A 461,373-nucleotide genomic window follows, 5' to 3' on the forward strand; every position below is an offset into this window, starting at 1 on the left:
CGATAGTTTTACATATAATTTGGTGCAGTATCTGGGAGAATTGGCAGCAGAGTTCCCAGTGGCAGCTGATATTAGAGTTTTTCGTAACGACAAAATATCTATAGATGAGATTCTGGCATTAAAGCCCCAAGCCGTGGTTATTTCTCCTGGGCCTGGTCGCCCAGAAGATGCTGGTATTTCCCTAGAATTGATTGAACGACTAGGACAAGAATTACCAATTTTGGGTGTTTGTTTAGGGCATCAAAGTATCGGTCAAGTGTTCGGTGGTAAAATAGTTTCTGCTCCAGAATTGATGCATGGTAAAACCTCTCTGGTGACTCACACTGGGGTGGGGGTTTTCCAAGGATTAGAAAATCCGCTCACCGCCACCAGGTATCATAGTTTAGTCATCGATCGCGAGACTTGCCCTGATGTGTTGGAAATCACCGCTTGGGTTGACGATGGCACAATTATGGGAGTGCGACACCGGAACTATCCTCAGATTCAGGGCGTCCAGTTTCACCCAGAGAGTGTCCTGACATCATCAGGAAAACAGTTACTGCGAAACTTTCTCCAACAGTTACAGTCGAGAGCTTAATTAATGAAACGACGACAGTTGATGGGTTATGCTGGGGCGGGATTGGTCACAGCTTCAGTTACTACCTTAGGTTCCCACCTGCGAGCTAACGCACAATCTAGCGGTTTATCAGTTAAGTGGTTGGGTCATACTTGCTTTCTTTTTGAAGGTAGCAGTGCAAGAATTCTCGTCAATCCATTTCGGGCGATCGGCTGTACTGCTGGGTATCGCGTGCCAAAAGTTGCAGCGGATTTAGTATTAATTAGCAGCCAACTGCTGGATGAAGGTGCTGTAGACACACTCCCAGCCAATGCAAAGCTGATCTATGAACCAGGGGTTTATGAATTCAAAGGTATTAAGTTCCAAGGAATCGCTACAGACCACGATCGCAAAGGTGGTAAACAGTTTGGCTCCAATACAGCTTGGAGTTGGAAACAAGGCGGAATTAATATCCTCCACTTAGGCGGAGCTGCTGCACCCATTTCCATTGAGCAAAAAATTCTCATGGGTCGCCCTGACGTGCTATTTATTCCAGTTGGCGGCAGCGCAAAAGCCTACAATGCTCAAGAAGCAAAGCAGGCCGTTGAAGTATTAAATCCCAAGTTAGTAATTCCCACGCATTACCGAACACAAGCCGCCGATGCTGCTGCCTGTGACATTTCGCCACTCGATGATTTTCTGGCCTTAATGCAAGGAGTAACAGTGCGGCGTAGCAGTGGAGATACTATTTCCATTAATCCTAAAGATTTGCCGGAAAGCAGCGTAGTTCAGGTTTTGAGTTACAAATTTTGATGAACCAGGATTGGGTACTGGGGACTGGGGAGATGAGGGGGATGAGGGACAATAATAACTCCTAACTCCTCACTCTCCACTCCTAACTCCTAACTCCTGAATTCTGAATTCTGAATTCTAATTTTAGAACGTATACCACTCTGGGGTCAGCCTATCTGCTTCGCCGATGGGAGTTTCAACGGCGGTTGTGCCATCGATAGTCCAAATGTTGTCTGCACCTGCTGCTTGATCGCGCCAGTAGATATCAGTCTTGCCATCACCGTTGTAATCGCCGAGGGATGGTGTTAGAGATGCACTATTGCTCGGTAGGAAGGCTTGAGTGGCAATGTTTGTACCATCCATCAACCAAGCTGTGTTCTCACCTGTGGTTCCATTCCGCCAGAAGATATCGGTCTTACCATCACCGTTGAAATCACCGATTTGAGAAGTCCAAGATGAGTCATATGTTCCCAAAGCACCTTCTGTAACTACGATGCCTCTCATCACCCAAACCTTACTTTCACCTGTTTGAGTGTTTCTCCAGAGCAAGTCTGTGGCTAAGTCGCCATTGAAATCGCCAACTTGATAAGTCCAGCCTGGATCTTGTGATTGCAAGCTAAACTCAGTCTTTTGGGCACCATCCATAAACCAAACGCTGTTCTCACCAGTTGTCTGATTCCGCCAGAAGATATCGCTCTTGCCGTTGGCATCGAAATCAACAATGGTAGCAGTTAAGGCTGGGTCAGTGGTGTCTAAAACAGTTGCATTCACAACATTTGTGCCATCCATCTCCCAAATAGCGTTCTCACCGGTTTGGTTATTGTGCCAGAAGATATCAGTTTTGCGATCGCCATTGAAATCGCCAATTTGAGAAGTCCACGCTGGATCGACGTTGGTGAGAGCTGCTGCACTAGCAACTCTGGTTCCGTCCATTAAGACGATGCTGTTTTCGCCGGTTGTCTTATTGCGTAATAAGAAGTCGGTTTTGTTGTCAGCGTTGAAATCACCAATTTTGTAATCATAGGCTGATAGATCGAATTGACCTAAAGAACCCTGCTCAACAATTCTTGTTCCATCCATCAGGCGAACGATAATTTCACCAGTTTGAGTATTGACCCAAACTTTATCTGTTTTGCCATCACCGTTGAAATCAGGAACGATCGCCGCACTGGTTAAGTAAGGATTTGGATTGGGATTTGCTGACACCACCGCAGATTCTTGTGGTTGAGAATAACTGCTACTGCCAAAAAATGAACCAGATTTTAGAGTATTTGAATTATCAAGACCAGATGCTAATAATGCTTGCGATTTTTGGAAAGATTCTGATGCCAATTGAGACGTATTCAAAGACAAGTCTGAGGAACTTTTTCCAAACATGATGTTTTTTTATCATTGGTTGTTATCTGTTTTTAACTTTTTCGAGCGATGGTTTTCTGTAATCAAAGAACATTTACCAGGCTTTCAATATTTCTTTATAACTATTGTTTTTTGCTTAATGTCAGTCTTTAAAAACAAATTATTTTTGGTTTTAAATCATTTATCCAAAAATTTCAAGTGCTATATAAACAGTTAGCAAAACGATTTTGTTTGTGATGATTTATAGACAAAACTATGTTATGTTCCGCTAATAATCGCTGTTAAATGTTAACTGTTAACAGTCAACACTGATATTTCTCAAAACTCAAATAGATTGCCATATAGCTTATTGATTTTTTCGCTGATTCAGCTTGGTATCAAAATCTTCCAATTTCTCAATTTTGAATGCTTATGTTTTATAACTTGAGTGGAAACAAATATTGGTTAGAATAACTAAGATTAGCAACTAGCGAGAAGCATCATCTGTGCATCCTCTGGTTGTCAAAAGTGTAAAATAATACGATAGTTTACAAATAAATCAACTATGCAAACAGAATATCGGCAACGTCGCGAGCAGTTAATGGCAAAAATTGGTAATGGCACAGCCATTTTTCGCAGTGCGCCAATGGCAGTGATGCACAACGATGTTGAGTATGTTTATCGTCAAGATAGTGATTTTTTTTACTTAACTGGATTTAACGAACCACAGGCCGTTGCAGTGTTAGCGCCTCATCATGCAGAACATCGGTTTGTGCTGTTTGTGCAACCCAAAGATCGGGAAAAGGAAGTATGGAGTGGTTATCGCTGTGGAATAGATGCAGCGAAGGAAATTTATGGTGCTGATGAAGCGTACCCGATTCACGAATTAGATGAAAAATTGCCACAGTATTTAGAAAAAGCCGATCGCATTTATTATCACTTAGGACGCGATCGCGCTTTTAATGACAAAATCTTAGGGCATTACCAACGGTTACTACAAACCTATCCCAAACGCGGTACGGGGCCTGTGGCCATTGAAGATACCGGGACTATTATCCACAGCATGAGACTGATCAAAAGCGAAGCCGAGTTGGAGTTAATGCGCCAAGCAGCAGCGATCGCTATTGAAGCACACAATCACGCCCAAGAAATCACAGCACCCGGACGTTATGAGTACGAAATTCAGGCGGAAATCGAACGCATCTTTCGAGTGCGGGGTGGAATGGGCCCGGCTTATCCTTCCATTGTGGCTTCCGGTGTGAATGCTTGCGTATTGCACTACATTGAGAATGAACGGCAAATGCAGGATGGAGAATTACTATTAATTGATGCCGGTTGTGCTTATGGTTATTACAACTCCGATATTACGCGCACATTTCCAGTGGGAGGGAAATTTACACCAGAACAAAAGACATTATATGAGATTGTTTTGGAGGCACAAAAACAAGCGATCGCTCAAGTGCAACCAGGTAATTCATTCAAATCTGTTCATGATACAGCAGTGCGCGTCTTGACTGAAGGTTTAGTTGAACTTGGCATTCTTCAAGGCGAAATTGACAAATTAATTGAAGAAGATAAATACAAACCGTATTATATGCACCGCACCAGCCATTGGTTAGGTTTAGATGTGCATGACGTAGGAGTTTATCAGCATGGTGAAGATAAACCACAAATTTTACAACCAGGTCAAATTTTGACAGTGGAACCAGGACTTTATATTGTCCCAGATACCAAATTAGCAGAAGACCAACCAGAAACTCACCCTCGCTGGATTGGAATTGGTATTCGCATTGAAGATGATGTCTTAGTTACATCTAATGGACATGAGGTGTTAACTGCGGGAGTTCCTAAGGAAGTGGATGAAGTGGAAAGATAAAAATGAGGCAGAATTCAGAATTCAGGAGTTAAAAGATTTAAAAAATGAGGATTCGATACCTGCTTGATTTTTTTAAAATAATCAAGTTTGGCTATCTAAGCCCGAACGATTTTGAATTCTAAGTTCTGAATTATAACCACCAAATTAACATTTGAGGCACACTTTTCGTGTTGGGAGCAATTAAAGAAACTGATACAATTTTCGATTAGTTATTAGTTATTTATTAAGATGAATAATGAAGTAATTTCTGACATTAGCCAGATAACTCTTGATTGGTTAAATTCGGTACTAATCGACAGCAAAGCACTGGTAAATGGAAGAGTCGAAGATTTTGCGATCGCAGTTTCAAATAGTGCAAATGCGCGTATTGCAAAAATCCAGCTTCAGTATAGCTTAGGAACAACAGGCACATTACCAACATCGCTGTTCCTGAAAATGTGTGCAGGCGATGGTAGCATTTTTGGAGTATCTGAAGTCAATTATTATATGCGAGATTATATTCATCTTAGGAATCCACCGATACCAACTTGCTACCATGCAGCCTACGCAGAAAATCCTCGTCGCTATCATCTTCTCTTAGAAGACCTATCTGCAACTCATCAGCTTAATTACCAAATCAAGCCAACACTTCCCTACGGATGCGCCGTTGCTCAAGCCTTAGCCAGACTACATGCACATTTGTGGGGAACCGAAAAATTAAAAACTATCGGCGCTAGTATTCCCAGCAAAACGGAAATTGAACGATACGTAAATCATGTGCAACCTGGATTATTACCAATGTTAGAGGAGGTTGGCACTGAGATTGATGGCTTATGGCCATCGGCACTTATGGATGTTTTCCAGTACCATCCTGCTAAAATGATTGAACGTACAAAAAATGTATCTGGCTTTACATTAATTCATGGTGATGTCAATCCCGGCAATATTCTGTTTCCTTTGAATGGTACTGGTAAAACCTATCTAATCGATCGCCAACCGTTTGACTGGTCATTGACTACCTGGTTAGGAGTCAGCGATATTGCATATATGATGGTGCATTGGTGGGACTCAGATTTACGTCGCCAATGGGAAATTCCCATATTACGTGAGTATTATGCATGTCTCCTTCGCAATGGCGTATCAGGCTATGATTGGGAACAATTAATTGAAGACTATAAACTAACTGCCGTTCAAAGCCTGTACGTTTCTACAGAGTGGTGTGTGTTGGAAGAAGACCGTCGCAAAATGAAATGGTTGTGGTTCCCACAATTGCAGAAGTCGATGGCAGCCTTCTTTGACTTAAAATGTTCTGAATTATGGATATGAGCAGGCAACAGGTAATACGCAATAGGCTAAAAAATCCCTTGATGTCCGGGTTTTGCGATCGGTTTATGCCCTAATTTAGTTGGCAACTGCGATACTAACAATCTCTCAAATCAACTACATCCCTCCACATATTCAACCTCCGGTAATTTACCTGAGCGAAACTGAGTCACCCGCTTGCCATCAGTCTCAAATACTACACGATAATTTTCGTCAGATTGGTCTTTTGGTACAAATGTCAGGTAGTGGCCGCCTGAGACATAGTTATGAGGAGTGACTTTAATTTGTCCTGGATACAGTGATTTAATCCGTGCTTCAGTGTCACCAATTTTTGCACCTTTTAAGGTAGTAATTTTGCTATCTCTCCAGACATCAACCCTAGAAATACGACCTTCTGTGACCATGAACCCGACATTTTTAGGGTCCCATTCCGGTTTTACGTAGTAGCAATATTTATTCGGTGGGTCGCCAACTAGCCGGGTACCAGCAGCTTTGCTGGCTTGAGAGACGGTCATTCCAACTCGTACCTGTCCAATACCATTGGTGAACAATTTAGATTGATTGCTAAGTTTTGTCTGTGCTATGACTGCTCCTACAGTCACAGATGAAAGAGCAAAAGTTAAGGTAGCAAGAGTCAATAATTTAGCTTTACTATTCATTTGCTGCAAATAAAAATTAGTAGATATTAAATACAACAGCCATGTTACCAATTTCGGATTTTTATTTGCTTAATTACAAAAATTAGGCTACAGATTACTACTTCATTCAAGTGGGTGAGGCGAACGCAATTTTTAATTGATATAATTTGCTTCTTTACTCAATGGTAACTTTTTTTATCTTGCAAGTAAGCTTAGGTAAAAAGTAACCCTGACCAACAGCTAAATCTAAAGCTGAGCCGTCCAACTTCAACCAATAAAAATCAAAAGCTATAGATTTTTCGTTAGTACTTGAATACATTTCCCAATGTCGCCAAGTAGATGGTGTAGGCTCAGTCAGTTCAAGGTGATAAACATAACGTTCTTGAATTTCTTGGCGATAAGGAGACATGTTGTATTGATAAATACCCAATAGCTCAATAAGACGAACTCCTTTAATACCAGATTCTTGATAAATTTCTCGCACTACAGCTTCAGATGGATCTTCGCTTTCTTCAACTGTACCAGCAGGTACTTGGACGCCGGCTTCCGGAAAGTCAGTATGCACAAACACCATTAATTCATCTTTGTTAGTAACATAGGCAATTACTTTTTTTGTTGTAGATTTAGTAGACATATTTTTTCTTTCAAAAGCCTAAATTATTGATTGTTAAAACTCAGGTATCATGGTTAAACAAAAACGGCTATTCAGTAATATTATGCTATATCATTAAATTTAAATATTAAACAATTAATATAGATACACAAAGAAAAAGCGAAAATAAAAATCTAGAAAAACTAATTAAAAATGAAAATTAGTAAACAAAATAACCTAATATAAGAAAACTTAAGTCATACTCCTAGTTTTGCAGACGGTATGATTCATGTATCACTATTTATAAACACTATGGAATCGCCAATCGAAAGAATTAAACTTTCCCAAACAGCCAAAGACCAACTCCTTAAACTCAGACGCAGCACCAAAATTGACCAATGGAATATCCTCTGCCGTTGGGCATTTTGTCGTTCCCTCGCAGAACCAACTCCACCCTCCCCCGTACCAATTCCCCAAGATAGCAACGTCGAAATGACTTGGCGCATCTTTGGCGGCGAAATGTCTGATATTCTCCTCCTCGCCCTCAAGCAACGCTGTCACAATGATGGCTATCCTATTGACAAAGAAACCCTCGCCACCCAATTCCGCCTGCATTTGCATCGCGGTATCGGTTACTTAGCAGGCGATCAAAATATCAAGAAAATTGAAGATTTAATTCAATTGGCAATGAAAGATTGAAAGAATATGAGTTAATAATTGACTTTTACCGCACTTTTTAGGTATTCTGAAAACTGGAATTGCTATTGACCAAAATGGCGATTTTCTTCGATAAAGTCTTCGATCGCATCTTTGGCTTCTAGAAACTTGCACCTGTTTCTTGACGATATAGCTTGATGGCTTCAATCTTATTTTTCGGATCGATCGCTATTGCTTTGATTCGCTCTGAAAGACGAGATGGAACCTCAATTTCTAATCGTTCCATAATCAATTTTAAATAAATTTTTGTTCGATATGTGTTGTGCTCAATTCGTTTAATCCTAGCCTCAATGTTAAAGAGACTAATAACTGCAACCATTATCAAAAAAGAGAATATCGTAATTTCCCATCCCATGATTAACCTCTATATTTTTTAGCAGCAGGAGTCATAAGTTTTCCATCCAAATATTAAGTTATCCTACGCGGATAAATATCTTAATCGATCTATCAAGTTAACATTGCTACCATATCGGGCAACAAATAACGCTCCCGAACTCCAACAGATTGCAACTAAGTGGCGTACAAATTCTTGTAATGACTAACGGTCGTCGCTAACCGCGTGCTTCATTTACCTGAAAAGTGCTGTAACTGTTAACTGATATTATGCCTGAAGCTTTAGAAATTGAGCGTCATAGAGCTGCGATCCCTCGCACTGACATCTCCCGCCCTGTACGATTAGCAATAGAATGGGCAATTCTGCATCAAGACACCACTTTTTTTGACTACGGTTGCGGCTACGGTGGTGATGTGCGGCGAGTAGCAAACTTAGGCTACACCAGCGCAGGCTGGGACCCTTACTACTATCCCGATGTTCCACGTACCCCCGCCGATGTTGTCAATTTGGGGTACGTCCTCAACGTCATCGAAGATGCAGAGGAACGCGGTCAAAGCCTCATTCAAGCTTGGGAACTCACCCAGCAAGTTTTAATTGTCGCAGCTCAAGTTCTAGTTAATGCTCCCAGTAAAACTCAGCTGGCTTACAATGATGGCATTGTAACCCGCCGCAACACTTTTCAGAAATATTACGAACAAGAGGAACTCAAAACTTACATCGATGAAGTCCTCAATGTGGATGCAGTGCCTGTAGCGTTGGGTGTGTACTTTGTTTTTCGAGATGAAGCCCAAAAAGAAAGTTACAAGGCTATCCGCTTCTTTTCTACTTCTTCTACACCACGAGTCCGCATCCCTACCAAGCGGTTTGAAGATTACCAAGAACAGCTGCAACCACTCATGGCTTTTTTTACCAAGCGGGGTAGACTGCCTGTAAAAGGCGAATTGGAAAACGAACAAGAATTACTGAAAGAATTTGGTAACTTCCGCCGTGCCTTTGGCGTAATTTTGCAAGCTACTGACGAAGCAGAATGGGATGCGATCGCCTATCGTCGCTCTCTAGATATCCAAGTATATCTCGCCCTCACTCACTTCGATCGCCGCCCTGCATGGCAGAAGCTATCGCCACAAATGCGTCACGACATCAAAGCTTTTTTTAGTAGCTACGAAGAAGCTTGCCAAGTCGCCGACCAAAAGCTTTTCAGCTTAGGCAAACCTGGGGTGATTCAAACTGCTTGCGAAAAGAGCAAAATTGGTAAACGTACCCGCGGCGCCCTTTACGTCCATGTTTCGGCACTTGCAGCACTCGATTCTTTACTGCGAATTTACGAAGGTTGCGCTAGCCGCACCATTGGCCGTGTAGATGGAGCCACATTGATAAAATATCACATTGAACAACCGCAAATATCCTATCTTTTTTACCCAGAATTTGATACTGACCCTCATCCAGCTTTACAAGCCAGTATAGGTATTGACTTAAAAACCTTAGCTGTGACTCACCGAGAATATAAAACTAGAGCAAATCCGCCGATTTTGCATCGTAAAGAAACATTTGTTACTACCACATACCCGCGTTACGAAGAATTTGCTAAACTCACTCAACAAGAAGAAGAATTAGGATTGCTCAAAGCCAAAAGCGATATCGGTACTCGTGAAGGTTGGGAAAAATGCCTCGCCGCCCACAAAGTAGAAATCAGAGGGCATCAGGTTTATAAAACAGAATAAAATTTATTTATCGCTTTTAAAAATTTGGAATTGCTAGCCAAATCAAAACTACACTACAACTGCATTCGCAGCATTTTTATCTATCGCATTAGGTTTAACTGCCTTATTGTCTTTTAACTAAACTCCAATTACCATAGCTGAGATTTACTCAAAAGAGGCAAGAGGCAAAAAGTTGAAAACATGAGGAAAATTGAATCGCTGCTGCAAGTTTTCGGTAGTCGCAAGATGGCGGCTTTGTTATTTTTAGGTTTTGCATCAGGTTTACCGTTATTGTTAATCGGTAATACTTTGAAAGCTTGGATGACCGTAGAAAAGGTAGATTTAGCCGCTATTGGTTGGTTTAGCCTCGCAGGGTTGCCTTATTCCTTGAAGTTTCTGTGGTCGCCGTTAGTAGACAGGTTCAGCCTACCAGTTTTGGGACGGCGGCGGGGTTGGTTAATTTTGACACAGGTTGGCTTGATTGTAGCGATCGCCATCATGGCTTTTCAACAACCCAAACAAGCATTACAGCTTTTAGCCATCAACGCCATAGTCATTGCTTTTATCAGTGCAACTCAAGATATCGCCGCTGATGCTTACCGGACCGATATTTTGGAGAAATTAGAAATGGGGGCTGGTGCAGCGGTTTTTATCTTAGGTTATCGCATTGCCTTGTTAGTCGCAGGTGCTTTAGCCTTGATACTTGCTGATAAAATGCCTTGGTCATCAGTTTACTTATTGATGGCAGGAGTAATGTCGATTGGTATTTTTGCCACCTTGTTAGCACCAGAACCTAGAGAAATTAGCCCTCCTGCTTCCTTAGCTGATGCTGTAATTTTGCCTTTTGGTGAATTTTTTCAGCGTCAAGGTATCTTATACGCTATTTTAATTCTTGTGTTCATTACCCTATATAAACTGGGCGATGCTTTGTTGAGCAATATGACCACGCCCTTTTTGCTGCAAACAGGTTTTACCAAAACCGATATTGGGGCAATTCAAGTTGGCATGGGATTGATTGCTACGATTGTCGGCGCCCTGGCAGGTGGTTCGATTTTGAGTGCTATAGGCATCAATCGATCGCTTTGGGTTTTTGGTATTCTACAAGCAGTAAGTAATTTAGCCTACTTTTTTCTAGCATACATCGGTAAAAACTACCAAGCTATGGTAATTGCCATCAACATAGAACAATTTTGTGGTGGATTGGGGACAGCAGCCTTTGTTGCCTTTTTGATGAGTCTTTGTAACCAGCGGTTTTCCGCAACTCAGTATGCTTTGCTTTCCAGCTTAATGGCTGTTAGCCGGGATATTCTCGCAGCCCCTGGAGGTGCGATCGCTCAAAGCACAGGTTGGCCTATATTTTTCTTAATAACCATCGCCGCCGCTATCCCCGGACTACTTTTATTGCCAGTATTTGCCCCTTGGAACCCTCAGCCAGCGGCAGTATCCAGACCAGGACTTGAGGACGAAGAAGAGGATATATGGGGAATCAAGTAGTTATTGCTGTCGGTACATTCATCCTCTTGCTTACTGGTTTATTACTTGGGTATGTTCTCTCACAGTTAGTTCTAGGATTTTTAGCGTTTAACCTTCTAACTTTTTTCGGAACACTCAGCCTAATTTTAATTTTTGGTACCCTTTATTACGTTTTATTTTGGCAACTGCGGAGAGAGCAGTCTCGGTCGTCACCATCATCACTAAATCGCCCAATACCAAACCAAGCAGAAGAGGATCTATCTGATAGCTATCTCAAAAACAGATTAATTGCCAGGTTATCCGGCGATACCGCCGCTGCCGAAAGGTTAATTGAACAGGCAAGAGAAACTTATCCTGGAATGCCGGAAAATTGGTATTGCGAAAGAGTGCTTGATGACTTGGAGGGCGATCGGCAATCTTAGTGGGGCATGGGGAGCAGGGGAGCAGGGGAAGTGTGGGGAGTGTGGGGAGTGTGGGGAGTGTGGGGAGTGTGGGGGGAGAAAGACAATTTATCCCTCTCTGTCCTCCCACACCTCCCACACCTCCCGCCCTTCCCACACTTCCTGCTTGCCCCATTCCCCATTCCCAAAAAATCGCTAAAATAAACAAGAATAATTTACAAATCTTCAGCTAGATTCTCATAAAAATTTGTAGCTTTCTTTGCAATTAAAATATGGCTATTTTTCGTCAATACATCGCTCCACTGCTTGTAGTTTTGGTATTTGTCTTTGCCCTGGTGGCAGTCAGCGCCCGCATATTTTTACCTTCTGATATGGCAGCACCAGCACCAATTGAAGAGGTAGGGATAAGTTCTCAACCAACTCCCGCTGACTTACCACCAGCGCATAAGTCAGCTAGCTAAGTTAATAAATATCAGACGTGTCTGAGCAATTACTACCTGGATATTTGATTCGCCGTGGCTCAAGTTTAGATCGATCGCTGCTGCTAAAATTCATGCAGCGGACTTACCAGGATCTATTTCCCGATGGAGATTTTTCCCACCTAGAACAAACAGTTAAGCAATACTTCTCCAGCGACACACCCTTGTGGTGGGTCGAGGAAGAGAGGCAGCAAGGGAGCAGAGGAGCGGAGGAGCAAGGGACTAATTACGAATCTCTCTCCTCTGCCCCTCTGCCCCTCCGCTCCTTTGCCTCTTCCCCCATCGCCTGCGTCTGGGTGGGCAATGCCATAGACCAAGTACAGGGTAACCGTCATGCTCATATCTTTGTCCTCTATGTTGCGCCAGAATATCGGCGGCAAGGTATTGGTACGGCTTTGATGCAATATGTGGAAAATTGGGCGATTCAAAGAGGCGATCGCCAAATTGGCTTACAAGTTTTTCAATCAAACAAACCTGCATTAAATCTTTACGACCGATTAGGTTATCAAACCCAATCCCTATGGATGGTAAAATTCCTGAATGCACAAAAATAAATTAGAGGATAGCGATAAAATTCTTTAGCGTCTTTTGTTATGGCGGTTCTCGTTTAGATTAAACTCAACGAAGGACAACGGAAAGTGTACGATAACGTAACTGAATATATAAAGCTTTAAATTATTGGCGTGGGGGATTATGTGTTAATTCCCAAAACCGATTGAAATGAAATTATGTATGACGAAGACGATCTAAGCCTACTTGATGCAGAGGAGGAGCTAGAAAGCCCCCTAGATAAATTAGAGCCGCTAACTGCCTCCTCAGAAGTACCCAAGCCCGATCCAGAATTAATGTTAGCCCTGCTAAACAGTCCCCAGCCCCAGCAAAGAATGTTAGCGGCCCGTGCTTTTTGCGACTTGGAAGACGCTCGTGCTACTCCCCATTTAATTCGCTTGTTAAGTGATACCTGTCCCTTAGTGCGGGTGAGCGCAGCTTATGGCATCGGACGCAATCCTAGTTCCGAGGCGGTGACTCCCTTAATTGCTCAATTGAACCAGGACTGGAATGGCTATGTGCGTAAAGGCGTTGTTTGGGCTTTAGGAAACTGTCGCGATCGCCGTTGTTTACCACCCCTGGCAGACGCCTTAAAAACTGATATTTCCGCAGTACGTTTGTGGGCCGCTAGCGCCCTAGCACAAATGGCAGAAGTGGGTTATGAAGCAATTATTGGGGCGATACCACCTTTGATAGGAGCCTTAGTCAACGATCCAGTAGCAGCTGTACGAAGCAACAGTGCTTGGGCCATTGGTCAACTGTGTCGCGAACTGCCTTCTAACGTAGTTTATGCTACAGCGATCGATGCTCTGATTCAAGCCTTTGCTGAAGACAAAGATTTGGGAGTACGGGAAGACGCCAGAGCCTCGCTCTTGGGAGTAGGCGATCCGCGCGGCTTACAATTGATTGAAACCCTGGAACAAGAAGGGTGGTTTTGAATTGGGCATGGGGCATGGGAGTTTGGGGTGGTGGGGAGATGGGGAGGTGGGGTGTAATTCTCTCCCCATCTCCTCATCTCCTCATCTCCCCATCTCCCATGCCCCATACCCCATGCCCTACTCATTTTCACTTACAGACTTGACCAAATTTAGCTCATAGGGGCGTTCTGTATCGTCCTCTCCTAAATACTCGCCATTTTGAATTTCTAAAATAACTAATGGAATATGACCGGGGTTTTCTACTTTATGCAGTGTTGCTGCGGGAACATAAGTTGACTGGTTGCGATTGAGTAGGATTTCTTGTTCGCCACAAGTAACTTTAGCTACACCTGAGACTACAACCCAGTGTTCGTTGCGATGATAATGGATTTGTGGTTTAATGCCGTGTCTGGGTTTAATTTCAACGCGACTAATTCTATAGGTTTCTCCCTCTTCAACCACTTCCACATTACCCCAATATCGCGTACCTGAATGTGAAGACACTTCATTAATATTGGACTGAGTATTATTTTCATTCAGAGTCATAAGTAATCTCTCAACTCAATGATTATTAATATTTGTCAATAATCTAGCTTATAGGAAGTAAATCCGGATGGTAATTCTCAATCAAAAAAGGACTTAGGGTATGGGGCATGGGGCATGGGGCATGGGGCATGGGGAGTGTGGGAGGGGTGGGAGGTGTGGGAGGTGTGGGAGGATGGTGAAGAAATCTTTCCCCCCTCTCTCCCCACACTCCCCATTTTCAAACTAGTACAGCACAGCGAAATAAACCATCCATTCCAAATCAACGAAACGCTTACGTTGTATTAATTTTGAATTTTGAATACTTCGACTGCGCTCAGTACAAGTTTTGAATTTTGAATTCCGGCTTCCGGTACTAGCCTCCTGTATACTGAATCCTATAAATCCGATTATTGGCTTCTTCTGTTACTAGTAGACTGCCGTCTGGTAAGACAAGTAAACCTACGGGTCGTCCCCAAGTACTTGGTACAGAGGGATTGAGCAAAAATCCGGTGAGAAAATCTTCGTAGTAGCCTTGCGGTTGTCCTTTTGCATCAAAGGGAACAAACACAACTTTGTAACCAGTACCGCGATCGCGGTTCCAAGAACCACGAAAAGCAGCAAAAGCACCGTTGCGATACTTTTGGGGAAATGTCTTACCATCATAAAACTGCAAACCCAATGCTGCTGAGTGTGCCTGAAACAGTACATCCGGTGTTTTGGTAACGGCTGCTAAGTCGGGGCGTTTGCTTCCATCTTTGGTTTTTTGACGCGGATCGAGGTTATTTGGCGTCAGGTAAGCATAAGGCCAGCCGTAGAATTCTCCTTGTCGGATGCGTGTAAAATAATCTGGTACTAAATCATCACCAATTCCATCCCGTTCGTTAACAGTAGTGTAAAGTTCTTTAGTTACAGGATGAAAATCTAGACCAATAGGGTTACGCAAACCGGAAGCGAAGGTCTGCTGTTGAGAACCATCCAAATTCATCACCTGTACCGAAGCGCGTGGCAAAGGTTCTTCATCCACGTTGGTTCCCGAACCAACTGAAACATATAATTTATTGCCATCAGGGGAGACAACAACGTTGCGCGTCCAATGATTGTTATAACCTTGGGCAGGCAAATCAGCAATTTTTTGCCCGTTACCTGTAATTTTATTTTCACCTTCAGTATAAGGAAAACGCAATACAGCATCTGTGTTTCCCAGAAAAAAGGAATCGCCAGCAAAAGCCATGCCAAAGGGTCGATTGAGTCCGTTTTCCCTGGTAGCAAAGGTTTCTCGCACATCGGCTACGCCATCGCCATTGCGATCGCGCAACAAACGAATACGATTTTGCCCGGTTTCAGTCACCAGTACATCACCACTAGGGGTTAAAGCTAGCCAGCGGGGGGCATCTAAATCTTCGGCAAAGACATTAACTGTAAAGCCTGGTGGTACGCGTAGTACTGGGTCTTGAGGAATGGGCACAACTTCAGGGCGCTTAGACGCACTTTCTGTTGCGAAGGGTGCTGGTAAGTTCTTGAGATTTATTCTGATAGGTTTAGGTGAAAATACTTCAGTGCGAATGATATTTTTCGATGTGGGGTTTTGCGCCAGTTCCGCAGCAGGTACAGATGTTTGCGGTGGTGAATTATCTGAAGAGGCGCGAGTCTGGTTACACGCTGCTACCAAAATGAGTAAAAAAACTGGCAGCAAGAAACGCGCAGAAGCTTTCATGACGGTAAACGCTATACACAATTTTTATACTATAGACTTGAAATTTAATAATTGTCGCCAGCCTAAAGTCCGATTTTTCTTAGGGACTGGGGATAGGAAGAGATGGAGGGGCAAACAATAAATTAGTATTAGTTAATAGTTAACACTCGCAATGCTCAATTTTCACGCATATAAACATTTATTTGTCAATAAAAAATTTTCAAATTCGGCTGCTGGTAATGGACGGCTAAATAGAAAGCCTTGTATGGAATTACATTTGTGTTGTCGCAAAAAAGCTAGTTCGGCTTCGGCTTCTACACCTTCAGCAACTACATTGAGGTTGAGATTGTGAGCCATTTGAATGAGTGCTTTGGTAATGGCTGATTTTTGCAGATCGTTGGCAACATTATGGATAAAGTAACGGTCAATTTTTAAAGTATTAATCGGTAAATTTTTCAGGTAAATTAAAGAAGAGTAGCCCGTACCAAAATCATCGATCGCTATTTTTACGCCCAGAGAACGTAATTTATTCATAGTGGCGATCGCGCTATTTATATCTTGCATAATCATACTTTCAGTGAGTTCTAATTCTAAGCAATCTGCTTGCAAATCATTGCTTTCTATCAGATTTACTATTTTATGAATAAAATCTGGTTGATTAAATTCAATCACTGATAAATTTACAGCAACTTTCAATGAATAAATTCCCGCATCATCTCGCCAGCTTTTAATTTGCTGGCACACTCTTTTTAAGACCCATTTACCAATAGGAACAATTAAACCTGTAGACTCTGCGATGGGAATAAATTCTGTCGGATAAATCATCCCTAATTCTGGGCTTTGCCAGCGCAACAAACTTTCAGCAGCTACTATCTTCCCAGAAGCAATATCCACTATTGGTTGATAATAAATCTCAAACTCTTGAAAATTATGCTCTTTGATTGCCCGATGCAAGCTAATTTCTAACAACTGCATTTTTGGAGAGAAGTTGTGATTTGCATTTTGAGCAGATAGATATCTTTTTAAAGTAGCGTATTTTTCTAACCTATTCATGATGGCGCTTAATAACTCAGCGCGAGTGAATGGCTTAGTTATATAGTCATCTGCACCCAGATCCATACCTCGACGGAAGTCGGATTTGGCAGATTTGGCAGTGAGAAAAATAAAGGGAATTGTTGCCGTAATCGGGTCTTGACGTAATGCTTTTAGCACGCCATAACCGTCAAGTTCTGGCATCATCATATCGCACAAAATTAAATCGGGAACTTCGGAAATAGCCAAATCTAGCCCGATTCTGCCATTGGCTGCGGCAAGAGTTTCAAAATCTTCAGCTGCTAGCAAGTCTAATATGTTTTCCCTAACTGATTCTTCATCTTCAATTATTAAAATTTTTGGCATAAATGACCTCAATTATATTTTATTATTTAATGCTATAATCACAGTAAATTTAGTTCCTAAACCTTCTGTACTTCTAACAAATATTTCACCTTGGTGGATATCTATACACTTTTTTACAATTGCCATTCCTAATCCAGTCCCTAGTATATTGCCGACATTACTGGCGCGATGAAATGATTCAAATAGGAACGGTATATGTTTTTCTGGAATGCCAATGCCCCAATCTTGAATTTCAAATACTGCTTGTGCGTTTTGGCAACTGATACTAAACTTGACAATACTATCATCTGGGGAATATTTAATTGCATTTGATAGTAAATTATTGAAAATGTGTGTCAACAATTTCTCATCCATACAGCAAGGTATAGATTCATATTGACTGCTGAAAGAAATTAAGCGCTGATTATTGAGATTTATCTGTATTTCTTCTACTAGCTGTTGGCAGTATTTGACTAAATCAAAGGATGTTGGTCTATACTCTAATCTATCGGTTCCCGCTTTACCAATAACTAACACGTCATTCAACATTTCAGTCATCCGCTTGACAGCAGTTTGAATGCGATGTAAATGAGTAAGCTGTTTTTCTTGAGTCCATTTGTGGCGATAGTGTTCTAGCAACTCACAAGAAGAAAGAATAGTAGTTAAGGGCGTGCGGAATTCATGAGAAGTCATGGAAACAAAACGAGATTTAAGTTCGCTGAGTTGTTTTTCTTTTTCTAGTGCTACTCTAAGTTCTTGTTCTAATAGCTTACGTTCTGTGATATCTACCCAGTAACCCACTATTTCCATAGGGTTACCAGCTCGATCTGTGACTAGCCTCCCTTGGTCGTATATCCAACGATAGGTGCCATCTTGGTGTAAAAATCGGTACTCTATTGTGTATTTTCTTTGCTCCAATATCTCTGAAAGTTGAGCAAACACTTGGGTTATGTCTTCTGGATGAATATGACTAGCCCAAAAATTAGAATTTTCGACAAATTTTTGTGCTTCATAACCTGTAATTACTGTGACATTTTCACTAATAAATGTTGCATCATAGTCTCCAGAAATTTTGCATGTATAGACAACAGCTGGGCTAAAAGAAAGTAAATATTGCAGCTTTTGTTGACTTTCAAATAGTAGAGTTTCTGATTGCTTAGACTTTGTAATGTCTCGATCTATACCGCGATAACCACGGAATTCTCCCTCAGCGTTGAAGACTGGAATTGCGCTGCTTTCCAGAAGAACAAAATGACCATCTTGATGAATATTAATTTTCTTGAATCTATCCCACTAATACCAGCAATATGATAATCTGCTGTTGATAACGGTAAGTTTGATCGAGTTATGGCTGGGCGATTTGAAGGATTAAGCGATCTGGAATGGAAGCTGTTTGAGGATATATTTCCCAAGGAACCAGAAAAGCGCGATCGCGGAATGCCTCATGCACCATTTCGTCATGTACTGAACACATTGCTGTATATATTAATAACAGGATGTCGTTGGTGTGATATTCCAAAAGGGGAAATTTGGGCATCAAAAAGTGCAGCGCACAGATGGCTTCAGCGTTGGCAAACAGATGGGACGTTAGAAAGTTTACAAGCACGTACATTAGGAATTGCTCAAGAGAAGGGTTTAATCAACTGGAACTACGGTGCTGTAGACGGGTCTTTTTCCCCCTGGAAAAGGTGGCGGTGAGGGGGTTGCGTATGGTCATAAAGGAAAGGGAGTTCTAATACATACCTTCACTGATGGTAATGGGATGCCATTAGCTAATTGCACAACACCTGCCAATGGTAATGAACGGGAACAAGTTATACCGCTTCTCGATAGCGTCAAAGTCAAAACGAATAGACCCGGTAGACCTCGTAAACGAGTTAAAGTTCTTGCAGCTGATAAAGGTTACGATTCTAAGGATAAACGTGCAGCCTTACGTAAACGAGGTATTAGACCCCAATGGCCCAAGCGTACTTGGAAGAGCAAGAAAAATCGGGGTAGACCAATTAAAATTTCCGTGCCGCGTTTTCAACAAGAGCGTTGTTTTGCTTGGTTCCAACGAAAATATCGTCGGCTCGTTGTGAGATGGGAAAGAATTGCTGCCTGCTTCAATGGTTTTCTTTCTCTAGCCACAATTCATATTTGGATTAGCAGAATTTTATTAGTGGGATAGATTCTTAAGACATTTCAATGGTTGTTGCGCGGCAGCAGTCAAAGCGAAAATTTTAGTCACACGTTCGGCTTCTTCAGGTAACATCAAATCAAAAGGTGTTTTACCTAAAATTTCCGTTGGTTCATAACCCAAAACGTCACGTATTTTCGGACTGACATAGGTATAGACTGTATTTTCATCAATTTCCCATATCCAATCGCTGCTGGCTTCAACTAAATTGCGGAATTTTTCTTCACTATGTTTGAGTATTTCTTGAGCAAGTTTGCATTTTTGTAGCGTCGCTTGCTGGAATTGCCACAGTTGTTCCTCTTTTGCCTGTACATGGGAGGTAATATCCACAGAAACTCCAATGAGGCGGCTAGGTTTGCCTGTCGTATCTTTAGGTACTATAGCGCGTCTGGGTAACCATTTGTACTTAGGCCATTGCCGCTGAGGGAAAATCAGATGTTCTACCTCAAAAGAACTAATAATATCGATATCGCTTTGGACATCTTTTGAATCAACACCTTGCGTGCAACTCCAACCTAATTTCTGTTCTAGAGTTCCTCCAGTGAACTGTAGCCAAGATTGATTAAAAAAATTAGCCAGAGTGCCATTATTTGACATGCAAATCAGCATAGGTACTGTATCGGCTATGATGCAATAGCACTGTTCGCTTTCACTTAGTGCCTCTAAAGCCGTGGTATCCTCCTCAATCTCGGAGCATTCGCGAATTTTTTCAGATTCATTTTGCTCAAGTGTACTATTGACTACTGCTGACTCTAGCAAACACCGTTGTTCTTTAGTTTGCCGACAGTTAAATGTAGTTTTATCTATTTCTTGTGCTAGAGCTTGACAAATACTCTCATGAGTGATTGCACCGACGACTTGACCTAGATCGTCCACAACTGGCAGTATATCCAACTGCTGCTGGCATAGAAGTGACAGGACACAGGATATCTCCTGAAAATCTGACACTTTCAGTGTTTTCACTGAGGTATGCATCACCTCAGAAATCTTAGCTGTTTTCCAGTCAGTCCCGGAAGCTATAAGCTGTACAATATCATGCTTCGTAAAGCATCCCGCTAACTGCGAGCAAGACCCAACCAAGATACTTTTGCTCTCTGTTGCCATCAGAGCGATCGCATCTGATAGTGGTGTTTCCGGCACAACCATTAGCGGCGAACAGTCTATTATTGACTCTAAGCTTTCTAGCCAGAGAAACTGAGATAAAGCTTGCATAGATTATTACTATAGCTATTATCAGAAGATAGTTATCTAAAGCTGTTCACTTAAGCATTTTCTAATATTTTGACCACAAATAATTAGTAATCTTTGAAGTATAAACACTGGAAAAGTAGTTTTAAGAAATACAAAGCAGTTCCTATGTTAGTTCGATATGGGGGATGGGGGGATGGGAAATATTAGACTTCTTGCAGAAGTCAGGAAAAGGAGAAAGGTTCAGTATTTTCCCTTTCCCCAATAAAGATGAGTCTCTTTGACCACAAGAGTGCAAAAAGCAATTGATTGCAAGAGGTCTTATTGAAGAAGAATTCAGAATGGCCGATGCTAACAGAATTCAGAAGCGGAGCCGGAGACGCTCGCGGCTTGGCGTCAGAATGCAATTCTAGGGGAATTCAGACCCCCCACTCTCTTACAAAGTTCAGATCGGAGGTTTCCTCCGCTCTGACTTTGCGCTGAATTGTCGATCGCCAAATTTTCAAGAGGCGTGGGGGTCTTAAACCCATTTATTCAGACGCCACTCGCACTCCAATATAAGCAAGAGAATTCTGGCGACTGACGTATGTATTCTGTTCGATAATTCAATCAACACTCAACGCTCATCCTCCCAACGCCCAACTAACGCAACTCTATCCGTCTTTCGCCATAACGCAATAGCCTTTCTATGGTTGCAAGCCGATTTTCCCAGACTCTGACTTGATAGGAATTTGACTTGATTTCTTCCTTCATTAATACTCGAAATTGAGACTGGAAGCGAGTCAGAGATGCTTTGGCTACTAGTAATTTACTAGCAGAAGGCGCGGTGGCAAGCTGATTTAAAGCAGTGCGTAAAACTTCTGCCTGGTTGTTAAAATCTGAAATTGTTTGAGCAGGCATTGGTAATCGCTGATTTTGCAAAACAAATTTCCATTCCCGTTGCAGCGCAGTGTAACGAATAGCAGCAGTTTGAAAAGGTTGGCGGTGAGGAATAGGTTCAGTTGTTGTAGATTGAACTCTACCTTGGGTATTAATAAAAAGTTTTTGGAGTTCGTTATTAAAATTCTCTGCGGCAAACAAAGCATAACCACTAACTGGCAAATCTCTGACTAATTGGAGTTGATCGAATGCTCCAATTGTTGGCAAAGAAAGTAAGCGAATTCCCGGTACTAATAAAGTAGCTCCTAATTGTTTAGAGGCAATCCAAGGTTGAGCTAGTCGTTGAAACCGAGATGTATCGAGAGCATAAGTCATGGGAACGATTAAATCTACATCCCCTCGCCTTGCCCAAGTTTCCCAGTTTTGTTGAATTTTCTCAATCCGTTCTGTTTGTGGTAAAGGAAAGACTGCAACTGACAAAATCAAATTTCCTCGCTTTTGTCGCAATTGCTTTGATAATTGGGCAACAAAGCTATCAACTTGTTCGGTGCGAAATGTCGTCCATTTTTGCCACAGTTCTGGTTGAGCGGGGGAAATATTCATTGGATCTACACCAACGAGTTGCTGAAACTGCGCTCTTGCAGCTTTACCATAACCGTATGTTCGACCTGCCAGCGGATCTTGGAAGGGATAACGAATGTAATCTAGCTGTAGACCGTCCACGTCATAACGGGTGACGATTTCCTCATACAGCTTGAGTAAATACTGTCGCACTTCGGGGTTAGCTGGGTCTAAAAATGGCTTGGTTTGCCCAACTGGAATCATGTTGCCCTGGTTATCGTAGTTTGCCCAATCGGGATGAGCAGCTAGTACCGGGCCTGGGTAATTAGGATTAACGTTGATAATTTCGTTGTGACGTTGGTTACCAGTAGCAAAAGTCCAAACCCAAGCGTGTAATTCCATATCCCGCTCGTGGGCTAGTTTCACTGCATCTGCCAAGGGGTCCCAACCGCGAATTAATGGGTTTTGTTCTTTGGCGACTTGGCTGGGATAAATTGTGTAGCCAGCGTTAATAGTTTCAAAAAAGACGGTATTAATCCCGGTTGCTGCCAGTCGGTCAAAAATCTCGGCTAGTCCCGCTTTGCTACCGGCACGAACAATTGTCCCCCGGTCTAACCAAACTGCGCGGATTTCTGGCTGAGCTAGCCTGCGATCCACAGGAAACTGCTGCCACAAAATTCTCTTAGCAATTAGCCACTGCTGACGAGCCAAGGCGTAATTTTTTTGGGCAATCAGTTGGGGGAAGTTTTGAGCGATCGCTTTCGCCTGTTCCAAGGCTTGCTCTTTGCTGGTGGCAAGTGCCCCTGGTCTGGTTGAGGTAATTAAAGTTTGTTGTTTGAGAGACTCGACATCTATCTTTCCCAAATTTTCAGAAGCTTCCCCAATCTCAGCAGCATTAGCTGATACCGCTAAATTGGCACTTTCTACCCGACCAATGAGATTTTCTAATTCTTGCTGGAGAGCGATCGCTTCGTTTTGATTAATCGGTTCATTGGAGTTGGGTACAACATCTAAACGCACCGCTTCTTCCAATCGATCGATGGCTTCCTTGGAAGTTGATGGTTTGACTACAGGAAGCGGTCTTGGTTGGGGAGCAGTGGCAGTTTTTGGAGGAGGGGAGACGCGGGGAGGGGAAAACGCTCTGACGCGGGAAGGGGAAGACGGAGTGACACGGGGTACAGGGGAAGTTGCAGTAAGTTTTTCCCCCCTGCTCCCCTGCTCCCCTGCCCCCCTGCCCCCCTGCCCACTCGCCGTCGCCACACTGGTAGAGCAGCTTTGAGAAGCACCTTCTATTTTTTTCATCCGATTTGATGGTGCTGGTGCTGTCAAATAGTAATTGACGGTGGTTTTTAACCAAGCAGTATCTAATTCTGCTGCGGAGGCTGTATCGGTTCCCCAACGCCAGCCCAAAAATGTAGAACGTTCTGTGGTGACTACTGCGGCGGGATTATCTTTGGAATCCCAAATGGCAGGAGATTCGGTGCCCATATCGTTGGGAATGACAACACCACCGCGGACTTTGCCAAAGAGTGCAGTTTCATTTGCCCATCCTGGGAGTTTGGTTTTTGCAGGTTTGATTTCTTGGGTGTCACCGAGGCTGAATCCCCAATAACCTCCTAAAAGCGATCGCAATAACTGGCGCACTCCTGGCGCTGACAAACTACCCGCAGGGCCGCTGGCAATTAAGCGCCCTCCTTTACTCATCCATTCTTCTAGGGAAATGGCTTGGCTTGGGGTTAATGTTTCGACGTTTGGCAAAAATAATATCCGGCGATCGCCCCAATCGCCCATACTCCTGACATTATCTAGAGAAATTACACAATATTTCACGCCTACTGTTTGTAAGCGATCGCTTATCCCTGTCCATTGATTTGCATTTTCTTGGCTATGCACTACGGTCAATACAGGTTCTTCTGTTGCCGCCTTTACTGGTAAGATATTAAATAAATTTAAAATTAAAATTTCCAGACCTAAAATTAATAATTTTTTAGCTTCTTTAATTTCTAAATTTAGATCTTTTTGGCTTTCTTGATGCTTCACCAGTCACTCCTAACGTAATTATTGATTAATTCACTTAATTAATCATAATTCATTAGTAGGTAACAAAGTATTCGTAAAGCTACTTAATGAATAAGTCTAGTTAATCTAATGTATCAAAAACGATAAAAACTACCCAAAGGAATATTTAAATAGTTACAGGCGATTCCACATAAATTGTCGGCTCTTGCATTGTGAATTTAATTCCATTCTTAAATAGCTGTTTAGAAATTTTTTCATTTGCCAATTCTAATAAGCGCTTGCGTAATTGCAGAGAATTTTCACTAGAACCCAAAATAAAAAATGTTATTCTTGTGCGAGTGATTTGCTTTTCTTCGTTGTGGTTTAAAAAACTAATATTAGTGCTGCCTGGATCGATACCAAATAGAGAGTTGGTACTTTCAATAATTACCTGCTCAACTAAAGCCTGTTCTCGTTCTTGTAGTAGCTCGAAAAAATCGAGGTAAAGTAAAACCATAACTTTCTTACCGCGGGTAATATTTTCAATTTCTAAGTTTGCCAATATTGAATTAGGAATAATAGACAAAGTACTTTTAGCAGCAGTGCGAATTTTAGTTGAGCGAATACCAATTGACTCAACTCGCCCAAACAACCCTTCAGGAATTTGTTGAGATTTCTGTAAACGAATATATTCTCCTGGAACAAACGGACGATCTAAATATAAAACTATTGTTCCTAACAACTGTTCTAAAGTTTTTTGAGCAGCAAAAGCTACTGCTAATCCCCCAATTCCTAACCCAGTTAATAGCCCAATTAAATTAAATTCTTGACTCTGAGCAAAAGCCAAGACAGCAATAAATCCAATAATGACATTCGCGAGAGTTTCAAATACTAAAAGTAATTCATCTACTTCTCTCCCAAACTTACGCACTAGCTCAATTCCATAGGCTCGAATAAACTGTCGGAATAAGCGAGAGGATAGCCAAGCTAAGCTGATAATCACAGCTAAATCCATAATTGTCGAAAGAAATCTATGGATGGATTTATATTCGATAATCCAGGCTAAAGAGAATGAAATGAGAATTAAACTACCTGTGATTCTAAATAGATTTCTAATTGGCTCGATTAAATTGTTATAAATACTAGCAACTTGCTGCGGTGCAAAACGCCGAATGATAATTCGCAAGAATGTCGGAGTATATCGTCCTATCAGTAAAGACAGGAGAATAAAAATTAGAAATACTCCAAAATTTGACAGTGCTGATATTGTGCTCTCACGTTGTAAAAATTCCAGAATTATCTGTGAAATATTTTTCATCACTTTTAAATGGTAATGGGTGAGTCAACATAAATTGTTGGTTCTTCGATATCAAAAGCGATACCATATTGTTGTAAACACTCAGTGATGCTTTGAGTAGCCATATTTAGCAGTTGACGGCGTAATTCCATCGAGACATCTCCAGAACCTAAGATAAAGAAAGTAACTTGTGCTTGGGTTGCATCTGTATCTGATAAATGATTAATAGCTTTAAAAGTCACTTCTGTATTCCGGGAATCAATGCCAAAGATACCATTTGTACTGTCTATAATGACCTGACGAATTAAAGCTCGTTCTTCACTGCTAAGTGTTTGCTGAAAGGTCAAATAAAGGATTGACATGACTTTCTTAGCACCAGTAAAGTTCTCAATATTCACTTGAGTCAGAGAACTATTAGGAACTATGATTACAGTTCCCTTACCAGATGTTCTAATCCTAGTAGACCTTAATCCTATTGATTCAACTCGCCCAAAAGTACCATCAGGAAGACCAATATAATCATCAATTACAAAGGGGCGATCTAAATATAGAACAATACCACCTAAAATTTGTTCTAAGGTTTTTTGAGCAGCAAAAGCGACTGCTAAACCACCGATTCCTAAACTTGCTAATAATCCTAAAAGATTAATTTGATGTGTTTGAGCATAAATCAGAATTGCTAAAAAGATAATGATGAGATTGGCAACCCATTTAAAGAGTATAAGTAGCTCACCACTGATTTTTTTCCCACTCTTAAAAGCAGCGTTTAATAAATAAAAATCAAAGAATTTTTGAAAGATTTGTGAGGCTAACCAACTAATGGCGATCGCCAAAGCCAAACTAACAATAATTTCTAGCGGATTTGTCCAGCGATTCTGGGGCAAGAACGATACAACTAACTCAAAATTTGCAATTATAACTACCACAATTAATAAGTCTTGATTTGGCTTAACTAATTTTTTGTATACATCAGTAATTGGCAGAAAATTCAATTTATTACCCAGTAAAATTGTTAACGAAATCATGAAACGACCAAATATGAATATGCAAAATCCAACTAACAAACCTATGAACCAAACTTGTAGTTCTCTGTTTGTAATAATTTCTGGTAAAAAACTCAACATTTTTTCAATTGCTGTAGAAAGTATCCCAAACTTCTAAAGTTGCACTCATACTGCTATTCCTGAGCAACAAATGAGAACACACGATCGCTCAAGATATCTAGCTTAACTATTGACCAGACAATTACTAATTCGTAATTCTTAATTAAATAGGTACAAGCCTCTTGGTTCATCAATGAAAACATAAAAATGTGTAGTGTCATTATTCAAAACCCGCGACTAAAGTCGTGGGGTAAAAATTACGTTATCGCAGCCTAAAGCCTTCTCCTAACGGAGACGGTAAGCTAATGCTTAGAGTGCTTATCCTGCTAAAGACGCTGCACGAACAAGCATCATTATCAATTACGAATTATTGGGAAGCAGACAGAATCCAGAATACTGAATTGAGACGACTTTGAGATTCAAGCCTAATAATCAACAAGAAAATTGAGAATTCATATCATCCTTAATTTTTCAATTTCAAGCTGGATTCTAACTGCTTACTTCTGACTTTTTGCGGTTTTTGTATCTATCAAATCAGTCATTTGAGTTTTGAGAAAACTCTATCCACAGATAAATACTAGATAGATAAACTACCGCTACAATACAGATAGTTAAGATGAAGTTAAAATCAGTCATTACATTCAATCCAACGTAAAAGTGTGCAGCAAGTATACAAATTTAAATTTGTATACTTGCAATTTCACACCCAAATTCTTGGATGCAAAAAAGGAGTTTTTAGTCCAAAAGCTTGGACTAGGTAAACTTAATGAGGTCACTCAATCGATGAAACTTCGTATTTAGAGGGATAGCCTAAAGATGACTAACCAAGGAAGCTATCTATTTAAAAATTGACCACACAAACACGTACAGTTTGTGGACTGCTTGCTCTCAATTCTATTGAGGCAAGTGGCTTAAAAAGGGTAATGAATTAAGCTCGTTTTGCTTTTGATTAGGAATTTTAGATTTTAGATTGGCTATTTTAGATTTTTTTGGCTGAGAATTGACCCTGGCGAGCGAACAAAGTCCAAAATCCAAAATCCAAAATCATCAACTAGTTAGCTTTGTTTAGCTGACTAGTCTAATTGTCTGCACGCGATTATTGTATTTAGTTACTGACTCCCAGTCTACACCACAAGGGATCAAAAGACTAGGCAAAAAATTATTTTTTTTAACGCTAACTAATAGAAGTTGCAGAATGTTGTTAAATTGTATAAGGTAAAAGATTGACAAAAATCAATTAAGCAATACAGGTATTAATTAAATCTTCAACCCCTGCTACTGGTAAGATATTTGTCTTCAATTTACTTGCTAGTTCTTCAACGCTCATATCATCTAGAAATACCAATTCACCATGCTTTAACATCACCTTTGGCAGCAAAATCCCATCACCTAAATCTTGCCCTGCTAAATTTAAAAGCAAGTCATGACCAGTTAGTAATCCTGTGACACTAATATCTTGCCCCCAGTAATCACTAGATAAAGCACGCATATTTACTTCTAAACCTTCAACCAAATTTAAACGCTTCAAAATCGGTTGAAATGCTTTTTCTACAGTGTTACCTACTACCCAAGTAAACTTCCTCTGAGGTTCGACTTTTGGCGGTAGTAATTCTGCTGCTGCGGTGGCAAATTCTTTGATAAATAACTGAATTGAACCAACACCGTTATCAATTTGGGGATATTCTTCGTATTCCGATTCGCTTGGTAATTCTTCACCCGCAATTAAAAACCACTCATCAGCTAACCAAGCAACGCTGGAACCAAATTTTTGGCGAAATTGTTGCGAAAGTATTTTGACTTGGGAAATCACTTCTTTAGCTTTTTCCCTAGTCACAGGTGTGAGTTCATCTTCTTGGGGACGAAACCGCGTCAACCCAACAGGTACGACTGCCACTGATGCCACCGTAGGCACTTCACCAGTATGAAACGAAGCTAAATCTTTGAGAGTTCTTTCGAGATGTTCGCCATCATTAATGCCGGGACAAACAACGACTTGGGCGTGAATTTGTAGTCGCCTTTCTTGAAACCACTTGAGTTGTTGCAAAATTTGTCCCGCACGGGGATTTTTCAGCAATCTAATTCTGACTTCAGCCTCCGTGGCATGAACGGAAACATACAACGGAGACAAACGCATTTGTTCAATGCGCCGCCATTCTTTTTCTGGTAGATTGGTGAGGGTAAGATAAGAACCGTATAAAAAGCTCAGACGATAATCGTCGTCTTTCAAATACAAACTAGAACGCTTACCTGGTGGCTGCTGGTCGATAAAGCAAAACGGACAGCGGTTATTGCACTGAATTAAGCCATCAAACAGGGCAGTTTCAAATTCTAGCCCCAAGTCTTCGTCGTAGTCTTTTTCAATTTCAATGTGATGTGTTTTACCGGCAGCGTCTAAAACTTCTAGTTCTAAAACTTCATCAGCACATAAAAATTGGTAATCAATTAAATCGCGGGGACGCGTACCGTTGATTGCAACGATCGCATCCCCCGCTTCAAAACCAATCTCTGAAGCTATAGAATCAGGTAGTACTCTGGTAATGCGGGCAGGTTGAATAGTAGACATGGGAATTGGGCATGGGCCAAACAGGGCATGGGGCATTGGGCATTGGACTAATGACCAATGACTAATGACTATTATCTAATTTATCCCTGCCAACCTGCTGCGATCGCTAATAAGATAGCAGTGCCGAATGCTAATCTATACCAAACAAAAATCATTGTATTTTTAGTTGCTAAGTATTTGATCAAAAATGCAATTGATAGGTAGGAAAATATAAAGGTTGAAATAATTCCTACAATTAACAACGCAACAATGTTATCTGGTAGCTGGTGGGCTTGAAATAATTTGAAAATTTTCAGGCTTTTATATAAGGTTGCAATAGTCAGAGTTGGGAACCCTAGTAAAAATGAAAATTTTGCTGCTGTAGCGCGTTCTAATCCTAAAAATAGCGCAGTTGTCAACGTCGAACCAGAACGAGAAACACCAGGAATCAAAGCAAGTGTTTGTCCCAATCCCACTAAAATACCATCGCGAATCTGCAATGACTCAAAACCTCGCTTGCGAGTACCAATTTTTTCTGCCAACCCTAGTAAAAGTGCCATGATAATTGACATGATGGCAATAATTAAGGCACTCTCAGGAATAACATCTTTCAAAAGAAAGCCGACAATTAAAGCAGGCAGCGTTCCGACTGCAATACCTACCAGAATTTTCCATTCCTCGCGTTCCCAATCTTTCTGTTTTAGTGCTGCAATTCCACCTTTGACAATACTAGAAATCAACGACCAAAAGTAACCGAGAATTGCAATAACACTGCCAAATTGAATTGCATCGACAAAATCTTTAGAACCTAGCTCTTTCCAACCAAATATCTTTGTCACAATCAGCAGATGTGCAGTGCTACTGATTGGTAAAAACTCTGTAATACCTTGAACAATACCTAAAATAAAAGCTTGAATAAACTCCATAATACCTTTTCCTATTCTAAAAAAAGAGAACGAACATTGTTTAAGTAACGTTGTTACTTTATATACTTTTAGCTGCACCTAATCTTGTAGAAAATTCAATTTTAGCGATCGCTAAAATCATCCAAGACGCTGACCATGTTCTTACACCCATCTCAATAAGTCAACGCCATTTCCGGAATTCATCAAACTTTAATATTTAGCCGAACACAAGCAGGCAAGAGAGAGGGGGAAGACAAGGTAGCCATCTTTCTCCCTTGTCCCCCTTGTCCCCTTGTCCCCCTCCACCACCCCAGCACCGAAATTTGAGTATAATCTAAATGCCCTGGGGGGGGATTTTAAAGTGTGATATCTTAAATAAGGTAAAGTTTAGTAACAAATATTAAAAACATTGGTTAATAACACATTATCTTCATACACCGCTTCTATCCCTCCCTTGGATGCCGAGTTGGATGTGTCTAATATCAAGCACAGGGATCTCAAAAAATTGGAATCTACACTCTCATCTTCTCCCTCTCTGCCTTTATCTATCTCTGCCCGACAAACATGGTTGGTATTTGCCGCAGCAGTATTTTTAGTATCAGTACCTGTATTTATAGAAGCACCAATAGTGCGATCGCTACCTAGTTTGAGTTTAGCGCTGACAGGATTTTGGCTATGGCTCAGTTTTAGATTAATGTCACGTCCTGCAACATATGTCTGGGGGGATTTGCTGTTTGGGTTTAGTTGGAGTTGGTTAGCAGGATCGATTTACTGGGGTTGGTTGCGTTGGGAACCTCTATGGCATTTACCGGTGGAGTCTATCGGCTTACCATTTGCTTGTTGGTGTTTGGTAAAAAATTGGGGCAAGGTGGGTAACTGGTTTTATTTAGGTTCCTTGTTCGGTACAGTCTTAACAGATGTATACTTTTATATTGTGGATTTGATGCCCTATTGGCGACAAATAATGATAGCAGATGTAGATAGCACGTCAAAAATTTTACAAACCGCCTTATTAAAAGTACAAACACCTTGGGGACAAGCTTGGGCAATAATTCTCGCCCTAGTGTTGTTAACAGTGGGAATTTTATCCTTAGGTCGAACTCAGAAACACTGGTATGCCTTTGGCGGCGCAGTTTTAAGCACAATTTTGGTAGACAGCTTATTTTTGCTAGCGGCGATCGCAGCCTAAAAATCACAAAACTGTTTCCTAAGGAATCTACGGTACAGCAGTGATGATGCTGTGGAACATTGTTTAGTTAAGAAATATTACAATAATTGACCGACAGCCGAAGTCGCCCGAACTGGAGTTTACGGTATTGGACATGCCAAAATCTCCTATCTGCTAGGGATGTAGAACCAGCTAGCCGGAAAGATTTTGTACAGCTAGGAATAATAGCGTATTCTCTAGATGCAAGGCTATTGCGGCTGGAGCAGGCACTCTTACCACTGGGAAAATTTTTACCAAAAGTACAGTCAAACCCAGTAACAGTAAATATTGTGGATATTAATACGCTGTATATTAGTTTCTGATGACTGCTGTGTTGATTAAGCTATCAAGTTTTGGCCTTTGTCCTTCGTCCTTTGTCAGCTGTCCTTTGTCTCTTGTTAGTTGTCCTTTACAAATGACCAATGACCAATGACCAATGACTAATGACTAATGACTAATAACTGTTGTTAGCTTAAAAATTTTATTTCTGTTTGATGGAAAGAGGTAAAAAAATCGTGAAAGGATTGGTGCGTTTATTAACAGTGTTTAGTTTGGTACTTGGTTGCTGGGGATGGTTGGGAACAACTCAGATAGCCCAAGCTGCTAGTTTCAACAGCTTTGCTTTTCCCCAAGTACCAGTTCTGGCAATTGAGCGGCAGAATAGCGCAGATAGGAAGTTAGCAACGGAATTTGGTAAAAAAATTGATTTGAATAATACCAACGTCCGAGCTTTTCAACAGTATCCAGGCCTTTATCCCACCCTTGCGAAGCTCATCATCAAAAATGCTCCCTACCAAAGCGTAGATGATGTATTGAATATTCAAGGATTGAGCGATCGCCAAAAACAAACCCTGCAAGCCAACTTCGATCACTTCACCGTGACAGAACCAGAATCTGCCTTCATCGAGGGAGACGATCGGTTTAACAACGGTATCTACAGATAACTGTAAATTGCAGTTAACGTAGGAAATAGCAGCCCACTCCTGATTCTAGGGAGTGGGATATTCTATTAGAGATGAGGGGGATGAAGGCGACAAGGTAGACAAGGCGGACAAGGTAGCCATCTTTCTCTCCGAAGTTCCGATGGTGGGAAACCTCCGCTCAGACTTCTCTCCTTGTCTTCCCCCTCTCCCTTGTCTCCCCCCTCTCCCTCTTCTCCCCCCTCTCCCCCTCCCCCTTACCTTGCCTCAAATAGATATTCCTAGCCAATTTGATGTTTTAGTAGTCGGTGCTGGTGCTGCTGGACTCTACACCGCGCTATGTCTACCAGAGTCCTTGCGAGTCGGCTTGATTACTAAAGAAACTGTGGCTTTATCCGCCAGTGATTGGGCACAAGGCGGTATAGCCGCAGCAGTCGCCCCGGAAGATTCTCCGACGCTGCATATTGAAGATACAATCCGGGCAGGTGCAGGTTTGTGCGATCGCGCCGCTGTAGAATTTCTCGCCGAACATGCCCCTAGCTGCATTCAGTCTTTAGTTAACTTGGGAGTTGCTTTTGACCGTCACGGTCAAGCTTTGGCTTTAACTTTGGAAGCTGCCCATTCTCGCCACCGCGTTCTCCACGCCGCAGATACCACAGGACGAGAAGTTACCACCACCCTCACAGCCCAAGTTCTTCGCCGCCAAAATATTCAAGTCATCCAGCAAGCTTTGGCTTTGAGTTTGTGGATTGAACCCCAAAGCCAGCGGTGTCAGGGAATTAGCCTGTTTTATCAAGGTAACATCGCGTGGGTAAGAGCCGGTGCCGTGGTATTGGCAACTGGTGGTGGCGGTCAGGTATTTGCCCAAACCACTAACCCGGCTGTGAGTACAGGTGATGGCGTCGCGATCGCGGCTCGTGCTGGCGCTATCCTCCGCGATTTAGAATTTGTGCAATTCCATCCCACCGCCCTCACCAAGCCTGGTGCCGATCGCTTTTTGATTAGCGAAGCTGTACGCGGCGAAGGGGCACACCTCGTCGATAACGAAGGACGGCGTTTTGCCTTTGACTACGACCCCGCTGGCGAACTCGCCCCCAGAGATGTTGTTAGTAGAGCAATTTTTAATCATTTACAACGTACCGCCCTCGATCCCGCCACTGCCCATGTGTGGTTGGATATGCGCCCCATTCCCGCCGACAAAATTCGTCATCGCTTTCCCAACATCATCAAAGTTTGTCAGCATTGGGGCATCGATGTCTTCAACGAACCAATTCCTGTAGCCCCTGCTGCCCATTACTGGATGGGCGGGATTGTTACGGATTTAACGAATCGCACGAATATTCCTGGTTTATACGCAGTAGGTGAAACTGCCAGTACTGGGGTGCATGGAGCAAATCGCCTTGCCAGTAATTCGCTACTAGAATGTATTGTGTTCGGTGCCCAGATGGCTAATATTGAGTTGGCAGATATTGGGCAACCTTTAGAAACACCAGTACTACCATTACAGAAATTTACTACAAATGCCAGCGAGTGGCAGACTCAGCAAACACAGTTAGAAACCCTCAGAGAAAAGTTACCCCGCCTAGTGTGGCAACATGCTGGTATTTGCCGCGAACAGTCAGGATTAGAAAGTGCGATCGCCACTGTAGAGTTTTGGCAGCAAGATTTCGCTGCTTTGCCTTTGACACAATTCTTGCTAGCCTTACGTCCAACGGAACCAGCTAGTTTTGACCTCCCAGATATTGAAGCCCGATTGCGACTTTGGGCAGAAACCCGCAATTTATTGGATGTAGCCCATTTAATTCTCAAAAGTGCCGCATTTAGAACCGAAAGCCGCGGCGGACACTATCGCCTAGATTATCCTCAACCAGATTCAAATTGGCAGCTCCACACACTTGTACAAACAAACCACTGGTGGAAATCTCCAGTGTTACATGATGGGCATAGGGCATTGGGCATAGGGCATTGGGCATAGGGCATTGGGAAAGGGAAAAGGGGTAAAGGGTAAGGGGAAAAGGGGAAAGATTAAGTTTATTTCCTTTTCCCTTTAACCTTTTCCCCTGCCTCCCCTGCTCCCCTGCTCCTCATCCCCCCATGCCCAATGCCCCATACCCCATACCCCATGCCCTATTTACCGAGTACCACTACCATGCAGGCTGTCAGGGCCGCCATAATTTGGTGGGATATATGTGTCTTTTAAATCTGAAGAATTAACTTTCCGGGCAACTAACGTGTTGCTGTCATTAGAGTTAAGACTAGTAGCACTTGCAGTACTAAACACACCTACGTAACCCACAATTTTTGGTATTAGGATGTAAGCACCTATACAAAATATCATAAATTTTGTGATTCCCAAGTTGACTTTCATAATCTTCAGTAAATTTACTAGTTTTTTCCAGAAAAAAGTATTTTTTAAAATTTTAGGTAAATGTACGTAACTCTCTTGAGAATATTCCAAAATTATTAATTCCTGCTGTTAATAGACAACTAATTGCCCTATTAGTTTGCAGTCCAGCATTAATTTGCTGGTATTAAATAGTCTTAACACTTAAGGAATATTCTTAAATGTCCTGTTTCTGCATCAGTCTAAGGTTAGATATGGCGATGAATTACCATAAGCAGTTTGATCAGTTCATTATTTATTAATAATATCTTAATACTTTTAAGTGTAAACACTATGTTTAAAAATGATTTAAGCTAAAAGAGCATAAAATAATACTTTAATTTTTGAAGAGTAAAAACCTAAAAAAAGTAAAGATATATAAATTAAACCTTCATAGCTCTTGTATCAAAAGGGTTGCAGGAATTATTTTATTTTGATTTTCGTCATTATTTACCTAAGTACAGATCGAACTTCTTAAGTAAAAATACTTGCAGCATAAAATTATTATTTTTTTATTACTGATAAAGGCTACTTTTTTTAACTCTTCGATCGCGTTTGAGTTTCACTTCTAAAAGCCTTGCCAGGTTTGAATTTTAGTTAAAAAGCTACCTCTATGGTTATATAAAATGCTTTTGCAAAAACAGTGCTTTGCACGCATCTCAAGTGCAAAAGCCTAATTTTATGGTAAAAATATTTACTTTATCTTCAATTAAGGAAAAGTAAACTCGTGATTAATTAAGCAAATTCGTAGCGATTTTTACCCAAACGCTTGGCACGGTACATTGCTGCATCTGCTTGTTTCATCAAAGTTTCACTGTCTTGGCTGTTGTATGGATAAACACTAATCCCAATACTGGCAGAGACTCGGATTGCATACCCATCCAAAACAATTGGTCTGGTAATGCTGCTTAAAATTTTTTCCGCGACTTTAGCTGCTACCTGGACATTAGGAATTGCTCGTAAGATCACAGTAAATTCATCGCCGCCCAAACGAGAAACTGTATCGCTAGCGCGTAAAGAATTGCTCAGACGCCCAGCGATAGTCATCAGCAGGCGATCGCCCATCTCATGCCCTAAAGTATCATTGACTTGTTTGAAGCCGTCTAAATCGATAAACAACAGTCCCAGCAACAAGTTATGGTGTTGCGCCCAGTGCAACGACTCATAAAGTTGTTCGGCAAAAAATTTGCGATTGGATAAACCTGTCAGGGGATCGTGATATGCCAAATAACGCAAATGGTCTTCTTTAAGTTTTAATTCATTGTTAGAGCGAAATAACTCAGCAGCAGTACGCTTGAGTTCTTCCTCCATCAACTTGCGCTGAGTGATATCTCGAATGACCCCAACTAAAAAGAAATTGCCAGCTGAGTCTTTGTGAAGCGATCGCTTAGTGGCAATTTGATGAGTTTGACCATCTGCATTTGTAAATTCTTCTTCGTGTTCGTGGGCTTGCTGAGTCCGAAAAACCAATTCATCCTGTTGTCGAAACACATCAGCTTCATGTTTAGGGAAAAAATCATAATCTGACTTTTCAATTAACAACTTATTCGGATAGCCGATAAATCGGCAATACGCTTCATTTAAAACAATCCATTGATGTTGTTCATTTTTCACAAAAATCGGATCGGGAATCGTGTTAATTACGTGATGCAAAAACTCCTTAGAGCGTTTCCACTCTTCCTGCATATGGGCGATATGACTCGTCATCCAAATAGCTGAAATTGCGAAAGTAAACAGACCAGGGATCAACGGTATCCACCAACCGTACAAAAAAGCGGCATAGCCACTGAGGACTAATACAAAGCAACAAACCAGAATACTGAGAAAGCTTTTAGTTGAGTCTCGTATCCTCCATGTGGTAACAGCCCCCACATAAGACCAAACAAAAATCCACAAGTATTCCAGTAATTCAGGCCAGACTTTGAGTAATGGTCTTCCTTCAAGAGCAGCAGAAATTAACTCACTAATAAAATAAGCTTGTAATTGAATACCAGCCACAGGCTTCGCCGTACCCATCAAACCGCTGGAATAAGGAATAAATACAAAATCCTGAAGACTAGGTGCAGTAGAGCCGATAAGTATCACCCGATCTTTGATTAAATTTTCTTGGACTTTATCAGCGAGTACATCACTTATTGATACCTGCCGAAAATGAGAAAATTCTACAGATGGATTTTGAGATTTGGGTTTGGGAAAATTCGATAAAATTTGGTAGCCTCTGGCATCAGCTCCCACATAAGCACCATCATTCACTTCAAAACGAGTAAATACTGCCTTACCCAATTGCAAATACTCAGGGTTGCTTTTTGCTTGAGTAGGAGTAATGCCTTTTGATTTTAAATATAATAAAGCCAACTTCAAGGCAAAACTTTCGTGTACTTTATCCTCAACGTGCCAATACAATAAGCTACGACGTACTTTCCCATCAAGGTCGTAGAGCACATTGTTAAAACCCACTTGATTCTTATTGAGTCCCAAGGGAGGTGAAACAGTGAGGTTTTTATTTTTTTCATTTGCCAGTAGTTCAATACCAATCAAGTTTGGCATTGATTTATAAGCATTACGTAATTCCTCATTACCAGGCTCCACTGGCAAATTTCGGTAGATATCCAACCCAATCGCACGAGGTTTATGGACGTTTAATTTTTGCAACAATTCGGCAATATTCCGATCTGGAATCGGCCATGAACCTACTCGATCTAAATAGGCCTCATCAATCACAACGATAGTGATACGTTCTTCTGGCGATTCATCTGGACGTAAGCGAAAAAATTGATCCAAACCTGCTAACTCTAAGGATTGTAATAATCCAATGGAGCGCAAAAACAGGACGCAGACTGCAACGCCAGCAGCAGTCATTAATTCTTTGTGTTCTCGACTAAGCGATTGTTTGAGTCCAAAGATTAAGCTTATAAAACGCTTGCCTAGCTGCTGGTTCATTAAGCCGCTCCCAAAGTTCTGAAACTCGGCTTTTCTTGGCATCTGCACAAACGCTGAGGAAGGGAATTTTGCTCTTTGAACTCGCGTTTTTTGACTAATAACAAAAACATATTGAGAGTAACTTCAACAGACACACTTTCGCGTTTAACGCTGACATAATTACACTCGAAGGCGGCTTCCATGTGCTGCAAAAATCAATTAAAGTACACACTGCATGAGAGCCAGTATACTCAATCAAGTTCCTTCAGCTTTAAATATTTGTAAGTAAAAGCCACAAAAAAATTGATACAGGTATTTTTAATTCGTGAAGCAAGCCAACTTAGTCTTAAAGCTAGGCATTAAGGCTATTTTACTTACAAATACCCAATTCGGAATCTAGGTATTGAGCAACACTTATCATTTATCAATAAATATTACCAAAAACAAAAAAGTCAACTAGGAACAGACTTGCTGTCTTTATCCAGTTAACTGTATTAATCCACCTTGATATTTAACTTATTTCCCTGGTGCGCGTTCGCGTTGGCCTTAGCAAAGCGGTAGTGACCCAGGAGTGTCAGCCTCTCGTAGACAAGCACAGCCCAGGCGTCATCGGCAGGGAGTAGGCAGTTAGAATCAGACTTTTCCACTTGCAAGCGAGTTTTTTCACCCAATCAAATAAAAGTCCAATACCAGATCTAAAAGCCAAATCGCCAAAAACAGCCTTGTGTTGGCAATTACTTGAAATATTTGAAGTTACTAGGGCCTGTGTAACCAGAAACTTTGGCTAGTTCCTCTAAATTTTGCACTCCACTATAGCTTTTCCCATTGATAATCCAAGTCGGAAAGCCTTCAATTTTTGCAGCTTGACACAGTTCTGGTTGAGCTTTGAGTCCTGGAGGGGCGCACTCTACCTTAATATTATTGTTGATTTCTTGATAAGCTTCTTTGCCAAAGATCAGCTTTTGTTCGTGGCAGTGAGGACACCAAAAAGCCACGTATTCTTTAGCACCTGTCTTCGCTAGATGTCGGGCTAGGGCTATTTCTGCTTCCCCAGAGGTTGTAGTGATTTCCCACCCTCCTATTGCGGGGTTAGGATCTACCTTGGGAACAAAGGAGATTTTTACAGGTTGTCCAGGAGTTCCAGGTGTACTATCTGACTGATTGACACCAGCATAAATCCCTAAAGTACCAATCAGCGTCACCATGCCGACAATTAGGGCGGTAAACAAGATTTGTCCAATATCTTCCCAAGTACGACCAATAATTGTCAGTACCAAAAGGCTAGTGGAGAAGAAAGCTGAGCCGATACAGTAAGGACAAAAAGCTCTGATTTGGAATGCCAGCAGGTACATTAAGTAACCGCTAAACACAGACATAGCGATCGCACCCACCAACAGGAGCCACCACGTCCAATTTTCTAGCTGCTTGCGAGTATTATTGTCTGCTGAAGAAAATACCAAAGGAGCCAAAGCTAATATCAACATACCTGTGTATGCCAAAAACCCAAACAAAGCTAATGGCTGACCAAAAACTGTTGCCCAAGGGCTGGAAAGCACATCATTACAGCCTTTGACACCAGCCTGTGCCACACAAGCTGCACTGCCTCCTGTTAACTTTTCTATGGCGAGATAACCTGTCGTTAAGGCACCACATCCAGCGATCGCGGCAATCAATGGACGTGACCATTTATGAATCCAAGGAGTAGAACGGCGGCGAATCATAAACTGCTTTGGGAGTTAAGAGTTAGGAGTTAAGAGTTAAGAGAGAGAAGTGAGGAGTTAAGAATCAGGAATTTAAGAACAATCAATTTAAAACTCATAACTCATAACTCATAACTCCTCACTCTCACCCTATTCCCTAAGAATGTAATTTCACTTGTCCTGGTGACTTGCTTTCACTTTTGGAGTTCCAACTGCGACGCGTGGCTTCCACAAATTGACTGACGCGAATGGGGTCAATTGGTTGATCTATCCGTCCGTGACGTTTCAACGAACTGGAAACTATGACTCCATCTGCTGCCTGCATTAATGTATCAATATTTTCCCAATTTGCCCCGCTACCTATGAACACCGGGGTTCCAGCTGCTGCACCACAAGCTAGTTCCAAATCTTCTAAGTTCGGGGGGCTACCAGTAGCCCACCCAGACAAAATCACTCCGTCTGCTAAACCCCTTTCAATGGTGTCTTTAACGGCAACTGTGAGATTTGGAGAACTCAAAGGACGGGCGTGTTTTACCAACACATCGGCCAGGATTTTAACATCGCTGCCCAACTCCCGTCGATAGCGGAGTAGTTGATGGGCTTCTCCCTCAATTAATCCTTGGTCTGTTGCCATCACTCCTGTGAGGACATTGACGCGGATAAATTGTGCCTGGACACAGCTGGCGATCGCCATTGCACTTTTGGCGTCGTTTCGCAACACATTTAAGCCCACTGGCAATGTTACCAAGTTCTGTATCCGCTGCACCACCATCGTCATGGCACTCACAACCACTGGATCTACTTGGTTTTTAGTAAACGGCGCGTCGAAAAAATTCTCCACAATCATGCCGTCAACACCTCCGCTTGCCAAGGCTGCGGCTTCTTGTTCGGCGCGGTCAATTACCGCTTTGAGGCTACCTCCCCAACGAGGTGAGGTCGGCAGTGGTAGCAGGTGAACCACGCCAATAATCGGTGAGCGAGTTTTAAACAGCTGATATAAGTCCACGTCTTTAAATTATTGCGAGGGATTGGGGTATACAGACTAGAAATTAGAGGCTAGTACTACAACACCCAAATATACCTACAATTCAAAATACCTGAAAAGCTTGACTCATCAGCTTCTTGAATTTTGAATAATTTTCCATAAGTCAATTTTACAAAATTCAGCACTCAGAATTCAGAACCAGAACTCAGAACTCTGAATTCTGAACTCCCAATACTTTGTCCCCTTGTCCCCTTGTCCCCTTGTCCCCTTGTCCCCTTGTCTCTTTTTTTAACTGGTCGGTTTACTGCCTCCTTCCGAAGATGGAAATTGGCGTCAAATTTGTCATAAGATATGTTAAGATAAAACCTGGCTACAAGAGGAGTTTGCCACTCACAACACGCAAGGCAGCTTTCCGTGGTTTAGGCGTCTCGTCCGCGCACAGTCGTAGGACTAGCCGATCGCCAAAGTACCATTACTGCTTTATGGGCGTAGTCGCGAAGGCGATTTCCCTGAGGGTAGCGACTTCTCACAACAAGCCCTTTGGGCGGCTTCCCGATGGGGTAGGTTAACAACGCACACGCTGTGGTAATGTAAAATACCAATAGGCCAATTGTTAAAAAACATTACAAGTGTCAAATCTACCCAAAGACACTTAAATTTACCCTGGGGAACAAATTGATAGAAGTATCATAACATGACCCCTATTTTTATTATCGATGGGGTCATAGGTCAACGGGCATTTGCTGACAGTGGGAATTTACCGCTGTTAATCTTCTGATGAGGATGCTGATAAAAAAAGTTTGCGTTAGTGCCGAAATGAATTTGATTACAAGAAAAAAACTGAAAATTTTTTCAAAATATGGGTGACAAGCCGACAATTGCCATTTCTCACCTGGGCTGCGAGAAAAATCGAATAGATACAGAACACATGTTAGGAATGCTCACAGAAGCAGGCTACGGTGTAGATACAAATGAAGAGTTAGCAGATTACGTTATTGTTAATACGTGTAGTTTTATTGAAGCAGCGAGGCAAGAATCTGTCAGAACTTTGGTAGAACTGGCAGAAGCAAACAAAAAAATCGTGATTACTGGCTGTATGGCGCAACATTTCCAAGAACAACTTTTGGATGAGTTGCCGGAAGCAGTAGCGGTAGTAGGTACAGGTGATTATCACAAAATTGTAAATGTAATTGAGCGTGTAGAACAAGGCGAACGGGTCAAACAGGTTAGTACCGAACCAACCTACATTGCTGACGAAACTACACCGCGCTATCGCACTACAACAGAGGGCGTAGCTTACCTCAGGGTTGCCGAAGGATGTGATTATCGTTGTGCGTTTTGTATAATTCCTCATTTAAGAGGGAACCAGCGATCGCGTACTATAGAATCGATAGTCGCTGAAGCCGAGCAATTAGTTAGTGAAGGAGTACAGGAAATTATTTTAATTTCCCAAATCACGACTAATTACGGTCTAGATATTTATGGTCAGCCAAAGCTAGCCGAATTACTCCGCGCTTTGGGTAACGTGAATATCCCGTGGATTAGAATGCACTACGCTTATCCCACGGGATTGACACAAGATGTAATAGCGGCAATCAAAGAAACACCCAACGTCTTGCCTTATCTCGATTTGCCCTTGCAACATTCTCATCCAGAGATTCTCCGTGCCATGAACCGTCCCTGGCAAGGACGCGTAAATGATGGGATTATAGATCGCATCAAAACGGCACTACCAACAGCCGTATTGCGGACAACATTTATTGTTGGTTTCCCAGGAGAAACAAGCGAGCATTTTGAGCATCTACTAGAATTCGTCCGGCGGCATGAATTTGACCATGTTGGCGTCTTCACCTTTTCACCAGAAGAAGGAACCCCCGCCTACGACCTGTCAAATCAGTTATCTCAAGAAGTTATGGACAACCGCCGAGATCGACTGATGGAACTCCAGCAACCGATTTCCCAAAAGAAAAATCAACAGGAAGTAGGCAAAATCGTCGATGTCCTGATTGAGCAAGAAAATCCTGAAAGTGGTGAATTAATCGGTCGTTCGGGTAGATTTTCCCCAGAGGTCGATGGCCAAGTGTATGTCCAAGGACAGGCAAAGTTAGGAACCATCGTGCCAGTAGCGATTCACCACGCTGATGCTTATGACCTATACGGTCAAGTTGTCAATAACTAATTAGTCATTAGTCATTAGTCATTAGTGAATAACCAATGTCCGATGACAGCAGTTGCTAAAGAGCGGGTTCCGCTTTAGCGGTACAAGCCGGGAAACCCGTCCAATGCACTGCCTCCCCAATGCCCTATTTGACCAATGACCAATCGAAAAATCCTTAGATAAAATTTAGGAGAATTGATGAATCTTTCGTTTCAAGAATTAGGTATTTCCCAAGAACGCGTCGAGCAATTAGAAAAAATTGGCTTTACCACACCTACTAGCATTCAAACCCAAGCAATTCCCCAACTGTTGGCGGGTCGCGATGTAGTGGGTCAATCTCAAACTGGGACAGGTAAAACAGCAGCATTTTCACTGCCAATTTTAGAACGGCTCGATATTAATCAAAAAGCCGTGCAGGCCTTGATTTTAACGCCAACTCGTGAATTAGCCATGCAAGTTCACGATGCGATCGCCCAGTTTATCGGCAATGAAGGATTGCGGGTTTTAGCAATCTATGGCGGTCAATCAATTGAACGGCAAATGTTACAGCTCAAACGTGGCGTTCACATCGTTGTCGGCACCCCAGGACGAGTAATAGATTTGCTCGATCGCGGCTGTTTGAAGCTCGACCAAGTAAAATGGTTTGTCTTGGATGAAGCCGATGAAATGTTGAGCATGGGCTTTATTGATGATGTCATAAAAATCCTCTCCCAAGCACCTACAGATCGCCAAACAGCCTTATTTTCGGCGACAATGCCACCATCGATTCGTTCTTTGGTGAACAAGTTTTTGCGATCGCCAGCAACAGTCACCGTTGAGCAACCAAAAGCTGCGCCTAACAAAATCAATCAGGTAGCTTACCTAATCCCCCGCCACTGGACAAAAGCCAAAGCTTTACAGCCAATTCTGGAAATGGAAGATCCAGAAACAGCTTTAATCTTTGTCCGCACCAGACGCACCGCAGCCGAACTCACCAATCAACTGCAAGCTGCTGGCCATAGTGTAGATGAATACCACGGTGACTTGTCCCAACAAGCACGGGAACGGTTATTGAGCCGATTCCGGAATCGTCAAGTACGTTGGGTGGTAGCAACTGATATTGCGGCACGCGGATTAGATGTCGATCAACTCTCTCATGTGATCAACTACGACTTACCTGATAGCGTAGAAACCTACGTTCACCGCATTGGTCGTACTGGTCGTGCTGGTAAAGAAGGAACCGCAATTTCTTTAGTACAGCCATTTGAACGGCGCAAGCAGCAAACATTTGAACGTCATAACCGCCAAGCTTGGCAAGTATTGTCAATTCCCACACGGGCGCAAATTGAAGCGCGGCACATCTTGAAATTGCAAGAACAAGTGCGCGAAGCTTTAGCTGGCGAACGTTTGGCTTCATTTTTGCCCATCGTCAGCGAATTAATTGAAAAATATGATGCTCAGGCGATCGCTGCTGCGGCATTGCAAATCGCTTACGACCAAACTCGTCCTGCTTGGTTGCAATCCGAAGTAGAAATTCCCCAAGAGGAACCAGCCACACCCAAACCCAGACTTGCTAACGGCAAGCGCCGGGAATCTTCTGGCGATCGCCCCCGTTCTAGCTGGAAATCAGATAGCAGTGCTGGGGAAGAAGAAAAAAATGGTACTCCCAAGCCCAAACTGCGGACAAGCCGTCGCGATGCTTCAGTGTCACCTACTCAAAAGTTAGGTTCGCCTACAGCTAGGGAATCTGCTTCTTAGTTAGAAGTTAATGAATTTTGGGTTTTAGATTTCTAATTTTTACTTCAATCCAAAATTCCAAACTTGTACTGAGCTTGTCTTGAGGGAGCCGAAAGCCATAGTCGAAGTATTCAAAATCTAAAATTGAGAGAGTTAAGAGTTGAGAGTTAGGAGTTAAGATTTTGACTTTGGACTCTTGACTTTTTGACTTTTTGGTTAACTTCTTCTACAAGTTTGTAGGAAGATGAATTAAAGATGCATTCTTCGTGGTGTTATGTTCAGTATTCCAGACTTAGAGCAACTACAAGCAGAGCATCCAGAATGGCAGATGGAGCTGGTAGACGGAAATATAATTGTTATGGGGCCATCAGATTATGAGTCAGAAGAAATAGGCGCTGAGTTAATTCGATTACTTGGTAATTGGGTACGCCCACGAAAATTAGGACGGGTAACTGGTTCCAGCGCCGGTTTTATTTTGCCTACCTTAGAAACGGAAAACGGCAAAGAAGCTGATAACGAAAAACGAAATCTCCGCGCTCCCGATGTGTCTTTTGTTCGTGCAGATCGACTCAAAAAAAGCAAGCGCGACTTTGTGGAACTCGTGCCTGATTTGATGGTAGAAATAAAATCCAAGTCAGACCGGATTAAACCATTGGTAGAAAAGATTCAGCTATTTTTACAACTGGGATGTACAGTTGGTATTCTCATCGATCCTGACAAGTTGACGCTCACAGTTTATCGCCTCAACCAAGAGCCAATAGTTTTGCAGGACAACGACAAACTGACACTACCAGAATTATTACCAGGTTGGGAACTAGTAGTGTCAGAACTTTGGCCTTTGGTATTTGAGTAGAGAGACGTTGCAATGCAACGTCTCTACAGCCAGGGACGGCTAACTTTTTCTAGTTCTTCGATTTCATCTTCGTTCAATCTCCAACCCAAAGCGCCGGCATTTTGACGTACATGTTCGGCTGTCTTGACTCCAGCAATGGGAATGACATTACCTTGAGAAATTAACCAATTGAGAGCAACTTGCGCTGGGGTGCGATCGTATTTTTCTCCCAAACTGCGTAGTAAAGATATTACTGGTGCAATTTTTTGTAAGCCTTCTTTACTAAATCGCGGATCTACTTTTCTCGCACCAGTCGGAGTTTCGGCACTATCAATAGTGTATTTGCCTGTGAGTAATCCTTGAGCTAAAGGACTATAAGCCAACAGAGTCACACCCAACTCACGGGCAGTTGCCACAATACCCTTACTTTCAATTTGGCGAGTGAGTAAAGAATAACGTACTTGGTTCACAGCCAAAGGTACTCCGCGGTCTGCCAAAATTTGATGAGCGTCTCGCATTTGCTCTGCTGAGTAATTACTCACGCCGATCGCAGCAATTCTACCGCGTTTAACTTCATCGGCTAAAGCATTCATCAGAGTTTTTTGGCTTAAAAAGAAAGCAAAAGGCCAATGTACTTGGTAGAGAGCGATTTGCTCTACTTGTAAGCGTTTGAGACTCTGTGTCAAAGCATCAGAGACAGATTGACCTGTAAATCGCCACGGAAGGGGGCCAAATTTTGTGGCAATTTGCACAGGTTGTTGTGCCTGTTGCATAAATTCGCCCAAAAATTTCTCTGATAATCCCATTCCGTAAATTTCGGCAGTGTCGAAGAAAGTTACACCAGCTTTTAGTGCTGCGGTGAAGGCTTCTTGTAACTGTTCCGGGCCGTAGTCGTTGCCATAATTCCAAAAGAGTTTATCACCCCAAGCCCAAGTGCCTATGCACAAGGGTGTAACAACTGGGCCGTTTTGCCCCAATGTGATGGTTTCCACGGTTGCAAAAATTAATTTATTTACATTTCTTTACTTTTTTAGTGTAGCGTTTCAAATAAAGAGCCATTGTACTTAATTAGTAGTCACTCATACAGTTATTTAGTATCACCAAATTTCTTATACTCCCTAATATACTTAAAAGGGAAAGGGATTACGGTACTTTGCCCTGTACGAACAAAATCAACATCCATAGTGGGGAGAATTTGTCTAAATATCAGTTTTGAGTCATCCACCGCCACTATTCTACGAAGATGACAGGCATCTTTAAAATGCAATTTCACATTGTCTCTTCGTTCTCCAACAAGGTAATAAGCTTGTTTTTCTGTTTCACCAAAATATTTTATGTTGAGAGAAGCGTCAAATAAATCTTCTTTGCTCTGGTTATCCTGGGGTAACTTTAATCGAATTTGATGTTTATCTAGAAGGTGATCTCTAAAACCAGTAGCCTCACTTGTTATACTAACATCAATTTCCTTATCTCCTGATTTCCTTTTTGTTCCTAAATACTGTGCAATTAAAGACTTGAAATCTACTTTTGATATAGTTTGGCTGCCAATTTTTCTAAGTTCAGATGATAATGCTTCCAATTTTTCAACATCAAGGTTAGATGCAGATTGTTCTTCCACAAATTCTTCAACTATATTAGCTAACTCATACCCATTTCGACTGTTTTCGGGAAGTTCAGTTTCGACTTCTCTAAGAATAGCTTCAATTTTAGAAAGGTCAGGAATACTAATTTCATCAGTTATAAATATCTGATTTATATCACTAGTATCAGAAATAACAAGACCTTCTAACGTCTCGATTTTATCTCCTGAGCTACCATCTGTCATGAACTTTCTATATTGCTCAAACTTTTGCCAGTTAAAGATATCTTGACCATCTATTTCGTAAAATTGAAAATTACCATTTGGTTGAATTTCCATAAAAATTACTTGGTCTGTATCGTCATCCCAAGCAGCCTGTTCGTTCGCTTACTTCTTTTACTTCTCTTTTTCCGTAGTCATCAGTAAAGAAAACTTCAATATCATCATAGTCATTTTCATGTGAGAAATAATATGAATTGTCTGGGTTTGGCAAATGCAGGTAAATATTACTCCAGTTAATATTACATTCTGATACTGTTGCAATAGCTGGTTGATAGAGGACTTGTTCTCTTAATTCTTGCCACTTTTTAACACTCTGATTTGTCCACGGCGTACTCAGTTGGCGACGTATATAAGTAGCAGTTTGATTACTTTTATGAGATGCACGGTTCTGTGCTTCTATTAAATCTTCAGATTGGTTAGGTGATTCACCTGCTGATTCAAAGAGAGCAGTATATTCACGAATAGGTATTACATCTTCAGGGAGAGAAAATCCGATTAAATGTTTTCGGATAGAAGCGTCAGCAAGAATATGAATTGTTGGAGCTTTCATATTGGTACGACATATTCGACCCAATGCCTGAATAATGATTTTATTTAAGTAGCGTGAATAAGCGTTTGTATTGTATGGGTTGATAAAATCTTCAGCATTTCGTCTAGGTTTATATCTGTTTATATATCTGTAAAACGCTTCATCCAACTTGCTTTTAAACTGGTTTAGTGAAAAATCTCCGTTCTCTCGAATAAATTCTAATTGAAAAATATATTTGATAAATTTATCGTTATCTATATTATTTTCAAATATATTAACAAGAATATTTGTAGGGTTATCTAAATAAATTCCATTAATATCCATATTTGAATGCTTGCGAAAGCTATTAATATGTATTGGCTCTATCCCAAAAGGAATTGGAAATTGTAAATTTTGTCCAACGCCAATGGTTTGATATGCAGAAATAATAAATCGGCGTTTATTATCTTTTAGCTCATTGATCAGTTTTTCCTTATTTACATCAAAGTTATTTCCACTAAGTACAAAGAATGTATCAGCTACAGAACTATCAATATTATTTTGATGGGTTTCTAATAAAAGTTCCGCATATTTATGCAATATATGCAGGTCGAATTTTGGATCGGAAGGCTTTGGTAATTTATTGAAAAGACAAAGGAATGCATGACAATCAGGATGATCTAAAAAATATTGCCATGCAGTTAAAGCTCTGACATAACGGCAAAATGCAAACTTAATACTTTCCTCCTTCTCATCAGTAATGGTATGAAGAAGAGTATTCCATAAATCCTGGGCTGCTTCTCTATCATTCAAAAGCTCTTCAAGCTGTTTAATTGCTTGCTCTTGTGAATCTGTCCCAATAAATTGAGTTTTTATAGAGACTTTATCATAGCCTTGAGTTGCTTCGTTATATAAGTTTTTCAGTTTAACAAGCGCATCATCTTTAATACGTATAAATGAATCTCCTAAACGAGATTTCAAATACTCTAGATCGTAATTGCCAATATTTGTATAAAGTCCGGCAGTAGCTGAAATACCTACTACAAAAGCCTTTGAGCAAACTCCAGCTAAAAAAGATTCAGGTGTACGGCTGAAGTTAAACATATATATTTTTGATAATGTATCATGCTCATCACTATCGACGATATCGTAGTAACGAAAGCCTGTATCATAAAAATTATGACTTTGTATTGATCCTTGATAGGGTTGCAAGCCATAAGGTAAATCATCTTCAAGAATTCTATTGGTTAAAAACTCGACATCTTTAAGGTGGAAATTATTAAGAACTGTCTGAATAGCTAATTTCAGTGGAAAAGTTTCCTTACCGCCTTTATCTTCTTCTTTTAAACGGCGATAGTTATTTGCTAAATATTTAACTCCTACCTGAAAATAGGATAAATATCCTGTAATACTACTCAGCAATTCCTGGATATCAATACCTGATTTTTGATGTTTAATATTAAAGGCTTTAATCCAATTTGTACGACTATCTATATCTCCAATAATCTCTACACGTTGATTACGAGCTAGAACATTATGGAATTTATAATCATAAAAAAGAAAGTTTCTTTCTTTAGTTGAAAATTCCTCATGAGATTTACAAATATGCTGTAATTTATATTTATTAAATATATATTTGGCTTTTTCTCGCAATGATTCAATCTGCTCTCGTAGAGATAGCCAATTTTTGCCTGAAGATTTTTTCTTTCGCCATTTTGATTCTTGTACAAGTACTTCAGGACATTCGGTTTGCATCAGATGATTATGAATGTTCAAAAATAAATCAATCAGATCTACCCGATGTCGTAATCCAGACTGAATAATATTTTTGAGTACAGCATCTTTGGTAGTATCGAACTCATCAATAAAAATAACTGACTCATTAATCAACCGCTCATAAAAGTAATATGATGGTTCCACAAGTGTTGAATTTTGAGCGACGAACTTATCTATACTAAGAAATAAGATAGTTTTCTCATCTGTAAATACGGCAGGATACAGTTCTCCAATCCATTTGTAGTCTTGATTATTCTTTATAGCCAACAAACGAGCCTTTTTTGTTTGAAAATTCTTGGTCAATGTTTTCTGAATAATATTTCTGAATGCAGGCTCAACATTTTTACGAATATCTATTTCAATTTTGTCTTTAAAGCTGCTCGGCAATTGTTCATTTTTGAGTAACTCTATATCTTTTTTTAGTTCTAAATATATTTCGTTTTTAAATTGCTCCGGAATTTGGTTATCAATTTCAAGCAACTTATTGATAACAGTATTTACATTAGAATCAATAAAAATAAAATATTTCTCAAAATCTTCCTCATCTCCATTTTCGATAAAAAGTTTTTTGAGTTCGTCGGTAGGTAAGTTCTTCTTGAGGTTGGTAATAAACAGAATCTTTCTCTCTTGCTTGACAAACTCCTTGTAATTAGAATGTATAAACTTTAGAACGTTGTAGGTTTTACCAGAACCAGTTGGCATACTCAGTAGAAGCAGACCAGGATTATGTTGTTTACAGTATTGGTTTAATATTTCTTCCATATCCCTGACAACATTAAGAAAGTTTAAAATAGTAGGATGTGAATGTTAAATCTAGATAGCGATCGCCAACTATAACATCAGTATTAACGGTAAAAGGCAGGGATAAGCAAGCAACTATCTGAGTTAGCCTCTATTAATGCCCAACCGCGTTTAATCTAGTTATGGTTGCACAACAAGCTCTGAATTAACAAAAAGTTTTATGTACCTTATGCTGCGGTGTCTACCGCCAAACCCAAAAACTGATGTGCCAAAATTACTGATTTTTTGGAATATCGAACAGTTTATTGTTATTTAAAGAGAGACTATATTCTATAAACCATACAAAAAAGTAGCTATGGCAAGCGGCGAAGTATTTGATACCGAAAGAAAATCCCTATCTGTGCCGAAGGTCAACCTGCTGACTATGTTCCGGCTGGGTTTATTTCAAATGGGGTTGAGCATGATGTCCATTTTGACTCTGGGGGTACTCAACAGAGTCATGATTCAAGAAATAGCAATTCCGGCGACGCTAGTATCAGTAGTTCTAGCACTGCCTTTATTTGTTGCTCCTTCTCGTGTCTGGTTCGGGCAAATTTCCGATGCCAAGTCGTTATGGGGTTCCCACCGCACAGCTTATGTTTGGGTGGGCGCGGGAATATTTGCGATCGCCTCATTTTTAGCTGTACAAGTGATATGGCAACTAAATATTGCTGCCAGTAATCCAAGTGGCTGGGCATGGACAACTCAAACAATCGGCTGGATAGCACTTTTATCACTGATTTTTGCTGTATACGGGCTGGGAATTTGTGCTAGTAGTACCGCCTTTGCTGCTTTATTAGTGGATATATCTGAAGAAGACAACCGTTCTAAAGTTGTCGGTGTTGTTTGGTCAATGTTGATGGTGGGAATTATTGTTGGGGCAATTATCAGTTCTAAGTTGCTAACACCAGATGCAACAACAGCAACTTTACAGGCTTCCGTCAACAGATTATTTACTATTGTTCCAGCAATAGTATTTGGATTGTCCTTTGTTGCAACAATCGGTGTAGAAAAAAAATATTCCCAATACTTAACCCGTTCCACAATAGTTAATCGAGAAGACAGCATCACTTTGGGTAATGCTTGGGCAATTTTGACAGCTAGTCCGCAAACAGGTTTGTTTTTCACTTTTTTGCTGGTGATGACGATTAGTTTGTTTATGCAAGACCCAATTTTGGAACCTTATGCGGGTCAAGTGTTTAAAATGCCCTTAGCTGAAAGCACTAAATTAAATGCTTTTTACGGAACAGGTATATTGATTGCCTACGGCGTCACTGGCTTTTTCGTTGTGCCGCGTTTGGGTAAGCGCAGAACTGCACGTTTGGGTTGTGTGTTAGTAGCATTTGCAGCCGGATTGCTAGCTGTATCGGGATTTTCTGCCAATCCAGCCTTTTTGAAACTAGGTTTAGTCTTATTCGGTTTAGCCGCAGGTTTCTTAACTACAGCAGCAATTAGCTTAATGTTGGATCTCACCGCAGCAGAAGCCGCAGGTACGTTTATTGGTGCATGGGGATTAGCGCAGTCTATCTCTAGAGGTGTGGCAGTAGTCCTTGGCGGAACTATATTAGATGTGGGTCGTAAGCTAGTACCAAATTTGGTACTAGCTTATGGACTAGTATTTGCCCTAGAAGCTGTGGGTATGGTGCTGTCGATTTGGTTTCTCAATCGGGTCAATGTTGCGGAATTTCAAACAAGTACCAAACAAGCGATCGCTTCAGTTTTAGAAAGCGATTTGGATTAAACTAGAAACTTAACCCAACCCAATCTACCTAATCTTGGCTCAGGGGAGTCTTTGCGCGAGAATTAACCAATGCATGATTTTTGGACAACAATTCTTGATTTTGCCCAAACTACCACTACCAGAGTGGGCAAACAATTAATGCAAGATTTTGGGCAAGTACAGGCTTCGCAAAAAGCTGATGGTACTTTGGTAACGCAAGCAGATAAATGGGCAGATCGGGAAATTCGGGATGCGATCGCTTCTAATTTTTCAGGTTATGGTATTTTGACCGAAGAAAGCGAACGCTCTTTTCCCGGTACCGAGTGGTGTTGGGTAATTGACCCCCTTGATGGTACAACTAACTTCACGCGCGGCATTCCCATCTGGTCAATTTCTCTGGGTTTACTGTATCAAGGAACTCCGATTTTTGGTTATGTTTACGCACCACCCCTGAACCAAGCTTTTCATGGTTTTTGGCCGGGTTCATCTGGGATAACCACGCCAACTGGCGCATTTCTCAATCATCACCCCATCCACAGTAGTAGCGATAGTCCGAGCAATAATCACTTTTTTAACCTCTGTTCCCGCAGTACCGCAATTATCCGCAACGGCTTTCCCTGTAAAATCCGCATGTTGGGTGTAGCTAGTTATAACTTTTTGACAGTTGCTACTGGGGCGACTCTGGGCGGAATTGAGGCGACACCAAAAGTTTGGGACTTAGCAGGGGCTTGGGTAATTGTCCAGGCTGCTGGGGGCGTTTGGTCATCGCTGAATTCTGAACCGTTTCCTCTATCAGCGGGAGAAGATTATAGCGATCGCTCTTTTCCCACCCTCGTGGTTAGTCGCCCAGAACTACTTCCCGTGTTTGAACCTTTTGTGCAAGGGGTAAAACTTTAAGGCCTTAACTCACTGCCTAAAAAAACTATTTTGTCAAAAATTTTTTTAGGCAACATACTATATAAAACTAAATTAAACCTTTATCAAAGAACGGTTTAAGTATAATTAAAACTCCCGTCCATTATTTGGCAAGTGACACTACCAGTATAAATGCTAATTTGCACTGTGTTGGAGCTTGCCTTACACTGGGTCACTGGCTATAGCAAAGTGCTGAGTATACAGCCAGTTGCTTGATTGTTATTTTGCAATTAACACCGTCTGAACCCATGTGACTACAGCGATATATAAAAATTTATGTTGTCTAATCTAGATTTGATTCGAGAGTTTATCCAAAACTCTATCCACAAAAAAGATATTTTGTTGTCAAACCCTTCTTTCACAGCGCAAACAGTTTATAAAGCTAACCAGCTGAGTGCAAAATCTGAAGGTGTGATTGCGATCGCACAAATATCTAACACAGTATGTCAATTCTCAATTTCTCCAAACTCATCCCATTGGGAATTAATAAATCAGGCATTAGCGGAATATAGTTATATCCTCAAAGGAGAAATTGATAGTCGAGGTTTCTATCAGTATGAATACTGTGAAATTCCCAAAGGCTATCAGATGCAGTGTACTAAATCTGTACTGCTATGGCGAGCTTGGTGGAAATATCGCAAATATGCCTCAAGGCCAGGTATTCCCTTGCAACTTTTGATTAGGACGCGAGATTCATGGTATCCAATTAGAGATTTAATTATTAGCGACGGACTTCTCTATATAAAAACCTTAGGAAGCGAAATAGCACTTGACTCAAACGATTTGGTTACTTGGTTAAATAAAATTGAAGTGAGTTAATGCGACTTTATAGGATTTTAGATTGTGGATTATCTCTGTTTTCAGAAATAAAGGGAGTGGGGAAATTAAAGACTAATAAACTAACTTTTGCGATTTGCAAATCAAGTTTATGACTCGTAAATTAAATTATTCTGGATAATTTAGGCAATTTTACACGCAGCGTTTTGTATAGCGGTGCGTTAGGCTAAAGCCATAACGCACCCTACTTAAGATTTACTTTATAAATGGTTTTTTATTCTGCTGCTTTTAATTTTATCTTTATCCTAGAGAAGTTGTTATACTATATACCGATTAATCCCGCGTTTACTAAGCTATTACGCTTTGAAATTACACAGTTACTCATACTGTCGATCGCTTAGAGTCAACAGTCAACACAAAAACATGTGCTGTATTAGATACACAAAAACTTATCTTTTTTATTACCCCTGAAACAGTAATGAAAGGACTCTGGCTCGAAAACAACCAATTGCAACTACGCACAGATATCCCCATTCCTGAACCGGCGTCGGGAGAAGCTCTGGTACGCGTCTTGCGTGCGGGTATTTGTAATACCGATCTGGAATTACTTAGAGGCTACTATCCTTATACTGGTATTCTAGGTCATGAATTTGTCGGCGTTGTCGAACAAGGGCCAGAACACTTAGTTAACCAACGTGTAGTTGGAGAAATCAACGCTGTCTGCGGCCATTGTCGTTTTTGTCGCAGCGGACAACCGACTCACTGCGAAAACCGAACTGTTTTAGGTATTGTTAACCGTCACGGAGCCTTTGCAGATTATCTGTGTTTGCCACTAGAGAATCTACATTTAGTACCTGAAAATGTGCCAACAGAAGTAGCAACATTTACTGAACCTTTAGCAGCAGCTCTGGAAATTCAACAGCAAGTACCATTACATCAAGACAATCGCGTGCTGGTGGTGGGAGACGGCAAACTAGGGCAGTTGGTAGCCCAGACACTAGCTCTAACTGGCTGTGAGTTGTTGGTTGTAGGGCGTCATCAAGACAAACTTGCCAACCTAGAGGTACGCGGGATTAAAACAAGTCTTGCTAATGCTGTCACAGATGGATATTTTGATATCTCAGTAGAATGTACTGGCAATCCAGAAGGATTTGCGATCGCCCGTCGTGCCCTACGTCCACGCGGTACATTAGTCCTTAAAAGTACGTATGCTGGCAACCTCAGCCTGGATGCTTCTTCTTTAGTGGTGGATGAAATCACCCTCATCGGCTCTCGTTGCGGCCCCTTTCCCCCAGCACTCCAGTTGCTAGCCACAAAACAAGTGGACGTACAACCCCTAATTCATGCCAGCTACCCCCTAATTGAAGGGCTTGCGGCTTTTGAACAAGCCCAAAGTCGTGGAGTTTTAAAGGTTTTGTTAGAAATTAGTCATTAGGTATGGGGCAAACAGAATATAGGGAAAGGGAAAGGGGAAAGGGGAAAAGGGGAAAAATTAAATTTATTCCTTTTCCCTTTAACCTTTTCCCCTGCCTCAAGAGCCTCCTATCTCCCCCACTCCCTAATACAAATAAGGATTCGTCTTCGGTTGATAGTCAGAACAATCAATTGCTTCTTCTGTGTTGGCAATGGATGGGCGGACAGTGCATTTAAGACGGTAATTATCGGTAAAATATTGGCAACCAGTACAGGGGATTTGATGCATTTGTTTGGCTGTAGCTACACTATCTCGCGCTGCTGCCCAAATATTCAAAATAGCCAGAATCATTACAGCCCAAGCAACAACAAAGCAAATCGGGACTAACAAAGGTTGAATTCCACGAATGAGGAAGTAGATCGGTTCTAGCACGGCATTTCCTGATAGAAATTAGGAGTTAGAAGTATATTAACTCCTAACTCCTAATTCTTAACTTCTCACTATAGAAGTATAAGTTTCTTGGTTGAGTGCTTAGGAGATGGGGAGCTGGGGAGGTGCGGGAGATGAGGGAGAATAATAACTCCTAACTCCTAACTCCTAACTGTTTTGTTAAATCCCAGCATGGCCGAGTGCTAAACCAACAACGAGCATTCCCAAAACTAGGAATGGTTGGGCGCTAGCTTGGTACTTAACGTCATTAGCCACAGGATCGCGTAAAAAATAGATATTCTGCAAGATGATTTGCGGGATGATTAACAGTATTAGTATTCCTGCATACAAATTCTCATGGATGTAAACGAGATAAGCTGCAATGAATCCTTGAAATACATCAATTGTCAGTACGCAAATCCAGGCGGCAGTGTTGATACCAAACATGACGGGTAGCGAATTTAACCCTAACTGCCGATCGCCTTCTACACTCTTGAAGTCGTTGACAATGGCAATACCCAATCCAGCTAAGCTGTAGAACATTGTCAAAATCACAATTGTAGAATTGAGGTCGCCAAACAAAGCGTGTCCTGTAGACCAAGGCAGGGTAATATAGCTTGCACCCAAGGCGTAGCTACCCAGCCAACCGTTTTGTTTGAGTTTTAGGGGAGGCGCAGAATAAATATAGGCGATGAAAGAACCGATAATAGCGATCGCACCAATCGTGGGGAATTCATGACCAGCCCAGACATCGAGCAAAAATGCCAAACCAATACCGCCAATTAATAATACCCAAATCTGCGTAATTACCTGGTTGAGAGAAATTGCTCCAGAGGGAATCGGGCGATAGGGTTCATTGATGGCATCGATTTCGCGATCGTAGTAATCATTGAGGATTTGGGTATAACCTGTCATCAATGGCCCAGCCAGGAACATACAGGCTGCTACCTTCAAAACATTTTCTAGCGTCCAGGTATAGTTACCAGAAGAAGCCGCACCACAGACTACGCCCCAAATTAAGGGAATCCAGGTGATGGGCTTCATCAGTTGCAACCGGATTTTCCAAATTGAAGTTTCTCCTGGTGATGCACCTTTCATCCCCAGCAATTGCCGAGTTTTGGCAGTGCGTTCAGTTACTATTCCTTGGTCGCTAGGATTATCGATGGCTGAGTCTAATGCCTCAGCGGGTTTGGAATCTGGGGTAATGGGAGTTAGTTCTGACATAAGGCGTATTTCTTTAGAGTGAGGAGTGAGGAGTTATGAGTCATGAGTTATGAATTATCATTTTTATTCCTAACTCCTCACTCTTAACTCCTAACTTTGTTCCTAATTCCTAACCAAATTAAAACGAAATTATCAAATAATTATTCTGAAACTTTGCTCCAGCAATAGGTCTACCACTTAGAGCCGGGGGCAAGGAAATATTCCGCCGTTGGTCTCCTGCTTCCACCGTGACTTCTGGGCCATACTGGGTAAGTTTGACCTGTTTTTTGTCAAATCCTGGTAAGAATAAGCGTACCTGACGATTGTGGATGTCAATTTCAATTGGTTTGGGAGCCTGTACTGCTTGGGCTTCAAAATTAGGTAGGGCATCTATGAGTGTTTGCCACTCACCTGTTGTGGAGTCGGGAATGACGCTCACAGGTAGAGGTGTAAATTCCTCTGACAACTTGATGTTTGTCTCGGAAGATACAAACAGAACGCCACCGACAGTTAGACCGATTTGTTGAGCGCTACCCCATAAATACCGGGCACTTGCCACCTCAATCGGGTCTTGTGTCGTCACCAAAAAAGCAGCAACGCGCTTGGGATCGGCAAGAGCAGCTCTACCTTTGTCTAACAAATTATTGACTTGGTTAGTAGGCCCTGCAAAGTTGTCTGCTGTCCAATTGACGTTGAAAAAACTACTAATTAGTGGTTGAATTAAAGGCGATTCCACAATTGTTTTGCCTAAGTCAGAGTTAACAAACAATTGCCGGAATCGCCGGACGTACCAACTCAGAGACTCTGGCAATCCGAGCATCCGCAGGGTTAAAGAGTCACCTGTGCCATCGTAGACGATCGCATCATATTTGCCACTGGCATCGTATTCCCGAATAGCATTCAGGGCAAGGGCGCTGTCCATTCCCGGTAATGCTACCAATTCTTGACCAAAAACGTCTTTGAATATGGGTGTACGGAGGTATTGTGCCTCAAGTTTCTTTACTTCTTCCCAGTTGCTCTCTAGTAGTACAGATGCTTGAAACTTTACTACTTGCAAATTGGGTGCGATTTCCTGAGGTTCGGAACCAACAGGAGTACCCAGCAGGATTGACAGTGTTGGTTCTGCTAGTCCTGCTAAAAGTACGCGCTTGCCTTGGCTTGCCAATAATTTGGCGGCGGCGATCGCAATTTTGGTACGAGCGGTGCCGCCTTTGCCCAAAAATGTCAATATTAGAGCCATTATTTGATTCCTCTTTTCACCGCCGATCTTCAACTCCAACTTAGCATTCAACAAAGATTCTCAACCTGGGCTTTCAGATTCACAATTCAACAGAAAAATCCGTTTTTGAGTTTTTTCCCTACACAGGCTTGATTTCATCTTCAAAAAACCAAGTAGAAGAATTATCCTCAAACTGCACTACTACACCGATTCCTTGACCATCGGTGACTTTGTACCCTTGGATAACACCCACTTGTCCTAATTTTTTCGCAATGGGAGAAGAAACGCGATCGCGCAAACGATATACCTTAACCTTTTGTCCGATTTCCATGCCTGATTACAATTTCAGATAAACCAGTCTCAGTTTAGCTGAATCCGTGACTCAGCTCTCATAAATTCAATAGAGAAGTGGGGAGGTGGGGAGATAGGAAGATGGGGAGAATTTATAACGGGCTGAACGCCCCGCTACCGCTAACAGGACTCGCTGTTTGGCCCATAACAAATGACAAATAACAAATGACAAAAAGCTTAAAATTAAATCAACAACCAAACAGGTACAACGATAATGTTTGTCACAGCGCAACAGCTAGAACAACAGATGCCCGATGCAACTCGGTTGTTAAGTGATGAGCCGGAGATGGAAACTTCATTACACTACATGCAGCTATTGTTGCTAGTAACTTCCCTTGAGTGGCTGTGGCGCGATCGCAATGATTTCTTTATAGGTGCGAATTTAACAATTTATTTTAGCCGTCAGCAGTTGCGAAATCGGGATTTTCGCGGCCCCGACTTTTTTTTAGTCAAAGACACCGAAAAGCGATCGCGCAATTCTTGGGTAGTTTGGGAAGAAGATGGTCGTTATCCAGATTTGATTATTGAATTACTTTCTGAAAGTACAGCTGATATTGACCGAAATTTAAAGAAGAATCTTTATGAAAATCGATTTCACACGCCAGAATATTTCTGGTTTTCGCCAGAAAATTTGGAATTTGTCGGTTTTGAATTGGTAGGCAACAAGTATCAAGAAATTACACCAAATGCGCGGGGATGGCGTTGGAGCGATGTGCTGGGGCTGTATTTAGGCGTAGAAGCAGGTAAACTGCGTTACTTTACACCAGAGGGTGATTTAGTTCCAACACCAGAGGAAGCTGCGATCGCAGCACAACAAGTGGCTATTGCAGCACAGCAACAAGCATCTCAAGCACAGCAACAAGCATCTCAAGCACAGCAACAAGCATCTGAGGCACAATTGCGGTTGGAACAAGAACAGCTGCGCTCGCAACGGTTGGCAGAATATTTGCGATCGTTAGGAGTAAATCCTGATAGTTTGAGTTAAGCAACAAAGGTAGCAGTCATGTATCAAACAGATCCCCCCCGTCCACCGCAAGAAACCATGCCTACGATGTATGATTTGCCTAGTGAATTAATAGGGGAATCAGGTTTGCCAGATGAATTTCACTGCATTCAGGCGGATTTGCTGACTGAGACTTGTCAACCTCTGACTTATCCATCTGAAGAAATTTTACTTGCTAGCGATTTAAATCTCTACTACGATCCCCGTCATACTTTATGGTACAAGCGTCCTGATTGGTATATGGTTCTGGGAGTAGCTAGTGCTACTCAACAGCAAGATCTACGCTTAAGTTACGTCATTTGGCAAGAGGGAGTTGTGCCTTTTTTAGTCGTGGAATTACTCTCACCTGGCACAGAACAAGAAGATTTAGGAAAAACCCTGCGCGAGGTCAACAAGCCTCCAACCAAGTGGGAAGTATATGAACGTATTTTGCGAGTTCCCTACTACGTTATTTATGACCGCTATGAAAATCATTTGCGTGCCTTTCAACTTCAAGGCACTCGCTACGAGGCAATTTCCTTACCAGAGAACCGCTTTTGGTTGGAAGAATTAGAACTAGGATTGGGTCTGTGGCAAGGTACTTACCAGCAGACAACAGGCTTGTGGTTGCGTTGGTATGATGCAGCAGACTGGGTGCCGACATCAAAAGAAAAAGCTGAACAAGAACGCCAACGGGCCGAACAAGAACGCCAACGGGCCGATAGATTGGCAGAGTATTTGCGATCGCTCTCAATCGATCCAGATACTTTTAGTTAAGCATAAAATTGCCCTTCAATAAACAAAGCAATGTTGCCGATAAAATTTATATTTCTAGTAAAATACACTTGGCTATAGCCGATTCATTGTATAATCACCAAGACAATTTCGGGAAAATTTGGTGGTAACAATTATTTTCCAAAAAACATTAAGTATATTTTTATAGCTATAAGGCTTTCAAGGAATTGGGTGTGTAGGTAGTGAACGAAGAAGCAGGAGTTGTTACGAACAATGCGAGGATTTATACGTCAAGCGCGAAGGCTCAGGCGCATAGTACCTGTAAATGAAGGATGGTGGGCAAAATTTAACTTGCTGAGAACTTTGGTCAGGCGGGATTTAGAAGCGCGGTATAAAGGTTCTATTTTAGGTAATTTGTGGCCTGTGCTAAATCAGCTATCACAATTACTTATTTATACCTATGTGTTTTCGATTGTGCTGAGAGTGAAGTTGAGTATCAAAAATTTACCAGAAAATAACTTGACTTTTGGTTTGTGGCTATTTGCGGGTTTGCTTCCCTGGATTACTTTTTCAGGAGGATTGATACAGTCTGCTAGTTCAGTTGTAGTACAGCCGAATTTAGTCAAAAAGGTTGTATTTCCTGTAGTTTTGTTACCGCTCGTGCCAATTTTATCAGCATTCATTGAGAGTTACTTCGGTTTAATAGCGTTGATTTTTTTTGTGGCGGTAAGTTCTCATACTTTACATGTTACCTTGGCGCTATTACCCTTGGTATGGCTAACCCAATTATTGCTCACAGCAGGATTGGGCTATTTAGTAGCAGGACTAACGGTATTTTTGCGAGATATTCCGCAGACTTTAGGGGTGATTTTAAATCTTTGGATGTATTTGACACCGATTATTTATCCAGCATCAGCAATTCCAGAGGAATGGCGGGGATGGGTATTTTGGTTAAATCCAATGACAGGAATTGTTGAAGTATATCGAGATTTAATTTTAGCAGGAGAAGTAAAACATTGGGGTGAGTTTGGAGTTTCGTCAATAATTGCGTTAGTAGTTTTTTGTGTAGGATTGTGGTGTTATCGCCACCTGCGTCCAGCTTTTGCAGATGTATTGTAAAGACGAATTTTGCAGTTGAGACGCATAATTGTCTTTAATTAATAACGTGGCAGTTCTGAGGATTAATAGCAAAATATGGGAGAAAAAGCTGCAATTTCCTTGAAGAATATATCTAAGTGCTTTAAACGATATGCTCATCCTGTAGAGCGACTCAAAGAGATTGTTTTACCAGGAAGATGTAGAGCAGATGAATTTTGGGCATTACGCGATATTAATTTGGATATTCCCAAGGGAGAAACTGTAGGAATTATTGGTCAAAATGGCTCTGGTAAAAGTACTTTGCTACACATCATTGCTGGGACTCTGACTCCAACTACGGGTGCTGTAAAAGTTAATGGTCGAGTTTCCGCCTTGCTAGAGTTAGGAAGTGGATTCAACCCAGAGTTTACTGGGCGACAAAACGTATTTTTTAACGGACAGTTACTAGGCTTAAGTAAAATAGAACTTGAGCAAAAATTTGAAGAAATAGCTGCATTTGCAGATATAGGAGATTTTATTGATGAACCTGTTAAAACTTATTCCAGCGGTATGTTTGTCCGCTTGGCATTTGCAGTAGCTATTAATGTGAATCCCGAAATTTTGATTGTAGATGAAGCTTTGTCTGTAGGAGATGGCGTGTTTGTGCATCGCTGCATGGCAAAAATTAAAGATTTTCAAGACTCTGGTGGAACTATTTTGTTTGTGTCTCATGATATAGCATCTGTGAATCGCCTTTGTTCCAGCAGTATTTGGATTAATCATGGTCAAATTGTTGAACAAGGTGCTCCATTAGATGTTAGTAAATCATACCAAGCTTGGGTATATAACAAAATAAACGATGGAATTAAAAAAAAGACAGAACGCTTAAGTGATTCGCAACCAGAGATAGAAATTATCAAAAATTCCAAAGGTAACATAGAAGTTAAATCCGATAAATATATAGAAAATTTAAATCAAAATTGTTTTACGGGTAAAGAATTTCTGGCATTTCCGACAGTTAAGAGGTTTGGTACCGGACGTTGTGAAATTTTAAGTTTAGAAATTTTTAACAAGGAAGGGCAAAAAACAGGTTTTGTTATGCCTGATGATACTTTGATAATCTGCACAAAAATTGTCAGTCACGACTACGTTGAAAGTCCAATTTTTGGTATTACAATGTATGACAGATTAAGAGTACCGATTGCTGGATGGAACACAGACCAGTATAAGTATCCATTACCAAAATTTGAAAAAGAAAAACTGATTAGTGTGATTTTTAGCATAAAATGGCCTCATATTAAAAGTGATAATTATTCACTTGAACCAGCTGTAGCCGATGGTAGCCAGGAAAGCCATGAAATGATGGATTGGTTGCAGGCTCCTGTTGCGATAGAATCCGGGGTTACCGATTTAACTTTTGGTTTTATTAGATTTACTAAAGTTACCGTTTCCCATGAAGTAGATATTTTCTTAACAAATCAATTATTAACAAATACCTTAGTCAAATGATTTGTTATTGTTGCGGCTCCAGTAACTTAAATGCTTACGATGTTCTGTGGAAAGAATTAATCGATGAATGGCGTATAGCACCTTATGAAGTTGAATATATTAACAAACAGCAAGGTCTACATTGTATAGACTGCAAATCTAACTTACGCTCAATGGTACTAGCCAAAGCAATAATGAAATGTTTTGGCTATACAGGTTTTTTTAAAGATTTTGTTAAACAGAAAAAAATCCAAAACTTACAAATCTTAGAAATCAATGAAGCTGGGAGTTTAACAAAGTTTTTAGTCGAAATACCGAGTCATACTTTAAAGGTATATCCGGAAATAGATATGATGAATATGAAAATTGCAAATATGACTTTTGATTTGGTTGTTCATTCGGATGTTTTAGAACACATCAAGCATCCAATTCGAGGTTTATCGGAGTGCTACAGGATATTAAAGCCAGGTGGATATTGTGCTTTTACTATACCTATGGTTGTTGATAGGCTAACTATTTCTAGAGAAGGGATGCCTGCAAGTTATCATGGTTCTCAAGAAAATCAACCAGATTTTGTAGTTCATACAGAATATGGATGTGACGCGTGGAAGCACGTAATCCAAGCAGGATTTACAGAGTGTCGGTTGTTCTCTGTTGACTATCCTTCTGCACAAGCTTTAGTAGCAGTAAAGTAATTTTATCAAATTCATAGGAAGTATGGAAATTACAGGTGAGAGATATGTTCCTTCTCTAAATGGTCAAATTAAATATGAGCATCTACATCGATATGCTCTATGTGTTGACTATGTAGCTGGGAAATCTGTATTAGATATTGCTTGCGGTGAGGGATATGGTTGTGCATTACTCGCAAGTGTAGCCAAATCAGTTCTTGGAGTTGATATTAATTCTGAAGTTGTAGAGTATGCCACTAAAGAGTATAGTACTCATAAGAATGTAACATTTATGGTGGGTTCGTGCGACTCAATACCGCTACCCGATAATTCAGTTGATGTAGTAACATCTTTTGAAACAATCGAGCATCACGATAAGCATGAAGAAATGATGCAAGAGATTAAGCGAGTTCTTAAGCCTGGTGGAATATTAATTATTTCCTCTCCTAATCGCTTAACTTATTCAGATGAACCTAAATATTCTAATCCATTTCATGTCAAAGAGCTTTATTATGAGGAATTAACAGCCCTATTAAGACGTTATTTTGATTATGTTGAAATTTATGGGCAAAGAATGGCTATAGGATCTTTCATATTTAAATTAGAAAATTCTCAAGCAAACATTTTTCAAGCTTTTACAACAGATGCTAACCAAGTCAAGCAAAAAGTTTCTAGCTTAAATGCACCAATTTATTTTTTTGCGATATGTTCAGATAAGAGTCTTACTAATAACCCAAATATTGATTCAGTTTATATTGATAGCCAGGATGATTTATTGAACTGGATGGAAATAGGTTGGCGTCAAACTGGGGACGTTTTAGAGCAAACACGATTACAACTACAACAAACACAATCAGAATTACAGCAATGTCAATCTAAATTACAACAAACTCAAACAGAATTACAGCAATCACAATCTCAAGTGCAACAAACTCAAACAGAATTACAACAATCTCAATCTCAAGTGCAACAAACTCAAACAGAATTACAGCAATCCCAATCTCAAGTGCAACAAACTCAGACAGAATTAAAACAATCCCAATCTCAAGTGCAACAAACTCAGACAGAATTAAAGCAATCTCAATCTCAGTTACAACAAACTCAGACAGAATTAAAGCAATCTCAATCTCAGTTGCAACAAACTCAGGCAGAATTAGAGCAATCTCAATCTCAGTTACAACAAACTCAAACTAAGTTAAAAGAGTTAGAGTTAGAGCTTCAACAAATGAAAGTCAATTTCCAGAATACTCAGAATCAAGTTGAGGCAATGGAGACAAGTAAATTTTGGAAGTTACGAACACAATGGTTGAAGGTAAAAAAGTTTTTGAATTTGGTTAATAAGAGGGAAATGGAAGACAAACCAACTAGTTCTAGAGAACTGCGGGATGTTTTTCATAATTTTAATAATGAAGATTGGCTCAAAGTACTTTTACAAAGTGTAAAGAACCCAATAATTAATGGCATAGAGTTACCTGGATTTCCATCTGATGAAATACAAATTTCATCAGTAGGTTCCACTGCAAAGTATAATCTTCAAGAAGCTTTTAATTTTTACTGTATTATTAAAAAATACTTGTCTTCATTTGACCAGAATTTATCATCGGATAGCCATGTGTTAGATTTTGGGTGTGGTTGGGGAAGAATTATTCGTTTTTTCCTCAAGGATGTTCCTATAGATAATGTCTATGGTGTGGATGTGGATGAGGAAATGATAAATCTTTGTAGAAAGACTGTAAAGTATGGAAAATATAACGTTGTTAACTCATCGCCTCCATCTAACTTACCTAGTGAAAGCTTCGATTTAATCTATGCTTACTCAGTTTTTTCTCATCTCAATGAAGCAACACATATTAAGTGGATAGAAGAATTTTCTAGAATACTAAAACCCAATGGATTACTAATTGTTACAACTCGAAGCAGATCGCATTTAGATTTATGCCGTTCGCTGCGCGAGCAAGGATCTCACAACGATTCACACGCACAGGGATTAGCTAACTCATTTGTGGATTATCATGCTGCCTTAAGCGCATATGATAATGGAAAATTTTTACATGAAGCGACTGGTGGAGGAGTCTCCAGACCTGCATCATTTTATGGAGAAACTTTGATTCCCCGTGGCTATGTAGAGCGAGAATGGACACGTTTTTTAATATTTCGCGATTTTATGTATGACTCTGCTGTTATTCCACAAGCAATAATTGTGATGCAAAAAGCAGCATCAACTATTTCTTAAAGTTAGCTAAAAAATCAAGCTTGATTTTTATTGACCTCATAACTCAATGCAGTTCAGCTAAGCTTTTTTATCTCTCTCTGTTTCCCCTATTTACCCGAGCAGATCGATTTCCTTAGCTGAACCGTATTGACTCATAACTCAGATTAAAGTAAAGATTAAAATGCCTAATGATTAAGTTGTTTTATATGAAAATACTTATGCTTGTGTTTATATATAAAACAACTTAAAATGTCAATCAAACAGAGGATAATGTGAAATCATAATATTTATTATGATATTAAAAAAACGAAATAGAGTAATTGATTTACTAATTATAATTAAGTTGAGTTACATACTATTGATGCAGTTAATTATTATGTAGTTTCTCGGTGCATACCAATGTCGTTTATTTATTCTGTCGATATCCCAATTCCAAACGTAGTGACTGTAGGACAGGGTACTTATATTCCATTTTCAGGCTGGTGCTTAGATACAGACGAGCAAATTAGAGGAATATCGGTCTCCATAAACGAGAAAATTCATTCTCTCACACATATCAATGATTTGAGGACTGATGTATTTGCTGTTTACAAATCTATATCTCCTGCTTATAAAAGTCTTAGTTCCGGTTTTTATGGAATGATTCCGTTTGTCAAAGACGACATCGGTAAAAAATTAAAATTGACTCTGAATTTTTACTACAGCGATCGCGTAAATTCTTTAGATATAGGGTATGTGTACTGTCAAGCCAACAATGCAGTAGAAACAGTATCTAAATCAAAGGTTAATCCCGATCTTAATGAGCCTTTGATTGCGATTTGTATGGCTACATATAACCCGAAAATTGAGAGTTTTAAGAAGCAGATAAATTCTATTATTAACCAAACTCATAAAAACTGGATTTTAATAGTTAACGATGATAAATCTTCACAAAAGTCCTTTAAAGAACTTTGCAAAGTCTGTGAGATAGATCCGCGCATTCATGTTTATCGTAATGATTCAAATCTAGGGTTTTATAGAAACTTTGAAAGAGCTTTAGAAAGAGTTGGTGATGTTGCTGAATATATTGCATTTTCAGATCAAGATGACTATTGGTATGAAAATAAACTAAGCCGTTGTTTGGCCAGTATGGAACCGGATGTCAGTTTGGTTTATTCTGATATGCGTATTGTTAAGGAAAACGGAGAAATAATTTTTAACACTTACTGGGTTAATAGAGAAAACTATTATGAAGATATTTCCATGTTACTGCTAGCGAATACTATTACAGGTGCAGCTTGCTTGTTTCGCCGCAGTTTAATGCATGTTTTGTTACCTTTTCCTTATCCAATCGGGCAAATTTTCCACGATCAATGGTTATCAATAGTAGCAAGATCTATGGGAAGAATAGCTTACATTGATGAGCCACTATACGATTACATACAGCATAGCTCAAATATAATTGGTCACGCCGATTTCCAAGTTGCCTCACCATCAGAACGTCTATTTAAATTATTGAAGCTGACAAAGAAATTTATTTTTAGTCCTCGTGATTCTATTAAAGCAAACTTAAAAGCCTATCTTCAAAGAGGATGGACAATTTATCAATGTGAATTTCGTAGATTGGAACTAATGGCAGCTAATCTGCGTTTACGAGTAGGAGATAAAGCTGTAACCGATCTCTCTGTTTTGAATATGTTCAACGATAGATGGTTTTCTATTTTCCCTCTGTTAAAAAAACATATATCACTAATCCAAACACATACTACCAATCATGCAGAGTGGCGATTACTCCAATCTCGTGTTTTAGTGACTCTATCTAAACGTTTGGTATTAAATTTAAATAAACTATCAGCTGCGAAAAGGCAGACATCTAATATACTTGCCGAACCAGCGTGTGTAACTACAACAAAAAAAAATAGCTTCCAAACAGCACTAGAAGCAAAAATTGCACCTTTGGAATTAGATATTGGCGAATCTCAGCCAATTCGCGTTAACTTAGTGATTCCAGAAATTAATTTCAAATATTTATTTGGTGGATATATTGCCAAATTTAATTTTGCGATTTTACTAGCTAAAGCTGGATTAAAAGTTAGGTTAGTTATTGTTGACAAATGCGACTTTCAACCGCAAGAGGTTACTGAGGGTATGATCCAATACCCTGGATTAGAAGACTTATTAAATTACATTGAGATATCGCTTCACCATAATCGTGAAGTTACATTGCCTGTTAATCCCCTTGATTCATTTATTGCTACGACTTGGTGGACTGCTCACATTGCTCATCACGCATCTACTCAATTAGGACATCCCGAATTTTTGTACTTTATTCAGGAATTTGAGCCATTTACATTCTCTATGGGGGCTTACTTTGCTATAGCCCGTCAGTCATATGACTTTCCCCATTCAGCATTATTCTCAACTGCTTTGTTGATGGAGTATTTTCAACAGCAGAACATTGGGGTATTTGCATCAAAACATAAAAATTCACCATTAATTGCATCTTTTGAGAATGCAATTCAAACTTTTGAATTGCCTGCATTAGCTCCGAAAAAAGCTACTAAAAAATTGCTTTTTTACAGTCGCCCCGAAACTCATGCAGCACGCAATATGTTTGAGATTGCTTTGATGGCACTAAATAAAGCAATAGTCTCTGGTGTGTTTGATACCGAAGATTGGGAATTTTACGGCATAGGAACTGAGCAATTAAAGCCATCTGTGCCTCTTGCAAATGGACGATCTTTGCAGATGCTAGGTAAGGTAAGCTTAGACGAATACTGCGAGTTACTTCCAGAACATGATTTAGGGTTAGCTCTGATGTATACTCCTCACCCTAGTTTACTGCCATTAGAAATGGCTGCCGCAGGTATGGTAGTAGTAACTAATACCTGCATGAATAAGACAGCAGAACGACTCAAAGATATATCGAGTAATATCCTAGCAGCAGAGCCTACAGTAGATGGAGTAGCAGAAACTCTTGCGAAAGCTGTTATACTGTCGAACGATTGGAATTTGCGTCTAACAGGCTCAAAAGTCAATTGGTCTTCTTCATGGGAACAAACATTTGATAGAGAATTGATAGCTAAAATCAAGAAAAAACTTAGCCATGAGGAAAGATATGTATGATAAAGGGCTTCTATATTTAGTTTTATTACATAAAATAAAACTCTTTTAATTTACATTCAACGTAAATTATCTTTTCAAAATTACGAAAGATATTTTTCACTGCTTTAACTAAAAGAGGTAATAAATGTCAAATATATTATCTAGGCATTTGCCCTTTCAAAAAGCAAAGGTATTTTTAGGAATTGCCTACTCTTTACCAATTCTTCTAATTTTCTGGTTTGTTACTTCCTTCACCGTAAACATCCCTGTTTGGGATGATTGGGAATTAGTATATCTTTTCAATAAAATTTATAGCGGTACTGCAAGCTTCTCAGATTTTTTTGCCCAACATAACGAGCATCGTATTTTTTTTCCAAGAATAATATTTGCTATCCTTGCATTTTCCTCAAAATGGAATATTAAATTGGAAACTTATTTTAGCCTTTTACTGGCTTTAGTAAACTTTGCTGTTTTATATAAAATTGCAGCTCATAGTTCTAATAAAAATAATAAATTATTATTTCATTTATTTAATTTAACAACTTGTGTTGTAAATTTTTCTTTACTTCAGTATGAAAATTGGCTATGGGGATTTCAAATAGCTTGGTTATTGATAAATACATGCCTAATCCTAGCAGTTTTCATTCTTACTGTACCTAAAAATTTGCACCCAAATTTTAGACTATCACTTGCATCTCTATGCTGCATTATTGCTAGCTTTTCGTCAGCTCATGGATTACTGTCTTGGCTGGTATTACTCCCATCAGTATATTTAGTGGAAGGGATAACTAAACAGAAAAAAATTAGGATTTTGGTATGGCTCGTACTTTTTGCTTTTTGTGTTGCTATCTACTCTATTAATTATGAAAAGCCTTCTCATCATCCTAGTATATTCTTTATTTTCCAACAGCCATTAATTGGAGTTAAATATTTCTTTGTCATGATAGGTTTTTCCTTAGGCAAAACTATTTTAACTCCTATGGTTAATGGATTAATAATATTCTCGAACTTTTCATTTTTTAATATTTACTGTTTCAAAAACTATCAATCAGTTTTTTTTGGTAAAGCAGTTCCTTGGCTATCATTAGGTTGGTTTGCTGTTTTATTTGTATTAATTACTACTTTGGGTAGAGCTGGTTTTGGTATTGAGACAGCTACTTCATCAAGATACGTAACTGTTTCGATATTATTAGTTATATCCTGCCTACAATTGTGTCGATTATGGATTGTATATAAATGGCAAGATGCAGTCAAAAATACACACGTGTATTCAGGATTATGCTTGGGATTTTTAATATGTATTTTTGTTTTTAGCTCTAAAAGTTGCATTGTACAAGGTAAAAATATTTGGAAAGGGAATAATGCTGCTAAACATTGCTTAGAAGTTATAAATTTTATAGATACTAAATCTCCTAACAACTGCTTGCACATGTTTTATCCTGACCCCTTAAAAATAGTAGAATCGAGCAAAACTCTTCAAAAATTAGGGTTTAGAAATTTTCAGACAAATATAATTTTTACAACTAAAACAGCAAAAAGTTACGGAAATATAGATGTTCCTCCAACAGTAGATCGACCATTAATTATACGCAGGAACGATACTATAAAGTTTCTTGGCTGGGGTATTATCCCTGAACGCCAAAAACAGCCATTCCTGGTTTTGTTGTCATACGGCAATAATCAATCTTTTTTTGGCTATGGGACTATATTTTTAAATAGACCTGATGTTGCAAAAGCTTTTAATTCAAGTCTTTATGATACGTCAGGATGGGAAGCAAATGTTTCTCTAAAGTCAATACCACTAGGTGAAACTGTTATTAAAGCTTGGGTTTATGACCAAGAAAGTCAACAGTTTATTCAGTTGAATGGTGAAACAAAGATAAAAGTTGTGGAATAAAAAAGGAACAAGGAACATTGTATAAAAGCTATTGTATTTATTAGTGGAGAGTATCAAGGGAGTAATAAATTCAAAATGTTAAAAAAAATATTTCGATCAAAAATAATAAAGTTTTTACTAGCTGGTGGTTTAGCGGCAGGGTTAAATTTAGTATTAATTTATTTAATAATTGAAAAGCTAGGATTCAATACACCTTTTTTGCGTAATGTTGCCAATATAATTTCAATTGAAATTTCCCTAGTATTTAGTTTTTTTATATACCGAATTTGGGTTTGGACTGGGGGCGTTTGGAACTTTGGGGAAGTATTTTTGCGACAACTTCCTCTTTACCATGTTTCTGCTGGAGTTGCAGTGATTACTCGGATTTTATTTATATTTCCGATTTTAGATTGGTTAAAAGTTAACTATGCTATTAATACTATAATAGGTGCACTTGCCAGCGCATCGATTAATTATTTGATTAGCGATCGCTTTGTATTTAAAACTCCAAAACAAAAACCATCACTTACATATTATCCAGAAGCATTGGCTCCAGCTCTATTCGTCAATTCTAGCTCGATCGCTAATGAATCAAGAACAGTAGAGACTTCAAATATCAATACTTTATCAATAGTAATTCCAGCCTACAATGAAGAAGATTGCATAGTTCAAACTGTTCGCACCATTAGCCAATTTTTGGAACAAGAAAAAATAGATTACGAAATTTTAGTTGTTAATGACAACAGCAAAGATAACACAGAACAATTATTACAGCAGCTTAATTTTGAAAATATTAAGCTGCGTTACATCAATAATTATTACCCCAACGGCTTCGGCTTTGCAGTTCGCTGTGGGTTAGAAAATTTTACAGGGGATGCTGTAGCAGTAGTTATGGCAGATAGTTCGGATGCACCAGAAGACATAGTATCCTACTACCATAAACTGCAACAAGGATACGATTGTGTTTTTGGTTCCCGCTTCATAAAAGGAGGTAAAGTCATTGACTATCCCAGCCATAAGTTAATTGTAAATCGGTTAGCTAACTTATTTATTAAAATTTTATTTGGCTTGAAATTTAACGACACTACTAATGCATTTAAAATTTATCGTAAAGAAGTTATTCAAGGTATCTCACCATTAGTATCTCATCATTTCAACTTAACCGTAGAAATGCCACTCAAAGCCATAGTCAGAGGATATTCTTATACAACGATTCCTATTACTTGGAGAAACAGAACTACAGGAGTATCTAAGTTAAAACTAAAAGAAATGGGGAGCCGATATTTGTTCATAGTCCTCTTCATCTGGCTAGAAAAACATTTATCGCGTGGAGATTATCATCTAAGCAAAAATAAACAGCTAGCAAATCAAAGGTTAAAATCCAATGGCTGAGAAGATTCTGATTTTAGGAGGGGCTGGTTTTGTTGGCAGTTCCTTAGCAATTCATCTAAAAAAGCATCATTCTCAGTGGAAAATTATATGTTTTGATAATCTTCGCAGGCGCGGTTCGGAATTAAATCTTCCTAGATTCAAAAATTTGGGAATTGAATTTATTCATGGTGACATTCGTTCCCCTAGCGATTTAGATCCTGGAATGTTTGATGTCGATACTATTATTGATTGTTCTGCTGAACCTTCTGTACTTGCAGGATTTAACTCCCCACAATACGTCCTGCAAACAAATTTAGTAGGAACTATCAATGTTTTGGAATTAGCTAGACAAATTCAAGCTCGTTTGCTCTTTCTATCCACTAGCCGCGTTTATCCGATTGAAACACTAAAATCAATTAATTTAGTAGAACTGCCAACCCGTTTTAAGATTGCTACCGAACAAACAATACCGGGAGTATCTGATTTCGGGATTGCAGAGGAATTTCCACTTCAAAGCTACCGTTCTCTATATGGTACTACTAAACTTGCCTCGGAAATGCTCATCGAAGAGTATCGACAAGCTTATAATATTCAGGCAATAGTCAATCGTTGTGGTGTAATTACAGGGCCTTGGCAAATGGGTAAAGTTGACCAAGGTGTTTTTGTTTTGTGGTTAGCCGCACACTATTTTGAAAAATCTCTAAGTTATATAGGTTATGGCGGTACGGGTAAACAAGTTAGAGATTTATTGCATATTGAAGATTTGTTACACTTAATTGATTACCAGTTAAAACATTTTTCCGAACTAGATGGAGATGTTTTAAATGTTGGTGGAGGTGTTGATAATAGTCTATCGCTATTAGAAACTACTAAATTATGTCAAGCAATTACTGGTAAATCTATTGCAATTGCATCAGAAGAAACAGCCAGACAAGGTGATATTCCTATTTATATTACAGATTCTTCTAAGATAATTTCTAAGACTGGATGGAAACCAATGATAAACCCAGAACAAACCCTAAGAGATATTTATCAGTGGATTCTTGAGTATGAAACAATTCTGAAGCCCGTTTTATCCTAAACTGATCGTTGTAGTGTGAGGAATTCCAGATATTATGCCTACCGTTTTAATTACTGGTTCATCCGGTCTAATTGGTTCCGAATCGGTTCATTTTTTTGCCCAGCACGGTTTTGATATTGTGGGTATCGATAATAATATGCGGGCTGTGTTTTTTGGTGAATCTGCATCAACAGAGTGGAATCGTCGGATACTAGAAGATAAATACAGCGATCGCTATCGTCATTATGATATTGATATCCGCGATCGCTCTGCAATCGAAAACCTATTTCAAGAATATTCCTCTGATATTTGTCTGATTATTCATACAGCAGCACAACCATCCCATGACTGGGCAGCAAAAGACCCTCATACAGATTTTACAGTTAATGCTAACGGAACTTTAGTATTACTAGAAGCGACTAGACAATACTGTCCTGATGCAATTTTTATATTTACTTCAACCAACAAAGTCTATGGGGATACTCCTAACTATTTACCCTTGCAGGAGTTAGAAACCCGCTGGGAAATTCAACCAAATCATCAATATAGAGAAGGTATTGATGAGTCAATGACAATTGACAACTCCAAACATTCTCTATTTGGCGCTTCTAAAGTTGCCGCAGATATACTAGTTCAAGAATATGGTAAATACTTCGGCATGAGGACTGTTACCTTTAGAGGAGGTTGCCTAACCGGCCCTAACCATTCTGGCGCTCAGTTACATGGTTTTCTAGCTTACTTAATGAAATGTACTATCACTGGTGACAGTTACACCATCTTTGGCTATCAAGGTAAACAAGTTAGAGATAATATCCACAGTTACGATCTGGTGAATGCTTTTTATCATTTCTATCAAAATCCTAGATGTGGAGAAGTTTATAATATCGGAGGTTCTCGACATAGTAATTGCTCGATGTTAGAAGCAATCTCAATTTGCGAAGACATCGTAGGTAAAAAGCTGCAATACAGTTATACAGAAGACAATCGCTCTGGCGATCATATCTGGTACATTTCAGATGTCAGAAAGTTCCGTTCTCATTATCCAACATGGGAATACAAGTATAATCTTCGGCAGATACTAGAGGAAATTTATAATGCTCAAGCATTTAGAAAAGAAGCTAATCTAAAAGTCACAAAATAATCTTTAAAAAATACTGTTGAATAGATTATTTTCTACATGGAACACAAAGCCTTCACTTAAAGTCAAATATCTCGTTTATGTCAAAGAGAAATTAATCTACAATGCAGGGTAAAGAAAAAATTGGCATTCTTTTAGCGACATATAACCCTCAAGTTGAATATTTCCGAAAACAGATCGAGTCGATTCAAAAGCAAACTTGGCAAAATTGGGTTTGTCATATTGTTGACGACTGTTCCCAACTCCAATATCAAACAGAAATTCAAAAAATTCTCGAACATGATTCACGATTTATCTGTCATTTTCATAACGATAACGTGAAGCATTATTACAATTTTGAACGTGGCTTACAATACTGTATTCAAGACCCTACAATTACAGCGATCGCCTTTTGCGATCAAGATGATATTTGGCAAGCACAAAAGCTAGAAGTATCGATCGCAAAATTACGTTCCGAACGGGCACTTCTAGTCCACTCAGATCTGGAACTGATTGACAGTCACGACCAAACTATCAATGATTCTACTTGGGATTTTGAAGGACGCCAACCCGAAAAAGCCACGGTAGAATTATTGCTACTTCGCAATGTCGTCACCGGGTGTTCGTTATTGTTTTGTAGTTCTCTTATTACCGATATTCTACCCTTTCCCCAACAAAATGAAATTGGTTGGCATCATGACTGGTGGGTAGCCTTAGTGGCAATTCAAAAAGGTAAAATTGGACATATTCGGCAACCATTAGTCCGCTATAGACTGCATAATTCCAATACAGTAGGAACAATGCAAAATGCCGGTAATTTTTACACAGAACTGATGCTGTGGTTCAGGAAAAAATGTCGCATTACAGCTAAAAGCTATATAATTCATCGTAACTTGAGTAAAGCATTCCAAGCTAAATTTTACCAACAATTAAACTCAAACTGGTCTAATCCTTTTGGCGATCGCCGCTTAGATTTTGGTTTAGGTATTCTTAAGCTTTGTTACCAAAGTTTCAAAGTAGGATATCATTCTGAAGGTATAGCGCTACGAATTTGGATTGTAAAAATTTTATTCGATATTCAACAATTTTCAAATTATATTTTAAAGTTGCTACCAATATTTCAAGCAACTAAAAGCAATATTCAAAACAAATGAATCAGCAACAATCTATTTCAGTATCGATTATTTTAGTTAACTATAATGGAGCAGAACTTTTACCAGATTGCTTAAATTCTATACAAAAGTTTATCGATATACCTAGCTATGAAATCATTGTGGTAGATAATGCCTCTAGCGATAGTAGTGTTGAGTTAATTGCAGAAAAATTCCCTCAAGTTCGGCTAATTAAACAAACTCAAAATCGCGGTTTTGGAGCAGGAAATAATGCAGGGGCGAAAGTAGCAAGTGGAAAATTCTTATTTTTATTAAATACTGATACTATAATTACTTATAATATTTTACCCCATCTAATTGATTTGATGCAAGCAGATTCACAAATAGGAATTATTGGGCCAAAATTGCTGAATCCAGATGGTAGTTTCCAAATTTCTGTTTCGCCCGCCTTAGGAATTAAAGGAGAATATGAAGCGCGTCAGATGCATTTAAATTATCTCAATAACTCTGAGCGAAATTCGATCGAACAGAAATTTCAACAAACTCAAGAAGTAGATATTGTTGTCGGGGCTGCTTTTTTTATTCGCTCAAGTTTATTTCAGGAATTAAATGGATTTGATGAAAATTTTTTCATGTATTTTGAAGAATCAGATTTATGCCAAAGAGCGCAGTATCAAGGATATAAAATTATCTATACACCTGATGTATCTTTAATTCATTTGAAAGGTTATTCAATTCAAAAGTCTGCAAATGCAATGGCTATTGAATATAGACGTAGCCAGATTTATTTTTATGAAAAGCATCGTCCTTGGTGGGAACAATTACTTTTACGTATATATCTATTTTATAAATTCTTCGGTCAATTTGTAACTACAGCTAATCCTAATAGCCTAAAAATTATTATCTTGTTATTTACCGAGAAAAAAAATATGCTTAAAGCAAGTGTTTAATTATGTCTATTTTAGCAAATTTATCTTTTGCTCCTACTCAACCAACAGGATGGTTAAGTTATAGTTTAAATTTAATAAAAGAAATAAAAGAGTTAGATATTGATGTATTAAGTCCAAAGGAACTTTCTGGGTTAAAATGTTATGATTCGCCGCCAGATATGACGACGGATTTTGGCATAAAGGGACACTTAAAACGTTTGCTATGGACGCAATTTAAACTGCCGAGTATATATCGTCAGATGAAGTCTAAATTACTGTTTTCTCCGATTCCAGAGGCTCCTTTATTTTCTCAATGTTCTTATGTTGTTACTGTTCACGATTTAATTCCTTTAAGATTTCCCCAGTGGTTTTCGATCGCGCAACAACTTTATTGCAATTATTATATTCGTGCTGTTATCCAACAATCGAAACACGTGATTTGTAATTCTAGGGCAACAGCTGAGGATTTAAGCAAATATTTGGGAGTTAATGAAACAAAAATAACTCCGATCGCACTAGCATATGACAGCAATAATTTTCGTTTTTTAGATTTGCCAACCAAAAATTATTTTCTTTATTTAGGACGCCATAATCCTCACAAAAATCCCGAATGTTTAATTACTGCCTTTACTGAATTACCTAACTGCAAAGATTATGAACTATGGTTAGCAGGGCCAAGCGATCGCCGTTACACTCCAACTTTAAAAGCCCAAGTTACCCAACTCGGCATCGCTAATCGAGTAAAATTCCTTGACTACGTTCCTTACAGCGAACTGCCAAAAATCATCAATCAAGCGATCGCCCTTGTCTTTCCCAGTCTGTGGGAAGGTTTCGGTTTACCAGTCTTAGAAGCAATGGCTTGTGGTACACCAGTAATTACCTCCAATCTTTCCTCCCTACCAGAAGTAGCTGGGGACGCAGCGATTCTAATTCACCCCTACAACACCAGAGAAATTACAGAGGCAATGGAAGCGATCGCAACCGATCCGGCATTGCGATCGCGCCTTTCTAACCAAGGAATTATCCGCTCCCAACAATTCAGTTGGCAAAAAACCGCACAAGCCACCGCCGAAGTATTATCCTGCTACGTGTAGAATATTACCGTTGAGCAGAGGACGCGGGGAAAGAAAATGGGGAGATGGGGAGATGGGGAGATGAGGGGACATGGAGAATGACAAATGACAAATGACAAATGACAAACCCTTATGAAAGCATTAATTCTCTCTGGTGGTAAAGGTACGCGCCTGCGTCCCCTAACTTACAGTGGTGCAAAACAACTCGTACCAGTTGCTAACAAACCTGTTTTATGGTACGGCATCGAAGAAATGATCGCCGCCGGTATTACTGATATTGGCATCATTATCAGCCCGGAAACAGGCGCAGAGGTTCAAGCAAAAACGGGAGATGGAGAATACTTTGGAGCCAAGATTACCTACATATTACAAGAACAGCCAGCCGGACTTGCCCACGCAGTCCAAATCGCCCGTCCGTTTTTAGGAGATTCTCCCTTTGTTATGTATTTGGGCGATAACCTCATTCAATTAGGCGACTTAAGGTACTTTCTGCAACAATTTAGCCAACAACAGCCTGATGCTTTAATTCTCTTACGTCCTGTTGCCAATCCTACCGCCTTTGGTGTGGCTGAGGTCGATGATACAGGAAGGGTATTGCAGTTAATTGAAAAACCGAAAGTTCCTCCCTCAAATCTGGCATTGGTAGGAGTTTATTTCTTTTCTCACATCATCTTTGATGCGATCGCCAATATCCAACCTTCCCCTAGAGGCGAACTCGAAATTACTGATGCCATTCAATACCTAATTAATCAGCAAAAACAGGTTGTGGCACACAAACTCCAAGGCTGGTGGTTAGATACTGGTAAAAAAGATGACTTACTAGAAGCTAATCGTTTAGTTCTCGACACCTACTTAACACCATCAAATCTCGGTGAAGTTGATGCCCAAAGTCAGATTATCGGGCGAGTGAAAATCGGTGCAAAATCTCAAGTTATTAACTGCACAATTCGCGGCCCAGTAATCATTGGCAACAATTGTCATTTAGAAAACTGCTTCATTGGCCCTTATAGTAGCATTGCTAACAATGCCACACTCATTGATACAGATTTAGAACACAGCGTGATTTTAGAAGGTGCGAAAATTGCCGGAATCCATCAGCGCATTATCGATAGTGTCATTGGACAACGCGCACAATTGACTCTTGCACCTCGTCGCCCAAAAGCTTTACGATTTCTAATTGGTGACGACTGTCAAATTGAACTCACATAATTTACTCAATTTTGGCACGGTCAAAATGTTATGCTACTACCTGTATTTAGAGTGTGATTTATTTCCCAAATTAACACTGTGGCAAATTACTCATAATAGTATTAATGAGCATTACACGTACCAAAATTCCCGAAGTTATACAACTCGAACCCAAAGTATTTGCAGACGATCGCGGTTTCTTCTTTGAAGCCTATAACCAACAAAAATTTACTCAAGAAGCTGGTATTGCTGCGAACTTCGTCCAAGATAACCACTCTTACTCTAAGCAAAACGTCCTGCGTGGATTGCATTACCAAATCCAACAACCCCAAGGTAAACTCGTTCGTGTAATTGCCGGCACCATATTTGACGTAGCCGTAGACATTAGAAAGAGTTCGCCGACATTTGGTAAATGGGTAGGTTATGAACTCAGTGCTGAGAACAAACGCTTACTTTGGATACCAATAGGCTTTGCTCACGGCTTTCTCGTACTTTCAGAAACAGCCGAAGTTCTCTATAAAACTACAGATTACTACGCGCCCCAAGGCGATCGCACAATTCTCTGGAACGATCCAGATTTAGCTATAGATTGGCCTTTGAGTGCGACACCGATTCTATCAGTTAAAGACCAAGCTGGTAAATCTTTAAAAACCGCTGAAATCTTTGATTAAATACCCTCAATAAACACAGTGGGAAGGTGGGGGAGACGCGGGGACGCCAAAACGCGGAGAATAACCAATGACAGATGACAAATGACAAATGACTAATGACAAATGACTAATGACTAATGACTAAATCAATTTTGCTAATTGGTAGCAACGGTCAAGTAGGTCAAGAATTGCAACAAATTCTACCATCCTACGGCAATGTTATCTCAGTGGCACGCCCAATAGTAGACCTTACCGAGCCTGATACTCTCCGTAGCATTATCAGATCGAAGCAACCGCAAATCATCATTAACGCCGCTGCTTATACCGCCGTAGACAAAGCCGAAAGCGAATCCGAACAGGCTGGCGCTATTAATGCGACTGCACCTTTGATTCTTGCCGAAGAAAGCCAAAAATTGGGAGCTTTTCTAATTCATATTTCCACCGATTACGTTTTTGATGGCAATGGGTGTTGCCCATATCAAGAAACCGATGCGACTAACCCCTTGAGTGTCTATGGAAAAACCAAACTAGCAGGAGAACAAGCAATTCGAGAAAATTGCACCCATCACCTCATCCTCCGCACAGCTTGGGTTTATGGAAACTTTGGTAAAAGTAACTTTGTCAAAACTATGTTGCGACTCGGTGCCCAACGCCCAGAACTGCGTATTGTCGCCGATCAAATTGGTAGCCCGACTTGGGCAAAAGATATAGCCGCAGTCATAGCCGAAATCATTCCCCATTTGAGCTTAGATATCGCAGGCACATACCATTACACAAATAGCGGCGTTGCTAGCTGGTATGACTTTGCCATTGCCATTTTTGAAGAAGCCCAACAGCTAGGGTTTCCTCTCAAAGTTGAAAATATCGTCCCCATTACCACCCCCGAATATCCCACACCCGCCCGTCGCCCTGCCTATTCCGTCCTTGCTTGTGGCAAAATTTCCGCACTTCTAGGAACCCATCCTCCCCATTGGCGACAAAGACTACGGCAGATGCTCAAAGATTGGGCATAGGGCATGGTGCATGGGGCATTGGGGAGATGGGGAGCAGAGGAGCAGGGGAGCAGGGGAGAGTTTACAAGTTCTTTCCCCTCCGCCCCTCCGCACCTCTGCACCTCTGCACCTCTGCCCCTCTGCTCCTCCGCCTCTTCTGCCCTATGCCCAATGCCCCATACCTTATCCCCTTTTCAAAACTCCTATTTCTTGTTGTATTGGCAAGACATCTAAAACATCAGTTTGGGAACAATATTTTAAATCTTCTTGACAGTCAAGACGCAATAGGCGTTGACCGTGACTAGCTTGATGGAATAATCCTAATAAATTATGTTGCCATTGAGAATAAAGAGCGATCGCACCGATAACTTCATCGTTACCAGCTAATTCTTCTGGTGACAATTTGGTTTGCTCTAAAAGACTATAAGCGATCGCACCCGCACAAACTGTATCCTCCAAAGAAAAACTGCCTTCCCAACCTGAGCCGACAATCCACACTGTCTCTGGTTGCTTTTCTAGAAGAAAATCCACCACTGCTGCTCGGTTGATTAAGGCTGCGGCTAATACATTTGGCGAGTCTTGTACCCGTTGTAAAGCACGAGTGCCATTTGTAGTACTGATAAATAACCGACGCCCCTGCACCAATTCTGAGGTGCAGTCGAGGGGAGAGTTACCTAACTCAAAACCCGCTACTTTAGCGCCGCCACGTTCTCCAGCCCGCAGACGTTTTTCAGGAGGCCATTGTTCGCTAACTGCGATTAGTCGATCTAAATCGCTGAATACTTGTACAGCTTCGCCTCCAGCTGCCAAGACAGTCGCTATCGTGCTAGTGGCTCGCAAGACATCGACTGCGATCGCACATTCTGGCGGTTTATCCGTTGGAGTCAATTCCGGAGTATGGTATACAAATAGCTTCACGCGCTGGATACACCTGCTTTTATACTAGTGCGGCAAACAAATAACATTCTACCTAGTTAGGGTGACTAACTATAGTCACAATTGCTCACACAATCTTTTTTAACATCAGAATACACAATGTATCTCATTAGATAGATAAATGAGAGTAGGGAGGTAGGGAGATGGGGAGATGGGGAGCAGAGGAGCAGAGGAGATGGGGAGATAAGGGGACAGGTTTTTAACTAAATCTTAAGAGTCTTGAATGGGAAATAAATGCTTAAAAAGCTCATTTTTATGTCGTGAGACTTTCAGACTTACTCCACGATCTTGTAATCTAAAACAAGAAAGCTAACAATCATTGGCCAAACAGGGTATGGGGAAAGGGAAAGGGGTATGGTTCGACCCTTCTCTACGAGAGGCTTCGCCAACGACAAAGCTCAGGACAGGCAAGCTCACCAACCGTGGAAAAGGGGAAAGATTAAATTTATTCCTTTTCCCTTTAACCTTTAACCTTTTCCCCACCTCCCCACCTCCCCACCTCCCCACACCCCCCACACTCCCCACACCCCCCACACTCCCCACTCCCCTTCAAACCTATGGCACCTTTACCCGATTACCGCCCTAAACAACTATCTTTAGGCCCCTTAGAAGCGGAAATTTTAAATATCATCTGGGAACTTGGTTCAGCCACAGTCAAAGATGTCCACGATCGCATTTTGGCCGATCCCAACCGCGAACTAGCTTATACTTCTGTAACCACTGTTCTGCGACGCCTCACCGACAAAGGTTGGCTGGCTTGTGATAAAAAAGGGCGGGCATTTTATTGGCGGCCGTTGCTGAGCAAACAACAATCCCAGGTAATCAAAGCCCACGAACAGTTACAGCGATTTCTCGCGGTGGGTAACCCAGATGTAATTGCAGCCTTCGCCGATAGTCTCGATGAAGCAGCCAGCGAACAAATTGCAGCCATCGCCAAACGCATACAATCCGCACGCCAAGCCAGGGAGGAAAAATGATGCATCTGATGATGATTTTGATTGCTTTGACAGTTGCTTGGTGGTTGAGATCCTCTTGGAGAGAAGCCCAAGGCAGTTGGAGTTTGCGGTGGCGGCGATCGCTATTTTTGTTTCTCTTCCCCCCCTTGTTAATTTTTATGACAGCGATCGCTGTTTTGTTCATGGGGCCTCAAGGAAAAATGGGCGGGATGTATGCAGGCTCAATCAGTTATTTTCTGGCATTAATTTATTTAGCTATTTTTGCCATTTTGTGCATTAAACTTGCTTTCCAAGGTTGGCAATCTGTAGAATCAGCTCGTAACTGTCCTAGCGTGAATTTGGGGGAAAGACGAGCCAGACTACTGCAAACAGAAGCGATGTTTGCAGGACAAATTGGTTTTTGGCATCCGGAATTAGTGATTAGCGAAGGATTACTGCAAAGTCTTTCACCAAATCATTTAGAAAGCGTCTTAGCGCACGAGCAAGGTCATTATCAGTACAGGGATACATTCTGGTTTTTCTGGCTGGGTTGGGTGCGTTCCTGCACCGCTTGGTTGCCGAATACAGAACCTTTGTGGCAAGAACTGTTAGTTTTGCGCGAACTCCGCGCCGACAGTTATGCCGCATTGCAAGTAGACCCTTTGGTGCTAGCCGAGTCACTGCTGTTAGTGGTCAGTAGCAGCCCTCTATCATCAGAAATTTGCTGTGCTGCATTGGGTTCTTCTAGCGCAGGCGATAGATTAGAACAAAGAGTAGAAGCTTTATTAGCACCACCAGAACCAACCTCAGAAGCTCAATACCATTCCTGGCATGGGTTTATGTTAGCTTTTCTACCTTTATTGTCTGTAATATTTCATAGCTAATTTGAATTGAAAAAAGTATCAATCCACATGTAGAGACGTTGCACTGCAAAGTCTCTATTATTTGCGTCCTGCCAAGACTTGTTCGGCGTTCAAATTCAACTGTGAAAAGTAGCTCACATCTTGCACCTAGCCCTAGCGATTAGAAATCGCGGCTATACAAACTCTCGTCCGCCTACCTTGTCCTAACGCAAAATCAAGGGTTTGAAACCCAAGGCAGGCGGTCACTGAGCTTGTCGTTCGCGCAGCGTCTCGTAGAGAAGTGCGGGTTTTGTCTGTGTAGCCGCGACTTCCAGTCGCCTAGTGCAAGATATGAGTTGACCGTTGACTGCGAAAAGTAGAATTTTTTTATTTGGAAGTTCGGTTAAAAAGGTATTACAACACGAAATTACGACGGTAAGAGCTTCTGCCTTCCTTGCAAGAGCTTCTGCCTTCCCTGCAAGAGCTTCCGCCTTGACATTTCCGTGTTTCGCGCACCCTGTAAGAGCTTCTGCCTTCCCTGCAAGAGCTTCCGCCTTCACGTTTCCGTGTTTCGCGCACCCTGCAAGAGCTTCTGCCTTCCTTGCAAGAGCTTCCGCCTTCACGTTTCCGTGTTTCGCGCACCCTGCAAGAGCTTCCGTCATGTTTGTAGCAATATCGGTTCTGTCTATAGCGATGTCAGTTGCGAGGATAACAATAAAAACTTTAAAAACTTTGCCTCTTTTTTGTTGCCTGCCTTACGACTAAATAAACGTGAGTTCGACAAACTTCACCCTCCCAACCTCCCTCTTCTAAAAAGCTACCTACCATGTATACACAAGTCGAACTACCCCCCTTGTCAAGGGGGGAAAAATCTAGTTCCCTCCCCTTTACAAGGGGAGGGTTAGGGTGGGGTAAAGAAAGGACTGGTAGTGATTCGATAACTTCTTAAATTACTCTTCTTCTAACACTTGTTCTACATATTTTTGTACCAAAGGCACTTGAAAGGCATTGCCTTCTGGAGTCAAGATTTCTTTTCGCACTAATTTGCGGACAACACCTTTGTCTTGTGGTGTAGGAGTTTCGCCTTGGATTAAACGCCGGAGTAAATTACGGTCATTCTCTGCTAAACTCTTCCATAATTCCCGAAAATACTGAACGCCTACCTCAAGCACTTGCGGAATAATCTCTTCGACATTTTGTGCAGTGGCTTTGACTGTATCTGCATTGCCCTGGTTTGTTCTAATATCGCCGTTTAGCGACTCCACCAACTCGTAACATACCAACTGAACCAGAAAAGGCTGACAGCGAGTCAGTTGAATAATTGCATCTACAGCAGTTGGTTCATATATATTGGTGAAGTTCTCCACTGGATTTAAAATCAAATCGCGGGCTTCTGATTCTTGCAGGTAGGTCATTCGCAAAGCACGGGTGTTAATTAAATAGTCACTCCAGTAATCTTCAAGTTCAGATAACTCGCGCGAACCGCTAAAAAGTAAAATCCATTTTTGGTGGTGTTGCAGCAGGTTACGAATAAAGTTGAGTGGCGCACGGCTGTTTGTTGCTTTCACGACTTCATCCAAGCGTTCGTATTCATCCAAACACAAAAGAAATCGCTGACTGGGGTTGCTGCGTTCTATTTCTGTTAACCAAGTTTGCAGCGCCGGAAATGGATCTTCAGCTAGTTTTTTGGCATCTGGATTAGGCAGAAATACTTTGCGGGGTAATCGCCGTGCAGCTTCGATAATTTGTTGAGCTAAATTTTCAGCCAATCCTTTTAACGTTGTCGCTGATGCTGCACCCTGTAAATCTACCAGCAAAGGTACAATATCTGAGCCAATTCTATAAGGTAGATATTTCAACGCTGAGGTTTTCCCTGTTCTGCGCCCACCATAAAGTAATAATACTGGTGGTTGCTCAGAAAGCGCCAAAGTTTCAATTTCTCGAAATATGTCAATTCGTCCTTTAAAACGATTCTTAGCAGTTTCCGGGTCTAGGGAATTACCAGCAATATAAACTTGTCGAATTTCTGTTGATCGCTGTGCCTGTTCTTCTAAAGTACGTTGTGCCGTCTCTAATATAGTTAGCCAGTTTTGTGTAGTGTTCCCAAAAGAAACAGCAACGCGAGCATCTGTTGTCAAAGCTAGACTTTGCGCCAGTTGGCGTAATGCATTGATAGGAATATTCAGTAACTCATATTTACGATAAGGTGAAGTTGCTTCCTCTGATGCCCGTACATCCTGACTAATATCCAAAAATTGAGGCAGTACAGCGCCAAATTCCTTTGGTGGTGGTGAGGGAATCCACGCTAGTTGGTTGGCAATCTCCACAATATCGCCCAACTTCTGACAACGGTTGACAATATCTACAGCAATACCAGAAATTGCCTGTGCTGCAACTTTTTGCTGATTGGTAGATGTAATTAGATAATTAATAGTCTCACGGGCAACATCTGGGTTCTTTTCATAAGCCTCCACAATCATCACATCCATGAAAGGCAGAGGCAAAATAATCAATTCATCAAAGCGAGGGGGCAGATATCGCAAACAATTTACCCACTTTCCATTGCCAGACAACAAGAACAGGGTAAGTATCCATAATAATTCCGGCAACCAGAAGTAAACCCGTAACACACCCAAAATAAACGCCACGCTTCCCGCCACGCCTGTCGCCACGCCGAACGCCACGCCCAACGCCACGCCGAACGTCACGCCGAACTCCACACCACCTAACGCCACGCCTGTCGCCACGCCCAACGCCACACCTTGCGCCATACCTAGCACCGCATCTGGCGCCATACCTGCCGCCACGCCGACCATCACGTTTGCCGCCACGCCGAACCCCACGCTTGCTGCCACGCCGAACGCCAGGCCGAACCCCACGCTTGCCGCCACGCGTGAGAAAAATTGAATTGCCAAAAATATGATCAGGACAGCAACAAAGAAAATAACTAGCCTATTTGTATTATTAGTGCCAGGGTCTACAACCCTTCCTATAAACCAGCCCACCAAAAAAACACAGCTTAAGAACCAGTTAAATGATTCACCACTAATCAGAATATAAACTGGTGCCACCAATAACACAGCAAACATTGGTACTACAGCAGTTAGCCACCTAGCTTGTCCAGCATAGCGACGCAGGCGGGGATTAATATAAAACTCAGCTTGTTTATTGATGTTATCTGTTGGCTTCAATTCTGGATTGATATCGCGCAACCAACGTCTAAAGGTAAAAGGCTTGAAGTAACTCCAATACAAAAGCCGCACACATTCAGCCACATAATTCCAAAAGCCTGATGTTGGAGACGTGTTACTCATGGCTACTTTATCCCCAACTTGTCACGCACAAAATCCCAAACTTCATTCCAGTGCAGTACACCCGCCAAAACCAAAACTGGTAAAAGCAGCATGACTAACCCAGTAATCCAGTTGCCGATATCACCTACAGTTACACCGATGAATTTAGGTATCTTACCTAGACGCACTGGCAAATCCCAAAATAACCAACGCAGCCATAATTGCCATCGCTGTCCCTTTGATGCTGATTTAGCTTTAGTAAGCTGTTGTTTAAACTGCTGTTTCGCCCACTTGATTGGCTTGCCTTGTTGACGTGCTTTCCACAAATAGTAACCAGCCAATTGCAACTTGTAAGGATGACGATCGCCCCATTGCTGCACACAATTCTGTTCGTCTACACTCAAAGCAGCACCATTAATAGAACGACTTGGTAAACGCGACAATTCAATCGCCTCATCTGTAGTTAGTTCTTGCAAATAAATTGTGTGACCAAGATTGAAAAAACTAGAGCCGAAGTGATGCTCGTTAGCATAAACATCCAATTGTTTGCGGGAAGCCACCACTAACATCAAGGCGTTGCTATCCATTAGCGATCGCAAATTATCATAAAATCCATTATCGAATTTATCGGGATATCTCAAAAGGCTTTCAAAATCATCCAGACACAACACGGGTAGCTTTCCTTGCTGTTTCCATTCCTTAACCGCATCTGAAAAAGCTTGACGATTCAGCGGTTTAGTCTTCCAAGGATTTTGCAGATTGCGTTGTTGCCATCCTGGAACGTGACTGAGTAAACCTTCTGCCACAGCCTCATAGAAACCCGTTTCAGTTTGGCAATCTACACCTCGTAACGCTAAGTAAATTACCACATAACGGTTGGTATTTTGTAATACTCGCTGCTCCCAAGTGCGAAGGAAATAATACAGCAGTGAAGATTTACCAATGTGCTTGTCACCAACTATATTGATGCTTGTAGGCTGGTCGCCCTTCATCCGAGATGCGATCGCATTTAGTTCATCTTTTCGCCCCACAAACAGCCTCGGATCTTCAATCATTCCCGCAGCCAAAAAAGGGTTATCAACCATTATCTGTAAATTTTAATTACATAAATTTCTCGATTAATGCTTACGATAATAAAGCAAAAATCTGCCAGAGCAATTTATTGAGTGAATAAAAATTAGCTCTGCGATCGTACTTTTAAAAAATAGAAATTACTTCAAAAATAAATTGCGATCGCTTAGCTCAACTTAAATATTAAATTTGGCAAAACTGTGCGTTCCTTTGCGTTTAAAAAGGTAGTATTTTTAAACGCAGAGCAATCGCAAAGGTTGGCACAAAGGAACCCAAAGGTATAATCGGCGGAAAACAGGTGGTTAGAAACCGGATCTACACTCTTGAAGGGCTGTTCTATCGATTTAAGAAATGTAGAGCGATCGCCAGAGTGAATGCGATCGAGATGGTAGATTTTCGTACAACTTGGGTAACCTAAAACCAGCGATCGCCTAAGTGCATTAGAGTTTTGGCGTTGCTGAATACAGGTATGGATTGTTGATGTAGAGACGTAAAATTTTACGTTTCTACATTGTCACAATTTACATTACCCATTAAAATCAGGAGCTAGTGAAGCATAAATGAGTCTACTGTTAAAATTTCTTTTAGCGGTCAACAACAATCACCTCAACCGTTATAAAAAACTACTAAGTGGCTTTGCTTTCTTACTGTGCTATCTGAATTTTGGAATACAATCTGCTCAAGCTGAAGGTAGTCGCACTCTATATCCCAGTTCCGCCCCAGCCAGCAGTAGTAGAGCTAACCTAGAATGGCGTACTGATACTTATGGCGGTCTGGTGCTGCGACGAACTTTACTAAAAGTCTATGCCAACCAAGGTGAGTATATTCTTTTGGGTTCCAGCGCAGTTGGGGTAAATAATGGTAATATCCGCGTTTACAATCCCGGTCGTGTCAGTGACAGTATTGGCAGTGAAACTATTCCCAATACACCAGACTTTGTATGCACTTCTCAACCTAGCCGGGGTATTATCTCAAGTCGCCAACAAGAGTTAAATGGCCCGCGTGCGATTTCTGGCGGCGGTAATCCCAACGGTTATATTCCCTGCTACTACCAGGCTCCAGCCACTGGAGTTTATGATATCGTTTTCTACGGGCCTGATGGGGGTAACTCTTCAGCTAACGGCGCTCCCACTGGTGAAATCAATTTGAGTAATGCGAACAACTTTGGTACTCAACAAGGAACTAGTGTTGCAGCTTGGGATGTAACAGTGCGGAGTAGCGATCAAACTTCAACAAGTGATTTGAACGGGCGATTATTCAGCTATTATCTAGCCTTATTTACTGGTAATAACGGTAGATATCTCAACTTCCCAGTTTATCCAATAACCACAGATGGCTTCCGATATAAAGTAGAACTCAGAGGTACAGATCCTAATGGATTTGTTCTTTATGGTAATCAAACTGGCTTTTTTGACAGTGACGGGAAAACCCCTCTCTACCACGACATACTGGGGGCGGATAGTCAGCTGGCAAATCCCCAAGGTGGTGTTAGCTTGGCTCGTCCGCAATTCGCTACCTTTTTTAACTCCATCGACAACAACGTACTTCCATACGTTGACCGCTACAAAAGAGATGGCACTTTGGAGGGGACTGGCATTCCTATTAGTCCAATTATTCCTACTGTTACTAATTTACAATTCAACGGCACAGCTGGAGGAAATAATAGTTCTTACAGCACAGGCGGTACTTTGAGCTTTAACAGTAACGTTGCAGGTACTTACGAACTAATTATCAGCCGAGACGGCAGCAATTTCGATCCCACTAACTCGCAAAACCGTCTTTTGCGAGGGATTATGCTTACAACGGGACAGCAAGCAATTAATTGGGATGGTAAAGATAACAGTGGCAATTTTTTCCCAGTTGGCAGTAATTACAAAGTCAGCGTCAGAACTTATGGAGGTGAATATCACTTTCCGTTGCTGGATGCGGAAAACAATTTTACTGGTGGCCCTACCATTACAATGCTGAATGCTACTAATCCTATAGGCAATACCAGAGGATTTTACGACGATCGCGGTTATAAAACCATCGGTGGGACTCAAATTGGTACAACTGGTCAAGTACTCTGTGGTATTAATCCACCAAGCCCAGCCTTTAGCGACCCACTTAATGGCTTTGACACTGCCACCAATGACCGGAAATTTGGTCAGTCTGGTAACGCTGGTAATGCTGGGACATCATGCAATGGCTCTTTTGGAGATACCAAAGGTCTGGATTTATGGACTTATTATCCCGGTCAAACTCAACCAACTCCATTGAACATTGTTGATGCAGTTTCACCTAATGTTGGCAAAGTCATAATCAATGAAGTTTTATATAAAGAAACTGGCACAAATTCTAGTACTAATGATGAATTTATCGAACTTTATAATCCATCTTCATCGCCTGTAGATTTGAGTGGTTTGAAGTTAGCAGATGGACATTTAACTGCTAATGATAATGATAGTACTAACGGCTTTACTTATACATTTCCTAACGGCACAACTTTGCAACCTGGGCAATATGCTGTGATTTGGATAGGTGATAATAACGCCAATCATCAAGCAACAGGAGCAGCTTTCCAAGGTTGGTTGGGGCAAACTTCCAAACTCAACAATTTGGGTGACGATATTTGGTTATACGATAGCCAGAATAAAATTATTGACTATATCGCCTACGGGAGCGGTAATGAAATTAATACACCTCCCGCAAGTGTTCTCAATCTTTGGGACAATACATATCAATCTTCTTTAATTGGGGCTAACACTGGACAATCTATCAGCTTAACTCCCAATGGACAGGATACAAATCTCAGTGCTTGCTGGGAAGCAGCTACGAGTGGGAACGCCAGCACACGATGTCCAAACTACCTACCAACTAGAGACACTGATACTATAGGTACTCGCGTTACCAGCGTTGGCGAAAACAATAACGGTGCGACTACTACCAATGCAAAGCTTTTGTTAGTGAAACGCATCACCCGCATTAATAATCAAGATTTAACCGACATTGTAGATGGTCGTAGCGACGTGCCGAATAGTGCTGCCAACTATGCACCAGAACCCTATGCTTCCGAAGATAACGATGCAAAATGGCCTGCCGGCTATCTGCGGGGATTAATTAATGCTGGGACTGTCAAGCCAGGAGATGAGTTGGAATATACTATCTACTTCCTTTCCAAGGGGCCAAATAATGCTGCTAACGTTAAATTCTGCGACTTAGTTCCGAGTAATGCAACTTTTATTCCCACTGCGTTTAATGGTAATACTCCTAGTGATGGTGGCTTACCAGGAGCAGATCGAGGTATTGCCCTTGCAGTTAGTTCTAGTAATCCTACAGTTTACTTTAGCAATGTAGAGGATGGCGATCGCGGGCGTTTTTATGCTGCAAACGAGTCTGCCCCCTCATCTTGCGGTACAAATACCAATGGTGCTGTAGTGGTGAATATCACCCGCACTCCAGATTTACCCAATTTAGCCAAAGACGTTTACGGTTTTATCCGCTTCCGCGCCAAGGTGAAATAAAAAAGTTAGGAGTGAGAAGTTAGAAGTTAGGAGTTAGAAGTTAGGAGTTAGTTAAAAGTTACCCTCCCCCTGCCTCCCCTGCCTCCCCTGCCTCCCCTGCCTCCTCTGCCCCCTACCTCCCCTACCCGCCGCTAACTGGGGGAATTAACACAACTTCATCGCCATCTTGTAGGAGGGTATCTGGTTCGACAAATATCAGATTAATTCCAAAGCGGGTGACATCGCGCCATTGGGAGAGTTCGGGGTGTTCGGCTATGAGGCGATCGCATACTACTTTCACCGGGGTACCATTGGGAAATTCCAGTATCAGTTCTGAAACCTGAAAAGCTTCTTGATAAGCGGCGAACAATTTGACGGTAACGGTGATTGCAGATTTAGACATACAACATGCTTTGGCAGGGCCAGCAAGTATTTTAACGCTTGACAAGCACCCTAAATTTTTGAAATTTATTATACATTACTAAGCAGGTGGGCACAAATCAACATCTAATAACATTGCCACACTGAAGTAATACCCTTAGCTCTATAGGACTGTAATTTGATTTTTGAAAAACTCGCCTTTAACTTGAAAAGCCTCCAGTCCTACTCGTTACTACTTGCCTATAGCGCTTTCCGCACCATGTAGATAATTTCAAAAATCAAATATGATTTCTATATGAGTTATTGTCTCAATCCTAAATGTCCAAATCCTGCTGATTTAATGAATGCCAACGGTAACATTTTTTGTCGTAACTGTGGGGCAAGCTTGTTACTAGAAAATAAGTACCGAGTAATTAAATTATTGGGTAGTGGAGGCTTTTCTCGGACTTTTGAATTAGAAGATAATGGCACAAAAAAAGTCCTCAAGGTTTTGAATTTATCTTTATTTAGCGATTCAGATAAAAAATCTAAGATAGTTAATTTATTTAAGCGAGAGGCTGAAGTTTTAATTCGTTTAAATCATGCAGGAATTCCTCACGTTGAACCAGATGGATATTTTGAATTGAACTTTCCAAATTGCCCAGAGCCATTATACTGCTTGGTAATGGAAAAAATTGAGGGTTTAAATTTACAACAATGGTTGAAAAATCGCAATAATAAACCCATTGCACCAGAACTAGCGATCGCTTATTTAAAACAAATACTAGAAATTTTACAGCAAGTTCACGCGCAGGGGTATTTTCATCGGGATATTAAACCAGCCAACATCATGGTTAAACCAGATGGAAACCTTGTTTTAATTGACTTTGGAGCAGTACGCGATTTAGCACAAACTTATGTGCAGCAACAAAATGAAAATACCATAGTTGGTACAGTGGGTTACTCATCGCCAGAACAAATGAAAGGCACAGTAGTAAAACAATCAGATTTTTTTGCTTTAGGACGAACTTTTGTACATTTATTAACTGGAAAGCCGCCATTTAATCTGGAAGAAGACCATCAAACAGGGAAGTTAATTTGGCGCGATGGAGTTTCATTTTACTCCAATCATTGGAGAAACTGGTTAGATAAATTGAGGTGGCGATCGCTTTTCGATTTGCTCGATGAAATGATGGAGCCATACTGGAAAAATCGTCCAGAAAATACTCAAATCATTTTACGGCGCTTAAATCATTCAATTACCTTACCACGCGTTCCTCCCTGGGTAGCTGGTACGGCTATTTTATTTGGAATTGGATTACCTAGCACTTATTGGTATTTCAACGGTGTAAACGGATGCTCAAAAATTTGGCTGAGGAGTTTTCCTCTAGAAGATAGTATCAGTTGTGGCGAAGAAATTCTGTTACCAAATATCAACACGATTGTAACGGAAAAAGAACGAGGAGTAAAGGCGATCGCAGCAGGAAATTATCGAGATGCAATTACTTGGTTAGAGAAGGCATGGCAAAAAGATCGCGACCCCGAAACTTTGATTTATCTTAATAACAGCCGTTTAGAAGTTGATAAAATTAATGCCTATACTATCGCTGTTGTGGTTCCTCTAGGCAATAATAATGACAACATCAACTCCAGCAAAGAAATATTGCGTGGTGTTGCACAGGCACAATATGAATTTAATCAAAAATATAAAACTCAAAAAATCGGGCTAAAAGTTTTGATTGCTAGCGATCTTAATCAAGAACAAGATGCCCAAAGCTTAGCAGAAATTTTAGTAAATAAACGCGATGTTCTAGCTGTTATCGGCCATTTTAGAAGTGACACAACTTTAGTAGCGCTGAAAGTGTATCAACAACACAATCTATTATTAGTTTCTGCTACAGCCACATCAGAATCTTTATCTACATCGTGTAAATCAAATCATCCTAATTGTTTTTTTCGCGTTGTTCCTAGCAATCGTGTCATCGCTCAAACTCTAGCTGACTACCTCAAAAAAGAGAATAAACTCAAAGCAGCAATATTTTTTAATCCTAATAATAATTATAGTAAATCTCTGCAAGGGCAAATTAAAGGTAGAATTTCTGAATTGGGTGGAAAAGTAGTAGTAGAGCTACCTTTATATGACAATGTAGAATCTACTTTAAATAAAGTGAAACAACAGAAAGCAAATGTAATTGTTTTATTCCCAACTACTGATGGACTAACCTCCGATCCCGCACTTCAGGTAATTGAATATGCAAAAAAAAACAAATATTTAGTAGTCGGTGGTGATAGTCTAGACAATAATAAACTTCTCAAATCATTGGTAGGTAACCAAGGAGGTGCAGTTGTGGCTATACCTTGGCATTCGAGAAGTAATTTGAATCGAGATTTTCCTCAAAAAATGCAGAAAAATTGGGGAAAAACAGGTAGTTGGTACACTGCATTATCTTACGATGCAACTCGTGTATTGCTAGCAGCCTTAGAAAAAATACCATCATCCAGCCGTGAAAATTTGCAACACGCGATCGCTGAAACTAATTTTAAAGCAAGTGGCGCCACAGGCTTAATTTCTTTTAAACCAAATGGCGATCGGCAACAGGATAATATTCATTTAGTGAAAATAGGACAAAATCCCAACACAGGACAAATAGAATTTCTACCTTTGGATTTCTCAAACAAATGAATTTATAGGTGATTAAATTATAAGAGCTGATTTATAAAGTAAACCTTAAATTGTAGGGTGCGTTATAGCAACGCTTAACGCACCATGTTTCTCGGTACTTTACGGCTGATTCTTACTCTCTTAAACTCTCAATTCTGAATTCAAAATTCCGTCACTCATCTATGCGTAGGAGCTTGCGGTAAAACGCCTGTGGAAAATCGGTAGCACGATAACGTTTGTAGTTTTCCATAAGTTCAATTAAATAATTAATAAACTCAAAACTCGCCATCATCAGTTCGTAACTCAGTTCGGCATTCCCATCAAACTGTACTCGACAACGGGTTAAATCTGAAGGTAGAGTAGCAACATTCCAGGAAGCGACAAAAGGGACATGTTCGCTAGCTTCTATTTTTCGGTGTCCCTCCAAAACCCCTTTTTGGTAAAGACTAATGGCAAAAGGTAAAAAATTCCTTTTAGCGCCCTGAACATAAGGTAAGTAAACACTGGCTTGTTGTTGAGTAGCTGGTTGGAGTTGCTCAATAGACATTATTCAATACTCCTCAAGTTAGTTGGCAACTGGCGATAGGCTCTTAGTAGTATTCCCAAAAAATTTGTCTAAGGCACATAGTAAGTAATAGGGAATAGGGCATGGGGCATACAAAGAGGACAAGGGGAAAGGGAAAGGGGTATGGTTCGACAAGCTCACCAACCGGGGAAAAGGGGAAAGATTAAATTTATTCCTTTTCCGTTTTCCCTTTAACCTTTTCCCCTGACCAATGACCTATGCCCAATGCCCCATGCCCTGTTTGCCCAATGCCCCATACTCAATAAATGAAGTTACTGCTAAGAAATATTAAAATTTCGGTTACAATAAGGCTGCGTTAACTTTTATCGAAGTTGGGGGCAATACACTAAAAAATCCCTGCTATAAAGTGGTGGATGCTGTTATTGCTGTTTTTTCCCAGAATAAAGTGCTGCTGCCTTGCGATCGCTTCGCCTAAACTAGAGTTTCCATTGATGAAACTCTATACTCTACAAGCTTCCTGGCCAAGGGGCTATTAAAGGAATCAAGTTTGTGTCTAAGAGTGGCAAATGCGGTTAATACTAAGGTAATTAAACACAGCGGCAATAACAAAAATGGTAGTCCCAGAAGCTGTAGGCTAAGGGATGGCGGGTATTACAGTTTGCCCATTCCGATTAATATCGGGAAAAGTAGTTAGGGATATTTGTCCGTAAAATTACTAACTGTAGACAAATAGTGGTTTTTGAATCAAGCAACACAACCTATGCCAGCGAATTCCTGGCCCGAGAAAGATTCTTATCAAGAGCTCGATCCACTCAACTCCTTGTTGTCTGACCTCTCAGTAGATGAGGAGTCTGTGTTAGAGACAGAATCAGTGTCTCTACCATCCCGGTTTCAAGGTCGTAGACGTAAAGCAGCTCTGGTCTTGACTATCGTCTGGAGTGGCACGATCGCTCTGCATTTAGTTTCTTGGGCATCTATATTCATATTAGGATTGACCGCCGTTTTAGGTCTTCATGCTTTGGTGGTAGTGTTTACTAAACCTCGTCGCTCGCCAAAAGAAATGCAGGGAGATTATCCCTATGTATCTGTTTTAGTGGCTGCGAAAAATGAGGAAGCAGTAATTGGTAAATTAGCCGAAAATCTTTGTAATCTGGACTATCCAGATGGCAAATACGAAGTATGGATAATTGACGATCGCAGCACTGATAATACGCCCCATTTATTAGCAGAACTACAGCATAAATATGACAAATTAAGAGTACTCACGCGCTCAGCAGACGCTAGTGGCGGTAAGTCGGGGGCGTTGAATCAAGTACTACCTCTGACAAAGGGCGAAATCATCGCAGTATTTGATGCTGATGCCCAAGTAACACCAGATTTATTATCACAAGTAATACCTTTATTCCAAAGAGAAAATGTCGGGGCGGTGCAAGTGCGAAAAGCGATCGCCAACGCCAAAGAAAATTTTTGGACTAAGGGTCAAATGGCCGAAATGGCCCTTGATACTTGGTTTCAGCAACAGCGGACAGCCCTTGGTGGGATTGGCGAACTGCGCGGCAATGGTCAATTTGTTAGGCGTTCAGCCCTCTTAAGCTGCGGTGGCTGGAATGAAGAAACTATCACCGATGACTTAGATTTAACAATCCGCTTACATTTGGAAAAATGGGATATTGAGTGTGTTTTCCATCCAGCTGTGCAAGAAGAAGGAGTGACAAAAGCAGTTGCACTCTGGCATCAGCGTAACCGTTGGGCAGAAGGCGGATATCAGCGTTACTTGGATTATTGGGATTTAATTCTCAAAAATCGGATGGGAACCCGCAAAAGCTGGGATTTGCTGATGTTTATGCTGATTATGTATATTTTGCCCACAGCAGCAGTACCTGATTTATTAATGGCGATCGCTCGTCATCGTCCGCTAATATTAAGCCCCATCACAACGTTGTCGGTCAGCATGTCGATGGTGGGCATGTTTACAGGTTTGAGGCGGATACGACAAGATCGAGAATTCTCATTTTCTACGTATTTTACCTTACTACTACAGACTATACGCGGCAGTTTATACATGTTGCATTGGCTAGTAGTAATGAGCAGTACAACCGCCCGCATGTCCATCAGACCAAAGCGTCTGAAATGGGTGAAAACCTTACATACTGGAGTTGGAGAATAGGGCATGGGGCATACTAAGAGGACAAGGGGAAAGGGAAAGGGGTAAGGGGAAAAGGGGAAAGATTAAATTTATTCCTTTTCCCTTTTCCCTTTAACCTTTTCCCCTGCCCAATGCCCAATTTATTCATCATCAACTTCTGATTCTTCTACCCATTCAGGTGTAGCCATTGAATCAGAAAATTCTGTTGAATCATCTGCGAAGCGGATAATTTGACCGTTGAAAAATTCTGCCAAACGTTGAGCTGCGATCGCCACCTCATCCGGTTCCCAATTAGGTGGGGGCGCTTGGGTTGGTGGTGAAGGCAAAGGTTTTACACCATTTCCATTCACCCCATTGCCGTTTCTGGATGCTGACTCAGTTTTTACTGGTGGTGTTGGTGCTGGTTGTGGATTAGCTGGCTGTGGTACTGGTGCTGGAGGCGGAATTTGCCCATTAGAAATGAGAGTAGGTGGTTGCTGAGGGCGAATAGAATCTTGCCGTACAGGAGCTTTTTTGGCTGGGGTAGAGTTTAATGAAGTTCCTTTTTCCAGATTTACCTTAACTTCACGTTGGAAAGTCTGCTGGAAAGCCGTGACAATTACAGGTAGATCGGATTTAACTTTTTCATACCATGCCTGTTTAATGGCAATATGAGCCACTGTCCCATCGAATTCGATGAGTTGACACATTTGACGTAGCAGTTCTCGCCTTGAGATTGGTTGGAAGTTAGCGAGTACCTGCTGCCAAACTTGAGTTAAGTCGTATTGCGGCGTTTCAACAACTTCTGAGGTAGCTGGTTCGCTTTTCTCAGACATTACGGGTTCTGGCGTTGGTAATGAAACCGAGTTATTAACACAATTGTGGTTTATTTGCCCATCATCTGGGGTAGATGATGTCACGGTGTGATTTGGGGCCGCTGGTTGATGATGGTTGGCAGAATTGCGATCTGTTTGCCCATCATCTGGGGTAGATGATGTCACGGTGTGATTTGGGGCAACTGGTTGATGATGGTTGCCAGAATTGCGATTTGTTTGCCCATCATCTGGGATAGATGATGTCACGGTGTGATTTGGGACCGCTGGTTGATGATGGTTGGCAGAATTGCGATTTGTTTGCCTATCATCTGGGGTAGATGATGTCACGGTGTGATTTGGGGCCGCTGGTTGATGATGGTTGGCAGAATTGCGATTTGTTTGCCCATTAGTTAAAGGTAGGGAAGAGACTGAATGATTGTGGGCAACTGCTGGAGAATAGTTTGGAGATATATAAGGTGTATGAACTTGTTGCGGTATTGAGGCTTGTGGTTGAATATTCGTTGCACTGGGTAACAGTCCTAATATTGTTACCTCCAACCACAAACGCGGCTGGGTGCTGTTTTTGATTTGCACTTCAGCTGTTCGCAGGCGTTCTTGTCCTGCCAAAATCATGCTTGTGTGCCAGTTTTGGGCAAACTCTACCAATGCTTTCCAAGTTTGCTGAGTACAAGTAACTAAATCATGGCGATTGGGTGCTGTTTTAGCAATCAATAAATCGCGATAAAAAGCAGCGAGATTTTGCAGAATAGTCAGCGGTTCTCGACCGCGATCTAAAATGTGGTGCGTATATTCAAGAACTGCTTCTGGTTTGTCTTGAGCGATCGCATTTAAAAGCTTTAATAAGTCTTGTTCGCTTACCGTCCCTACCAAATCCCAAACTTTATCAGGCGTCACTTCACCCGTTAATAAAGCCAACTGATCCAGCAAACTTTCGGCATCCCGTAAACCCCCCTGAGAAAGTTGGGCTACTAAAGTTACAGCATCCGGTGAAATATTAATGTTTTCTTTAGAGGCGATCGCACTTAAATGCTTAATCATCGCCTCTAGCTGAATACGTCTAAAATCAAACCGCTGACAACGTGAAATAATTGTCGGTAATACCCGTTGTGGGTCTGTTGTTGCCAATACAAAAACTACGTGCTTTGGCGGTTCTTCTAGTGTTTTTAATAACGCGTTGAATGCCTGATTACTGAGCATATGGCATTCATCAATCACATAAACCTTATAGCGACACTCCACAGGAGCAAACTGAGCTTTTTCAATCAACTCGCGGATATTATCGACACCAGTATTGCTTGCCGCGTCAATTTCAATTACATCTAACGAATAGCCTTTGGTAATTCCCAGACAAACATTACAGACGCCGCAGGGGTCGGCGGTGGGCTTGTCACTTTTGAGACAATTAAGAGATTTAGCCAGAATTCGCGCACTAGAAGTTTTCCCCGTACCTCTAGGCCCGGTGAATAAATAGGCGGGGGCGATTTTGGATGTACCGATCGCATTAGTGAGGGTAGTGGCGATCGCCTCTTGCCCTACCAGTTGAGCAAAACTCTTGGGGCGATACTTGTGGTGCAGGGGTTCGTAAGACATGGAAATATGGACTTCAATGCCTTTTAATGTTGATTAATAGCACCGAGTCGAATTTTGGATTCAATTATTTTAATCTCTTGCACCTGCTTTATTTGTCGATGTTGCCATACCAATTGCACTATATTTAATCTGTAAATTTTGGCACTAAGAGAAGCAAGCCAAGAGAACATATTTTTATGATTTCACCATCGATGCATCCGAATTATAGCATACCATTTAGTACATTTGTTCTAAAAATTGGGCATAGGGCATTGGTTAGGGGAAAAGGTTAAAGGTTAAAGGGAAAAGGAATAAATTTAATCTTTCCCCTTTTCCCCTTGTCCTCTTTGTATGCCCCATACCCCATGCCCAAAAGAATTTTCTTGACGGAAGTAACGCCATAGCGCGATGCGATCGCTACAATCTTAAGGATAAACAACACTCAATGGTGCAGCAGATGTTCAAGCGGCTAGTTCAATGGCTCAAAAAGCTTTTTCGGAGCTTATTTGGTGGAAAACAGACTGCCTCAAAAGCTAGGGGGAATGTGCAAAAACAACCAGCGCCACCTCTAACTGATACGGATCTGGAATTTCTTTTCAACGAACTGTTGCAAGGAGTACATCAAGCACGAGGTGAAGCTTGGGCACGCAAATGGCTGCATAATATTGAACATCGCATTACAACCGAACGCTGGGTCGAGTGGTTGAGACGCTTTGGTGACAAGTTGCTAGCATCGCCTACGCCTAACAATGAAATGGCTGCGCGGTTGGTACAACTGGGTGAGTTGGGCATCGGAGAAATCACAGATGTTGCCTATAATATCGGGATGCAGTTATTAAAACGCAATCAAGGCGAACCAGTTTGGGAATATGAAGGGCCAGATGCTGTGAGTACTACTTTGCCATCTCCGCCAGCCGTCCCAGTATCCCAGGAAGCATATGAAGAAGAAAATTTGCCAGAGGGAGAATATCAAACTGTCACCCTAGAAGAACTATTTGTGATGTTGCAGCAGGATGAAAATTTACGCCATCAGATTGCCCAGCAGTTGGCTGTTGAAACCGACGATCCACAAGTTCTGGTACAGGCATTAATTAGTCAATTATATTCCGGCGGTCAATCGACTACAGAGCAAACAGAAAATTAATCACCAAGCGCTTCTCTAGGATAGGCTGCGCCAACGCGCAGGCAAGAGGGTTGAGACAACAAGCAATAGTAATGAATCCTGTCCTTTCTGGAATTAAAGAGCAACTAAATTTTTGGATTTTCCACCTACAAGTGACACCGATTCACTAAAATAATGAGACAGATGCAAACCCTGAAAGCCTTACTAATTCTTGGTTTCTTAATTTTGAATTTTGTTAGCGCAGCGTTAGCGAGTCCGCGAGCGTCATTTTTAATTTTGAATTGGTATGACAGGGTATGTAGCTTGCTTCTGTCCATGAGTAGCGAAATAATCTAAAATTTAAAATTGCCACGGTCAACAGAACTCGCTGCATTGCCTACATTCTTGCAACTGTATTCTTCAGGAAAACTGACACGGTGGTATCAGGGCTGCAAAACTCTAGAGTTGAGTTTTGGAATTGTAGCGTTATAATACTATATTCTTGACCTTTTGTGTATTTTTTGCTAGCCTGCCACAGAATCATTGTACGGATATAATGGGTTTTCACGTAATTCATGACTTTTTTAACACAACGATGGCTACAATCTAGAAAAACAAAATCCAAGAGTGTGGCAGATGCTCAGGCGGATATCTCAGTCGCTTAAAAGGTTTTTAAAACGCCTCATTGCAACTAAGCAGACTCGTTCTTTCAAGGGTGCAAGAGGACACAATCTGGTAGAAATTCTACCGGAACTAACCGATGCTGATTTGGAACAATTGTTTATTCAATTGTTAGAAGGTGTGGATCGAGGACGAGGACGCCAGTGGGCATTGAGGTATCTGCAACGAATCGAAAATCGCATTCCGGCTGAACGCTGGGTAGATTGGTTGGTGACGTTTGGCGAAAGCTTGCTAGCTTCACCCACACCGAATCCGCAGTTAGCAATACAGATGGTACAGCTGCGAGAACTTGGTATCGGCACAATTGGAGATGTTGCCTATGAGATTGGCATACGGCTGATGCAAAACTTACCCACAGAAATAGAAGATGAGGACAATCAGGCAGAAAATCTAGTCGAATTGACTCCTGGCCAAGAACTGATCCGCGACTTAGGGGAACAGTTATGGGAGTACGATGAGCCAGATGTCACACAAAATACTCCCGATCGAGAACCGATCCTCGACTTAGGGGAACGGTTATGGGAGTACGATGAGCCAGATGTCACAGAAAATACAAATGATGAGGAAATTATCGTAACTTCGCCGGGACAAGACTTAATCCGTAATTTAGGCGAAGAGTTATGGGAGTATGATGGCCCGGATACCCAACCAGTAACGCCAGTACCTGAAAATGCTTTTGTCGAACAAGTATCGGCCGAGGATTTAGAGGAAGTGGTATTGGAGTATCAAGTAGAAGACACCCAAAGCGCAATATCTGAAAATCTCCCTCTCCCCCCAGCAAAAGATTCGATCGCTACATTAACTCAGCTCAGGTGGGACGATGAAGAGGAAGATACTCAAACTAAAACAGCAGCAAATCTGGTTCCTCCTAAGCAAAAGAGTGAATTAGCATTAACTGGCTCAGAACAAACCTGGGATAGCACTTTAGCGAATTTAGAGCCAAATGTGGCAAATACCTTAGATGAGTTATGGGTGAGGTTGGATCAAAGTAGCAATTTAGTGCAGCAACTTGCTTCTAATTTGGCAGTTCAAAGCAGCACTTCTTCAAGTATTATTGAGCGCTATGGCAACGATCCTATTAACCAAGCTCAAGCTTGGTTTTATCAAGGTCTTCAACAAGCGAAAACAGGCGATTTGTCAGGCGCGATCGCATCTTACGACCAAGCCATTGAACTGCAACCGGAATTTTGGGAATATTGGTTTAATCGGGGCTTGACGCTGTTTCATTTAGAACGTTATGAAGAAGCGATCGCAGCTTATGAAACAGCCATCCAACTCAAACCCGACTTTTACAAAGCTTGGTATTATCGGGGTGGAACTCTAGGAGAACTAGGATACTTTGAAGAAGCGATCGCTTCCTTTGATAAAGCTTTAGAAATCAAGCCAGACTACCAGGAAGCTTGGTCTAGTAAAGGTTTAGCACTGCTGAAGTTAGGCTGGCTACGGGAAGCAATTTCTAGTTACGACCAAGCAATTGAACTACAACCACAAGACCAAGAAAATTGGTATCACCGAGGCATAGCACTAGCCGTAGGCGAACAATTTGAAGAAGCGATTACATCTTACGACAGGGCCCTAGAAATTGACCCAGACTACCACGAAGTGTGGATAGACCGGGGTGTAGTGTTGTTTAACTTAGGACGGTGGTCAGATGCGATCGCTTCTTGGGACAAAGCACTTTCAGTTCAAGCCGACTTTTATTTAGCTTGGTACAACCGGGGTGTGGCGTTAGATAACTTAGGACACCGCGAAGAAGCCATCACTTCTTATCGGCAAGCGATCGCCATTAAACCCGACTTCCACTTAGCCTGGTATAATCAAGCAGTAGCATTGTTTTATTTAGAACAATTTACCGAAGCGGTCGTTTGTTATGACAACGCTTTGCAAATTAAACAAGATTACTGGGAAGCTTGGATTGGTAGGGGAACCGCCGTCGGTAATTTAGTGGATGCTGATTTGTTGCGGAATTTGTCGAGTAGTATTACAGCAACAAATTCCACCTTACAACAGGTAGGCTACGAAGGTAAATTAGCAACCTATGAAGAAGGGTTAAAGCATCTGCGTACAGATACTCACCCAGAAGGTTGGGGTAGATTGCATGTAGCGATCGGTAATACTTATTACGATCGAGGTAAAGAACAGCCTAATCCCCGCGATTATTGGCGTAAAGCTGCATCCGAGTACCATCAAGCGCTGTTAACCCTCACCTTAGAATATTTTCCCCTGTTGCATTTAGAAGTTTTGCAATCCCTAAGCAAAGTGCTGATGGGTTTGGGACAAACAACACAACTTCAAGAATTACTGCAACGAGGTAGAGATTTATTGCAACAATTACTCAATGAAGAAACTCGTTCAGAAGAAAGTAAAAAACAATTAGCTTTGAAATTTGTAGGCTTCGATCAACTGGCAGTTGATTTAGCTGTTGATTACGGTGATGTGGTAGAAGCCTGGGAAATTGCCGAACAAGGTAAAAATGCTTGTTTAAATTGGCTGCTTTTTGGCTGGGATGATAATATTTATTCGCCTCATTATGGTGCAATTCAAAAATTATTTAATCCTACAACAGCAATTATTTACTGGCATATTAGTCCGGTAGCCCTACAAACTTTCATTCTCAAAGACCAAGCGCCATCACCGATTCTACTGTTTACACCCATTCAAGATGTTGGGGCGATCGCTTTAGGAGAAGAGACCATTCGTCTTAATGAATTGCCCCTACCCGAAGCAGTACGACGCTTGATTGAATTTGAAAATTGGCTAGAAGATTGGCATCAACAATACCAAGAATATCGCATCACAGCCCAAGATAAAGAAAGTAAAACTCAGCATCCTTGGCGAGTGGATATGGAACAAAAGCTGTTGCAGCTTTATGAAATTTTGAATATTTCCACAATTGCTCAAGAACTTGAAGGCATCACCCAACTGATTTTAATTCCTCACCGCGATTTGTACAGATTGCCTATTCATACCCTTTTTCATATATCTTCTCAATCAGAGGAAAATTTACCAAATATCGAGTCAAATTTCACCGTTACTTATTTGCCTAGCGCCCAAATAGGTTTATCAATAAAAAATCAAGATATATTGCCGTGGCAAAATCAGTTATTACTCAGTGTTGAATATCCTGAAAGTGCAGGTTATCCCGCACTAAAATTTGCCAAGCTGGAATCAGAAATTGTCAGCGAAATATTTGTTAATAACCAGCGAATTCAGGGCGCACAGGCTACTAAAGATATTGTCGAAAATGCATTACTTGATAACTACAATATTTTTCATTTTACTGGTTATGCCACTAATAATTTAAGCGAACCGAAAAAATCAGAATTGGCATTAGCAGGTGAAGATAAATTCACTTTAGAAGAGATTTGTCAACACAATTTAGCAAGTTATAACCTTGTTACTCTGTCTGCCTGTGAAAATGCCACTACCAGCACGTACATCACCAGTAGCGAATATGTGACTTTAGTTAATGGTTTTTTAAATCAAGGCGTTCCTCATGTCGTAAGTACTCTCTGGACTGTAGAGTCTTCCGCTAGCGCTTTGGTAATCATAGAATTTTACCGAAGATTACAACCCGATAAATCAGCAGTTACAGCCTTAGCTGAAGCAACACTATGGCTCAAAGAACTAACTGCTGGAGAACTGACAAAATGGTATGAAGATATACTTAATAATTTGCATCCTGAGGAAGTACGAATTAGAGCCTATTTAGCAACACAATTATATAGGAATAGCAAGATGACATCAGATAAAAAACTTTATAATCATCCTTACTATTGGGCAGCATTCACGATTACAGGGAAGCCGAATTAGAAGGGATTGGGCATTGGGCATTGGGCAAGTAGGAAGTGTGGGAGGGGTGGGAGGTGTGGGAGGATAGGGAAGAAATCTTTCCCCCCACACTCCCCACACTCCCCACACTTCTCTATCTCTCCATCTCCCCAGTCCCTAAATTGAATACGCTCCTGGTTGTCCGTTTTGGACTACAAAGGAAGCTAGGGTTTTGACAGAAGCATTTAAATCCACGATGCTGGATACAACTCGGTAGTCACTTTGCCAAGTTTGTGGGGTAAGCTGGCAGCGAACATATCCCCGGAAAGCACCATCAAAGAACTTAGTATGAGGATTATTCGGTAGGGCAGCTTTAACTGGAGCGATAAATCCTGTGGGAAAATCAGAGGTAATTGAGGTTCCTACGAACTCAGTGCCTACTGTTGGTGATTTTGGATTACTAAAATCCAGCTTTAGGTCGTGTACCCAACTAGAATGGATGTCTCCGGTAATTACCACTGGATTGGAGGGTTTGCGCTGGTTGAGAAAATTTAAAAGCCGATTACGTGCAGCCACATAGCCGTCCCACTGATCTACATTGAACACGCCAGCATCGGGATTGCTATTAAAATTGTACTCTGCCAACATAGTCTGTTGAGCGATCGCATTCCAACGCGATCGCGATTTGTCTAAGCCCTTTAGTAACCACTGCTCTTGTTCTGAGCCAGTCATCGTCGCATTGGTATCAAAAGCTTGGGGACAACGTGGTTTGAGTCCATCGTCGCAAGGTTGGTCAGTGCGATACTGTCTGGTGTCTAATACGTTGAACTCAACTAAATTACCGAAAGTGAACCGCCGATAAAGCTGCGCGTTTGGGCCTTTGGGCAATGAAGACTGACGCAGAGGCATGTGTTCGTAATAAGCCTGGTAAGCATTGGCTCGCCGTTTCTTAAAAGCTTCTTGGGTTTGGTTGTCTTCAGGAATTAAATTGGCGTAGTTGTTATCAACTTCATGGTCGTCCCAAGTGACAATCCAAGGAAAAGCAGCATGAGCAGCTTGAAGATTTGGGTCAGTTTTATACAAGGCGTGGCGATTGCGGTAGTCGGCAAGAGTTATAATTTCCGGGCTGTTATGCTGGCGTGGGCCGCCAGGTTGTGGCCCGTATTCGTAAATATAATCACCGAGATGAACCACAAGGTCGAGGTTTTCCTCAGCTAAATACCGATAAGCCGTATAGTAGCCATTTTGCCAGTCTTGGCAAGAAACAAAAGCAAAATTTAGTTGTGAGATATAGTCATAAGATGCTGGTGCTGTGCGAGTCCGCCCAATGGGGCTAACTTCTCTACCCGCTTGAAATTGATACCAGTACCAACGGTCAGGGTCTAGTCCACGGACATCAACATGTACTGAGTGTGCTAACTCTGGTGTAGCTAGCACTGTTCCTCGACGCACTACCTGTCTCATCTTTTGATCAAGGGCAACTTGCCACCGCACTGGCACATTTACGAAAGGCATCCCGCCTCCATTGAGAGGATTAGGAGCCAGCCTCGTCCAAATCACAACCCCATCCGGTAAAGGATCGCCAGAAGCCACACCAAGACTGAACGGATAACCAGAAAACCTAGAATTAGCGAGTACCGGATGCCATTGGCTAGCTACTGTTAACCCCGTTAATAATCCTGCACCCAGCAAAAAACTCCGCCGTCTGCACCGATTTGCCAGCAGGGTATCGCAATCCATAAATTCCATATTCACCTTTACTCAGATCTAGATACGGTTGGCGAATTTGTTGAAGTTGAGATGCCAAAAGTATAAGCAATGACTTGATTTGGCTTCTCTCCCACTTGCTGCTCAACCAAACACAAGAAACCTACCAACCCAGGATCAAGCGGAAATTAAGATTATGTTAAGTTTAAAATTCTATTGGGGCATAGGGCATTGAGTATGGGGAAAGGGAAAGGGGTAAGGGGAAAAGACTGAATTTATTCCTTTTCCCTTTAACCTTTAACCTTTTCCCCTGCCTCCTTATCCCCATGCCCCATGCTAAAACCTGCCATTCCCCTGAACGATGTGCTTAACGGTGGTCAAGGTTTCCAGGCTGATAAATCCGCGGCGATGACCTTTTTGGTTAGACATACCGAGAAATACTGAATCTCCCCTTGAGGGGTTGCGAGAAAAACGCGGGGAACTGTTGATGTAGGTGGAAGCGCTGTTAACTCCTAAAGCAAACTGCCGACTTTCTTGGTAGGATTCAGTCACGATACAGTCGGCATGGCCGCTGCTGTATTGATTAATCCAAGCGATCGCAGCTTCTAAGCTATCCACCAGTTTAAAAGCTACTGTCCTAGTTAAATAAGGGTTTCCCCATTCGTTTTCCTTCACCAATTGCAATTGGGGAAAGGCTTCTACTAGTTCTGCGTCGCCTTTTATTTCAAAGCCTTTTTCCATTAAGCTGTTCCACAGAACTGCTAAGGATGATGGCAGGGCTTGACGATGAATCAGCACTTTTTCAATGGCATTGACTGGATCTGGTTCGCTTTGATGGCTATCAAGAATCATCCAGCGCACCATCTCCAAGCTGGCATTTAGCGACCAGTAGAGATAAGAATTACCCATTGCTGATTTTAAGACTGGGCAAGTTGACTGTCTTACCACCTGCTGCACCAGGCTGGAACGTCCGTAGGGAATCACTAAATTCACATACTCGTCTTGGGTGACTAAATCCCTAATTGAAGCGCCATGTTCGGCTGCGATTAGTTCTAGGCAGCCCATTGGTAAACCAACTTCGGCGAGTGCAGTTTGCAGTACTGAAGCAATGGCCTCGTTAGAATGGCTGGCTTCAGTACTGCCTTTGAGAATGATACTATTACCAGTTTTGATACAAAAACCCGCTGCGATCGCCCCTAAATCGGGAAATGCTTCATAAATAAACCCAATCGTTCCTAAGGGCATTAACTGGGAGTAACTTTGGGAATCTTCCAATTGGTAATCAGCATTCCTGACGCGCCGCAGCGGATCTGATAGTTCCCCCAACCGTTGTAAAATGTCCACGGTCGTCTCTAGCCTGGTGGGGGTCAGCTTTAGCCAGTCTAATATCAACTCTGGCACTGCCATTTCCCGACTGGCTTCTAAATCCAAGGTATTGGCTTCCAGAATGTCGTCAAATGAGCGCTCAAGCGCCCGTGCCATCGCCAATACCGCACGGCTGCGGTCTGCTCCCTTGGTGATCCCCAATTTTAGGGAAGCTTGATACGCTCGTTGAGCAATACTAATTGGTTCGGGGCGTTCGTCCAAAACTTCAACAGTCATTGAGTTAACGTCTGTAAGTAAGCCAGACCATCAGTGCTGGCAGGATAGCCAACAGCACCGCTACCATTGCCCAAGCAATAATGCTGGAACTATTTGCCAATCGCAGTGCTAATGGCAGCCATATAATCACTAGCACGAAAATAATGCCAAGTGCTATAGGCAGATAGCTTTCTCCCAAACGAGGATGGACAACGTGCCAACTATTTCCCATCCAACGCCAAGCTCGCTTGTAAGGATAGGTGGTAGAAAGCTGTTCTAGGACATGACCATTATCTTCCACTACAAAGATTTGCTGACAGCGATCGCAACCAAATGCTTCTGTCAACGTAATCGGAATTAACTGACCCCGCCGACGACAGGGACAGGGGTATTCAGTATTGAAGTCTATCTTTTCTGGTTTTTGAGATTGCACAAGCGTTCTAATAACTTGAGCGTGTTTTTCATAAATGCTGGGAATAAGATCCCGTGGTAAATGCCTTGAGGGCTTCTCTCTTTATACTTTATATAAGTTGGCTGGCAAAACAAATGTCGCCATAATTGCAAAAGTAGATGCACCCAACTCTAAGTAGCCTAATTGCCTTAAAATCGAGGATTATCTGTTTGCAGTCTTTCCTCATAGCTAGCAATCTTGTTTAAAAATCTCATTCTTTCCATCTGTCGCTTTAAACGTAATGTGGTCGCGTTTACGGGCATTCATTGTGCTGACACACCTAGTATGATTTTAACCCTACGTAGCTACCACTCCTAAAACAAATCGTTTGGGAACGCTACGCTGATAAACAACACCCTAATAATAAACCCTCATTTTTCTTGGGGTCACTATATATTTAGTATGCAGTTATCAAATTTATATCGGGATCGCCCCCAATTTTTACTCCTTGCAATTGACAAGCATTTTCAGAGCGTCAATTGCCAAAACACCCATTACTGTGTGACCATTTTTCTGTAGTACATACACTAGCTTTTAGTAACGTGTATGCTTTCCCTGCCAGTAGCCCTTGCCTCCTTGCACAAAAGACGTTTACTAGTTCAAGCCTAGACCTCAGGATTCGCCTACTTTCTATAGGGGAATAGGTATTAATTTAGAAGCTGTGTCTTGCGGGAGATTACAGTGTTCTGCTGTAAGCTTCAGTGTGGTCTTTAGCTTTTTTCTTTTCCGCTTCGACAAGTTTGCTGACTCTCGCTACTTTCGTCTGCCAAATAGCGGTTTACACTACTACTAGAGTACCACGGAGATAAGCAAAAACTCAACTCTCGTCGCTGTTTCATCAATCGTAGGTCAACGCAGTTCGCAATTCGCAATTATAATGAGTGGGGGTTCTACTTGTTACTTAATTACCAATTAAACAATTAAGAGATTTCTTGTTTTTAATTTGCGTTAGCCCATTGCGTAGCTTGCTTCCTGCTTTGGGGGTACTAGAAGTTGAAAATTGTTTTGGTCAACGTTAGTCGAAAAAGGTTTTGTTTTTGCTGGTCATAGCACAACATCCAAGTAAGCTATATTTCACGTCGTTAACTTTGGGAGTCAGACAGCAAGCCTGTTTGCAGACAGGCTTGCAATAAAAAAAGTCTTAGAATCTTTGACTCTAAGACCTTTTTCGGAAGCGGGTAACGCGATTCGAACGCGCGACATTCACCTTGGCAAGGTGACGCTCTACCACTGAGCTATACCCGCAATCATCAACCAAATATAAATATCTCAGATTTATTCTGAATTGTCAACCCCTTAATATTAATTATTGGGCATAGGGCATGGGGCATGGGGTATGGAGGCAGGGGAGGCAGGGGAGATGATGGAGTGTGGGGGGATAGGGAAGTGCTTTCTGGGGCAGGTTTTTTTGATTAGACAAATTTTTGGGATTTTAAAACCAAAATCATTGTCTGAAAACTTAAAACTACGTTCAATAATTGAGAACATTCTCAACTATTTATCGAAAGCCTAAAAACCTGCCCTTAAAAGCTTCCCTCTCCTCCCACACCTCCCACCCCTCCCACACTTCCTGCTTGCCCAATGCCCTGTTTGCCCAATGCCCCATGCCCTATTACTAACTTAGTTCTTCTGACTCTACTGTTAAATTGCCGACGCTGGCATTTGGAAAAGAAGGTGGCAAAGACTGGGTATTGAGAGGATATGGTTCTGCTAGGTTAGAACGCAGTTGCCGCATCAGACTAGCCATTTCTATGGCATTCAAGGCGTAATCCCAACCATGATTGCCTTTGATGCCTGCCCGTTCTAAGGCTTGCTGCATAGTGTCTACAGTCAAAATTCCAAAAATAACTGGCACTCCAGTTTGAAAACTAGCGGCGGCAATACCTTTAGAAACCTCCGCAGACACGTAATCAAAATGGGGTGTTTGCCCTCGAATCACTGCCCCAAGACAAATTACAGCATCGTAACGATGGGAAAGTGCTAGTTGACGAGCTACTAAAGGGACTTCAAAACTTCCCGGTACCCAAACGTAGTCTACCTGATTCCCGTGGGGGTTGGGGTCTACGCCGTGGCGTTTTAAGCAATCTTGACATCCCTCAAGCAGCTTTCCGGTAACCAGGTCATTGAATCGACCAATCACCACTGCAAAACGCAAAGGTTCCGTTTGAGTAAAAGTTCCCTCAAAAACTGCCATGACTGCCTCTTAATCAACTATACTTCTGGCCAATATACATTTCTTATTTAAATCTAGAGGAGCAGGAAAGCAGAGTCAAAAATAAGGAAAATAGAAAAAATTTCTGCTTTTTTCCTTAACCTTTGACCTTGGCTTTTCTGCCCCTCTAATTTTTATATTAGGTGTCTGCGCCAGAGCGAAGCCGTTGCCTAGACGACAAAAAAGTTTAACAAACCAACTAAAAATACCAAAGCAATCCAGACACCAGAACCAAGCCAAAGGAGCTTTTTAGATTCAACCCAATTTTGAGGAGTGGCGTAAGCAACAGGAACACCAACAACTAGAACAAAGGACAACAAGACTAGGCTAATTAAAGCAAATTGGAATATTATGGTCATTTTTGCTTCTCCCACTACAGCTAAATACTAAAGATAGAATATCGTAAAGGGCGACACCAACACTTTCTTCTTATTTTTAAGCTACCAGAAATTACAACACTTTAGTCATTGGTCATTAGTCATTGGTCATTGGTCATTGGTCATTTGTCATTTGTTATGACTCTTAATGCCCAATGCCAGATGCCAGATGCCCGATGCCCGATGCCCAATGCCCAATGCCTCTTGACTATGGATTTAATTCTTTGCCACACAACAGCTGATTTTGACGCACTAGGAGCAGCGGTAGGACTAACGCGCTTACTACCAGGAAGCAAGATTGTGCTGACTGGCGGCTCTCACCCTCCTGTACGGGATTTTTTAGCGTTGCATCGGGATGAATATCCCTTAATTGAGCGCCGTTCGGTGAATGCAGAAAAAATTCGTTTGCTGACTGTGGTGGATACGCAACAGCGCGATCGCCTGGGGAAAGCTGCCGAATGGTTAGATTTACCTAATGTCTCAGAGATTATACTGTATGACCATCACTTGGGCCAAGAATCGGATATTCCCGCCACGCGATCGCATATTTCTTCAGTAGGAGCTACGACAACTTTAATTGTCGAGCAATTGCAACAACAGCAAATCTCCCTGACTCCTGCCGAAGCTACTGTGATGGCTTTAGGTATCCATGTTGACACAGGCTCCTTGACCTTTGACCAGTCTACACCAAGGGATGCTTTAGCTTTGGCTTGGTTGATGCAACAAGGTGCTAGTTTATCAGTAATTTCCACATACCGCGATCCGGGATTGTCTTTGCAATTGCAGCAGCTATTAACTAAAGCGCTGGAAAATTTAGAATATATCTGTCTGCGCGGATATACAGTTGGCTGGGTAACTTTAAATACAGATAATTTTGTGCCTGGTTTATCGAGTCTGGCTTCAGAACTCCTGGAATTAACTGAAATTGATGCCATCCTGTTGGCTAATGAATATCCTTTGGGTGATGGTGATTCAAGGTTAACAGTAATTGGGCGATCGCAAATTCCTAAAACAAATCTCAATTTATTATTCCAACTCTACGGTGGTGGCGGTCACTCTCAAGCTGCATCGCTGAACTTAAGAGGAGTAGATTCACAAGCGACATTACAGCAGATCCTCAATACGTTAAAAGCCCAAATTCCGCATCCGCCGATTGCCAGAGATTTGATGTCTTCTCCTGTCCGGACTATTTTGCCCGAAACCACAATTGCCGAAGCCCAACGTATTCTATTACGCTATGGACACTCTGGTTTATCTGTAGTCGATACCCAAAAGCAATTGGTGGGTATTATTTCGCGGCGAGATCTCGATATTGCCCTGCATCACGGATTTAGCCATGCCCCAGTTAAAGGCTACATGACCACGAATCTGAAAACGATTACACCAGACACGACACTGCCACAAATTGAAGCGCTGATGGTAACTTATGATATCGGGCGCTTGCCAGTATTAGAAAACGGGCAATTAGTTGGTATTGTTACCCGTACTGATGTATTGCGCGAATTACATGAAGACGACACAGGGACGCGGGAACACGGCGAAGTAGGTACTAGTTTACCGTTTGCATCAGAGCGTCTTAACCTCTCGGTATCATCTTCACTTGCTCCTCAACTGTGGCAATTACTGAATACAGCATCGCAAGAAGCAGAAAAACGTGGTTGGCATCTTTATCTTGTTGGGGGTGCGGTACGGGACTTGCTGTTAGCTGATGCAGCAGGCAACTTGATGATTAAAGATATTGACCTTGTAGTTGATGGCTTTCATAAATCAGCAGATGTTGGCGCTGGTGTGGAATTAGCAAAAGCACTCCAACAACTTTACCCTACGGCTCGTTTAGAAATTCATGGGGCTTTTCAAACTGCGGCTTTGCTGTGGCACAAAGACGCGGAATTAGATTCTCTATGGGTGGATATTGCTACCGCTAGGACAGAATTTTATCCTTATCCAGCAGCTAATCCAGAAGTTGAGGCAAGTTCTATTCGTCAAGATTTATATCGTCGAGACTTTACCATTAACGCCCTAGCTTTGCGCCTAACTTCTCCCCGTGCTGGTGAATTACTCGATTTCTTTGGTGGTTTACTGGATTTACAAGCTAAGCAAATTCGGGTTTTACACGCCAACAGCTTTATCGAAGATCCCACCCGCATTTATCGCGGCGTGCGCTTTGCCGTGCGCTTCGGTTTTGAAATTGAACCACAAACACAAGAGTTTATCCGCTATGCCATCAACAGTGGTGTTTACGATCGCACTGCTCAAGAGAATAGCAAAACTCCAGCTCTCCAAACTCGACTGAAAACAGAATTAAAACACATTTTAGAAGCCCCTTACTGGAAATCAGCTTTACAGTTACTCGATAACTTAGGGGCATTGCAATGCATCCATCCTACCCTGAAGCTAGATGCATTACTCCTGCGGCAATTACGCTTGTTAGAACGCTGTTTGCAGCGATTTGACCCCCAACAAACCCTGATTCACTGGGAAATGCGGTTAGAAACAATAATCGCCCACTTAGAACCACAATATAGGGTAAAAGTGGCAAAAAATCTGCAATTACAAGAGGATGGCATTAAACGCTTACAGAATTTAGCTCAGGCTGAAGCCGAAGTTATGAAATCTTTACCTGCCTGTCAACGCCCTAGTCAAGTCGTTCAATTTCTCCGCCAGTACGACTTACCAATGCTAGTTTTAATCGCTTTACAAACCCAGCGAGTAATCAGGCAGAAAATATGGCATTACCTGACTGTTTTGGCTAACATTAGCCCGATTTTAAATGGTAATGACTTAAAAAAATTAGGCTATAAACCAGGGGCACAATATCGACAAATCTTAGATGATTTACTTGCTGCAACTTTAGACGGAACGATTAAAAATAAAGCAGAAGCAGAGAAGTTTTTAACTCAGTCTTATCCTCGCTAACTGATATTGCAATTAGGTAATATTATGCAAATTCAAACATCAAAAAAACACTACACTCCCGAAGAATATCTACAACTGGAGGAGAAATCAGAATTCAAAAATGAATATCTAGATGGAGAAATTATTCCAATAGCTGGTGGTACAACTAATCACAATGAGATCGCCTTGAATTTTTGTACAAATTTCAAAATAAAAATGCGAGGTAAAAATTACAAAATCTACATGGGTGATGTCAAATTGTGGATACCGCCTTATCGTATCTATACTTATCCTGATGTTATGGTTATTCAGGGAGAACCAATATATGAAGGAACTGGTACTACCAAAGTGACAAATCCTTTAATGATTGTGTAAATTCTGTCGAACTTGACAGAAACTCACTATAGAACTAATAAATTTAGATTTTATCGTTCTATTCCGACATTCCAAGAATATATTATAATTAATCAATACGAATACATTGTTGAGGAGTTTAATAAAAATATTGAAGGCCAATGGGTATTGACTGAATATGAGTCAGTAGATGCCTTATTATCACTAGAATCAATAGATTTTCAAATTTGCTTGAGCGATATTTATGAGGGAATTAATTTGGAAATAGAAGAATAATTAATGCGATCGCAGTACTTGAAATTGGATATTAGTTTACATTGAACTTTTGTAATTTGACTGTAAAACTGTATTTATAGTTAGCACTTATAATTATTAAAACTTTATTAAAGTATGACACGGATAAATTGCACAATCACTCATCAGGTTTGTTAAATGTTAACGGTCAACCGTCAACCTTCAACATAACCTGAAAAAACGTACAAGTTAAATGCGTAATATCTTAAATTGTATCTGGGTCGATATTTAATTCTCGTAATTTAGCTGCCAAACGTTCTGCTTTCTCTTCTGCTTGAGCAGCAACTTCTTGGGCTTGAGCAGCAACTTCCTCAGGTATCGGTACTAACTGTCCATCAGATGTGAATAAACGTAAGAATTGCTGATGAATGCCTAAATATAAACCTAATTGTTCGCTCCATAAATATCCTTGTTCGTTTGCTTGTAGAGGTTGATATTTTGCATCTACTAAATTAAATCCCGCAAATTCCAATGTATATGGGTCAAACCAAAAATAATTTGGTGTCCGAAAATTATCTTGATAAATTTGTTTTTTTAAACCTTTGTCTGTTTTCGCTGTTGATTCTGACAAAATTTCTAAAATTACATTCGGATATTTGCCATATTCTTCCCACACTACCCAACTTTTCCGGGCTTTCCGTTCCGTTCCTAACACTACAAATAAATCTGGTCCGCGAAAGTATTCTGATTTTTTTTGGTGTGGACTGTAGTAGATAGTTAGGTTTCCCGCTGCATAAAAATCATTTCTGTCTTGCCACAACCATTCAAGGGATTGTAAAAGTAAGATAATTTGTCGTAGATGCAGCTCGCTTTCCAAGGGAGGCTCATCACTCCATAAATCGCTGGGAGGAAATATTACATCTTTTGAGATGTCTGGTTGAGATTCTAGTTCTTGAGCAATGGTCATAGAATCAATCTGGCATCAATTAGTTTTGCCTTTATTTTAACAGCGCTGTAAATCACTATCTGTAGCTGAGACTTCTACCAATTTTTAATTAGGAATTAGTAGAAGTGCTATTGTTTATGAATTTGCCAGTTGTCGGAAGCGTTCTTGAATTTCTTGAATCGAAAATAGCGCCTCAAACTTTAACCCTGCTGATTGGTACAATTCTCCTCCACCTTGGTGTCTGTCTACCAGTGCAATTACTTGATTAACTGTATAACCTGCCGCTTGAAGACGCTCAACTGCTTTGAGAGCAGATTGCCCAGTTGTGACGACATCCTCCAAAACCACTATCTTTGCACCTTCTGGTAAAGTTGGGCCTTCTATATAAGCTCTCGTGCCATAACCCTTGGCTTCCTTGCGAATAATCAGCGCTGGTATCGGGCGATTTTCATAAACGGAAACCACGCTCACTGCTGTGACAAGCGGGTCGGCACCCATTGTTAAACCTGCTACAGCCTGCGTATCTTCAGGTAGTAAAGGAAACACTAACCGTGCGACTGCCAAAATTCCTTGGGGGTGCAGTGTTACCTGCATTTTATTGACGTAATAAGAACTATGTAGCCCAGAAGCAAGAACGAAGTCACCCTCTTGATAAGCTACTTGAGCAAATAAATCTAATAGCTTCTGGCGCAAGTGAGTCAAATCAGGGGTAGTTGCCCAAATATTGGATTCAGTAAGAGTTTCAGTAGGATACGTCATTACAAAACATTGAAAGTTGTGCTACACCAAAGGTTGAACTGATAACAGTTCTGAAATTAAGCATAAATTAAGATTCGCCACAAATTTGAGGAGTAAGGAACGTGGGTATCAAATTAAAAACCTTTGGTGGTTTATTAATACTGCTTGCTGCTAGTATTGCTTTTCCCTCTGTTGTAGCCGCCCAAACAGAAACACCCAAAAGTCAAACCACAAGTGATGTGTTTGAAGGGGCATTTTTTCGACACGATCGCAATTTTTATGAAAACGGCACTCTCAAGCGTCAGCTAGACTCGTTTTTGGGAGCCGGCGCGAGTTTTGGTGGTTCCTTCCCAGAAAATGAAATCGCCCGTGATGGTGAATTGGTTAATGCTCTATATCACGATGTCCTGACTCAGCAAGCAGGCAACGATCCCTATATTCGCACTCCTGATTTACCAAATCCCTATGACACATCCCTAATGATGTCTCCTCGCTTAAATGCCAACAAGCTTAGAGTCGGAACTGAATTCAAGTTTTAAACTTTACCACCTCGTAGGAAAGGCAGAGGGGCAGAGGGCAGGGGAAAAGGTTAAAGGGAAAAGGTAATAAATTTAATCTTTCGCCTTACCCCTTTCCCCATGCCCCATTTCTTTTTTGATAATTTAGTGCGCCCTGCTGGAATCGAACCAGCCTGAAGACGAATTATGAGTTCGTTGCCTCCCCAATCGGCCAAAGGCGCTTATTCTAGTTTGTTTTAGGGTTGCTATAACGCAATTACTTATAACCCTAAGTCAAGTTTATTTGCTAATTTTAGAGTGAGGTATACTACCTTACGTACTTAATTTTAGCAAACTCCCCTATTTTAGCACAAATTTAGTGCCTGTGAATACTCGACAATAGTTTGCCAGATTTTTATACTACATAATCTAATCATGAAATAGTGCAAACTAATATTGATTAAGTTCCTTTAAGGATTGAGGTATCAAGCTTCATTATTCTTAAAAAACCAGCATTGATTGTGCATTAGCTTGTCAGCAATGAAAATAAATTCTACTGTACTTCTTACTTTGATTTTGTTAATCCTGATGTTAGGAGCGGGTTCTGTAAGCGCGTTTTTGGGGTTTGAACTAGGAAGTTCAGCACTCAAAGGCGTTAGCACACCAGATGGGCGTCCTACGACTAAATTTGCCAGCAGTAAAGGAAATAACTCCCAACAGGGAGCAGTAGCGCTATTAAAAGAAGAAGAAATTCTGAAAATTGTCAAGGCTCGAATTGAGGGTAAAACTAAGGCTGCGAAATCGGAAAAGCTAGAGGAAGATGATGAAGAAACCAATAGCAGCAAGCAGAAGCCTGAAGAAAAACCTCCACAAGTAGTTGAGGAAAAGCCCCAGCCAGGTTTTCCAGTGGTTGCCCAGAGTGAAGGTGTAACTATGTCTGTGCAATCTGCCCGCTACTCTGGTGGAGATCTACTCTTGAAAGTAAAAATGCAGAATAAAGGTAAGGATTCTGTGCGTTTCTTGTATAGTTTTTTAGATGTTACTGATGATAAAGGACGAACTCTGAGCGCTAGTACAGAAGGTTTGCCAACAGAATTGCCTGCCAATGGCCCAACATTTTCGGGTACGGTGAGCATTCCCACGGCTTTACTCGATGATGTCAAAAAAATATCACTGGCTTTGACTGATTATCCTGCTCAAGAATTAAAGCTAGAGGCATTGAATATTCCTGTAGAAAGGTAAGGGTATTGGGGACTGGGGATTAGGGACTGGGTACTGGGAAAGAATTTTTTAATCCCTCATCCCCAATACCGAATACCAAGTCCTCAGTCTCCCTAAATAGAGGGCGTGAATTTTACACAAGCTTTGGCGGTGAGTGGTTTTCCTAATTTAATTTGGACGGAGGCAGGGCTGCGATTGTTGTCAGTTTTACTGCTGATTGCCATAAATGCCTTTTTTGTAACGGCAGAATTTTCGATGGTGAGCGTGCGGCGATCGCGTATTCACCAGCTAGTTAAGGCTGGGGATGTTCCAGCCAGAGCTGTGGAGATGCTACAACGCAGTATTGACCGACTGCTATCTACTACCCAGTTAGGCATCACTCTCTCTAGTTTGGCTCTGGGATGGATTGGAGAAAGTACGATTGTCGTCCTGGTAAAAGCGTGGTTAAAATCCTGGCCTCTACCCAGTGGAATGACTAACTTCATCGCCCATTCTTTATCGATTCCGATCGCGTTTTTCTTAATTGCTTATTTGCAAATTGTTTTAGGCGAATTATGTCCTAAATCATTAGCGATGCTGTATTCAGAACAGCTAGCTAGATTTTTAGGGCCTTCAGTAAAAGCGATCGTGCGTTTTTTTGGCCCCTTTATTTGGATTCTCAACCAATCAACTCGTTGGTTATTGAGAATTTTTGGCATTGAATATACAGGTCAAGGTTGGAGGCCGCCTGTAACTCCCGAAGAATTGCAAGTGATTATCTCTACAGAATGGGGGTCTACTGGTTTACAGCGTGCGGAGCGAGAACTACTCAATAATGTTTTTGAGTTTGGAGATGTGATGGCTCAAGCTGTAATGATTCCCCGCACCAGTATTGTAGCGTTGCCAAAAGATGCTACTTTCCAGGCATTACTCAAGGAAATGGCTGCTACTGGTTACTCCCGCTATCCCTTGATTGGTGAATCTTTGGATGATGTTCGCGGCATTGTTTATTTTAAAGATTTGGCACAACCTTTAGCTGTAGGCAAGCTAACTTTAGAAACACAAATCCAACCTTGGATGCGTCCGGCTCGGTTTGTTCCAGAACACACGCCCTTGAGCGAACTTTTGCCGATGATGCAGCAAGAAAAACCAGCTATGGTAATGGTGGTTAATGAATTTGGCGGTACTGTGGGATTGGTGACCATCAAAGATGTCATTGCCGAAATCATTGGCGACGCCAGCGAACCTGAAAACAACGATGATTTGTTAATCCAGATGTTAGACGAGGATAAATTTCTGGTACAGGCACAAATCAACCTCGAAGATCTGAATGAGGTTTTGCATCTCGATTTACCTTTGACAAGAGAATACCAGACACTGGGAGGCTTTTTGCTGTATCAGTTACAGAAAATTCCTGCTAAAGGCGAAACCTTCCATTATCAAAATCTAGAATTTACCGTAGTGTCAGTCATCGGCCCGCGTCTGCATCAAATTCAACTGCGACGGTTAGAAGAGTTAGGAGTTGAGAGTTGAGAGTTAGGAGTAAGGAGTTAGGAGTTAGGAGTTGAGACTTTATTCACAATTCACGCATTATGTGGATTAGATGCTAAAACCCTTGGTTTATCGTTGTAGAGACGTTCCACTGCAACGTCTCTACAGGGGGCACAATCCTTGATATTTCATTGATTTGGATAATTCACATTAGGCGTAATTCATAACTCCTCACTCCTCACTCCTCACTTAAAAACTATAAGCCACTGGATCGACGAGTCCCAATTCGGCAAACGCCGCTAGCCGCAAACGACAAGAATCACAGACACCGCAGGCGACATCACCACCGGCATAGCAAGACCAAGTTAACTCCCAAGGAACTCCCAATTGGTTGCCAAGTTGAATGATTTCGGTTTTTTTCAGGTTAATCAAAGGTGCAACAATGTTAATTGATTGTCCTTCACGCCCTTGTTTAGTTCCCAGGCGAAAAACTTCTTGCATAGCTTGGATATAATCGGGGCGGCAATCAGGATATCCTGAGTAATCTAAAGCGTTGACGCCGATATAGACACGCTCAGCTGCGATCGCTTCAGCGTAACTCAAAGCAAAGCTTAAAAAGATCGTATTACGAGCCGGAACATAGGTAACAGGAATATTTTGAGCCATTTCATCCAGAGAACGCTCCTCTGGTAAATCAATAGCGTCATCGGTAAGCGCCGAACCACCCCACTGCCGTAAGTCAAAATTAACCACCTGATGTTTTATTACCCCAGCTTTTTGACCCACAACCACGGCTGACTCTAACTCTCGTCGGTGTCGCTGTTGGTAATCAAAAGAAATGGCATAACATTCACAGCCATCCATTTTAGCTTTGTACAAAATTGTGGAAGAGTCCAATCCTCCAGATAATAGAATTACAGCTTTCATCTCGGTTGCAAATTTTGGATTTCAAATCGCTAAATCAAGCTTCAACAAGATACCAACAAGCAATGCCAAAGATACTCCTGAATTTCTGTGACTGATTGAAAACACCTTTGCACCCTAGATATTCAAAAGAACAACCCATACCAGTTTCTCTCAAAAAGTGGTGTGATGTCTTCTCTTTAAGACACTCTTGCTAGCTTGCTTCGACCTAAAACTACGGCAAGCTACTTTTCTACGAGACGCTACGCGAACGTGTCTACCACACATGCTGCAAATAATCATCCAAAAACTGTTTCAGGCGATCGCTAGTAGTAATTACCCCATAGCATTTTTTGGAAAAAAAACATAGTATTACTGGTTTATTATTTTGTAATTTTAATACTGTCAATTGGATCGAAATTAATTGCCCAACTCTAGCCTTAAGGAGAATCCAAGCACAAAAAAACGACCCTTAGAATTTTAGAGAATTTATACTTAAGTCTTACCTGATATTCTAAAGTTAATAAAAAGACACATATTTTTTTGTAGAAAATGCAAAATGCCAACCAAGCCCGAACTATCTATACAAAAGATAGCTGGATTGCGGGAACCGATCGCAAACTTTGAAATTCTTCATAAACATAGGCTCTATGTTACCATCTGGATGGTTTTAGACGGATCGTAACTGGCTTTCTTTGTATAAACGCCAACGGCCGTAGCGTCTCTTAATTTGGTGGTTGAGGAGAGAATAATAGTGCAAAATAGCATGTCACTGGCAGAACCGAATCCATATACACAGCGCAACCAACCACGACCAATCCGCATAGGCGTGATTGGAGTGGGTAACATGGGACAACACCACGCTCGCGTCTTGAGTTCAATGAAAGACGTTGAATTAGTCGGTGTAGCAGATATTAACGTCGAACGAGGGTTAGAAACTGCCAGCAAGTACAAAGTGCGTTTTTTTGAAGACTACTGTGACTTGCTACCCTTGGTGGAAGCAGTTTGTATTGCTGTTCCCACCCGCCTGCATTATGCCGTGGGTATTAGCTGTCTGTTAGCCGGAATTCATGTTTTGATTGAAAAACCGATCGCAGCCAGTATTTCTGAGGCAGAATCCCTTGTAAATGCCGCAGCTGAGTCTCAATGTATCCTCCAAGTAGGTCATATTGAGCGTTTCAATCCAGCATTTAGGGAACTTAGCCAAGTCCTGAAAACGGAAGAATTACTGGCATTGGAAGCACACCGCATGAGTCCTTACTCAGACCGAGCAAACGATGTTTCAGTTGTCCTGGATTTAATGATCCATGACATCGACCTACTTCTAGAATTAGCAGCTTCCCCAGTGACCAAATTGACCGCTAGCGGTACTCGTGCCCTAGACTCAGGTTATTTAGATTATGTAACTGCCACCTTGGGCTTTGCTAACGGTATAGTCGCCACCCTGACTGCCAGTAAAGTCACTCACCGCAAAATTCGCCGAATTGTTGCCCACTGCAAAAACTCATTCACTGAGGCAGATTTTCTCAAGAATGAAATTTTGATTCATCGACAAACAAATGCTAACTCTCTTACCGACCATCGACAAGTACTTTACAGGCAAGATGGCGTGATTGAAAAAGTCTATACCAGCAATATTCAACCGCTAAGTGCAGAATTAGAACATTTTGTCAACTGCGTACATGGTGGCAATCAACCCTCAGTAGGTGGCGAACAAGCTCTCAAAGCTCTGAGATTAGCCAGTTTAATTGAGCAGATGGCATTAGAAGAGAGAGTTTGGAATCCCCTAGACTGGCAATCGGAACCAAGAGTACAATCATTGACCCCGACAGTCTAGAAGAAAAGGGGCAGAGGGGCAGAGGAGAGCCAGTGCGCCCTTGCGGTGCCGACTTGTACCGCTAAAGCGGAACCCGCTCTTTTGCAAGTGGCGTGCAGAGGAGCAGAAGGGTAGAGGGGCTGGATAATAACTATTACCTTCTCTCAGCACTCATCACTCTTAACTCCTCACTCCTCAGTCAGGATTGGCTAAAAGTCCCGCCTTTGCTAACGTACTCAGCACTCTTAAAGCCTAATGTCCAATGACCCAGAACTCTAGAGTGTTTTTTTCCAATTTGTCATCAAGTCTTTAGATCCTCCTTAGTCATTTAAAAAAGCGGGCTAAGGGGGATCTAATTATTTAGAAAACAACCTCAATTGGAAAATAGGGAGTGGGGAGATGGAAAAATGAGGAGAAAAATGCCCTATACCCAATGCCCTATCCAAATAAAAAACTAGTACAGTAATTTTTAGGGATTGACTCGATGCTTGAATGGATAACTAACACTATCAACTCTTTGGGATATTGGGGAATCGCCTTACTGATGTTCTTAGAGAACCTCTTTCCCCCCATTCCTTCAGAATTGATTATGCCATTGGCTGGATTTACAGCAAGTCCATATCAACCAGGAGGAGCAAAACTCAATATCATTGGTGTGTTTTTTGCAGGACTTTTGGGTTCTGTATTGGGCGCACTTGTTTGGTACTATCCAGGTAAGTTTTTGGGCGAAAAACGCTTGAAAGCTTGGGCTGACAAATATGGTAAATGGTTGGCTATATCGAGCAAAGATATTACTAAGGCTAAAGGCTGGTTTGACCGACAAGGTAACAAAGCAGTATTCATTGGTCGCCTTGTACCAGGAATCCGCACTTTGATTTCTGTTCCCGCAGGGATCGGTAATATGCACTTGTTACCATTTCTGTTTTATAGCACTTTAGGTAGCGCAGCTTGGGTGGGTTTGCTAACATACTCAGGATATATATTAGGTAGTCAGTATGAACTTGTGGATGAATACCTTGCTCCTGTGTCCAAAATTGTGCTTGGGGGTTTGGTTTTAGCATTTATTTTCTGGGTATTGAAGCGTCAGCGAAGACGCACCAGAAGATAAACAGGGGCGCTTTTGGTTTGAAAGCAGTGAAAGCAGGGGTTACATCTGGCCAAAATTCGCCTACACTATGCCAAATAATACTAGATGTGCAATTGCCAGAATTAATTTTTGGCGTATTTCTAGCTACACTTGACGCAACCTAGAATTTCTGGTTGCCCGCATTTTTGTAAGATGAGCATGACAACTTTTTACATTTAAGTTAGAACTAGGAGCTTTCATGACAGACCAACCTTCCGCCGCCACCCCCATTAATGCCGCTGCTATACCTATGAATAGGCAGCCGTTAGCATCGACAACTCCCATTAATACTGGAAATAATCCTGCCAAAACAGCCGGTGGTTCTGGGAAAACGATTCTCAGCGTTGATTTAGGCAGAACTTCCACAAAGACTTGTGTGAGTCGCGAACCCGGTAGTGTAGTGTTCGTACCTGCCAACGTCAAGCAGATGTCTATAGAACAAGTACGCGGTGGTGTTTTTGAAGCCCGCGCTACTGACCCCTTAATGGATTTGTGGCTGGAATATCAAGGCAATGGATATGCTGTAGGTCAACTGGCAGCAGATTTTGGAGCGAATTTAGGAGTAGGACAATCTAAGGTAGAGGCTGCACTGATTAAGGTGTTAGCTTGTGCTGGCTACTTCAAACTTAGAGACGAGATTTCAGTTGTGCTGGGTCTACCTTTTCTTTCTTTAGAGCAATTTGAAAAGGAAAAAGCGCAGTTAATCAGCCAAGTAGGTGGCCCTCATGTGTTAAACTTCCGAGGTGAATCTGTTTCGCTGAACGTCAATAAGGTTTGGGTGATGCCAGAAGGCTATGGTAGCTTGTTATGGTGTGAAGCTCAACCGAAGAAAAGCCCCGGTAGCCCTGATTTTACAAAAATATCGGTGGCGATCGTTGATATCGGACATCAAACTGTCGATCTGTTGATGGTAGATAACTTCCGCTTTGCCAGAGGTGCTTCTAAGAGCGAAGACTTTGGGATGAATAAGTTTTATGAACTGGTAGCTGCGGAAATTGAGGGAGCAGATAGTCAATCTCTGGCACTTATTTCAGCTGTTAACAAACCCAAAGGCGAACGCTTTTACCGTCCCAAAGGTGCTAGCAAGCCTACCAACCTAGACGATTTTCTGCCGAATCTCATTGAAATGTTTTCACGGGAAATTTGCAGCCGCGTGCTAGCCTGGTTGCCAGAACGTGTTACCGATGTGATTCTTACTGGCGGTGGCGGTGAGTTTTTCTGGGAAGACGTTCAACGTCTGCTCAAGGAAGCAAAGATTAATGCTCATTTATCTGCACCTTCTCGGCAGGCGAATGCTTTAGGGCAGTATATTTATGGAGAGGCGCAATTGTCCGCCGTTCGCGCTGCTAGGGCTTAAAACTAATGTTCCAATGGTCAAAAAAGGTAGTTAAATCCGTCACGTTCAACCCAGGGCTTGCTGATGAAAGCTTGCTGGCACAAGTGGAAAGTTATTTGGAGAAGCAACCCGAAAAAACTTTCAGTGACCTATGCAAAGAAGCCCTGTGGCAATCCTTATGCGTACCGGAATCTGTACGACCTGCTCCAAAAACAGCAGCCACAATACCGATTGAACAACAGCCGATTGAACAACAACTCGGTGAGCTGCAACGTCAAGTAGCTGGCCTTGAGGAACGTTTTTTTGCCAAGGGATCTAATCGTTTGGAGGCGTTGGAACACCATCTGCTGCAACTTTCTCAACAAGTTGCACAACTGGCACTCATAGTCAATGAGCGATCGCTTATTCAGTCTCCAAGTCAAGTAGAAGTAGTAAATAATACTCCTTATACTGTTCCTGCCCCTCCTCAAGAGGTTGACCCTGTAATCAGTCGCCTTAGTCAGTTTCTCGATGATTTTTAAGAAAAAATCAAGTTTTTGAGCAGTTTTTTGCTCCTGTCATCAATCCTTAATAGTGTTTACTATTAAGGATTATTAATATTTATTGATATTTTTTAGAAATAGAATTTCTGGCGGGAAGCGCCTTTGCAACTACTTAAGTATGGTAAAAAAGCGATCGCGCATACATTTTTAGTGTGCGATCGGTATTTTAGCTGAAATAGCAAGAAGCCTCTAGTTTAACCAAAGCAAGGCGCTGAGATGAATTGTGCGTGAGTTGACGAAAGTCCTTTCACCAATAGACCTCTTGCAATCAATTGCTTTTTGCACTCTTGTGAGAAAAGGGACTCATCTTTATTGGGAAAAGGGAAAATAACAAACCTTTTCCCCTTCACCTTTTCCGGACTTCTGCAAGAAGTTTAATGTGCAATAGTAGATAGCTCAGAACAGGCTAGAGAGTGACTTAAGGAATATAAAAAGCAGAAAAAATATTACTCAGGTATGAAAAAACCCATACCTTTAAAAACTACTATCAACAGTAACTGTATTAAGTCATGATTATTAAGTTGAAAATGACTGAGTAGACAATTGGCGATCGCCTGTTGAAATTCAGTCATACAGCGGGCTTAGTATTTTTGGGAGATATTTAGTAGGTAATATAAAAATGTTTTCGCCTCTGTTGATGAGTACTTGCGATCCAAAAGCAGAAGCAGCAGCAGGAGATGCACGCGCAGCTTATAGGCTACATCAGGGACTACTTAAGTTAGGAATTAGTTCTCGGATGTTAGTCCAAGATAAGGAAATTGACGATCCAACTGTAATCGGTTATCCCAACAAATTAGGGCCAATAATATCGAAAGTTCGTCCTTCTTTGGATGCTTTACCACTAAAAGTTTATGGCCATAGCAAACGTAATCCTATATATATACGCTTACAGTGGCTTCCCAATAACATTACCTCACAGGTCGCTAAACTCAATCCAGATATTATTAATCTGTTTTGGATATGTGACGGATTTGTACCAATTGAAGCTATAGCAAAGTTTAATAAGCCTATTGTTTGGACATTCCAAGATATGTGGACATTTACTGGAGGATGCTGCTATAGCAAAGGGTGCGATCGCTATACAAAATCCTGTGGCAATTGTCCTATACTCGGTAGTAACCAAGCTTCTGATTTATCGAGTTGGGTTTGGAGGCGCAAAGCTAAAGCATGGCAAAATCTGAACCTGACCATTGTCACCTGTAGTAACTGGCTTGCGGAATGTACTAAGTCAAGTTCACTACTTCAAAATCAACAAATTAAAGTTATTCCCAACGGTTTAGATGTTGACATATATAAACCAATTGAGCGTCAAACAGCAAGAAACTTACTTAATTTACCGCAAAATAAGCAATTGGTTTTATTCGGAGCGATCGACGCAACTAGTAACAAAAGAAAGGGCTTTCATCTACTAGAAGCAGCATTGCAAAAGTTAAGCAATACTGAGTGGAAATACAAGATAGAACTCATTGTTTTTGGTGCATCTCAACCAAAAAATCCAGTTGATTTTGGTTTTAAGGTATATTATCAGGGCAAAATCTCTGATGAAAATAAACTAGTAATTCTTTATTCAGCAGCAGATGTAATGATTGTGCCATCAATTGAAGAAGCTTTTGGGCAAACGGCTTCTGAATCTCTAGCTTGTGGTACACCTGTAGTTTCTTTTGATTCGACAGGCTTAAAAGATGTTGTCGATCACCAAAAAAATGGTTATCGAGCTAAGCGTTTTAGTAATGATGATTTAGCCAATGGCATTATTTGGGCACTTGAAAACAAACAGCGACATGAAAAACTTTGCGAACAGGCTCGTGAGAAAGCCGAACAAGTATTTAGTTTAGAAGTAGTTACACATTCTTACTTGTCTGTGTATGAAGAAGCACGCACGGAATTTAATAGGGATCGTGCAATTTAACAGCATAATAACTTAGATGTTAATACTATATTCTTTTTTTACTTTATACACTGTATAAATGCTAGAATCCTCAGGTAGACAGTTAGGATACCTAGATGGCAGTTGTAGCTAACTCAATCAAGTTTGGTACAGACGGCTGGCGAGGCGTAATTGCAGATGAGTTCACCTTTGAACGCCTAGCTCTAGTCGCGCCAGTCGCCGCAAAAGTACTATATAATACATATTATTCTACGGTAGGTAGCCGGACTATAATTGTCGGTTACGATCGCCGCTTTATGGCGGAAGACTTTGCTCGTGCTGCCGCCGATGCTGTCACCGCCATCGGATTTGATGTTTTACTCAGTGAAACCTACGCCCCAACCCCAGCTTTTAGTTGGGCAGCAAAACAACTGAATGCATTAGGGGCATTAGTAATAACAGCCAGTCATAATCCAGGCACATATTTAGGTTTAAAAGTCAAGGGTTATTTTGGTGGCTCGGTGTCGCCAGAAGTCACACAAGATATAGAAGCACTGTTACCCGAAGGAGTACCACCCGCACCTACTTCAGGCAAGCAAGAGAAGTTCGATCCCTGGCCGAGTTACACCCAAGCACTCGAACGTAAAGTTGATATTGCCAAGATTAGAGAAGCGATCGCCTCTGGTAAACTGACGGTATTTGTCGATGTCATGCATGGCGCTGCGGCTGGCGGGTTGGCACAACTTCTAGGGGATAAAGTTAAAGAAATCAACAGCGAACGCGACCCTTTATTTGGTGGCGGTGCGCCAGAACCTTTGCCGAAATACCTTTCCAAGTTATTTGAAGTTATCAAAACTCACCGAGAAACCAATAAATCGAGTTTATCTGTAGGATTGGTATTTGATGGAGACTGCGATCGCATCGCCGCTGTAGACGGGGAAGCCAACTTCTTGAGTTCGCAAGTGTTGATTCCAATACTAATCGACCACTTAACCCTACGGCGCAGCTTTACGGGTGAAATAGTCAAAACTGTCAGCGGTTCTGACTTGATGCCCCTTGTGGCAGCACTACATAAACTGTCAGTATTTGAAACACCAGTCGGTTATAAATACATCGCTGACAGAATGCTAGCCGCAGAAGTTTTACTAGGCGGTGAAGAGTCGGGAGGAATTGGCTATGGTAGCCATATTCCCGAACGCGATGCGCTGCTATCGGCATTGTATGTCCTAGAAGCGATCGTCGAATCTGGTTTAGATTTAGGTGAGTATTATCGCCATTTGCAGCAACAAACAGGATTTACCTCAGCATACGATCGCATTGACTTACCCTTAGCCAGTATGGAAGTGCGATCGCGTCTTTTGCAACAACTGCAAACCGAACCTTTAAAAGAAATTGCCGGGAAAGCAGTAATTGATTGTCAAACAATCGACGGCTACAAGTACCGTCTCGCAGATAAAAGCTGGTTAATGATTCGTTTTAGCGGCACTGAACCAGTTTTACGCCTTTATTGCGAAGCCCCAACACTAGAGCAAGTACATCAAACTCTTGCTTGGGCGAAACAGTGGGCAGAGTAGAATTAGTTATTAGTTATTTGTCCTTCGTCATTTGTCCTTGGTAAATGACCAATGACCAATGACTAATGACTAATGACCAATAAATGACTAATGACTAAATTACTTGTAGTAGCCACAGGAAATCCAGGTAAATTGCGGGAAATGCAAGCTTACCTGGCAAATTCTGGTTGGGAATTAATCCTCAAACCTGAAGAATTAGAAATTGAAGAAACAGGCGAAACCTTTGCCGCTAATGCCTGTTTGAAGGCATCACAAATCGCCAAAGCCACAGGAAACTGGGCGATAGCAGATGATTCTGGTTTAGAAGTAGACGCATTAAATGGCGCACCAGGTGTGTATTCAGCACGCTACGCCAAAACAGACTCAGAACGCATTGCTAAGTTACTCAAAGAATTAGGTAACGAAGTAAATCGCCAAGCTCAATTTGTGTGTGTAGTGGCGATCGCTAGTCCCGATGGTGCGATCGCATTACAATCTGAAGGTATTTGTCGCGGTGAAATTCTTCATGCACCTCGTGGTGATGGTGGATTTGGCTATGACCCAATTTTTTACGTACCAGAGAAGCAATTGACCTTTGCCGAAATGACACGAGAGTTAAAAGGGTCAATTAGCCATCGAGGTAAGGCTTTTACAGCTTTACTTCCACAACTGGAGAGAATTAAAAGTTAGGAGTTAGGAGTTTGGAATTAAAAGTTAAGAGTTAATGTTTAGGAATAATGAATCAGGATTTAGCATAACTCCTAACTCTTGACTCCTAACTCTTGTACAGACGCGATTAATCGCGTCTCTACTCATAACTTTTTTAAACTGCTTCCGTGTTCTTTTCGCCGGTACGAATCCGAATCACCTGTTCAACAGGCGAGATGAAAATTTTACCATCGCCAATTTCACCAGTGCGGGCAGCGGTGATAATTTTATCTACCACCATATCAACTTGATTATCCTCAACTACAATTTCCACTTTGAGTTTTTGGAGAAACTCAACAGTGTACTCGGAACCGCGATATCTTTCAGTTTGACCTTTCTGGCGTCCGAACCCCCGGACTTCAGAAACCGTCATCCCAACAATCCCAGCGTTAACCAAGGCAATTTTTACTTCATCAAGCTTAAATGGGCGGATAATAGCTTCTACTTTTTTCATTTCTTTGACTTGTAACTTGTACTAGCTTCGTTTATCTATCTAACCAGATCTGTTGTCTGAAACTGTAACTAGTAGCGCCTTTGCTAAAACATATGTAATAATTGCCACTTTTTTCAAATTGTAGATGTCTGGTGTGAGTGCTTTTGAAGCCAGAAACAGCCTCAATTAAGTAATTAGAAAATCCATGAACTTGTGACGTAAGCAAGTTGCTGTCAAATTAGCATTCTTTTTATGTGGTATTTGTGACCTGAAAATAGATAAATTCTGCTATTGAGTAGATCCGCTGAGATGTTTAAAACAGCGATAAAAGAGAAATTTGAGAATACTTATGAAGGTTGCTGCTGACTGTGGGAGTGTCAACTAACGTTTTTGATGTTCAAACAAGGGACGTACAATTAAATATCCAGCAGTAAAGGCAGTAAGCATAATTAACAAGATGGTAATAATTAACCACCAGCCGTTAAGTTCCTTAGCATCTGGCTGGGCAGTAGAATAATAACTGACTTCTTGTTCTTCTATAAAAACTGGTTCTGGTGTGGGGAAATTGATTTCCATCACACGTGGAGAAAACTCCTGGCGGCTTTTTTGAGATGGACGGGGACGAGAAACCTGTTGAGGTAGAGGCGCTTGTGTTACTTGCTGCTTGCGGGCAGTTTTAACATTGCCAGAAGATTGGGAAGCTTGGTGTTCGCGGAACATTCCATAGGAATCTACAAAATTTTGCAAGTGTGAAAAAGACTCAACAACTTTGGCGATTTCTTGCCGTAGTAGTTGGTTTTCTTGTGTTAATTGCTGGTTTTTCGTCGTCAGTGCATCTAGCTTTGCTTGGGTTGCTTGCAACTCCATTGATAATTCCCGGTATACAGATAGCGGTACAGAGGGAGGATACGGTTGACTAGTCCGTGTTGAAGAATTCCTGTGAACAGAACCTGTGGTTGTTCGCATTGGGCTTGGTATTAAAAATAAAAGTGATTAGATCGTACAGAGATGCTAACAAACAAAGTTAGCCCTGAAACTATGCCCAAGAATAATAGAAAAATGCCTAGACCGCAAAGATTTTTTATTGGGCATGGGGCATGGGGCATTGGGCACTGGGGGCTGGGGATTAGGCACTGGGTATTGGGTATTAGATATTAGTGACTGAATATTGGGAAATAAGTATTGGGTATTAGGTATTGGATATTAGCGACTGGGTATTGAGTATTGAATATTAAGAAAACAGTCCCCAGTCCCCAGCCCCTAGTTCCCAGTTTCCAACAATGGAAAGAAGTGTCCCACAGGGCCTTGCCCTTCGCCAATATCTAAGGCGTAAGTCAGCGCAGTAGTTACATATTCTTTTGCTTGTTGAACTGCTGTCCACAAGTTTTTTCCCTTTGCTAAATTAGCAGCGATCGCAGCCGATAGCGTACAACCAGTACCGTGGGTATTTGTTGTTTCTACTTGCTTTGCGGTCAAAACTTCCAATTTTTCCCCATCAAACCAAATATCAACGCCACGCAAATTTCCTTGCATACCTCCACCCTTAACTAGAACGGCCTTTGTCCCTAAATTTTTGTGAATCATTTCAGCAGCAGCTTGCATATCTTCTATGGAATAAATTTCTAAACCGCTTAAAATCTGGGCTTCGTAGCGATTGGGTGTGATGATAGCAGCCTTAGGAATCAGGGTATTACACAGAGTCTTCACAGCATCATCATCAATCAATTGTGCCCCGGTACGTGACACCATTACCGGATCGACTACCAGATTCTGGATTTGTAAAGTTTCTACCTGCTGGGCAACAGCAAAGATAATTTCTTGATTCAGCAACATTCCTGTTTTAGCAGCTTGTACGCCAATATCTTCGACCACTGCCTGAATTTGGGCTACAACGGCTTCTGACGGCATGGCATCAACCCTGTTCACCCCAAGAGTATTTTGTGCTGTGACGCAGGTTATAGCGCTAGTACCGTGGACACAATGAAAAGCAAAGGTACGTAAATCAGCTTGAATTCCTGCGCCGCCACCGCTATCTGAACCGGCAATGGTTAAAGCAACAGGTACTCTGGAGTTTTTTTGGGGGTTCATAGATGAAGATTGTTATAAGATTTGCCAGGTAGGTTAGGACATCAACCGAGCATCAAACGCGGATATCAAAGGATTTTCAAGCTTATTGCCTGTTGCCTGCTATAGTTGCTTGGCGATCGCTTCCAATTGATTTTAGCCTCCGGTGTGACTCGACCATAAATAATCCCTTGCGAACCAAGCGATTAAATTGCAAGGAACTTTATCAAATCCTTGTATAAAGACTTGTTTATTCACAAATCAAGCTACAAATTAACAGAACTCACCACCAAGTTTCCATATTTTTCTGGCTTTTGTTGTAAAAAATCTAACTAAAATCTGAGTATTTACTGATATCAATCACTGTTTGTGAAGGTTAGTCTAAATTGAGTTAACAAAATTCGCTTACACGGATTAAGACAGGTTTGACTAAGTTGTTACATTAGTTGCTTTAACTTAAAGGGTCAACCTACTAAAGTTTGAAATAATTCAGCTTTGACCACTGTAACTTTAAGTCCCCAGTTATCAGCCAGGGGTGCGCTTACCCATACCAATTTGGCAACTTCTGACCTCAGACAACGGATAAAGTTCGCAGAAAAAATTAGATACCAAATACGATCGCCGTATCAACTTATAGTACCAGCGATGGCGTTGGAAATTGGATTTGATTCTACTCCAAGGCGATCGCCCAGACGAACGCACTAATCGTCCGATTTTCCTCAACAACAGCCTGACGATTGACAGTATTTACATCCTTGGCTCAACCATTAGCGGTTGACAGGAGAAAAAATTTCCAGTTTGACAACAGCGTTTTTACACCGATGCAATTTGAAGTTGCCATCGGACAACTCTCGCTGTTGCAAAAAGTCTAAACACAGACCATCCATTCAGATAACTGCATAGCAATGAACTGAGTTGCTAAGAGTCTAATACTAATTCGCTTACATATTCTCGGAGTAAAACTATGGCTGGCAAAATATACTATGTTTCTGGAACAGGTAACGATAGTAATGATGGTTTAAAAGAAGGGAGCGCGTTTCGTACTCTACAAAAAGCCGCAGACCTAGTAAAAGCAGGCGATACGGTATACGTTATGAACGGTACCTACGAACAGAGTAAATACCCTAAAAACGCAGTTCTGAATATTAATCAAAAACACGGTACTCAAGACGCACCAATTACATTCAAAGCCTTACCAGGTCATAACCCTCTCATCAAATCAACTAATTTCCAAGCCGTGAACATTGTAGGTTCATCCTACATCGTTATCGAGGGTCTGACGATGGTTGGTGCCAACGACCAAATTACATTAGAGTATGCAAAGTCTCAACAAAGTAATTTAGGGAATCCACTAACAAATGGAGCCGGAATTTATATTCGGCCAGATAGTGCAAACAACAGTTCTCATCACATTACAATTCGCGGTAACACTGTTACTAAATTTCCAGGCGGTGGGATTACAAGTAAAGAAGCTGACTATATCATCATTGAAAACAATACTGTTTCTGAAACATGCTGGTATAGCCCTTGGGGAGCAAATGCTATCACCACTCTTGGTAATCGCAATCTAGACGACAATACCACTGACTACAAAATTATTATTCGCAATAATGTAAGTTTCAAAAACTATACTTACATTCCTTGGTGGGAAAGTAGTACAGGAAAAGCCACAGAAGGACACGGCATTATGATCGATGCTGCTAACACTCTGGGCTTAGATAATCAGCCATACAAAGGGAAAATTTTAATTACCAACAACACTTCTTACAACAATGGTGGTGCTGGCATCCAGGTATACAAAAGTTCCAATGCCGATGTAATCAACAACACAACTTACCAGAATGCCCAACACCCCGACCTCCAAGGTGCTGGCGAGATTTTGATTAGTGGTTTATCAGAAAATGTGAATGTCGTAAATAACATTATGTATGCCAAGAATAATGGCAGTTCATATGTTGTAGGCGGCTCAACTAAAAATATTAAAGCTGACCGCAATTTGATTTACAACACTAATAATTACAACAAAACAGGAACTAATTATATTCTGGGTAAAGATCCTCAATTTGTGAATGCTGCGGCTCGTAATTTTACACTCAAACCTGGAAGTGCTGCCATCGATGCTGGTTCTAGTGCTTTCAATAATGTAACTGGCAGAACTCCTCAAGATGGTGATGGCAATGGCACCGCAGTGGTAGACATTGGTGCCCATGAAGCCCCAACCATTAAAATTTCCACACCAGAAATCCAAGTTCTCAACGGCACAGTTGACATTGCAGATGGGACTACGACTGCCATCAATTTTGGCGATGCCATCGTCGGTAATACTCTTACCAAAACCTTTACGATTAAGAACACTGGTACAGCTGCACTCAATCTGAGCAATCTCAAACTCCCCGATGGTTTTAGCTTAGTAGGAACTTTCCCGACAAGTGTCGCTGCTAATGCTTCCACCACCATAACTGTCGGACTCAACACCACTATACCTGGCACATACGGTGGCACTCTGATTATTACCAACAACGATAGTAACGAAGGCACTTTTGACTTTGGCATCAGTGGTACAGTCAAACCTGCTCCCACACCAGAAATCCAAGTTCTCAATGGCACAGTTGATATTGCAGATGGGACTACGACTGCCATCAACTTTGGCGATGTCATCGTCGGTAACACTCTTACCAAAACCTTTACGATTAAGAACACTGGTACAGCTGCACTCAATCTGAGCAATCTCAAACTCCCCGATGGCTTTAGCTTAGTAGGAACTCTCCCGACAAGTGTCGCTGCTAATGCTTCCACCACCATAACTGTTGGACTCAACACCACTACACCTGGCACCTATGGTGGCACTCTGATTCTCAGCAACAACGATAGTAACGAAAGTCCATTTGATTTTGCCATCAGTGGTACAGTTAAACCTGCTCCCACTCCAGAAATTCAAGTTCTCAACGGCACAGTTGACATTGCAGATGGAACTACAACTGCCATCAATTTTGGCGATGCCATCGTCGGTAATACTCTTACCAAAACCTTTACGATTAAGAACACTGGTACAGCTGCACTCAATCTGAGCAATCTCAAACTCCCCGATGGTTTTAGCTTAGTAGGAACTCTCCCGACAAGTGTCGCTGCTAATGCTTCCACCACCATAACTGTCGGACTCAACACCACTACACCTGGCACCTATGGTGGCACTCTGATTCTCAGCAACAACGATAGTAACGAAAGTCCATTTGATTTTGCCATCAGTGGTACAGTTAAACCTGCTCCCACTCCAGAAATTCAAGTTCTCAATGGCACAGTTGATATTGCAGATGGTAAGAGTACTATTGACTTTGGCAACACCACTATCGGTAACACCCTGACTGAAACCTTTACGATTCAGAACATCGGCACAGCTGCACTCAACTTAAGCAATCTTGAGCTTCCCGACGGTTTTAGTTTAGTGGGAACTCTCCCGACAAGTGTCGCTGCTAATGCTTCCACTACCATAAGCGTGGCACTCAACACTACTACACCCGGCACCTATAGTGGTAGTTTCAGTTTAAGCAACAACGATAGTAATGAAAGCCCATTTGACTTTGCCATTACCGGCATAGTTAAACCCGCTCCCACTCCGGAAATTCCAGTTCTCAATGGCACTAACGCTTCTGAGTTATTAAAAGGCAATGCTCCAGCCAACAAGATTTATGGCTTTGGAGGAGCAGACACAATAGTAGCTAATCCAGGCAATGACCAACTTTGGGGAGGTGATGGAAATGATACCCTTTGGGGAGGAGATGGTAATGACTTGCTCTACGGGGATAGTGGCAATGACTATCTGTGGGGTAATAATGACAACGATACTTTATTTGGTGGTATCGGTGATGACAAACTCAACGGCCGTGCAGGCGACGACTGGCTTTACGGTGGTAAAGGCAACGATGTGCTAACGGGGGATTATGGTGCCGATACTTTTGTATTAGCTTCAGGTGAAGGTACTGACTCGATTGTCGATTTTAAAGTAAGTACAGACAAGATTGCCCTTTCTGGTGGTCTCCAGTTTGGTCAATTGTTGATACAGCAACAAGGAACTCAAGCCTTCATTGTAGATAGTTCTGACAATCAAGTGTTGGCAAAGTTGGATAATGCCAGTGCAAGTATACTTTTGGCTCAGTCTTCTACGACTTTTATGACTATTTAAGTTCTGTTTTTTAATAACCAAGTTTCTTCAAAGCAGGTGTAGGGAAATAACTAGACTAAAAAGATTTAGTATTGAGTAACTAAATTCTTCGATCGAGTTTCCTACACCTGATTCCTATTAAGTGGTTGTGTTGTAAAAACTTAATATCTACTGCCATAAATAATTAGCTAGACTTGATAGAATTACTGATTGGTTTGCGATCGCTAACTTGCTAACGCTAAATGCAAATACTTTGCCCATTCCGCCGCTAAAGGTATTTCTGTAAAAGGAACGCGCACTGGGTCAGCCGATTCAGAAAATACAAATTCTAACTCTATAGAACGACCTTTATCTGGTGGATTTTCCACATCTACTGATTTGCCATCTACCAAAAGATATATTTCTTTGACATCAACTAAAGAAAATGTTTCTAGTTTAATCGGCCCTTGGGGTGTGGGTTTACCCCAAGTTATAGAGTTTCCTTTTTGACCTAATACCGAATAAATATCATACTTAGCCCGTTCAAATTGATCTGCCCAGATACGATAGGCTTCAACTTTTTGATACTCCCTTGAGCCTTGCCAAGCTAGCCAGAAAAATATTGCTAATAGAGGTAACCATAAAAGACCATGTTCCATCGTTTCAACAGTCCTCAATGAAGTGAAAGTAAACTAAAGTGCAAATTACACCAATAAGGGGCACAGATAAGTTATGGTAGGGAGAAAACTGGCAAAGAGCGGTGATGAGTTAATATGAGAAAGCTTATATTATTGTGCTTGTTTGTCATTGGGTTGGGAACTGCCGTATTTGGTTTCCTGAATTTCCAGGGACTGGCAGCTAAAGGTGATTTTGAGACGATTTTGCTTGATTTTCGTGAAGATATCCCATCAACTGTGGTGCAACAGAATTTACAAGCGATCGCCAAACAATACAACGTTACACCCCAATTAGACAACAAGTTTTCGGCGGACGATAATGTGTACATTATCAAGGGCGATCGGCAACGACTCCAAGAACTGAAAAAATCTCAGTTTGCCCAAGCTACAGAAATCATAGAGCCAAATTATATTTACAGAAAGATTCCACAACCAGGTGAAGCCGCTTGGCTGGGAGAATTTTTGCGGCCCGAAGAAAATGATGAGGTAAATCCCTCATTAACTGGCCCCAATGACCAATATTACAGCAAGCAGTGGAACTTGCACAAAATTGGCATCGAAGGTGCATGGAGTCAAACCAAAGGTAGCGGCGTCACCGTTGCAGTGATAGATACTGGGATTACCAAGGTGCGTGACTTGTACGAGACAAAATTCGTCAAAGGCTATGATTTTGTCAACGACAAAGAAAAAGCTGATGACGATAACGGTCATGGTACTCACGTTGCTGGAACCATTGCCCAAGCTACAAATAACAAATATGGCGTAGCTGGAATTGCTTATGAAGCCAGTTTGATGCCGTTGAAGGTACTGAGTGCCTATGGTGGGGGTACGGTAGCCGATATTGCCGAAGCGATTAAATTCGCTGCTGATAAAGGCGCAGATGTGATTAATATGAGCTTGGGCGGTGGCGGTGAAAGCAAGTTGATGAAAGAAGCGATCGAGTATGCCCATAGAAAAGGTGTAGTCATCATTGCCGCAGCTGGTAATGAAAGCGCCAACGGAGCAAGCTATCCAGCGCGTTATCCCCACGTCATTGGCGTTTCAGCGATTGGCCCAGACGGCGAAAAAGCACCGTATTCTAACTTTGGTGCAGGTGTCGATATCTCTGCTCCTGGTGGTAGTGAAGCTGGTAAGATTCTGCAAGAAACTATCAACGAAAAAGGCGAAGGCGTATTTCTTGGTTTCCAAGGTACAAGTATGGCTTCCCCCCACGTTGCTGGTGTTGCAGCATTAATCAAAGCTACTGGTATTAAAGAACCAGATGAAGTTTTAAAAGTCCTCAAACAGTCAGCACGAGTTATCCAAGATGATGGTTTGAACTATTATGGTGCCGGACAACTCAATGCAGAAGCAGCAGTCAAACTAGCTGTTGAAGGGCAAATCAGTTTCCAAGATTTCTTCCGTTGGTTACGGGATAATGGCTACCTGAATCCCGGCTTTTGGATTGACGGTGGTGCAGTAGCACTGTTACCCAAGATTTTAATGGTAATCGGTTCTTACCTACTAGCTTGGTTTTTACGGGTTTACTTCCCCTTCACTTGGAGTTGGTCTTTATCTGGCGGTTTAATTGCTGGCAGTTCTGGGTTGTTCTTCCTCAAGGGAATTTATATCTTTGACCTTCCCCAATGGCCTTTCCGGGTTTTAGGTAGTTCAATTCCGGAACTCGGCAATACCCTCCAAGGAACTGATGCATTGAATCCCCTGTTTGCTAGCGTATTGATTCCCATAGTATTAATGGCATTACTGTTAGGACATCCGAGTTGGAAATGGTTTGCCATCGGTTCAACACTAGGAGTAGCAGCCTGCTTGACAGTAAGTGCTATTTACGACCCAGCAGTTTGGGGATTTGGAAATGTTAACTTAGCACGTCTGTTCCTAATCGCCAACGCCATACTTTGTTATGGACTTGCTCGTTTAGCATTGCAAAACGAAGAAAAAGCAGCATAAATGGGTATGGAGCATTGGGCATTGGGCATGGGGTGAGCAGGAAGTGTGGAAGGATAGGGAAGAAATCTTTCCCCCACACTCCCTTATCTCCTCAGTCCCCAGTCCCCAGTCCCCTGTCCCTACTCCCCATTCAGTACTCAGCAGTATTTATGAGCATTACAGTTACAGGCACAATTCAACGTCGCGATATTGGCCCAGGCGCATGGGCGTTAGTTACACAAGAGGGTGTTACTTACGAAATCCTCAGAGGGGCTGATAAAGACTTACTCAAAGCCGGACAAAAAGCAAAAGTTAAAGGACAGGTGCGTGAAGATGTCATGACAGCTGCCATGATTGGACCTGTCCTGGAGGTTAAATCTTTTGAGGTAATTAATTCTGACTAGTTGTAGAATCGAGAACCTGTTGGAGACGGCTTCTAAATTCACCTTTGGGATGGCCTCCTTTTACCTCACCTACAATCTCAAATTCTCCTTCTGGAGAATTGCAAACAATGTAAGTAGGCCATCCCATTTCTGATTTATCAGGATACTGAGTCAATAAAATCTTGCGATACTTGCGGTAAGCAGATGTATCCTGCATTTTTACATCGATAAATTCTAAACCCAGTTCTTCAGCCACCTTTTTGTCATAAAAAGACATTTTGTGGCAGATGCCGCACTCTTCAGAAGAAAACTTAATTACAGCTAAACTCATCGGTTGGCAACTCTTTGGTTTTAGGCTAGATATCCTTCCTAGCATAACGCCATGAAATATACCATATTGCAGGTTGTTAATGTCAACAAAAAGGGGATGGGGGAGATGAGGTAGACAAGAGAGGGGGGAGACAAGGAGAGAAGTCTGAGCGGAGGTTTCCTCCGCTCGGAACTTCGGAGAGAAAGATTGCTACCTTGTCCCCCTTGTCCAATGCCCAATGCCCCATAGCTAATTTTTTAGGATGCAGCACTCGAAGAACGAGAAAGTAGGAATCTAGAAAAAAACTTAAGAATGTGATTAAATATCATAGCAATCATTTTAGGTCACCTGTCTAGCTAACAATAAAAGGAAAGCGATTCAGGGATTGGGTGACTAAGTTTGCTCTAAGCTGGCAAAGGAAGGATATTCAAGGTCTACCAGCAGTAGTAACAAGGTGCATTCTGGGTATGTGGCAGTTTAGGAGGCTGATGATGTCTAACGACAAGCTGCTGTGGCTCTAGGCATAAAAAAACCCCCAGTGGGTGTTAGCCGACCAGGGGAGTTAGTTATCAGGGTGCATCTACCAATTAAATGTTCTGAGATTGAACGCCATACTCCGGATAAATTTGTACAAAGGTCAATTATTTTTTAAAATAAAAAAACCCCAGTTGGTGTTAGCCTACTAGGGGAGTGAGTTATCAGGGTGCATCTACCAATAATGTTTTCTAGGGGCATCTAGCATATTCCGGAGAAAATGCTCAACCTCCAACAAAATTTGGAATTGGCGATCGCGTAGCGTTAGCAAGTCCGCGAACGTCTTTTAGATTCATCCCGATCCCAAGGGTACTGGGCTTCGGTTTTGAGATTTGTTCTGTCTACAAAAGAGGTTACTCTGAACCGAAAAACCCTAATCCAAAATCTAAAATCTAAAATTCTTCGATGGTTCCAAACAAAAAAACCCCCAGTGGGTGTTAGCCAACCAGGGGAGTTGAGTTATCAGGGTGCATCTACCAATAATGTTTTCTCAAGTTAATGGCTATCCACCGGATAAATTATGCAGAAGTTGAGGTTATTGTTGTTTACTCACCAGAAAAAAAACTCTCAACAAGTGTTAGCCAATCAGAGGGGTTAGTTATCAGGTCAACCAACTTTGGATTTTGCCAAAAGTTCAGCCAGTCGCTAAGACGGGTTTCCCAACTTGTGGGTATACGCCTGGAGAGTGGCTTTTCGTAGGGTGCTAGGGTGACCTAAGGCTTGCGGGAATAGAGTAGTAATTCTCCTTATCCGCGAGCCTGTGGCTACACCAACGCTAAGGGCGAACGAGGCTTTTCAAGCTATACCGATTTTGGATTAAAGACGACACAAGATTAGAGGGCTTGGTAGCACAGCGTTAGCGAGTCATGGAGCGTCGGATTTGAAATTTTGGATTTGTTCGGGCCGCTACAGGCGGCATGAACTGAAATAATTTTTAATCTAAAATCTAAAATTGGCACGGTCAAATCTACCAATTATTCAATGATGAGTGCGCTACCTAAAAAATAGATGTGTGATGAGCAAAAAAAACCCCTAGTGGCTATTAGCCTACCAGGGGAGCTAGTTATCAGGGTGCATCTACCAATTAAATGTTCTAGGTTTAACCATCATGTTCCGGATAAATTTCCCAGAAAGTTGATTATTTTTTAGGACTTACGTAAACTCTACGAACTCTTGGCGTTCTTGGCGTCTTCTCTACGAGACGCGAAGCGCGAAGGCGGTTCGATAAATTAAGCGAAGTTGGCTATTTTTGCGTAAGTCCTGTTTTTGTTTGACACACAAAAACTACTACACTTTGGCAGAATGCCTATTCCTAAGATAGGGCGCTTAAGTCCCTAGTCCGGTTAATTGAGATGGTCGCTGGGTTTTTGCCGTGCTGTAATAGTTGATATTAAGGGATTAGGGGAGTTAAAGATCGAGGTACATTCATCTACCAATCAAGTATTCTAAAGTTAAGCATTATTTTCTGGTGGAGAATATCTGCGTTATGTCAAGTTAGTTTAATTACTTACAGCAGAATTCAGAATTCATAATCCGGAATTTGGCTGCCAAATTGGGCTTATACCTGATTTTTCAAGCTAATGGTCGTCTACTTCACCAAATTGAAATTTGCTGTATAATTCTAAGCTCTTTGCGTAGAGCGTCCTGCGAAGTTGAGTTCGCCAAAAGCTGGCGCTGTGAATTGTCTGCTTATCGGGGTGTTAGCTCTAACTATAAGTGTTCGCACGAACTTAATATTAGAGGTTGCTGTTGTTTGTCAAAATAAAAAAACCCCCAGTGGGTGTTAGCCTACTAGGGGAGTTGAAGATCAAGGTGCATCTACCAATAAAGTGTTCTAGACCGAACTAATCCAATCCGGATAAAGTTGTAAAGGTAGAAAAGCCAAAACAACTAAAAATCAGAAACATTCAAGGGTGGGATGCATCTAAGTTATCAGAGGGAGCGAAAAATCGACTTGAAACTTTCGCGTTTCAAACCGAATTTAGGAGGCGAGCAGGAGAAGCTGTGACCCAGGAATTCCACATATCCGTAACCCCAGTAGGGCAAAACGACTACTTGGTGCGGACGGAACAAGTCGCGCCTGGGGTGCCATTGGCAGAAGAATTGGTGACTTGGCCTGTAGCTGATTGGTTGATGGCTGCTGGGCATTTGATGAATGACCCGTTGAAGTCGGTGTTGCAAGGAGATCCATTCGCCTCTAGCGAGCGGGAAAGCGATATTGCGAGAAATTCTGTTAATTTGGTGGCTTTAGGTCAACAATTATATAATGCCTTATTTCAAGGTACTCTCAGAGATAGTTGGATTACTGCCCAAGGTATTGCCCAGAATCACCAACAAGTATTGCGCTTACGCTTGGGGCTGAAAGACACGAGGTTAGCTCGTTTGCCTTGGGAAGTGATGCACGCAGGCGATCGCCCTTTAGCCACTGGGCCTTATGTCGCTTTTTCTCGCTTCCAAAGTGGAATTTTGGGGGCTTCTCGTTTGCGGCCAAATACTTTTACGCCACTAGAAGAAACTGGTGTCAAAGTATTGATGGTAATTGCTTCGCCCTTGGATCGAGTCCGTCTCGACCTACTCAAAGAGGAAGCAATCAAACTGCAAGCGGAACTCGCGCGTCCGGCACCACGATTTGCTGAGGCTAGCAGTCATCTCCCAGAAATTGAACTCACTGTGTTAGACCAACCAGGACGTGAAGAACTGACCCAAGCTTTAGAGCAAGGCAGATACCACGTTCTACACTACTCTGGTCATAGCAACTTAGGCCCAAATGGCGGAGAAATTTATCTTGCCAGTCGCAGAACCGGGTTAACGGAAATTCTCACTGGAGACGATTTGGCAGGTTTGCTCGTCAACAATAACATCCAGATGGCAGTGTTTAATTCCTGCTTGGGAGCTTACACAGCAGCCTTGGGGGCTTCTGAAGATACGGGGGAACGCAACCTGGCAGAAAGTCTTGTTAAACGAGGAATTGCCAGTGTTTTGGCAATGTCAGAGCGCATTCCTGATGAAGTGGCACTGACACTCACGCAATTATTTTACCGCAATTTGAGTCAGGGGTATCCAGTAGATTTATGCGTTAGTCGGGTGCGCCAAGGATTAATTTCTGCCTATGGTTCTCACCAAATGTACTGGGCATTACCGATTTTGTATCTCCAGCCCGAATTTGACGGTTTTCTGAGCCAGGAAACTGCTTTAGGGCATCCGGAGTCACTCAACCAATATAGTTCCCCTATAGGGACAATTCCTAGTTCTATGTATGCTGCGATCGCGGACGATCCGGAAATGCCTTTAGGAATTGAGGAGATGATTCCTGCTGATTTGGGGCGCGATCCTGTTGGCTTGGATTGGCTGGGTGAAGATACCTGGGGCGATCTCGTTGATGAAATCGAGTATGATGACCCAAGTTATGCAGAAGATTCGGCCATCGTTTCGGATTTGTTTCGGCGGCTGGACGAGCAAAAATCCTCCACAGAAGAGCAACAAATTAACGAAAATAGTCTACCAAATAGGCCAGTTTCAGAAGAAATGACTTCCTCTTTGGAAGAAGCAGATTTGTGGGGAGAAGTTCCAGCACCGCCTCCTGAAACTGTTGGGAACTCAGAAAGACATTGGCAAAATTCCGAGTTTTCTCGTCGATCGCAACCAAACTCATCTCCATCTAGAAATCGGGATCGACGGCGTAAGTTGTGGCCGATTGTTGGCGTTGTGGGAATAAGTGCGATCGCAATTGCCATCGGTTTAAATTGGTGGCAAAATCGACCCCAGACAAATCTGTCGAAAATACCACCAATTCCCACTGAGTCTTTACCCATTGGAAAACAACCAAATATAGATTTAGAAACAGCGCCAACTGGAATCGTTACCGCCACCGCTACTGAAAAATTGAGCCAAGGCGATTTGCAAGGTGGATTATTTGCTGTGGAAGAATTACTCAATCGTGGCGCTTTTGCTGCGGCTGAAACTGCTTTGAAGCTAGTTACAAATAAACAAGTTGACGATCCAGCTGTCAACTTTTTAAAGGGGCGATTAGCTTGGCAATCAATCCAGACTGGAGACGTTAACTATAGCGTTGACGATGCTCGTCGTTACTGGGAAACCGCTGCCAAAGCTAAACCAGATTCGCTTTTATATAATAATGCTCTAGGATTTGCTTACTACGCAGAAGGTAATTTGAATAGAGCTAATGATTCTTGGTTCAAGGCTTTAAATTTAGCTCTCAAAGCACAGAATACAGCTTCTACTACATCCACAAAGACGCCATTACCTCAGGACGCTTTAACTTCCTATGCTGGTTTAGCTCTAGGACTGTATAAATCTGCACTTGGTCAATCTAGTAGCAAACAAGCACAATATATGAATGAAGCGATAAAGTTGAGACAAATGGTAATGAAATCCGATCGCGTCAACTTCCAAGTAGATAAATTAGCTAAAAATTGGTTATGGACAGAAAAAGCAATTAAAGATTGGCGATCGCTGCTTCAAGAGAAGAGTAGGGAAGAGTGAATCAGAATTCAGAATTCAGAATTTCTTTGAATCAGAACGCTCCCCACTTCCAATTCATTTTATTCCTTCAAATGAGCCGAGGAAAGTTGGCTGAGGGCGAGTTATATTAACTTCCCATAAGGCTTTGAGGGTTGACAATTCCTCCCGCAGTGTGGAGTACATAACAGTTTGAAAACTGTAGCTTTCCCAATCTGGTGTTCCCAAACCGATGGCTTTGACGCCAAGGCGATCGCAAGTATAAACTGCGCGGGGTAAATGGAATTTCTGGGTAATTAAAACTGCTTGTTTGATTCCGAAAATATCTTTAGCTCGATAGCAACTTTCATAAGTGCTGAATCCAGCATAATCTAAGGTAATATCTTGAGCGGGTACACCTCTTTGGACTGCATAATTCTGCATTGCTTGGACTTCATTGTAGTCATCGCGGCTATTGTCACCCGTCATTAACAGCTTTTGGACTCGCCCCAATTTGTAAAGTTCTACAGCAGCGGATACGCGATCGCTAAGCATTGGCGATAGTGTACCATCAGGGTAAATTCCCGCACCGAAGACGATGGCAACTCGTTCGGTTGGAATTTTTTGTGGTTGAGTGTAGCGGCGATCGCTGGTTATTGCATTTACATAGTAATTTAGCGCTAGGGGGCTGATGGTTGCAGTTAATAGTAGTAATCTAAATATGAGTCGGTGGTGTGACAAAAACCATTTATGCAGCATAGGTTTTAATTGTCAAGATAATTCTGTAGCAATAGACGCAGGATTTTGGGTGAAGTTGCAGTGGGACCGATCGCTTTTGAGTCTGAACACTTAGAACGAATCAACGATGTCTACGATGGGCTACGCCAACGCACCCCTGGATTTTTCGCAATTCCAACAGATTGTAGAGACGTTGCAATGCAACGTCTCTAGCAACGATTTTGTCGGTAAATGAGATATCTAATACCATTTCAAAAAATCTTTGCAACACATCAAAAATCGTAGGGGCGCAAAGCTTTGCGCCCCTACCCAATCTATCTGTCAAATTCTTTTTTCTATCGAACTCACCTACAGCTAGAACCAATCTTAGTAAACAGATGTACTAAGCACTTGTGCAAACAAGTTATTCAACTCTGGCGCGGAGTGCGGGAGATGGAAAGAGGTTTTCAAATGCTGCTTGACGTTCATTTAAAGGTTCAGGTGCATAATTCCAAAGACTTTCATAATAAAAGAAGGTTACACCCAAACCGCGTTCTTGGGCAGCTCGCACCTGAGACTTAATTTGTTGCATTGGAACTGGATTATTTCGTAACCCTGTCATAATTCCAACTCCAGTGGGAATGGTTTGTTGCGCTTCTTGAATTTCTGGGCGGGAAATATTTGCGATGAAACTTTGCAGATTTGGACGATAAATTTGCACAATTAACTCGTCTACGATATCTTGCCGTATCCAATTAAGCCAGTCTTGCAGGTGAAACTTGTAAGCAAAGTCATAGTAATTAGGAGCAACGGAGAAAATCGCCTGGGGTTTTCTCTGCTTGACAGCTTGGTTAAGTTGTACCATGAAGGCGGTAATTTTATCTGCCCGCCACTTTACCCATTCCGGATCTTCAGGGTTTGCCGGGGGATTGTTCTTGGTTTCTTTAGCGTACAACGCAACTGTATAGCGATCGTAGCCAAATTCGCGGGGCAAACTCATGTGATCGTCAAACTGAATGCCATCGGCATCATATTGAGTGACAACTTCTAGCACAAGATTGCTGATGAATTGTTGCACTTGTGGATGGAAGGGATTGAGCCACATTACCTCACCAGCCGCGCTGATGGAAGTTTGGCTACCATCGCGCTTTTGTGTGAACCAATCTGGATAATTCACTGCAAGTTCCGACGTTGGGGGTGCCATAAATCCAAACTCAAACCAGGGAATTGCTAAGAGTCCCTTGCGATGGGCTTGATTAATGAGGTCAGCAAGAATATCATGTCCATCTGAACCTTTATAAACAAAAGGTTGAATACCTGCGCGTTGTGCGGTAGCACTGGGATACATTACATAGCCAGAATTCCAAACCACTGGATAGATTGTGTTGAAGTTCAGCCGCCGCAGATGAGTCATCGCCTCTTGCACTTTGGCACGATCCTTCAGGGTGTCAAAATCATTGTTCGTCATCCAAACCCCGCGAATTTCCTGACGGGGTAGCTGGGCAACGGCAGGGCTGAAGCTGTCTACCAACAATACCGTAACAAACGATATTAACATCAGCAGCGGGAAAATATATTTCAGCTTTCGTCGCCAACCTCGAACAAAAAAAGTTGATTTCATAGGTTTGAATGATGCATTAGCTACCCACACACGCCATTGCTTGCTTTTGTGATTGAATCTACTAGCCATACATATATTACAAGCATTTATGCTTACTAAAAAATTGAGAGATTGGTAGTTGTTGGTTCCCTATGTATGGAACTTCTGCACCAGAAAAACTAAATCAAACTTATGCATATTAAGAAAGTTGACGTAGCAAGTAGGCATTTGTGCCCAATCTGGTATTGGGAATGGGGCATGGGGCAGAAGAGGCAGAGGGGCAGAGGGGCGGAGGTGCAGAGGTGCAGAGGCGAAAGAAATACTGTTGTCACTTCTCCCCTGCTCCCCTGCTCCCCACACTCCCCACTCCCTATTCCTCAGTCCCCAGCTGTGTCACAATAAAGAACTGTAATAAGAAAAATATTGTTAGGTAATTTAGTGAGTCCAACTGCTCAATCTACGGCAAGTGCGCGTCGTGTGGTATTTCCTTTTACGGCAATTGTCGGCCAGGAAGAAATGAAACTGGCGCTGCTGTTGAACGTGATTGACCCCAAAATTGGTGGTGTAATGATCATGGGCGATCGCGGTACCGGAAAATCCACTACTATCCGGGCGCTGGCGGATCTGCTGCCAGAAATCTCTGTGGTTGCCAATGACCCGTTTAGTAGCGATCCTAGCGACCCTGATTTGATGAGCGATGATGTCCGCCAACTGTTAGAACAAGGGGCAGAAATTCCCGTAACTCACAAAAAAGTCCAAATGGTAGACCTGCCATTAGGAGCCACAGAAGACCGGGTTTGCGGCACTATCGACATTGAAAAAGCTTTATCTGAGGGTGTCAAAGCTTTTGAACCAGGACTGCTGGCAAAGGCTAACCGAGGCATTCTTTATGTGGATGAAGTCAACTTACTAGATGACCACCTTGTAGATGTGCTACTCGATTCCGCCGCCAGTGGCTGGAATACTGTAGAACGTGAAGGTATTTCAATCCGTCACCCTGCACGTTTTGTGCTTGTCGGTTCTGGAAACCCAGAAGAAGGCGAACTGCGTCCCCAATTACTCGATCGCTTTGGGATGCACGCAGAAATTCATACAGTCAAAGAACCAGCCTTACGAGTACAAATCGTCGAACAACGGGCGGAATTTGACCAAAATCCTCCGGATTTTCTTGAAAAATATAAACCGCAGCAAGAAGCACTACAACAGCAAATTGTCAATGCCCAGCAACTTTTACCAGAAGTAAAAATTGACTATGATTTGCGGGTGAAAATTTCTGAAGTCTGCTCTGAACTCGATGTAGATGGATTACGGGGTGACATTGTTAGTAACCGCGCCGCCAAAGCCATAACGGCATTTGAAGGACGCACTGAAGTTACAGTTGACGATATCCGCCGCGTAATTACGCTGTGCTTGCGTCATAGGCTGCGGAAAGACCCCTTGGAATCGATTGATTCTGGCTACAAAGTTGCCAAAGCTTTTAGCCGTGTCTTTGGCGTCGAACTTCCAGAAGATGATACTGCACAAAAAAATGGCACAGGTCAGAAGTTAGGAGTTAGAGGTTAGAAGTTAAAAGTTAAAAGTTAGGAGTTAGGAGTTAAAAGTCAAGAGTTAGGAGTGGGGGATGAGGGAGATGAGGAAGACAAGAGGAAAAGGAGACAACGAGAATAACTCTTAACTCGTAACTTCTAACTCCCAAGTAACTCTCAACTCGTAACTTCTAACTCTTAACTCCCAACTCCTAACTCTTAACTTAGAATCCTAGCTCTTAACTCAGCACTTAGCATTGAATACTGAATTATGAGATCTTGGTATTTTTGGTTTAACAGCTTAATTTTATCTAGCCAATACAACCCGCCTCGGTTTGTAGAATTATTAATGCTATTTTTAGCGATCGCTATGCTGGCAATAGCGAGTGTTTTACCCGAAAGACCATATTTAATCTTAGGTTTGAGCTTAGTAGTTGGAGCATCTATTTCTATCTTAGTGCGGGAAGCGATCGCCCCCTCTCCGCAAACACGAATTACACAAATCACAGCATTACTATTGCTAATTATTAGCCTTTTTGGCTTTGCCGATTTAATCCAGACTCTTTAAATTTAGTTATGAGTTATGAGTTATGAGTGAGAATTTAATTAAAAACTCCTAACTCTTAACTTCTCGCTCCTAACTTTTTTATTTACCACTTTTGCATTTCCACTAATTCCATACACAATTCATTAATTTGCTCTAAATCGGGTTTATGAGGCAGGTTAGTTTGTTCGTAAACAATTTCCATTTCGGCAACTAAATCTTCTGCCATTTTCATCACCTGTTCATAAGAATATTCACCCTTGAGGATAGCTTTTAAATCATCAGCATCGCCAGCTATTCTCCTATCAACAATCACCTCTCCTTGACGTAATATTTCTAATCCACTGCGTAACAATCTAATGCAGTGCATCCCATGTTTGAGGTCAAAACCAGACTTGATTTCCATTTCTGCTCTAGCCGGATTTCTATTTTCCTGCCAAGATAAGTAAGCTTTCCATTCTCTTAGGGCTGTTTGATAACTTTGACTTTTTTGAAGCAGTCGGATAAAATCTTTACGGCTATTAGTGAACTTTTGGGTATATTTTAAAGTCTCGTCGGGTAAAGTATATTGTTTTAACACTCCTTTGAAATCAATATCTGCTGTTAGTAGTTTATATAATTGTTCAGCTTCTTCCAAAAATTCAATTCTGCCTCTAATTAAGTTATAAAGATATTCTAAAAAAGCATTTAGTTCATCTTTGGTTAGCGCTGCTTCGTCTTCTATGTCAAAGTCAGATGGTAATGGCTTTTTTTGCGGTGGCTTTAATAACCACTTGCGATGAGTTTCCATTTTTTTGATTTGAGCAAAGGCATAACCAGTGTAAGTATGCTTGACTTTCTTAGTTAAAAATAATTGCTTATGATTAATTAAATGCTCTCCTACTGGAGTTAGAAAAGGATAGTTATTTAACCAGAGTAATTCTAAAACATTGGGGTTAGCTCCGGATAATAACTGGAGGATTTTTTTTAATTCATAGATAACTGTATCTTTGTTGTTATCTAAAAATGGAAATATTCCTGGTTCATCCCAACCAGCATCTTTTTGTTCTATGCGATCGAATCCCAAATAGTACCTTTTGGGTGCGATAAATACTCCGCGATAATCAAAGTCTGAACCCGGACGATTTAAACCATAGCCGTGGCTACCTGCCAAACCAACTAAAATAGTTCTTTGTTCAATTTCTATTCTTTTCATTTCAATGGAGTATTAATAACGAGGGTTGTGCTATTCTAATGCACTAAACCAGGTTTCTAAATCTGCTTGAGCCTGAAAATCTAACAAAGCTTCCCCCAGATTTTCTAATTGTTCCAGGTTGAGAGTTTCAATACGTTCTAGTAGTTGTTGGGGTAATTCTCCCAGGCGTCTAGTAAGTTGACGGAGAATAAGCGATCGCTCTCCTTGTTCCCGTCCTCGTTGTTCTCCTCGTTGTTCTCCTCGTTGTTCGCCTTCTTGAAGAATTTCTTGATAAATCACTGACTCGCGCATCATACCCTCCCGAAATAATTGTCTAATCAAGTCCTTTTTGTATTTTAATCCCGCTAAGATTTGGGTGTAAGTCGCAATTTCAGGTCGTTGTTCTGGCTGGAGTTGATTAACTCGTTCCACAACTTGTTGCAGCAAGGTTTGGGGTTGAGTGGTTGCTGCTAATGGTGCTAAGGGTAACAAAGCCGGATCGTTCAAGAATTGTTCGGGATTTTCCTCCCATAAGCAAATTACGCGATATTCGTGACGGGTAGTTTCGAGGCTGAAGGCAGTTTCAATTACTGTTTCTGGCGCAGGAGGAAGTAATAAGACAACAACTTACGTAATGGGTAGACGATATAAACGATATAAGCGTACCCAATAATCGAGCATTCGCAGGGGTAGCGGTGGTGTGGATTCTAGTTTAGTTTGGAATTCTAAGTGAAGAATGCGTTCTTGTAACTGTAGAAATGTGACATAATCGGCACGAATCGGTTCAATGCTTAATTCGGTTTTGAGGACTTTGACAGAAGTTTGTGGTGTACCCAAAACCCAATTAGCAAAATTGACGGGATGTTTTTCGGAAAGTAATTTGCAGGGGTTATCAAAGGACATTGATAATAAATACTCAACAAGCCTTTGTTATTATCTCGTGGAAAGCGCCCTAGCGATCGATCGCATTAATTTTGATAAACTGCAAGACGCCCGAATTCTCTAATAAACCGTAAGTCTAACTTTTGAGGGATGGTTTAAATTTTCTATATTTGCAGATATATATCAAAATAAACGCTCTATAAATTATATCTTTGCAAAACTATATCACTAATATATTTAAGTTTAAATATTAATTTATACCTTGTTTTTCTTAACAAAAAGTTTCATTATTGATTTGTCAACTACATATTCATAAACCAAGACTTATTTGGGTATTCACAGCAAAATATCTAAGAATTATTGCAAAATAACTCATGCCGGAGTTCGATTAATCCAATGTTAGAAGGATGGATTCAAATCATATTAACGCTACTAATTGTAGTAGCAATTACTCCTTTTTTTGGGCGCTATATGGCGCGTGTCTACCAAGAACAAAGTACTTTTCTCGATCCAGTTTTAAATCCGGTTGAGCGAGTGCTTTACTCCTTGGTTGGCGTTAAAGCTAAGGAAAATATGACTGGTTGGCAGTATGGACGGGCAATCTTGTATAGCAATGTTGCAATGGGGTTGCTGATTTTCTTGATTATTATGAATCAAGGATGGTTACCATTAAACCCAACCAAGATAAATGCGCCAACTTGGGATACAGCGCTACATACTACTATTTCCTTTATTACTAACACCAACCAGCAGCATTATTCTGGTGAAACTTACATGAGTTATGCCAGTCAAATGTGGGGGCTTGGTTATCACATGTTTACCTCAGCTGCGACTGGTTTGGCTGTGGGAATAGCTTTTATTCGGGGATTAACTGGTAGATCGTTGGGCAATTTTTATGTAGACTTGATTCGCTCGATTACGCGAATTTTGCTGCCTATTTGTATTGTCGGCGGGATTGCTTTGATGGCGGCTGGCGTGCCAGAAACACTGGCTGGTGTAGCGGTGTTTCCCACCTTGGAAGATCCTAGCGTTAGTCAGGCGATCGCTCGCGGCCCTGTTGCCCATTTTGAAATCATCAAGCAATTAGGCGAAAACGGCGGCGGTTTTTTTGCGATCAACTCCGCACACCCCTTTGAAAATCCCAACGGATTTACCAATTTAATTGAAATTGTCGCCATGCTTGCGATTCCCACTTCCTTAATCTACGCCTATGGCTTGTTTGCTAACAACACTAAGCAAGCTTGGTTAGTCTACGGTATGGTGGGTGTTATTTATCTAGGATTTATTGTCGTTACAGCCATTGGCGAATATAACGGCAATCCGGCTGTGAATGCGGTGCTAGGAAGTCAGCAACCGAATTTGGAAGGTAAAGAAGTCAGGTTTGGTTGGGCAGAGTCTGTGCTGTTCGCAGTCAGTACCACCGGTACCATGTGCGGTGCAGTCAACAGTTTACACGATTCCTTCATGCCCAACGGCGGTTTTATTACCCTTTCCAATATGTTCCTACAAATTATTTGGGGCGGACAGGGTACAGGAACCGCATACTTGTTTGCTTACCTGATTCTGGCTGTGTTCGCTACAGGACTAATGGTGGGACGCACGCCAGAATTTCTCGGACGCAAAATTGAGAAGCGGGAGGTTGTACTGGCTAGTTTCTTGATTTTGCTAGTCCACCCCATCGCAATTATGATTCCCGCAGGTATCGCCTTAGCATTTCCCGACCAATTAGCAGGAATTAGCAATCCTGGTTTCCACGGCTTTGCTCAAGTTATCTATGAATACGCCTCCGCTGCTGCTAATAACGGTTCTGGGTTTGAAGGTTTAGGCGATTCCCAACCTTCACCGTTAGCGATCGCCACAGGCACAAAACCGACTTTAACCGCTTTGTGGTGGAACTTGAGTACTTGCTTTAGTTTACTGGCAGGGCGCTATATTCCCATACTGGGTTTACTGTTTTTAGCAGATAGCATGTCCCGCAAGCAAGCTGTTCCCTATACCACTGGGACATTGCGAACCGATACTGGATTATTTACAGGCGTTACCGCAGGCGTGATTTTAATTCTCGGCGCGTTGACATTCTTCCCAGTATTAGCATTAGGCCCCATCGGTGAAGCGTTTTTTATCGCAAAAGGTATTGGGTAGGAGTGGGGACGATGCGGTTTGAGTAGGGAGGTGGGGAGATGGGGAGGTGGGGAGATGGGGAGGTGGGGAGATGGGGAGATAGGGAGGTGGGGAGATGGGGAGATGGGGAGCAGAGAATAAATTATAGAAACTCGTTCATCCAGCTTTGATACTCGTTAATCCACCTCAGAACTTCATTAATGAGTCTTTGATACTCGTTAATCCACCTCAGAACTCCATTAATGAGTCTTTGATATTCATTAATGCACCTCAGAACTCCATTAATGAATCTTTGATATTCATTAATACACCTCAGAACTCCATTAATGAATCTTTGATATTCATTAATGCACCTCAGAACTCCATTAACGAGTCTTTGATATTCATTAATGCACCTCAGAACTCCATTAATTTAGTTCAAAGACTTATGCCCAATGCCCACTTGCCCTGAGCGTAGTCGAAGGGATGCCCCATTCCCCTAATTTAATTTATGCCAACTACTAATAATCCTCATTCACCCCGCGTTCCATCAGGAACTCGTGATTCGCGCAAGCACACCCCCAAGGCAGATATGCGGGGAATTTACCAGAGAGCAATTCGTGAGTCATTTGTCAAGCTCGATCCGCGAATTACTGTTAAAAATCCAGTGATGTTTGTTGTTTGGGTCGGGACAATTATCACTTTTCTAGTGACCCTTAACCCAAATTTGTTTGGTACAATCCAGGCAAATGTCAACCAACAACGCTTGTTAAATGGGTTGATTACCTTTATTCTGTTTTTCACACTCGTTTTTGCTAACTTTGCCGAAGCTGTGGCTGAAGGACGAGGCAAAGCTCAGGCTGATTCGCTGAGAACGACGCGATCGGATACCATTGCTAATAAAATCCTGCCCGATGGTTCCATTGAAAAAGTCAATTCTACGGAACTGCGGCGGGGTGATTTGGTAAAGGTAATTGCCAATAACCTCATTCCCGCCGATGGCGAAGTAATTAAAGGCATTGGTTCAGTAGATGAGTCTGCGATTACTGGGGAATCTGCGCCTGTGCTGAAGCAACCAGGTACGGATATTGCTAGTTCGGTGACGGGAGGTACGCGCTTACTTTCCGACGAGCTGACGATTAAAATTACCGCCGATCCCGGTCAAGGCTTTATCGATCGCATGATTGCTTTGGTAGAAGGAGCAGAACGCACCAAAACTCCCAATGAGATTGCTTTGACGGTATTGCTAGCAGTGCTGACACAGGTGTTCTTAATTGTAGTGGCGACCATGCCGCCTTTTGTCAGCTACATCGCCAATTTTATCAGCACTGTATTTGGTGCTGAGGCAGCAAACAGTTTGCGGGCGGGTGCTAGCGTGGCGATATTAATATCATTACTGGTAGCTTTGATTCCCACAACTATCGGTGGTTTGCTCAGTGCGATCGGTATTGCAGGGATGGACAGAGTAGCGCAATTCAACGTCATTGCTACCTCTGGGCGAGCAGTTGAAGCTTGCGGCGACATCAACACTTTGGTGCTAGATAAAACAGGAACTATCACCTTGGGGAACCGCATGGCTGATGAGTTTATTCCCTTGGATAATCATTCAATCGCAGATGTGGCGAGAGTTTCTTTAGCTGCTAGCTTATTTGACGATACACCGGAGGGCAAGTCAATTGTGGCATTAGCAGAAAAATCCCAGGTTTCAGTAGTTTTTAATATCGAAAAAGCCGAAGGTGTGGAGTTTTCCGCCAAAACCCGCATGAGTGGCACAAATCTACCCGATGGCAAACAAGTTCGCAAGGGTGCGGTGGATGCCATTAAGGGATTTGTGCGTTCTCGCGGCGGTTACATTCCCGATGATATAGATGCAGCTTATGAGCGAGTTTCCCGGCTAGGGGGTACGCCCTTAGCTGTTTGCCAGGATGAGAAAATTTATGGTGTGATTTACCTCAAAGATATTGTCAAGCCTGGTTTACGGGAACGGTTTGACCAACTCCGCCGTATGGGCGTTCGCACCATCATGCTCACGGGCGATAATCGAATTACCGCTTCCGTGATTGCTAAAGAAGCTGGAGTTGATGATTTTATTGCCGAAGCGACTCCAGAAGACAAAATCGAGGTGATTCGCTCGGAACAGTCCCAGGGTAAACTGGTGGCAATGACTGGGGACGGTACTAACGATGCACCTGCTTTGGCTCAAGCAAACGTGGGTTTGGCGATGAATTCTGGGACGCAGGCTGCCAAAGAAGCTGCTAACATGGTGGACTTAGACTCAGACCCCACAAAATTAATTGACTTAGTAACTATTGGTAAACAGCTACTCATTACCCGTGGAGCATTAACAACATTCTCCATCGCCAATGATATCGCCAAGTATTTTGCCATCATTCCGACTATTTTTGCTGCGGCTGGAATCGGCGCACTGAATATCATGGCACTCAAGAGCGCTCAATCTGCGATCGTCTCAGCATTAATTTACAACGCCTTGATTATCCCAGCACTAATTCCCTTAGCACTAAAAGGAGTAAAATTCTTACCTCTTTCCGCAGACCAATTACTACGTCGCAACATCTTTATTTATGGCATTGGTGGTATCGTTGCTCCCTTCATTGCCATCAAAATTATAGATATAATCTTGCCCTTGTCTTAAGACTTCCAAATTAGAAAACATCCAAAAATCTCAAACAAAAATTCTCTCTTCTTCATTTCTCCGTGTCCTCTGCGCCTCTGTGGTTCGTTTTCTTAGATAATTTATTTCTGGAAAAACCCTGAATTTACTTATGAAACTCCCTCACATCCAACACACTATTCCTATCTCCCAAATATCAGAAGCAATAACTGAAATCTGGTGTCAATGGCGCAAACAAAAACTGCCATTGTATTTATTCCTAGCAATGTGCTTCAACTTAGTAGTTGCACCTGTAGTTTATGCTGCCACAAGCGAACAACTTTCCCGCAGTCAAGCTTGGGGAGTGGGACTGCTAGGACTGGTCACCGTAGGACTTTCTATCTATTTATTTTTTGTAATGTTTGTACCGGAGAAATTCTAATGAGTTTTGCACGCGAAGCTAGCAGAGCTATTCGTTCTACCTTGGTACTCTGGGTAATAGGAGCGATTATTTATCCTTTTTTGATGATTGCCATTGGTCAGATTGTATTTCCCTTTCAAGCAAATGGTAGTTTATTGACAAATAATACAGGTCAAGTAGTGGGTTCTGCGTTGATTGGTCAACCTTTTAGTAGCGATCGCTATTTTAACAGCCGTCCTAGCACCACCAGCTACAGCACCGCCGACCCCAAAAAAGATGATGCGGGAGTTTTGCAAACTGGAGTTTCCGGTGCTAGTAACTTAGCCCCCAGCAATCCCGCATTACTAGAACGCATCAAAGGCAAAGATGACCCAGACCCCAGCAAAAAAGTTGAAGGTGATTTCAATCGTCTGAAAACAGCAGGCGTACAGCCAACTGCGGATCTTTTATACACCTCTGGTTCTAGCCTCGATCCTCACATCACCCCCGAAGCCGCCAAAGCCCAAATTACACGAGTAGCCAAAGTACGCGGAGTTCAGCCGAACGAACTCGAAACTTTAATTGCTCAAAACACCGATGGTCGCTTTCTTGGCATCTTTGGTGAACCTGGAGTTAATGTTTTGAAGTCGAATTTAGCTCTAGATCGAGTCTAGGAATAAAAGTATGAAAAGTGCCTAAAAAAGCTATTTATTTAGGCTTTAGATCCCCGACTTCTTAAAGAAGTCGGGGATCTTTTTGTTTATCCCATATTCCCAATACTTTAGCTTTAAGCGAACCGTATTGCGCCAAAGTTATGAAAAATATATCTCTAAATATATGCCTTTTTAGCTATTTAAAAAATATATATTTACTTGTTTAAGTATAATTTTTAGATTTTCAAAATATATCAAAAATCAATAGATTTTTCTGTAAATTGTTAGAGAATATTATTAGAGTTAATTAAAAATATTTAGTGTTAAAAAACAAAAAAGCTTTAGAGCCAAGCCTATTTGGTGTTTTAATCCAAGTAAATAGTATTTACTGCGGTATTAATTTAAGCGAGATTCAGTTACCGAATAAATGTGCTTTTTTAGGAATTTTAAGAGAGAGTCAAATCATTTCGGTAATGAATAATCCGGTTATTTGTGCTGGAGATTACATCTTAGCGATCGCAATTCATCCAATGATGGTTCCCGCTCTCAAGGTCACTCTCAAAAAAATCCATTCTCTCAACAATTGCTTATTGGAATCTCGACCAACAGACAAAGAATCTCTCAATTCAGATGATTCAGAATTTATTCCTCCAAAAGAGTGTTCATCAGTCTACTTTGATTGAAGTTAAAGAAATTGAAACAACACATAATCACACAAAAGCACGGGACGGAGATATTCCCTTTGTAGCAGTATTTTTGGCTCACATTTGCTTCATGGTTGCTTGGGGAATTATTGTTTATCTTGTTTCATGTTTCTGCAAATCACTAGAAGATCCCCGACAAAATTTAACAGAGGAGAAAGATGAAGTAGTCAGTATCAAAACTGTACAGCCACATCCCTGTACAAAGTGTCATTTTTTTAACAACAATTCTTATCTCAAGTGTGCAGTACATCCTGATATTGCTTTAACGAAAGAAGCCTTCAGTTGCTCTGACTACAAATCTCGATAGAGTTATTTGATTTAGCTTGAATTCATATTTATGAATATCTTTTTACGAGTTGTGATTTCAATGATGTTTGTGTTGAGTCCCTCGTTAATCGATCGAGGCAATGATTTGTTTCGACAACATCTTATTCAACAGCTACAAGAAACAAGAAAATGTTTTGGTTGTAATTTCTCAAAAGTGAATTTCTCAAAAGCTAATTTACAAGGAATTGATTTGCGATCGGCAAATTTCCAGGAAGCGAAACTGAAAAATACTAATCTCCGGTATGCAAATTTGGAATGGGCAGACCTTCGCGGAGTGAATCTCCAAGGAGCCGATTTAACTGGAGCTAACCTCAAGAATTCATTGTTAGTTGGTGCCGATTTACAACAAGCAAATCTACAAGGCTGCAACCTCGAATGAACTGATTTTACAAATGCTAATTTGAGTTATGCCAATCTCATAAAAGCTTCTAAAAACAGTGATATCCGAAGTCGCAATTCTGTAATTTTCTGCGAAACAGTAATGCCAAATGGAATTAGAACAAATCGCTGCGATGAAGCAACAAAAATATAATGATTTTCATCAAATATATCGATAGTGAGTAAATAAATGACACAGCTTAATTATCCAGTTAAAAATAGTTTTCTCTACCCTCTTAGCCGCTATTACGGTCAAGTTACATCAGATAACCTAATTTTTAATGCCAATCTGCAAGAGTTTGCTCAAAAAATTGGCTATATTAGCAGCTTACAAACTAACGGTAAACTATCTCAAAAAGAAGCTTTGAGTAAAATTGAGGCACTCTGGCAAGAGTTTAAAGCCAGTAAATAGAAACTGGAAATTGGGGCTACAAACTAAATTCGTCATTTTAATTGATTTAAAAAATCTGAAGAAATTTATGAGGCAAAAAGAAACAATATTTGTTATCCCAACTCATCGATTAAGAGATGTGGCAGAGACTATCGAAAAATATGATGAGAATTTTTGGGTGAATGGCCATGCTTTAAAAATTATAGTTTTTGACGATTCTACCATTGCCAATCACGAGAAATATTACCCACTTTTAGAGCAGACTAAAACAGTCAATGATGTATTTTATGTTGGGCCACATCAGAAAGAACAATTTATTACATTTTTGAATGAAAGACTGCGCGACCGCAAACTTGAATCCCTAGTCAAAAACCTATTTCGCCCCAGCTATGGCGGTAATCGCAACTTCACCTTAATGTATACCCTTGGACATTTAATGGTCAGTGCAGATGACGATATGCGACCAGATGCATTGATTGAAACTAGTCCAGAATCTTTAACAGGTGATGAAATATGTCGAGGGAAACTAATCAAATCCAATCAAAAAGATGGCTTTGTGCATAAATCTTTTGATTTACTCACAGCTTTTGGTGATGTTCTCGGTCAAAAAGCCAGCCATGTACCAAAAAATTTCGAGGCTGGAGAATTTATTATTGATACAGCGATGGATTTAGAAACCAACACTACCAAAGGTTACTTTCGAGAGAACAGCCTTTTATTGCAGCAAGGGAGAGTATTGAATAATGCCATCGTCAAGATTGCCCAAACTTTTCGCACCGGAACTAACGATATTGATACACTTGATTTCGTTCATATGTATCTTAATGATGAAAACCAAATCAGTCCAAATGACCTAAACGATTTTTATATTCTCACTAATTTTAGACCTGTTATCACTAATAAAAACTGGAGAATGGATTGTGGAGTTGCTGGATATGACAATCAGCTAGGTTTACCACCTTTTTTTCCAACTCGCCTGAGATTTGAAGATTATATTTACAGGCTTTGGATACACCAAGAAGGCATTGTGGCTGCACATGTTGATGCTGTCCAAAATCATATTAGAAATAATTACATGCGTAATCCTCTAGCTAGTGAACTCTTTAATGAAGAAATATGTAGTTTGCTGAAAAAGAAGATTAAAAATAGTGTTTATCATCTTGACGATCTGGGAATCAAGTTTGATTACTCTGGTGAGGTCACCTTAGAAGACTCCGAGGAAATCTTACAAAAAATTTCTGTCATGCACACTCAGGTACTTAAAGCTTCAGTATCTACCCAAAATGAAGAACGCAAGCAGTCCTTACAATTGTTTGCAGCGAACCTGTCAAGAGTATTTTATGGGTTTGAACCTGACTTTTTTCAGCAAAATGTCTCTAGAATTATCGACGATGTTATTAGCCAATTTCACGGCTCTCTAGAAATCTGGCCAACTCTAGTGGAAATCTGTTACTTTTACAAAGATAAAAAGGAACTACCGCAAATTAGAGTCAAAAATAAGAAGCTAAAGTCTAGAAATGGTTCCAAATCTAGCGAAATACCAGCATAAAGACTTTTTGGAGCATTGAAAGTCCGAATTTAGGAAAATACGATGATGAATGAATAAGTCAATCATACCTCGATTCTGACTTGTGACTACTAAGTGCCTAATGCTGACAACTGTTGATTTTAAACACAAGCCATCTATAAAAGTTTACGATTCTTCATCCGTAAATATTCTGTGAGACATAGCTGATGTGGCTACAATCTGATAATATTTTTACCAAGTAGAATAATTGCTTATTCTCTTTTTCTTGAACCCAGTGATTTTTGGGTATTTTTTGGGAAAGGAAAATAAAAAATGTCTCATTTATTGTGGAAAACTCTGGTACTAAGTCCAGTAGTTTTAGGAGTGACGGTGTTGGTTTCCGCTAGGGCTATAGCTGCTGAGGTAGCAAGCTCTTCTGAAGATACAAAGGCAAAAGCTGTTCACGCAGAAGCACCAGAAACTATTGGCGCTTCGCTATCGATGCAAATACAGCAACCCACTGCCGAAAAATTTGTGGTTGCCCAAGCAAAGACTGATGATAGTCAAGTCTTAGAACAAGTTAACCGCTACAGCAGCGAAGGCAAAAAACAGAATTCGCTGTCTCAAGTCACATCAGTTTCTCAGTTTTCTGACGTACAGCCGACTGATTGGGCATTCCAAGCTTTGCAATCTCTGGTTGAGCGCTACGGTTGTATTGCTGGATACCCGAATAGCACTTACCGTGGTAACCGGGCCCTGACTCGTTATGAATTTGCCGCAGGTTTGAATGCTTGTTTAGACCGGGTTAATGAACTGATTGCCACAGCAACTGCTGACTTGGTGACAAAACAGGATTTGGCCACTCTCCAACGTTTGCAAGAAGAATTCTCAGCAGAACTGGCAACTCTGCGCGGTCGAGTAGATGCTTTAGAAGCCCGTACTGCTGAATTGGAAGCAAATCAGTTTTCCACTACAACCAAACTAGTGGGTGAAGCTATTTTTGCCGTTACTGATATATTTGGCGGTAACACTGGCGACGTTAATAACACTGTCTTCCAAGATCGGGTGCGTTTAGACTTGCAAAGCAGCTTCACGGGTAAAGACGTACTACACACCCGTCTGGCGGCTGGTAATGCAATAGCCTTTAATCAAATAGATGATGCTGGTTTTCCTATCAGTACTGCTGAAGGTTCACAAACGTTTCAAGTCGGTACTACTGGTAACAATAGTGTAATTATAGACTGGCTGTCTTATTACGTACCCATTGGTCCAGCCCAACTTTACATTGCAGCTACCGGAGGTATTCACAGCGATTACGTTGCCACTAATAACCCTTATTTTGAGGATTATGACGGTGGTAATGGTGCGTTGTCTACCTTTGCTTCTGAAAGCCCCATCTATCGCATTGGTGGTGGCGCAGGTGCGGCATTGACTTTACCCTTTGGCAAAGGTGGTAGCATTTTCAGACCAAGTTCCCTGACCATAGGTTATTTGGCGTCAAATGCTAATAATCCTATAGCCAATCAAGGTTTGTTCGAGGGGAATTATGCTGCTCTAGGACAGTTGAACTTTAGTATTGGCGATAGCTTGGCGATCGCTGCTACCTACGTTCACGGCTATCATGGTGCTGGAGGCGGTAATTTATTCGATCTAGGTGGTGGTTTGGGTAGTACTAACCGCGTCGTAGGTACCAATCAAGCAAATACCTTAACTGCGCTAAACGGATCTTCAAGTAATTCTTACGGTATAGAAGCAGCCTTCAGACCTAGCGACAAACTGTCAATTAGTGGCTTCATTTCTTACCACGATGTCACAGGCTTCGGCGCAGATGATGATTATGAAGCTTGGAGTTACGGTGTTGGGGTAGCCTTGCCTGACTTCGGTAAAAAAGGTAACGTATTGGGTATTTTTGCTGGTGCAGAACCATATGCCCGTAACCGACCAGCTTTTGCTGGTACTGGTAATGACATACCTTATCACTTTGAAGGCTTCTATAGATACCGCGTGTCAGATAACATCTCAATCACCCCTGGCGTGATTTGGTTGACTTCTCCTGGTCAAAACAGTGCTAACGACGATGCCATTATCGGTACGCTAAGAACAACTTTCACGTTCTAAAGGTTTAGCAAAATACTATTGAGTCACCAAAGATTTTAACTTTGGTGACTTAATTTTGTTATTAGTCATTAGTCATTAGGTCATTGGGCATTGGGCAAGGGGGAAGGGGGAAAGGAAAGATTTTTGTTTTCCCTTTAACCTTTACCCTTTTCCCTTTTCCCTTAGCGAAGCTATGTCCTCATCTCCCCATACTCAATGGCATTTAACAAATATTTGTGCAGACAAAGTTAATCACATCTGCAAGCCCTGATTGAGTTTTCAAATTAGTAAATATAAAAGGTTTATCGCCACGCATTTTTTTAGCATCGCGTTCCATGACACTTAAATCTGCACCGACATAAGGTGCAAGGTCAGTTTTGTTAATCACTAATAAATCAGATTTAGTAATGCCGGGGCCACCCTTGCGGGGAATTTTATCGCCAGCGGCAACATCGATGACGTAAATTGTTAAATCTACTAATTCTGGACTAAAGGTAGCTGCTAAATTATCGCCGCCACTTTCTAAAAAGACTAAATCTAAATCGTTAAAACGTTCCTCTAATTGTTCAATTGCTGCTAAATTCATAGAAGCATCTTCACGAATGGCAGTATGAGGACAACCTCCAGTCTCTACACCCAAAATGCGATCGCTTGCTAAAGCCTGAGAACGTACTAAAAATTGAGCGTCTTCTTGAGTATAAATATCATTTGTTACCACTGCAATCTGATACTGCTCGCGCAACCTTTTGCACAAAGCATCCACCAAAGCCGTTTTCCCGGAACCAACCGGGCCAGCAACACCTACTCTAAATGCGTTTTTTGTCATTGGTCATTTGTCATTAGTCATTGGGCATTGGGGATGGGGCATTGGGCATGGCGCATGGGCATAGGGAGAATAATAACTCTTAACTCCTAACTCCTAAATAATCTTGTATACTGCGTTTGATGCTGCATACTTGCTAGAGATAAACCCCAACTCCAACAGCTGAGTTGTTCATCTTCCAAGGTTAGAATTTCTAATGCCATATTACTAATTAATGGTTGCAATTCTAGTAATAATTGCTGTCCTGCTGTTTGCCCCAGGGGAATAAGTTTGACGCCAGCTGTAATCAAATTGCTCGCCCAACTGTGCAGATATGCTAATAATCCGGCTTTGATGTTAATCTGCCAATGGGCAAGGGCGATGCCAAAAGCGATCGCATAATTGCAAGGATTACCTACACTATTGGTTATAGGTAGAATCTCAGGTTCTAGTTTACCAAGTAATTGGATGAGCGATCGCCCCATTTGCCAACTAGAGGCGCGTAGTTCTTCTGTTTCTCTAGCAGCGGATAACCACAAATTCCAAGAGCATAAAGACTCTACATCACCCATTTTTGCAGATTTCTCCGCTCGCGCCATTACCGCCGCCTCTAGTCGAATTGCGCCGTAAGTTAATTGTGCTTCTAGCCAATGTTTGAGAGATGCTTGATTGGCGATCGTACCATTTTCTACCAATGTTTCCAAGCCTTCAGAATAGCTATATGCTCCCACAGGCAAAGCAGGACTAGCCAACTGTAAAATATTTAAAAAATGGCTATCAGTGAGCGTGATGGTGTTGTCCATAAGCTCCCAATTCTGGCTGAAACGGTAAAATTTCTTCTTTAACTTCTAATCCCAATTGTTCCAACATTGTGCGTAAAACTGAATCTGAAGATATGCGTAAATAAGTCGGGGTAATTTCTACAGGTACGTGGCGATTTCCTAAATGATATGCTGCCCTGAGTAATAAAAGTGGTGTTTCGGCAAAGGTAGTCATCACTAGTTCTGGTTTAGCAGTAATTCTAATTAAATTGTTAGCCGCTTCATCTTGGAGAATATCACCATCGTGTAAGACAGTTCCTCTAGGTAAATGTAAATATACAACCTTCCCATCTTCTGTTTCAAAGCGATGACGGCTACGGGTACGTTCTTCGGCTGTTAGCGCCAGAGTCAAACTGACTGCTGTATTGTAATTAGGTGGCCTGATTTGGGTAAATGTCAGCATCAGAGTTTCGCCCGATCTAAAACTATCAACTCATTATCTTAAGCGATTGGGCTCCTTTTTGATTGTGTAAAATCATAACGCCTGTTTTGAGTATTGCGAATTCAACTCTGATTTGGGTTAACTGTTAATTTTTAAATAAAATTTGAGGTAATTTCGAGCTAATATTCAGTAGTTTATACTTTATCTTTTCTATATATCATAGGTTAGAAGTAGTTCTCACAAAGTGTTTTTAACAATGATAAGTAGAAGGACTAAATTAAACCTAACTCGATCTCGCCGGGTTTCGACTGCGCGGAAGTTGAGCGTAGTCGAAACTCAACCCTCAAGGAATAAGCTTATCGAGCATTGAGCGTTCGCGTAGCGTCTCCCCTTGGGAGAAGACACATTTCGACTTCTAAATAATTGTGTTCACCTAATTACCCATCGATTTTATACTAACCTCTAATGAGATGGATGTAATATTTATTAAGCGAACTGCAAAGTAAAAGCTGGGTAATATTGGGGATTAATTCATTAACGAATGTCGTCGCTAAGTACACCAAGTGAGAGATTAATTAAGTAATTTTCCAGTGTAAATTTCTAGAAATTTTGTATTAGCTATTATTAGTATACGAACATTAAATTTTTAAAAATTTTATTGACCGATAAAAGCCAATTGCTATATAGTTATAGAATGAATTAAGTAGTGATTTAAAAGATAAATATTGCAAAAGGACAAGTTTTTACCAGCAAGTTAATTGGTAATTTTTTGCATATTTATTTTATTTCGCAACAATTAGCAAATATTTATCCATAATTTTTCTCGCTTTGGAATTTTGTAGAAGCAAAGCTGTTGCAAGCGGGATATTTTCAATTTTTGAGTCCTCTGGTAAGAATTATGAGGTAGATTATGCGGATTTTAATGATTCAACCCAATTATCATTCTGGCGGTGCAGAAATCGCTGGAAATTGGCCGCCAAGTTGGGTTCCCTATGTTGGCGGGGCGCTAAAGACAGCTGGGTTTAGCGATATTCGCTTTATTGATGCCATGACAGATTATATTTCTGATGATGCTTTAGCAAAAATGATTGCCAAGCATCAGCCGGATGTGGTTTTGGCAACAGCAATCACGCCGATGATTTACCAATCAGAAAAAACTCTGAAAATAGTTAAAGAAGTTTGTCCCCAAGCCAAGACAATTATGGGTGGGGTTCATCCTACCTATATGTATAATGAAGTTCTTAATGAAGCTCCTTGGGTTGATTATATTATTCGGGGAGAAGGCGAAGAGATTACAGTTAATTTGATAAATGCGATCGCTAATGGTACTGTAGAGAGCGATCGCCGCAATATTTTAGGAATTGCCTTTCTAGAAGATGGGCAAGTCATCGCTACACCAGCCCATCCCCCCATTGCTGATTTAGATACCCTGACCCCAGATTGGGATCTATTAGATTGGAAAAAATATATTTATACTCCTCTCAACGTGCGGGTAGCAGTGCCCAACTATGCTAGAGGATGTCCTTTCACCTGTCGTTTTTGTTCTCAATGGAAATTCTGGCGCAAATATCGTTCTGGAAGTCCCAAGAAATTTGTCGATCAAATTGAAATTTTGGTGAAAAAACACAAAGTTGGTTTTTTCATTCTTGCTGATGAAGAACCAACTATTAACAAACCGAAATTTATCGACCTTTGTAATGAATTGATCGAACGCAATTTGGGTGTTTACTGGGGAATCAATACGCGGGTAACAGATATATTGCGGGATGAAAAAGAATTACCTCTTTACCGCAAAGCCGGACTGGTTCATGTTTCCTTGGGTACAGAAGCAGCAGCACAGCTAAAGTTGAATTTGTTCCGTAAAGAAACAACTATCGAACAAAACAAACGGGCAATTCAACTGTTAAAAGAAAATGGCATGGTTGCTGAGGCTCAATTTATTATGGGTTTGGAAAACGAAACTCCAGAAACAATTGAGCAAACCTATCAGATGGCTTTGGATTGGAAAACAGACATGGCCAACTGGAATATGTTTACACCTTGGCCATTTTCCGAGTTATTTGAAGATTTAGGCGATCGCGTAGAAATTCGCGATTACTCTCAATATAACTTTGTCACCCCAATCATGAAACCAGACGCAATGGAACGGGAGGACGTTCTCAAAGGAGTACTGCGAAACTATGCTCGTTTTTACCTTAGAAAAACCATTGAATATTGGTTTGTGAAAGATCCCTTTAAACGCAAGTATCTTTTAGGTTGCTTGAAAGCTTTTGTGAAAACTACTCTTAACAAACGTTTTTACAACCTCAAGCGAATTAAGTACAAGGGTTTACACACCGAAGTCGAACTTGGTTTTGATGAATCGAAGATTCTCACCCGCGAACAAATCACCCAGCGCCAGCAAGAACATCCAGAACTGATGGCAGATGTAAATTTTACAGGCAATATTTCTGCCTGTGGCGCACCTAACGAACTGCCAGAATTTGTAGAGGAAGAACAAGTTTCAAAAAAGTAGCCGCGTTGAATATGCCAGGCAATAGGCCAATACAGTTCAGATAAGACCAAAACACTTGTAGAGACGGCGATTTATGAGCCAGCGCGTTGCGGAGCGAGTGTGGTCTTGGGGGTTTCCCCCATGAACAACTCGCGTTGGGGTTCCCCCCGTTGTAGCGACTGGCGTCGCGTCTCGTAAAACCCACAATTTTGTACAATTAGCCTTTAACCCAATACGCTTGGGTTAAAGCGTTGACTGTTGACGGTTCACAGTTAACAGTCAACAATCTTCTATGGAATATTTTTTTACGAAGTCCCTTACAGTTGCCGCACTACTGGCTGACCATCTTTGACTTCACCAACTAAAACTAAATCGACGCAGTTAACGAAGATTCCATTTTCCAAAACACCAGGAATATTATTCAACGTCTTTTCTAAGTTCGCTGGATCTTCAATAGAGTCAAATCTGACATCTAAAACAAAATTTCCTTGGTCTGTGATTACTGGGCCGGCTTTTTTGACACCCATACGGAGTTCTGGTTTACCACCGAGTTTTTTGATGGCATTAGTTACAGGAGTAATTGCCATTGGAATCACTTCCACGGGTACAGCGAAACTAGAACCCAAGCGGTCTACTAACTTACCACCATCTACGACGACGATAAACTGTTCTGCTAGGTAATCTACGACTTTTTCGCGGGTATGTGCTGCACCACCGCCTTTAATCAAATTCTTCTGGGGATCGACTTCATCTGCCCCATCAATGGCAATATCGATATGGTCAATAGCATCTAAGGTGGCGAGAGGAACGCCATACTCCTTTGCTAGCACTTCTGACTGAAACGAAGTCGGTATGCCAATGATATCCTTAAGTTCGCCAGACTTGAGGCGATCGCCCAGATACTGAATTGTGTATGCTGTAGTTGACCCCGTACCCAACCCCACAATTGAACCCGACTTTACTAAGGCGGCGGCGGCTTTGCCAACTTCTTGCTTCATCAACTTTACGGGATCTGCTGCTGCGGTCATTCCCAAAACTCCTGAAAAACTGACTATAGTCCATAGTAGTGGTCAAAGCCCTTCGGCGGGGAAAAGGTTAAAGGGAAAAGGGAAAAAGGGAAACATAAACCCCATATCTGAAGATAGGGGCTTGTAATATAGACTCGTTGCAAGCAATCTCGGTAGAAATTTTTCTTTTTTTACATAAATAGAATTTAGGGGCTTGTATCCCTTTCCCCTTTCCCCTTTCCCCCTTACCCTTCCCCTTCTTGGTCAGATAACACCAAAAGATGAAAGCTAAAAAACAAGTTTTTGCTGATTTCTACTTCTTGGATGACCAAAACAAGCTGCCACAGCTAGCTACGCAACATTGATGACTCTAAATCCGTCACTAGCTGAGTTACTGGTTCTTAGAAACACCAAAATTGGCCGTAACCTCAGTAATGTAGTTTTTTAAAGCTAAAAGTGGTTATTATGATGCGTCACCTTTCGATTACTTTATCTTTAGTAGCACTACTACAAAACTTGCCTGCAATTGCTCAAACTCAAGGCCCAGGAACTACTTCTGAAGTACCATCTGATTCTATTCAACAGGTAGTTTCCGCCAAATGGATGACAAATTTTGCCGATGGCCAATTTTATCCAGAAAGGTTAGTGAGTAGAGCAGAATTAGCAGCGATTATGGTGAAAGCATTTCGCTTAGATAAAAGACAAGAGGTTAACAAAGAAAATTTAGCGATTCCAGATGTTCCTCGGTCTTATTGGGCATTTAATGATATACAGACAGTGTTAAAAACCGATATTATGAAAGGCTATCGAGGAAATCAATTTTTTCCTAATCAAAAGGTAACCAAGGCAGAAGCTCTGGCTATTTTCGCCCAGGCTTATGGTGTATTTCAGTTTCCCGATAATGCTGTTGATGAAATTCTCGCTGCATATCCAGATGAAAAGTCTATCCCATCTTGGGCGAGAAAAGCGATCGCCACAGTAGCTACTGAGGGATTTCTAAATACAGATGCTCAAAACAATATTTCCCCATTACGGCCTGTAACCCGTGGCGATATGGCTTATGTTTTGAGTAGATATTTGCAACGCCAAAAGCAACAACCTGAAACACCAGAGGTTCCGATTATTCCAAATAGCCAACCATCTCCTTAGTAGAATTTTTAATTACACAGTCACTTATGAGGTTCATTGATTGCTAACAGTCAACAGTCAACAATATCACCTTTGATTCTGACCTCTACGTTTTTCTAGAATATCGAGGAGATATGAGGCAGTAGAATTTGGCCGTGCCGCCGGCTGCTGTGAGCCATAATTCCCATAAGTAGACTGCGGTACTTGCGTCGGCTGTTGCAACCCATAATTCCCATAAGTAGGCTGCTGTAAGCCATAATTTCCATAAGTAGACTGCGGTACTTGCGTCGGCTGCTGCAACCCATAATTCCCGTAAGTAGACTGCGGTACTTGCGTCGGCTGCTGCAACCCATAATTCCTGTATCCCGTAGAATTTGTGGGTGGAACAACAGTTTGATTCGGATAGCTAGAGTAAGGTGCAACAGAGTTGACTGAAGGCGCTACTAGTGGTTGAACGCCATTTAAAGTACTGTAGGGATTTGTCTGCGAGTTTATATCCGTTGGGGTGTAACTCGTCCCAGGATTTAATCCAGTAGTTGGTATTTGGCTGGATAAGCCGTTCAACGGTACTACCGACGTTGTTTGTCTGTCAGAGACGCGCGCCAAAGCATTTGGCTGATTCCCATTAATGTCATTGAAGCCGGACAAATTCTGTTTTGTCGATTCGTTGAGTGCTGCTTGCAGAGGGCTAACGGAGACAGAGTTTTGATTTTTGTTAGTTTGATTAGTTAATTCAATTCCTAACCCAGAAGATGTTTGTTGATTTTGTGTTTCGGAGGCGTTACTTAAAGAAGGGTTAAGACCGAGAAACTCGCTATTACTATCAGGTATCCCAGTACGCAACAAATTTTCTGTTTGTGCAATAAAAGGATTTTTTATAGGTGGAGGAACTTCGGGATTAACTGTTCCTAAACCATATTTTGATTTGTTATCACTAAAAGACTTTTGTTTATTAATTAGCTCATCTAATAAACCTGTGCTCTTTTTTTTATCGCTGTTTTCGTTAGAGTTATTTGTTGTTAGGGGGAGAGCTGCTTCGTCAAAATCATTAAACAAGACTGGCAAGTTATCAATATCTGCTGCAATAGCTTTGTTTTCGTTTGACAGGGAGGAGCCAGCAGAGTTTTGTGAAGCGACTTGTTTTTTTTGCTTATAAACGAAAATATCTGGGTTTGACCAGTACTGCCAGGTTACTAGCCCGACTACAGATAAAAAAATTGCAGTTACCCAAAAGCCAGGTCGCCCTAGATTCCATAACCTGGCTCTCAGATACCGTAAGTAGGCGGGAGGATAATGACGCTTTGGCATGGGATTAGTAATTGATATTTACTAGAAATAGTTAACAATTGAGGTAAGCAGCATTACTGTTTGATGCTTTTGCCTTTTTAGTCAGCAAATATCTCAATTGAAGGTGGATGCTCTAATTTCATCCTAACTGCTCAATAACTTATTAGTCATTAGCAATTGACACCTAGTAGTCAAAAATTTACAACTGTGTATTCTATATATCTAAGTAAGTGGGCGAAAAAAATTTAATTTATATTTCTTAATATAAATTGGGTGTGGGTTGCTTTGTCGCCAAGGGCTGCACTTAAATTTTTTATAGTGCCTGAGGCTACTTTAGACATACATACATTTTCTATATTTAGATTTATTAATATAGCTTGAAATATTAGTGATGACTTACTTATCCAATTTTCTTTACTCTTTCCAGTTATGTAGCTATAATCACACTGTCGGCGCATTATGGCTTGAGCCTAACGCAACGGCAGTTACAGTCGGTTAAAGCCGCCGATCCTGCCTCCCTACTTAAGATTTACTTTTAGGACTTACGTAAAAATTCTTTCAAACCCTCTTTCTTCTCTGTGAAACGCTGCACAAACGTGTCTTTGCGTTCTTTAGGGACATCTAAGAATTAAATTACTCAATTCCTGGATTCAACCTCACTAGCCAATCTTTTGTCCCCCTGCCTTCCAAAACGATTGATTATTTTATTAGTTTGAAGTCCCTTGTAGTTCGTTCTTCCGTGAACTTTGCGTAAGTCCTGACTTGATAAATGGTTTCTTAAGCTAGATTTTTAACAGTAAGTAAAAATCTGAAGTTTGATAGATGAAATTAGGACATCAATTCAATCAATATTCTTGCAATCAGAGAAAATTTTTAGTTCCAAATCTCTTATTATTAGGTGAATATTCTGGGCAATTCATTGCTTCTTCTGTTAGGACAATAGAAGGTTTAACCGCACATTTGATATAATTATTATTTGAATAAAATCGACATTTTTTACAAGGAACTTTGTGTGAAGTTTTAGTGGGTAAAACCATTTTACGGTCTAAAAATGACCTGAGTTTTTGCAACACTAGCAAAAAAACTACCCAACCGATGATAAACCCAAGGGGCGATAAGGATATAGCTATATCAGGAATAGTCAATTGATTTGTTGGTGGTTGCTCCTTTTTGACTTCATTAGGGATTACGCGATCTAAATTTCTATTGGCTGCTACAGTTCTTTGCAGGATTTCAGTATCATACATATTATTTACCTTTTGCTCTCGTATTTAATGCTTAACTTTTAGAAAGTCTGACTTATAAAGTCTTGCTACAAAAATCCTCTATGTTGTCTATGTTCAAATATTTACATATTCAAAATTTAGATAACTAGGTATGTTGGCCGATTCAATTTATTTCCTTGTGTTTTAATTAGCTGAAAACGATCGCGGAGTTTTAAGTACATTAGATGAAAGTTAAAACGCAAAATTTACAAGGTTTTAATTATAGGTTTACCAAAATAAGATTTCACCTATATCTGCCAAGAGTTTTGCTTATAATTTACAGCTATATATCCAAGGGAATAAATTATACAAGAGGCGAAAAATGTAAATACTTTTATGCTAAAATTTCTAGAATGATTTTCTTAAACTTGGCTGGACATTAGACTTGAGTTAATTCTGAGTAATAAATATTACTTCATTTAATTTGAAATGAACCGATCGGTCATCAGAATAAAGAGTCTGAGAAGTTTTTTGCGTAAGTCACAAGTCATAATATGAAATAAAAAAGTAAAATTAAATAATTAAATTAATCGTATTTTGTCTTGTTGGATAAGGAAGACGCTGTGGTTGTAATATCAGGTTAGATTAATGACTTATCTTTAGAACTGACGCAGTTACGCGGAGAGTTTTGAATAGTCAGCGATCGCCGTAACTGAACACAAGATATGCAGATAAAAAGAGTTTTTTGCTCAGTAATTAAGGAGATTTATGATATAAGACATATATCTAGATTGATTGGGCTGTAAAACAAAACTCAATCATTAGATTACAAATTACTAATATTTATTTTGAGGCAATAATTTATGATAAGATTTTGGCGAGAAGCAATAATTTGTGTTCTCACAACAATTGTGTTAACAATTGTGCTAAATTCTTACAATTCAGTACCTATAGCTGAAGCACAACCTACAACACCAACAGCAACAAATAGATCGCTTACTTCTGTAGCTTATCCTAATAGAGGATTGAGCGCTTCTCCGGCACAATTACCACCATTACCCTATGGTTATGGGGCGCTAACAAAAGCTATAGATGCTGAGACAATGAAATTGCATCATAGCGCCCACCATGCTAGCTATGTCAACAACTTAAATGATGCATTGAAGCAATATCCAAACTTGCAAAAAAGAAGTGTTGAAAGTTTACTACTAGATTTGAACAGCGTACCTGAAAATATTCGGACAAAAGTGCGTAATAATGCTGGCGGTCACCTCAATCATACAATTTTTTGGCAACTAATGAGTCCCCAAGGTGGAGGACAACCAACAGGAGCGATCGCTCAAGAAATCAACAAAACTTTTGGTAGTTTTGATGCCTTTAAAAAAGAGTTTAACGCGGCTGGTGCAGGTCGCTTCGGTAGTGGTTGGGTTTGGCTAGTACGTAACCCTCAAAATCAACTCCAAATTGTGACTACAGCGAATCAAGATAATCCAATTATGGATGGTTTTTATCCGATTCTGGGTAATGATGTGTGGGAACACGCTTATTATTTGAAATATCGCAATCGCCGTGCTGACTATTTAAATAATTGGTGGAACGTAGTGAATTGGCCGCAAATTAACAGGCGATCGCAATCGTCACAGTAAGATTATTAGCAGCGATCGCTACGCAGATTTAGCAGTATAACTCCAAGAAATAAATTCCTAAAACTTGTAGGATAAGCTTTCTCACCTGCCTAATTGCTAGGACAGGTTAGACACCTATCCTACAAGAAATAGGTTAGCATTATAAAGCTTTATCCCACTCTAATTGATGAGCTAAACCATACTTGATAAAATCTTCTACTTCAGCTTTATCGCTTTTACCAAAAACGCCCAAACTGTAAGGATTATCTTCCATACGTTGTGTAACTTGCTCTTTTTCAAATTCCATCACTTCTTCTCTAGATCGATCTGGTTTAAAAAAGTCTATAACTAAAACAGTGCGATCGCGATCGGTGTAATTATGCGGACAGTGTGGATAACTGTGATCTAAAACCATAATTTTTCCCTCATGCCAATAAAGCTGTTCGTGGCAGATTTTCATAGCTACATCTCCTTCTGGCACAATTAATCCTAAATAGCCACGATTCATGTGAGGGTTATAGTTCACATGTAGCTTAATATCTAAGCCTGGATGAAATGTACCAAAATACGCATTTCTGATAATTTCATCATGCTCAAGGTTAATCTTTTCTATTACCTGAGCCAAATTTGGAAAATATTTTTCTCTTAATAGCAATGCTTTTGCTGATGCCTCCTCTGACGCGAAATCAGGATATTCTATTTGATGCATTTTGATATATTCTTCAATAAAAAGACCTTGAAATAAAATACCAAAAGCACTGTATTTAGAATTTCCCTTTGTTTTAATCGTTTTATTTTTGGGCCCCTGAACATCGTAAGTAAATTTTAATTCTTCGTCAGATGCATTTTTAATAAAGTATTTAAATTCATCTCTAATTATTTGCCAGTTATCTTGGAAACCTTTAAGAAAAGGAAATTGCTCTGGATCTAAATGATATTCATTAAAACTTTCCATTGCCTTTACTCCTGAAGATGATTTCATAAAAAACTGTTACATCTTAATGGGATTTAGTCTGCGTCCCGGTACGATGTGGAAATTCGTAACTAAACTCATTTTAGTGTGAGGTCTACTGTGTCTGAAGCTTCCCTATTAGATAGAGTTATCAAAAATGTGCGGGTAGTTCGTCCCCATAATGATGCTATCGAACTACTTGATTTGGGAATTAAAGATGGGAAATTTGCTCAGATTGCTTCTCATATTAGCCCAGACACAGCTAAAGAGGTCTTTGATGCCAAAAACTTGCTGGGGTTTCCTGGAGTCGTGGATGCCCATATGCACATCGGTATTTATCAACCCCTCGATAAGGATGCTGTAACTGAAAGCAAAGCAGCGGCAATGGGAGGTGTGACTACTAGCTTAAATTACATCCGTACAGGGCAATATTATCTCAATAAAGGCGGTTCTTATCAAGATTTTTTTCCAGAGGTTTTAGCGTTATCCGCAGGTAATTTTTTTGTTGATTACAGCTATCACATTGCACCTATAGCCAGCCAGCACATTGATGAAATACCTTTATTGTTTGAAGAACATGGTGTATCTTCGTTTAAAATCTTCATGTTTTATGGTGGCTACGGGTTGCATGGTTTGTCAGACCAGCAAAACCTATTTTTGATGATTAATAAAGAAGAACGCTACGATTTCGCCCATTTTGAATTTATTATGCGCGGTCTAACTCGCTTGATGGAAAAACATCCACAGGCGCGAGATACTATTAGTTTAAGTTTGCATTGCGAAGTTGCAGAAATTCTTAACGCTTACACAAAAATAGTTGAAAATGATTCTAGTCTTAGCGGACTACACGCTTACAGTGCAGCGCGTCCTGCTCATTCTGAAGGTTTAGCAATTTGCATTGCTTCTTATTTGGCGCATGAAACTAATTGCGTAAATATTAATTTATTGCACCTGAGTTCGCGTAAGGCGATGGAAGCAGCTTTGACTATGCAAAGTGCTTTTCCTCATATCAATTTTCGCCGAGAAGTTACTGTGGGACATTTGCTATTAGATGTTGATACTCCTAATACAATTTGGGCAAAAGTAAACCCACCGATTCGTCCCCGTGCCGATGTGGAATATTTATGGGAAGCTGTACTTAATAATCAAGTAGATTGGATAGTTAGCGACCATGCTTGTTGTTCTGCGGAACAAAAAATAAGTGCTAAAAATCCAAATAATATTTGGTTAGCAAAATCTGGTTTTGGCGGTACAGAATATTTACTTTCTGGTGTATTTAGTGAAGGTAGTAAGCGAGGAATGTCTTACAACCACATGGCTAAGTTGCTATCTTGGAACCCATCGCGGCGCTTTGGTTTATTAGAAAAAGGTGACATTGCTATTGGCTATGATGCTGATTTGGTATTGCTAGATCCAAATGAAAGTTTTGTGGTATGTGCAGCAGAGTCAGAATCACAACAAGGTTATACACCTTTTGAAGGGATGGAGTTAACTGGAAGGGTAAAAAATACCTTTTTGCGGGGAAATTTGATTTACAACAATGGAGAGATTTTGGGTTCGCCTACTGGACGCTATTTAAAAAGATATTCTAGTGGTTCATCGCGTTAATTTTGAGGGTTTTAAGGAACGTAGACGCGGAGCGGCTTGCCACAGGCTACCGCAAAGTACGCAAAGTACGCAAAGAAAGAGGAATTGAAAATGGAATAAATTGATTTTTATTGATGTGGATATGATAATACTGTTCCAAGCTTTGACAAATCTCTATCAACTCGGATAAAGAATAAGCAACCATCATCTGTTCTGTGCCAAGGAGAAGTTGTAAAGCTAGGACAATAGCCGAAGCAATCTTTTACAAATCGAAAATCTCCTATATCGCAGTATCCAGCCAAGCAATATGCTTCTTCGTTATAACATTGAATCATTGGATATCTGCCATCATAATGGGGCAAGATAGCAAGCAACCATACTCCACCGCCATTACTATCTTTTCTAAGGTACTTTTTTTTAGACACCTCAAATTGAACTGTATCTGTCTTGCTCCACGGTAGTAATTTGCTATCCAATGCTGGAATAAAATCCTTTACTTTAGCAAGGGGATGATTATTTAATGCATTTTTATACTCGAATTTGACTGGTCCGTTCTCCATCCAAAGAATTTCAACTTCTTCATTGCCTAACACTTTCCAAGGGCCAATTTTCACACCTGCGGGAATAAAAGAGTAGCCATGTTTGTTTAATTGCCACTCACCTAATTGAATTGCACCCCTCAATACAAAAATTTCTAAATCAGCAGTAAAGTAGCCAGAAGGTGCCTCAAAGTTAGGCGGTAAAACTACTTTTGAAGTGGATGCACCACAGTCATGCCACGTTAGCGATCGCCTACTTCCAAATGCTACATCATCTGACATTCGACTTACTCGCCAATGGTGTTTTTCTGGTACGGTATTTGTATCAAAAAATTGGTACTTGCGGGGTACATGCTCGTGGGAAATTGCTGTACACCTCCCTGATAAATTCATGCCCCCTGTTCCATCTCCACCCCAATCTTCTTTTATAGATGGTACATGCAAAAAATCATCAGTTTGGTTTTCTTGTAGAGAGTTAAAATTTATATTCTCTTCGCCCACAAAATTTATATTCTCCTTGGGGTTTCATTTTTATATTGCCTTAACTCGATTTTTGATGAAAAATTCAGTCGCTAACTGAGCAAATTACCTTTTTTGTGCTATGTTTTGTAGCCATTCAATCAGGGGTCTTAAAGTTCCTGGTAATGCTGCTTCGCTAACAGTCACCGTATGCTGCTTACCGTTATCTTCCACTGTTAATTTATATTGAAAGCGATCGCTCTGGGGGTTAGGCGAGGTAATTCGTTCTGGTAGCCTAAATAAATCAGCAGCTTCCACTAGTTGGGGAAGGGTTTTAGCTTCGTTTGCTGGAAGTTCGGCAGTATCAACCGTTGTTTTCTTCGTAATTCCAGCAAAGCCGCCGGTGCGTTCAAAGGATATCCGCATTTTTTTGCTCTCCGTTGTGCTACTGAGTGGGAGAAATGCAAAGACTGGAAGATGAGAATTCTCACCTCCCAGTTTAGCAACAACAAAAAGTTAAAAGTTAGGAGTTAAGAGTTAGGAGTTAACAGCTAAGGGTTAGGAGTTACGAGTTAGAAGTTAACAGGTAAGGCTTAGGAGTTGCAAATTGTGAGTTTTTTCAACTCCTCACTCCTCACTCCTCACTCCTCACTCCTCACTTTTCACTCCTCACTCCTAACTCCTAACTCCTCACTCCTAACTCTAGATAACCCCTACCTCTTGCCAAGCGTTCCGCACGGCTTTTTGTTCGCGACTGTCATTACCGTAGAGTTCGCCAGCAATTTGAATGGTGACGTTGGCAGCTTTTTTAAAATCAGCTTTGGGACGCAGGCGATCGCGTAAAGCTATGTACCAGATTTTACCAACGCTTTCCCAAGCATAGCCGCCAATTTCAACAGCCGCTAGATAAAAAGCCCGGTTAGGAATTCCTGAGTTGATATGTACTCCAGCGTTATCTTCAACGCCAGTATATTTATCTTTCATATGCCCTGGTTGGGGGTCTTTACCTAGTACTGGGTCGTCGTATGCTGTTCCCGGCGCTTTCATGGAACGGATACCAACACCTTTGACAGTGGGCGCTAAAAGACCTTCGCCAATAATCCAATCTGCTTCTTGTGCAGTTTGATTTTTAGTCTTTTGTTTCACTAGGGCGCCAAAGACATCAGAAAACGATTCATTCAATGCGCCTGGTTCGCCATAATACTGTAAACCCGCTTCGTACTGAGTTACACCATGAGCCAACTCATGCCCAATTACATCAATTGAGGTTGTAAAGCGTTGAAACAGTTCTCCGTCACCGTCACCATAAACCATTTGATCGCCGTTCCAAAAGGCGTTATCGTATTTGACGCCATAATGCACGGTGGAATCTAAACGCAGACCCTTGTCATCAATGGAATTGCGATCGAATATCTCATAAAACAAATCATAAGTAGCACCAGCAGCATCATAGGCTTCATTCACTGCTGCATCGCTGCTGGGAGGATCGCCTTCAGCACGCACCAGCGTACCAGGAAGTTCCTGCCCAGTTTTGGCATCGTAAATTGTGCGACGCTTCTCACCAGGGGAAGGCGCAAAGGAAACATTACCTATAACGTCCCGCCGTCCGCGAAGCTGTGCCGAAACATTTAATGTGCGGAAAGCCCAATTCCTTTGCTCAGGGTTCCCATTGACTACGACGTTTTCCAGCATGTGGGGTGGGACAATACAACAAATTGGGCATCTAGAGTAAAGTGGATGCTCATGCTTAAACCTGGCTGATTTCTTTTTATTTCGAGCCATCCAAGATATTCTCCTTTTGAAACTAAGTGATGGCAAACAGTAGCTTTAACTCCAATGATTGAAAGAAGCAGAAAAACCAATCTAATCCTGTGTCCCTGGTGTCTTTTCGCAAGAAAATTTTCTACTTTCTATTTTCAGATAAGTCTATGGAGTATGCACAGTACCCTCATGGGGTACTTTTGCTAAATAGACAAGTTCCTCATTGAATCCTTTAACTAAAGTTAAGAGGTTCCACTCAGCACTCAGAACTCAAAATTCAGCACTCCTTCTAGACTAATGCGTTTATATAATAGTTCTTCTCAATGCAAATAATATTATTTATTGCCATTTTGTTACTATCGGACTCCTATTGCCTATTGACTATGACCTGCGTATACAAATAATTTGAAAAATTAAAGGAAATCCTATATTATTACTTAATAATTTATCAATAATAAAATTCCCGACTTATTTGAAAAGTAGGGAATCTAAACCTTTTATCGATGCCAAATCCGGACATCCGAAATCTAAAATTTTTGCAGCCAGCCACCAAATACCGTCAAACCGTAATATTTCCAAGGTACCGCTACCGTCTTAAATCCAGCTGTGGCTAACATTTGTAAATGGGCATCTAAAGTCGCTAGCCGATCTTGACTAGAATAACCTTGGTTGCTGCTAATGCCACGTTTGGCGCCAATCTCTGCCAAATTAATTCCTTGTTGAACTGCCCATTCCTCTCGTGCCATTTTGTAAACTTCTACTAAGATTGGTGATTCTGGTAGAAGCGGGTCTGCATTCCAAAAAGAACCCTCTTGAGTCAGGCTAGCGGCAATTTGCTCGAATAACTTCAATTTCATTTCATCCTGAAGATGGTGGATTGCTAAGGATGAAACACAAGCATCAAATTCGCTGCCAATATCAAACTTTTCTGGATTATTTGCCCAACCACCAAAGTCGGCTTCTATACCAGTCCATCGGCGTTCATATCCTGCTGCTGTGATTTTATCTTGGGCAAATTGCAGCATTCGAGGCGAGTAATCTAAAGCAATTACTTGGGCATCCGGGCATCTTTTGAGTATCTTTATACTAAGTTCGGCCGTACCACAACCTAATTCTAGAATACGTTGACTCGTGGAAGGTAGACAACGAGTAATTACTTCCAACATCTCATCGTATCGCGGTAATAGTTGGCGAATACCAGTATCAAAATCACTAGTGTTAGCGAATACTTCACCAGGAAACACATTTTGCATAAACTTATCTCACTAATAAGATTTGTGCTAAAAAGCTGAAGCTGATTGAGAACTAAAAACAAAAAATTAAGCTTTTCAAACACATTTTACAAAAAGAACTAGAGATTTTTAGAATAGTCAGATGGTTTATAAGAGTTGGAACATACATGTACAATATTACTGAGAAGTTGTTCAAATCGTAAGGGTGGGGTTAATTCTGTGGAGTTGGGGTTTGAATGGCATGAAGAAAAAGCCAAAGAAAACCTCCAGAAGCATGGAATTAGCTTTGAGGAGGCAAAAACTGTATTCAATGACCCATTTTCAATTACTATCAGCGATCCTAACCACTCAGTTAATGAAGAAAGATACATTGATATAGGTCTTTCTTTACGAGGGCAGTTACTCGTTGTAGTATATACAGAACGTCAATTTAGTATTCGCATCATTAGTTGTCGGCGAGCCACAAAAGCAGAACGGAAAGTTTATGAACAACGTTAATTCTGAGCAGTCTGAGATCCCAGATAACGATATGCTCCCAGAATACGATTTTACAAATGGTGTTCGTGGCAAGCATCACCAAGCTTATCGGCGCGGACATACTGTTAGCATTCATCAAGCTAATGGCACAACCGTTATACAACATTTTACTCTTGAAGATGGAGCAGTAATGCTCGATCCTGATGTACGAGAGTATTTTCCTAATGGAGAAGCTGTCAATCAGGCTTTACGCACATTGATTAGTCTGTTTCCCAAAAATAGCGAATCGATTACAACACCTCAATCTGTTGAATAATCTGCATTGTTTCCACGCTAACGGTGCAGACTCTTTGTAATAAATCTATTACCTCTTCTTTGTAATCTGCAAAGCGATATGTATTGAATTTTTCAGCAATTGTAGGGTCTTTAGGTTTCTTTTCTTTATATTGATCCAAAATCCATTCTAAAGCACAACGGTTGCCAAGGCGATATTTCCAAGCAATTTTGGGCACGCCTTCTAGAGTGGTGACATCATCTAAAAGAATGATTCCATTGGCTGCATCGGCTTTGAGTTTTGCCTTTGGTGTCCTGTTATTATTTTGAGCCGCAGGTAAATCAATTCGTTTTAAAGGATAGGGTTCGACAGTTTCATAATTGATGTGCAAATCCATCAACTGTTTACCCCAGTTAACCCATTGGTGAAAGTCATCATAGAAAGGTAGGCGGGGAAATTCTCGTTTCAGATTAAGTTCGTATTTGGTGCGATAAGCGGGATTGTGCAAGAGGGTGTACGTGTAGTGAAAAATATCTAATTTGGTAATTGTCGAGTCATTGTAATGTGTTTGAAATTGTGCTAATCCCCAATCAGTGATATTGTCGATGCAGTTTCCATCTTTATCGTAACAGTAGAGAGAAAGACACTGAGTTTTCTCAAGAAAATCAAGACAGGTAATCTGATTTGTCATTAAGCATTGAAAGGGTTTTGATGCACCAATTCCAGGCAAACAAATATAGTAATTATTTTCATCTTCTTTGTAAAGACTAAACCATTGATAAGTTCTACCATTGAAGTGTTTATCAAAGTACAGTTTTTCTTTATAAAAAGGTCTGTAGAGGCTCGATTTGAGGTTTGCAGCATCAAAAGTTTTATTTATTCCTCTTTTCAAATAGCTTATTAAATCTTCATCCCATTTAATTTCTTGGGAGAGTTCATCACCTTTATGGGCTAGCTGATGTTGATAGATTTTGACAAAGCATTTCATTTTATCAGTTAAATTATGCTCTGATAAATCATATACCCATTCATCTCTCTGAGTTTTTAGCCCTGATGAAAACAACTTAAAAATTGCCTCCTGTCCTTTGCCAGCTTTTACATCTTTATCAACTAATGGTAAAAGATTATCAAAATCATTATCTGTCTGGTTAATCCAGTTATAATTTTTATCTGGTATGATATGTTCAAAATGAATATCAGTAAACTTAGTTTCAGCTAAAAATTTTAATTTAGTTTCTGCTGTATCAAAATCAGGGCGACGATTGTAGAAGATTTTACAAGGTGTACTGTTGCTGCTTTCCCTCTTGACCATCAATATAAATAATAGCAACACCAGCTTGTATACCAAAAACATTATGTGTAGTTCCTGATAATTTAGGATTTTTCCTCACGTCTCCATGTAAATCAATAATGTAAATATCACTAAACTCATCAGTTACAATTTTTCTAAAACCATCAAATGTCCTAGCGTCAATAAATGATGAGTTAGTGATAAATGCTAAAATGCCATTTTTGCTTAATCTATCAGTTGCCCAGCGAATAAAACGAGTATACATATCATAAACAACAATTTTATTCTGAGCTTTACTATATTTGATGTAAGTATTTTTTATGAGCTGATCTATTGCTCCATAATAACGATTAGAATTATTGTCATTGAAATTTTCTTGTTTAGCATTATATGGAGGATTACCAATAATTACTGATATCTTACTTTCGTTTTGCCGTTTAATTCTCTCTGTGTTTTCTACACTCATAGAAAACAAATCTAATTGCTTGCCTGCAAATGATGTATGATCCAGTGTATCTACAAAACAAATATTTTCAAACTCTTGATATTCACCCATTTTTTGCTTATAGGTGTATTCAATATTCAAGTTAGCGATGTAATAAGGTAAAATTGCTACTTCATTACAATGAATCTCATGCTTATATTTATATTCCAGACTATTTTTAGGCAAATAATCAATTAATTCAGTAATAAAAGTGCCTGTTCCTGTAGCCGGATCTAAAATTTCGACATCTTTATCAGCTAATAGCTTACCAAAGTTTTTATTAACTAAATAATCTACACTTTCAATCATGAAGCGCACAATTTCATTCGGCGTATAGACAATACCTAGCCTATCAGCCGCTTTCGGATTATATGCTTTGTAAAAATTCTCATAAAGTACTTTTAAAAACTTCTGCTTTTCATGATGATTGTAGATATTCGCAGCAGTTTTTCTAATGACTCCATAGTAACGCGACTATTAAGTAATTAATTCAATAATCAGCCGTCTTTTCGCTAACCTCTATCTTCCGTTAGTTGCGGACTTGATATCAATGCAGTAATCTACCTCTAGCGCATGGGGTTTGGCGCTGACTGTGTTTGGTTGGGCAAAAAATGGATTTTAGTCAAACTTTAATTGCTAAAAGTGATGCCATTATCGATCGCTGGGTAGAAGCGGTTTACCAAGATGAGCAAATTGAAGTTACTCAAGAACTTACTTTCAAGGCTGTCAAGGATAGCTTACCCCGCGTTTTGAAAGCATTAGCAACAGTACTATCTGAATCTGCAACTAGCGATTTGCGAACAGTAGTAGATGCAAGTTTGGAACACGGTACACTCCGCGCCGAACAGGGATTTGAGCCAGCGGAAATTGCGCGAGAGTATCGTTTACTGCGGTTTGTGATTTTTTCGTTTTTAGAAGAAGATTTATTGCAGGGATCTGCACAAGAAGTACTGAGAGCCGTTCGCTTAATTGATACAGTAATTGATGAAGCGATCGCCCGTTGCTTTAACAGTTATACTCAAGGACGATTAAAAGAGCTTAAACAACTCCAAAGTCAGTTGCGGTTGACTAACCAAGAGCTAACTCGTTTAGTTCGTGCTAGTAAAGAAAGCCTCTCTCATTTGGCTCATGAACTGAAAACGCCCCTGACTTCAATCATCGGTTATGCAGATTTATTTCTGCGCCAGCAGCGTCAACAACCAGAACTCAAAGACACCTACGCAAATCTTGAAAGTATCGAGCGAGTTCTCAAGAGTGGTAGACTTCTTGTCCAGTTAATTAACGATACTCTGGAAATTTCGCGTTATGATGCCGGACAGATGAAATTGCAGCCCACTCAAATCGATGTGCGTAGTTTAATCAGCTCAGTTATGGAGATGATTGAACCGCTAGTGCGTGCTAAAGAATTATCCTTGGTTGTTGAATGCGATCGCGCCCCAAATGAAGTTACCATAGATCCTCTCCGGTTTCAGCAAATTCTGACAAATCTGCTGAGTAATGCAATTCGCTACACAGAATCCGGTTCAATTCATTTGGACTGCTGGATGATATCTCAACAACAGTGGGCGATTTCCGTTACCGATAGTGGAATTGGTATTTCCACAGATGCTCAAACACAAATCTTCAATCCCTATTTTCGCGAAGTAACTGCTCCAAAAGTGCAAAGTTCTGATGGTACGGGGTTAGGCTTAGCTATAGTGTCCCGCTTGGTTCAGTTAATGGATGGTGAAATTAAAGTAGATTCACAGTTGGGAAAAGGATCTACATTTACGGTGATTTTGCCATTAGAAGCTAAAACTTAACTCTCTTTGGGAGAGGGAACAGGCAATGTGAAACAGACAAGAGCGAGAAAAGTTGAAGCTAGATATAGCAGTTGCCAGTTAGGTTAGGACATAACCCTATGGTAAAACCGAGATATCAAGAGACTTTTTTTGCTTGTTAGCTGCTATTATTGCCCACCTTAATATTCAACACTTCTGGCTTAAGCGTAACTCAGTGCCTTATGTTTGAATTTTGTATTTTGGACTTTAAATTGCTTATTGATACTGCTGATATTTTTGTCATAGTCTTGGAATTGTGACCATGATTGTGGTGCTAATTCTTCATTATCTTTGACTGATATTAAATGTTTTGTAGTTTGTGCGATCGCTCGATCCACTAGAAAATCTATCTCGAAATTATTCAAACTAGAATTATTTCCAGAAGTTCTCTCAAGTATCGGATATTCTCTAGTTCGTGTAAGTCCTGGTTGTTTGAAAGAACCAACATCAGAATTATTTAAACCAGAAATAGTGTAAGGTGTCAGATATTTATTGGTTTGTATAAATGCCTGACCTTTCACAGAAGTAAGATCGTAATTATTTAACCCAGAGATTTTTTCAGGTTTGCTATATTCTCTAGTTCGTGTAAGTCCTGGTTCTTTAAAAGATCCAACATCAGAATTATTCAAACCAGAAATAGTTTCAGATATCGGATATTCTCTGGTTTGTGTAAATGCTTGATTTCTTAAAGAACCAACATCAGAATTATTCAAACTAGAGACTGTAGTTTGTGTACTATTTCCTGCTGTCTCTGTCAGAATCTGACGTATTTGTTCGGGAGTCAGACTAGGGTTAGCACTAAGCATCAGAGCAACTACACCAGCAACGTAAGGAGCTGCCATAGATGTGCCGCTCTTAATTGCATACTGCTCAGAAGATTTCCCTGTGAAAGACTCCCTGGCTCCTGGGGGTATTGAGGAATAGATATCAACTCCTGGAGCTGTAAGATAGTTGATTTCATTGTTTCCCGCACGGTTAGAGAAGTAAGCTAAGTCATTATTCCTATCGACTGCCCCAACAGCAATTCCCGAATTGTATGCATAGCGAGCAGGATAGCGTGGCTCTGGGCGGCTATCGTTACCTGCTGCCATGACAACAGTCACTCCTTTGCTAGCGGCATAGTCAATTGCTGACTTTTCAAGAGAGCTAGGAGATAGACTGCCTAAGCTAAGGTTAATCACCTTAGCGCCATTATCCGCAGCATAGTAAATGCCGTTAACTATAGAAGATATAGAAGCGGTCGTCTTGGGGTAAGCGTCATCAAAAACTTTGACAGGCATAATCTTTGTATCATAGGCAATACCAGTGACACCATAGTTATTCTTCTCTCCACCAACTATGCCAGCAACATGGGTACCATGACCGTCCCATTTGTCTAGAGTGTTGTTGTTGTTGTTGCCAAAGTTCCAGCCTTGTACATCATCAATGTAGCCATTATTATCATCATCAGAATTTTTGTTCCCGAAAGCTTCTAAAGGATTCTTCCAGATATTATTTTTTAGATCCTCGTGGTTGTAGTCAACTCCAGTATCTATAACAGCAACAACGACATCCTTACCTGTATATCCTTTTGCCCAGGCTGCTGGTGCTTTAATCAGGTCTGCACCCCAATTATTGCCACCAAGTTTAGGAACATCAGCGAAGGTATTCTGACCAATAGCTTTGGCGACTGCTGCTGCTGCATTTATTGTGCCGTAACCATTAATAGGGCTATATTTCCCTACACTAGTAATAATTGCAGTACCATCACTATTATCTGCTTTTGGCATATAGCTACTGTGGCCAAAGCGCAAGCTATAGTCGTCCTGAGTGTGAAAAGTATCTGTTGAAGGGAGATAAGTAGAACTTAGCCCGTTATGAGCAAGTAATTTGTCACTAGTATCATTAGCGAACATAGCTTTTTATCCTAAATAGAGAATGACTATTTTTTAGCAGTGTTAACTGTTAAAGCTGATAGTTTACAGTATTCTCAATTAGTCCCTGAATCTGCTTATAAATTCGAGTTAAGGCTGATATTTCAATGCCATATTCTCTGAATAAAGTTAATTTAAGGACTATGAGATTTTTGAAAGAAGGAATGATATTTTCAGATGGACATAACCGCAGAACTTGGTATGCAGAAGTTTAACCCCTGAAGCATTAGTGCTATACCATCAGCCAGTTCTTGGGATAGGAAATTAAGGAATTTATGAAAATTTTCACTATCGAAATAGATACAAGCTCACGCTGCTTGTAGCCCGCCGTAGGCATCGCTCTTTTTCCGCAGATGTCCGAGCCTTTCTAAGACTGTTGGACAAATAGTCAGCGATCTTCAATATTTCTAGATTGAAAGAGCATCGTACAACGATATTGCTAAGTGTTATCAAATTGATCCAGAAAAAGCCTGACAATCTACAGATGATATAAACCTTCTTTTGTTAAAGTTTTAGTTTTCCAGATATTGGAGTTTTAATCCAACTAATGTCTTTTCTTAATTTCCTAACAAAGAATTCTGAATTGATAGTGGTATAAAACACTTACAGATTAGCTATTTTAGCTGAGCCTAAATATGATTTGGTTTTATACATAATTATGATATTTACAAGATCTAAAGCTCAATCTTCTAACCAAAGTTAGAGAAAAGCTAGTCAAAAGTATGATGTAAATCCGCATCTAGAGCAAACATATCTATATCTTGACCTGACTTTTCCCGTTCAGTCTCTCAAGGTTCCAACCATGACAAAGGCCTCGCAATTTTAACGAGGCTCAGAAGTTGTTCTAGCAATTTCAAATGGTGCGTTAACAAAATGTAACGCACCCTACTAAGAAAGGGCACTTACTCGTCAATTTGACCGACGCGGCGGATATTCAAAATGTCGCTCATTTTCTTAATTTGGATAAATACTTGCTCTAGCTGGGGGCGATCGCGTATATCTATTCCCAAATCCATCAATGCAGGTTGACCAACGGCAGTTTTTACCTGGGCATGGCGCACATTGATTCCCTGGTCGCTCAACCTTGATAAAATATCCTTTAGCACGCCTACGCGGTCAAGTGCTTCAATTTGAATCTCCACTGGGTAAGTTTGCGGGCGACCACTATTTTCTGCTGCTGGATTCCATTTAACTGGTACTAGCCGCTCATACTCGACATTTTCCAGATTATGGCAGCCTTGGCGATGAATTGAAATCCCCCTACCCCGCGTCACTACGCCAATGATTGCTTCGCCAGGAATCGGGGTACAACACCCAGCTAAATGATACACCAAACCTTCTACTCCAATAATCGGCGAATCTGTGGAGCGCGAGATGTTTGGAGGCGCATCTCGCAAAGCTTTTGCTGTAGATGTCGATTCTTTGGGAAGAAATGGCAGTGGAGTTATAACTGGTTGTTGTCCTTTCGCCACTTCTCGCCAACGATTTAGGACTAAATTCAATGTCACTTCACCGTAACCCAAACCAGCTAGTAAATCTTCTACGCTGTGATAGTTACACTTTTCGGTGACAATCTGCATTGCTTCTGACTTCAGCAGACTATCAAAACCTGTTTTACCAAGTTCCTTTTCTAACAATTCTCGTCCGCGGGCGACATTTTCTTCCCGGCGCGATCGCTTGTACCATTGTTTAATTCGATACTTTGCTGCCGAAGTTCTGACAAAATTCAACCAATCCAAACTCGGATGGCAGTTCTTTTGGGTGAGAATCTCTACAATATCGCCATTTTGCAGCCGCGTTGACAGAGGTACCATTCGCCCGTTTACCCGCGCCCCTGCACAGTGGTTTCCCACTTCTGTGTGAATGCGATAGGCAAAATCTATACTTGTAGAGCCAGGGCTTAAAGGCACAACATCCCCCTTAGGGGTGAAGACATAGACATCATCTTCAAATAGATTATCTTTGACGCTATCAAGATACTCTTGGGCGTCTTTTAGATCTGTTTGCCATTCCAGGAGTTGCCGCAGCCAAGTAAACTTTTCATCCGTCGCTGTCAAATGGCTAATGCCAGAACCTCCTGTTTCTTTATACTTCCAATGGGCGGCAATACCATACTCAGCGACATGATGCATTTCTACCGTGCGAATTTGGACTTCCAAAGGACGACCAGTCAAGCCAATCACTCCAGTGTGCAACGACTGGTAACGGTTAGGTTTTGGCAGTCCAATATAATCTTTAAATCTCCCAGGAATTGGGCGAAAAGCATCATGAACTACCGCCAACGCCCGATAGCATTCTTCATTGGTTTGGACAATAATCCGCAGGGCTGCCAAATCGTAAATTTCGTGAAATTCCTTTTGCTGCCGATGCATTTTTTGGTAAATACTATAAAGATGCTTGGGGCGACCGCTGATATCTTGGCAGTGAATTCCAGCTTGCTGCAAACGCTCCCGCAAAATTTCTGTAGCTTTAGCCAATTTCTCTTCTCGCGCCGTCCGTTTTTCGGAAACATGCTGCTGCATTTCGCGGAAAGCTTCTGGTTCCAAATATTTAAAAGCCAAATCCTCCAATTCCCACTTAATTCGCCAGATCCCCAGGCGATTGGCTAAAGGTGCGAAGATATCTCGCGTTTCCTGGGCACTGCGGCGGCGGCTGGCTTCGGACATGTACTGTAAGGTTCGCATATTATGCAAACGGTCTGCCAACTTCACCACAATCACTCGAATATCTTGCGCCATTGCCAAAAACATCCGGCGGAAATTTTCCGCTTGGCTTTCGGTTTTGCTGGTGAAATTGATTTTAGAAAGTTTGGTGACACCTTCCACCAATTGGCGGACTTCCGGCCCAAACCTTTCTTCGATTTCTTCAATAGTGACTTCTGTATCTTCAACTACATCATGAAGAAACCCAGCTGCTATCATAGCAGGACTACCTCCCAAGTCCCGCAGCAATCCGGCTACAGCAATGGGATGAGCAATGTATGGCTCTCCCGATTTGCGATATTGACCTTGATGCAATTGGTAAGCAAATTCAAATGCTCGACCAATCAACACTGCATCATTATGCCTTCGCTCATCTTCGCCTTGGCTGCTAGTTATCGATGATTCCTTCAAACATTTCTTTAACCATTCCGGAATGGCAAGATCGACTGATGAATTGATCGCTATGCTGCTCATACAATTGGCTCTTAAGGAGATCGGTAGATAAGTGTGAGATAGACAAAAGTGGCAGCATCACCCTGGGAAGATGCTGTTGCCACTAGATGGGCAAAAAAACAGTGTTGGGATGGTTCTCCAATTGGCAACGGTAGTCATCCAGTGTGAATTTCAAGAATCGGAAACTTGAAAATCGATTGATTGCAAACAAAGCCTCAAATCGTGATTTGAGGCTTATAGTACTGATAAGTGGTTAAGAGAGTTTATTGTATAAGAAAAATTACTTGACATTTATACTATCTTAACTAGCACTCGATGTCTTTAAACCGTGAGAAATATCAGGCATTCATAACCTTACTAGAGCAATTACGCTCCGATGCTACAACTGGGCAAATTGTTGCACCCGAACTGCGGCGGCGTGTAGCCTCGTTGCAGCGACTGTTTAGGGAGGAAATTGTACCTTTGGCTGATGTTGGCGTTCCCGGAGCGTCCCCAAGGGAAGCCTCTGTGCCAAGAGAAGACTGGCGAGTTCAGTCTTATCAAACTGAGATGAGTAAGCAACTGCGCTTGTTGGAAATAGATGTGATGTTTTTCCAAGGAGCGCGGCAGGCATCGACTGTACAAACAAGACTGCAAACGATTAGCGATCGCTTGACCACTCTCATACAATACTGTAACGCCATCTTGCAACCACAAGCGGAGGGAGAAAAATAACAATTGTTCACCTTTTTCTCTAGTTAATACATCATCTCATTTACAACGATTTGTGAAAAGTTATTTTTGCAACAAGTTAGTTATTAGTCATTGGTCATTGGTCATTGGTCATTGATTATTTTTTCTCCCCCTGCCTCCCCTGCCTCCCCTGCTCCCCCTGCCCCCTGCTTCCATGCCCTATTCCCTTGACGAGAATATCTATGGTGCGGCGCATGTAGGCTTCTACCGGCTCCGTTGTGGGTTTGAAGATTAGTGCATAATACAGCGATCCACTCAGAAGGTCGATAATTAGGTCTATATCGGCGTTATTGTTGATTTCTGCTCTAGACTGAGCACGCTCAAGTACTTTGGCAAAGGCTTCGCGGCGGAGTTTTATATATTTTGTCCAGTAAACTTGAGCAAACTGAGGATTGCTAGATGCTGTGCTGATAATCAAGGCGAGTGTCTGACGGCCAAGGGGACTATCTATTTTTTTAGCTGCATTCTTGATGACGATATCCATGTCTCCCCAAAAGCTGCCGGTATCGGGGATCGCTAAATCGTCTCTCAAGCTTTCTATGGCGTCTGCAACTAGTTCTTCTTTGGAGGTATAACGCCGATAGATGGTGGTTTTACCAACCCCAGCACGAGCAGCGATCGCTTCTATACTCATGCTTTGATATCCTACCTCTGCAAGCAAATCTAAGGTCGCTTGCAATATAGCTTGGTCGGCGTGGATGCTGCGCGGGCGTCCAGAGGAGGTGTTGATTTGCTTACTCATAAAAATATCATCCCCAAGCAATACCATCTTGGCAATTTTGTTTTTTCTTCTCGCTTTGGGCAGACAAAATCATACATAGGGATATAAATAAGCTTTGTAGCCTATTTTCTCTGCACTAAAACCGCAGCAGCGACCATACATCTTGAGAAACAATATTTTTGCTGCTTTCTATACAAGCCTACCTTGACCGTTCTTTTATGATACGCTACCGTAGCGTATATATAACAAATCTTATTTTTGCTTTGGGGATCGCTGTGATGTTAAATACAACTGGTGCTGACAATGGCTACCAACATTAAACCTTCGAGTTTTGACGAATTTGGTTATGTCCGCGGGCCTTTGAAGTGGGCGATCGCCTTTACGGCTGCCCTTGGTGCCATCTTAGAAGTGATTGACACCAGTATTGTCAACGTTGCTTTAACCGACATCCAAGCCAGCCTTGGTGCAACTATCACTGAAGTGGGTTGGGTGGTGACTGGATATGCGATCGCCAACGTTGTTTTAATTCCCTTATCTGCGTGGCTGGGAGATTATTTTGGACGCAAAAGGTACTTTATTTTCTCCTTGATTGGCTTTACCATTGCCTCTGTTTTATGCGGGTTGGCATTTAATTTACCGATGCTGGTAATTTCTCGAATTCTTCAAGGTTTATGCGGTGGTGGGTTGCTAGCTAAAGCACAAGCAATTTTATTCGAGACTTTTCCACCCGCGGAACAGGGTTTAGCCCAGGCAGTTTTTGGGGTGGGTGTAATTGCTGGGCCAGCCATCGGCCCGACCTTAGGGGGATTCTTGGTAGATGGTTTGGGCTGGCGGTGGATTTTCTTTGTTAATATTCCCTTTGGGATCGTTGCAGTGGCAATGTCAATAGTATTTTTGCCCAAAGACAAAGACAACAGCCAGACGCAAAATCAAGCCGTGGATTGGTTCGGAATTGGCTTTTTGGTAATTGCGATCGGTAGTATCCAAACCTTGTTAGAGGAAGGAGAGAAAGAAGACTGGTTTTCCTCTGGTTTCATTAGTACGTTGGCTGTTGCTAGTGCCATCGGATTGGCACTATTTATTTGGCAGGAATTGAGAATAGCTCATCCGGCCGTTGATTTGAGAGTTTTGCGTCACCGTTCTTTAGCGGCTGGGAGTTTTTTATCAGCAGTGGTGGGGATGGGGCTTTATGGTGCTTTGTTTGCGGTACCGATATTTGCTCAGAGTGTGCTGCACTTTACGGCAACACAGACAGGACTATTGTTAGCGCCTGGTGCTTTGGCGTCTGCGATCGTCATGGTTTTGTTAGGTAAGTTGTCCACCAAAATTGATGCCAGAATTTTAATTGCAGTAGGGGCTGTTGGAACATCTGGAGTCATGTTTCAATTGGCGGCAATTACTCCACAAAGTGGCACAGATGATTTATTTTGGCCATTGGTATGGCGTGGGGCTTTTACTGTATTGATGTTTCTCCCCTTGAGTTTGGCAACTTTAGGAGGGTTACCCAAACAAGATATTTCTGCCGGTTCTGGATTCTACAACCTCACCCGGCAATTAGGTGGTAGCATCGGCATTGCCCTACTTACCACTCTCCTTGACCGACGAGAAGCTTTTCATCGAGCCATCCTGTTGGCAAAACTTACTCCTTACGACCCAGAAACCACTCAACGCCTCGATGCACTCAACGGCGCACTCCAAAGCCAAGGTATGGATGCGACAACAGCTCAACAACAAGCACTAGCTTTATTAAGTCAAACAGTAGATACCCAAGCTGCTGTTTTGTCTTACGCAGATTGCTTTCGAGTGGTAGGTATCGCCTTTCTTTGCTCGTTACCTTTATTACTATTCTTGGGCAAAGGCGGCGCAGGAGCGAAAGCGCCGATGGGTCATTAATGCTAACAGGTGAATTTGTAAACAAAATGTAAAAACCCCACTCAGTTTTGAGCAGGGTTATGTAAAGTTTTGTTGCTAAAATTAAATTTTTTTATTTTAGAAAACATTCATTATGGTGATGATACTAACGCTGGTCAGCGCGATTAAAGCGCCCATAACTATAGATTCACTTAATGGATTGGGGAATTTTGACTTCTGCATTTAAGTAAAATCCTTGTTTGTTAATTGTTTCTTAACCATATCAAAATCAGTATATATATCCATAAAAAACTCGTAAAACTTAAACAAGCGTAAAGTTTCTTAGCAAAGGCTTTAGTATTTACTTACACAATGATTTTGATGGGCATTGGGCATGGGGCATTGGCTATGGGGAAAGGGGAAAGATTAAATTTATTCCTTTTCCCTTTTCCCTTTAACCTTTCCCCTGCTCCCTGACCCCTGCCCCTCCCACGATACCCAGAATTAATAATTACCTCATCCCCTAGCGGGATATGCGCCTTTATGCAGTAAAATAAAACTTAATCAAGGTAGAAATCATTAGAACAAAAAATTACCATGACAGCTTCTACAGCATCTAAAAACGAAACCATCGCTTTTGACTTAGAAAAATTAAACCAGGAGTTTGAAACTGCCACTCCCAAACAAATTTTGGCATGGTCTATAGAAAACATCCCAACGGGACTGGTGCAAACCAGTGCCTTTAATGTGGATGACATGGTAATTACACATATTCTTTACAGCGAACTGAAGTTTCCGGTTCCTGTAATCTTTCTCGATACCCTGTACCACTTCGATGAAACCTTAGAACTAGTTGCTAAAGCCAAACAAATATACAACTTGGATCTGCAAACTTACAAAACTCTAGAAGCGGACAGCCCCGCAGCTTTTGAAGCCAAATTTGGCGATGCACTCTGGGACAAAGATATTCTCAAATTCCACGACATTACCAAAATTGAACCACTGCTACGGGGTTTAGACGACCTCAACAGCGTTGCTTGGATTACTGGACGCCGCCGCGACCAAGCAGTAACCCGTGCTAACATGCCCATATTTGAATTCGACGGCAAGGGTCGTTTGAAGGTAAATCCTATAGCCACCTGGACGCGGAAAGACAGCTGGCTTTACGTAGCTGAACATGGAGTTATTTACAATCCCTTACACGACCAAGGTTATCCCAGCATCGGCGACAAACCCATCACTACAAAAGTCAAAGATGGCGAAGACGAACGCGCCGGACGCTGGCGGGGAAGCGATAAAACAGAATGTGGAATTCATATTTAGTCATTAGTAGAGACGCGATTAATCGCGTCTGTACAATAGTCATTAGTCATTAGTCATTGGTTAGCAGTTAAAAATAAGAAATGACAAAAGACAAACGACAAATGACTAAGGACAAAGAACAGATATGATGAAAATCCTCCACCTTTCCGACATTCACATGGGAAGCGGCTTTTCCCACGGACGAATTAATCCGGTAACAGGTTTAAATACACGATTGGAGGATTTCGTCAATACATTATCTCGATGTATAGACCGAGCGATCGCAGATCTTGTAGATCTAGTTATATTTGGTGGCGATGCTTTTCCGGATGCGACACCACCACCGTATGTACAACAAGCTTTTGCTAACCAGTTTCGCCGTCTGGTGGATGCGAATATTCCCACAGTGCTGTTAGTGGGGAATCACGACCAACATTCCCAAGGACTAGGAGGCGCGAGTTTATGTATTTACCGCACCTTGGGAGTGCCTGGTTTTGTTGTCGGCGATACATTGACTACTCATCACATTGAAACCCGTAATGGCAAAGTACAAGTAATTACCCTGCCTTGGCTGACTCGTTCCACGCTGATGACTCGTCAAGAGACTGAGGGTTTGTCTTTGGCGGAAGTCAACCAACTGTTAACGGAACGCCTGCAAGTTGTTTTGGAAGGGGAAGTTCGCCGTCTTGACCCCAATGTGCCGACTGTGCTTTTGGCTCACTTGATGGCTGACAATGCTACTTTAGGTGCAGAACGCTACTTAGCTGTGGGTAAAGGCTTTACTCTACCTTTGTCTTTGTTGACGCGACCTTGTTTTGATTACGTAGCATTGGGACACGTGCATCGGCATCAAAATTTGAATAAATCCAACAACCCGCCGGTGATTTATCCAGGAAGTATTGAACGGGTAGATTTTAGTGAAGAAAAAGAAGATAAAGGCTATGTAATGCTAGAACTCGAACGGGGTAAGGCAGAATGGGAATTTTGTCCGTTACCAGTTCGGGATTTTTGCACAATTGAGGTGGATGTCTCCAAAGCAGACGATCCCCAAGCGGCATTAATGAAAGCGATCGCCAAGTATGATATTCAAGATGCTGTAGTGCGGTTAATTTACAAACTGCGATCGGAACAGATGGATTTAATTGAAAGTTCCTCTCTGCATACTGCTTTAAGTGCAGCTCACACCTACACCATCCAAGCAGAATTAGTAAGTCAATTGGCTCGACCGCGTATTCCGGAATTGACCGCGAGTAGTAGCATTGACCCAATGGAAGCTTTGAAAACTTACTTGAACAATCGCGAAGACCTCAAAGACATCGCAACATCAATGCTAGAAGCTGCACAAAAGTTGCTAGCAGATGATGTAGAAATCTGGTTAGAAGCAACAACTAGTGAGTAGGATAAAGCCGATTAATTATAGCAATCCTAAATGAGTCGTGAAAAATATGGATAGGGAAACGTAGACGCGAAGCGGCTTGCCGCAGGCTACCGCTAAGGACGCAAAGATAAGAAAGAAGAAAGAGATATATAATTTTCACAAATGATTTAGGACTGCTATATATTCCACCCCCCAAAACTTATGACGCAAACAATTCAAGCAAAGGTCATCGACTTACGCCACTTAATCGATACCTTTAGTATTGAGTTAGTTTTGGATGGTTCATTTTTTGGTGAATGGCAACAAGATTTACCAGAAATAAATGATTTAGATAAAAAACTTTTAGATAAGGTGAAAACGGGTTATTTAAATATTCTAAATTACCCAACTTTACTAGAAGATGTAGTTAGAATGGCAGTTGTAGATCCACTACTTTTTATTGGGGATTTTTATCTAGCTCCATTTTATATAAAATCAGAAGAATCTATAGAGATTGCTGTGCCAGATGAAGATGTAATCATCAAAGGAAGAATAGATACCTTAGTTTTGAAAGAGCAATTTTGGGTAATGATTATTGAGTCTAAAAGAGCTTCGTTTTCAGTCGAACAAGGACTAGCACAAATTATTTCTTATCTATTAGGAAGTCCGCATAACGACCGACCCAGCTTTGGGATGATTGCGACGGGAAGCGAGTTTATTTTCGTTAAATTAGTGAAAGGAAATCGACCCCGCTATGCTTTATCAAAGGGTTTTTTGATGCGTAACCCTGGAAATGAATTGTACGACGTGCTACGTATATTGAAACGCCTGACTCAGTTGGTGAGTGCTTAAATCTTAACTCTAAATATTAGGTATGGGTGGGATCGAAAAAACTGCTATTGCAATCAAATTAGCACAACAAGTCCAGTTTGAAAAAGTTGTTAGTAGATAATGTGGAAGTTTGGCTAGAAGCTGCAACTAGTGAATAAAGTAATATCAGTCAACTATGTCCAAGCACGGAAAAACGTACTATCTTCCCAAATACTAGCAGTTTGCTGTGCGATGGCAGCCAATTCTTGCTCCTTGAGAGGAATAAAAGCACGCGCTATCTTGACATTATTTTCTAGTTGTGTAACTGTTTCCGCCGCAATTACACAACAATGCACTCCAGGCTGAGACATTGTATATCCCAAAGCTTGTTCCATACCTGTCAACCCGCCTGATTTAAATAGCCGACCATAAGCCGGGACTTTCATAGCAATTATGCCGACATTTTTTTCTTGAGCAACTGGTAGGACTACCGGGATGAATGGACGTGGGTGGTGTTTGTCAGCGGCATTCACAGGAATGAGTGTAGTGTGGAAAGGATAGCGACGCAACCCTTCGGCAATGATTTGAGGATCGTGATGTCCGGTAATACCTGCGAAGCGGACGAGTTTTTGTTCTATGGCTTCTTCCAAAGCTTTAATTGCGCCAGATGGACTAAAAATGGTGTCGAGTTCTTCAGCAAAAGAGACGTGATGTAACTGCCACAAATCGAGGTAATCTGTGTTGAGACGTTTAAGCGATCGCTCTAATTCTCGCCATGCACCATCCCGATCCCTTTTATCCGTCTTGCTTGCTAGAAACAGCTTTGAACGATGGGGTGGTAGGACTTTACCTAGATAATCTTCACTCGGCCCGTAACTTGCAGCAGTATCAAAGTAGCGAATACCAAGTTCTAGCGCTTTTTGAATAATTTCGGCAGCATCGCGTTCTCTTCCTTCCCAGGATAGCGGGGTTTGTCCTGCTCCTCCCAAGCCGAAAATAGGGAGATTTACTTGGGTGCGTCCCAGTAATCGTTCTGGCATCGTCGCTGGCGGTGTAGCGGTGTTGATAGCATTTTGTTGTATACCAGTGTTGGTAGTATTTTGCTGTAAGGCATTAGTGGCCACAATACCACCAGTAACAGCAACACTAGTGATTAGGAAATTACGCCGCGTCTTTCCTTCTGTCATGGTTGGCTTTGGAGACAAATTACTTTTATTTTAAGATGTTAGCTAGCAAGAATTAATTTGAGACAATAAATCTATCTTGGGATTAGTTTTGTGAATCATACAGGTTGATGTTTTGGTCTTGATACTGAAATAGCGATCGCACTGCTTTTTCTAACTTAGCTTTGAGGAGCGATCGCTTTACTTATTGCTAACAGTATTTTTCTGAGCGTAGTTCAGATTTCTCTGATATTCTATAATTTTTTGCTGGGCTATTGCATAATTTTGGCTAGAAGATGGGACATTTTTGAGCAGTGCGATCGCTTCTTGCCATTCACTCACAATTGCCTTCCATTCGTCTGGAGATTTGGCTAACTGAGTCAAGTTAGCTGCCTTAATTGCTTTATTGACTGCCTCTCGGAATGAATCAGTTTTAACTAAGACATTTGGTGATTCAGAAGTTAATAGTGAGGGCGTAACTAATACAGTTTTTGATGGTGTTTCTGGTTGATTTTTAAAAGGTAGAGTAAATATTTCTAGTACTTCTGAGGATATATATATTATCGTAGAAACTAAGCATATCAAAGTAACCATTATCAAGTATTTTTTCAAATTACGAAAACTGCTTCTATTATTAATATTAGTATTTTTAGTTTTTTCTTGATTTGATGATATATATGTTTTTATTTTGCTTACATCCGTCTCTACGGGCAATCGATTGATTTTTTCCTCTATATTTAACTCTGTTTTATGTTTATTTGTCTCGGATTTTTTGTTACTAGAATATGCACATATTATTCGCTGCCTTACCAAATATTCAATTTGATAAACTAGCGCCGCGGCAAAAATATAAAAAAATCCAAATGTAACTATTATTTTATTGTGAAAAATTCTGTAATATTCAAGGGATTGGGTATAAGTAATATTATCAGATGGCAGAAATATTGTACAGAAAAAAATTGCTATTAATGTAGAAATGCCAATCACAAGCCAAGCATATAATCCTTCCCACCAACTCATAAGTCCTGGAAAAAATCCTTGGGTTTTACCTATTTCTGGTGCTTGAATTTCTGGGATAAACCGACTAAGCAGCAAATGTAAGCAGTGATGAGTAAAAGAAATTATTATAATTGGAGAAAGGATCAGTAGTATTGTAAACATCACAAATAATTCTAAGCTGTTTACAAAATATGCGATCCGGTAGCCTACCTTTGAGGTACTATCAATTATAAATATAATCACTCTTAAAAATAAAGCTAGAATTAATGCTTTTAGCCAAGAACTAGGATAAGGAAACCATAAAGGCCAGTGAATTTTTTTTAGTTTTTGCCTTGTAGATTCTATAATATTAGGCTGTGTCATAACTAATAAATGCGAAACCCCGATGGAAAATCGTCTATCTTAAGATTCCCCATTTAGAAGCAAATATAACATAGAAATTTTTCAAATATTATGTTTAATTTTTATTAAGTTTATTAAATTTAAGGTGATTCTATTGTTTCTTGACAACCATAGTAACTATAACGTAAAAAAATCAACGCTAACGTTCTTTAGTGATAACGCAGTTATTATTACTGATAATTACCTTGTTAACTAAAAAGTAATTACAATTTGATAAAATATCATTTATAATTTTATTCGCAATACTTTCAAAATCTTGGCTTTTTAAGTCGCGGACACTATCACCGTTTAAATTAATAGCAACAGTTAGCATTTGAGGATTATTATAAGACTCTTCAGGATTTTCTTCAGCTTCTGGTAAACCTAAATCAAATTCTTGAGTCCAAGCTGGAAACTCTTTATCTATATGCTGTCCATAAATCTTGACTTTTTGGACAGATGCAGCCGCTAAATTAGTTAATCCTCTACGTAGAAATGCAACCCATGTTTCCCGATCTGGTACTTCCGCAGATTCTAGGATTACCTCTAAGTAAACATCCTTAAAGGCTACTTTTGCAGCGATCCCTTTGGGTAGGAGATGGCGGTTCATTAAAGATGCGATCGCCTCTACATCTCCTTGTTTTGCAAGTTCCAGAATATTTAGCAGCGTCATAACTAGTAAAAGAGAAAATCCAAAGAAAATAACCTTATATTCTTAGGATTCCCCTTTAAGAGACTTAAGTAACATTATGATGCAATGTATCAACGAGGCAAAGCTTTAATGTCTAATATAAAAAAGGAGTCAGAATTCAGAATTCACCAATTCAGAATTCAGAAGAAATTCCAATTTAAAATATGAAGATTTATCAAAATCATGCTTGGCCTTCAACTGTCGAGGAAGCCATAGTTATTCAAGAACAGTTGCGAAATCAGGTAATTACATCCGATAAACTGCAAGAACCCGTGCAGTACGTCGCTGGAGTCGATATGGGTTTTGAAGCCGATGGCACCATTAGTCGTGCAGCTGTGGCAGTACTGAGTTTTCCTGACTTGGAAGTAATTGAAACGAGCCTAGCACATCGTCCTACGACCTTTCCTTATATTCCTGGTTTCCTTTCATTCCGGGAAATTCCCGCCGTCTTGGATGCATTGGAGAAAATTAAAACAACACCACATCTAATTTTGTGTGACGGCCAAGGAATTGCCCATCCCCGCAGATTCGGTATAGCTAGCCATTTGGGTGTATTAGTGGATATACCGACAATTGGTGTAGCTAAATCATTGTTGATAGGTAAGCATGAAGAATTGCCAGAAACTAGGGGTAACTGGCGATCGCTCATACATAAAGGTGAAATAATTGGAGCAGTTTTGCGATCGCGCACAGGAGTAAAACCCCTGTACGTCTCTAGCGGTCATCGAATCAGTTTAGCAACAGCAATTGACTATGTATTACGCTGCACGCCAAAATATCGCTTACCAGAAACTACACGTATTGCTGATAAATTAGCATCGGCAAGATAAAGGTTATTGAAGTTTTTTCTAAATACTTGCTAGTGCTTGGTTATTCATGTTAGGAATCGCACAGAAAGAAGTTGAAGTAGCTAAAATACGAGTTAGAAGTTAGAACAATGAACGCACTAACTTTACAGTGGCACGATGCAGGTAGAGATAATACTCAGAACATTCACGAACAACAGCCAAGTAAAAATCCTGGCACCGTCCGCATCGGTCGCGATCCTCTCCGGTGCGATATTGTTCTGAGTAATCCTACTGTATCTGGTTTACATATAGAAATATTTTTTCATCCCCAGCAACAGCGCTTTTATGTGAGGAACTTGCGATCGCAAAATCCGCCCCTAGTTGATGGACGCCAACTAGTTCAAGGTGAAATGCCTTTAGCTGAAGGTACTAGTATCTCTTTGGGACAAATACAACTCAAAGTTACTAGTGTTTCCACAGACAACATTCCCGCAACAATTTTGATGCCACCGCAACCGCCAGCGAGCAACCCCCATTCACCAGTCAATATCGGACATCACCATCACCACCATTCACCGACACCCCCTACACCACCGCCAGGAGTTTATGCCTTAAAATGTCCCAAATGTCACAAAGTCTCCCCACCAGAAAATTTGCAAATTGGCTGTCCTTGGTGTGGAACATCTTTGGCTGCGGCAGTGAGTGTGTTAGTAGCGCCGGGGAGTTAGGGAATGGGGAGATGGGGAGATGGGGAGATGGGGAGATGAGGGAGACGCGGGAACACGGAGAATGACAAATGACTAATGACTAATGACCAATGACCAATGACTAACCATTTACAAATCCAATTAAGTTGGGAAGAACCGGCGACGGGAGAACGGCGAGAACCAATGTTGAATATACCGATCGCCTTTGGTCGGGAATTCGCTCGGTTACCTGCTGAGCTTGGAGGACAGCGGGTTTCGAGGATGTTGCTCAATAGTAATGAAGTTTCTCGCTACCATGCGGTAATTGATTGGGAAGAAAATCATCTGGTAGCGATCGACCAAGGCAGCGTTAACGGTATCTTTGTCAACGGTAAACAACAAAAGCGTTGTGTTCTGGCTAATGGCGATACCTTGCAAATTGGCCCCTATGTCATCACAATCAAGTTTGCTGTTAATGTCACTGAACCAGATACTACCCCGCCTTCAACGATTCGCTTCAACCCAAATACAAATATCCCAGATCCTAGTTTGCCCGTACCCCAGCCTGGAATTACGGCAGGCACTAATTTTCCGCCGCCAGCATTTCAAGCACAAAAAGTCCCCCTGCTAGCGCTTTATGCTACTGGGCTACCAGTGGATGAAACTGATTATCTGGCGATCGGGGCGGGGCTGGGTAGCTTTGTTTGGGCTGATTTGCTGCGAATTAGTGGTGTGCGTGCTGACAAAATTGTAGCTGTGGGATTAGAGGCAGAACCTTATGCTCGTTACAAGCGCCTGTGTATGAATTCCCAAATTCCTCTACATGAAAGACTGCGATCTAATTCCGATTCTTGTCCTGATAATATTTGGGGCTGGCCCAGTTATGCCTTGCGCGAAGCTTGGGCTGACTTTGGCAAGGGACACATGAAATCAGCATTTAAAAATTTGTGGCAGGTGTTTTCTGAACCAACATTTGCCGAAACTTATACACCCCGTTCCGGTAACGTCTTTAATTCCATAGATAGGGAGGCCAAGCGCATTGGCTGGAACCAAATTTATCGCTATGGGCGAGTCCGGGCAATTCGCAAAACCGATGATGGTAGGTATTGCGTAGCCTATTCTCGCGCCCCAGGAAATTATGCTTTTTTAGTTAGTCGTTATTTACATTTAGCTACTGGATATCCCGCAATTCAGTTTCTCCCAGATTTACAAGCTTATAGAGAAAAATATCAAGACTTTAAAACTGTTGTGAATGCTTACGAAGCACACGATGGTGTTTATCAGCAATTAGAGCAACACGGCGGTACAGTATTGATTCGGGGAAGGGGAATTGTGGCTTCGCGAATTGTGCAGCGGATTTATGAAGCCAGAAAGCGAAATCGAAATATTTCAGTTTTACATTTAATGCGATCGCCTAAACCCCAAGGCAACAAATTTCAAAATGCCCAGCGTTTAGTCAAAAATCATTACGAATTTCAACCCTTTAACTGGCCTAAAGCTTGTTGGGGCGGCGAACTCCGAGCAATGTTAGAAAAAGCCAGCCCCGACGAACGCAAAAGCCTATTAGCAGATTGGGGCGGTACCACCACCGCCGACCGACACGATTGGCAGCGAATTACTGCCCAAGGGATTAGCGAAGGCTGGTATCAAATTACCTTCGGTGAAGTGTTGGACGTAGAACGAGATCCCCAAAACCGGACTATTACCCATATCCGAGAACAAAGCTTTGGCGAAAAGAAGTTGATAGCTGACTTTATTGTTGATGCTACTGGACTAGATGCCAAGGTAAATGCCAGTCCGCTGCTAGAAGATTTCGTCAAACATTACAACTTGCCACTGAATCACCTGGGGCGATTAACTGTTGCCAACAATTTTGAATTAGTAGAAATGCGTAATGACAGAGGACAGATGTATGCAGCAGGGGCGATTACTCTTGGTGGCCCTTATGCCGCTGTTGATAGTTTTTTAGGGTTGCAATACGCCGCATTAGTCGCTGTGGATGGACTCGCCGCCGCCCGTGCGCCTGGAGTTCATAGATTGAATCCTATAAGTTCCTTTGGGCAGTGGTTGAAGTGGGTGTTAAATCAGTCACCTTAGAGAAATCCAAGAAATATAGCGGTTTTCAATTGAATGGAATACACCGAAAGAAAATCAAATCATTGTAGGGGCTTTACAGCTGTTAATGGTGTCAACTTAAGCTTAAACTGTTGCCCCACAATCGTTTTACCCCACCCCCAACCCCTCCCCTTGGCAAGGGGAGGGGCGATTTTGGCTTTAGACAAAATCGGAGTGGGGTAACGCGGATATTGATGGTAAATGAGTAGAACTCGCTCATCACCTTTCTATCAGGGTTTCACGTTAAGTTGACACCAATGGCGATAGACCCCACCCCACAAGAAATTATTGGAAACCCCTAATTTATATTCCTTGTGTCAACGTCCAAGTAGAGTAAGCATCTTCCACAAATGTACTTTGATGGTTAGTTTCTTGACGCTTAGTCATTTTAACTTTCAGGGTGGTTATGTAGACTCCATCCATTAACTGATGTCCGTAACCTAAAACTTGACCGACTTGCCCTGTTTTTTGATGCAAAGCATAATCTCCAATGTTTAACATGGTTTTAAGTTCCTAATTAACTAAGTTGAGTAGTTGATAAATTACCAGTTACAGCTGATTTCAAGCAAAGTGAAGTACGCCTGAATTGTGACTTTTAAATTCTGCTTTTGTTAAGCTGCAATCTGGGTTCGGGTATCAGATGTGGTTTGAACTAGTAGACGAGTGTAGAGCTGAGTTAGTCGGAATGCCACACTGTACCAACTAAAGGCAATTTCTGTGCGTTGCCGAGCCGCTTCACCTAATTGGTCTCGCCAAGTTGGGTTAGTAATAATGCGGTCTATGGCAGCAGCAAAAGCTACTTCGTCTTTTACTGGTGCAAGTAACCCTGTGACTTCTGGTACAACAGTAAATTGCAATCCACCAACATTACTAGCTACCACCGGAGTTTTACTCGCCATTGCCTCAATGGCAACTAAACCAAAAGGTTCATAGTGGCTGGGCACTACGCAGACATCAGCAGCAGCATAGTAGAAAGGAAGTGTAGTATCATCTAGGCGGCCGGGAAAGGTTGTACAATTTTGTAATCCGAGTTCTGTAACAATGCCGGCAATGCGATCGCGTTCGATGCCATCGCTCTGACCTGGACGACTACCACCACCAATCACTAGCTGGAAGTTATCCTCATTTCTAAAACTAGACTTAGCAACGGCTCTGACTAAGGTTTCTATTCCTTTACGGCGATCGAACCGTCCAACGTAGAGAACTATTTTAGCGTCTGGTGCAATTCCCAACTTTTCCCGCGCCACAGACCGAGGAATTTCTCCAAATTTGTCGATATCGGTGCCGCAAGGAATCATTTCAATGTTTCCTTTGTTGGAAACGAGTACCCGCATGTGCTTCTGCTCTTGCGGACTAGTTGCAACCACACAGTCTACAGTTTCCAAGCAGGCTTTTTCTACAGCTAATCGCTGAGCAGCAATTACAGGAACATCACCAATACTTCTGTATTTGACCGCTCCTAAAGAGTGGTAAGTGTGTAACTGAATCAGAGGTTGCTGTTTTTTCAATTCCATACCAACCCAAGAAGACAACCAGTAGTTAGTATGAATTACGGGATAATAGAACCCTTGCTGCTGCTGGAATCGTTGGAATTCTCTGATGAATTCTGGTAGATAATCGAATAAGTTATCTCGCCCAATAAACTCTGCTGGGCCGGCTTTTAAGCGAATAGTACGACAGTTTGGGCTATGTTGAACGATCGCAGCTTGTTCGGGACTGCTACGACGAGCGAACATATCCACTTGCCAACCAAGCTTTGCTAATGCATAACCAACTTGACGCACATATACATTTTGACCTCCAGCTTCTTCTTGACCAATTTCAACAGCTGGGTCTCCATCAACAGAAATTAGGGCAATGCGATGTTTCTTATTCTGGAACATGGTTGAACTTTACCTCAGGGCAAATAACCCTGCCTCAAACGCCAGAAATCAAGGTAATATTATCCTCTCCTCAAGGCCGAGGGCAGGTACAACGAAGCGCAAAGTTACCAGCCAAAGGACACTGACGAGAACAAGGCATTACTTGGAAGAATGCTGCTCGTTCAGTCTCCTCTCAATGCCGACGAAGTTAGCTGACGGGCTAGGACTGAGAGATGTCCTTCTTGAAAAAGTTATGGGTTATGAGTTATGAGTTATGAGTTATTTACTTATTAACTTTTAACTCTTGACTCTTAACTTCTCACTTTCTCCTAGATACGCCCCAGAATTGGTTCCTCCGCTCCGGTTTACCCGTTACAAAAGTTTTTAGGTAATAAAAGTGGATTAGGCAGACTGATTTAATTTTCTTAAGGTTTTATAACGTGGGTTCATCAAACATGTCAACAGTGCGAACAAAAAATGTGTCGTCGGGGAGAGGTAGTGAGGATTCGGCAAACCCCTTAGGGTAGGGAAAAGGGAAAACAGAAAAGGCTAAATGAGGGATCTTTGCTTTCCCCTTTGGCGTTGCCATCTCCCTTGTCTCCCACCTCCCCATTTCCTTACCCCCCACTCCCTCCAGCCATCAATAGACCAATCTCTTCCACTGTTGCTGTTTGTGCATCCAAAACGGCGACAAACTCACCTCTGTAGATTACGGCAATGCGATCGCTCATGGCCATGACTTCTTCTAACTCGGTAGAAATATACAAAATTGCTGCACCGCGATCGCACTCTTGCAATAATCGAGAATGTACTGCTTGTGTCGCCCCCACATCTAAGCCCCGCGTCGGTTGCATGGCGATAATTAAATCTGGTTTTTGTGCGAGTTCTCGCGCCAAGACTATTTTTTGTTGATTTCCTCCCGATAGCTGACTTACTTGCACATCTTCGGCTGTGGCGCGGATATCAAATTCTTGCATGGTAGATTTGGCATAATTGGCGATCGCTGTTTTTTGTAATAAAAAGTAACGACAAAATGGCAACTTTTTAAAAGCTTTCAAAATCAAATTTTGAGCAATAGTAAATTGCAATACTAAACCTGTTTTTTGCCTATCTTCTGGGATATATCCGATGTTTACTTCTCTTGAAAAAAATTCTATTTTTCCCTGTTTTGCACTTCGTAAAAGAGCAATAGCATCTGCTAATTCTCGCTGTCCGTTACCATCTACACCAGCAATTCCTAAAATTTCTCCTGCCCGGAGTTGAAATGAAATATCACGTACAGCAGTTAAACCTCGTTCATCTTCAACGTCTAAATTCTGCACCGACAATACAATATTTCCTGGTGAAACTGGAGATTTATTGAGTTGCAAAACAACTTCTCGTCCTACCATCAATTCTGCTAATTCTTGAGGTGTTACTGCTTGAGCTTTTGTAGTTGCTACTACCTTGCCTCGTCGCAATACTGTGACTGTATCGCACAGATTTATCACTTCTTCTAATTTATGGCTAATAAAAATAATTGTCTTCCCAGCAGATGCAAGTTGACGCAAGATAGTCATTAATAATGTTACTTCCGGCGGCGTTAAAACTGCTGTTGGTTCATCGAGAATCAATAATTTTGCCTGACGGTAAAGAACTTTGAGAATTTCTACGCGTTGTTGTGTTCCTACCGATAAATTTTCCACCTTAGCAGCAGGATCGATTGCTAATCCATAACTTTGGGATAAAGCAGCAATTTCTTGTTGCTTTTGACGCAGATTGAGACGCCAAGTGTTATTTATTCCCAAGATAATATTTTCTGTAACAGTTAACTGTGGTATCAGCATGAAGTGTTGGTAAATCATGCCGATACCAAGTTTAATAGCCTCATGAGGCGAAGTAATTTTTACTGGTTGTTCCTGCAAATAAATTTGACCAGTATCAGGTTGATAAAGACCACTAATAATATTCATTAAAGTAGTCTTACCTGCTCCATTTTCCCCTAAGATTGCATGGATTTTTCCAGCTTCAATACTTAAACTTATATTATCGTTTGCTATAAATGAACCAAAGGATTTAGTAATTTTATCTAAATTTAAATATGTCATTGGCAGCAATTTTTTAAATTAATAGACCTCTTGGAAAAGTCCCTAACACCCCACCCCCAACGCCTCCTCTTCCTAAGGGGAGGTTGGGGTTCTTAGTTGCGATTTAAGAGGTCTAATATAAACCAATACGGTTCAGTTAAGGATTAATTATACAAATTATGGGTTTTCGAGACGCGATAAATCGCCGTCTCTACAAGTGTTTTGGTTTTATCTGAACTGTATTGTAATATAAACTACATTTGCGACTTCGGACACTACATTTACGACTTTGGGCACTACATTTACGACTTCGGACACTACATTTGCGACTTTGGGCACTACATTTACGACTTTGGGCACTACATTTACGACTTTGGGCACTACATTTGCGACTTCGGACACTACATTTGCGACTTCGGACACTACATTTGCGACTTCGGACACTACATTTGCGATTTTGGATACTATATTTACGACTTGGGACACTACATTTGCGACTTTGGCGATCGCCTATGGCATCACTGATTAGGTTTATATTAAAATAAGGGACAAATTTAAGTCATCATATCAAGTTTTTACGCAACGCGTATCCTTACCACCTTCTTTGCAGTTTTCAAAGGTAATTTTTTTATCTACAATTTCTTGCTTTACCTGCAATGCTTTTTGTTTGACTGCTTCCGGTACTGCTGCACCAAATTTTCCTAAAAATAAAATATCTGGTCTTTCTAGACCAATTGTATATATTTGTCCTTTAAGTTGTTTTTGTTTTGCGAGTTCTGCAAGGTAGGCGATCGCTATATCTAATCTTTTGACGGCACTAGTTAAAACTGCTTTTGGGGCGACATCTAACTGATCTTGAGTATTACCAAAGGCATACACTCCCTTGTCGCTAGCAGTTTGCAACACTGCGGCTGAGGCATTATCTAACCATTGATAAATTACGTCTGCTCCTGCGGAAATCAAAGCCAAAGTCGCTTCCTTTCCCTTAGCAACATCATTCCAATCTCCGGTAAAAGTAGAACTAATCTGAATATTTGGTTTTACCGATTTTGCTCCTAATTCAAATCCCCGCAATTCTTGTTGAGTGGCTTCAAATTCTTGTCCGGCAATATAAGCTAATTTGTTAGATTTAGTTAAAGAAGCACCAATAATGCCACACAAATAACTACCTTGGAGGTGATCTATTCGTAAAGCGGCAATGTTATCACCTTTAATAGAGCCGTTAACAGCTACAAAAAATGTATTGGGAAACTGTGGAGCAACTTGTTCCACCGCTGCATCAAATTGCCCGCCGTGGGCAAATACTATACTGTAGCCTTTACGAGCAAAATCTGTTAAAGTTTCTGTTTGATCTGCTTGGGCTACTTGTTCGACATAGGCAATGTCTCCACCCAGCTTTTGTTTCGCCAGATTTACACCTTCGTAACCAGATTGATTCCAGGCTTTATCGGTGATGACTCCAGGTAGAGCGATCGCCATTTTAAATGCTTCCCCACCATCTGCATTACTTTGTGTTGTAGTTTGGTTGTTGCTACTACACGCTTTCAGCACTAGGCTGCTAGCAAAAACCGCCGAAATATAAATAAATTCACGCCGACCAAAATTTCCCGCCATAAACTAGTCCAAAATTAATAGTTTTTTTAGTAACAACATATATACATTAAAACTCGGAAAACATTTAGTATTTTAAAATGATGGATATCTTTTTTGACTAAAGTTTTTGAGGGAAGACTTTATGACTATTTGGGTAAATGAGCAAATAGATCCGTCTGGCATGATTCATGCTTGTATTGCTTGTTGTAATGAATCTCAAGCCAAAGATTGTCATCATTCCTTTGAGAATAATTTGACCCAGACGCAAAAATCAGCAGGTTGGGTAGCGCGATTACGCACAGTCGATTCTTGGGATGAAGTTCCAGTCAATTCTCTAAAACTCAATTAAGTAGTCGTCGTTGAGGTAGTGGAAAGTAGCCAGAACTGCATTCTTTCTCTAACTTCAACGACACTCACAACTCATCAGGTTCGTTAACCGCTGACGGTTAAGTGTCAACCGTCAACAGCTAACATGAAAATATATGTGCAAGTTAAATGTACTACTAGCGTGACACGACTAAATTGTTGCAACAAAAATTGTAGGTTGGGTTGAGGAACGAAACCCAACATTCCGATAGATGTTGGGTTTCACTCCGTTCAACCCAACCTACACCTGTATATTTTGAAATTTCGATCGCTCCTTTTTCAAGAGCCAACCGAGCAAATCACATTAAACAGGTTAATAAAGCATAAAAATAAGATTAAAATTATCAAATTATTAACAACTACTTCCTAAAAAAGTAATCTATTATAGAAATTTGATGGTTTTTTGCAACTATTAAGAGCTATCATCTATACCGGAGATTAAATTAAAAAACTTGCTTTCAACCGAATCAATTTGGTGAACTATCTCAGGGTTTACACTTCGGAGCAAGGCTATCCCATTAATTTAGTTGGCGAAACGGGACAAGCGGTTCAAATTTCAATTCATCCCCCCAGTCAATATATCTGTGCCAACTGCGAACGGATATTACCAGATTGGAAACAGCAGCCATTTTTGAGAGTAGCGATTGTATTACAGCAATCGCGTTATCAACTAGTGGAAAAGACCGCCGAAATAGAGGCAGAGAAAGAACGCTTGCGAGAAAAGTTTATGAGATTTGGCTGCGATTTAGCATTTAATCTGCGCGATCGCGGTTACTTAACCGACCTCATTGACCCCCGTACAGGTTATCCTTTATTATCCCATCCCGGAGCAATTCCCCACGACGATACAGCAGCTGTTCGAGCTTTACTCAACTATCCAGTAATTAAAAATCAATGCCGCGTGTTAATTCATCCCGAATGGGGTGCAGCAGTTTATCCTGGCATTATAATTTCAGAAGCTCCGCCAATTATAATCGAATGGGCTACTAAAGCTATAGCAGCAGTGCATGGTTGGAAAGAAATTGATTATTAGTCATTTGTCATTAGTCATTTGTCATTGGTCGTTCTCCGCGTCCCCGCGTCCCCCCATCTCCCCATCTCCTCTATATTGGAAATGAGAAAATAAAAACAACCATCATGGAATCTGTGTCTGTAGACAACTTGTTCCAAGAAGTTAGAACAGTGGAAGCTTCTGAGAATGCCGCTTGCTACTTTCCACTGATGAGTGGACGCTACGAAGTTAAGCCAGGGATGATGCCTTTTGGCTGCTGTTTGGGTAACACTCAGGTTGATGGACAGGTATTTCAAATTGATGATAATTTTACTGACTATCGTCAAGCTAAGCTTTTAGCTCGTGAGGAAAGGTTGAGCAAGTACTACCAAACTTGCAATTATTCTAAGACTGTGGCGAGTGCGATCGCTCGTTTAATAATTAATCGCCTCATCCAAGAATATCCAAATCATTTTTATTGCCAAAAGTCAATAGATAACACCCTGAAATTTCATAGCCAACTCACCAAAGAAACACTTTATTTAGATGCACAGCTACAGTTACAACAAGTAGAAGGTAGCCGAGTTGTTCCAACTTACACTTCTACTCTTGATGCTTTAGCAGCACAGGTACAGGAAGACCTAGCAATTATTTGTCGTTCTGCTGATGGTAGCAACTTCTTGAGTGCAGTTCATCTGTGTTATCCCAACCACTGGTCAGCCGAGGAGAAAATTGGTTGGGATTTTGCCAAAATCCATGCGCCGGTGGCTGGTATGGAAAAAATAAATCGGCAAGGGAAGGCGATCGCTAATACAATGATTACCCAGAAGCCGATGGTGCGCTTTGCTTGGGGTTTGAGTACCGATACCCGCCTCAACCATCATCCCCAACCACCGTCTGGCGTGTCAGTTAGCCAATGGCAAGGTAGAAACTTTGATTTGAAAGATCCCAGGCTTTATCTGCGAATTGAGCGACAGGTAATTTGGGGAATACCGGAATGCGAAGCAGCACTGTTTACTATTCGTACTTACTTTAGAGATTGTGCTGTAGTTAAAAAAGATTCAGTGTTACGGTCTAAGCTTCATGATGCGATTCAGTCTATGACACCCGAATCACTAATTTATAAGGGCTTGGTAGAAAGTAAAGCTAGTATTTTGGAGTGGTTAGAAAATCTGTAAAATATACCTCTACTTACGATTCAGAATATCATCGCAGAGTTGGCGATCGCTCTTGTTTACACTTGGGTTATTCTTCAGATAATCTCGGGCCCAATTGCAACCGCGCTTTAGGAGCTCATCTAAATCAAAATTCCATACAGCAACTGAGTTATTACCAGCAGCAGCGATGGTCATCTCCTTAGGACTAAAACTTACATCTTCTTTGCCCAATCGTTGGTAAGTACTGAGTAATTCACCGTCTTCAACATTCCAAAGCTTGATTGTACTAGAAGTGGCTGAGGCAATCATTTTACCATCAAAGCTGAAACTGATGCCAGTAACACGGTAGCTTTCCTTAAGTCTTATAATTGGAGTTCCATCAAGCTTCCAGATAATAACATTTTTATCATCACTAGCTGAGGCGATCATCTTACCATCAGGGCTGAAAATTACGCGGTTAATTTTATTATTATGTCTTTTATCATCTTTTCCCTGAAACGTTTTAATCAAATCACCATTACTTCGCCAAAGTTTAATAGTTTTATCACTGGCTGAAGCGATCGTCTCACCATTAGGACTAAAAGTAACGCTATTAACACTATCGCTTTCTGAAGTAAGGGTCTTAATTAAAGTTCCATTATGACGCCAAAGTTTAACAGTTTTATCTTTACTTGCTGAAGCAACTATATCAGATGTAGGGCTGATACTCACACTCGTAATTGCATCAGTATGCTCTTGAAAAGACTGTAAAAGCTTTACTTCCATACCAGCCTTGTTTTGTTGAATCTGCCAGAGTTTTACAGTTTCATTCTCTCCAATAATAGCTACTATTTCATTGTTAGAGATAAATTTTGTATCCTTGATTTTATTACTACCTTTATGTTTTTGTATAGTTGATACCTCTGTAACTTTGTTACCATTAATCTGCCAGATTTTTACTTTGTTTTCACCTGTAGCAATAGCAACTGGCTTACCATCTGAGCTGAAACTTAGGGATAAATTATTATACTCAGTTCCCTCAATAGATATGCTTTTGATAAAAGTGCCATCAATCCGCCAGAGTTCTATAATTTTTTCGCTGGGTTTGATTATTATAGTTTGACCGTCTGGGCTGACACTGAGTTCATCGGTTGCTCCTTCTCTTTTAATCGGAATAATACGAATAAATTGACCATTAGCCTGCCAAATATTTATATTATTATTATCTTTAGTAACTATATTTTTATCCCCTACATTATAAAGACTATCTGATGTCTCAATTGTCGAAACTGAGTTTATATCGCGCCTCCAGATTTGTATATTATTTGTATATTCAACACCTATTTTCTGACTATCAGAACTGAAAAGGGTATTATAGACATTATCATTTTTTTCTCCCGAAAGGCTTCTGATAAAAGTGCCATCCACTTTCCAAATTTGGACTTTGTTTGTATCAGCTTCCTGATTCCGAATTACCAGTATTTCTCCGTCAGGGCTAAACTGAATTTCCATTAACTGATTACCCTGTCCTGGGATAGTTTTAATTAATTTGCCATCCCTGCGTAAGAATTTAACAGTATTATCATAACCCAAAATAACAAGCCTTTCGCCATTAGGACTTAAACTCATATTTTTGATCGAAGCACCATAGCCCTCAAGCGTTGTTAGTAATGTGCCATCTCGTTTCCAGAGTTTGATTGTTTTATCTTTACTAGCTGTAAGAATGGTCTGGCCATCACGGCTAAAACTAATTTTGTAAATCTTACTTTTATGTCCTTTGAGAGTAGAGACGCGCTTACCATTATTCGTTGATAGTTCCACGCTATAATCATCTTTTACCAGGGCGACAGTTTGCTCATCAGGGCTGAAACTTCCATCTATAGCTTCTCCCTGGAGAGTTGTGAGTAAAGTGCCATCGCGCCGCCAAAGTTGTACAGTGTTGTCCACACTAGCAGATGCTATTGTCTGACTATTTTTGCTGAAACTAATTTCCGAATTACGTCCTGGAAGAGTTGTAAGTAAAGTGCCATTACGGCTCCAGAGTTGTACTTCGTTGTTGTCACTGGTAGAAGTAATTATCTGACCATCGAGACTGAAATTGACTTTTTTCACCTGACTCTCATCAGAAGTTTTGAAATTTCTACGTTCAATATTCCATAGTTTTATTGTGTTATCTTTACTCCCTGAGGCCAGCATCTTGCTAACTGGGCTAAAGCTCAAGCTTGTAACATCTTCCTTGTGCCCATTAAGTGATTCAACTTCACTGTAACTATCAACTAGAGGATTCATAGAATATAATAAGATACCAGTACTGCCATTATCAAAAGCAGCCCAAATTTCGCTATTAGGATTAAAAAAGTTTTTAGTATAAGTATATATATTATTTGAATATAAAAGAGGTAATGTAGTCTTTTTCAAAATACTGTCGTTGAGTCGAAGCTTCAAAGCACCCAAACCGATGGTATTAATCTCCTGACCATGATTACGGAACACCACACCATATATCTTATCTTGGGAAGAGTTATCATTTGGATTTAATATTTTTAATTTTTTAGTATCCATATTCCAGATAGTGATACTTTTTTGGTTTTGTTCATTTTTATTTATAGAAACAATATTCTTTCCATCCGGACTAAAACCTACATGAATAATACTACCCTTGTAATTTTTAAGAGTTTCAATTAATTTCCCCTGAAGATTCCAGAGTCTTACAGTTTTGTCTTCGCTACCAGAGGCAATAAGCTTGCCATTAGGGCTGAAACTAACAGTAGTAACGCTCTCACTATGCCCCTCAAAAGTTTTGGATTCTCGATCTTGAATGTTCCATAGTTTAATCGTTTTATCCTCACTACCAGAGGCAATCAACTTGCCATCAGGGCTGAAACTAACAGCAGTCACACTCTTTTTATGCCCCTCAAAAGTTTTGGATTCTTGATCTTGAATGTTCCATAATTTAATCGTTTTATCCGCACTACCAGAGGCAATGAACTTGCCATTAGGACTGAAACTAACAGTAGTAACACTATCACTATGCCCCTCTAGGGTGTTATGCTCTCTAATTCCGTTCACTGCTGACTGTAAAGTTGCAGCTACTCGCATCTTAGTTGTGTATCGAATGCCTATTTTTCCCCACTTTATTTGTTTACCTGCTCTTATCCCTTCTATCAAAGCGTCCATATCTTGATTAGAAGCTAAATGCCCGTCTGAAAGTGCACTCAAAGTTGCAATCAAAGTATTGAGTTGTGAATTAACGCTATTAATTGCTAATAAAGAGACGATCGCAAACCCGCTAGCTACGGCCGCTAATCCCGCTAGTCCAATTCCAGTTCTCCGTGCATCTCGTAATTGCTTTTGCAGAACCCTATTTAGTTCTTCTTGAGTACGCTGTTGCTGTTCTTCTGCTTCTTTGAGTTTCGCCAGTAATTCTGCGCTGCGTTGTTGGCGGATAAATGGTACTAAATAATCATGCACCAATTGATATCGGTCAGCCGGAGTTTCTAGCACACGGAATACTAACCCCGAACCTACCAGAATCTCAAGCACTAAGTCTAAATTTTGCGCTTCTGTTGCTAAATCTTTTACTAATTCAGCGCGAGTCTTCAGAGGGCGAGTATTATTTTCATTGGTCAGCAAGTACAAAACTAACTGAGCAGCACGTTCATTTTCTAAGCCACAGTCTTTAACTACTTCTTCTAAAAATCGCTCTACTAGCTTCTCCTTTAACCAGTGTTTCCTATAGTGTTCGAGCGTTGTAATTTTTTCTGTTTGTAGTTGTGCCCCTATCACCTGCAATTCAATAGGACGCACTTCTCGCAACTCACTTGCTAAATCCTCTACCAGCGCATCTATCAAATCAGGTGCTAGAGAAAACTGGGAGTTTTTAGTGAAGCTTTGAATGACGGATTTAGCAACTGATGGTGAAAAATTTCCTAAGTAGTAGAGGATATTTTTATCTAAAATGTCGTTGTCAATGATTGGTAGCTCTGTAGTGCGACTCCACTCTAATAAGTAATGCAGATAATCTTGCCTGAGCGACAAGATAACTTTTACATAAGAAATATTGAGACAATCGCGCAAAAAATCATAAAAAGGTCGTCTGCTAGCTTGATCTTTATAAGTAAAGAAAAACTCTTCAAACTGATCGAAAATTAGCACTGTTACCAGATTGCGATTTTCATTTTGCTGCAACTGTTCAATAATTGCTGCTGATGTTTCGACTGATGCAGACAACCGAACGCCTCTCACTTCTTCCAGTTTTTCTGCCAAAAGCCTGCCACATTCCTTTTCCCAAGCAGTATAAACTTGCACTAAAATTGGTAGAGTTTCCAGCCCATCAAATGAGGTAAGTTGCAGAACTGGCAATAATCCAGCCTGCACAATTGAACTTTTACCCACTCCTGATTGTCCGTAAATTACGGTGAGTTTACAATCTGTTCTGCCAATGCGATAAAGCAGGCTTTTAATATCCTGCTGTCGTCCAAAAGCAGCTACAACTTCCCCAAATATGTCTTTTGATGCTTGATTGGGTGAGTTAGCTCGGTTGATTGTCTGTCGTCGAGGCTGCAAACGTCCCGCGCCAATAAAAGCTCGAAACCCATATTGGCTCTCTATCTCACGCTGTTTTTGCTTCAGCTGAAAGGCTTGTTGGTAGTATTTTTGCTCGAATTTAAGATCGTGCAACTCTTCCAATATCTGAATATAAAGCAGGGGATTATATTGAGGCTGACTTTCATTTTTAGCCTTTTCTAAGGTATTGACAGCTTCATTAATTTGACCCAATTTTCGCAGGCTTTTTGCTAAAAGCAAGTGATACTTTCCCTGTTCTTGTGGTAAAAAGTTAGGGATTTTTTCTAATGTTTCTAGAGCATTTTGAACCAGTTCATGGGCATCATTCCAACGCGACTGTTCTAGAGCAACTTCCGCTAAAAAGCCATAATCCTGAGGAATTTGGTTGGGGATGTCATAGTTTTGATGTAGTTTCAGTGCTTTGTGAGCTAGTTGATGTAGTTCTTGCCAAGCTTTTAAACGTCGCAAAACTTCGCCAAGTTGGCTAATATGTTTAGCAACTAATTCGGGATGTTGAGCCTGTTCAAAAATGTCTAGGCTTTGCTGAAAATAACTTCTCGTTTCTTCCCAATAAGTTTGATTTTCTATTGGTTGTTGTTCGGCTTTGCTGTAATAAGCTAAGGCGATATTCAGCAGTAAAATTCCTTGCCGCTCTAAATTGTTATTTTGCTGCCAATAAGTCAAGCTTTGCTGATAATGCGCGATCGCTAAATCTAGCCGATTATTTCTATAGTCCAGCAAGCCCAACATAAATGCCAAACTAGCTTGGAGTTCTGGATCTGATTCTTGGCGATCGCTAGTTAAATCCTCCTGCAAGGCTTTGAGGTCATAACCATCTAAACTAAAGTCCGCATCACCGCTAAAAGCTTGCTCTGCTTTTTGGCGCAAGGATTTCACCATATCATCGGATGCAATGCTAAATTGAATCGGTGGACTAGCCCAGCTATTGAAATCTGGTGCCAACCGCCCCAATTTATGCAGTACCCTATCTGTGACCCACAATATTATCGGGAAAGCAAAATCGCTCTTGAATTTATCTCGTGCCTTATTAGCAGCAACCAGTAAATCGTCAAGCGCTTGAACTGACTCTAAACCTAAAATCATCAAAGCGGCTGGGGGCTGATTTTCTACTTGGTTGAGGATGCTGCTATAAAGTTTTGTAGTAGATGACGGTAGGACTAATTCGGCAAATTCAACACTGCATTGCTGGCGTAACCGCTGAAGTATCTGGTCTCGCAAACTAGTGTAATTGCATCGCACCAAAATCAAGGAAAATCGTCTTTGAGTGAGTTTGACCGTGCGTGCCAAAGTCAGCAGCGATCGCTCATTATCTGGCAAAATATTTTCTCGTCCGTCTGATTCAGCCATAATTTTATTTCCTTAGTTGTTGCCATAACTTAAATTTCGCCGTCTCTGTCAACAGCGGATTGAGAGCGAACCAGCGCCCTTGACTATCCTGATATTCAAAGACGAACAAGCTACGCAACAGCGTTTGGTATTCTTTGTCTCCCTTGACTCTCTGTTCTTGTACTACCTGAAACAGCAAATCCCATTCTTCATCATCCACGGAAAGTATCAGGCGATCGCGGGCATCCCGAATTACAGATTCTACGATATTTCGAGAAATCGGCGGATCTACTTCCTGGAGACAACGAAACAGCATTCCTAGCAAGTTTCGTACATGACCACCACTAACGCTGCACAACCGCTCTAAAGTTTCAGGTGAATCAAAAATTGTTGTGATTAACCCTAATCTCTCCTGTGCCGGAATATCTGGAAAAGCCCTGGCCAGAACCATCTGCTGTAATAGCTGCATTCCTTGTAAATACTCAGTTCCATCTCTGAGTTGCACGGGGATCATCGGTAAAACTTTCGGATCGACTCCACCACCTAAGCGGTTTTTCAGCGCTTCGCACTCATTAGAAAAAATCAACGATAAGGGCAGAGTATAAACCAAATGGCAATTGAGTTTGCGTAACTGTTCCCCCCGCTCAATAAAAATATATTCTGGTAGCGATCGCCCTGATGAAGTGGGTCGATTGTCTATTCGATCTAGATTATCAACAATCACCACCAGTCCTTTTTGACCGCGTTGCTTTAGTTGCTCAGTGGCAACTTTAATAATCTCTTCGTTAATAAACTGCAAAATTCTATTGGTTTGCGGTTCCAAATACTGCCTTAATTTAGAACGCAGTTTGGGACTATCTTTCGTTTTCGCTGTAATCTTGCCAATACCTGCGGGAAGAGAAAATTCTAATTGACCCTCAGTACTGCCCTTAATTTTAGCTCCCAGTACCTCAGTTTCAGCCGATACTACTACTGGTGTCTGCAAAAACTCCCATACTCCACTCAGGAAAGATTTAAAACCTTGGGGTTGCAGAGTGACGTTAACCTGCTCTAGACTTTCGCCTACCCGACGGGCGATCGCCAACATGATATCTGTAATATCTACGTCTGTTTCATCTAAATCTTTAGTGGACTCGAAGTAGACTACATGAAATCCCTCAGTTTGCAACTCGCTTTTTAACCACGACAACTCAGTAGATTTACCACACCCTATATGTCCGGTAAATAACTGGCAAGTGGGTTTATTCGGGGATAATCGGGTGATGGTTCGCTTTAGAGCATCGATAATTTTGCCACCCCGCACAGCAGCAAAGTCAATGTAGTACAGTTTGTCTTCTGAATTAGCTAAGACTAATGTTCTACTGGGATCGCAAGCATCATAAAACCTCTGTAAATCGAAGTTCATCATAGTTTTTGTGCTTTATTGATGACTAATATCAAGTCCGGTTCATTAGTTGTAATTTCCACAGTCATTGCACCAGATTCCCTACTCTTTCTCCCAAGTCTACGGTTTACACATATCTGTGTACAAAACCAAAATCATTGTCGATTCGTCATTATCCTTCTGAAAAAGGAGGACTTTGAGAGTTTTTGCCCCGTCTTGAAAAGGGGAGTTGGGGGGATCAAAAGCCTGTGGGTCAACCATAGAAAACTTGTGTGTACACCTTAGCCTCACAAGTGAGGGAAGACAAAGCATAGCTTTGGCTCTTTAGGGTTTTCTGGGTTTCCTAAGTAATTAAGCGGATACAATACAACTAAATACAGGTTGAATCCAACCTCACTACAGAAAAATTCCTTAACCGCGAACTGGAAAAATATAAGCTTTTTCTCCGTAATTATACCAAGTTTAATCTGATGTAGGATTTGATTAATGATTGGGAATTCTAACGAAATTCAGGGTTACTCAAGTTGAAATCAAAAAGCGAACGCCCAGGTTTTAGGAGTGGGGAGGTCGGGAGAATAACTCTTAACTCCTCAGTCAACAGTCAGCACTCACAATGCCCAATGACTTTTCAGTTATTCTTCTTAGGTTTACGCAATTGCTGCGAACCAATGGGCCCGAGAATTTGGTTGAGGTTACGCAACTGCTCAGCTGTACCCATACCAATTAGTCGGTCTCCTGGCATTAACACTGTATCGCCGGTGGGGCCGCCAATTAAAGTACCATCAAGGCGGCGAATTGCCAAAACTAATGCACCAGTTTGCGATCGCAATCTCGCTTTTTGTAGAGTTTGACCGACAAAAGGACAAAAAGCCGGGTCGAGTAAAAATTCTTCCATATACAACTGCCGATCTGCACCTGTCAAAATCCCGTCTACAAAGTCCAAAACCTGGGGCCTGAGAGCCGCCGCGGCCATCCGCTTTCCACCAGTGATATACGGTGAAATCACTTCATCTGCACCACCACGCTGTAACTTTTGTAGCGCTTCTTCTGTACTGGCGCGAGCGATCGCCCGAATATCTGGATTGAGTGTTTTTGCTGATAATACTGTATATAAATTTTCGGCATCAGAAGGTAATGCCGCCACCAGACAAATCGCTCTTTCAATACCCACCTTCAAAAGCGTATCATCAAGCGTGGCATCGCCTTGGTATACTGTATAACCCTCAGACTGCGCCCTTTGCACAGATTCCAACTCCGAATCAATAACTACAAAAGGTACGCCTTCTGCTCGAAATTCCTTAGCAATTTGACGACCAGTCCGACTAAAGCCACAGATAATGTAGTGTTCTGACAGGGATTCCATTAACCGCCTCTGTTGTTGTAGTCGAATTCCTTGTTGGAAGTAGCCTTGAACGATCGCTTCTGTAAGTCTGTTGACAATGTAACCAATATTGACTACACCCAACAAAATCAGGGCAATTGTAAACAAGCGTCCTCGGCTTCCGAGTGGGTGTGTTTCTCCGTATCCTACGGTAGCTAAAGTGATGACCGTCATGTAAGCAGCATCTTCCCATGACCAGCCCTCTATTATTCGATACCACAAAGTGCCAATAAGGAAAACACCGCCAAGAGCGATGACCCCAGCCATTAACTCCTTTTGGATACGTTGATATTTTTGCTCAAGAGTTGAGAATGACGTATAAATATTACTTTGGGCCTATATTTTTGAGTTTTGTACTAACTTTATAGTATTTATCCTGGCCAGCAAAGATGACAATTAGAGCTATCAATAAAAGAATAAAGAATGCAGAATACAGCAATTAGGGGCAAAGAATTGGGGCGGGCAAGATGGTTACCTCACAAGACTTTGATAAGATTTAGATATATAACTTAGACGTTGATGTAATAAATTGTACGCCGAGGGCTTTAAAATATTCTTTTCCCAGTCATCAGTCAACATTTGATAACATCAAGTGCGTTAGCATCAGCATAGTGTACCTTAGCTAGATTCTTGACCAAAAAGCAGACAAAGCTTATACACAGCCAAAGCTTGCGTAAAATCCTACCTGACCGTTAAATTACTTATATGATGTCAAGCGATCGCCCCTAGTTAATTAAAGTCAAAACCATCGGGGGTTCGCGAAGCGATCGGGCTTTGGGAGAATAAAAAGTAATTTTTTGAGATTTCTAGGAAACTAGTAAATAACTATATGATGAAAAACTTCCAGGAGGAGCGGTAGTGAGCTTACAAACTCTAGTTGAACAAACCACCACCCCCCCAGATTCAGGGTCTATAACACCGAGTCCGTTTAATACAGATAGCTTTAACCAAGCTGTCATGTCTACCTATGGGCGGTTTCCCTTAGCCCTAGAACGGGGTGCTGGGTGTCGGGTTTGGGATACACAGGGGCGCGAATATTTGGATTTTGTGGCGGGAATTGCCACTTGTACTTTAGGACATGCCCACCCAGTTATGGTAGAAGCGGTGACGCGCCAAATCCAAAAGCTGCACCATGTCTCTAATTTGTACTATATTCCCGAACAAGGTGAATTGGCAAAATGGATCGTCGAACATTCCTGTGCCGATCGCGTCTTTTTCTGCAACTCTGGAGCTGAAGCTAACGAAGCAGCAATTAAATTAGCCAGAAAATATGCCCACACGGTATTAGACATTGAAAAACCGATTATTTTAACCGCCAATGCCAGTTTCCACGGCCGGACTTTAGCAACTATTACCGCCACAGGGCAACCAAAGTATCAAAAGCACTTCGATCCTTTAATGCCTGGGTTCCATTACGTCAATTACAACGATATCAACTCTGTGGAAGTTGCCGTTAGCGAGTTGGATGAAGGCGATTATCGCGTAGCAGCGATTTTAATTGAGCCTTTGCAAGGAGAAGGCGGCGTGCGTCCGGGAGACATTGCATATTTCCAAAAGTTACGGCAGATTTGCGACGAAACCGGAATTTTGCTGATTTTTGACGAAGTGCAAGTTGGCATGGGTCGCAGTGGTAAGTTATGGGGTTACGAACATCTGGGCGTAGAACCCGATATTTTCACCAGTGCTAAAGGCTTAGGTGGCGGTATCCCCATCGGTGCAATGATGAGCAAAAAATTCTGCGATGTTTTTCAACCAGGAGAACACGCTAGTACTTTTGGTGGCAATCCTTTTGTTTGCGGTGTTGCACTGAGTGTTTGCCAAACATTAGAGCGGGAAAATATCTTGCAAAATGTTCAAGACCGGGGCGAACAGTTACGAACTGGATTAAAAGCGATCGCAGCTAAATATCCTCATCACATTAGTGAAGTTCGGGGTTGGGGTTTAATCAATGGTTTAGAGTTGCGATCTGAGGTTGCACTAACCGCAGCCGATGTCGTCAATGCTGCCATCAACGAAGGTTTATTGCTCGTACCAGCCGGGCCAAAAGTCATCCGATTTGTGCCACCATTGATTGTCACAGAAGCCGAAGTAAATACTGCTTTGCAAGCTGTGGATAAAGCAATGGCGATCGCTACAAAGTAAGCAACCTGAAAAATTTAGTGTTTCTTACTTGGATACAACACATCACTACTGTTGTGTTTCTAAATATCAGTTTGAGTGCAAACATCTTAAACGTAGAGGGGAAAGTTCAACGAGCTTTCCTCTTGCTATTTCTACTTATTTTTTTTGAGAAAACTTGTACAATTATCAAGGCGGTTTTTACTAACAGGTAGTTCTCACGTGTAAAATTTATCGACAGCAAAATTTTTCTATTTTGTGTTTTTCCATTCTTCATTTGTGGCTAAAATACCACAAATTGAACGCTGATATCGTGCAATAAGATAAGTTGGCACAGAAAAATAAACTAGGCAAAAACCCTTATTTCTATTGCCTATTGCCTGATTCCAACGATAATTATTTATGCCGACTTACTTAGATAACCTTTTCCTCATGACTGGAGACCAAAATCTTGGGAATAGAACTACGCAGTTTTGTGTTTCTCGACAGCCTGCAACCTCAACATGCAGCATATATGGGAACAGTAGCCCAAGGTTTCTTACCATTACCAGGAGATACATCATTGTGGATTGAAATCTCACCTGGTATCGAAATTAATAAAATTACAGACGTAGCCCTAAAAGCTGCTTCTGTGCGTCCGGGAGTACAGGTAGTTGAACGTTTATATGGTCTATTAGAAGTTCATTCTGGCTCCCAAGGTGAAACGCGAGCCGCAGGTCAAGCCATTTTAGCAACACTGGGAGTCAGAAGAGAAGAATGTCTCAAACCGCGTGTTGTTTCCAGCCAAATTATTCGCAACATCGATGCTTACCAAACACAACTTATCAATCGCACGCGCCGGGGACAGCTTTTATTAGCAGGACAAACGCTATACGTATTAGAAGTAGAACCTGCTGCTTATGCCGCCTTGGCTGCAAATGAAGCAGAAAAATCGGCGTCGATTAACATTCTTGAAGTGCAAGCCGTAGGCAGTTTCGGAAGGCTTTACTTGGGTGGAGAAGAACGAGATATTTTAGCAGGTGCAGCGGGAGCGTTAACGGCCATTGAAAGTGTACCTGGTCGAAATCCTCAAAGTGGGCGTCAGGAATGAAGAGTGGTGAATGGGAAGTGGGGGGATGAGGGCGACAAGGAGAGAAGTCTGAGCGCCGGCTTCCGGCGATCGGAACTTCGGGGAGACAAGGGAGATGAGGAGAATAACTCCTAACTCCTAACTCGTAACTCAGCACTAATAATGGTAAAGGAGAGAAAATGGCAAATCAAGAGCATCTGGGTTTACTCAAAGCAGGTGCAGTTATATGGACTGAGTGGAGAGAGAAAAATCCCGATATTCAACCAGACCTCAGCTTAGCAAACTTGCAAGGGGATAACCTTAGAGGTGCAAATCTCCAAGGGGTAAACTTGAACAAGGGAGATTTAGCTAATGCTTTACTTGTGCGGGCAAACCTCAGCAATGCTGAATTTAGCGGTGCAAACTTTTACAAAGCCTTGCTGATTGAAGCTAATCTGAGTTCGGCTAACTTCAGTGTTGCTAACTTGAGCGGTGCTAAACTTTCACAGGCAGATCTGAGCGATGGCAATTTTATTGGTGCTGATTTGAGTGAAGCGGATCTTAGAGGTGCTGCGATCGCTCATGCTAATCTTATTGGCACTGACTTAAAAAACGCTAACTTGAGAGATGCGGATTTAGATGCAGCAAAACTGATTCGAGCTAATCTCTGTTTTGCTAACCTCATTGAAGCTAACTTGATTGGAGCTGATTTGAGCGAGGCCAGCTTATACGAGGCGGAAATGTTGGGGGCTTATCTTTACAAAACTGATTTGTATAAAGCTAATTTGACTAAAGCTCACCTGAGTGGCGCATATTTGTTGTCTGCTAACTTGAATGAGGCAGACTTAAGCCAAGCAGATTTGAGTTGGGCTAACCTCAGACGAGCTAATTTGGCAGGGGCAAATCTGAGAAAAGCGAACCTCAGAGGAGCCGACTTAAGAGGAGCTAATCTCAGCGGTGCCAATCTTCAAGAAGCAATTATGCCCGATCTCAAATTTGGTTTTGGAAAACTCAAAAAGTGTATTGTGTAATTAGGAAAAAGCTAAGTAAAATGAATGGTTGAACAACCATATCAAAGAAAGCACATCTAGAAAGCCATTTGATTGCAGAAGAACTCAAGCGGCGCTATATTTATGCATCAGACCCAGTAGAATTGAGAAGATCGCATCTGCTGTGGATGATATGTAGTGGGTGGACTTTGAACAAGGTAGCAAAGGCGATCGTCGAGCATTTAAATCGGTATTTGGCCCGTCTCAGAATCACTCTCACCCAAATATTGCATTAACATTGACTCTAATTGAAATACTCGAATTGGTTTGACAAGATAGTCGTTAGCACCAGCTTGCACAAGAGAAATTTTCTCTTCTGAAAGTTCGCCAAAGCCCATTATTATTACCTGCAAATCTTGTAAATAAGGCTCTTGTCTCAGAATATTTAATAAATCCCAACCACTAGCATCGCCTACTAACTGGACATCCAGCAAAATTAAATCTGGCTTTAGAATTTGCACCTGCTTTAAAAAATCATCGTTGCTATTAACCCACTTGACTTCGTAGCTAATTGTTTGGAGATAATCTTTTAGCACAATACCAGTATTTTGCTCGTCTTCCACAAGCAAAATAGTTTTATTTTGAGGAATGGCTAGAGAAGGCAATGTAGAGACAGTACAATTTTCTCCTTCATCGGCCTCATCTTCCAAATGCAATCGATTTGGTAGAAATAAAGTAAACTGACTACCTTCTCCTAAAGTGGATGTGACAGTCACATCTCCACCATGCAAACGCGCTAATTTGCGTGTCAAAGCTAAACCCAAACCCGTGCCTTCATACTGTCGATTTAGCTTACTATCAAGTTGTTTAAACGGTTCAAATAAAAATTGAAACTGGCTTGAGTCAATCCCAATTCCAGTATCTGAAACTATAAATTTCATGCCTTGCGGTAACTTTTTGACTACCAGAGATACCTCACCACTTGGGGTGAATTTAACCGCATTGGCGAGGAGATTAAGTAGCATTTGTTTGATCCGTCGTTCATCAGCAATGCAAGTATCTGCTTCGGGATCGATTTCATATGTGAGTTGCAATCCCTTTTCCAAAGCCCCGTCGCGCACTGTCGATATGGCATAGTTACATATCTCTGACACCGACAAAGGTAAAAGCAACAATTCTTCTTTACCTGCTTCTACCTTAGACAAATCCAGAATATCGTTAATCACCGCCAGTAACTGTTCGCCACTAGTGTATATACAATTGATGTATTCCTTCTGTTTTTCATTGAGAGAGCCAACTATTTCTTGTTGTAGCAATTGCGATAAACCCATGATCGCATTTAGAGGCGTTCGCAGCTCGTGGCTCATGGTTGCTAAAAATTCACTTTTGGCTCGACTCGCTGCTTCTGCTGCTTCTTGGGAAGCACGTAGTTTCAGTTCTGTTTGCTTGCGTTCAGTAATGTCCTCAATCATCGCTAGAAAAAACTCAGGTTGGCCATCGCTATCTGGAATGACAGAAACAGAGATATGAGTCCAAACTAAGCTACCATCTTTATGTGGGCAGCGTCTTTCCATTTCAATACGATGTCTATCTGCGGGTTGTTCTTTGACTTCAACCTTTGAAGTTTTTTCTAAATCCGTGCGAATTTGCGATACCAATTGTTTGTAAATCTCTAAATCGCCTTTTTGCGTGCAAACGTAATTTGTAAAGCGTTTGCCGTATAACTCTTCTCGGCTATATCCTAATATCTCGCACAGTGTCACATTTATATCGACTATCTGCGCTTTCATATCTATAAGCGCAATTCCAATAGAAGAACGCTCAAAAATTGCCCTAAATTGTGCCTCACTCTGTCGCAGGGCTTCTTGTGCAGCATTCCGCTGATTTGCTTCCATAGCCAAGGCGACGAAATCTGCAATTGAGCCGGCAAAAGTTTCTTCCTCCAAAGTCCATTGACGACCTTCGCCTATGTGTTCGTGACAGACTACGCCTACCAAACGTCCCTCTAGCCAAATTGGTGCATCCAGTAGGGATGTGATACCAAAAACAGAAAGATAAGACTGCGATAATTCTTGGGTTCTGATATCGTTTCTAGCATCATCTATAGCAATGCTACGTTCTTGTTCTAAAGCTTGAAAATAAGCGGGATAATTTATTTTGAAAAGCGAACTACCAAAGCTATGTTCTTTAGTATTGGCATCGTATAAATCGATGCATTCCATTTTTGAGCGTTCTTGATTATATAACCACACCCCGACTCGCTCGACAGAGAGCGTAGCAGCAGCAGTTTCTGTGATTTCCCTGATGGCCGCATTCAGATTACCCTGCTGAAATGTTTTGCTCCTTGCCAGTTTTACCAACGTCTGGCTTTGTTTTCGCCGGCCACCTTCCCTGATTTGTAAACCCTCTTGGGCTTCGTTATGCTCTGTGATATTTCTAGCAGCGACCACTTGCATCAGTTGTCCTCAAGAAGAAATAATTTTGCCTCGCAGTTCTACGGAAACTATAGAACCGTCTTTGTATAACTACAATTACTCCATAGGGTTTTTCATAACCGGAAACTATATTTGTTTTAATGAAATTTTCTGATTTCGGAATGACGAGTTCCAAACTAGAATTTGCCAATCAGTTCTGTATCTTTATACCAGTCTTTTTTGCCCCAATGAATCATAATTGGCATCTAAAATCATTTAGCTATGAAGTAGTATAGTCTTTTTAAAAGTTGGCTTCCACAGCCAATGTATTCATTACATCACCTAAGCAAGTCAGCGTAAATAACTATCGTTGGTATAAGCCAGAGAGCAAGGAGGGAAAGGAGTTTGAGCTTTGTTTACTTTTCTTCACATACTTTGGTTTTATTTTGCTGATTTACTTAATTATCATAAATGCTACCTTGATACCAACTGATACCGCTTGTGAGCTTTAGATTGTTAGTTTGTCCAGACTAGCAGAAAATCCTTGAATTCCCCTACAGAAAGATATCTAATGACTTGAATTTTGCGAGAATTAAGTTAATGGTAGCTGTTGCAAAGGTGGAAGGATGATAGATAGTAATGTAAGAATTGTTTCGTTAATCCCCGGTGGAACAGAGATTTTAGCGGCATTAGGATTGGTTAATGCTATTGTAGGGCGATCGCACGAATGCGATTACCCCCCAGAAATCCAAAATCGCCCCATTTGTACCCAAGCACGTCTAAACTCCAATGCCTCCAGCAGCCAAATTCACGATGAGGTAAACAATTTGCTGCAATCTGCTCTTAGTATCTATCAAATAAAAACAGATGTTTTAGAGCAGTTGCAGCCGACTCACATTCTCACTCAAGACCAGTGTGATGTCTGTGCTGTCAGCTTACACGAAGTTGAAAAAGCGGTTGCTACAGTACTTGAGAGCCAACCTCAGATTATTTCTTTACAACCCAATATTCTCCAAGATATTTGCGCTGACATTGAGCGAGTAGGCAACATCTTCGGCGTAGACTCAGTAAAACTCATAGAAAATTTAGAGGCTCGCATCAAAATTTGTCAGCAAAGAATCCAAGGACTTGATTTAAATGAGCTGCCCAGCGTCGCTTGCATCGAGTGGATAGATCCTTTGATGGTAGCAGCAAATTGGATTCCGGAATTAGTCAACTTGTGTGGAGGGCAATCTCTGTTTAGTGTCGCCGGTCAACCTTCTCCTCAGTTACCGTGGGAAACACTAATAGCAAGTAATCCTGATGCGATTGTTTTTATGCCTTGCGGCTTTGATTTAAACCGCACCCGCCAAGAAGCCCAGCTGTTAACTCAACTTCCAGAATGGCAACAACTACACGCTACCAAAACTGGTAGGGTCTACATCACTGATGGCAATTCTTACTTCAATCGTCCAGGGCCGCGACTGGTAGACTCTCTAGAAATTTTGGCAGAAATTTTACATCCAGAAATTTTTCAATACGGTTATAAAGGAACTGGTTGGGAACTTTTGTAAAGAACAATTCAGGAGTCAGAATTCAGTATTTAGTATCAATTTCACTCTCAGTGAATGATTAGATTTAAAATCTTGCGGCTTTAGAATTGGCGGATGAATCAATGGGTTTAAGCCACCATCACATCTATAGATTTGGTGGTTCTGTGTGATAGATTTTAATCACCTACGAAGATGAATTGCGGCTCTTGAATTCTTCAACGTGTTTGTTCGGAATCAGATTCTGCTTCATTGTTAAATAACAGTAGACGTGCAGCGAGAATGGCAAATCCCACAGCAGCGATCGCTTTCATGAATCGTGTAGGTAATAATTCCGCCACTGCTCCTCCTGCTAATGCTCCCAAAAGGCTTGTCAATACTAGTGCTGCTGCTGTGCCAAAAAATACAGCACGTGGAGATTGACAACGCCCTGTAAGGGCGATGGCCGCTAGCTGACTTTTGTCACCTAATTCCGATAAAAAAACTGTAATAAAACTCAGTCCGAGAAGATGCCAATCCATATTATTAAGGGGGAAGTAAGGGAGACAGACGCGGGGACGCAAAGAAATAACTAATGACAAATGACCAATGACTAATGACCAATAAATACATCCCAAAATAGCATTAGAGAAATCAACAACAACATTACACCTGCTGATTTTTCTACGGTTTTTGGGCTGAGTCGGCTGGCTATCCAACTACCTAAAAGTACACCTAATAAGCTGGTAGTTATGAGCGCAGCCGCAGATCCAATAAATACTACCCACGGTGAATGAGATTCTGCACTCATTAACAGCGTCGATAACTGAGTCTTATCTCCAATTTCTGCTAAAAAGATAGTTATAAAAGTTGTACCAAAAACTACTAGCGCTGATTCCTGCTTTCGAGGATTATCGGCAACTACAGACTCAACTGGCAAGCACTGAGCAGAAGTTAAGTTAAAATCATTACTGTCTTTCAGTTCTAGCTCGATCTCAGATGGAGATATGCCAGAAATCCCTAAAGGTGCAGAGTCTAGTTTCACAAGCAATAGTTTTGTTGCTAGGTTGTTTTCATATTTCTATCATATTCTCAGATTTTTGTAATAAATTGCAACTCCAGACAAAAAAAGTGAGGATGGAGTGTCAATGGATTTTAAAATTTGGATTTTGGATCGATCGCGAGGATACTGACTCGCAAATAGATTTCCATTTATGCTGGTGTAGCATCGCACGTCAAAACCCAGACCCCAGGATTTTTCGGGATTCCAACAGATGTAGAGACGTTGCAATGCAACGTCTCTACCAACTATTTTCTGGATAACCGAAATCATCTAAAATCGGCACATCAAAAGCCAACAGCTTTATCAAACCTTAGTATTTCAAAACTGCGATCGCCATACACTCCTTCTATTTGCTGACGACAGCAATCAATGGCAAAGTCATTGAGTTCTTCTGCTTCAATGCCATACATATCTTGAAACACTTCTGACTCTACACGGCAGAAGCGCGGGCGATTTGGATAGATGCAGCACTCTCGTGTTGTATGGTCAAAATTAATGCACCATCCTCCTTCACCTACCATACTAAGGTAAAGTTCTAGTTCTGCTGGTGAGAGATACTCATCCAAATCTGGACGCTCTGCTGGATCTAGATGACAGCAGGCTCCACATTGCTTAACACATTGCCAAGTTGCCATTTGGGATTGGGGACTGGGGACTAGACATTATAGCGATTTTAGCTTGGATACAACACCTTGTAGGTAGCACAGCTATAGTATTGAACGTCCGTATTTTTGGCTCTAGAAAATAGTATTCTGGTTCTTATTTTTTATTCCTCAGTCCCCAGTATCCAGTCCCGATCGCTCACATTTTATGTTTTTTCTTATAATTTTGTTAAGTAAATTAAATTCTACAGCCCGCGGCCAGATATGATCGATTGCGGGTTTCCTAACTAAGTTATTGGCTTTTATAAACAGTTAGCAGGAGAAGAGAAAAAATGTTTGACGCTGTGTCTGATTTATTTAACGCTTTTACCAGCATCAATTGGGAAGTTATTTTCCAATTACTTTCTGTGGCGCTAATCGTGATTGCTGGGCCGGCGGTAATCTTTGTGCTGGCATTTCGTAACGGTAACCTTTAAGAACACTTTTAGCAAAAGTGGGGCGTCGAGCCAGTGCTGAGTGCTGAGTAACCACTGCGGTCATTTGGTCTCCAAATGTCGAGCAAGTGGCGTTGCTGAGTAAAAGAAATTAGGGAATTTAAAACTCAGAACTCATAACTCAGCACTGGGTAGTGATAATGCTTGCAGAGCTGCTTGGATAATACTGTCATACTGTGGTTGAGAAATATCAACTTCCTTGGCATCTTGACGATTAGTGCCAAGCAAACCGTTTAACTGTCCTGGTTGCATAGCCAAGACTTTGCCTTCAGGATTTTTAATTCTTAATTCTGCTGCCAAACCATTTTTATAGAAACCACAGGTATACTTTCGCTGGTTGTATTCAAAAATGGTGGTTGAAGAGGTAGGTGGCGAAACAAAAAATTGTTGAACCTGAATTGGTAATCTCGCACCTACTAACTCTAGCTCGATGGTAGTGTTACCGTTAAAGTGATTTTCTCGGAGTTTATAGGCGACATCCAACCGTGATGGTAGGCGGAAGTAATCGCGCCAACGCCAAGCGATCGCTTTAATTCTATACTGTTGACCATCAATAGTTTGGGCAATTGTTAGTTTAATGTGACCCTTACCAACAATTTGCTGTTCAATTACTTGCACATTAGGCGTCCAAAAGACGGGATCGGGATTGTCGATACCGCAAGGATGCAAAGCGTTAAGCTGTTGATAAAGCTGGCGGTTGATTTGATTGAGGTTGATTTCGGCATCAATTTTCAGCAGAGGCTTGAGATGTTGGGGTTCAAGACATCCATTGGCAAACTCAATCAAACGCGATCGCAATTTCTGTGAATTTTCTGCTGTTAGAGAAAATCCACCAGCCGCTTTGTGTCCGCCATATTTGCCTAGTAAGTCGTGACAATATTCCAAAGCTGCAAACACGTCAAACTCTGGAATTCCCCGTGCTGAACCGCGTATGTGTTGCTCATCTTCATAGGTACCAATAAACACAGGGACGCCGTAGCGTTCTACCAAGCGGGAGGCGACGATACCGATAACGCCGTGATGCCAATTCGGTTGGACAACAACTAATACGCGGTCTTTTTGTAAAGATGTTACATATAATGCCTCTACAACAGCGATCGCTTCTTGCTCAATTTGCTCGCACATCTGCTGGCGACTAATATTTATTTGTTCGCACTGCATTGCTCTTTCCAGCGCCAGCCCCATATCATCTGTAGTTAGCAGTTCAATCACAGTCAGGGGATCGCCAATCCGACCAATGGCATTAATTCGCGGCCCCAGACGAAATCCGATATCTTCAGGCTTTAGGGATTTTGGATTTTGGATTTTGGATTTTGGATTGGGAGTTTTCTCCTCTGCTCCTCTGCTCCCCTGCTCCCCTGCTCCCTCTTCCCTCGCCTGGACTCCAGCTACTTGAATTAACGCTTGGACTCCAGCTAATTCGGATTTTGGTAAATGCTGTAAACCGCGTTTCACCCAGCGGCGATTGACGCCAGTTAAGGGAGCTAAATCTGCGATCGTGCCCAGTGTAAACAGTGCTAACATCGGTTTAATTAAACCTTTAGTCTCTCCTAGCTGTTGTGCTAGAGACACTGCCAAAATATAGGCGACACCAACACCAGCAACACCCCGATAAGGTGAAGATTCGGCTATGAGTTTGGGGTTAAGGATCGCATTGGCTGGTGGTAGTTTTTGGGGAATGTCGTGGTGGTCGGTGATAATAACTGCAAGACCAAGTTCTCTAGCTCTAGCTACAGGTTCATATGCAGAGATCCCATTATCTACAGTGAGAATTAGTCCGACTCCTTCAGTATGAAATTCTTCAACTATACGTTTATTAATACCGTAACCTTCGTGCATCCGACTGGGAATAGCATAGTCTACTTGTGCGCCTAAAGTCCGTAGGCTACGCAAAAGTAAAGCAGTACTAGTCATGCCATCAGCATCGTAGTCACCACAAATAGCGATTTTGGTTTGAGAGGCGATCGCATTTTGCAATAACTCTATACTAATAGCCAAATCTGGAAATTCTTCTAAAGGAGAAGGCAAGACTAAAGACTCTGGCTCTAAAAATTCTTGTGCTGCTTTTGGCGTTTCAATCCCGCGATTAATTAACAGCTGGCTGATGATGGGTGAAAGATTTGTTTCAACTGCTAGCTTTTGAGCTAACTGAGTTTGTTGTCGATAAATCTGCCAACGCTGATTGGGTAAGGATGTAGTTTGTTTTAAGGATTCAGTTAAAGGTCGGTCTGGCACAATTTAATATTAAGAGTTTCCTTTTTGATAATAGCGATGCCTGGGTTGGGCTACGCCTCAATAACTTTTACCAAAACCCCAGCTTCAGCGCAATAATTATTTCATAACTCCTAATATTAGTTCTCCATCTAGATGCAGTTAATATTAAATGAATCGGCTTTCCTTCTCTACGAGACGCTGCACGAAGGGTACGCTATGCGTAGCGTCTCGTTTGCAGGTTAATTAGAAGAGTGCTAGTTTACACAGACTTGGTATAACCTTTAAAACACGTTGATTTTACCATCATCCATAATATACAACGAGCGATCGCCAGGATTACGCCAAGTCGGACGGAGTTCTAATCGCAATGTTCCAAAGTTCGGTTTTGAGACAATTGCTTGTAGTGACAAACCCGTTTCGCTCCAAAATATCAAAGATGTGTTTGGCTCAGTACCCTCTATTCCTTCTATGTTTAATTTCTGTCCCGGACTCAAAGATATCGCATCAGTCCCGGATGGTTTTTGGATTTTAATTAAATTGGGTGTGCTATTTACAACTTCAACTCGGATGTGCTGTCCCGGAGTAAATTGAATTGGACGCGAACCACACTTAGACGCACATGTTCCAGCCAAGCTAGCGCGGGGGCTATTAATGGATGCTGTAAGAATGGTAACTGCAATTAAAGCAAACGCCAGAGGTTTAAACATAATACACAGTATAAGTACTTAACTAAAATTTTACTTTAGTTAAGTACTTTCAAGCCTCAGCATATTTTCCAGAATTCAAAAGTAAAACAGCCTTTAAGCATATCTCCAGCTCAACCTAAAAAATAAGTCTTTTACCGGACATAATATTCAGCCGTCAGAATTCAGTTCGATATTCTGTATGACTAACGCTGACTAATTGACGCTGATTCCTAAATTCTGAATTCTTCTTTCTAACCGAAACGTCCACTGATATAGTCCTCAGCTTCTTTGGTTTGAGGAGAACTGAACATTTGCGCTGTTGGACTGAACTCGACTAATTTTCCGCGACGTTTGCCATACTCGTCAATTTCAGTATTGAAGAAAGCGGTGAAATCTGCGACTCTAGAAGCTTGCTGCATGTTGTGAGTCACCATGACGATGGTATATTGTTGCTTGAGTTCTAAGCACAATTCTTCTACTTGACGGCTAGAAATTGGGTCAAGAGCAGAGCATGGTTCATCCATTAATAATACATCTGGCTTCATCGCGATCGCTCTGGCAATACAAAGCCGTTGCTGTTGTCCCCCAGATAATGCAGTACCTTTCTCTTTGAGTTTGTCTTTGACTTCATCCCAGATGGCGGCGCGTCTCAAAGAATCTTCTACCAATTCATCAATATTACCTTTATAACCGTTAGAACGGGGGCCAAAAGCAATATTTTCGTATATTGACTTCGGGAAAGGATTCGGTCTTTGAAAAACCATTCCCACTTGGCGGCGTAATTTTACAGAATTGATATTGGGGTCATAAATATTGCGATCGCGATAATTCAATCTACCTTCTACCCTCGCTCCAGGGATTAAATCATTCATCCGATTGAAGCAACGCAACAAGGTACTTTTACCACATCCTGAAGGGCCGATAAAAGCAATAATTTGTTTTTCTGGAATTTTTAAATACACATCTAAAAGTGCCAAAAATCCACCGTAATATACTTTTACTCCTTCAGCATGGAATACTGTATTTGCTTGTTCTAATGTGGCGCTATCTCGTTGATTTCTGCTATTGCTATGTGACATTTTTTGTATCTCCAAATTTCCAGAAAAATTAGCCTATTAAGTATTCAATTTTTTTATTGGTTCTGAATTATCAATTTTGAGTTTTCGTCACTTATTTAATGTGTTGAAAAGCGTTGTCTGATATAAATTGCCACACCATTTAAGACTAAAATCAACAATAACAACGCAATAATTGTTGCTGCTGCTGCATTAGTAAAACCTGGTTCCGGACGAGTGATATAACTGTAAATTTGAATGGGTAACGCCATAAACCTTTGGAACAAACCAGGATCAAAGGTGAGAAAACCCACAGCGCCTACAACAATTAGAGATGCTGCATCACCAATAGCGCGGGATACAGAAATAATCACTCCAGTCAAAATACCGGGAATTGCATAGGGTATGACATGGCTGCTAATAGTTCGCCATTTAGTTACACCTAATCCATAAGAAGCATTTCGCAGGGAATCTGGGACAGCGCGAATCGCTTCTCTAGCCGTCACAATGATTACTGGTAAAGACAATAAAGATAAAGTCAATGCACCAGAAATCAAAGCGGGACCAAATCCCAGCAAATAATTGAAAACTCCTAAACCCAGCAATCCGTAAACGATAGAAGGTACACCAGCGAGATTGCTAATGTTAATTTCAATAATTGCTGTCCACCAAGCTTTAGGTGCATATTCTTCGAGATATAAAGCTGCTCCCACACCAACTGGAACAGTTACTAAAATCACAATAATCCCAAGAAGAACACTGCTGATAATAGCAGGACGAATGCCACCTTGGTCAGGGAAACGAGAAGGCGTTTCAGTGAGAAAGCCAGGTGATAAAAATCTGCCTAATCCATCCCGGAGAATATCAAAAAGTAGCAATGCTAGGATAAATAAACCAACTAGTAATCCTAATAAAAAAAGGACTTCAAATACTTTTCCTAGCGTTTCTCTCTTCTCAACATTATCAGTAAATTCTGCTGCTGAATCCCATGAATCATTTTGTTGAAAATTTGTAGCCATGCCTATTAATCGTATTTTTCTTTAAAGCGATTAGCAATCCAATAACTAACAATATTTAAAGTTAGTGTGATGAGAAACAAAACAGCGCCTACAGCATATAATGTCTTGAAATTGAGACTGCCACGCGGACTATCTCCACCAGAAATTTGTGCCATGTAAGCTGTCATAGTTTCTATAGATTCTGCAAAATTAAGAGTCAGTTTTGGCTGTAGTCCGGCGGCGATGAGAACAGTCATTGTTTCACCCACAGCACGAGAAATACCCAAAATAATCGAGGCGATAATTCCAGAAAGTGCTGCTGGGAGGACTACTTTAAAAATGGTTTCCAGTTTAGTGATACCGATAGCATAAGCTCCTTCTCGTAAAGAACGGGGAACAGCTCGAATAGCATCTAAGCTGATAGAACCAACTGTAGGAGTAATCATTACTCCCATCATTAACCCGGCACTTAAGGCGTTAAAAATTTCCAGAGGGATAATATTCCGCAGTAATGGGGTAACAAATAATAGCGCAAAATATCCATAGACTACGGTTGGAACCCCTGCTAAAAGTTCTACTGCCGGACGTAAAATTGCTGCTACTTTTGGTTTGGCATATTCACTCAAATAAATGGCGGAAGATAAACCTAAAGGAATAGCCACTGCCATAGCGATCGCAGTAGTTAAGAAAGTACCATTAATTAAAGGCCAAACGCCAAAATGTCTCTCTGCAAATAGCGGTGTCCACTTAGTATCTAGAAAAAATTGTGCAAAGGAAACTTCTTGGAAAAAACCAAATGTTTCTTGAAAGATAATTATGACAATTCCAAAGGTAGTCAAAACTGAAACTAAAGCACAGGCAAATAAAATTGCTGCCACAATCTTTTCTGATATATCTTCAGATGCCTTTTTTTCCAGTGACTGTCTAGATAATAGATAAGGATCTTCTTCAAAATTTGTATTTGTCATAAACACGAGCTTATCTAAATAAAGTTTGTAATCGGTTCCCCTGGTTTTGCTTTTTTAAATTTTGTTCCAGTTTCTTCCCTACCAAATTTTTGTTTTACTTTGACATAGGCCTCATCAGGTAGTGCAACATAACCAACGCTATCTACCCATTTCCAAGAATTGTCTAGATAAAAATCTACAAATTCTTTGACTGCTGGTTTAGTGTCTAAAGATTTTTTACTCACGTAAAGAAACAGAGGTCGAGACAAAGGCGTGTAGATATTTTTGATTACATTATCCACAGGAATCGGTTTTTGACATTTTCCCAAAGGACTTTCTACACCAACTAAATTAAGTTTTTCTTGGTTTTGAATGTAGTAAGATATACCTACATAACCTAATGAAAATTCATCTCCTGACACACCTTGTACTAGCAAATTTTGATTGTGGCTGGGAGTGTAGTCTGTACGACCGTTCTTAGCTTTGCCAGTCACAGCTTGAGTCATATAATCGAATGTTCCAGTATCTGATGCCGGAGCATATAACTTGAGTTTTTCATTAGGAAATTTGGGATTTACTTGGTTCCAACTTAGTATTTTGCCGTCTGATTTAGCACTCCAAATCTTATTTAATTCCTTGATAGTTAGACATTTGGCAAAGTTATTTTTTTTATTAGCAATCACGGCAATGCCATCTAAAGCTACAGGCAACTCAACAAAGTCAATATTCTTACTTTGACATTTTTTAATTTCTTCATCTCTAATGGTACGAGAAGCACCAGCTATATCAATGTCACCATTACAAAATTTACTGAAACCACCACCAGTACCACTTGAGGCCACACTTACTTTAGCATCAGGTTTGCCTTTGCCATATTCTTCTGCAACTGCTAAAGAAATAGGAAAACCTACAGCTGCACCATCAATACTTACTTGACTTTTTAATTCTTGTCCGCTGTTACAAGCACTGATGCTACCAGCAATAAGCGTGATAGAGGTTAGCAAGATGCTATTTTTGAATCGGAGGCTAAAGCTCATAAATTATCAATTGAGGTAGAGTAACACAAATACCTGATACTTTGTATCTACTGGCATCTAGAAAATACTGCATTAACAATTAAGACTTATGCTTTTTTTCCAGCTATAGCCTTATCAAAAATCGCCCCATCTCCAAAAAACTTTTTCTCGATATTATCCCAGCCGCCTAAATCTTGAGACGTGAATAATGTATCTACTTGCGGATATTCAGATAATACTTCTTGGGCAACAGTGGGGTTAACAGGACGATATTGTAATTTAGCAAATTCTCGTTGAGCGTCTGTTGAGTAAAGGTAATCAACAAATGCTTGTGCGACTTTTCTTGTCCCGTGCTTATCAACATTTTTATCGACTATCGCAACAGGGTTATCAATAGAAATATTAATTTTTGGGACTACATAAGGCAGTTTTCTCCCAGCCTTTTCTGCCAAAATTACTTCATTCTCGTAGGTAATTAAGACATCTCCTTGACCTTTTTGGAAAAATAAATCGCTAGCCTCACGAGCATCTTTTGTTAATGGGGGGGTGTTTTTATAAACCTTGGCGACATAATCTAATGCTGTTGTTTCGTCACCTCCTGCTTGAGTTATTGAACCCCACAAAGCTAAGAATTCCCAAATAGCAATACCAGAGGTTTTTGGGTTAGCCGCAATCAACGTCACTCCATCTTTTGCTAAGTCTTGCCAAGTATAAATATTTTTCGGATTACCTTCGCGGGTGACAATAGTAGCAACCGATCTGCTAACGATGCCATTTCTGGGCGATTTGATTTCCCAACCCGCTTTAATCAAACCTGCTTGCTGAATTTTACTTACATCCAGAGGAAGTGCTAAATGTACGATATCTGCTTCTTGTGAACCTTCGATGACAGCAGATGTTTGAGCGCCAGAACCTCCATAACTTTGCTCAAATATGACGTTTTGATTGTGTTCTTGCTTCCACTTTTCTACAAATTTAGGAATTATTTGGTCATGAGCCGCTTTTGTAACGGAAAAGGAAACCAGCCTCAGCTTTACATCAGCATTGTTAGCTGAACTGCTTCCACAGGAGGCAACTAACATACTCAAAACAGCACCTATGACCAACAAACTCGCGAAGCTTTGGATAGTACGCCCATTCAACCAATTTCTAATTCGGCGTTGATACCAAAATTTCATAACTTGCAAAGCTTTGTGCCGATAAATCTGCATTGCCTGAGCTAGGTAATTACCCACTTGTGTATGTTGTTGCGGCTGGCTCATTAGAATTCACCCCTAAATCTACGGTATTTCTAGACAAATACCGTAAAAAGAATTATAGGGTAAATACAACAAAAATTTTCATCTGACTTCAATTTTTTTTACTGTAGATATAGGTATTTTTAAATAGAGTACATCCTACTAGCTACACCAATGGTCAGAGTATATTTGTGTGAGTCCGAGCAAGAGAAGGAAGTTTAACAAACTTCAAACTTTCAGCCTTTTGCAGTAATAAATGAGTAGAGATACTTATCAAGGTAGGCTAACGCAACTTAATATTAGCATTTACAGAGATACCTGACTGTAAAGTAACTTGACGCTGATTAGTCTTTGTCTTTGCACCCGCGATCGCCTAAATAATTTAAATACAAGTAATAAATAATACTTAAAGATAAATATTCAACATCGAAATTTAAAAATTACAGCCTTAGATTTAAGTAGTAATCCGGTTATTTAATTTTATTTAAGTAGCTATTATGTCAATTAATATGGTATTAATTTGGCAAATACTGGTTCAGTTAGTTTCCTATTCACAATAGGTTCTCATTTCAGCAGATATTACTTTAGGTAATACTGAAATTTTGCCTATCTTTGTATTAAGAGTAAATTGTCAATATAAGATAAATATAAGGCTACTAATGACTCATAGCAACAACAGAATAGCATCTCAAGAACAAGAATCTTTAATTAAAAACTTTCTGCAAGAATCCAATGGTGACTGGTGTTCTTTGCGACGCTATTATGCACTGCCAAATGGCAAAATTAAGGAAATAACAAAAACTGTTACTATGCGGTTTCTAGATCGAGGAAGTTCTGAATTAATCGACTTGGCAAAACTGCATGAATTAGATGAAAGTGCCCAACTAAGTTGTGGTTCCTATGTTGAATGGAACACAGTAGATTCAGAAACAGGCGAGCAAGGTTCTAAGCGTTGGACAGTATTAGGTAGCTTAGGAACAACTATGTATTTTGGTCGTAATTTTCCTGTTCCTAAGTTAGTCGTAGCTGAATACTACTTTCGAGATCCTAAAACAATATACTTGTGGACAGAAGAAAATGGCGCTCTTTTTGAAGAAGAATTAAAAATGATTGGGAAGAAATATCGCACCCGACAAACTGTGATTTCTCGTGGTGGCGAACAGCAAATGATAGCTCAATATCTAGAAAAAATCATTCAATAAATTTTACTGCTTTGAAAATCAGTTTACTCAATTAAAAATGCCAGATAACAGTAAAAAATTTTGTTATAGGAGACTCAGAGATCGCTCAAATAATTGCTCTCTATTGGCCTCCCAATAATTTGCAGCTTGTTTCGTATTCATTGACAAAAGTTTTGGCTCTCCCAAATCCCAAATATCTTCAGGAGTAGTCGGAGTAATTCCCAAACATTTGATAATTTCTGTAGCGATCGCTCTTGCTAATGGTGGCGGAACTGCATTCCCTACCTGTCTTGCACCATGCCATTTAGTAATATGAAAACGAAACCAATCGGGAAACCCATGTAATCGCGCCATTTCCCGTACCGTGATGCAGCGAGGCTGACTATAATGAATAGGCCTTGGAGAAGTATGGGCGCCATGAGCAGCATCAGTTCCGGCTCTTAAAGTGTTGGCTATGCCATTTTTTGCAAGTTTGAAGAAGTGAGAAATAGGTTCTTTTTTTCCCTCTTCTGTAGCTAAAAATCTATCGCGTGAAATTTGCGAATGATTAGTTCTCATACTAGAAGTCAAAACAAAACTATTCCAATTTCTCCTATAGCCAAAATGCCAACTTCTATCATCTAAACATCTCATCTCTCGTGCATATTTGCTGGGATTATTCCATTTTTGTGTTTCTACAGAATCACTGTATAATAATTCCTCAAATTCTTCTGCTTCTGGCAAATCTCCAAGGGCATCCCAACAAGAAGGAGTAGGAAATAATATAGGATGGGCTAAGGTTTCACAAATTTGTTTACTAGATGGAGTAGGATACTCAGGCAAGACAAAACCTTTTTTTGCACCAATGAGAAATAATCTTTCTCGCCTTTGCGGTATTCCATAATCAGCAGCATTCAAAACTTTCCAAGGCAAACAAACTTGATAGCCATTTTCGCTGAAAGTTTCGATTAGTTCAGATAGAAAATATTTATGTTTTCCTGCTGTCAAACCTTTAACATTCTCAAAAACAAAATAAGAAGGTTTTAATTCTAAGACAATTCTGATAAAATCTTTGACTAAAAAATTTCTGGGATCGTCTAATGCTCTGCGACCTATATACGAGTAACCTTGACAGGGCGAACCAGAAATTATAGTTTCGATATTTTGGTCGCCAATTCCAGTTTTTTCTCGGATTTCTTTACCCGATAATTCAGTTATCGAACAAGGTAATACAACGCAATGAGGGAAATTAAACTTATGAACGACTGCATGAACTGGATCGATTTCAACAGCAGCTTTCACATCAAAACCAGCTTGTTCAAATCCTAAACTTAGCCCACCTGCACCAGCAAATAAATCTATTACTATTGGTCTTTTTGGCTGCTCTTTCATTTTTTTATGGGCATGGGGCATTGGGCATTGGGCATCGGGCATTGGTTATTAATTTTTTATCCCTCATTCCCTCGTCTCCCTCATCTTCCCCACTCCCTACTCTGTACAGACACGATTAATCGCGTCTTTTCCCACTCCCTCTAACATTCCCAAAATTTCTTGAGCAGCCCGATCGCACACGCCAATTTCTCCCAAATTACGTTGCATTTCCTGGTAATCTGCCAAAGTTTGTTGCCTGCGAATTGGATTGACTAGTAATTCCATAGCTGCTTGGATAATATTCTCTGGTGTGGCTTCCTCTTGTAAAAATTCTGGCACAATTGGCTTCATCGCGACTAAATTGGGTGGCGATGCAAAAGTTATGGAACCTTTGAGGAATTTACGAGCTATCCAAGCGGTAATGGGATTTAGGCGATAAACTACGACTTGCGGGACGTTTAACAACGCAAGTTCTAAGTTGACGGTACCAGATTTGCTAATGGCTAAATCCGCAGCAGCAAAGACTTCCTTTTGTTGGCCTGATACAACTTTAGCCCGCAAACCGTAATGCTCAATTGCCTTTTCAATTGGCTGCCTGTAGATTTCTAAAGACAAGGGAATCCAAAAATGAACTTCGGGCAATTTAGCCTGAATAGTTTGGGCAGCTTGAAAAATAATTGGTAAAAGATATTTTAATTCTTGGCGGCGAGAGGCGGGGAGTAGAGCGATCGCAATTTGTTCTGGCTCAATCCCCAGTGTTGCGCGGGCCGCTTCCCGGCTAGGAGCATCTTGCATCCGATCGACTAAAGGATGCCCTACCCAACTAACTTCTGCTCCTTGCTGGCGATAGTAACGGGCTTCTTCTGGAAAAATTGCCAATAGCTTGTCTGTGAAACCGATAATTCGGTTAGTTCTACGCAAACTCAACGACCAAGCCCATTCTTGGGGAGCGATGTAGTATACCACAGGCACGTGTGGTAAATTTTGTTGCATAAAAGTGCCGATCCCCAAATTTGGACTCATGTAGTCAATCAGCACTACCAAGTCTGGTGGATTTTGTTTTAGATAAGCGATCGCTCGTCGTTGCACTTGGAGAGTCGGCAAAACATAAGGTAGCCCCTCCAGAATACCCATTGAGCCAATACTACTAGTATTACCCAGTAAAGTTGCCCCAACCTGCTGCATTTTCTCGCCACCCAAAGCCAAAATCTCCAATTCCAACCCCATCGCCACAGCTTGACGCTTGAGTGCTGTAATTAGCAGCGACCCTTGCAAATCGCCAGATACTTCGCCAGTGCTGATAAATATCCGCATTTGATAATTCAAGTTTTAAAAGTGAGGAGTTAAGAGTTCAGAGTGAGGAATTAAAAGTGAGGAGTTAGAAGTTCACAGTGAGGAGTGAGGAGTTAGCAGAGAAAAAATTTATTTATCAACTTATAACTCATAACTCCTAACTCATAACTCCTAACTCCTAACTTCTAACTCACGATTCATCACTTGCGCCTTTTTTTGCCTTTCCAGGAATCAAGCCACGTCTTCCTGGCATCTGAGAAAGTAGCAGAAAGCGCCGTAGATGCTGTAACTCTTCAGTATCCCCTAACAATTCCAGCTGTTCTAAGGCATCCTTAAAAGACAAATCAGAGCGGTAGAGAATGCGGAAGGCTTTTTTGAGCATTTGTAAATCTGCTGCGTCCATACCAGACCGCTTGAGTCCCACAAGGTTGAGGGTTCGCACTCGCGCCGGATTTCCCTCCACCAGCATATATGGAGCTACATCTCTGTCAATACGTGCCATACCGCCGACCATTGCTTGTCTGCCAATATGCACAAACTGATGGACACCTAAAACCCCACTCAGCCTTGCACGCGATTCTATATGGACATGACCCGCCAACGCCACAGAGTTGGCAATCACTACCTGGTCTTCAATCACGCAGTTATGAGCCACATGCACATAAGCCATCAGCAGATTGCCATCACCAATCGTTGTTGCTTGGCCAGCCCCAGTGGCGCGGTTAATGGTCACATACTCGCGAATCAAGTTGTTGTCACCAATTTTGACCCAGGTTGGTTCTCCCACGAACTTGAGATCCTGGGGTTCCATACCGATGGCTGCTCCGGTAAAAATTTGATTTCCTGCCCCAATTTCACAAGGCCCCTCTAGCACTACATGAGCGCCAATAATTGTTTCAGGGCCGACTTTGACATGCGCTCCAATCACAGCATAGGCACCGACTTGCACTGTATGGTGGAGTTCCGATTTGGGATGAACTACAGCAGTTGGATGAATAAGCGTTTTCAAGGGTGAATCTCCAGAACTGTCTTAATAAGCCAGCGCGAACGGGGGTTTGTCAGGCAGTGCCTTGCTCTAATTACAGAGTTGTAGCGACTGCTGTTCCATTGAGGCGACTGGCGTTGCAACTTTTGAGTGTTTCAGTGAACGAAAGTGTCGGGCAAGCAAGTTGAGTGTGTTCGCGTAGCGTCTCGCTAGAGAGGGAGGCAAAAATCAAGAAATTATAAGATGCTGTTGTGGATTTTTTTTTTAACTGTTATCCTTGTCAGGATTCAGTAGGGCAGTTCACGGCTGTGCCCATACCACGAAAGCAAACTTTTAGCTAACTAAAGAAAACATCAATTCGCCTTCACAAGCGAGTTGACCGTCAACTTCGGCAATACCTTGCATTTTACCGAAACGACGTTGTTTTACCCATAACAGTTCCACGGTCATTACTAGTCGATCTCCCGGTACGACTTGCCGACGAAAGCGGACTTTATCGATACCAGCGAAAACGAACAGTCCACCTTCAACCTGAGGCATTTGAGTTAAGACAATGCCTCCGACTTGTGCCATTGCTTCGACAATTAGCACTCCTGGCATCAGTGGTCGTCCGGGAAAATGACCTTGGAAACAGGGTTCGTTAACTGTGACATTTTTAATGCCAACAGCTTTTTTACCTGGGGTGTAGTCAACGATTTTGTCTATAAGTAAAAATGGGTAGCGGTGGGGTAGCAGTTGCTGAATTTCTTCAGTTGTGAAGGTTGTTTTAATCTCAGATGTGATTGTAGTCTCATTTTTGCCCTGTTGTTCGGTAGATACGGGTGTGGTGCGATCGCTGCTATTCACTTGGGTAATAATTGACATTAGCCGTGTGGTTGATTGTTATCTGGTAATTAAGTAGGCGTACATTGAAAACCTTATAGTCTGGGATTTTCAGCTTTCAGATCCAATCCAAAATCTAAGATCCCAAGTCTAAAATTTTCTTAGCCAGTTGAATGTGTAAATTGTGGCTGGCTTTATACGCTAAGAAATGAGCAACAGGAAAATTTCCTAGTAAACTCAAATCTCCTACTAAATCCAAGATTTTATGACGGACTGGCTCATTTGCAAATCTTAATGGTGGATTTAACCACCCTTCAGGCCCACAAACCAGTGCATTATCCAAACTACCACCTTTAATTAGCCCTGTTTTTTGTAAATGTTCAATTTGATGCAGTAAACCGAAAGTGCGAGCAGGGGCAATCTCCGCAGCAAAGCTAGCAGAAGCATCTCCTAGTTCGGTCGTTGGCGACCAACTATGCCATTGGTTGCCAATGTCAGGCAGGTCAAAATCTATACCGTAACTAAAGCGGGTTTCGGGTGCTGGGAGAGCACATACACAAGCATCTTCTTGATAAACGCATATTGGTTCTTTAATAACCAAGGTTTCACGGTTCTCTAGTTGTGGTACTAAACCAACTTGGGCAATGTTAGCCGTCCACACATCTGCCGAACCATCTAAAAGTGGCACTTCTGGCCCATCAATTTCAATACGGGCGTTATCTACACCCATAGCCGAAAGTGCTGCTAACAAATGTTCTACTGTGCGGACGTATACCTCTCCCTTACCCAATTGAGTTGAAAGAACAGTGCGATCGACTGCTGCAACTTGGGCTGGAATGATTGGCATATCAGGTAAATCTACCCTAACGAAGTAGCGTCCACTACTAGGTTCAGCAGGTAGTATCCGCACTTGTGCAGTCACACCGCTATGCAGTCCCACTCCAGCTTGGGCGATGGAGGCTGCTAGAGTGTGCTGTTGCATAGCCAAAAAATTAATATATTTCGTTGAGTATCGTTCATAGTCTGTTTTGGTAAAACCCTGATATTCCCTCAAAATTGTCATTAATCCCTTTATCGGAACAGTATTGAGGCAAACGTCAAAATTAGCAAGCTCATCCTCAAAAGTTATGAATTAAGAGTGAAGAGTAAGGAATTAAAACTTATAACTCCTAACTTCTAACTCCTAACTGATTAAAATCTTTCACCGATACCAAAATTAATCCGGCTATCGCCGTCATCGTTGATACCATAGTCAATACGAATTGGGCCTAAGGGAGACTGGACGCGAACGCCGACGCCATAACCGTAGCCAGTGCCGTTTTTGTTCAGTATTTCAGCTGGTCTGGTAGTAGTTCCCAAGTCACTACCGATATCAAAAAATAGTGCGCCACTAACTACTGAAAAAACTGGAAACCGATACTCAACTGATGCTTGCACGTAACTGCGTCCACTGCTTAATGCTCCTTCTTCGTAACCCCGAACCGAGTTGCTACCGCCAATGGTAAAGGCTTCGTAGGGGGGCAAGTCGCCAAGAACGGTTCCTGCTTGCAGGTTAAATGCTAGGGTTTGTGCCCCTTTGCTGAGGCGAATTAATTGTACGGGGAAATATTGACTGTAGCTACCGCGTAATCTGGTAAGTAAAATATTACCTTGTCCTATGGGTACTGACTGATCGATCCCGAAACGGAGATAAGAACCGCTAGTGGGTTGGAGGGGATTATTACGAAGATCCCGCTGTACGCCGAGTTGGAACAGTAACAGATCGTCTTGACCTGTACCAGACTCAGTTAATGGAGTGGTAACTAGGTTGTTGGGATCGGTAATAATTTGTCCAGTCTCGTCGTTGATAGGTTGTTCGTCTTCATTGAAGAGTGCCGCATCTCTTCTCTGGTTGCCATCAGCATCTTCACTGGTAACTCGTTGATACTGTATACCTGCTGAGGCAGTCCAGACTGAACTTTTGTAGGGATTTGAGGATAGAGGACGGGTAAAAGTGACGCCGCCACCTAGACGGACGATACGGGGGCGATCCTGAGCCTCTGTATCATTTATGGGATCGTTTGGATTAAACGTCCTAAGATCCTTATCTTGACCATCAAAAATCAGCGAAATCGAACTGCGGCGAAAGAGATTAGTTGTGTAAGAAGTCCGGTAAGGATCTCCGGCAATCCAGGGATCGGTAAACCGCAGGTCAAACAGCAGTTCCCTTTCTCCCACCTGTACTTCTGCTCCTAGTTTTTGGTTTCTGCCATTGAGGTTTTGCTGTTGATAGCTGACTGTACCAAAAAGTCCGCTAGCAGAACTAATCCCTGCCCCAGCAGCGATCGAACCGCTGCTACGTTCGGCTACATTCACTACTACATCGACTTTGCTGGGATCGGTACCAGGGTCGAGGGAGACATTCACATCTTCAAACAGCCCTAGTCCATACACGCGCTGTAGGTCTCTTTGGACTGTGTTGCGGTTGAATACCTGTCCTGGCTTTAATTCCACTTCCCGTGTAATGATGTATTCCTGCGTGCGTCCCCGAATTGGCTGTCCTTTTTCGTCTGTTTCCTGACCATCTTTATTGCGGAAACGGACTCGGATGTTTTCCACTACCCCTTCTGCCACTTGTAAGGTGACAACTCCATTTTCAGAGACTTGGGGCGCTCCAATGACGTTGGCTAGTACGTAACCTTGGTCTTGATACCGCTTGTTTAACTGCTTGATTCCTTCTTGCAAGTCACGCAAATTCAATATCTTACCATACTGTTCGCGAAATACTTCATCTACAGTGTTAGGCGGCAGTACCGAGGGAACACCAGTGCCAGGATTGGCTTCCACTTGTACCTTACTCAAAACGGGGTTGGGCTGTACGACAAAGCTCACCCTTACTCCCAAGGGGGTGTCTTCTGGTGCTGCTTGGACGTTGGAAAAGAACCCAGTACCAAAGATGGCGTTAATATCTTCTTGCAGTTGGCTACGGGTTGTGGTTCGTCCTGGTTGGGTACGGATGACTCTGTAAACTTGTTCTTCCAGTTCTGGTGCGAGTTGCCCAGTTTGGGATCTAATGACTACTTCCGAGACCAATACGCGGGGATCGTTGGCTTCTGGAGCTGCGCCAGGTTGTGTATTTTGCGGGGTAGTGCTTGGCGCTGGGGCTGTGCCAGGTTGTGTATTTTGCGGGGTAGTGCTTGGCGCTGGTGCTGGTGTTCGTTGTTGAGTATCTGGAAACGGGATGTCAGGAGTGGAAGATGGCTGTTGAGTATCTTCAGGAGTTGTGGGTAATGCAGGTTCTGTTGCAGGGGGATTAACATTCTCTGGGACTGGAGTCGTCTCAGGAGTTTGCAAGGGCGTTGGTTGTTGAATATCAGGGGGTGGAATTTCTAGAGCAGGAGATGGCTGTTGAGTAAGATTGGTGTTACTTTGAGGTATTTGTACCGTTGCTGCTGTTGTGGAGGTTGGCACTATTACCTCTGGTGTGGCGTAGACACTGAGCGATGAGGAGGTCACAGTTTTCTCTACGAGACGCTGCGCGGCGGTTCCTGTATGCGTTAGCGCAGCGTTAGCGACGTTAGGAGCGTTACTTCCGAACCCGTTCGGCGAAGCCGTTCTCGAAGAGTAGGGCTTGTCGTTAGACATCGCTTCTGTTTTTTTACCAGGAAAAACTGCCACAACACGAGACTGTAGATGCTCGTTATTAAAATCACTTTGACCAGTGTCTTTTTCTGGCTGCTGATTGGTTTCCAGTGTCAAAACTTCTGTTGGTTTTGAACTGTTAGCGGTTTGTGCATTTGCACTCGGTGAGCCACCCAAAGGCGCTGCAATTGCTACTGCTGTCAGCAATACTGGATATAAACGCATTTTACTTATGATTCCTCTTCACAACCACACACACCATCACGAATCAGTCATTGGTCATTGGTCATTGGTCATTTGGCACTTGTACTGAGCGAAGTCGTTGGCGCAGCCTCTCGTAGAGAAGTATTGGGCATTGGTTTTTCACAAAGGACGAAGGACAAATGACAAAAGACAATCCACATGAGTTTAATAGATTTTTCCCAATTTTTTAATTATTACTATCTACTGCTTTTAATACTCGTTGTAAAACCTCCTGGTAGGCATCCTCTATATTTCCTAAGTCCCGGCGAAAGCGGTCTTTGTCCAGTACGCGGCGATTTGAGTCTTCTTCTGCGATATCCCACAAACGGCAGGTGTCGGGGCTAATTTCGTCTGCCAACAGCAACTGCTGTTGTGAGTCCAAACCAAATTCTAGTTTGAAGTCCACTAGAGTAATGCCACACTGCTGCCAAAAGCCACCGAGAAACTCGTTGATTTGCAATGCTAGATGTGTAATTGCATCCACTTGTTCCGGCGTGGCTAACTCTAGCAGGTACAGGCGATCGCGTGTCAACAAAGGATCTCCTAATTGGTCGTTTTTGTAATAAAACTCAACCAAAGGCTGTTTCAGAATTGTACCTACAGGTAATCCTGTTTGCTGACACAGACTGCCAGCCGCAATATTTCTAATTACTACTTCTATAGGCAAAATCTTTACTGCTCTCACCCGCATTTGATTAGGGGCAGGGCTGTCAATAAAGTGAGTCTTTATACCATTTGCCTCCAACTGTTTAAAAAGCTGGCTGGAAATCCGGCAATTGATTTCTCCTTTTCCTTGAATACTGCCACGCTTTTGGGCGTTAAATGCGGTGGCATCATCCTTAAAATCAGCCAACAAGACTTCCGGATCGTCCGTTGCATAGAGAATTTTCGCTTTGCCTTCGTATAGCTTGGAATTAACAGACATGGTGGCAGGTAAAGTGGTACGCGATAGACTATTTTTGTCCTTTGAGGCTTCACCATTTTATCTTTAGTTATTAACCATTAGCCATTAGAGGCTGGGAGATAATGAAGGCAAGGCTCTTCAGACAACAGTTAACACTCCCGATCCCCAAAGTCTCAAATGAATTACTCCCTATTCCCGGACTGAATCGTGGTCTATAAACGCGAAAATAGTCGTAAGAGTTTCTTTTTGGGTCGATAATTAGGGGTCGCGAGCGGATTACTAAACATTTAACGCGTCTATCTCTAACTTTTAACAGAAGACAATTGGATTTAGTATGTGATAAGTTTTTTGTGTACGATCTATCAATTCGTGTTTGCTTGTAATTATTTTTGCAAAGAAAATTATTCAATAAAGAGTATATATTAATACTTAGGAAATAAGGGTTTTTAACGAAGTTAATTACAATACTAATTTCATAAATTAAGATGAGATAAATTGGCAATTGGGAGAAAAGGTAAATATTCTCTCTACTAGTTTTAGCAGCGCCTTTCTTTGTAAATTTTACGGTGAAAGTGTTCTAAGCTTTAGACTCTAGTTTCAATAATCTGAATCGACTAATTCCCGTATCATCAGTTGGAAATGGAGTTTAATGATTCGTTTTCCCCAGCCTGACAAAGAAAGAATGGGGTAGCTACGGATTCAGGTTCCAAAATAAAAAAAGGGGAATTTAATAAATGGAGAGAAAAATAGTGAATAAAGATGATTTTATCTATCCTCGCGGTCGCTACTACGGTCAAGTAAAGCCAGAAAACTTGGTTTTTAATGCGAATCTACAGGAATTTGCCCAAAAAGTAAGCTATATTTGCAACCTAGAAACAGGTGGAAAAATGCCTCCAGATGAAGCTTACGACCAAATCAAGGATTTATGGAAACAGTTGAAACGCTCAAAAAAAGAGCTGAGAATTGGCGAAGATCCATTTCTGGATGATGGGGAGATTAAAGATTGAAAAGTTAATTGACGAACAGTTCAAAGTGCAGTTTGGAAAAAGCATCTCTTGAGCCTTAGTAACTTTTTAATCTTGGCAACTACTTAGCAATCATTGTCCAAACACCATCCCAGGATTCTGGAGGCGGCGTTTGTTGATAGTTGCAAGCACGTTCTAGGTGGATATTTACAGGTTGGTCTTTGGGTTTGATGCGTTTAGCGGCTTCAAAGCAAGCGATCGCTTGAGAGAAGTTACGCGATAAATAAGCCGAGCGTCCAGTATGATAGTGAAACAAAAACTCTTGAGTGTTGGCATCTAAAGGAGTGGTGCGATCGCCAATTAACTCATAGATATCGACTGCTTGGTGTTTCCCTTTGACTCGAATTCTATCTAACTGGCGCACCCAAATGCGATCGCTGCAAAGCTGGTAAGTAAATTCACTTAAAAGAATATCACAACCATATTCTTTGGTTACTCCTTCCAAGCGCGAACTCAAATTTACACCGTCGCCAATTACGGTGTAATCCATTCGCTTGCGAGAACCAATATTACCTGAAACCACTTCCCCAGAACTAATACCAATACCAATACGGATTTCTGGCTGTGCTTGGATAATTCGTCGCTGATTAAATTCTTCTAAGCGTTGTCGCATATCCAAGGCTGACTGTATAGCCCTCCAAGCATGGTTTTCTGTAAGTGGTAGCGGCGCACCAAATACCGCCATTAAAGCATCACCAATAAATTTATCGAGTGTGCCTTCATAATTAAACACTGCCTCCACCATCGTTTCAAAATACTGATTCAGCAGCGATACCACCTCAGCTGCGCCGAGATTTTCCGTAAGTGTCGTGTAGCCTCGGATATCAGAAAATAAAATGGTTACTTCTTTGCGTTCGCTCACCATTAAACCATCTTCACCCAAAGCCATGACTTGTTCGGCTACATGGGGCGTCAGGTAGCGGGACATGGTAGTTTTCATGCGTTTTTCGTGACTGATGTCTTCCAACACCACCAAACCGCCACGGACGCCGCCTTCCGGGTTAGTCAGGGGATTAACAGTGAGATTGATACTGCGTTCTAATATTTGCACCCGATCGCATGTGAGAAACTGAGACTTGGGAGTTAGGGGTTCATTCCAGGGAATAAAAACATCGGGGTTATGGCGATCGCGTACTGCTAAACTTAAGTACTGAGTTTTCGATGCTGAGTCCTGAATGAAACTCAAAACTGGGCACTGGCTCAAAGCCGCGCTATCGCTAACAGCACTTGTTAGTTGATACAATCCCACAATCAAACTTTGCTCTGGCACATAATGTTTAGCCCCAGTTTTTAAACTATCTTCTAGCCGCATTTGCAGATTTTCAATCGGTACGACTTCCCAAACTCGGCGACCAATCAAATTCTGTTCCCACAAAAGCTTGTTGGTTTTAGTAGTAGTATCTCCTATGGGGCAACCTAATAACTCCAAGGCTGCATCATTAATTGTGACGATTTTTCCTGCCATATCTGTAGAAATTACAGCATCAGAGAGACTTTGCAAAATGTCTTTCTGATACTGTTTTTCTAACAATACATTTTCAAACAATCGAGCATTTTCTAAAGCAATTCCCGCCTGGATATTAAAAGCCCGCATAAACTCTTCATCAGAGGCAGTAAAACTGCTTTGTTGCTTATTAATTAATTGCGTTACACCAATCAATTCATTCGCCGAATTAAAGACTGGCAAACACAAAATATTGCGAGTTACATACCCAGTTTTTGTATCTGTAGTCGGGTCAAAGCGGGGATCTTTGTAGGCATCGGGAATATTTAAAGCTTCACCAGTAGAAGCTACATAGCCAGCAATACCACGGTTAGCAGGAATGCGAATTTCAATTAAATTTATGCCATCTGCTGCCGCCACTTTTGTCCAAAGTTCGCTCATTTCTTTACGATATAGAAACAGCGTACTGCGGTCTGCTTGCATTAAAATTCGAGCTTGCTCCATAACTATTTGCAAAGTCGCTTCTAAATCCAGACTTTGCCCTAGTGTCTGAGTTGCCCGCAACAAAGCCGTTGCGCCTCTTTGATTTCGGGCAGCTACATAAAAAGATTGGCAGCTTTCTAGAATAATCCCAATGGAAGCGGCGAAATCTCGAAAACGTTCTTCATCATCATAATCAAATGGAACATTTCCAGTTTTATTAGCCAGTTGTACTACCGCTACTGTTTGATTTTTGCTACTAATAACTGGCATACATAAAATATTATGAATTTTATAGCCCATTTGTTTTTCAAGTTCTGGGCTAAATAAGGGATGAGTAGAAGTGTCAGATATATTTAAATATTGGCCTGTACTAGCAACATGACCGGGGATACCCACTGTGATGGGAGTACGAATTTCCAAGAATCTTTGAGTATTATCTTGAGGAACTTTTGACCAAAGTTGACCTTTGTCATGGTCAACTAAAAAAATAGCTGTGTGTTCTGCTTGGAGAATTTGGCCAATTTTGAGCGTAATCGCTTCTAAAACTTTCTCCAACATAGTTTCTAGAGCTTCATTATTAATTAGTTCAATGGCTCTGAGAAATTGCTGGAACTCAGCCGTTATAAAGTCTAGTAAGCAAACAAATTCATTAACAGATAAATCTTTAACGCGACGCAGTAGGGCGTGAGTACGATTAACTTGAGTTAGTTCAGTTAATGTAGCCAAGACGCTGCCAGGATTAGGGAGTGTCATGGAAATTTTGGGTACTAGGGATTGGTTACTGGGGACTGGGTGGGAATAGGGAATAGGGAATGGGTATGAGGCATGGGGTAAGCAGCAGGTGTGGGAGGAAGGGGAAGAGGGGGAAGAGGGGGAAGCATAAATTCTCTTTCCCCCCACACTCCCCACACTCCCCACACTTCTCTATCTCTCCATCTCCCCATCTTTCGATCCCCAGTCCCCAGTCCCTATTGTTGAGAAAATATCACCTTTTGATAATAATTTTGTAGCTGGGAAGTTGCAGCTGCCCAACCCCACCTTTCTGCTTCCCGACGAGCGTTTTGACGGATGATATCTCGTTGTTGTTTCTGTTCTAAGAGGCGCACAGTAGCGGACAAGGCGTCTTGAATATCTGCTTTTGGCTCAAAAAGATATCCATTAACGCCATCTGTCACAATATCAGGGATTCCTCCAGAACGGGCTGCTACTACTGGACAGCCGCCTGCCATTGCTTCTAGTAATACTAAGCCTAATGTTTCGGTTCGGGAGGGAAAAATAAAGGCGTCAGCACTGGCAAAGGCAGAACCTAATTCTCTGCCCATGAGATATCCAACAAAATGGGTGTTTGTCCCAGCAAAGTGTTTTTCCAGTGGTTGGCGGTGAGGGCCATCCCCAACTAATGCCAATCGGGCTTCGGGAATTGCTTCTAAAATTGGTTTGATGCGCTCAATTTCTTTTTCAGCCGAGAGACGCCCAACGTAGAGTAATAAGGGACTTTCTGGATGATTTTGCGATAGACGCGATCGCATTTCTACACTAGCTAAATCGGGATGAAATAATTCCGTATCCACCCCACGCTGCCATAAATCTACCCTTTCAATACCGTGTGCTGACAGTTCCTCCATCATCGCTGTGGAGGTACACAGATTTAAAGCAGCTTGATTATGAGCGCCTTTGAGCAGTTCCCAAAGCAGCCCTTCTAGCATTCCTAAGCCATAATGCTGGAGATACTGGGGTAAATGCGTATGATAAGACGCCACTAAGGGGATTTTCAGGGTTTTGCTATAAAATATGCCCGCCAGACCCAAAACCGCTGGATTCACGACATGAATAATATCTGGCTGAAACTCTTCTAAGGCGTAACCAATGGCTGGACGGGGAAGTGCCATTTTTAGTTCTGGATACAATGGCAGAGGAAAGCCAGTAACGCCGTAAACTTTAGCGCCTTTGTGTTCTGTGATCCCTCCATCAGGGGCAATCACCAGCACTTGATTGCCATTGCGTTGTAGATGATCGACTGTGTGGCGCAGGCGCGTTACAATGCCGTCAACCTTGGGTAAAAAGGTTTCGGTGAATAGAGCAATTCTCATATAAAACTATTCAGTCCAGGCAGCTAATCCCAGCTTTTCTTGCGTTTCGCTATCAAACCCAGAGTAAACTATCTCCTGTGATGTAATCAATTCTGTTGTGAAATTCTCTATTCAAGAAATCACTAATCGTAAAGGCGAAATTGCTGAGGGCATTTTGCGATCGCTGTTTGATTGGTTTGATATTGAGTCAGCGATTGTTGAGTATTGTCATCACATCAATGAACTCTCCCTATTCGCTGCTGTCGCTCAAACAAATGCAGTTATAGGATTCCTTTCACTTAAGGAACACAATGAATTTACTGGAGAGATTTACGTTATGGGTGTTGCCCCTGAATATCATCATCAGGGCATTGGCAAGGCTCTCATTGAATCTTCAGTTGAGTACTGCCGAAACAGAGGTCTAGAATTTCTCCAAGTTAAAACCCTTGGATCGTCGTATCATAATTCTTTCTTCGATCGCACCAGAAAATTCTACATGAAGGTAGGATTTCGACCTCTTGAAGAATTTACAAGCATCTGGCTTGGCAATCCCTGTCTGATTATGGTTATGGCGCTTTAAAACCGAGTTTTTCAGCAATTTTCATAAACAACAATTTACTGGTCGTCATATTGTGCTAAAGTATGCCGACCAGTTTTCGACCAGCGATTTACTTGAGTTAAATAGGATTTTGTTAGCAGCCGCACGCCGGGTCAACTCTAATTTCTGTGCCAAGAAACTTTAGGCAGAATTTGTTTTTTATCAACTCGTTTCTGATACTTGATTGCAAAGTTTAACAGAGAATCAAGTAAAGAATCAGAGAGAAAATGCGGCTGTAAACCTAAATCCAGCAATTTAGTGTTTTTAGCGTTGAAGTAATGTTCTTCTTTTTCGACTCTGGGATTATCTAAGTTATTGATTTCTACATTCAATCCCGTCGCATTCCCAGCTTTTTTTACCATTAATGCTAAATCACCAACGCTGAATTGTTCGGTAAATTGGTTAAATACCCGGAATTCACCAGCTTGGGCGGGGTTGGCGATCGCTAATTCCACACATCTGACTGTATCGCGAATATCCAAAAATCCGCGAGTTTGTCCGCCTTTGCCGTAAACAGTAAGCGGATGCCCAATGGCTGCTTGAATACAAAAACGGTTCAGTGCTGTGCCAAAAATGCCATCGTAATCTAGGCGATTGATCAATAATTCGTCCATCCCCGTTTCTTCGGTTAAGACGCCGTAAACCACACCCTGATTTAAATCAGTTGCCCGCAATCCCCAAATCCGGCAAGCAAAGTGGATGTTATGACTATCATGGACTTTGCTTAAATGGTACATTGAACCAGGCTGCTTGGGATAAGGTAGAGTATCCTTGCGTCCATTGTGTTCAATGGTGATATATCCTTCTTCGATGTCAATGTTGGGCGTACCGTATTCACCCATCGTCCCCAGCTTCACCAAATGACAATCTGGGAAATCTTCCCGCATAGCATACAGTAAGTTCAACGTACCAACTACGTTATTCACCTGGGTGATAACTGCATGTTCGCGGTCAATCATCGAAAATGGAGCCGAGCGCTGTTCGCCAAAATGCACTATGGCATTTGGCTGAAATTGATGTAATGCTTTGTTGAGAAACTCGTAATTGGTAATATCGCCAACGAACAGGTCGATAGATTTACCAGTTAAATCTTGCCAGCGCTGGAGGCGTTGCCCAATAGGTGCGATCGGTGTGAGAGTTTCAACACCTAGTTCATTATCCCAGTGCCGCCGCACCAAACTATCTAAAATTCCAACTTCATAACCTCGATTGGAAAGGTAAAGGGCAGTTGCCCAACCGCAATACCCATCGCCACCAATAACCAGGACTTTCATCTTCACCAGTTTTTACTCGCTGATAGCTAAATCTATCAGGTTTCTGTCCCCTCTCAATCATCATTCTGAAAGAGATGTGGATTTTGGGTATTGGGCATTGGGCAAGGGGCAAGCAGGAAGTCTGGGAGGGGTGGGAGGTGTGGGAGGACAGGGAGGCATAAATTCTCTTTGCCCCCCACACTCCCCCACACTCCCCACACTCCCCACACTTCCCCATCTCCCCATCTCCCCATACCCCATAACTCAAGACTTGGGAATCCGATACTGCTGGGCAATGTAATAGAACAAACGGTAGTAATTTGTAAATTCTTGGCTGTTGCTTCGTCCTTGCCAGTAGTATTTGACTTGATTTTGAGTTAGTGTCAGTGTCATTGAAGTTGCTTGACGATCTACTTCTACAACTAGTACCCCAGATATCCCTTGGGCAGTCTGAAAGTTGGGTTGTATCTTTTTCCCAGACTCTCGGCTTTTGTCAATGGAATTTGGAAGCTGTTGACTTGCCCACCCACGAATTTCTACTGTTTTGTTCTCAGGTGAGATAAACCCAATTCCATCATCGTTTTCTGGGGCTGCTAAAAAAGTCCAATTACTCGGATATGGAAACTCAAAACCGTAACGAGAGTTGCTATAAGTTTTCCAGGTAATGCCTTCAACGTTAAAATTGGTCGCCGTACAACTCCACAGCATTATCAATAAGCCAATGGCTGGGCTAAGACCAAAACCAAGCCTATAAATTTTTTGTGTGAAACAAGAGGTTTTAACTGTGGCAGTAGTCATTATTACATTTTTGCCAAATATCACTGTTTTTTATAGAAGTACCAAAAACACAAATCCTATCCCTTCTTTAGAACTACGCTACTGCTGCTCGATTAAATCTAGTTAAATCCAGATAACCGTTCCATAGGTAACTCAATTTGCCAACGTTGTCACTACTTCACACAGTAATTCAGTCTATCGTGTAAATAAATGTAACGAAATAGCCGTCAAAACGTTTTGCCGTCTTGACAACCAATAAAAGAATCGATAACGTGATATACATACCCGGGTAAGACCGTTAAAGAGTTATATGCAAACGCAAACTAAGCAAAAGGTCACTTTGTATTTATCGCCAGAGTTGCACAGAAAACTGAAGATTCGTTCAGCAGTCGATTGCGAACCAATGTCAGATCTTGCCGAACGTGCCCTCATTTTTTATCTGTCTAATTCAGATTTAGTTGATGAAGTCGAAGCTTCATCTTATGGGCGGACTCATAGAGTTTACTCATGCCCAACTTGTAATAGCTCGCTAGTCTTACGTGATGGGGAACTGGTTACTTTAGGCAATCAGCCAGGAGTAGTTGGTCAAGAGCATCTTTCCATTGATGAAATGGATGAAGACGAAACCCATCCTAAGGGTGAGGAAGAGTTGGTTCCTTGCTAGATAGGAATGATGAATGAATAATTCATCATTTCGGTTGCCTTTACTAAACGCAATGTCTCTACTGTCTCTATTAGGTCTCAAGTAGGTCGATGTATGAAAGAAGAGCTCAATATCCTAATTCAAGCTCAATACCCTCTAATCTACCTTGTGACCTCCGAGGAAGAGCGGGCTGAGCAAGCAATTTCCACGACTGCCCAGTTATTAAAGCCCCAGCGCCGAGTATTCGTTTGGACAGTAACGCACGGCATTGTGGAGTACGGTCAACCCCGGAATGTCACGCAACATAATACCGTATCTCCAGAGGCGGCGATTGAGTGGATCATCCGGCAGAAAGAACCTAGTATATTTATTCTTAAAGATTTACATCCGTTTATTGATGCGCCTGCAACCACTAGATCGTTACGCGATGCGATCGCCAGCTTCAAAGGTACACAAAAGAACATCATTTTGATGTCGCCGATGCAGCAAGTACCTATAGAACTGGAAAAGGAAGTTGTAGTTCTCGACTTTCGCCTGCCAGATATGGCTGAGTTGAATAAAGTACTGACTTATCACATAGACCAATATCGTGGGCGGCGGTTGACAACAGAGGCGAGAGAAAAGCTTCTTAGAGCAGCTCTGGGTTTAACCAAAGATGAAGCTGAAAAAGTCTACCGAAAGGCGCAGGTAACTACGGGGCGCTTGACGGAAGATGAAGTAGATATCGTTTTATCTGAGAAAAAGCAACTGATTCGGCGCAATGGTATCTTAGAGTACATTGAAGAAGATGAAACCATTGATGCTGTAGGTGGCTTAGAGGAGCTAAAAAAATGGCTCAAGCAGCGTTCTAACGCTTTCACAGAAAGAGCGAGAGAATATGGTTTGCCTCAACCAAAAGGGATGTTAATTCTAGGAGTTCCGGGTTGTGGTAAGTCATTGATTGCCAAAACTACTTCTCGCCTGTGGGGTTTACCACTTTTGCGGTTAGACATGGGGCGAGTGTATGATGGCTCTATGGTGGGACGAAGTGAAGCAAACTTGCGTAACGCCTTAAAAACAGCAGAATCTATTTCGCCAGCAATTTTGTTTATCGATGAATTGGATAAATCTTTTGCTGGTAGTGCAGGCTCCTCCGATTCTGATGGCGGGACTTCAAGTAGAATCTTCGGTTCTTTCCTCACATGGATGCAAGATAAAAAATCTCCAGTGTTTGTCATGGCAACCGCTAACAGAGTAGAACGGTTACCTGGGGAATTTCTGAGGAAAGGACGCTTTGATGAAATATTCTTTGTGGATTTGCCAACTCCAGAAGAACGCCAAGATATTTTTAATATTCACCTAAGCAAGCGCCGCGAAGACATCTCTAGATTTGACCTTGAGCAATTAGCTAAGATGTCCGATGGCTTTTCTGGTGCAGAAATTGAGCAAGCGATCGTTGCGGCAATGTATGAAGCCTTTGCCCAAGATCGGGAGTTCACACAACTAGATATTATTGCTGCGCTAAAGGCAACATTGCCGCTGTCTCGAACGATGCAAGAACAGGTAACGGCTCTAAGAGATTGGGCCAGACAGCGAGCGCGTCCCGCAGCATCCTCCGTTGCTGAATATCAGCGAATGGAGTTTTAAAAGCTTTCCTCTGCCATCCCAGGGGGAAAGGCTAGCTTTAGTGCTAGCAGTTATGAAAAAAGCCGCCTCCTGCTAAGTGCGGCTTCGTCCAAAACAAACCGTTGTCGTATTTCTCAATCTTCTCATTGGAGGAAACCCAAATGTCTCACTTTAGCACCCTGCGTACCAAGATCACCGATGCCGAAATCCTCAAAGCTTCCTTGCGCGACCTCGGTATCAGCGTAAAAACTGAAGCTGATGTACGTGGTTATAACGGTCAGCGCGTTCGTTCCGATATCGTTGCCGTATTGGAAGGCGAATATGACCTCGGCTGGTCTCGCAACAGCGATGGTTCTTTTGACCTAATCGCTGACCTGTGGGGCGTTGCTAAAAAGCACAACCAAACCGAGTTGATCAACTCCATTAACCAAAAATATGCTGTTAACAAGACCTTGGCTGAAGTAAAACAGCGCGGTCTACAAAACGCCAATGTGAAGTTGGTATTGCAATAACAATTTCTCTGCGCGTTCCCAAAGCTGCACGGGTTAACCAGGCATTAGCGGTTAGCCCGCTTTTTTTTAGGGGCTGAGATTTATTTCTCAGTCCCTATTTATTTTAATGATTTATGTCAGCTAATTTTGTCTTTATTCCTAACTTGAATTTAGCTTTTATTTAGCTGTTGTAACCTTGATGTCGTAAGCATGAGAATCAAGCTTATTTTGAATGAACTTGAGAAGTTCCACTTTATGTATTACACATGTAGGAATACAATATACTGTGTCCTAGAATGATTTGTATTCTACCAATATGCAGAAGATTCGGTTCGTCGATTTATTTTGCTCTCCAAAAAATCTTTAACTGAACCGTATTGCGTTATAGTGAGGTAAAACTTAGGGGCGCAAAGCTTTGCGCCCCTAGAAATTTCTGTACCTCATTTGATTGGGAACCGCTATATCAATTTTCTGTTCGCAATAACCAAAAGCCGCTGTAAGTCATCCCAGAATCATCGGGTTGGACTAATAAAAAATGTAATCCCTGGCTTTGTTGTTTGCGTTGTTCGTATGTTTGGGCTGCTGTGGTAACTTCTGAATCTTCAAAAGTGGCAACAATCCATCTATCCACCAAGCCTGCTTCTAATATTAAGCCATCTGGTGGGCCAGGAATGTAGTTCAATTCTATAGGACGGGTTTGCTGTAACCACCGAGCCAACTGCATCGATCGCCTGCCACCATAAATTACCACACCAGGAACAGCGATCGTTGATGCTAAACCTAAATTGAACGGTTTGAGATATTCTGGTATGTGCAAAATCGGAATGGGGCGTTGTGCAAAGGCGTCCACAAGTTCGCCAGCCTGGAGTGTGGCAAAACGCCATTGTTCTCCCCAAAGGTTGTCTGGTAATGGTGCTGGGGGTGGTTTATCCAGCACTGAAGGATATTGCTTTTCCTGTAACCACTGTTTGAGTGCCAAAGTGCGACGAGTCGGTTCGACTTTAATACCTAAACTGCGTCCAGCCGCTTCAATTAAATTGAGAGACTGAGGACGAAATACCTCAATTACATCTGGCAATTCTTCGCCAGCTGCTAGCTGAAGTTGAGTCGCAACCCAATTAGAATTTGCTGCTGACTGAAGACAACTGGCTTCATATTCAAAACTGCGAGTTGCATCACAAATCAACAACTCCCATAACGGTTTTCCAGATGCATCCGGTGATGGACGACGATAAAAATCAGCCTGCCAAGTTTTCATATATGGGTATGGGGCATGGGGCATTGGGCATTGGGTATGGAGAGATGGGGAGATGGGGAGAGTTAAAACTGAAAGTTTCAAGTTCAGAGGTTCAACTTTGACCTTCTGAGGCTTAACTTTGACCTTCTGAGGCTCAACTTTGACCTTCTGAGGTTCAACTTTGACCTTCTGAGGCTCAACTTTGACCTTCTGAGGTTCAACTTTGAACTTCTGAGGCTCAACTTTGACCTTCTGAGGTTCAACTTTGAACTTCTGAGGCTCAACTTTGACCTTCTGAGGTTCAACTTTGACCTTCTGAGGCTCAACATTCTAGTTTATCCACCTCATTTTCCTATGCCCAATGCCCAATGCCCAATGCCCAATTCAAAAAGCTTGAATCCATTCTTGGACAGAATATTCTGTCCAGATGCCATTTTTCCAGTATGGGTCGTTTTCAATTAAGTCGCGGACGATCGCTTCGTCTTCGGCTTCGTAAATTCCAAAAACTTTTGTGACATCTTTGGTGGGGCCGATGGTAATCAGCACGCCGGATTCTTTCTGTTTTGCTAATCCGTCTAAATGAGCTTGGCGGTGAGGAGTACGTTTTTCAAGAACGTCTTCGCAGTAAGTTCCCCAGAGTAGGTATTTAGGCATAAACAATTTTGGATTTTGGATTTTAGATTTTGGAACCAGTGCATTGGCGATTACCAAGAAATAAATTATTCATTCTTGGGGGGTGGACATCCGCCCTAATTATTGGGCGGGCGAGACGCCCACCCCACAGGAAAAATTGAATGTTTTTTTTCTTTGGAAGTCCCTTGAAGAGTGAGGAATTATTAATTCATAACTCCTAACTCTTGTACAGTCGCGATTAATCGCGTCTCTACTCTTAACTTCTGAGGTTGACGCCGAATTTTTCTACTAAGGCTTCGCGGACTTTATTGTGTACCGGTTCGACTTCAGCTTCGGTAAGAGTCCGATCGCTTGCCCGATAAATTAGGCGGAATGCTAGACTCCGCTGTCCTTCGGGGACGTTTTCGCCTCGATATTCATCAAACAATTCCACTGATTCGAGTAAATCTTTGCCAGCTTTGGTAATTGCTTTTTCCAGTTCGGCGACTGAAACTTTCACGGGTGCGAAAAAGGCAATGTCGCGATCGCTTGGTGGATAGGTGGAATAGGATTTAAATGTGGGGTTGAGAGTTTCGTCTTCCTCTAGAGAATTTAAAAGTACGTCTAAACCTAACTGGAAAACGTAGGCTGAATCTGGCAGACCTTTTTCGCGGCGCAGTTGGGGGTGAATTTGCCCAAAAATACCCAGTCTACTACCTCTAACCCATAGGGAAGCGGTGCGTCCTGGATGTAAGCGTTCGTCTCGGCAATCGGGTTGATATTCTACTTGCAAGCCGAGTTGACGAAATACACTTTCTAAAATGCCTTTGGCTTCAAACCAAGTCAAGGGCTGTTCTCGACCGCCTTTTGACCATTTTCCAACAAAGCGATCGCCCCCCATAATACCAGCCAGGACTTCTGTTTCTTGCAAACCGTCTTCTTCTTGCCAGAAAATTTGCCCAATTTCAAAGCCGTTGAGGGCGCCGTTACCCTGCTCTATATTATATTGATAGGCATCAATTAACCCAGATATTAAATCGGTTCTCAAGGCTGAATATTCTACAAATAATGGGTTTGTTAATACTATTTGTCTGTCTTCTCCTGGTTTAACTAAAGAATAATGAATTAATTCTGTTAATCCTTCTGCCCGCAGATAAGCTCGTAATTTGCGAATCAATTCTTGGTCTAAAGGCAAATAACCAGGTTCGCTTTTTTCTGGTAAGGTATCGCAAAATCTGTTGTATCCATAGAGACGGGCGATTTCTTCAATTAAATCAATTTCCCGTTCTAAGTCGCGGTAACGATAAGGCGGTACGGAAACAGACCATGTGGGTTGGGGCGTGTTGTCTTGTCCTAAAGCATTACTTGAAGGAGTCAGCTGACATCCTAATGCAGTCAGAATCCTTTCAACATCTTGTTCTTGGAGTTCTGCTGTGTCTTCTCCCAAATCGATTGGCCCTAGTACCTGATTCACTCTATCTAAACGCAATGCAATAGAACGACTCCAGGTAGATGGATCTGGGCGAGTGTCGGTGATTTCTTGCTGAGTAATAACTCCACTAGCTAATTCGCTAATCAATGACAAGGCGCGGCGATTTGCAACTTCCAATTCGGCGCGGTTAACTCCTCTTTCGTATCTTCCAGAAGCTTCACTTCTTAAGCCAACACTGCGAGAAGAACGGCGAATTGCGACGGAATCAAATAAAGCGGCTTCTAAAACTAAGCTTTGAGTACCTTGATGGACTTCGGTTTCTTCTCCACCCATAACTCCCGCCAGTGCAACGGGTCTGTCGTTGGCGGTAATTAATAAATTTTGCGATGCTAAAGTGCGGGTTTGTCCGTCCAAGGTTTTTAAGGATTCTCCAGCAGTGGCGAAGCGGACGCCGATGATTAAACTTTCGCTACTTGCAACTGATTTTAGGCGATCGCGGTCAAAGGCGTGCAGCGGTTGTCCCCATTCCAACAATACGTAGTTAGTAATGTCCACCACATTATTTATCGGACGTACTCCCGCAGCCCGCAAACGCTGTTGCAACCAATCAGGAGATGGCGCAATTGTAATTTGTTCGATTACTGTACCAATGTAAGCAGGACAAGCTTGGGTATCGGCAATTTTTAAAGCTAAATTTCCTGTATTTTTAGGAATTGGTACTTCACTGGGTACGGGAATGTTCAGTTTTCCCCCAGTTAAGGCTGCAACTTCCCTGGCGACACCTACCATACTCAATGCATCAGCGCGATTAGCGGTTGCCGTGAGGTCTAAAATTACATCATCTAAACCCAATAAAGGACGCACATCGCTACCCAAGGTTAAATTTTCTTGGGGGAAAATATGAATTCCGTCTACATCAGTTGGCAAACCGAGTTCTTTTAAAGAACAAATCATGCCCTGAGAGGGAACGCCACGCAGTTTTGCGGGTTTAATTTTTAAATCGATGTTGGGTAAGTAAGTTCCCGTAGTTGCTACTGGCACATAGATATCTGCCTTGACATTGGCAGCGCCACAGACAATATTTAAAGTCTCATCTGCGCCAATATCCACTTGGCAAACACTTAATTTATCAGCATTTGGGTGTGGTTGACGTTCAAGCACTCTCCCAACAACTACGCCATTTGCCCAAGTGCGGCGGTCTTCAATATCTTCTACTTCAAACCCCGCCATTGTCAGGGTTTCGGCTAATTCTTCCGGACTAAGTTTTATCTCTACTAGTTCGCGCAGCCAGTTTAAAGAAATACGCATGGAGTGTGCTGGTTTTAGGAATCGTCTTTTGCTCTCATTTTAGAGTGTCTGTTAGCGACCGATCGCATTCACTCTGCAAGTCATAGCTTTGCACTTGAACAATCGTACTACGTCAGACTAGCAGAACAATCTCCTATGCTCATCTTTTGTTGGCGTTTTGACTATTTGCTGCAAAAGGAAACTTTTACAAGGCTTAATTACTCATTAATGAGTATCAAAGACTCATTAATGGAGTTCAAAGGCTCATTAATGGAGTTCAAAGACTCATTAATGAAGCTCAACTACTCATTTATGAAAATTACAGCAATTTTCAGGTAATTCAACCATAGGGTAGGGGCTTTACAGCTGTAAAGCCTCTACAAGGGATTGTGGTTCGAGTTGATTTAACTAGCAATAGAGATAAATTGCGGAAATCGTCTTTGAGAAGTTGGATTTATTAAAGCTATACATTCTAAAAGATTAAATTTCCAGGAGCCAATAATGGTAATTAACTATAATGTAAAAAAATTGATTTTACATCCAATGATGATGGGTTTGCTAGCAGTAGTGACAATCGCCTGCAAAACAGAGATGAATTTTTCTTTGATAAACCCAGCTACAGCAGAAGTTGTTTCATTAGAAAAGTCTACACCCAAACCAGCACGAAAAGAACACGGTATTTATAAGAGCGATCGCTTTCGTTTTGAGTTTAGCTACTCGCTGCGAGATTTTGCGATCGATAACAAAATAACCACTCCCAACAATAACGTTAATTCTCCATTAACTGCTATTGATATCTGGACTCGCAAACACGCCGAGAAAATTCGCGCTGGAGAATATGAAGGCGGTACAGAATACCCAGCTAATGTACGCGTATCTGTATATAACAATGGTAGTAAATTACCTTTGCAGAAATGGATTAAACAGAATAACGAATTTTCTGCACCCCGTGAATTCAAAACTGCGAAAATTGCAAGTCAAAGTGGATTGAAATTTAAATCGAGTGGCTTATACGAAAACGAACATGTCGCTTTTATCAATCCTAAAGACTCTCGAATTATTGTTGTCACAATATCTAAAACAGGTTATGGCAATAATGATGCTATTTACGAGAGAGCATATCAGCAGGTAATTAACTCTTTGACTTTACTAAATAGATAGCAAGCACAGACTTATAGCATTTCTCGATAAGCGTGAGGTACAAGGTAGGGGTGCATAGCTATCATACGTGTTAACTTAAGCTCAAACTCTTGCCCCACAATCGTTTTACCCCACCCCCAACCCCTCCCCTTGCCAAGGGGAGGGGCGGTTTTGGCTTTAGACAAAACCGGGGTGGGGTAACGAAGATCTTTATGGTAAGTGAGTGAATTTATGCATCACCTCTTGACAAGGCTTTCACTTAAGTTGACAACGATGGGTACGGCCGTACCTTTATCTACGAGACCCTAAGAGCGAATGCCCTTATCCTCACGTTCATATCATAAATAAACTCAAATGGTATTAGCTCATGTCAAGCAGCATACATGAGAAAAGCCAGTAACGCAAGCAATTATCCTTAGATGATATTACTGTTACCCACAATAAAAATTTAATAAAATAACAGTAAAAATACTGTGTGCTTCTTGTCTAACACAGTTTAGTCTATAGCAAACAGATTTGGAACCAGCAAATTAAGACAAATAGTAAGTAAAATTACTAAAATTAATTGTAGGCCAAATCAATTTTGATTTGAATTAGGTGTTCCTTATGATTCGCGAAACCAACGATCGCTCTATGCAAGAGCAAGAGAGCAATAGCTCACAGTTAAGCGAGGATGTCTCGGCTAGAACCTCATTCCTTCCTCCAAATATTAAGTCAGCAATTGATTGGGAAAAACCAGATTTTGATGAGCTTGACTTGTGTATGGAAATTACGACATACATCCTCAATGGGCAATAATTGTCAAAACTAAGCGAAATTGCCCAATGAAAACCTCTACCTGCTTTTTGTTTTTATGTTCCTGAAAATTCTTGGTACTGCCGCAGGTGGCGGTTTTCCTCAATGGAATTGTAACTGTCCCAATTGCCAAGCAGTCCGCACAAGTCATGTAGGTGTAAATTGGTTAAACCAGTCATCAATTGCGGTGAGGAAAAACAATCAGCCTTGGTTTTTAGTCAATGCCTCTCCGGATATACGTCCGCAGTTAGAGAAATTGCGGGAAGGAGAACCATCTACAATTCGGTCAAGTCCGATCGCTGGTGTTCTGTTAACTGATGCAGAGATTGACCATACTACCGGCCTGGTTATCCTGAGAGAATCTACGGAAAAACTGCGCGTCTACGGTACCCAAACAGTACATAAGGCTTTGACAGAGGGTTATCCCCTGCTGTCTACGTTAGCAAACTATTGTGGTGTGGAATGGTCTGTACTCGAACCTCACGTACCTATAAACCTGGGGTTGGATGGTGCAGATGGTTTGGAGGTGGAGGCATTTCCACTAGCAGCTAAACCACCAAAATATATGCGCCACAAGGCAAATTTAAATGGAGTTTGGGTTATTGGTTTAACATTTCGCGATCGCACAACTGGCAAAGTTGCTACTTATGCTCCAGGTTTAGCCGAACTTGATGAAAAAATTCTAGAACGGTTTGAGTCTAGTGACTGCATTTTAGTAGATGGCACTTGCTGGGAAAATGACGAGTTATTAGCTTTAGGAATATCAAAGCTGCAAGCCCGCGATATGGGACACTTACCCCTGAATGTTAGTTTAAAAAGCCTTGCTAATTTGAGCCGTCCTCGGAAAATTCTCGTTCACATCAACAACACAAACCCAATCCTTTTACCTGATTCAGAGGAACGCAAAATTGTTGAAACCGCAGGAATAGAAGTTGGCTGCGATGGCATGACCATCGAATTGTAATTTTGAGGTGCAATAAAAAGCGTGTTGGAATTAGTTAAAGAACCTCTCCCTTGGACTCAGACAGAACTAGAGGCAGTATTGCGATCGCAACATAGCCGCTATCATCATCTGCATCCATTTCATGCGAGGATGAACAGCGGTGATTTAACGCCAACAGAAGTCCGACGCTGGGTAGCAAATAGATTTTACTATCAAAAAAGTATTCCCCTGAAAGATGCTGCAATCTTGTCAAACTGCCCCGATTTAGAAGTACGGCGCGAATGGATTCAACGCATCATCGATCATGACGGTCAAGGTGAGGACAAAGGTGGTATTGAGGCATGGTTAAAACTCGGTAAAGCTGTAGGATTGTCTCGTCAGGAACTCTTAGAAGACCAACACGTTCTTCCAGGAGTTCAATATGCTGTGGATGCCTACGTTAACTTTTGTCGCACTCGACCTTGGATTGAGGCGGTGGCTGCATCCCTAACCGAACTATTTGGCCCCGATGCAATTAGAGTCCGTTTAGCTGCATTAGAAGAACATTACCCGTGGATCGATCCTGCGGGATTTGACTACTTCCGGGCGCGTCTTTACCAAGCCCCCAGAGATGCCCAATATGCCCTCAAGCTAGTCCTCAAACACTGTAAAACTCGTGAGTCTCAGGAGAAAGCAGTACAAGCTTTAGTATTCAAGTGCAATTTATTGTGGAGCCAATTAGAAGCGATTGAACGGCGCGATACTAGGCCTCAAGAGGGGTAGGGAGATGGGGAGATGGGGAGATGGGGGACAAGGTAGACAAGGAAGACAAGGTAGTAATTTTTCTCCCTTGTCTTCCCCATCTCCCTTATATCCCCCCAATGCCCCATGCCCAAACATATTAATTACGAATTAAATGAGTACTATAGACAATCATGCTCGACCACGGTTAGTTCGTGGGGTGCGTTTGCGCTGGGATGATGTGAGGAAGCAGCATTGGCTCCTGGTTCCAGAGGGGGCACTACAATTAAATTCCACAGCAGCTGCAATTCTGGCACTTTGTAACGGTGAGCGAACTCTGAGTGCGATCGCAGCAGAGTTAGAGAAACACTACCAGGGCGAAAACCTGCTAGAGGACGTGCGCCAACTGCTCTCTCGAATTAGCAAACGAGGACTATTAATTCTAGAAGGCAATAGGCAATAGGCAACAGGCAACAGGCAACAGGCAACAGCCAGGAGGTAAAAGTCAATTTATGAGGAGATTTTACTCCTTGTATTAATTACGAATTACGTTAGCGTAGCGGGGCGTAGCCCATTAAGAATTACGAATTAGTATGACAAGACCTTTAAGCTTAATTGCAGAATTGACGTATCGCTGCCCACTGCGTTGTCCGTACTGCTCCAATCCGCTTAATTATGGCGATAACCAGTATCGTCAAGAACTTTCTACCGAGGATTGGTTGCGAGTAATTCACCAAGCCTCAAACTTGGGTGTGTTACAGCTTGGCTTGACCGGCGGCGAACCACTGCTACGAAAAGACCTAGAATTACTTGTGGCAGCAGCAGCCAAAGCGGAATTATATACCACTTTGATTACTGCTGCTACGCTATTAACTCCAGAACGAGCTACACAGCTGCGCGATGCCGGACTCGATCACGTACAAATTAGTATCCAAGACAGTCGTGCTGCTGAATCGGATTATATTGCTGGAACTCCCTGTTTTCAGCAAAAATTAGAGGCAGCAAAATTAGTAAAAGATTTAGGTTTTCCGCTAACACTTAATTTTGTCCTGCATCGGCAAAATCTAGACAGAATTGAGGAAATTTTAGAGCTGTGTGAGGTTTTAAAAGCAGACCGAGTTGAATTAGCGAACACTCAGTATTATGGCTGGGCATATCGCAACCGTGATGTTTTACTACCCACCCGCGAACAGCTAAAACGAGCAGATGCCGCAGTGGCAGCAGCTAGAGAGCGTAATATCTGCCCAATGGGTATCTTATACGTACTTCCAGACTATTATGAAGATTATCCCAAAGGATGTATGGGCGGCTGGGGTCATCGAGCTCTAGTTGTCGCTCCTAATGGCGATGTGTTACCTTGTCAAGCCGCCACTTCGATTCCAGAATTAGAATTTGCTAACGTCCGCAACCATTCCCTAGATTGGATTTGGTTTGAATCGCCCGCTTTTAATCGCTTCCGGGGAACAGAATGGATGCCTGAACCTTGCCAAAGTTGCGATCGCCGTGAGGTTGATTTCGGTGGTTGCCGTTGCCAAGCTTTACTTCTGACTCACAATGCTGCTGCCACCGATCCTGTGTGTCATCTGTCACCACACCATCACCTGATTACCACAGTCACAAAACAGGCAAATCAAGAAAACTTGGATTCACCCCCACCTTTGGTTTATCGCTCAATGCCAAAGTCTCAATTCATAGCAGCCAACAAGCAATAGGCTGGAACTGGAGATTGGGCATTGGGTATGGGGGAAAGGGGAAAGGGGAAGGGGGAAAGGAAAGATCTCTCTTTTCCCTTTAACCTTTACCCTTTTCCCTTAGCGAAGCCATCTACCCATGCCCTATTCCCCTCCATCCACAAGAGATTTGACTGCATGTAGTAATTGCTGTTTAGTAAAAGGTTTAGCTAAATAAACGTTCGCACCTTGCCGCATTCCCCAAATTCTATCAATCGGCTGATTTTTAGAACTACAAATAATAATAGGTACTTTTTTAGTTGCTGGATTTCTTTTCAGTTGGCGACAAAATTCAAACCCACTAACTTCTGGCATTACCACATCAGTAATTATGGCATCGGGCTGATGATTAATAGCTTTACTCATACCATCTTTGGCATTGTAAGCTTTAATCACCGTATGTCCATTTTCTCTTAAAAAACTATTGATTAACTCCAACACAGAAGGAGTATCTTCCACAACTAAAACTTTGGCCATATTTATCCCTATTAGTTAGAACCCCGTATATTCATGAATTTAAGTTAAATGCATGAAAACTATTTTCAGTAAATCCGCACGAGTAAACGGTTTTGTTAGATACCCAGATGCCCCAACTAACCTCGCTTTTACTTTGTCTACAATTCCTTTGTTACCAGTGACAAAGATAATGGGAGTCTGTTTAAACATTGAATTGTTACGTATAATTCTACACAACTCATAACCGTCAATTCCTGCCATGTTTAGATCCAACAAAATTAAGTCCGGTTTGTGCCTGATAATTGACAAAACGGCTTTTAACGGATCGTTGATAGTGACTACAGAAAAATTCTCGTTTTCTAAGAAATGGCTAATTTCTTTAAGAATTGTCGGGCTATCATCTACAGAAACAATTTTGTGGACTTTTTGTGCAGTTACAGTAGCGGCGGTTACTCTTTCGGAAGCAGAATTTATGTTATTTGATATTGTTGGTTCTTGAAAGTTAGCTTTTGCAGGAGTGGAAATTTGTGGTACTTGCTCAACAGTGCCGATATTCTCTTGGGCAATATATAGAGAAGTATTGACTTCTTCTTTAGTATCAAATAAATCTGTAGTCAATTTTGGTAAAAGCGATTTTTCTTCAAATATTTTTGGTAATTTATCAAATGGCGGATCTGGCTCATGCAAGATAATTCCCCCTTGAACGATGTAAGGATATAATTGCTGAGCCAGTTTAATTTCATCCTGATTCAAAATTGCAGCCAAATGACAAATGCTAAAACCTTTCATCCAATTAGTTAAATTCGGCTGGAGGTTTGGTAAATCTTTTTGCTCAAATTGCTTGTTAGCCAAGAGATATGGACGTTGATATGGAGAAGAAATTTGCGGCACAAATGACTGCCAACTTTCTAATCTTGCTTGGCAGCGGTCTAAAATTTTTTCTATGTCGAATCGGCAAATTTTCGGCATTCTACTAAAAGGTTCGGTTAATTCATAAGTGCCTTCTTTGATGAGCAAAAATGATTCAATCGTTTCTTTGACTAGTTCTTGAATCAGTACTGCTGCTTGCGTAGAATGTAGATGTTGTTGACTAACAAGCCAGTATATAGCTTGATATTCAGGAGGCTGGCTTCTCAATTGAGTTTCATCTTCCGTTAACTGACTGTGTGCGTCAGGTTCAAACATCAAACGAACTTGAACGCGAACTTCATTAGTAAGTAGTGGAATTTGATGGCCCAAGCGACGCAAATGACGTTCTAGTCGGTCGAAGGGTTCTACTGAATGGGTGGCGTAAGTTATTTTGCCTTGTTCTAAGTAAATCGACCACGAAACTGAGTTACTTAATGCTTGTAAACAAGTAGTGTCGGAGCAATTAGATAACTGTCTTAACAAACTTAAAGGACGTAATTTGGAGAACACACCTGAATTATTCATACTTTTTCTACTTTTTTGCGGAATCAGCAACCTAACATTTGTAAATTACAAATATCAGCGATGAAGTATTTTATTCTTTGTAATATTTCTTTATGCACAAATTATTTATTTCAAATATGTAAATATATTAAAATTTATAAATTTTTAAACATTTAGTTATATTTTATACGTTTTATGGATGTCTGAAAAATAAATAGTTTTCTGGAATTATGTACAGTATGCACGAAATAACTTCTGTTTAATTATGTTTCCAGCTTTTTTTAACTGAGGTAAATACAAATAAACAAATGTAAAGACCAATTGTAAATAAGATATCAGTACATGTTGACCATTTTTAACTTTACTTATTACCGATGGATTTTGACTCCAGACCGCAATCATCTACATCTTTAGTTATGCTAGTTCCTTTAGAAGGTAAATTTGACTCTCAGTTTTCACAATTACACGAGATACACTTGTAAATTAACCGAACTTAATTATGCTTAATTACTTTTATATTAAGGATCGATTATCCTACATAAAATCTTTAAAAACTTATGTAGGAAATTCTACGTATTTATTGTACTGTAGGTTTGATAGATATAAATTTTTGGTAGATACACTACAACAGGTAATGCTGAGTTTTGAGAAACTCTATTTTGCAAAACTAGACGCCGCTGAATCTCTCCTGAAATATGTAGAGAAGTTGGTGAAAATAATTTGTTTGATGAGAATTAGGCCATCTACCACTAGATCCTATATCTGTAGTCGCGTCAGCGACTAGCAAACATTATATTGAAAACAGGGAAATAAAACTTTGGATTTTAACATAACACAAAAAGTTATGCATGACACATTAAGACTTGATGAAGTTGTAGAATTTGCAGAGAACCCAGAACCGCGTTGTCCGTGCGTCCTTTTACTAGATACATCCGGCTCGATGCAAGGAGATCCGATTGAGGCTTTGAATCAGGGTTTACTCAGTTTAAAGGATGAATTAATCAAAAATTCCTTGGCAGCTAGACGAGTGGAAGTGGCGATCGTCACCTTTGACAGTAATATTAATGTAGTACAAGACTTTGTAACCGCCGATCAATTCAATCCCCCGATTTTAACAGCTCAGGGATTGACAACGATGGGTGCGGGAATTCATAAAGCTTTAGATATCATTCAAGAAAGAAAGTCTCAGTATCGTGCCAATGGGATTGCTTACTACCGTCCTTGGGTATTTATGATTACAGACGGAGAGCCGCAAGGTGAGTTAGATCGTGAAGTAGAGCAAGCAGCTCAGCGCTTACAAAGTGATGAAGCGAGTAAGCGAGTAGCATTTTTTACTGTTGGGGTAGAAAATGCGAATATGACGCGCTTAAGTCAAATAGCTGTACGTACTCCGCTGAAACTTAAAGGGCTAAACTTTATCGAGATGTTTGTTTGGCTCTCAGCTAGTATGTCAGCTGTTTCGCATTCTCAGGTGGACGAACAGGTAGCACTACCGCCAATTGGTTGGGGGACTGTTTAATTACAAAGGTGGCAGCTAGCTGTTGGAACAAAATCTTATGAACATATCAAAACAGATTGCTCAATGGCGGATAGTGGCTGCGTCAGTATGCGGTACAAGTCACTTAAGAAACAAGCAATTATGTCAGGATGCTCATCACTGGCAGATATTGTCGGATAACATTTTAGTGGCAGCGGCAGCAGATGGCGCGGGTTCTGCAAGTCTGGGGAAAGTGGGAGCGATGCTTGCTGTGGAGACAGCCATCGAAAACCTTTCTAGTAAAGGACTGACGCGAAGCAGTTTGACTAATGATGCTAATGTGCGATCGCTCTTAAATGATGCCATACTAGCTGCCAAAAAAGCTGTCGAAGATGAGGCGGTTGCTTGTGAGAAACAACTTGCTGACTTAGCAACTACCTTAATTATCATGGTTGCCACACCAGACGTTGTGGCTGTAGCCCAAATAGGTGATGGTTTGGCTGTGGCCAAAGACCGACTGGGCAACCTTTTAGCACTGACTATGCCTGATAGCGGCGAATACATCAACGAAACCACTTTTTTGACTTCGCCCACTGCCTTAGATACAGCACAGATGAGATTATGGCGTACAGACATAGTAAATGTTGGTATAATTACTGACGGGTTACAAATGCTGGCATTAAATATGGTTGTTGGGGAACCTCATAAACCGTTCTTTTTTCCGCTGTTTGAATTTGTAGCCAATGCCGAGGATAAGACAGCAGCAAAAGAGCAGTTAGTAAAATTTTTACGCTCAGAGCGCATCGCCCAACGCACTGATGATGATTTGACACTGATAATAGCTGCATTCAACAACTCATAAGCATTAACTTTAAAAGTTTGAGATTTTAAATACTCCCGTTAGCGGTAATTGACTATGCAGGTACTACGTTGTTCTCCTAAAAAAGAAATCCTCAATTTGAGTATCAGTTTGGGGCGTGGCGGTGAAGCTTGTGTTTATGCAGTGCCATCCGATGGCAATTTGGTGGCCAAGATATACCACAAACCAACCAGCGCCCATACCGAAAAACTCCAAGCCATGCTGGCTAACCCGCCAGAAAACCCCACAGCTAGTTTGGGGCATATTTCCATCGCTTGGCCAGAGGATTTATTGCACGCGGTAGATGGTAGCAACGGCATCCTGGGGTTTTTAATGCCACGCATTCAGGGAATGCGGCCAATCATTGACTTTTATAACCCTAGAACCCGTCGCCAACACTGCCCTTTATTCAACTATCAGTACCTGCTCCGCACGGCTCGTAACTTGGCAGCGGCTTTTGCGGCTTTACACGCTAGCGGATATTGCATTGGTGATGTGAATGAGTCAAACATCCTCGTCAGTGACACGGCACTGGTGACCTTGATAGATACAGACTCCTTCCAAGTACGTAACCCCGACACCGACCTTGTTTACCGTTGTGCAGTCGGGAAACCAGAGTTTACACCACCAGAACTCCAAAATAAAACTTTTGCGGAACACGATCGCGAAATTTCCCACGACTTATTCGGGTTAGCGGTACTGGTATTCCAACTATTAATGGAAGGTACCCACCCATTTTCGGGGATTTTTCAAGGCGCCATCGAGCCACCGCCCTACGAAGCCCGCATCGCAGCCGGTCATTTCACTTACAGCCAAAAGCGACGCGTACCTTACCTACCTACACCCATCGCGCCTCCTTGGGAAATTCTTCATCCCAGCTTACAAGAACTTTTTGTGCGTTGTTTTGAAGAAGGTCACAGCAACCCACAACTGCGTCCCAGCGCCCAAACTTGGCTTAGTGCAATAGCCGAAGCCGAAGATTCCCTGATTACTTGCACTACTAATCCTCAACATCGTTACAACAACCACCTAAATCTTTGTCCTTGGTGCGAACGTAGCGTGCGATTAGGCGGACGCGATCCTTTCCCATCACATCGGGCCATAGAAGCCAGAGAACATCTACAACCGCGAATCAAACCCAAAAAGCGCCACACCCAAACACCGCGTTTGCCACAGCGAGCCATGTCATCGCACCTGGCGAATTATTGGCAACCCATGACGCCAACCGGTTCGCATTATAGACGTTCCAAAAAATCCAAGTTGTATCCCGTTGGTTTTTGCTTGTTGGGTTTAGTTTTATTGGGATCTGCGGACTTAATGATCAAATTTACTGAGCCGTTAGTTTCGCACAATGCTTACACTCAGCAAACATTGAAATCTGGGCAGGCAATTAATAAACTCAGCTTCGCCGACTATTATCAACAAGGTCATACTGCTTACAAACAGCGAGACTATGAAAAAGCAGTTGCAAATTATAGTCAAGCGATTGAGCAAGAACCCAAACATGCTAGAGCGCTCGTAAATCGTGGCAATGCCCGTTATAATCTCAAAGATTATGAAGGAGCAGTTGCAGATTATAGCCAAGCCTTGAAAATCAAGCCCAAGGAAATTAAAGCTTTGGTGAATCGGGGAAATGCTCGGTTTATGCTTGCTGAATATAGCAACGACCCGGATACAGAATATAATCTAGCCCTGACTGATTATAATCGCGCCATCGGACTCGAACCCAACGAAGTTGAAGCTTATATTAGACGTGGTATTGTCCGCGCCCAAATGGCTAAATATAGCGGTGAGTCTCAACAAGTTTACAAAAGAGCGATCGCAGATTTTACTCAAGCAATCAAACTGAATTTATCGAAAGCAGAAGCTTATTTTCAGCGCGGTGTTGTTTACTATCAAATTGCCCAGTATAGCAGCAATTATGAGGAAGAATATAGACAAGCGATCGCTGACTTTAACCAAGCTTTAACCATTAGCCCCAAACTAGCAAAAGCCTTCCTCAAACGAGGTATGGTACGTTATGAGTTAGCCCAATATGGTGGTAGTGAATCCAACCAAAACCAAACAAGAGCGATCGCAGATTTACAGACAGCTGCTAAAATCTTTCTTGAGCAAGATGATATGGATAATTATCAGCAAGCACTCAGTAATATGTGTGTAGTTGTCGAAAACAAATGCGATCCTTTATTCCAAGGCTCAAGTAGTACAGAAAAAATCAACTAAATTCTGAATTTAGAATTCAGAATTCAGAATGGGCTACGCCCCGCTGCGCTAACAGTAGTCAGAATTAAAATCATCTCTGTGCTTAGCTATCAGATTTAGATTGCGTACTTCACGATTATTGAAAGCTGCTGTATTACTTGGATATTATTGGTTTTGATTGAATAAATCAAATCTGAATATGATTCGCTAGTGTTAATTTCATAGCAATTTGTAGGGGCGCACAGCTAACTATGCGCCCCTATAATAATTTAATACCTACGCAAATAAATTCAAAAATTTAAGCAGATTACTATAGTTATGTTGTGTGTAACATTTTTATTTAATTCAATAATTTGTTAAAAAATAATTAAAGAGCTATTTTATACTTGCGTAATCAATTCTGACTTCTGACTTCTGAATTTTGAATTCTGCCCTATAGATATTCTTTATATAGAAAAGATTTTAATTTATATCTCCTTCATAATTTTGTCAAAAAATACAGTTAGATTATTGACTGAGAAAAACAAATCAGAAATCAGTTTTTCTCCATAAAAGTGCATCCTCTTCATGTCAAGAAAGACAAATAATATCCCTACAAATCTCCGAGGTAATTGCATGAAAGCGGTGATTTTGGCCGGAGGGCTTGGTACGCGCCTCAGTGAAGAAACTAGTATCAGACCCAAGCCGATGGTTGAGATTGGTGGTAAGCCAATTCTGTGGCACATAATGAAGACTTACTCTGCCCACGGCATCAATGACTTCATCATTTGTTGTGGTTACAAAGGTTACATAATTAAAGAGTATTTCGCTAACTACTTTTTACACATGTCAGATGTTACTTTTGACATGCGATTTAACCAGATGAATGTGCATTCTGGATATGCTGAACCCTGGCGTGTCACCCTAGTAAATACAGGGGACAATACAATGACAGGTGGACGTTTAAAACGAATCAGCGAACATCTGGGAAATGAAACATTTTGCTTTACTTATGGTGATGGTGTCAGTGATATTAATATCACCGAGCTAGTTAAATTTCATCAACAACAAAACACCTTAGCAACACTTACAGCCGTGCAACCGGCAGGACGTTTTGGTGCCATTTCCTTAGGATACGAGCAAACAAAAATTACCAATTTTCGGGAAAAACCTGAAGGCGATGGTGCTTGGATTAATGGCGGCTATTTCGTATTAGAACCAGAAGTGATAAACTTGATTGCTGATGATTCTACCGTGTGGGAGCAAGAGCCATTAGAAAAGTTAGCTTATATGGAACAACTATCTGCTTTCAAGCACTATGGTTTTTGGCAACCAATGGATACTTTACGCGATAAAAACTACCTAGAGGGGCTATGGAACAGCAATCAAGCTCCTTGGAAAGTATGGTAGGAGGGGAGATGGGGAGCAGGGGAGCAGGGGAGCAGGGGAGCAGAAGAGAGTTTTTGTACAAGTTCTTTCTCCTTTGCCCCTCCGCACCTCTGCCCCCCTGCCCCTCCGCCCCTCCGCTTCTTCTGCCCTACGCCCAAGTAAATTTATAGTGTAACTACAAGTACGATAATACTAATGTATGATTTTGCGATTATAGGTGGGGGAATAGTTGGACTCTCTACAGCGTTGGCTTTAGGAAAACGCTATCCCAATGCAAGTATTTTAATAGTAGAAAAAGAGAGTCAATGGGCATTTCACCAAACCGGCAATAATAGCGGGGTGATTCATTCTGGTATTTACTACAAGCCAGGGAGTTTTAAAGCTAAATTTTGTCGTGATGGTTCTCGCTCAATGGTGGATTTCTGTCAAGAACATGGAATTGACCATGAAGTTTGTGGTAAAGTAATTGTTGCGACAGAAGAACAAGAGCTACCACGCCTAGAAAATCTCTACCAACGGGGCTTGGAAAATGGCATAGAAGTCCAAAGAATTAACCCGGAAGAAGTCAAGGAAATTGAACCTCATGTTAGTTGCGTAGGTGGAATTCGGGTATTTTCAACTGGCATTGTTAACTACAAGCAAGTTTGTTTGAAATATGCCCAACTGATTCAACAGCAGGGGGGACATTTACACCTAAATACAAAAGTACTGAAAATCCTAACAAAGGGTAAAAGTCAGATATTAGAAACAAACAAAGGTAGCTTTGAAACTCGGTTCGTAATAAATTGTAGTGGATTGCATAGCGATCGCACTGCCAGATTAAATCAAGTTGAACCCCAAGCTAAAATTGTTCCATTCCGGGGAGAATACTACGAACTCACCCCAGAAAAACGCTATCTAGTCAAAACTTTAATTTATCCAGTACCCAACCCAGATTTTCCCTTCCTGGGCGTCCACTTTACCCGGATGATTGATGGTAGCGTTCATGCAGGGCCAAACGCAGTTTTATCTCTCAAACGCGAAGGTTACAAAAAAACCGACTTTGATTTGGGCGATTTTCTAGAGGTTATGACTTATCCTGGTTTCTGGAAATTGGCAGCCAAACACGCTGATGAAGGCATCCAAGAAATTATTCGTTCCTTCAGCAAAGCAGCCTTCGTGAAAAGTTTGCAAAAACTAATTCCCGAAGTCCAAGCAGAAGATTTAGTTCCCACCCATGCAGGAGTCCGCGCTCAAGCCTTAATGAACGATGGCAAGCTTGTAGACGACTTTTTGATTGTTTCCGGTCAAAACTCCATCCATGTTTGCAATGCTCCTTCTCCTGCTGCTACTTCTTCTCTAGAAATTGGCAAAGCCATAGTGGCGCAAATTCCCCAACTCTCGCATCTAGATAGTGCGGTAACTGCATAGATAGTATAGTTGTCACTTCCGGCGCTGCTGAATTTGGATGTGAAAGCTCACGCAGAGGCGCAGAGTCGCAGAGGTATTTTAATCGAGATTGCTGAGTCATGAGGTAACAGCAGTCAAATCTCTCTGCGCCTCCGCGTCTCTGCGTGAAAAAATAAACCATCTACATAAACATTCCTCCTCACTTGGTTGCATAACGCACTCTTCAATACAAAGGCATTAACCACAATGAAAATATTAGTAACCGGCACAGAAGGCTATCTGGGTTCATTATTGCCATCTCTGTTAATCGAACGCGGACATGAAGTTATCGGTATAGATACTGGTTACTATAAAGTTGGTTGGCTCTACAACGGTACGGATGTCACAGCCAAAACCCTCAACAAAGATATCCGCAACATCACCCCTGAAGATTTGGAAGGTGTGGAAGCTGTTGTTCACATGGCGGAACTCTCCAACGACCCAGCCGGACAATTGGCACCGAATATTACCTACCAAATCAATCATGTAGGTTCAGTTCGTCTGGCTAGCTTGGCTAAGGCTATGGGCGTGCGTCGTTTTGTATATATGTCTTCGTGCAGTGTCTACGGTGTTGCTACTGAAGGTGATGTTACAGAAGAATCTCCTATTAATCCCCAAACAGCCTACGCAGAGTGCAAAACCCTTGTAGAAAGAGATGTTGCACCATTAGCTGACGATGACTTTTCACCTACCTTTATGCGGAATGCAACTGCTTTTGGTGCTTCTCCCAGGATGCGTTTTGATATTGTTTTAAACAACTTGGCAGGGTTGGCTTGGACTAGCAAACAAATCAAAATGACTAGTGACGGTACACCTTGGCGTCCATTAGTTCACGCATTAGATATTTGCAAAGCAATAGTCTGCGCCTTGGAAGCACCACGGGACATTATACATAATCAAATCTTCAATGTTGGAGATACAGCCAACAACTATCGGGTGAAAGAAATCGCTGAAATTATTGCTGATGTTTTCCCTGACTGTAAATTGTTCTTTGGCAATAACGGCGCAGATAACCGCAGCTATCGGGTATCCTTCGAGAAAATTAACAGTATTTTACCCGGATTTAAGTGTGATTGGAATGCTCGACTTGGTGCCGAACAATTACTTAATTTATTCAGTCAAATTGATATGGCTGAAGATACTTTCTTGTTTAGAGGATTTACCCGTTTAAAACAGCTAGAGTATCTGATTCGTACCGAGCAAATCGATAAAGATTTCTTCTGGAAGAAGTAGAAATTGTTTGTAGTTTGTGCTTTATCAATAAAGTGCAAACTACAAATATTCTTCTTTACGCAGCAATTTATTCACTATTAATAGGGCTTGAAATTATGGCGATCGCAAAATGTCGTTTTAGTGGTCAACCTTTACACAAAAGCTTTGTTGACTTAGGAATGTCACCTTTAGCTAATGCTTATCTCAGACCAGAGCAACTAAATAAAGCAGAAAAATTTTATCCTCTTCACGCTTATATTTCTGAAGACACTCTCTTAGTTCAATTAGAACAATTTGAAACTCCAGATCAAATTTTTAGCGATTATGCTTACTTTTCTTCTTATTCAACAAGTTGGCTAAAACACGCCAAAGCTTACACCGATATGATGGTAGATAAGTTTAAATTTAATCATCATACCCAAGTTATTGAAATCGCTAGTAACGACGGTTACTTACTGCAATATTTTTTAGAAAAAGGCATCCCAGTTTTAGGAATAGAACCAGCAGCGAATATAGCTAAGGTTGCTCAAGATAGAGGTATTGCAACTATTAACAAGTTTTTTGGAGTTGAAACTGCCAAAGAACTGGTTATGGAAGGAAAACTAGCTGACCTGTTAATAGGTAACAATGTTTTAGCTCATGTACCAGATTTAAACGATTTTATCGCCGGTATGAAAGCCATCCTCAAATCAAATGGGATCTTGACGATGGAGTTTCCTCACATTTTACAACTAATTGAGCAAAATCAATTTGATACTATTTATCACGAGCATTTTTCTTATTTCTCATTTCTAACAATCGAAAAAATATTTGCAGCACACAACTTGCGAATTTTTGATGTGGAGGAATTACCAACTCATGGCGGTTCTCTGAGAATTTATGCCAGACACGATGATGCTGATTATCCTAGCATTAGGGAACGAGTTCGGCATTTGAAAGAAAAAGAAATTGCTGCTGGACTACATCAAATAGAAACCTACGTCACATTTGGAGAGAAAGTTAAAGCAACAAAGCACAAGCTATTAAGTTTTCTCTTAGCAGCTAAAGCAGAAGGAAAATCAATTGTCGGTTATGGCGCACCTGCTAAAGGTAATACCTTGCTCAATTACTGTGGTATTGGTAAAGATTTTATTGATTACACAGTAGATAGCAATCCCTACAAACAAGGTTTATTTTTACCTGGAACCCATATCCCTATCTTTCATCCAGATAAAATTCGGGAAACTCAACCAGATTATGTCCTTATTTTACCCTGGAATCTCAAGGAAGAAATTATGGAACAAATGGCATTTATTGGCGAATGGGGCGGCCAATTTGTAGTACCAATTCCTGAAGTAAAAGTTTACCCATGTCCTATTCCTGATAGGGTTCTAATAAGGTTGTAGTTAGTAATATAAGTCATTCGGGAGTCAGAAATCAGAATTCAAAATAAATTAGTGTGGCGAAGTATTGCTAACAGTTATGATCGTTATTTTTTTGAAGAAAAGTTACACTAAAGATTTAATTTACTGTTTGATAATTGACTCCTGAATTACTTTTTCTAAAAAGGCATATTTGCCATAAAAATATTTCCTATCAAACCATCAATAGGCTATTTCCTAATTTCATTACTCTGCTATGCCTAAATTACTGACTATTGCTATTCCTACTTATAATCGCGCTGTATTACTCGATAAACAATTAGCATGGCTAGCTCAAGCTATCAAAGGTTTTGAAGATGACTGTGAAATTTTAGTTTCTGATAATTGTTCGACAGACAATACTCAGGAAGTAATAAAAAAATGGCAAACCACGCTCAGTAAGATCGCATTTAAATCAAATAAAAACTCTACAAATTTAGGCGTAGTTAAAAATATTATGTATTGCCTAAATTCTGCAACAACAAAATACGTTTGGACAATTGGTGATGATGACCCAATTCAGGATAGAGCCATTGCTTATGTAATTAGCAAACTCAGATTACATGAAGATTTATCATTATTGTTCCTGAATTTTTCTGGTCGCAATCAAATTACTGGCGAACCAGTTCATCCACCTACAATTGTTGGTAATCGCTGGTTTGATATAGATAGTGAAAATGGTGATGGTGATGGTAAAGCCATATTTGAGCATTGTTTTTCAAAAAGCGTCGGTGCAGTTATTTTTTTAACAGCTACAATCTATCGTACTGATTTAGTAAAACGCGCTTTACAAATCTGGCCAGACGCTGAAACCAACTGGATATCTTTAGCTTATTTAGGCGGTTATTGTGCTGCAAATGGTAGCGTAATTGTCACTAAGGAAACTTATTTAGAATGCGTTGTTGGCGTGAGTTATTGGCAGAAAGAACCAAAATCTGCACTGTTAATGCAATACAAACACATACCAGAAGTGATTTTGAAATTGCAAGAAAATGGATATTCTAAGCAGTTTTGTAGACGAATGGTTTTGCAAAACGGTAAAGAAGTCAACTGGAAAGTTTTCTTAGGTGCTTTGAGAAGATGGCCGATGTCTGCTATCAAAACAGTAGTTCCATTTTTAGCTTTAGTCAGCTTGTGTGCTTTTGATGTGATGGTTTCTAAAGAATTAAAGTTAGCAGAATCGAGCGAAATATCTGGCCGAGAAATGCGGAGTTATGAGCCATAAGCTACTGAGATTTAGAATCAAAAATTTGAAGGAAATTAGATTATGTTGAGCGCAATTAAACGCAAAATATTTTCATTGTCTTCTGACTTTGAATATTACCTAGCCCGTTGGAAGCATAGCAGAAAATTGCCAGAATTAGGAGTAGGCGATCGCCAAATCCTAAATACTCTCAAAAAAGACGGTGTTTATGTCACAACGCTTGCAGATTTAGGGTTAGATTCTAGCTCAGAACTCCTCAAGGCTGCTTACGAGCAATTGTCTCAGATGGAAGATCCAAATAACAGCCATCTAGATGAAAAGTTGCCACAAATTTACACAGTGACAGGTGTACCAGAAATTTCTAACTGGGGAAAAGAGAAAAGGTTGCTCGATATCATTGAAAATTATATTGGTCTTCCTGTCGCTTTTCACGGCGTACATTTACGCAAAGATTTTCCTAGTAAACATCAATTTGGGACGCTGCTATGGCATAGCGATGCTGAAGACCGCCGCATTATCAAAATCTTCATTTACTTGAATGATGTAGAACAAAAAACCGGGCCATTTGAATATATTCCCCGTTCTTTAGCTCCTGTATTCAGTTGGAAATATATTCAGCTTTACTACAAACTTTTCAAGTCAAATTATATGGGGATTGACGATAAAGATGTTAAGCCAATCATCCCTAAATCAGCTTGGAAATCTTGCCCAGGGCCAGCAGGTACAGTGATTATTGTAGATACGAAAAATGCTTTGCATCACGGCACAGTCCGTACAGAAGAACGGTCTACATTATTCTTTTGTTATACGGCGAACCCTCCGGAAAGACCAGACCTTTGTACTCAATATTGGGATGATACTTATCACAGAGTAGAGTTAGGTTCTGTTTTAGAGGAAGTTAAAGCTTAGGTTTCACGCAGAGACGCGGAGGCGCGGAGAGAAGAGTGAGTAAGTCGATATTTATCTTAGGGGAACTAATATGATTTTTACTGAAACTGAACTCAAAGACGCATTCATTATTGACTTAGAAGAAAAGCCAGACCATCGTGGTTTTTTTGCTCGGACTTTCTGCGCTCAGGAATTTGCTGCACGGGGTTTGAAGCCGACAGTTGCTCAATGTAATCTGTCTTTTAATTACAAAAAAGGCACAGTTCGAGGAATGCATTATCAAATTTTGCCCGCAGCAGAAACAAAATTAATTCGCTGTACTAAAGGCGCTATCTATGACGTAATTATTGATATGCGTCCCGAATCTCCTACCTTTTTATCACACATTGGTGTAGAACTAACTCCAGAAAATCGCCGCGCTTTGTACGTTCCAGAAATGTTTGCTCATGGTTATCAAGCCCTGACAGATGAAACCGAAGTTGTATATCAAGTAGGTGAATTTTACACACCTGGATATGAGCGCGGTCTACGCTACGACGACCCATTCTTTAACATTGATTGGCCTCTAGATGTAACAGAAATCTCCGAAAAAGATCTAAATTGGCCGCTATTAAGAATGATGACCGTAGGCGCCACAATTTCCAAATAATCTCACCTACTCCTCTCCGTGCCTCCGCGCCTCTGCGTGAAAAAAATAATTCAGGTAGAAATAAATGCCAAATATTCTATCTCCTATTACCAACCCCTTCTCTCTAATCTCCAAAAAAATCCAAGCCCGCATCAATTACGCCAAAACCTTACAAGTTGTTTCCCTCAAACCCAAACAACCTTCTAAAGGAAATGTACTCCTTTCTTATCGAATTGAACCCTTCTTATTAAAACCAGGTCAGCCAATGCCTAACGACCATACTTGGTATTGGGAAGTTTGGCAAATAGCGCAAACTTTTTTAGACATGCGCTACAACGTTGATGTCATCCAGTTTCATAATGATAAATTCGTTCCCCAAAAAGATTACGCATTTTTCATTGATATTCGTCATCGAATGGAGGCACTTGCACCAAAACTAAATAAAGATTGCATCAAAATTTTTCACGTTGATATTGCGAATATGGTATTTCGCAATGCAGCCGAATGCAACAGACTTCTAGACCTCCAACAGCGCAGAGGAATTACCTTAACTCCACAGCGATTTGAAATGCCAAATTTGGGAATCGAATATGCCGATTGTGCTACCGTTTTGGGCAACGATTTTACAACTGGTACATTCAAATATGCCAACAAACCAATGTATCGTATTCCCATTTCTTCGCCTGTTGTTTATCCCTATCCCGAACAGAAAGATTTTGAAGGTGTAAGAAAAAATTTTCTCTGGTTTGGTGGTAGTGCTTTAGTTCTCAAAGGACTAGATTTAGTTTTAGAAGCCTTTGCCCAAATGCCAGAATACCATTTAACGGTTTGTGGCCCGATCGCTAATGACAAACAATTTGAGAAGGCTTTCTATAAAGAACTCTACGAAACACCAAACATTCATACCTATGGCTGGATTGATGTTAGTAGCCCTGAGTTTATAGAAGTAACAAATAATTGTCTCGGGCTTGTTTATCCTTCTGTTTCTGAGGGACAGTCAGGAGCAGTCATCAGTTGCTTGCACGCTGGATTAATTCCGATTTTAAGCTACGAATCTGGTGTGGATGTCCACGATTTTGGTGTGATTTTCGATAACCTTTCTCTGGAAGAAATTAAAGCAAAAGTTAGAAGTATTTCCAATTTGCCTGTAGAAGACCTGAAAGTTATGTCTCAAAAAGCATGGGAATATGCAAGAACAAATCATACCAGAGAAAAGTTTGCTTATGCATATCGGGATGCTGTGGAGCAAATGCTCGATCGCCAAAAATCTCAAAAACAAAGTTATTTCATAGATTCTAGTAAACAATTAGTTAGTACTAATACTAATTACATCTGAAAATGTACTTAATAGAAAAACGTAACAAATTATTAAGTACAAAATTATTTGGAATTTGTAACACAACAAACAGTTCTAAAAAGGAGTTTAGTTCATGATTATTATCGATCGCGCCTTAAAAGCTAGAGCAGCAGCAGGCAATCCTATAAAAGTCGGGATGATTGGTGCTGGTTTTATGGGTCGAGGAATTGCCAATCAAATTGTCAATTCAGTCCCAGGAATGGAGTTAGTTGCTATCTTTAACCGCCATATTGATGCAGCTAAACAAGCTTATTCAGAAGCAGGAATTGAAGATATTCAAGTTGTTGCAACTGTCGGCGAATTAGAAGATGCGATCGCCAACGGGAAATATGCAGTCACAGAAGACGCTAAGTTACTGTGTCGCGCTGAGAGTATCGATGCACTCATCGAAGTTACCGGTGCAATTGAATTTGGCGCTCAAATCGTCATGGAAGCGATCGCTCATCGCAAACATGTCATCATGATGAATGCCGAACTCGACGGCACTATTGGCCCCATTCTAAAAGTGTATGCCGACAAAGCAGGCGTCATCCTCAGTGCTTGTGATGGCGATCAGCCAGGGGTGCAAATGAACCTCTACCGATTTGTCAAAAGCATTGGTTTAACTCCACTTTTGTGCGGTAACATCAAAGGACTCCAAGACCCCTATCGCAACCCCACCACCCAGGAAGGATTTGCAAAACGTTGGGGCCAAAAGCCTCACATGGTAGCTAGCTTTGCCGACGGTACCAAAATTTCCTTCGAGCAAGCGATCGTTGCCAACGCCACAGGTATGAAAGTCGCCAAACGCGGAATGCTCGGATATGACTTCACCGGCTACGTCGATGAAATGACCCAACTATATGATGTCGAACAACTCAAAGAACTGGGCGGTATCGTCGATTATGTAGTTGGAGCCAAACCCGGCCCTGGTGTATACGTATTTGCCACTCACGACGACCCCAAACAACGCCACTATCTGAACTTATACAAATTAGGCGAAGGCCCTCTTTACAGCTTCTATACTCCTTATCACCTCTGTCATTTTGAAGTTCCCCTATCCGTAGCGCGTGTAGTTTTGTTCGGTGATGCCGTCATGTCTCCCCTAGCAGGCCCCTTAGTAGATGTTGTCACCACCGCCAAAATCGACCTGAAAGCCGGAGAAACCCTCGATGGCATCGGCTACTACATGACCTACGGACAATGCGAAAATTCCGATATCGTCCAACAGCAAAATCTCCTACCAATCGGTTTAGCCGAAGGATGTCGTCTCAAACGAGACATTTCCAGAGATGAAGTCCTCACATACGACGATGTAGAGTTACCCGCAGGTAGACTTTGCGATCGCCTACGAGCCGAGCAAAACAGCTATTTCGCCCCAGAAAAAATCTTGGCGGCAGTTGGGTATTAGGGTTTCAGATTTATAGACGTGGGGATGAGGGAGATAGGGAGATAAGGAGATGGGGAGATAGGGAGATGGGGAAAATAATCAATGCCCCATGCCCCATGCCCCATGCCCAATGCCCCATTCCCCATTCCCTATTTTTTTAGGTAAAATTCATGAAAATTGCTCTAGTCCACGATTATTTAACTCAGCGGGGTGGGGCAGAGCGTGTATTTGAACTGCTTTGTAAGCGTTATCCGGAAGCAGACATTTTCACATCTCTGTACGATCCGCAAAAAACTATCGACCTTGGCGATCGCATAGTTAACACAACATTCTTACAAAAGATTCCCTGTGCAGCAAAGTATTTTCGGTCAATGGCACCTTTATACTTTCCTGCTTTTCGTGCCTTAGATTTGCAAGACTACGATTTGATTATTAGTAGTAGCACTAGCTTCGCTAAAGCAGTGCGAAAAAATCCTAATGCTCGGCACATTTGTTTTTGTCATAACGTGACTCGTTTCTTATGGGATACGGCAACTTATTTAAAGGAGTATGGAGACTATAAATATTTTGCTCCTTTAATCGAGCAAGTGTTCCAAGTCATGAGAAAGGTAGACTTGAAATATTCACAAGAACCTGATATTTATATTGCTAATTCTAGTGTTGTTGCCCGCCGAATTGAAAATATTTACGGCAAAAAGGCAATGATGGTTAACTACCCAATTGATACTAGTAAATTTGTTTTTTCTGAGATTAAAGATGAATATTATCTGGCCTCTGCTCGAATGATTAGTTATAAGCGTCTTGATGTCATAGTCGAAGCTTTTAATTGGTTAGGCTGGCGGTTGTTAATATCAGGTGATGGCCCAGAACTAGAACGGTTAAAATCCAAAGCATTACAAAATATTCAGTTTTTAGGGCACGTAAGCGATAAAACCCGCAAAGACTTATTTTCTAAAGCAAAATCTATTATTGTGGCAGCTTTAGAAGACTACGGATTAGTTCCAGTAGAGGCTAATGCCAGCGGCACACCAGTTATTGCTTATGGAGCAGGTGGAGTATTAGATACTCAAATACCTGGTGAAACCGGAGTCTTTTTCAAAAGACAAACACCCGATTCTTTGCAAATAGCATTACAAGAAGCCAAGGGAATTCCTTGGAATTACGATCGCATTCGTAATCATGCAGTCACAAACTTTTCTGAAAACGCATTTTTCGGTAAAGTTGAGCAAATTATTCACCAAGCTTGCAGCGTGCAATAATCAAGAATTCAGGAGTCAGAATTCAGCATCAATTCTAAAAATCTGCAAAATAATGAATTTGACTCAATCCAATCTATTTAAGGCTAAACCAAACCTACGATTTAGTGATTACATTCTGAATTCTGGATTCTGAATTCTTTTTATCTCTTAGCGTAAATTCTGGGAAGGATAATAAAAGTGGTTCAAACTAGTCTAAACTCTCATATAACTACAGTTTCGGAAACTGAACCAAGCTATGGACAAATGTTTACTGTCTTACTGCGGAGATTTCCTTGGTTTTTAATAGTATTGTTTGGTTCAGTTACTATTGCAGGAATAGTAACTTTAAAGACCAAACCAACTTTTAGAAGCTCCATGCAGCTGCTAGTAGAACCGAACTATCAAGGTAAGAAAGAAGGAGGAGGAGTAGAAAATGAGTTTACAGACTCGAATGTGGTGATAGACACTGCAACCCAGCTTAACTTGATGCAAAGTTCGGGCTTGATTCAAAAAGCAGTTGATAAACTTGAGTCTGAATATCCAGATATCACTACAGGTGAGATTAAAGGTTCTTTGGCTTTAACTCAATTAAGAAGCAAAGAAGATAACGTTGCAACTAAGATTTTTCAAGTTGAATACACCGATAAAGATCCCCAAAAAACCCAAAAAGTTTTAAGTGCGATTCGGCAGGTTTATGTTGAATACAACAAACAACAACAGGATTCGCGTTTGCAAAAGGGTTTGCAAATTATTAGGGAACAGTTAGCTAAAGCTAGTGAAGAAGTGAAAGCGGCTGAGACAAACCTCCAAAGATTTCGCAGAAACCAAAATTTAATCGACCCAGAATCACAGGCTAAAGCAATTGAAACAGCTTTAAATAATATCGCTCAAGAACGTCAAACAACTCGCGCTCAATATGGCGAAGCTTTAGCACGTCAAAAATCTTTAGAAGAACAACTTAACCGTTCTCCACAGAATGCTTTAGTAGCTTCTCGTCTGAGTCAGTCTACTCGCTATCAAGGCTTACTCAACGAAATCCAAAAAACAGAACTAGCTTTAGCACAAGAACGTTTACGCTTTACAGATGCAACTCCCAGCGTCCAAAAACTTAAAGAACAGCTTCAAAGTCAAAAGGAATTATTGCAACAAGAAGTAGGAAGAACTTTAGGCGGAAAGTCTGCTAGTGCATTCATTTCTGGAGACTCTTTGCTAGAAAAAGGACAACTGGGCGAAATCGATCTTAACCTCGCTAGTCAGTTAGTAGAAACCCAAACAAATTTAGTTGCTTTAAGCGCCCGCGACCAAACTTTAGCTAAAAAAGAAAACGAACTGCGTTTTGAAATCAAACGCTTTCCCCCTTTGTTAGCTTATTACAATCGAATGCTACCGCAGCTACAATTTAGCCGTGAAAGATTAGAGCAGCTTTTAAGGGCAGAACAACAATTAAGGCAAGAACTTGCTAAGGGTGGATTTAATTGGGAAGTTGTAGAAGAACCCCAACAAGGCGCACAATTAGGCCCCAATCTCCAGCAGAATTTAATGTTAGGTGCAGTAGTTGGGTTAATGTTAGGAGGAATTGCTGTCTTTATTCGGGAATCTATTGATGATTCCGTTCATACTACTGCTGAGTTAGAGAAGCAAATACCTCTACCATTGTTAGGAACAACTCCCAAATTACCGCCAGCTAAACCTAGAGAATCAATGATTAAGTTGCCTTTTGGCAAGCCAGAAGTTCTCGCACCTTGGACAATTCAAGTATTGCAATCTCCACCGCGTTGGGAATCGCTGGATCTGATTTACAAAAACATTGAACTTTTAAATGCTGTTTCCAATTTGAAATCTTTGATGGTCACCTCGGCTTTGCCGGATGAGGGGAAATCAGCTTTAGCGTTGGGTTTAGCCATGAGTGCTGCACGTTTACATAAAAGGGTATTGCTCATTGATGCCAATTTACGCGATCCTAGTCTGCACGAACAGCTGAATCTTCCCAACGAACAAGGGCTTTCAACTCTGTTGGCTAGCGATGCAACTTTACCCAACCAAATTAGTATTCAGTACACAGGTTCAGCCTACATCGATATTTTGACCGCCGGGCCAAAACCTGCTGACCCCGCTAATCTCTTGAGTTCCCCTCGGATGATGCAATTGATGGCAGCATTTGAGGAAAACTACGATTTAGTACTCATAGATGCTTCGCCAGTTCTCGGCATGGTGGATGCCATGCTCACCGCATCATCTTCTCGTAGTGTAGTCATGGTGGCAAGCATTGGTATTGTCACCCGAAGCCAACTGACTCAAGCTACAGCCATGTTGAGCAAGTTAAATTTGATTGGGGTTGTGGCAAATGGGGTATCAAATAGTAGTAGTTATGTACCTTATGTCAAACAACAGCAATTAGCTCTGCGCCAAGCTGTGGAAAAATAGATTGGGCATTGGTCGGTATGAACCCAGATGTAGAGACGTTGCATTGCAACGTCTCTACAAGGATTTTGATATCATACACAATCGTTATTTTTACAATTGAATTTCAGCAACACAGCGTAGGGTAGCACAGCTTTGCTACCCTAAAAATGTATCAAAAGCTATTAAAATTTAGATTTATTACTATCAGGAAAAATTCGGTAGATTTATGCTATCTTTATCAGTTTTAAGAAAAATCACTGAGTAATTAAAGTCTAAATAAAGAATTGATTTGAGCGATCGCTATTTTTACAGAGTCTTATATTCTAGAGATTAAAGCACTTCCTAAAAGATAAAACACAAGAGTGAACTAGTTTTGTTAAATTTATCGACATCAGCAACACCCGAACCTAATTAAACATAGATATAGATTCAACAGGTAATTTTTCTCTACATATCTCTAGCATCACTACTTACTTAAATCGCGATTACCTAAGAATCTCAATCACAATTTTACTTGTAATTCAAGATAAGGTTTCAGACCATTATCTCCACAGGTAGGTTTGTTTTAGATAGTGGTTAAATGTAATAATTCACAATCCCGAATCAGGAAAACTAGAAAATCAAGGATTACTAACACGGTTAATTTTCTAATTATTCTGGATTCTGACAGCTGACTCCTGAATTATTACATATAAATGACTATCTCTCACATAATTACGAATTAGCTTGATAGTTTTTCATAACGCCTCGCCTCAGCAATTCACTCTTGTATAAACCCAAAGACATCATGACAACTTCAATAATTCCAAATCTAGAGAATTTTTATGATGTAACTCAGCAAAACCAAAATCATTACTCTAGATCCTGCACATTAATGTGGCGACGGGGTAAGCTGTTGGTGAAGCCGCCGGGACGAGTTAAATTACCATATTTGCCTTCATTAAATAATCAGCGATCGCTAGTAGAATGCTTAAAACATTCTCCTATAAATTTAGTGAGCATAGATGCCAAACTGGGTGAAGATTTGCTACAGTTTTGGGCAGATGCCTGCGAACAAGCTCATAAACCAATATTCTTACGCATATCCGCTAGCAATAAACAGCTAAAACAAAGCAATCAAACCTTGAGATGGTTACAGCGAATAATTGATTGGATTGTTGCTTTTTCATTGCTGTTATTCCTCAGTCCAGTTATCCTGGGATTGATTGTATTGCTGCAATTTTATTCGCCAGAGTCACTTTTTTGTTATGAATGGCGCGTTGGAGAAAAAGGTAGACTTTTTCGAGGTGTTAAATTTTCCACAACACCAAACCACAATATCACCCTGTTAGGGCGTTGGATGCATAAATACAGCCTCAACAATCTGCCATTGTTATTTAATGTACTGCGCGGTGATATAAGTTTGATGGGATCTCGTTCTTTGACATTAGCAGATGCAATACAACTAGTTGAAGAAGAATTCAGAATTCAGAATGGGCTACACCCCGTTACGCTAACAGAATTCCAAAATTTATCTGTACGGTAGTTGATAGTTTAATCGTCAGGATTCAGAAGAGTTTGATATTCAATTTGAACAATGTTATTACTTCTTAACTTACCAATCATTCTGACTTCTGAATTCTGACTCCTGTTTATATGCCAAATTCTCGTTAGAAAAATCCATGCTTTTGAAACTTCCTCAAACAATCAGCAATCTGCTCAAAGCTACTAACTTTTGGCAGGACAATTATTTGATATTACGAGAAGTTGCAAACTTCCGCAAAATTGCAATTTCCGCTTTGGTATTTTCAATTTTGGCAGCAGCATTTGAAGGTGTGAGTATTGGCTTCTTACTTTCATTTTTGCAAAGCCTAACTAGCCCTAACGCTCAACCTGTTCAAACAGGAATAGATTTGTTTGATGTTTGGATTTTGGGAACTAAGACATCAGCCATTAATCGACTCTATCGTGTATCTCTATTAATTTTATTGAGTACTTGGTTACGTGCTACCTTTAATTACTTTTCCCAAGTCTACACAGAATTATCTCAATTACATCTTGCAGATCGCTTACGCAAGCAAATCTTTGAACAGTTACAAGCCTTATCCTTAAGCTACTTTGCCAAAACTCGTGCTGGGGAATTAATTAACACAATTACCACAGAGATTGACAGAATTAGACAAGGTTTTAGCGCCGCAGCTTTTTTATTTACTAGAGCAATAACAACTCTTGTTTACTTAATCTCAATGTTTCTGATCTCATGGCAACTAACTTTGATTTCAGCATTACTATTTACACTTTTAGGTGTAGGCTTATCGAATTTAAATGCCAGAGTCAGAGAATCAAGTTTTGGCGTCACAAATGCTAATTCTAATTTTACATCAACAGCCGTAGAATTTATTAATGGCATTCGCACTGTTCACTCCTATGGCACTCAAGAATTTGAGCGCCAACGTTACTATAAAGCTAGCGATAAAGTAGTAAGTACTACAACTAAAGTTGTCTTCACTTGGACACTTGTTAAACCAATTGCCGAAGGAGTAGCTACTACGGTATTGGTGGGAATGATTATTTTGGCATTTACTAGCCTTGTTAGTAATGGAACGCTACAAGTAGCTTCTTTACTAACATTTTTCTTTGTGCTATTTCGTTTTATCCCATTTGTCCAAGATATTAATGGGACGAGAGCATTTCTCAGTACTTTACATGGCTCCGCAAACAACATCAAAAATCTTCTGAAAACTGATGATAAAAATTATTTTCAAAATGGTCATATTAAATTTAAAGGTTTAAAAACCTCAATTAATTTAGTAGGTGTAGATTTTGGGTACGGCGATGAAAATCTAGTACTGCATAATATTACCCTAACCATTGAAAAGGGAAAAATGACAGCATTAGTCGGAGCTTCCGGAGCTGGTAAAACAACCCTTGCTGATTTAATTCCTAGATTTTATAATGCTACAGAGGGGAATGTTTACATCGATGAAACTGATATACGACTGTTTGAAATTAATTCTCTACGTTCGCAGATTGCAGTTGTTAGTCAGGATACTTTTATTTTCAATACTAGTGTTTGGCAAAACATTGCTTATGGAACTCCAGAAGCTACCAACGAGCAAATTCAAGAAGCTGCTAAATTAGCGAATGCACTAGAATTTATTTTAGAAATGCCTCAAGGTTTTAATACCCAATTAGGAGATAGGGGTGTTAGATTATCTGGAGGACAGAGACAGCGAATTGCTATTGCACGTGCGTTACTACGGAACCCAGAAATTTTGATTTTGGATGAAGCAACCAGCGCCTTAGATTCTCTATCAGAACGCTTGATTCAAGACTCATTAGAAAAGCTATCTGTTGGTAGAACAGTAATTGCGATCGCTCACCGTCTTTCTACTATTTCTAAAGCCGATAAAGTCGTGGTTCTGGAAGCAGGAAGAATAGTAGAACAAGGCAAATATGAAGAATTGCTCGGACGCCAAGGCAAGCTTTGGGAATATCACCAGATGCAATACTATAATTCCTAATTCCTAATACTCGCTTCCAGCAATAAGCAAACTATGTAATTCGTAATTACTAAATTACGAATTTACAAGATTGCTCAATTATCTAATTCTTGTTATTGGCAGATTATTCTGACTTCTATTTATAGTTTTAAAAAGGAAAAATCAATGGTAAATCTAGGCTACCACACGGCTAAAACGCAGGGAAAATTTATTCGTTCTCTATATAAAGCGGCCCTTCCTCAAATTGTCAGAATCCCGATAAAACAAACTCGGCAAGCTCCCATAAGTATTTATGCTTTATCATGCGAACGCGATTTGCCAGAACAAGTGGCAAGTATTCGCTCATTCATTCGCCATGTCGGTATTCCAGATACATTCACAGTGGTTTCTGATGGGAGTTATAGTGAATCTAGTTGTAATTTACTCCGCCGCATTCATCCTTGCGTTGAGGTCGTACTTTTAACAAACTTCGTGAGAACAGATTTACCTCAATGCGTTCTTGATTATGCTCAACTGCATCCAATGGGCAAAAAATTATCGGCATTAATGTCAATTCCTATTAATGGAACTACGATTTACACTGATTCAGATATTTTATTTTTTCCCGGTGGTGTAGACTTAATAAATTTGAGTGAATCGAACAACAAATACTCTCTTTATCTACCTGATTGTTCTATGTCGCTAGATGGGCGAATTATCTATGATGATTCTGAGAAGTTAAATCCGGTGAATGGTGGATTTATCTTATTTAAGCATGAATTTGACTGGACTTTTGCTATTGAACGTTTAGCAAACCTTCAAGAACATCCTAGCTATTTTACCGAACAAACAATTGTACATCTGACAATGCATTACAATCATGGTCAGCCTCTTTGCTCCAAAAAATATGTTCTGAATGTAGAAGATCAGTTCATTTATCCAGATAAATCTGCAAGTAAAGACATTGCTCTCAGGCATTATGTTAGCGATGTCAGACACAAATTTTGGTTTAATGTCGGCAGATAAGCTGAGGAACTAAAAGCTATAAATATACAAGCAATAAAATTAGTAACAACGCAGTAGTTAATGCCTAAAATAATTAATAATTTCAAGCATAAAGCTAAACAAGCACACAGTGAAAAGTTTGCAGAAAACCTGATTTACCAATGCTCCAATTTTGAAGTTGGTGAAGGTGGAGGTGTTGAAACTTATTTAGCTTCTCTATTTGAACATCGTTCGCCTGATATTAGCGATCGCGTAATTAAATCCCTCAAAAATATTGACCAAAGCCAGTTTAAATTACTACATCTCCACAGCCCAGATTTACTATTGCAGCTTACAGGTGAATGTCCTACAATCTTCAGCGTTCATAATCACTCGTTGTATTGTCCTAGCGGTACAAAGTATTTAGCTGGAGAGCGAACAATCTGCGATCGCAACTTTTCTTACTTAGGATGTACCTGGGGTAAATTAGTAGATAAATGTGGTAGCCGTAAACCATTAAGAACTCTCAGGGAGATTCAAGGTACTCAGCAGTTTTTAGATGTTTTAAAAAAGATAAAAGTTACTTTTATCGCTAATAGCGAATATGTGCGTCAACAGTTAATTAAAAACGGCATACCAGCCGAACAAACTGTAACAGTACATTGTGGTATTTCTTTGCCCCAAACACCAACTGCACCCCTAACTTTAGAAGTCCACCAAAATCAGAGAATTTTGTTTGTTGGTCGGATTGTTTCTGATAAAGGTTTGGAATGGTTGATTAAAACCTTAATACATACAAACCCGCAAATTCAACTTGATATTGCAGGTGAAGGATGGGAACGACCCCGGTTAGAAAAACTAGCAACTACCTTAGGATTGAATCATCGAATTACTTGGCATGGTTGGTGCGATCGCCATAAAATAAACCAATTATATCAACAGTGTTTTGCAGTCATTTTTCCCAGTGTATGGCCTGAACCTGCCGGTCTTGTAACCCTCGAAGCTTATGCTCGTTATCGTCCTGTAATTGGTAGTGCAGTCGGAGGAATACCCGAACATTTACGAGATGGAGAAACGGGGATTCTCGTTCCTGGTAATAATATTAAAAAATTGTCCCAAGCTATTAATTATTTGTCTGCGGATTATCAAAAAAGTAGAGATATGGGCACACAAGGTCATGCTTTATTGATGAGAGAATTTACAATGAATTGCCATGTAAATAATCTCCGAACAATTTATGCAAAAACAATAGCCGAATTTGATTATCCAGGGAAAAAGTTATATCAAACCCCTCAATAAACTAATAGAGCAAAATATGTCATTGCATCAACAACCATTAGTCAGCGTTATTATCCCTACTTATAATAGATCGGAGTATCTCAAGCAAGCGATCGCTAGCGCTGTTCAACAAACTTATCAAAATATTGAAATTATTGTTTCTGATAATTGCAGCCCAGAGAATCCCCAAGCCATTGTCGAATCTTTTAATGATTCGCGCATTCGATTTTGGCGACACGAGCAAAACGTCGGTATGCTTGCTAATCAGCAACACGCTTTCAAAATGGCGCAAGGTAAATACGTTGCTAGCCTCCATGACGATGATATGTGGAATCAAGACTTTTTAGCAAAGCTGGTACCACCATTAGAAGAAAACCCTGACTTAATTCTTGCTTTTTGCGACCAATATATCATAGATGCAAACGGCATAATTAATGATATTGGAACTGAAGAAAATACACGCGGTTTCAAACGCGACAAACTAACACCAGGAATTCATCAATCTTTCTCTAAAATTGGATTAATAGATAAAAGTATACCTACTGCTGCATCTTGTGTAATTCGCAATCACTTTATTGATTGGGATAGTATTCCCCCCGAAGTTGGCGGGATGTGGGATTTATATTTAACTTACGTTTGCTGTATATCTGGTCGTGGTGCTTACTATTATCCAGAAAGATTGACACGATATCGCGCCCACGAACAAACTGATACCATGCTCAGTGGTAGTCGAAATGTACAGGCAAAAATTCGCAAAGCTAAAAGTGAAATGTTTTGCTATGAAGTCTTTATGAAAGACTCTAGTTTACAAGAATTTAGGACACACTTTCAACAAAAATGGTTGGAAGCAAATACTACATTGGGAATCGGTTTGCTACGAAGTGAAGAAGTAGCAGCAGCACGTCCTTATTTTTGGCAGGCGTTGAAAAAACAAAAATTTAATTTGCGAACTCTAGTCGCGCTGACGCTTAGTTTTACTCCGCGATTTTTTGCAAATAAGTTAATAGGAGTATCGAAATAGTGTAGTTCCTACATATGATTTGTAGAAATGATTTTTTAACAAACCGCTTTCGCGAAGCGTCTCGTTCGCTCTTAGCGTCTCGTAGAGAAGAGAAGGACGCCAAGGACGCAAAGAAAAGAAAATTCTCCTAAACTCTCTCTGCGCCTCTGCGCCTCTGCGTGAATTTTTATTCTTCAAAAACTTAGTGTATGAAACTTTGCATTGTTACTCATAAAATAAAAAAAGGTGATGGTCAAGGTCGAGTCAACTACGAAGTTGCTAACGAAGCACTCCGTCGGGGTCATCAACTAACATTATTAGCAAGTGAAATCGCACCAGAACTAGAACATAATACTCAAGTTAATTGGGTAAAAATTCCAGTCAAAGGCTATCCGACTGAATTTATACGTAATTTCATCTTTGCCCAAAAAAGCGCAGATTGGTTGCGTCAACATCGCGCAGACATTGATTTAATCAAAATTAATGGCGCGATTAATATGGCTGGCGCTGACGTAAATGCCGTACACTTTGTTCATAGTTCGTGGTTGCGATCGCCAGTTCATATTTCTCGCAACCGCCGAGATTTATATGGTTTATATCAGTGGCTATTTACTGCTTTTAATGCCCGTTGGGAAAAACAAGCTTTTCAAAAAGCTAAGGTCGTTGTAGCAGTATCCGAAAAGGTAGCCCAGGAATTAATTAACATTGGTGTACCTCGTTCTCGCATCCGCGTAATTGTCAATGGAGTAGACCTAGAAGAGTTTACACCTGGTGAAAGCGTAGGCGTAGCCCGCCGTAGGCATCGCCAAAAATTAGGTTTACCAGAAAATGTCACCCTAGCATTGTTCGCCGGTGACATCCGCACGCCCAGGAAGAACTTAGATACAGTCCTACACGCCTTAACTAAGGTTCCCGATTTACATTTAGTAGTGGTAGGTCACATTGAAGGTAGCCCTTTCCCTCAATTAGCGACTTCTTTGGGGTTAAACGATCGCGTGCATTTTGTTGGATTTCGTCGTGATATCCCCGAAATTATGCGATCGGTAGATTTATTTATTTTTCCTTCCCGATATGAAGCTTGTAGCTTGGTATTGTTAGAAGCACTGGCTTCAGGACTGCCAGTAATTACTGCCACAGCTACCGGGGGTGCAGAGTTAGTAACACCAGAATGTGGCATCGTCTTAACCGACTCAGATGATATCAATGCATTGGCAACAGCATTGATGTCCTTAGTCAGCGAACAATCGCCGATGCAACAAATGAGCCAAGCTGCTCGTTCTGTGGCAGAACAACACAGCTGGACTACTATGGCACAAACTTATGTGGATCTATTCGAGGAGTTAAGCAAGAATGCTCAACACCGTTCTCATACCGACTTATCGCCGTCCACAAGACCTATCACGCTGCCTTTTGGCGCTACAGGAGCAAACTAAACCAGCCCATCAGGTGATAGTGGTTGTCCGGGATACGGATGTAGAAACTTGGGAATTTCTCTCCCAATTCAAAGCAGGCAATTTGCCACTACAAACTGTGAAAGTTACACAACCAGGGGTAGTAGCAGCCCTCAACGCCGCACTCTCAGAGGTGCAGGGCGATATTCTTTCCATCACTGATGATGATGCTGCACCCCATCCCGATTGGTTAGAACGTATCGCCGCTTACTTTGCCTGTGACAGCCGTCTTGGCGGTCTTGGTGGACGTGATTGGATACATCACAGCAACAAATTAGAAGACGAATCTCGCTTGGTAGTTGGTCGATTGCAGTGGTTTGGACGCGTAATTGGCAACCATCATCTGGGGGTAGGAGAACCCCGCGAAGTTGATGTTCTCAAAGGCGTAAACATGAGTTTCCGCAAAGAGGCAATAAGGGAGTTGCGTTTTGACGAACGGATGCGAGGTACAGGAGCGCAAGTACACTTTGAAATGGCATTCACGCTGGCATTAAAGCGAGCTGGTTGGAAGATAATTTACGACCCTAACATTGCTGTAGAACACTACCCAGCACAACGTTTTGATGAAGATCTGCGAAATAATTTTAATGAAATTGCCTTGATTAATTTAGTTCATAATGAAACCTTAGTTTTATTAGAACACTTACCATTTATTCGGCGAATTGTATTTTTATTATGGTCAATATTAGTTGGAACCTGTGATAGTTTTGGGTTAATACAATGGATAAGATTTTTACCCAGGCAAGGACACTTGGCAACTAAAAAATTATTGGTATCTTGGCGTGGACGTTGGCAAGGATATAAGGAATTTAGAATTCAGAATTCAGAATTCAAAATTGAATAATATTACTGGCCAAATTATTTATAACTTAGTTGAAGTTTGCCAAATATACAAGCTACACCTAAACGCTAGGAATCAAAACTATTTAACTTCTGAATTCTAACTCCTGAATTCTGAATTCTATTAATCCAAGATTGAATGATTTCCAAACAGATACTTTACAATAGTTTTTCACAAGAAAGCTATTCTCCTGAGGAGCGATCGCCACAGGGTTGGATGGCGATCGCTGGCTTTCTCCTATTAACTGTAGTTTGCTATTTTGCTGGTGCTACTGCTGCACTGCGCCTAATTTATCCGGTGACAGCTTTATTAGTAGCCGTGTTTTTATACTTGCGCCATCCCATTCTCTACATCGGTTTTACTTGGTGGATATGCTTTCTCACACCCTTAGCTACCCGCTTAGTTGATTATCGAGTCGGCTGGGACCCTACCCGTCAAATGCTGATAGCACCATACTTAGTGGTGTTTGTCACCATTGCAACTTTTTTAAAACGCTTTAAAAGCGCCTATTATCAAGGGGGTTTGCCGTTTATTTTGGCTTTTATTGGAGTCTTTTACGGCTTTTTAGTAGGTTTAATTTACAACGCGCCAGTTCCCGTAGCGCGGGGTTTATTGGATTGGCTAGGCCCAATTATTTTTGCTTTTCACTTATTTATTAACTGGCGAGATTATCCTACTTATCGCCAAAATTTTCAGCGAACATTCCTCTGGTGTGTATTAATTTTAGGAGCTTATGGCGTATACCAATTTGTTGTCGCTCCTGAGTGGGATAGATACTGGCTCATACAATCAAAACTATTCATGAGTGCTGGAAATCCCGTGCCTTTTGGGATGCGCGTCTGGAGTACGTTGCACTCAGTCGGCCCCTTTGGTTCTGTCATGCAAGCTGGGTTATTGTTATTATTTACCAGTTCCGGAAGTTTAATTTTTCCGGCTTCAGCCGTTGGTTATTTATCCTTTTTATTGACACAAGCGCGTACAAATTGGGGCGGCTGGTTATTGGGAATAATTATGATTGTGGGTTCAGTTAAAACCCGGATTCAAATGCGCTTAATAACCATAATTGTGGTAATGGCGATTTGTGTTGTGCCATTAACAACCATCGAGCCAATTTCTAAGGTTGTATCAGCTCGTTTGGAAACTTTTTCTAATTTGGAAGAAGATAATAGTTTTAGAGATAGATCTCAAAGTTACGACAAAAACCTGAGTCTAGCTCTTTCTAATGCTTTAGGTAACGGATTAGGAAATATCTGGAAAGTAAACGAAAAAACCGGTCAAATCGAAGTAGTGGTAATTGACAGTGGCATTCTAGATATGTTTTTTACCCTTGGTTGGTTTGGAGCCAGCTTTTACATGGGTGGATTAATCTTGTTAATTATTAGTGTTAGCAAATATGGTGAAGGCCGTTTTGATAGTTTTATCAGTGCTGCCCGCGCCATTGGTATTAGCTCTGCAACACAACTAGTTATTGGTAGTGGCATGTTGAGTGTAGCAGGTATGATTCTTTGGGGATTTTTAGCTATGGCTATGGCAGGACATAAATATTATCTTCAAGAAAATTTTTCACGCAGAGGCGCAGAGACACAGAGAGGAAAAGTTGAGAATACTTATCCAAATTTGTAGACATCTTAAAAAACTCTTAATTCTCTCTGCGACTCTGCGCCTCTGCGTGAGAAAAATATTTTTACTAAACAGGTTGAAATTATGAAAGCAATTATTGTAATGCCACTAGCCGAACAACGAGGCGGCGGTGAAATGATGCTCTGGGATTTGATGCAGCAGGGACGTAATGCTGGCGTTGAGTGGCTTGTAATATTTTTAGAAAACGGCCCGATGGTAGAGCAAGTAAAGTCCCTGGGTATTGAGACGCGAGTTGTGGAAAGTGGACGGTTGCGCCAAATTCACCGTTTTATCGCTGCTGTTTTGCAGATAGCTGCGATCGCCCGCGAGGAACATGCAGATATAATCGTCAATTGGATGTGGATAACGCACATATCCGGAGGTCTGGCGGCGATGTTGGCGGGGTTACCTGCTGTGTGGTATCAGCTAGAAGTACCTAGCGATAAGCCTTTGTTAGTAAGACTTGCTACCTTAATCCCAGCGCAGGCAATTATTACCCTCTCCGAAGATGGCAAGCAAGCACAAGCCGAGATTTGGCCGCACAGACCAACACCTCTGGTTTATCCTGGCGTTGCACTAGACCGATTTGAACCTGGCGCTTTACCTTCTCCTGAAGAAGCACGGCGAAAGTTGGGCTTACCTTCGCACGGGCCATTGATTGGAATTGTCGGACGATTGCAACGATGGAAGGGAATGCACGTATTGGTACAAGCAATGCCTAAAATTTTACAGCAGTATCCCGATGCCCATTGTGTAATAGTTGGCGGTAAGCACGATTTGGAACCGGATTATGAGGACTTTTTAAAAGCAGAAATCGCCGCTTTAGGCTTGAAACAGCAAGTAATTATGGCTGGGTTACAGCGCAATATTCCAGAGTGGGTACAGGCGATGGATGTATTTGTTCATGCATCCGATAAAGAACCCTTTGGTATTGTAATTATTGAAGCGATGGCGCTAGGCAAACCTGTAATTGCTGGCGATGCAGGCGGGCCAACGGAGATTATCACAGATGGGATTAATGGACTATTAACACCTTACGGCGATGCGGATAAATTAGCGATCGCTATTCTCCGTTATCTTGACGAGCAAGAATTTGCCCAAAGTGCCGGAGTCGCTGCTAGGCAACGCGCCCTCGATTTCTCAACGCATAATTATGCTCAAAACTTTATCAACACCGTTCGTTCTGTAATACCAAGCGTTTCCTAAATATACAGCGTTTTTTAGGGAAATGAAGTACGCCAGTAGGGGCACAACATTGTTGTGCCCTTACAACTGTTAAAAGAATTTTAGCATGATTTACTTGTATAAAGATTAGGACTTACGCACACTCTATCAATTCTTAGCGTTCTTCTCTACGAGACGCTACGCGAACGCGAACGCGAAGCGTTCCGCAGGAAAGGCGTCTTGGCGGTTCGATAAATTAAGCTTTTTCGTGATTTTTGCGTAAGTCCTGAAGATGTCAAAATCAAACTTTTTAACTCATAGATCGCAGTAGTCTAAATTGTATCTGGGTCGATATTTAATTCACGCAATTTTGCTGCCAAACGTTGCGCCTGTTGTTGTGCTTGTTCTACCTGTTGTTGTGCTTGTTCTACCTGTTGTTGTGCTTGTTCTGCCTGTTGTTGTGCTTGTTCTGCCTGTTGTTGTGCTTGTTCTACCTGTTGTTGCGCTTTTTCTGCCTGTTGTTGTGCTTGTTCTGCCTGTTGTTGTGCTTGTTCTGCCTGTTGTTGTGCTTGTTCTACCTGTTGTTGCGCTTGTTCTGCCTTTTGTTGTGCTTGTTCTGCCTTTTTTTCTACCTGTTCTAGTCTTTGTTCTGTCTGTTCTGCTCTTTCTTCAGGTGTTTGTACTAGTTGTCTATCTGGTGTAAAAAACCGCAATAATCCCTGATGAATTCCTAGATACAAACCTAACTGTTGACTCCACAAATGTCCTTGCTCGTTGAGTTGCAGAGGTTGATATTCTCCATCTACTAAATGAAATCCTGCAAATTCTAATGTGTATGGGTCAAACCAAAAATAATCAGGGGTGCGGAAAGTATCTTGATAAATTTCTTTTTTTAAACCTCTGTCTGTCTTTGCTGTTGAGTCCGACAATATTTCTAGAATTAAATTCGGATATTTACCATCTTCTTCCCAAACTGCCCAACTCTTACGCGTTTTGCGTTGGGTTCCCAACACTACAAAAAAGTCTGGCCCTCGAAAATATTCTGATTTGAGTTGACGTGGACTGTAGTAGATAGTCAAGTTTCCCGCTGCATAGAAATCATTTCTATCTCGCCACAGCCATTCTAAACAGGTCAAAAGTAAAATTATTTGTCGTAGATGCAGTTCGGTTTCCAAGGGAGGTTCATCACTATATAAATCACCAGGAGGAAATATAACATCACTAGGGATGCCTTCTTGAGATTCTAATTCTTGAGCTATGGTCATAGAATTGACAGGGCATCGAATATTTATGGATTTATTTTAGCAGCATTATAGTTGGCGATCGCTAGAATCGAGAATGCAATGCCACTGATATCGTGGGGGCAAAGCATAATGCTAAACCTCTACAGTATGGTCTATTTATTTGAAAATTGCTTTAAGTTACATTCAGCCCTAGAGCTAGATAAAGCGAAGCACACAAAAAATTTATTTTTATATCTGAAAATTTTATTTTTTTATTGTGTTAAGTAACTTTCACTATTTCATCTGTATAATCTATCATTCACTATTAACTGATAAATGTATAATCTATCATTCAGTTTTATTTATTATCGCCTTGTATTGCTTATTTAGCCGTTGGCATTTTGGTAATCAAGTATCTATTTTTAATAAATAACTAACTACTCACCTAGTAGTCATTTATTGATACAATTTGAGAACTTAGATAGGCGTACTCTATTTTAAACATCGCCTGAGCTTTTGCTACAAAAATGATGAGGCATTATATGAATAGTTGGCACTTTTACGGCACAATCTAATGTCTCAAGAATTATTAAACTCTTTTCAGTCAGCATATAGCAATCTCGAACTATTTCCGTTAATGGAACGCAATGAAATGGAAAGATTTAGAGTCGAATATGGTGATGATTTGATTGCAGATCTCAACCAATTAGTTGAAGACAGTCCCAATAAAGATGGCAAAATTGTCTTTACAGGACATCGCGGTTGTGGTAAGTCAACTTTGTTAGCTGAATTTAGCAGGCAAATTCAAAATAAGTATTTTGTAGTTCTATTTTCTATTGCTGACAAAATTGAAATGTCAGCAGTTAACCATATTAATATTCTCTTTGCCATTGCAGTTAATTTGATGGCAGAAGCTGAAGCACGACAAGTTGATATTCCTCAAAGTACTAAAGAGGCTCTTTATAAATGGTTTGCTACTCGCACCCGCACTGAAGAATTAAATTTGCAGGTAGAGGCTGAGATAGGTTTCGATTTACTCAAATTGATTAGCTCTAAATTAAAAGCTGATGCTAGCGTCCGCGATGAAATTAAACAAGAGTTTGAGCGCAAAATTTCAGATTTAGTCGCTAGGATTAACGAAATTGCTGCTTTGATTCAAGCTGCTACTAGACAAGATGTTTTAGTCATTATTGACGATTTGGATAAACTCGATTTAGGCAGAGTTAATGAAATTTATAAGGATAATATAAAAGCTCTTTGTCAACCAAATTTTAGGATTATTTACACCATTCCGATCGCAGTTCTTCGAGAAACATTTATAAGTACAATAATTGCTACAGAAACTAACGATCAAATTGTAGCAATGCCTGTCCTCAAAATCTTTGATAAAGGTAAAAATCGCTTTCCTAATGCTCAACCACGCTCGGAAGCAACAAAGATTCTCGGTGAAGTTTTACGCAAGCGTATTGCCAGGGAATTAATAGCACCAGAAACTGCTGAAAAAATTGTAATTTCCAGTGGAGGCGTATTGCGAGAGCTAATTCGGATTTCTAAAGAGTGCTGCCGTATTTGTTTGCGGATGATTCGGCGAAATCCCAACGCCGAAGTTATCATTGACGATCGAATTCTTGCCCAAGCAATCAATAAAATTCGCAATGATTTTTCTATTCGGTTAGGGAAAACCGATATCGATATCTTGCAAAGTGTTTACGAACAATTTATGCCCAATGACCCCAAACAAGCTGAGTTTTTAGATTTGCTACATGGTTTATACGTCCTAGAATATCGCACTGAAGAAACATGGTACGATGTCCACCCAATTATTATAGAAAGCTTGAAAAGGCAGGGAGCTATTAATGTTCAATGAAGATTTTTTAGATGATGAGGGAGAAAATCAAGATGCGTATGATGATTTAATTGTTTCTATTGAAGCTCAAACCCAAGGATTAAATTTACTGATTGCTGTTTGCGACGATCCTAACTTTCGCGATGAGATTATTGCTAGTTATGAAGCCGAATTAAAACCTAATTTTCGTGCATATCGAGTGATGTTAGCGCGTCACGAACCAAGTTTAAAAGCTGCTCTCAACCAACTCGTAGAACAAGAAGAGTATCTCCGTCAGCATCAACCTGCAATCATTACTGTTACAGGTGCCGAACAACTTTATTTTCTCAGATTAGGACAGGAACAATCCGAACAGGAGAAATTTTTTGGTTACTTACAGTGGACAAGGGAAGGATTGCGTGATTTTCCTTTTGGAATTGTGCTTTGGGTAACTAATCAAATTTTAATTAATTTGAGCAAAAAAGCTCCTGATTTTTGGAGTTGGCGCAACGGCGTATTTCGGTTTGCATCTAAAAAAACAAATGCTATTGCTGGAAAAGAATTAGAACCTATACGCTTTGTTTTTCGAGACACAGAATTAGCTGGCACAGATACTCATGAAAATAACCATTTCTTCTTGCCTATCCAAGATTTACAAAGGCTGATTGATAATATCGAGCACGAACGAGGAACTAAAGACCCCAGCTTGGCTACTTTATATTCAAGATTTGGTGATATTTATCGCAGCAGATTAGAACGCGGCGAGTCTCAAAATTATCAAGAAGAACAAGAACTAGCAATCAAGTATTGGCGTCAAGCAATTGAATTGCAAAATGAATTAGGTTTGCAAATAGATTTAGCTGCAAGCTTCAATAATTTAGCAGGATTATATCGTGTAACTGGACGCTACAGCGAAGCAGAACCACTATATCAAGAAGCTTTGCAATTAAGAAAACGCCTACTAGGTGAAAACCATCCCGCTTATGCTACAAGCTTGAATAATTTGGCAGGAATTTACAAATCTACGGGACAATATAGCAAAGCAGAACTTCTCTACCAACAAGCTTTGGAATTGAGAAAACGTTTATTGGGAGAAAATCATGCTGATGTTGTCGCTAGTCTGAATAATTTGGCATTATTATATGATGAGCAAGGGCGTTATGATGAGGCAGAGCCTTTGTATCTGCGATCGCTAGAAATTGCCAAAGGTTTACTAGGCGAAAATCATCCTTCTGTTGCTCTGATATTGAATAATTTAGCTCTACTTTATTATCATCAAGGACGCTACGGTGAAGCTGAACCTTTGTCGCAACAAGCTATAGAATTAGACAAGCAATTTTTGGGAGAGGAAAATCCAGACGTTGCTACAGATTTACACAATTTAGGTTTAATCTACCGCGCTCAAGGACGCTACAATGAGGCTGAATCTTTGTTTTTGCAATCCTTGGAACTGAAGCAACGCGTATTACAAAAGGCGCATCCGCTGTTAGCAGATACTATGTATGCTTTGGGTTATATGTATAGGGAACAGGGGCGCTATCAGGAGGCGGAACCTTTATGTATCAAAGCATTAGAACTCGATAAGCTTTTATTGGGAGAAAATCATCCGAATGTTGCAGAAAGTCTCAATAATTTAGCTGAAATTTATCGGGCAACTGGGCGTTATAGTGAAGCAGAATCTCTTTATTTGGAAGCGTTAGAAATTTGTGAGCGAGTTTGGGGTGTTGAGCATGTTCGGTGTGTGGCTGTGCAGGATAATTTAGAAAAGGTTAGGGTGGAAATGGGGAAGAGTTAATAATTTCATTGATTGAGAATAACGAACTGGTTTTTAAGCACATAGCTCATTCATTGCCTCAAGATTGGAAATTGCTGCAACAATTGACCGATCGCTGATGTTTTTTGATGAGTCCGAGTTTTGATATACTGCTAAAATACCCGGATGAACTGGTTCAGCTTGATGAAATTGCTCAAAGTCATCACAGTTGCGAGTCAGTACCACTAACCCTTGTTGCCTAGCGTAATTAAATACGGTTGAATCTGGGGAACTTCCTAAACCTGCTTCATTGATAGCGATCGCATCATGCCTTGCTTTACTAAGCAAGTTGACCAGATATTTTCCTCATCAAGCAGCAGTTGTAGGCTCAAGAGAAATTCCCTTTGTTTCTAAACGATACCGCTCCTCATCTGCCTCTATTGCATCCAAAGGAGAATTGCTATATATGAATCAGTGGTACAAAGAAGACCTGGCTTTTATTCATGATGTCGGTTTCCGTGACTATGCTCTCAAGTCTGCTCCCGGCATACTAAAAATCCTGGCTGAAAACAAAATAAATGATGGACTAGTGGTTGATTTGGGTTGCGGTAGCGGCTTATGGGCGCAAGAACTTGTCGAGGGTGGTTATCAAGTTTTGGGAGTCGATATTTCTGAGTCGATGATTAATATTGCTCGAACCAGAGTCCCAAATGCAGAGTTTCGCATCGCATCGCTATTTAAAACTGAGATTCCGCCGTGCAATGCTGTGACATCAATTAGTGAATGTCTCAGCTATGTATTTGACGAAGATAGCAACCTTGTTCAGCTGTTCCACCGCATATATAATGCCTTAACTCCTGGCGGTGTATTTATCTTCGACATTTCCCAGACGGGACAAGTTACACCGGGAACCACAACTAAAGGGTTCACTGAAGGAAAAGACTGGCTAGTACTCGTTGAAAAGCACGAAGATGCAGAACAAAAAACTTTAACTCGTCGAATTATCACCTTTCGCAAAGTAGGCGATCGCTATAGACGAGATGACGAAGTACACCACCAGCGATTATACGATACAGCAACTATTACAAATCAACTCCAGCAAGTAGGTTTCGAGGTTCAAACCACCGATAGTTATGGTGAATATCAACTATCGCCAGGTCATGCCGTCTTTATTGCACGTAAAGAAAAGAAGACGCGATAAATCGCCGTCTCTACAAGGGATTGATTATTGTAGAGACGGCGATCTATCGCGTCTCTTGGCTTAACCGAACAGTATTGACAGCTGTGCTACCCTACAATAATTTAATTTTCAAAGGGTGTATTCCATTAAATTGAAAACCGCTGTATCGTATCAAGTTCGGATAATCACTTCTAATTCAAAACTCCCTGCGTCCCTGCGTCATTCTTAACGAAAGTCAACTTAATATTATTTATTCGGTTGAGCAACCCGCGCTTCAATATCCTCCAAAGTTTGTAACAATAAACGCCTTGCTTGCAATTGCCAACCCCATTTCTGAATTCTGTAAGCTGATACAGTGCCAGCTACGGCGGCTAACAAACCTATAGGTTGATTTAAAGAAATTCCTAGCAACAAACCTAAGCCAGCAATTCCCCAAAATGGTAAGGCTACCGTTTGTCTTTGTTCTTCGACAATTTGAGTAATTGTATTAGATTTGTTTGTAGCTAATAATGCTTCTTTAACTTGCCGCTGTTCGGCTGCCGATACTGATAAACCTATTTTTCGGCGTAGTTTTTCCATTTTACGAGCATCAGTACTGTACTCAGTTAGTTCATCTTCTGCCATGAGCAGCAGTCTTTCTAATTGCCCCATTGTCGATTGTATCTAGTATTACGATACAGCTATTATCTCGAATAATTGCTATTTTTGGACTATTGCTTGGCGCTTAATTGCAGAATGTAAAATCACGTTACTCTGACGGGACTGGCTGCAAAATTTACAATTAAATATGGGAAGAATATACTACTAGTCGCAAAAGCCGCCATAGATGAGAAATATACCGCTAATAGCCAAAGTCCTCTCAAGAGGAGCAAACCCTGTTGGTGTTATATTTCTCAATAAACTTCAGTGGGATCAAACTAAAAGTCTGTAAAATTTATTTTTGGCGGTAAATTAGATAGTAATAATTAGGGACTTTAAACACGTCAAATTAAGAGGTAATACATATGACTATAGTATCTACAAGCACTTTCTCTCCATCATCCAAAGAGCGATCGCTCATCCTCTGGTTTGATGAAGTTGGTATTAATGATATTCCCTTAGTTGGTGGGAAAAATGCATCACTAGGTGAAATGATTCAACAACTCACACCCAAAGGCATTAATGTACCTACAGGATTTGCTACCACCGCTTATGCTTATCGTTATTTCATCGAATCAGCTGGGTTAGAAACAAAGCTACGGGAATTATTTGCTGACTTGGATGCTGAGGATGTGAAAAATTTACGAGAACGGGGAAAAAAAGCGCGATCGCTCTTAATCCATACCCCATTTCCTGTAGAATTGCGACAGGCGATCGCCGCAGCTTATCAAAGTCTTTGCGATCGATACAATGCAGAGACAGATGTCGCAGTCCGTTCTAGCGCCACCGCCGAAGACCTCCCTGACGCGAGTTTTGCCGGACAACAGGAAACTTACCTCAATGTCGTCGGTGTGGAAGGAGTTTTAGCAGCTTGTCATAAATGCTTTGCTTCCATATTTACCGATCGCGCCATTTCCTATCGCCAGACTAAAGGATTCGATCACTTTAGCATCGCCCTTGCCGTTGGCGTACAAAAAATGGTGCGTTCTGATTTAGCAACCTCTGGGGTAATGTTCTCCATTGATACAGAAACCGGCTTTAAAGATGCAGCACTAATTACAGCCGCCTACGGTTTAGGTGAAAACGTTGTCCAAGGGTCAGTAAATCCAGATGAATATTATGTTTTTAAACCAACTTTAAAAGCAGGTTTTCGCCCAATTATTGATAAAAAATTGGGCAGTAAAGAATTAAAAATGATTTATGATGATGGTTCAAAATTTACCAAAAATGTCTCTGTTCCTTTCAGAGAAAGAGGCAAATTTGCCCTCAACGATGCAGAAATTTTAGAATTAGCAACTTGGGCGTGTTTAATTGAAGACCATTATACCAAAACCCACGGCATTTACACGCCAATGGATATCGAGTGGGCAAAAGATGGAATTACTAAACAACTTTTTATTGTCCAAGCACGTCCCGAAACAGTGCAATCGCAGAAGAAAGGAAATGTTTTGCGGACTTATCGTTTATTAGGGAATAGGGAATCGGGAGTAGGGAATGGGGAAAAATCTTCTCACTCCCCCCAACCTCTTGTTACGGGACGCGCCATTGGAGAAGCAATTAGTCAAGGAAAAGCACGGCTAATTTTAGATGTTCAAAAATTAGAACAATTTCAACCAGGGGAAGTTTTAGTAACAGAAAGAACTGACCCAGATTGGGAACCAATTATGAAACGTGCCAGTGCAATTGTGACTAATTCTGGTGGTAGGACATGCCACGCCGCGATTATTGCGCGAGAATTGGGTGTACCTGCGATCGTTGGATGTGGCAATGCTACAGATGTTCTAAAAAATGGACAAGAAATTACAATTTCTTGTGCGGAAGGCGAAGAAGGAAAAGTTTACGCAGGTTTATTACCTTTTGAAGTTGAAGAAGTCGCCCTAGAAAACTTACCCCGCACCCGCACGCAAATTTTAATGAATGTGGGTAATCCCCAAGAAGCATTAAGTTTATCGGCAATTCCCAACGATGGAGTCGGTTTAGCGCGGACAGAGTTTATTATTGCTAACCAAATCCAAGTTCATCCAATGGCATTGATTCATTATGATTTATTAAAAGATGAATTTGTCAAAGATAAAATTGCTAAACTAACCGCACTTTATGACCACAAACCTCAATATTTTGTGGATAAATTAGCTCAAGGCATCGGTAGAATTGCCGCAGCATTTTATCCGAAACCAGTAATTGTGCGAATGTCAGATTTTAAAAGTAATGAATATGCAAATTTATTGGGCGGACAACAATTTGAACCCGATGAAGAAAACCCTATGCTTGGTTGGCGGGGAGCGGCGCGTTACTATGATGAAGGTTACAGACAAGCTTTTGCGTTAGAATGTCAAGCCCTAAAGCGCGTGCGGGAAGAAATGGGTTTGACGAATGTTATCCCCATGATTCCTTTTTGTCGCACCCCCGATGAAGGGCGGTTAGTGTTAGCAGAAATGGCAAAAAATGGTTTAAAGCAAGGTGTGAATAACTTGCAAGTTTATGTAATGTGCGAATTGCCCAGCAATGTGATTATGGCCCAAGAGTTTGCCGAGGTATTTGATGGCTTTTCCATTGGTTCCAACGACCTAACTCAGTTGACATTGGGGTTAGATAGAGATTCAGCCTTGGTGGCGCGATTGTTTGACGAACGGAGTGAAGGTGTGAAGCGAATGGTAAAAATGGCCATAGAAACCGCGAAAAAATGCGATCGCAAAATCGGCATTTGCGGACAAGCACCAAGCGATTACCCAGAATTTGCCCAGTTTTTAGTTGAACAGGGAATTGATTCTATTAGTTTAAATCCAGATTCGGTGTTAAAGACAATGTTGGAAGTGGCAAAAGTTGAGGGTACTAATTCCTAATTCCTTATTCGAGTAATTTATGCCAATTAGAGACCGATATCATCAGAATGTCAAAACTGCCCTAATCAAAGATGGCTGGACGATTACCGACGATCCTTTTCATCTGAAGTGGGGAAAAAGGGATATGTATGTCGATCTGGGTGCCGAGAAATTGATTGCTGCCGAAAAAGAAGGACAGCGGATAGCCGTTGAAATTAAAACATTTCGTAGTGTATCTGACATGACAGATCTCGAACACGCGTTGGGACAGTATCTTGCGTACCGTTCTGTGATGATTAGAACCAATCCCGATCGCGTCCTCTATCTCGCCGTCCGTGACGAAGTATATGCTGATATCTTTGATGAGCCAATTGCTAAACTTTTGGTAGAAGATTACAAAGTTAATGTCGTTGTATTTCAGCTAGAGCAAGAGGTTATTTTCAGATGGATACCTTGGAGCAATACAGACAGTTAATTCGGAATATTTTGATTGAACATACGAAAATCCCGTTCAGTACAGGTAATATTCAATTTGAAACAGTTTTCGATAGCGAACAAGATCGCTATCTCTTAATGATTTTGGGAAGAGAACCAGCCTATGACTTGTCTCCTGCTGTGACTCGTCGCGTACATGGCTGCCTGATTCACGTTGATATTATTGATGGTAAAATTTGGATTCAACGTGATGGTACTGAAGAGGGAATTGCAACAGAACTCGTCAGGGCAGGTATACCAAAGGATCGGATTGTATTAGGATTCCGGTCTGAGGAACTCAGGAAAGATTCAGAATTTGCTGTTGCATAACCAATTCAATGACCAGCAATCATGTATTATGTTTGTGTAATTGTGTCTATTGCTTTTGACTGGTCAACCAAAACTATCTTGGAGGATGTTTGTAAAGTTTACCGTTGTATCGATATCCACCAGAACAAACCTTAAAAAAGGGGGAATAACTTTCTTAAATTCCTCTTTTGTAAGGAGAATTTTGCAGTATCTCAAGTTTTGGTTACCTCATCCACTACTTTTCAAACATCCTCTTAATGTCTTGCACAAGAGTAACTTTGTTTAGTCAAAGGTAAGATGACAAACCTGTTAGAAACCGATCGCTTAATAATTCGCAGCTGGATACCCGAACGCGATGCCGAACAAGCGTTTGCTATTTATAGCGACCCCGAAGTTACCTATTTTCTCGGTAATGGTTCTCGCGTGACGAGTATTGAGTCACAGCGTCAGCGTTTGGTGGATAATCTAGAGCGATCGCAACGACGTAAAAATGGTACCGGATCTTGGGCAATTGTCGAAAAGGAAACCACAACAATTGTCGGAACTATCCTTCTCAAACCATTGCCCGACAAAGACGGCTTAGCCACTCAAGATTATGAAGTAGGCTGGCACCTACGGCGAGCATCTTGGGGTAAAGGATATGCAACCGAAGCAGGACGAAGTATGCTCGAATACGGATTTAATGTCTTGAATTTGCCAGTGATTTATGCAGTAGTGAAACCAGAAAATCATGCCTCAGTCCGTGTAACTCAAAGATTGGGTATGAAGCCAATAGGGCGAACAAAAAAGTATTACGGTATTGAACTGCTACTATTTGAACAAAATGCACCGGAAGGTAGGGAGTAGGGAATGGGGAGATGGGGAGATGGGGAGATGGGGGGGCAGGGGGACAAATAACCAATGCCCAATGCCCAATGCCCAATGCCCAATGACCAATGACCAATGACCAATGACCAATGACTAATAACTAATGACTAAAAAATGGTTCCGAATTGGAATAGCGGGTGTATTTCTGATGTCACTTGCCTTACGGTTTTGGGGACTGGAAAGATTTAACACCTTGGTATTTGATGAAGTTTATTTTGCCAAATTTGGTAATAATTATCTGACGCATACGCCATTTTTTAATGCTCATCCGCCGCTGAGCCAATATATGATTGGTATTGGCATTTGGCTTGGCAGTCACATTCCTTTTTGGCACGATACGGTAAATGGGCTGACGGGTTCATTGCGATCGCCTTGGACTTATCGCTGGTTCAATGCCCTTACTGGCTCATTTATTCCTGTAGTTGTAACCGCGATCGCTTATCAATTAAGTTATCGTCGCAGCTTTGCTTTACTTGCAGGTTTTTTCACCGCTTGTGATGGCTTATTTCTTGTTGAATCTCGCTATGCCTTAAGTAATATTTATATCATCATATTTGGTTTATTAGGGCACTGGTTTTTATTATTAGCATTGGAGAACCAAAATCAACGTCGTTGGTTTTGGTTAGTTCTTGCTGGCATTAATTTTGGTGCTTCAGTCGGCACTAAATGGAATGGTTTATGGTTTCTTTTCGGCGCTTATCTAATTTGGATAACAGCTTGGATAATTCAAGCAATCCATTCTTTTTCTAACTCCCAACTTATCCCATTATTGGACATGGGGTATGGAAGATTGGGCATAGGGCAAGCAGCAGGTGTGGGAGGAAGGGGAACAGAGGGAAGCATAAATTCTCTTTCCCCCCACACTCCCCACACTTCCCCATCTCCCCATCTCCCCATCTCTCCATCTCCCCATCTCCCCATCTCCTCACCTCAGACACCACTGCAAAATTTAACTCAATTAAATATTTTCCAGATGTTATTTTATCTGGGAATAATTCCAGCTTTTATCTATAGTATTATCTGGATTCCTCACCTTCAATTAGATAAAACGTATGGATTTATCGCAGTACATCAGCAAATTTTGAAATTTCATTTGCATTTAGGTGGTAATAGTTCGGACGTGCATCCTTATTGTGCCCCGTGGTACAAATGGCCTTTGATGACTCGACCAATGGCGTATTATTATCAAACTGCTGGAAGTATCAACGAACCATTACCTGTAATGGGGCCGCCTTTGCCTGCTGGGGCTGAAAAAGTTATTTATGATGTTCATGCAATGGGCAATCCATTTTTGTGGTGGTTTGGTGTTGCGGCGATTTTATTTTTAATGGGAATGCTGGTGTCGCAAGCCTTAATTCCTTGGGTGAAGGGAGAGCGTTTTTCTGTGCCTGCAACTCTTAGCGTTGATACTTGGATCGCCTTGTATTTAGTCATAAATTATGCCGCTAATTTATTACCTTGGGTAAAAGTTACAAGGTGCGTTTTCATTTATCATTATATGTGTGCAGTGGTCTTTGTATTTATAGCGATCGCTTGGTTTGTCGATCGGTGTCTTCACAGTTATTATCAACAACTCCGCGCGGTAGGCGTCACCATCACTTTTATCATCTTAGCTGCCTTTATTTTCTGGATGCCCGTTTATTTAGGTTTACCCCTCTCCCATGACGGCTATTGGCTGCGGATGTGGTTTAAGTCTTGGGTTTAACTGATGATATCAGAACTCAGAATTCAGAATTCAAGAGTTATTATTTTCCCTCATCCTCCTTATGTCCCTCATCTCCCCACCCCCTATTTCACTAGAATAAAGCGATGAATTCTCCCTTTCCCGGAATGAATCCTTATTTAGAAAATCCTGTGTTTTGGGCAGAAGTACATCATCGATTGATTACAGCCTTAGCAGATACTATTGAGGAAAATATTCCGCCAGAATATAGAGTTGCAATTGAACAACGTACTTATTTAAGTGAATATTCAGATTCTGTATTAGTTGGCATACCTGATGTTTCTCTTTTTACTAAACAAACATCATCTCAACAATATTCAGTAAGTAATAACCAATCAATATCAGACGGTATCGCAGTGATGATACCGTTACCAGAACATATTACAGAAAATTATTTAGAAATTCAAGAAGTTTCCACAGGTTTTGTGGTCACTTATATCGAAATTTTATCTCCTAAAAATAAACGCCCCGGTCAAGGTAGAAAAGCGTATGAACTTAAACGCAAACAAGTTTTAGCTAGTCTTTCTAACTTAGTCGGAATTGATTTTCTCAGAGCAGGAAAATCAATGTTAGTTTTAGGAGATTTTCCGCCAACAGATTATCAGATCGTTGTTAGCAGAAGTATCACACGCCCCTAAGCTAAATTATACGGTTTTAGTATCAGAGAAGCAATTCCTCTATTCTCATTACCTTTACAGCCAGAAGATACAGAACCAATTTTAAATTTGCAATCTTTGTTATATGGTATTTACAATCGTGCCAGATATCATTTAGCAATTGATTATAATCAAGAACCAGTACCACCCCTAAAACCAGAAGATGCTCTATGGTCTGATATGCTTTTACGCGAACAAGGGTTAAGGACAAATTCAGATATTTAGCCATTGGTCATTAGGCAAATACATCAATGTGGTTTAATGACTAAAGACAATATTCATCGAAAAACTTCTAAACTATTTTTTATACTTAACACAACTACATATATCAAGAATTTTTTAATCACATCATTTTCATATTTCTTATCAGTATCAAACTTTCTTCGCTGTTAGACTTTTAAAGCGCAAGCAGATAATAAAAAAGCTGCAATACGCAATATAAGAGCATGAAAAATTAGATACTAAGTAAAAATGATGAATTAAAATTACGAAAATTTTTACGTTCATTATTTTAGGTGATTATAGATACTCTAGTTTTGATGCTCCCGAACCGCACCAGGAGGATCGTCATGGAAATGAACATACAATTGCCAGGTATTAATTTAATTAGCTTAAAAGAAGCACCGATTCATATTTCTAGTCAAATTCAGCCTCATGGTGTTCTGTTGGTGTTGGAGGAGCCAGAGTTAAAAATATTACAAGTTAGCACTAATACATCAAAAATTTTCGGAATTTCTCCCGAAAATATGTTGCAAAAAAAACTCGAAGATTTACTCGATTCGTTCCAAATAGAAAGAATTAAAAAAGGACTGTCTGAGGAAAATCTGGATTTTATCAATCCGACGAAGGTTTGGGTAAGAAAAAAAGGTGATGATTATATAGTATTTGATGCAGTTTTTCACCGGAATCTAGAAGGATTTCTGATTCTGGAATTAGAACCTGCCATTACTCAAGAAAATATTCCATTTTTAAGCTTTTATCATCTAGCTAGAGCTTCCATTAATCAACTGGAAAAAACAGCAAGTCTCCATGATTTTTGTCAAATTATCGTTCAAGAAGTCCGGAAACTAACGGAATTTGACAGGGTAATGTTATATAAATTTGATGATGATGGTCATGGATGTGTTGTTGCTGAAGAAAAATTAGAAAGCTTAGAACCATACCTGGGACTGCATTACCCGGAGTCGGATATTCCTAAACCAGCGAGAAAGTTATTTGCTTCCAATTCCATCAGAATTATCCCGGATGCTTATTCAGAGCCAGTAAAACTTTTTCCGGTGAATAATCCGATTAGCGATCGCCCCGTTAATTTAACTAATTCTATCCTCAGAAGTGCTGCTAGTTGTCACCTAGAGTACTTACATAATATGGGTGTTGGGGCATCGCTGACTATCTCATTAATTAAAGACCAAAAACTATGGGGACTCATCGCTTGTCATCATCAGTCACCAAAATATGTTTCCTACGAATTGCGTAAGGCTTGCGAATTTTTAGGACGAGTCATATTTACAGAAATTTCAGCCAGAGAAGAAACAGAAGATTACTACCATCGGATAAATCTGACACATATTCAATCACTGTTGATTGAATATATGTCCCAAGAAGAAAACTTTATTGATGGTTTAGTTAAAAACCCGCAAAATTTTCTAGATTTAGCTAGCGCCCAAGGTGCAGCTGTATGTTTTGGTGGCAATTGTAGGGTAGTTGGGGAAACTCCTAAAGAAGAAGAACTGAATTTCTTAGTGCAATGGCTGAAAAATAATGTCGAGCAAGAAGTATTTTATACGGATTCTCTACCACAGATTTATCCAGATGCCGAAACATTTAAAAATGTCGCCAGCGGCTTATTAGCTATTCCCATCGCCAAGCGCAATTATGTTTTGTGGTTCCGACCAGAAGTAATTCAAACTGTAAATTGGGGCGGCGATCCGAATAAAGCATTTGAAGTCAGCCAGTCAGAAGGAAATGTGCGTCTGTGTCCGCGCAAATCATTTGAACTGTGGAAAGAAACCGTCCGCTTAACTTCTTTACCTTGGAAAGAAGTAGAAATCAAAGCAGCACTAGAATTGCGAAAAGCAATTGTGAATATTGTGCTGCGTCAAGCCGACGAACTCGCACAGTTAGCGCAAGATTTAGAACGTTCCAATGCGGAATTGAAAAAATTTGCCTACGTTGCGTCCCACGACTTGCAAGAACCACTCAATCAAGTCGTGAATTACGTGCAGCTTTTAGAGATGCGCTATTACGAAGAACTCGACGAAGATGCTCAAGAATTTATCAGTTATGCTGTACAGGGAGTTAGCCTGATGCAGACATTGATTGATGATGTGCTGGCATACTCAAAAGTCGATATGCAAGCGATCGCATTTCAAATGAACGAGGTGGAAACAGCCTTAAATCGAGCTTTGGGTAATTTGCGTCAACGCATTCAGGAAACTGGAGCTACCATTACCCACGATCCCCTACCAATAGTTATGGCTGACAGTACCCAACTGATGCAGCTATTCCAGAACCTCATCGGTAACGCCATTAAATTCCACAGTAAAGAGCCACCACAAATCCATGTGGGAGCAGAAAGAATAGAAGATGCATGGCTATTCTCAGTCCACGATAACGGAATTGGTATCGATCCCCAATTTAGCGATCGCATTTTCGTTATCTTTCAGCGGCTACATACACGTGATGAATATACTGGTACGGGTATGGGTTTAGCAATATGTAAGAAGATTGTCGAATGCCATCGGGGACGGATCTGGGTAGAATCAGAACTGGGTAAAGGCGCAACCTTCTACTTTACGATTCCAGTTGGAGGACGCGAACTTGAGCGTAGAAACGGGAGAAAAACACAAAACCATCTTTTTGGTCGAGGACAATAAAGCCGATATTCGCCTAATTCAAGAAGCATTGAAAAATAGTTCGGTACCACACGAGGTGGTAACGGTCAGGGATGGCATAGATGCTATGGCTTATTTACGCCAAGAAGGCGAATATGCCAACGCACCGCGCCCTGACCTTATCTTGCTCGATTTGAACTTGCCCAAAAAAGATGGTCGAGAAGTGCTGGCGGAAATTAAAGCCGACCCAGTACTAAAACGTATTCCAGTTGTTGTGTTAACAACCTCAAAAAATGAAGATGATATTTATCACAGCTACGATTTACATGTGAACTGCTACATCACAAAATCCCGCAACCTCAACCAGCTATTTCAAATCGTCAAGAGTATTGAAGACTTTTGGCTTTCTACTGTGACGCTACCATCGGATTGAGGGGAGTGGGGAGATGGGGAGATGGGGAGATGGGGAGATGGGGAGATGGGGAGACGCGGGAGATGGGGAGGTGGCCAGATGAGGGATAAAGTAATTCTTCTTTCCCCCCATCTCCCCATCCCCTTATCCCCCCATCCTCTTTCCATGCCCAATGCCCATTTACAAGATAGAGGAGCAATAGGGGGTGAAACCCGAAGATTATGGTTGTGAGCTACTCAGTAAAAATCTTGTTAATTGAGGATAACCTCGCTTCTGCTAGGTTGTTACAAGAGTTTCTCATGCAAGCCCAGTTGCAAGAGTTCACTTTAGTTCATGTGAAGCGATTGGGGGAAGCACTAGAGGAATTAAGTAAGTGTAATTATGATGTTATTTTGTTAGATTTAACTTTACCTGACAGTCAAGGATTATCATCTTTGCCTCCTCTAATTGGTCAAGCCCCAAGTGTACCGATTGTTGTCCTAACTAACACCAATGATGAAAAACTGGCAATTGAGGCAGTACGGCAAGGGGCACAAGATTATTTAGTCAAGCGACAGGTAAATGTAGATGTGTTGGTGCGATCGCTGCGTTATGCGATCGAGCGCAAGCAGGTATTAGAATCATTACGCACGGTCAATGAGACTTTACAAATCCGGGTTGAAGAACGAACTGCTGAACTGGTGAAAGCCAAAGAAATCAATCAGTTCAAATCTGAATTTGTGTCGATGCTCTCCCATGACATCCGTAATCCCCTCAATACTATTCTCTTGGCTGCTGGGTTGCTAGAAACTCACGACGAAAGATTGACCAAGGAGAAAAAACTCAATCATTTGGAGTTGATTCGCTCAGCAATCAAAAATATGGCGCAGCTATTAGATGAAGTTTCATTAATCGGTAGGGCTGATTCTGGGAAACTGCTGTGCGATTTAATTTCTCTGGATTTGGAAGCTTTTTGCCGTCAGATCGTCAATGAAGTTCAATTAACTGCTAACCAGAAACATCTGGCTTTGGTATTCGGCAGTTTTGGACAATTAAGCGAAGGACTATGGGATGAAAGCCTGCTGCGGCACATTTTGGTAAATTTGCTTAGCAATGCAATTAAGTATTCATTACCAGGCGGTATGGTTCGCTTTGAACTAATTGGCCAGGATAAAGCAGTAATTTTCCGAGTTCAAGACTGGGGAATTGGCATTCCTGAAGAAAACCAAAAGCGACTGTTTGAGCCTTTCCATCGTGCAGATAACGTAGGAAGCATTCCTGGCACTGGTTTGGGGCTAGCGATCGCCAAAAAGTGTGTTGAGGCACACGGGGGCACAATTGTAGTCAATAGTCAAGTCACAGTAGGTACAACTTTTACTGTCACCTTGCCTTTACTACAAGTTTAGGCTGTGCCAAGGAACAGGCAATAGGCAAAGAAAGTCATTGGGATCTAGGTTTTAAGTCGCTTTATTTCTTAAACTTATACCAATTCAAATAATGTTTGCGACACATCAATTATCCGTAAGGGCACAACATTGTTCATTGGTGTCAACTTAACGTGAAACCCTGATGAAAACGTGATGAGCAAGTTCTACTCACTTACCCTCAAGATGCGCGTTACCCCACCCCGGCTTTGCTGACGCAAAACCTCCCCTCCCCAAGGCATCGGGGAGGGGATTGAGGGGTGGGGTAAACGGCTGTGTAACAAAGCTTTGAGCTTAAGTTGACACCAATGAACAATGTTGTGCCCCTACCCATCTGTCGCATTCTTTTTTCAAATTGGTATTAATTTTGAATTTTGAATTGGAGCAAAGCGACTCCTCTCCCCTAGTTTTCCCCGATTGTTATTTAATCTAAAAATATAAACTTATGGAAAACCACTTATACAGTAAGCCTTAAGTAGGGTAGGCAGGATAAGCGACGGCTGCCGTTGATTATGACTGTCGTTGCGTTAGGCTTTAGCCTAATGCACCCTACAAAAACTATATCAGGACTACGGATTGAGATCCCCTAACCTCCTTAAAAAGGGGGCTAGGGGACAATACAGTTCAGTTAGAGCCAAAAACCTGATTCTTGCGTAGGTTGGGTTGAGGAACGAAACCCAACATCTGGTCAGGTTTGTTGGGTTTCGCAAAGCCTCAACCCAACCTACATTTATCCGTAACTGAACCGTATTGGGCTAGGGGATATCGTGTTTCAGGCTTGAGTGTGTAATCTCTTAACTTGCACCTCACGGTACAAACTGGTAACAGGTAAATAAAGAATACAAAAATGTGATGGAAGATGAAGGGGAGATTTAAGCCAATACTGGTAATAGAATAAATAAAATGAGCCGTAATATTACATAAAGAAGTTTCTCAAAGTAGAAGATGCAAGGATGACGCTTTAGATCATCGTGTAGTTGTAGTGCGATCGCAATGGGCTGTAGCAACGAATCTGACGCAATCAATAATCTTGCAAAAGCAGAACTAGCTGAACGTTGTGAGCGATATGTTGCTGCTACTCTTGCTAGAGAACGTCTTCTAAAGTATTAGCAGATGCAGTTAATCAGCGATGTTCAAAGACAGCTCATGCTTTTGTTAATAAGCACCGCTTTTAGTTAACAAAACTTTTAGAGTTTTTAGGATTAAATTAATATCGTAAGTAATAGACCATTTACGTTGGTATTCTAAATCCATGTGAACGATATCTTCAAAGTCTTTGATGCAGGAGCGGCCATTAGTTTGCCATTCGCCAGTAATACCTGGTTTAACATTCAACCGTTCCCAGTGAGAACTTGAATAGTGTGTCACTTCATCAGTAGTCGGAGGACGAGTGCCGACAAGGCTCATTTCCCCTATTAGCACGTTCCAGAACTGGGGGAGTTCGTCTAGGCTAGTGCGGCGGAGAAACTTGCCTACTTTAGTTATGCGAGGGTCATTTTCATTCTTGAAGATATGATGACTTGTAGTTTCATTATTAACTAAATGTTGTAGGCATTCCGCTCCGACTACCATAGAGCGAAATTTCCAAATACGGAAAGCACGTCCTTTATAACCACAGCGAATTTGACTATATAATATAGGCCCAGGGTTATCCAAAATAGTTGCTATAGCAACAGGAATTGCTACTATTGCCGTAATTACCAGTCCTACAATCGCACCTATAATATCAATTACGCGCTTTACTTTGCTTGTGACAGAAGGATGAACTGTCTTTTTAATATAAGTAGAGCTGTATGTAACATCCGAAGTAGATAGCTGAATGCGTTGGGAAGTAGAGGGATTAGACATGATAATTTCAGTAAGTTAGTTTATGAATTCAGTCAGTGAAAAGCTAATAAGTCATTAGTTATACTTCATTAATGAGTGCTAAATTTGTCTAAAACAGCATCATAACTCTCAAAGATTTCTAATACTAAAGAAAGCTGAGTCAGTTCAAAAATATATTCTTGTGTGAGATTCATAAGTTTTACAGTGGAATGTAGTGTATAACTTGTGGCTGTTATATCAAGTGCCAATCATCACCAGGAAACTGATTGATATCATTATCAATTGATTGAGATGCGATCGCATTGGCTAGACTGCTCTGAAAATTTCTACTTCGAGGGGCGAAATATGGATTCCGAAAATCCTCTAGATAAATGATTACCGAACTTTTATATATATCTGCGTTCATCTATGTCATTCAAATTAGAACAATTACCAAATATTTCTGAAAATCTGGTTTTACATCTTGCACCAGTTCCTCGATCGCAATTTTTCTAGAGCAGGCACTACCTAATCTCAAATCGTTATTTTGGCGTTGTGCACAGTGCCCACCCTACGGTTATTGAGAATGATGCAAGATCTCGTTTGAATATTTTTCTTCATTCGTAACTTTGTACTTCATGATTCGTTATCTGATAAATATTCAACTTCTGCTGCAAAATTAACCAGAAAAAAGGTAATCCTTCTATCAAATATCTTCTCGATAATCTTTTAGGTTCAGCAACCATTCTATATAACCATTCCAGCCCCAAATCGCTAATATATCTTGGCGCTCTTTGTAGATTACCTGCTTCAAAATCAATAGTTGCACCTATGGCTAAAAAGATTCTGATATTTGGTAGTTGTTCTCTGTATTGATATATCCATTTTTCTTGTTTAGGTGCCCCTAATCCTACTGCTAATACTGTGGCATCGGAACAATTAATCATCTCAAGAATTTTCTGACACTCTGCTTCGTTCTTTTCAAATCCAAAAGGTGGTGAGTAAGAACCTACAATGATATCCCTCTGGACTTTAGCATTGATTTTTTCCTGAGCCTTAACAGCAACTCCTTTTGCTGCTCCCAATAAAAAAACTTTAATTTTTTCATTTTGTTTGTGAAAATTATAAAACGCCGGAAAAAAATCAGAACCCGATATCTTTTCTTTGATTGGCTGACCTAAAAATCGAGATGCATACATTAAAATTTGACTATCACATAGTTTGTAATCGGCTATATTATAAGCCTGAAGAAATTCCCGATCGCCTTGCAATTTCATCAGATGATCTACGTTAGGAGTAAATACAATCCCAGATTGAAGATTTTCTAGAACTTCTGTTTTAAACACATTGTCAATCTCAATATTTAATAGATTAACTTTTTGTGTCTGGCTCAACTCCTGCTCAACAGATTGACTCTGATGTTTCAAAAAGCCTACTGGTAAAGATTTGAGTGTTTCAAATGAGAATATGCGATCTAGTATCATATAACTTGCAGTCCCTGATTTAATTTCTGAAAGTGCTGTAATGCAAAGCTCAGGCAATACATACCGCCTGACGTTTAAGTAATATCGACCTAGTGCAATTGTTTGTATCAGCAGTGATGTCTGCAAATAAGCTGAAACTTTGATATTGCAATGCTTTTAGCTTACTTGCCTTACACGTTCATACGTAATTACAACATGAAGACTTGATATAGCCTGAGACTTTCTCCGTAACTCTTCGTATAGTTTTACCTTCAGACAGCGATCGCAAATACTATCTGATGGTTACTTCTCAGGGTTACTTAAAGTCTGACGAATACAGCATCCTAAGACGTAAATAGAACTGTCCACTTAGTTATCCACTTGGTCGTAGTGCAAAGACAGTCCAAGCCTCATACTAAGATATAAGCTGTTAAGCACCTAATTTGCACATTTGGACACCAGAAGAGCAGAGGGGCACAGGAGAAGGATTGACGCTTTTTCTCCAAAATCAACAATATGCAAGTTAAATGCGTATTAGCTTAGCAATCCTGAATCACTCGCAAAAGATCCCCGAATTTCTGAGGTCTTGCGGATCTGAAGCCCATAAATATCTTCATTAGCATATTCTTTTTGAGCTAATTAAAAAGTTAAAAAAAGTTACTCGGCTATGGTTATTGCCATAAACCCTAATGCTCTTCCTTAATTACTATGTGTAAATCTCTTTAACTAATAACTTTTGTTTGTTATGGAAAGACATCGAATAATGGTCATTGGTAATAACGTCAATACTGTTCAACGCCTCAGTAATCACTGTTTGAAAAAAAATTTAGAAGTCTTTCCATACTACGGTGTGCCTTTGGTTGAAGAGATTGATGTGTTCGCCCCTCATGTTTTGGTGTTATGTGCGCCTATACATAAAGATTTCCAGTGCCAAATACTTCAGCCTTGGATTTTATGGTCAGAACAGACTGTGGATGAAGAAATACCATTAGTTGGTACGCTCACAGAATTGTATGTCCGTCTGCAAGAATTACTTCAGATTTAAATTAACCCTTCACGGACAGCCATAGCTGCTGCTTGGACGCGATCGTCAACGCTGAGTTTGTTGAGGATCATACGCACATATGACTTTATAGTTCCTAAAGAGAGATAGAGTTGGTCGGCAATCTCCTGATTTGAACATCCTTTAGCAATCAGTTTTAGTATCTCTCGCTCGCGATTACTCAAAACCGGTTGTTGGGACGTATCAGATGTAGCAACTTCACTCGAAACAACCGGGGGTTTAAGCATCCGAGCGACCTTTTGAGCTATTTGAGGATCTAAATAAGCACCACCCTGAAGGATTAATTGAATAACAGTAATTAGCTGTCCCCATTCGATAGTTTTAAGACAGTAACCATCTGCACCAGCGGCAAGCATCCCCATCACCTGAGTATCGCGGTCGAATGCGCTCAAAGCAAGGATACGAGTAACAGGGCGATCGCTTTTGATCTGTTGGGTAGCAGTAATACCATCCATAACTGGCATATCAATGTCCATCAAAACTACATCTGGCTGGAGCTGAGCAACACATTCAATAGCCTCTACGCCGTTCCCTGCTTCTCCAACCACACTAAAGGCAGGCTCAAGGGAAAATTGACCTTTCATACCTCGACGTATCAAACTATGATCGTCCACTAGTAGAATCCGCACTATATTTGTTTGAGTATTTTCAGGCATTTTTCCTTCTCTTATATCTGTTCATGTTGAAAGTTAGTTTTGTCGGGAGCAACTGGGAGAGTAAACCAAAAGGTGCTACCCTCTCCAAGAGAACTTTCAACCCCGATGTTCCCTCCGTGAGCCTCTATGATTTGACGGCACAAGTACAGACCTAACCCAGATCTCCCACACCGGCCTTGCCCTTGAACGAAGCGGTGAAAAAGTTGTTCCTGATTCTGGGGGGCAATTCCTGAACCTCGATCGCAAACAAAAACCTGCACTTCGTTTTCCCCAAGAGTTGCAACTTCCAGAAAAATTTCTTGATCGGGTTCACTCGCCCGCACAGCATTATCAAGCAGATTTTGGATAACTCTTTGGATCTCTAATTCATCAGCGTAAACAGTCGGCAAGGATTGGGGAATTTTGTAGTTGAATATGAACTCAGATGCCGAAGTAGATTTTATTTGAGTAATTGTTTTAACAAAAATTTTTTCCCAATCAAGAGGCTCGTAGTTCAAGCGATCGCTATAACCAGCTTCATAACGGGAGATGTTCAAAAGAGCTTCCACAAGTTTTAAAAGATCTTCGTTACTTTGACGATAATCTTGGAACACTTCTTTGCAAGTATCGCTAACAGGCCCAAAAGCTCCTTTGAGCATACCGTCCAGAGTCATGCGACTAGCAAGCAAAGGAGTACGTAGGTCGTGGGAAAGAGCGCTGATTAGGTTCTCAAGCTGTTCGTTGCGTACTTCAATGCATTCCTGACGCTTGCGAACTTCGCCTGCCATTGCATTGAGAATTTTACTCAACCGGCCTATTTCATCAGGAGCTGAATAAGCAAGCCGGGCTTCCATTTGACCTGTCTGCCAAGCTTTACCTACCTCTATCAATCTGCGTAAGGGAATTTCGACTCGTCGGTGTAAAATTTGGTAATTTGCCCATAGGCCAGCAATAAGCACCACTGAAGTCAAGATATTCACAAGAATTTTTATCTGCTGGATTTGTTGTAAGCAATCTTCCGCATCGCTTAAATACATTTCCTCGCGTTCAACCAATGTCTGAATCTGAGTACGTAGAGAATTGAATAAAACCTTTTCTGTCTCAGAATATTTGTTGCCGAAGCTAAGTACCTTCCTACTAGCCAACTGATTCCGCCATTTAATATAGAGATTATCAATCTTAGAGAGTTGGTTAACTTGATTAGGTTGATCTTTTACAAGAGTTTTTAAACGGTTGAGACTACTATAGAAAGAGGAGGATTGATTATTAGGATTCTGTCGCCAACTTCTTTCCTCATCTACTACAGCATTTAGTAGACGTTCTCCTTGACGCTTAACTGTAAAAGTTTGGCTTACGTCATTAGCTACTTCGCTACAGAGGATAGCTATCCAAGTATTTAAACATTGTTGCCCGATTATCAATAACACTAGCACTATTAAGCTACTATACAAAGGGGCAAACAAATGAGTTTTTAGAGTTCTTGGAGCAAGTAAACGCACCAAATTAATCGCTAAGAGCATCTAAGTGTTTGGTATGTTTGTAGAGAGGTAATACTATAAGAATCCGATTTTGTGACTGAACTACTCTTAGAGGCAGGGAAAAGGAAAAGGGAAAAGGGGAAAGGGAATTTAGGCTAGGCCATAACACACCCTAAAGATACTTAGATTTTTTCATAAATCAAATCGGACTCCTATAGATAAGCGTATATTAGTTTATACACTTCAGAAGAAAGAAAGCAGTGCGTTGAGGAGACAGTGCCGTAGGTAGGCGGGCTTCCTAGCTTGAAGCGGCTGTCGTCGGCTTTGCCGACTTGTAGTACGACTTGTAACAACTGCTGTTCAGAATTCAGTATTTTTTTGACAAAGGCAAACTAGGCACCTATAGAAAACAAAAATACCCTCATTTACATACTTTTTAGTCTTATCAACATTGATAAAATTTGCATAAAGAAGATCAAACCTTGTTATATTATTATACATTCAATATGTTAAATTACACGTTTTCCAATTAAAAGTAAATGAGTTATATAAAATTTTCTACTTTACCTACTTTGCTTGAAGCGGCTGTCGTCGGCTTTGCCGACTTGTAGCACGACTTGTAGCAGATGCTGTTCAGAATTCGGTATTTTTTTGACAAAGGCAAACTAGGCACCTATAGAAAACAAAAATACCCTCATTTACATACTTTTTAGTGTTATCAACATTGATAAAATTTGGATAAAAAAGATTAAACCTCGTTATATTATTACGCATTGAATATGTTAATTTACATGTTTTCCAATTAAAAGTAAATGAGTTATATAAAATTTTCTACTTTTCTTACTTTTCTTACTTTTCTTACTTTTATCGTTAGTCAAGTTGTAAGCTGGCAAATACAAGCATTTGAACCTTACTTATCAACGAATGCAAGCTAAATTTTGTTATATAAATCAAGCAATCTCAGGTGTAATATTACTTTTGGTATTTATCTAACTCTGCTAAAAGAGAATCGTAAGTGAATGCGATTTAAACAAGCAATATAAGAAGTATTTGAGGAAGGAAGATTAAGCAGTCTCCACCCTATAAAAATTGCGATCGAGGAACTAGTACAAAATGTGAATCTATCTTTTAAAGGTATGAGAGTTTAACTGAAATTAAGTCCACGGGCAGAGTAAACCTAAATCAACAGGCAGGGTAAACCAGAAGGTGCTACCTTCACCGAGATTGGTTTCAACACCAATATTTCCTCCATGAGCTTCTACAATCTGGCGGCATAAGTACAGACCAAGCCCAGTTCCATTAGATCCTCTTCGCCCTTGTATAAAGCGATGGAAAAGCTTTTCCTTGTGTTGGGGAGAAATCCCGAATCCATTGTCCCGTACTGACACCTTTACTGTATGGAGTCCCAGAGGTTCTACTTCGAGGATAACTTCTTGATTTGGGGCGCTTACTCGCACGGCATTATTAAGTAAGTTGTGTATAACCCGTTGAATTTCAAGTTCATCACCGTAAACATTCGGCAGTGATGGGGAAATTTTGTAAGTAATCGTACATTTTTGCTTCCAAGTACTGTTGTTCTGATTAATAGCTTGGATAAAGATATTTTTCCAGTTGAGGATTTCGTAGTCCAGACTCTTAGCAAGTTCATTTTGATGACGAGAGACATCTAAGAGAGCTTCAACAAGTTTAAGGATGTTCTCGTTAGCCAAACTACATTCTTTAAGCACATCTGTGCAACTGTCGCCAATCTCACCAAAAGCTCCACCTAACACAGCGTGTAGAGCGCTACGAGTGGCTAGCAAAGGGGTACGCATATCATGGGAAAAGGTGGAGATGAGATCCTCTATCTGTTGGCGTTCAGCAGTGGTTATTTTTTCCAGTTTATCTAAATTACGCTTCAATTCCAGTTGAGCAATGACTTGACGGCTCAAGGTACGCAATGCCTCAAGTTGTTCGAGACTAAGCTGTCGTGGAACATAGTCAATTACACAAATTGTTCCCAATGCATATCCTTCAGGTGTAACCAACGGCGCACCAGCATAAAACCGAATATAAGGCTCTGATATTACTAGTGGATTAGTGGCGAACCGCTGGTCAAGTAGCGTATCAGGAATAATCAAAATATCATTAGGTTGCAAAATAGCATGGGCACAGAAGGCCATATCTCGTGACGTTGACTCAGCCTTTAATCCAAGCTTTGATTTGAACCATTGACGATAGTCATCAACCAAGCTGATTAAAGCTATGGGAGTGCGACAAATTTGTGCTGCTAAACGCGTTAGGTCATCGAAGGCTGCTTCGCAGATTGTATCGAGAATGTGATACCGGCGAAGGGCTTCCAGCCTTGCCATTTCATTTTGAGCCAATGTAGCTTTCATTAACAAGGTTATTATTTTTTATCTATTGCTTCGCTTTCTAAGTTGTTATCCTTGGTGCGGGCATAGTCATCTTGAAAGCGAACGATATCATCTTCTCCTAAGTATTCACCATTTTGGACTTCAATCAACACTAAGGAAATAACTCCAGCATTTTCTAAGCGATGAGGTGTACATTGAGGTACTTAGGTAGACTCGTTATTGCTTAATAATACTTCGCGATCGCCACAAATTAGCTTCGCTGTACCAGAAACAACTATCCAGTGTTCGCTGCGGTGGTGGTGCGTTTGTAAGCTGAGGCGGTGTCGGGGTTTGCCTTCTATGCGTTTGATTTTGTATCCACCTCCTTCTTCCAAAACTGTAAAAGCACCCCAAGGACGCAACTTAGTTGTTGATACACATTATATTACCAACTTGAATATTCCCAACTTGAACTCAAGATAACGTCTTAGTTTGCATTGTTTCTTATAATTGAATAATAGTTACCTCAAAGATTAGGGACTGGAGAAGGCTTCCCCTTGGGTAAGGGGTAAAGGAATTAAACGAAGTTCTTCCCTTTACTTTGACTTAGCATTCAGTACTTTGAAGTTAGTAAAGAAGGCTAGGGCGTGTTTTCAAAGTCTTAGATCCCCCCAACCCCCCTTTCCAAGGGGGGCAAAGAGTCTCTTAACTCGCTTTAAGTAAAATGCGCCATCTTTGGGTAGCGCCTGTGGTTTTTAGAGCGATCGCCTGAATTGAACTGTAAACAGACTGAGGCAACAGCCAAAGAAAATAAGCAGCAGCCAAGGTCAAAAGTGTACGGCTTGGCTCTTTAAAAAGAATGCGCCAGTTGGTTAGCAAAGCTCGATTCACAAGTTTCACAGCCATTGCACCATCTTGTAGAGTTACTGCTCTACGAGCTAAATACCGCAATATATAGGCTTTAGCCAGTGTTTCATATCGATTAACTATTTCTGGAGCATATAAACGTGCCCTACTAAGCATCAATTCCCAAGCATCTAACTGCTTGAGTATGTTTGCTGATAGTCCGCCTGAATTTACTCGATATAAAGTTAGAGCTTCAGGAATACCCTCTATTTGCAGATCGCTCTTAACAGACATGCGAAACCAACATTCAACATCTGTACAATCACCATTAGGATGACGCGATCGCTCATCGAAGTAGAAGTCTTCAACACTACCATAAAGGTTGTCTTGGAACTTAATTGCTTCAAAAACTTCTCTTTTAATCACTGCCACCGAACCATTGCTAATTGGATTTCGGCAAAGAACAATCCCTGGAGTAATTCCCTTAAGTTGAGGTATTTGATAAATACCCAGGGGTTGTCCATTTTCATCGATAAAAGCAGAGCGGCTAAAGCTTACCCCGATATGAGGTGAATTATCTAGATGTTGAACATGTTTTTCTAATTTTTCTGGCAACCAGAGATCGTCGGCATCTAAAAGAGTTAAATATTCTCCCGTAGCATGTCGAATACCAGTGTTTCTAGCCCCAGGCAGTCCCCGATTCTGTTGACGAATAATTTTAATTCTAGGGTCTTTGAATTGCTGACAAATTTCTATACTTTTGTCAGGAGAACCATCATCAATAATTAAAATCTCAAAATTTTTATAAGTTTGATCGAGAGCCGATTGAAGTGTTGCAGCTATATATTTCTCTGCTTTATAAACTGGAATAATAATAGAAACTTTATTCATTGTAAGCCTCCTAATAATGATAGTAAACTGGCATTTTAGACACTTAATTATGTTTTCTCAAAAACAACAGTATATAAAACCCAGGATCGATTCATTTTATTGTTGAAAATTGTGGATAAATGAATAGTTTTTGCATCCCATTAATTTGTCAGTTTTATAGCTTTCAATTAATGGTAATCTCTTGGAAATTTTGTGTTATAAATTCTTGATTATCCTCAATATCTACAATCTTAATTAACTGTTCAAAAGCTGTTCTTGAAGAATGCGGTGTTTTTGATTAGCCCCTGTCTTCTTTAAAGCAAGTGTCTCAATCAACCTGTAAAGAGATTTAGGCAAAAGCCAAAGAAAATAGGCAGCAACCAAGGTTAAAAGCATCCGACGTGGTTCTTTAAAAAGAATACGCCAGTTGCTTATTAAAGCTCGATTGACTAGTTTCACAGCCATTGAACCAGCTTGTAGACGAACTGCATTGCGAGCCAAATACTGTAGCTGGTAGGCTCTGCCCAGAGTTTCCCATTGATTAACTATTTCTGGAGCATAAGAACGTGTCTTTTCAATTACTTTTTCCCAAGAATCTAATTGTTTAAGCAAGTTTGCAGAAAGCCCTTCTGAATTCACTCGATATAAAGTCAAAGCTTCAGGAATGCCTTCTATTTGCCAATTAGTTTTAATAGAAATACGAATCCAACATTCCAGATCCTCTGATTGGCGGAAGTGTTCGTCAAAATAATAATCCTCAATAATTCCGTAAAGATTATCTTGAAATTTAATTGCTTCAAAAACCTCTTTTTTAATCACTGCTGCGGAACCATTGCCAACAGGATTGCAAGTAAGTAAATAAGGTGTCGTGATTTGTTTAAGCTTAGGCATCTGATATGTACCTAAAGCTTTTCCAGCTTTATCGATAAAAGCAGAGCGACTAAAACTAACACCTACATTTGTGGAATTTTCTAGGTGAGTAATATGTTTTTCTAGCTTGTCTGGTAGCCAAAGGTCATCTCCATCTAAAAATGCTAAATATTCCCCTTGAGCATGGCGAATACCAGTATTTCTAGCTCCAGCTAATCCTCGATTTGCTTGACGAATAATTTTAATTCTAGGGTCTGTAAATTGCTGACAGATTTCTATACTCTTGTCAGGAGAAGCATCATCAATTATCAAAAGCTCGAAATTTTTATAAGTTTGATCGAGAGCCGATTGCAGGGTAGCAGCTATGTACTTCTCAACTCCATAAACTGGAATTATTACAGAAACTTTTTTCATCTTTGAAGACTAATTTTATTGTAGCCAAGTTCTTAAGTTGTACTGTTAGTACAGTAATCTCTGATATAGCAATGAAAATACTACCTGCTGGCTAGGATCGCACATAAATCTGGTATCATCCACCTGGCTATCCGCTTGCAGCTAGCGGTGATGGTTGCCATAAGTAGAAGCTAGCTTGTCCTACAATTCTAAATATTTAGCTATTTTTAGGTATTGCAATATTGTTTGCTAAACATAGTCCAATCTTCTCAATAGCTAGGTCATCGTTTTGTCCCAATTGAACTACGCTTGAAGAGCGATCCTGTCTTTTGAACAGACTGTGCAATACCCAGGCAAAGCCTCCCGTAGTTTTAATGATGATATCAGCACAAACTATTGCATGAATACTTTCAAATGTATTTTTCTCGGATTCGCCAACAATAGTATAAACATTTGAGTACTTAGAAAAAACTTCAAATTCTTTATTTGGCGTTCTTTCAATATTATTTAATTGCGTCTTTTCCTCTTCACTGAGTTTTATTTCACCTTTAAATATGGCATGTCTGATATTTTGGAATGTTCTTTCGTAGCCATCCGACATAACTATGACAGAAAAATTTTCTTTTCCGTATTTAGAAAATATTTTTTGTAATAGAGTATCGGCCTTATTTGTGTCATTAGAGTTGGAGTAATTGTTAATTTCCCATTCATCCAAATCATTTATACTTTCAAATACTTTAACTTGCGAGCTAAAAACTCCAATTAATTTTTTATTTAGATTTACTAACATCCTATCACCTTTCCTCAAATGTATGACAATTTTCACTGTTTGAGGTTTGAAAGGTATATGTACAGGTTTGTTTTGTCTTGCTTTATGATAATTTTTAGATAATTGTAATTTAAGCGCTTTAAGCGTAATTCCTTCCGGATCTGCACTGTTTAGTAATTCGTCTAGACGAAAAGCACGACGGCCTTCATATAGTTGAGGTCTAAATGTTAAACAGTAAATGACTTTTTTTGAAGATGGAGTTACTTCGGCAATAAATTTCTTAACAGATTCTTTTAGTTGCTCAATATTAGATATTTTATTTTCATGATAAATTTCATCTATGGGTATTGGAATAATTTTACAATTAGTAAATTCTCGATCGCTTATATTTTGTTCCCAGTTATCAAAACCAAGAAAATTACTAAGTTTATCAGAATATTTGTCAGTTTTCAGAAGTTTGTTGACAGTAGTCTCAATTTTTTTAATAATCTTTCCTTGAAAATTTAACTCGTATCTTTTCTCATAGGCAAGTGGTGTATGTACATAAGTGTAATCGCATAATTGCCCAATTCTATATAGAAGTGATAGCTGCCATAACATATCTGCCAATCCAGATTTCACCAACTTGACAGTAAAAAAAACTTCTTCTTTATCCTGATTATTGAAACTGCCGTTTGTTTGGACAATAGTGCTGTAAGGTTTCATATTCGCGATCGCTCCCTGGAAATGATTTAAATAAGTTATGCTAAATGAGACATCTTTCAAACAGGAGAATTAGCTTTTTTATCGGAGTATTGCATACGACTAGCTCGAATTTTGCTAATAATTTGGAGTAAATAGCTAGCAATCTTCGGTGAAAGTACTTTGATTAAAAGTAACTTGAATACTAAAACTTGAACTTTTTTTGTTAACAAAATCTTGGGATACAAGCTAATTGCTGTTTTCAGCTTTTGGCTAGCCAATTTAGCCCCACTAGCGCCAGAAAGCCGAGTCAGATATGAGTGTGCTAAAAACTGATAAATATTAGCTAGGCTCTGATTTTTTAGAAACTGAAGTTCTAAGGGTGCTGATTGAAATACTCTTTCAACCATTATGAGATGGTATTTCTCTAGTACCTCAATTTTAGATGACATTGACCCTGAAGTTTGACGGTAAAAAATTTGTTGCTTAGGAACTACAACAAATGGCCAACGAACTGCAAGCCGTAACCAATATTCCCAGTCTTCACAATATTTAAGTGTAGAATCAAACTCTCCTGTAGAATCAATAGCTTGTCTGCGAATCAAAGGATTTGAACCACTTTCTAAAAAATTTCCTAATAATAAATTGGCAAAAACATTACCTTCAAAAGATACAGTATTACTACTATGAAAAGCCTCTCCTCTATCGTCCATGTAATAAGTCCAACTATAAGCAAGTCCCGCTTCTGGATGCTGTTGCAAGGCAGCAAGTTGTAGTTCTAACTTATCAGGTGTCCATAAATCATCTGCATCAATAAATGTAATAAATTCTCCTGTGGCATGAGAAATACCACGATTGCGAGCTTCTGGCAAACCACCATTGTTGTAGGAGAAAATTTTGATTCGAGGGTCTTCAACTGAATTCACTAAGTCTAAAGTTTTATCTGTTGAGCCATCATTAATTATAATTAGCTCAAAATCTGAAAAGGTTTGTTGCCGAACGGATGCAATCGTTTCTAAGATAGTTCGTTCGCCATTATAAGCAGGAATAATTACTGATATTTGCGGAGACATAAAGATTAAATTCACTCTAAATTGATATTTGTGTTTGTTAATTAATACCTTAATATGCCTATTTCTTGCGCTTCTTAATTTTTGACAGTCAATAATCATTAATTACCGTATAATATCGACTGTTCGCTATAAATCAATCCCGCAAGTCTGCACTGTAATTTCAATGCATTACAACTTACTCAAGAGAACTTCACTTTTTTGATTACCTAAAAGCAATTTAACGATCGCATATGTCGCTTTCTTCTTAAATGTTTTGGCTTTTCTCACAACCACCTGTCTAATTGTGAAACGCACAGGTTCCAACTGGGATTTGTCAAGCGCCTCTTCGCGGTAAACTCTAGCACTGGATGAACTTGGCATTAAGGCTGAGATAAATTCATCGCGCACTTGTTCGACTGTCTTAATGGCGCGATCGCGGCAATCTCTGGCTTTTTCTCGTGCTGCTTCTGTTTGACAGTAGTCGAAAGCTTGTTGCAATGCCTCGTCTGTTAAATTATCAGTGTTAAAGACTACAGGCCAGCCAATGGTTTTCGTTTGAAGTACTATCTTAGCTCCTCCGGCGATCGGGTCTATGGCAATAACAGGAACTCCATTCTTGAGTGCCAATACAGTTCCGTGTAAACGTGTTGTCACCACAAAGTCCATACGAGCGATTAACGATTCGATTTCGGCTGCACTTTTGAGATTGGTTTGATTGGGGTCTAAACCTGTATCGATAGGCACTGTCACCATTTCTCTTGAGGCAATGAGTCGGTTAATGGCCTCATGGGCAATTTGATGTCTGCCTTTATCTTTATATTCATGTTGTGGATGAACCAAAATAATACCCACAACAGGTACTTTTGGTTGGCGTGACACGAAGGTAATATCTGGCCGTGAAATAGCAGAACTGTCTCTTTCTAAAAGAACATCAAAAGGATTCCAGCGATCGATTGACTCTATCATCGATAGGTCAACACCAATCAGACGACAGGAACTAAAGTGTTCCACAAAATCATTAGATAGCTTGACATAAGGAAAAGGGCCACATACAAATACAACGTGTGAATAAGTATGCGGCTCGACTAAACGCCAATCGACACCACCCACAAAGGGAGGAGCAAGAGCAACATCATAAGCATAACCGGCCTTTTCAATCCACTCGCAAACGATATCTCGTGCCATCAAATCGCCAGCTGTAGCATTACATTTCTCAAAACTGAACCAACCTGCCACAAGAATTTTCATACAAATATCTCCTTTTAAGAAATTAATTTAACCGCTCGTAGTTTAACGTTAAATGCAATTATCTCTATGGTTTATTTACAACTAAGAAAGATGATTTTTGCCTAAAGAAATATCTAATAGACCAAATGCTAAATGCAGGCTGCGCTACTATCTGGCAAATAAGTACTGTTACGGCAACCCAAAATATTCCCCATTGTACGGCTACTAATAAGGAAATCGCAAATAATACAGTATAAATCAGATTCCAGTATAGATTTATATGGGTTTTACCTATAGCATTGAGTAGTAAATAAGTGGGATTATAAATAGTAAGCGGTAAAGCTGAAAGACAGATAAGAATCAAGATCGGAATTGCTGTAACCCATTTTTGCCCGAAAATTATAGGCACATAAAACGGTGCCAAGCTCGACTGTAGGAGAATGAGTGGAACTGTAAAGCTAGCAGTTGATTTGAGACTACTAAAGTATCGCTCCTTTAATTGCTTGAAGTTTCCACGAACCTCACAAAGATAAGGAAATAAAGCTGAAGTAACTGCACTCATGACGTTCAAACTGATTCCTAACCCAGCATTAAAGGCAAAATAGTATATTCCTAATGCATGAATTCCTAGAAAACGTCCAATAAGTAAATAATCTATATTAGCTCTCAGTTTATTGAGTAATTCAACGCCAAGTATATCTTTACCAAAATTTGTAATCTCTTGCCATCGCTCAAGTTTAAAAGATTTAGGAGGTCGCCACGAATGATTCATATAACTAATAACTATCCATACTGGAGTTGATAAGACTATGGGTAAAACTACAGCCCACATCCCAAATCCTAATAGAGCTAAACCTATTGTTGAAATATTACTAATTAACGATTGGATAACATTACATAAAGCTGTCACATTTAATCGATTTTCTCTTTGAATCAGTGCAGACTGAATCATGAAAATCGGGAACATTAAGTAGACGAGAGCCGCAACACAGATGGGAAAAATAAGCTGATTATTTCCATAAAACAAAGCAATTGGAAAGGCAGCAATACACTGAATAGCAAAAATTGAACCGCATAGAATCCAATTGAGCCAGTACGATGTATCACATACAACTTTCACCTCTTGTTCATCAGCCTGAACAATCTTAGACCCGATCCCAGCTTTCAGGGTAAAAACGGTGGCAAATTCATTAGTCGTGAGAACGACTGCTACCAACCCGTAATCATAAGGACTTAATAACCGAGCTAAAGTAATTGTTGTCCCCAGCCGAAAAACACGATTTACTAACTCTGCTCCTCCTAACCAACCAACATTACGAATATATTGACCTGAAAGTTGTTGTTTTAACTTATTAATTAGCATTTAATTTAGTTACTTGTTAAGTTATTGAACAAACAAAATTAATTACACTACACCGTTGCTAAACTAAACTTTTTGTTTAAATGCAATACCCATTATTATCAAGCCAGGCCAATAAAGGTAAACTAAGCCTTCTATTTTTTCGCCAAAAGTAAATAAAAATAAAACTACGAGTACACCTAAAGCTACCTTGGCAGTTTGGTTTTTATAGGCTTTATACAGTAAATCCATAAAGCTCCATAACAAGGGAAATGCTAATGCAACTAAACCTACCGCTCCCTTTTCATATAGAAGACCAAACCAAGTGTGATGAGTGCCTATTGGCATAAATTTTGTAAATAATATTCCGCGGGGAGCAATAATTCCATGACCCCATATAGGAGCTTCTTTCCAACCTTCTAAAGCCATACGACCTAAAACTTCTCTAAGCTTAGAAGAATCAGCCCTCGCTTCTGAGAACTGTTGTTTGAATATTGCTAGAGAATCGATAATAATGGGAGCAAACATACCTGTAAATAGGCTGACTACCCCTGCTGTAAGTTGTACTTTAGGTTCAATAAAATTTACTAAAATCCAAGTTATTACTGGAACAGTAACAAGGCACAAAATACCTAAGCGCGAGACTGAAGATACAATCATAGCGGCAGAAGCAATCATGCCAATCAACCGCCACTTTTTGTTATTTTCTTGAGATGAAAGCAAAAAATAGATACAGCCTACTAATCCTAATGCAGGAGGCCAAGGTGCAAATAACGATAAGCGAATTTGATTGACATTGCCTTCTTCAAATCCATAGAGTTTTACACTGTAAAATATGACATCATTACCTCCTATTAATTGCAGTGGAGAACTATATAAAACATTTGGCAGATGTATTGCATGTGCTATGTAAAAAATGGGAATTATAATTAGACTTTGCAAGCCAACAATACATACTCCTCGGTAAAGTAATTGGGGGCGGATATTAAGGCAACCAATAAGGGGAAATAACGCTAGATAAGCCCAATTTCTTGCCCAATTTATCGAGGAGGTAATTATTTTAGGTATTCCTAAATCAAAATCTACATGACCCATAACTAAAGCAACTTCTATGACTAACATAGAAATAATCCATACCCATACACTAAGGGGAATGGTTATTTTGTCTTCAGTTGCTGTATATTCAGTTTGCTTCCAAAGTTTTTTACACAAGTAAAGCGTTAGCAACCATGCAATTATAGATATTGTAAAGTAACACGCTCCCAAAAAATAAAAACCATATGTTCCTATTAAGCAATACCAAACTACTTTTTCTTCTAAGTTTTGAGGCTTCATCCAATTTCTAATTTCAAGTATTTCTAATAGAAGCTAATATTTGATTTATTAAATATTTTTTTAACGTTCGATAGCTTTAGTTTTAGTTCTAATTACATCAGAATTATGACGTTTGCGATCGCGCAGCCAAAGTAACGTTATTCCAATAGTTGAAAAAACGGAGCCAGCAGCCGCACCTAGATAAACATATGCTTTTTTTGGTGCAGTAGGGCTATCAGATAAACTAGGTTCTGCAATAATTTGAATTAGTGGGTAGGAACCGAAAGCATTCGACTTACCAAGATCCAATCTGGCCAAAGTAGATGAAAAAACTGCTTCGGCAACTTGCATATCTCTTTTGAGGGCATCCAAATTAGACTCTTGCTGTGCAAGTTTTTTCAGTCTATTTTCCAGCTGAACTATCTGTTGATTTATTGCTTGAGCTTGAGTTGTGAGTCCTTTTTGGTCTACCTGAACTGTAATTAGTTCTTGGAAAAGAGTTTCACGAGAAGCAGTACCGGAATTAGTATTATTAAGATTTAGTTGCGCTAAGCTTGACAAACTGACCGGTCGCCCTAGAATAGACTGACTCCGAGCTAGCAAGGCTGACTCAACAGCATTTCGTTTAGCTTTCTCTGCAACTACCGTCGGATGATTAGGTAAAAATTTCGATTCTAGAACAGTCAGAGCAGCGCTAGATTCACTATAGTTTTTTAAGTTCTGCTGAAATATTTGATCTGTTTGCAGAGCAAAAGCATCTGTCGCTTGCCCAGCAGATAATTTTAAATTAGCCGACAATTGTTTTAGACGACTACTAGCTTGCTGTTGTTGAGCTATTATTTCAGATCTTTGTCTGCGTAGCTGTTCAATATTGTTTGTTAGATCCTTAATTTGCTCTTCAGAGTTTAAACCCGAACGCGCTTTGTAATTAGAAAGTTTCGTTTGTGCATCTTGCAATTTTTTCTGCGAAGAGTCAAGAGCTACTTGGAAACCTGCGTCTCGTCTAACAGCTTCTTGACTTCTCAGTTGATTAAGTCTGGTTTGAAGAGCTTTGTAAAAAGCTAATGATTTATTTCTAGCTTCTTCAGGACTTGCACCCTTAAACTCAACTGTCATAATCGTAGTATTATCTACTACTTTCAGCCGCGGACTACCAAACTCTCCTAAAGACATGTTAAGTTGAGCTGCTGCTGCTTTCAATACAGGTTCGCTTTCAGCAATAAACTTATAATTTTCTCTGGGATCTTGAGAAGAACTAGAAGAATATGGAGATGAATTTTCATAAGAAGCTTGACCAATACCTGGTAAATTTACATCGGCGTTTGAACCGACCCCAGGTAAATTAATAGCTGATTGACTGCTATATGTTGGTGGCGTAATTTTGAGATAAAGAAAGGCTAAAACCCAAAAAACTACATTGGTAGCTAGACCTAGAAGTAAGTAAGGTTGCCAACGTTTTCGGTTTGCTACTGTTTTGCCAGAGCGTTCAGAGATTTCTATATAATTAGTCATTAAAATCCTCTAAAGTCGATTACTGGCTGAATTAAATAGCTTACACTCAGTTTTGCGATCGCCTGAATTTACTCCCAGAATTATACATTTGTAACTTCAGACTTGATTTGCAACACTTCAGTACAGTATCTTGCTTAAGCAGTGATAAAAAAACTACCTAATGGCTAAGATTGCACTGATGCAGACAGTATCCTATGGAGCGGAATAAAATTATCCACTAAGCTATCCACTAAGCTATCCACTTGGTTGTAGTTAATTAGCAGTAGTTACAGCAGAATTCACTATAAGTACTCCCTGTTAAGAGTTGCCGATTCTCTATTTCCTTTTACTCGTATGAGCGATCGCTTTTTCTGGATGCCGTTCCGGAAAACAACCTGTACGGCTATAATTATTGCGTTGACTATTGTGGTTACACCCTCTAAGCTCACTTGCAGCGCCACATCAAGCTATCGCTGGACTCATGTCGCTATCGGGGGGGGTGGTTATGTTACAGGTGTTTATTTGCATCCACAACAGCGCGATCTTGTCTACATCAGAACTGACATTGGTGGCTTTTATCGTTGGAATCCAGTAGATAAGGAATGGATTCCTTTAATAGACCACTTTGGACTAGAACAGAGCAATTACTATGGGGGAGAAGCCCTAGCACTTGACCCAAACAACTCAAACATAGTCTACATAGCAGCAGGCAAATACACTGCTAGTTGGGCTGGATTGGGAACAATTTTTAAATCTAGCGATCGCGGTCAAAGTTGGACTAAGTTGAAAATAGACTTGCCGATGGGTGGCAACGAAACTCAACGTTGGCTAGGAGAAAGACTTGCTGTCAATCCTTTCAATTCCCATGTTATTTTCTTTGGCTCGCGGTTGAATGGGTTATGGAAGTCTTTAGATGCTGGTGCGACATGGAATAAAGTTACCTCCTTTGCTGGAAAACCTCAAGTAAATATTGGAATTACAGGTATTGTATTTAACAAAAATGTTTCTGGTTTGGTCTATGCCAATGCTTATGGAGACGGGATATACAAATCCACTAATACGGGTATTAGCTGGAGCAAAATACCAGGAAGTCCATCAAAAGTGAATCGAATGGCGATCGCTACTAACGGTGTTCTGTATGTAACGCACGCATCAGGTGTGAGTAAATATACAAACAACGTCTGGAGTAATATCACGCCAACTAATATAGGTATAGAAAATAAATTCAATGCCTTAGCTGTAGATCCAAATAACCCCAATCGCGTTTTAATTGTTTATCCCCAATATGCTTGCAAAACCAATAATTGTGGAGTATTTCAATCTACGAATGGTGGAGCTACATGGCAAAAGAAAAAGCATATCTTGAAACCTCAAGTGCCTTGGTGGCCCGACTCGTATTTTGCCTCAGCAACCTCAGCCATTGAATTTGACCCGAAAACTCCCGGCAGAGCTTGGTTAACAGACTGGTTTGGAATATGGCAAACAGACAATATTAACGCCGAGCCTTCTATCTGGTCAAACTATCAAAAAGGACATGAAGAGGTAGTTAGCTTCGCTTTAGCCTCACCTCCAAGTGGATCTTTGTTGTTGAGCGGCGTTGCTGATGTAGATGGATTTAACCACAGCAAACGACTAGATGCTTATCCTTGTAAGCAGTTTGGCGGTGAAAATAGTCCCCGGTTTCAGGACACCTACAGCCTTGCCTACAGCGAAAGCAATCCTTCACGAATGGTGCGTGTTGGTGGAAACCGATGGAACAATACATATACAGGAGCAACTTCGACAGATGGGGGTTTGACGTGGAGGAAATTTTTGTCATTTCCGCAAAACACAATACCGTTGCGCGTAGCCATGTCAGCAACCAACTCAAATTTGTTTGTCGCAATTATCGACCAAGGCCAGCCTATCCGCACAACTAATGGCGGATTTTCTTGGGGCAAAGTATCAGGATTACCCAACGGCCCAAAAGGCCCGTGGTACTGGGGTCAACCATTAGCGGCTGACAAAGTAAATGGCAACACTTTTTACTACTACAGCCGCGGCAAGTTATACCGTAGTAACAATGGGGGCGCATCCTTTAGCATCGTGAACTCATCATTACCTTCGGAAAATTGGTCTATGCTGAAAACGGTTCCAGGGATAAATGGCGAACTCTGGCTTAGTCTCAATTCAAACGGACTTTATCGCTCAACGGATGGCGGTGCGAACTTTACCAAAATTACCAAAGTGGACAGAGCTTATTTGTATGCGCTTGGTAAGCCACAGACGAAAAGCAAAATTCCAGCCCTGTATTTATATGGCAAAATCAACAGCACAGGTAATGGAGCATCAGGAATTTTTCGCTCTCTAGACAGAGGAGAAACATGGACAAATATCGACACTCCACACAAGACCATCGGTAACGACCCTAATGTAATGGAGGCTAGCTGGCAGCAATTCGGACTAGTCTTTATTGGCACTAACGGTAAGGGAATCTACTATGGAACCCCGTAAAAACAGCATCCTAATCAAGAGATGTAATGAAGAAATAAAATTTTCCACATGACTATCCATTTATCCTTAGCGTGTATACAGTCAAAGCTTCATACTAAAAGTTACTAGCATTGACTGGCAAACCCGCGCAACGCAGTCTCAGAGCATCGGTGAGAGGTTAAGGTAATTGCACTTTTGTCAAAATGGTGCAGGAAAAAGAGCTAAATCCAGCTTTGAGACTGGCTTTCGGAGCGCTCTAACCACTCCTAATACCTAGTTGCGTTCAAAAATATTAGTTTTGGCAGGCAGGGGGAGCAGGGGAGGCAGGGGGAGCAGGGGGAGAAATACTATATCTGATTGCAACTTAGTATAAATCTTGATTCTCTTTTGCAGCAAAGTACTTAATCGGGTCATCAGCGTTACCTTTGTCGTAGGCAACGCTGAAATGGTACAAACCCCGGAAAATCATCTCCAAAGAAATGCGGTTACGCATGTAAAGATAATTCGTCAGCAACTGCACCCTACGCCTTTATTCTGTTCTCTACTTATAGGGTAATTTTTTATACATATTTTTTGCTAAGGTGAGGGTAAGCGATCGCACGATTGGAGTTTTCACGATTGATAGCATCAAGAGATGATAAAACTGAGACACCAAAAGGCTTTTCACCGAGTAAAGAGTCTTTTGCTAGATAGCAGTTGAAGCATAGTTGAAAACATAAACTGCTCGTCAAACCCTGATTCCAAGAGGCTTGAAAGTCTCTTGTTCGAGGAATTCGGCTATGACTTATTTTTTATGTGTCCAGAGTAATTTCATTTATCTTTACAAAAAGATTTTCGGAATTCACAAATACGGTTTGTAGCTTAATCTATCCATAAAAAGCAACAAACCAACAAGTACTGTAAAAAATATTACTTTGGAAAATTAAAATTTTTGCATAAAATAAAATGCAAATCGTAATAAGTATTACAGATACAACAAAAATTCGTTTCTGGAATATCTCTAGTAATTTCTACTTAAGTCTAGAGATATACGACTAAAGAAGCATTAAGAATCAGATATTGGCGTGTATACAAATTAAGCGATTTTACTTATATGTCTGACTGTGACAGGAAAGTTCAAACAAAGTATGCAGACGTAAATGTCGGTAAGTATTTAACATCATTCCAGCGAAAATTACTGGTAGTGAATTTACAGAAAGATTTACCGGAATCTTATCGACAACGGATTGAAATTATGTTGTTGGCAGATGAGGGAAAAACTCAAACCCAGATTTGTCAAATTTTGGGGTGTTGTCCAGCAACAGCAAGACATTGGACGCACATAGCGAAGACAGGAATGGCGCATCAATGGCAAGATTGCCCGATTGGTCGCCCGAAGGCAATAAATGACGAGTATTTAGAACGTTTGCAAGAACTGATGAGAAATAGTCCGCGAGATTATGGCTATTCTTTTCGGCGCTGGACAGCAAACTGGCTGGCGAAACATTTGGCAAAAGAATTTGGGATTGAATTGAGCGATCGCCATCTCAAGCGACTGCTCAAACAAATGGGGTTATCCACAAGGCCAAAAGCAAACAACACCGAAGCCAGCAGCAACGAGCATCAAGGTAACAAAATTTTGATTGGTGACCTCAAATCGGTAACTAATGCGGAAGATTCCGAATTATTACCTATTAACTTTGCAAAATTATCAAAAGATTCAAATAATGGCGCACAACATATCCAATCACTTGGTTTCTCTGCAACAACTCAACAATATTCTGGGACATTCTCTCTCTAAAGAAGAATTTGAAGGATATCTGCCACAATTTAAAGAAAGTAACCCGAAAGTCGGTAAATTTTGGCAAGGAACTGACGTTGAACCGGGTGTATATATTGCGATCGCTGGCAAAGTAAGATTGCTCGATAGCGCCGACGAATTAATCGCCACTTTAGAGCCGGGAGACTCATTCGGGGAATTTACTTTATTCCCAGATACACAATTTCAGCCTTATGCAGCCAGAGCCTCAGTAAATTTACAACTGTGTTTTATTCCAGGTGAGGTGCTGGGGTCATTGATGGCTAAGTATCCTCAAATTCGAGAGCATTTATGGGCTAGGGCACTATCTCGCAATCCCGAACAGGTGGAATTAGGCAATGCTGCCAATAAAGTTGAGACAAATACGCATTCTGAAACAGATATTTTGTCACAACCAGCCGATGTGCCCCAGGGAAAGAAAATTAGCAAAGCCTATTTTCCGAATCCTACTCAGCAAGTGGGACATTTATGGCAGCGAGTGACGCGGCGCTATCCGTTTTTTGCCCAACAGAGTGGATCTGACTGCGGTGCAGCTTGTTTGGTGATGGTATCTCGGTATTGGGGGAAACGTTTTAGCGTCAATCGCTTGCGAGATATCGCCAATGTCGATCGCAATGGCGCATCTTTGCGCGGGTTATTAGTAGCGGCCGAAAGCTTGGGCTTTGCCACACGACCGGTAAAAGCTGGTTTGAAGCAATTAGCCAAGCAAAGCTTACCAGCCATCATTCACTGGGAAGGCAAGCATTACATTGTCGTCTACGAAGTTACCGCCAAACATGTAATCGTAGCCGATCCAGCGATCGGTCAACGCACCCTGACTCACGCCGAATTTAAAGCCAGCTGGACTGGTTACACATTGCTGTTGCAACCGACAGCCATGCTCAAAGAGACTCAGGAGAGTTCTACGCCTTTTTGGCAGTTCTTTGAGTTGATGAAACCTCATTCTTTGGTGATGCTGGAGGTATTTGTTGCCTCAATATTTATTCAGATATTTGGATTAATTACTCCTTTATTCACCCAGTTAATTTTAGACCGCGTAGTGGTGCAGCGATCGGAACTCACCTTGACCGCTGTGGGAATAGGGTTGTTGATGTTTAACCTGTTTCGCGTAGCAATGACAGGGTTGCGCCAATATCTCCTAGACCACACAGCCAATCGCATAGACTTAGCATTAATTGTTGGGTTTATTCGCCATACCCTACGATTGCCTTTGAATTTCTTCGAGTCGCGTTATGTAGGAGATATTATCTCTCGCGTCCAAGAAAACCGTAAAATTCAACGCTTTCTTTCTGGTGAAGCATTATCAATTCTGCTAGATTTACTCACCGTCTTTATCTATGTGGGATTAATGTTTTGGTACAGTTGGAAAATGGCGTTGCTGTCATTGTTAATTATCCCACCTTTTGCTTTACTGGCCTTAGTTGCCACACCTTTTTTACAAAAAATTTCACGAGAAATATTTAACGCTGTTGCCAAAGAAAGTAGTTACTTAATTGAAGCCTTAACCGGTGTGAGGACAGTCAAAGCAACGGCTGTAGAACAAACAGTACGTTGGCATTGGGAAGAATTATTAAATAAAGAAGTAAAAACTAATTTTTCTGGACAAGTTATTAATAATCGATTACAAATATTCAGTAACACAATTCAAGCACTGATGACCACAGGTTTGCTCTGGTTTGGCGCATACCAAGTAATTCACAACCAATTAACTATTGGGCAACTAGTAGCATTTAACATGCTATTGGGTAATATTATTACGCCCTTTCAACGCTTAACTGTGTTGTGGAATCAGTTCCAGGAAGTCGTGATAGCGATGGAACGTATTAATGATGTCTTGGATGCAGAACCCGAAGAAGATTTACACCATCAGCCACGACAAAATCTACCAAAAATTAAAGGCAATATTCGTTTTGAAAAAGTGACATTTCGCTATCATTCAGACAGCGATATAAATATTTTAGAGAATCTCAGCTTTGAAATTAAACCAGGGCAAATGGTAGCACTCGTAGGACGTAGCGGTTCTGGAAAAACTACGATTTCTAAATTGGTTTTAGGATTGTATCCGCCAACAGACGGCAAAATTTTAATTGATGGACAAGATATTACCAGTATTTCCTTAAGTTCCTTGCGTCAGCAAGTTGGAGTAGTTGACCAAGATACCTTTTTGTTTGGCGGCACAATTCGAGAAAATATTAGCTTAGGACATCCTGGGTCGAGTTTAGAAGAGGTAATCCAGGCGGCAAAACTAGCGGGTGCTGACGAATTTATTAAAAAGTTACCAATGGGATATGAAACCCAAATTGGTGAAGGTGGAGGATTATTATCTGGCGGACAAAGACAAAGAATCGCTATTGCCAGGGCTTTATTAGGTAATCCTCAGTTATTAGTTTTAGATGAAGCGACTTCTCATTTAGACACCGAATCAGAAAGAATTATCCAGCAAAACTTTAATACAATTCTTAGGGGAAGAACCACTTTAGTAATTGCCCATCGTCTTTCTACAATCCGCAATGCCGATTTAATTTTAGTACTAGACCGGGGTGTGTTAATTGAGAGCGGAAATCATGAAGAATTGATGGCTAAACGGGGACATTATTTCTATCTCAATCAACAGCAGTTACAGGTGGCAGCATAAACTCTAAAACCATAAATTTGATTGCTAATTAATGGTTGATAAATTACCCACTTGAAAAATCTATCTCAAAATAATTATGCCTAATAGTATATTAAATGGACGAGTAACGAACTCAATACCAGAAGAAATATTTGACAGGGAAACTTTGGAACCACAAATTCCAGAAATTGCAACTGATGATTGGTCTGACATTACCAAGGAATCACTTGATAGCTTCCCCCAGGTTTGGACAAGAGGATTGCTATATTTCTTAGTTATATTTGTGTCTATAGTATTACCTTGGACAATGCTATTTAAGGTCGATGAAACTGGTACAGCTAGAGGACGAACTGAGCCTAAAGAAAAGACAATTAAGCTCGATGCTGCTGTGGCTGGAACTGTTGCCGAAATTCGAGTTAAAGAAGGCGATACAGTAAAGCCTGGACAGACTTTATTGGTATTAGAATCAGAACTAGTCAAATCAGATTTGCAGCAGGCGCAGGATAAATTAGAGGGACAATTAAACCGACTTGCTCAGTTAAGTTCATCTAAAAATCAATTGCTTGTGTCTTTGGCGACTCAACAACAACAAAATCAATCTCAACAGTTAGAAAAGCAGACGCAAATTGCTCAAGCCAGTCAAAATGTTGATGCTCTAAAAAATGCTTATGAATTGCAAAAAGAAGAAAAATTAGCTCAAGTTAATCAAGCACAGAAAGCTCTCGAACATAGTAAAACTAATAGTAAGTTAGCCGAGAGTAGTTTGATAAGTACTCAGCGAGAGGTTGAACGCTATAGCAAACTCAAACAAGAAGGGGTAGTTCCAGAAATTAATGTTGTAGAAAAGGAAGATATAGCTCAAGAAAAGCAAAAAATATATGAACAAAGCAAGTCAGATATTGAACAAGCTAAATTAACTTTGGCAGAACAACAGAGTAGTTACGAGCGCAGTATCCGCCAAACTAATGCAGATATAGAACAGGCTAGATTGCGATTAAAAGAACAAGAAAGGAGTTATGAAACTTTGACTCGTTCTGGCCAGCTAGCCGTGCTAAAAATTGGAGAACAGCAGAAAAGTTTAGAAACTGATATTACTTCATTACAATCAGAAATTGCCCAAAGTAAAAGACAAATTTTAGCATTAAGATTTCAGTTAAGCCAACGAGAAATCAGAGCTACCACCAGTGGTATATTATTTCATCTGCCGATTGAAAAATCTGGTTCTGTGGTGCAGCCTGGAACAATGGTGGCGGAAATCGCATCGCTCAATTCGCCTTTAATAATTCGCGCACAAATGGCAACCACAGAAAGTGGTTCTTTGCAGACAGGATTACCAGTTAAACTAAAATTTGATGCTTATCCTTTTCAAGATTATGGGGTTATATCAGGGGAATTAATCAAAATTTCTCCTACTACTACAGAGATAGATACTCCTAATGGAAAAGTGGCAGCTTATAACTTAGATATTGCCTTAAAACAGAATTGTATTCCTTCTGCAAATAAGTGTATTTCCTTGCGTCCTGGAGATACAGCAACAGCTGAAGTGATTGTGCGCCAGCGGCGAATTATTGATTTTCTACTCGATCCATTTAAAAAGTTGCAGCAAGGAGATGTTAAATTGTAAAAAAAATCGCGATCGCCTTTTATTTGTTTGTTAAGTTTTAATTCTTTTATTTAGGAGATTATCATGTCACAACCTCTTACAATTACTTCCGAAGATATTCTAAATCAGGTGAAATTATCCTGCAAAATTCCTGAGATCATTGAAGATATTATTACTCTTCAAATTATCAAAGATGCGGTAGATAAAGCTGGCATCAAAGTAGAAACCGAAGAACTTCAGCAAACAGCAGACCAAATAAGATTAGCTCAAAAACTTAATAATGCTGATGATACTTGGGCGTGGTTAGAAAAACATAGCTTATCTCTCGATAATTTTGAAGAATTAGTTTACAACACTGTTATCTCTGGAAAATTAGCTGCTCATTTGTTTGGAGATAAAGTTGAACAATATTTCTTTGAACATCAACTAGATTATGCTACAGTCTTGCTCTATGAAGTTATTTTAGATGATGAAGATTTGTCTCTAGAACTGTTTTATGCCATCCAGGAAGGTGAAATTAGTTTTTATGAGGTGGCTCACAAATACATTGAAGATAAGGAATTACGCCGTAAATTAGGTTATCGGGGGAAATTGTACCGTAAAGATTTAAAGCCAGAAATTTCTGCTGCCGTCTTTGCTGCTAAACCTCCTCAACTTCTTAAACCCATAGTTACTTCTAAAGGGATACATTTAATATTAGTTGAGGAAATCATTCAACCAGAGCTAGATAATAAACTATCCCGTCAAATTTTGACAGATTTATTTACTGCTTGGTTGAAGTCACAAATCGAAAAATTTGAATTTCTCCCTGTTATTAGTTCAGAAAAATAAGGCTTTTAGCGATTTATAAAAAATATCCAATTAATTATTGTGGGGTGACCAAAATGCTCATTGGTGTCAACTTAAGCTCAAACTGTTGTCCCACAATCGTTTTACCCCACCCCCAACCCCTCCCCTTAGCAAGGGGAGGGGAGGTTTTGGCTTTAGACAAAACCGGGGTGGGGTAACGCGGATCTTGATGGTAAGTGACATAGCTGAATATCACATCTTTACAAGGGTTTGGCGTTAAGTGACACGTATGAACATTGTTGTGCCTTTACAATAATCTGTACCTCACCAAACTACAATCTGGTGTAATTGATTTGTTGAATTTTACTTTATAAATGACCTTTTAGAACTTGCATACTCATAAATAAATAGACTGATGTTTACAGCTATTAAAACTAGAAAACCAGCTAATCCTGTAACACCAACTGTTAAATCGTTACCTCCTTTGATTGCTAAGATAGACAATCCTGCTGTAGCATTTAATGTTCCATGTAGAATAGAAGTAGCAATAACAGATTGGGACTTGAGCCTGATATAGCTAAAAATTGGTGATAACAATAGGGTAAAAATTGTCATCATTAAAACACCTAATAACGGGTGTTGAGGATAGTTATGTCCTTGGATAATTATTGGAGCGTGCCATATTCCCCAAATCAAACCGATAATCACTGAAGACTTCCAAAACCCTAGATAATTAAATTCTTTTTGCAGCAAACCTCTCCAACCTAATTCTTCACCAAAAGCTGCAACAGCATTGATGGTTGCACCTGCAATTAAACCCTGTATTAAGCTAATCCAAATCAATGGAATTGGTAAAGCTGCTATTTGAGTTTGTACTTGCTGCAATTTTTCTGGAGAGAGTACTGTTTTTAATTGTGCAAATAGTCCTGCCATTTCTGGAGAATATTCAACTCCAGGAAAAAGTAGACTAACTGCAAAGGTCGTAAATGCTATAGTTGGCGCTAATAACCATGCTACCAAAAACCACCAATTGAACTTAAAAGAAATACCGAATGGTTTTTGCAATGGTTCGTGGTAAATTAACTTCTGGATAACTACAGCAACGAGCATCGGAATAAACATATAAGCTGTAGTTACAATCAGCGAACCAGGTACGACCCATTTACCGCCTAAGGTTAGGTATAGAATGACTAATAAATAATTAAAGAAAAAAGTTAAGCCTAGAAAGAGCCAAGCTTTTTTGAAATGTCTTTTCATAAACTCACCAATGTATCTGAGTTTGAGGGAATTGTGTCTAGATTGATGATGTATTGACATAGCTTGATTATTAAATTCTATAAATATTGCGTCTAAAATTCCCTGAATATTAAATATAAATATCCAGGGAATTTGTACTATTCCTAATTATTTTTTACAGTTACCAAACTGTGAGAATCAGAGTGAGTTTGACTCTTTAACCATGTTTGCAGCAGGAATTCTAATACTTGCTCTTTAACTTCTCTGAACTCATGAGAAAACCATTTTTCAACTTTTAGAATGTGATAACCTAATTTGGTTTGAATCGGGCCAATCACATCACCATCTTTTGCTTCTGCAATAGCTTGTCCTAATTCCGGCAGTAGTTCTGAAACAAAACGAATACCTACAAAGCCACCATTTTCTTTGGACTGCTTGCCTTTTGAATATTGTAGTGCCAAACTACAAAAGGCAGCCTTATCTTCTTGTAGTCCTTGGACTATTCTCAAAGCTTCTGTTAAATCGAGTACGAGAATCTGAGATAAAGCAACACGTTTAAAAATATAAGGATCGACTAGATATTGAGTATCTATAGTTGAGCCAAATAAACGTTCTTTTAACTTTTGTGTTAACAGTGCGACTCTAATACTTTCAGACCATTCTTCTACTTGTAAACGCTGCTGTGCTAGCCATGACAAAGTTTCTGAAGTTGTTAATAATTTACGATCTTGGCGAAAGATATCTCCTGCGGCTTGCAATTCATCTTCAGAAACTGTAATTTCTAGCTGTTCGCAGAGACGTAAAATTAAGACTTCTTGTTCGGCATCGGCAGCAACAGCACCAATTTTATATGAATGGCGTAGGTGGTCTAATATTTGTTCGTTTGTTGCGAGTGAAATCTCTGGGAGTTTTAGTGTTGCTAAAAGGTTTTCGCCGCTAGATATTCTTGGTGTAGCTACATTTTCTGTCATAATTATTAACCTCTGTAAATTAATTTATCTGTAGGAATATTTTGGTTTTGGAAACGATGGCGATGTAAATCGCCATAAAGGTTGAGATAATCTATTTCTTCTGCGGTGAGTTTACCTTTTTGGATGCCTGCGATCGCCGCGTCTATATGTTCCCGCTTTTCTGAACCCATCAGGCAGACATCTACACAGTTTTGGCTCAAAGAATAGCGGTATAAATCAGGAACTGAAGGCACCCAACATCCTTCTGGCAAACCAGCAGGAGGATGCCAAAGGGGGCCATGCATTCCCGCAGATTTAAACGTGACAATACCCGATCGCTGCGGATCTTCGGCTTGCAAATTTTTAAATACTGATTTTTGAGCTGTACGATGAGCGACATTATGTCTCACCATCGCCACATCTATTAATGAATTATTCAGCCATTTGTTAGCTAAATCTAAGTCGTGAAAAGAAGCACCAATATAACGAACAGCCCCCATTTTTTTGAGGCGTTCGGAAACGCCAAACATTCTTTCAACGATTCGTTCGTAAATGCTACCAGCACCTCTTAAATCGTTGGAACGGTCTAAGCATTTCTCAAACATTGGCTCATCACTGGTGCCAATCCAGCCCCAAAAGAAGACATCAATATAGTCCATTTTCAGGTCTACAAATTGGTCGATGATGGCTGCCATTGCCGCATCTGGATTTTTGATATAACTCACCGTTGCCAGTACTAGTTTTTCTCGCACTGATGAGCCACGACCGCATAATTTCCGCAGTCCTTCAGACATGTGGCTGTAGAGATAGTGGTGCAAATCGCTAGAGTAAAAAAAGAAGTTAATCCCTTGGTCGAAGGCATAAAGGGTATCTTCACTAGAGATTTTACCTCCACCTCCTAATCCTAAAGCGCTAACAGTTAAATCAGTTCGTCCTAGTTTGCGGTAAAATGGCAAATCTGATTCGGGAAATTTCTTGTTGAAATTAACTTCGTTGGAAGTTGTTACTTTTGGCGGCGCAAGGTCGAGTATTTGCATTAGTTCAACGGTGTGTAGATGTCTTCAGAGTTGGCATTAAGATAAGAACGGTGTAATTCAATTCCCAGAAGAGAAAAGTTTTCTAGAATAGCTTTCATCCGTTCTTCGGGAGAGTTATTTCCCTGTTGGCTAGCTTGTAACAATCCATTAGCAATAATTTGACAGCGATTGATACCAAAACTTTCTTGGGCTGCAAATCTCTGGTTTGGTTCTTCTGCCAAACTTAGCCCTGGCATCAGTAATTTTGTGAATAATGGAACTTCTGAATTAAAGTGCGCCTGCTTTTCTGTATAAACACTTTGTAAAATTGGCCGAACGGCTTCATAGTAGCTTTTCTCAAAGTAAAGCACTGCTGAATCATAGCGACCGTAGTCAGCAGGATTGTATAGTGCTTTAAATGTGAAAGGAATGTTAATTTCGTTGAGTTGCTGCGTTAGGCTACCCATAACTGCAACTGCACCTTCTGGACTCAAATTAAAGTAAATACGTACAGTTTGTGGCTGATGATTTGGATTGCCGATAGTTTGCGGACCAGCATTCCCAACCGCCAAATAAAATCCGTTTTGAACTCGATTTTTAGGCAATCTAATTGCAACTAGATCGTCTACCACCGCAGATTGTTCGGCTGATTGTAAGTGGTAATCGCGTTTAATATATAAATTTAAACCGCCCTTTGTGACCATTAAGGTATCATCATTTACTTGTTTGACTACACACCAATTAGCGTCAAAATAGCCCTCTCCAGTATTGCTATTGTGTAAGCGATCGTAAAACGCCAAGTCTACCCCTAAGAATGAGTTATTTTCTAAATCTTGGTGTAATTGCAGGTTAGATGAATCTCCATCAAGCGCTAGAGTTTTTTGTAGAGAACCGTTGTAATAAATTCCATAAATAAAACTACGCAGTTGCAAATTAGAGTATCTATTTTGAACATCCTTAGACATCTTTTTGAAACGAACTATCACCTCTTCTGGCAGATCTAAGGGCTTGTAACTTGGGTGACGAATACAAAAATTAGATTCGATTTCAATGTTATTAACGATGTCTTCTAAAGCATCCCACAGTCGTCGATCTGCTTCTGATGAGTGGTTTGGGTTAATTTCTAATAATTCAGCAATCATTGAATAGGCTAGTTAATAAATAGACAGGAGTTACTCTATTTTTATAAATAACAGTGCTTTAAGTAGCACTGTTATTTATGCTCGAAAAAACTAATATATAACTTTAGTTCTTACAAAGTTAAAGTTATTGTAATCGTTATAGTTATAGTTAGAGTTATTCCGAACAACCCTCCATTGACGTTATTTAATTCGTCAGCATTTAATTCATTGAGGAAGCTTTCAGAATCTTGAAAGAGTTCGGAACCAGCGGGACTTAAATCGTGCAATTTAATATTAGCCATGATTAATTAATCTCCTAATTGAGTAAATTTAAGTGAGTTATGAACTTTTTAGTTCATGTTTAAATACTGACATATTGATTTGAGTAAAACAACAAAAATACAATGCTTTTTCGGGCACAAATAAAACCTTTATGTCATGTTTTATTTCTGTTAGTTATCCTATCCAGTCCCAAAAAAATCTGCTTGTAGACAATGTGCCATCCAAGCAGAACTAAAACCTTACCAATTAAGTAGAAATACTAAATTAAACTAAAAAAGATATTGTCGGGTTTCGACTCCGCTCAACCCTCGTCTTCTCAGCGATCGAGCATTGAGCGTACCCTTCGGGATCTTGCTACGCGTAGCGTCTCCCCTTGGGAGAAGTCGAAATGCGTCTTCTAAATGATTGTGTCCACCTACTTATCAGTTTCGGAAAAAGCCAGGTTATATAACCATAAAGTTCCCAGTTTAATCTCTCTTGCCTGTTGAGTTCTGCATTAATTAGCTCGTTGTGATGCATAGATATCAGTTATCATTCTCAAATTCTGTCTAAACATAGAAAAAAGACAGTTCCGCTATACAGAACTGTCTTTTAGGTAAAACTAAAAAATTATTGTGTGAATTATCTACAAAAGATTACAAAGGGATAGTCCAAGACACAGGCCAGCAATAAGTGAACGATTGTGTTCTAAAACCTCCTTGTACTCCCAATTCTGCATCTGTTAGCTCATGGAGAAAGCTTTCAGAATCTTGAAACAGTTCTGAACCAGCGGGATTTAAGTCATGAATTTTGATAGTAGCCATCAGTTTTCATCCTTAAATATTGTATTAATTATGAACAAAAAAAAGACAGTTATACTAAGCAGGACTGTCTTTTAAGCAAAACTAAAAAATTACCAAGTCCAAGTCCAAGTCCAAGTAACTGTAACAGTCACAGTTACTGATGCTACTCTTAAACCACCATTTACTCCCAATTCTTCATCTGTTAGCTCATTGAGAAAGCTTTCAGAATCTTGAAACAGTTCGGAACCAGCGGGGCTTAAGTCGTGAATTTTGATAGTAGCCATACGTTATCATCCTCAAAATATTGTGTGAATTATGAACAAAAAACAGTTACACCAAGCAAGAGTTTGTTTTAAGTAAAACGAAGAAATTACCAAGTCCAAGACCAAGAGTAAGTAACTGACAAAGTAATGCTAATAGTAACAGTGACTGATTCTGCTGCTCTACCGCCATGTACTCCCAATTCTGCATCTGTTAGCTCATTAAGGAAGCTTTCAGAATCTTGAAACAGTTCGGAGCCAGCGGGACTTAAGTCGTGAATTTTGATAGTAGCCATGAAATCCTCCTAGTTGAATAAAGTAAATTGAATGATGAACTTTTTAGTTCATGCCTAAATGTTGGCATAGTAATTAATAGATTAGCTAGGATAAGCAAGTAGTTTTTATTCCTTTAATACACCTTTTTTGTCATCTTTGCTTTTTTATAATTGGCTAATTAAATAAATCAAATGCCTTACATTTTTTCATGTAACGCAATTACAGCAGATTGCTACTTTGTGACCTACAGATAATTGTAGGGGCACAATATATTTTGCCCCTATCCATGTACTTTATTTACCTGAAATACGCTGTATATAAAAAATGGTGAAATAACATGACTGTCATTTCACCTAAGCTGCAAGGATTTTTATGCTCAAAAACTTATTTGATAGATAACTACGTTCTCTACTGAAACCTGATAAAGGATAATAATTTATCTGCAATTATCTGTTTTCACAATTACCAAATCTAGAAACCAAACTGCTGCGAGTTATCAAATTGTGTTAGATAATACTTCATTACCAGAGCTAGTTAGGCGGGTTAGTTCTGCTGCTGTCGTACCAAAAACGGTAGGAATAGATTGCTCTGGACGGCACAACAAACTTTTAGCAACCTGAAGCATAGAAATACCCATATTGCCGAAAGATTTTTGATACTGAATTATGGACTGAATTGCTTGAATTAATGCCAAACCGGAAAATTGCACAACTCGCTGAATAAAATCAGGATAGCGAACTAAAATTTCTGGAAAAGACTCTAAATAAGCACTAGTTAAAGCATAAATAGAAGGTTGTAAGGATTCGAGGGGAGTGGTAGCTAAGCGCAGAGATTCATCGATAGTCATCTCTTTGCTAACAATTAAGCTATTGAGCCAAATTTGGAGATAACTGGTAATAATTGACCCTAGATCGAAAGCTGGATCTCCCCAAGACGATCGCTCCCAATCAATCAGTCGCACAATACCGTTTTGTGATACTTCGGCTTGCGGGAATGACTGCTCGCATTCCTGATGCAATAGAATGTTGTTGAGCTTGAGGTCATTGTGCGTCAGACATCGCGGCGCAAAAGCTGTACTCAGTTCTCTAAGTGCTTGTCCCAAGCTATCATATCGCTGATAAAGGGCGAAAAATTTCAATCCATCAGCAGGTACTAAACCAAAAATTTCCGGGCCGATCTGCTCCAATTTCCGAATCAAAAGCAATACCAGATCGGATTTTATATTGTCGGAATTCGGAGAGAAGAAATCTTGATATTTTTGGCAATTGAAGGTTTGGCGATGGATTGTTGCTATACAACTACCGATAGCTGCTGCTATTGTTGGAGGGAATATATTCCCATTCATATAGAAATCGTTTAAATCGCGATAATTATCGAGGTATTTAAAGACAATAATTGAGTTTTCTCTATCAAAATCAAGTACTTCGGGCAAAAATAATTTTGTGTAATTCAGTTCCGGAAATTTTTGTAATAACTCTTGAATTCGCCACTCATCTAAAAACTCACCTGCTGTTTTTCCATCGCGATCGCACCGTTCTTGCTTCACAAGAAGCTTACCACCGTCTGACAGGGTGAGTAATAAATTAAAGTTTTTTGCAGGTATCGCCTCAATATTCGTGAGAGATTGCTCTGATTGAGTCAATAAGTCACGCTCAACTAAATAATCAAAAACATTGTTGGAGTTCAATATAAATGTCATACGCTATCAAATATGAATACTAAGCTTCAAATCTTTTGTCTTCTACGATTTTAGGCAAAATGAAGATTGTAGACTCTATTGTTAAAAGTTTTTCTTCGACACAACTAAAACTTTTATGTCCCATTGAAGAGGACAAGGTGAAGGGAAGAAAAACTCCCCTTTCCAATGCTTAAAGGCAACATAAAAAGATAAATAGGCGTCTCTATTCAAGCTGTAAGCGATGCCTACGGCTGGCTACGCCTACGCAGCAATTCAAATTTTGAGCAGCAACTAAAACATTTATGCCCTGAAAACTTTTTTGTCTGGAGATTGCGCTGTCATTCTTCTCGATTCTCAACTTCTCGCCTGACAAACAAAGCCCGATAAACAGGTTCGCCCTTGTTTTGAGTATATATTTCTCGTTCTGTGGGCACTGGTAGCGGGTTTTGGGCTAGCCATTCTTCTGTACCAACTTGCTGATAAGCTGGGTGAGCAGCAAAGCGATCGCGCACTTCCACAGCGATAAATTCCATATCTGATTGCAGAAATACAACCCCCCCAACCGCAAGATAATTAGCTAATTCTGCTACTAGTTCTGGTTGGACTACACGACGTTTAGCATGGCGGGTTTTAAACCAAGGATCGGGAAATTGAATTGTCACCCGTTGTAAACTTCCAGGAGGCAATGAAGATAAAAGCGATTCCAAGGAATTATTTACATTGCAAAATAAGTAATGCAAATTTGTTAAACCTAACTTAGAACGCAACTTATTCGCCTCCACCACCAGCGGTTCCCGAATTTCTAAGCCCAAAAAATTCCAGTTTGGTTCTATCTTGGCCATATTCAACAAAAAAAGCCCTTTAGCACAGCCAATATCTAAATGTAGAGATTGATTTGGCTTTGCATAAACTTTTTCCCAGTCAAGAGGATTTACTGGTGTTTGATACTTTTGGGCAAGTGGGTTAACATGCTGGCGGACTCGGACTGCTGCCAAAATTTCTTCTCCTTATTTGTAATCCGTAATTCGTAATTTTTAGTAATTAAATTTTTTTGAGTTTTACAGATTAAACATATCTCATAAACCTTAAAGTCAATTGTTACTATAGCGTGTAATCGATGCTCAATGTGTACAAATGTTAAATAGACCCACTGCTGAGCAGGAAGATTGAGTAAGGGTTATACTTTTTGGAAAAGACTTGTTTTAGCTCCTCCTTTTAACATTTTCCTAAATCGATGACTCTCAATTTTCGGTTTGCGATCGTCAGTGACTTACACCTAGCACTTCCCCACACAATCTGGAATCATCCTAGTCGGTTTCATCTTGTGGAAGTCAGTATTTCAGCATTTGAAAGTGTACTAGAACATTTGACACAACTTGATTTAGATTTTCTGTTGTTGCCAGGAGATTTAACCCAGCATGGCGAACCTGAGAATCATGCTTGGTTACAACAACGCTTAGCGCAGCTACCTTTTCCCGTTTATGTTGTTCCTGGCAATCATGACGTTCCCGTACTATTTGCCAATGAGCAATCAATTGCTTTTGAGGATTTTCCCTACTATTACACGAAGTTTGGCTATGAAGATCCGCGACAGATTTACTACATTCGTGAGTTGCTACCTGGAGTCAAGCTGATTGGACTCAATTCTAACTTTTTTAACGACCAAGGCGAGCAGGTGGGATGTTTGGATAGCAAACAACTGCGTTGGTTAGAAGAAGTTTTGGCGGCATCTGGTGATGAATTAATTTTGGTGATGGTGCATCATAATGTGGTTGAGCATTTACCCAATCAATCGCGTCACCCACTAGCAAATCGCTATATGCTGGCAAATTCCGCCCAATTGTTGCAGTTACTCAACCGCTACGGAGTCAAGCTAGTGTTTACTGGGCATTTGCACGTTCAAGATGTTGCTTACGATAAAGGGGTATATGATATTACCACCGGCTCTTTGGTTAGCTATCCTCATCCTTATCGGGTGCTAGAATTTCGTCGGGATAATCAAGGTAGAGAATGGTTGCAAATTTTATCCCATAGGGTAGAATCAGTGCCTGATTTTCCAGACTTGCAGCAGTTATCACGGCAGTGGATGGGCGATCGCTCTTTCCCATTTTTAATCAAACTACTAACTAACTCTCCCCTAAACTTACCACTATCACAGGCAAAAGAATTAGCTCCTAGTTTGCGTGACTTCTGGGCGACTATTGCCGATGGTGATGCCGTGTTAGACTACCCGCATTTCCCCCAAGAAGTACGCCGCTACATTCAAACTTACGCTGCTTCACAGCCCAACTCAAGCATCGCCACAGGTGGAACCGTGACTATGATTGATAATAACAGCACGCTTTTGCTGGATAGGAGTTAAAAGTTAGGAGTGAGGAGTTATGAGTTGGGAGTTAAAAGTTAGGAGTGAGGAGTGAGGAGTGAGGAGTGAGGAGTTAAATATTTCAAACTCACAACTCACAACTCATAACTCCTAACTCTTAACTCCCAACTCCCAACTCCCAACTCCCAACTCCCAACTCATAACTCCTAACTCCTAACTCCCATCTTTTAACTTACGACTGATTTTGCCGACAAATTCCAAATACTGAAGTATAGGCGTGTAAGAAGGTTCTGCCGCCAACAGGGCCGATTTCACCGCCACAGAAAAAGCCGCCTACAGGAATATCTTTGATATAGCGCCTAAATAATTCCGAATCAAAATTGGGTTTACCATATAGTCCTTCACCTCTTCCCAGACAGGCAAACATCAAAGCAGCTGCGGCAGAGGGTTCGGAGTTGCGTTGGTCTTGATAACTTTGGAGGAGTAATTCTAAATCTTGGGCGGAGGCTTGGGCATCGCGGAGGTGGAATTGCAGCCTTTGACCGGGACGAACACGATCGCCAATTGCGATCGCTCCTGCTGTAGGATCGACACCGAGAATACCGCGAATTAAAAAGTCTCCCTGTTGTAAAGCTAGCTTAAATTCATCCATTGCCACGCCCACAAACAAAGAGTGCTGTGCTAAAGTCCGTTCTTCTTCGCTGAGACTGGCAATCAAATCTCGCAATACAATTAAAGGCACTTGTTCATCTAACTCTAGAATGATATTGCGATCGGCTTTGGTAACTTGCAACGGTTTACCAATAGGTCTGCATCCTTGAGCGACAATCGTTTCCAAAACAATATTTCCAGTCAAAGCTATGCCAATAGTGCCCTCACGATACAAACTTTGACCCAAATCGCTATGGTCATCCTTACAAAATAAGGCAACACGACCGCCCATACCCCCACCACTAGCCTGTCCTCCAACTATTACCGATCCTGGATAAGCAAAATCCAGCCCCTGCAACAAATCGTTGATTCCAGAAGCGAAGGAACTAGAAAGCAAAATGAAGTGGGGTGTGGGATTGGGGGGTACACCAACTAAATCAAGCCAAGCATCTGGGGAACTATCCAAGTCAGGTAATTCTTCAGCAACAACATGAAATACCCGAACCTGCACCCCTGGAAGGTGCGCTAAAGTCAGACTGATAGCTGGTTCGGCTTCTAGTTCTTGGGTTTCTCCACTAACTGTTGTCCCAATTACACCACCACCACTACAGCCAATCAGCACCGGCACAGAAAGCTTCTCAGCCAACAAAGGTAATAGTCGAGAATACTCACTCGTAAAAGCAGACGAAATGAATACCAGCCCTAAATCCGCAGGTGCTGTTAACGATGAGACAGCTCGTTGTACCACATCTGCGACTGCTGCTTCCAAGGAATGATGGGTTGATAGGGCGTTTGCCCACTGCATTTGGTCTGCCATGAGTTTTGGGCTTCTTTTGCTTTTTAGGCTAGTAGTTTTTGATTTTTCATTTTGGGAAGAATTGCATCCTACAAGAGTTGACCCCAGTTGTTTGTATTCACCATCCCGGCAAACGGGGTTGTCATTCCCTAATACATGCATCTAAATATATTGTATGATTATCTATCTATAGTACTGATTCCATAAAATCTTAAAAAATAAAGGTGAATACATTATAAATGTCACAGTTTGCTGTATGGATTAGAAATCAATAGACTCAAACGCTAACTTAATTATCAGCTAAGTGGTTAAAATAGTTAGTAATAAAATCAAAAACTGCCATTTTTGAAGTCTTTCTATACTAGTACTAACAACACACAACGAGACTAAACAATGACAAACATTCAAGAAACAGCAAAAAACGGCATCCAAGAACAAATCCAACAAGAAGTAGAACAGGCGCGTAGTGTCTGCGATCTTAACGGTAGCAACTCACCAGAGTGTGCTGCTGCCTGGGATGCAGTAGAAGAATTGCAAGCCGAAGCTTCTCACCAACGCCAAAGCAAGCCAAAAAACTCTTTGGAACAGTATTGTGACGATAACCCAGAAGCAATTGAATGCCGAGTTTACGATGACTAGAAATTGAAGCAAGTGAATTTTTTGTTTAGTCAACAGGCAGCTAAGATCTATTTACTGATATCTTGCACCTTGAGATCGGTATCCGTCTAAAATGGCACTCTCGCCTTTTCACTGTCCTTGCTGACAGGTAGAGAATTAGTGAAATATGTAGCCTCATTTGGCAAGTAAAACTTTACGCCCTAAAAAAATCGGGTTTTTGTTCAAAACTACCAAATGCATAGACGCTGGGTCAGTTTTCCAACTTTCCCTGATACTACTACACATAAGTAGGTACAAAATCAAAATTTAGAATCTTCGAGTTGCTTGCTGTTTTGACAAATAAAAAAATTCCCGAAAATCAATTAGCTAAGTTACAAAATTTGATTTTGTAATACGTATTGCAAAAATTTTTGTAACAAATCAAGTACTTGTAGGGGCGTGCGTTTGTGCGCCCCTTCAGATTTTATAGTATAGTCTGTATATTTTTAGACGTAAAAATTTTCAACCGTATAGGTTGGTAAGCGATCGCATTAGTGCAAATCAACCCATAGCATCCAAGCTAGGATTATCCTTGAGGTAATGAAATATTCTCTTTCTAAGTCTTTTCGTTCTTTACATCCTTAGTAATTTGTTAAAAAAGTAATTTTGACAACTAGGATAGAATTGCTATAGTTAATAGCTTAGAAGTATGCCAGAGTTGATTGACTTGAACAAAAATTTCTCATACAAATTTATATGTTATTTGCGTAATTTCGATATTTATACTCCCTACTGCCTACTCTGTGAAACTGAAAATTACGGTTTACAACGTAGATTTGTATCAGTTATGGATCTTCCCTTTTGATTAGAAATGTTCTATCAAAACAGAAGTCATCTGAATTGTAAATTATAAATCCTCCTGCAATTATCATTTGAGTAAAACTATGGATTTTAATGTTTGGTTTCGCCCTTTTGTCTGGATTGATTACCGACTGGCAGTATTATTTCTGGTAATTATTCCACTGATTCTCTTGATTTGGGCATTTGTGCAAAAAGCAGAAGGCATACAACGGTTATTAGCTATATACTGGCGAGTATCAAGCCTGCTGGCAATCACTGTTTATCTCATGATTGCTCAGTATCCAGTTAGCTTTATTTCTGCATTGATGGCTCAGATTTTGATCCCGATTTCGCTATGGTTTTGGGTGGATATCAACGATGAAATTGAGTATCAAACCACTGGAGCTTTAAAGTTAATTTTTACTTCTTGGCGTTGGGCAACTACTGTTTATTGTCTTTTAGGCGCAGTAGCCTCTACGCTTTTTTTAAATTGTGCTTTTTCTGCCAGTGCGCTCAAGACGCCCTATTGTCGCGTCTGGTTCGAGGCTCCATTAATGTTCAAAGAATATTTTCATGCTAATAGCAAAGCTGAGTTTTTAGGTTTTCTTGGCATAACTAGTTTAGTAATTTATGTACTGTACTTAAGTTATTTTGTCCTTGTTAAGCTAGGCAAGCAAGGACGCACAGCTACACCTCAATAATCGTCATTGTGCTTCAATTCAAAATTGAAAATTTCAAATTCAAAAAATGGATTCCATTGGCAAACGATTGGAACAATATACCGCTAAACGACCGCAAGAAGTTTTATTGGTAACAGTAGAAATTGCTGGCGAACAAGATACAATTGCTGTTTTCAAAGGTTTTTCTAGTTCTTTGATGCATCCAACAGCATTCGATCCAGATGTGCCCGTTCTACCAGATGAGGCAATTATTCTCAATATCGATCGGGTAGCGAGTCCTTACAATCCTGAAACACCTCGCTATATTCAACAAGAACTTTCTTGGGAAGCTATGCAATTTCTATTATCAGAGGTGGGAGTCTAACTAATAGCTATTTCAAATATTTCATGCGGGATCAGTGGGATGAAGCAAAACGATAGCGAGTTTTAGCACAACGATCTACTTTTTTATGAATTACCACGACATTATTACAATTGAACCTGGAAAACGCAGTGGTAAACCCTGTATCCGGGGAATGCGAATCACTGTTTATGATATTTTGGAGTATCTTGCAGGCGGAATGACTGAAGCAGAAATCCTAGAGGATTTTTCTGAATTAACTGCCGAAGATATCAAAGCGTGTCTTGCTTTTGCTGCCGATCGCGAGAACAAGTTATTTGTGGTATCCTTGTGAAACTGCTTCTAGACGAAAATCTTAGCGATCGCATTATTTCACAGATTGTAGATTTGTATCCTGATTCAGTACACGTTAAAACTTTAGTGTTACGCTGCATCATTGCTCACCTAAAGCAAAATCGTGCCTATCCCCTGGAAACTTTGGTTGAGCCAGACTATATTTGAGCAAATTGCGCCATTATAACCCTGATGTGGCGGACTAGATCGCGGTTGCGACGATACTAAAAAGAAATACCATCAACTTGTCATGGGCATCGCATAAATCGATGCATACAAAAAATCTAAAATTTGATAACCCGCAACTTGGGTTACTATCAAAGCAATTAATTGGAAGGGATTCATGACACTATTGATTATGGCTGAACCTGCTCCTCTAAAATCCAATGAGCATGGTGTAGTTATAGTTGGCAAAACCCGTGTCACTTTGGATACTATAGTTGCTGTCTTTCAGCAAGGCGCAACAGCAGAGGAAATTGTTTATCGCTATCCCTCGCTAGATTTAGCTGACGTTTACGCTACAATCGCTTTCTACCTCAATCACCAGGCAGAAGTAGAAGCCTACTTGCAACAGCGACGACAGCAATCACAAGAGATTCGTGCAATAAATCAAGCGACTTATGAGCCACAAGCCTTACGCGATCGCTTGCTTGCCCGTAAATCATCACAGCAAGCATGTTAAAACTACTTGCTGATGAAAACTTCGACAATACAGTTATTAGAGGATTGTTCCGCCGTAATCCAAAAATCGATATCGTTCCCGTACAAGATGTTGGACTATCAGGCAAAAACGATCCAACTATCCTAGATTGGGCAGCCCAAGAAGGACGTATACTGCTTACCCATGACGTTTCTACAATTACTCGCTATGCATACGATCGAGTTAGGCAAGGCCAGACCATGCCGGGAGTTATCGAAGTCAGCCTAGATGCACCAGTAGGCCGTGTAATTGAAGATATTCTTGTAGTTGTAGAGTGCGGCCAGGAGGGAGAACTAGAAGGGCAAGTTCAATATCTCCCTTGGTGAAACGATTTAATAACATAATGGTTCGAGCAGTCAAAAGCCCTAAGTGTAGATACAAAAGGTATCATTTGCCCCTAATGTTAGCCTTTACCATAAAGGTTGAATTTTATTTATCTGGTTTTGTAAAGTTAAATTTAAAAAATGTCCCGTTCTGGATACACACTCCCAGTCTTTGCCTGCGCTGCTGCCGTTGCAGCTTTACACTGGTTACGCGATCGCCAATCATTAACCATAGCATCGATAGATTTAATTGAACCAAACCAAATCGCAGAAATCCCAATCGAACAGGTAGCCGGACTATCTGAAAATACAGCTTTGGCAATTACCCGTAGCGACCCTGGCGATAATCTTGACCTGACTAGAGATACGCCGATTTGGGCAATGGTGGAATGGCGACAAGACGGTGAAGAGGCTGTAACTATTAAGGGTGGGGAAGGAATTGGCAAACAGGCGAATGCTGACGATAAGCCGGCTATTTATGCCTATGCTCGCAGGCTGTTGCAAGAAAATTTACAACGAATGTTGGCAGCTGGGGAAAAAATCACGGTGACGATTATTTTACCCGAAGGGCGATCGCTTGCTGTGCGAACTTCAAATTCTGCTTTTGGTGTAGTTGAAGGACTTTCGCTTTTAGGCACAACTGGCATTTCTCAACCTTTAAGTACTCCCGACCAACTTGCAGCTTTCCGATCTCAATTACAAAATAAAGCTAGTCGTTTTGAGAGTTTGGTATTTTGTATCGGCGAGAATGGCCTAGATTTAGCGCGAAAACTAGGGATTAATCCCGAACAATTGGTAAAAACTGCTAACTGGCTTGGGCCAATGCTAGTAGAAGCTGATGTGCTGGGTGTAAAAGAAATCTTATTATTTGGCTATCACGGAAAGTTGATGAAGTTAGCAGGGGGAATTTTTCACACCCATCACCACCTAGCTGATGGACGGCGGGAAATTTTAGCAGCCCACTGCGCGATCGCTGGTTTAAAATCACCAGATATCCAAGCTATATTTGACAGCCCTACCGCTGAAGCCGCATTAAAATACTTACGATCCCTAGACGCTTCCACAGGTAGCGATTGGGTAAATCAAGTTTACAGTGCGATCGCCGAAACTATTGATATCCGTTCCCAAGAATACATCCAAAGCCATAGCCAAAGGGGCGCAGAAGTTACAGTCTGTGGCTCGGCCCTCTTTGATGGCGATCGCAAAATTATCGTGAAGAGTAAAACTGCTGGTCTGCTAATGGGAAAATTATGTTAACTTATTATGAATAATCGTAAATAATTAACATAAATAACCTTTTAAGCGATCGCTTTCGGGTAAGTTTATCCTTCTAATACCATCTCCAACTCACGAAATAGACAAGCGCATAAAAAGATGCGTTTGTCAAGGTTGTTTATACCATTATCAGCCTGCCCAGGCTGAATAATAGCATCAAGCTATAGGTTACAGGGCGTCAATTTATCCTTCACAGACATACATTCCCCCCGTCATGAATACAGCGGTGTCTCTACCAACAGAACAAGCTCCCGAAACATTAGAAAACTTTGGGCAGCTGAATCGCCAATTGATTCTGATTTTGGACTTCGGCTCCCAATATTCCGAGCTGATTGCCCGTCGCATCCGCGAGACTCAAGTATACTCTGAAGTTTTATCTTATCGCACTAGTTCTGCACATTTGCGCCAACTCAATCCCAAGGGAATCATCCTCTCTGGCGGGCCGAGTTCGGTTTATGGCGATAAAGCTCCCCATTGCGATCCAGAAATCTGGAATTTGGGCATACCCATCTTGGGTGTTTGCTATGGGATGCAGCTGATGGTGAATCAACTTGGTGGAGAAGTGGCAAAGGCCGACCGGGGCGAATACGGCAAAGCATCATTATATATAGACGATCCCACAGATTTGCTCACCAATGTCGAAGATGGTACCACCATGTGGATGAGTCACGGAGACTCAGTTACCCAAATGCCACCGGGGTTTGAATTGCTGGCGCATACAGAAAATACTCCCTGCGCTGCCATTGCCGACCACGAAAGGAAACTTTATGGCGTGCAGTTCCATCCAGAGGTAGTGCATTCAGTTGGTGGTCTAGCATTAATTAGGAATTTTGTCTACCATATCTGCGATTGCGAACCCACTTGGACAACAGCGGCTTTTGTAGAAGAAGCAATTCGGGAAATTCGCGCCAGAGTTGGTGAAAAGCGGGTGTTGTTGGCATTGTCTGGGGGTGTGGATTCTTCGACTTTGGCCTTCTTGCTATATAAAGCCATTGGCGAGCAATTGACTTGTGTGTTTATCGACCAAGGCTTTATGCGGAAGTACGAGCCAGAGCGATTGGTGAAGCTGTTTCAAGAGCAATTTCATATTCCTGTAGAATACGTGAATGCTCGCGATCGCTTTTTAGCTACCATTGCTGGCGTTACAGATCCCGAAGAAAAGCGTCGTCGCATCGGACACGAATTCATTCGCGTATTTGAAGAAACATCCAAACGTCTCGGTCACTTTGATTATCTGGCTCAAGGAACTCTTTATCCAGATGTCATCGAATCTGCTGATACCAACGTCGATCCCCAAACTGGCGAACGGGTAGCGGTGAAAATTAAGAGCCATCACAACGTCGGTGGTTTGCCCAAAGACTTAAGATTTAAATTAGTTGAACCGCTGCGGAAATTATTTAAAGATGAAGTCCGCAAAGTTGGGCGTTCTATTGGTTTACCAGAAGAAATTGTCCAACGCCAACCTTTCCCAGGGCCCGGTTTGGCAATTCGGATTTTAGGTGAAGTCACCGCCGAACGCTTAAATATTTTGCGCGATGCCGATTTAATCGTGCGGCAAGAAATTAACCAACGCGGCTTATATCATAGTTACTGGCAAGCATTTGCTGTATTGCTGCCAATTCGTAGCGTTGGCGTTATGGGAGATCAGCGTACCTACGCTTATCCCATCGTTTTGCGGATTGTCACTAGTGAAGATGGTATGACAGCAGATTGGGCAAGAGTCCCTTACGATGTACTGGAAGTGATTTCCACTCGGATTGTGAATGAAGTCAAAGGCGTGAATCGGGTGGTTTATGACATCACCTCCAAGCCGCCTGGAACCATCGAGTGGGAATAAGTTAGTTTTTGGTAAGGGGAAGATGAGTTTTTCTTTCCCTTTCACTAAATACTAAAATTGGGAAAACATCGCCAGGCTTCGACCCCACTATGCAAACGCCAAAAATAGGGCAAACAGCGAAAAGTGCGAACCAAAATCTCTATGAAGCTGATTTCTATGCCTGGACTCAACAACAAGCTAACTTGTTGCGTCATCACCAATGGAGTCAATTGGATTTGTCAAATTTAATTGAGGAAATTGAGTCCTTGGCTAGAAAAGAACGTCAAGAATTGAGAAATCGCCTCAGTATCTTAATTGGAAATTTGTTGAAGTGGGAATATCAACCAGGACAACGCAGTCGGAGTTGGTTAGCTACAATTCGCGTGCAAAGGCGCGAGACTCTGAACTTGTTAAATGAAAATTTTAGTTTAAAGTCTTATTTAGCAGAATTACTCCAGGAAGCTTATGAAAATGCTAGAGATTTAGCATCCGGAGAAACAAATTTTCCCCTGTCAAATTTTCCGGAACAATGTTTATATTCGTTGGAGAATATTATTAGCGATCGCTTTTATCCAGGCGTATCGGCAAGTCATGAGATGATGGAATAATACCACCACAGATGAGCTTTATTAACACCAAACATATTGAGCTATAAAGCTTGTTTTACTTCCAAATTCTGGCTGCCGAATGGTGTATGTTTTCTGATAGAGGAAATTCGTTGTGTGTTCTCGATTCAAGTAAGTTTGGAGATGGATGCTGCCATTGATAATCGGATAATACTGACTGCCTAAGTGGAATTTGAATTACAAACTCTGTCCCCTTACCTGGATTGGAAATACAGTTCAACGAACCACCGTGTTGTTCGGTGACAATTTGATGGCTAATAGATAACCCTAAACCTGTACCCTTACCAGCAGGTTTAGTTGTAAAGAAAGGATCGAATAACCGTTTTTGAATCTCCTGTACTACTCCTGGGCCATTATCAATAATTTTAATGACAACATATTCTTCTTTGAGAAGATGGGTGTGAATCCAAATAGTCGGGGGGATAAAAGAATCATAAGTGCTTATTACCTCTTCTAAAGCATCAATGGCATTATTGAGGATATTCATAAACACTTGGTTCATTTTTCCTGCATAGCACTCAACTTTCGGTAAATTGCTATATTGTTTTGTGACGTGAATAGTCTGCGCCGATTTTTGATTTAGGCGATGTTCGAGAATTCTCAAAGTACTGTCAATACCTTCATGAATATCTACTTTTTTCAATTCGGCTTCATCATGACGAGAAAAAGTACGAAAAGACTTGACTATTTTACTAATTCTTTCAGCGCCGATTTCCATTGAAGAAAGAAGCTTTGGTAAATCTTCAATTAAGAATTCTAAGTCAATTTCTTTGATTTTTTTCTGAATATCAGCAGTGGAATGAGGAGACTGAACTCGATAAAGCTGTATTAGCTCTATTAAGTTATGGATATAGTAATTAGCATGATGAATATTGGCGTAGATAAAATTGACTGGATTATTAATTTCGTGAGCAACACCAGCTACTAACTGTCCCAAAGTAGCTAACTTTTCTGACTGCACAAGTTGAACTTGAGCTTTTTGTAAAGTGTGCAGAGCTTGTGAAAGTTCTTTAGTTCTTTCTGCTACCCGCTGTTCTAAATCTTGAGTCAGCTGCTGCAAGGCGGCTTCTGCGGCAATACGTTCGTCAATTTCTTGTTTCAGGCGTAGATTTTGTTCCTCTAATGCTGTGGTTACATTTCGCAGTTGTACCTGAACTTGGACGCGAGCTAATACTTCTGCTTGTTGAAACGGCTTAGTAATATAGTCTACAGCACCTAACGACAACCCTTTGACTTTATCTATAGAGTCATTGAGAGCAGTCATAAAAATAATTGGTATATCTTTGGTGTTGGCATTAGCTTTTAATCGCCGACAGGTTTCAAATCCATCAATTCCCGGCATCATCACATCTAACAATATCAATGCTGGTAAATCGTATTCAATTTGTCTGAGGGCACTTTCGCCACTAGTTGCCACTGCAACATCAAATCCCGCATCTGTTAGGGCTTCTGAAAGCACTTCTAAGTTAGTCGGAATATCATCAACAATTAAAATTACATTTGTGTCGGATAGATGCATGATGAACCCTGGTGATTTCTTAAAATGATTTAAAAAGCAAATATTTTAAATTTAGTTTGTTTTGAGAAGCTCTTGAAGAAAATCTTGAATTTTTTCGATTTGAAATTTTTGAGCTAACTGGGAAATTTTTTGAGCGAATTGATTTAATTCCTCATCTTCTTTTGTTAGTTCTTTTAATTCTCGTTGTAAAGCTTTAATCCTCCCTTTTAAAGCAAGTTGATATAACTTAGACAAAACGTCTGGCGATGGAGATTTTAGTTGTCGATCCCCAGACAAAAAATTTGGTTTTTGTTGCCCAATTTCTAAAGTACATAAATCTGCATTTTGGCTTTCAGAGTTTTGATGGAAAATCCATTGTAAATTTAGAGATTTTTGCAGCTTTTCTAGCAAATCAATAGCTTGTACTGGTTTGCTAACGAAGTCATCACCACCTGCATCCAAACTGCTTTGGATATCTGTTTTATATACATTTGCTGATGAAACAATGATTTTCACATATTTTAAATCTGGATGATTTCGCAAACGATTTATCAATTCAAAACCATCCATCACAGGCATTGAAATGTCGGTGATAATTAAATCGGGTTTCAAATCGGCTGCCTTGAGTAAAGCTTCTTGACCATCACCGCATTCTATAACTTCAAATCCCAGAGGTTCCAGCAAATTAGCGACCACCGAACGATTTTCCCAACGGTCATCGGCTATTAATATTTTGCGTTTTTCACCCTGGAAACCAATGATAGTTCCTTGGGAAAAAACTTTAGATTTTTCTGTCCACTCTCTTGCTGCGGGAACCTCTACATCAAAGGCAAAAATACTACCTCTATCTAATTGGCTTTGCACTTCCAAAGTCGCACCCATGATGCCAATAATTTTTTGACTGATAGTTAATCCTAATCCCGTTCCTTGCGATTGTTTTTGAATATCGCCAACCTGCTCAAAAGGTAAAAATATTTTTTTTAATTCTTCATTGGACATACCTACACCAGTATCTTCAACTTGAAAACGAATTCGATAGATTGATGTTTCTTGATGTTCGTTGATATTTAGCTTTTGTTGTTTAACTATAAATTTAACGAAACCGCGATCGGTAAATTTGATAGCATTACCCAATAAGTTAATTAAAACCTGCCGTAACCTTTTTTCATCAGCTTGGATACCTATAGGCAAATGCTCGTCAGCTTCATAGATAAAATCAATACTTTTCTGTTCGGCTTTCATCCGAAAAATTTCTGCAATTCCTTGCAAGAAAGAAGAAAAATGAAAATTATTAGGATAGAGCTCTATCTTTTGAGCTTCGATTTTGGAAATATCAAGAATATCATTAATTAAAGTTAATAAATGCGAGCCACATTGGCTAATAATACTTATACCTTTTTGCTGTTTTTCAGTGAGATTTTTTGAACCTTGAAGAATTTGGGCATAACCTAAAATACCATTGAGAGGTGTGCGTAGTTCGTGGCTCATATTGGCGAGAAATTCGCTTTTGGCTTTACTAGCACCATCAGCTGCTTCTTTGGCTGCTTGCAGTTCGGCTGTGCGTTTAGCTACTCGCAGTTCTAGCTCTTCGTTGTTTTTTTCTAGAGTGGTGAAAGACTCTTGCAACTCTCCAGCCATTTTGTGAAATAAATATGCAAGACGGCCTAATTCATCTTGTCTTGTGACATCTAGTTCAATATTCCAGTTACCAGCAGCAATACTTTCAGTTGCTGCCATTAGCTTAGTTAAAGGAGAAGAAATTTGGCGGCGTAAAATCAAAAACACCACCACAATTTCAATTAACAATGATGTCAAACCCAAAAATATGATGAATTGTACAGTTGCAAATGCTTTTTTTTGCAAAAATGACTTCGGAAAAACAGTCACCAGATACCAATTTGGCCCTTTAAGTTTGGTGACTGCTAAATATTCATCATTCTCTGGGTTATCAACAATAACCTGATACGGATGTTTTCGGGTAACTAATTCAAAAATGTTGCGTAAATGCGAATTTCCAGAATTTGAGATCTCGAATTTGCCTTTTTGGCCTTGAATTTGTTCCATGAGAGCGGGATGAGCTAGCAAACGCCCATCTTCCCGAAAAAGCATGTTGTAAGTACCTTCTAATGCGTCGTTAAGCGTGCGATGCTGCAATTCACCAATCAACATATCGTGTCCAATTGTGGCAACGTGTCTACCGTCCACATCCACAGGTGTGACGCAGGAAGTCATCCAAGCCTTGGCTACTCGGTCGTAATAAATTCCTGTCCAAACAGTTTCGCGTTTTGGATTATGAACTTTGTCGGTAATGTAAAAAGACTCATCATCTGTGACTCGAAAAGATTCATCCTGGGGTGCATTCTCTACCCAAGGATAACTGGGCATGTAGATGGCAATTCCATTTTCTGGAATTTGCATGTATGTATTGACAAAGCGGTTGCGCCATGCAGGGCCGTAAGCGCTCAGTTCGGTGAAATAGGCAATGACGCGTCGCCGGATATCAGAATTTATATTGACGTTCTTGCCAAGAAACACCCCTGGAGATTTTTGAAGATTAAATTTACGCGGACGGTTGCGGGTAGTACCGTCTGCCATTTTGACAAACAATCGGTCAAATTCAACCTTGGGATCTAGATTACTTTGTGCTTCGAGCCTTTCTAAGAGAGCCTGCTTGAGGAGTGCATGATTTTCTTGGGCGAGAAGAAAAATTTTATTTTCTCGTTGTGCCCGCAGCTGGACATATTTTTCAACCGCAGCTAAAGATTCAGCCGTGATTCTGGAAATTAGCTGAAAATAAGCAATACCAGTAGATGCTACGATAACTGCTCCAATGCTAACTGCGGTTTTAATTAGCGTTTTTTGCGTTACCGAAGCTGTGTGCTTAACTTGAGCAGTACTATTTCCTTGAAGCTCTAAACTACTCATCCACTTTCTGCTCATTTTCGCATCCTTTAAATGGCGTGCATATTGGCAATTTTGGCTGCGCTGTGTTTGGAGTCTCCCTGCATATCTAGATTTATGGAATTTCCAGAAAAAACTAAATTTCTCCATTCACTGCTTGAAACAGGAGGTTTTAAGTAACCACTTTCGGTGAAATATGAGAAGTAAGTTTGTAGTAATTCGCTATTTACTGGAGAACAGAAGATAGAATGACGATTTAATTCGTTGAGGGTGTTGTCTGGCTGAAACTCAAATGCTCCTAGTAATTTTTGAATGAGATTATACGTTAAAATGCTTACTAAAGGGGCTAGTGGATTTTCGGAATTGTATTTTGCTTGAAATAATCTGTCATACCAAGCTTCATAAGAAACCTGCTGGAGCGGATAGCCTATACATTCCATCCAGTTCACTAATTGTTTCCACTCAATGGGTTCGGGATTTACAATGTGATAAACTTGCCCGCATATTTTCGGCTGGCGTGAGAGATGAACGATCGCCTGACTCACATAATCCACTGGCACTAGATTTAATAGCGCCTCTACCTCTGGGGCAATACCCATTTGAATGCAGCCATTGATGGCTCTTGCTAAGAAACTTGTGGTTGGGGAAATGCCTGTTTTACTATGTCCCATGATGTTGCTTGGTCGATAGATGGCAACTGGCAAACCTCGATCGCGTGCCATTTTGACTAATTGCTCAGCCATATATTTACTTTGGGCATAACCGCTATGCAATCCTCTACCACAAGCAATGCGATCGCAATTTTCTTCTGTAACTCTTACAATTCCACCATTGCTTGATGTCAAAACATCTACGGTAGAAATGAAATGTACTGGCTTAATTTTGCTCTGGCTGGCTAGGCGTAAAACTTCCTGGGTACCTAAGACATTAATACTTTCTAATGCTGAATAGGGATAGACTAGATTCACAGATGCGCCGCAGTGATAAATAACGTCTATCTTTTCTGCCAGCCGAGAAAATTGTCGTGTTTCTATGCCTAAAAGTGGTTTGCTTAAGTCTCCTAAAATCGGGATGATGCGATCGCTCAAGTCTTCTTGCCAAAGTTGATAATGCTTGAGTCGGCTGATGATTCTGACTCTGGCTTGTTCGATGCTGCTAGCACGAACTAAACAATAAATATCACTTCGACTTTGTTGCAGCAATTCGGCAAGCAAAAAAGTGCCTAAAAATCCCGTAGCACCTGTTAAGAAAATATCTAGTACGGGTTCGGCTAAAGTGTTTTGTGGGTGAATGGAGGAGTCTAGTAATATTTTTGTGTTGAGAAACTTACTAGGCAGAGTCAGACTTTGATTTTGACGGAGAGTTTCAATAGTTTGGGCGATACCTGCAACAGTTGGCGTCTGTAAGAAATTTTCTAAGGTGATATTTAATTGAAATACTTCCTGCAATTCGGCAATCAGTTGAATAGTTTGTAACGAGTGTCCTCCCAATTCATCAAAATTGTCATAAATACCAACTGGCTCTATTCCTAGCAGCTGACTCCAAATTTCAGTTAGTTGTTTTTCTAATGGAGTACGAGGTGGGATGTAATTTTTTTGCTGTGTCTGGAAGTATTTAGGGATGGGTAGGGCACGGCGATCGATCTTGCCGTTGGTAGTCATGGGCAACTCATCGAGCAAAACAAATGCTGAAGGTATCATGTACTGGGGTAACTTCTGATGCAGAAAACTACGCAGAGTTTTGGGAGTGATTTTTCGTAGGCGATCGCTAGCAGAATTTGGCACCACATAAGCGACTAAGCGCTTGTTATCTGGCACATCTTCGCGGACAACAACAGCTACCTCGCGGATTGCTGGGTGTTCGCTCAAACGCGCCTCAATTTCTAACAGTTCAATCCGAAAACCACGAATTTTGACTTGGCGATCGATGCGGCCTAAAAACTTGAGGTTTCCATTAGGTAAATAAACTGCAAGGTCTCCTGTTTTATAAAGTCGCGACCCTGGGCGATCGCTAAAAGTATTAACAATAAATTTTTCATTTGTTAATTCTGGAGAGTTGAGATAGCCACGGGCTAAACCTGCTCCACTAATATAAATTTCTCCTTCAGACCCATCAGGTACAGGATTCAGTCGAGAGTCAAGTAAGTAGATTTGGGTGTTGGCAATTGGACGACCAATTGATGGAATTTCTTTCGCTCCTTTCTTAATTAAGGCAACAGTAGAATAAGTAGTATCTTCTGTGGGGCCGTAAAGATTGAAAACTTGTTGAATGTGTTCTAGTTGATAAAGTTGCTGGACTAAAGTATTTTGTAACGGTTCGCCTGCTAAGTTAATAACGTTCACCGATGCGGGAATACCGTTGATTCGCAGTAATGCAGAAATCGCTGAAGGCACGGTGTTAATTAAAGTTACTTGCGATGCGGCTGGCAAATTTGGTAACTCTAAAGCATCTTGAGCCAGAATTACTTTGCCACCACAACTGAGAGTGACAAATAATTCAAAAACCGATAGATCGAAACATAATGATGTCGAACATAGTACTCCTGTTAATTGTTCGGGAGTAAAAAATTTTCTTGCCCACTCAATTAAGGCAACTGTATTGCGATGTTCGAGTATTACGCCTTTAGGTGTGCCTGTAGAACCAGATGTGTAGATCGCATAAGCAAGATTGTCCGGTTGGACTTCAGAAATTGGGTTATCTACAGATTGTTGGGCTATTTTTTGACGATCGCTATCTATACAGATAGTATGAGCTATGTGTTGAGGAATTGATTTTAGTAAATGCTGTTGGGTTAATAAGATGGAAATTTGAGTATTTTCGACAATGAAACCTAAACGCTCTTTGGGATAAATAGGGTCAAGGGGAACATAGCCGCCACCGGCTTTCAGAATGCCTAGTAGGGCGATGGCCATATCTAGCGATCGCTCTACACACACCCCAACTAAAACTTCTGGTTTAACTCCTAGTTTCTGCAAGTAATGTGCTACTTGGTTGGCTTTTTGGTTAAGTTCTTCATAGGTTAGTTGCTGATTTTGATAAATAACAGCAATAGCTTGAGGAGAAATTTTAACTTGATTTTCTACTAATTTATGAATTAAATTTAGGTCTAGTTTTTCGATCATTTTTTGGAAAGATTTTACGGAAATTGTCAAAATATTTAAAGTTGTAATTACTAGTTTTTTAATTCATTCTGATGACTGCTTTCAAGCTAGCTATATATTTAACTAATCTCACTTGACAAGCATTTGCCAAAATAGATTTAATTAATAAAAGCCTCATTAATCAACCTTGAATTTTGGCAAATACATACTAGCGCTACAAGATTGCAGGCAACGGAATTGAACATCCAAATCATTATCGCTGGTAAAATTTACTGGATAACAGAGTGAGATTACTAGACAGATAAATAATTGTTTTTTGAGACCATATTTTAGGTCTTTTAAGTATTTTTCGTCATATATTGGCTGATTTATTTGAAGCTAAAGCAAAGTAAAACTTTGTATTTTTTTAAGGAAAGATGATAAAAGCTATTGAAGATGCTAAATATTTTAATTTGATGAAATTGTCTAAATATATATAATTTTTTTACACGAGATATTTATTGAAAAATTTATAATTTCTGGGTTTTATCAAGACTCTACATACAACTCGGTCTTAGCCTCTGAATTCTACTCCCAAAAGTTCATAAAAATTATTAAACTGATTAAGTTATATTGATTTTGTGCGAATATTTATCAATAAAATAACGAATTTACTTTGTTTGGGGAGTTGACTAATTACAAGCTTTTTTGATAATCTGATTTTCTTGGTTACTATTGGCTACCGCTATAACTATTTTGATTTTTAGGGATTTATTTGATTTTTAGGGATTTAAAGGTATTAATTTTTAATTTTTATAACGGAAGCTTAATGGAAAAGGTAGCTCCTTGTCCAATGCCAGGACTAGAAACTTGAATAGAGCCGCCATGTAATTCTACGAGATGACGGGCGATCGCCAAACCCAATCCCAAGCCACCTTGTTTGTGAGTGGAATGTCCTTGATGATAGCGTTCAAAAACGTAGGGCAGAAACTCTGGGCTGATGCCGATACCTGTATCCCTGACTGTGATTTCGGCATGAGAGTCATTGCGAAACAAACTAATTTCTACTTGTCCGCCTGAGGGGGTGAATTTAATGGCGTTGGCGAGTAAATTGGCGAGAATTTGCAGCAAACGATTGATATCGCCGGAAATTGTCGGAATTGACCTGTCAATTATGGATTCTAAGCGAATATTTTTGGCATTTGCGGATGGATAAGCAGTTTCAATTGCTGCACCGACGATTACTCCCAGATTAACTTGGCTGACCTCAAGTTGTAGCTTACCTTGGAGGATGCGAGAGATATTGAGCAAATCTTCGAGGAGTTTTTCTTGAGATCTGGCATTGCGTTCGATGGTTTCCAGAGCTTTAACGAGGTTGGCTTCATCGAATTTGCGAGTCCGCAGGAGTTGTACCCAGCCGAGAATGGCATGAAGTGGAGAGCGCAGGTCATGGGAAACGATTGCGACAAACTCATCTTTAGCGCGGTTAGCAGCTTCAGCTTGGGCGCGGGCGGCTTGCTCTAGTTGCAAAAGTTGGTTGCGTTCGGCTTCTAAGTGTTTGCGATCGTCAATATCCGTACTCGTGCCAAACCACTTGATGATACTTCCTTGTTCGTTTTTGATGGGCACACCTCTTACTAAATGCCAGGAACAGCTACCATCGCGTTTTTGATAGCGGATTTCCTGTTGGTAAAGTTCGCCTGTTTGCAAGGCTTGAGTCCATGCTTCCATAGCTGCATCGATGTCGTCTGGATGGATAACTTTTTTCCAGCCAAACCCCATCGCATCTTCGACTCGTTGCCCAGTAAATTCATACCAGCGATCGTTGACATGTTCGCATTCGCCCCGATGGTTGCAAATCCAGACGAGCTGTGGCATGGCATTGGATAAGTAGCGGTAGCTTTCTTCACTTTGGCGCAGTGCTATTTCAGTGCGTTTGCGTTGGGTGAGGTCGAGAACGAAACAGACGCTATAACCGTTGTCCTTTGTGCTTTCTATCCGGGCAATTCCTAGTAAAACTGGAATTGGAGTACCATTTTTGTGAAGATATTCCTTCTCAAAAGGAGTGCAAACGCCAGAGACTTGCAGTTCTTGAATTTTTTGGAGATCGAGGGTTTGATATTCTGGAGGTGTCATGGAACCCCAGTTGATGATTCCGGCTGCCAAATCTTCGCGGGTGTAACCGAAGGTTTCTAAGAAAGCGTCATTTGCTTCATAAACTACACCGTTGAAGTCACCGAAATAAATACCAACTATATTAGATTCGACAATGCGACGGAACTTAGCTTCACTTTCTTGCAAAGCGACTTCGGCACGTTTGCGTTGCGTAGCTTGCTGATAGGCATCGCTAATATCTGTCGTACTACCCACTGCCCTAATTACTCGGCCGTTAGCATCTCGTGTAATCACCCCGCGATCGAGCACATATCGATATTCCCGATCTTTGTGTCGTGCCCGATATTCAACGCTGTAGTGATTTTGATTGGTAGAGATGATACTGTGGAACTGAGCCATTAAACGCTCTCTATCTTCTGGATGAATTTGCTCTTTCCACCATTGATGGGTTGTTGGTACTTCCTTTAAGGAGTAACCCAAAATTTTAGTTAGTCCTTCAGTTCTCTCAATTCTGTCGTTTTCCACATCCCAGTCATAAATTAGGCAATTAACCGCCGCAGCTGCTAGTTGGAAACGTTCGTTGCTCAAACGTAACTGTTCCTCGGTTTGCTTGCGTTCTGTGATGTCAAAGGTTGTACCGATGATTTGGTGCGGGGAACCGTCAGCATTTGTAGTGAATATCGTATCTCTACTACAAAACCAGCGCCATTCTCCATTGGCGTGTCGCATCCGATATTCATTTTCTACGATGTTATTATCTTCGGTTGAGCCAAGTTCTTGGAATACACTAGCAAATCGAGCTAAATCCTCAGGATGCATCAGCGTGGGTAAGAACTGCGTTCCCATTTGTTGAATTTGCTCTGGGGTATACCCAAGCAATTTACTAACCTGGCTATTAACATAGACACTCTGCTGTTTCACTAAGTCGTAAACATACAAGATTCCGGGAGTAGTTTCGGCAATGCGTTCGATGAACTGCTGACTTGAGCGCAATCGTTGTTGTGCTTGGTATTTATCAGTGACATCCCGCCAGGAAGCAACAAATCCATCTCCCATTTTGGTGATGCGAATATCGATGGTTTTGGTTAGCAGCTGGTTGCGATGGAAATTTGAAGTGTAGATGAGCGATTCTTTCGCCAAAGGATTACCCGTTTCTACAACTTGACAACAGTCATCAAACAAGTCACTTGCTCGAAAATACGGCAGAACTTCGCACAGTCCTTTGCCTAGCTGTTCCTCCTTATCTATTTGGGTAAATTCACAAGCTGCGGCATTTACATAATCGACACAGAAATCAAGTATTTCACCCGTATCGTTACGAATGGCCGAGCAAATGCCAAAACAGTCGAGCATATTTTCCACTGACGTGCGAAAACGTTCTTCGCTGCATTGTAGTTGCTGGCGTAACTGAGTGTTTTTAATTGCTGAGTAGATAGTAGAACGCAAACGTTCTGCTGTTGTCTGTCCCTTGATGAGATAATCCTGGACACCGCTTTTCATCGCCTGGACAGCTACAGACTCGTTGCCATATCCTGTTAACATAATTACAGCTGGCATAGTTGCCTTTGACTGCTGCTGTAATTCTGCCAGAAATTCCAGTCCATCCATATCTGGCAGCATAAAGTCTAGTAAGATGCCCTCAGGCTGGAACTGTTGGTATAATGCCAAGGCTTCTTCTCCCAATTCTGCTTCGAGAATTGTGTAGCTGTGTTCTTGGTCTTGCAAGAGATAGCGACGATAAACCTGTCGGTCTTCAGGAGAATCATCGATGATTAGAACAGTTAGCGGTTGCACCATGACTACTTGCTAACGGTATCGGGGAGAATGACGATATCTAACCAATAAGTTATGAAACTTTGAATAGTTTGTACCAATCTGTTGATGTCGATTGGTTTTAAAATATAACTAGCAATGCAATATCGATAGCATACTTCAATATCTTTGGGGTTGGAAGAGGTGGTAAACACAACCACTGGAATATTTTTGAGGTCTCGATCCTGCTTGATTTGCTCTAGAACTTCTCGCCCATCGGTTCCTGGTAAATTCAGGTCGAGCAAAATAATTGACGGACAAGGAAACTTCTGAGAATCAGTGTAAGCGCCTGTGTGGTAGAGAAAATCCAAGGCCTCATCGCCATCAGTGCAGCGAAAGATCGGATTAATCACAGCTTGTCGGCGCATAATTCGACATAGCGCTTCAAAGTCTTCATCGCTGTCTTCAATCACCAGCAAAGGTTGGACGGTTTTGCCAATCATGAATTCAGTCTCCTGGTTGTAACGTGAAATAAAATGTACTACCTTCGCCGTAGGCTGACTCCACCCAGATTTTACCGCCATGTCGCTCCACAATTTTTTTTGTGATGGTCAATCCCGCCCCTGTACCACCACCATATTTGCTTGGCCCGTGTAGCCGTTTGAAGATGCGGAAAATTGCCTCAAAGTGTTTTTCTCGAATGCCAATGCCGTTATCTCGGACGTAGAATGTCACTGGTGCGGGTGAAGCGGCTTCGATGTAGCCAATTTCAATAGATTTTTCGGGTTTGTCGTTGTATTTAATGGCGTTGGCAATCAGATTATTGAAGACTTCGCCTACTTGGACGCGATCGCAATACACTGTTGGTAACGATCTAGGAATCCGAATTTCTACCCCCATCTCCTCAATTCGGGCACTCAACAAATCTAAATTTCGTTTTACAACAGTATTAATATCAGTCTGCTGCATAGAAAGATCCACCCTTCCCAAGCGGGAAAAATGTAGCAGCGAATCGATTAAATCTTCCATGCGCTGAGTCAAACGAATCAGAGTTCTTAACTTTTCCTTGCCTTCTTCGTTGAGGATTTCGCCGTAGTCTTCAATTAGGAAATTAGAATAATTATGAATACCGCGCAGTGGTTCTTTCAAATCATGGGAAGCAATGTAGGCAAAGGCATCCAATTCGTTATTACTGCGTTCTAGTTCAATATTTAGCTGCGCTAATTCATCTGCTTTTCGCAACACCACACCAATAATAGCGCTCCTCAACTCCAGCGCTGCATTCACCTCACAACCTTTCCAACTCAAAGATTTGAAACGCACCGTTTCTTTCCATAAATCAAAGGATTTCCGCGGCGATAAACGCAAACTATCGCTTCCATTTACTTCCACGGGTTTATGTGGGTTACCTCCCCAATTGACAGTCCGTACTACCTCTGGGCGAAACCACAAAACATAGTTTTTCTGAACTTTGGAAAATGAAAGTACCATCAAGCCACTAGCTACATCCCGGAATTTTTCTGCCTCTGGATAAATTTTTGATAGCGAATCAGTGTAAAAAACTTCTTCCTGAACGTTTTGAGAAATCCATTCAATTAAATTTTGAATATCTGCTTTTTCGGGAGTGTTGCCAAGTGCAAAATAATCTTTTTCAAAATATACCACTGCTCCTTGAGCATTGACAAGATTTAGTAGATTCGGTTGATGCTGAATTAAACCTTCAATAAAGTTATTTTCTGCCGACATATACTCTACTAATTTGCTATGAACTGATTTTAACTGAATTTTAGATTCGCTATCTTCGCTATCCTCTTTTGCACTCAGTTCTACAGATGTAATTTGTCCTAAAAACTCACAGGCATTACGAATTTCATATGGAACATATTTAGGCGATTGATGATGGCAAGCAATTAACCCCCATAATTTTTGATTTTTGATAATCGAAATTGACATTGATGCCGTTACGCCCATATTATGCATATATTCAATATGTAAAGGCGAAACACTCCGCAATACCGACTTACTTAAATCTAAAGGCTGCCCAGTCAAAGGATTATTTTTAGGCAAAATTGCTGCTGGTTGATAGTCAGCATTCGGTATTAGCCGCAACCAATTTTGGCTGTAGAGTTGCCTAGCTTGTACGGGAATATCGGAAGCTGGATAGTGTAAGCCCAAATAAGATGTCAGATATTCTGGCTTTTCTTCGGCAATTACAACGCCATTCCAATCTTCATCAAAACGATAAACCATCACTCGTTCAAAGCCAGTTATTTTTTTTACTTCTTGGGCAAGAATTTGGCTGAGTTCTATAACGCTTGATGCCACCTGTAATTTAGATATAGCTTGTTTAACTAAATGGTAAAATTTAAAAAATCCATTATTTTTTTCTAAAAATGTCGGTTCTAATTCGAGAATTAAATTTTGATTTACGCGATGAATAATCGCATCATAATGTAAATTTTCAATTCCAGATTTTATGGCAATTTCTAGAGGATTCACAAGTTGTAAATCATCTTGAGATAAACAATCTTTCAAAAAAATGATTTGCTCGGATTCCAAAAAAATACTTAAAGATTGATTTAGTAATTGTTCTGGGTTTATGCCAATTAAAGAATAAGTATTATTGCTGCACTGGAGGATAGTTAGCTCTGGTTCTTTTAATGCCAAAAGAACTCCATGAGGTTGAATATAACCAGGAATATGAATTGGCTCTCGATCGCAGTTACTAAGGTCAACTTCAAAGGGAGTGCTAATATCGTTAGTGTTCACGTTTTAGTACCAATGGATAACTAATGTCCGAGCAATCTACCTCAGCCTCAAAATAGTCTCGAATTTAGTTGTCAAATTTTTGATTTAATCTATCTAAAAAACTACAACTGACATCGATCCCCAATTTGTTGGCAGCAGATTTTTTCATGAAACTGTAACCGATCGAAATGAAATCTATTTACGTAAATTAATTTACATATCTAGGAAATTTCATCTAGACAAGAACAATGATGCCAGAGAAAAAATAGCTATCAATTGAATAATAACTAAAAGACTTGAGCTATTTCCTAGAAAAATCAGCGCGATCGCAGTAAAATGACCAATGATGTGACCGCTGAGAAAGTCAAACAAGTAGGTCATTAGCAATTAAATTTTATTTTATCAACGTTAATGGAAATGTTATGGAACCTCCTCTCCCTCTTGCTGGCTTAAACATCCTCGTAGTTGATGATGATGAGGATAGCCGCTTCTACGTTACAACTGTATTGGAGGCAGATGGAGCATCCGTCACAGCAGTTGCATCGGCCGCCGCCGCATTAAAAGTACTACCCGAATTGCAGCCTGATATCTTGATATGTGATATTGCTATGCCTAATGAAGATGGTTATACCCTCATCCGCAAAATACGAACGCTGCAACCAGATATTTATGGCAAACTTCCTGCCATCGCTTTAACTGCCTATGGCGATCGCGAGTACCGTACCATTGCCCTAGAAGCAGGCTTTCAGATGCATGTATCTAAGCCAGTCGATCCAGGCGAACTAGTAGCGATTGTGGCAAACCTAGTTAATTCTTATAATAAATAATACAAAAAATTGGTCATTTGTCATTTGTCATTTGTCATTTGTCATTAATTGCTAGGCATTTATTGTTTCTTCCCCTGCCTCCCCTGCCTCCCCTGCCCCCCCCTGCCCCCCTGCCTCTCCACACTCCCCCCATCTCCCTCATCTGTTCGTCTCAAAGCTAATTTGCTCGGACTTGTATGCCGGTGGCTCCACGTGAATTAAAATTCTCACTGGACGAAACCGTTCTTCTAATCGGCTTTCTACTTCCTCGGTGATTTGGTGGGCAGTTTGTACATCTGGGGCGTCTACAATTAAATGCATTTCAACGAACACTTGACGACCGAGAACACCGCGAGAAGCGATATCATGGCAGTTGATTACACCAGGGACAGAAGTAGCGATCGCATGAATTACTTCTGGTGCGATGGCCATTTGGTCTACCAACCAAGGTAAATTTTCTTTTAAAACTGACCACCCGCTCCAAAATACCAACAAAGCCACAGGAAAAGCTAACACCACATCCATCCATTGATAACCCAGCCAAACTCCGATCAAGCCGCCAATTACAGAAATTGTCACCCAAATATCGCTCATGGTATGTGTAGCATCCGCGATGAGAATCGGGCTACCTACCCGCCTACCCACACCACGTTCGTAAAACGCGACAAAAATATTTACACCCAACACAATTAGTAATAACCACAACTCAGGTGGCGATATTTTCACGGGTTCGCCACCCTTGAGAATTCGCTCAATTGCTCCTTGGAGAATTTCAAAACAGGCTATTCCTAAAAAGGCCGCAATTCCTAATGCTCCCACTGCTTCAAACTTGCTGTGTCCGTAAGGATGTTCGCGATCGGGTTGGGGAGAAGAAAATTTACTTGCAATTAATCCTAAAACATTGTTGGCACTATCGGTCACACTATGCAAAGCATCAGCTAATAAACTCAAAGAACCTGTCCACGAACCAACTATTGCTTTTAATCCCATGACAAACAGGTTGAGTATTAGGGTAATAATTAAAACCTTTCGCACTTCGGCACGGTTATCGACAGTCATAGATTATTTATCACATGAAGTTCTATGACTTCTAATGTAAAACTCAAAACATCAATAAATACAAATAAAATGTATCAAAGTCTTACACAAAAAGGAATATTCTCTCGACAACCTCTAAAATTATATGAATTTATTGAGATTATTTTTAACTAAAATACGCTACAAACTTGATAGGTATTGGCAATACTTTTGCAAGAAAGAGCGTATCTTTAGCGTTAATAGCAAATAGATATTAATTAATTTTTTGTGTCTGCAAATTCTAGCAATAAGAATTTGAGCAAGTTTTCTCAGGGTTAGCGGAACTACAAATTATGTATTTGTTGCCCAAGAAGTTGCATTCCGTGTTTTGGAAACGAACGATGCCATTCCTGCTCAAAACCTACGCGAGTTTCGAGATCGCGTAAAGCACGCCAGAATGCAAGAGTCAATGATTCTCTCGATCCGCTAAATTTAAAGACAGGTTTAGCCGTACCTTCGTTTTGCTGAGAACTAGCATACTCAAGCACCTGTAACTGTGCTTGTTCATCACATTTTGAAAAAATAAACTCATACTCAATTGGCTCTGTATTCCACCTTACAAGTTTTGATGCACCTGTTTGGAGAAATAAACTTAATCCATCTACAAGTTCAGAGAGTGAATCATACGGTGTATAAGACGCTGCAAATGATAATTCCTGCTCTTGCGTAATTAATTTAACAGTTAACCAACCATGATTTACATCGCCAAAGCGGACGCAAAAATTCTTATACATATTTTCACTACTGTTTTCTTGAATCTGAATGCACCAGCCTAGACTACCTATTCAGGTAACATTAGTAATTACCAAGAAGTTTAATACAAAGCTAATGTCTTCAACTCCCCTAACACTCAACCTAGTTGAAGGTTCTGTGTCATTCAGTTTTTCGCCCCAAGCAGCACGAGAATTAAAGGCAGCAATAGATCGGTTGATGGAAAGCCTCAAAGCTGCCGCTGCTAAACCCACTCCTGGCGGCAGTAAAACGACTCCCCAGCCCCCCTTGGAATATCGTTACACTGGCGAAATTTTTTTAGAAGTTTTCTGTAATCCTAATATTTGGCCGACTCCCTTCGCAGCCAAAGTCCTACTGACTGTTCGCACCATCAACATCCGCATAACTACAGAAGCCGAATTGACTCGCATCATTGATGATATTAATCAGTATTTAGACCAAGTAGGATGAGGCAGGGGAGCAGGGGAGCAGGGGAGCAGGGGAGCAGGGGAGAGTTGTTGTACAAACAAGTTCTTTCTCCTCTGCCCCTCCGCCCCTCCGCCCCTCTGCCCCATACCCCAATTTGAAAAATTACCGGAGCAGTTCAGCATTGGGAACTGCCCCGGTAAGAGAATCCACATACTAGGCTCAAGTTGTAGCACCAGAACTATTAGTTTTGATACCTAAACTTACCTGAAGAATTGTATAATTTGAGACTCTAATGTTTCCGTATTAAAAAACGCAAGATTCTAGATTGGGCAATGATTACCAAAAGCCAGAGATTATCCCAGATTAGGCGTCGAATTGTTGATTGTGAAATCCACAGATCAAAAATAAACTCCCAATCTCAAATCCGAAATTAAACATTGATTAGTCGTTGTCCCATTCTTCACGACCAATTAAATCACCAATGCGATCGCGTAACAGAAAGTCACATTTTTCTAATTCACATTCAACGCAAACCCACTCTCTCGCTGGGATGTATTGGCAGAGTGTATATATTGGCTGTTGTCGGCTGACCATTCCCTTTTGCACCAGTCGGCGTGCTTCGTCTTGGATGACATCTAGAGAGTAGTAATTAATAGAAGGCACCGTATTCACACTCATGGTTTTTACTCACAAATTAACACTTAGATAGTGTTCCCGCTAGCTATTAGGAACAAACATAACAGAGATTTGACTTGTGGCTATGGTTTTGTAGTTTGCTATACGGAACTAATTTCATTTTGACGCTACACATCCTGAAATTATCTCAAGAAATGTTAAGAAAGTCAACAAAAGCTGACATTTCCGAAAAATACGCTTCACAAAACAATGTCAAAGTAATTAACCAAACCTGCTTTTGTTGTTATGTAACTTTTATTCAACAGGTCTGAAAGTTTTGCTATGAGTGCCTTGAGGGGTGATTTGGCTAGTGAGAAGAATACACAAAGCGATCGCTCACAGATCAAAATAATTACCTAAAAGCTCTATCTAGCAGTGTTGGTATTTATCTCAGGGTAAACAAGATAACGATATTTGGCAGCAACTAGGGTATAAACTATGGCAAAACTAACGGCTAAATTACACTATGAAGGCTTTTAAGCTAGCGACTGTTAACAATTTCTTAAACAAATCCGCAATTACTTGGTTAATTTCAGCGCCGATATGACATGGTTTTTTTTAGATAAACATCTCTAGAAGGGGGGTGTGGAGGAGCAGGGGAAAAGGTTAAAGGTTAAAGGGAAAAGGAATAAATTTTATCTTTCCCTTTTCCCCTTTCCCCATGCCCTATGGTTATGCTCACATTAAAACAGACGCGATCCGATCGCGTCTGTAAAGTGTTTGGCGGATTTGCTGAGATCGATTTGTTCTGAAGTTACATTGTTATTTGAGTTACTTATTCTGAGAACTCGTCGTCATCTGGATCTGTGCTGTCTTCCACTGGTGTGGAATTTTCTGGCGATCGCTGATTATTTAGCTGGTTTAATAGTGCCAGTACCTTATTACCACGTTCTATAGAGCGATCTTCGACAAAGATAACCTCCGGTGTGCGACGTAGCCGTACCCTAGCACCAAGTTCGCTACGGACAAAACCCGTGGCTGACTTTAAACCCGCCATTGTCTCTGCCTTGGCTTCATCTGTACCATAAATACTGACGTAGATTTTGGCGTGTTGGAGATCGCCGGAAACATCAACATCAGTAACACTTACCATTCCTGTACCCACACGGTCATCCTTAATGCCGTTGAGCAGCATTTGGCTAACTTCCCGTTTAATCAGTTCAGCAACACGGGAAACGCGGCGATTTGTAGCCATAAAAGTTTAGCCTCCGAAAAGAGGTTGTACGACATAATATAAACGCAAGCTCGGTAGATAGTACCTAGTTTATGGCAAATAACACCAAAAACAACTGTCTTGAGGGCAGAATCCGCTGCATCGCCCAGTTTAGATTGTACTCAAGCCCAGCATTGCACGTAAGGTGAGAGTCACAAACACTAGACCGCTAACAAACAAACCCAAAACCGCAATTAAGGTGATTGGGCGTTTCAAGAGTGGCACTAATGGCCCAAAGGTGTTAAGAAATACCCCTAAGAGGACAGTAATGAAGTAGCGGGGGTAGCGAAAGACGTTATCCCAAAATCCGTCAAACATTTGAATTTAAACTGCCTTGCTATATACTTACGTTTGTTTTGATATGCTTTATCTACTTAATTGTAATCTATACGGCTGGAAAATTACCCAGTTAATATAAAATATGGTTCGTCAGCTATATTAACTATATTTAGCCGCAATTATTTGCGTATAATTGTAAGTAAATGGTTATTCAAATCTCCAAAGAAACTAGCCCGCGTCCATTTTTGAAGTGGGCAGGGGGTAAGAGTAGGTTGATTTAGCAATATATTCCTTATTTTCCTAAGAATTATCAAAATTACTATGAACCATTTTTAGGTGGCGGTGCTGTTTTTTCTATCTTTTAAGTTGGGTTATATATTTCCATTTTTCATTCCTCCGATAACATATTTACAATCCATTCTACCCATTTACGAACAGTGCTTGATCGCCTTTCAATAGTTTTAATATTTATATTTAAATTCCTAGATTGCATAATGTTACATATTCTATTAATATCTGGAATAAAGCCATTTGAAAGGGTAGATTCAAAAGTATTATAAAAAACCTGATGCTGCAAAATCTTTTCAATTAAAGATAGTATTTTTATTTTGTATCTTTTTTTTAGTAAATGGCTACCTTTATCGCTTAAACAAAATGTTATTTCTCTAGTATTTTGATCTACATACTTATCCATTAAGCCCAGATATCTAGCAGCATCAGTGTAATAAATAGTCTGTCTTTCATCGAATTGATAATTTGCTGTAATTTCCTCTTTTGTTAATTCTTTATCTATTAAAAGTGTAAGCAAATCTATAATTCTTTCAAAATTATTTGCTTGGGGAAATGGAACATTTGGTTCAGCAACTATAGTAAATAGATTTAAAAATTTCAGATACATCTTCATGTGTTATTGTTTCAGGAGCTATCACATAGTTTTTTTGTTCTACCAATTTTATTGAATTGTAATTTAAAATTTTATCGAATTTATAGATAAAAAAGCTAAATATATTGCTTGAGTTAGAATATGTCATCAAAATGGGAATTACTTCTTTATTTGGAATCTTATTAGACCAAAGCCTATAAGGATAATATAATTGTCTAATTAAAAAATCATCTACATCGTACAATTTAGCTTCTAATAATAAAAAGTGCTTCTCGCTTTCAAAACCTGCATCTATTTCACATTGAGCATTATTAACTTCAACATTATGTTGAGTATAATCTGCTATTCTATTTATATTAAATTTAAATTTACCTGTAGACATTCGTCCATAAAGTGTGTAATACGTCTCTTCATCGTCAATCAAATTATTTATTATACCTATATTAAAAGCACAACTTAGTGCCGAACTTTCTGAATATAAATTTGTATAGTCTATACTTTCTATTCCTTTTGGAAACTCTACAGGAATTGCTTCTAAACTCTCATCATATTTAACATTTAAATAAGAATTAAATTTGCCAATAATGTATTTATTTCTAGAGACAGGTAATATAGAAAGTTTGTGCTTTTTAAAAATATCAGGTAGATTAGCATGATGGTCAAACTTTGCCATTAATCTACTTTCTCTGAATTCATTAATACTTGATGAACCTATTTCAAAAAAACCTGTATTAGATATCTTTTCTAAAATATCATATTTTTGAAACAACTTTTCCCATGCGGTATCATTTTTAGATTTTCCTCTTTTATTCGAGAATTTACTCATAGTTTTTCACTAAAATTTCGTCCACTTTACCTCTTTTTTTTGCATTAGAATTAATAGCTCTAATGGCTGAAATTTTTATATGTATATAATCCTTATACAAGTCTTTAATAAAGTTTGTATAAGCATTACTTAATAAAAGTTTACAACCTCTATTATCTAAATTATCAAATGTCTCTTTTAACCTGATTTGTTCATCTTTATTAAATCCATTTACATCATAGCCAGTAAAAGAAGCAGTATCTGAAACTGGATCATAAGGAGGGTCAAGATACACAAAGTCTCCTTTTTTTGCCTTTTTTAGAACGTCTTGAAAATCTAAATTTAATATTGTAATTTGGTTTTCATTCAAATATTTACTTACAGCTTTTAAAACAGCTAGATCTAAAATATTTGGATTTTTATATTTACCAAAAGGCACATTGAATTGTCCTTGAGAATTTACTCTAAATAACCCATTATAACAAGTTTTGTTAAGAAAAATAATTCTTGATGCTCGTTGTACTGGTGTTCTATATTGAAAACTTTCTTCCCTGTCCCAATCCCTAATAGCATAATAATACTCTTCATTATTTTCATGAATTTTTAAATTTTCAATTAATTCGTCAACTGAGTCTTTAACAACTTGATAACAATTGATTAATTCAGCATTACTATCATTAATTACAGCTTTTTTAGGTTGCAAAGTAAATAAGACTGCCCCTCCGCCAAGAAAAGGTTCATAGTAGGTGTAGTTTTGGTAATTATAATTTTTAGGAAAATTATTTTCTATTAATGGAGCAATTTGCCTTTTCCCTCCTGCCCACTTTAGAAACGGTTTTACTAGTTTATTTACTGATGCCATATTTTGACCTAAAAACCATTAAATACTTGCAGTACTATTGTACTATAAGATGGTGTTGACCAGAAGTTTTTAAATATAACTCAATACGGTTGAGTTAGCACTAAAAATAAAAATTAGCATAAGTTGAGAAGCTACTCATGTATGAAGGTTTCACCATTAAGAGTTTATTTATAAAGTAAAAAAATTAGTGTAGGGTGTGTTATTCAGGTATTCCGATATGATATGATTACTTGCGAAAAATATAAACATTCGCACCCAACGCACAAGATTATATGGTGGTACGTAATACTAAAGCCATAACGCACCCACTAAAGATTTACTTGATGAATGACCTCTATTTTGATCGCCAATTAGTTACTAATCTCAGCAAGGATGAAGTAAGAGAAATTACTTTTTTTCTTGCAGCAGTTCTCCGCTAAATAGACCATAAGGTAGGGGCACAGCATTGCTGTGCCCCCACAAGGTATGCGATTAAATTAAAATAAAAACTGCTGTAATTTTCTAGCCATGTCGTTGAGAGATTCTGGCTTTTACATCTTCCCAACTGCTGGCAATGGATGGATTTTGCAGATATTCAGCTTTACGGCGGGCTAGCTCTTGTTTTTGCCAATCTAAGACTGGGAGTGCTGCTGGTGTAGCAGCTATCTCATCCCATAAATCTTCTACTAGTTGAAGTTTTTCCGCTCTCGAAAGACTAGAGAGTTCGGGAAATACTGGATTCATGGTGTTTTCTTAATTTGATTCACCTTCATTATTACACCCCAAAACCCTCATATCCATAACAACATTTCTAATAATTGGAATTAAGCTTAGATAAATTTTAATAATTTTATTTTGGAGTTCAACCTGTCTGCGCTTCAGTATTACCGTTGCGGATAGCCCATGCTATTTCTAATAGTTGAGTCCAGCGCTTTTGCACTTGTTTGGGAGTACATTTGATGGCTTTGGCGATCGCTTGGTCGCTTTCCCGTGCAGTTTTGAGTTGTAAAATTTGCTGTTGTTGTTCTGTGAGTTGACCGATAAAGATTTCCCATTGTTGGGAAGATAAACCCAACTTTTGCTCTAAACCCGCACCCAACCATTGATGTACCAATTGCCAATGATGTTGTTTGGCAAACTTTTCTACATGATATTTAAACCGTTGTTGCAAATAATCGCGTTGACGGCTAGTTAAACCAAGAATTTGGTCAATTTCCGGTGCTGAAAGGTCTTGCAGTTTCAGACTTAAGTAGTCCATACAGTCAGATTGACCTTGGGACTCCAAGTATTTCATCAATTCAGCAATGACGCGATCGCGTTCTGATTCTTCCGACGGATCGAAACTGGCTTTAGCAATCATTTGCGATCGCAGTTGTTGTACCGCCGAATTGCGTTGGTAAGATTCTGCTTCTTCACCCTTAGCAGACTCCACCGCCATTTCAATATCCACAGTAGTTTCTTGGGGCTGACGACGAGCAAAACCCTGCGCCCGCAAAATAATTAATTGCTGATTTGCACCGCCAGGTAAATTGATGCGACGTTTGGCGTACTGTTCTGTAAATGCCATATATTCAGCTAATTGCAGCTGAGTACGCGGCGTGTGATCCTCAGGTAATTCGTTTTCGCGGCGGAAAGCTTTAATCGCTTCAATATAAAATGCTTGTAAAAAATCTTCAATTAAGCTGTAACGAGCGTCAAAACCCAACTCAGAGCCGGATATAGTTACATGGCGGTAAACCATCGCGCCCAAATTGCTATGTAATTCCACCCGTCCTTGTTTTGAACCTAGTTGGTAGTAACGCAAGCACTTTTGCATCCGATGTCTTGCCAACGTCATCTGCCAAGACTGGATTTGTCCAGATGTTTGGATGCGGGAGCTTTTATCGCAAATGCGTTCTACTTCCTTCGCGATGCGCTTTGCTAAAGCTTGTACGCACCTGGGCGCTGCTTTGACTTGCCCTTGCATTTCTTCACACAGCAATTGAACTAAGGTGTCACTGCTGCTAGCTGGCAATTCTTCGCCAGAAACATGGTTGTTAAAAACTGCTGTAGAGTTTGGTAGATTGGCGACATTAGCTTTCATGACTTTTCCAGGGAGTAGTATTGCACCGTAATTACAACGCAGACACAGCGATCGAGGCTAGTCTTGGTTGGAGAATCTTTGGGCATTCATCCATCAAGACTTGCCCCATGTAATGCTCACATCTAAAGCTCATATTTAAAACTGTAGGAAATACGAAAGAGTTGTAGCTATGGCAATGTGTAGGTTCTTCCACAAATCACCACGTTGAGGCTAATAAATGGATACGCAGCATTTCTTCAAAGTTGTTAAATGCCTTGCTCTAGCGAGTGTTGCCACCATCCTGTTATATTCACTGCGTAGGCGCAGCCCGTCGTAGACATCGCCTTTAATTATGACAATTTCTAAACTGGAGTCATTTAAATCACAATTTCCGAAACCAATAAGTGCGCTGGTGAAATTTAATCCTTATACCCATGCTGCCGCTGCTTCCCAACCTAAACCCCTCCGTATCATTACTGCTTCGTCTCCCGTTAAATCCAAAATTGTAGACACTTCGTACTTAGGTTCATCACCAGCATCTACAATTATGTCTACGAATTTGTCCAAACGGTCAAATAGCTCTACCCGCGATCGAATAGTCTCTGGATCTATGTGAACCAAGCCATTATTTCCTTCATCTGGTGGCACGTGTGCGGAAGTTGAGATAATCGGATTGCCCAAAGCTTCCAGCAGAGCCAAACAGACAGTATGGTTTGGGACTCTAATTCCTGTAGTTTTCCGCTTGGGACTTTGCACCAATCGCGGTACTAACTTAGTCGCTGGTAGCAAAAACGTGTATGTACCAGGAATTAGGCGCTTCATAATCCGATAGGCTGTGTCACTTACGAAGGCATAAGTCGCCACATTTGAAAGCGAGGGACATAAAAATGTCAGTGGTTTATCATTTGCTAGCTGCTTAATTTGCCGCACTCGTTCTACCGCCGACTTGGCATTCAAATCACAACCGATCGCATAGACTGTATCAGTAGGGTAAAGCATGACAGCACCACTAGAGAGCGCTGACTTTATTTCCTCTATTCGGCGAATTTGAGGATTATCCGGATGAACTGGGAAGATTTTTGCCATAGGTGGGGGATTAGGGGCAGGGGGCAGAGGGGCAGGGGAGCAGGGGGAGAAATAACAACTGACTAATAACTGATGACTGATGACTAATGACTAATAACTAATGACTAATAACTATGAATAAAATCGCTTATCTTCAATGTCCGACAGGAATTTCCGGTGATATGTGCTTGGGTGCTTTGGTCAGTTTGGGTGTTCCTGTGGAGTATTTAATTGAAAAACTTAATGGGTTGGGAATTGAACGCGAATATAAGTTAAGGGCAGAACTTGTGCAACGGAATGGTCAGCAGGCAACTAAAGTTCATGTGGATTTAGTAGACCATCATCACCACCACGATCGCGAACACACTCATCATCACGGACGCCACCTGCCAGAAATAGAGCAGATGATTCTCAAAGCAGGGTTGCCGCCACGGGCAGAAGCTTGGAGTTTGGCGGTATTCCGGCAGCTAGCTGTAGCAGAAGGGGCGGTGCATGGCATTTCTCCTGAAAAAGTTCATTTTCATGAGGTAGGTGCTGTAGATGCCATTGTAGATATTGTGGGTACTTGCTTGGGGTTGGATTGGTTAGGGATTGAGAGCAATGAAGCAGGATTGCCTTTACTATACTGCTCGGCTTTCCCGACTGGCGGCGGCACTGTGAGGGCGGCGCATGGTCAAATGGCTGTACCAGTACCAGCGGTATTAAAGCTGTGGGAAATGCGGGATTGTCCGGTTTATAGCAACGGTATTGAACGAGAACTGGTGACGCCGACTGGTGGCGCGATCGCCACTACTTTAGCCAGAGAATTTGGTTCGCCGCCCCCCATCGCTATCAAGAAGGTAGGATTGGGAGCAGGAACCATAAATTTACCCATCCCCAATATTTTACGCCTCTGGCTGGGCGAAAGCGCAATTTTAAAGTCAGATTTCCGTGATTCTGGTGAAACTAGCTCAAATCTAGAAACCATATCGGTATTAGAAACCCAAATTGACGATTTAAATCCTCAAGCCATTGGCTATGTGTTTGAGGCTTTGTTTGCGGCTGGTGCGCTGGATGTTTTTACCCAAGCGATCGCGATGAAAAAATCGCGTCCAGGAATTTTGCTGACTGTTATCTGTCATCCAGAAAATTTACTCAGTTGTGAAGCCGTTATATTCCGCGAAACCACAACATTAGGTATTCGACGAACTCATCAGCAACGCGCCATTTTAGAACGAGAAATTCAACAAGTAGAAACTGAATATGGCAAAGTGCGCGTTAAAGTGGCATGGAAAGGGCGATCGTCAGAAAAAGTTATTGCTAATGTGCAGCCAGAATATGAAGACTGTGCAGAATTAGCCCGAAAACATAATATTCCCTGGCGGGAAATTCAACGGCTAGCGTTACAGCATTGGTATTTAGAAAATCAAAACTAACCTCGTTTAGCAATTAATAAACCTCTTGCATAAGTCGAATAGACCCCCCTTTATCCCCCCTTATAAAGAGGGAAACTTGTAATCTTGCCCCCTCCCCTTCACAAGGGGAGGTTGGGGAGGGGTGATTCAAGGATTTTTGCAAGAGACTCCATGAGTTGCACGCACAAGGAACAATGAAAATATCTTGGTTTTCCCAGTCCCCAGTCTCTATTTTCAAGGCAGGTCTAATAAACCTAAGGGAATAGGCAGTATAAGTTAGGAGAAAACTTTATATTCTGGCTCGTAAATTTTGACTCCTAAATTCTATTTATGAAATAAAAACTCGCCATAATTCATCCTGAATTTTGACGAGTGGTGCGTTTATTGTTGCTTGTTAAACTGGATTTTCGCCGCCAGTCTAACGACTAATTTCAATCAATGTTTTTGACAGTTCTATTCACTGCGTTAGCTGCATCTTCAGCAGTGCGTTGAACGTTGTTACTAGCATCTTCGCCAGCACGTTGAGCATTTTTCGTCAAATCTTTAGCTGCATTCTGGGTATTTCCCTTGAGGTTTTCAATTCCGCGTTGAGTCCCCTTAGCGAAACCTTCCCCTAATTCTCCAGCAGAACTACCAACATCTTCACCCAAGTTTTTTACTCTTTCACCTAATGGTGTACCTTGTTGGTAATTCCGGACATATTGTTCGCGAGAGTCAACACTCTTTTGCTCAATATTTTTTTGAGCGTTTTTCGCCAGTGCATCAGCTCTGTCATTAGCTGCCTTTTCACCTAATCCCGCTCTGGGATCTACATCACTGAAGTTATTCATCCCGCCAGTGGGTGCAGAGAGAGGATAATCTTTTGTGGGATCGTAGCGTTTGACGTAATTATTTGATTGAGGTGTTTGAGCATCAGGCTGTGGTGGTTCTGTTGCTACTCCCGGCGCAGCACAGGCCTGTGTAACAAACAAGAATATTCCTACTAAAAAAGCAGCTAAAACTTTCAACGGACGAATATTTTTCAACCAAGTACCTAGTTGTTTCATACTTCTACTCCTTGCATTTTTGTCACTAATTTAAACTTCAAACAATATGGTATTGAAAACCATTTAAAATCTCAACTATTGAGACAAAATAAAATTTCTATTTGCCTCTTGCTGGATTTTTTTGTAATTCTGGTCTAGCACTTGCTTCACTTCCCTTGTCTTTCAAAAAACCGGAAGCTTCTTCAACAGTTTCTTTCACAGTTCCAAGGCGTTCTTTAACGCGACTTCCTACACTGGATTCGTTTTGAATCAAACCACCCGGTTCGGGTTGTTGGAAATTCTCTTCTGTGATAAGTGGTAGTTCTGCTTCTTTCTTGATTCGACCTACTGGTGTTTCAGCACCTGGATAAAGTATCTCAGAATCTCTATTTCCAACATTTGTAGCAATCAATAGTAAGCTTGGCTCTAGGCTAGCTTGGTCGCGTCCGTAATTAGTTTTTGCGCTCGTTTTGGAATCGGCGGACGATCTAGTGTATTTGTCTCCACCATTCTTATAAGGATTGTTGGCTCCACCAGCTTGCACAGCAGGATTTTGCGGATTTGCGCCTTGAGCATTTCCTGTACTACAAGCAGTGCTAACTATTAACAATAATCCTGCAAGAAAAATTGTTAGAGTTTGGCGCAGCCGTAGTTTTTTAAAAAAAGCTATTACAGCGTTCACTTAGTCCTCCTTACCAAACTATTAATAAGCTGAAGCCTTAGCTGAATCATTTGTATTATTCAGTAAGTTATTCTGGTTGTTTAGTTGGTTAATTTTTGAATAACCTCTATTCAAAGATAGGAAGAATAAAACAACTTTTACCTCTAGCGCAGGCCACATTTCTATTAGTACAAAAACAATATTTTTATCTAACTCTAGAGAGATATCAAATAATATAATAGTATTTAAGTAATAATTGTTACATTTAACTTTTTCATAATTTTAAATCTTTGAATATGTAGTTGATATATATAGTAAGATTTGAGGTACTTGCCCCTTGTTCTTCTAACCGTTAAATTACTAATTTCATGAAGCAATTTTTACGTTGGATAATTTTAGGCGGAACAATATTTTTTTTAGGGAAAGCCCTGAAGGATAATTGGATTCAAGTGACTGCTATCCGCATTGATGGGGTAGGATGGGGGATTATGGCGATCGCTACAGTCGTCACTTTAATGGCACATACCTGGGCTGGCTGGGTTTGGACTTGGGTTTTGCAAGAGTTAAATCAACCTGTGCCATCTTCCCAATTCATCCAAGTTTACCTAAAAACTAATATTGCTAAGTATTTACCAGGTAATATCTGGCATTATTACGGACGAATTCTCGCCGCCAGAAATGCCAACGTTTCTGCTGGTGCAGCCACCTTAAGCGTTTTGTTGGAACCGCTGCTTATGGCGACGGCTGCTTTAATCCTGATTATTTTATTCAGTAGTCAATTTGATGCAAAAAATACTAATTTAACGGTACAAATCTTACAATTGCTGAGTTTAGCTGTGGTACTTTGTGCAGTTCATCCCCGGTTTTTAAATCCAGCCATTCGCTTTTTATACAAACTCAAGGCAAAAAAATCCGATCTTAATACTCAGCAAAGTGCCGTTTTAACTCTTAAACGCTATCCCCTGCGACCTTTATTAGGGGAATTGGGCTTTTTATGTTTGCGTGGCGTCGGGTTTATTTTAACTGTCTTTGCACTCAATTCTCTTAATTGGAGTCAAATTCCTTTATTGCTAGGGGCTTTTAGTTGCGCTTGGTTACTCGGCTTAGTGATTCCGGGTGCGCCTGGTGGGTTGGGTGTGTTTGAAGCGACTGCTTACGAACTTTTGCGACACCAGTTTCCAGCGGCCTTAGTCTTTAGTGCGATCGCTCTATATCGCCTCATTAGTATTCTAGCTGAAACCGTTGGTGCTGCGTTCGCTTGGTTACACGAACGCCTTGCCTAGTGATAGGTTTTCAGTCAGCAGAATTTTGGATTTTGGATTAAGCTTAAAGCCTGTTTTAATTATCAATTCTGACTCCAAGAACTCACTAATTCTGCTGCGATCTTACCAAATGAGAACTTAACTAATCAGGTAAAAACTCTTCATCTAAACACTCATCTCCAGTAAACGGACACTCTACAGGAAAAGTATCAAGTGATAAATCGGTTTCATCACTCGCTTGCTTTCTTACATCTTGATAACACTCTGGCAGAACTTCCTGAAAATACGGTTTTAAACTAGGACTATCTTTAAAAGTTATTCTCAATCTCCGTCGATGTTCTCTAATAGTTGCGTTCCAGCTATTAGAGCGTTTTTCTGGCTGATATTTATATTTTAGTAGATGTATTAATAGAACAACTAAATTACTCTCAAGTGCGTGTTTTTCACTTCTCCCCATACATTCAATTTCTTCGATCAGATTTTCTAAATCAACCTCAGAAAATCTGCCTTCTTTTAATTGTTTAGCTGTTGTCTCTATCCACAAATAAAAATCTTTGTCGTAAAGATGAGAATTTGTAAAGACTGTTGGTTGAGGCGCTGTCATCTGATTTTCAACCTCATAAAAAGCTAACTTATACACAAGTATAGGCCACAAAGTTTCCAACCCTTCCAACGCCATAAATACCTAAATTTTGGGCAATTGTAAACTCCATTTATCCCACTAATTTTAGGGTTAGGGCAACGAAACCAAGTTTTAAGTGGAATTTCAAGGCTTGGGTACACCATAGCCCAAAAACGGGAGAACTTGTAAAGTCGCTTTTTAAGCTGGTTAATAGCACAAACTTATGAAAAACAAGTTATTTAAATATGACTCGTTTTTTTTATAGATTAAAAAGTAGAGGTTTGACTTTATGCTACGGCTTTGCATCGGATTAGATTGCTAGTGGTAAAGCAATGTATCTATGGCGCTACTTTTTCCGCAACTGCTTACCAGGGGAAAATTCAGGCACTATCTAAATAATTACTAATTCCTAATTGGTAATTAATTCATAATTGTGTAACTTCAGAATAGTTGTAAAAACTTTAAAGTTAAACAATTTTATCCATGCGCTCGTTACTCTTTCAAAACTTAAAGCTGACTATTCCTACAGCTTTAGTATTTACGGTTCTTGGCTATATTCTAAGTCTATTTCTGAGTTTTCTTACCAATCCACAAGCAGCAAGATGGCAATTCCATCTAGAATTCGGGCCTGAACCCCGAAACCTTCATGAGCTTGTAATTTTTCAAGCTCAGGCAGCATTCTTTGGTACAGCGCTCGGAATTCTAATAGCTCAAACAACTTTTTTTGTATATGTAACTAAATTTGGACTCAGCAATCGTAACACTAAGCAGTAATCGTAAGCGATGTCACTCGACTTGCCGCTTGCGCCTCTACGCCATCTACGATCGCTCTTCATTAGACCTCTTGCAATCAATTGCTTTTTGCACTCTTGTGGGAAAAGGGACTCATGTTAAAGGGGAAAGGGAAAATACCAAACCCTTTTCCCCTTCCCCTTTTCCCGACTTCTGCAAGAAGTCTATTTAGTCTAAAGTCCAGTAGTAAGGCAGCTATTTCAAAACTGTTGGCTAAACCAGGATGTTTTCGCGACAAAAAAGTTCGCGCTGCTTTAAAGGCAGCGCGAAGACAAATTTGTTTTGAACCATAACCGTGCCACCCTTTATTGGAAGCATAAGCTTGCCGTTGCGGCAAAGTTATGGGTAAAGTCACACAGTTTCCAGCAACTGATAAGTCTAAATTTAATGGGGGTGGAGGGACTTGAACCCACACGACCTTTTACGGTCAACGGATTTTCATTCTCCCGCAGTTTTCACTGCTACTTGATTGCAACAGCCACTTCAAGTTTTGAGAATTGGACTCTCCCTTTACCCTCGACTTTACGTTAGGGTAGCTCCCGTCGGGTCTCTGCACCTTCCCTGAATTTTTGACTTTGGATTGAAGACTAATCTTAAATCTCAAATCGCAAATCTCAAATTTTCGGGCTTGGCTCAGGATTGCCATGTCTGTTACCAGATTTAGGTTTCCCTGAGTTTGAGAGCTTCCACTTGAGGGATTTCTCCTTCAAGGCTCAGTTATCTAAGTCCGTAGCGTCTACCATTCCGCCACACCCCCGCAGGTGTTCGGTAACTATTTATTTTGTAGAGGCAGCAAATACCCCCTCATCTATTCCACCATCAATTGTGTCATTTGTCCAACTAGATTGAAAATATTTTTTCCAATGGAAGTTTTTTATTTTTCCTAACCAATTTGGATAAAAATTTTCTCTCTTGTCTGACAATAGCACTGATTTGCTACTGGGCTATTTATCATAGCATCACATACTGGACACATGTCAATTTTCCTAGCGGTTTTTCTCAAAATACTTTGAGTGCTGAGTAGGGCATAGGGCAAACAGGTATGGGGAAATGGGTAAAGATTAAATTTATTCCTTTTCCCTTTTCCCTTTAACCTTTTCCCCTGCCCCCCATCTCCCCTCTATTTCTTGAAAGCATCATGACTCTACTTCCCTGAGTCTCGCTCTTCGCCCTATGATGAGAAATAGATGCTTAGACAAAAAAGTTATGATCGTCGCCCTGCTGTATCTGATTTTGGCTGGAGCTTACCTTCTAGTAATCCCGATCGCTGTTTTGCTCTACCTGAAGCAGCGTTGGTACGTGGCTAGCTCCATCGAGCGTGTGTTTATGTACTTTTTGGTGTTCTTCTTCTTTCCGGGTTTGTTAGTTTTATCGCCGTTTGCAAATTTTCGACCCCGGCCGCGACAAATTGAAGTTTAACGAAATTGGTAGGTCATAACTCTCATGCGACGGATTGACGCTATTGGAATTGGCTTAGGCATTTTTATTGCCGGCGGCTTGGCGTATGTAGGATTACAGCTAGCCGGCTTCGATAATCAGCAAGCTGGTATATGGAGCCAAATCTTACTAGTAGCTGTGTTAGTTGGCTGGTTAGCTACCTATTTTTTCCGTGCGGTGGGACAAAAAATGACCTACCACCAACAGCGGGAACAGTACGAGCAAGAATTTCTGCAAAAGCGTTTGGAAGAACTAACTCCCGAAGAACTAGCACGAATTCAAGCCGAGATAGAACAAGAAGAGCAGTCTCAGGTGTAAAGTGATCATTGGTCAGTTGTTATTTGTTCTTCGTCATTTGTCGTTTGTCCTTTGCAAATAACCAATGACCAATGACCAATGACTAATGACCAATGACCAATGACTAATGACTAATGACCAATGACTGCAATTTCTGATTGCTTTGAAACCCTAAAGCACAATCATGAGTGTGCTTTAATTCCTTTTATCACCGCTGGCGACCCAGATTTAGAAACAACAGCAGCAGCGTTGCAAATCCTTGATCGCAATGGGGCAGATATCATTGAACTGGGCGTACCATACTCCGATCCTCTAGCGGATGGGCCAGTCATTCAAGCAGCTGCTACCCGTGCTTTGCAAAGGGGAACGAAATTTGAGCAAGTGCTGGAAATGCTGCAAGCTACTACACCAAAAATGCGATCGCCCATTGTCCTGTTTATTTATTACAACCCAATTTTGCACCGTGGCATTGAAAAATTTCTCCAGGAAATTGCTGCCGCTGGTGTAGCAGGATTGGTAGTGCCTGATTTACCCTTAGAAGAAGCTGCGGGTCTGTTACAACCAGCTGGTGAAATGGGAATTGATGTCACCTTATTGGTAGCTCCCACCAGTTCCGCCGAACGGATACAAGCCATCGCCCAGTCTTCCCAAGGATTTATTTATTTAGTCAGCGTCACAGGCGTGACAGGGATGCGATCGCAAATCCAAACGCGAGTCTCAGATTTACTCAAAGAAATTCGTAATGTTACTGATAAACCTATTGGTGTCGGTTTTGGCATTTCCGATCCTGCCCAAGCCCGTCAGGTAAGAGAATGGGGCGCAGATGCAGCAATTGTGGGCAGTGCCTTTGTGAAGCGGTTAGGAGAAGGCACGCCAGAACAGGGACTAAATGCGATCGCCCAATTTTGCCAAAGTCTCAAAGCAGCCATCAAGACCGCGTAACAGTAGAAATACTCATGTTGATGAGAGCGAAAAAGTAGATTAAAAAAGTGTAACAGCGTAGTTTTTTTATCCTAAGTTTAGTAGACAATTTGACTGTTCTAGTCTTGAATATTAACATCAGATATCAAGATGTAAAAAAACTAGCTGATACAGTCGCTTATAGTCTGAGTATTATGTGAAGTGGTCAAAATTTATGAGTGTGAGAGTGAGTCATTCACAGATGGTTATAGTTACATTGCAGTTGAGGGGCAAAGGCGATGAGTGAAAGTATGGCATTTATCGGTGGGGTTGCTGTAGCTGGGCTAGCGGCTCTGGTATTACTCAAAGGAACAAATATACAACCTAACTTCGCTGTTGCTCCGCAAATGCCGAATACTGTGGTAGCGCCCCAGGTTATGCCGCCACAAGTACAATACCCAGGAGGGTATTACGGGCAACCACAACCAATTTATCCCAATCAGCCACCAACTGCTCCCAATTCCGACCAGCGCCTAGAAATGGAAAAGCTGAACATGCAGATGGAGAGTTTGAAAAAGGACAACGAACAGCTGAAGTTGGTTAACCAACAACTCCAAGGTCAAGTCCAAAATTTCAATACTCAGCAGCAGTGGCAATTAGCTCAGCAGAATAACCAACAAAAAGTAGCAGCATTCCAGCCACAAAGTCCCTGGTGGTCTTCACCCATGCTGTGGGCAGTGGGAGGCGCAGCTCTCACCATTGGCGGTGGTGTTGTCGTCGCCGGGGTGTTGGCTTTATTCTCACCACGGCAGCGCCCAACCCGTACCGTACAAGTGATTCACCCTTATCAAGGCCCTACGCCACCGTTGGTTCCAGTACGCCGTGCTGAGTTTCTGCCTGCTTCTCGTCTAGATCCAAGACGAGTTGAAGCCCCAGAATACGACGAAATGCACTAATAGGGAAAGTGGGACTGGAGACAAGGGGACAAGGGGACAAGGGGACAAGGGAGACAAGGAAGTGTGGGGAGAGAGGGGGGAAATATTTCTTCTCTATCCTCCCACACCTCCCACCCCTCCTACACTTCCTGCTTGCCCCATGCCCCATACCCACCACTTTGCTACTTGATAAAAACCGTACATCGCGCTAGTCTTCATGGACGTAACTCCACGCAGTGACATCAGGCGATGACAAATCAATACTCCCCGAAAATTCCCGCTTGCACTTGGAATCGTCCCATCGGTTTAGGTTGGGATAAACCTTATACTGTCCGTTACGCAAGTAATCTTGATGATGGGCCTTGGCATGGTGCGCCATTAGGTGGCTTTGGTGCAGGTTGCATAGGTCGTTCTTCACGGGGAGACTTTAATCTATGGCACATTGATGGCGGCGAGCATATCTTCAAAAACGCGCCTGCCTGTCAATTTAGTGTATTTGAGTCCAATGGTACATCTACCCAAGCTTATGCTTTGTCTACCCAAGCACCTGAGGATGGTAGTCTCAAAGCATGGCAGTGGTATCCAGGCAGCAAGGGAGCAGGGGAGCAAGGGAGCAGTGTAGAACTTAACTCCATCGAACGACAGCAAACTGGCGAATATCATGCCCTGTATCCCCGTAGCTGGTTTGTGTATGAAAATGTTTTTCAAACACAGTTGACTTGCGAACAGTTTTCCCCTGTATGGGCAGGCAATTACCAAGAAACTAGTTACCCTGTGGCGGTGTTCCATTGGAATGCTCACAACCCCACAAATGCACCTATTACTCTGGGCATCATGTTCACCTGGGAAAATATGGTGAGTTGGTTTACTAATGCCCTCAAATCTCCTCAAGTGCAGGTGCGCGATGATGGTAGCCCAGTTTATGAATACCAACCACGGTGGGGTGAAAGTCAAGGAAATTACAATCAGATAATAGAAAATTCAGAATACTTTGGTTGTCTTTTAGGTCGGGTTGATAGCGACAAACCATTGGAAGAAGGGGGTGGAACCTGGTGTATTGCAACTTTGAAGCATCCAGGAGTAGAAGTATTTTATCACACGCGCTGGAATTCCATTGGTACGGGTGAAGATGTATGGCAAACCTTTGCTCGTGATGGTTCTTTACCTAATTATCAAGACACAACTCCAGCAGCAGAAAACACACAACTAGCAGCTGCGATCGCACTTCGTTTTACTCTCCAACCAGGCGAAACTCTAGAAATCCCGTTTGTTCTGGCTTGGGATTTGCCGATTACAGAATTTGCCGCCGGAATAAATTATTATCGCAGATACACAGACTTTTTTGGTAAAGATGGTAGTCATGCTTGGGCGATCGCATCTACCGCTTTACAACAATACCAAACTTGGCGATCGCAAATTCAAAGTTGGCAACAACCCATTCTCGACCGAAAAGATTTGCCTTCTTGGTTTAAAATGGCTTTATTTAATGAGCTTTACGACCTCACCTGTGGCGGTACTCTCTGGAGTGCAGCATCAAAACTTGACCCCATCGGGCAGTTTGCGGTACTGGAGTGCTTAGATTATCGCTGGTATGAAAGTCTAGATGTGCGGTTGTATGGTTCTTTTGCTTTGTTGATGCTGTTTCCAGAATTAGAAAAATCAGTGATACGGGCATTTGCACGGGCAATTCCCCAAGGTGATGACACTCCCCGAATCATTGGCTATTACATGACAATCAAGGCAGAAAGCCCGCTTGCAGTTCGTAAAGCCGTTGGCGCAACACCCCACGATTTAGGCGCACCTAACGAACACGTTTGGGAGAAGACTAACTACACCAGCTATCAAGACTGCAATTTATGGAAAGATTTAGGTAGCGATTTTGTCTTGCAAGTATACCGAGATTTTCTGTTCGCGGGTGCTGAGGATGTGGAATTCTTGGCAGACTGTTGGGATGCAGTTGTTAAGACTCTCGACTACTTGAAAACTTTTGACCTAGATGGCGATGGTATTCCCGAAAATTCTGGTGCGCCCGATCAAACATTTGATGACTGGCGGTTGCAAGGCGTCAGCGCCTATTGTGGCGGGTTGTGGTTAGCGGCGCTAGAAGCTGCGATCGCCATTAGCCAAGTTTTATTAAATCACAACCTTGGCGATCGCAACGACTTGGAATTTCAAAAATCCACCTATGAAGCTTGGTTAGAACAATCCCGCCCAATCTACCAAGAAAAGCTTTGGAATGGGCAGTATTATCGGTTGGATAGTGAAAGTGGTTCTGATGTGGTGATGGCAGATCAATTGTGCGGACAGTTCTACGCGCGATTGCTAGGGCTACCAGATATTGTACCGAGCGATCGCGCCCTCTGTGCGTTGAGAACTGTTTATGATGCCTGCTTTTTGAAATTCTGTGATGGGAAATTTGGTGCTGCTAACGGCGTTCGTCCCGATGGTTCGCCAGAGAACCCCAAAGCGACTCATCCTTTGGAAGTCTGGACAGGAATAAACTTTGGCTTAGCTGCTTTTCTTGTGCAGATGGGAATGAAAGATGAAGCATTTAAGCTGACTGAAGCTGTAGTGCAGCAAATTTACGACAATGGACTACAATTTCGCACCCCTGAAGCCATCACCGCAGCGGGTACTTTTCGCGCCTGCACTTACCTGCGCCCAATGGCAATCTGGGGAATTTATTTACTGATTAATTGACTTCGCAAATATACTCTCCCCTTACCTGGAGAAATGGCTAACTTTTCAGTGTTATCTGCAAAACCTCTCTCCTTTAGGACTTACGCAAAATTATGAAAAAACGTAGACGCACAGCGGTGAGGTAGTGCATTGGGCGGGTTTCCCGACTTGAAGCAACTACCGAACCCGAAGGGCTTGCCGCAGGCTACCGCAAAGAACGCATAGACGCGTTCGCGCAGCGTCTCGTAGAGAAGTGGCTTCCCGCAGGGTAGGGCACGAAGTTATAAGAGTTTCAGAGAGCTTTTGCGTAAGTCCTATCCTTGTAGAATACAGTTGGTGAATGAAGGTAAGACCCCTCGTTTACCCACAAAATCGTTGGTAGAGGCGTTGCATTGCAACGTCTCTACATCTGTTGGATAGCGAAAAAGCGTGAATGTAGGGTGTGACGCCTGATTCGCCAACAATATCCTGTAGGGATTTTCCCGACTCCGTACAGACAAGCGTTAATCGCGTCTCTATCCACTCCCTAGTTTTTCCGCATAGCGTAAAAAGCCAGAGTCTATATTTGTGATTTTATTTTCCGAGTGTTTCCGGAAGGGAAGGAAAATTTCAGTAATGGTAAGAGTTAAAGGAGTGAGAATTCAAGACTACGTTTCAAAAAATGCAAATATTACTAGCTTTAGCGATAAATATTGCTAACACTGTCCAGGCTGTTTTTCCAATAAAGCTGGCAATATTCCAAACATAAACGCCAAGACGTTTAGACTTTGCGTTACTTTGGGCGGATAAACCGCACAGGGGTTTTCTTTCGGTTTTAGGAGAAGTAGCCCAAACTTTGGGATATGAGGTGCTAGTAGTTTAGGCAAGCTTAATGAGCCGGACTCATATCATAACCCGTAGATAGCTTATTGGCAAGAAATTTCCGATCTATTTGTCTGGCAAGGAGAAAAATTGCGTAGGCTAGCAAAAACCGCAGGCATCGCCCAGTTAAGAAGCTAAAAATTACGGTTTAGAATCAAGCAACATAATCTTAGCCATTGAGTAGGAACGCTAATTTCAAGAGAAATTAACCCAAGTTAGTCAATACCCTACTAGATTCATCATATTCCTCCGCCTCTCCAGCATTGGTCATACAGAGGGTACCTTGTTTAAAACAGAGGTATCTTATTTAACAATATATTTATTAACTATTTATACTAATTTATAGTTTTTATTCCTTATTTTCGCTATTATAAATGTATTGATATTCTTATTTATTCCAAGAGTTAGATGTCCCATAAATACATATTTATTAAATAAAAATTTTAAGATTAATTATAGTAGTTAATATTTAACAATATAAAACCTATCTTTAAAACAAGATAGGTTTTGTATTGTATATGTATAGCAAAATATCTTACTCAATTATATTTGAATATAATTCTTGATTGCAGCTAAAAAGTTAATTTTATAAAAAATAATTTTTATTATTAATAAATTAATAAATGATTGCTACATTATAAATTTTATTTAGTGTAATCCTTTCATAGCAGTTTTTTTAGGCAAAAAGATAATCTTTGTCTAACAAGATAAATATAAAGATAATTTAATTAATTTCCCACTATTTTTGAGATAGCGCTATATTTACTCCTGAAATATGATGTTGTTTAAGATGATAGTTAATGATATTATCATTTAGTTACTAGACAATAATAATAGTTAAAAATTCATATTGTCTGAGGGGTCTTACCCCTCATTAATTAGTAAATATGACAAAGCTAAAAGTTGCACAATACATAAATGAATATTGAAAATTGCTCAGTAAATTTAACTTATAAATCTGCTAAGATAGCAGGTGACACTAACCGCAAAAAATAGTATAAATACAAATGGCGTTTTAAATGCCCAAAGGTAAATAATTTTTTGTAGTAGTCTTAAAAAGTTTAGAAATTTCCCGGAAATGATTTAACTTTATTAGTAGTAATTTATACAAGCTTTAACCCACAAAATTGATTGAATTAGGGGTTGAGAAAGTTATAAGAGGACAAAGCTGCATCTACCAATAGTTATGCCGAGACTTGAAAGCAGCGATCGCCAGTGATAATTTGGGAAATTTATCTACACGTCTGTTGATGAATACTTATTCTCAATCAACATCCAACATCGCTGTTTATCGATTACTTTTACCAAGCGATTAAACAGTTGCAAAAAGGCTAGTCTAGTTTGTAAGCCTTAATTGAAACACCAAAAATTGCTCCCAACCAAACTAGTTTACTTCACCCAAGAGAACTAAAAACTATGAATCAAGACATTGCTAGTATTAGTAGTAACTTAGACAAGACAATGAAGGCTCAACAATTTGATAAAGTAGTTGAAGCAATTTTGGCTGGAAAGTATTCCTGGGCGTGTGTTTTAATGCTGCGATTTGCTGGTTATAATCCTCTTCATTACATTCCATATCGTACTTATAATCGGTTGTTGAAAGAAAACTCTCAAGGCAGTAGAGTAAACCAACAGCAAACTGAAAACATAAAACTGCTCAAACAATCCAAGGATTCCAGATCTCAAAGCAATGTATCATCAAGTTGCTTAACCAAAATTAAAGACATACCTTATCTTGAAGTAGTTGGAAAGCAAAAAACAGAAATCCGTGGTAGCAATTTGGATCGCAGACTGGCACAGTAAATTAAAGAATATCAATCAGTCCAACGAAAAATAAAAGAAGTACTCAAAATATTTATTTGAGATACTTGAGATTGCATGAAAAAATATTTTGCATCAATAGATTTCACTTGAGAGTTGATTAAGTCTCTCAGCTACTGCCATACCATTTTTTAATGGATGGCAGATTTTTCATATAGGACTTTTATTTGATTGCCTCAAGAACTAGCCTTCAAATCGAAAAAGCTGATTCTAACTCTACAGACAAGGTTTTATCAGATTCGTACTCTCCATTCCCTATCTGCGTAAATACAACGTTTTTCAGGTAAATGAAGTATGCGAGTAGGGACGTTCGCTTTTAGCGTTCCTGAAGGGTACGACTGTACGCTTCTTTACGAGACGCTTTCATAAAACGGGTTCCGTAGCGGTACGCCTTTAGAATTACCTGTACCTCACAAAGTTGCAATCCACTGTAAGTTAAGAAATCAAACCACATTTAGTATAAATCTGCCAAAATGGCAAATTTATACTGACGAGATTGGTAAACTAAAAATAACAACTTCAATTAAAATAGAGGTGACTGGCAAGCAAGTTAATTTAAAAAATAAAATCAATCATTAGTTCTCAACATGAAATATATCAAACTGATTATAAAAATAGTCAGCATTTCATGTATTAGATAATTCTTACGCCAAGATGAATAAACCAACCGTTACTAATGGTGGTTCTTTTTCCGAGAAAGTCCAAGCAAAGAGAATTTGGAGAGGTGGCTTCCCCCAAACCAAATCTTATACAGCTTTCACCGAGTTGCAGACGGTGTTAGTCATGCTGATAAAGCTTTCTATATTGTGGTTGGTGTTGCTTTAGTTAATAAAGCAAACGCTTAGCATCAACACCAAGAACGGAAATAGAAATAGTTACGGTTAAATTGTTGTTTTGGCTGGTAGAACTAGTGGCTTACGCGCTTCTCTTTCGACTATTGTAATCCTAGTCCTCCCAACCTGGATTATCTATGGTTTATAAACTTTCAATTTATATTGCAATGGCTGGAAGTTCAAAATTTCAATAACTTCCAGTTTTTTTATTGACAATAAAAATAGGTTGGGCAATTAATCTGCTCAACCTACCTTTTGTAAAGTACAGTCAATGTAAAAATGAATTAAACTTTGGCCAATTCTGGGGTAGGACGCTTGCTGTTGCGAATTGCTGTAATAGCCTGTGCATAATCATTGGTGTTAAACACAGCCGAACCAGCAACGATCGCATTAGCTCCAGCTTCCAAAACTTGCCATGTATTATTTGCCTTTAGACCACCATCCACTTCAATCCAAGGATCGAGACCGCGTTCCTCACATAATTGGCGCAGCTTGCGGATTTTAGGTAACACACCGGGGATAAAGCTTTGACCGCCAAAGCCGGGGTTTACGCTCATAATCAGTACTAAATCGCACAGATCCAAAACGTATTCAATTAACTCCAGAGGAGTGCCAGGATTGAGTACAACACCAGCTTTCTTACCAAGTTCTTTAATTTGTCCCAAAGTGCGGTGCAAATGTGGGGAAGCATTATGTTCTGCGTGTACAGAAATAATATCAGCACCAGCTTTAGCAAATCCTTCTACATACTTTTCTGGCTCCACAATCATTAAGTGGACATCCAATGGCTTCGTTGTAACTGGACGAATCGCCTCCACAATCAGAGGGCCTATCGTAATATTAGGTACAAAACGACCGTCCATTACATCAACATGAATCCAATCTGCTCCGGCCGCGTCTACAGCGCGAATTTCGTCACCCAGACGGCTAAAATCGGCTGATAGGATAGATGGAGAAATTACAATGGGCTTTTGAGATGGGTTTTGGGTCATGGCTAGTGGATTTTTAAGCGTCCTCGTCTGTAATCATTGTAACAAAGCATTGAGCAAGACTCATAACTTTGATCCCGGCCTTTTTACAGGAGCAGATAACACCAGAGCAGAGAAAGAATAATAACTCCTAACTCTAGACTAATGACTAATAACTAATGACTAATAACTAATGACTAAAAAACTAACCTGGATAATTTGGGGATTGAGTGCTTCGTGTGTGAGTGCGCCGGTAATTGCTTCAGTTTTAGAGTCTCCCTTGGGAACTAACGGCATTGACGCTCTCAAGCTACATCAAAGTCCTTATAATTTAATCGGTCGCAAGATTGCTATTGGTCAAGTAGAAATCGGTCGGCCGGGAATGTTTGGCTGGGATAAGGCGGTGTCTAAAAACCGCGCTATATCTTTAGCTGCGGTGTTCTTACGCAATGGGCCAGCTAAGTCTAATAGCGGTGTTGACCCCCATGCTTACAATGTTGCTGGTGTGATGGTGAGTCGAGACAAAGGCATACCAGGAGTTGCTCCGGGAGCGCGACTTTACTCGTCTGCTGTCGGTTCAACTAAAAATATGGGTCAGCCAGAAGAGTGCTTATCGGCACAGCACGTAGCGCTACAAAATAGCGGCGATGTCCGTGCGATTAACTTTAGCTTTGGCGAACCTCTGAGCCGCGATCCTCGACCGCAGGCGACTCTAGACGGCAATGCTTTGTTAACTTTATGTGTTGACTGGTCTGGTCGCGTTCATGATGTTTTATATGCGATCGCCGGCAACCAAGGAAAGGGCGGTATTCCCATTCCTACAGATAATTTTAACGGAATCAACGTCGCTTTTTCATCCCGCAGGGGTGGAGTTTTTAATAAAGTAGATGTTGCTAATCTGGCTGGTGCAAATCAAGGAGTAACTGGGCGGCTAGCTGGGAGGGAGTTTAATATTGGTGGGCGTCGGGCTATCAGTTTAGTTGCTCCTGGTAGTAACATCAATTTACTTAATCCAGATGGCAAGTTGAACAAGGTTACGGGGACAAGTTTTGCCGCACCTCAGGTTACTGCTAGTGTTGCTTTGTTGCAGGAACTTGGCGATCGACAGTTGCGAACAAAACGAGCGAATTGGAGTACAGATTCTCGGCGTCATCAAGTGATGAAAGCTGTATTGCTCAATTCAGCAGACAAAATCCAAGATAGCGGCAATGGTTTGCGTTTGGGAATGACTCGGACATTAATTGATAAACAAAATCAAGATTGGCTGGCTTCTGATGCTTACAAAGATCCAAAAATTCCTTTGGATGCCCAAATGGGAGCAGGCCATTTGAATGTTTTTCGTGCTTATCAGCAATTTAATGCCGGTCAATGGCAGCCATCAGCAGCGGTGCCCTCTGTTGGTTGGGACTATCGCACAATCGATGTTGGCGGTGCTGTTGATTATTCCCTAGCTAAACCGTTAAAACAGGGTAGTTTTGTAGCAATTACTCTGAGTTGGGATCGATTGGTAGAACTCAACGATCGCAATAAAAATCAGCAGTATGATGTGGGTGAAAATTTTCGCGATCGCGGCTTGAATAATCTCGATCTGTACTTAGTAAAAGCTGATGCTCAAAAAGATGGCGGTGTTGTTTGTTCTTCAATCAGCCAAATTGATAGTGTAGAACATATTTTTTGCCCCGTTGCTGCTACTGGAAATTACAAAATCCGCGTCCAGTTTCGTCAAAACCTAAATGAAACAACTCAACCTTATGCTTTAGCTTGGTGGAGTGTACCCATTAATTGAAGTAGCAACCTACAACTCACATAAAACTTAGGCAATGGGGAATAGTCAAAAGCTATTGTCAATTGCCCTTGTGTAAATAATTCTGCCGAATTACCTAATTTTATAATTGGGTAGTCTACAATACGTTTATAGATAACTGGGCAATTTTATAAAAATCGAAATTTTTGATAGTTCCTTTGCACAAACACCTCAAAGAGGAATTCGGAATTAGCAACCCTAAAACTTGTGTTTAATTTCTCTGACTCAATTGTTTGCTGTTACAAAAACTGTAACAGTGCCATTCTTCTATTACAGCAGGTGCAATAGTTAATCATTGACACGGTTTTGCGTCAAACCTGAGACACAGATTAACAATCTTTGGCAAGTGAGGTAGCAGAATGAATCGGCAAAAATTTACTGGTGTGAAAGAAAATTTTCTGCAAAGACGCTATGGGGTTAGCCTTGGCAGACGTTATGTTTTGGCTGCTGCAAGTGTTGTTCTCTTCAGTGTCTTAGGGTGTTCTCAGGTCGATAGTAATAAAAGTGCCCTCGCTCAATCTAGTTTACCCCAGCCAGAAACTCCATTGGAAAAAAAAACAGTCAAGGCTGATACTAAAATTGTTCAATCTAATAATAAGTTTGGCTTCAAGCTTTTTTCAGAAGTTAATAAAACTGATGGTGGAGAAAAAAACGTTTTTATCTCACCTTCGAGTGTAGCGATCGCCCTAGCAATGACATACAATGGCGCTAGCGGTTCAACTCAACAAGCAATGGCAAAAACCCTGGAATTACAGGGAATGAATCTGTCAGAAATTAACTCTGCATATGCAGCAGTATTAAAACAGCTTTTAGAAAATCTTGATGCCAAAGTGCAACTGAAAATTGCTAACTCCCTTTGGGCAAATCAACAGGTAAAATTTCAGCCAGACTTTCTCCAAAGAACAGAGAATTTTTATCAAGCCAAGGTTAGCAATTTAAATTTTCAAGATCCTACAGCCATCAGTACCATAAACAATTGGGTAAAAGATAATACCGATGATAAAATCGATAAAATAGTCCAACAAATCGAACCCGAACAAGTGTTGTTTTTGATTAATGCCATATATTTTAAAGGTAATTGGACTAAGGAATTTGATAAAAATCAAACAGCCGAACATCCCTTTTACATCACATCTGGCAGGCAAAAACAACACCCCATGATGTCGCAAGAGGGTGATTACAGGTATTATGAAAACGAACAATTTCAGGCAGTGAGTTTACCTTACGGCAAAGATGGTAAACTCAGTTTTTATATCTTCTTGCCCAAACAAAACTCTAACCTCAATGCCTTCTCTCAAAACTTGAATGTTGAGAACTGGGAAAAATGGATGACTCAGTTCAACAAACAAAAAGGGTTTATTCGTTTACCCCGCTTCAAAACCGAATACGATGTTACGCTGAATAATACTTTGAAAGCTTTGGGTATGGAAGAGGCTTTCAGCAAGAAAGCTAATTTTTCTGGCATGGGTAAAAATTTTGCCATTAGCCAAGTTAAGCATAAAACTTTTTTGGAAGTGAATGAAGAAGGTACTCAAGCAGCTGCGGCTACTTCTGTAGGAATAGTTGCAACATCTTTAAGACAAGAACCAGAACCATTCCGTATGATTGTCGATCGCCCCTTCTTTTGTGCCATTAGGGATAATCAAACGGGAAGCGTTTTGTTTATGGGTTCAATTGTTGAGCCACAGTGAAAAGGACAGGGAGACAAGGGGACAAGGGGAGTATTCTTTATTCCCGAATCACCCAAACAGAAGGGTTGTTGATTATACTCACCAACCCTCCTAAGACTCGGTTATACAGTCCATATAATTCTCGCCCTTGCTCGAAATCTAAATAGTTACATTTGTCCCCTCGTCCCCTTGTCTCCTTGTCCCCTTGTCCTCCTACTAGGGTAATGTCGCTTCCGAAATGCTCAGAGTTTTTTTGGCATCAGTTTCCGGGGGTTGGTTTGGTGCAACAGACGCAGTTATTTCTCCTGTGTTGTCTTCCTGAATTTCACTACTGAACCCTCCAAGACGCACTGCACTTAAAATCGTCTTAATCACAACAGCTGTGGGTACTGCGACAATTACACCTAAAAGTCCGCCAATTCTTGCTCCTGTTAAAACTGAAATTAAAACCCAAACTGGGTTTAAACCAGTAAAACTACCTAAAATTCGGGGAGCAATTAAATTTTCGAGAATTTGTTGTACTATCACCGCTGCGATCAAAACTTTCACACCCATTGAAAAATCTTGCAGCGCTACCAATAGTGTAGTCAGAGCGATGCCCACAGAACCACCAAAGGGCACGAGAGCCATGATGCCAATAGTGAGGCCAAACAGCAGGCCAAAGGGTACTTTCAGCCACAAAAAACTCGGAATCATGGCTGAAGCCATACAGGTAGATAAAATTAGCTGGGTGATAAAGAAATTTTGGAAGCTCAAGCGCACGGTTTTGGAAAACGGATCTCGAAATCTAGCAGGTAGCCAGTCCACTAGACTTTGCCAAAGTTCGCCTCCATGCTGTAAAAGATAAAAAGTCAAAACCATCGTCAAGAGAAAATCTAGCAGACTAGTGAATGTCACTACAGCCAGATTTAAAACTTGTCCGGCGATCGCTTGTAGTTGTCCTTTAACGCGATCGTTAATTTGCACTACCAAAGCATCGAGGTTGATGGGTAAGCCGAAAGTCTCAGCTTTTTCGTTGAGAATCATTAGCTGAGAGCGTCCAGAGTCTATTAACTCTGGCAAGCGAGCCACTAGTTGCTGGGCTTGGGTGAGGGCTAGAGGAAAAAGTGTCACACCCAATGCCAATAAAATCGATAAAGCTAGGAGAAATACTAAAATAGCAACTTGCTCTCGCCTCGCGCCCTGATGCTCCATCCAGCTTACGGGGTAGTTGAGCAGAAATGCTAGTACCGAGGCTCCAACTAAAATGACTATGAGAGAATGGAAATAATTAAAAAATAGCGAAATTGCCCAACCATTGAGAACTAGCAGCGGAACGAATAACGCGATCGCTGTGATTCGCGCCATTGGTGTAAATGTCTGCCACCAGTCGAGTAGCTTACGTGTCTGCATTTTCAGCTGATTGCGGAATAGAACAAGATTAAATCTTTCTTTACAGTCTATTATCGCTAACTATACGAGTCTTATTCATCCTTCTAGTTTAGGAGTTAGACTAAGCCCAATGGAAAATTATCAACAAAATGAGACTGAGGAGTGGGGAATGGGGACTGGGGGAGATGAGAAGACAAACACAGATGGGGAAGTGTGGGGAGTGTGGGGAGAGAGGGGGGAAAAATTTCTTCATCATCCTCCCACACCTCCCACACCTCCCACACTCCCGGCTTGCCCTATGCCCGATGCCCAATCTCCAATCTCCAAAACCCAGCTACTTTTATATTTAATTCCGATTATCGGTTTTTTCCCATCTCTATGGACTCTCTATCGCCGCCAGGGTAGCCGGGAACAACTCGCTATTAGCCGTCTGTCTATTACTTTGGCGCTCACTTGGCTGTTGGGATATTCATTATTGGCTACCGGAGCAGCAACTTCCGATTTTTTTACAATACGTTTATTTATCCTTAATAGCTTTCTCACATCAGGTTATTTTTTAGTGAGTGTTTGGTTGATTTTGCGTGTAATACAGGGCAAATATGGGCGTTTACCAGGGTTTACTACTTTAGCGGAACGGGTGGTTGGAAAGTACTTATCTTAATTTTTTCGGGTGAAAATTAACAGTATTTTTACTGATATTGGAAAAAATTACAATTGATTTCTTCATACTATCTAGTCAAATCCAGTTTATTATTGCCATACTTCAGTAAAACATCTCCAGATTTACCCAAAAGAAGAAAAAATGCTGCTATAAGTGTTGTGGTTGACACTACATTAAAAAAGTTAGCACTAATAATTAAGAGTTAGGTATTATGGGTTGATTTGTCTGCATATTTTTAGTTTGCAAATTTACCGAATTTGATTAGTGAGTAAGTGTGAGGAAGTCTGTGACCATTCAAAGAAGTTCGGCAGAAGAAAACCAATCGGGAAAAGCGTCCAAGTCCGTTAAAAAAATTCCCCATAACTCCAAATCTGGACGTTGGCTGTGGTTTTGGGTGGGTATGAGTGGAATTGCAATGGTGTCAGCAACAGCCGGGGCGTTGCTGGCGGTATCTTTGACTAGTACGCCTTTACAGCAAGCTCAGCTAAGTCCCCAAGATGAAGCGGTGTTTGATGGCGATCGCATTTCTGGAGGCGTGTTGCGATTTTCAGAATTAACTCGCCCGGTTAATCTGTTGGTTATGGGCATGAGCGTACTACCCCCAGATATCCAAAACCCTCCTCAAGAAACTAAAAATCTTAAATACCTGCCCCAAGTCAACTCCTTTGATGGTCTTTCTGATGTGATGCTCTTGGTCAAATTCGATCCAGAGACGAAAAAAATAATTATGCTCTCCATTCCCAGAGACACTCGCACAGAAATAGAAGGGTATGGAGTTAAAAAAATTAATGCTGCCAATGTCGATGGCGGCCCAGCTTTGACTGCTAAAACTGTCAGCAATCTCTTGGGTGGCGTAGGAATCGATCGCTATGTCCGAATTAATGTTTTGGGAGTTGCAAAGCTAATCGATGCTTTGGGTGGCGTCACAGTCTACGTCCCCAAAGATATGAAGTATCAAGATGATTCGCAGCACTTGTACATCAATTTGAAAGCGGGGAAGCAGCATCTGGGCGGCGAGCAGGCACTACAATTGCTACGTTTTCGCCATGACGAACTTGGAGATATTGGTCGGATTCAGCGCCAGCAAATGGTTATGCGTGCTTTAATGGATCAGACTCTCAACCCCGCGACTGTGGCTCAATTGCCTAAAGTTCTTGATGTCGTGAAAGAACACATTGACACTAACTTGACGGTTGAGGAGTTAGTGGCGCTATTAGGTTTTGGAGTGCGGACAAATCGCTCCAACATGCAAATGCTAATGCTACCAGGTCGCTTTAGCGAGAAGAATGAGTTTGATGCTAGCTATTGGTTACCTAGCAAAAATAGTATTGCCAAACTCATGGCTCAACACTTTGGTCTAGAATCCGAAGAAGAACAGCAGACGAGTGACCCCCGTTCTTTACGTGTAGCAATTCAAGATAGTACAGGTGGCGATCGCTCTAATCTCCAACCATTAATCACAGCCTTGGAAAAATCTGGTTATCGCAATATCTTTATAGCTAAGGCATGGGGCGAACCTCTAGAGGTAACTCACATCGTTGCCCAACAAGGAGATGGTGACAGTGCCGAATCAATTCGCAACACTTTGGGATTTGGAGAAGTGCGTGTGGAAAGTACTGGCAACCTTGGCTCGGATATCAGTATTCAAGTCGGTCAAGATTGGTTGCAACAAAAATCTATTTTGGAGAAGTCGCTCGCGCCCTAAAGGATACGGTTGCAGCTGACATTGAATTTACCGCAAGGCTTGTAGTTCTTCGAGTTTAGCTGTTACCACACCACTGGTGAATAATTCTTCCGCCTTAGTTAAAGCCTCTGGCATATTTGGACAAATACCACTCCGCCATAGGTAGAATCCGCCATTCCATAAGGCAGTTTGCATTAATTCCCCTGGTTTACCTGCCAAAACCTCTCGAATATCCGCCACCAGTTCTTCAGTAGTTCCAAGGGGCACGTTTTTCGTAGTAAAGCCATAATCGCGGGGTACGAGGTGCAATCGTTCTATCTCTTGGGATGTTACCGATGAAGATAAGCCAACGATCGCAGTGCGATCGCGCGGTAAGTCACAGCTACCTTCTAATCCCTTCACAAATGTAAATTTTGTTACCCCACGCAGCCCTAAGGCGGTCTGAAACATCCCTTCAGTGGGCGGATGGACAAACCCAGCAATTACGTGAGCATCTCCAGCATAAGGACACCAAATTAACTCCATTGTTGCGAAGGGCGGACGTTTGCCAAGTTGATCGCGGTACTCCCAAATACTTGTAGTTAAGGGAAAATGCTGAGGCAGATAAATAAAGCCGATTCCCGTTTGTGCAAATACTTGCTGGGTTTTTGCTAGGGGTAGGGCAGTCCAATCGACTCCTAAACCCTGCCAAATATCTATCAGAGGTAAACCGTACTTAGTTGGCAAGCGATCGCCGCCGTGCATTACCACGGGTTGTCCGGCTGCGGCGAGTAGTAAAGCTGTCACCGGACTAATTGGTGCAGTGCGGGTTCTGCCATCGTAAGGGATGCCCAAAACCATCGCCGGCCGCTCAGAGACTATGGGTTGCAGTTTTGGGCCGAGTTCATCATAAGCATCCAACATTCCCGCTAACTCTTCCCCGGTGGGACGCTTGATTCTATGAGCAATCAAAAATGCTCCAATTTGGGCTGGTGTAGCTTCACCCAGCAGCATCATTTTAGTAGCGGTGGCTGCTTGGGCACGAGTTAAATTTTCTCCTGTGTGGTTACCGCTACCAACTTTCTGTACGAATTCCCTAAAATTGGTCATTAGTCATTAGTCCTTTGTCATTAGTCATTAGTCCTTTGTTAGTTAACAATAACCAATAACCAATGCCCAATGCCCCATGCCCCATGCCCAATGCCCAATGCCCCATGCCCAATGAAATTTAACAAGCCGATCGCTGCTGGTCAATTTGCAGTGGGATATTTTCCAACACAAGTTGCCAAAAGTGCTTGATGGGAGGAATTTGCAGACGATCTTGAGTTGTGACCATTACTACGCGGCGAGTCAAAGTCGAAGTATCTGGTAAACCACCAATACTATTGCTGGCTAGGGAACGAATGGCTAGGGTAGGGTCTTGGCGTGCTTCTACTAATGCTGATTGAGGTAGTAAAGCTATGAGTTCGCCTTGGCGCACTACTCCTCGGAAAGCATCTAGAGTATTTACCTCTAGAGCTGCCTGGAGTGTAGCTTCCATTCGCTCAAATCTATCTTGTACCAAACGCTGCATCCCATAGCCATCTTTAAAAACCACTTGGGGATAACGAATTAACTCAGGCCAAGGAACGAATTCATATTGGGCTAGGGGATGATTGGCTGCGGTTAGAACTTCTATAGGTTCATCATAAAGTACTTCTACTACCATTTCTCTACCAGTAGTTAAAAAGCGATTATTCATCACAATTGCTAAATCTACTAGTCCATCCTTGAGGACTTTCAGGGCGCGATCGCTTCCCAATGAAGTCACCCGCAATTGCACTTCTGGATAATCGTGGCAAAATTTTTGTAACACCGGGGGTAAGTAAGATCCGCATAGTGAATGAATCGCAGCAATGCAAAGTTCTGGCTGTTTTCCGGCTATTAAATCGGCTAATTCTTCTGTAGCAGTCTGCCATTCTTGGCAAATTTTGCGGACACGAGGTAGCAAACGTTCACCCGCAAGGGTTAGCTTGGCATGACTAGTTCTGTGAAATAGTTCTATTCCCAAATCTGCTTCTAATGCTTGGATTTGGCGACTAATTGTCGATTGCGTAACACCACATGTTCGCGCTGCTTGTTGAAAGCTGCCGGTTTGGGCGATCGCTAGAAAGGCTTGCAACTGCTCTAGGCGCATTTTTATGTAGCCTGCATTACATTTATCGGTTTCATTAAGTTAATGGATTTTTCCCCGCAGTTTAGTAGGGTTTGTTACAGGTCTTGTTATCGGATTTACATTTGTCTAAATCAGAATTTCCTGCTTTTGTTGTCAAATATCCGCATTAAAGCCAATTTTTCGGCAAATCTCACCAAAAAAGACTTAAATATTCTCTGCTGAAATATATAAATTTTTAGATAAGATTTTTGATCCATCATTATAAAAAGGGGTCAGGATAACCCATTCGTTCTAGACATAGGAGTTGACTGCTAACTGATGATTGTTGACGGTTAATAGTCATCAGTTATCAGTCAATAGCTATAAGTCAGAGAGTAACATGTCATACTCTGTATGTGAACCAACCCAAAACCAAATGACTGTATTGCCTTCTAATTGTCCAACTGCTCGATAACTTTTACTAATCCGAGCAGAGTAAATTGGTAATTCTGGATGTACTTTTTTGAAGCGTAAGCTTGGATGTCCAGGATCTTGCTTAAATTGGCGATATGCCTGACGTGTCTGCTTTTGAACTTGTTAGGGTAAATCTTGAAAAGCTTTACGGAATTGGGCAGTTGTGCGCGATTTCACAACGTTTCTGGATCTAACTCTTCTGTTTTAAAAGCGTGATACTCAGCCATAATTCTTATAGAGTTATTTGAAAAATACCTTGAGCTACATTCATAACTGTGGAATCTGCTTTTGAAACAATTGCTGATACAAATCACTCTTCTTGTCTCCCCATTCTCTTTAAAAAAATTTACCACTCTGCCAAAGCGATCGCGATTCCTTGTTGCAAATCTGGTGTAAGCTCAGGGTTATTTGCTAACTGCTGTAATTTTTGATGTGCGGCTTCCTTATCGAGATTTTTCAGTGCTGCGATCGCATGTAGTCTCACCGATACATTAGAATCAGCTAGCAGTGAAATTAATGGTTCAATTGCCTGGATTTTGCCTAACTGTCCTAAAGATAAAGCGATCGCACTTTTGATATTGGCGATTTTTGTCGCTGGATGTTGCGATTGCAATACTTCTACTAAAATTTCTGCGGCTGGTTTTGTTAGCTCAGGCTTTTGCACTCGCCCTAAAATCGTGACAATTTCTTGCCATACTGTTTCTGATGTACTTTGATTGAGTGCTGTTTGTAAATATTCCAAACTCGATTGTGTCCCCATCCAACTTAAAGCGCGGATAGTTTCTAATTGCAGGGTTATCGGTGTCTGGGGTGAAATCAGCAAATCAAATAAGTGTTTGGCGGCCTCATCACTACCCATACGAGAAAGGCTAATGGCTGCCGCACAACAAACATCAAGGTTAATGTCATAAAGCTTTGGTTGTAATCTCGTCACTAAATCGAAGGGTTGGCGCAAGTCGGGGCGAAAACCTAAACCAACCACTGCTGCACGTCTAACTGTAGCGGCTACATCATCCAAAGCGTTTAACAAAACTGGTGGTACGCGTTCATCGTCAAAGTTAGTGAGGGCTTCAATTGCAGCAGTGCGAATTGCGGGTTGTGGATCTTGGACTACACTCAACAGTGGTGCAATGATTTCTGTTTGCGGAATACAACAAAGCGATCGCACTGCCAAAAGCCGCGTATCTTCATCTACTAGAAGTTCTGCAAGCGAAGTAATAGCAACAGTACGCATTTTTCCTAGTGCTGTAGCTGCGATCGCTTTGAGTTCTTCATCCTCATCATTTTTCAATAATTCTACTAAAGCTGCGATGGCATTTGGATGCTGAAATTCTCCTAAAGTCCGTGCTGCATACCAACGTAATTCTTCATCTACGTCTTCATCTTTTAATATTTCAATCAGTGGTGGGATCGCAATATTTCCCAAGTTAGTTAATATCTTAGTTATTTCCCAGCGTTGCTGAAAATCACCCATCTCTAACATTGAAAGTGTTAATGTCAGCAGATATTCTCGATTTTCAACTATCTCTGGATGTTCAATGTCTGTCTCTATAATTAATTGTTGTAAATATTGAATTAGTGATGACCAATCAGCTGCCTTATATGCTGTCTGAACTTGCATCAAAAGCTGGTTGATGTTGTTCACGATTTTAAAAGTGAGTGGGGAGTGGGGAGATGGGGAGGTGGGGAGATGGGGAGATGGGGAGATGGGGAGTGTGGGGGGAAAGATTTCTTGCCCATCCTCCCACACCTTCCACACTTTCTGCTTGCCCCATGCTCCAATTATTTAACTTGGCTTGACTAGAACTGAACTACCTTCTATTTTGGCAGCGTAAGTTTTTAATGGTTCTGCTGCTGGGCCTTTTTGCACTTTACCGTCAGCCCCATATTCTGAACCATGACAGGGGCAGACGAATTTTTTGGCGTCAGCTTTCCATCCCACTGTACAACCCGCATGAGTACAAGTAGGGTTGACAGCCGTCAGGCTTTGAGATTTAGATGTACCGACTACCAACACAGGCCCCGCAGGTGAGTTTTTCGCCAACAATTGGCCTGTTTTATCTAAATCTGCTGATGTGCCTACCGTTTGCCAATCGGCTGATGCTGATGAATTTGTCTGGGAAGAACAAGCTGCGATCGCTACGGGTAAAGAACTCGCTATCCAACCCAAACCTACCCAATTAATAAAATCACGACGTTTCATAGCTCTTTTCACAAGAATTTTGACAACTCGTCAAATAGGATTGCTAGATATTAATTAAAAATACCTCCAGTCATCTCAAATACCTTTGATGTAAGCACTTTGCGCTACTTAGGACAGAATTGGATGTAAAAAATGCATATTTATCATACATTTTCTGCAATTCTACTAAAAAAACGTAACAATTTATACGATTTTAACAGAAATCTGACCTTAAGTTATGAGTATCGAAATTGTTACATGAACAGTAGCCAAAACTCCTTGACAAATTCCCCAAATGTAAATGACGACAAATTTTCCCCGATAAACCACGGATTTTAAGTTTCCCATTGGAATTTTCGGAAGTATAAATAATCAGCCGTAATCGCATATCTAAGTTTTTCTTGTCTAATCCTCGTAGATACAACACCTGATGGAACTACGGGTTGATTGATATTGGGTAATAACCACAAGTTTTGACGTTTATTTGACGTTTATTAGTAACTTGCAACGAGAGTCAGCCTCATGACAGACACAGCAACTACCACCGCCAACCTGAATAAGTTCGAGAAATTCAAGGCTCAAAAAGATGGACTCGCCGTTAAGAGTGAGATCGAAAAATTTGCCGCCTTGGGTTGGGAAGCAATGGACGAAACAGACCGAGATCATCGGCTCAAATGGGTAGGTGTATTTTTTCGCCCAGTTACTCCAGGTCAGTTTATGATGCGGTTGCGGATGCCTAACGGTATTCTCAGCAGTACTCAGATGCGTGTTTTAGCCGAAGTAGTGCAGCGTTACGGAGATGAGGGTAGTGCCGATATTACTACCAGACAGAATATTCAATTGCGAGGAATCAGGATTTCTGATTTACCAGATATTTTTAATAGATTTCACGCAGTTGGCTTAACCAGCGTGCAGTCAGGGATGGATAACATCCGCAATATTACAGGAGATCCTGTGGCGGGGTTAGATGCAGATGAGTTGTACGACACGCGAGAGTTGGTACAGCAAATTCAAGATATGCTCACTAACAAAGGCGAAGGCAACCCAGAGTTTAGCAATTTACCACGGAAATTTAATATTGCGATCGCTGGTGGAAGAGACAATTCAGTTCACGCGGAGATTAATGATTTGGCATTCGTGCCAGCATTTAAAGAGGCAGGGGAGCAGGGGAGCAGGGGAGCAGGGGAGCAAAATTTTTCTTCTGTCCATTCCCACCAAAAAATATTCGGATTTAACATCATCGTCGGTGGTTTTTTCTCCGCCAAACGTTGTGAGGCGGCGATTCCTCTGAATGCTTGGGTGGCTCCAGAAGATGTGGTAGCTGTATGTAGAGCCGTTTTAGAAGTCTTTCGCGATTGCGGCTCGCGTGCTAATCGGCAAAAATCCCGTCTGATGTGGCTAATTGATGAATGGGGTTTAGAAAAGTTTCGCCAAGAAGTGGAAAATCGCTTGGGTAAATCATTGTTACCCGCAGCGCCAAAAGACGAAATCGATTGGGAAAAGCGCGACCACATCGGGGTATACAAACAAAAACAACCAGGATTAAATTACGTAGGCTTGCAGATTCCTGTTGGTCGGTTGTATGCCGAAGATATGTTTGAAATTGCACGCCTAGCAGAAGTTTACGGTAGCGGTGAAATCCGTTTCACAGTGGAGCAAAATATTATTATCCCCAACGTTGCTGAATCGAGATTAGCAACATTTTTAACAGAGCCATTACTAGAAAGGTTTTCGATTAATCCAGGTTTCTTAACGCGATCGCTAGTATCTTGCACAGGCGCACAATTTTGCAACTTTGCTCTCATCGAAACCAAAAACCGTGCCCTGGCAATGATTAAAGCCTTAGAAGAAGAGTTAACCTTCACCCATCCCGTGCGAATTCACTGGACTGGTTGCCCCAACTCCTGCGGACAACCTCAAGTTGCAGACATTGGCTTAATGGGTACTAAAACTCGCAAAAATGGTAAAACCCTCGAAGGTGTTGACATATATATGGGCGGCAAAGTTGGCAAAGATGCCCATCTGGGAACTTGTATTATCAAAGGCATACCTTGTGAAGATTTACAGCCAATATTGCAAGATTTACTCATCAAAAACTTTGGGGCAAAACTCAAACAAGAAGCTTTAGCAGTTGGTAGTTAATGATTGTTGACTGTTGACTTTTGAGCGGAGCTTTCCTTGCTCCGCTTCCAGCGATAACTTAGGGATTCTCCCCACACCTCCCTACACTCTCCATACTTCGGCTCCGCTCAGTACAAGTCTCCCTATCTCCTCACACTCCCCACCTCTTCAATTAGGGACATTAAAATGCTTAAAAATTTATTTTCATTCAGCGATCGCTATCGCATCTTACATCAGACTTGGTTTGCTTTTTTTCTGACTTTTGTCTGTTGGTTTAATTTTGCTCCCTTCGCTACAACTATCGGCAAGCAACTACATTTAGCCCCCGAACAAATCAAAACTTTGGGCATTTGTAACCTGGCTTTGACAATTCCAGCACGGTTAATTATTGGGATGCTTTTGGATCGTTTTGGCCCCAGAATTACCTATTCAATACTGCTGATATTTGCCGCTGTTCCTTGTTTGGCGACGGCGTTAGCCCAAGATTTTAATCAATTAGTTATCAGTCGTTTGCTGATGGGAATTGTTGGTTCTGGATTTGTTGTTGGTATTCGGATGGTAGGGGAATGGTTCCAGCCGAAGGAAATGGGAATTGCTCAAGGTATTTATGGCGGTTGGGGTAACTTTGGGGCTTTTGGTGCCGAGTTTGCCTTACCGATAATTGCAGTTTCTACAAGCTTTTTGGCTGGTGGTGCATCTAATTGGCGATTTGCGATCGCATTTACCGGAATTGTTGCAGCTATCTACGGCGTAATTTATTACAACAGCGTTCAAGATACACCAACTGGTAAAGTGTATCAAAAGCCTAAGAAAAATGGTGCTTTAGAAGTAACCAGCGTTAAAAGTTTCTGGGCGATGATTGTCTCAAATTTTGGTTTAATTTTCGCTTTAGGTTTATTAGCTTGGCGTTTGGAACAAAAGAATATTCACTTCTTAACTTTGAGCCAAATGTATCTGGCTTGGTTATTATTAGCAGGATTATTTCTTTATCAAAGTTATAAAGCTTGGCAAGTCAACCACGAACTTTTAATTGGCAAGAAAACTTACGCACCAGCCGAACGTTTTCAATTTGGTCAAATAGCATTACTCGAATTCACTTATACAACTAACTTTGGTTCAGAACTTGCTGCGGTTTCCATGTTACCAGCATTTTTTGAGAAAACCTTTGGTTTAGAACACGTTGTTGCTGGGATGATTGCCGCAACTTATCCATTTCTCAATTTAGTTTCTCGTCCTAGTGGTGGCTTAATTTCTGATAAATTCGGTTCCCGTAAGTGGACGATGACAATTATCAGTGCAGGCATTGGTGTTGGTTATTTGATGGCACATTTTATTAATAGTAACTGGCCTATTCCGCTGGCGATCGCAGTTACAATGTTTGCCGCTTACTTTGCCCAAGCTGGCTGCGGTGCAACTTACGGTATCGTACCTTTAATTAAAAAAGAAGCCACCGGACAAATTGCCGGTAATGTTGGAGCTTACGGTAATTTTGGCGGTGTAGTTTACCTAACAATTTTCAGCTTAACCGACGCTCCCACACTATTTAGCACAATGGGTTTAGCGGCGATAATTTGCGCCTTTATGTGTGCCTTCTTCCTCAAAGAGCCGAAAAATTCCTTTGCTGCTAATGAAACTGAAATATCAGAAACATCACCTACTATCTTGTTAACTGAAGAATAAAGATCGCGCAGAGTCGCAGAGACACAGAGAGTTAATAAGAGCAATTCTCTACGAACACTCAATACCTCTCTTCATCTCTTCTCTGCGACTCTGCGTCTCTGCGTGAACTTATTCCCATACAACTACCATGACTGAATTTACCAAAACCCTTTGTCCTTACTGTGGTGTCGGTTGCGGATTAGAAGTTTCCCCTCCAGCAGAACTTGGCAAAGCAACTAATCGAGATAACCAAGGAAATCCAATATGGCGGGTACGGGGTGATAAGGCTCATCCATCCAGTCAAGGTATGGTTTGTGTCAAAGGTGCAACCATCGCCGAATCTTTAGATAAGAATAGATTGCATTACCCAATGGTGCGAGACTCTTTAGACCGAGAGTTTCGCCGTGTTAGTTGGGATGAAGCTTTCGATCTCATCGCTAAGCGCATTCAAACTGTGCGTTTCACCCAAGGGCCAGAAGCAATATGTATGTATGGTTCTGGTCAGTTTCAAACTGAGGATTATTACATAGCCCAGAAATTCATGAAAGGGTGTTTGGGTACTAATAATTTTGATGCCAACTCCCGTTTATGTATGTCTAGCGCTGTGGCTGGATACATTCAAAGCTTTGGCTCAGACGGCCCTCCTTGCTGTTATGAAGACCTGGAGTTAACCGACTGTGCATTTTTAATTGGCACTAATGCAGCTGAATGTCACCCCATCGCTTTCAACCGGCTGGCAAAGTATCACAAAAAGAACCGCAAAGTCAAAATGATTGTGGTCGATCCCCGACGTACACCAACCGCAGAAGCCGCAGATTTGCATTTAGCGATTCGTCCCGGTACAGATATCGACTTGTTAAACGGTATCGCTCATTTGTTGATGCGCTGGAACTACGTCGATACCATGTTCATCGAAGACTGTACCAGCAATTTTCCTGCTTATGCTGAGGTAATTCGCCACTACCCGCCAGAAGTAGTAGCTCGTGAATGTGGCATCAGTATTGAAGATTTAGAAACAGCAGCACGGTATTGGAGTCAATCAAAGCGGGTATTGTCGTTGTGGTCGATGGGTATCAACCAATCATCAGAAGGAACGGCTAAGGTGAGAACCATCATCAACCTGCACCTGATGACCGGACAAATTGGCAAACCAGGGGCAGGCCCTTTTTCCCTTACCGGTCAGCCAAACGCAATGGGAGGAAGGGAAGCGGGGGGTTTGGCGCATTTATTACCGGGTTATCGGCTAGTAAAAAATCCCCAACATCGCGCAGAAGTTGAGGAGTTTTGGGGACTCCAACCAGGAAAAATTTCACCCCATCCGGGTTTGACTGCTTGGGACATGATTACAGGACTGGAAAATAATGCTGTAGGGGTACTGTGGATTGCTGCTACTAATCCGGCTGTGAGTATGCCGGATTTAGAACGCACAAAGAAGGCATTGTTGCGATCGCCTTTTACCATCTACCAAGACGCCTATTATCCCACAGAAACTTCTGCTTACGCCCATGTTCTGCTACCAGCAGCCCAATGGGGTGAAAAAACTGGCGTGATGACTAACTCCGAACGCATGGTAACTCTGTGTCAAGCCTTCCGCCAACCCCCAAGAGAAGCCAAACCAGATTGGGAAATTTTCGCTGAAGTTGGACGCAGGCTCGGTTTTAGCAAAGAGTTTGCCTTTGCTAACTCCGCTGAAGTTTACGCCGAGTTTGCCAAACTCACCAAAAATCGCCCCTGCGATATGACCGGTATCAGTCACGCGCAATTACAAGCACAAGGCCCGACTCAATGGCCTCACCCAGAAAAGAGTTATGAGTTAGGAGTTAAGAGTGATGAATTAGAATCTCCAACTCCTAACTCCTCACTCCTCACTCCTAACTCCTCACTCCCCACTCCCAACTCCTCACTCCTCACTCCTCACTCCTCACTCCCCACTCCCAACTCCTCACTCCCCACTCCTCACTCCAAACGACTCTACACCAATCTCCGCTTCCACACCCCTGACGGACGCGCTCGATTTGGCGCATATTACTCAAAAGGATTGGCAGAACCACCAAACCATGATTATCCTTTTGTGTTAACTACTGGAAGAGTTTACGGGCATTGGCACACCCAAACGCGGACTGGGCGGATTGAAAAAATTTGCAAAATGCATCCCGAACCGTTTATCGAAATTCATCCCCGTGATGCTTCTCGGTTGGGTATTGTAGATAATCAGTATGTAGAAGTGCGATCGCTTCGCGGCCAAGCTAAATTTCCTGCTAAAGTGACAAAAGCGATCGCGCCAGGTACAGTTTTTGTCCCCATGCACTGGGGTTCCCTCTGGGCGGATAATGCCGAAGCAAACGCCCTCACCCACCCTGAATCTTGTCCCGATTCTCTGCAACCAGAATTAAAAGCCTGTGCAGTGCAGCTGATACCAATTTCTCTGGAAACTACAGTCAAAAATCATCAACTCCAATCCTTACAACGGTGAGATGCTAAGTGTAATACTGCTTCACTTTCAAGCTGATACAAATATATTGCTAGGGACGCACAGTTGTGCGCCCCTACGGTAGATTTATAATGTATCAAGATTTTCGTGAAATGGTATAAGTCTTAACCATGAATCGGTAATCAGCAATAAGTAAATTAGTCAATAGTCAATAGTCAATAGTTATTATTATTTTTTTTGTCTCTCAACTCTTGGCTATTACCAATTACTATATTTAAAGAAGTAAAATTTTGAAGAACAAGAAATTTTACTAGCTCCCATTTTAATCTCGTACATAAAAAACTTACAAAACATCGATAAGTAATCTTTTGAATCCTCTAGATTTTTCTATAGGATTTTATTTTAGAATCGGGTGCAGAACATGAGAAGGCTACTGAAGGCAATTTTAGCAACTACCAAAGACCAGAACTTCATGCACATGATTGAAAATGTGGAAGTGCTGGTTTCTAAGGTTCTATCTCTTTTGATGGTAGTTGTGATTTTAGTGGCGATCGGCGATTTAGGATTTTTTCTATATAAAGAATTATTTACAATACCTTATGGCAAATTTAACACAACACTATATAAAATATTTGGTTTATTTTTAAATATTTTAATTGCTTTAGAAATTTTAGAAAACATCACAGGTTATTTGAGAAAACACGTTATTCAGGTTGAATTAGTTATTGTAACTTCTTTAATTGCTGTTGCCAGAAAAATTATTATTCTTGATTTAGAAAAAGTTCCAGGAATTGATATAATTGGTTTAGGTATCGCTATTCTGGCCTTGTCAATTAGTTATTTAATAATTCGTTTCAGTACTTCTAAGTAAAAACGTTACATAAAAGACATCACAAACTTTTGTGCATTCAAAGAAATACAGCATACAAGTAAATCAAGTACGCATCTGAATATGATAAACCTTGTGGGTTGGGCATCCTGACCGCCCTTGTATATCTCATTTCTATGAGACGTGCTGTATTTTACCACTTACCATTCCCTATTCCCCACCCTCACCCATAAATTTTCGGTTACTCAACTAACATTCTAATAAGCTAATTTTCAATACTTTCTTATGGCAGATTTCTTTGAATTTGAAGCGGATTTTGTTGATTCGCTGCGTTGTATTCCGATGCAGGTGCGTTGCAAATTAGATACCTGCGGCATTAAGCTAAAATTGTCTGATTGGAATCAAATGACTACAGCAGAGCGTCAAGCTTTAGTCGAATTGCCTTGCACTATAGAAACCGAAATTCAGTCTTACCGCAAATATATCCAAAAATTGATTTTACAGCGCACGGGCATAGCAGCTGCCGAATTGCCAATAGAACGGCATCCTGCATGGCTTGATTGTGAAAACATACCACCCACTGTCCAGGAAAAAGCTCAAGAAATTGGAGTAGTCTTGACACAACAAAAATGGGCATCTTTAAGGCCATTACAGCGTTTCGCCTTAATTAAACTGAGTCGCCCAGGACATGAAAACAAAAACTTTAACAGAGCGATCGCAGAATTTCATTTGCTTTAATAAACCTCAGCCGTTAATTATAGCTAGTAATGGGGAATTCTCAATAGCCAATGGTTTCTCTTGCCTTTTCCTAACTAGCAAATAATATACAACGATGCGTTAAACTTTGTTAAATCATAGCCTTCAAAAGGTGCATTGTGCCAAAGTTAATGCTCTAATATATCGATAAATTCGCGGATAAACGCATTAACTGATATCTGTCTAAATTGGACATTTAGACGTTAAAATCGTCATTTGTGCTTTACAAATGACCAATGATAAATAATTAATTAATAACTGAGGGTAGCAAAAATATGCCTGCTAAGAAACTTTTAATGCTGGTTGGCGACTATGTAGAAGACTATGAGGTGATGGTTCCTTTCCAGGCACTGCAAATGGTAGGACATACCGTCCATGCAGTTTGCCCCAATAAAAAAGCTGGCGACAAAGTGCGAACAGCAGTTCACGACTTTGAAGGAGACCAAACCTACAGCGAAAAACCCGGCCATAATTTCACTTTAAATGCTACCTTTGCAGAAGTAAAAGCCGAAACCTACGATGCCTTGGTAATTCCGGGAGGAAGGGCACCAGAATATATCCGTCTGAATCAGCAGGTAATAGAAATTACTCGTCATTTTGCCCAAACAAATAAGCCAATCGCTGCTATTTGCCACGGCTTGCAGTTATTGGCAGCGGCCGATACATTACAAGGCAAAAGATGTACTGGTTACCCTGCTTGTAGCCCAGATGTCAAGAGTGCTGGAGGTATCTATGTCGATATTCCTGTTGATGAGGCCATAGTTGACGGTAACTTGGTAACAGCACCAGCTTGGCCTGCTCATCCCCGTTGGTTGGCAGAATTCCTCACAGTACTTGGAACTAAAATTGAACACCCCCAACTGGCTACAGTTGTTTAGGTGATTTCTAGCGAAGAAAATATCAATGCTGACGAGTTTCGACTTTGCTCAACTCTAGACTATGAAGTTGGTTGAGCGACTTGCCCTGAGCGGAGTCCAAGGGAGTCGAAACCAACGGCTAGGGTAAATTCATTAATGGAATTCACCTTAGAGACAAGATACCAGAAATCTTATATAACAGTTGAGGGTTGGCGGTTAACAGTCTGGGGAACAAGATTTCACTTTCTCATTGAGGAATGCTATGTTTCATCAATACTTTGGGGTAGTTTATTTTACTACTCCCCATTTCCTGTGCCAAAACGGTTTAGTCAATCATTAGTCGCAAAAATAACTGACAATAGACCAGCGGAAATTATATATTTTGTTAACGTAACTAAATGCAGTAAAAACTACTATTTAGTAACTAATTGCCGTGCGTTTAATTTACAGCTAGGATGTCAAGATGTAGCTCGGCCATAGAATCTGAATTTGTCTGCCTAACAACCCAGGTTGGGGAAAAAGTTTCAGTGGATGAAATACTTATTAACATTAGATGAATGAAAAAATTTAAAATTTTGCTTCGAGAAATTTAAATTTATTAGCAGTAAGTAAAGCTATAGTGGATTTAGCAATGCTGCTGTTGATGTGGCTAAGGTTAGTCCTGCTGCCAAATTATTTTAAGAATTAATTTAGAAACGCACTCACTCTAACTCAATGACAGGCAAAAACGCAAGACATAATGCATTTCTGCGGCTAGTGTCTGGTAATGGAGCAGCTTCGGGATCGGAATCTCGCTTCTCGCTGCCCCCCAGTAAAGAGATAGTAATTGGACGCGACCCTAGCTGCCAAGTTGTCTTGGATGCCATGACGTACCGAATGGTATCTCGTCGTCATGCGGTGGTTCGTCCCCTGTCTTTATCTCCAGATAGCAAATTTAGCTGGGTGCTTTGTGATTTGAATAGTGCTAATGGCACTTATTTGAATGGACAACGCTTGTATGAATGTCAAGAATTGCACCCAGGCGATCGCATTTCTTTAGGTTCTGATGGGCCGCAATACGTTTTTGAGTACGAGTTGACCTCGCAAACCCCGGCAACAACAGTTAACCAACTGGCACCACTGCCTTCAGCAACCAACTACCACAATCACACCCAATTAAAGCAGCCCGATTCTGTCAGCTTCACTCAGCTTTTTCCGATTATTTCCACTGGTAAAGATTTAACTCGTAAAGCTTACCTCGTACCAGGAATACTAACTGTAATCTTCGTCGTGTTGATGTTTGCTACAGTCGGTCGTCCCCAAGCAAATCAAGTAATCGTCGCCACTTACATTGCCTTCGCCGCCTATTATTTTGTTTACCAACTTTGCGGGAAACAAAAGCCGTGGTGGGTGTTAATGGCTACGGCATTGGGTACGGCGCTGATTTTGCTCAGTCCGGTATTAGATTTATTTATCTTCGTGTTTCGTGGCATCTTACCTGGAAACTTACCCTCACCCCAAGAATCTACCACCTTCACAGAGTTACTGGTACGGATGTTTTTTGGTGCTGGGTTAATGGAAGAATTACTCAAAGCATTGCCCGTACTCACAATATTCGCCATCGGTAGAATGTTGTCTTCACCTTGGCGAGAACGCATAGGTGTTTGGGAACCTCTAGATGGGATTCTCTTAGGAACTGCTTCTGCTGTGGGCTTCACTTTGTTGGAAACTCTCGGCCAATATGTGCCGGATATTACTCAAAATGTCACGCAACAAGTGGGCATCGGTGCAGCCGGTCAACTGGCGGGTTTACAACTGCTAATTCCGCGGATTTTAGGCTCTGTGGCTGGACACATGGCTTATAGTGGCTACTTGGGCTATTTTATCGGCTTGGCCGTCCTCAAACCCAGTAGAAGTTGGCAAATTCTTTCCATTGGTTATCTGAGTGCCTCTGCTCTCCACGCCCTCTGGAATGCCACTGGATCGATCAATGCTTTACTTTTGGTAGTTGTTGGAGTGCTATCTTACGCCTTTTTGATGGCGGCAATTCTCAAGGCACGGGCGCTTTCACCGACACGATCGCAAAATTTTGCTACTCGATTCCTTGGCCCTAAATAAAAAATCAGGGGGATGAGGCGATGAGGAGATGGGAAGATAGGGCGAATAACCAGTGCCCGATTCCCAATGTCCAATTCTTCAGGAAGGTAAAAATATATATCTTGGGATAGATGGTATGATTATTAAATTAGGCTAGCATCTATCTACTTAACTTGTACGTCACTTCAAAACTAATACCAATTCTCGAAAATAAGGCAACAGATTTAAATCAGGACAGTATTGCTGGATCTAAGTTTCTGAATTGCTAGTTGGTATAACACTGAATCGATGTTGAAAGCAAGACAATATCACGTAGATTAAGCCTAGCTACCTCGAAAATGGAATTATTCAAAAAATAAATAGCAGACTGGAGTTATGGTTCGGGCTGGTATTTATTGAGTTGACTTAAAGCGTAGTAGGCGATGGTCAAACTAACCTTTGCTTGTTCTATTTCTGATAAAGTTGTCCATTCCCGATTGTTCAGGTTAGCCATTGTAGATGCTGGGTTATGTGATTCGTTGCTTCGCATCGCATAAGCAAAAGGACGGGCTAAAACTAAAAGATCCTCTTCTCCCCAATTTGGCAGTACAGCTTGAACGCATTCAACTAGTTGTTCGCCTCTTAATTGCTGACGGGCAAATATTTCAGCGGCTTTAGTGGCAATGGTGTTGAGCAATGTTTGGGGAACACAGGTACAAAAAGTAGCGTGTAATGTTTCTTGGAGATTAAGCACTACTGATTGTTGGGAATTCCCTTCGTAGCTTTCATTAAAAGAGATACCAGACCAAAGTGTATCTAAATGGTTGTAAAAATCTTGCGATCGCTTAGTCAGATCTTCATCGATTAAATCTTGGCTCTCGAATTGTTGTTCTAATTCTTGAAAATAAGCTTCTGATTCTTCGTCAGCCACATTCCAAGGATAGCTAGCATCCTCTGGTTCTAGTAAAGCTTCTAATAACTCTAAATCTACTTGAGACTGCAAAGAATAGAAAGTGTCAGAACCATTAATTTTATTAGTCATTTTCTTGCCTCACGATTATTTAGTGGTATTGACAGCTACAATCGCCCAGAAGAGATTTCCGCAAAAAAGTTGATTTTTCTCTTGGTAAAAACAGATTTTTAAAATTGATACTCAAGAGAAAATTTAATTCTGCAATAGCTGTACTAGGAGTCTTCAATAATAAACTCCCAGGTCTCACCTCTAGCACTTCCAAACTTTAACTGCATACCAGATTTCAAGGGGACTTCCTCTCGGAGGATTTGTTGCCAGCCATTAGGCCCTAAAAACCACGTTGTTCCGTAGGTAGAAAAATCTTGTAAATAATAAGTTCGCACCAGTGTAGCATCAGTTAAAGTATTGCGGCAGAAGATTTCCGCGTGACGTTTAGAAACAGACGGTTCGGGGATGACAATATCATTATCTTTGGTGCGACCGATACGAGTGACTCCATAACGCAATAACCAAGTTTTATCTTTTGAAGAGAGCGATCGTAAACTTGCACTAGGAAGCCCAGAACTTACATCCGGAATGGCTGTATCTGGTAATTCAGTAATTCCTTCATCCAGGTTTTTAATCAGTTCGCCATTAAAATCTGGATGTAGGTAGAGAACGGGCAAAGTCCAAGCAGGTTGATTGAATCTATACAGTGTTAACAATTCTTTTCTTGCTTGGGTCACAGCTTCATCAATTGGCTTATACAATCGCAAAGCTTCAGCAAAGGCTTGAATAAAACTATGGCTTTCGCGATCGGCGATTTCATCTCGCATCCCCAAAACCGCTGGTACGCCATGCCGAATTAATACTTCTGCCAAACTGCTGGCAGGTACCGCTTGATTATTGCTAACAGCTGGTTGCGCTCCCCAACAAGCGTTGAAAACCGCTAACTTCACACCTGTACGGTTCAAGGCTTGGGCTAATTCTATACCATTGAGAGTCATGCCGGGTCGCAAAAACAGTAGCCCACCGTCTGGATCTGGCAAACCGTGTCCAGCATAAAAGAAGACATTGTATGCTTTAGTTTCTAATTCTTGAATCAACTCCTCTGGAGTTGGTTGTATAAGTTGATTTACTGTTGCTGGTGCATATCTTTGGGAATTGGTATCGACTGGGGTATCTGTCAGAGTTTGCTGTAAAATCAGGGCTTCTTGTTCTAGTTGCAGGTTCTCATCATGACCTAAAATCAACAGGATATTTAAAGCCTGGTCAGTTCGCAAATACGGTAACGGGTCAACTTCACTGCTAGTGCGGCTAAATAGCAAATCTTGGGAAAGGGACATAGCCGATTGACCGGGTTCGCGCTGCATAATTTCCCAAGGGAAAGCAATCAGATCGGGATCGCGAATTTCCAGTCGAAAACGCAAACGTGTATGCTGACCCATAGCAATTCCGCGGCTGCGTTCTAGACTACCAAGGATTTGTCCATCGAATACCCAGCGCCATAAAAGCATTCCCAGGTATTGCATCAGGCGGCTGCTATAAGGGCCAGTGGTCTGACCTGAAGAAAATGAAATCGAATCGGTCGGTAATAGATTGCTATTTTGAGATGTGGAGTTGGGGGGAAGAACTAAATGGTTTTGGCCAGCAAACATCTGCCGCCATTCTTGCCAGACTTGGGTGAGTTCAACAGGCCACATACAGTCACGTAAAACATGGCCGCTGGGATAGGGAGCCTTGACCACCCAAATGGCGAAGTTGTCAGTGCCAGTGTTTAAGAGACGGGCGATCGCCAAAATCAGGGATGGCATGGATTCATAAAACTAAAAGCTAAAAACAAATAATTTCAAATAAAAATTCTCAAAGGTAAAAATTTTTACTTTTTTACCTTATCAGTTTTTGAGTCTGATTCTTACCTGTTATTATTCCAGGTTTTTTCTAGTTTATCGAGTATTTAACTAAGTTTGACTAGTGTCAGGTGGTTGATTCGCTGGTGGTTGGATACCAGATTTACAAGTATTTGCTGCACCTGATTGCAAAACAGACGCTCCAGAACCCTTCAGTTGCGAAAATTGAATCGATACCTCTTGCCCTGGTTTCAACCCAGGTTTTGATGGAGCTGGTGGTTGGGAAGATGCTGGAGTTGGGGTACAGACTTGCATCCGAACTAAAAAATCTCCAGATGGAGGTTTGGGGCTTGGGTTAGTGCCGATAACTTGTAAAAAACTTTTAGGAGGAAGCGATTGGTTATTCGCCAACGGGATTTCCTTGGTGGTTTGAATTACCCAACCAGAAGCAAGGTTAGCAAGGGTTCGGGGTGGTTCTGTGGCTGCAACAGTAGGAGTTTGAGTTGGTGTGGGATTAGAAGCTATTGGAGGCTGGCTGGTGGATTTTAATCGCAGTTGTTGAATGATAAATCCCCCAGTACCCGCTGCTAGTACAAATAGTAACGGAACTATCCACTGTAGAGGTAATTGACGAGTTTTGGCAGGTTGATTTTCCTCAATCACCTGAGTTTTTTGGTTTGGGCTGGTTAGAACTGGCGTATTTGCCCCTCTGGATGCCAAATCGACGGTTTTTGCAGAATAACTTTCTGGAATGATTGCTTTGATGGTGATTTCTGGTTCCCAGTATTGGACTTGATAGTGTACTAAAGCGACGGTGACATTATCATGTCCATTTTTGCTGTTAGCGATTTCTACTAATCTATCTGCTACATTGACGATGTTTGCTTCTCCAAGCAAAATCGGCAAGATTTCTGTTTCCCAGTACTCTTCGACGCGATCGAAATCACTCAAGCCATCGGATGTCAGCAGAAAAACTGCATCTTCATCGAGCATAAATCGTGCAGATGTGGGATGCAATGAAGTGCTAGGGCCCATCCCCAAAGCTTGGACGAGAGAACCGGCAGAACTTTGTTGCACAGCTTCACGGTAAATGGCATAGCCAAGGCGCACTTCGCGGGAAGCAACATCATCATCAAGGGTAACTTGATAACAGCCTTGGCGGGTAATCCAGTAGGCACGACTATCACCGACATGGGTAATGTACATTTCGTGAGCTACCGGCAGTGCCATAACTAAAGTTGTGCCCATACGCTGACGCCCTTGGCGATTTTCGCTGTCATTGCGCTGGCTAATTTTGTCATTAGCCATAGCCACAGCTTTTTCTAGGTCGTTTAGCAGCAGCGAGGGGTCTATGTGGTCGTAGGGAACTTTGGTGAGTTGCTGTACCTGCTGTTGGATTGTTTCAATGGCTAAATTTGATGCGACATTGCCGCCTTCGTGTCCGCCGATGCCATCACAGACGATTGCTAAGGCTGTGGGCTGGGGTGGCTTGCTTACTAGGGTGCCGCTGGGTGGGCTACAGGCGTCTTCGTTGCGTTGACGGCTAGGCCCAGTATCGGTTTTGGTGATAATTTTGATTGTGGGCGTTTGAGATCGCCCTAATTCTGCCAGTCCCCGGTCTAAAGCTGTGATTAATTGTTCTGATGAGTGAATTTCGCCCTCAATCAGGGAAAGGCTAATGCGATTGAGAAATTCTCCAATGGCTGGTTTGGCGTTGGCGACCAATTGCTGCCAGAATTCCCCTAATTGAGGCAATTTTGGTGATGTAGCATCGTCGAAGCGCAATTCCAACAAACGGACTAACGAGCCTTCTGTCCGTAAAACATAGGAGTCAAGCAAGCTAGAAACTACACCTTCACTGGCCAGAGGTTGCCACAAGTGAGCTATTTGCCACAACCAATTGAGTTGGCGCATCGATGTAGCATCGCGCCAAGCACTGGTTAATTCGCTGCCCAGATGCACTTGTTGGGTTGTGTCATCCACCATTACTGGTGGTTTTTCTAAAAGTAATACTTCTGGCTGGGGGGAATTTTTAGTTAGGGGAAGTACTCCATGTACCTGCGGTACGTGTAAGCGGTAGGGAATGAGCCTTAAGTAAGCTCTGGGAATCTGTAAATTCTCTAGCTCTGGCGTTAGAGTTAACAAACCAGGCTTGGTATCTAATAGAACAAATTTATCAACAATTAAATAGCGATCGGCTAATATTTTTCCAGGGCTACCCAAACTCTGGTTGTCTACCACAGCCCAGAGGTAATTTTTGGGTAGAGGGGTAGAACATCGCTGGCAAAACTTATGAGTCAGGGGGTTGGCAGCCTGACAATTTTCATGTGGACACTGGAGCGTTGCCGCATCATTTTCCATAGTTTTCCCACCGATCGCAGATTGGCAATTTATTTAATAGCATTACTAGGGACAATCTAGACCGCTCGTCTTTCTTAAACTTGACATATCCAGGCTTTAGATGATGATTTTAGCTGGCCTTTATCAGCAGATGCTAATATTTAACTTATCTAAAGATTACGCTTCCAAGTTAACCCTACAGCCTCATCATAGCTTCTATCGCTGTGTGACTCTCCATCGCTAAAGCAACTAACTCCAACCGTCTCACCAAAGATAACTCAAGCATAACTGTGCTATTTGTTTTTGCTGAATTACTCCATATCCAACAGGCGGATAATATTGGTATTTATCTAGTTTATAAGTAAGATAGCAATAATTAACTTTAATTAAGAATTAAGATATAGCGAGCGGTTTTGCATGTTGAGCTTGTTTGTGTAGGTAGGGAGTAGGGAGTAGAGAATCAGCTTTTTCCAGTTGAGGACGAGTTTTTTGACGCAATGAAATACAGCTTTCACAAGTAATATAGTTTGTGGCAAAACTCGCTGACGAATCAAGCTGCTTAAAAAATGCTGTTTCCAGGTTCTTAGAAGGAAGAGGATGGGCAATCGAGTGGGTAGAGGTAGACACAGAGGAAAGACTGACTACAATTTCCCCTTTGCTCCTCATTTTTCCATTCCCGACTCCCTATTCCCCAGATAGTTATAGCCCGTCTGGTAATAACTCTCTACCTTAAGGACTGCCAAATAAAAAATATCCCATTGTTTACAGTCAACAGTCATCAATCAACAAGAGCAGTGCGTTGGACGGGTTACGCGACTTGTACCGCTAACGCGGAACTTGTTGGGTAGCAGCTGGCATTCATCGCTGGCTTACTGCTGTTCGTCAATTGCAACTTGGGGGATTCCCATACTGTAGTTGGTGACACGACTAGAGAGATTGTAGCTGATTTCGCCGAGTTGTAGGAGCGATCGCACATAATGTTCTAAGTCTGAACCAACGCGGCGTAAGTTATAGTCTGTGAGGTCTGCGCCGCTAGAAGCTTCTACTAGTTCATCGAATTTTCGATAAACCTTTTGCAGCGCATCTTCATTCCAGTTGAATTCGTTGTCTGGGTCAATATCTAATGTTAAGACCTGATCGCTCGGAAGGAGTTCGCCATCTCGATCGATTTCAGCCGCAAAAATGCGGATATGCCGGGTTGTAGACTTGAGCAGCGTCGGGTTATCCATAAAAGGGTGTAAGATTTGGGTGAATTACACTGAAATTATTGTAAACCTTATATTCATGCTTAAATGCTCTTAATTTACAAGGTTTGAGGGCAGTTTCAAAAGAGTTAGCTATTACGCTTTGAAATTTAACAGTTGAGGGTTTACTGTCAACAGCCAACACGAAAAAATTTGCTGCCTTAGGTGTAAGTAAAAATATTGTCTGTACTGATTACTGCTTTTACTTGTATTAGTAGTTGAAGTCTCAGTTAGTTGCTAGTACTGACAGTATCCTTATGATTTTCACACCAAAATTACTAGATAGAGTATTTTAATTTAGGCAGATACAAACCAGTCTCAGCGCTATATTAATCTTGCTGATTGCTAGGGTTTTTGTATTTATTAAGTCTAGAAGACGGTAGCATAAGGTTTCGGGCTGGAATAATTAGAGCTGTGTAAATTTTTGAGCGAGAACAAAAATTTTTACCTTAATAACTATGTCAATCAATTTTTCCTCAAATTGCTCTTGAAAAAAACGTACATCTAGTAATTTTACGGAATAAGGCTACACATACCTCTGGCATTAATAAAAGGAAAATTTTTCAGCGCTTTTACTTACGTAAAAACACCAAAAATCAAGTAACAAGTCAAACTGTTATTGACGTTCGCATAAAGTTGATGTAAAAAGCTTTAAAAAGCTCGGACAACTTCTTACAGAAACTTTATTGTGTAGAATCTTAAAAACTGAATAATAGTTATGGCTTACCATAAGCTACATCCGGCACAGCTAGACCAAAATCTACACAGTGAAAATTGAGCTTGAAAACAAAACACAGGAGAGTGAAATGGAATACATTGGTGTTTGATGAAGAAAAATTCTTAATTCAAGCACTTTGAATTCAAAAAAGATATAAAGAACTTTTGCTGGACATCTACCTCCTTAGCCTCATGACTACCAAGTAAAGGAATCTCAATAGCTATGAACTCCAAAGCATTACCACGCCAAATCAATAATCTCGAAGTAGGTGTTTATGAGTGCGAAGTGCATCTCAAATTTCGGTTGATTGAGGAAAAGAGTCTATTAGGCGATCGCGAGCAACTCTTACAGGTGCTACTCGATGCTTTGACCGAGGGATCTGACGATTTTCTGGAGACGTTACAAGCGTCCGTTAAAGCGCAGGAAATATCAGAGTTCAAAGCCTCACCTCAAATGCGACGCCAGCTGATGCGCTTGCGTAATGCTGCTGAAAATCCCCCAATTTAAAGGTGTAATTTAGCTAGCGAAAAATTGGAAATTAAGTATCAAATCAAATAAGGATCTCATACCGTCAATACACTCGTTGCAATAATAACTAAGCAATAAGTAGAATTCATAAAATATTTTGATTTCTGCTTTGTGAAAGTCTTATTTAGCAGCACAAAGTCCCAGGAACAGTTTCCTTAATTAAAAAAGTTTGTAGCAAAGGTTACTGGTAGAATCTCAAAGCAAATTCAGCCGGGTGCATTTTACCGAGTTAACATCAAAACATTGGGAAAAACAAAACCCTGTGTCTTTACAGATTCGGCGTTAGACAACAGGGGCAAATCAAACGAAAACCTAAAAGACTCAAGTAATAATAAATAACTTTTCTTTTAGCTTTTTGCTCTAACTAAGTGCCTGATTTGCTGAAATACTTATGTTTTATCTATTACCAATTGGGCATGGGGCATAGGGAGATGGGGAGCAGGGGAGCAGAGGAGCAGAGGAGCAGAGGAGCAGAGGAGCAGGGGAGCAGAGGAGAGTTTTTGTACAAGTTCTTTCTCCTTTGCACCTGTGCCCCTCCGCCTCTTCTGCCCAATGCCCAATTCCCAATTCCCAATAATGCCTATTTAGCAAGACCGTGTTCTAGAGCAAAACGAACTAACTCTGTACGGCTATTGGTACCGGTTTTACTAAACAAGCGGCTGACGTATTTTTCTACGTTGCGGACGCTGGTTTCCAAACGACGGGCGATTTCTTTGTTCATCAACCCCTCAGCGACTAAGTTTAAAACACTTTGTTCTCTGGGGGTCAAATCAATTTTGAAAGGTGCTGGTGATTGAGAAATGGCATTTCTTTGAGTTAACAAGGCCTTGATTTGGGCTATCTGATTGGCTAGTTCAGCAATATCAGGGGTTTCAAGGTCATCTGCTGTAGTTGCAGGTTTAGCTGCGCGGCGGGCTAGTAAATTTTCGACTATGGCCACTAACTCATCTGGGTCAAAAGGTTTGGGAAGATAAGCATCGACACCTGCTTGATAACCTTGAATGCGATCGCCTGTCATACCTTTAGCGGTTAAAAATACTACAGGTAGTGCTTTGAAACGGGGGTCTTCTCGCAGTTGCTTGAGGAACTGATAGCCATCTACTTGGGGCATCATCACATCGGAAATCACTAGATCGGGTGTATTCACCTGCATCAATTCCCAACCCTCGACGGCATTACTGGCGATTTGAACGCTGAAACCGCTCTCTTGCAAATAGTCTTTCACGGCTTCCCGTATCCCTGGTTCATCGTCCACCAGTAACAGTTGTGCTGACATTGAAAATTTCCTTAAGCTCACCTTTTTCCAATTTAGCGAAAGTTGGCAAGCATCGATCGGGAGTTTGTCATTAGTCATTAGTCATTTGTCATTCGTCATTAGTTATCTCTCCCCTTGCCCCTCACCTCTTCAGTTACTATGTGATTATCAAGATGGGAGAAGCTATGACTGCTATTACCCTGAACTTAGAACCAGTTATTAATCTCACTGCCGAGCAGTTTTATGAACTATGTAGAGTCAACCCTGATGCTAAACTGGAACGCACTGCATTAGGAGAATTAGTCGTCATGGCACCGACTGGTAGAGAAACTGGTAGCCGAAACCGCAGGTTAACCCAACGGTTGGGAACTTGGACGGATGAAGACGGAACTAGAGAAGCTTTTGACTCTTCAACGATGTTTCAGCTTCCCAATGGAGCTTTGCGATGTCTTCGACAAGCCACTTCGTGTCTACGCCTGATGCAGCTTGGATTCCTTTGGAGCGGTGGGAAGCACTAGCTCCTGAAGAAAGAAAAACTTTTCCTCCCATTTGTCCCGACTTTCTAGTAGAGTTGCGATTTGATTGTGACACGCTCAAGTCTCTCCAAAATAAAATGCAAGAATATATGGAGAATGGTACGCGCTTGGGCTGGCTGATTGACCCTAAAGGAAAGCAAGTAGAGATTTATTGCCAAGGAAAAGAAAAGGAAGTGCTAATTTCCCCAAATCAGTTATCAGGGGAGGAGGTACTGCCAGGTTTTATCTTGAATTTACAAGGAATTATTTGATAATTTTTCTAATTTAGCGAGAATTGATAGGCATTAATCAACCTGATTTCACCTCTACTGCCCCCAAAGCTTTTAAAGTTGACACCTCTGCCTCAGTCAATCCTTTAACGTCTGTAATAATTGTGCCTTCATAGGGACGAGCTGGCCGCAAAGTTGTCGAGCATTCTCCTGTAGCAATATCCCAACAATTGATTGTTTCATCCTGGCTACAGCTGAGGAGAGTTCCATCGCCGTAGCTCAGACTGAGCGACCATACCCAATTTTGATGATTCTCTAGTGTAGCCAGGCAGTCTCCAGTAGCTACATACCAAATTTTGATGGTGCGATCGCTACTACTGCTAATCATACGGCTACCATCGGCAGTGAAGAGAATACAGATAATTTGGCCGGTATGTCCCTGGAATATTCGCTCTTCAGTTCCTGTGTGAATGTCCCAGAGTTTGATTGTCTGGTCGTCACCACCAGTGGCAATGTATCGACCATCTGGACTGACGGCAACTGCCCAAATTCGGTTGGAGTCTGCCTCCCAAGTATTTAGACATCTTCCTGTCTCAACGTCCCACTGTTTAACTATCTTTTCATGGCCGCAACTGAAGAGAGTTTTGCCGTCAGGGGTAAAAGCGATCGCTAGCACAGATCCAGGGTGTTCCAGCGATGTTTGGCAACTTTGTCCAGAATGCACATCCCAAATCTTGATTGTATGGTCGTGGCTGGCACTAGCAAGTAAGTTACTGTCTGGATGAAAAGCGATCGCCCAGACCCAACTTCCGTGACCGTGCAAAGTATTCAGACATTTTCCTGTATTGGGACTCCAAAGTTTAATAGTACGGTCGGCGCTGCCACTGGCGAGAAATTGTCTGTTGGGACTAAAGGCAACACACAAGACACGATTGCTGTGTCCGTGTAGTACGCGAAAAGGCTGAAGTCCAACCTTTAACTGTTGCGGGGCGTTGAGGTTGACATCCCAGAGTTTGATTGTCCGATCTTCATGTCCGCTGGCAAGAAGGTTTTGCTGCCAACTGTGGGCGATTGCATAAATCGCATTTCTGTGTCCTTGTATGGTTTTGATACACTGTCCAGTCGAAACTTCCCAGACTCTAGCTGCATGGTCATCCCCACCGCTAGCGATTAAGTGTCCTTGGGGATGAAAAGCAATTGACCAAATCCGGTTTGTATGCTTTTTTAGGGTATCTAGGCATTTTCCGGTATGGATATCCCAAATCTTCACAGTTTGGTCATAGCTGCTAGTTGCCACTACATCGTCTTTGGGGCTGAATGTTACTGATGTGACAAATCCTGTATGTCCTAGCAACGTCGTTACACACATCCACGCCCCAGTACTCAGATCCCAAAGTTTTACCATTCCATCGAAACTGCCACTAACTAACCTTTGTCCATCAGGACTAAAAGCGATCGCTTTTACCCAATGCTGATGTCCCTTAAGGGTTTGTACATAGCATCCAGTTTCTAAATTCCACAACTTGATTGTGTTATCTTCACCAGCCGTTGCTATGGTTTTTCCTGTGGGATGAAACGCGACACTCCACACACAACTGGTATGTTCTAGAGTTTGCACGCATTCTGCTGTTGTCAGATCCCAAAGTTTAACTGTGCGATCGTCGCTAGCACTGGCCAGAAATTGTCCATCAGGACTAAAAGCCAGGGCTATGACGATGCTGGTGTGTCCATAGAGCGTTTTCAGATATTTTCCTGTGGTAGTGTCCCAAAGTTTGATGGTATGGTCTTGACCGCAACTCGCTAACACCGGATGTACAGGGCTAAAGACAACACTCCACACCCAACTATTATGTTCTTTACAGCTAAAGAGTTGTTTTCCGGTGTTAGCATCCCAAATATAAATTTCACCGTTGCTATCACTGGTAGCAAGACAACACCCATCTGGACTAAAGACAACGCTAGTAATACCGCTAAAGGTTGCAGCAAAAACACACTCTCGAAATGTTGTTTGGGTAAAGTTGACTTGATGTAAATTGAGTGATGCCTGAGTTGGGCTGCGCCTGTGCAAATCGCAGTCACGAATGTTGAGATAAGAAAAATCATACCCTGTCAAATCGGTTTCTAATTGAACGAACAAATTCAGCACGTTGCCGCCACCATATCCAACTGGATCTGGGCATTGGGGAGCCACTGCGGTCTTGGGGTCTCCCCAAGTGGAGCAAGTGGCGTCATGGGGCATAGGGAGAAGCAGAGGGGCAGAGGGGCAGAGGGGCAGAGGGGAAAGACTGCTGGAACTACTCCCCTGCTCCCCTGCTCCCCTGCTCCCCTGCTCCCCATCTCCCTCATCTTTTAGATCTGGCAGTTCACCTTGCAGTTTCTTAATCAGTCTGCCGAGTTTATGCTCGAGCTGACGAGTGGAACCAAGGGTTACTTGCAGTCGATTCAAGAGAGGCTGCACAATTAGATGAATTTGACTATCGCGGATATAGTCCTTTGCCTGGGCTTTCATTAAGGCATGACTCAGCAGATATCGCGGCGATTCCGTGACAATTTCCTGACATACTTGCTCGATTAAACGGTCTGTCACGTATTCCATAACAACAGGTTGCTGTGTGAATCCCTCAGTGTTATTTTCAATCAAGCTACGCCAGGATAAAGACTCTAGAACTTCTATTAACTTAGGTTTAGATAGTGGTGTTGCAAGATTGGTTTGCAACTCTGCCACAGAAATGCTTTCTCGGTGAATTGCCAACCAGTACATGACTTGTTGTTCCAACGCCGAGAGTCGTTGGAATTGCTGCTCTATGAGATTGCCAATACCATTAAAAACCGTCGTACCTTCAGTAAAAAAGCGGGTAATGCTGCCTTGATACAAATCCCGAATTGAAGTTGCAGCAATTTTTAAAGCTAGCGGATTTCCTCGGTAACATTCAATCAGTTGGCGGGTTTTGTTGTCTGTATTTGATAGCCCTTTGAGCGATAGAATTGTTTCTCCAGCTGCGATTTCTAATCCTGATAAAGCAAGAGTGCGAACTGGCAAACCATCACCTTCTAAAGTAGCAACTTGGATAAGCTTTTCCCGACTGGTAAGCAGAATACAGCTTTGATGCTGAGTTTCTCCCAACCGCCATAAAAGTTCGCCATAGGATTCATATCCCTCCCGGTAACAGCCTGTCTGCTTGCCATGTTGCAGCAGCGTGTCAAAATTATCCAGAATCAGCAAGCAGCGAGATTTCCGCAGGTACTCGATTAAACAGGTGATTTGCTCGTGAGGATCGGGAGGCAATGCGATCGCTTGTTGCTTTGAAAGAATTTTGATCCACTCTGTTAGCTTGTCATCGAAAAAAGGTGCGTGCCGCAGCGATCGCCAGATGACATATTGAAATTCTCCCTGCAACTGTTGTGCCAACTTCACCGAGAGTGCGGTTTTCCCCATACCGCCCATCCCAAGTATTGTTATCAAGCGAGTGCTATCGCCCACAATCCACTGGCTTAAAGTTTCTAACTCGGTACTACGTCCATAGAATTGGGAAACATCGATCGCTTCTCCCCAATCAATGTGAGGTGTGAAGATCGGGGATATCTTCGCGCCATTTTGCTGCTGTGCGGTTCGCTTGAGGACACCGTGGAGATTATTTTTGGTAACTTTTTCACCCAAAGCTTGAGAAAGCGATCGCCATAGTTGCGAGCCAACATCTTTGATGTGTCCGGGGTCGTATGTGACTTCTTTGGCCATTTCTAGGTAAGTTTTTCCTTCCCAGGTGTGGCGAAATACAAGCTGTTGCGCTCTTGTTAAACATCCCCGTTGTAATAATTGTTCAACTAGAGCGATCGCTTCATCAACCGTCATTGATTCCGTAGTAATACAGGTTAACTACAATATTCCCACCAGAAAGTTGATTTTTGCCGAAAAGTTTACGTAAATCTACCAAAAATACCCGACTTTTTCCCGACCTTTTCCGGCCGCCAGGGTTGAGACCAGATAGTAGAGTATTTCAAGAATTGGTTTTGGCAAATAGCTCTGGAACTCAATTCTGGCTCAAGCAAAACCGATCCTGCTTGCACTCTAACCAATATCAACCTCTAAAAAAAGCAAAAATGGCTAACTATACTATTGGTACTCTTTCATCTGCCGGTAATGCTGTCACTCGTAATAACTTCACTCTAGAGCCAACAGACTCTAGGGATGTGTTTAAGTTCAGTATTGGTTCTACACTTGACATCAATTTGGCTTTGACTGGAATCAGTTCTGGTGATGACGCAGACTTAACAATTTATCGAGACAATGGAAATGGTATCTTCGATGGAAACGATACATTCATCACAAATTCTCTTTTAAACAGTAACAATGATGAATCGATTAATCTTGGCGATCGCTCTGCCGGTACTTATTATGCCGTAGTCGACCGTTATGCTCCAGGTAGTTCGGGCAATGTCAGTTATAGTTTAGCTCTGTCTACTGCAAATCCTAGTAACCTTCTAGCTGTAGATCAAAAGCTTGGTAACATCACCAGCGACATCACCCGTTCTGGTTCAGTTAATAACACTAACACATCTGATATCTACTCTTTCTCTATCGGATACTTTAGGAGTGTGAATATTAACCTCAGCGGACTCAGCGCCGATCTCGATTTGAAAATCATTGCTGATGTTAATAATAACCGGATTATTGACTCCAGCGATCTAGTACTTACCTCTTCGCTAGGTAGTACTTCAGCTGAGAATCTTTTCTTAGATGATGCTGGTAATTACTTTGCTCAAGTCTTTCAGTTTGCTAGTGCTTCTAGTAACTACACTTTAACTTTTGACCAATCCACTACCACCTCTGCTTAAGTAGAAATAGGGTTTTAGATTGGCGTTAGCAGAAAGTTAAAAAGTAAAAAGTAAAAAGTTAATCCTCATAAATAAATTGAGGAGAGTGGCGTAGGCTTCAAACCATTGTTCTTTTTCTTTCTTTTGCCTTCTTTGGTGACTTAGTGAAAAAGAATTGAAAGCATGGTGGAGCAATGCTTTCAATAATCTGTAATTGATGAGAGCGGCAGAGATCCATACTTGGACTTTGCTGCTTTTCAAAGTCATTATAGCTGTATTACTTAAACTAAAAAAATTCTTTTTTTATCTATGAATAACATTTTAGAAATTGGTAATCTTACACTCACAACTTCTGAAATTATTCCTTTACTGGCTAGTTATAATATTATTGGCCAGTTTTTATGCGAGAGCATTATCGATACTGCTATTGCACCCATATCTTGCACAAAAGAAGAAATCAATGATGCTGGGGAACAGTTTTATCAGTATTGGGATTTGACCACTTCAGATCGGAGGCAAGCTTGGATTTCACGTTACGATCTCACACAAGAACAGTTTGAACTTTTAGTAACGCGAAAGCTTAGAGTTGAAAAGTTTAAACAAGCAACATGGGCACATCAACTAGAATTATACTTTCTCAAACGTAAAAGCAAACTAGATAAAATCATTTACTCTTTGATTCGGACTGAAAATCAAGGAACTGCCAATGAGCTATATTTTCGGATTAAAGAAGGAGAACAGACTTTTGCTCAACTTGCATGTGAATATTCCTCTGGCCCGGAAGCTCAAACAGGTGGAATTGTTGGCCCAGTAGAACTTGGTACTGTTGCTCCCGATTTGGCTCAGTTATTTTACACAAGCGAACTAGGAGTAATTCAACCACCTGTACTTTTTGGAGAATTATGGTTAATTGTACGTCCTGAAAGGATAATTTCGGCACATTTAAACAATTTTATGCGCCAAAGATTGTTACAAGAGAATTTTGAAATTTGGTTGAAACAACAAGTAGATAAACTTTCAACAGAAGAGAAAAGATGGATGGGAATCAATACGAAATTGCACAATCTTTACCACTGAGGATTTGAATGAATTAATACCTCTGCCGCTGAACTATTTAATGGAACCGAGAAAAAATGTCCCTGGCCATATTCACAGTTCAATTTTCTCAGTAGTACTAGTTGCTCTTTAGTTTCTATTCCTTCGGCCAGCACATCCACGCCTAGCTTGTGTGCCAATGTCACGAGTATTTCAACAATTTCTAAATCCCTACTATTAGTGTTGATTGAACTAATAAAAGAACGGTCTATCTTCAATAGACTAATGGGAAAGTTATAAAGACGACCTAATGAAGAGTAGCCCGTACCAAAGTCATCAATTGATAACTGAATGCCCATTTCTCGGAGTTGTGAGAGTGCAGCAATTACGCGATCGCCATTTTCCACAATTACATTCTCAGTAATATCTAGCACTAAACTGTCAGCATTCAGACCAGTGGATTGTAAAATTTGCCCAATCTGCTCAATCAAATCCGGCTGGTAAAATTGCTTCAAGGAAAGATTTACACTGATTTTACTGAGCGAGTTGGAAGGATAGGACGTTCGCCAAGCTTGCATTTGGCTACAGGCCTCATGTAACACCCATTTACCAATAGAGAAAATTAGTCCAGTTTCTTCGGCTATGGGAATAAAATCAGCTGGACTGAGCAAACCACGCTCTGGATGCTCCCAGCGCAACAAAGCTTCAAAACCTAAAATACAACCAGTGGTCAGGGAAACAATAGGTTGATAATAAACCCGTAACTCACTGTGCTCAATTGCTCGGCGTAAATCGGTTTCTAACTGCAATTTTGCCAGAGCATTAGCATACATATTTGAGTTGAATAGTTCATAACGCGCTCTACCCAGGATCTTAGCTCGATACATTGCCGTATCAGCATCTCTCAACACGTCTTCTGGTCGTTCATAATTTACTGTTGAACTCAAGGCAATGCCAATACTTGCTGTTGTGAAGATTTCTTGTCCCTCAAGCTCAAAGGGTAACTTTAGTTCCTGTTCAATGCGCTCAGCGACTTTGATGGCGTCTGACACATCTTGAATTCCCTCCAGCAAGATTGTAAATTCGTCTCCCCCTAGCCGTGCTGCTGTATCTATGGAGCGTACACATAGTTCTAACCTACTTGCAATGGCAAGTAGAAATTGGTCTCCTTTGTGGTGTCCAAGGCTGTCATTGATTACTTTAAATCGATCCAGATCGATAAACAATACAGCAAATAAATAATCTGAATGCCTTTTAGAATAATTAATCGCATGTCTTAAACGGTTAATAAATGAAGCACGATTTGGCAGACCCGTCAATGCATCATGAAAGGCAAGGTGTAGCAGCTGCGACTCGGCTCGTTTACGCTCTGTAATTTCAGTCAGTAATTTCTGATTTGCTTTTATCAGTTCTGCTGTCCGTTCCGCTACGCGTATTTCTAACTCATCATAAGCTTGGCGCAACATTTCTTGAGATTGTTTGCGTTCAGTGATGTTACACAGCAGCCAACGCCAGCCAATTCGATCTCCGTTTTCGTCGTACACCGCAGATAATTTGACACTAGCAGGAAAAGGTTTTCCCCCTAGTGGCTGTATATTAATTTCCCAGTTGACTAGCTGCTCCGAATTGTTGATTTGAGAGCTAAACAACTGGCGGTCTTGTTGAGTAATAAAGAGGATTAATGGTTTGCCTACTAGATACTTTTGATGCACATGAAGCAAAGTTGCTGCTGCATGGTTAGCTTCTTCGATTTTCCCTGCGGTATTAGTTACCAAGTAAGCACCTGGAGCAAACTCAAACAAATCTTGGTAACGCCGACGCTCTTTGTTTAGTGATGCTCGTGTTAGCTCTAACTCTTGGGAGAGTGTCAATACTTGTTCCACTGTAGTGTGGAGTTCCTCAAAAGCTTCTGTTATTATCTCTTGTTCCAACTTAGATTTATTTTCACTGCGTTGCAGTAGTTCATTTACTTGTAAGCGCAATTTTTCTATATATTGGCTAAAGCCGTCTGCGTTCATGCGGCTCGATATTGGAAAACTATCAAGGTTAGCTACAAAGGATAAGCACGTTCTAGACTTTCCTCGAGCTGAGGACTGCGTTAATTGAAGGAGGCAGGAGGCAAGAGGTTCAATTCTCCAAGGGGATTCAAACCCCTCACCTTAGGAGAGCCACCAAATTTTTAATCTAGTGTTCTTGTCTTAAACCCTTGCTCCCTCCTGCCTTCCTTAATAAATAGAACACAATGTAACTTTGGTGATAATCGAATATTATGTTCTTAGCATTCTATCTGCTTTACCTACTTTTTAAAATATCTCTTAAGATACATTTAGAAAATCAATAAGTTTGGTGAGATAGGATTTTCAGTTACTACATTTGTGCTGACAAGATTTTTTGCTTAATGGTAAGAGGTAATACTATGGATAGATTACAACAAAATTAGAGCTATCCGAGCAAGCTTTTTAGTATTGTTACAGTCGAGCAACGAGCTTGGCATTTTCTGGTAGTTTGGCTTCTCTTTGTCCAGCTGCACGCGCCCTGGCTGTCAATAGGCCAATAGGAGTATTTAATAAATCTACCAAAGTGGCTTTACCAGCGATCGCTTTACTAATATCTCTTGGTACTTCTTTGAATAACCAACGCCCCAAACGATAGCCGCACTCACCAAGTGTAATATCTCGCATCAAATCTATACCATGCAGTTCGTGTAAATAGCGATTGGAGCGCCCATAACGCCGCCATTGACTTTGCAGTTCTAAAAGTGTGGTGCGGTGGCGATGCTGAACTATGGCATTGGGGGCAAATTCCAAACGCCCGATGTTTTCGCCCAAAATTCGCCAGCAAATGTCTGCATCGCCGCCGGTAGTCAAATGGGGACGAAATAAACCTGCTTTTTCTAAAGCGATGCGACGAATTGCCAAATTAGCTGTTTGTCCGTATGGACGAAAGCGATGGCCAAGGGTATGTTTTTGTGACAGGGTTTCTTCACGGTCTGCGTGTTGTTCTAACAAAGTTTTGCCTGGTAGTGCCAAAATCTCCCCGGCAACAATTACTACTTCTAAGTTGACAAAAGGCTGAATTAATGCGTCTAGCCATTGTGGTTGGGGACGGCAATCTGCATCAGTAAAAGCTATGATTTCGCCAATAGCCGCACGAATTCCAGTGTTACGAGCCGCATAGGAGCTTTGAATTTGATTTTCGCTCAGCGGGCGAATTGTAATCGGGCAATTTTCGGCAGTTGTTTTGAGAAAGGTAAAAGTGCGATCGCTACTGTTATTGTCTACCAATAAGTACTCTACTCGGTCTTTTGGGTAAGTTTGAGATAATAGACAATTGAGCAAATCTGGTAAATCTGCCTCGCCGTTATAAATAGGAACAACCACCGATACCATCGGCAAAAAGCTGGTGGCGGTGGTTGCATCAACTGGCTGATAATTCATAAATTAGAGATTTTGAAAATGGAACTACTAACTAGTATTCCCAATCTAAATAAGAACTCAGAATCCAGGAGTCAGAATTCAGGAGCAAAACCAGAAAAGCTTTGCTTTCGTCGTCAAAACTAAACGCTTTTATTCATTCTGAATTCTGAATTCTGAATTCTAATTTCTAATTTCTAATTTCTAAAATTTCAAATCCCCAGCGCGGATGCTCATGGGTTGATTAGGTTGATTGCGTGGTGGTTGGGCGAAGTTGCTACCTGATAAAATTGCGATCGCTCTGGCATATTGGGGATCGCTCTTAGTTCCGATTAAATCTGGATTAGAAGCCAACTGACGCTCTTGTGCTTCTGTCAAGTCTAGCTTGATATCTGGCGTAATTCCTTTATGGTTGATGTCTGTTCCTAAAGGCGTGTAGTAGTGAGCAATGGTGACTGCTAAGCCGGAACCATCTGCGAGTTCGTGGACTGATTGCACTAAGGCTTTACCAAAGGTTTGACCGCCAACGACTACAGCTCGCTTGTTATCCTTGAGTGCGCCTGTGAGGATTTCGCTAGCACTGGCTGAATTACCATCTACCAATACTGCCAAGGGACGATTTGTTAAGGCAGTGCGATTGGCTTTAGTTTCCTCAGTGCCTCCCACACGGTCTACAGTCTTGACAATGCCGCCGTTATCGTACCACATCCGAGCAATTTCAATGCTCGCTTGTAATAAACCGCCTGGATTTCCGCGCAAATCCAATACATAAGAGTCAACTTTCTGATTGTTTAAATCGCGGATGGCTCTTTGCATTTGGTCTGCGGCGTGGGCGCTAAATTCCCGCAAACGGATATAGCCAATGCGGCGATTTCCTTCTTGTCTGAGGGTGTAACGTACCGTTGGCACTTCTATATTTGCTCTGGTTAGCTTCAGTTCAAAGGGATTTTGCCCTGAGCGTTTGAGCCTTAGGCTGATGGGAGTGCCGGCTTTGCCGCGAATTAGTTTGGAGGCGTCATCCACTTTCATTTTGAGAGTGGCTTTACCGTCAATGGCCAAAATCTCGTCGCCTGCTTTGATCCCAGCTTTCAGGGCTGGAGAATTATCTATGGCTTCGACAACAGTCAGACGCTGAGTTTTTTCGTTAACTTCCATGCGAATGCCGATACCAGAGACTTCGCCGGAGGTTTGGCTAGTTAGAGCTTCAAACTGTTTGGGGTCCATGAACCGAGTGTAAGGATCTCCCAAGGTTTGTAAAGCTTCGCGGATGGCAGCATAAGCTTCTTCACGAGACGAATAGTCTTTACTCAACAAGCTTTGTCTAGTTGCTTTCCAATCTTGTTGATTAAATTTGCCATCAACATATTCATGATTCACCAGTTGCCAAACTTGGTCAACTATCGCTTTCGGGCTGTCCTGTAAACTTAGGGCTGCGCGTACACCGCGAGTCCAAGCAGAACCGAACACAGACATGGTAGCAGTCGTAGCGATCGCTCCACCAATCAAGGCTACTTGGAGCGGCGAGTGACTTTTCGCAGATTGGTTCATGTATATTAGCTGGAATAATTGTGTTGTTGACAGTTTAGCAATCAGGCTTTCTGAAAATTTTTAAGTTTTTATACCCCAAACTCAGCTATGCTTTCTAGATTCTTTGACATTGTAATTATGCCAAAAATACTGCATTAGTTATCAATAACGATTTCTGAGTTTGTTTGCCTTCTCCGGAAGGCTATACTGACGGTGTGACACTTTAGCCGCCGTCATGTTTGTAGTTTAGATTACTTTTATAAGATAGCACTTCGATCGCTCAATTGCGGTGTGTTGGATAGTCATCAAATCGGCTTTTTCGATCTCACTCATGAAACACAAATCTATTATCAAATCATCGATCTACATTAAAAAGAGTTTGCTTAATTTGTGGCAATTGTTACAAAAACTAACTGTTGGATTCTACTTGGTTTTGGGTGCTTGGTTGATTTTTACTACTATAACCTTACTTTATGCTTCTTCGCAGCCAGTAGACACCTTTTTTGTCCTTGGTGGGAGTATTCGTCGAGAAACTTATGTTGTTCAACAAGCTAAACAATATCCGCAAATCCCGATTTTAATTTCTCATGGCTCTCCAGATCCTTGTATATGGTTAATTTTTCAGCGGGAATTTGCAAGCTTAGAAAACGTTTGGTTGGAAAAGTGTGCAAATTCTACCTTTGAAAATTTTTATTATAGTATTCCTTTACTGCGAAAGTGGGGGGTACATAAGGTAAAACTGATTACATCTCCAACCCATTTACCAAGGGCTAAATGGATGGCGCAGATACTCTTGGGCGCTCATGGGATTTGGGTAGAGCCAGAAATCGTTCAAGAGTCAGGCGTTCCTGGCAATCAGGAATCTTGGCTCAAAACTGGGCTAGATTTAACCCGCAGCTTATTTTGGGCAATTTTAAGTCAAATTATTCAACCACAATGCTCGAATGTTACCAGGCTTGCTGATGTGGATATACAAGCTTGGCAAAGTCGAGGTTTTAGGTGCGAACATCAAGGGGGAGTGGGGAGGTGATATCAATTCAAAACTTGTACTGAGCGTAGCCAAAGTATTCAAAACTTGTACTGAGCTTGTCGAAGTATTCAAAATTAGGAAAACTAGAAAAAATAAGGGTTTTGGGGTATTTATCTATTGCATTCTTTTTTAAAATTGGTGTGAGGGAAAGGGAAGCAGGGAGCAGGAGGTTAGTTTTGCAAGTATTATTACTTAGTTTTTAATTTTTCCTTTACGTTTCTACACCTTACACCGATACAATTCTTATCCAAATCCCTGATTGTTTGTATAAATACGTAAGTTACTGGTTTGGCTGTTGTTGAAGTTTGAAAGTTTGGAATTTTAACATGCCAAATGCGGTTGTAAATTTGTATGGAAAAAATTTGCGATTTTTAAATCAAATCTTTTTAGACTTAAAAGTTGTTAACGTTTATGTGTAAGCAGTAATATATTGCTTAATTTATTGTTATATTTGAGTATAAATTTATAAAAATTAATATATTTTTTACTGAGTGTATCCTACATTTATTTAAAAATTTTCCTAGCAACTTTTAATCAAAACTTCAGCCCTGTTTTTGCTAAAAAGGCGATACTCCACATAGTACATTAATTAAAGTGCAGATATGCACGGGATGGTATTATGACAACTCAGGAAGAAATTAGATTAGCACAAGCTTTGGATCGGATAGTTCATTGGCAAAGATGGGGGCCATATTTGAGCGATCGCCAATGGGGAACAGTACGCGAAGATTATAGTCACGATGGGACTGCGTGGGATTATTTTACCCATGAGCAAGCTCGTTCTCGCGCCTATCGTTGGGGAGAAGACGGAATTGCTGGTATTTCAGATAATCATCAACGACTTTGTTTTGCGATCGCACTTTGGAATGGTGAAGATTCTATTCTCAAAGAAAGACTTTTTGGTCTAACCGGTAATGAAGGAAATCACGGCGAAGATGTCAAGGAATATTACTTTTATTTAGACAATACTCCCACCCATTCCTATATGAAAATGCTGTATAAGTATCCACAAACAGCATTTCCCTACTCGCAATTAGTTGCAGAAAATCAACGCAGGAATCGCCGAGAATTAGAATTTGAATTACTAGATACAGGTGTATTTGATGATAACCGCTACTTTGATGTATTTATAGAATATGCCAAACATTCCGCAGAAGATATTCTCATCCAAATTAAAGTAGTGAATCGAGGTCTAGAAGCAAAAACACTACACCTTTTACCTACTCTTTGGTTCCGCAATACTTGGTCTTGGAATGGGGATAATAGTAAACCTATTTTAAAAGAAGTCAAATTAACTGATAGTTGCAATACGATTGAGGCATCTCATCCAACTCTAGGAACTAGGTGGCTGTATTGCCAAGAAACAACCGAGATTTTATTTACAGAAAATGAGACAAATAACCAGAAAATTTTTGGTTATGCTAATGGATATGCCTATGTTAAAGATGGTATTAATGATTATATTGTAGAAGGATTAAAAGAAGCTGTAAATCCAGATAAAATAGGTACTAAAGGATCTGCAAATTATATATTAAAAATTGGTGCAGGCGAAACTAAAACTATTAAATTGCGACTCAGCGATACACAAAATTTAGTTGAGCCATTAGGCAAAGATTTTGATGTCATATTTGACAAGCGACAACGCGAGGCAGACGAATTTTATCAGAGAATTGCACCACAATCTCTGAGTGATGATATGCGGAATGTACAGCGACAAGCATTTGCCGGGATGTTATGGAGCAAGCAATTTTATCATTACATTGTAGAGGATTGGCTAAAAGGCGATCGCAACGCACCACCGCCACCACCAGAACGCCAAAATGGCAGAAATCAAGAATGGTTTCATCTATATAATGAAGATATTCTTTCGATGCCTGATAAGTGGGAATATCCTTGGTATGCTGCTTGGGATTTAGCATTTCATACTATTCCTTTGGCAATGATTGACCCAGAATTTGCTAAGTATCAATTGGATGTTTTAACGCGGGAATGGTATATGCATCCTAATGGGCAAATTCCTGCTTATGAATGGAAATTTAGTGATGTTAATCCACCAGTTCATGCTTGGGCAACTTTGCGAATTTATCAGATTGAACAAAAAATTTATGGGCGAACAGACCGACAGTTTTTAGAACGAGTCTTTCAAAAATTAATGCTAAATTTTACCTGGTGGGTAAATCGGAAAGATGCCAAGGGTAACAATGTTTTTCAAGGTGGATTTTTAGGATTAGATAATATTGGCGTTTTTGACCGCAGTGCAGAACTTCCCACAGGTGGACACATCGACCAATCTGATGGTACAAGTTGGATGGGAATGTATTGTTTAAATATGTTGGCGATCGCGTTAGAATTAGCGAAGACTAATCCTGTTTATGAAGACATCGCCACCAAGTTTTTTGAGCATTTTCTATACATCGCTGATGCCATGAATAAAATTGGCGAAATCGAAGCCAGTTTATGGGACGAATCAGATGGTTTTTATTATGATGTGCTGCATTTAAATGAAAAGCAGATTACCTTAAAAGTCCGGTCAATGGTAGGATTAATTCCATTATTTGCCATTGAAACAATTGAACCAGAAACCTTAAAAATCCTTCCTGGTTTCAAAAAGCGATTAGAATGGTTTATCCGCAACCGTCCCGATCTACGTCAGAACGTAGCTTGCATGGAAACCAAAGGAATTGGTGCTAGGAGATTGCTGGCGATCGTTTCTAGAGATAAACTCAGAAGTATTCTCCAAAAAATGCTCGATGAAAGCGAATTTTTCAGTCCCTACGGTATTCGCGCACTTTCCAGATTTCACGCTCAACATCCCTATATTTTTGATGTCAAAGGTTGCCAATTTCGTGTAGATTATGAACCTGCTGAATCTAGTAGCAGCTTATTTGGTGGGAATTCTAACTGGCGCGGGCCTATTTGGTTTCCGGTGAATTTTTTACTCATTGAATCTCTACAAAAGTTTCATTCTTACTTAGGAGATGATTTTAAACTGGAATGTCCTACAGGCTCTGGTAAAATGATGACGCTTGGCGAAATTGCATCAGAAATATCTCAAAGATTAACGAGAATTTTCTTAAAAGATTCTTCTGGTAAACGTCCTGTTTATGGTGCAACGCAAAAGTTTCAAAATGACCCCCATTGGCAGGATTTGATTTTATTCTATGAGTATTTTCATGGCGATAACGGAGCCGGAATTGGAGCTAGTCACCAAACAGGATGGACAGGTTTAGTTGCTAAATTAATCCAGGAATGTGGCGAGTATAAAACACAATATTACGAGCAAAAAAATGATGAAGATAAAAAGGCGATCGCTTTAGCATAAAAATAGGTTAAATTACACCAAGCAACAAATCTCTGGCTTCTTTGAAAACTCGGAGATTTTAAATATCTTCCTTGAGTTATAACAAAATTCATCATTAACAAAAATTAGTCACTTTTAATAGTTATGGTTTGATTATTCATCAGCAAACAAAGAATCTAAATCTCGATAACCGCTGGCAACACGAGTAATACTAATTCCGTCTTCTCTTGGATAGTAGAATATAATGTAATCATCTACAACAAAACCCCGTAGATTTGCTACAAACCTTCCATAACTTTTTCCCATATTAGGAAAATTAGCTACTAATTTACACTTCTGGCGAATGTCGTCAAAAAGCTTACTTGCAGCTTTTGGGTTACTACGGGCAATATATTCACAAATTTCATCTAAATCTCGAATTGCTGCATCTGAAAGTGAATAATTGCTCATTCAGAAGACTCCTCAGCAATTCGACGAATTTTTTCTTGGAATCTGGCAAATACAACTTCACCATCAGTTACTTGTCCCTTAGCGATTTGTTCAGTTCCTACAGCAATTTTTTGTCGTAATTCTTCAATTCGCTGTTCTCTTTCTTGTAGCAGTTTAAAGGCTTCATTTATTACATCATCTGCACTAGCGAATCTACCACTTGCAAGCTGCGCCTGAATAAATTGCTCTAACTCTGGCTTAATTTGGATGTACATATTTGCTCAGTCTATATAACTAATACTGTTATTATCTTTGTTCTAACAACATTGCCACATCAAAAGCAATTGTTGGTTATAGCTACCTCACTTGTGGGAGGTTGGTAGATTTGATGTGATTTTTATCTTACTACCTGCCCATTTTTTAATATCGAACTCGGTTTAAGTAGGATTATATCAAGCGATCGCTTTAATAAATCTTCATAAATCGTCATATTGACAATCCCAGATTAGGTATGCAATTGTGTATTTAAGACAGCATAAATAACCACACTCTAAAGCGCAGGTTTTTGGTAGTTGTCTCAGCAGCAACAATTCCTAGTTTCCTGCCGAGCTTCGTGTCATCCCTTTGGCTGAGTATTTAGCCAAAAGTTTAGTCTACTAATTGATTAGACTTTCGATGGAAAGACAAGATGTTTGGATAAATGTTCAGGGGAAGGGATGACGCGAAACTTGGTAGGAAGCCAGGAATTATTGCTGCTGAGACTTAAACCAAACTCAAGCGAGAGTAGCAAATTTTTTCATAGAGGAAGATTCATTTTTGATAATTTTTCTCAAAATAAATTTGTTAATTCTAGATGTGTGATATTCCAATGCTGCCAAAAACAAAAAGCAAAATGGAAAATCAACAAAATGAATTCCAAACAAAAACGTAATAAGAAACAGCAACTTACTGATTTTTATGGCTCTAATTGTTGGTAGTGTCGTGAAAACATACCACAAGAAAGGTTGACAATTGAACACCTTTTACCCAAAAGTCGTGGCGGCTCTAATTCTTTTGAAAACTTACGCCTTTCTTGTTTTAAGTGTAATAACACTCGTGGAAACAGTATTTATCCACCTATCTGGAAAGTAACTGTTTGTAAATAGCACATCAATTTTTTGAGTATCATATCTGATGGGGTGGGTATCTTACTTACCCTTTTCATTCAATTAAATAGGAAAAAGAAACAAAACGTAAAAATGCACAAACTTCTAACATTTCGTGATGAAAAACTTCTACGCCGTGCGTTGACTCACCGTTCTTATGTTCATGAAAACCCAGGAGAAGGCGAACATAACGAACGCCTAGAATTTCTCGGTGATGCTTTGCTAAATTTCTTAAGTGGTGAATATCTCTATCGCCGTCACCCACACAAGGGAGAAGATGAATTAACGCGGCGGCGTTCTGCATTGGTAGATGAAAAGCAGCTGGCAAAGTTCGCTGAAGAAGTAGATTTAAACTTTAAAATGCGCTTAGGAAAAGGTGCTATTCAAGACGGAGGATACTATAATCCTAATTTACTTAGCAGCACATTTGAAGCCGTTCTTGGTGCTTATTATCTAGATAATAATTCAGATATTGAAGCAGTTCGCGCAATTATAGAACCACTGTTTGATTCTGTACCCGAACAAATTGTTGTTTCTCGTTCTAATGTAGACTCGAAAAACCGCTTTCAAGAATGGGTACAACGCAATGTTACCCAAACTCCTCCTAAATATGTCACAGTTCAAACAGGAGGTTTGTCTCACGCACCAGAATTCGTAGCTAAAGTAATTGTAGGCGAAAAAATCTACGGCGAAGGTAAGGGACGTAATAAAAAAGATGCTGAAAAAGCTGCTGCTGAAGATGCATTAGTTAAATTGAAAAAGCAAGGGTTATTGTAGAAATGAGTTGTCAGAATTCTGAATTCTGAATTCAGTAAATAAATTTCTCATATCTCCAATTCCAATGGCAAAACTATGGTGAAAGTTGAACCAACCCCTACTTCAGAAACTAAATTAATTTCACCTTGCAATAATTTCACCAAGCGCCAAACTATTGCCAATCCTAATCCTGTACTATCAGGAAGGTAAGGACGATCGCCAGCACTGACGCGAAAATAGGGTTCAAATATCTGGGCTTGGTCTTCCGGTGCAATGCCAATTCCAGTGTCAGAAACTGCGATCGCCCATTTGTGTTTTTCCAACACTTGACACATTACAATAATAGTCCCAGACTCTGTATAACGAATTGCATTACTAATAAGATTTGTAACAATCTGTTGCAATTGAAATGAGTCTGTAATTAATTCTTGAGGAGCGCGATCGCAATCTACTACGATTTGTAAGTTTTTCTCCACAGCTAAAGGCTCCAACATTTCATACACATTATTAATGAGTTCCGGCACATTGGTAGGTGCGAGTTGGAGTTTTATTTGTCCGGCATCATACCGCGAAAGTTCCAGCACATCATTAATTAAGTGGAGTAATTGTCTGCCATTGCGTAGCACTCGTTCAATATGTTCTAAATTGGTATAGTTGTCTTTTATCTTCGACTTTCTTCGTTGTTGGCGTAAAAATAAATCCGAGTAACCAATAATTGAAGTTAAGGGATGTTTTAATTCGTGGGCTAGTTGAGAAATATACTCTTGATTGGCGCTAATTAATCGTGTCAGTTCCTGATTGTGCAGCGTTAATGATGTTTGTAACTGCCTTAACTCTCGCAAGCGTTCTTCAAGATAACTCTTGAAACACCGAGCGATCGCTTCATCTACAATAGCGTCAATCAAACGCATAGAACGAATTATCTCTGCGGGCGTTCCTTTCAATAAATCTACGTGAATAGTGTCGAATATTACTGTTCTTAATAGATGATATTCTCTGGCAATCTCTGTAGCATCAAAACCTTGTTCGGCTCGAATCGCCCCATGCTCAAAACTGGCAACAATTATCGACTGAATGTCATTATCCTCAGATTTTGAAAGTACCGTTACCATTGCTTTCAAAACATTCGGAATATGATTTTTGATAGCTGTATAAGATAAATCATCAGCACTTTCAATCCGTCGATCTTTGCGAACTGCTTTTACCCACTTATCTAGGATAGTATCAGTTTTTTCAGCCAGGAATTGACTAAAATCCATTATGTTAAATTCAGCTAACAGAGGGATGATAAATTTGTATATGCAATTAGTTTATCCACTAGAGCGGCGTTTTACCAAAAAAACTTCCAAAATTCACCTATCAAAAGTAATAAATTTCATCTATCGTTGCGTAAGCTAGCAAAAACTTTAAGTATCGCTCGAATGATGTCAGTATATGAAAATATAATGTATAAAATATATTATATTATGAATAAAAATTAGTATCTTACAATGTTGGCTTTTAAGTAAATTGCTCCTGTAACCGTTACTGTGCAATGGCTTTGTTCCTAAAGTAAATAAATCGATCAAAAGCTATAAGATTTATTAATCGCGTATAAACCAGGGTAAAAACTTGAATTTAGTAGTTAAAAGAACAAAGCATTTTAGAAAAGAGATGATTTTTACTGAGCGTTAATGTTATACTCTTCACATCGATGTTATATTGTGCGTAATTTCGTACCTTTTAGAGTAAGTCAGCCTAATCCAGCGCATCTAAAGTGCGTAACGCTGGAGCGGAGGAACCAAATTGTGGGGCGTATCTTGGAGAAAGTCATGAGTTATGAGTTATGAGTTATGAGTTATGAGTTATGAGTTATGAGTTTTTAATTAACTGCTCACTTCTGACTCCCAACTCCTCACTCCTGACTCCTCACTTCTGACTCCCAACTAACAACTTTCTTCAGAAGGGCATCTCTCAGCCCTAGCCCGTCAGCTAACTTCGTAGGCATTGAGAGGAGACTGAAGAGACGGCATTTTTATAATGTTCCGATCTCATCAGTGTCCGAGGCTGGTACTGCTCGATTTTTTGTACCTGCACTTAACCCTGTTGAGGTTTCATAATGATCTTTCAACTAAATTTAGCAGCGATCGCGGCGATCGCTGGACAAGCTGCTTGGAAAAAGACAAAACCCGTCATCAGTAAAGATTTCTTCTTTTTACCTGTTTTGGGTTTTTTGGGAATAATTGTGCTGTGGTGGATTGTTGCACTTGCCAACCACGAATTAATGCCCACCCCGCCAGAAGCACTATCAGCTAATTTGGACTACATCTTAAACCCCTTCTACCAGCGAGGCCCAGGCAACTTAGGAATTGGTTGGTTATTAATAGCAAGTCTGCGAAGAGTAATACTAGGCTTTTTGTTAGGTGCGGTAGTAGCCATACCTTTAGGGTTTCTCATTGGTATGTCGAGACAAGCAATGCTAGCCCTCAATCCCATCATTCAAATTTTTAAACCCGTATCGCCTTTAGCTTGGTTGCCCATAGCTTTAGCTATTTTTAACTTGGCAGATCCTTCAGCTATTTTTGTTATCTTTATCACTTCGTTATGGCCGACAATTATTAATACAGCCTTAGGAGTTTCTAGCGTTCCCAAAGATTATTTAAACGTGGCACAAGTATTGGAAATGCCACGTTGGAGGCAGATTATAAAAATCATTTGGCCTGCAAGTTTGCCCTATATTTTTACAGGTTTGCGAATTAGTTTAGGCATAGCTTGGTTAGTAATCGTTGCTGTAGAAATGCTCACTGGTGGTATTGGTATTGGCTTTTTTGTCTGGGACGAATGGAGTCGCTTAAATCTAAGTTCAGTCTTTCTAGCGGTATTAGTAATTGGCGTAACCGGCTTAATTCTTGATTACATCGTCGGTAAAATTCAAGAAATAGTAACTCGCCGCCCGACATCTGCCAATTAATTACAACAAAATTCAGAACTAGAAATTCGCATTACAAACCCTCCATAACTCTGCGTCTGTGCGCCCACCGTTCGCGAAGCGTCTCCCTTGGGAGAAGTTTTGATGCCTGCGGCGGGCTACGCCAACGGCGGAAGCCGCCGCTCAAACTTCTCTGTGCACGAGCAATTAACCACCAAATTTCAGATTTTGGATTTAACAATTCAAAATCAAAAATTGAGCTATCAACGGAGCCATAAAAATGGTCGATCGCAACTACACTCGACGAGACTTTATCAAAGGAATAGGAGCAACCACAACGACAATAGCACTATCTTCATGTGCAGTTTCCGGAGATAGATCTGCAAAAGGATTAACAGAAGAAGCCTTAGCTGTGCAACGAGTAGTTAAATCCAGCGATTTAGAAAAACCCGATCTGACGGTTGGATACGTTCCCGTTAATGATTGTGCGCCATTTGCGATCGCCTGGAAAAAAGGTTTCTTCCGCAAATATGGTTTAAACGTCACCCTCAACCGCGAAGCCAGTTGGGCCACCTCCCGCGACGGCATCATTTTTGGTCGCTTGGATGCTGCACCCGTAGTATCCGGGGCTGTTACCAACGCCAGAATTGGTGCCGAAGGCGCACGCCACGCCCCATTGTGTGCAGCCATGACCATCCACCGCCACGGTAACGCTATGACCATGAACAAAGCCATGTGGGATTATGGCCTGCGTCCCTGGTACGAGTACCAAAAAAAATACGGCGATGGTGCCCTAGAAGCCTTCGGCAAAGACTTTCGAGGCTACTTCGATAGCCAGCCAGCCGAAAATAAAGTTTGGGCAGTTGTTCTGAGTTCCTCCATTTACGAATACTTTATCCGTTACATATCCGCCGCCGCTGGTGTCGATCCTTTCAAGGAATTCCGCGTTATCATCGTTCCGCCGCCGCAGATGGTGACAAACGTGCGAATTGGTGCCATGCAAGCTTACATGGTTGCAGAACCTTGGAACACCAGAGCAATTACAGGAAACGAAAACATCGGCTTTACCTTCGCCCAAGGCAAAGAAGTCTGGCTGGGACACCCAGACCGACTTTTAGGGGTAATGGAATCTTTCATTGAGAAATATCCTAAAACCTATCGTTCCCTCGTCAAAGCGATGATTGAAGCTTGCCAGTATTGCAGCAAAGTGGAAAATCGCCAAGAAGTTGCCGAACTGCTGACAGACCGTTCCTTTACAGGTGCAAGACCGAAAAATAAAAAGGCTCCAATTGCCAAGTTTACTGCCCCAGGAATTGTTGGTAACTACAACTATGGTGGCTTTGATGGCAAAGACCGCACTATTCAAGCTGCTGACACCACAATTTTCTTTGATATTCCAGATAACATTCCCCAACAGCCAGGAGAACATTCGACATTTTTATGGAGATCTAGAAGTATTTGGTTGATGACTCAAGCAGCAAGGTGGGGGCAAATCAAAGAATTCCCTAAGAATGCCGAGAAATTAGCCGAAAAAGGTTGGAGAGCAGATTTATATCGCGAGATAGCAAGCGAAATGGGCATTAAATGTCCGAAGGATGATTACAAAGTAGAACCGCCAGAAGTATTTATAGATAAGAAAGGCTTTGATCCCAGCGATCCAGTGGGCTATCTGAATAGTTTTGCTATCAGGGCTAATGCTCCGACTAGTTTTTTCATGTCTTAAATACCAAGTTCAAATATTGACCGTGACTAAATTATTGCTGGAGCATTTTGATGATGGAATATACCTCATTACCTATTGATACCCAAACCCAAGTTATGCCCCGTCCTGGATTTTTAGAAATTGAAAATTTAGTCAAGTCTTATCCGACACCAGATAAAGATAATTTTGTCGTTTTAGATGGAGTGAATCTAACAATTGGTGAAGATGAATATGTTTCTGTAATTGGTCACTCAGGTTGTGGAAAATCGACGTTACTGAAGATCATTGGTGGTTTAGAAAAAGCGACTTCTGGCTCAGTACGCTTAGATGGAAAAGAAATCCGGAAGCCAGGATCGGAACGGATGA

The 461,373-nt window shown here is 41.0% G+C and carries 361 protein-coding genes, 2 tRNA genes, 12 pseudogenes and 2 riboswitches (2 of these 377 running past the window's edge); of the genes and pseudogenes, 199 read left to right on the forward strand and 176 right to left on the reverse strand.

Going from position 1 to position 461,373, the window contains the following annotated elements; translation table 11 throughout:
- Together NSTC745_RS33165 and NSTC745_RS33170 are read left to right on the forward strand one after the other, a co-directional pair.
- Positions 1-577 carry the 3' portion of an anthranilate synthase component II gene (locus NSTC745_RS33165; RefSeq protein WP_445638744.1) on the forward strand. Its footprint begins 23 nt before the window's first position, so the window shows 577 of its 600 coding nt (coding positions 24-600); its start codon lies off the left edge, out of view; its stop codon occupies positions 575-577.
- A 3-nt stretch (positions 578-580) separates the two neighbouring features.
- Entirely contained in the window at positions 581-1,348 is a 768-nt protein-coding gene (locus NSTC745_RS33170) for an MBL fold metallo-hydrolase (protein ID WP_445634822.1), read from the forward strand.
- 123 nt (positions 1,349-1,471) lie between these two features.
- On the opposite strand, the gene NSTC745_RS33175 is transcribed toward NSTC745_RS33170, so the two are convergent.
- Positions 1,472-2,704 carry an FG-GAP repeat domain-containing protein gene (locus tag NSTC745_RS33175; protein WP_445634823.1) on the reverse strand — a complete coding sequence of 411 codons (1,233 nt, stop codon included), beginning with the start codon at positions 2,702-2,704 and terminating at the stop codon, positions 1,472-1,474.
- 523 nt (positions 2,705-3,227) lie between these two features.
- Between NSTC745_RS33175 and NSTC745_RS33180 the strand changes: the two genes are divergently transcribed.
- Entirely contained in the window at positions 3,228-4,538 is a 1,311-nt protein-coding gene (locus NSTC745_RS33180; RefSeq protein ID WP_445634824.1) for an aminopeptidase P N-terminal domain-containing protein, read from the forward strand.
- Positions 4,539-4,766: 228 nt separating this feature from the next.
- On the forward strand, positions 4,767-5,843 hold the full coding sequence (locus NSTC745_RS33185; protein WP_445634825.1) for a hypothetical protein: 1,077 nt from the start codon (positions 4,767-4,769) through the stop codon (positions 5,841-5,843).
- Between the two features lie 110 nt (positions 5,844-5,953).
- On the opposite strand, the gene NSTC745_RS33190 is transcribed toward NSTC745_RS33185, so the two are convergent.
- Together NSTC745_RS33190 and NSTC745_RS33195 are read right to left on the reverse strand one after the other, a co-directional pair.
- Positions 5,954-6,499 carry a hypothetical protein gene (locus NSTC745_RS33190; protein ID WP_445634826.1) on the reverse strand — a complete coding sequence of 182 codons (546 nt, stop codon included), beginning with the start codon at positions 6,497-6,499 and terminating at the stop codon, positions 5,954-5,956.
- Positions 6,500-6,653: 154 nt separating this feature from the next.
- Entirely contained in the window at positions 6,654-7,112 is a 459-nt protein-coding gene (locus NSTC745_RS33195) for an NUDIX hydrolase (RefSeq protein ID WP_445634827.1), read from the reverse strand.
- A gap of 270 nt (positions 7,113-7,382) precedes the next feature.
- Between NSTC745_RS33195 and dndE the strand changes: the two genes are divergently transcribed.
- Complete coding sequence (gene dndE, locus NSTC745_RS33200; RefSeq protein WP_445634828.1) at positions 7,383-7,769, forward strand: DNA sulfur modification protein DndE; 387 nt, start codon at positions 7,383-7,385, stop codon at positions 7,767-7,769.
- A gap of 118 nt (positions 7,770-7,887) precedes the next feature.
- On the opposite strand, the gene NSTC745_RS33205 is transcribed toward dndE, so the two are convergent.
- Positions 7,888-8,013 carry a hypothetical protein gene (locus NSTC745_RS33205; RefSeq protein WP_445634829.1) on the reverse strand — a complete coding sequence of 42 codons (126 nt, stop codon included), beginning with the start codon at positions 8,011-8,013 and terminating at the stop codon, positions 7,888-7,890.
- A 377-nt stretch (positions 8,014-8,390) separates the two neighbouring features.
- On the opposite strand from NSTC745_RS33205, the gene NSTC745_RS33210 reads away from it, so the two are divergent.
- From NSTC745_RS33210 to NSTC745_RS33235, 6 genes are all read left to right on the forward strand, one after another.
- The gene (locus NSTC745_RS33210; protein ID WP_445634830.1) at positions 8,391-9,842 is read left to right on the forward strand and encodes a DNA phosphorothioation-associated putative methyltransferase; all 1,452 of its coding nucleotides are present in this window, start codon (positions 8,391-8,393) and stop codon (positions 9,840-9,842) included.
- A 180-nt stretch (positions 9,843-10,022) separates the two neighbouring features.
- Entirely contained in the window at positions 10,023-11,315 is a 1,293-nt protein-coding gene (locus NSTC745_RS33215; protein ID WP_445634831.1) for an AmpG family muropeptide MFS transporter, read from the forward strand.
- Entirely contained in the window at positions 11,300-11,716 is a 417-nt protein-coding gene (locus NSTC745_RS33220; RefSeq protein ID WP_445634832.1) for an ABC transporter permease, read from the forward strand. The genes NSTC745_RS33215 and NSTC745_RS33220 overlap by 16 nt, the downstream gene beginning before the upstream one ends.
- 251 nt (positions 11,717-11,967) lie before the next feature.
- On the forward strand, positions 11,968-12,156 hold the full coding sequence (locus NSTC745_RS33225) for a hypothetical protein (protein ID WP_096537698.1): 189 nt from the start codon (positions 11,968-11,970) through the stop codon (positions 12,154-12,156).
- A gap of 17 nt (positions 12,157-12,173) precedes the next feature.
- Positions 12,174-12,728, forward strand: coding sequence for a GNAT family N-acetyltransferase (locus NSTC745_RS33230; RefSeq protein ID WP_445634833.1), 555 nt, complete (start codon positions 12,174-12,176; stop codon positions 12,726-12,728).
- Positions 12,729-12,902: 174 nt separating this feature from the next.
- Positions 12,903-13,661, forward strand: coding sequence for a HEAT repeat domain-containing protein (locus NSTC745_RS33235; RefSeq protein WP_445634834.1), 759 nt, complete (start codon positions 12,903-12,905; stop codon positions 13,659-13,661).
- Between the two features lie 117 nt (positions 13,662-13,778).
- On the opposite strand, the gene NSTC745_RS33240 is transcribed toward NSTC745_RS33235, so the two are convergent.
- The 4 genes and pseudogenes from NSTC745_RS33240 to NSTC745_RS33255 form a co-directional block, all read right to left on the reverse strand.
- Positions 13,779-14,186: a phosphomannose isomerase type II C-terminal cupin domain gene (locus tag NSTC745_RS33240; RefSeq protein WP_096537695.1), complete on the reverse strand. Its 408-nt coding sequence runs from the start codon at positions 14,184-14,186 to the stop codon at positions 13,779-13,781.
- A gap of 352 nt (positions 14,187-14,538) precedes the next feature.
- Positions 14,539-15,879 carry a PQQ-dependent sugar dehydrogenase gene (locus tag NSTC745_RS33245; protein ID WP_445634835.1) on the reverse strand — a complete coding sequence of 447 codons (1,341 nt, stop codon included), beginning with the start codon at positions 15,877-15,879 and terminating at the stop codon, positions 14,539-14,541.
- Positions 15,880-16,041: 162 nt separating this feature from the next.
- Positions 16,042-17,256: an EAL domain-containing response regulator gene (locus tag NSTC745_RS33250; protein WP_445634836.1), complete on the reverse strand. Its 1,215-nt coding sequence runs from the start codon at positions 17,254-17,256 to the stop codon at positions 16,042-16,044.
- Positions 17,257-17,268: 12 nt separating this feature from the next.
- Positions 17,269-18,507 (reverse strand): annotated as a pseudogene (locus NSTC745_RS33255) (PAS domain-containing sensor histidine kinase); the annotation flags it as partial.
- 75 nt (positions 18,508-18,582) lie between these two features.
- On the opposite strand from NSTC745_RS33255, the gene NSTC745_RS33260 reads away from it, so the two are divergent.
- Positions 18,583-18,933: a transposase gene (locus tag NSTC745_RS33260; RefSeq protein ID WP_445634837.1), complete on the forward strand. Its 351-nt coding sequence runs from the start codon at positions 18,583-18,585 to the stop codon at positions 18,931-18,933.
- A 25-nt stretch (positions 18,934-18,958) separates the two neighbouring features.
- Positions 18,959-19,405, forward strand: a pseudogene (locus tag NSTC745_RS33265) (transposase); the annotation flags it as partial.
- Here NSTC745_RS33265 and NSTC745_RS33270 read toward each other — a convergent pair.
- From NSTC745_RS33270 to NSTC745_RS33300, 7 genes are all read right to left on the reverse strand, one after another.
- Positions 19,394-20,626, reverse strand: a complete 1,233-nt coding sequence (locus NSTC745_RS33270; protein WP_445634838.1) for a PAS domain S-box protein — start codon at positions 20,624-20,626, stop codon at positions 19,394-19,396. The pseudogene NSTC745_RS33265 and the gene NSTC745_RS33270 sit on opposite strands and share 12 nt — an antisense overlap.
- Before the next feature lie 618 nt (positions 20,627-21,244).
- Entirely contained in the window at positions 21,245-24,085 is a 2,841-nt protein-coding gene (locus NSTC745_RS33275; RefSeq protein ID WP_445638745.1) for a family 10 glycosylhydrolase, read from the reverse strand.
- A 142-nt stretch (positions 24,086-24,227) separates the two neighbouring features.
- Positions 24,228-25,358: a mechanosensitive ion channel family protein gene (locus NSTC745_RS33280; RefSeq protein ID WP_445634839.1), complete on the reverse strand. Its 1,131-nt coding sequence runs from the start codon at positions 25,356-25,358 to the stop codon at positions 24,228-24,230.
- A gap of 5 nt (positions 25,359-25,363) precedes the next feature.
- Positions 25,364-26,461 carry a mechanosensitive ion channel family protein gene (locus tag NSTC745_RS33285; RefSeq protein ID WP_445634840.1) on the reverse strand — a complete coding sequence of 366 codons (1,098 nt, stop codon included), beginning with the start codon at positions 26,459-26,461 and terminating at the stop codon, positions 25,364-25,366.
- 53 nt (positions 26,462-26,514) lie between these two features.
- Entirely contained in the window at positions 26,515-26,661 is a 147-nt protein-coding gene (locus NSTC745_RS33290; RefSeq protein ID WP_445634841.1) for a hypothetical protein, read from the reverse strand.
- Between the two features lie 1,016 nt (positions 26,662-27,677).
- On the reverse strand, positions 27,678-29,003 hold the full coding sequence (locus tag NSTC745_RS33295; RefSeq protein WP_445638746.1) for a TIGR03279 family radical SAM protein: 1,326 nt from the start codon (positions 29,001-29,003) through the stop codon (positions 27,678-27,680).
- An 80-nt stretch (positions 29,004-29,083) separates the two neighbouring features.
- Complete coding sequence (locus NSTC745_RS33300; protein WP_445634842.1) at positions 29,084-29,908, reverse strand: undecaprenyl-diphosphate phosphatase; 825 nt, start codon at positions 29,906-29,908, stop codon at positions 29,084-29,086.
- 388 nt (positions 29,909-30,296) lie between these two features.
- On the opposite strand from NSTC745_RS33300, the gene NSTC745_RS33305 reads away from it, so the two are divergent.
- The 4 genes from NSTC745_RS33305 to nadB all read left to right on the forward strand — a co-directional run bounded on the left by NSTC745_RS33305 (position 30,297) and on the right by nadB (position 33,989).
- Positions 30,297-31,076: a DUF3120 domain-containing protein gene (locus NSTC745_RS33305; protein ID WP_445634843.1), complete on the forward strand. Its 780-nt coding sequence runs from the start codon at positions 30,297-30,299 to the stop codon at positions 31,074-31,076.
- A gap of 86 nt (positions 31,077-31,162) precedes the next feature.
- The gene (locus tag NSTC745_RS33310) at positions 31,163-31,417 is read left to right on the forward strand and encodes a hypothetical protein (protein WP_445634844.1); all 255 of its coding nucleotides are present in this window, start codon (positions 31,163-31,165) and stop codon (positions 31,415-31,417) included.
- Between the two features lie 192 nt (positions 31,418-31,609).
- Positions 31,610-32,038 (forward strand): photosystem II complex extrinsic protein PsbU, encoded by a 429-nt coding sequence (psbU, locus tag NSTC745_RS33315; protein WP_096539497.1) that lies wholly within the window; start codon positions 31,610-31,612, stop codon positions 32,036-32,038.
- A gap of 238 nt (positions 32,039-32,276) precedes the next feature.
- Positions 32,277-33,989, forward strand: coding sequence for an L-aspartate oxidase (gene nadB / locus NSTC745_RS33320; protein ID WP_445634845.1), 1,713 nt, complete (start codon positions 32,277-32,279; stop codon positions 33,987-33,989).
- A 156-nt stretch (positions 33,990-34,145) separates the two neighbouring features.
- Here nadB and NSTC745_RS33325 read toward each other — a convergent pair whose 3' ends face one another.
- From NSTC745_RS33325 to btpA, 4 genes are all read right to left on the reverse strand, one after another.
- Positions 34,146-34,352, reverse strand: coding sequence for a hypothetical protein (locus NSTC745_RS33325; protein WP_445634846.1), 207 nt, complete (start codon positions 34,350-34,352; stop codon positions 34,146-34,148).
- A gap of 780 nt (positions 34,353-35,132) precedes the next feature.
- Positions 35,133-37,337 carry a CHASE2 domain-containing protein gene (locus tag NSTC745_RS33330; RefSeq protein WP_445634847.1) on the reverse strand — a complete coding sequence of 735 codons (2,205 nt, stop codon included), beginning with the start codon at positions 37,335-37,337 and terminating at the stop codon, positions 35,133-35,135.
- A 713-nt stretch (positions 37,338-38,050) separates the two neighbouring features.
- Positions 38,051-39,037: a vitamin K epoxide reductase family protein gene (locus tag NSTC745_RS33335; RefSeq protein ID WP_445634848.1), complete on the reverse strand. Its 987-nt coding sequence runs from the start codon at positions 39,035-39,037 to the stop codon at positions 38,051-38,053.
- A 136-nt stretch (positions 39,038-39,173) separates the two neighbouring features.
- Positions 39,174-40,022 carry a photosystem I biogenesis protein BtpA gene (gene btpA, locus NSTC745_RS33340; RefSeq protein WP_096537680.1) on the reverse strand — a complete coding sequence of 283 codons (849 nt, stop codon included), beginning with the start codon at positions 40,020-40,022 and terminating at the stop codon, positions 39,174-39,176.
- An 838-nt stretch (positions 40,023-40,860) separates the two neighbouring features.
- On the opposite strand from btpA, the gene rimO reads away from it, so the two are divergent.
- The 3 genes from rimO to NSTC745_RS33355 all read left to right on the forward strand — a co-directional run bounded on the left by rimO (position 40,861) and on the right by NSTC745_RS33355 (position 44,728).
- The gene (gene rimO / locus NSTC745_RS33345; protein WP_445634849.1) at positions 40,861-42,180 is read left to right on the forward strand and encodes a 30S ribosomal protein S12 methylthiotransferase RimO; all 1,320 of its coding nucleotides are present in this window, start codon (positions 40,861-40,863) and stop codon (positions 42,178-42,180) included.
- A gap of 177 nt (positions 42,181-42,357) precedes the next feature.
- Positions 42,358-43,896 (forward strand): DEAD/DEAH box helicase, encoded by a 1,539-nt coding sequence (locus tag NSTC745_RS33350; protein ID WP_445634850.1) that lies wholly within the window; start codon positions 42,358-42,360, stop codon positions 43,894-43,896.
- A gap of 253 nt (positions 43,897-44,149) precedes the next feature.
- Positions 44,150-44,728, forward strand: a complete 579-nt coding sequence (locus NSTC745_RS33355) for a Uma2 family endonuclease (protein WP_445634851.1) — start codon at positions 44,150-44,152, stop codon at positions 44,726-44,728.
- A 23-nt stretch (positions 44,729-44,751) separates the two neighbouring features.
- Here NSTC745_RS33355 and NSTC745_RS33360 read toward each other — a convergent pair whose 3' ends face one another.
- The 3 genes from NSTC745_RS33360 to NSTC745_RS33370 form a co-directional block, all read right to left on the reverse strand.
- On the reverse strand, positions 44,752-45,699 hold the full coding sequence (locus NSTC745_RS33360) for an aldo/keto reductase (protein WP_445634852.1): 948 nt from the start codon (positions 45,697-45,699) through the stop codon (positions 44,752-44,754).
- A 95-nt stretch (positions 45,700-45,794) separates the two neighbouring features.
- Complete coding sequence (locus tag NSTC745_RS33365; protein ID WP_445634853.1) at positions 45,795-46,625, reverse strand: hypothetical protein; 831 nt, start codon at positions 46,623-46,625, stop codon at positions 45,795-45,797.
- Positions 46,626-46,647: 22 nt separating this feature from the next.
- The gene (locus NSTC745_RS33370) at positions 46,648-49,614 is read right to left on the reverse strand and encodes a hypothetical protein (RefSeq protein ID WP_445634854.1); all 2,967 of its coding nucleotides are present in this window, start codon (positions 49,612-49,614) and stop codon (positions 46,648-46,650) included.
- A gap of 334 nt (positions 49,615-49,948) precedes the next feature.
- Between NSTC745_RS33370 and NSTC745_RS33375 the strand changes: the two genes are divergently transcribed.
- From NSTC745_RS33375 to NSTC745_RS33390, 4 genes are all read left to right on the forward strand, one after another.
- Complete coding sequence (locus NSTC745_RS33375; RefSeq protein ID WP_445634855.1) at positions 49,949-51,373, forward strand: BCD family MFS transporter; 1,425 nt, start codon at positions 49,949-49,951, stop codon at positions 51,371-51,373.
- Positions 51,374-51,442: 69 nt separating this feature from the next.
- Positions 51,443-52,249, forward strand: a complete 807-nt coding sequence (locus NSTC745_RS33380) for an inositol monophosphatase family protein (protein WP_445634856.1) — start codon at positions 51,443-51,445, stop codon at positions 52,247-52,249.
- Between the two features lie 294 nt (positions 52,250-52,543).
- Positions 52,544-53,086: a hypothetical protein gene (locus NSTC745_RS33385; protein WP_096537672.1), complete on the forward strand. Its 543-nt coding sequence runs from the start codon at positions 52,544-52,546 to the stop codon at positions 53,084-53,086.
- A 436-nt stretch (positions 53,087-53,522) separates the two neighbouring features.
- The gene (locus tag NSTC745_RS33390) at positions 53,523-54,479 is read left to right on the forward strand and encodes an MDR/zinc-dependent alcohol dehydrogenase-like family protein (protein WP_445634857.1); all 957 of its coding nucleotides are present in this window, start codon (positions 53,523-53,525) and stop codon (positions 54,477-54,479) included.
- Positions 54,480-54,602: 123 nt separating this feature from the next.
- Here NSTC745_RS33390 and NSTC745_RS33395 read toward each other — a convergent pair whose 3' ends face one another.
- The 4 genes from NSTC745_RS33395 to petP all read right to left on the reverse strand — a co-directional run bounded on the left by NSTC745_RS33395 (position 54,603) and on the right by petP (position 57,640).
- Positions 54,603-54,890 carry a hypothetical protein gene (locus NSTC745_RS33395; protein ID WP_445634858.1) on the reverse strand — a complete coding sequence of 96 codons (288 nt, stop codon included), beginning with the start codon at positions 54,888-54,890 and terminating at the stop codon, positions 54,603-54,605.
- A gap of 177 nt (positions 54,891-55,067) precedes the next feature.
- Positions 55,068-56,111: a chlorophyll synthase ChlG gene (gene chlG, locus NSTC745_RS33400; RefSeq protein WP_445634859.1), complete on the reverse strand. Its 1,044-nt coding sequence runs from the start codon at positions 56,109-56,111 to the stop codon at positions 55,068-55,070.
- A gap of 118 nt (positions 56,112-56,229) precedes the next feature.
- Positions 56,230-57,330: a Get3/ArsA fold putative tail anchor-mediating ATPase NosAFP gene (locus NSTC745_RS33405; RefSeq protein WP_445634860.1), complete on the reverse strand. Its 1,101-nt coding sequence runs from the start codon at positions 57,328-57,330 to the stop codon at positions 56,230-56,232.
- Positions 57,331-57,448: 118 nt separating this feature from the next.
- Positions 57,449-57,640: a cytochrome b6f subunit PetP gene (gene petP, locus NSTC745_RS33410; protein WP_445634861.1), complete on the reverse strand. Its 192-nt coding sequence runs from the start codon at positions 57,638-57,640 to the stop codon at positions 57,449-57,451.
- Between the two features lie 234 nt (positions 57,641-57,874).
- On the opposite strand from petP, the gene NSTC745_RS33415 reads away from it, so the two are divergent.
- From NSTC745_RS33415 to rfbD, 17 genes are all read left to right on the forward strand, one after another.
- Positions 57,875-58,645 carry a Uma2 family endonuclease gene (locus NSTC745_RS33415; protein WP_445634862.1) on the forward strand — a complete coding sequence of 257 codons (771 nt, stop codon included), beginning with the start codon at positions 57,875-57,877 and terminating at the stop codon, positions 58,643-58,645.
- Positions 58,646-58,663: 18 nt separating this feature from the next.
- Positions 58,664-59,419: a Uma2 family endonuclease gene (locus NSTC745_RS33420; RefSeq protein WP_445634863.1), complete on the forward strand. Its 756-nt coding sequence runs from the start codon at positions 58,664-58,666 to the stop codon at positions 59,417-59,419.
- A 231-nt stretch (positions 59,420-59,650) separates the two neighbouring features.
- Positions 59,651-60,496, forward strand: a complete 846-nt coding sequence (locus NSTC745_RS33425) for an ABC transporter permease (protein WP_445634864.1) — start codon at positions 59,651-59,653, stop codon at positions 60,494-60,496.
- A gap of 75 nt (positions 60,497-60,571) precedes the next feature.
- The gene (locus tag NSTC745_RS33430; protein ID WP_445634865.1) at positions 60,572-61,963 is read left to right on the forward strand and encodes an ABC transporter ATP-binding protein; all 1,392 of its coding nucleotides are present in this window, start codon (positions 60,572-60,574) and stop codon (positions 61,961-61,963) included.
- Positions 61,964-62,115: 152 nt separating this feature from the next.
- Positions 62,116-62,637 (forward strand): class I SAM-dependent methyltransferase, encoded by a 522-nt coding sequence (locus NSTC745_RS33435; protein WP_445634866.1) that lies wholly within the window; start codon positions 62,116-62,118, stop codon positions 62,635-62,637.
- 22 nt (positions 62,638-62,659) lie between these two features.
- Positions 62,660-64,846 carry a methyltransferase domain-containing protein gene (locus NSTC745_RS33440; protein ID WP_445634867.1) on the forward strand — a complete coding sequence of 729 codons (2,187 nt, stop codon included), beginning with the start codon at positions 62,660-62,662 and terminating at the stop codon, positions 64,844-64,846.
- A 378-nt stretch (positions 64,847-65,224) separates the two neighbouring features.
- Positions 65,225-67,930 (forward strand): rhamnosyltransferase WsaF family glycosyltransferase, encoded by a 2,706-nt coding sequence (locus NSTC745_RS33445; protein ID WP_445634868.1) that lies wholly within the window; start codon positions 65,225-65,227, stop codon positions 67,928-67,930.
- Between the two features lie 124 nt (positions 67,931-68,054).
- Complete coding sequence (locus NSTC745_RS33450; protein WP_445634869.1) at positions 68,055-69,806, forward strand: hypothetical protein; 1,752 nt, start codon at positions 68,055-68,057, stop codon at positions 69,804-69,806.
- Between the two features lie 75 nt (positions 69,807-69,881).
- Positions 69,882-71,177 (forward strand): glycosyltransferase, encoded by a 1,296-nt coding sequence (locus NSTC745_RS33455; protein ID WP_445634870.1) that lies wholly within the window; start codon positions 69,882-69,884, stop codon positions 71,175-71,177.
- Positions 71,170-72,237, forward strand: a complete 1,068-nt coding sequence (locus tag NSTC745_RS33460) for an NAD-dependent epimerase/dehydratase family protein (protein WP_445634871.1) — start codon at positions 71,170-71,172, stop codon at positions 72,235-72,237. The genes NSTC745_RS33455 and NSTC745_RS33460 overlap by 8 nt, the downstream gene beginning before the upstream one ends.
- Before the next feature lie 34 nt (positions 72,238-72,271).
- Positions 72,272-73,357 (forward strand): NAD-dependent epimerase/dehydratase family protein, encoded by a 1,086-nt coding sequence (locus tag NSTC745_RS33465; protein WP_445634872.1) that lies wholly within the window; start codon positions 72,272-72,274, stop codon positions 73,355-73,357.
- A gap of 101 nt (positions 73,358-73,458) precedes the next feature.
- On the forward strand, positions 73,459-74,487 hold the full coding sequence (locus NSTC745_RS33470) for a glycosyltransferase (RefSeq protein ID WP_445634873.1): 1,029 nt from the start codon (positions 73,459-73,461) through the stop codon (positions 74,485-74,487).
- Complete coding sequence (locus NSTC745_RS33475; RefSeq protein WP_445634874.1) at positions 74,484-75,395, forward strand: glycosyltransferase family 2 protein; 912 nt, start codon at positions 74,484-74,486, stop codon at positions 75,393-75,395. The genes NSTC745_RS33470 and NSTC745_RS33475 overlap by 4 nt, the downstream gene beginning before the upstream one ends.
- Before the next feature lie 2 nt (positions 75,396-75,397).
- A complete protein-coding gene (locus tag NSTC745_RS33480; protein WP_445634875.1) occupies positions 75,398-76,468 on the forward strand; it encodes a glycosyltransferase family 4 protein in 1,071 nt (356 codons plus the stop codon).
- Positions 76,469-76,579: 111 nt separating this feature from the next.
- A complete protein-coding gene (locus tag NSTC745_RS33485) occupies positions 76,580-77,656 on the forward strand; it encodes a glucose-1-phosphate thymidylyltransferase (protein ID WP_445634876.1) in 1,077 nt (358 codons plus the stop codon).
- Between the two features lie 104 nt (positions 77,657-77,760).
- A complete protein-coding gene (gene rfbC, locus NSTC745_RS33490) occupies positions 77,761-78,306 on the forward strand; it encodes a dTDP-4-dehydrorhamnose 3,5-epimerase (protein ID WP_445634877.1) in 546 nt (181 codons plus the stop codon).
- 116 nt (positions 78,307-78,422) lie between these two features.
- Positions 78,423-79,298, forward strand: a complete 876-nt coding sequence (gene rfbD / locus NSTC745_RS33495) for a dTDP-4-dehydrorhamnose reductase (RefSeq protein ID WP_445634878.1) — start codon at positions 78,423-78,425, stop codon at positions 79,296-79,298.
- A gap of 162 nt (positions 79,299-79,460) precedes the next feature.
- On the opposite strand, the gene NSTC745_RS33500 is transcribed toward rfbD, so the two are convergent.
- Positions 79,461-80,195: a 2-phosphosulfolactate phosphatase family protein gene (locus NSTC745_RS33500; protein ID WP_445634879.1), complete on the reverse strand. Its 735-nt coding sequence runs from the start codon at positions 80,193-80,195 to the stop codon at positions 79,461-79,463.
- A 575-nt stretch (positions 80,196-80,770) separates the two neighbouring features.
- Here NSTC745_RS33500 and NSTC745_RS33505 point away from each other — a divergent pair.
- Entirely contained in the window at positions 80,771-81,190 is a 420-nt protein-coding gene (locus NSTC745_RS33505; RefSeq protein WP_096537646.1) for a BlaI/MecI/CopY family transcriptional regulator, read from the forward strand.
- The gene (locus NSTC745_RS33510; RefSeq protein WP_445638747.1) at positions 81,190-82,032 is read left to right on the forward strand and encodes a M56 family metallopeptidase; all 843 of its coding nucleotides are present in this window, start codon (positions 81,190-81,192) and stop codon (positions 82,030-82,032) included. The genes NSTC745_RS33505 and NSTC745_RS33510 overlap by 1 nt, the downstream gene beginning before the upstream one ends.
- A 221-nt stretch (positions 82,033-82,253) precedes the next feature.
- On the opposite strand, the gene NSTC745_RS33515 is transcribed toward NSTC745_RS33510, so the two are convergent.
- From NSTC745_RS33515 to NSTC745_RS33525, 3 genes are all read right to left on the reverse strand, one after another.
- Positions 82,254-82,550, reverse strand: coding sequence for a hypothetical protein (locus NSTC745_RS33515; protein WP_445634880.1), 297 nt, complete (start codon positions 82,548-82,550; stop codon positions 82,254-82,256).
- A 390-nt stretch (positions 82,551-82,940) separates the two neighbouring features.
- On the reverse strand, positions 82,941-85,304 hold the full coding sequence (locus NSTC745_RS33520; protein ID WP_445634881.1) for an AAA family ATPase: 2,364 nt from the start codon (positions 85,302-85,304) through the stop codon (positions 82,941-82,943).
- A gap of 2 nt (positions 85,305-85,306) precedes the next feature.
- Positions 85,307-86,368 carry an ATP-binding protein gene (locus NSTC745_RS33525; protein ID WP_445634882.1) on the reverse strand — a complete coding sequence of 354 codons (1,062 nt, stop codon included), beginning with the start codon at positions 86,366-86,368 and terminating at the stop codon, positions 85,307-85,309.
- A gap of 546 nt (positions 86,369-86,914) precedes the next feature.
- Here NSTC745_RS33525 and NSTC745_RS33530 point away from each other — a divergent pair.
- Positions 86,915-89,857 carry a lamin tail domain-containing protein gene (locus NSTC745_RS33530; protein WP_445634883.1) on the forward strand — a complete coding sequence of 981 codons (2,943 nt, stop codon included), beginning with the start codon at positions 86,915-86,917 and terminating at the stop codon, positions 89,855-89,857.
- Positions 89,858-89,978: 121 nt separating this feature from the next.
- Here the strand turns inward: NSTC745_RS33530 and NSTC745_RS33535 are convergent, their stop codons facing one another.
- Positions 89,979-90,239, reverse strand: coding sequence for a MoaD/ThiS family protein (locus tag NSTC745_RS33535; RefSeq protein ID WP_096537641.1), 261 nt, complete (start codon positions 90,237-90,239; stop codon positions 89,979-89,981).
- 273 nt (positions 90,240-90,512) lie between these two features.
- Here NSTC745_RS33535 and NSTC745_RS33540 point away from each other — a divergent pair, with 273 nt between their 5' ends.
- The gene (locus tag NSTC745_RS33540) at positions 90,513-92,879 is read left to right on the forward strand and encodes a protein kinase domain-containing protein (protein ID WP_445634884.1); all 2,367 of its coding nucleotides are present in this window, start codon (positions 90,513-90,515) and stop codon (positions 92,877-92,879) included.
- 151 nt (positions 92,880-93,030) lie between these two features.
- On the opposite strand, the gene ebsA is transcribed toward NSTC745_RS33540, so the two are convergent.
- Positions 93,031-93,405, reverse strand: coding sequence for a type IV pilus biogenesis protein EbsA (gene ebsA, locus NSTC745_RS33545; RefSeq protein ID WP_445634885.1), 375 nt, complete (start codon positions 93,403-93,405; stop codon positions 93,031-93,033).
- A 739-nt stretch (positions 93,406-94,144) separates the two neighbouring features.
- On the opposite strand from ebsA, the gene NSTC745_RS33550 reads away from it, so the two are divergent.
- A complete protein-coding gene (locus NSTC745_RS33550; protein WP_445634886.1) occupies positions 94,145-95,551 on the forward strand; it encodes a glycosyltransferase in 1,407 nt (468 codons plus the stop codon).
- Positions 95,552-95,670: 119 nt separating this feature from the next.
- Here NSTC745_RS33550 and NSTC745_RS33555 read toward each other — a convergent pair whose 3' ends face one another.
- Positions 95,671-97,935 (reverse strand): DNA polymerase III subunit gamma/tau, encoded by a 2,265-nt coding sequence (locus NSTC745_RS33555; RefSeq protein ID WP_445634887.1) that lies wholly within the window; start codon positions 97,933-97,935, stop codon positions 95,671-95,673.
- Between the two features lie 436 nt (positions 97,936-98,371).
- On the opposite strand from NSTC745_RS33555, the gene NSTC745_RS33560 reads away from it, so the two are divergent.
- Both NSTC745_RS33560 and NSTC745_RS33565 read left to right on the forward strand, forming a co-directional pair.
- Entirely contained in the window at positions 98,372-99,058 is a 687-nt protein-coding gene (locus tag NSTC745_RS33560; protein WP_445634888.1) for a hypothetical protein, read from the forward strand.
- Between the two features lie 594 nt (positions 99,059-99,652).
- Complete coding sequence (locus tag NSTC745_RS33565; protein ID WP_445634889.1) at positions 99,653-103,510, forward strand: CHAT domain-containing protein; 3,858 nt, start codon at positions 99,653-99,655, stop codon at positions 103,508-103,510.
- Positions 103,511-103,645: 135 nt separating this feature from the next.
- On the opposite strand, the gene NSTC745_RS33570 is transcribed toward NSTC745_RS33565, so the two are convergent.
- The 6 genes from NSTC745_RS33570 to psbZ all read right to left on the reverse strand — a co-directional run bounded on the left by NSTC745_RS33570 (position 103,646) and on the right by psbZ (position 109,778).
- Positions 103,646-105,217 (reverse strand): alkaline phosphatase D family protein, encoded by a 1,572-nt coding sequence (locus tag NSTC745_RS33570; protein ID WP_445634890.1) that lies wholly within the window; start codon positions 105,215-105,217, stop codon positions 103,646-103,648.
- A gap of 294 nt (positions 105,218-105,511) precedes the next feature.
- Entirely contained in the window at positions 105,512-106,777 is a 1,266-nt protein-coding gene (locus tag NSTC745_RS33575) for a glutamate-5-semialdehyde dehydrogenase (protein WP_445634891.1), read from the reverse strand.
- A gap of 4 nt (positions 106,778-106,781) precedes the next feature.
- Complete coding sequence (locus tag NSTC745_RS33580) at positions 106,782-107,189, reverse strand: hypothetical protein (protein ID WP_069072751.1); 408 nt, start codon at positions 107,187-107,189, stop codon at positions 106,782-106,784.
- A gap of 1,191 nt (positions 107,190-108,380) precedes the next feature.
- Positions 108,381-108,452 (reverse strand) — tRNA-Gly (locus NSTC745_RS33585).
- A 370-nt stretch (positions 108,453-108,822) separates the two neighbouring features.
- Positions 108,823-109,401: a 6,7-dimethyl-8-ribityllumazine synthase gene (gene ribH / locus NSTC745_RS33590; RefSeq protein ID WP_445634892.1), complete on the reverse strand. Its 579-nt coding sequence runs from the start codon at positions 109,399-109,401 to the stop codon at positions 108,823-108,825.
- 188 nt (positions 109,402-109,589) lie between these two features.
- Positions 109,590-109,778, reverse strand: coding sequence for a photosystem II reaction center protein PsbZ (gene psbZ, locus NSTC745_RS33595; RefSeq protein ID WP_096537631.1), 189 nt, complete (start codon positions 109,776-109,778; stop codon positions 109,590-109,592).
- Positions 109,779-110,006: 228 nt separating this feature from the next.
- Between psbZ and NSTC745_RS33600 the strand changes: the two genes are divergently transcribed.
- Together NSTC745_RS33600 and NSTC745_RS33605 are read left to right on the forward strand one after the other, a co-directional pair.
- Positions 110,007-112,712, forward strand: coding sequence for a CBS domain-containing protein (locus NSTC745_RS33600; protein WP_445638748.1), 2,706 nt, complete (start codon positions 110,007-110,009; stop codon positions 112,710-112,712).
- Between the two features lie 24 nt (positions 112,713-112,736).
- Positions 112,737-113,321, forward strand: a pseudogene (locus NSTC745_RS33605) (Uma2 family endonuclease).
- Positions 113,322-113,544: 223 nt separating this feature from the next.
- Here NSTC745_RS33605 and NSTC745_RS33610 read toward each other — a convergent pair.
- Both NSTC745_RS33610 and pyrE read right to left on the reverse strand, forming a co-directional pair.
- Positions 113,545-114,246 carry a Uma2 family endonuclease gene (locus NSTC745_RS33610; RefSeq protein WP_445634893.1) on the reverse strand — a complete coding sequence of 234 codons (702 nt, stop codon included), beginning with the start codon at positions 114,244-114,246 and terminating at the stop codon, positions 113,545-113,547.
- 114 nt (positions 114,247-114,360) lie between these two features.
- Positions 114,361-114,984, reverse strand: coding sequence for an orotate phosphoribosyltransferase (pyrE, locus tag NSTC745_RS33615; protein WP_445634894.1), 624 nt, complete (start codon positions 114,982-114,984; stop codon positions 114,361-114,363).
- 101 nt (positions 114,985-115,085) lie between these two features.
- On the opposite strand from pyrE, the gene NSTC745_RS33620 reads away from it, so the two are divergent.
- Entirely contained in the window at positions 115,086-115,502 is a 417-nt protein-coding gene (locus tag NSTC745_RS33620) for a hypothetical protein (RefSeq protein WP_445634895.1), read from the forward strand.
- A 127-nt stretch (positions 115,503-115,629) separates the two neighbouring features.
- On the opposite strand, the gene NSTC745_RS33625 is transcribed toward NSTC745_RS33620, so the two are convergent.
- Positions 115,630-115,702 (reverse strand) — tRNA-Ile (locus NSTC745_RS33625).
- A 298-nt stretch (positions 115,703-116,000) separates the two neighbouring features.
- Between NSTC745_RS33625 and NSTC745_RS33630 the strand changes: the two genes are divergently transcribed.
- Together NSTC745_RS33630 and NSTC745_RS33635 are read left to right on the forward strand one after the other, a co-directional pair.
- Positions 116,001-116,702, forward strand: coding sequence for a hypothetical protein (locus NSTC745_RS33630; protein ID WP_096537625.1), 702 nt, complete (start codon positions 116,001-116,003; stop codon positions 116,700-116,702).
- Between the two features lie 105 nt (positions 116,703-116,807).
- The gene (locus tag NSTC745_RS33635) at positions 116,808-118,193 is read left to right on the forward strand and encodes a hemolysin family protein (RefSeq protein WP_445634896.1); all 1,386 of its coding nucleotides are present in this window, start codon (positions 116,808-116,810) and stop codon (positions 118,191-118,193) included.
- A gap of 207 nt (positions 118,194-118,400) precedes the next feature.
- On the opposite strand, the gene queC is transcribed toward NSTC745_RS33635, so the two are convergent.
- Positions 118,401-119,078, reverse strand: coding sequence for a 7-cyano-7-deazaguanine synthase QueC (gene queC, locus NSTC745_RS33640; RefSeq protein WP_445634897.1), 678 nt, complete (start codon positions 119,076-119,078; stop codon positions 118,401-118,403).
- 535 nt (positions 119,079-119,613) lie between these two features.
- On the opposite strand from queC, the gene NSTC745_RS33645 reads away from it, so the two are divergent.
- The 5 genes from NSTC745_RS33645 (at position 119,614) to NSTC745_RS33665 (ending at position 123,853) form a co-directional block, all read left to right on the forward strand.
- On the forward strand, positions 119,614-119,739 hold the full coding sequence (locus NSTC745_RS33645; protein ID WP_445634898.1) for a hypothetical protein: 126 nt from the start codon (positions 119,614-119,616) through the stop codon (positions 119,737-119,739).
- A gap of 69 nt (positions 119,740-119,808) precedes the next feature.
- Positions 119,809-120,891 (forward strand): Gfo/Idh/MocA family oxidoreductase, encoded by a 1,083-nt coding sequence (locus NSTC745_RS33650; protein WP_445634899.1) that lies wholly within the window; start codon positions 119,809-119,811, stop codon positions 120,889-120,891.
- Positions 120,892-121,354: 463 nt separating this feature from the next.
- Entirely contained in the window at positions 121,355-121,978 is a 624-nt protein-coding gene (locus NSTC745_RS33655) for a DedA family protein (protein ID WP_445634900.1), read from the forward strand.
- A 217-nt stretch (positions 121,979-122,195) separates the two neighbouring features.
- Positions 122,196-123,353 carry a ParM/StbA family protein gene (locus NSTC745_RS33660; RefSeq protein WP_445634901.1) on the forward strand — a complete coding sequence of 386 codons (1,158 nt, stop codon included), beginning with the start codon at positions 122,196-122,198 and terminating at the stop codon, positions 123,351-123,353.
- 5 nt (positions 123,354-123,358) lie between these two features.
- Positions 123,359-123,853, forward strand: coding sequence for a plasmid segregation centromere-binding protein ParR (locus NSTC745_RS33665; protein ID WP_445634902.1), 495 nt, complete (start codon positions 123,359-123,361; stop codon positions 123,851-123,853).
- A 467-nt stretch (positions 123,854-124,320) separates the two neighbouring features.
- Here the strand turns inward: NSTC745_RS33665 and NSTC745_RS33670 are convergent, their stop codons facing one another.
- Positions 124,321-124,446 carry a hypothetical protein gene (locus NSTC745_RS33670; RefSeq protein ID WP_445634903.1) on the reverse strand — a complete coding sequence of 42 codons (126 nt, stop codon included), beginning with the start codon at positions 124,444-124,446 and terminating at the stop codon, positions 124,321-124,323.
- Between the two features lie 47 nt (positions 124,447-124,493).
- Here NSTC745_RS33670 and NSTC745_RS33675 point away from each other — a divergent pair, with 47 nt between their 5' ends.
- From NSTC745_RS33675 to rdgB, 3 genes are all read left to right on the forward strand, one after another.
- Positions 124,494-125,783 (forward strand): glycosyltransferase family 4 protein, encoded by a 1,290-nt coding sequence (locus NSTC745_RS33675; protein ID WP_445634904.1) that lies wholly within the window; start codon positions 124,494-124,496, stop codon positions 125,781-125,783.
- 95 nt (positions 125,784-125,878) lie between these two features.
- Positions 125,879-127,315, forward strand: coding sequence for a phosphoglucomutase/phosphomannomutase family protein (locus NSTC745_RS33680; protein ID WP_445634905.1), 1,437 nt, complete (start codon positions 125,879-125,881; stop codon positions 127,313-127,315).
- A gap of 90 nt (positions 127,316-127,405) precedes the next feature.
- Entirely contained in the window at positions 127,406-127,984 is a 579-nt protein-coding gene (gene rdgB / locus NSTC745_RS33685; RefSeq protein ID WP_445634906.1) for an RdgB/HAM1 family non-canonical purine NTP pyrophosphatase, read from the forward strand.
- A gap of 133 nt (positions 127,985-128,117) precedes the next feature.
- On the opposite strand, the gene NSTC745_RS33690 is transcribed toward rdgB, so the two are convergent.
- The 3 genes from NSTC745_RS33690 to thiD all read right to left on the reverse strand — a co-directional run bounded on the left by NSTC745_RS33690 (position 128,118) and on the right by thiD (position 130,523).
- The gene (locus tag NSTC745_RS33690; protein WP_096537615.1) at positions 128,118-128,456 is read right to left on the reverse strand and encodes a P-II family nitrogen regulator; all 339 of its coding nucleotides are present in this window, start codon (positions 128,454-128,456) and stop codon (positions 128,118-128,120) included.
- A gap of 360 nt (positions 128,457-128,816) precedes the next feature.
- Positions 128,817-129,401 (reverse strand): hypothetical protein, encoded by a 585-nt coding sequence (locus NSTC745_RS33695; RefSeq protein ID WP_445634907.1) that lies wholly within the window; start codon positions 129,399-129,401, stop codon positions 128,817-128,819.
- A 294-nt stretch (positions 129,402-129,695) separates the two neighbouring features.
- Entirely contained in the window at positions 129,696-130,523 is an 828-nt protein-coding gene (gene thiD / locus NSTC745_RS33700) for a bifunctional hydroxymethylpyrimidine kinase/phosphomethylpyrimidine kinase (RefSeq protein ID WP_445634908.1), read from the reverse strand.
- 940 nt (positions 130,524-131,463) lie between these two features.
- Here thiD and NSTC745_RS33705 point away from each other — a divergent pair.
- Entirely contained in the window at positions 131,464-134,679 is a 3,216-nt protein-coding gene (locus NSTC745_RS33705) for a choice-of-anchor D domain-containing protein (protein ID WP_445634909.1), read from the forward strand.
- A gap of 203 nt (positions 134,680-134,882) precedes the next feature.
- Here the strand turns inward: NSTC745_RS33705 and NSTC745_RS33710 are convergent, their stop codons facing one another.
- Entirely contained in the window at positions 134,883-135,296 is a 414-nt protein-coding gene (locus NSTC745_RS33710) for a hypothetical protein (protein WP_445634910.1), read from the reverse strand.
- A gap of 114 nt (positions 135,297-135,410) precedes the next feature.
- Here NSTC745_RS33710 and NSTC745_RS33715 point away from each other — a divergent pair, with 114 nt between their 5' ends.
- Positions 135,411-137,261 carry a S8 family peptidase gene (locus NSTC745_RS33715; protein ID WP_445634911.1) on the forward strand — a complete coding sequence of 617 codons (1,851 nt, stop codon included), beginning with the start codon at positions 135,411-135,413 and terminating at the stop codon, positions 137,259-137,261.
- A 149-nt stretch (positions 137,262-137,410) separates the two neighbouring features.
- A complete protein-coding gene (locus NSTC745_RS33720) occupies positions 137,411-137,644 on the forward strand; it encodes a hypothetical protein (protein ID WP_445634912.1) in 234 nt (77 codons plus the stop codon).
- Here NSTC745_RS33720 and NSTC745_RS33725 read toward each other — a convergent pair.
- The gene (locus NSTC745_RS33725; protein ID WP_445634913.1) at positions 137,631-137,954 is read right to left on the reverse strand and encodes a thioredoxin family protein; all 324 of its coding nucleotides are present in this window, start codon (positions 137,952-137,954) and stop codon (positions 137,631-137,633) included. The two genes, NSTC745_RS33720 and NSTC745_RS33725, sit on opposite strands and share 14 nt — an antisense overlap.
- Before the next feature lie 2,517 nt (positions 137,955-140,471).
- Here NSTC745_RS33725 and hetF point away from each other — a divergent pair.
- The gene (gene hetF / locus NSTC745_RS33730) at positions 140,472-142,970 is read left to right on the forward strand and encodes a cell division protein HetF (RefSeq protein WP_445634914.1); all 2,499 of its coding nucleotides are present in this window, start codon (positions 140,472-140,474) and stop codon (positions 142,968-142,970) included.
- 54 nt (positions 142,971-143,024) lie between these two features.
- Here the strand turns inward: hetF and NSTC745_RS33735 are convergent, their stop codons facing one another.
- Positions 143,025-143,684, reverse strand: a complete 660-nt coding sequence (locus NSTC745_RS33735) for a SanA/YdcF family protein (protein ID WP_445634915.1) — start codon at positions 143,682-143,684, stop codon at positions 143,025-143,027.
- Positions 143,685-143,729: 45 nt separating this feature from the next.
- Between NSTC745_RS33735 and NSTC745_RS33740 the strand changes: the two genes are divergently transcribed.
- Positions 143,730-143,876 carry a hypothetical protein gene (locus NSTC745_RS33740; RefSeq protein WP_445634916.1) on the forward strand — a complete coding sequence of 49 codons (147 nt, stop codon included), beginning with the start codon at positions 143,730-143,732 and terminating at the stop codon, positions 143,874-143,876.
- 190 nt (positions 143,877-144,066) lie between these two features.
- Here NSTC745_RS33740 and NSTC745_RS33745 read toward each other — a convergent pair whose 3' ends face one another.
- Positions 144,067-145,332, reverse strand: coding sequence for a glycoside hydrolase family 10 protein (locus NSTC745_RS33745; protein ID WP_445634917.1), 1,266 nt, complete (start codon positions 145,330-145,332; stop codon positions 144,067-144,069).
- 348 nt (positions 145,333-145,680) lie between these two features.
- Here NSTC745_RS33745 and bchI point away from each other — a divergent pair, with 348 nt between their 5' ends.
- Positions 145,681-146,805 (forward strand): magnesium chelatase ATPase subunit I, encoded by a 1,125-nt coding sequence (bchI, locus tag NSTC745_RS33750; protein ID WP_445634918.1) that lies wholly within the window; start codon positions 145,681-145,683, stop codon positions 146,803-146,805.
- A 234-nt stretch (positions 146,806-147,039) separates the two neighbouring features.
- Positions 147,040-147,336 carry a hypothetical protein gene (locus NSTC745_RS33755; protein ID WP_445634919.1) on the forward strand — a complete coding sequence of 99 codons (297 nt, stop codon included), beginning with the start codon at positions 147,040-147,042 and terminating at the stop codon, positions 147,334-147,336.
- Positions 147,337-147,418: 82 nt separating this feature from the next.
- On the opposite strand, the gene NSTC745_RS33760 is transcribed toward NSTC745_RS33755, so the two are convergent.
- On the reverse strand, positions 147,419-148,507 hold the full coding sequence (locus tag NSTC745_RS33760; RefSeq protein WP_445634920.1) for a nucleotidyltransferase domain-containing protein: 1,089 nt from the start codon (positions 148,505-148,507) through the stop codon (positions 147,419-147,421).
- Positions 148,508-148,537: 30 nt separating this feature from the next.
- Positions 148,538-149,389: pseudogene (locus NSTC745_RS33765) on the reverse strand (Rpn family recombination-promoting nuclease/putative transposase).
- A gap of 375 nt (positions 149,390-149,764) precedes the next feature.
- Here NSTC745_RS33765 and kdpA point away from each other — a divergent pair.
- The 10 genes from kdpA to NSTC745_RS33815 all read left to right on the forward strand — a co-directional run bounded on the left by kdpA (position 149,765) and on the right by NSTC745_RS33815 (position 160,557).
- Positions 149,765-151,510 (forward strand): potassium-transporting ATPase subunit KdpA, encoded by a 1,746-nt coding sequence (kdpA, locus tag NSTC745_RS33770; protein WP_445634921.1) that lies wholly within the window; start codon positions 149,765-149,767, stop codon positions 151,508-151,510.
- A gap of 469 nt (positions 151,511-151,979) precedes the next feature.
- Complete coding sequence (kdpB, locus tag NSTC745_RS33775; RefSeq protein ID WP_445634922.1) at positions 151,980-154,121, forward strand: potassium-transporting ATPase subunit KdpB; 2,142 nt, start codon at positions 151,980-151,982, stop codon at positions 154,119-154,121.
- A 130-nt stretch (positions 154,122-154,251) separates the two neighbouring features.
- Entirely contained in the window at positions 154,252-154,521 is a 270-nt protein-coding gene (locus NSTC745_RS33780; protein ID WP_445634923.1) for a potassium-transporting ATPase subunit F, read from the forward strand.
- Positions 154,521-155,153 (forward strand): K(+)-transporting ATPase subunit C, encoded by a 633-nt coding sequence (gene kdpC, locus NSTC745_RS33785; protein ID WP_445634924.1) that lies wholly within the window; start codon positions 154,521-154,523, stop codon positions 155,151-155,153. The genes NSTC745_RS33780 and kdpC overlap by 1 nt, the downstream gene beginning before the upstream one ends.
- Positions 155,154-155,452: 299 nt before the next feature.
- Positions 155,453-155,815, forward strand: coding sequence for a TrkA C-terminal domain-containing protein (locus NSTC745_RS33790; RefSeq protein WP_445634925.1), 363 nt, complete (start codon positions 155,453-155,455; stop codon positions 155,813-155,815).
- Positions 155,808-156,143 carry a hypothetical protein gene (locus NSTC745_RS33795; RefSeq protein ID WP_445634926.1) on the forward strand — a complete coding sequence of 112 codons (336 nt, stop codon included), beginning with the start codon at positions 155,808-155,810 and terminating at the stop codon, positions 156,141-156,143. The genes NSTC745_RS33790 and NSTC745_RS33795 overlap by 8 nt, the downstream gene beginning before the upstream one ends.
- Before the next feature lie 30 nt (positions 156,144-156,173).
- Entirely contained in the window at positions 156,174-156,542 is a 369-nt protein-coding gene (locus NSTC745_RS33800; RefSeq protein ID WP_445634927.1) for a pentapeptide repeat-containing protein, read from the forward strand.
- A gap of 189 nt (positions 156,543-156,731) precedes the next feature.
- Complete coding sequence (locus NSTC745_RS33805) at positions 156,732-156,953, forward strand: DUF7219 family protein (RefSeq protein WP_445634928.1); 222 nt, start codon at positions 156,732-156,734, stop codon at positions 156,951-156,953.
- A gap of 67 nt (positions 156,954-157,020) precedes the next feature.
- Complete coding sequence (locus NSTC745_RS33810; RefSeq protein WP_445634929.1) at positions 157,021-158,481, forward strand: hypothetical protein; 1,461 nt, start codon at positions 157,021-157,023, stop codon at positions 158,479-158,481.
- Between the two features lie 291 nt (positions 158,482-158,772).
- On the forward strand, positions 158,773-160,557 hold the full coding sequence (locus tag NSTC745_RS33815; RefSeq protein ID WP_445634930.1) for an iron uptake porin: 1,785 nt from the start codon (positions 158,773-158,775) through the stop codon (positions 160,555-160,557).
- 202 nt (positions 160,558-160,759) lie between these two features.
- Here the strand turns inward: NSTC745_RS33815 and ureG are convergent, their stop codons facing one another.
- From ureG to ureE, 3 genes are all read right to left on the reverse strand, one after another.
- Complete coding sequence (gene ureG / locus NSTC745_RS33820) at positions 160,760-161,362, reverse strand: urease accessory protein UreG (RefSeq protein ID WP_445634931.1); 603 nt, start codon at positions 161,360-161,362, stop codon at positions 160,760-160,762.
- An 86-nt stretch (positions 161,363-161,448) separates the two neighbouring features.
- Positions 161,449-162,141, reverse strand: a complete 693-nt coding sequence (locus NSTC745_RS33825; RefSeq protein WP_445634932.1) for an urease accessory protein UreF — start codon at positions 162,139-162,141, stop codon at positions 161,449-161,451.
- On the reverse strand, positions 162,116-162,562 hold the full coding sequence (gene ureE, locus NSTC745_RS33830; RefSeq protein ID WP_445634933.1) for an urease accessory protein UreE: 447 nt from the start codon (positions 162,560-162,562) through the stop codon (positions 162,116-162,118). Before ureE ends, NSTC745_RS33825 begins: the two co-directional genes overlap by 26 nt.
- A gap of 889 nt (positions 162,563-163,451) precedes the next feature.
- Here ureE and bchE point away from each other — a divergent pair.
- Positions 163,452-165,056, forward strand: coding sequence for a magnesium-protoporphyrin IX monomethyl ester anaerobic oxidative cyclase (gene bchE / locus NSTC745_RS33835; protein ID WP_445634934.1), 1,605 nt, complete (start codon positions 163,452-163,454; stop codon positions 165,054-165,056).
- A gap of 296 nt (positions 165,057-165,352) precedes the next feature.
- Here bchE and rpiA read toward each other — a convergent pair whose 3' ends face one another.
- The gene (gene rpiA / locus NSTC745_RS33840) at positions 165,353-166,063 is read right to left on the reverse strand and encodes a ribose-5-phosphate isomerase A (protein ID WP_445634935.1); all 711 of its coding nucleotides are present in this window, start codon (positions 166,061-166,063) and stop codon (positions 165,353-165,355) included.
- 447 nt (positions 166,064-166,510) lie between these two features.
- Here rpiA and NSTC745_RS33845 point away from each other — a divergent pair, with 447 nt between their 5' ends.
- The gene (locus NSTC745_RS33845) at positions 166,511-167,191 is read left to right on the forward strand and encodes an S-layer homology domain-containing protein (protein WP_445638749.1); all 681 of its coding nucleotides are present in this window, start codon (positions 166,511-166,513) and stop codon (positions 167,189-167,191) included.
- A gap of 66 nt (positions 167,192-167,257) precedes the next feature.
- Here NSTC745_RS33845 and NSTC745_RS33850 read toward each other — a convergent pair whose 3' ends face one another.
- Together NSTC745_RS33850 and NSTC745_RS33855 are read right to left on the reverse strand one after the other, a co-directional pair.
- Positions 167,258-168,478 (reverse strand): hypothetical protein, encoded by a 1,221-nt coding sequence (locus tag NSTC745_RS33850; RefSeq protein ID WP_445634936.1) that lies wholly within the window; start codon positions 168,476-168,478, stop codon positions 167,258-167,260.
- 839 nt (positions 168,479-169,317) lie between these two features.
- Entirely contained in the window at positions 169,318-169,704 is a 387-nt protein-coding gene (locus NSTC745_RS33855; RefSeq protein WP_445634937.1) for a hypothetical protein, read from the reverse strand.
- A gap of 821 nt (positions 169,705-170,525) precedes the next feature.
- Here NSTC745_RS33855 and NSTC745_RS33860 point away from each other — a divergent pair.
- On the forward strand, positions 170,526-171,308 hold the full coding sequence (locus NSTC745_RS33860) for a superoxide dismutase (protein WP_445634938.1): 783 nt from the start codon (positions 170,526-170,528) through the stop codon (positions 171,306-171,308).
- 139 nt (positions 171,309-171,447) lie between these two features.
- Here the strand turns inward: NSTC745_RS33860 and NSTC745_RS33865 are convergent, their stop codons facing one another.
- Positions 171,448-172,242 (reverse strand): aspartyl/asparaginyl beta-hydroxylase domain-containing protein, encoded by a 795-nt coding sequence (locus NSTC745_RS33865; RefSeq protein ID WP_445638750.1) that lies wholly within the window; start codon positions 172,240-172,242, stop codon positions 171,448-171,450.
- A gap of 117 nt (positions 172,243-172,359) precedes the next feature.
- On the opposite strand from NSTC745_RS33865, the gene NSTC745_RS33870 reads away from it, so the two are divergent.
- On the forward strand, positions 172,360-173,847 hold the full coding sequence (locus NSTC745_RS33870; protein WP_445634939.1) for an amidohydrolase family protein: 1,488 nt from the start codon (positions 172,360-172,362) through the stop codon (positions 173,845-173,847).
- 107 nt (positions 173,848-173,954) lie between these two features.
- On the opposite strand, the gene NSTC745_RS33875 is transcribed toward NSTC745_RS33870, so the two are convergent.
- From NSTC745_RS33875 to NSTC745_RS33890, 4 genes are all read right to left on the reverse strand, one after another.
- Positions 173,955-174,866, reverse strand: a complete 912-nt coding sequence (locus tag NSTC745_RS33875) for a DUF4437 domain-containing protein (protein ID WP_445634940.1) — start codon at positions 174,864-174,866, stop codon at positions 173,955-173,957.
- Positions 174,867-174,950: 84 nt separating this feature from the next.
- Positions 174,951-175,250 carry a protealysin inhibitor emfourin gene (locus NSTC745_RS33880; protein ID WP_096537583.1) on the reverse strand — a complete coding sequence of 100 codons (300 nt, stop codon included), beginning with the start codon at positions 175,248-175,250 and terminating at the stop codon, positions 174,951-174,953.
- A gap of 276 nt (positions 175,251-175,526) precedes the next feature.
- On the reverse strand, positions 175,527-176,606 hold the full coding sequence (locus NSTC745_RS33885) for a M4 family metallopeptidase (protein WP_445634941.1): 1,080 nt from the start codon (positions 176,604-176,606) through the stop codon (positions 175,527-175,529).
- A gap of 506 nt (positions 176,607-177,112) precedes the next feature.
- Positions 177,113-177,838, reverse strand: a complete 726-nt coding sequence (locus NSTC745_RS33890) for a class I SAM-dependent methyltransferase (protein ID WP_445634942.1) — start codon at positions 177,836-177,838, stop codon at positions 177,113-177,115.
- Positions 177,839-178,036: 198 nt separating this feature from the next.
- Between NSTC745_RS33890 and NSTC745_RS33895 the strand changes: the two genes are divergently transcribed.
- Together NSTC745_RS33895 and NSTC745_RS33900 are read left to right on the forward strand one after the other, a co-directional pair.
- The gene (locus NSTC745_RS33895) at positions 178,037-178,315 is read left to right on the forward strand and encodes a BrnT family toxin (RefSeq protein WP_445634943.1); all 279 of its coding nucleotides are present in this window, start codon (positions 178,037-178,039) and stop codon (positions 178,313-178,315) included.
- Positions 178,302-178,610, forward strand: a complete 309-nt coding sequence (locus tag NSTC745_RS33900; RefSeq protein WP_445634944.1) for a hypothetical protein — start codon at positions 178,302-178,304, stop codon at positions 178,608-178,610. The genes NSTC745_RS33895 and NSTC745_RS33900 overlap by 14 nt, the downstream gene beginning before the upstream one ends.
- Here NSTC745_RS33900 and NSTC745_RS33905 read toward each other — a convergent pair.
- Together NSTC745_RS33905 and NSTC745_RS33910 are read right to left on the reverse strand one after the other, a co-directional pair.
- Positions 178,585-179,922, reverse strand: coding sequence for a type ISP restriction/modification enzyme (locus tag NSTC745_RS33905; RefSeq protein WP_445634945.1), 1,338 nt, complete (start codon positions 179,920-179,922; stop codon positions 178,585-178,587). The two genes, NSTC745_RS33900 and NSTC745_RS33905, sit on opposite strands and share 26 nt — an antisense overlap.
- Positions 179,843-180,799 carry an N-6 DNA methylase gene (locus NSTC745_RS33910; RefSeq protein WP_445638751.1) on the reverse strand — a complete coding sequence of 319 codons (957 nt, stop codon included), beginning with the start codon at positions 180,797-180,799 and terminating at the stop codon, positions 179,843-179,845. The genes NSTC745_RS33905 and NSTC745_RS33910 overlap by 80 nt, the downstream gene beginning before the upstream one ends.
- Positions 180,800-180,954: 155 nt before the next feature.
- On the opposite strand from NSTC745_RS33910, the gene NSTC745_RS33915 reads away from it, so the two are divergent.
- Positions 180,955-182,145 (forward strand): ATP-binding protein, encoded by a 1,191-nt coding sequence (locus NSTC745_RS33915; RefSeq protein WP_445634946.1) that lies wholly within the window; start codon positions 180,955-180,957, stop codon positions 182,143-182,145.
- A gap of 179 nt (positions 182,146-182,324) precedes the next feature.
- Here NSTC745_RS33915 and NSTC745_RS33920 read toward each other — a convergent pair whose 3' ends face one another.
- Together NSTC745_RS33920 and NSTC745_RS33925 are read right to left on the reverse strand one after the other, a co-directional pair.
- Complete coding sequence (locus NSTC745_RS33920) at positions 182,325-184,058, reverse strand: S8 family peptidase (protein ID WP_445634947.1); 1,734 nt, start codon at positions 184,056-184,058, stop codon at positions 182,325-182,327.
- 920 nt (positions 184,059-184,978) lie between these two features.
- The gene (locus NSTC745_RS33925; protein WP_445634948.1) at positions 184,979-187,252 is read right to left on the reverse strand and encodes a RelA/SpoT family protein; all 2,274 of its coding nucleotides are present in this window, start codon (positions 187,250-187,252) and stop codon (positions 184,979-184,981) included.
- Between the two features lie 294 nt (positions 187,253-187,546).
- On the opposite strand from NSTC745_RS33925, the gene patD reads away from it, so the two are divergent.
- On the forward strand, positions 187,547-187,945 hold the full coding sequence (patD, locus tag NSTC745_RS33930) for a heterocyst frequency control protein PatD (RefSeq protein ID WP_445634949.1): 399 nt from the start codon (positions 187,547-187,549) through the stop codon (positions 187,943-187,945).
- Between the two features lie 115 nt (positions 187,946-188,060).
- Here patD and NSTC745_RS33935 read toward each other — a convergent pair whose 3' ends face one another.
- Positions 188,061-188,705, reverse strand: coding sequence for a TetR/AcrR family transcriptional regulator (locus tag NSTC745_RS33935; protein WP_445634950.1), 645 nt, complete (start codon positions 188,703-188,705; stop codon positions 188,061-188,063).
- 282 nt (positions 188,706-188,987) lie between these two features.
- Here NSTC745_RS33935 and NSTC745_RS33940 point away from each other — a divergent pair, with 282 nt between their 5' ends.
- The 4 genes from NSTC745_RS33940 (at position 188,988) to NSTC745_RS33955 (ending at position 194,046) form a co-directional block, all read left to right on the forward strand.
- Positions 188,988-190,577 (forward strand): DHA2 family efflux MFS transporter permease subunit, encoded by a 1,590-nt coding sequence (locus NSTC745_RS33940; protein WP_445634951.1) that lies wholly within the window; start codon positions 188,988-188,990, stop codon positions 190,575-190,577.
- Positions 190,578-191,132: 555 nt separating this feature from the next.
- Positions 191,133-191,858, forward strand: a complete 726-nt coding sequence (gene cysH / locus NSTC745_RS33945; protein WP_096537575.1) for a phosphoadenosine phosphosulfate reductase — start codon at positions 191,133-191,135, stop codon at positions 191,856-191,858.
- A gap of 124 nt (positions 191,859-191,982) precedes the next feature.
- Positions 191,983-193,236, forward strand: coding sequence for an exonuclease subunit SbcD (gene sbcD / locus NSTC745_RS33950; RefSeq protein ID WP_445634952.1), 1,254 nt, complete (start codon positions 191,983-191,985; stop codon positions 193,234-193,236).
- Between the two features lie 180 nt (positions 193,237-193,416).
- The gene (locus NSTC745_RS33955) at positions 193,417-194,046 is read left to right on the forward strand and encodes a restriction endonuclease subunit R (protein ID WP_445634953.1); all 630 of its coding nucleotides are present in this window, start codon (positions 193,417-193,419) and stop codon (positions 194,044-194,046) included.
- A gap of 152 nt (positions 194,047-194,198) precedes the next feature.
- On the opposite strand, the gene NSTC745_RS33960 is transcribed toward NSTC745_RS33955, so the two are convergent.
- From NSTC745_RS33960 to NSTC745_RS33970, 3 genes are all read right to left on the reverse strand, one after another.
- Positions 194,199-195,191 (reverse strand): aldo/keto reductase, encoded by a 993-nt coding sequence (locus tag NSTC745_RS33960; protein ID WP_445634954.1) that lies wholly within the window; start codon positions 195,189-195,191, stop codon positions 194,199-194,201.
- A gap of 177 nt (positions 195,192-195,368) precedes the next feature.
- Positions 195,369-196,529, reverse strand: coding sequence for a hypothetical protein (locus NSTC745_RS33965; protein WP_445634955.1), 1,161 nt, complete (start codon positions 196,527-196,529; stop codon positions 195,369-195,371).
- A gap of 178 nt (positions 196,530-196,707) precedes the next feature.
- Positions 196,708-197,220, reverse strand: coding sequence for a hypothetical protein (locus tag NSTC745_RS33970; RefSeq protein ID WP_445634956.1), 513 nt, complete (start codon positions 197,218-197,220; stop codon positions 196,708-196,710).
- A 182-nt stretch (positions 197,221-197,402) separates the two neighbouring features.
- Between NSTC745_RS33970 and nfi the strand changes: the two genes are divergently transcribed.
- The 3 genes from nfi to NSTC745_RS33985 all read left to right on the forward strand — a co-directional run bounded on the left by nfi (position 197,403) and on the right by NSTC745_RS33985 (position 200,809).
- Positions 197,403-198,068 (forward strand): deoxyribonuclease V, encoded by a 666-nt coding sequence (gene nfi, locus NSTC745_RS33975; RefSeq protein WP_445634957.1) that lies wholly within the window; start codon positions 197,403-197,405, stop codon positions 198,066-198,068.
- A 107-nt stretch (positions 198,069-198,175) separates the two neighbouring features.
- Positions 198,176-198,754, forward strand: coding sequence for an FHA domain-containing protein (locus NSTC745_RS33980; RefSeq protein WP_445634958.1), 579 nt, complete (start codon positions 198,176-198,178; stop codon positions 198,752-198,754).
- A 96-nt stretch (positions 198,755-198,850) separates the two neighbouring features.
- Entirely contained in the window at positions 198,851-200,809 is a 1,959-nt protein-coding gene (locus NSTC745_RS33985; protein WP_445634959.1) for an FHA domain-containing protein, read from the forward strand.
- A 321-nt stretch (positions 200,810-201,130) separates the two neighbouring features.
- Here the strand turns inward: NSTC745_RS33985 and NSTC745_RS33990 are convergent, their stop codons facing one another.
- The 4 genes from NSTC745_RS33990 to NSTC745_RS34005 form a co-directional block, all read right to left on the reverse strand.
- Positions 201,131-201,328 carry a hypothetical protein gene (locus NSTC745_RS33990; RefSeq protein WP_096537564.1) on the reverse strand — a complete coding sequence of 66 codons (198 nt, stop codon included), beginning with the start codon at positions 201,326-201,328 and terminating at the stop codon, positions 201,131-201,133.
- A gap of 110 nt (positions 201,329-201,438) precedes the next feature.
- A complete protein-coding gene (locus tag NSTC745_RS33995; protein ID WP_445634960.1) occupies positions 201,439-202,710 on the reverse strand; it encodes a glycosyltransferase in 1,272 nt (423 codons plus the stop codon).
- Positions 202,711-202,871: 161 nt separating this feature from the next.
- Positions 202,872-203,090, reverse strand: a riboswitch (cyclic di-AMP (ydaO/yuaA leader).
- Positions 203,091-203,306: 216 nt separating this feature from the next.
- The gene (locus tag NSTC745_RS34000; RefSeq protein WP_445634961.1) at positions 203,307-204,776 is read right to left on the reverse strand and encodes an ABC transporter ATP-binding protein; all 1,470 of its coding nucleotides are present in this window, start codon (positions 204,774-204,776) and stop codon (positions 203,307-203,309) included.
- Between the two features lie 546 nt (positions 204,777-205,322).
- Positions 205,323-206,369 carry a BMP family protein gene (locus NSTC745_RS34005; protein ID WP_445634962.1) on the reverse strand — a complete coding sequence of 349 codons (1,047 nt, stop codon included), beginning with the start codon at positions 206,367-206,369 and terminating at the stop codon, positions 205,323-205,325.
- A gap of 121 nt (positions 206,370-206,490) precedes the next feature.
- On the opposite strand from NSTC745_RS34005, the gene NSTC745_RS34010 reads away from it, so the two are divergent.
- The 3 genes from NSTC745_RS34010 to NSTC745_RS34020 all read left to right on the forward strand — a co-directional run bounded on the left by NSTC745_RS34010 (position 206,491) and on the right by NSTC745_RS34020 (position 208,883).
- Positions 206,491-206,697 carry a glycogen debranching protein gene (locus NSTC745_RS34010; protein WP_445634963.1) on the forward strand — a complete coding sequence of 69 codons (207 nt, stop codon included), beginning with the start codon at positions 206,491-206,493 and terminating at the stop codon, positions 206,695-206,697.
- Positions 206,698-207,186: 489 nt separating this feature from the next.
- Positions 207,187-207,747, forward strand: coding sequence for a methylmalonic aciduria and homocystinuria type D protein (locus tag NSTC745_RS34015; protein WP_445634964.1), 561 nt, complete (start codon positions 207,187-207,189; stop codon positions 207,745-207,747).
- Positions 207,748-207,851: 104 nt separating this feature from the next.
- Positions 207,852-208,883, forward strand: a complete 1,032-nt coding sequence (locus NSTC745_RS34020) for a heme-dependent oxidative N-demethylase family protein (RefSeq protein ID WP_445634965.1) — start codon at positions 207,852-207,854, stop codon at positions 208,881-208,883.
- Between the two features lie 9 nt (positions 208,884-208,892).
- Here NSTC745_RS34020 and NSTC745_RS34025 read toward each other — a convergent pair whose 3' ends face one another.
- The 3 genes from NSTC745_RS34025 to NSTC745_RS34035 all read right to left on the reverse strand — a co-directional run bounded on the left by NSTC745_RS34025 (position 208,893) and on the right by NSTC745_RS34035 (position 217,786).
- Entirely contained in the window at positions 208,893-214,775 is a 5,883-nt protein-coding gene (locus tag NSTC745_RS34025; protein WP_445634966.1) for a WD40 domain-containing protein, read from the reverse strand.
- A 4-nt stretch (positions 214,776-214,779) separates the two neighbouring features.
- Entirely contained in the window at positions 214,780-216,159 is a 1,380-nt protein-coding gene (locus NSTC745_RS34030) for a P-loop NTPase fold protein (RefSeq protein ID WP_445638752.1), read from the reverse strand.
- Between the two features lie 607 nt (positions 216,160-216,766).
- On the reverse strand, positions 216,767-217,786 hold the full coding sequence (locus NSTC745_RS34035) for a potassium channel family protein (RefSeq protein WP_445634967.1): 1,020 nt from the start codon (positions 217,784-217,786) through the stop codon (positions 216,767-216,769).
- A 591-nt stretch (positions 217,787-218,377) separates the two neighbouring features.
- Between NSTC745_RS34035 and NSTC745_RS34040 the strand changes: the two genes are divergently transcribed.
- From NSTC745_RS34040 to NSTC745_RS34050, 3 genes are all read left to right on the forward strand, one after another.
- Positions 218,378-219,661: an aspartate aminotransferase family protein gene (locus tag NSTC745_RS34040; RefSeq protein ID WP_445634968.1), complete on the forward strand. Its 1,284-nt coding sequence runs from the start codon at positions 218,378-218,380 to the stop codon at positions 219,659-219,661.
- 427 nt (positions 219,662-220,088) lie between these two features.
- Positions 220,089-220,727: a hypothetical protein gene (locus NSTC745_RS34045; protein WP_096537554.1), complete on the forward strand. Its 639-nt coding sequence runs from the start codon at positions 220,089-220,091 to the stop codon at positions 220,725-220,727.
- 158 nt (positions 220,728-220,885) lie between these two features.
- A complete protein-coding gene (locus NSTC745_RS34050) occupies positions 220,886-221,716 on the forward strand; it encodes a pentapeptide repeat-containing protein (protein WP_445634969.1) in 831 nt (276 codons plus the stop codon).
- A gap of 200 nt (positions 221,717-221,916) precedes the next feature.
- On the opposite strand, the gene NSTC745_RS34055 is transcribed toward NSTC745_RS34050, so the two are convergent.
- Complete coding sequence (locus tag NSTC745_RS34055; RefSeq protein ID WP_445634970.1) at positions 221,917-224,130, reverse strand: PAS domain S-box protein; 2,214 nt, start codon at positions 224,128-224,130, stop codon at positions 221,917-221,919.
- A 584-nt stretch (positions 224,131-224,714) separates the two neighbouring features.
- On the opposite strand from NSTC745_RS34055, the gene NSTC745_RS34060 reads away from it, so the two are divergent.
- A complete protein-coding gene (locus tag NSTC745_RS34060) occupies positions 224,715-225,641 on the forward strand; it encodes a cobalamin-binding protein (protein ID WP_445634971.1) in 927 nt (308 codons plus the stop codon).
- A 194-nt stretch (positions 225,642-225,835) separates the two neighbouring features.
- On the opposite strand, the gene NSTC745_RS34065 is transcribed toward NSTC745_RS34060, so the two are convergent.
- The 3 genes from NSTC745_RS34065 to NSTC745_RS34075 all read right to left on the reverse strand — a co-directional run bounded on the left by NSTC745_RS34065 (position 225,836) and on the right by NSTC745_RS34075 (position 227,294).
- Positions 225,836-226,138: a TMEM165/GDT1 family protein gene (locus NSTC745_RS34065; RefSeq protein WP_096537549.1), complete on the reverse strand. Its 303-nt coding sequence runs from the start codon at positions 226,136-226,138 to the stop codon at positions 225,836-225,838.
- A 71-nt stretch (positions 226,139-226,209) separates the two neighbouring features.
- Entirely contained in the window at positions 226,210-226,641 is a 432-nt protein-coding gene (locus tag NSTC745_RS34070; RefSeq protein WP_096537548.1) for a TMEM165/GDT1 family protein, read from the reverse strand.
- A gap of 302 nt (positions 226,642-226,943) precedes the next feature.
- Positions 226,944-227,294: a YkgJ family cysteine cluster protein gene (locus NSTC745_RS34075; RefSeq protein ID WP_445634972.1), complete on the reverse strand. Its 351-nt coding sequence runs from the start codon at positions 227,292-227,294 to the stop codon at positions 226,944-226,946.
- Positions 227,295-227,593: 299 nt separating this feature from the next.
- On the opposite strand from NSTC745_RS34075, the gene psb30 reads away from it, so the two are divergent.
- Positions 227,594-227,737 (forward strand): photosystem II reaction center protein Ycf12/Psb30, encoded by a 144-nt coding sequence (psb30, locus tag NSTC745_RS34080; RefSeq protein ID WP_069068686.1) that lies wholly within the window; start codon positions 227,594-227,596, stop codon positions 227,735-227,737.
- Positions 227,738-227,869: 132 nt separating this feature from the next.
- Here the strand turns inward: psb30 and NSTC745_RS34085 are convergent, their stop codons facing one another.
- The 7 genes from NSTC745_RS34085 to NSTC745_RS34115 form a co-directional block, all read right to left on the reverse strand.
- Positions 227,870-229,990 (reverse strand): single-stranded-DNA-specific exonuclease RecJ, encoded by a 2,121-nt coding sequence (locus NSTC745_RS34085; protein ID WP_445634973.1) that lies wholly within the window; start codon positions 229,988-229,990, stop codon positions 227,870-227,872.
- Positions 229,991-230,250: 260 nt separating this feature from the next.
- Positions 230,251-230,676: a hypothetical protein gene (locus tag NSTC745_RS34090; protein WP_445634974.1), complete on the reverse strand. Its 426-nt coding sequence runs from the start codon at positions 230,674-230,676 to the stop codon at positions 230,251-230,253.
- A gap of 230 nt (positions 230,677-230,906) precedes the next feature.
- Positions 230,907-231,734, reverse strand: coding sequence for a phosphate ABC transporter ATP-binding protein PstB (gene pstB, locus NSTC745_RS34095; protein ID WP_445634975.1), 828 nt, complete (start codon positions 231,732-231,734; stop codon positions 230,907-230,909).
- Positions 231,735-231,829: 95 nt separating this feature from the next.
- Positions 231,830-232,729: a phosphate ABC transporter permease PstA gene (gene pstA, locus NSTC745_RS34100; protein WP_445634976.1), complete on the reverse strand. Its 900-nt coding sequence runs from the start codon at positions 232,727-232,729 to the stop codon at positions 231,830-231,832.
- A gap of 5 nt (positions 232,730-232,734) precedes the next feature.
- The gene (pstC, locus tag NSTC745_RS34105) at positions 232,735-233,676 is read right to left on the reverse strand and encodes a phosphate ABC transporter permease subunit PstC (RefSeq protein WP_445634977.1); all 942 of its coding nucleotides are present in this window, start codon (positions 233,674-233,676) and stop codon (positions 232,735-232,737) included.
- A 14-nt stretch (positions 233,677-233,690) separates the two neighbouring features.
- Positions 233,691-234,692, reverse strand: a complete 1,002-nt coding sequence (locus NSTC745_RS34110) for a PstS family phosphate ABC transporter substrate-binding protein (protein ID WP_445634978.1) — start codon at positions 234,690-234,692, stop codon at positions 233,691-233,693.
- Between the two features lie 86 nt (positions 234,693-234,778).
- A complete protein-coding gene (locus NSTC745_RS34115; RefSeq protein ID WP_445634979.1) occupies positions 234,779-235,933 on the reverse strand; it encodes a sulfate ABC transporter substrate-binding protein in 1,155 nt (384 codons plus the stop codon).
- A 635-nt stretch (positions 235,934-236,568) separates the two neighbouring features.
- On the opposite strand from NSTC745_RS34115, the gene NSTC745_RS34120 reads away from it, so the two are divergent.
- Positions 236,569-237,111, forward strand: a complete 543-nt coding sequence (locus NSTC745_RS34120; RefSeq protein WP_445634980.1) for a phycobiliprotein lyase — start codon at positions 236,569-236,571, stop codon at positions 237,109-237,111.
- Positions 237,112-237,174: 63 nt separating this feature from the next.
- Here the strand turns inward: NSTC745_RS34120 and NSTC745_RS34125 are convergent, their stop codons facing one another.
- From NSTC745_RS34125 to purC, 7 genes are all read right to left on the reverse strand, one after another.
- A complete protein-coding gene (locus NSTC745_RS34125) occupies positions 237,175-238,461 on the reverse strand; it encodes a DNA cytosine methyltransferase (RefSeq protein WP_445634981.1) in 1,287 nt (428 codons plus the stop codon).
- Between the two features lie 96 nt (positions 238,462-238,557).
- Complete coding sequence (gene lpxB / locus NSTC745_RS34130) at positions 238,558-239,754, reverse strand: lipid-A-disaccharide synthase (RefSeq protein WP_445634982.1); 1,197 nt, start codon at positions 239,752-239,754, stop codon at positions 238,558-238,560.
- A gap of 169 nt (positions 239,755-239,923) precedes the next feature.
- A complete protein-coding gene (gene lpxA / locus NSTC745_RS34135; protein ID WP_445634983.1) occupies positions 239,924-240,742 on the reverse strand; it encodes an acyl-ACP--UDP-N-acetylglucosamine O-acyltransferase in 819 nt (272 codons plus the stop codon).
- 309 nt (positions 240,743-241,051) lie between these two features.
- Entirely contained in the window at positions 241,052-241,582 is a 531-nt protein-coding gene (fabZ, locus tag NSTC745_RS34140; RefSeq protein ID WP_445634984.1) for a 3-hydroxyacyl-ACP dehydratase FabZ, read from the reverse strand.
- Positions 241,583-241,676: 94 nt separating this feature from the next.
- Positions 241,677-242,522, reverse strand: a complete 846-nt coding sequence (gene lpxC / locus NSTC745_RS34145) for a UDP-3-O-acyl-N-acetylglucosamine deacetylase (protein WP_445638753.1) — start codon at positions 242,520-242,522, stop codon at positions 241,677-241,679.
- A gap of 209 nt (positions 242,523-242,731) precedes the next feature.
- Positions 242,732-245,386, reverse strand: coding sequence for a BamA/TamA family outer membrane protein (locus NSTC745_RS34150; RefSeq protein WP_445634985.1), 2,655 nt, complete (start codon positions 245,384-245,386; stop codon positions 242,732-242,734).
- Between the two features lie 205 nt (positions 245,387-245,591).
- Positions 245,592-246,329: a phosphoribosylaminoimidazolesuccinocarboxamide synthase gene (gene purC / locus NSTC745_RS34155; RefSeq protein ID WP_445634986.1), complete on the reverse strand. Its 738-nt coding sequence runs from the start codon at positions 246,327-246,329 to the stop codon at positions 245,592-245,594.
- Positions 246,330-247,042: 713 nt separating this feature from the next.
- On the opposite strand from purC, the gene NSTC745_RS34160 reads away from it, so the two are divergent.
- The gene (locus NSTC745_RS34160; protein ID WP_445634987.1) at positions 247,043-247,315 is read left to right on the forward strand and encodes a DUF7219 family protein; all 273 of its coding nucleotides are present in this window, start codon (positions 247,043-247,045) and stop codon (positions 247,313-247,315) included.
- Between the two features lie 79 nt (positions 247,316-247,394).
- On the opposite strand, the gene NSTC745_RS34165 is transcribed toward NSTC745_RS34160, so the two are convergent.
- A complete protein-coding gene (locus tag NSTC745_RS34165) occupies positions 247,395-250,013 on the reverse strand; it encodes a GAF domain-containing protein (protein WP_445634988.1) in 2,619 nt (872 codons plus the stop codon).
- A gap of 215 nt (positions 250,014-250,228) precedes the next feature.
- On the reverse strand, positions 250,229-251,350 hold the full coding sequence (locus tag NSTC745_RS34170; protein ID WP_445634989.1) for a glycosyltransferase family 4 protein: 1,122 nt from the start codon (positions 251,348-251,350) through the stop codon (positions 250,229-250,231).
- 97 nt (positions 251,351-251,447) lie between these two features.
- Between NSTC745_RS34170 and NSTC745_RS34175 the strand changes: the two genes are divergently transcribed.
- Positions 251,448-251,909, forward strand: a complete 462-nt coding sequence (locus NSTC745_RS34175; protein WP_445634990.1) for a GNAT family N-acetyltransferase — start codon at positions 251,448-251,450, stop codon at positions 251,907-251,909.
- 137 nt (positions 251,910-252,046) lie between these two features.
- Here NSTC745_RS34175 and NSTC745_RS34180 read toward each other — a convergent pair whose 3' ends face one another.
- Positions 252,047-253,201 (reverse strand): NAD-dependent epimerase/dehydratase family protein, encoded by a 1,155-nt coding sequence (locus NSTC745_RS34180; protein ID WP_445634991.1) that lies wholly within the window; start codon positions 253,199-253,201, stop codon positions 252,047-252,049.
- 243 nt (positions 253,202-253,444) lie between these two features.
- Positions 253,445-253,978 (reverse strand): hypothetical protein, encoded by a 534-nt coding sequence (locus NSTC745_RS34185; protein WP_445634992.1) that lies wholly within the window; start codon positions 253,976-253,978, stop codon positions 253,445-253,447.
- 289 nt (positions 253,979-254,267) lie between these two features.
- Between NSTC745_RS34185 and NSTC745_RS34190 the strand changes: the two genes are divergently transcribed.
- From NSTC745_RS34190 to NSTC745_RS34200, 3 genes are all read left to right on the forward strand, one after another.
- Positions 254,268-254,621, forward strand: coding sequence for a hypothetical protein (locus NSTC745_RS34190; protein ID WP_445634993.1), 354 nt, complete (start codon positions 254,268-254,270; stop codon positions 254,619-254,621).
- Positions 254,622-254,714: 93 nt separating this feature from the next.
- Positions 254,715-256,226, forward strand: coding sequence for a stress-responsive protein Ycf46 (gene ycf46 / locus NSTC745_RS34195; protein WP_445634994.1), 1,512 nt, complete (start codon positions 254,715-254,717; stop codon positions 256,224-256,226).
- Positions 256,227-256,366: 140 nt separating this feature from the next.
- Positions 256,367-256,717 (forward strand): DUF1257 domain-containing protein, encoded by a 351-nt coding sequence (locus NSTC745_RS34200; protein ID WP_015136553.1) that lies wholly within the window; start codon positions 256,367-256,369, stop codon positions 256,715-256,717.
- A 442-nt stretch (positions 256,718-257,159) separates the two neighbouring features.
- Here NSTC745_RS34200 and NSTC745_RS34205 read toward each other — a convergent pair whose 3' ends face one another.
- The 3 genes from NSTC745_RS34205 to pheT all read right to left on the reverse strand — a co-directional run bounded on the left by NSTC745_RS34205 (position 257,160) and on the right by pheT (position 261,285).
- A complete protein-coding gene (locus NSTC745_RS34205; RefSeq protein ID WP_445634995.1) occupies positions 257,160-257,954 on the reverse strand; it encodes a Tab2/Atab2 family RNA-binding protein in 795 nt (264 codons plus the stop codon).
- 363 nt (positions 257,955-258,317) lie between these two features.
- Positions 258,318-258,587, reverse strand: a complete 270-nt coding sequence (locus NSTC745_RS34210) for a YciI family protein (RefSeq protein ID WP_445634996.1) — start codon at positions 258,585-258,587, stop codon at positions 258,318-258,320.
- A gap of 235 nt (positions 258,588-258,822) precedes the next feature.
- Positions 258,823-261,285 (reverse strand): phenylalanine--tRNA ligase subunit beta, encoded by a 2,463-nt coding sequence (gene pheT / locus NSTC745_RS34215; protein WP_445634997.1) that lies wholly within the window; start codon positions 261,283-261,285, stop codon positions 258,823-258,825.
- 480 nt (positions 261,286-261,765) lie between these two features.
- Between pheT and NSTC745_RS34220 the strand changes: the two genes are divergently transcribed.
- The 6 genes from NSTC745_RS34220 (at position 261,766) to pqqE (ending at position 266,574) form a co-directional block, all read left to right on the forward strand.
- Positions 261,766-262,425: a hypothetical protein gene (locus tag NSTC745_RS34220; RefSeq protein WP_445634998.1), complete on the forward strand. Its 660-nt coding sequence runs from the start codon at positions 261,766-261,768 to the stop codon at positions 262,423-262,425.
- 585 nt (positions 262,426-263,010) lie between these two features.
- Positions 263,011-263,202, forward strand: coding sequence for a pyrroloquinoline quinone precursor peptide PqqA (gene pqqA, locus NSTC745_RS34225; protein ID WP_445634999.1), 192 nt, complete (start codon positions 263,011-263,013; stop codon positions 263,200-263,202).
- Between the two features lie 55 nt (positions 263,203-263,257).
- Positions 263,258-264,163, forward strand: coding sequence for a pyrroloquinoline quinone biosynthesis protein PqqB (gene pqqB, locus NSTC745_RS34230; RefSeq protein ID WP_445635000.1), 906 nt, complete (start codon positions 263,258-263,260; stop codon positions 264,161-264,163).
- A gap of 21 nt (positions 264,164-264,184) precedes the next feature.
- Positions 264,185-264,904 (forward strand): pyrroloquinoline-quinone synthase PqqC, encoded by a 720-nt coding sequence (gene pqqC / locus NSTC745_RS34235; protein ID WP_445635001.1) that lies wholly within the window; start codon positions 264,185-264,187, stop codon positions 264,902-264,904.
- A 133-nt stretch (positions 264,905-265,037) separates the two neighbouring features.
- Positions 265,038-265,325 carry a pyrroloquinoline quinone biosynthesis peptide chaperone PqqD gene (gene pqqD, locus NSTC745_RS34240; protein ID WP_445635002.1) on the forward strand — a complete coding sequence of 96 codons (288 nt, stop codon included), beginning with the start codon at positions 265,038-265,040 and terminating at the stop codon, positions 265,323-265,325.
- A 130-nt stretch (positions 265,326-265,455) separates the two neighbouring features.
- Entirely contained in the window at positions 265,456-266,574 is a 1,119-nt protein-coding gene (gene pqqE, locus NSTC745_RS34245; RefSeq protein WP_445635003.1) for a pyrroloquinoline quinone biosynthesis protein PqqE, read from the forward strand.
- A 123-nt stretch (positions 266,575-266,697) separates the two neighbouring features.
- Here the strand turns inward: pqqE and NSTC745_RS34250 are convergent, their stop codons facing one another.
- Together NSTC745_RS34250 and NSTC745_RS34255 are read right to left on the reverse strand one after the other, a co-directional pair.
- Positions 266,698-267,069, reverse strand: a complete 372-nt coding sequence (locus NSTC745_RS34250; protein ID WP_445635004.1) for a response regulator transcription factor — start codon at positions 267,067-267,069, stop codon at positions 266,698-266,700.
- 39 nt (positions 267,070-267,108) lie between these two features.
- Positions 267,109-268,482, reverse strand: a complete 1,374-nt coding sequence (locus NSTC745_RS34255; protein WP_445635005.1) for a response regulator — start codon at positions 268,480-268,482, stop codon at positions 267,109-267,111.
- Between the two features lie 823 nt (positions 268,483-269,305).
- Here NSTC745_RS34255 and NSTC745_RS34260 point away from each other — a divergent pair.
- From NSTC745_RS34260 to NSTC745_RS34370, 23 genes are all read left to right on the forward strand, one after another.
- Positions 269,306-269,980: a vWA domain-containing protein gene (locus NSTC745_RS34260; protein WP_445635006.1), complete on the forward strand. Its 675-nt coding sequence runs from the start codon at positions 269,306-269,308 to the stop codon at positions 269,978-269,980.
- Positions 269,981-270,017: 37 nt separating this feature from the next.
- On the forward strand, positions 270,018-270,800 hold the full coding sequence (locus NSTC745_RS34265; RefSeq protein WP_445635007.1) for a PP2C family serine/threonine-protein phosphatase: 783 nt from the start codon (positions 270,018-270,020) through the stop codon (positions 270,798-270,800).
- Between the two features lie 54 nt (positions 270,801-270,854).
- The gene (locus NSTC745_RS34270; RefSeq protein ID WP_445635008.1) at positions 270,855-273,020 is read left to right on the forward strand and encodes a tetratricopeptide repeat protein; all 2,166 of its coding nucleotides are present in this window, start codon (positions 270,855-270,857) and stop codon (positions 273,018-273,020) included.
- A gap of 594 nt (positions 273,021-273,614) precedes the next feature.
- Positions 273,615-274,388, forward strand: a complete 774-nt coding sequence (gene rfbF / locus NSTC745_RS34275; RefSeq protein WP_445635009.1) for a glucose-1-phosphate cytidylyltransferase — start codon at positions 273,615-273,617, stop codon at positions 274,386-274,388.
- 174 nt (positions 274,389-274,562) lie between these two features.
- Positions 274,563-275,777: an L-2-hydroxyglutarate oxidase gene (gene lhgO / locus NSTC745_RS34280; protein WP_445635010.1), complete on the forward strand. Its 1,215-nt coding sequence runs from the start codon at positions 274,563-274,565 to the stop codon at positions 275,775-275,777.
- 225 nt (positions 275,778-276,002) lie between these two features.
- Positions 276,003-277,028 carry an NAD-dependent epimerase/dehydratase family protein gene (locus NSTC745_RS34285; RefSeq protein ID WP_445635011.1) on the forward strand — a complete coding sequence of 342 codons (1,026 nt, stop codon included), beginning with the start codon at positions 276,003-276,005 and terminating at the stop codon, positions 277,026-277,028.
- Positions 277,029-277,123: 95 nt separating this feature from the next.
- Positions 277,124-278,392: a methyltransferase domain-containing protein gene (locus NSTC745_RS34290; protein ID WP_445635012.1), complete on the forward strand. Its 1,269-nt coding sequence runs from the start codon at positions 277,124-277,126 to the stop codon at positions 278,390-278,392.
- 232 nt (positions 278,393-278,624) lie between these two features.
- Positions 278,625-279,632: a glycosyltransferase family 2 protein gene (locus NSTC745_RS34295; RefSeq protein ID WP_445635013.1), complete on the forward strand. Its 1,008-nt coding sequence runs from the start codon at positions 278,625-278,627 to the stop codon at positions 279,630-279,632.
- 42 nt (positions 279,633-279,674) lie between these two features.
- On the forward strand, positions 279,675-280,520 hold the full coding sequence (locus NSTC745_RS34300) for a phytanoyl-CoA dioxygenase (RefSeq protein WP_445635014.1): 846 nt from the start codon (positions 279,675-279,677) through the stop codon (positions 280,518-280,520).
- Between the two features lie 70 nt (positions 280,521-280,590).
- Positions 280,591-281,148 carry a dTDP-4-dehydrorhamnose 3,5-epimerase gene (gene rfbC / locus NSTC745_RS34305; RefSeq protein ID WP_445635015.1) on the forward strand — a complete coding sequence of 186 codons (558 nt, stop codon included), beginning with the start codon at positions 280,591-280,593 and terminating at the stop codon, positions 281,146-281,148.
- Between the two features lie 64 nt (positions 281,149-281,212).
- Entirely contained in the window at positions 281,213-282,463 is a 1,251-nt protein-coding gene (locus NSTC745_RS34310) for a glycosyltransferase (RefSeq protein WP_445635016.1), read from the forward strand.
- A 94-nt stretch (positions 282,464-282,557) separates the two neighbouring features.
- Positions 282,558-283,874, forward strand: coding sequence for an NAD(P)H-dependent oxidoreductase (locus NSTC745_RS34315; RefSeq protein WP_445635017.1), 1,317 nt, complete (start codon positions 282,558-282,560; stop codon positions 283,872-283,874).
- 149 nt (positions 283,875-284,023) lie between these two features.
- The gene (locus NSTC745_RS34320; RefSeq protein WP_445635018.1) at positions 284,024-285,112 is read left to right on the forward strand and encodes a glycosyltransferase; all 1,089 of its coding nucleotides are present in this window, start codon (positions 284,024-284,026) and stop codon (positions 285,110-285,112) included.
- 177 nt (positions 285,113-285,289) lie between these two features.
- Positions 285,290-287,515 carry a GumC family protein gene (locus NSTC745_RS34325; protein ID WP_445635019.1) on the forward strand — a complete coding sequence of 742 codons (2,226 nt, stop codon included), beginning with the start codon at positions 285,290-285,292 and terminating at the stop codon, positions 287,513-287,515.
- A gap of 766 nt (positions 287,516-288,281) precedes the next feature.
- Complete coding sequence (hepC, locus tag NSTC745_RS34330) at positions 288,282-289,019, forward strand: heterocyst development glycosyltransferase HepC (protein ID WP_445635020.1); 738 nt, start codon at positions 288,282-288,284, stop codon at positions 289,017-289,019.
- 136 nt (positions 289,020-289,155) lie between these two features.
- The gene (hepA, locus tag NSTC745_RS34335) at positions 289,156-290,997 is read left to right on the forward strand and encodes a heterocyst formation ABC transporter subunit HepA (protein ID WP_445635021.1); all 1,842 of its coding nucleotides are present in this window, start codon (positions 289,156-289,158) and stop codon (positions 290,995-290,997) included.
- A gap of 144 nt (positions 290,998-291,141) precedes the next feature.
- A complete protein-coding gene (locus tag NSTC745_RS34340) occupies positions 291,142-291,981 on the forward strand; it encodes a hypothetical protein (protein ID WP_445635022.1) in 840 nt (279 codons plus the stop codon).
- A gap of 60 nt (positions 291,982-292,041) precedes the next feature.
- The gene (locus NSTC745_RS34345; protein ID WP_445635023.1) at positions 292,042-293,238 is read left to right on the forward strand and encodes a glycosyltransferase family 4 protein; all 1,197 of its coding nucleotides are present in this window, start codon (positions 292,042-292,044) and stop codon (positions 293,236-293,238) included.
- 16 nt (positions 293,239-293,254) lie between these two features.
- Positions 293,255-294,238, forward strand: a complete 984-nt coding sequence (locus tag NSTC745_RS34350; protein ID WP_445635024.1) for a glycosyltransferase family 2 protein — start codon at positions 293,255-293,257, stop codon at positions 294,236-294,238.
- A 188-nt stretch (positions 294,239-294,426) separates the two neighbouring features.
- A complete protein-coding gene (locus NSTC745_RS34355; RefSeq protein WP_445635025.1) occupies positions 294,427-295,650 on the forward strand; it encodes a glycosyltransferase family 4 protein in 1,224 nt (407 codons plus the stop codon).
- Positions 295,568-296,512, forward strand: coding sequence for a glycosyltransferase family 2 protein (locus NSTC745_RS34360; protein ID WP_445635026.1), 945 nt, complete (start codon positions 295,568-295,570; stop codon positions 296,510-296,512). Before NSTC745_RS34355 ends, NSTC745_RS34360 begins: the two co-directional genes overlap by 83 nt.
- A gap of 135 nt (positions 296,513-296,647) precedes the next feature.
- Positions 296,648-298,132 carry an O-antigen ligase domain-containing protein gene (locus NSTC745_RS34365; RefSeq protein ID WP_445635027.1) on the forward strand — a complete coding sequence of 495 codons (1,485 nt, stop codon included), beginning with the start codon at positions 296,648-296,650 and terminating at the stop codon, positions 298,130-298,132.
- An 81-nt stretch (positions 298,133-298,213) separates the two neighbouring features.
- Positions 298,214-299,335: a glycosyltransferase family 4 protein gene (locus NSTC745_RS34370; protein WP_445635028.1), complete on the forward strand. Its 1,122-nt coding sequence runs from the start codon at positions 298,214-298,216 to the stop codon at positions 299,333-299,335.
- A gap of 569 nt (positions 299,336-299,904) precedes the next feature.
- Here the strand turns inward: NSTC745_RS34370 and NSTC745_RS34375 are convergent.
- Positions 299,905-300,558, reverse strand: a pseudogene (locus NSTC745_RS34375) (Uma2 family endonuclease); the annotation flags it as partial.
- Positions 300,559-301,090: 532 nt separating this feature from the next.
- On the opposite strand from NSTC745_RS34375, the gene NSTC745_RS34380 reads away from it, so the two are divergent.
- Positions 301,091-302,383 carry an ATP-binding protein gene (locus NSTC745_RS34380; RefSeq protein WP_445635029.1) on the forward strand — a complete coding sequence of 431 codons (1,293 nt, stop codon included), beginning with the start codon at positions 301,091-301,093 and terminating at the stop codon, positions 302,381-302,383.
- A complete protein-coding gene (locus NSTC745_RS34385) occupies positions 302,373-304,136 on the forward strand; it encodes a tetratricopeptide repeat protein (RefSeq protein WP_445635030.1) in 1,764 nt (587 codons plus the stop codon). The genes NSTC745_RS34380 and NSTC745_RS34385 overlap by 11 nt, the downstream gene beginning before the upstream one ends.
- Positions 304,137-304,169: 33 nt before the next feature.
- On the opposite strand, the gene NSTC745_RS34390 is transcribed toward NSTC745_RS34385, so the two are convergent.
- Positions 304,170-304,442, reverse strand: coding sequence for a DUF5615 family PIN-like protein (locus NSTC745_RS34390; protein WP_445635031.1), 273 nt, complete (start codon positions 304,440-304,442; stop codon positions 304,170-304,172).
- A gap of 118 nt (positions 304,443-304,560) precedes the next feature.
- Here NSTC745_RS34390 and NSTC745_RS34395 point away from each other — a divergent pair, with 118 nt between their 5' ends.
- Positions 304,561-305,295 carry a class I SAM-dependent DNA methyltransferase gene (locus NSTC745_RS34395; protein ID WP_445635032.1) on the forward strand — a complete coding sequence of 245 codons (735 nt, stop codon included), beginning with the start codon at positions 304,561-304,563 and terminating at the stop codon, positions 305,293-305,295.
- A 225-nt stretch (positions 305,296-305,520) separates the two neighbouring features.
- On the opposite strand, the gene NSTC745_RS34400 is transcribed toward NSTC745_RS34395, so the two are convergent.
- Positions 305,521-305,925 (reverse strand): hypothetical protein, encoded by a 405-nt coding sequence (locus NSTC745_RS34400; RefSeq protein WP_445635033.1) that lies wholly within the window; start codon positions 305,923-305,925, stop codon positions 305,521-305,523.
- A gap of 353 nt (positions 305,926-306,278) precedes the next feature.
- Here NSTC745_RS34400 and ppsA point away from each other — a divergent pair, with 353 nt between their 5' ends.
- The 9 genes and pseudogenes from ppsA to NSTC745_RS34445 all read left to right on the forward strand — a co-directional run bounded on the left by ppsA (position 306,279) and on the right by NSTC745_RS34445 (position 317,395).
- The gene (ppsA, locus tag NSTC745_RS34405) at positions 306,279-308,756 is read left to right on the forward strand and encodes a phosphoenolpyruvate synthase (RefSeq protein WP_445635034.1); all 2,478 of its coding nucleotides are present in this window, start codon (positions 306,279-306,281) and stop codon (positions 308,754-308,756) included.
- A 19-nt stretch (positions 308,757-308,775) separates the two neighbouring features.
- Complete coding sequence (locus NSTC745_RS34410) at positions 308,776-309,210, forward strand: element excision factor XisH family protein (RefSeq protein WP_445635035.1); 435 nt, start codon at positions 308,776-308,778, stop codon at positions 309,208-309,210.
- The gene (locus NSTC745_RS34415) at positions 309,180-309,539 is read left to right on the forward strand and encodes a XisI protein (protein ID WP_445635036.1); all 360 of its coding nucleotides are present in this window, start codon (positions 309,180-309,182) and stop codon (positions 309,537-309,539) included. Before NSTC745_RS34410 ends, NSTC745_RS34415 begins: the two co-directional genes overlap by 31 nt.
- A gap of 276 nt (positions 309,540-309,815) precedes the next feature.
- Positions 309,816-310,364: a GNAT family N-acetyltransferase gene (locus NSTC745_RS34420; protein WP_445635037.1), complete on the forward strand. Its 549-nt coding sequence runs from the start codon at positions 309,816-309,818 to the stop codon at positions 310,362-310,364.
- A 124-nt stretch (positions 310,365-310,488) separates the two neighbouring features.
- A complete protein-coding gene (locus tag NSTC745_RS34425) occupies positions 310,489-312,090 on the forward strand; it encodes a dolichyl-phosphate-mannose--protein mannosyltransferase (protein WP_445635038.1) in 1,602 nt (533 codons plus the stop codon).
- Positions 312,091-312,194: 104 nt separating this feature from the next.
- A pseudogene (locus NSTC745_RS34430) lies at positions 312,195-312,989 on the forward strand (DUF4058 family protein).
- 344 nt (positions 312,990-313,333) lie between these two features.
- Positions 313,334-315,640 carry an ATP-binding protein gene (locus NSTC745_RS34435; protein WP_445635039.1) on the forward strand — a complete coding sequence of 769 codons (2,307 nt, stop codon included), beginning with the start codon at positions 313,334-313,336 and terminating at the stop codon, positions 315,638-315,640.
- Positions 315,585-316,031, forward strand: a complete 447-nt coding sequence (locus NSTC745_RS34440) for a response regulator (protein WP_096537481.1) — start codon at positions 315,585-315,587, stop codon at positions 316,029-316,031. The genes NSTC745_RS34435 and NSTC745_RS34440 overlap by 56 nt, the downstream gene beginning before the upstream one ends.
- 200 nt (positions 316,032-316,231) lie before the next feature.
- A complete protein-coding gene (locus NSTC745_RS34445) occupies positions 316,232-317,395 on the forward strand; it encodes an ATP-binding protein (protein ID WP_445635040.1) in 1,164 nt (387 codons plus the stop codon).
- A 1,173-nt stretch (positions 317,396-318,568) separates the two neighbouring features.
- Here the strand turns inward: NSTC745_RS34445 and NSTC745_RS34450 are convergent.
- The 3 genes from NSTC745_RS34450 to NSTC745_RS34460 form a co-directional block, all read right to left on the reverse strand.
- Positions 318,569-319,261: a sugar transferase gene (locus NSTC745_RS34450; RefSeq protein ID WP_445635041.1), complete on the reverse strand. Its 693-nt coding sequence runs from the start codon at positions 319,259-319,261 to the stop codon at positions 318,569-318,571.
- 211 nt (positions 319,262-319,472) lie between these two features.
- The gene (locus NSTC745_RS34455; protein ID WP_445635042.1) at positions 319,473-319,646 is read right to left on the reverse strand and encodes a hypothetical protein; all 174 of its coding nucleotides are present in this window, start codon (positions 319,644-319,646) and stop codon (positions 319,473-319,475) included.
- Positions 319,647-319,836: 190 nt separating this feature from the next.
- Positions 319,837-320,760: a WecB/TagA/CpsF family glycosyltransferase gene (locus tag NSTC745_RS34460; protein ID WP_445635043.1), complete on the reverse strand. Its 924-nt coding sequence runs from the start codon at positions 320,758-320,760 to the stop codon at positions 319,837-319,839.
- A gap of 685 nt (positions 320,761-321,445) precedes the next feature.
- On the opposite strand from NSTC745_RS34460, the gene NSTC745_RS34465 reads away from it, so the two are divergent.
- Positions 321,446-321,727, forward strand: a complete 282-nt coding sequence (locus tag NSTC745_RS34465; protein WP_445635044.1) for a hypothetical protein — start codon at positions 321,446-321,448, stop codon at positions 321,725-321,727.
- On the opposite strand, the gene NSTC745_RS34470 is transcribed toward NSTC745_RS34465, so the two are convergent.
- The 12 genes and pseudogenes from NSTC745_RS34470 to NSTC745_RS34525 form a co-directional block, all read right to left on the reverse strand.
- Positions 321,724-322,401, reverse strand: a complete 678-nt coding sequence (locus NSTC745_RS34470) for a response regulator (protein ID WP_445635045.1) — start codon at positions 322,399-322,401, stop codon at positions 321,724-321,726. The genes NSTC745_RS34465 and NSTC745_RS34470 overlap by 4 nt on opposite strands.
- Before the next feature lie 11 nt (positions 322,402-322,412).
- Positions 322,413-323,900 (reverse strand): ATP-binding protein, encoded by a 1,488-nt coding sequence (locus tag NSTC745_RS34475; RefSeq protein WP_445635046.1) that lies wholly within the window; start codon positions 323,898-323,900, stop codon positions 322,413-322,415.
- Between the two features lie 1,112 nt (positions 323,901-325,012).
- Entirely contained in the window at positions 325,013-326,236 is a 1,224-nt protein-coding gene (locus tag NSTC745_RS34480) for a GAF domain-containing sensor histidine kinase (RefSeq protein ID WP_445635047.1), read from the reverse strand.
- An 11-nt stretch (positions 326,237-326,247) separates the two neighbouring features.
- Positions 326,248-326,631 (reverse strand): annotated as a pseudogene (locus tag NSTC745_RS34485) (cupin domain-containing protein); the annotation flags it as partial.
- A gap of 268 nt (positions 326,632-326,899) precedes the next feature.
- Positions 326,900-327,931: a glycosyltransferase gene (locus NSTC745_RS34490; protein WP_445635048.1), complete on the reverse strand. Its 1,032-nt coding sequence runs from the start codon at positions 327,929-327,931 to the stop codon at positions 326,900-326,902.
- A gap of 234 nt (positions 327,932-328,165) precedes the next feature.
- A complete protein-coding gene (locus tag NSTC745_RS34495; RefSeq protein WP_445635049.1) occupies positions 328,166-329,194 on the reverse strand; it encodes a glycosyltransferase family 2 protein in 1,029 nt (342 codons plus the stop codon).
- Positions 329,195-329,390: 196 nt separating this feature from the next.
- The gene (locus NSTC745_RS34500) at positions 329,391-330,647 is read right to left on the reverse strand and encodes a hypothetical protein (RefSeq protein ID WP_445635050.1); all 1,257 of its coding nucleotides are present in this window, start codon (positions 330,645-330,647) and stop codon (positions 329,391-329,393) included.
- A gap of 56 nt (positions 330,648-330,703) precedes the next feature.
- A complete protein-coding gene (locus NSTC745_RS34505) occupies positions 330,704-331,696 on the reverse strand; it encodes a glycosyltransferase family 2 protein (RefSeq protein WP_445635051.1) in 993 nt (330 codons plus the stop codon).
- 168 nt (positions 331,697-331,864) lie between these two features.
- Positions 331,865-332,923, reverse strand: coding sequence for a polysaccharide pyruvyl transferase family protein (locus NSTC745_RS34510; RefSeq protein WP_445635052.1), 1,059 nt, complete (start codon positions 332,921-332,923; stop codon positions 331,865-331,867).
- A 64-nt stretch (positions 332,924-332,987) separates the two neighbouring features.
- Entirely contained in the window at positions 332,988-334,265 is a 1,278-nt protein-coding gene (locus NSTC745_RS34515; protein WP_445635053.1) for a lipopolysaccharide biosynthesis protein, read from the reverse strand.
- Positions 334,266-334,328: 63 nt separating this feature from the next.
- On the reverse strand, positions 334,329-335,576 hold the full coding sequence (locus tag NSTC745_RS34520; protein WP_445635054.1) for an O-antigen ligase family protein: 1,248 nt from the start codon (positions 335,574-335,576) through the stop codon (positions 334,329-334,331).
- Positions 335,577-335,636: 60 nt separating this feature from the next.
- Positions 335,637-337,067, reverse strand: a complete 1,431-nt coding sequence (locus NSTC745_RS34525; protein WP_445635055.1) for a GumC family protein — start codon at positions 337,065-337,067, stop codon at positions 335,637-335,639.
- A 405-nt stretch (positions 337,068-337,472) separates the two neighbouring features.
- Here NSTC745_RS34525 and NSTC745_RS34530 point away from each other — a divergent pair, with 405 nt between their 5' ends.
- Positions 337,473-339,539 (forward strand): WD40/YVTN/BNR-like repeat-containing protein, encoded by a 2,067-nt coding sequence (locus NSTC745_RS34530; RefSeq protein ID WP_445635056.1) that lies wholly within the window; start codon positions 337,473-337,475, stop codon positions 339,537-339,539.
- Positions 339,540-339,888: 349 nt separating this feature from the next.
- Here the strand turns inward: NSTC745_RS34530 and NSTC745_RS34535 are convergent.
- Positions 339,889-340,036 (reverse strand): annotated as a pseudogene (locus NSTC745_RS34535) (IS4 family transposase); the annotation flags it as partial.
- A gap of 575 nt (positions 340,037-340,611) precedes the next feature.
- On the opposite strand from NSTC745_RS34535, the gene NSTC745_RS34540 reads away from it, so the two are divergent.
- The 4 genes from NSTC745_RS34540 (at position 340,612) to NSTC745_RS34555 (ending at position 346,364) form a co-directional block, all read left to right on the forward strand.
- A complete protein-coding gene (locus NSTC745_RS34540) occupies positions 340,612-341,298 on the forward strand; it encodes a helix-turn-helix domain-containing protein (protein WP_445635057.1) in 687 nt (228 codons plus the stop codon).
- Entirely contained in the window at positions 341,225-343,951 is a 2,727-nt protein-coding gene (locus NSTC745_RS34545; RefSeq protein ID WP_445635058.1) for a peptidase domain-containing ABC transporter, read from the forward strand. The genes NSTC745_RS34540 and NSTC745_RS34545 overlap by 74 nt, the downstream gene beginning before the upstream one ends.
- A 76-nt stretch (positions 343,952-344,027) precedes the next feature.
- On the forward strand, positions 344,028-345,554 hold the full coding sequence (locus tag NSTC745_RS34550; protein WP_445635059.1) for an HlyD family efflux transporter periplasmic adaptor subunit: 1,527 nt from the start codon (positions 344,028-344,030) through the stop codon (positions 345,552-345,554).
- Between the two features lie 63 nt (positions 345,555-345,617).
- Positions 345,618-346,364, forward strand: coding sequence for a peptidylprolyl isomerase (locus NSTC745_RS34555; RefSeq protein ID WP_445635060.1), 747 nt, complete (start codon positions 345,618-345,620; stop codon positions 346,362-346,364).
- Positions 346,365-346,685: 321 nt separating this feature from the next.
- Here the strand turns inward: NSTC745_RS34555 and NSTC745_RS34560 are convergent, their stop codons facing one another.
- From NSTC745_RS34560 to trmB, 10 genes are all read right to left on the reverse strand, one after another.
- Positions 346,686-347,579, reverse strand: coding sequence for a lysostaphin resistance A-like protein (locus NSTC745_RS34560; RefSeq protein ID WP_445635061.1), 894 nt, complete (start codon positions 347,577-347,579; stop codon positions 346,686-346,688).
- 143 nt (positions 347,580-347,722) lie between these two features.
- Positions 347,723-348,529 (reverse strand): peptidylprolyl isomerase, encoded by an 807-nt coding sequence (locus NSTC745_RS34565; protein ID WP_445635062.1) that lies wholly within the window; start codon positions 348,527-348,529, stop codon positions 347,723-347,725.
- Positions 348,530-348,534: 5 nt separating this feature from the next.
- Complete coding sequence (locus NSTC745_RS34570; RefSeq protein WP_445635063.1) at positions 348,535-349,545, reverse strand: aldo/keto reductase; 1,011 nt, start codon at positions 349,543-349,545, stop codon at positions 348,535-348,537.
- On the reverse strand, positions 349,545-350,666 hold the full coding sequence (locus NSTC745_RS34575; protein ID WP_445635064.1) for a T3SS effector HopA1 family protein: 1,122 nt from the start codon (positions 350,664-350,666) through the stop codon (positions 349,545-349,547). The genes NSTC745_RS34570 and NSTC745_RS34575 overlap by 1 nt, the downstream gene beginning before the upstream one ends.
- Before the next feature lie 110 nt (positions 350,667-350,776).
- Positions 350,777-350,947, reverse strand: coding sequence for a bacteriocin (locus NSTC745_RS34580; RefSeq protein WP_445635065.1), 171 nt, complete (start codon positions 350,945-350,947; stop codon positions 350,777-350,779).
- A 615-nt stretch (positions 350,948-351,562) separates the two neighbouring features.
- The gene (locus tag NSTC745_RS34585; protein ID WP_445635066.1) at positions 351,563-351,730 is read right to left on the reverse strand and encodes a hypothetical protein; all 168 of its coding nucleotides are present in this window, start codon (positions 351,728-351,730) and stop codon (positions 351,563-351,565) included.
- 89 nt (positions 351,731-351,819) lie between these two features.
- The gene (locus NSTC745_RS34590; protein WP_445635067.1) at positions 351,820-351,993 is read right to left on the reverse strand and encodes a hypothetical protein; all 174 of its coding nucleotides are present in this window, start codon (positions 351,991-351,993) and stop codon (positions 351,820-351,822) included.
- A gap of 86 nt (positions 351,994-352,079) precedes the next feature.
- Complete coding sequence (locus NSTC745_RS34595; protein WP_445635068.1) at positions 352,080-352,265, reverse strand: hypothetical protein; 186 nt, start codon at positions 352,263-352,265, stop codon at positions 352,080-352,082.
- A gap of 476 nt (positions 352,266-352,741) precedes the next feature.
- On the reverse strand, positions 352,742-353,944 hold the full coding sequence (locus NSTC745_RS34600) for a phosphotransferase family protein (RefSeq protein ID WP_445635069.1): 1,203 nt from the start codon (positions 353,942-353,944) through the stop codon (positions 352,742-352,744).
- Between the two features lie 317 nt (positions 353,945-354,261).
- Entirely contained in the window at positions 354,262-354,918 is a 657-nt protein-coding gene (gene trmB / locus NSTC745_RS34605) for a tRNA (guanosine(46)-N7)-methyltransferase TrmB (RefSeq protein ID WP_445635070.1), read from the reverse strand.
- Between the two features lie 239 nt (positions 354,919-355,157).
- Between trmB and NSTC745_RS34610 the strand changes: the two genes are divergently transcribed.
- Entirely contained in the window at positions 355,158-356,285 is a 1,128-nt protein-coding gene (locus tag NSTC745_RS34610; protein ID WP_445635071.1) for a metallophosphoesterase family protein, read from the forward strand.
- A 193-nt stretch (positions 356,286-356,478) separates the two neighbouring features.
- Here the strand turns inward: NSTC745_RS34610 and NSTC745_RS34615 are convergent, their stop codons facing one another.
- Entirely contained in the window at positions 356,479-357,714 is a 1,236-nt protein-coding gene (locus NSTC745_RS34615) for an FIST signal transduction protein (RefSeq protein WP_445635072.1), read from the reverse strand.
- 372 nt (positions 357,715-358,086) lie between these two features.
- Between NSTC745_RS34615 and NSTC745_RS34620 the strand changes: the two genes are divergently transcribed.
- The 10 genes from NSTC745_RS34620 (at position 358,087) to NSTC745_RS34665 (ending at position 365,205) form a co-directional block, all read left to right on the forward strand.
- Positions 358,087-358,332 carry a Calvin cycle protein CP12 gene (locus tag NSTC745_RS34620; RefSeq protein ID WP_445635073.1) on the forward strand — a complete coding sequence of 82 codons (246 nt, stop codon included), beginning with the start codon at positions 358,087-358,089 and terminating at the stop codon, positions 358,330-358,332.
- A 902-nt stretch (positions 358,333-359,234) separates the two neighbouring features.
- A complete protein-coding gene (locus tag NSTC745_RS34625) occupies positions 359,235-359,831 on the forward strand; it encodes a DUF3177 family protein (RefSeq protein WP_445635074.1) in 597 nt (198 codons plus the stop codon).
- Between the two features lie 46 nt (positions 359,832-359,877).
- The gene (locus NSTC745_RS34630) at positions 359,878-360,174 is read left to right on the forward strand and encodes a DUF7734 family protein (RefSeq protein ID WP_445635075.1); all 297 of its coding nucleotides are present in this window, start codon (positions 359,878-359,880) and stop codon (positions 360,172-360,174) included.
- Positions 360,175-360,259: 85 nt separating this feature from the next.
- Positions 360,260-360,484, forward strand: a complete 225-nt coding sequence (locus NSTC745_RS34635) for a DUF433 domain-containing protein (RefSeq protein WP_445635076.1) — start codon at positions 360,260-360,262, stop codon at positions 360,482-360,484.
- Positions 360,481-360,651: a DUF5615 family PIN-like protein gene (locus NSTC745_RS34640; RefSeq protein WP_445635077.1), complete on the forward strand. Its 171-nt coding sequence runs from the start codon at positions 360,481-360,483 to the stop codon at positions 360,649-360,651. The genes NSTC745_RS34635 and NSTC745_RS34640 overlap by 4 nt, the downstream gene beginning before the upstream one ends.
- Before the next feature lie 175 nt (positions 360,652-360,826).
- Positions 360,827-361,165: a DUF433 domain-containing protein gene (locus tag NSTC745_RS34645; RefSeq protein ID WP_445635078.1), complete on the forward strand. Its 339-nt coding sequence runs from the start codon at positions 360,827-360,829 to the stop codon at positions 361,163-361,165.
- On the forward strand, positions 361,159-361,509 hold the full coding sequence (locus NSTC745_RS34650; protein ID WP_445635079.1) for a DUF5615 family PIN-like protein: 351 nt from the start codon (positions 361,159-361,161) through the stop codon (positions 361,507-361,509). The genes NSTC745_RS34645 and NSTC745_RS34650 overlap by 7 nt, the downstream gene beginning before the upstream one ends.
- Positions 361,510-361,647: 138 nt before the next feature.
- Positions 361,648-362,763, forward strand: coding sequence for a cobalt-precorrin-5B (C(1))-methyltransferase CbiD (gene cbiD, locus NSTC745_RS34655; protein WP_445635080.1), 1,116 nt, complete (start codon positions 361,648-361,650; stop codon positions 362,761-362,763).
- A gap of 232 nt (positions 362,764-362,995) precedes the next feature.
- Entirely contained in the window at positions 362,996-364,618 is a 1,623-nt protein-coding gene (guaA, locus tag NSTC745_RS34660) for a glutamine-hydrolyzing GMP synthase (RefSeq protein WP_445635081.1), read from the forward strand.
- 89 nt (positions 364,619-364,707) lie between these two features.
- Positions 364,708-365,205 carry a DUF29 domain-containing protein gene (locus tag NSTC745_RS34665; protein ID WP_445635082.1) on the forward strand — a complete coding sequence of 166 codons (498 nt, stop codon included), beginning with the start codon at positions 364,708-364,710 and terminating at the stop codon, positions 365,203-365,205.
- Positions 365,206-365,260: 55 nt separating this feature from the next.
- Here NSTC745_RS34665 and NSTC745_RS34670 read toward each other — a convergent pair whose 3' ends face one another.
- From NSTC745_RS34670 to NSTC745_RS34700, 7 genes are all read right to left on the reverse strand, one after another.
- A complete protein-coding gene (locus NSTC745_RS34670; RefSeq protein WP_445635083.1) occupies positions 365,261-366,742 on the reverse strand; it encodes a hybrid sensor histidine kinase/response regulator in 1,482 nt (493 codons plus the stop codon).
- 51 nt (positions 366,743-366,793) lie between these two features.
- Positions 366,794-369,661, reverse strand: coding sequence for a response regulator (locus NSTC745_RS34675; protein ID WP_445635084.1), 2,868 nt, complete (start codon positions 369,659-369,661; stop codon positions 366,794-366,796).
- An 11-nt stretch (positions 369,662-369,672) separates the two neighbouring features.
- Complete coding sequence (locus NSTC745_RS34680) at positions 369,673-372,744, reverse strand: non-ribosomal peptide synthetase family protein (RefSeq protein WP_445635085.1); 3,072 nt, start codon at positions 372,742-372,744, stop codon at positions 369,673-369,675.
- Positions 372,745-373,515: 771 nt separating this feature from the next.
- Positions 373,516-376,614, reverse strand: a complete 3,099-nt coding sequence (locus NSTC745_RS34685; RefSeq protein ID WP_445635086.1) for a PAS domain-containing protein — start codon at positions 376,612-376,614, stop codon at positions 373,516-373,518.
- Positions 376,615-376,616: 2 nt separating this feature from the next.
- Complete coding sequence (locus NSTC745_RS34690) at positions 376,617-377,072, reverse strand: response regulator (RefSeq protein WP_445635087.1); 456 nt, start codon at positions 377,070-377,072, stop codon at positions 376,617-376,619.
- A gap of 4 nt (positions 377,073-377,076) precedes the next feature.
- The gene (locus tag NSTC745_RS34695) at positions 377,077-379,338 is read right to left on the reverse strand and encodes an ATP-binding protein (protein WP_445635088.1); all 2,262 of its coding nucleotides are present in this window, start codon (positions 379,336-379,338) and stop codon (positions 377,077-377,079) included.
- Positions 379,339-379,548: 210 nt separating this feature from the next.
- Positions 379,549-379,698 carry a hypothetical protein gene (locus NSTC745_RS34700; RefSeq protein WP_445635089.1) on the reverse strand — a complete coding sequence of 50 codons (150 nt, stop codon included), beginning with the start codon at positions 379,696-379,698 and terminating at the stop codon, positions 379,549-379,551.
- A 41-nt stretch (positions 379,699-379,739) separates the two neighbouring features.
- On the opposite strand from NSTC745_RS34700, the gene NSTC745_RS34705 reads away from it, so the two are divergent.
- Positions 379,740-380,144: a response regulator gene (locus NSTC745_RS34705; protein ID WP_445635090.1), complete on the forward strand. Its 405-nt coding sequence runs from the start codon at positions 379,740-379,742 to the stop codon at positions 380,142-380,144.
- A gap of 138 nt (positions 380,145-380,282) precedes the next feature.
- Here NSTC745_RS34705 and NSTC745_RS34710 read toward each other — a convergent pair whose 3' ends face one another.
- Together NSTC745_RS34710 and NSTC745_RS34715 are read right to left on the reverse strand one after the other, a co-directional pair.
- Complete coding sequence (locus tag NSTC745_RS34710) at positions 380,283-381,182, reverse strand: cation diffusion facilitator family transporter (RefSeq protein WP_445635091.1); 900 nt, start codon at positions 381,180-381,182, stop codon at positions 380,283-380,285.
- Positions 381,183-381,484: 302 nt separating this feature from the next.
- Positions 381,485-381,934, reverse strand: coding sequence for a hypothetical protein (locus NSTC745_RS34715; RefSeq protein WP_445635092.1), 450 nt, complete (start codon positions 381,932-381,934; stop codon positions 381,485-381,487).
- Between the two features lie 94 nt (positions 381,935-382,028).
- On the opposite strand from NSTC745_RS34715, the gene NSTC745_RS34720 reads away from it, so the two are divergent.
- Complete coding sequence (locus NSTC745_RS34720; RefSeq protein ID WP_445638754.1) at positions 382,029-382,382, forward strand: hypothetical protein; 354 nt, start codon at positions 382,029-382,031, stop codon at positions 382,380-382,382.
- Between the two features lie 399 nt (positions 382,383-382,781).
- Here NSTC745_RS34720 and NSTC745_RS34725 read toward each other — a convergent pair whose 3' ends face one another.
- The 3 genes from NSTC745_RS34725 to NSTC745_RS34735 all read right to left on the reverse strand — a co-directional run bounded on the left by NSTC745_RS34725 (position 382,782) and on the right by NSTC745_RS34735 (position 384,546).
- On the reverse strand, positions 382,782-383,018 hold the full coding sequence (locus NSTC745_RS34725; protein WP_096537447.1) for a DUF4327 family protein: 237 nt from the start codon (positions 383,016-383,018) through the stop codon (positions 382,782-382,784).
- 772 nt (positions 383,019-383,790) lie between these two features.
- Positions 383,791-384,210 carry a 30S ribosome-binding factor RbfA gene (gene rbfA, locus NSTC745_RS34730; protein ID WP_445635093.1) on the reverse strand — a complete coding sequence of 140 codons (420 nt, stop codon included), beginning with the start codon at positions 384,208-384,210 and terminating at the stop codon, positions 383,791-383,793.
- A gap of 129 nt (positions 384,211-384,339) precedes the next feature.
- A complete protein-coding gene (locus NSTC745_RS34735; protein ID WP_096537445.1) occupies positions 384,340-384,546 on the reverse strand; it encodes a DUF751 family protein in 207 nt (68 codons plus the stop codon).
- A 164-nt stretch (positions 384,547-384,710) separates the two neighbouring features.
- Here NSTC745_RS34735 and NSTC745_RS34740 point away from each other — a divergent pair.
- A pseudogene (locus tag NSTC745_RS34740) lies at positions 384,711-384,860 on the forward strand (DNA adenine methylase); the annotation flags it as partial.
- 35 nt (positions 384,861-384,895) lie between these two features.
- On the opposite strand, the gene NSTC745_RS34745 reads toward NSTC745_RS34740, so the two are convergent.
- The 6 genes from NSTC745_RS34745 to NSTC745_RS34770 all read right to left on the reverse strand — a co-directional run bounded on the left by NSTC745_RS34745 (position 384,896) and on the right by NSTC745_RS34770 (position 390,184).
- A complete protein-coding gene (locus NSTC745_RS34745) occupies positions 384,896-385,411 on the reverse strand; it encodes a DUF7226 domain-containing protein (protein ID WP_445635094.1) in 516 nt (171 codons plus the stop codon).
- A complete protein-coding gene (locus NSTC745_RS34750) occupies positions 385,365-386,216 on the reverse strand; it encodes a type II restriction enzyme (protein ID WP_445635095.1) in 852 nt (283 codons plus the stop codon). Before NSTC745_RS34750 ends, NSTC745_RS34745 begins: the two co-directional genes overlap by 47 nt.
- Positions 386,209-387,057, reverse strand: a complete 849-nt coding sequence (locus NSTC745_RS34755; protein ID WP_445635096.1) for a DNA adenine methylase — start codon at positions 387,055-387,057, stop codon at positions 386,209-386,211. The genes NSTC745_RS34750 and NSTC745_RS34755 overlap by 8 nt, the downstream gene beginning before the upstream one ends.
- Positions 387,058-387,558: 501 nt before the next feature.
- A complete protein-coding gene (locus NSTC745_RS34760) occupies positions 387,559-387,780 on the reverse strand; it encodes an addiction module protein (RefSeq protein WP_445635097.1) in 222 nt (73 codons plus the stop codon).
- A 118-nt stretch (positions 387,781-387,898) separates the two neighbouring features.
- A complete protein-coding gene (locus NSTC745_RS34765) occupies positions 387,899-389,119 on the reverse strand; it encodes a HetZ-related protein (protein WP_096537440.1) in 1,221 nt (406 codons plus the stop codon).
- A gap of 405 nt (positions 389,120-389,524) precedes the next feature.
- The gene (locus NSTC745_RS34770; RefSeq protein ID WP_445635098.1) at positions 389,525-390,184 is read right to left on the reverse strand and encodes an L-threonylcarbamoyladenylate synthase; all 660 of its coding nucleotides are present in this window, start codon (positions 390,182-390,184) and stop codon (positions 389,525-389,527) included.
- A gap of 113 nt (positions 390,185-390,297) precedes the next feature.
- Between NSTC745_RS34770 and larC the strand changes: the two genes are divergently transcribed.
- Entirely contained in the window at positions 390,298-391,578 is a 1,281-nt protein-coding gene (larC, locus tag NSTC745_RS34775; RefSeq protein WP_445635099.1) for a nickel pincer cofactor biosynthesis protein LarC, read from the forward strand.
- 410 nt (positions 391,579-391,988) lie between these two features.
- Here larC and NSTC745_RS34780 read toward each other — a convergent pair whose 3' ends face one another.
- Together NSTC745_RS34780 and NSTC745_RS34785 are read right to left on the reverse strand one after the other, a co-directional pair.
- A complete protein-coding gene (locus NSTC745_RS34780; RefSeq protein WP_445635100.1) occupies positions 391,989-392,603 on the reverse strand; it encodes a hypothetical protein in 615 nt (204 codons plus the stop codon).
- A gap of 97 nt (positions 392,604-392,700) precedes the next feature.
- Complete coding sequence (locus NSTC745_RS34785) at positions 392,701-393,264, reverse strand: DUF6658 family protein (protein ID WP_445635101.1); 564 nt, start codon at positions 393,262-393,264, stop codon at positions 392,701-392,703.
- Between the two features lie 347 nt (positions 393,265-393,611).
- On the opposite strand from NSTC745_RS34785, the gene NSTC745_RS34790 reads away from it, so the two are divergent.
- Positions 393,612-394,526 carry a lysylphosphatidylglycerol synthase domain-containing protein gene (locus NSTC745_RS34790; RefSeq protein WP_445635102.1) on the forward strand — a complete coding sequence of 305 codons (915 nt, stop codon included), beginning with the start codon at positions 393,612-393,614 and terminating at the stop codon, positions 394,524-394,526.
- Between the two features lie 121 nt (positions 394,527-394,647).
- Here the strand turns inward: NSTC745_RS34790 and NSTC745_RS34795 are convergent, their stop codons facing one another.
- Entirely contained in the window at positions 394,648-395,109 is a 462-nt protein-coding gene (locus NSTC745_RS34795; protein ID WP_445635103.1) for a DUF29 domain-containing protein, read from the reverse strand.
- Between the two features lie 2,016 nt (positions 395,110-397,125).
- Between NSTC745_RS34795 and ndhL the strand changes: the two genes are divergently transcribed.
- The 7 genes and pseudogenes from ndhL (at position 397,126) to NSTC745_RS34830 (ending at position 405,674) form a co-directional block, all read left to right on the forward strand.
- Complete coding sequence (gene ndhL, locus NSTC745_RS34800; protein ID WP_096537434.1) at positions 397,126-397,338, forward strand: NAD(P)H-quinone oxidoreductase subunit L; 213 nt, start codon at positions 397,126-397,128, stop codon at positions 397,336-397,338.
- A gap of 24 nt (positions 397,339-397,362) precedes the next feature.
- On the forward strand, positions 397,363-397,674 hold the full coding sequence (locus tag NSTC745_RS34805) for a DUF3007 family protein (protein WP_096537433.1): 312 nt from the start codon (positions 397,363-397,365) through the stop codon (positions 397,672-397,674).
- A gap of 120 nt (positions 397,675-397,794) precedes the next feature.
- Positions 397,795-398,595 carry a tryptophan synthase subunit alpha gene (trpA, locus tag NSTC745_RS34810; protein ID WP_445635104.1) on the forward strand — a complete coding sequence of 267 codons (801 nt, stop codon included), beginning with the start codon at positions 397,795-397,797 and terminating at the stop codon, positions 398,593-398,595.
- A gap of 257 nt (positions 398,596-398,852) precedes the next feature.
- Positions 398,853-399,509 carry a heterocyst differentiation related protein gene (locus tag NSTC745_RS34815; protein WP_445635105.1) on the forward strand — a complete coding sequence of 219 codons (657 nt, stop codon included), beginning with the start codon at positions 398,853-398,855 and terminating at the stop codon, positions 399,507-399,509.
- A gap of 228 nt (positions 399,510-399,737) precedes the next feature.
- Positions 399,738-402,188 (forward strand): GH116 family glycosyl hydrolase, encoded by a 2,451-nt coding sequence (locus NSTC745_RS34820; protein WP_445635106.1) that lies wholly within the window; start codon positions 399,738-399,740, stop codon positions 402,186-402,188.
- Positions 402,189-404,444: 2,256 nt separating this feature from the next.
- Positions 404,445-404,828, forward strand: a pseudogene (locus NSTC745_RS34825) (HetP family heterocyst commitment protein); the annotation flags it as partial.
- A gap of 675 nt (positions 404,829-405,503) precedes the next feature.
- Positions 405,504-405,674, forward strand: coding sequence for a hypothetical protein (locus NSTC745_RS34830; protein WP_445635107.1), 171 nt, complete (start codon positions 405,504-405,506; stop codon positions 405,672-405,674).
- Between the two features lie 292 nt (positions 405,675-405,966).
- Here the strand turns inward: NSTC745_RS34830 and rpe are convergent, their stop codons facing one another.
- Positions 405,967-406,674 carry a ribulose-phosphate 3-epimerase gene (gene rpe, locus NSTC745_RS34835; protein WP_096537428.1) on the reverse strand — a complete coding sequence of 236 codons (708 nt, stop codon included), beginning with the start codon at positions 406,672-406,674 and terminating at the stop codon, positions 405,967-405,969.
- A gap of 169 nt (positions 406,675-406,843) precedes the next feature.
- On the opposite strand from rpe, the gene NSTC745_RS34840 reads away from it, so the two are divergent.
- Positions 406,844-408,436 carry a S8 family serine peptidase gene (locus NSTC745_RS34840; protein ID WP_445635108.1) on the forward strand — a complete coding sequence of 531 codons (1,593 nt, stop codon included), beginning with the start codon at positions 406,844-406,846 and terminating at the stop codon, positions 408,434-408,436.
- A gap of 377 nt (positions 408,437-408,813) precedes the next feature.
- Positions 408,814-410,145, forward strand: coding sequence for a serpin family protein (locus NSTC745_RS34845; RefSeq protein ID WP_445635109.1), 1,332 nt, complete (start codon positions 408,814-408,816; stop codon positions 410,143-410,145).
- Between the two features lie 195 nt (positions 410,146-410,340).
- Here NSTC745_RS34845 and NSTC745_RS34850 read toward each other — a convergent pair whose 3' ends face one another.
- Positions 410,341-411,516, reverse strand: a complete 1,176-nt coding sequence (locus NSTC745_RS34850) for an AI-2E family transporter (protein ID WP_445635110.1) — start codon at positions 411,514-411,516, stop codon at positions 410,341-410,343.
- A gap of 277 nt (positions 411,517-411,793) precedes the next feature.
- On the opposite strand from NSTC745_RS34850, the gene NSTC745_RS34855 reads away from it, so the two are divergent.
- Positions 411,794-412,156, forward strand: a complete 363-nt coding sequence (locus NSTC745_RS34855) for a hypothetical protein (RefSeq protein ID WP_445638755.1) — start codon at positions 411,794-411,796, stop codon at positions 412,154-412,156.
- Between the two features lie 286 nt (positions 412,157-412,442).
- Positions 412,443-413,861, forward strand: a complete 1,419-nt coding sequence (locus tag NSTC745_RS34860) for an LCP family protein (protein WP_445635111.1) — start codon at positions 412,443-412,445, stop codon at positions 413,859-413,861.
- Positions 413,862-413,888: 27 nt separating this feature from the next.
- On the opposite strand, the gene NSTC745_RS34865 is transcribed toward NSTC745_RS34860, so the two are convergent.
- From NSTC745_RS34865 to NSTC745_RS34885, 5 genes and pseudogenes are all read right to left on the reverse strand, one after another.
- Complete coding sequence (locus tag NSTC745_RS34865; protein WP_445635112.1) at positions 413,889-414,929, reverse strand: anthranilate phosphoribosyltransferase family protein; 1,041 nt, start codon at positions 414,927-414,929, stop codon at positions 413,889-413,891.
- Positions 414,930-415,047: 118 nt separating this feature from the next.
- On the reverse strand, positions 415,048-415,995 hold the full coding sequence (locus NSTC745_RS34870; RefSeq protein WP_096537422.1) for a LysR family transcriptional regulator: 948 nt from the start codon (positions 415,993-415,995) through the stop codon (positions 415,048-415,050).
- 339 nt (positions 415,996-416,334) lie between these two features.
- Positions 416,335-416,538 (reverse strand): annotated as a pseudogene (locus NSTC745_RS34875) (ParE family toxin-like protein); the annotation flags it as partial.
- A 235-nt stretch (positions 416,539-416,773) separates the two neighbouring features.
- Positions 416,774-418,075, reverse strand: coding sequence for a HEAT repeat domain-containing protein (locus tag NSTC745_RS34880; protein WP_445638756.1), 1,302 nt, complete (start codon positions 418,073-418,075; stop codon positions 416,774-416,776).
- 138 nt (positions 418,076-418,213) lie between these two features.
- Positions 418,214-418,630 carry a QcrA and Rieske domain-containing protein gene (locus tag NSTC745_RS34885; RefSeq protein ID WP_445635113.1) on the reverse strand — a complete coding sequence of 139 codons (417 nt, stop codon included), beginning with the start codon at positions 418,628-418,630 and terminating at the stop codon, positions 418,214-418,216.
- A gap of 501 nt (positions 418,631-419,131) precedes the next feature.
- On the opposite strand from NSTC745_RS34885, the gene NSTC745_RS34890 reads away from it, so the two are divergent.
- From NSTC745_RS34890 to NSTC745_RS34920, 7 genes are all read left to right on the forward strand, one after another.
- On the forward strand, positions 419,132-420,751 hold the full coding sequence (locus NSTC745_RS34890) for a ferredoxin--nitrite reductase (RefSeq protein WP_445635114.1): 1,620 nt from the start codon (positions 419,132-419,134) through the stop codon (positions 420,749-420,751).
- Between the two features lie 165 nt (positions 420,752-420,916).
- Complete coding sequence (locus NSTC745_RS34895; RefSeq protein ID WP_445635115.1) at positions 420,917-422,410, forward strand: NarK family nitrate/nitrite MFS transporter; 1,494 nt, start codon at positions 420,917-420,919, stop codon at positions 422,408-422,410.
- 127 nt (positions 422,411-422,537) lie between these two features.
- The gene (locus tag NSTC745_RS34900) at positions 422,538-424,862 is read left to right on the forward strand and encodes a molybdopterin oxidoreductase family protein (RefSeq protein WP_445635116.1); all 2,325 of its coding nucleotides are present in this window, start codon (positions 422,538-422,540) and stop codon (positions 424,860-424,862) included.
- A gap of 379 nt (positions 424,863-425,241) precedes the next feature.
- Complete coding sequence (locus NSTC745_RS34905; RefSeq protein WP_445635117.1) at positions 425,242-425,691, forward strand: phosphate-starvation-inducible PsiE family protein; 450 nt, start codon at positions 425,242-425,244, stop codon at positions 425,689-425,691.
- A gap of 243 nt (positions 425,692-425,934) precedes the next feature.
- On the forward strand, positions 425,935-426,387 hold the full coding sequence (locus NSTC745_RS34910) for a nitrate reductase associated protein (RefSeq protein ID WP_445635118.1): 453 nt from the start codon (positions 425,935-425,937) through the stop codon (positions 426,385-426,387).
- A 293-nt stretch (positions 426,388-426,680) separates the two neighbouring features.
- Positions 426,681-427,283 (forward strand): DJ-1/PfpI family protein, encoded by a 603-nt coding sequence (locus NSTC745_RS34915; RefSeq protein ID WP_445635119.1) that lies wholly within the window; start codon positions 426,681-426,683, stop codon positions 427,281-427,283.
- 693 nt (positions 427,284-427,976) lie between these two features.
- Positions 427,977-429,359, forward strand: a complete 1,383-nt coding sequence (locus NSTC745_RS34920; protein WP_445635120.1) for a PrsW family glutamic-type intramembrane protease — start codon at positions 427,977-427,979, stop codon at positions 429,357-429,359.
- A gap of 352 nt (positions 429,360-429,711) precedes the next feature.
- Here NSTC745_RS34920 and NSTC745_RS34925 read toward each other — a convergent pair whose 3' ends face one another.
- The 4 genes from NSTC745_RS34925 to NSTC745_RS34940 all read right to left on the reverse strand — a co-directional run bounded on the left by NSTC745_RS34925 (position 429,712) and on the right by NSTC745_RS34940 (position 435,688).
- Positions 429,712-430,359 carry a hypothetical protein gene (locus tag NSTC745_RS34925; RefSeq protein WP_445635121.1) on the reverse strand — a complete coding sequence of 216 codons (648 nt, stop codon included), beginning with the start codon at positions 430,357-430,359 and terminating at the stop codon, positions 429,712-429,714.
- Between the two features lie 143 nt (positions 430,360-430,502).
- Entirely contained in the window at positions 430,503-432,083 is a 1,581-nt protein-coding gene (locus NSTC745_RS34930) for a CHAT domain-containing protein (protein WP_445635122.1), read from the reverse strand.
- Between the two features lie 147 nt (positions 432,084-432,230).
- Complete coding sequence (locus NSTC745_RS34935) at positions 432,231-434,480, reverse strand: protein phosphatase 2C domain-containing protein (protein WP_445635123.1); 2,250 nt, start codon at positions 434,478-434,480, stop codon at positions 432,231-432,233.
- An 848-nt stretch (positions 434,481-435,328) separates the two neighbouring features.
- Entirely contained in the window at positions 435,329-435,688 is a 360-nt protein-coding gene (locus tag NSTC745_RS34940) for an NAD(P)H-quinone oxidoreductase subunit M (protein WP_096537408.1), read from the reverse strand.
- Positions 435,689-436,643: 955 nt separating this feature from the next.
- Here NSTC745_RS34940 and NSTC745_RS34945 point away from each other — a divergent pair.
- Positions 436,644-436,928 carry an Npun_R1517 family heterocyst differentiation transcriptional regulator gene (locus tag NSTC745_RS34945; protein ID WP_096537407.1) on the forward strand — a complete coding sequence of 95 codons (285 nt, stop codon included), beginning with the start codon at positions 436,644-436,646 and terminating at the stop codon, positions 436,926-436,928.
- Positions 436,929-437,529: 601 nt separating this feature from the next.
- On the opposite strand, the gene NSTC745_RS34950 is transcribed toward NSTC745_RS34945, so the two are convergent.
- Positions 437,530-438,225 (reverse strand): response regulator transcription factor, encoded by a 696-nt coding sequence (locus NSTC745_RS34950; protein ID WP_096537406.1) that lies wholly within the window; start codon positions 438,223-438,225, stop codon positions 437,530-437,532.
- A 164-nt stretch (positions 438,226-438,389) separates the two neighbouring features.
- Here NSTC745_RS34950 and NSTC745_RS34955 point away from each other — a divergent pair.
- Positions 438,390-438,991 (forward strand): annotated as a pseudogene (locus NSTC745_RS34955) (Uma2 family endonuclease).
- A 37-nt stretch (positions 438,992-439,028) separates the two neighbouring features.
- Here NSTC745_RS34955 and NSTC745_RS34960 read toward each other — a convergent pair.
- Complete coding sequence (locus tag NSTC745_RS34960) at positions 439,029-442,799, reverse strand: WD40 domain-containing protein (protein ID WP_445635124.1); 3,771 nt, start codon at positions 442,797-442,799, stop codon at positions 439,029-439,031.
- Between the two features lie 248 nt (positions 442,800-443,047).
- Between NSTC745_RS34960 and NSTC745_RS34965 the strand changes: the two genes are divergently transcribed.
- Both NSTC745_RS34965 and NSTC745_RS34970 read left to right on the forward strand, forming a co-directional pair.
- A complete protein-coding gene (locus NSTC745_RS34965; RefSeq protein WP_445635125.1) occupies positions 443,048-443,782 on the forward strand; it encodes a pre-peptidase C-terminal domain-containing protein in 735 nt (244 codons plus the stop codon).
- 288 nt (positions 443,783-444,070) lie between these two features.
- On the forward strand, positions 444,071-444,838 hold the full coding sequence (locus NSTC745_RS34970) for a peptidylprolyl isomerase (RefSeq protein WP_445635126.1): 768 nt from the start codon (positions 444,071-444,073) through the stop codon (positions 444,836-444,838).
- Here the strand turns inward: NSTC745_RS34970 and NSTC745_RS34975 are convergent.
- From NSTC745_RS34975 to ctpB, 3 genes are all read right to left on the reverse strand, one after another.
- Entirely contained in the window at positions 444,829-446,814 is a 1,986-nt protein-coding gene (locus NSTC745_RS34975) for a putative bifunctional diguanylate cyclase/phosphodiesterase (protein ID WP_445635127.1), read from the reverse strand. The two genes, NSTC745_RS34970 and NSTC745_RS34975, sit on opposite strands and share 10 nt — an antisense overlap.
- A 450-nt stretch (positions 446,815-447,264) precedes the next feature.
- Positions 447,265-448,233 (reverse strand): glycosyltransferase, encoded by a 969-nt coding sequence (locus NSTC745_RS34980; RefSeq protein ID WP_445635128.1) that lies wholly within the window; start codon positions 448,231-448,233, stop codon positions 447,265-447,267.
- 180 nt (positions 448,234-448,413) lie between these two features.
- On the reverse strand, positions 448,414-449,757 hold the full coding sequence (gene ctpB, locus NSTC745_RS34985) for a carboxyl-terminal processing protease CtpB (RefSeq protein ID WP_445635129.1): 1,344 nt from the start codon (positions 449,755-449,757) through the stop codon (positions 448,414-448,416).
- Between the two features lie 310 nt (positions 449,758-450,067).
- On the opposite strand from ctpB, the gene NSTC745_RS34990 reads away from it, so the two are divergent.
- Together NSTC745_RS34990 and NSTC745_RS34995 are read left to right on the forward strand one after the other, a co-directional pair.
- Entirely contained in the window at positions 450,068-450,766 is a 699-nt protein-coding gene (locus NSTC745_RS34990) for a YdcF family protein (RefSeq protein ID WP_445635130.1), read from the forward strand.
- A 619-nt stretch (positions 450,767-451,385) separates the two neighbouring features.
- Positions 451,386-454,088: an MGH1-like glycoside hydrolase domain-containing protein gene (locus NSTC745_RS34995; RefSeq protein WP_445635131.1), complete on the forward strand. Its 2,703-nt coding sequence runs from the start codon at positions 451,386-451,388 to the stop codon at positions 454,086-454,088.
- Between the two features lie 132 nt (positions 454,089-454,220).
- On the opposite strand, the gene NSTC745_RS35000 is transcribed toward NSTC745_RS34995, so the two are convergent.
- A complete protein-coding gene (locus NSTC745_RS35000) occupies positions 454,221-454,517 on the reverse strand; it encodes a type II toxin-antitoxin system RelE/ParE family toxin (protein WP_445635132.1) in 297 nt (98 codons plus the stop codon).
- Positions 454,514-454,771, reverse strand: coding sequence for a type II toxin-antitoxin system ParD family antitoxin (locus tag NSTC745_RS35005; protein WP_445635133.1), 258 nt, complete (start codon positions 454,769-454,771; stop codon positions 454,514-454,516). Before NSTC745_RS35005 ends, NSTC745_RS35000 begins: the two co-directional genes overlap by 4 nt.
- A 714-nt stretch (positions 454,772-455,485) precedes the next feature.
- On the opposite strand from NSTC745_RS35005, the gene NSTC745_RS35010 reads away from it, so the two are divergent.
- Entirely contained in the window at positions 455,486-455,641 is a 156-nt protein-coding gene (locus NSTC745_RS35010) for an HNH endonuclease (RefSeq protein ID WP_445638757.1), read from the forward strand.
- A 93-nt stretch (positions 455,642-455,734) separates the two neighbouring features.
- Complete coding sequence (rnc, locus tag NSTC745_RS35015; RefSeq protein ID WP_445635134.1) at positions 455,735-456,418, forward strand: ribonuclease III; 684 nt, start codon at positions 455,735-455,737, stop codon at positions 456,416-456,418.
- A gap of 47 nt (positions 456,419-456,465) precedes the next feature.
- Here rnc and NSTC745_RS35020 read toward each other — a convergent pair whose 3' ends face one another.
- On the reverse strand, positions 456,466-457,656 hold the full coding sequence (locus NSTC745_RS35020; protein ID WP_445635135.1) for a sensor histidine kinase: 1,191 nt from the start codon (positions 457,654-457,656) through the stop codon (positions 456,466-456,468).
- Positions 457,657-458,121: 465 nt separating this feature from the next.
- A riboswitch (cyclic di-AMP (ydaO/yuaA leader) is annotated at positions 458,122-458,398 on the forward strand.
- Positions 458,399-458,495: 97 nt separating this feature from the next.
- Between NSTC745_RS35020 and ntrB the strand changes: the two genes are divergently transcribed.
- The 3 genes from ntrB to NSTC745_RS35035 all read left to right on the forward strand — a co-directional run.
- Positions 458,496-459,347 (forward strand): nitrate ABC transporter permease, encoded by an 852-nt coding sequence (gene ntrB / locus NSTC745_RS35025; protein ID WP_445635136.1) that lies wholly within the window; start codon positions 458,496-458,498, stop codon positions 459,345-459,347.
- A gap of 238 nt (positions 459,348-459,585) precedes the next feature.
- Entirely contained in the window at positions 459,586-461,028 is a 1,443-nt protein-coding gene (locus tag NSTC745_RS35030; RefSeq protein ID WP_445635137.1) for an ABC transporter substrate-binding protein, read from the forward strand.
- 53 nt (positions 461,029-461,081) lie between these two features.
- A protein-coding gene (locus NSTC745_RS35035) for an ABC transporter ATP-binding protein (protein ID WP_445638758.1) crosses the window boundary here: on the forward strand, positions 461,082-461,373 show its beginning. Its footprint extends 545 nt past the window's final position; only the first 292 of its 837 coding nucleotides appear in the window; its start codon is at positions 461,082-461,084; the stop codon falls past the right edge of the window.

It is taken from the genome of Nostoc sp. DSM 114161 (assembly GCF_052692665.1).

Bases quoted from the DNA above. Each gene is read 5' to 3' on its own strand.
- NSTC745_RS34315 (WP_445635017.1), top strand. From the start codon at position 282,558: ATGATTATTATCGATCGCGCCTTAAAAGCTAGAGCAGCAGCAGGCAAT.
- NSTC745_RS34165 (WP_445634988.1), bottom strand. From the start codon at position 250,013: ATGACACTCCCTAATCCTGGCAGCGTCTTGGCTACATTAACTGAACTA.
- NSTC745_RS33980 (WP_445634958.1), top strand. From the start codon at position 198,176: ATGAACGCACTAACTTTACAGTGGCACGATGCAGGTAGAGATAATACT.
- NSTC745_RS34020 (WP_445634965.1), top strand. From the start codon at position 207,852: ATGGAATCTGTGTCTGTAGACAACTTGTTCCAAGAAGTTAGAACAGTG.
- NSTC745_RS34715 (WP_445635092.1), bottom strand. From the start codon at position 381,934: ATGTATAAGAATTTTTGCGTCCGCTTTGGCGATGTAAATCATGGTTGG.
- NSTC745_RS34590 (WP_445635067.1), bottom strand. From the start codon at position 351,993: ATGGCTACTATCAAAATTCACGACTTAAGCCCCGCTGGTTCCGAACTG.
- NSTC745_RS34400 (WP_445635033.1), bottom strand. From the start codon at position 305,925: ATGGGGCAATTAGAAAGACTGCTGCTCATGGCAGAAGATGAACTAACT.
- NSTC745_RS33435 (WP_445634866.1), top strand. From the start codon at position 62,116: ATGGTACTAGCCAAAGCAATAATGAAATGTTTTGGCTATACAGGTTTT.
- NSTC745_RS34030 (WP_445638752.1), bottom strand. From the start codon at position 216,159: ATGAACTTCGATTTACAGAGGTTTTATGATGCTTGCGATCCCAGTAGA.
- NSTC745_RS34465 (WP_445635044.1), top strand. From the start codon at position 321,446: ATGGTCATTGGTAATAACGTCAATACTGTTCAACGCCTCAGTAATCAC.
- NSTC745_RS33575 (WP_445634891.1), bottom strand. From the start codon at position 106,777: ATGACTGTTGAAGTTTTGGACGAACGCCCCGAACCAATTAGTATTGCT.
- NSTC745_RS33890 (WP_445634942.1), bottom strand. From the start codon at position 177,838: ATGCAAAATGTGTTTCCTGGTGAAGTATTCGCTAACACTAGTGATTTT.
- NSTC745_RS33655 (WP_445634900.1), top strand. From the start codon at position 121,355: ATGCTTGAATGGATAACTAACACTATCAACTCTTTGGGATATTGGGGA.
- ndhL (WP_096537434.1), top strand. From the start codon at position 397,126: ATGATCGTCGCCCTGCTGTATCTGATTTTGGCTGGAGCTTACCTTCTA.
- NSTC745_RS33645 (WP_445634898.1), top strand. From the start codon at position 119,614: ATGCCAACCAAGCCCGAACTATCTATACAAAAGATAGCTGGATTGCGG.
- rfbC (WP_445635015.1), top strand. From the start codon at position 280,591: ATGATTTTTACTGAAACTGAACTCAAAGACGCATTCATTATTGACTTA.
- patD (WP_445634949.1), top strand. From the start codon at position 187,547: ATGTCTTTAAACCGTGAGAAATATCAGGCATTCATAACCTTACTAGAG.
- NSTC745_RS34340 (WP_445635022.1), top strand. From the start codon at position 291,142: ATGGTAAATCTAGGCTACCACACGGCTAAAACGCAGGGAAAATTTATT.
- NSTC745_RS34500 (WP_445635050.1), bottom strand. From the start codon at position 330,647: ATGAAACCTTACAGCACTATTGTCCAAACAAACGGCAGTTTCAATAAT.
- NSTC745_RS33450 (WP_445634869.1), top strand. From the start codon at position 68,055: ATGTCAAATATATTATCTAGGCATTTGCCCTTTCAAAAAGCAAAGGTA.
- NSTC745_RS34185 (WP_445634992.1), bottom strand. From the start codon at position 253,978: ATGACTACTGCCACAGTTAAAACCTCTTGTTTCACACAAAAAATTTAT.
- NSTC745_RS33690 (WP_096537615.1), bottom strand. From the start codon at position 128,456: ATGAAAAAAGTAGAAGCTATTATCCGCCCATTTAAGCTTGATGAAGTA.
- ribH (WP_445634892.1), bottom strand. From the start codon at position 109,401: ATGGCAGTTTTTGAGGGAACTTTTACTCAAACGGAACCTTTGCGTTTT.
- NSTC745_RS34000 (WP_445634961.1), bottom strand. From the start codon at position 204,776: ATGACATATTTAAATTTAGATAAAATTACTAAATCCTTTGGTTCATTT.
- kdpC (WP_445634924.1), top strand. From the start codon at position 154,521: ATGAGTTTTGCACGCGAAGCTAGCAGAGCTATTCGTTCTACCTTGGTA.
- pheT (WP_445634997.1), bottom strand. From the start codon at position 261,285: ATGCGTATTTCTTTAAACTGGCTGCGCGAACTAGTAGAGATAAAACTT.
- NSTC745_RS34075 (WP_445634972.1), bottom strand. From the start codon at position 227,294: ATGGCAACTTGGCAATGTGTTAAGCAATGTGGAGCCTGCTGTCATCTA.
- hepC (WP_445635020.1), top strand. From the start codon at position 288,282: ATGACAACTTCAATAATTCCAAATCTAGAGAATTTTTATGATGTAACT.
- dndE (WP_445634828.1), top strand. From the start codon at position 7,383: ATGGAATCGCCAATCGAAAGAATTAAACTTTCCCAAACAGCCAAAGAC.
- larC (WP_445635099.1), top strand. From the start codon at position 390,298: ATGAATAAAATCGCTTATCTTCAATGTCCGACAGGAATTTCCGGTGAT.
- NSTC745_RS33530 (WP_445634883.1), top strand. From the start codon at position 86,915: ATGAGTCTACTGTTAAAATTTCTTTTAGCGGTCAACAACAATCACCTC.
- NSTC745_RS34945 (WP_096537407.1), top strand. From the start codon at position 436,644: ATGAACTCCAAAGCATTACCACGCCAAATCAATAATCTCGAAGTAGGT.
- NSTC745_RS34870 (WP_096537422.1), bottom strand. From the start codon at position 415,995: ATGCGCCTAGAGCAGTTGCAAGCCTTTCTAGCGATCGCCCAAACCGGC.
- NSTC745_RS33420 (WP_445634863.1), top strand. From the start codon at position 58,664: ATGTATCAAACAGATCCCCCCCGTCCACCGCAAGAAACCATGCCTACG.
- NSTC745_RS34865 (WP_445635112.1), bottom strand. From the start codon at position 414,929: ATGACCAATTTTAGGGAATTCGTACAGAAAGTTGGTAGCGGTAACCAC.
- NSTC745_RS34320 (WP_445635018.1), top strand. From the start codon at position 284,024: ATGAAAATTGCTCTAGTCCACGATTATTTAACTCAGCGGGGTGGGGCA.
- NSTC745_RS34250 (WP_445635004.1), bottom strand. From the start codon at position 267,069: ATGGCCAAAGTTTTAGTTGTGGAAGATACTCCTTCTGTGTTGGAGTTA.
- NSTC745_RS34065 (WP_096537549.1), bottom strand. From the start codon at position 226,138: ATGGATTGGCATCTTCTCGGACTGAGTTTTATTACAGTTTTTTTATCG.
- chlG (WP_445634859.1), bottom strand. From the start codon at position 56,111: ATGTCAGAACTAACTCCCATTACCCCAGATTCCAAACCCGCTGAGGCA.
- NSTC745_RS34550 (WP_445635059.1), top strand. From the start codon at position 344,028: ATGCCTAATAGTATATTAAATGGACGAGTAACGAACTCAATACCAGAA.
- NSTC745_RS33335 (WP_445634848.1), bottom strand. From the start codon at position 39,037: ATGATTCGCCGCCGTTCTACTCCTTGGATTCATAAATGGTCACGTCCA.
- kdpA (WP_445634921.1), top strand. From the start codon at position 149,765: ATGTTAGAAGGATGGATTCAAATCATATTAACGCTACTAATTGTAGTA.
- NSTC745_RS34820 (WP_445635106.1), top strand. From the start codon at position 399,738: ATGACAAATCAATACTCCCCGAAAATTCCCGCTTGCACTTGGAATCGT.
- NSTC745_RS34050 (WP_445634969.1), top strand. From the start codon at position 220,886: ATGGCAAATCAAGAGCATCTGGGTTTACTCAAAGCAGGTGCAGTTATA.
- NSTC745_RS33695 (WP_445634907.1), bottom strand. From the start codon at position 129,401: ATGCGAACAACCACAGGTTCTGTTCACAGGAATTCTTCAACACGGACT.
- NSTC745_RS34665 (WP_445635082.1), top strand. From the start codon at position 364,708: ATGCAAACGCCAAAAATAGGGCAAACAGCGAAAAGTGCGAACCAAAAT.
- NSTC745_RS34805 (WP_096537433.1), top strand. From the start codon at position 397,363: ATGCGACGGATTGACGCTATTGGAATTGGCTTAGGCATTTTTATTGCC.
- NSTC745_RS34110 (WP_445634978.1), bottom strand. From the start codon at position 234,692: ATGAGCTTTAGCCTCCGATTCAAAAATAGCATCTTGCTAACCTCTATC.
- NSTC745_RS33205 (WP_445634829.1), bottom strand. From the start codon at position 8,013: ATGGAACGATTAGAAATTGAGGTTCCATCTCGTCTTTCAGAGCGAATC.
- lpxB (WP_445634982.1), bottom strand. From the start codon at position 239,754: ATGCGGATATTTATCAGCACTGGCGAAGTATCTGGCGATTTGCAAGGG.
- NSTC745_RS34360 (WP_445635026.1), top strand. From the start codon at position 295,568: ATGCTCAACACCGTTCTCATACCGACTTATCGCCGTCCACAAGACCTA.
- kdpB (WP_445634922.1), top strand. From the start codon at position 151,980: ATGCCAACTACTAATAATCCTCATTCACCCCGCGTTCCATCAGGAACT.
- ppsA (WP_445635034.1), top strand. From the start codon at position 306,279: ATGACTATAGTATCTACAAGCACTTTCTCTCCATCATCCAAAGAGCGA.
- NSTC745_RS33470 (WP_445634873.1), top strand. From the start codon at position 73,459: ATGCAGGGTAAAGAAAAAATTGGCATTCTTTTAGCGACATATAACCCT.
- NSTC745_RS33520 (WP_445634881.1), bottom strand. From the start codon at position 85,304: ATGAGTAACACGTCTCCAACATCAGGCTTTTGGAATTATGTGGCTGAA.
- NSTC745_RS33325 (WP_445634846.1), bottom strand. From the start codon at position 34,352: ATGATATTTTGTATAGGTGCTTACATCCTAATACCAAAAATTGTGGGT.
- rfbF (WP_445635009.1), top strand. From the start codon at position 273,615: ATGAAAGCGGTGATTTTGGCCGGAGGGCTTGGTACGCGCCTCAGTGAA.
- NSTC745_RS33780 (WP_445634923.1), top strand. From the start codon at position 154,252: ATGAAACTCCCTCACATCCAACACACTATTCCTATCTCCCAAATATCA.
- NSTC745_RS34370 (WP_445635028.1), top strand. From the start codon at position 298,214: ATGAAAGCAATTATTGTAATGCCACTAGCCGAACAACGAGGCGGCGGT.
- NSTC745_RS34270 (WP_445635008.1), top strand. From the start codon at position 270,855: ATGCAGGTACTACGTTGTTCTCCTAAAAAAGAAATCCTCAATTTGAGT.
- NSTC745_RS34205 (WP_445634995.1), bottom strand. From the start codon at position 257,954: ATGAAAACTTGGCAGGCTGATTTTTATCGTCGTCCATCACCGGATGCA.
- NSTC745_RS34990 (WP_445635130.1), top strand. From the start codon at position 450,068: ATGAAACACAAATCTATTATCAAATCATCGATCTACATTAAAAAGAGT.
- NSTC745_RS33955 (WP_445634953.1), top strand. From the start codon at position 193,417: ATGACGCAAACAATTCAAGCAAAGGTCATCGACTTACGCCACTTAATC.
- NSTC745_RS33860 (WP_445634938.1), top strand. From the start codon at position 170,526: ATGATAAGATTTTGGCGAGAAGCAATAATTTGTGTTCTCACAACAATT.
- NSTC745_RS35030 (WP_445635137.1), top strand. From the start codon at position 459,586: ATGGTCGATCGCAACTACACTCGACGAGACTTTATCAAAGGAATAGGA.
- cbiD (WP_445635080.1), top strand. From the start codon at position 361,648: ATGTCCCGTTCTGGATACACACTCCCAGTCTTTGCCTGCGCTGCTGCC.
- NSTC745_RS33610 (WP_445634893.1), bottom strand. From the start codon at position 114,246: ATGACCATTGCTCAAGAACTAGAATCTCAACCAGACATCTCAAAAGAT.
- NSTC745_RS34780 (WP_445635100.1), bottom strand. From the start codon at position 392,603: ATGAAACAACTAGGTACTTGGTTGAAAAATATTCGTCCGTTGAAAGTT.
- NSTC745_RS33940 (WP_445634951.1), top strand. From the start codon at position 188,988: ATGGCTACCAACATTAAACCTTCGAGTTTTGACGAATTTGGTTATGTC.
- NSTC745_RS34515 (WP_445635053.1), bottom strand. From the start codon at position 334,265: ATGCTAATTAATAAGTTAAAACAACAACTTTCAGGTCAATATATTCGT.
- NSTC745_RS34970 (WP_445635126.1), top strand. From the start codon at position 444,071: ATGAATAACATTTTAGAAATTGGTAATCTTACACTCACAACTTCTGAA.
- NSTC745_RS33350 (WP_445634850.1), top strand. From the start codon at position 42,358: ATGAATCTTTCGTTTCAAGAATTAGGTATTTCCCAAGAACGCGTCGAG.
- NSTC745_RS34770 (WP_445635098.1), bottom strand. From the start codon at position 390,184: ATGGCAAAAATCTTCCCAGTTCATCCGGATAATCCTCAAATTCGCCGA.
- NSTC745_RS33995 (WP_445634960.1), bottom strand. From the start codon at position 202,710: ATGTTCCAGAATAAGAAACATCGCATTGCCCTAATTTCTGTTGATGGA.
- rnc (WP_445635134.1), top strand. From the start codon at position 455,735: ATGCACAAACTTCTAACATTTCGTGATGAAAAACTTCTACGCCGTGCG.
- NSTC745_RS34925 (WP_445635121.1), bottom strand. From the start codon at position 430,359: ATGACTAATAAAATTAATGGTTCTGACACTTTCTATTCTTTGCAGTCT.
- NSTC745_RS34580 (WP_445635065.1), bottom strand. From the start codon at position 350,947: ATGGCTAATATTAAATTGCACGATTTAAGTCCCGCTGGTTCCGAACTC.
- NSTC745_RS33365 (WP_445634853.1), bottom strand. From the start codon at position 46,625: ATGGAAATTCAACCAAATGGTAATTTTCAATTTTACGAAATAGATGGT.
- sbcD (WP_445634952.1), top strand. From the start codon at position 191,983: ATGATGAAAATCCTCCACCTTTCCGACATTCACATGGGAAGCGGCTTT.
- NSTC745_RS33440 (WP_445634867.1), top strand. From the start codon at position 62,660: ATGGAAATTACAGGTGAGAGATATGTTCCTTCTCTAAATGGTCAAATT.
- NSTC745_RS34425 (WP_445635038.1), top strand. From the start codon at position 310,489: ATGACTAAAAAATGGTTCCGAATTGGAATAGCGGGTGTATTTCTGATG.
- NSTC745_RS34960 (WP_445635124.1), bottom strand. From the start codon at position 442,799: ATGACGGTTGATGAAGCGATCGCTCTAGTTGAACAATTATTACAACGG.
- NSTC745_RS34920 (WP_445635120.1), top strand. From the start codon at position 427,977: ATGACAGGCAAAAACGCAAGACATAATGCATTTCTGCGGCTAGTGTCT.
- NSTC745_RS34790 (WP_445635102.1), top strand. From the start codon at position 393,612: ATGAAGCAATTTTTACGTTGGATAATTTTAGGCGGAACAATATTTTTT.
- NSTC745_RS33240 (WP_096537695.1), bottom strand. From the start codon at position 14,186: ATGACTCTGAATGAAAATAATACTCAGTCCAATATTAATGAAGTGTCT.
- NSTC745_RS34385 (WP_445635030.1), top strand. From the start codon at position 302,373: ATGTTCAATGAAGATTTTTTAGATGATGAGGGAGAAAATCAAGATGCG.
- pqqE (WP_445635003.1), top strand. From the start codon at position 265,456: ATGACAAGACCTTTAAGCTTAATTGCAGAATTGACGTATCGCTGCCCA.
- NSTC745_RS33215 (WP_445634831.1), top strand. From the start codon at position 10,023: ATGAGGAAAATTGAATCGCTGCTGCAAGTTTTCGGTAGTCGCAAGATG.
- pstC (WP_445634977.1), bottom strand. From the start codon at position 233,676: ATGACAAATACAAATTTTGAAGAAGATCCTTATCTATTATCTAGACAG.
- NSTC745_RS33245 (WP_445634835.1), bottom strand. From the start codon at position 15,879: ATGAAAGCTTCTGCGCGTTTCTTGCTGCCAGTTTTTTTACTCATTTTG.
- NSTC745_RS33485 (WP_445634876.1), top strand. From the start codon at position 76,580: ATGAAAGCATTAATTCTCTCTGGTGGTAAAGGTACGCGCCTGCGTCCC.
- NSTC745_RS33760 (WP_445634920.1), bottom strand. From the start codon at position 148,507: ATGAAAAGAATAGAAATTGAACAAAGAACTATTTTAGTTGGTTTGGCA.
- psbZ (WP_096537631.1), bottom strand. From the start codon at position 109,778: ATGACCATAATATTCCAATTTGCTTTAATTAGCCTAGTCTTGTTGTCC.
- NSTC745_RS34765 (WP_096537440.1), bottom strand. From the start codon at position 389,119: ATGAAAGCTAATGTCGCCAATCTACCAAACTCTACAGCAGTTTTTAAC.
- rpe (WP_096537428.1), bottom strand. From the start codon at position 406,674: ATGACCCAAAACCCATCTCAAAAGCCCATTGTAATTTCTCCATCTATC.
- NSTC745_RS33855 (WP_445634937.1), bottom strand. From the start codon at position 169,704: ATGTATGATACTGAAATCCTGCAAAGAACTGTAGCAGCCAATAGAAAT.
- NSTC745_RS33725 (WP_445634913.1), bottom strand. From the start codon at position 137,954: ATGAGTTTAGCTGTAATTAAGTTTTCTTCTGAAGAGTGCGGCATCTGC.
- NSTC745_RS33990 (WP_096537564.1), bottom strand. From the start codon at position 201,328: ATGTTAAACATTGGAGATTATGCTTTGCATCAAAAAACAGGGCAAGTC.
- NSTC745_RS34670 (WP_445635083.1), bottom strand. From the start codon at position 366,742: ATGCATCTATCCGACACAAATGTAATTTTAATTGTTGATGATATTCCG.
- NSTC745_RS33535 (WP_096537641.1), bottom strand. From the start codon at position 90,239: ATGTCTAAATCTGCAATCACCGTTACCGTCAAATTGTTCGCCGCTTAT.
- NSTC745_RS33525 (WP_445634882.1), bottom strand. From the start codon at position 86,368: ATGGTTGATAACCCTTTTTTGGCTGCGGGAATGATTGAAGATCCGAGG.
- NSTC745_RS34890 (WP_445635114.1), top strand. From the start codon at position 419,132: ATGACAGACACAGCAACTACCACCGCCAACCTGAATAAGTTCGAGAAA.
- ntrB (WP_445635136.1), top strand. From the start codon at position 458,496: ATGATCTTTCAACTAAATTTAGCAGCGATCGCGGCGATCGCTGGACAA.
- pqqB (WP_445635000.1), top strand. From the start codon at position 263,258: ATGTTCCTGAAAATTCTTGGTACTGCCGCAGGTGGCGGTTTTCCTCAA.
- NSTC745_RS33745 (WP_445634917.1), bottom strand. From the start codon at position 145,332: ATGGCTAGTAGATTCAATCACAAAAGCAAGCAATGGCGTGTGTGGGTA.
- NSTC745_RS34630 (WP_445635075.1), top strand. From the start codon at position 359,878: ATGGATTCCATTGGCAAACGATTGGAACAATATACCGCTAAACGACCG.
- NSTC745_RS34355 (WP_445635025.1), top strand. From the start codon at position 294,427: ATGAAACTTTGCATTGTTACTCATAAAATAAAAAAAGGTGATGGTCAA.
- NSTC745_RS34555 (WP_445635060.1), top strand. From the start codon at position 345,618: ATGTCACAACCTCTTACAATTACTTCCGAAGATATTCTAAATCAGGTG.
- cysH (WP_096537575.1), top strand. From the start codon at position 191,133: ATGACAGCTTCTACAGCATCTAAAAACGAAACCATCGCTTTTGACTTA.
- rpiA (WP_445634935.1), bottom strand. From the start codon at position 166,063: ATGACCGCAGCAGCAGATCCCGTAAAGTTGATGAAGCAAGAAGTTGGC.
- NSTC745_RS33185 (WP_445634825.1), top strand. From the start codon at position 4,767: ATGAATAATGAAGTAATTTCTGACATTAGCCAGATAACTCTTGATTGG.
- NSTC745_RS34575 (WP_445635064.1), bottom strand. From the start codon at position 350,666: ATGATTGCTGAATTATTAGAAATTAACCCAAACCACTCATCAGAAGCA.
- NSTC745_RS33720 (WP_445634912.1), top strand. From the start codon at position 137,411: ATGAGCATTACAGTTACAGGCACAATTCAACGTCGCGATATTGGCCCA.
- NSTC745_RS34705 (WP_445635090.1), top strand. From the start codon at position 379,740: ATGGAACCTCCTCTCCCTCTTGCTGGCTTAAACATCCTCGTAGTTGAT.
- NSTC745_RS34420 (WP_445635037.1), top strand. From the start codon at position 309,816: ATGACAAACCTGTTAGAAACCGATCGCTTAATAATTCGCAGCTGGATA.
- pyrE (WP_445634894.1), bottom strand. From the start codon at position 114,984: ATGACGTATCCTACTGAAACTCTTACTGAATCCAATATTTGGGCAACT.
- NSTC745_RS34615 (WP_445635072.1), bottom strand. From the start codon at position 357,714: ATGGCAGACCAAATGCAGTGGGCAAACGCCCTATCAACCCATCATTCC.
- NSTC745_RS33235 (WP_445634834.1), top strand. From the start codon at position 12,903: ATGTATGACGAAGACGATCTAAGCCTACTTGATGCAGAGGAGGAGCTA.
- NSTC745_RS34830 (WP_445635107.1), top strand. From the start codon at position 405,504: ATGAATAAACCAACCGTTACTAATGGTGGTTCTTTTTCCGAGAAAGTC.
- pstB (WP_445634975.1), bottom strand. From the start codon at position 231,734: ATGTCACATAGCAATAGCAGAAATCAACGAGATAGCGCCACATTAGAA.
- NSTC745_RS34745 (WP_445635094.1), bottom strand. From the start codon at position 385,411: ATGAAGATGTATCTGAAATTTTTAAATCTATTTACTATAGTTGCTGAA.
- guaA (WP_445635081.1), top strand. From the start codon at position 362,996: ATGAATACAGCGGTGTCTCTACCAACAGAACAAGCTCCCGAAACATTA.
- NSTC745_RS34520 (WP_445635054.1), bottom strand. From the start codon at position 335,576: ATGAAGCCTCAAAACTTAGAAGAAAAAGTAGTTTGGTATTGCTTAATA.
- NSTC745_RS33300 (WP_445634842.1), bottom strand. From the start codon at position 29,908: ATGGAGTTTATTCAAGCTTTTATTTTAGGTATTGTTCAAGGTATTACA.
- NSTC745_RS33260 (WP_445634837.1), top strand. From the start codon at position 18,583: ATGGCTGGGCGATTTGAAGGATTAAGCGATCTGGAATGGAAGCTGTTT.
- NSTC745_RS33905 (WP_445634945.1), bottom strand. From the start codon at position 179,922: ATGTTTTTGGTATACAAGCTGGTGTTGCTATTATTTATATTGATGGTC.
- NSTC745_RS33295 (WP_445638746.1), bottom strand. From the start codon at position 29,003: ATGTCTACTATTCAACCTGCCCGCATTACCAGAGTACTACCTGATTCT.
- NSTC745_RS34675 (WP_445635084.1), bottom strand. From the start codon at position 369,661: ATGAGCAGAAAGTGGATGAGTAGTTTAGAGCTTCAAGGAAATAGTACT.
- NSTC745_RS33935 (WP_445634950.1), bottom strand. From the start codon at position 188,705: ATGAGTAAGCAAATCAACACCTCCTCTGGACGCCCGCGCAGCATCCAC.
- NSTC745_RS33565 (WP_445634889.1), top strand. From the start codon at position 99,653: ATGCTCAGGCGGATATCTCAGTCGCTTAAAAGGTTTTTAAAACGCCTC.
- NSTC745_RS33680 (WP_445634905.1), top strand. From the start codon at position 125,879: ATGGCAGTTGTAGCTAACTCAATCAAGTTTGGTACAGACGGCTGGCGA.
- NSTC745_RS33660 (WP_445634901.1), top strand. From the start codon at position 122,196: ATGACAGACCAACCTTCCGCCGCCACCCCCATTAATGCCGCTGCTATA.
- NSTC745_RS34025 (WP_445634966.1), bottom strand. From the start codon at position 214,775: ATGGCTGAATCAGACGGACGAGAAAATATTTTGCCAGATAATGAGCGA.
- NSTC745_RS33815 (WP_445634930.1), top strand. From the start codon at position 158,773: ATGTCTCATTTATTGTGGAAAACTCTGGTACTAAGTCCAGTAGTTTTA.
- NSTC745_RS33355 (WP_445634851.1), top strand. From the start codon at position 44,150: ATGTTCAGTATTCCAGACTTAGAGCAACTACAAGCAGAGCATCCAGAA.
- NSTC745_RS34300 (WP_445635014.1), top strand. From the start codon at position 279,675: ATGTTGAGCGCAATTAAACGCAAAATATTTTCATTGTCTTCTGACTTT.
- NSTC745_RS34635 (WP_445635076.1), top strand. From the start codon at position 360,260: ATGAATTACCACGACATTATTACAATTGAACCTGGAAAACGCAGTGGT.
- NSTC745_RS34965 (WP_445635125.1), top strand. From the start codon at position 443,048: ATGGCTAACTATACTATTGGTACTCTTTCATCTGCCGGTAATGCTGTC.
- NSTC745_RS34455 (WP_445635042.1), bottom strand. From the start codon at position 319,646: ATGAACGCAGATATATATAAAAGTTCGGTAATCATTTATCTAGAGGAT.
- NSTC745_RS34585 (WP_445635066.1), bottom strand. From the start codon at position 351,730: ATGGCTACTATCAAAATTCATGACTTAAATCCCGCTGGTTCAGAACTG.
- NSTC745_RS33715 (WP_445634911.1), top strand. From the start codon at position 135,411: ATGAGAAAGCTTATATTATTGTGCTTGTTTGTCATTGGGTTGGGAACT.
- NSTC745_RS34850 (WP_445635110.1), bottom strand. From the start codon at position 411,516: ATGCAGACACGTAAGCTACTCGACTGGTGGCAGACATTTACACCAATG.
- NSTC745_RS34735 (WP_096537445.1), bottom strand. From the start codon at position 384,546: ATGTTTGACGGATTTTGGGATAACGTCTTTCGCTACCCCCGCTACTTC.
- NSTC745_RS33370 (WP_445634854.1), bottom strand. From the start codon at position 49,614: ATGGAAGAAATATTAAACCAATACTGTAAACAACATAATCCTGGTCTG.
- rbfA (WP_445635093.1), bottom strand. From the start codon at position 384,210: ATGGCTACAAATCGCCGCGTTTCCCGTGTTGCTGAACTGATTAAACGG.
- NSTC745_RS34930 (WP_445635122.1), bottom strand. From the start codon at position 432,083: ATGCCATCCCTGATTTTGGCGATCGCCCGTCTCTTAAACACTGGCACT.
- psb30 (WP_069068686.1), top strand. From the start codon at position 227,594: ATGTTTGACGCTGTGTCTGATTTATTTAACGCTTTTACCAGCATCAAT.
- NSTC745_RS34415 (WP_445635036.1), top strand. From the start codon at position 309,180: ATGGATACCTTGGAGCAATACAGACAGTTAATTCGGAATATTTTGATT.
- pqqD (WP_445635002.1), top strand. From the start codon at position 265,038: ATGAGTACTATAGACAATCATGCTCGACCACGGTTAGTTCGTGGGGTG.
- NSTC745_RS34060 (WP_445634971.1), top strand. From the start codon at position 224,715: ATGATAGATAGTAATGTAAGAATTGTTTCGTTAATCCCCGGTGGAACA.
- NSTC745_RS34815 (WP_445635105.1), top strand. From the start codon at position 398,853: ATGAGTGAAAGTATGGCATTTATCGGTGGGGTTGCTGTAGCTGGGCTA.
- NSTC745_RS34310 (WP_445635016.1), top strand. From the start codon at position 281,213: ATGCCAAATATTCTATCTCCTATTACCAACCCCTTCTCTCTAATCTCC.
- NSTC745_RS34910 (WP_445635118.1), top strand. From the start codon at position 425,935: ATGGCAGATTTCTTTGAATTTGAAGCGGATTTTGTTGATTCGCTGCGT.
- NSTC745_RS34035 (WP_445634967.1), bottom strand. From the start codon at position 217,786: ATGGCTGGGGTCATCGCTCTTGGCGGTGTTTTCCTTATTGGCACTTTG.
- NSTC745_RS34595 (WP_445635068.1), bottom strand. From the start codon at position 352,265: ATGGCTACTATCAAAATTCACGACTTAAGTCCCGCTGGCTCCGAACTG.
- NSTC745_RS34725 (WP_096537447.1), bottom strand. From the start codon at position 383,018: ATGAGTGTGAATACGGTGCCTTCTATTAATTACTACTCTCTAGATGTC.
- NSTC745_RS35005 (WP_445635133.1), bottom strand. From the start codon at position 454,771: ATGTACATCCAAATTAAGCCAGAGTTAGAGCAATTTATTCAGGCGCAG.
- rfbD (WP_445634878.1), top strand. From the start codon at position 78,423: ATGACTAAATCAATTTTGCTAATTGGTAGCAACGGTCAAGTAGGTCAA.
- NSTC745_RS34540 (WP_445635057.1), top strand. From the start codon at position 340,612: ATGTCTGACTGTGACAGGAAAGTTCAAACAAAGTATGCAGACGTAAAT.
- pqqA (WP_445634999.1), top strand. From the start codon at position 263,011: ATGATTCGCGAAACCAACGATCGCTCTATGCAAGAGCAAGAGAGCAAT.
- NSTC745_RS34395 (WP_445635032.1), top strand. From the start codon at position 304,561: ATGAATCAGTGGTACAAAGAAGACCTGGCTTTTATTCATGATGTCGGT.
- NSTC745_RS34150 (WP_445634985.1), bottom strand. From the start codon at position 245,386: ATGCGTTTATATCCAGTATTGCTGACAGCAGTAGCAATTGCAGCGCCT.
- NSTC745_RS34055 (WP_445634970.1), bottom strand. From the start codon at position 224,130: ATGCAAGTGGTCGCTGCTAGAAATATCACAGAGCATAACGAAGCCCAA.
- NSTC745_RS34380 (WP_445635029.1), top strand. From the start codon at position 301,091: ATGTCTCAAGAATTATTAAACTCTTTTCAGTCAGCATATAGCAATCTC.
- thiD (WP_445634908.1), bottom strand. From the start codon at position 130,523: ATGAACCCCCAAAAAAACTCCAGAGTACCTGTTGCTTTAACCATTGCC.
- NSTC745_RS33180 (WP_445634824.1), top strand. From the start codon at position 3,228: ATGCAAACAGAATATCGGCAACGTCGCGAGCAGTTAATGGCAAAAATT.
- ebsA (WP_445634885.1), bottom strand. From the start codon at position 93,405: ATGTCTATTGAGCAACTCCAACCAGCTACTCAACAACAAGCCAGTGTT.
- rimO (WP_445634849.1), top strand. From the start codon at position 40,861: ATGGGTGACAAGCCGACAATTGCCATTTCTCACCTGGGCTGCGAGAAA.
- NSTC745_RS34755 (WP_445635096.1), bottom strand. From the start codon at position 387,057: ATGGCATCAGTAAATAAACTAGTAAAACCGTTTCTAAAGTGGGCAGGA.
- NSTC745_RS33430 (WP_445634865.1), top strand. From the start codon at position 60,572: ATGGGAGAAAAAGCTGCAATTTCCTTGAAGAATATATCTAAGTGCTTT.
- NSTC745_RS34255 (WP_445635005.1), bottom strand. From the start codon at position 268,482: ATGAATAATTCAGGTGTGTTCTCCAAATTACGTCCTTTAAGTTTGTTA.
- NSTC745_RS34410 (WP_445635035.1), top strand. From the start codon at position 308,776: ATGCCAATTAGAGACCGATATCATCAGAATGTCAAAACTGCCCTAATC.
- NSTC745_RS34940 (WP_096537408.1), bottom strand. From the start codon at position 435,688: ATGGATAACCCGACGCTGCTCAAGTCTACAACCCGGCATATCCGCATT.
- ureG (WP_445634931.1), bottom strand. From the start codon at position 161,362: ATGACAAAAAACGCATTTAGAGTAGGTGTTGCTGGCCCGGTTGGTTCC.
- pstA (WP_445634976.1), bottom strand. From the start codon at position 232,729: ATGGCTACAAATTTTCAACAAAATGATTCATGGGATTCAGCAGCAGAA.
- NSTC745_RS33445 (WP_445634868.1), top strand. From the start codon at position 65,225: ATGTCGTTTATTTATTCTGTCGATATCCCAATTCCAAACGTAGTGACT.
- NSTC745_RS33540 (WP_445634884.1), top strand. From the start codon at position 90,513: ATGAGTTATTGTCTCAATCCTAAATGTCCAAATCCTGCTGATTTAATG.
- NSTC745_RS34450 (WP_445635041.1), bottom strand. From the start codon at position 319,261: ATGTCTAATCCCTCTACTTCCCAACGCATTCAGCTATCTACTTCGGAT.
- NSTC745_RS34795 (WP_445635103.1), bottom strand. From the start codon at position 395,109: ATGACAGCGCCTCAACCAACAGTCTTTACAAATTCTCATCTTTACGAC.
- NSTC745_RS34975 (WP_445635127.1), bottom strand. From the start codon at position 446,814: ATGAACGCAGACGGCTTTAGCCAATATATAGAAAAATTGCGCTTACAA.
- NSTC745_RS33225 (WP_096537698.1), top strand. From the start codon at position 11,968: ATGGCTATTTTTCGTCAATACATCGCTCCACTGCTTGTAGTTTTGGTA.
- NSTC745_RS34610 (WP_445635071.1), top strand. From the start codon at position 355,158: ATGACTCTCAATTTTCGGTTTGCGATCGTCAGTGACTTACACCTAGCA.
- NSTC745_RS34905 (WP_445635117.1), top strand. From the start codon at position 425,242: ATGAGAAGGCTACTGAAGGCAATTTTAGCAACTACCAAAGACCAGAAC.
- NSTC745_RS33880 (WP_096537583.1), bottom strand. From the start codon at position 175,250: ATGCGGATATCCTTTGAACGCACCGGCGGCTTTGCTGGAATTACGAAG.
- NSTC745_RS33250 (WP_445634836.1), bottom strand. From the start codon at position 17,256: ATGCCAAAAATTTTAATAATTGAAGATGAAGAATCAGTTAGGGAAAAC.
- NSTC745_RS33455 (WP_445634870.1), top strand. From the start codon at position 69,882: ATGTTAAAAAAAATATTTCGATCAAAAATAATAAAGTTTTTACTAGCT.
- NSTC745_RS33800 (WP_445634927.1), top strand. From the start codon at position 156,174: ATGAATATCTTTTTACGAGTTGTGATTTCAATGATGTTTGTGTTGAGT.
- NSTC745_RS33925 (WP_445634948.1), bottom strand. From the start codon at position 187,252: ATGAGCAGCATAGCGATCAATTCATCAGTCGATCTTGCCATTCCGGAA.
- NSTC745_RS34895 (WP_445635115.1), top strand. From the start codon at position 420,917: ATGCTTAAAAATTTATTTTCATTCAGCGATCGCTATCGCATCTTACAT.
- NSTC745_RS33865 (WP_445638750.1), bottom strand. From the start codon at position 172,242: ATGGAAAGTTTTAATGAATATCATTTAGATCCAGAGCAATTTCCTTTT.
- NSTC745_RS34710 (WP_445635091.1), bottom strand. From the start codon at position 381,182: ATGACTGTCGATAACCGTGCCGAAGTGCGAAAGGTTTTAATTATTACC.
- NSTC745_RS34190 (WP_445634993.1), top strand. From the start codon at position 254,268: ATGCAAACGCAAACTAAGCAAAAGGTCACTTTGTATTTATCGCCAGAG.
- NSTC745_RS34475 (WP_445635046.1), bottom strand. From the start codon at position 323,900: ATGCTCTTAGCGATTAATTTGGTGCGTTTACTTGCTCCAAGAACTCTA.
- NSTC745_RS33570 (WP_445634890.1), bottom strand. From the start codon at position 105,217: ATGGAATTTATGGATTGCGATACCCTGCTGGCAAATCGGTGCAGACGG.
- NSTC745_RS34900 (WP_445635116.1), top strand. From the start codon at position 422,538: ATGACTGAATTTACCAAAACCCTTTGTCCTTACTGTGGTGTCGGTTGC.
- NSTC745_RS34840 (WP_445635108.1), top strand. From the start codon at position 406,844: ATGACTAAAAAACTAACCTGGATAATTTGGGGATTGAGTGCTTCGTGT.
- NSTC745_RS34125 (WP_445634981.1), bottom strand. From the start codon at position 238,461: ATGAAAGAGCAGCCAAAAAGACCAATAGTAATAGATTTATTTGCTGGT.
- NSTC745_RS33960 (WP_445634954.1), bottom strand. From the start codon at position 195,191: ATGACAGAAGGAAAGACGCGGCGTAATTTCCTAATCACTAGTGTTGCT.
- NSTC745_RS34645 (WP_445635078.1), top strand. From the start codon at position 360,827: ATGACACTATTGATTATGGCTGAACCTGCTCCTCTAAAATCCAATGAG.
- NSTC745_RS34855 (WP_445638755.1), top strand. From the start codon at position 411,794: ATGCCCGATGCCCAATCTCCAATCTCCAAAACCCAGCTACTTTTATAT.
- rdgB (WP_445634906.1), top strand. From the start codon at position 127,406: ATGACTAAATTACTTGTAGTAGCCACAGGAAATCCAGGTAAATTGCGG.
- NSTC745_RS33270 (WP_445634838.1), bottom strand. From the start codon at position 20,626: ATGCAAGCTTTATCTCAGTTTCTCTGGCTAGAAAGCTTAGAGTCAATA.
- NSTC745_RS33810 (WP_445634929.1), top strand. From the start codon at position 157,021: ATGAGGCAAAAAGAAACAATATTTGTTATCCCAACTCATCGATTAAGA.
- NSTC745_RS34290 (WP_445635012.1), top strand. From the start codon at position 277,124: ATGGCGATCGCAAAATGTCGTTTTAGTGGTCAACCTTTACACAAAAGC.
- rfbC (WP_445634877.1), top strand. From the start codon at position 77,761: ATGAGCATTACACGTACCAAAATTCCCGAAGTTATACAACTCGAACCC.
- NSTC745_RS33985 (WP_445634959.1), top strand. From the start codon at position 198,851: ATGACTAACCATTTACAAATCCAATTAAGTTGGGAAGAACCGGCGACG.
- NSTC745_RS34285 (WP_445635011.1), top strand. From the start codon at position 276,003: ATGAAAATATTAGTAACCGGCACAGAAGGCTATCTGGGTTCATTATTG.
- NSTC745_RS34650 (WP_445635079.1), top strand. From the start codon at position 361,159: ATGTTAAAACTACTTGCTGATGAAAACTTCGACAATACAGTTATTAGA.
- NSTC745_RS33970 (WP_445634956.1), bottom strand. From the start codon at position 197,220: ATGACGCTGCTAAATATTCTGGAACTTGCAAAACAAGGAGATGTAGAG.
- NSTC745_RS33425 (WP_445634864.1), top strand. From the start codon at position 59,651: ATGCGAGGATTTATACGTCAAGCGCGAAGGCTCAGGCGCATAGTACCT.
- NSTC745_RS33600 (WP_445638748.1), top strand. From the start codon at position 110,007: ATGGATTTAATTCTTTGCCACACAACAGCTGATTTTGACGCACTAGGA.
- NSTC745_RS34565 (WP_445635062.1), bottom strand. From the start codon at position 348,529: ATGACAGAAAATGTAGCTACACCAAGAATATCTAGCGGCGAAAACCTT.
- NSTC745_RS34220 (WP_445634998.1), top strand. From the start codon at position 261,766: ATGGTAATTAACTATAATGTAAAAAAATTGATTTTACATCCAATGATG.
- NSTC745_RS33330 (WP_445634847.1), bottom strand. From the start codon at position 37,337: ATGAACCAGCAGCTAGGCAAGCGTTTTATAAGCTTAATCTTTGGACTC.
- NSTC745_RS33375 (WP_445634855.1), top strand. From the start codon at position 49,949: ATGGCAAGCGGCGAAGTATTTGATACCGAAAGAAAATCCCTATCTGTG.
- NSTC745_RS34545 (WP_445635058.1), top strand. From the start codon at position 341,225: ATGGCGCACAACATATCCAATCACTTGGTTTCTCTGCAACAACTCAAC.
- fabZ (WP_445634984.1), bottom strand. From the start codon at position 241,582: ATGTCAATTATTACCCAAGTGAATAGCAGCGATCGCACCACACCCGTA.
- NSTC745_RS34470 (WP_445635045.1), bottom strand. From the start codon at position 322,401: ATGCCTGAAAATACTCAAACAAATATAGTGCGGATTCTACTAGTGGAC.
- NSTC745_RS33630 (WP_096537625.1), top strand. From the start codon at position 116,001: ATGAAAATAAATTCTACTGTACTTCTTACTTTGATTTTGTTAATCCTG.
- NSTC745_RS34365 (WP_445635027.1), top strand. From the start codon at position 296,648: ATGATTTCCAAACAGATACTTTACAATAGTTTTTCACAAGAAAGCTAT.
- NSTC745_RS34345 (WP_445635023.1), top strand. From the start codon at position 292,042: ATGCCTAAAATAATTAATAATTTCAAGCATAAAGCTAAACAAGCACAC.
- NSTC745_RS34750 (WP_445635095.1), bottom strand. From the start codon at position 386,216: ATGAGTAAATTCTCGAATAAAAGAGGAAAATCTAAAAATGATACCGCA.
- NSTC745_RS34885 (WP_445635113.1), bottom strand. From the start codon at position 418,630: ATGAAACGTCGTGATTTTATTAATTGGGTAGGTTTGGGTTGGATAGCG.
- nfi (WP_445634957.1), top strand. From the start codon at position 197,403: ATGAAGATTTATCAAAATCATGCTTGGCCTTCAACTGTCGAGGAAGCC.
- NSTC745_RS33560 (WP_445634888.1), top strand. From the start codon at position 98,372: ATGTTCAAGCGGCTAGTTCAATGGCTCAAAAAGCTTTTTCGGAGCTTA.
- NSTC745_RS33555 (WP_445634887.1), bottom strand. From the start codon at position 97,935: ATGTCTTACGAACCCCTGCACCACAAGTATCGCCCCAAGAGTTTTGCT.
- NSTC745_RS33705 (WP_445634909.1), top strand. From the start codon at position 131,464: ATGGCTGGCAAAATATACTATGTTTCTGGAACAGGTAACGATAGTAAT.
- NSTC745_RS34685 (WP_445635086.1), bottom strand. From the start codon at position 376,614: ATGGTGCAACCGCTAACTGTTCTAATCATCGATGATTCTCCTGAAGAC.
- lhgO (WP_445635010.1), top strand. From the start codon at position 274,563: ATGTATGATTTTGCGATTATAGGTGGGGGAATAGTTGGACTCTCTACA.
- NSTC745_RS33465 (WP_445634872.1), top strand. From the start codon at position 72,272: ATGCCTACCGTTTTAATTACTGGTTCATCCGGTCTAATTGGTTCCGAA.
- NSTC745_RS34720 (WP_445638754.1), top strand. From the start codon at position 382,029: ATGTCTTCAACTCCCCTAACACTCAACCTAGTTGAAGGTTCTGTGTCA.
- NSTC745_RS34980 (WP_445635128.1), bottom strand. From the start codon at position 448,233: ATGAATTATCAGCCAGTTGATGCAACCACCGCCACCAGCTTTTTGCCG.
- NSTC745_RS33505 (WP_096537646.1), top strand. From the start codon at position 80,771: ATGGCACCTTTACCCGATTACCGCCCTAAACAACTATCTTTAGGCCCC.
- NSTC745_RS33755 (WP_445634919.1), top strand. From the start codon at position 147,040: ATGAGATCTTGGTATTTTTGGTTTAACAGCTTAATTTTATCTAGCCAA.
- NSTC745_RS33915 (WP_445634946.1), top strand. From the start codon at position 180,955: ATGGATTTTAGTCAAACTTTAATTGCTAAAAGTGATGCCATTATCGAT.
- NSTC745_RS34570 (WP_445635063.1), bottom strand. From the start codon at position 349,545: ATGCAAATACTCGACCTTGCGCCGCCAAAAGTAACAACTTCCAACGAA.
- NSTC745_RS34915 (WP_445635119.1), top strand. From the start codon at position 426,681: ATGCCTGCTAAGAAACTTTTAATGCTGGTTGGCGACTATGTAGAAGAC.
- ycf46 (WP_445634994.1), top strand. From the start codon at position 254,715: ATGAAAGAAGAGCTCAATATCCTAATTCAAGCTCAATACCCTCTAATC.
- NSTC745_RS34760 (WP_445635097.1), bottom strand. From the start codon at position 387,780: ATGAATCCAGTATTTCCCGAACTCTCTAGTCTTTCGAGAGCGGAAAAA.
- NSTC745_RS34005 (WP_445634962.1), bottom strand. From the start codon at position 206,369: ATGGCGGGAAATTTTGGTCGGCGTGAATTTATTTATATTTCGGCGGTT.
- NSTC745_RS34295 (WP_445635013.1), top strand. From the start codon at position 278,625: ATGCCTAAATTACTGACTATTGCTATTCCTACTTATAATCGCGCTGTA.
- queC (WP_445634897.1), bottom strand. From the start codon at position 119,078: ATGAAAGCTGTAATTCTATTATCTGGAGGATTGGACTCTTCCACAATT.
- NSTC745_RS34180 (WP_445634991.1), bottom strand. From the start codon at position 253,201: ATGAAAGTCCTGGTTATTGGTGGCGATGGGTATTGCGGTTGGGCAACT.
- NSTC745_RS33415 (WP_445634862.1), top strand. From the start codon at position 57,875: ATGTTTGTCACAGCGCAACAGCTAGAACAACAGATGCCCGATGCAACT.
- NSTC745_RS33710 (WP_445634910.1), bottom strand. From the start codon at position 135,296: ATGGAACATGGTCTTTTATGGTTACCTCTATTAGCAATATTTTTCTGG.
- NSTC745_RS34680 (WP_445635085.1), bottom strand. From the start codon at position 372,744: ATGATCGAAAAACTAGACCTAAATTTAATTCATAAATTAGTAGAAAAT.
- NSTC745_RS33210 (WP_445634830.1), top strand. From the start codon at position 8,391: ATGCCTGAAGCTTTAGAAATTGAGCGTCATAGAGCTGCGATCCCTCGC.
- NSTC745_RS33190 (WP_445634826.1), bottom strand. From the start codon at position 6,499: ATGAATAGTAAAGCTAAATTATTGACTCTTGCTACCTTAACTTTTGCT.
- NSTC745_RS33510 (WP_445638747.1), top strand. From the start codon at position 81,190: ATGCATCTGATGATGATTTTGATTGCTTTGACAGTTGCTTGGTGGTTG.
- NSTC745_RS33480 (WP_445634875.1), top strand. From the start codon at position 75,398: ATGTCTATTTTAGCAAATTTATCTTTTGCTCCTACTCAACCAACAGGA.
- NSTC745_RS34435 (WP_445635039.1), top strand. From the start codon at position 313,334: ATGGAAATGAACATACAATTGCCAGGTATTAATTTAATTAGCTTAAAA.
- NSTC745_RS33735 (WP_445634915.1), bottom strand. From the start codon at position 143,684: ATGCTGCATAAATGGTTTTTGTCACACCACCGACTCATATTTAGATTA.
- lpxC (WP_445638753.1), bottom strand. From the start codon at position 242,522: ATGCAACAGCACACTCTAGCAGCCTCCATCGCCCAAGCTGGAGTGGGA.
- NSTC745_RS34620 (WP_445635073.1), top strand. From the start codon at position 358,087: ATGACAAACATTCAAGAAACAGCAAAAAACGGCATCCAAGAACAAATC.
- NSTC745_RS33405 (WP_445634860.1), bottom strand. From the start codon at position 57,330: ATGGCTCTAATATTGACATTTTTGGGCAAAGGCGGCACCGCTCGTACC.
- NSTC745_RS35000 (WP_445635132.1), bottom strand. From the start codon at position 454,517: ATGAGCAATTATTCACTTTCAGATGCAGCAATTCGAGATTTAGATGAA.
- NSTC745_RS33885 (WP_445634941.1), bottom strand. From the start codon at position 176,606: ATGGCTCGAAATAAAAAGAAATCAGCCAGGTTTAAGCATGAGCATCCA.
- NSTC745_RS33965 (WP_445634955.1), bottom strand. From the start codon at position 196,529: ATGACACAGCCTAATATTATAGAATCTACAAGGCAAAAACTAAAAAAA.
- NSTC745_RS34935 (WP_445635123.1), bottom strand. From the start codon at position 434,480: ATGGAAAATGATGCGGCAACGCTCCAGTGTCCACATGAAAATTGTCAG.
- NSTC745_RS34210 (WP_445634996.1), bottom strand. From the start codon at position 258,587: ATGCCTAAATACCTACTCTGGGGAACTTACTGCGAAGACGTTCTTGAA.
- petP (WP_445634861.1), bottom strand. From the start codon at position 57,640: ATGGAAATCGGACAAAAGGTTAAGGTATATCGTTTGCGCGATCGCGTT.
- NSTC745_RS34200 (WP_015136553.1), top strand. From the start codon at position 256,367: ATGTCTCACTTTAGCACCCTGCGTACCAAGATCACCGATGCCGAAATC.
- NSTC745_RS34350 (WP_445635024.1), top strand. From the start codon at position 293,255: ATGTCATTGCATCAACAACCATTAGTCAGCGTTATTATCCCTACTTAT.
- NSTC745_RS34600 (WP_445635069.1), bottom strand. From the start codon at position 353,944: ATGACATTTATATTGAACTCCAACAATGTTTTTGATTATTTAGTTGAG.
- NSTC745_RS33175 (WP_445634823.1), bottom strand. From the start codon at position 2,704: ATGTTTGGAAAAAGTTCCTCAGACTTGTCTTTGAATACGTCTCAATTG.
- NSTC745_RS34490 (WP_445635048.1), bottom strand. From the start codon at position 327,931: ATGAATAAAGTTTCTATTATTATTCCAGTTTATAAAGCAGAGAAATAT.
- NSTC745_RS34160 (WP_445634987.1), top strand. From the start codon at position 247,043: ATGGAGAGAAAAATAGTGAATAAAGATGATTTTATCTATCCTCGCGGT.
- NSTC745_RS33380 (WP_445634856.1), top strand. From the start codon at position 51,443: ATGCATGATTTTTGGACAACAATTCTTGATTTTGCCCAAACTACCACT.
- bchE (WP_445634934.1), top strand. From the start codon at position 163,452: ATGCGGATTTTAATGATTCAACCCAATTATCATTCTGGCGGTGCAGAA.
- trpA (WP_445635104.1), top strand. From the start codon at position 397,795: ATGACTGCAATTTCTGATTGCTTTGAAACCCTAAAGCACAATCATGAG.
- NSTC745_RS34480 (WP_445635047.1), bottom strand. From the start codon at position 326,236: ATGAAAGCTACATTGGCTCAAAATGAAATGGCAAGGCTGGAAGCCCTT.
- NSTC745_RS34700 (WP_445635089.1), bottom strand. From the start codon at position 379,698: ATGACCTACTTGTTTGACTTTCTCAGCGGTCACATCATTGGTCATTTT.
- NSTC745_RS33390 (WP_445634857.1), top strand. From the start codon at position 53,523: ATGAAAGGACTCTGGCTCGAAAACAACCAATTGCAACTACGCACAGAT.
- NSTC745_RS33900 (WP_445634944.1), top strand. From the start codon at position 178,302: ATGAACAACGTTAATTCTGAGCAGTCTGAGATCCCAGATAACGATATG.
- NSTC745_RS33475 (WP_445634874.1), top strand. From the start codon at position 74,484: ATGAATCAGCAACAATCTATTTCAGTATCGATTATTTTAGTTAACTAT.
- NSTC745_RS33385 (WP_096537672.1), top strand. From the start codon at position 52,544: ATGTTGTCTAATCTAGATTTGATTCGAGAGTTTATCCAAAACTCTATC.
- NSTC745_RS33825 (WP_445634932.1), bottom strand. From the start codon at position 162,141: ATGGACAACACCATCACGCTCACTGATAGCCATTTTTTAAATATTTTA.
- NSTC745_RS34120 (WP_445634980.1), top strand. From the start codon at position 236,569: ATGACTCATAGCAACAACAGAATAGCATCTCAAGAACAAGAATCTTTA.
- NSTC745_RS34505 (WP_445635051.1), bottom strand. From the start codon at position 331,696: ATGTCTCCGCAAATATCAGTAATTATTCCTGCTTATAATGGCGAACGA.
- hepA (WP_445635021.1), top strand. From the start codon at position 289,156: ATGCTTTTGAAACTTCCTCAAACAATCAGCAATCTGCTCAAAGCTACT.
- NSTC745_RS33285 (WP_445634840.1), bottom strand. From the start codon at position 26,461: ATGTTGAGTTTTTTACCAGAAATTATTACAAACAGAGAACTACAAGTT.
- NSTC745_RS33675 (WP_445634904.1), top strand. From the start codon at position 124,494: ATGTTTTCGCCTCTGTTGATGAGTACTTGCGATCCAAAAGCAGAAGCA.
- NSTC745_RS34525 (WP_445635055.1), bottom strand. From the start codon at position 337,067: ATGACTAATTATATAGAAATCTCTGAACGCTCTGGCAAAACAGTAGCA.
- NSTC745_RS34445 (WP_445635040.1), top strand. From the start codon at position 316,232: ATGGTTGTGAGCTACTCAGTAAAAATCTTGTTAATTGAGGATAACCTC.
- NSTC745_RS34495 (WP_445635049.1), bottom strand. From the start codon at position 329,194: ATGAAAAAAGTTTCTGTAATAATTCCAGTTTATGGAGTTGAGAAGTAC.
- ctpB (WP_445635129.1), bottom strand. From the start codon at position 449,757: ATGAACCAATCTGCGAAAAGTCACTCGCCGCTCCAAGTAGCCTTGATT.
- NSTC745_RS34690 (WP_445635087.1), bottom strand. From the start codon at position 377,072: ATGATTGGCAAAACCGTCCAACCTTTGCTGGTGATTGAAGACAGCGAT.
- NSTC745_RS34845 (WP_445635109.1), top strand. From the start codon at position 408,814: ATGAATCGGCAAAAATTTACTGGTGTGAAAGAAAATTTTCTGCAAAGA.
- NSTC745_RS33670 (WP_445634903.1), bottom strand. From the start codon at position 124,446: ATGACTGAATTTCAACAGGCGATCGCCAATTGTCTACTCAGTCATTTT.
- NSTC745_RS33845 (WP_445638749.1), top strand. From the start codon at position 166,511: ATGCGTCACCTTTCGATTACTTTATCTTTAGTAGCACTACTACAAAAC.
- NSTC745_RS34090 (WP_445634974.1), bottom strand. From the start codon at position 230,676: ATGTTTAAACCTCTGGCGTTTGCTTTAATTGCAGTTACCATTCTTACA.
- NSTC745_RS33550 (WP_445634886.1), top strand. From the start codon at position 94,145: ATGCCAGCGAATTCCTGGCCCGAGAAAGATTCTTATCAAGAGCTCGAT.
- NSTC745_RS34950 (WP_096537406.1), bottom strand. From the start codon at position 438,225: ATGTCAGCACAACTGTTACTGGTGGACGATGAACCAGGGATACGGGAA.
- NSTC745_RS34995 (WP_445635131.1), top strand. From the start codon at position 451,386: ATGACAACTCAGGAAGAAATTAGATTAGCACAAGCTTTGGATCGGATA.
- NSTC745_RS34265 (WP_445635007.1), top strand. From the start codon at position 270,018: ATGAACATATCAAAACAGATTGCTCAATGGCGGATAGTGGCTGCGTCA.
- NSTC745_RS33290 (WP_445634841.1), bottom strand. From the start codon at position 26,661: ATGACACTACACATTTTTATGTTTTCATTGATGAACCAAGAGGCTTGT.
- NSTC745_RS33220 (WP_445634832.1), top strand. From the start codon at position 11,300: ATGGGGAATCAAGTAGTTATTGCTGTCGGTACATTCATCCTCTTGCTT.
- NSTC745_RS33920 (WP_445634947.1), bottom strand. From the start codon at position 184,058: ATGTTCGCTAATGATACTAGTGACAAATTACTTGCTCATAACGGGCTA.
- NSTC745_RS34260 (WP_445635006.1), top strand. From the start codon at position 269,306: ATGCATGACACATTAAGACTTGATGAAGTTGTAGAATTTGCAGAGAAC.
- NSTC745_RS33665 (WP_445634902.1), top strand. From the start codon at position 123,359: ATGTTCCAATGGTCAAAAAAGGTAGTTAAATCCGTCACGTTCAACCCA.
- ureE (WP_445634933.1), bottom strand. From the start codon at position 162,562: ATGCTGACATTTACCCAAATCAGGCCACCTAATTACAATACAGCAGTC.
- NSTC745_RS35020 (WP_445635135.1), bottom strand. From the start codon at position 457,656: ATGGATTTTAGTCAATTCCTGGCTGAAAAAACTGATACTATCCTAGAT.
- NSTC745_RS33460 (WP_445634871.1), top strand. From the start codon at position 71,170: ATGGCTGAGAAGATTCTGATTTTAGGAGGGGCTGGTTTTGTTGGCAGT.
- NSTC745_RS33170 (WP_445634822.1), top strand. From the start codon at position 581: ATGAAACGACGACAGTTGATGGGTTATGCTGGGGCGGGATTGGTCACA.
- NSTC745_RS34510 (WP_445635052.1), bottom strand. From the start codon at position 332,923: ATGAAAATTCTTGTGGCAGGTTGGTTCAGTTTTGAGAAATGTAATGCT.
- NSTC745_RS34625 (WP_445635074.1), top strand. From the start codon at position 359,235: ATGGATTTTAATGTTTGGTTTCGCCCTTTTGTCTGGATTGATTACCGA.
- NSTC745_RS33195 (WP_445634827.1), bottom strand. From the start codon at position 7,112: ATGTCTACTAAATCTACAACAAAAAAAGTAATTGCCTATGTTACTAAC.
- purC (WP_445634986.1), bottom strand. From the start codon at position 246,329: ATGTCTGTTAATTCCAAGCTATACGAAGGCAAAGCGAAAATTCTCTAT.
- NSTC745_RS34560 (WP_445635061.1), bottom strand. From the start codon at position 347,579: ATGAAAAGACATTTCAAAAAAGCTTGGCTCTTTCTAGGCTTAACTTTT.
- NSTC745_RS33850 (WP_445634936.1), bottom strand. From the start codon at position 168,478: ATGCCAAAGCGTCATTATCCTCCCGCCTACTTACGGTATCTGAGAGCC.
- NSTC745_RS34010 (WP_445634963.1), top strand. From the start codon at position 206,491: ATGACTATTTGGGTAAATGAGCAAATAGATCCGTCTGGCATGATTCAT.
- NSTC745_RS33280 (WP_445634839.1), bottom strand. From the start codon at position 25,358: ATGAAAAATATTTCACAGATAATTCTGGAATTTTTACAACGTGAGAGC.
- NSTC745_RS33805 (WP_445634928.1), top strand. From the start codon at position 156,732: ATGACACAGCTTAATTATCCAGTTAAAAATAGTTTTCTCTACCCTCTT.
- NSTC745_RS34170 (WP_445634989.1), bottom strand. From the start codon at position 251,350: ATGAGAATTGCTCTATTCACCGAAACCTTTTTACCCAAGGTTGACGGC.
- NSTC745_RS34115 (WP_445634979.1), bottom strand. From the start codon at position 235,933: ATGAGCCAGCCGCAACAACATACACAAGTGGGTAATTACCTAGCTCAG.